Annotated in this window: 436 protein-coding genes and 9 pseudogenes (2 of these 445 running past the window's edge); 203 read left to right on the forward strand and 242 right to left on the reverse strand. The window is 73.1% G+C overall.

Translation table 11 applies throughout. From position 1 onward, the window contains the following. Window positions 1-440, reverse strand: partial view of a response regulator gene (locus CRYAR_RS21770; RefSeq protein ID WP_035854384.1) — the 5' portion only. It extends 721 nt beyond the left edge of the window; 440 of the gene's 1,161 nt are visible here — the first part of the coding sequence; the start codon lies at window positions 438-440; its stop codon lies off the left edge, out of view. Window positions 441-517: 77 nt separating this feature from the next. Here CRYAR_RS21770 and CRYAR_RS50280 point away from each other — a divergent pair, with 77 nt between their 5' ends. From CRYAR_RS50280 to CRYAR_RS21785, 3 genes and pseudogenes are all read left to right on the forward strand, one after another. Then, window positions 518-1,594 (forward strand): HDOD domain-containing protein, encoded by a 1,077-nt coding sequence (locus tag CRYAR_RS50280; RefSeq protein ID WP_051570766.1) that lies wholly within the window; start codon window positions 518-520, stop codon window positions 1,592-1,594. A gap of 446 nt (window positions 1,595-2,040) precedes the next feature. Then, window positions 2,041-2,454, forward strand: a pseudogene (locus CRYAR_RS21780) (metal-dependent transcriptional regulator); the annotation flags it as partial. A 28-nt stretch (window positions 2,455-2,482) separates the two neighbouring features. Then, on the forward strand, window positions 2,483-3,268 hold the full coding sequence (locus CRYAR_RS21785) for an SDR family NAD(P)-dependent oxidoreductase (protein WP_035854393.1): 786 nt from the start codon (window positions 2,483-2,485) through the stop codon (window positions 3,266-3,268). 109 nt (window positions 3,269-3,377) lie between these two features. Here the strand turns inward: CRYAR_RS21785 and CRYAR_RS21790 are convergent, their stop codons facing one another. From CRYAR_RS21790 to CRYAR_RS21800, 3 genes are all read right to left on the reverse strand, one after another. Next, a complete protein-coding gene (locus CRYAR_RS21790; protein WP_051570768.1) occupies window positions 3,378-4,010 on the reverse strand; it encodes a hypothetical protein in 633 nt (210 codons plus the stop codon). An 85-nt stretch (window positions 4,011-4,095) separates the two neighbouring features. Further along, the gene (locus CRYAR_RS21795; protein WP_035854401.1) at window positions 4,096-5,013 is read right to left on the reverse strand and encodes a GlxA family transcriptional regulator; all 918 of its coding nucleotides are present in this window, start codon (window positions 5,011-5,013) and stop codon (window positions 4,096-4,098) included. Window positions 5,014-5,020: 7 nt separating this feature from the next. Beyond that, complete coding sequence (locus CRYAR_RS21800; protein WP_035854410.1) at window positions 5,021-5,602, reverse strand: cysteine hydrolase family protein; 582 nt, start codon at window positions 5,600-5,602, stop codon at window positions 5,021-5,023. Between the two features lie 189 nt (window positions 5,603-5,791). Between CRYAR_RS21800 and CRYAR_RS21805 the strand changes: the two genes are divergently transcribed. Next, the gene (locus tag CRYAR_RS21805) at window positions 5,792-8,194 is read left to right on the forward strand and encodes a HelD family protein (protein ID WP_051570769.1); all 2,403 of its coding nucleotides are present in this window, start codon (window positions 5,792-5,794) and stop codon (window positions 8,192-8,194) included. On the opposite strand, the gene CRYAR_RS21810 is transcribed toward CRYAR_RS21805, so the two are convergent. Then, window positions 8,191-9,408, reverse strand: a complete 1,218-nt coding sequence (locus tag CRYAR_RS21810) for an EAL and HDOD domain-containing protein (RefSeq protein WP_035854419.1) — start codon at window positions 9,406-9,408, stop codon at window positions 8,191-8,193. The two genes, CRYAR_RS21805 and CRYAR_RS21810, sit on opposite strands and share 4 nt — an antisense overlap. Before the next feature lie 503 nt (window positions 9,409-9,911). Between CRYAR_RS21810 and CRYAR_RS21815 the strand changes: the two genes are divergently transcribed. Next, window positions 9,912-11,144 carry an acyl-CoA dehydrogenase family protein gene (locus CRYAR_RS21815; RefSeq protein WP_051570770.1) on the forward strand — a complete coding sequence of 411 codons (1,233 nt, stop codon included), beginning with the start codon at window positions 9,912-9,914 and terminating at the stop codon, window positions 11,142-11,144. 63 nt (window positions 11,145-11,207) lie between these two features. On the opposite strand, the gene CRYAR_RS21820 is transcribed toward CRYAR_RS21815, so the two are convergent. From CRYAR_RS21820 to CRYAR_RS21860, 9 genes and pseudogenes are all read right to left on the reverse strand, one after another. After that, window positions 11,208-11,774, reverse strand: a complete 567-nt coding sequence (locus CRYAR_RS21820; RefSeq protein WP_035854427.1) for a GAF domain-containing protein — start codon at window positions 11,772-11,774, stop codon at window positions 11,208-11,210. A 1-nt stretch (window position 11,775) separates the two neighbouring features. Beyond that, window positions 11,776-12,381 (reverse strand): GTP-binding protein, encoded by a 606-nt coding sequence (locus CRYAR_RS21825; protein ID WP_051570771.1) that lies wholly within the window; start codon window positions 12,379-12,381, stop codon window positions 11,776-11,778. Continuing rightward, window positions 12,362-12,745, reverse strand: coding sequence for a DUF742 domain-containing protein (locus CRYAR_RS21830; protein ID WP_035854435.1), 384 nt, complete (start codon window positions 12,743-12,745; stop codon window positions 12,362-12,364). Before CRYAR_RS21830 ends, CRYAR_RS21825 begins: the two co-directional genes overlap by 20 nt. Continuing rightward, window positions 12,729-13,163, reverse strand: coding sequence for a roadblock/LC7 domain-containing protein (locus CRYAR_RS21835; RefSeq protein WP_051570772.1), 435 nt, complete (start codon window positions 13,161-13,163; stop codon window positions 12,729-12,731). Before CRYAR_RS21835 ends, CRYAR_RS21830 begins: the two co-directional genes overlap by 17 nt. Window positions 13,164-13,206: 43 nt before the next feature. Then, complete coding sequence (locus CRYAR_RS21840; RefSeq protein ID WP_051570773.1) at window positions 13,207-15,213, reverse strand: ATP-binding protein; 2,007 nt, start codon at window positions 15,211-15,213, stop codon at window positions 13,207-13,209. Further along, window positions 15,206-16,684, reverse strand: a complete 1,479-nt coding sequence (locus CRYAR_RS21845) for a hypothetical protein (RefSeq protein WP_035854443.1) — start codon at window positions 16,682-16,684, stop codon at window positions 15,206-15,208. The genes CRYAR_RS21840 and CRYAR_RS21845 overlap by 8 nt, the downstream gene beginning before the upstream one ends. A gap of 280 nt (window positions 16,685-16,964) precedes the next feature. After that, entirely contained in the window at window positions 16,965-17,348 is a 384-nt protein-coding gene (locus tag CRYAR_RS21850; protein WP_157017951.1) for a hypothetical protein, read from the reverse strand. Window positions 17,349-17,595: 247 nt separating this feature from the next. Beyond that, window positions 17,596-17,778 (reverse strand): annotated as a pseudogene (locus CRYAR_RS21855) (response regulator); the annotation flags it as partial. Further along, window positions 17,700-18,557 carry a sensor histidine kinase gene (locus tag CRYAR_RS21860; RefSeq protein WP_342673870.1) on the reverse strand — a complete coding sequence of 286 codons (858 nt, stop codon included), beginning with the start codon at window positions 18,555-18,557 and terminating at the stop codon, window positions 17,700-17,702. The pseudogene CRYAR_RS21855 and the gene CRYAR_RS21860, both read right to left, overlap by 79 nt. A gap of 174 nt (window positions 18,558-18,731) precedes the next feature. Between CRYAR_RS21860 and CRYAR_RS21865 the strand changes: the two genes are divergently transcribed. Continuing rightward, window positions 18,732-21,011 carry a putative bifunctional diguanylate cyclase/phosphodiesterase gene (locus CRYAR_RS21865; protein ID WP_051570775.1) on the forward strand — a complete coding sequence of 760 codons (2,280 nt, stop codon included), beginning with the start codon at window positions 18,732-18,734 and terminating at the stop codon, window positions 21,009-21,011. Here CRYAR_RS21865 and CRYAR_RS21870 read toward each other — a convergent pair. From CRYAR_RS21870 to CRYAR_RS21880, 3 genes are read right to left on the reverse strand one after another with little or no spacing between them, the layout of a single operon-like run. Next, the gene (locus tag CRYAR_RS21870) at window positions 20,962-21,894 is read right to left on the reverse strand and encodes a VOC family protein (protein WP_035854474.1); all 933 of its coding nucleotides are present in this window, start codon (window positions 21,892-21,894) and stop codon (window positions 20,962-20,964) included. The genes CRYAR_RS21865 and CRYAR_RS21870 overlap by 50 nt on opposite strands. Continuing rightward, window positions 21,895-22,932 carry a PrpF domain-containing protein gene (locus CRYAR_RS21875; RefSeq protein ID WP_035854484.1) on the reverse strand — a complete coding sequence of 346 codons (1,038 nt, stop codon included), beginning with the start codon at window positions 22,930-22,932 and terminating at the stop codon, window positions 21,895-21,897. It lies immediately after the preceding gene. Further along, window positions 22,919-23,599: a 4-carboxy-4-hydroxy-2-oxoadipate aldolase/oxaloacetate decarboxylase gene (locus CRYAR_RS21880; RefSeq protein ID WP_035854495.1), complete on the reverse strand. Its 681-nt coding sequence runs from the start codon at window positions 23,597-23,599 to the stop codon at window positions 22,919-22,921. The genes CRYAR_RS21875 and CRYAR_RS21880 overlap by 14 nt, the downstream gene beginning before the upstream one ends. A gap of 296 nt (window positions 23,600-23,895) precedes the next feature. Here CRYAR_RS21880 and CRYAR_RS21885 point away from each other — a divergent pair, with 296 nt between their 5' ends. Beyond that, window positions 23,896-24,507: an FCD domain-containing protein gene (locus CRYAR_RS21885; RefSeq protein ID WP_035865747.1), complete on the forward strand. Its 612-nt coding sequence runs from the start codon at window positions 23,896-23,898 to the stop codon at window positions 24,505-24,507. 121 nt (window positions 24,508-24,628) lie between these two features. Here CRYAR_RS21885 and CRYAR_RS21890 read toward each other — a convergent pair whose 3' ends face one another. After that, on the reverse strand, window positions 24,629-24,901 hold the full coding sequence (locus CRYAR_RS21890; RefSeq protein ID WP_035854505.1) for a hypothetical protein: 273 nt from the start codon (window positions 24,899-24,901) through the stop codon (window positions 24,629-24,631). An 89-nt stretch (window positions 24,902-24,990) separates the two neighbouring features. Between CRYAR_RS21890 and CRYAR_RS21895 the strand changes: the two genes are divergently transcribed. Together CRYAR_RS21895 and def are read left to right on the forward strand one after the other, a co-directional pair. Further along, window positions 24,991-25,572 (forward strand): dihydrofolate reductase family protein, encoded by a 582-nt coding sequence (locus CRYAR_RS21895; protein WP_035854516.1) that lies wholly within the window; start codon window positions 24,991-24,993, stop codon window positions 25,570-25,572. Window positions 25,573-25,632: 60 nt separating this feature from the next. After that, window positions 25,633-26,238, forward strand: a complete 606-nt coding sequence (gene def, locus CRYAR_RS21900) for a peptide deformylase (RefSeq protein ID WP_051570776.1) — start codon at window positions 25,633-25,635, stop codon at window positions 26,236-26,238. 68 nt (window positions 26,239-26,306) lie between these two features. Here def and CRYAR_RS21905 read toward each other — a convergent pair whose 3' ends face one another. Further along, complete coding sequence (locus CRYAR_RS21905) at window positions 26,307-26,951, reverse strand: aminoacyl-tRNA hydrolase (protein WP_051570777.1); 645 nt, start codon at window positions 26,949-26,951, stop codon at window positions 26,307-26,309. Window positions 26,952-26,961: 10 nt separating this feature from the next. Beyond that, window positions 26,962-27,981 carry a DNA topoisomerase IB gene (locus CRYAR_RS21910; RefSeq protein WP_211247577.1) on the reverse strand — a complete coding sequence of 340 codons (1,020 nt, stop codon included), beginning with the start codon at window positions 27,979-27,981 and terminating at the stop codon, window positions 26,962-26,964. A gap of 77 nt (window positions 27,982-28,058) precedes the next feature. Between CRYAR_RS21910 and CRYAR_RS21915 the strand changes: the two genes are divergently transcribed. Then, a complete protein-coding gene (locus CRYAR_RS21915) occupies window positions 28,059-28,415 on the forward strand; it encodes a metalloregulator ArsR/SmtB family transcription factor (protein WP_035854534.1) in 357 nt (118 codons plus the stop codon). Beyond that, the gene (locus tag CRYAR_RS21920; RefSeq protein WP_035854540.1) at window positions 28,393-28,872 is read left to right on the forward strand and encodes an SRPBCC domain-containing protein; all 480 of its coding nucleotides are present in this window, start codon (window positions 28,393-28,395) and stop codon (window positions 28,870-28,872) included. The genes CRYAR_RS21915 and CRYAR_RS21920 overlap by 23 nt, the downstream gene beginning before the upstream one ends. Before the next feature lie 35 nt (window positions 28,873-28,907). On the opposite strand, the gene ftsH is transcribed toward CRYAR_RS21920, so the two are convergent. Together ftsH and CRYAR_RS48150 are read right to left on the reverse strand one after the other, a co-directional pair. Beyond that, window positions 28,908-30,812, reverse strand: coding sequence for an ATP-dependent zinc metalloprotease FtsH (ftsH, locus tag CRYAR_RS21925; RefSeq protein ID WP_063725744.1), 1,905 nt, complete (start codon window positions 30,810-30,812; stop codon window positions 28,908-28,910). Between the two features lie 11 nt (window positions 30,813-30,823). After that, the gene (locus tag CRYAR_RS48150) at window positions 30,824-31,138 is read right to left on the reverse strand and encodes a hypothetical protein (RefSeq protein ID WP_035854548.1); all 315 of its coding nucleotides are present in this window, start codon (window positions 31,136-31,138) and stop codon (window positions 30,824-30,826) included. Window positions 31,139-31,189: 51 nt separating this feature from the next. On the opposite strand from CRYAR_RS48150, the gene CRYAR_RS21935 reads away from it, so the two are divergent. After that, complete coding sequence (locus CRYAR_RS21935) at window positions 31,190-32,851, forward strand: cation:proton antiporter (protein ID WP_051570779.1); 1,662 nt, start codon at window positions 31,190-31,192, stop codon at window positions 32,849-32,851. Here CRYAR_RS21935 and CRYAR_RS21940 read toward each other — a convergent pair. Then, window positions 32,848-34,113: an FAD-binding protein gene (locus CRYAR_RS21940; RefSeq protein WP_035854559.1), complete on the reverse strand. Its 1,266-nt coding sequence runs from the start codon at window positions 34,111-34,113 to the stop codon at window positions 32,848-32,850. The two genes, CRYAR_RS21935 and CRYAR_RS21940, sit on opposite strands and share 4 nt — an antisense overlap. 17 nt (window positions 34,114-34,130) lie before the next feature. On the opposite strand from CRYAR_RS21940, the gene CRYAR_RS21945 reads away from it, so the two are divergent. The 4 genes from CRYAR_RS21945 (at window position 34,131) to CRYAR_RS21960 (ending at window position 36,686) form a co-directional block, all read left to right on the forward strand. After that, window positions 34,131-34,625, forward strand: coding sequence for a TspO/MBR family protein (locus CRYAR_RS21945; protein WP_051570780.1), 495 nt, complete (start codon window positions 34,131-34,133; stop codon window positions 34,623-34,625). 83 nt (window positions 34,626-34,708) lie between these two features. Continuing rightward, the gene (locus CRYAR_RS21950) at window positions 34,709-35,602 is read left to right on the forward strand and encodes a F0F1 ATP synthase subunit B family protein (protein ID WP_035854570.1); all 894 of its coding nucleotides are present in this window, start codon (window positions 34,709-34,711) and stop codon (window positions 35,600-35,602) included. Then, a complete protein-coding gene (locus tag CRYAR_RS21955) occupies window positions 35,599-36,015 on the forward strand; it encodes a phage holin family protein (protein ID WP_035854579.1) in 417 nt (138 codons plus the stop codon). Before CRYAR_RS21950 ends, CRYAR_RS21955 begins: the two co-directional genes overlap by 4 nt. Beyond that, window positions 35,991-36,686, forward strand: coding sequence for a DUF3618 domain-containing protein (locus CRYAR_RS21960; RefSeq protein ID WP_035854588.1), 696 nt, complete (start codon window positions 35,991-35,993; stop codon window positions 36,684-36,686). The genes CRYAR_RS21955 and CRYAR_RS21960 overlap by 25 nt, the downstream gene beginning before the upstream one ends. Window positions 36,687-36,731: 45 nt before the next feature. On the opposite strand, the gene CRYAR_RS21965 is transcribed toward CRYAR_RS21960, so the two are convergent. Genes CRYAR_RS21965 through CRYAR_RS21975 form a run of 3 tightly spaced genes read right to left on the reverse strand, consistent with a single transcriptional unit; the run spans window position 36,732 to window position 39,994 of the window. After that, a complete protein-coding gene (locus CRYAR_RS21965; RefSeq protein WP_035854597.1) occupies window positions 36,732-37,556 on the reverse strand; it encodes an HAD family acid phosphatase in 825 nt (274 codons plus the stop codon). Window positions 37,557-37,607: 51 nt separating this feature from the next. Next, window positions 37,608-37,799, reverse strand: a complete 192-nt coding sequence (locus CRYAR_RS21970) for a ferredoxin (protein ID WP_035854608.1) — start codon at window positions 37,797-37,799, stop codon at window positions 37,608-37,610. Between the two features lie 26 nt (window positions 37,800-37,825). Next, complete coding sequence (locus CRYAR_RS21975; protein WP_035854615.1) at window positions 37,826-39,994, reverse strand: MMPL family transporter; 2,169 nt, start codon at window positions 39,992-39,994, stop codon at window positions 37,826-37,828. A gap of 173 nt (window positions 39,995-40,167) precedes the next feature. Here CRYAR_RS21975 and CRYAR_RS21980 point away from each other — a divergent pair, with 173 nt between their 5' ends. The 6 genes from CRYAR_RS21980 to CRYAR_RS22010 all read left to right on the forward strand — a co-directional run bounded on the left by CRYAR_RS21980 (window position 40,168) and on the right by CRYAR_RS22010 (window position 46,080). Continuing rightward, entirely contained in the window at window positions 40,168-40,764 is a 597-nt protein-coding gene (locus tag CRYAR_RS21980) for a winged helix-turn-helix domain-containing protein (RefSeq protein WP_211247578.1), read from the forward strand. Between the two features lie 61 nt (window positions 40,765-40,825). After that, entirely contained in the window at window positions 40,826-41,050 is a 225-nt protein-coding gene (locus CRYAR_RS21985) for a hypothetical protein (RefSeq protein WP_035854623.1), read from the forward strand. Between the two features lie 239 nt (window positions 41,051-41,289). Further along, window positions 41,290-42,855 (forward strand): Re/Si-specific NAD(P)(+) transhydrogenase subunit alpha, encoded by a 1,566-nt coding sequence (locus CRYAR_RS21990; protein ID WP_035854629.1) that lies wholly within the window; start codon window positions 41,290-41,292, stop codon window positions 42,853-42,855. A 2-nt stretch (window positions 42,856-42,857) separates the two neighbouring features. Continuing rightward, entirely contained in the window at window positions 42,858-44,297 is a 1,440-nt protein-coding gene (pntB, locus tag CRYAR_RS21995; protein WP_035854635.1) for a Re/Si-specific NAD(P)(+) transhydrogenase subunit beta, read from the forward strand. Window positions 44,298-44,618: 321 nt separating this feature from the next. Then, on the forward strand, window positions 44,619-45,239 hold the full coding sequence (locus CRYAR_RS22005) for a hypothetical protein (RefSeq protein ID WP_157017957.1): 621 nt from the start codon (window positions 44,619-44,621) through the stop codon (window positions 45,237-45,239). A gap of 610 nt (window positions 45,240-45,849) precedes the next feature. Further along, entirely contained in the window at window positions 45,850-46,080 is a 231-nt protein-coding gene (locus tag CRYAR_RS22010) for a hypothetical protein (protein ID WP_157017959.1), read from the forward strand. Between the two features lie 23 nt (window positions 46,081-46,103). Here the strand turns inward: CRYAR_RS22010 and CRYAR_RS22015 are convergent, their stop codons facing one another. The 4 genes from CRYAR_RS22015 to CRYAR_RS22030 are packed head-to-tail and all read right to left on the reverse strand — an operon-like array spanning window position 46,104 to window position 50,006. Then, window positions 46,104-46,910 carry an ABC transporter ATP-binding protein gene (locus CRYAR_RS22015; protein WP_035854660.1) on the reverse strand — a complete coding sequence of 269 codons (807 nt, stop codon included), beginning with the start codon at window positions 46,908-46,910 and terminating at the stop codon, window positions 46,104-46,106. Then, complete coding sequence (locus tag CRYAR_RS22020; protein ID WP_084701962.1) at window positions 46,907-47,875, reverse strand: iron chelate uptake ABC transporter family permease subunit; 969 nt, start codon at window positions 47,873-47,875, stop codon at window positions 46,907-46,909. The genes CRYAR_RS22015 and CRYAR_RS22020 overlap by 4 nt, the downstream gene beginning before the upstream one ends. A gap of 56 nt (window positions 47,876-47,931) precedes the next feature. Then, on the reverse strand, window positions 47,932-48,966 hold the full coding sequence (locus CRYAR_RS22025) for a FecCD family ABC transporter permease (protein ID WP_035854674.1): 1,035 nt from the start codon (window positions 48,964-48,966) through the stop codon (window positions 47,932-47,934). Further along, window positions 48,963-50,006: an ABC transporter substrate-binding protein gene (locus CRYAR_RS22030; protein WP_035854683.1), complete on the reverse strand. Its 1,044-nt coding sequence runs from the start codon at window positions 50,004-50,006 to the stop codon at window positions 48,963-48,965. The genes CRYAR_RS22025 and CRYAR_RS22030 overlap by 4 nt, the downstream gene beginning before the upstream one ends. Before the next feature lie 151 nt (window positions 50,007-50,157). Here CRYAR_RS22030 and CRYAR_RS22035 point away from each other — a divergent pair, with 151 nt between their 5' ends. Genes CRYAR_RS22035 through CRYAR_RS22045 form a run of 3 tightly spaced genes read left to right on the forward strand, consistent with a single transcriptional unit; the run spans window position 50,158 to window position 54,054 of the window. Beyond that, window positions 50,158-50,970, forward strand: coding sequence for an ABC transporter ATP-binding protein (locus tag CRYAR_RS22035; RefSeq protein WP_035854694.1), 813 nt, complete (start codon window positions 50,158-50,160; stop codon window positions 50,968-50,970). A gap of 10 nt (window positions 50,971-50,980) precedes the next feature. Further along, complete coding sequence (locus tag CRYAR_RS22040; RefSeq protein WP_035854703.1) at window positions 50,981-51,958, forward strand: ABC transporter substrate-binding protein; 978 nt, start codon at window positions 50,981-50,983, stop codon at window positions 51,956-51,958. Next, window positions 51,955-54,054 carry an iron ABC transporter permease gene (locus CRYAR_RS22045; protein ID WP_035854713.1) on the forward strand — a complete coding sequence of 700 codons (2,100 nt, stop codon included), beginning with the start codon at window positions 51,955-51,957 and terminating at the stop codon, window positions 54,052-54,054. Before CRYAR_RS22040 ends, CRYAR_RS22045 begins: the two co-directional genes overlap by 4 nt. On the opposite strand, the gene CRYAR_RS22050 is transcribed toward CRYAR_RS22045, so the two are convergent. From CRYAR_RS22050 to CRYAR_RS22075, 6 genes are all read right to left on the reverse strand, one after another. Next, window positions 54,047-54,406, reverse strand: coding sequence for a hypothetical protein (locus CRYAR_RS22050; protein ID WP_035854721.1), 360 nt, complete (start codon window positions 54,404-54,406; stop codon window positions 54,047-54,049). The genes CRYAR_RS22045 and CRYAR_RS22050 overlap by 8 nt on opposite strands. Further along, window positions 54,403-55,266, reverse strand: coding sequence for a DODA-type extradiol aromatic ring-opening family dioxygenase (locus CRYAR_RS22055; protein WP_035854730.1), 864 nt, complete (start codon window positions 55,264-55,266; stop codon window positions 54,403-54,405). The genes CRYAR_RS22050 and CRYAR_RS22055 overlap by 4 nt, the downstream gene beginning before the upstream one ends. After that, on the reverse strand, window positions 55,259-56,065 hold the full coding sequence (locus CRYAR_RS22060; protein WP_035854739.1) for a citryl-CoA lyase: 807 nt from the start codon (window positions 56,063-56,065) through the stop codon (window positions 55,259-55,261). The genes CRYAR_RS22055 and CRYAR_RS22060 overlap by 8 nt, the downstream gene beginning before the upstream one ends. Continuing rightward, window positions 56,058-57,206: a CaiB/BaiF CoA transferase family protein gene (locus CRYAR_RS22065; protein ID WP_211247580.1), complete on the reverse strand. Its 1,149-nt coding sequence runs from the start codon at window positions 57,204-57,206 to the stop codon at window positions 56,058-56,060. The genes CRYAR_RS22060 and CRYAR_RS22065 overlap by 8 nt, the downstream gene beginning before the upstream one ends. Window positions 57,207-57,282: 76 nt before the next feature. After that, window positions 57,283-58,104: an IclR family transcriptional regulator domain-containing protein gene (locus tag CRYAR_RS22070; RefSeq protein ID WP_035854750.1), complete on the reverse strand. Its 822-nt coding sequence runs from the start codon at window positions 58,102-58,104 to the stop codon at window positions 57,283-57,285. A gap of 29 nt (window positions 58,105-58,133) precedes the next feature. Further along, on the reverse strand, window positions 58,134-58,973 hold the full coding sequence (locus tag CRYAR_RS22075) for a helix-turn-helix transcriptional regulator (RefSeq protein WP_035854758.1): 840 nt from the start codon (window positions 58,971-58,973) through the stop codon (window positions 58,134-58,136). A gap of 140 nt (window positions 58,974-59,113) precedes the next feature. Between CRYAR_RS22075 and CRYAR_RS22080 the strand changes: the two genes are divergently transcribed. The 3 genes from CRYAR_RS22080 to CRYAR_RS48155 are packed head-to-tail and all read left to right on the forward strand — an operon-like array spanning window position 59,114 to window position 62,062. Beyond that, a complete protein-coding gene (locus CRYAR_RS22080; protein ID WP_051570783.1) occupies window positions 59,114-59,680 on the forward strand; it encodes a DUF4062 domain-containing protein in 567 nt (188 codons plus the stop codon). A 13-nt stretch (window positions 59,681-59,693) separates the two neighbouring features. Next, window positions 59,694-60,635 (forward strand): coiled-coil domain-containing protein, encoded by a 942-nt coding sequence (locus tag CRYAR_RS22085; protein ID WP_157017961.1) that lies wholly within the window; start codon window positions 59,694-59,696, stop codon window positions 60,633-60,635. Next, window positions 60,632-62,062: a hypothetical protein gene (locus tag CRYAR_RS48155; RefSeq protein WP_035854775.1), complete on the forward strand. Its 1,431-nt coding sequence runs from the start codon at window positions 60,632-60,634 to the stop codon at window positions 62,060-62,062. Before CRYAR_RS22085 ends, CRYAR_RS48155 begins: the two co-directional genes overlap by 4 nt. Window positions 62,063-62,161: 99 nt before the next feature. On the opposite strand, the pseudogene CRYAR_RS51350 reads toward CRYAR_RS48155, so the two are convergent. Then, window positions 62,162-62,245, reverse strand: a pseudogene (locus CRYAR_RS51350) (hypothetical protein); the annotation flags it as partial. Here CRYAR_RS51350 and CRYAR_RS22095 point away from each other — a divergent pair. Further along, complete coding sequence (locus CRYAR_RS22095) at window positions 62,233-63,099, forward strand: hypothetical protein (RefSeq protein ID WP_051570784.1); 867 nt, start codon at window positions 62,233-62,235, stop codon at window positions 63,097-63,099. The pseudogene CRYAR_RS51350 and the gene CRYAR_RS22095 overlap by 13 nt on opposite strands. Next, a complete protein-coding gene (locus CRYAR_RS22100; RefSeq protein ID WP_035854783.1) occupies window positions 63,096-65,264 on the forward strand; it encodes a heavy metal translocating P-type ATPase in 2,169 nt (722 codons plus the stop codon). Before CRYAR_RS22095 ends, CRYAR_RS22100 begins: the two co-directional genes overlap by 4 nt. Window positions 65,265-65,306: 42 nt before the next feature. Here the strand turns inward: CRYAR_RS22100 and CRYAR_RS22105 are convergent, their stop codons facing one another. From CRYAR_RS22105 to CRYAR_RS22140, 8 genes are all read right to left on the reverse strand, one after another. Beyond that, window positions 65,307-66,281, reverse strand: a complete 975-nt coding sequence (locus tag CRYAR_RS22105) for an ABC transporter substrate-binding protein (RefSeq protein ID WP_035854794.1) — start codon at window positions 66,279-66,281, stop codon at window positions 65,307-65,309. After that, window positions 66,278-67,384: an ABC transporter permease gene (locus CRYAR_RS22110; RefSeq protein ID WP_063725745.1), complete on the reverse strand. Its 1,107-nt coding sequence runs from the start codon at window positions 67,382-67,384 to the stop codon at window positions 66,278-66,280. The genes CRYAR_RS22105 and CRYAR_RS22110 overlap by 4 nt, the downstream gene beginning before the upstream one ends. After that, on the reverse strand, window positions 67,381-68,139 hold the full coding sequence (locus tag CRYAR_RS22115; RefSeq protein WP_035854798.1) for an ATP-binding cassette domain-containing protein: 759 nt from the start codon (window positions 68,137-68,139) through the stop codon (window positions 67,381-67,383). The genes CRYAR_RS22110 and CRYAR_RS22115 overlap by 4 nt, the downstream gene beginning before the upstream one ends. Beyond that, window positions 68,139-69,059, reverse strand: coding sequence for a hypothetical protein (locus tag CRYAR_RS22120; RefSeq protein ID WP_035854806.1), 921 nt, complete (start codon window positions 69,057-69,059; stop codon window positions 68,139-68,141). The genes CRYAR_RS22115 and CRYAR_RS22120 overlap by 1 nt, the downstream gene beginning before the upstream one ends. A gap of 58 nt (window positions 69,060-69,117) precedes the next feature. Then, window positions 69,118-70,476 carry an FGGY family carbohydrate kinase gene (locus CRYAR_RS22125; protein ID WP_051570785.1) on the reverse strand — a complete coding sequence of 453 codons (1,359 nt, stop codon included), beginning with the start codon at window positions 70,474-70,476 and terminating at the stop codon, window positions 69,118-69,120. Continuing rightward, a complete protein-coding gene (locus CRYAR_RS22130; protein ID WP_157017965.1) occupies window positions 70,469-71,476 on the reverse strand; it encodes a LacI family DNA-binding transcriptional regulator in 1,008 nt (335 codons plus the stop codon). The genes CRYAR_RS22125 and CRYAR_RS22130 overlap by 8 nt, the downstream gene beginning before the upstream one ends. Next, the gene (locus CRYAR_RS22135; RefSeq protein ID WP_051570787.1) at window positions 71,473-72,456 is read right to left on the reverse strand and encodes a 1-phosphofructokinase family hexose kinase; all 984 of its coding nucleotides are present in this window, start codon (window positions 72,454-72,456) and stop codon (window positions 71,473-71,475) included. The genes CRYAR_RS22130 and CRYAR_RS22135 overlap by 4 nt, the downstream gene beginning before the upstream one ends. A gap of 137 nt (window positions 72,457-72,593) precedes the next feature. After that, window positions 72,594-73,100 carry a P-loop nucleotide/nucleoside kinase family protein gene (locus tag CRYAR_RS22140; RefSeq protein WP_035854810.1) on the reverse strand — a complete coding sequence of 169 codons (507 nt, stop codon included), beginning with the start codon at window positions 73,098-73,100 and terminating at the stop codon, window positions 72,594-72,596. A gap of 148 nt (window positions 73,101-73,248) precedes the next feature. Here CRYAR_RS22140 and CRYAR_RS22145 point away from each other — a divergent pair, with 148 nt between their 5' ends. The 4 genes from CRYAR_RS22145 (at window position 73,249) to CRYAR_RS22160 (ending at window position 77,614) form a co-directional block, all read left to right on the forward strand. Then, the gene (locus CRYAR_RS22145) at window positions 73,249-74,928 is read left to right on the forward strand and encodes a RecQ family ATP-dependent DNA helicase (protein WP_211247581.1); all 1,680 of its coding nucleotides are present in this window, start codon (window positions 73,249-73,251) and stop codon (window positions 74,926-74,928) included. Window positions 74,929-75,023: 95 nt separating this feature from the next. Next, the gene (locus CRYAR_RS22150) at window positions 75,024-75,746 is read left to right on the forward strand and encodes an ABC transporter ATP-binding protein (RefSeq protein ID WP_035854816.1); all 723 of its coding nucleotides are present in this window, start codon (window positions 75,024-75,026) and stop codon (window positions 75,744-75,746) included. After that, window positions 75,743-76,507, forward strand: a complete 765-nt coding sequence (locus CRYAR_RS22155; protein ID WP_035854821.1) for an ABC transporter permease — start codon at window positions 75,743-75,745, stop codon at window positions 76,505-76,507. The genes CRYAR_RS22150 and CRYAR_RS22155 overlap by 4 nt, the downstream gene beginning before the upstream one ends. A 129-nt stretch (window positions 76,508-76,636) precedes the next feature. After that, on the forward strand, window positions 76,637-77,614 hold the full coding sequence (locus tag CRYAR_RS22160) for a helix-turn-helix domain-containing protein (RefSeq protein ID WP_051570788.1): 978 nt from the start codon (window positions 76,637-76,639) through the stop codon (window positions 77,612-77,614). 3 nt (window positions 77,615-77,617) lie between these two features. On the opposite strand, the gene CRYAR_RS22165 is transcribed toward CRYAR_RS22160, so the two are convergent. Together CRYAR_RS22165 and CRYAR_RS22170 are read right to left on the reverse strand one after the other, a co-directional pair. Beyond that, complete coding sequence (locus CRYAR_RS22165; protein ID WP_035854833.1) at window positions 77,618-78,268, reverse strand: response regulator; 651 nt, start codon at window positions 78,266-78,268, stop codon at window positions 77,618-77,620. After that, window positions 78,265-79,806 carry a sensor histidine kinase gene (locus CRYAR_RS22170; RefSeq protein WP_035854840.1) on the reverse strand — a complete coding sequence of 514 codons (1,542 nt, stop codon included), beginning with the start codon at window positions 79,804-79,806 and terminating at the stop codon, window positions 78,265-78,267. The genes CRYAR_RS22165 and CRYAR_RS22170 overlap by 4 nt, the downstream gene beginning before the upstream one ends. 579 nt (window positions 79,807-80,385) lie before the next feature. On the opposite strand from CRYAR_RS22170, the gene CRYAR_RS22175 reads away from it, so the two are divergent. Both CRYAR_RS22175 and CRYAR_RS48160 read left to right on the forward strand, forming a co-directional pair. Then, on the forward strand, window positions 80,386-81,135 hold the full coding sequence (locus tag CRYAR_RS22175) for an SGNH/GDSL hydrolase family protein (RefSeq protein ID WP_035854849.1): 750 nt from the start codon (window positions 80,386-80,388) through the stop codon (window positions 81,133-81,135). A gap of 79 nt (window positions 81,136-81,214) precedes the next feature. Then, complete coding sequence (locus CRYAR_RS48160; protein ID WP_063725746.1) at window positions 81,215-82,432, forward strand: GNAT family N-acetyltransferase; 1,218 nt, start codon at window positions 81,215-81,217, stop codon at window positions 82,430-82,432. Here CRYAR_RS48160 and CRYAR_RS22185 read toward each other — a convergent pair. The 3 genes from CRYAR_RS22185 to CRYAR_RS47470 form a co-directional block, all read right to left on the reverse strand. Continuing rightward, window positions 82,414-83,601 (reverse strand): NADH:flavin oxidoreductase, encoded by a 1,188-nt coding sequence (locus tag CRYAR_RS22185; protein WP_035854858.1) that lies wholly within the window; start codon window positions 83,599-83,601, stop codon window positions 82,414-82,416. The genes CRYAR_RS48160 and CRYAR_RS22185 overlap by 19 nt on opposite strands. Further along, a complete protein-coding gene (locus tag CRYAR_RS22190) occupies window positions 83,598-84,506 on the reverse strand; it encodes an SDR family oxidoreductase (protein ID WP_035854864.1) in 909 nt (302 codons plus the stop codon). Before CRYAR_RS22190 ends, CRYAR_RS22185 begins: the two co-directional genes overlap by 4 nt. Window positions 84,507-84,756: 250 nt before the next feature. Beyond that, window positions 84,757-84,960 carry a hypothetical protein gene (locus CRYAR_RS47470; protein ID WP_035854875.1) on the reverse strand — a complete coding sequence of 68 codons (204 nt, stop codon included), beginning with the start codon at window positions 84,958-84,960 and terminating at the stop codon, window positions 84,757-84,759. Between the two features lie 80 nt (window positions 84,961-85,040). On the opposite strand from CRYAR_RS47470, the gene CRYAR_RS47475 reads away from it, so the two are divergent. Beyond that, window positions 85,041-85,304, forward strand: a complete 264-nt coding sequence (locus CRYAR_RS47475) for a nitronate monooxygenase family protein (protein ID WP_035854886.1) — start codon at window positions 85,041-85,043, stop codon at window positions 85,302-85,304. On the opposite strand, the gene CRYAR_RS22205 is transcribed toward CRYAR_RS47475, so the two are convergent. Further along, entirely contained in the window at window positions 85,294-86,214 is a 921-nt protein-coding gene (locus CRYAR_RS22205; RefSeq protein ID WP_035854892.1) for an NADP-dependent oxidoreductase, read from the reverse strand. The genes CRYAR_RS47475 and CRYAR_RS22205 overlap by 11 nt on opposite strands. A gap of 60 nt (window positions 86,215-86,274) precedes the next feature. Between CRYAR_RS22205 and CRYAR_RS22210 the strand changes: the two genes are divergently transcribed. Continuing rightward, window positions 86,275-86,694, forward strand: a complete 420-nt coding sequence (locus tag CRYAR_RS22210) for a MarR family winged helix-turn-helix transcriptional regulator (RefSeq protein WP_084700814.1) — start codon at window positions 86,275-86,277, stop codon at window positions 86,692-86,694. Window positions 86,695-87,327: 633 nt separating this feature from the next. On the opposite strand, the pseudogene CRYAR_RS50855 reads toward CRYAR_RS22210, so the two are convergent. Beyond that, window positions 87,328-87,468: pseudogene (locus CRYAR_RS50855) on the reverse strand (acyl-CoA dehydrogenase); the annotation flags it as partial. Between the two features lie 76 nt (window positions 87,469-87,544). On the opposite strand from CRYAR_RS50855, the gene CRYAR_RS22215 reads away from it, so the two are divergent. From CRYAR_RS22215 to CRYAR_RS22230, 4 genes are read left to right on the forward strand one after another with little or no spacing between them, the layout of a single operon-like run. Continuing rightward, window positions 87,545-88,579 (forward strand): enoyl-CoA hydratase, encoded by a 1,035-nt coding sequence (locus CRYAR_RS22215; RefSeq protein ID WP_084700818.1) that lies wholly within the window; start codon window positions 87,545-87,547, stop codon window positions 88,577-88,579. Beyond that, a complete protein-coding gene (locus CRYAR_RS22220) occupies window positions 88,576-89,832 on the forward strand; it encodes an acyl-CoA dehydrogenase family protein (RefSeq protein ID WP_084700820.1) in 1,257 nt (418 codons plus the stop codon). The genes CRYAR_RS22215 and CRYAR_RS22220 overlap by 4 nt, the downstream gene beginning before the upstream one ends. Next, a complete protein-coding gene (locus CRYAR_RS22225) occupies window positions 89,829-90,980 on the forward strand; it encodes an acyl-CoA dehydrogenase family protein (RefSeq protein ID WP_035854901.1) in 1,152 nt (383 codons plus the stop codon). The genes CRYAR_RS22220 and CRYAR_RS22225 overlap by 4 nt, the downstream gene beginning before the upstream one ends. A gap of 3 nt (window positions 90,981-90,983) precedes the next feature. After that, the gene (locus CRYAR_RS22230; protein ID WP_035854912.1) at window positions 90,984-91,322 is read left to right on the forward strand and encodes an acyl-CoA dehydrogenase family protein; all 339 of its coding nucleotides are present in this window, start codon (window positions 90,984-90,986) and stop codon (window positions 91,320-91,322) included. A gap of 4 nt (window positions 91,323-91,326) precedes the next feature. Here the strand turns inward: CRYAR_RS22230 and CRYAR_RS22235 are convergent, their stop codons facing one another. Beyond that, window positions 91,327-91,956, reverse strand: a complete 630-nt coding sequence (locus tag CRYAR_RS22235; RefSeq protein ID WP_035854924.1) for a TetR/AcrR family transcriptional regulator — start codon at window positions 91,954-91,956, stop codon at window positions 91,327-91,329. A 41-nt stretch (window positions 91,957-91,997) separates the two neighbouring features. Between CRYAR_RS22235 and CRYAR_RS22240 the strand changes: the two genes are divergently transcribed. Then, window positions 91,998-93,863, forward strand: a complete 1,866-nt coding sequence (locus CRYAR_RS22240) for an AMP-binding protein (RefSeq protein ID WP_035854933.1) — start codon at window positions 91,998-92,000, stop codon at window positions 93,861-93,863. Between the two features lie 10 nt (window positions 93,864-93,873). Here the strand turns inward: CRYAR_RS22240 and CRYAR_RS22245 are convergent, their stop codons facing one another. After that, window positions 93,874-94,905: a quinone oxidoreductase family protein gene (locus CRYAR_RS22245; RefSeq protein ID WP_035854945.1), complete on the reverse strand. Its 1,032-nt coding sequence runs from the start codon at window positions 94,903-94,905 to the stop codon at window positions 93,874-93,876. A 73-nt stretch (window positions 94,906-94,978) separates the two neighbouring features. Here CRYAR_RS22245 and CRYAR_RS22250 point away from each other — a divergent pair, with 73 nt between their 5' ends. Next, entirely contained in the window at window positions 94,979-95,878 is a 900-nt protein-coding gene (locus CRYAR_RS22250; RefSeq protein WP_035854956.1) for a LysR family transcriptional regulator, read from the forward strand. 3 nt (window positions 95,879-95,881) lie between these two features. Here CRYAR_RS22250 and CRYAR_RS22255 read toward each other — a convergent pair whose 3' ends face one another. The 5 genes from CRYAR_RS22255 to CRYAR_RS22275 are packed head-to-tail and all read right to left on the reverse strand — an operon-like array spanning window position 95,882 to window position 101,520. Beyond that, window positions 95,882-96,703 (reverse strand): carbohydrate ABC transporter permease, encoded by an 822-nt coding sequence (locus tag CRYAR_RS22255; protein WP_035854967.1) that lies wholly within the window; start codon window positions 96,701-96,703, stop codon window positions 95,882-95,884. Beyond that, window positions 96,693-97,565: a carbohydrate ABC transporter permease gene (locus CRYAR_RS22260; protein WP_035854975.1), complete on the reverse strand. Its 873-nt coding sequence runs from the start codon at window positions 97,563-97,565 to the stop codon at window positions 96,693-96,695. Before CRYAR_RS22260 ends, CRYAR_RS22255 begins: the two co-directional genes overlap by 11 nt. Next, window positions 97,562-98,830, reverse strand: a complete 1,269-nt coding sequence (locus CRYAR_RS22265) for an ABC transporter substrate-binding protein (protein ID WP_051570790.1) — start codon at window positions 98,828-98,830, stop codon at window positions 97,562-97,564. Before CRYAR_RS22265 ends, CRYAR_RS22260 begins: the two co-directional genes overlap by 4 nt. A gap of 27 nt (window positions 98,831-98,857) precedes the next feature. After that, the gene (locus CRYAR_RS22270) at window positions 98,858-100,450 is read right to left on the reverse strand and encodes an FAD-dependent oxidoreductase (RefSeq protein WP_035865804.1); all 1,593 of its coding nucleotides are present in this window, start codon (window positions 100,448-100,450) and stop codon (window positions 98,858-98,860) included. 38 nt (window positions 100,451-100,488) lie between these two features. After that, entirely contained in the window at window positions 100,489-101,520 is a 1,032-nt protein-coding gene (locus CRYAR_RS22275) for a LacI family DNA-binding transcriptional regulator (RefSeq protein ID WP_035854980.1), read from the reverse strand. 205 nt (window positions 101,521-101,725) lie between these two features. On the opposite strand from CRYAR_RS22275, the gene CRYAR_RS22280 reads away from it, so the two are divergent. Both CRYAR_RS22280 and CRYAR_RS22285 read left to right on the forward strand, forming a co-directional pair. Next, on the forward strand, window positions 101,726-102,724 hold the full coding sequence (locus CRYAR_RS22280) for a glycoside hydrolase family protein (protein WP_035854982.1): 999 nt from the start codon (window positions 101,726-101,728) through the stop codon (window positions 102,722-102,724). 282 nt (window positions 102,725-103,006) lie between these two features. Continuing rightward, window positions 103,007-103,675 carry a hypothetical protein gene (locus CRYAR_RS22285; protein WP_157017967.1) on the forward strand — a complete coding sequence of 223 codons (669 nt, stop codon included), beginning with the start codon at window positions 103,007-103,009 and terminating at the stop codon, window positions 103,673-103,675. A 675-nt stretch (window positions 103,676-104,350) separates the two neighbouring features. On the opposite strand, the gene CRYAR_RS22290 is transcribed toward CRYAR_RS22285, so the two are convergent. Beyond that, window positions 104,351-106,459 (reverse strand): MMPL family transporter, encoded by a 2,109-nt coding sequence (locus CRYAR_RS22290; protein WP_035854986.1) that lies wholly within the window; start codon window positions 106,457-106,459, stop codon window positions 104,351-104,353. Between the two features lie 137 nt (window positions 106,460-106,596). Here CRYAR_RS22290 and CRYAR_RS22295 point away from each other — a divergent pair, with 137 nt between their 5' ends. Both CRYAR_RS22295 and CRYAR_RS22300 read left to right on the forward strand, forming a co-directional pair. Further along, the gene (locus CRYAR_RS22295; protein WP_035854988.1) at window positions 106,597-107,673 is read left to right on the forward strand and encodes a sensor histidine kinase; all 1,077 of its coding nucleotides are present in this window, start codon (window positions 106,597-106,599) and stop codon (window positions 107,671-107,673) included. Next, window positions 107,670-108,311: a response regulator gene (locus CRYAR_RS22300; RefSeq protein ID WP_035854990.1), complete on the forward strand. Its 642-nt coding sequence runs from the start codon at window positions 107,670-107,672 to the stop codon at window positions 108,309-108,311. The genes CRYAR_RS22295 and CRYAR_RS22300 overlap by 4 nt, the downstream gene beginning before the upstream one ends. On the opposite strand, the gene CRYAR_RS47480 is transcribed toward CRYAR_RS22300, so the two are convergent. After that, complete coding sequence (locus CRYAR_RS47480) at window positions 108,284-108,502, reverse strand: hypothetical protein (protein WP_157017969.1); 219 nt, start codon at window positions 108,500-108,502, stop codon at window positions 108,284-108,286. The genes CRYAR_RS22300 and CRYAR_RS47480 overlap by 28 nt on opposite strands. Window positions 108,503-108,582: 80 nt before the next feature. Beyond that, window positions 108,583-108,894 (reverse strand): STAS domain-containing protein, encoded by a 312-nt coding sequence (locus CRYAR_RS22305; RefSeq protein WP_169745072.1) that lies wholly within the window; start codon window positions 108,892-108,894, stop codon window positions 108,583-108,585. A gap of 120 nt (window positions 108,895-109,014) precedes the next feature. On the opposite strand from CRYAR_RS22305, the gene CRYAR_RS22310 reads away from it, so the two are divergent. The 4 genes from CRYAR_RS22310 to CRYAR_RS22325 all read left to right on the forward strand — a co-directional run bounded on the left by CRYAR_RS22310 (window position 109,015) and on the right by CRYAR_RS22325 (window position 113,344). Then, window positions 109,015-109,689, forward strand: coding sequence for a response regulator transcription factor (locus CRYAR_RS22310; RefSeq protein WP_035854992.1), 675 nt, complete (start codon window positions 109,015-109,017; stop codon window positions 109,687-109,689). Continuing rightward, window positions 109,686-111,002: a sensor histidine kinase gene (locus tag CRYAR_RS22315; protein ID WP_035854995.1), complete on the forward strand. Its 1,317-nt coding sequence runs from the start codon at window positions 109,686-109,688 to the stop codon at window positions 111,000-111,002. Before CRYAR_RS22310 ends, CRYAR_RS22315 begins: the two co-directional genes overlap by 4 nt. Then, the gene (locus CRYAR_RS22320; protein WP_035854996.1) at window positions 110,999-111,544 is read left to right on the forward strand and encodes a GerMN domain-containing protein; all 546 of its coding nucleotides are present in this window, start codon (window positions 110,999-111,001) and stop codon (window positions 111,542-111,544) included. The genes CRYAR_RS22315 and CRYAR_RS22320 overlap by 4 nt, the downstream gene beginning before the upstream one ends. 162 nt (window positions 111,545-111,706) lie before the next feature. After that, the gene (locus CRYAR_RS22325) at window positions 111,707-113,344 is read left to right on the forward strand and encodes a cellulose binding domain-containing protein (protein ID WP_051572147.1); all 1,638 of its coding nucleotides are present in this window, start codon (window positions 111,707-111,709) and stop codon (window positions 113,342-113,344) included. Between the two features lie 8 nt (window positions 113,345-113,352). Here CRYAR_RS22325 and CRYAR_RS22330 read toward each other — a convergent pair whose 3' ends face one another. Further along, window positions 113,353-114,336, reverse strand: coding sequence for an LLM class flavin-dependent oxidoreductase (locus CRYAR_RS22330; protein WP_035854998.1), 984 nt, complete (start codon window positions 114,334-114,336; stop codon window positions 113,353-113,355). A gap of 67 nt (window positions 114,337-114,403) precedes the next feature. Then, window positions 114,404-115,303: a DUF6282 family protein gene (locus CRYAR_RS22335; RefSeq protein ID WP_035855000.1), complete on the reverse strand. Its 900-nt coding sequence runs from the start codon at window positions 115,301-115,303 to the stop codon at window positions 114,404-114,406. An 89-nt stretch (window positions 115,304-115,392) separates the two neighbouring features. Here CRYAR_RS22335 and CRYAR_RS22340 point away from each other — a divergent pair, with 89 nt between their 5' ends. Continuing rightward, complete coding sequence (locus CRYAR_RS22340) at window positions 115,393-115,929, forward strand: DUF998 domain-containing protein (protein WP_051570794.1); 537 nt, start codon at window positions 115,393-115,395, stop codon at window positions 115,927-115,929. A gap of 14 nt (window positions 115,930-115,943) precedes the next feature. Continuing rightward, entirely contained in the window at window positions 115,944-116,813 is an 870-nt protein-coding gene (locus tag CRYAR_RS22345; RefSeq protein ID WP_035855003.1) for a universal stress protein, read from the forward strand. Here CRYAR_RS22345 and CRYAR_RS22350 read toward each other — a convergent pair. The 8 genes from CRYAR_RS22350 to CRYAR_RS22385 all read right to left on the reverse strand — a co-directional run bounded on the left by CRYAR_RS22350 (window position 116,810) and on the right by CRYAR_RS22385 (window position 122,278). Further along, window positions 116,810-117,748 (reverse strand): Acg family FMN-binding oxidoreductase, encoded by a 939-nt coding sequence (locus CRYAR_RS22350; RefSeq protein ID WP_035855005.1) that lies wholly within the window; start codon window positions 117,746-117,748, stop codon window positions 116,810-116,812. The genes CRYAR_RS22345 and CRYAR_RS22350 overlap by 4 nt on opposite strands. A 244-nt stretch (window positions 117,749-117,992) precedes the next feature. Continuing rightward, complete coding sequence (locus tag CRYAR_RS43445; RefSeq protein WP_051570795.1) at window positions 117,993-118,535, reverse strand: hypothetical protein; 543 nt, start codon at window positions 118,533-118,535, stop codon at window positions 117,993-117,995. Then, the gene (locus CRYAR_RS50860; protein ID WP_211247583.1) at window positions 118,471-119,079 is read right to left on the reverse strand and encodes a universal stress protein; all 609 of its coding nucleotides are present in this window, start codon (window positions 119,077-119,079) and stop codon (window positions 118,471-118,473) included. The genes CRYAR_RS43445 and CRYAR_RS50860 overlap by 65 nt, the downstream gene beginning before the upstream one ends. Beyond that, window positions 119,042-119,266 (reverse strand): universal stress protein, encoded by a 225-nt coding sequence (locus CRYAR_RS50865; protein ID WP_342673835.1) that lies wholly within the window; start codon window positions 119,264-119,266, stop codon window positions 119,042-119,044. Before CRYAR_RS50865 ends, CRYAR_RS50860 begins: the two co-directional genes overlap by 38 nt. 404 nt (window positions 119,267-119,670) lie before the next feature. Next, window positions 119,671-120,542, reverse strand: a protein-coding gene (locus CRYAR_RS45940) for an IS5 family transposase (RefSeq protein WP_245620491.1) whose coding sequence is annotated in 2 segments (ribosomal slippage) — window positions 119,671-120,153 and window positions 120,156-120,542 — 870 coding nt in all. Because the reading frame shifts where the segments join, the coding sequence is not laid out codon by codon here. Window positions 120,543-120,579: 37 nt separating this feature from the next. Next, complete coding sequence (locus CRYAR_RS22375) at window positions 120,580-121,302, reverse strand: TSUP family transporter (protein ID WP_051570796.1); 723 nt, start codon at window positions 121,300-121,302, stop codon at window positions 120,580-120,582. Continuing rightward, window positions 121,295-121,711 carry a hypothetical protein gene (locus CRYAR_RS22380; protein ID WP_035855009.1) on the reverse strand — a complete coding sequence of 139 codons (417 nt, stop codon included), beginning with the start codon at window positions 121,709-121,711 and terminating at the stop codon, window positions 121,295-121,297. The genes CRYAR_RS22375 and CRYAR_RS22380 overlap by 8 nt, the downstream gene beginning before the upstream one ends. 93 nt (window positions 121,712-121,804) lie before the next feature. Beyond that, the gene (locus CRYAR_RS22385; RefSeq protein ID WP_051570797.1) at window positions 121,805-122,278 is read right to left on the reverse strand and encodes a DinB family protein; all 474 of its coding nucleotides are present in this window, start codon (window positions 122,276-122,278) and stop codon (window positions 121,805-121,807) included. A 30-nt stretch (window positions 122,279-122,308) separates the two neighbouring features. Between CRYAR_RS22385 and CRYAR_RS43450 the strand changes: the two genes are divergently transcribed. Then, window positions 122,309-124,180: an alpha/beta hydrolase gene (locus tag CRYAR_RS43450; RefSeq protein WP_051570798.1), complete on the forward strand. Its 1,872-nt coding sequence runs from the start codon at window positions 122,309-122,311 to the stop codon at window positions 124,178-124,180. Window positions 124,181-125,040: 860 nt separating this feature from the next. On the opposite strand, the gene CRYAR_RS43455 is transcribed toward CRYAR_RS43450, so the two are convergent. Next, complete coding sequence (locus tag CRYAR_RS43455) at window positions 125,041-127,779, reverse strand: Hsp70 family protein (protein WP_084700832.1); 2,739 nt, start codon at window positions 127,777-127,779, stop codon at window positions 125,041-125,043. A 173-nt stretch (window positions 127,780-127,952) separates the two neighbouring features. Here CRYAR_RS43455 and CRYAR_RS22400 point away from each other — a divergent pair, with 173 nt between their 5' ends. The 4 genes from CRYAR_RS22400 to CRYAR_RS22415 all read left to right on the forward strand — a co-directional run bounded on the left by CRYAR_RS22400 (window position 127,953) and on the right by CRYAR_RS22415 (window position 133,943). Beyond that, window positions 127,953-128,378, forward strand: a complete 426-nt coding sequence (locus tag CRYAR_RS22400; protein WP_169745073.1) for a CBS domain-containing protein — start codon at window positions 127,953-127,955, stop codon at window positions 128,376-128,378. Beyond that, window positions 128,378-132,100 (forward strand): FHA domain-containing protein, encoded by a 3,723-nt coding sequence (locus tag CRYAR_RS22405; RefSeq protein ID WP_035855013.1) that lies wholly within the window; start codon window positions 128,378-128,380, stop codon window positions 132,098-132,100. Before CRYAR_RS22400 ends, CRYAR_RS22405 begins: the two co-directional genes overlap by 1 nt. A 214-nt stretch (window positions 132,101-132,314) precedes the next feature. Beyond that, the gene (locus CRYAR_RS22410; RefSeq protein WP_035855015.1) at window positions 132,315-132,734 is read left to right on the forward strand and encodes an RrF2 family transcriptional regulator; all 420 of its coding nucleotides are present in this window, start codon (window positions 132,315-132,317) and stop codon (window positions 132,732-132,734) included. An 18-nt stretch (window positions 132,735-132,752) separates the two neighbouring features. Beyond that, a complete protein-coding gene (locus CRYAR_RS22415; protein WP_035855018.1) occupies window positions 132,753-133,943 on the forward strand; it encodes a globin domain-containing protein in 1,191 nt (396 codons plus the stop codon). A gap of 46 nt (window positions 133,944-133,989) precedes the next feature. Here CRYAR_RS22415 and CRYAR_RS22420 read toward each other — a convergent pair whose 3' ends face one another. The 3 genes from CRYAR_RS22420 to CRYAR_RS22430 all read right to left on the reverse strand — a co-directional run bounded on the left by CRYAR_RS22420 (window position 133,990) and on the right by CRYAR_RS22430 (window position 137,923). Further along, window positions 133,990-134,928: an NsdA family TPR-like regulatory protein gene (locus CRYAR_RS22420; protein WP_051570800.1), complete on the reverse strand. Its 939-nt coding sequence runs from the start codon at window positions 134,926-134,928 to the stop codon at window positions 133,990-133,992. Between the two features lie 100 nt (window positions 134,929-135,028). Next, window positions 135,029-135,970 (reverse strand): NsdA family TPR-like regulatory protein, encoded by a 942-nt coding sequence (locus CRYAR_RS22425; protein WP_035855020.1) that lies wholly within the window; start codon window positions 135,968-135,970, stop codon window positions 135,029-135,031. Window positions 135,971-136,042: 72 nt separating this feature from the next. Beyond that, window positions 136,043-137,923: an NsdA family TPR-like regulatory protein gene (locus tag CRYAR_RS22430; protein WP_157017973.1), complete on the reverse strand. Its 1,881-nt coding sequence runs from the start codon at window positions 137,921-137,923 to the stop codon at window positions 136,043-136,045. A gap of 597 nt (window positions 137,924-138,520) precedes the next feature. Here CRYAR_RS22430 and CRYAR_RS47485 point away from each other — a divergent pair. Then, window positions 138,521-138,691, forward strand: a complete 171-nt coding sequence (locus CRYAR_RS47485) for a hypothetical protein (RefSeq protein ID WP_157017975.1) — start codon at window positions 138,521-138,523, stop codon at window positions 138,689-138,691. Beyond that, window positions 138,688-139,557, forward strand: a complete 870-nt coding sequence (locus CRYAR_RS43460) for an LLM class flavin-dependent oxidoreductase (protein ID WP_051570801.1) — start codon at window positions 138,688-138,690, stop codon at window positions 139,555-139,557. Before CRYAR_RS47485 ends, CRYAR_RS43460 begins: the two co-directional genes overlap by 4 nt. Here CRYAR_RS43460 and CRYAR_RS22440 read toward each other — a convergent pair. Next, window positions 139,538-140,179, reverse strand: a complete 642-nt coding sequence (locus CRYAR_RS22440) for a cysteine hydrolase family protein (RefSeq protein ID WP_035855024.1) — start codon at window positions 140,177-140,179, stop codon at window positions 139,538-139,540. The two genes, CRYAR_RS43460 and CRYAR_RS22440, sit on opposite strands and share 20 nt — an antisense overlap. Before the next feature lie 111 nt (window positions 140,180-140,290). Between CRYAR_RS22440 and CRYAR_RS22445 the strand changes: the two genes are divergently transcribed. Next, window positions 140,291-141,031: an SDR family NAD(P)-dependent oxidoreductase gene (locus tag CRYAR_RS22445; RefSeq protein WP_035855026.1), complete on the forward strand. Its 741-nt coding sequence runs from the start codon at window positions 140,291-140,293 to the stop codon at window positions 141,029-141,031. On the opposite strand, the gene CRYAR_RS22450 is transcribed toward CRYAR_RS22445, so the two are convergent. The 9 genes from CRYAR_RS22450 to CRYAR_RS22490 form a co-directional block, all read right to left on the reverse strand. Continuing rightward, entirely contained in the window at window positions 140,983-141,939 is a 957-nt protein-coding gene (locus CRYAR_RS22450; RefSeq protein ID WP_051570802.1) for an AraC family transcriptional regulator, read from the reverse strand. The genes CRYAR_RS22445 and CRYAR_RS22450 overlap by 49 nt on opposite strands. A gap of 18 nt (window positions 141,940-141,957) precedes the next feature. Further along, window positions 141,958-143,025 carry a hypothetical protein gene (locus CRYAR_RS22455; RefSeq protein WP_035855028.1) on the reverse strand — a complete coding sequence of 356 codons (1,068 nt, stop codon included), beginning with the start codon at window positions 143,023-143,025 and terminating at the stop codon, window positions 141,958-141,960. Continuing rightward, complete coding sequence (locus tag CRYAR_RS22460; RefSeq protein WP_211247585.1) at window positions 143,022-143,534, reverse strand: SigE family RNA polymerase sigma factor; 513 nt, start codon at window positions 143,532-143,534, stop codon at window positions 143,022-143,024. The genes CRYAR_RS22455 and CRYAR_RS22460 overlap by 4 nt, the downstream gene beginning before the upstream one ends. A 71-nt stretch (window positions 143,535-143,605) precedes the next feature. Then, the gene (locus tag CRYAR_RS22465) at window positions 143,606-144,214 is read right to left on the reverse strand and encodes a class I SAM-dependent methyltransferase (RefSeq protein WP_211247586.1); all 609 of its coding nucleotides are present in this window, start codon (window positions 144,212-144,214) and stop codon (window positions 143,606-143,608) included. A 63-nt stretch (window positions 144,215-144,277) separates the two neighbouring features. Then, window positions 144,278-146,818: a polynucleotide kinase-phosphatase gene (locus CRYAR_RS22470; RefSeq protein ID WP_035855030.1), complete on the reverse strand. Its 2,541-nt coding sequence runs from the start codon at window positions 146,816-146,818 to the stop codon at window positions 144,278-144,280. Beyond that, window positions 146,815-148,188, reverse strand: a complete 1,374-nt coding sequence (locus CRYAR_RS22475; RefSeq protein ID WP_245620713.1) for a 3' terminal RNA ribose 2'-O-methyltransferase Hen1 — start codon at window positions 148,186-148,188, stop codon at window positions 146,815-146,817. Before CRYAR_RS22475 ends, CRYAR_RS22470 begins: the two co-directional genes overlap by 4 nt. A gap of 46 nt (window positions 148,189-148,234) precedes the next feature. Next, complete coding sequence (locus tag CRYAR_RS22480) at window positions 148,235-148,939, reverse strand: hypothetical protein (RefSeq protein ID WP_157017977.1); 705 nt, start codon at window positions 148,937-148,939, stop codon at window positions 148,235-148,237. A 21-nt stretch (window positions 148,940-148,960) separates the two neighbouring features. Then, window positions 148,961-150,178 (reverse strand): RNA polymerase sigma factor, encoded by a 1,218-nt coding sequence (locus CRYAR_RS22485; RefSeq protein ID WP_035855037.1) that lies wholly within the window; start codon window positions 150,176-150,178, stop codon window positions 148,961-148,963. After that, entirely contained in the window at window positions 150,175-150,507 is a 333-nt protein-coding gene (locus CRYAR_RS22490; RefSeq protein WP_035865850.1) for a YciI family protein, read from the reverse strand. Before CRYAR_RS22490 ends, CRYAR_RS22485 begins: the two co-directional genes overlap by 4 nt. Before the next feature lie 218 nt (window positions 150,508-150,725). On the opposite strand from CRYAR_RS22490, the gene CRYAR_RS22495 reads away from it, so the two are divergent. Beyond that, complete coding sequence (locus tag CRYAR_RS22495; RefSeq protein WP_035855040.1) at window positions 150,726-151,670, forward strand: hypothetical protein; 945 nt, start codon at window positions 150,726-150,728, stop codon at window positions 151,668-151,670. A gap of 14 nt (window positions 151,671-151,684) precedes the next feature. Beyond that, window positions 151,685-152,497: an alpha/beta fold hydrolase gene (locus CRYAR_RS22500; RefSeq protein WP_035855042.1), complete on the forward strand. Its 813-nt coding sequence runs from the start codon at window positions 151,685-151,687 to the stop codon at window positions 152,495-152,497. Here CRYAR_RS22500 and CRYAR_RS22505 read toward each other — a convergent pair. Together CRYAR_RS22505 and CRYAR_RS22510 are read right to left on the reverse strand one after the other, a co-directional pair. Next, entirely contained in the window at window positions 152,473-153,132 is a 660-nt protein-coding gene (locus CRYAR_RS22505; RefSeq protein ID WP_035855043.1) for an N-acetyltransferase, read from the reverse strand. The genes CRYAR_RS22500 and CRYAR_RS22505 overlap by 25 nt on opposite strands. After that, window positions 153,125-154,024 (reverse strand): AraC family transcriptional regulator, encoded by a 900-nt coding sequence (locus CRYAR_RS22510; protein WP_084700836.1) that lies wholly within the window; start codon window positions 154,022-154,024, stop codon window positions 153,125-153,127. The genes CRYAR_RS22505 and CRYAR_RS22510 overlap by 8 nt, the downstream gene beginning before the upstream one ends. 35 nt (window positions 154,025-154,059) lie before the next feature. Here CRYAR_RS22510 and CRYAR_RS22515 point away from each other — a divergent pair, with 35 nt between their 5' ends. Further along, the gene (locus tag CRYAR_RS22515) at window positions 154,060-154,782 is read left to right on the forward strand and encodes an SDR family oxidoreductase (RefSeq protein ID WP_035855046.1); all 723 of its coding nucleotides are present in this window, start codon (window positions 154,060-154,062) and stop codon (window positions 154,780-154,782) included. A gap of 261 nt (window positions 154,783-155,043) precedes the next feature. Here the strand turns inward: CRYAR_RS22515 and CRYAR_RS50285 are convergent, their stop codons facing one another. The 3 genes from CRYAR_RS50285 to CRYAR_RS22525 form a co-directional block, all read right to left on the reverse strand. After that, window positions 155,044-158,340 (reverse strand): helix-turn-helix transcriptional regulator, encoded by a 3,297-nt coding sequence (locus CRYAR_RS50285; RefSeq protein WP_051570803.1) that lies wholly within the window; start codon window positions 158,338-158,340, stop codon window positions 155,044-155,046. 59 nt (window positions 158,341-158,399) lie between these two features. Continuing rightward, window positions 158,400-158,573 carry a hypothetical protein gene (locus CRYAR_RS47490; RefSeq protein ID WP_157017979.1) on the reverse strand — a complete coding sequence of 58 codons (174 nt, stop codon included), beginning with the start codon at window positions 158,571-158,573 and terminating at the stop codon, window positions 158,400-158,402. A 72-nt stretch (window positions 158,574-158,645) separates the two neighbouring features. After that, window positions 158,646-159,593 carry a sigma-70 family RNA polymerase sigma factor gene (locus tag CRYAR_RS22525; protein WP_035855047.1) on the reverse strand — a complete coding sequence of 316 codons (948 nt, stop codon included), beginning with the start codon at window positions 159,591-159,593 and terminating at the stop codon, window positions 158,646-158,648. Window positions 159,594-159,656: 63 nt separating this feature from the next. Here CRYAR_RS22525 and CRYAR_RS22530 point away from each other — a divergent pair, with 63 nt between their 5' ends. Next, complete coding sequence (locus tag CRYAR_RS22530) at window positions 159,657-160,439, forward strand: alpha/beta fold hydrolase (RefSeq protein ID WP_051570804.1); 783 nt, start codon at window positions 159,657-159,659, stop codon at window positions 160,437-160,439. Here CRYAR_RS22530 and CRYAR_RS22535 read toward each other — a convergent pair. Beyond that, entirely contained in the window at window positions 160,423-161,325 is a 903-nt protein-coding gene (locus CRYAR_RS22535) for a hydroxymethylglutaryl-CoA lyase (protein ID WP_035855050.1), read from the reverse strand. The two genes, CRYAR_RS22530 and CRYAR_RS22535, sit on opposite strands and share 17 nt — an antisense overlap. 121 nt (window positions 161,326-161,446) lie before the next feature. Here CRYAR_RS22535 and CRYAR_RS22540 point away from each other — a divergent pair, with 121 nt between their 5' ends. The 9 genes from CRYAR_RS22540 to CRYAR_RS22575 all read left to right on the forward strand — a co-directional run bounded on the left by CRYAR_RS22540 (window position 161,447) and on the right by CRYAR_RS22575 (window position 170,757). After that, the gene (locus CRYAR_RS22540) at window positions 161,447-162,094 is read left to right on the forward strand and encodes a GntR family transcriptional regulator (protein WP_035855051.1); all 648 of its coding nucleotides are present in this window, start codon (window positions 161,447-161,449) and stop codon (window positions 162,092-162,094) included. Then, window positions 162,091-163,290: a CaiB/BaiF CoA transferase family protein gene (locus CRYAR_RS22545; protein WP_035855052.1), complete on the forward strand. Its 1,200-nt coding sequence runs from the start codon at window positions 162,091-162,093 to the stop codon at window positions 163,288-163,290. Before CRYAR_RS22540 ends, CRYAR_RS22545 begins: the two co-directional genes overlap by 4 nt. A 16-nt stretch (window positions 163,291-163,306) precedes the next feature. Next, a complete protein-coding gene (locus CRYAR_RS22550; RefSeq protein ID WP_035855054.1) occupies window positions 163,307-165,349 on the forward strand; it encodes a hydantoinase/oxoprolinase family protein in 2,043 nt (680 codons plus the stop codon). Further along, window positions 165,349-167,226 (forward strand): hydantoinase B/oxoprolinase family protein, encoded by a 1,878-nt coding sequence (locus CRYAR_RS22555; protein WP_035855055.1) that lies wholly within the window; start codon window positions 165,349-165,351, stop codon window positions 167,224-167,226. The genes CRYAR_RS22550 and CRYAR_RS22555 overlap by 1 nt, the downstream gene beginning before the upstream one ends. 45 nt (window positions 167,227-167,271) lie before the next feature. After that, entirely contained in the window at window positions 167,272-167,898 is a 627-nt protein-coding gene (locus tag CRYAR_RS22560; protein WP_035855056.1) for an isochorismatase family protein, read from the forward strand. 83 nt (window positions 167,899-167,981) lie between these two features. After that, entirely contained in the window at window positions 167,982-169,187 is a 1,206-nt protein-coding gene (locus CRYAR_RS22565; protein ID WP_084701966.1) for a cytochrome P450, read from the forward strand. Window positions 169,188-169,339: 152 nt separating this feature from the next. Beyond that, window positions 169,340-169,831, forward strand: a complete 492-nt coding sequence (locus CRYAR_RS47495; protein ID WP_157017981.1) for a hypothetical protein — start codon at window positions 169,340-169,342, stop codon at window positions 169,829-169,831. A 47-nt stretch (window positions 169,832-169,878) separates the two neighbouring features. Then, window positions 169,879-170,325 (forward strand): hypothetical protein, encoded by a 447-nt coding sequence (locus CRYAR_RS22570; RefSeq protein WP_157017983.1) that lies wholly within the window; start codon window positions 169,879-169,881, stop codon window positions 170,323-170,325. An 84-nt stretch (window positions 170,326-170,409) separates the two neighbouring features. Beyond that, a complete protein-coding gene (locus CRYAR_RS22575; RefSeq protein WP_035855059.1) occupies window positions 170,410-170,757 on the forward strand; it encodes a hypothetical protein in 348 nt (115 codons plus the stop codon). A 415-nt stretch (window positions 170,758-171,172) separates the two neighbouring features. Here the strand turns inward: CRYAR_RS22575 and CRYAR_RS22580 are convergent, their stop codons facing one another. After that, the gene (locus CRYAR_RS22580) at window positions 171,173-171,940 is read right to left on the reverse strand and encodes a maleylpyruvate isomerase N-terminal domain-containing protein (RefSeq protein WP_035855060.1); all 768 of its coding nucleotides are present in this window, start codon (window positions 171,938-171,940) and stop codon (window positions 171,173-171,175) included. Continuing rightward, the gene (locus CRYAR_RS22585; RefSeq protein ID WP_169745074.1) at window positions 171,937-173,154 is read right to left on the reverse strand and encodes an MFS transporter; all 1,218 of its coding nucleotides are present in this window, start codon (window positions 173,152-173,154) and stop codon (window positions 171,937-171,939) included. Before CRYAR_RS22585 ends, CRYAR_RS22580 begins: the two co-directional genes overlap by 4 nt. Before the next feature lie 64 nt (window positions 173,155-173,218). On the opposite strand from CRYAR_RS22585, the gene CRYAR_RS22590 reads away from it, so the two are divergent. Then, window positions 173,219-174,151, forward strand: coding sequence for a LysR family transcriptional regulator (locus CRYAR_RS22590; protein WP_051570807.1), 933 nt, complete (start codon window positions 173,219-173,221; stop codon window positions 174,149-174,151). Here the strand turns inward: CRYAR_RS22590 and CRYAR_RS22595 are convergent. Beyond that, window positions 174,138-174,917, reverse strand: coding sequence for a DeoR/GlpR family DNA-binding transcription regulator (locus CRYAR_RS22595; protein WP_035855061.1), 780 nt, complete (start codon window positions 174,915-174,917; stop codon window positions 174,138-174,140). The genes CRYAR_RS22590 and CRYAR_RS22595 overlap by 14 nt on opposite strands. A 96-nt stretch (window positions 174,918-175,013) precedes the next feature. On the opposite strand from CRYAR_RS22595, the gene melA reads away from it, so the two are divergent. The 5 genes from melA to CRYAR_RS22620 are packed head-to-tail and all read left to right on the forward strand — an operon-like array spanning window position 175,014 to window position 180,402. Continuing rightward, window positions 175,014-176,312 (forward strand): alpha-glucosidase/alpha-galactosidase, encoded by a 1,299-nt coding sequence (gene melA, locus CRYAR_RS22600; protein WP_035855062.1) that lies wholly within the window; start codon window positions 175,014-175,016, stop codon window positions 176,310-176,312. 58 nt (window positions 176,313-176,370) lie between these two features. Beyond that, complete coding sequence (locus tag CRYAR_RS22605; protein WP_035855063.1) at window positions 176,371-177,249, forward strand: sugar isomerase; 879 nt, start codon at window positions 176,371-176,373, stop codon at window positions 177,247-177,249. 38 nt (window positions 177,250-177,287) lie between these two features. Further along, window positions 177,288-178,610 carry an ABC transporter substrate-binding protein gene (locus CRYAR_RS22610; protein WP_035865864.1) on the forward strand — a complete coding sequence of 441 codons (1,323 nt, stop codon included), beginning with the start codon at window positions 177,288-177,290 and terminating at the stop codon, window positions 178,608-178,610. A 5-nt stretch (window positions 178,611-178,615) separates the two neighbouring features. Next, window positions 178,616-179,557 carry a carbohydrate ABC transporter permease gene (locus tag CRYAR_RS22615; RefSeq protein WP_051572149.1) on the forward strand — a complete coding sequence of 314 codons (942 nt, stop codon included), beginning with the start codon at window positions 178,616-178,618 and terminating at the stop codon, window positions 179,555-179,557. Further along, complete coding sequence (locus CRYAR_RS22620; RefSeq protein ID WP_035855064.1) at window positions 179,557-180,402, forward strand: ABC transporter permease subunit; 846 nt, start codon at window positions 179,557-179,559, stop codon at window positions 180,400-180,402. Before CRYAR_RS22615 ends, CRYAR_RS22620 begins: the two co-directional genes overlap by 1 nt. 375 nt (window positions 180,403-180,777) lie before the next feature. Here CRYAR_RS22620 and CRYAR_RS49735 read toward each other — a convergent pair whose 3' ends face one another. After that, window positions 180,778-181,899 (reverse strand): carbohydrate kinase family protein, encoded by a 1,122-nt coding sequence (locus CRYAR_RS49735; RefSeq protein WP_035855065.1) that lies wholly within the window; start codon window positions 181,897-181,899, stop codon window positions 180,778-180,780. A 76-nt stretch (window positions 181,900-181,975) separates the two neighbouring features. Between CRYAR_RS49735 and CRYAR_RS22630 the strand changes: the two genes are divergently transcribed. Both CRYAR_RS22630 and CRYAR_RS22635 read left to right on the forward strand, forming a co-directional pair. Next, entirely contained in the window at window positions 181,976-182,911 is a 936-nt protein-coding gene (locus tag CRYAR_RS22630) for a 1-phosphofructokinase family hexose kinase (protein ID WP_035855066.1), read from the forward strand. Next, window positions 182,905-183,777, forward strand: a complete 873-nt coding sequence (locus CRYAR_RS22635) for a class II fructose-bisphosphate aldolase (protein WP_051570808.1) — start codon at window positions 182,905-182,907, stop codon at window positions 183,775-183,777. Before CRYAR_RS22630 ends, CRYAR_RS22635 begins: the two co-directional genes overlap by 7 nt. On the opposite strand, the gene CRYAR_RS22640 is transcribed toward CRYAR_RS22635, so the two are convergent. Next, window positions 183,767-184,792 carry a sensor histidine kinase gene (locus CRYAR_RS22640; RefSeq protein ID WP_035855067.1) on the reverse strand — a complete coding sequence of 342 codons (1,026 nt, stop codon included), beginning with the start codon at window positions 184,790-184,792 and terminating at the stop codon, window positions 183,767-183,769. The two genes, CRYAR_RS22635 and CRYAR_RS22640, sit on opposite strands and share 11 nt — an antisense overlap. Next, window positions 184,789-185,451, reverse strand: coding sequence for a response regulator transcription factor (locus tag CRYAR_RS22645; RefSeq protein ID WP_035865871.1), 663 nt, complete (start codon window positions 185,449-185,451; stop codon window positions 184,789-184,791). Before CRYAR_RS22645 ends, CRYAR_RS22640 begins: the two co-directional genes overlap by 4 nt. An 88-nt stretch (window positions 185,452-185,539) precedes the next feature. Between CRYAR_RS22645 and CRYAR_RS22650 the strand changes: the two genes are divergently transcribed. Genes CRYAR_RS22650 through CRYAR_RS22660 form a run of 3 tightly spaced genes read left to right on the forward strand, consistent with a single transcriptional unit; the run spans window position 185,540 to window position 188,480 of the window. Further along, window positions 185,540-186,253: an ABC transporter ATP-binding protein gene (locus tag CRYAR_RS22650; RefSeq protein WP_035855068.1), complete on the forward strand. Its 714-nt coding sequence runs from the start codon at window positions 185,540-185,542 to the stop codon at window positions 186,251-186,253. Then, a complete protein-coding gene (locus CRYAR_RS22655) occupies window positions 186,250-187,764 on the forward strand; it encodes an ABC transporter permease subunit (RefSeq protein WP_211247588.1) in 1,515 nt (504 codons plus the stop codon). The genes CRYAR_RS22650 and CRYAR_RS22655 overlap by 4 nt, the downstream gene beginning before the upstream one ends. Continuing rightward, on the forward strand, window positions 187,761-188,480 hold the full coding sequence (locus CRYAR_RS22660; RefSeq protein ID WP_035855069.1) for an ABC transporter permease subunit: 720 nt from the start codon (window positions 187,761-187,763) through the stop codon (window positions 188,478-188,480). The genes CRYAR_RS22655 and CRYAR_RS22660 overlap by 4 nt, the downstream gene beginning before the upstream one ends. 46 nt (window positions 188,481-188,526) lie before the next feature. Here CRYAR_RS22660 and CRYAR_RS22665 read toward each other — a convergent pair whose 3' ends face one another. Continuing rightward, complete coding sequence (locus CRYAR_RS22665) at window positions 188,527-190,011, reverse strand: MFS transporter (RefSeq protein WP_051570809.1); 1,485 nt, start codon at window positions 190,009-190,011, stop codon at window positions 188,527-188,529. Window positions 190,012-190,109: 98 nt separating this feature from the next. On the opposite strand from CRYAR_RS22665, the gene CRYAR_RS22670 reads away from it, so the two are divergent. Both CRYAR_RS22670 and CRYAR_RS22675 read left to right on the forward strand, forming a co-directional pair. After that, window positions 190,110-190,703, forward strand: a complete 594-nt coding sequence (locus tag CRYAR_RS22670) for a TetR/AcrR family transcriptional regulator (RefSeq protein WP_035855070.1) — start codon at window positions 190,110-190,112, stop codon at window positions 190,701-190,703. A 21-nt stretch (window positions 190,704-190,724) separates the two neighbouring features. Next, window positions 190,725-192,314, forward strand: a complete 1,590-nt coding sequence (locus tag CRYAR_RS22675) for an alkaline phosphatase D family protein (protein ID WP_051570810.1) — start codon at window positions 190,725-190,727, stop codon at window positions 192,312-192,314. On the opposite strand, the gene CRYAR_RS22680 is transcribed toward CRYAR_RS22675, so the two are convergent. Next, window positions 192,307-192,930 carry a LysE family translocator gene (locus CRYAR_RS22680; RefSeq protein ID WP_035855071.1) on the reverse strand — a complete coding sequence of 208 codons (624 nt, stop codon included), beginning with the start codon at window positions 192,928-192,930 and terminating at the stop codon, window positions 192,307-192,309. The two genes, CRYAR_RS22675 and CRYAR_RS22680, sit on opposite strands and share 8 nt — an antisense overlap. 106 nt (window positions 192,931-193,036) lie before the next feature. On the opposite strand from CRYAR_RS22680, the gene CRYAR_RS22685 reads away from it, so the two are divergent. Continuing rightward, entirely contained in the window at window positions 193,037-193,489 is a 453-nt protein-coding gene (locus CRYAR_RS22685) for an Lrp/AsnC family transcriptional regulator (RefSeq protein WP_035855072.1), read from the forward strand. 10 nt (window positions 193,490-193,499) lie between these two features. Here CRYAR_RS22685 and CRYAR_RS22690 read toward each other — a convergent pair whose 3' ends face one another. Then, window positions 193,500-195,248 (reverse strand): sensor histidine kinase, encoded by a 1,749-nt coding sequence (locus tag CRYAR_RS22690; protein ID WP_035855073.1) that lies wholly within the window; start codon window positions 195,246-195,248, stop codon window positions 193,500-193,502. Between the two features lie 153 nt (window positions 195,249-195,401). Here CRYAR_RS22690 and CRYAR_RS22695 point away from each other — a divergent pair, with 153 nt between their 5' ends. The 3 genes from CRYAR_RS22695 (at window position 195,402) to CRYAR_RS22705 (ending at window position 198,361) form a co-directional block, all read left to right on the forward strand. Then, window positions 195,402-196,955 (forward strand): alkaline phosphatase D family protein, encoded by a 1,554-nt coding sequence (locus CRYAR_RS22695; RefSeq protein ID WP_211247589.1) that lies wholly within the window; start codon window positions 195,402-195,404, stop codon window positions 196,953-196,955. Window positions 196,956-197,057: 102 nt separating this feature from the next. Then, entirely contained in the window at window positions 197,058-197,378 is a 321-nt protein-coding gene (locus CRYAR_RS48165; RefSeq protein WP_035855074.1) for an STAS domain-containing protein, read from the forward strand. Continuing rightward, entirely contained in the window at window positions 197,375-198,361 is a 987-nt protein-coding gene (locus tag CRYAR_RS22705) for a sensor histidine kinase (RefSeq protein ID WP_035855075.1), read from the forward strand. Before CRYAR_RS48165 ends, CRYAR_RS22705 begins: the two co-directional genes overlap by 4 nt. 29 nt (window positions 198,362-198,390) lie before the next feature. Here the strand turns inward: CRYAR_RS22705 and CRYAR_RS22710 are convergent, their stop codons facing one another. The 3 genes from CRYAR_RS22710 to CRYAR_RS22720 all read right to left on the reverse strand — a co-directional run bounded on the left by CRYAR_RS22710 (window position 198,391) and on the right by CRYAR_RS22720 (window position 201,134). Continuing rightward, on the reverse strand, window positions 198,391-199,497 hold the full coding sequence (locus tag CRYAR_RS22710) for an Rv3169 family protein (RefSeq protein ID WP_035855076.1): 1,107 nt from the start codon (window positions 199,495-199,497) through the stop codon (window positions 198,391-198,393). Continuing rightward, window positions 199,494-200,582: a phosphotransferase family protein gene (locus CRYAR_RS22715; RefSeq protein WP_211247590.1), complete on the reverse strand. Its 1,089-nt coding sequence runs from the start codon at window positions 200,580-200,582 to the stop codon at window positions 199,494-199,496. The genes CRYAR_RS22710 and CRYAR_RS22715 overlap by 4 nt, the downstream gene beginning before the upstream one ends. Window positions 200,583-200,687: 105 nt before the next feature. Then, window positions 200,688-201,134, reverse strand: coding sequence for a nuclear transport factor 2 family protein (locus CRYAR_RS22720; RefSeq protein WP_051570811.1), 447 nt, complete (start codon window positions 201,132-201,134; stop codon window positions 200,688-200,690). Between the two features lie 30 nt (window positions 201,135-201,164). Between CRYAR_RS22720 and CRYAR_RS22725 the strand changes: the two genes are divergently transcribed. Further along, a complete protein-coding gene (locus CRYAR_RS22725) occupies window positions 201,165-202,103 on the forward strand; it encodes an LLM class F420-dependent oxidoreductase (RefSeq protein ID WP_035855078.1) in 939 nt (312 codons plus the stop codon). A gap of 115 nt (window positions 202,104-202,218) precedes the next feature. Here the strand turns inward: CRYAR_RS22725 and CRYAR_RS47500 are convergent, their stop codons facing one another. Together CRYAR_RS47500 and CRYAR_RS22735 are read right to left on the reverse strand one after the other, a co-directional pair. Then, window positions 202,219-202,437 carry a hypothetical protein gene (locus CRYAR_RS47500; RefSeq protein ID WP_035855080.1) on the reverse strand — a complete coding sequence of 73 codons (219 nt, stop codon included), beginning with the start codon at window positions 202,435-202,437 and terminating at the stop codon, window positions 202,219-202,221. Window positions 202,438-202,478: 41 nt separating this feature from the next. Then, window positions 202,479-203,489 (reverse strand): NADPH:quinone reductase, encoded by a 1,011-nt coding sequence (locus tag CRYAR_RS22735; protein WP_035855082.1) that lies wholly within the window; start codon window positions 203,487-203,489, stop codon window positions 202,479-202,481. A 61-nt stretch (window positions 203,490-203,550) separates the two neighbouring features. On the opposite strand from CRYAR_RS22735, the gene CRYAR_RS22740 reads away from it, so the two are divergent. From CRYAR_RS22740 to CRYAR_RS22750, 3 genes are all read left to right on the forward strand, one after another. Then, window positions 203,551-204,396, forward strand: a complete 846-nt coding sequence (locus tag CRYAR_RS22740) for a fumarylacetoacetate hydrolase family protein (RefSeq protein WP_035865889.1) — start codon at window positions 203,551-203,553, stop codon at window positions 204,394-204,396. 51 nt (window positions 204,397-204,447) lie between these two features. Further along, a complete protein-coding gene (locus tag CRYAR_RS22745) occupies window positions 204,448-205,308 on the forward strand; it encodes an LLM class F420-dependent oxidoreductase (RefSeq protein WP_035865892.1) in 861 nt (286 codons plus the stop codon). 70 nt (window positions 205,309-205,378) lie between these two features. Continuing rightward, entirely contained in the window at window positions 205,379-206,941 is a 1,563-nt protein-coding gene (locus tag CRYAR_RS22750) for a methyl-accepting chemotaxis protein (RefSeq protein WP_169745075.1), read from the forward strand. 15 nt (window positions 206,942-206,956) lie between these two features. Here CRYAR_RS22750 and CRYAR_RS22755 read toward each other — a convergent pair whose 3' ends face one another. Genes CRYAR_RS22755 through CRYAR_RS44605 form a run of 3 tightly spaced genes read right to left on the reverse strand, consistent with a single transcriptional unit; the run spans window position 206,957 to window position 209,012 of the window. Then, complete coding sequence (locus tag CRYAR_RS22755; RefSeq protein WP_051570812.1) at window positions 206,957-207,883, reverse strand: PDR/VanB family oxidoreductase; 927 nt, start codon at window positions 207,881-207,883, stop codon at window positions 206,957-206,959. Continuing rightward, entirely contained in the window at window positions 207,880-208,377 is a 498-nt protein-coding gene (locus CRYAR_RS22760; protein ID WP_035855085.1) for a dimethylamine monooxygenase subunit DmmA family protein, read from the reverse strand. Before CRYAR_RS22760 ends, CRYAR_RS22755 begins: the two co-directional genes overlap by 4 nt. Before the next feature lie 23 nt (window positions 208,378-208,400). Continuing rightward, window positions 208,401-209,012 carry a response regulator transcription factor gene (locus tag CRYAR_RS44605; RefSeq protein ID WP_063725749.1) on the reverse strand — a complete coding sequence of 204 codons (612 nt, stop codon included), beginning with the start codon at window positions 209,010-209,012 and terminating at the stop codon, window positions 208,401-208,403. Between the two features lie 196 nt (window positions 209,013-209,208). On the opposite strand from CRYAR_RS44605, the gene CRYAR_RS43465 reads away from it, so the two are divergent. Then, complete coding sequence (locus tag CRYAR_RS43465) at window positions 209,209-211,974, forward strand: hybrid sensor histidine kinase/response regulator (protein ID WP_051570813.1); 2,766 nt, start codon at window positions 209,209-209,211, stop codon at window positions 211,972-211,974. A 57-nt stretch (window positions 211,975-212,031) separates the two neighbouring features. On the opposite strand, the gene CRYAR_RS22775 is transcribed toward CRYAR_RS43465, so the two are convergent. Beyond that, entirely contained in the window at window positions 212,032-212,784 is a 753-nt protein-coding gene (locus tag CRYAR_RS22775) for a sulfite exporter TauE/SafE family protein (protein ID WP_035855086.1), read from the reverse strand. 64 nt (window positions 212,785-212,848) lie between these two features. Between CRYAR_RS22775 and CRYAR_RS22780 the strand changes: the two genes are divergently transcribed. Then, window positions 212,849-214,327 carry an SLC13 family permease gene (locus tag CRYAR_RS22780; RefSeq protein ID WP_035855088.1) on the forward strand — a complete coding sequence of 493 codons (1,479 nt, stop codon included), beginning with the start codon at window positions 212,849-212,851 and terminating at the stop codon, window positions 214,325-214,327. A gap of 72 nt (window positions 214,328-214,399) precedes the next feature. Then, on the forward strand, window positions 214,400-215,569 hold the full coding sequence (gene lhgO / locus CRYAR_RS22785) for an L-2-hydroxyglutarate oxidase (protein WP_035855090.1): 1,170 nt from the start codon (window positions 214,400-214,402) through the stop codon (window positions 215,567-215,569). 3 nt (window positions 215,570-215,572) lie between these two features. Here lhgO and CRYAR_RS50870 read toward each other — a convergent pair. Next, window positions 215,573-216,254, reverse strand: a pseudogene (locus tag CRYAR_RS50870) (mycofactocin-coupled SDR family oxidoreductase). A gap of 54 nt (window positions 216,255-216,308) precedes the next feature. On the opposite strand from CRYAR_RS50870, the gene CRYAR_RS50875 reads away from it, so the two are divergent. Together CRYAR_RS50875 and CRYAR_RS22800 are read left to right on the forward strand one after the other, a co-directional pair. Next, window positions 216,309-216,587, forward strand: coding sequence for a metalloregulator ArsR/SmtB family transcription factor (locus CRYAR_RS50875; RefSeq protein ID WP_035855091.1), 279 nt, complete (start codon window positions 216,309-216,311; stop codon window positions 216,585-216,587). A gap of 3 nt (window positions 216,588-216,590) precedes the next feature. Continuing rightward, a complete protein-coding gene (locus CRYAR_RS22800; RefSeq protein ID WP_035855093.1) occupies window positions 216,591-216,980 on the forward strand; it encodes a VOC family protein in 390 nt (129 codons plus the stop codon). A 156-nt stretch (window positions 216,981-217,136) separates the two neighbouring features. Here CRYAR_RS22800 and CRYAR_RS22805 read toward each other — a convergent pair whose 3' ends face one another. The 5 genes from CRYAR_RS22805 to CRYAR_RS22825 form a co-directional block, all read right to left on the reverse strand. Beyond that, window positions 217,137-217,466 carry a hypothetical protein gene (locus CRYAR_RS22805; protein ID WP_035855095.1) on the reverse strand — a complete coding sequence of 110 codons (330 nt, stop codon included), beginning with the start codon at window positions 217,464-217,466 and terminating at the stop codon, window positions 217,137-217,139. 129 nt (window positions 217,467-217,595) lie between these two features. Continuing rightward, window positions 217,596-218,489: an ABC transporter permease gene (locus tag CRYAR_RS22810; protein ID WP_084701967.1), complete on the reverse strand. Its 894-nt coding sequence runs from the start codon at window positions 218,487-218,489 to the stop codon at window positions 217,596-217,598. Next, complete coding sequence (locus tag CRYAR_RS22815; RefSeq protein ID WP_051570814.1) at window positions 218,482-219,558, reverse strand: quaternary amine ABC transporter ATP-binding protein; 1,077 nt, start codon at window positions 219,556-219,558, stop codon at window positions 218,482-218,484. The genes CRYAR_RS22810 and CRYAR_RS22815 overlap by 8 nt, the downstream gene beginning before the upstream one ends. Then, window positions 219,555-220,505: a glycine betaine ABC transporter substrate-binding protein gene (locus CRYAR_RS22820; protein ID WP_051570815.1), complete on the reverse strand. Its 951-nt coding sequence runs from the start codon at window positions 220,503-220,505 to the stop codon at window positions 219,555-219,557. The genes CRYAR_RS22815 and CRYAR_RS22820 overlap by 4 nt, the downstream gene beginning before the upstream one ends. 9 nt (window positions 220,506-220,514) lie before the next feature. After that, window positions 220,515-223,502: a DUF3604 domain-containing protein gene (locus CRYAR_RS22825; RefSeq protein WP_157017985.1), complete on the reverse strand. Its 2,988-nt coding sequence runs from the start codon at window positions 223,500-223,502 to the stop codon at window positions 220,515-220,517. Between the two features lie 93 nt (window positions 223,503-223,595). Between CRYAR_RS22825 and CRYAR_RS22830 the strand changes: the two genes are divergently transcribed. Further along, the gene (locus CRYAR_RS22830) at window positions 223,596-224,486 is read left to right on the forward strand and encodes a LysR family transcriptional regulator (protein ID WP_035855105.1); all 891 of its coding nucleotides are present in this window, start codon (window positions 223,596-223,598) and stop codon (window positions 224,484-224,486) included. A 52-nt stretch (window positions 224,487-224,538) separates the two neighbouring features. Continuing rightward, window positions 224,539-225,471, forward strand: a complete 933-nt coding sequence (locus tag CRYAR_RS22835; RefSeq protein WP_035855107.1) for a PaaX family transcriptional regulator — start codon at window positions 224,539-224,541, stop codon at window positions 225,469-225,471. Here the strand turns inward: CRYAR_RS22835 and CRYAR_RS22840 are convergent. Genes CRYAR_RS22840 through CRYAR_RS22855 form a run of 4 tightly spaced genes read right to left on the reverse strand, consistent with a single transcriptional unit; the run spans window position 225,468 to window position 229,133 of the window. Continuing rightward, window positions 225,468-226,583, reverse strand: a complete 1,116-nt coding sequence (locus CRYAR_RS22840; RefSeq protein ID WP_035855110.1) for a CapA family protein — start codon at window positions 226,581-226,583, stop codon at window positions 225,468-225,470. The two genes, CRYAR_RS22835 and CRYAR_RS22840, sit on opposite strands and share 4 nt — an antisense overlap. After that, window positions 226,580-227,356 carry an amino acid ABC transporter ATP-binding protein gene (locus CRYAR_RS22845; RefSeq protein ID WP_035855111.1) on the reverse strand — a complete coding sequence of 259 codons (777 nt, stop codon included), beginning with the start codon at window positions 227,354-227,356 and terminating at the stop codon, window positions 226,580-226,582. The genes CRYAR_RS22840 and CRYAR_RS22845 overlap by 4 nt, the downstream gene beginning before the upstream one ends. Continuing rightward, window positions 227,353-228,219, reverse strand: coding sequence for an amino acid ABC transporter permease (locus CRYAR_RS22850; protein WP_035855114.1), 867 nt, complete (start codon window positions 228,217-228,219; stop codon window positions 227,353-227,355). Before CRYAR_RS22850 ends, CRYAR_RS22845 begins: the two co-directional genes overlap by 4 nt. Further along, window positions 228,216-229,133 (reverse strand): transporter substrate-binding domain-containing protein, encoded by a 918-nt coding sequence (locus tag CRYAR_RS22855; protein ID WP_051570816.1) that lies wholly within the window; start codon window positions 229,131-229,133, stop codon window positions 228,216-228,218. The genes CRYAR_RS22850 and CRYAR_RS22855 overlap by 4 nt, the downstream gene beginning before the upstream one ends. A 170-nt stretch (window positions 229,134-229,303) precedes the next feature. Here CRYAR_RS22855 and CRYAR_RS22860 point away from each other — a divergent pair, with 170 nt between their 5' ends. After that, window positions 229,304-230,167, forward strand: a complete 864-nt coding sequence (locus tag CRYAR_RS22860) for a PaaX family transcriptional regulator (protein ID WP_051570817.1) — start codon at window positions 229,304-229,306, stop codon at window positions 230,165-230,167. Between the two features lie 74 nt (window positions 230,168-230,241). Here CRYAR_RS22860 and CRYAR_RS22865 read toward each other — a convergent pair whose 3' ends face one another. From CRYAR_RS22865 to CRYAR_RS22875, 3 genes are read right to left on the reverse strand one after another with little or no spacing between them, the layout of a single operon-like run. Next, on the reverse strand, window positions 230,242-231,264 hold the full coding sequence (locus CRYAR_RS22865) for a uroporphyrinogen decarboxylase family protein (RefSeq protein WP_035855117.1): 1,023 nt from the start codon (window positions 231,262-231,264) through the stop codon (window positions 230,242-230,244). A gap of 9 nt (window positions 231,265-231,273) precedes the next feature. Next, on the reverse strand, window positions 231,274-231,549 hold the full coding sequence (locus CRYAR_RS22870) for a DUF6295 family protein (RefSeq protein ID WP_035855119.1): 276 nt from the start codon (window positions 231,547-231,549) through the stop codon (window positions 231,274-231,276). Between the two features lie 2 nt (window positions 231,550-231,551). Then, a complete protein-coding gene (locus tag CRYAR_RS22875; RefSeq protein WP_035855120.1) occupies window positions 231,552-232,295 on the reverse strand; it encodes a dienelactone hydrolase family protein in 744 nt (247 codons plus the stop codon). A gap of 75 nt (window positions 232,296-232,370) precedes the next feature. On the opposite strand from CRYAR_RS22875, the gene CRYAR_RS22880 reads away from it, so the two are divergent. Together CRYAR_RS22880 and CRYAR_RS43470 are read left to right on the forward strand one after the other, a co-directional pair. Next, window positions 232,371-232,862, forward strand: coding sequence for an ArsR/SmtB family transcription factor (locus CRYAR_RS22880; RefSeq protein ID WP_035865914.1), 492 nt, complete (start codon window positions 232,371-232,373; stop codon window positions 232,860-232,862). Further along, window positions 232,859-234,367, forward strand: coding sequence for a serine hydrolase domain-containing protein (locus CRYAR_RS43470; protein WP_084700852.1), 1,509 nt, complete (start codon window positions 232,859-232,861; stop codon window positions 234,365-234,367). Before CRYAR_RS22880 ends, CRYAR_RS43470 begins: the two co-directional genes overlap by 4 nt. A gap of 68 nt (window positions 234,368-234,435) precedes the next feature. On the opposite strand, the gene CRYAR_RS22890 is transcribed toward CRYAR_RS43470, so the two are convergent. Both CRYAR_RS22890 and CRYAR_RS22895 read right to left on the reverse strand, forming a co-directional pair. Continuing rightward, window positions 234,436-234,639: a cold-shock protein gene (locus CRYAR_RS22890; protein ID WP_035855122.1), complete on the reverse strand. Its 204-nt coding sequence runs from the start codon at window positions 234,637-234,639 to the stop codon at window positions 234,436-234,438. A 99-nt stretch (window positions 234,640-234,738) separates the two neighbouring features. Next, the gene (locus tag CRYAR_RS22895; protein WP_157017988.1) at window positions 234,739-235,386 is read right to left on the reverse strand and encodes a TetR/AcrR family transcriptional regulator; all 648 of its coding nucleotides are present in this window, start codon (window positions 235,384-235,386) and stop codon (window positions 234,739-234,741) included. Between the two features lie 84 nt (window positions 235,387-235,470). Between CRYAR_RS22895 and argG the strand changes: the two genes are divergently transcribed. Next, complete coding sequence (gene argG / locus CRYAR_RS22900; protein ID WP_035855126.1) at window positions 235,471-236,952, forward strand: argininosuccinate synthase; 1,482 nt, start codon at window positions 235,471-235,473, stop codon at window positions 236,950-236,952. A gap of 1,964 nt (window positions 236,953-238,916) precedes the next feature. Beyond that, window positions 238,917-241,226 carry an accessory Sec system translocase SecA2 gene (secA2, locus tag CRYAR_RS22905; protein ID WP_211247591.1) on the forward strand — a complete coding sequence of 770 codons (2,310 nt, stop codon included), beginning with the start codon at window positions 238,917-238,919 and terminating at the stop codon, window positions 241,224-241,226. On the opposite strand, the gene CRYAR_RS22910 is transcribed toward secA2, so the two are convergent. The 4 genes and pseudogenes from CRYAR_RS22910 to CRYAR_RS22925 all read right to left on the reverse strand — a co-directional run bounded on the left by CRYAR_RS22910 (window position 241,223) and on the right by CRYAR_RS22925 (window position 243,812). Further along, the gene (locus CRYAR_RS22910; protein WP_035855129.1) at window positions 241,223-241,621 is read right to left on the reverse strand and encodes a TIGR03668 family PPOX class F420-dependent oxidoreductase; all 399 of its coding nucleotides are present in this window, start codon (window positions 241,619-241,621) and stop codon (window positions 241,223-241,225) included. The two genes, secA2 and CRYAR_RS22910, sit on opposite strands and share 4 nt — an antisense overlap. Continuing rightward, window positions 241,585-242,319 (reverse strand): alpha/beta fold hydrolase, encoded by a 735-nt coding sequence (locus CRYAR_RS22915; RefSeq protein ID WP_169745076.1) that lies wholly within the window; start codon window positions 242,317-242,319, stop codon window positions 241,585-241,587. Before CRYAR_RS22915 ends, CRYAR_RS22910 begins: the two co-directional genes overlap by 37 nt. Window positions 242,320-242,349: 30 nt before the next feature. Continuing rightward, window positions 242,350-243,330, reverse strand: a pseudogene (locus CRYAR_RS49740) (ADP-ribosylglycohydrolase family protein). After that, complete coding sequence (locus CRYAR_RS22925; RefSeq protein WP_035855131.1) at window positions 243,327-243,812, reverse strand: carboxymuconolactone decarboxylase family protein; 486 nt, start codon at window positions 243,810-243,812, stop codon at window positions 243,327-243,329. Before CRYAR_RS22925 ends, CRYAR_RS49740 begins: the two are co-directional and overlap by 4 nt. A gap of 54 nt (window positions 243,813-243,866) precedes the next feature. Between CRYAR_RS22925 and CRYAR_RS22930 the strand changes: the two genes are divergently transcribed. After that, window positions 243,867-244,142, forward strand: coding sequence for a DUF2087 domain-containing protein (locus tag CRYAR_RS22930; RefSeq protein ID WP_051570821.1), 276 nt, complete (start codon window positions 243,867-243,869; stop codon window positions 244,140-244,142). Here the strand turns inward: CRYAR_RS22930 and CRYAR_RS22935 are convergent. The 9 genes from CRYAR_RS22935 to CRYAR_RS22975 all read right to left on the reverse strand — a co-directional run bounded on the left by CRYAR_RS22935 (window position 244,093) and on the right by CRYAR_RS22975 (window position 253,719). After that, window positions 244,093-245,316, reverse strand: a complete 1,224-nt coding sequence (locus CRYAR_RS22935) for an ABC transporter permease (RefSeq protein WP_051570822.1) — start codon at window positions 245,314-245,316, stop codon at window positions 244,093-244,095. The genes CRYAR_RS22930 and CRYAR_RS22935 overlap by 50 nt on opposite strands. Next, window positions 245,313-246,215 (reverse strand): ABC transporter ATP-binding protein, encoded by a 903-nt coding sequence (locus tag CRYAR_RS22940; RefSeq protein WP_035855133.1) that lies wholly within the window; start codon window positions 246,213-246,215, stop codon window positions 245,313-245,315. Before CRYAR_RS22940 ends, CRYAR_RS22935 begins: the two co-directional genes overlap by 4 nt. Continuing rightward, on the reverse strand, window positions 246,190-246,765 hold the full coding sequence (locus tag CRYAR_RS22945; protein WP_051570823.1) for a hypothetical protein: 576 nt from the start codon (window positions 246,763-246,765) through the stop codon (window positions 246,190-246,192). Before CRYAR_RS22945 ends, CRYAR_RS22940 begins: the two co-directional genes overlap by 26 nt. 60 nt (window positions 246,766-246,825) lie before the next feature. Continuing rightward, entirely contained in the window at window positions 246,826-247,479 is a 654-nt protein-coding gene (locus CRYAR_RS22950) for a response regulator (protein ID WP_035865926.1), read from the reverse strand. Next, the gene (locus tag CRYAR_RS49060; protein ID WP_035855135.1) at window positions 247,476-248,642 is read right to left on the reverse strand and encodes a sensor histidine kinase; all 1,167 of its coding nucleotides are present in this window, start codon (window positions 248,640-248,642) and stop codon (window positions 247,476-247,478) included. Before CRYAR_RS49060 ends, CRYAR_RS22950 begins: the two co-directional genes overlap by 4 nt. A gap of 109 nt (window positions 248,643-248,751) precedes the next feature. Then, window positions 248,752-250,287, reverse strand: coding sequence for a GntP family permease (locus CRYAR_RS22960; protein ID WP_063725751.1), 1,536 nt, complete (start codon window positions 250,285-250,287; stop codon window positions 248,752-248,754). Further along, the gene (locus CRYAR_RS22965; protein WP_035855141.1) at window positions 250,284-250,901 is read right to left on the reverse strand and encodes a bifunctional 4-hydroxy-2-oxoglutarate aldolase/2-dehydro-3-deoxy-phosphogluconate aldolase; all 618 of its coding nucleotides are present in this window, start codon (window positions 250,899-250,901) and stop codon (window positions 250,284-250,286) included. The genes CRYAR_RS22960 and CRYAR_RS22965 overlap by 4 nt, the downstream gene beginning before the upstream one ends. Continuing rightward, the gene (locus CRYAR_RS22970) at window positions 250,898-252,469 is read right to left on the reverse strand and encodes an N-acyl-D-amino-acid deacylase family protein (protein WP_035855143.1); all 1,572 of its coding nucleotides are present in this window, start codon (window positions 252,467-252,469) and stop codon (window positions 250,898-250,900) included. The genes CRYAR_RS22965 and CRYAR_RS22970 overlap by 4 nt, the downstream gene beginning before the upstream one ends. Next, window positions 252,466-253,719: a type III PLP-dependent enzyme domain-containing protein gene (locus CRYAR_RS22975; RefSeq protein ID WP_211247594.1), complete on the reverse strand. Its 1,254-nt coding sequence runs from the start codon at window positions 253,717-253,719 to the stop codon at window positions 252,466-252,468. Before CRYAR_RS22975 ends, CRYAR_RS22970 begins: the two co-directional genes overlap by 4 nt. Before the next feature lie 80 nt (window positions 253,720-253,799). Between CRYAR_RS22975 and CRYAR_RS22980 the strand changes: the two genes are divergently transcribed. Genes CRYAR_RS22980 through CRYAR_RS22990 form a run of 3 tightly spaced genes read left to right on the forward strand, consistent with a single transcriptional unit; the run spans window position 253,800 to window position 255,908 of the window. Next, window positions 253,800-254,741 carry a sugar kinase gene (locus tag CRYAR_RS22980; RefSeq protein WP_035865929.1) on the forward strand — a complete coding sequence of 314 codons (942 nt, stop codon included), beginning with the start codon at window positions 253,800-253,802 and terminating at the stop codon, window positions 254,739-254,741. Further along, the gene (locus CRYAR_RS22985) at window positions 254,738-255,481 is read left to right on the forward strand and encodes an IclR family transcriptional regulator (RefSeq protein WP_035855144.1); all 744 of its coding nucleotides are present in this window, start codon (window positions 254,738-254,740) and stop codon (window positions 255,479-255,481) included. Before CRYAR_RS22980 ends, CRYAR_RS22985 begins: the two co-directional genes overlap by 4 nt. 7 nt (window positions 255,482-255,488) lie before the next feature. Beyond that, window positions 255,489-255,908 (forward strand): RidA family protein, encoded by a 420-nt coding sequence (locus tag CRYAR_RS22990; protein ID WP_035855147.1) that lies wholly within the window; start codon window positions 255,489-255,491, stop codon window positions 255,906-255,908. On the opposite strand, the gene CRYAR_RS22995 is transcribed toward CRYAR_RS22990, so the two are convergent. Further along, window positions 255,883-256,860: a phytase gene (locus CRYAR_RS22995; protein WP_084700854.1), complete on the reverse strand. Its 978-nt coding sequence runs from the start codon at window positions 256,858-256,860 to the stop codon at window positions 255,883-255,885. The two genes, CRYAR_RS22990 and CRYAR_RS22995, sit on opposite strands and share 26 nt — an antisense overlap. Before the next feature lie 52 nt (window positions 256,861-256,912). Then, window positions 256,913-257,977 carry an aldo/keto reductase gene (locus CRYAR_RS23000; RefSeq protein ID WP_035855149.1) on the reverse strand — a complete coding sequence of 355 codons (1,065 nt, stop codon included), beginning with the start codon at window positions 257,975-257,977 and terminating at the stop codon, window positions 256,913-256,915. Between the two features lie 73 nt (window positions 257,978-258,050). Between CRYAR_RS23000 and CRYAR_RS23005 the strand changes: the two genes are divergently transcribed. Beyond that, entirely contained in the window at window positions 258,051-258,941 is an 891-nt protein-coding gene (locus CRYAR_RS23005; RefSeq protein WP_035855151.1) for an AraC family transcriptional regulator, read from the forward strand. Here the strand turns inward: CRYAR_RS23005 and CRYAR_RS43475 are convergent. Both CRYAR_RS43475 and CRYAR_RS23015 read right to left on the reverse strand, forming a co-directional pair. After that, on the reverse strand, window positions 258,917-260,377 hold the full coding sequence (locus CRYAR_RS43475) for a GGDEF domain-containing protein (RefSeq protein ID WP_051570826.1): 1,461 nt from the start codon (window positions 260,375-260,377) through the stop codon (window positions 258,917-258,919). The two genes, CRYAR_RS23005 and CRYAR_RS43475, sit on opposite strands and share 25 nt — an antisense overlap. A gap of 113 nt (window positions 260,378-260,490) precedes the next feature. After that, window positions 260,491-261,450 (reverse strand): quinone oxidoreductase family protein, encoded by a 960-nt coding sequence (locus CRYAR_RS23015; protein ID WP_051570827.1) that lies wholly within the window; start codon window positions 261,448-261,450, stop codon window positions 260,491-260,493. 140 nt (window positions 261,451-261,590) lie between these two features. Here CRYAR_RS23015 and CRYAR_RS23020 point away from each other — a divergent pair, with 140 nt between their 5' ends. The 3 genes from CRYAR_RS23020 to CRYAR_RS23030 are packed head-to-tail and all read left to right on the forward strand — an operon-like array spanning window position 261,591 to window position 263,697. Further along, window positions 261,591-262,223 (forward strand): LysE family translocator, encoded by a 633-nt coding sequence (locus CRYAR_RS23020; protein ID WP_035855154.1) that lies wholly within the window; start codon window positions 261,591-261,593, stop codon window positions 262,221-262,223. Between the two features lie 46 nt (window positions 262,224-262,269). Beyond that, window positions 262,270-263,223 carry a helix-turn-helix domain-containing protein gene (locus CRYAR_RS23025; protein WP_035855155.1) on the forward strand — a complete coding sequence of 318 codons (954 nt, stop codon included), beginning with the start codon at window positions 262,270-262,272 and terminating at the stop codon, window positions 263,221-263,223. Between the two features lie 12 nt (window positions 263,224-263,235). Next, window positions 263,236-263,697, forward strand: a complete 462-nt coding sequence (locus CRYAR_RS23030; protein WP_035855157.1) for a cupin domain-containing protein — start codon at window positions 263,236-263,238, stop codon at window positions 263,695-263,697. Window positions 263,698-263,775: 78 nt separating this feature from the next. Here the strand turns inward: CRYAR_RS23030 and CRYAR_RS48170 are convergent, their stop codons facing one another. Together CRYAR_RS48170 and CRYAR_RS45955 are read right to left on the reverse strand one after the other, a co-directional pair. Continuing rightward, window positions 263,776-264,189 carry a GNAT family N-acetyltransferase gene (locus tag CRYAR_RS48170; protein WP_169745077.1) on the reverse strand — a complete coding sequence of 138 codons (414 nt, stop codon included), beginning with the start codon at window positions 264,187-264,189 and terminating at the stop codon, window positions 263,776-263,778. A gap of 38 nt (window positions 264,190-264,227) precedes the next feature. Next, window positions 264,228-265,190, reverse strand: coding sequence for a restriction endonuclease (locus tag CRYAR_RS45955; RefSeq protein ID WP_084700858.1), 963 nt, complete (start codon window positions 265,188-265,190; stop codon window positions 264,228-264,230). Between the two features lie 376 nt (window positions 265,191-265,566). Here CRYAR_RS45955 and CRYAR_RS43480 point away from each other — a divergent pair, with 376 nt between their 5' ends. After that, entirely contained in the window at window positions 265,567-266,466 is a 900-nt protein-coding gene (locus tag CRYAR_RS43480) for a helix-turn-helix domain-containing protein (protein ID WP_051570829.1), read from the forward strand. 114 nt (window positions 266,467-266,580) lie between these two features. Here CRYAR_RS43480 and CRYAR_RS23055 read toward each other — a convergent pair whose 3' ends face one another. Both CRYAR_RS23055 and CRYAR_RS50300 read right to left on the reverse strand, forming a co-directional pair. After that, window positions 266,581-266,784: a hypothetical protein gene (locus CRYAR_RS23055; RefSeq protein WP_035855162.1), complete on the reverse strand. Its 204-nt coding sequence runs from the start codon at window positions 266,782-266,784 to the stop codon at window positions 266,581-266,583. 100 nt (window positions 266,785-266,884) lie between these two features. Further along, entirely contained in the window at window positions 266,885-267,019 is a 135-nt protein-coding gene (locus tag CRYAR_RS50300; protein WP_281174623.1) for a hypothetical protein, read from the reverse strand. 678 nt (window positions 267,020-267,697) lie between these two features. Between CRYAR_RS50300 and CRYAR_RS47510 the strand changes: the two genes are divergently transcribed. From CRYAR_RS47510 to CRYAR_RS23105, 8 genes are all read left to right on the forward strand, one after another. Next, the gene (locus CRYAR_RS47510) at window positions 267,698-267,874 is read left to right on the forward strand and encodes a hypothetical protein (protein ID WP_157017992.1); all 177 of its coding nucleotides are present in this window, start codon (window positions 267,698-267,700) and stop codon (window positions 267,872-267,874) included. Between the two features lie 644 nt (window positions 267,875-268,518). Next, window positions 268,519-269,478 (forward strand): alpha/beta hydrolase, encoded by a 960-nt coding sequence (locus CRYAR_RS23070; protein WP_035855167.1) that lies wholly within the window; start codon window positions 268,519-268,521, stop codon window positions 269,476-269,478. A 23-nt stretch (window positions 269,479-269,501) separates the two neighbouring features. Further along, window positions 269,502-270,218: an alpha/beta hydrolase gene (locus CRYAR_RS23075; RefSeq protein ID WP_035865945.1), complete on the forward strand. Its 717-nt coding sequence runs from the start codon at window positions 269,502-269,504 to the stop codon at window positions 270,216-270,218. After that, a complete protein-coding gene (locus tag CRYAR_RS23080) occupies window positions 270,215-271,879 on the forward strand; it encodes an MFS transporter (protein ID WP_051570830.1) in 1,665 nt (554 codons plus the stop codon). The genes CRYAR_RS23075 and CRYAR_RS23080 overlap by 4 nt, the downstream gene beginning before the upstream one ends. Further along, a complete protein-coding gene (locus CRYAR_RS23085) occupies window positions 271,876-273,627 on the forward strand; it encodes a thiamine pyrophosphate-dependent enzyme (protein WP_035855169.1) in 1,752 nt (583 codons plus the stop codon). Before CRYAR_RS23080 ends, CRYAR_RS23085 begins: the two co-directional genes overlap by 4 nt. Window positions 273,628-273,643: 16 nt before the next feature. Beyond that, window positions 273,644-274,021 carry a VOC family protein gene (locus CRYAR_RS43485; RefSeq protein ID WP_051570831.1) on the forward strand — a complete coding sequence of 126 codons (378 nt, stop codon included), beginning with the start codon at window positions 273,644-273,646 and terminating at the stop codon, window positions 274,019-274,021. 11 nt (window positions 274,022-274,032) lie between these two features. After that, window positions 274,033-274,626, forward strand: a complete 594-nt coding sequence (locus tag CRYAR_RS23100) for a hypothetical protein (RefSeq protein ID WP_157017994.1) — start codon at window positions 274,033-274,035, stop codon at window positions 274,624-274,626. A 93-nt stretch (window positions 274,627-274,719) separates the two neighbouring features. Continuing rightward, entirely contained in the window at window positions 274,720-275,664 is a 945-nt protein-coding gene (locus CRYAR_RS23105; RefSeq protein ID WP_051570832.1) for a helix-turn-helix domain-containing protein, read from the forward strand. 198 nt (window positions 275,665-275,862) lie between these two features. Here the strand turns inward: CRYAR_RS23105 and pip are convergent, their stop codons facing one another. Further along, window positions 275,863-276,828, reverse strand: coding sequence for a prolyl aminopeptidase (gene pip, locus CRYAR_RS23110; protein WP_035865960.1), 966 nt, complete (start codon window positions 276,826-276,828; stop codon window positions 275,863-275,865). On the opposite strand from pip, the gene CRYAR_RS23115 reads away from it, so the two are divergent. Both CRYAR_RS23115 and CRYAR_RS23120 read left to right on the forward strand, forming a co-directional pair. After that, window positions 276,827-278,185, forward strand: a complete 1,359-nt coding sequence (locus CRYAR_RS23115; RefSeq protein ID WP_084700862.1) for an MFS transporter — start codon at window positions 276,827-276,829, stop codon at window positions 278,183-278,185. The genes pip and CRYAR_RS23115 overlap by 2 nt on opposite strands. Before the next feature lie 136 nt (window positions 278,186-278,321). Next, window positions 278,322-280,538: an NADP-dependent isocitrate dehydrogenase gene (locus CRYAR_RS23120; protein ID WP_035855174.1), complete on the forward strand. Its 2,217-nt coding sequence runs from the start codon at window positions 278,322-278,324 to the stop codon at window positions 280,536-280,538. An 84-nt stretch (window positions 280,539-280,622) separates the two neighbouring features. Here the strand turns inward: CRYAR_RS23120 and CRYAR_RS23125 are convergent, their stop codons facing one another. Further along, window positions 280,623-281,672, reverse strand: coding sequence for a DUF2293 domain-containing protein (locus CRYAR_RS23125; RefSeq protein ID WP_035855176.1), 1,050 nt, complete (start codon window positions 281,670-281,672; stop codon window positions 280,623-280,625). 67 nt (window positions 281,673-281,739) lie between these two features. Here CRYAR_RS23125 and CRYAR_RS23130 point away from each other — a divergent pair, with 67 nt between their 5' ends. Beyond that, window positions 281,740-282,612 carry an acyl-CoA thioesterase gene (locus tag CRYAR_RS23130; RefSeq protein WP_051570834.1) on the forward strand — a complete coding sequence of 291 codons (873 nt, stop codon included), beginning with the start codon at window positions 281,740-281,742 and terminating at the stop codon, window positions 282,610-282,612. Here CRYAR_RS23130 and CRYAR_RS23135 read toward each other — a convergent pair. Then, window positions 282,590-283,291: a hypothetical protein gene (locus CRYAR_RS23135; protein ID WP_211247595.1), complete on the reverse strand. Its 702-nt coding sequence runs from the start codon at window positions 283,289-283,291 to the stop codon at window positions 282,590-282,592. The genes CRYAR_RS23130 and CRYAR_RS23135 overlap by 23 nt on opposite strands. 83 nt (window positions 283,292-283,374) lie before the next feature. On the opposite strand from CRYAR_RS23135, the gene CRYAR_RS23140 reads away from it, so the two are divergent. After that, window positions 283,375-284,652: a cation:proton antiporter gene (locus CRYAR_RS23140; protein ID WP_035855178.1), complete on the forward strand. Its 1,278-nt coding sequence runs from the start codon at window positions 283,375-283,377 to the stop codon at window positions 284,650-284,652. An 87-nt stretch (window positions 284,653-284,739) separates the two neighbouring features. Then, complete coding sequence (locus CRYAR_RS23145) at window positions 284,740-285,339, forward strand: DUF3455 domain-containing protein (protein ID WP_051570835.1); 600 nt, start codon at window positions 284,740-284,742, stop codon at window positions 285,337-285,339. A gap of 4 nt (window positions 285,340-285,343) precedes the next feature. Here CRYAR_RS23145 and CRYAR_RS23150 read toward each other — a convergent pair whose 3' ends face one another. The 4 genes from CRYAR_RS23150 to CRYAR_RS23165 form a co-directional block, all read right to left on the reverse strand. Then, complete coding sequence (locus tag CRYAR_RS23150; RefSeq protein WP_211247596.1) at window positions 285,344-286,546, reverse strand: PucR family transcriptional regulator; 1,203 nt, start codon at window positions 286,544-286,546, stop codon at window positions 285,344-285,346. Beyond that, complete coding sequence (locus tag CRYAR_RS23155; protein WP_035855180.1) at window positions 286,543-287,370, reverse strand: SDR family NAD(P)-dependent oxidoreductase; 828 nt, start codon at window positions 287,368-287,370, stop codon at window positions 286,543-286,545. The genes CRYAR_RS23150 and CRYAR_RS23155 overlap by 4 nt, the downstream gene beginning before the upstream one ends. Beyond that, window positions 287,367-288,833 (reverse strand): flavin-containing monooxygenase, encoded by a 1,467-nt coding sequence (locus CRYAR_RS23160; protein WP_035855182.1) that lies wholly within the window; start codon window positions 288,831-288,833, stop codon window positions 287,367-287,369. The genes CRYAR_RS23155 and CRYAR_RS23160 overlap by 4 nt, the downstream gene beginning before the upstream one ends. A 1,261-nt stretch (window positions 288,834-290,094) precedes the next feature. Further along, entirely contained in the window at window positions 290,095-290,571 is a 477-nt protein-coding gene (locus CRYAR_RS23165; RefSeq protein ID WP_035855184.1) for an AfsR/SARP family transcriptional regulator, read from the reverse strand. A 67-nt stretch (window positions 290,572-290,638) separates the two neighbouring features. Between CRYAR_RS23165 and CRYAR_RS23170 the strand changes: the two genes are divergently transcribed. Next, window positions 290,639-291,220 (forward strand): carboxymuconolactone decarboxylase family protein, encoded by a 582-nt coding sequence (locus CRYAR_RS23170; protein ID WP_211247597.1) that lies wholly within the window; start codon window positions 290,639-290,641, stop codon window positions 291,218-291,220. Window positions 291,221-291,234: 14 nt separating this feature from the next. Then, window positions 291,235-292,212 (forward strand): aldo/keto reductase, encoded by a 978-nt coding sequence (locus CRYAR_RS23175; protein ID WP_211247598.1) that lies wholly within the window; start codon window positions 291,235-291,237, stop codon window positions 292,210-292,212. 79 nt (window positions 292,213-292,291) lie between these two features. Here the strand turns inward: CRYAR_RS23175 and CRYAR_RS23180 are convergent, their stop codons facing one another. After that, window positions 292,292-293,188: a hypothetical protein gene (locus CRYAR_RS23180; RefSeq protein ID WP_157017998.1), complete on the reverse strand. Its 897-nt coding sequence runs from the start codon at window positions 293,186-293,188 to the stop codon at window positions 292,292-292,294. A gap of 291 nt (window positions 293,189-293,479) precedes the next feature. Between CRYAR_RS23180 and CRYAR_RS23185 the strand changes: the two genes are divergently transcribed. Beyond that, window positions 293,480-293,725 carry a hypothetical protein gene (locus tag CRYAR_RS23185; protein WP_035855190.1) on the forward strand — a complete coding sequence of 82 codons (246 nt, stop codon included), beginning with the start codon at window positions 293,480-293,482 and terminating at the stop codon, window positions 293,723-293,725. On the opposite strand, the gene CRYAR_RS23190 is transcribed toward CRYAR_RS23185, so the two are convergent. The 7 genes from CRYAR_RS23190 to CRYAR_RS23220 are packed head-to-tail and all read right to left on the reverse strand — an operon-like array spanning window position 293,719 to window position 299,655. Then, a complete protein-coding gene (locus tag CRYAR_RS23190) occupies window positions 293,719-294,771 on the reverse strand; it encodes an ROK family protein (protein WP_063725752.1) in 1,053 nt (350 codons plus the stop codon). The genes CRYAR_RS23185 and CRYAR_RS23190 overlap by 7 nt on opposite strands. Next, window positions 294,768-295,478 carry a copper homeostasis protein CutC gene (locus CRYAR_RS23195; protein ID WP_051570836.1) on the reverse strand — a complete coding sequence of 237 codons (711 nt, stop codon included), beginning with the start codon at window positions 295,476-295,478 and terminating at the stop codon, window positions 294,768-294,770. The genes CRYAR_RS23190 and CRYAR_RS23195 overlap by 4 nt, the downstream gene beginning before the upstream one ends. Continuing rightward, window positions 295,475-296,431, reverse strand: a complete 957-nt coding sequence (locus CRYAR_RS23200) for an asparaginase (protein WP_035855192.1) — start codon at window positions 296,429-296,431, stop codon at window positions 295,475-295,477. Before CRYAR_RS23200 ends, CRYAR_RS23195 begins: the two co-directional genes overlap by 4 nt. Then, window positions 296,428-297,258 carry an amino acid ABC transporter permease gene (locus CRYAR_RS23205; protein WP_084700864.1) on the reverse strand — a complete coding sequence of 277 codons (831 nt, stop codon included), beginning with the start codon at window positions 297,256-297,258 and terminating at the stop codon, window positions 296,428-296,430. The genes CRYAR_RS23200 and CRYAR_RS23205 overlap by 4 nt, the downstream gene beginning before the upstream one ends. Before the next feature lie 28 nt (window positions 297,259-297,286). Next, the gene (locus tag CRYAR_RS23210; RefSeq protein ID WP_035855193.1) at window positions 297,287-297,931 is read right to left on the reverse strand and encodes an amino acid ABC transporter permease; all 645 of its coding nucleotides are present in this window, start codon (window positions 297,929-297,931) and stop codon (window positions 297,287-297,289) included. Window positions 297,932-297,982: 51 nt separating this feature from the next. Further along, window positions 297,983-298,912: a glutamate ABC transporter substrate-binding protein gene (locus tag CRYAR_RS23215; RefSeq protein WP_035855194.1), complete on the reverse strand. Its 930-nt coding sequence runs from the start codon at window positions 298,910-298,912 to the stop codon at window positions 297,983-297,985. A 14-nt stretch (window positions 298,913-298,926) separates the two neighbouring features. Continuing rightward, on the reverse strand, window positions 298,927-299,655 hold the full coding sequence (locus CRYAR_RS23220) for an amino acid ABC transporter ATP-binding protein (RefSeq protein WP_035855196.1): 729 nt from the start codon (window positions 299,653-299,655) through the stop codon (window positions 298,927-298,929). A gap of 107 nt (window positions 299,656-299,762) precedes the next feature. Between CRYAR_RS23220 and CRYAR_RS23225 the strand changes: the two genes are divergently transcribed. The 3 genes from CRYAR_RS23225 to CRYAR_RS23235 are packed head-to-tail and all read left to right on the forward strand — an operon-like array spanning window position 299,763 to window position 302,087. After that, a complete protein-coding gene (locus CRYAR_RS23225; RefSeq protein WP_035855197.1) occupies window positions 299,763-300,914 on the forward strand; it encodes an ROK family protein in 1,152 nt (383 codons plus the stop codon). 12 nt (window positions 300,915-300,926) lie between these two features. Beyond that, window positions 300,927-301,466 carry a GNAT family N-acetyltransferase gene (locus CRYAR_RS23230; protein WP_245620494.1) on the forward strand — a complete coding sequence of 180 codons (540 nt, stop codon included), beginning with the start codon at window positions 300,927-300,929 and terminating at the stop codon, window positions 301,464-301,466. Window positions 301,467-301,499: 33 nt separating this feature from the next. Further along, a complete protein-coding gene (locus CRYAR_RS23235) occupies window positions 301,500-302,087 on the forward strand; it encodes a TetR/AcrR family transcriptional regulator (RefSeq protein ID WP_051570837.1) in 588 nt (195 codons plus the stop codon). On the opposite strand, the gene CRYAR_RS43490 is transcribed toward CRYAR_RS23235, so the two are convergent. After that, window positions 302,059-302,724, reverse strand: a complete 666-nt coding sequence (locus tag CRYAR_RS43490) for a TetR family transcriptional regulator (RefSeq protein WP_051570838.1) — start codon at window positions 302,722-302,724, stop codon at window positions 302,059-302,061. The genes CRYAR_RS23235 and CRYAR_RS43490 overlap by 29 nt on opposite strands. 110 nt (window positions 302,725-302,834) lie before the next feature. Here CRYAR_RS43490 and CRYAR_RS23245 point away from each other — a divergent pair, with 110 nt between their 5' ends. The 4 genes and pseudogenes from CRYAR_RS23245 to CRYAR_RS50880 form a co-directional block, all read left to right on the forward strand. Continuing rightward, window positions 302,835-303,905: an NAD(P)-dependent alcohol dehydrogenase gene (locus CRYAR_RS23245; protein ID WP_035855198.1), complete on the forward strand. Its 1,071-nt coding sequence runs from the start codon at window positions 302,835-302,837 to the stop codon at window positions 303,903-303,905. Between the two features lie 87 nt (window positions 303,906-303,992). Further along, window positions 303,993-305,375 carry an aldehyde dehydrogenase family protein gene (locus CRYAR_RS23250; protein WP_084700866.1) on the forward strand — a complete coding sequence of 461 codons (1,383 nt, stop codon included), beginning with the start codon at window positions 303,993-303,995 and terminating at the stop codon, window positions 305,373-305,375. A gap of 115 nt (window positions 305,376-305,490) precedes the next feature. After that, window positions 305,491-306,081: a TetR/AcrR family transcriptional regulator gene (locus tag CRYAR_RS23255; RefSeq protein WP_035855200.1), complete on the forward strand. Its 591-nt coding sequence runs from the start codon at window positions 305,491-305,493 to the stop codon at window positions 306,079-306,081. Window positions 306,082-306,314: 233 nt separating this feature from the next. Next, window positions 306,315-306,503: pseudogene (locus CRYAR_RS50880) on the forward strand (ArsR/SmtB family transcription factor); the annotation flags it as partial. Between the two features lie 104 nt (window positions 306,504-306,607). On the opposite strand, the gene CRYAR_RS43495 reads toward CRYAR_RS50880, so the two are convergent. Beyond that, a complete protein-coding gene (locus CRYAR_RS43495) occupies window positions 306,608-308,794 on the reverse strand; it encodes a WD40 repeat domain-containing serine/threonine protein kinase (protein ID WP_169745079.1) in 2,187 nt (728 codons plus the stop codon). A 205-nt stretch (window positions 308,795-308,999) separates the two neighbouring features. Between CRYAR_RS43495 and CRYAR_RS23265 the strand changes: the two genes are divergently transcribed. Continuing rightward, the gene (locus tag CRYAR_RS23265) at window positions 309,000-309,548 is read left to right on the forward strand and encodes a dihydrofolate reductase family protein (RefSeq protein WP_035855203.1); all 549 of its coding nucleotides are present in this window, start codon (window positions 309,000-309,002) and stop codon (window positions 309,546-309,548) included. Between the two features lie 34 nt (window positions 309,549-309,582). Here CRYAR_RS23265 and CRYAR_RS23270 read toward each other — a convergent pair whose 3' ends face one another. Continuing rightward, complete coding sequence (locus CRYAR_RS23270; protein ID WP_035855204.1) at window positions 309,583-312,591, reverse strand: AfsR/SARP family transcriptional regulator; 3,009 nt, start codon at window positions 312,589-312,591, stop codon at window positions 309,583-309,585. Between the two features lie 50 nt (window positions 312,592-312,641). On the opposite strand from CRYAR_RS23270, the gene CRYAR_RS23275 reads away from it, so the two are divergent. Next, window positions 312,642-313,388: an alpha/beta fold hydrolase gene (locus CRYAR_RS23275; RefSeq protein WP_035855207.1), complete on the forward strand. Its 747-nt coding sequence runs from the start codon at window positions 312,642-312,644 to the stop codon at window positions 313,386-313,388. A 34-nt stretch (window positions 313,389-313,422) separates the two neighbouring features. Here CRYAR_RS23275 and CRYAR_RS23280 read toward each other — a convergent pair. Both CRYAR_RS23280 and CRYAR_RS50885 read right to left on the reverse strand, forming a co-directional pair. After that, window positions 313,423-314,040: pseudogene (locus tag CRYAR_RS23280) on the reverse strand (DedA family protein); the annotation flags it as partial. Between the two features lie 75 nt (window positions 314,041-314,115). Next, window positions 314,116-315,190: pseudogene (locus tag CRYAR_RS50885) on the reverse strand (FAD-dependent oxidoreductase). Window positions 315,191-315,268: 78 nt separating this feature from the next. Between CRYAR_RS50885 and CRYAR_RS23290 the strand changes: the two are divergent. Continuing rightward, complete coding sequence (locus CRYAR_RS23290) at window positions 315,269-315,943, forward strand: TetR/AcrR family transcriptional regulator (RefSeq protein WP_035855209.1); 675 nt, start codon at window positions 315,269-315,271, stop codon at window positions 315,941-315,943. Here the strand turns inward: CRYAR_RS23290 and CRYAR_RS23295 are convergent. Further along, window positions 315,920-316,339: a hypothetical protein gene (locus tag CRYAR_RS23295; RefSeq protein ID WP_035855211.1), complete on the reverse strand. Its 420-nt coding sequence runs from the start codon at window positions 316,337-316,339 to the stop codon at window positions 315,920-315,922. The two genes, CRYAR_RS23290 and CRYAR_RS23295, sit on opposite strands and share 24 nt — an antisense overlap. Continuing rightward, window positions 316,336-319,413: a dynamin family protein gene (locus CRYAR_RS23300; RefSeq protein WP_035855214.1), complete on the reverse strand. Its 3,078-nt coding sequence runs from the start codon at window positions 319,411-319,413 to the stop codon at window positions 316,336-316,338. The genes CRYAR_RS23295 and CRYAR_RS23300 overlap by 4 nt, the downstream gene beginning before the upstream one ends. Window positions 319,414-319,526: 113 nt before the next feature. Here CRYAR_RS23300 and CRYAR_RS23305 point away from each other — a divergent pair, with 113 nt between their 5' ends. From CRYAR_RS23305 to CRYAR_RS23325, 5 genes are all read left to right on the forward strand, one after another. Next, the gene (locus CRYAR_RS23305; protein WP_051570842.1) at window positions 319,527-320,240 is read left to right on the forward strand and encodes a phosphatase PAP2 family protein; all 714 of its coding nucleotides are present in this window, start codon (window positions 319,527-319,529) and stop codon (window positions 320,238-320,240) included. A gap of 50 nt (window positions 320,241-320,290) precedes the next feature. After that, a complete protein-coding gene (locus CRYAR_RS23310; RefSeq protein WP_035855215.1) occupies window positions 320,291-321,316 on the forward strand; it encodes a TetR/AcrR family transcriptional regulator in 1,026 nt (341 codons plus the stop codon). After that, window positions 321,313-321,870 (forward strand): hypothetical protein, encoded by a 558-nt coding sequence (locus CRYAR_RS23315; RefSeq protein ID WP_035855217.1) that lies wholly within the window; start codon window positions 321,313-321,315, stop codon window positions 321,868-321,870. The genes CRYAR_RS23310 and CRYAR_RS23315 overlap by 4 nt, the downstream gene beginning before the upstream one ends. Further along, window positions 321,870-323,195, forward strand: a complete 1,326-nt coding sequence (locus CRYAR_RS23320; RefSeq protein WP_051570843.1) for a PEP/pyruvate-binding domain-containing protein — start codon at window positions 321,870-321,872, stop codon at window positions 323,193-323,195. The genes CRYAR_RS23315 and CRYAR_RS23320 overlap by 1 nt, the downstream gene beginning before the upstream one ends. A gap of 80 nt (window positions 323,196-323,275) precedes the next feature. Beyond that, window positions 323,276-324,661, forward strand: coding sequence for a DUF1996 domain-containing protein (locus tag CRYAR_RS23325; protein ID WP_051570844.1), 1,386 nt, complete (start codon window positions 323,276-323,278; stop codon window positions 324,659-324,661). A 49-nt stretch (window positions 324,662-324,710) separates the two neighbouring features. Here CRYAR_RS23325 and CRYAR_RS23330 read toward each other — a convergent pair whose 3' ends face one another. The 3 genes from CRYAR_RS23330 to CRYAR_RS43505 are packed head-to-tail and all read right to left on the reverse strand — an operon-like array spanning window position 324,711 to window position 327,319. Then, a complete protein-coding gene (locus tag CRYAR_RS23330; RefSeq protein ID WP_051570845.1) occupies window positions 324,711-325,166 on the reverse strand; it encodes a hypothetical protein in 456 nt (151 codons plus the stop codon). Between the two features lie 24 nt (window positions 325,167-325,190). Continuing rightward, window positions 325,191-325,742: a GNAT family N-acetyltransferase gene (locus CRYAR_RS43500; protein WP_157018000.1), complete on the reverse strand. Its 552-nt coding sequence runs from the start codon at window positions 325,740-325,742 to the stop codon at window positions 325,191-325,193. A 44-nt stretch (window positions 325,743-325,786) separates the two neighbouring features. Continuing rightward, window positions 325,787-327,319, reverse strand: coding sequence for a serine/threonine-protein kinase (locus tag CRYAR_RS43505; protein WP_051570847.1), 1,533 nt, complete (start codon window positions 327,317-327,319; stop codon window positions 325,787-325,789). Window positions 327,320-327,555: 236 nt separating this feature from the next. Between CRYAR_RS43505 and CRYAR_RS23345 the strand changes: the two genes are divergently transcribed. Continuing rightward, on the forward strand, window positions 327,556-328,320 hold the full coding sequence (locus CRYAR_RS23345) for a GNAT family N-acetyltransferase (RefSeq protein ID WP_035855220.1): 765 nt from the start codon (window positions 327,556-327,558) through the stop codon (window positions 328,318-328,320). Between the two features lie 40 nt (window positions 328,321-328,360). On the opposite strand, the gene CRYAR_RS23350 is transcribed toward CRYAR_RS23345, so the two are convergent. From CRYAR_RS23350 to CRYAR_RS23370, 5 genes are read right to left on the reverse strand one after another with little or no spacing between them, the layout of a single operon-like run. Next, window positions 328,361-329,404, reverse strand: a complete 1,044-nt coding sequence (locus CRYAR_RS23350) for an isopenicillin N synthase family dioxygenase (RefSeq protein WP_035855221.1) — start codon at window positions 329,402-329,404, stop codon at window positions 328,361-328,363. Between the two features lie 11 nt (window positions 329,405-329,415). After that, window positions 329,416-329,820, reverse strand: a complete 405-nt coding sequence (locus CRYAR_RS43510) for an ester cyclase (RefSeq protein ID WP_051570848.1) — start codon at window positions 329,818-329,820, stop codon at window positions 329,416-329,418. Beyond that, window positions 329,817-330,389, reverse strand: a complete 573-nt coding sequence (locus tag CRYAR_RS23360) for a helix-turn-helix domain-containing protein (RefSeq protein WP_035855224.1) — start codon at window positions 330,387-330,389, stop codon at window positions 329,817-329,819. Before CRYAR_RS23360 ends, CRYAR_RS43510 begins: the two co-directional genes overlap by 4 nt. Then, a complete protein-coding gene (locus CRYAR_RS23365) occupies window positions 330,386-331,747 on the reverse strand; it encodes an FAD-binding oxidoreductase (protein WP_051570849.1) in 1,362 nt (453 codons plus the stop codon). Before CRYAR_RS23365 ends, CRYAR_RS23360 begins: the two co-directional genes overlap by 4 nt. Beyond that, window positions 331,744-332,532, reverse strand: a complete 789-nt coding sequence (locus tag CRYAR_RS23370) for an ABC transporter ATP-binding protein (RefSeq protein WP_035855226.1) — start codon at window positions 332,530-332,532, stop codon at window positions 331,744-331,746. The genes CRYAR_RS23365 and CRYAR_RS23370 overlap by 4 nt, the downstream gene beginning before the upstream one ends. A gap of 160 nt (window positions 332,533-332,692) precedes the next feature. Between CRYAR_RS23370 and CRYAR_RS23375 the strand changes: the two genes are divergently transcribed. Genes CRYAR_RS23375 through CRYAR_RS23385 form a run of 3 tightly spaced genes read left to right on the forward strand, consistent with a single transcriptional unit; the run spans window position 332,693 to window position 336,392 of the window. Further along, window positions 332,693-333,709 (forward strand): ABC transporter substrate-binding protein, encoded by a 1,017-nt coding sequence (locus CRYAR_RS23375; RefSeq protein WP_035855229.1) that lies wholly within the window; start codon window positions 332,693-332,695, stop codon window positions 333,707-333,709. Next, on the forward strand, window positions 333,706-334,875 hold the full coding sequence (locus tag CRYAR_RS23380) for a mandelate racemase/muconate lactonizing enzyme family protein (protein ID WP_035855230.1): 1,170 nt from the start codon (window positions 333,706-333,708) through the stop codon (window positions 334,873-334,875). Before CRYAR_RS23375 ends, CRYAR_RS23380 begins: the two co-directional genes overlap by 4 nt. Then, window positions 334,872-336,392, forward strand: coding sequence for an ABC transporter permease (locus CRYAR_RS23385; RefSeq protein WP_035855234.1), 1,521 nt, complete (start codon window positions 334,872-334,874; stop codon window positions 336,390-336,392). Before CRYAR_RS23380 ends, CRYAR_RS23385 begins: the two co-directional genes overlap by 4 nt. Here the strand turns inward: CRYAR_RS23385 and CRYAR_RS23390 are convergent. The 6 genes from CRYAR_RS23390 to CRYAR_RS23415 form a co-directional block, all read right to left on the reverse strand. Continuing rightward, entirely contained in the window at window positions 336,376-337,452 is a 1,077-nt protein-coding gene (locus tag CRYAR_RS23390) for a VWA domain-containing protein (protein WP_035855237.1), read from the reverse strand. The genes CRYAR_RS23385 and CRYAR_RS23390 overlap by 17 nt on opposite strands. Further along, entirely contained in the window at window positions 337,452-338,417 is a 966-nt protein-coding gene (locus CRYAR_RS23395; RefSeq protein WP_035855238.1) for a VWA domain-containing protein, read from the reverse strand. Before CRYAR_RS23395 ends, CRYAR_RS23390 begins: the two co-directional genes overlap by 1 nt. Then, window positions 338,414-339,307, reverse strand: a complete 894-nt coding sequence (locus CRYAR_RS23400) for a DUF58 domain-containing protein (protein WP_035855242.1) — start codon at window positions 339,305-339,307, stop codon at window positions 338,414-338,416. Before CRYAR_RS23400 ends, CRYAR_RS23395 begins: the two co-directional genes overlap by 4 nt. Before the next feature lie 5 nt (window positions 339,308-339,312). Further along, the gene (locus CRYAR_RS23405; RefSeq protein WP_245620497.1) at window positions 339,313-340,323 is read right to left on the reverse strand and encodes an AAA family ATPase; all 1,011 of its coding nucleotides are present in this window, start codon (window positions 340,321-340,323) and stop codon (window positions 339,313-339,315) included. 2 nt (window positions 340,324-340,325) lie between these two features. Then, window positions 340,326-341,057: a S1C family serine protease gene (locus CRYAR_RS23410; RefSeq protein WP_211247601.1), complete on the reverse strand. Its 732-nt coding sequence runs from the start codon at window positions 341,055-341,057 to the stop codon at window positions 340,326-340,328. A gap of 179 nt (window positions 341,058-341,236) precedes the next feature. After that, on the reverse strand, window positions 341,237-341,575 hold the full coding sequence (locus CRYAR_RS23415) for a winged helix-turn-helix transcriptional regulator (RefSeq protein WP_035855246.1): 339 nt from the start codon (window positions 341,573-341,575) through the stop codon (window positions 341,237-341,239). A gap of 84 nt (window positions 341,576-341,659) precedes the next feature. Here CRYAR_RS23415 and CRYAR_RS23420 point away from each other — a divergent pair, with 84 nt between their 5' ends. The 4 genes from CRYAR_RS23420 (at window position 341,660) to CRYAR_RS23435 (ending at window position 344,604) form a co-directional block, all read left to right on the forward strand. After that, entirely contained in the window at window positions 341,660-342,517 is an 858-nt protein-coding gene (locus tag CRYAR_RS23420; protein WP_035855251.1) for an NAD(P)-dependent oxidoreductase, read from the forward strand. Next, entirely contained in the window at window positions 342,514-343,356 is an 843-nt protein-coding gene (locus CRYAR_RS23425; RefSeq protein WP_035855253.1) for an NAD(P)-dependent oxidoreductase, read from the forward strand. Before CRYAR_RS23420 ends, CRYAR_RS23425 begins: the two co-directional genes overlap by 4 nt. Before the next feature lie 61 nt (window positions 343,357-343,417). Continuing rightward, window positions 343,418-343,924: a SigE family RNA polymerase sigma factor gene (locus CRYAR_RS23430; protein WP_035855255.1), complete on the forward strand. Its 507-nt coding sequence runs from the start codon at window positions 343,418-343,420 to the stop codon at window positions 343,922-343,924. Continuing rightward, window positions 343,921-344,604 carry a hypothetical protein gene (locus CRYAR_RS23435; RefSeq protein ID WP_035855257.1) on the forward strand — a complete coding sequence of 228 codons (684 nt, stop codon included), beginning with the start codon at window positions 343,921-343,923 and terminating at the stop codon, window positions 344,602-344,604. Before CRYAR_RS23430 ends, CRYAR_RS23435 begins: the two co-directional genes overlap by 4 nt. Here the strand turns inward: CRYAR_RS23435 and CRYAR_RS23440 are convergent. Next, window positions 344,593-345,813: a glycosyltransferase family protein gene (locus CRYAR_RS23440; RefSeq protein ID WP_035855260.1), complete on the reverse strand. Its 1,221-nt coding sequence runs from the start codon at window positions 345,811-345,813 to the stop codon at window positions 344,593-344,595. The two genes, CRYAR_RS23435 and CRYAR_RS23440, sit on opposite strands and share 12 nt — an antisense overlap. A gap of 161 nt (window positions 345,814-345,974) precedes the next feature. Here CRYAR_RS23440 and CRYAR_RS23445 point away from each other — a divergent pair, with 161 nt between their 5' ends. Both CRYAR_RS23445 and CRYAR_RS23450 read left to right on the forward strand, forming a co-directional pair. Beyond that, complete coding sequence (locus CRYAR_RS23445; RefSeq protein ID WP_211247602.1) at window positions 345,975-347,144, forward strand: AI-2E family transporter; 1,170 nt, start codon at window positions 345,975-345,977, stop codon at window positions 347,142-347,144. A gap of 132 nt (window positions 347,145-347,276) precedes the next feature. Next, a complete protein-coding gene (locus tag CRYAR_RS23450) occupies window positions 347,277-347,513 on the forward strand; it encodes a hypothetical protein (RefSeq protein ID WP_157018002.1) in 237 nt (78 codons plus the stop codon). Between the two features lie 44 nt (window positions 347,514-347,557). On the opposite strand, the gene CRYAR_RS23455 is transcribed toward CRYAR_RS23450, so the two are convergent. From CRYAR_RS23455 to ald, 8 genes are all read right to left on the reverse strand, one after another. Next, a complete protein-coding gene (locus CRYAR_RS23455) occupies window positions 347,558-348,196 on the reverse strand; it encodes an SRPBCC family protein (RefSeq protein WP_035855264.1) in 639 nt (212 codons plus the stop codon). 6 nt (window positions 348,197-348,202) lie between these two features. Beyond that, window positions 348,203-348,538, reverse strand: a complete 336-nt coding sequence (locus CRYAR_RS23460; RefSeq protein WP_035855266.1) for an ArsR/SmtB family transcription factor — start codon at window positions 348,536-348,538, stop codon at window positions 348,203-348,205. A 24-nt stretch (window positions 348,539-348,562) separates the two neighbouring features. Then, on the reverse strand, window positions 348,563-349,483 hold the full coding sequence (locus tag CRYAR_RS23465; protein WP_035855267.1) for an ABC transporter substrate-binding protein: 921 nt from the start codon (window positions 349,481-349,483) through the stop codon (window positions 348,563-348,565). After that, entirely contained in the window at window positions 349,477-350,064 is a 588-nt protein-coding gene (locus CRYAR_RS23470; protein ID WP_035855270.1) for a GTP-binding protein, read from the reverse strand. Before CRYAR_RS23470 ends, CRYAR_RS23465 begins: the two co-directional genes overlap by 7 nt. Further along, on the reverse strand, window positions 350,048-350,380 hold the full coding sequence (locus tag CRYAR_RS23475; protein WP_035855272.1) for a DUF742 domain-containing protein: 333 nt from the start codon (window positions 350,378-350,380) through the stop codon (window positions 350,048-350,050). Before CRYAR_RS23475 ends, CRYAR_RS23470 begins: the two co-directional genes overlap by 17 nt. After that, on the reverse strand, window positions 350,377-350,802 hold the full coding sequence (locus CRYAR_RS23480) for a roadblock/LC7 domain-containing protein (RefSeq protein WP_035855275.1): 426 nt from the start codon (window positions 350,800-350,802) through the stop codon (window positions 350,377-350,379). Before CRYAR_RS23480 ends, CRYAR_RS23475 begins: the two co-directional genes overlap by 4 nt. Continuing rightward, window positions 350,792-353,131 carry a sensor histidine kinase gene (locus CRYAR_RS23485; protein WP_051570850.1) on the reverse strand — a complete coding sequence of 780 codons (2,340 nt, stop codon included), beginning with the start codon at window positions 353,129-353,131 and terminating at the stop codon, window positions 350,792-350,794. Before CRYAR_RS23485 ends, CRYAR_RS23480 begins: the two co-directional genes overlap by 11 nt. Window positions 353,132-353,345: 214 nt before the next feature. After that, complete coding sequence (gene ald / locus CRYAR_RS23490; protein WP_035855279.1) at window positions 353,346-354,461, reverse strand: alanine dehydrogenase; 1,116 nt, start codon at window positions 354,459-354,461, stop codon at window positions 353,346-353,348. A 140-nt stretch (window positions 354,462-354,601) separates the two neighbouring features. Here ald and CRYAR_RS23495 point away from each other — a divergent pair, with 140 nt between their 5' ends. The 4 genes from CRYAR_RS23495 (at window position 354,602) to CRYAR_RS23510 (ending at window position 358,488) form a co-directional block, all read left to right on the forward strand. Then, on the forward strand, window positions 354,602-355,072 hold the full coding sequence (locus CRYAR_RS23495) for an Lrp/AsnC family transcriptional regulator (RefSeq protein ID WP_035855281.1): 471 nt from the start codon (window positions 354,602-354,604) through the stop codon (window positions 355,070-355,072). A gap of 37 nt (window positions 355,073-355,109) precedes the next feature. Then, window positions 355,110-356,297 carry a cytochrome P450 gene (locus CRYAR_RS23500; protein ID WP_035855284.1) on the forward strand — a complete coding sequence of 396 codons (1,188 nt, stop codon included), beginning with the start codon at window positions 355,110-355,112 and terminating at the stop codon, window positions 356,295-356,297. Between the two features lie 27 nt (window positions 356,298-356,324). Then, a complete protein-coding gene (locus CRYAR_RS23505; protein ID WP_035855286.1) occupies window positions 356,325-356,915 on the forward strand; it encodes a TetR/AcrR family transcriptional regulator in 591 nt (196 codons plus the stop codon). Between the two features lie 79 nt (window positions 356,916-356,994). Then, entirely contained in the window at window positions 356,995-358,488 is a 1,494-nt protein-coding gene (locus CRYAR_RS23510) for an APC family permease (RefSeq protein WP_035855291.1), read from the forward strand. Here the strand turns inward: CRYAR_RS23510 and CRYAR_RS23515 are convergent. After that, window positions 358,485-358,820, reverse strand: coding sequence for a hypothetical protein (locus CRYAR_RS23515; protein WP_157018004.1), 336 nt, complete (start codon window positions 358,818-358,820; stop codon window positions 358,485-358,487). The genes CRYAR_RS23510 and CRYAR_RS23515 overlap by 4 nt on opposite strands. Before the next feature lie 131 nt (window positions 358,821-358,951). Between CRYAR_RS23515 and CRYAR_RS23520 the strand changes: the two genes are divergently transcribed. The 4 genes from CRYAR_RS23520 to CRYAR_RS23535 all read left to right on the forward strand — a co-directional run bounded on the left by CRYAR_RS23520 (window position 358,952) and on the right by CRYAR_RS23535 (window position 361,819). Further along, complete coding sequence (locus CRYAR_RS23520; protein WP_035855295.1) at window positions 358,952-359,488, forward strand: hypothetical protein; 537 nt, start codon at window positions 358,952-358,954, stop codon at window positions 359,486-359,488. Window positions 359,489-359,580: 92 nt separating this feature from the next. Further along, entirely contained in the window at window positions 359,581-360,747 is a 1,167-nt protein-coding gene (locus CRYAR_RS23525) for an LLM class flavin-dependent oxidoreductase (RefSeq protein ID WP_035855297.1), read from the forward strand. Window positions 360,748-360,797: 50 nt separating this feature from the next. Then, window positions 360,798-361,157 (forward strand): MarR family winged helix-turn-helix transcriptional regulator, encoded by a 360-nt coding sequence (locus CRYAR_RS23530; protein ID WP_211247603.1) that lies wholly within the window; start codon window positions 360,798-360,800, stop codon window positions 361,155-361,157. Further along, window positions 361,154-361,819: a CE1759 family FMN reductase gene (locus tag CRYAR_RS23535; RefSeq protein ID WP_035855303.1), complete on the forward strand. Its 666-nt coding sequence runs from the start codon at window positions 361,154-361,156 to the stop codon at window positions 361,817-361,819. The genes CRYAR_RS23530 and CRYAR_RS23535 overlap by 4 nt, the downstream gene beginning before the upstream one ends. 4 nt (window positions 361,820-361,823) lie before the next feature. Here the strand turns inward: CRYAR_RS23535 and CRYAR_RS23540 are convergent, their stop codons facing one another. Together CRYAR_RS23540 and CRYAR_RS43515 are read right to left on the reverse strand one after the other, a co-directional pair. Beyond that, window positions 361,824-363,365, reverse strand: a complete 1,542-nt coding sequence (locus tag CRYAR_RS23540) for a GGDEF domain-containing protein (protein ID WP_035855305.1) — start codon at window positions 363,363-363,365, stop codon at window positions 361,824-361,826. After that, the gene (locus CRYAR_RS43515; protein ID WP_157018006.1) at window positions 363,362-365,056 is read right to left on the reverse strand and encodes a putative bifunctional diguanylate cyclase/phosphodiesterase; all 1,695 of its coding nucleotides are present in this window, start codon (window positions 365,054-365,056) and stop codon (window positions 363,362-363,364) included. The genes CRYAR_RS23540 and CRYAR_RS43515 overlap by 4 nt, the downstream gene beginning before the upstream one ends. 156 nt (window positions 365,057-365,212) lie before the next feature. Here CRYAR_RS43515 and CRYAR_RS23550 point away from each other — a divergent pair, with 156 nt between their 5' ends. Further along, complete coding sequence (locus tag CRYAR_RS23550; protein WP_051570852.1) at window positions 365,213-365,863, forward strand: NINE protein; 651 nt, start codon at window positions 365,213-365,215, stop codon at window positions 365,861-365,863. Here CRYAR_RS23550 and CRYAR_RS23555 read toward each other — a convergent pair. Beyond that, window positions 365,852-366,328 carry an SRPBCC family protein gene (locus CRYAR_RS23555; RefSeq protein ID WP_035855306.1) on the reverse strand — a complete coding sequence of 159 codons (477 nt, stop codon included), beginning with the start codon at window positions 366,326-366,328 and terminating at the stop codon, window positions 365,852-365,854. The genes CRYAR_RS23550 and CRYAR_RS23555 overlap by 12 nt on opposite strands. A 68-nt stretch (window positions 366,329-366,396) precedes the next feature. Then, on the reverse strand, window positions 366,397-366,990 hold the full coding sequence (locus CRYAR_RS23560; RefSeq protein WP_035855309.1) for a DUF998 domain-containing protein: 594 nt from the start codon (window positions 366,988-366,990) through the stop codon (window positions 366,397-366,399). Between the two features lie 127 nt (window positions 366,991-367,117). Between CRYAR_RS23560 and CRYAR_RS23565 the strand changes: the two genes are divergently transcribed. Then, window positions 367,118-367,441 carry a YciI family protein gene (locus CRYAR_RS23565; protein WP_035855310.1) on the forward strand — a complete coding sequence of 108 codons (324 nt, stop codon included), beginning with the start codon at window positions 367,118-367,120 and terminating at the stop codon, window positions 367,439-367,441. Then, complete coding sequence (locus tag CRYAR_RS23570; RefSeq protein ID WP_035855312.1) at window positions 367,438-369,348, forward strand: DUF6596 domain-containing protein; 1,911 nt, start codon at window positions 367,438-367,440, stop codon at window positions 369,346-369,348. The genes CRYAR_RS23565 and CRYAR_RS23570 overlap by 4 nt, the downstream gene beginning before the upstream one ends. On the opposite strand, the gene CRYAR_RS23575 is transcribed toward CRYAR_RS23570, so the two are convergent. After that, window positions 369,329-370,621, reverse strand: coding sequence for an acetamidase/formamidase family protein (locus CRYAR_RS23575; RefSeq protein ID WP_035855313.1), 1,293 nt, complete (start codon window positions 370,619-370,621; stop codon window positions 369,329-369,331). The genes CRYAR_RS23570 and CRYAR_RS23575 overlap by 20 nt on opposite strands. A 60-nt stretch (window positions 370,622-370,681) precedes the next feature. Between CRYAR_RS23575 and CRYAR_RS23580 the strand changes: the two genes are divergently transcribed. Continuing rightward, window positions 370,682-371,614: an aldo/keto reductase gene (locus tag CRYAR_RS23580; protein ID WP_084700872.1), complete on the forward strand. Its 933-nt coding sequence runs from the start codon at window positions 370,682-370,684 to the stop codon at window positions 371,612-371,614. On the opposite strand, the gene CRYAR_RS23585 is transcribed toward CRYAR_RS23580, so the two are convergent. Then, on the reverse strand, window positions 371,611-372,603 hold the full coding sequence (locus CRYAR_RS23585; RefSeq protein WP_211247604.1) for a DUF1996 domain-containing protein: 993 nt from the start codon (window positions 372,601-372,603) through the stop codon (window positions 371,611-371,613). The two genes, CRYAR_RS23580 and CRYAR_RS23585, sit on opposite strands and share 4 nt — an antisense overlap. A gap of 116 nt (window positions 372,604-372,719) precedes the next feature. On the opposite strand from CRYAR_RS23585, the gene nhaA reads away from it, so the two are divergent. Beyond that, a complete protein-coding gene (gene nhaA, locus CRYAR_RS23590) occupies window positions 372,720-374,012 on the forward strand; it encodes a Na+/H+ antiporter NhaA (RefSeq protein ID WP_035855319.1) in 1,293 nt (430 codons plus the stop codon). A 180-nt stretch (window positions 374,013-374,192) separates the two neighbouring features. Here the strand turns inward: nhaA and CRYAR_RS23595 are convergent, their stop codons facing one another. The 5 genes from CRYAR_RS23595 to CRYAR_RS23615 all read right to left on the reverse strand — a co-directional run bounded on the left by CRYAR_RS23595 (window position 374,193) and on the right by CRYAR_RS23615 (window position 378,597). Further along, on the reverse strand, window positions 374,193-374,636 hold the full coding sequence (locus tag CRYAR_RS23595) for a DinB family protein (protein ID WP_035866032.1): 444 nt from the start codon (window positions 374,634-374,636) through the stop codon (window positions 374,193-374,195). Window positions 374,637-374,760: 124 nt separating this feature from the next. Further along, the gene (locus tag CRYAR_RS23600) at window positions 374,761-375,597 is read right to left on the reverse strand and encodes an alpha/beta fold hydrolase (protein ID WP_035855320.1); all 837 of its coding nucleotides are present in this window, start codon (window positions 375,595-375,597) and stop codon (window positions 374,761-374,763) included. Window positions 375,598-375,760: 163 nt separating this feature from the next. Next, on the reverse strand, window positions 375,761-376,678 hold the full coding sequence (locus CRYAR_RS23605) for an intradiol ring-cleavage dioxygenase (protein ID WP_035855321.1): 918 nt from the start codon (window positions 376,676-376,678) through the stop codon (window positions 375,761-375,763). Between the two features lie 96 nt (window positions 376,679-376,774). Further along, entirely contained in the window at window positions 376,775-378,127 is a 1,353-nt protein-coding gene (locus tag CRYAR_RS23610; RefSeq protein ID WP_035855323.1) for a M20/M25/M40 family metallo-hydrolase, read from the reverse strand. Window positions 378,128-378,141: 14 nt separating this feature from the next. After that, entirely contained in the window at window positions 378,142-378,597 is a 456-nt protein-coding gene (locus CRYAR_RS23615) for an RbsD/FucU family protein (RefSeq protein WP_035855325.1), read from the reverse strand. 58 nt (window positions 378,598-378,655) lie between these two features. On the opposite strand from CRYAR_RS23615, the gene CRYAR_RS23620 reads away from it, so the two are divergent. Further along, entirely contained in the window at window positions 378,656-379,489 is an 834-nt protein-coding gene (locus CRYAR_RS23620; protein ID WP_035855327.1) for a PIG-L family deacetylase, read from the forward strand. A gap of 3 nt (window positions 379,490-379,492) precedes the next feature. Here the strand turns inward: CRYAR_RS23620 and CRYAR_RS49065 are convergent, their stop codons facing one another. Together CRYAR_RS49065 and CRYAR_RS23640 are read right to left on the reverse strand one after the other, a co-directional pair. Next, window positions 379,493-381,352, reverse strand: a complete 1,860-nt coding sequence (locus tag CRYAR_RS49065) for a uracil-DNA glycosylase (protein WP_063725754.1) — start codon at window positions 381,350-381,352, stop codon at window positions 379,493-379,495. Between the two features lie 33 nt (window positions 381,353-381,385). Next, window positions 381,386-381,892, reverse strand: coding sequence for a hypothetical protein (locus CRYAR_RS23640; RefSeq protein WP_035855328.1), 507 nt, complete (start codon window positions 381,890-381,892; stop codon window positions 381,386-381,388). A 322-nt stretch (window positions 381,893-382,214) separates the two neighbouring features. Here CRYAR_RS23640 and CRYAR_RS50305 point away from each other — a divergent pair, with 322 nt between their 5' ends. The 3 genes from CRYAR_RS50305 to CRYAR_RS23655 all read left to right on the forward strand — a co-directional run bounded on the left by CRYAR_RS50305 (window position 382,215) and on the right by CRYAR_RS23655 (window position 384,005). Continuing rightward, the gene (locus CRYAR_RS50305) at window positions 382,215-382,349 is read left to right on the forward strand and encodes a hypothetical protein (protein ID WP_281174624.1); all 135 of its coding nucleotides are present in this window, start codon (window positions 382,215-382,217) and stop codon (window positions 382,347-382,349) included. Window positions 382,350-382,492: 143 nt separating this feature from the next. Next, window positions 382,493-383,701, forward strand: a complete 1,209-nt coding sequence (locus tag CRYAR_RS23650; RefSeq protein ID WP_425389399.1) for a cytochrome P450 — start codon at window positions 382,493-382,495, stop codon at window positions 383,699-383,701. A 31-nt stretch (window positions 383,702-383,732) separates the two neighbouring features. After that, window positions 383,733-384,005, forward strand: coding sequence for a hypothetical protein (locus CRYAR_RS23655; protein ID WP_035855329.1), 273 nt, complete (start codon window positions 383,733-383,735; stop codon window positions 384,003-384,005). Here the strand turns inward: CRYAR_RS23655 and CRYAR_RS23660 are convergent. Next, window positions 384,002-385,009, reverse strand: a complete 1,008-nt coding sequence (locus CRYAR_RS23660; protein ID WP_035855330.1) for an LLM class flavin-dependent oxidoreductase — start codon at window positions 385,007-385,009, stop codon at window positions 384,002-384,004. The genes CRYAR_RS23655 and CRYAR_RS23660 overlap by 4 nt on opposite strands. Before the next feature lie 79 nt (window positions 385,010-385,088). On the opposite strand from CRYAR_RS23660, the gene CRYAR_RS23665 reads away from it, so the two are divergent. The 5 genes from CRYAR_RS23665 to CRYAR_RS23685 are packed head-to-tail and all read left to right on the forward strand — an operon-like array spanning window position 385,089 to window position 389,941. After that, on the forward strand, window positions 385,089-386,354 hold the full coding sequence (locus CRYAR_RS23665; protein ID WP_035855331.1) for an alpha/beta hydrolase: 1,266 nt from the start codon (window positions 385,089-385,091) through the stop codon (window positions 386,352-386,354). Beyond that, on the forward strand, window positions 386,351-386,686 hold the full coding sequence (locus CRYAR_RS23670; protein ID WP_035855332.1) for a YciI family protein: 336 nt from the start codon (window positions 386,351-386,353) through the stop codon (window positions 386,684-386,686). Before CRYAR_RS23665 ends, CRYAR_RS23670 begins: the two co-directional genes overlap by 4 nt. Further along, window positions 386,683-387,870 carry an RNA polymerase sigma factor gene (locus tag CRYAR_RS23675; protein ID WP_211247606.1) on the forward strand — a complete coding sequence of 396 codons (1,188 nt, stop codon included), beginning with the start codon at window positions 386,683-386,685 and terminating at the stop codon, window positions 387,868-387,870. Before CRYAR_RS23670 ends, CRYAR_RS23675 begins: the two co-directional genes overlap by 4 nt. A gap of 38 nt (window positions 387,871-387,908) precedes the next feature. Beyond that, a complete protein-coding gene (locus CRYAR_RS23680; protein WP_084700878.1) occupies window positions 387,909-389,225 on the forward strand; it encodes an MFS transporter in 1,317 nt (438 codons plus the stop codon). After that, complete coding sequence (locus tag CRYAR_RS23685; protein WP_035855333.1) at window positions 389,222-389,941, forward strand: DUF899 family protein; 720 nt, start codon at window positions 389,222-389,224, stop codon at window positions 389,939-389,941. Before CRYAR_RS23680 ends, CRYAR_RS23685 begins: the two co-directional genes overlap by 4 nt. Here the strand turns inward: CRYAR_RS23685 and CRYAR_RS23690 are convergent. Further along, window positions 389,938-390,399 (reverse strand): VOC family protein, encoded by a 462-nt coding sequence (locus CRYAR_RS23690; RefSeq protein WP_035855334.1) that lies wholly within the window; start codon window positions 390,397-390,399, stop codon window positions 389,938-389,940. The genes CRYAR_RS23685 and CRYAR_RS23690 overlap by 4 nt on opposite strands. Continuing rightward, entirely contained in the window at window positions 390,396-390,947 is a 552-nt protein-coding gene (locus CRYAR_RS23695; RefSeq protein ID WP_035855335.1) for a DinB family protein, read from the reverse strand. The genes CRYAR_RS23690 and CRYAR_RS23695 overlap by 4 nt, the downstream gene beginning before the upstream one ends. A 61-nt stretch (window positions 390,948-391,008) precedes the next feature. Between CRYAR_RS23695 and CRYAR_RS23700 the strand changes: the two genes are divergently transcribed. Next, window positions 391,009-391,956, forward strand: a complete 948-nt coding sequence (locus CRYAR_RS23700; protein WP_035855336.1) for a helix-turn-helix transcriptional regulator — start codon at window positions 391,009-391,011, stop codon at window positions 391,954-391,956. Here the strand turns inward: CRYAR_RS23700 and CRYAR_RS23705 are convergent. Beyond that, on the reverse strand, window positions 391,939-393,144 hold the full coding sequence (locus tag CRYAR_RS23705; protein ID WP_051570855.1) for an MFS transporter: 1,206 nt from the start codon (window positions 393,142-393,144) through the stop codon (window positions 391,939-391,941). The two genes, CRYAR_RS23700 and CRYAR_RS23705, sit on opposite strands and share 18 nt — an antisense overlap. 66 nt (window positions 393,145-393,210) lie before the next feature. Between CRYAR_RS23705 and CRYAR_RS23710 the strand changes: the two genes are divergently transcribed. Next, window positions 393,211-394,179 (forward strand): ArsR/SmtB family transcription factor, encoded by a 969-nt coding sequence (locus CRYAR_RS23710; protein WP_035855337.1) that lies wholly within the window; start codon window positions 393,211-393,213, stop codon window positions 394,177-394,179. On the opposite strand, the gene CRYAR_RS23715 is transcribed toward CRYAR_RS23710, so the two are convergent. Together CRYAR_RS23715 and CRYAR_RS23720 are read right to left on the reverse strand one after the other, a co-directional pair. Further along, window positions 394,168-395,862: a cholesterol oxidase substrate-binding domain-containing protein gene (locus tag CRYAR_RS23715; RefSeq protein ID WP_035855338.1), complete on the reverse strand. Its 1,695-nt coding sequence runs from the start codon at window positions 395,860-395,862 to the stop codon at window positions 394,168-394,170. The two genes, CRYAR_RS23710 and CRYAR_RS23715, sit on opposite strands and share 12 nt — an antisense overlap. A 111-nt stretch (window positions 395,863-395,973) precedes the next feature. Next, the gene (locus CRYAR_RS23720; protein ID WP_035855339.1) at window positions 395,974-397,146 is read right to left on the reverse strand and encodes an SfnB family sulfur acquisition oxidoreductase; all 1,173 of its coding nucleotides are present in this window, start codon (window positions 397,144-397,146) and stop codon (window positions 395,974-395,976) included. Window positions 397,147-397,159: 13 nt separating this feature from the next. On the opposite strand from CRYAR_RS23720, the gene CRYAR_RS23725 reads away from it, so the two are divergent. Then, window positions 397,160-397,720: an AAA family ATPase gene (locus tag CRYAR_RS23725; protein WP_035866059.1), complete on the forward strand. Its 561-nt coding sequence runs from the start codon at window positions 397,160-397,162 to the stop codon at window positions 397,718-397,720. Here CRYAR_RS23725 and CRYAR_RS23730 read toward each other — a convergent pair. The 3 genes from CRYAR_RS23730 to CRYAR_RS23740 form a co-directional block, all read right to left on the reverse strand. Next, window positions 397,684-398,343, reverse strand: a complete 660-nt coding sequence (locus CRYAR_RS23730; protein WP_035855340.1) for a response regulator — start codon at window positions 398,341-398,343, stop codon at window positions 397,684-397,686. The genes CRYAR_RS23725 and CRYAR_RS23730 overlap by 37 nt on opposite strands. After that, window positions 398,340-399,323, reverse strand: coding sequence for a sensor histidine kinase (locus CRYAR_RS23735; RefSeq protein ID WP_245620716.1), 984 nt, complete (start codon window positions 399,321-399,323; stop codon window positions 398,340-398,342). The genes CRYAR_RS23730 and CRYAR_RS23735 overlap by 4 nt, the downstream gene beginning before the upstream one ends. 140 nt (window positions 399,324-399,463) lie before the next feature. Further along, on the reverse strand, window positions 399,464-400,963 hold the full coding sequence (locus CRYAR_RS23740; RefSeq protein ID WP_051570857.1) for a multicopper oxidase family protein: 1,500 nt from the start codon (window positions 400,961-400,963) through the stop codon (window positions 399,464-399,466). 137 nt (window positions 400,964-401,100) lie between these two features. Between CRYAR_RS23740 and CRYAR_RS23745 the strand changes: the two genes are divergently transcribed. Further along, a complete protein-coding gene (locus CRYAR_RS23745; RefSeq protein ID WP_035855341.1) occupies window positions 401,101-401,550 on the forward strand; it encodes a hypothetical protein in 450 nt (149 codons plus the stop codon). Between the two features lie 96 nt (window positions 401,551-401,646). On the opposite strand, the gene CRYAR_RS23750 is transcribed toward CRYAR_RS23745, so the two are convergent. Continuing rightward, window positions 401,647-402,762 carry an SGNH/GDSL hydrolase family protein gene (locus tag CRYAR_RS23750; protein ID WP_035855342.1) on the reverse strand — a complete coding sequence of 372 codons (1,116 nt, stop codon included), beginning with the start codon at window positions 402,760-402,762 and terminating at the stop codon, window positions 401,647-401,649. 22 nt (window positions 402,763-402,784) lie between these two features. Beyond that, on the reverse strand, window positions 402,785-403,186 hold the full coding sequence (locus CRYAR_RS23755) for a nuclear transport factor 2 family protein (RefSeq protein WP_051570858.1): 402 nt from the start codon (window positions 403,184-403,186) through the stop codon (window positions 402,785-402,787). Window positions 403,187-403,266: 80 nt separating this feature from the next. Between CRYAR_RS23755 and CRYAR_RS23760 the strand changes: the two genes are divergently transcribed. Together CRYAR_RS23760 and CRYAR_RS23765 are read left to right on the forward strand one after the other, a co-directional pair. Further along, entirely contained in the window at window positions 403,267-403,833 is a 567-nt protein-coding gene (locus tag CRYAR_RS23760; RefSeq protein WP_035855345.1) for a TetR/AcrR family transcriptional regulator, read from the forward strand. Between the two features lie 18 nt (window positions 403,834-403,851). Continuing rightward, complete coding sequence (locus CRYAR_RS23765; protein ID WP_035855346.1) at window positions 403,852-405,195, forward strand: glucose-6-phosphate dehydrogenase; 1,344 nt, start codon at window positions 403,852-403,854, stop codon at window positions 405,193-405,195. 59 nt (window positions 405,196-405,254) lie between these two features. Here CRYAR_RS23765 and CRYAR_RS23770 read toward each other — a convergent pair whose 3' ends face one another. The 3 genes from CRYAR_RS23770 to CRYAR_RS23780 all read right to left on the reverse strand — a co-directional run bounded on the left by CRYAR_RS23770 (window position 405,255) and on the right by CRYAR_RS23780 (window position 407,258). After that, complete coding sequence (locus CRYAR_RS23770) at window positions 405,255-405,521, reverse strand: hypothetical protein (RefSeq protein ID WP_157018010.1); 267 nt, start codon at window positions 405,519-405,521, stop codon at window positions 405,255-405,257. A 155-nt stretch (window positions 405,522-405,676) separates the two neighbouring features. Beyond that, a complete protein-coding gene (locus CRYAR_RS23775; protein WP_035855348.1) occupies window positions 405,677-406,102 on the reverse strand; it encodes a universal stress protein in 426 nt (141 codons plus the stop codon). A gap of 43 nt (window positions 406,103-406,145) precedes the next feature. Further along, complete coding sequence (locus CRYAR_RS23780; RefSeq protein WP_035855350.1) at window positions 406,146-407,258, reverse strand: NDMA-dependent alcohol dehydrogenase; 1,113 nt, start codon at window positions 407,256-407,258, stop codon at window positions 406,146-406,148. A gap of 106 nt (window positions 407,259-407,364) precedes the next feature. On the opposite strand from CRYAR_RS23780, the gene CRYAR_RS43520 reads away from it, so the two are divergent. Genes CRYAR_RS43520 through CRYAR_RS23795 form a run of 3 tightly spaced genes read left to right on the forward strand, consistent with a single transcriptional unit; the run spans window position 407,365 to window position 410,471 of the window. Then, window positions 407,365-408,258, forward strand: a complete 894-nt coding sequence (locus CRYAR_RS43520; protein ID WP_051570859.1) for a helix-turn-helix domain-containing protein — start codon at window positions 407,365-407,367, stop codon at window positions 408,256-408,258. A gap of 24 nt (window positions 408,259-408,282) precedes the next feature. Further along, window positions 408,283-408,999: an alpha/beta fold hydrolase gene (locus CRYAR_RS23790; RefSeq protein ID WP_035855351.1), complete on the forward strand. Its 717-nt coding sequence runs from the start codon at window positions 408,283-408,285 to the stop codon at window positions 408,997-408,999. Next, window positions 408,996-410,471, forward strand: coding sequence for an amidase (locus CRYAR_RS23795; protein WP_051570860.1), 1,476 nt, complete (start codon window positions 408,996-408,998; stop codon window positions 410,469-410,471). The genes CRYAR_RS23790 and CRYAR_RS23795 overlap by 4 nt, the downstream gene beginning before the upstream one ends. On the opposite strand, the gene CRYAR_RS23800 is transcribed toward CRYAR_RS23795, so the two are convergent. Beyond that, complete coding sequence (locus tag CRYAR_RS23800; RefSeq protein WP_035855352.1) at window positions 410,431-410,865, reverse strand: MarR family winged helix-turn-helix transcriptional regulator; 435 nt, start codon at window positions 410,863-410,865, stop codon at window positions 410,431-410,433. The two genes, CRYAR_RS23795 and CRYAR_RS23800, sit on opposite strands and share 41 nt — an antisense overlap. Window positions 410,866-410,919: 54 nt before the next feature. On the opposite strand from CRYAR_RS23800, the gene CRYAR_RS23805 reads away from it, so the two are divergent. From CRYAR_RS23805 to CRYAR_RS23820, 4 genes are read left to right on the forward strand one after another with little or no spacing between them, the layout of a single operon-like run. Then, complete coding sequence (locus CRYAR_RS23805; RefSeq protein WP_035855353.1) at window positions 410,920-411,819, forward strand: SDR family oxidoreductase; 900 nt, start codon at window positions 410,920-410,922, stop codon at window positions 411,817-411,819. Continuing rightward, window positions 411,816-412,685 carry an amidohydrolase family protein gene (locus CRYAR_RS23810; protein WP_035855354.1) on the forward strand — a complete coding sequence of 290 codons (870 nt, stop codon included), beginning with the start codon at window positions 411,816-411,818 and terminating at the stop codon, window positions 412,683-412,685. The genes CRYAR_RS23805 and CRYAR_RS23810 overlap by 4 nt, the downstream gene beginning before the upstream one ends. Continuing rightward, complete coding sequence (locus tag CRYAR_RS23815) at window positions 412,678-414,183, forward strand: acyl-CoA synthetase (RefSeq protein ID WP_035855355.1); 1,506 nt, start codon at window positions 412,678-412,680, stop codon at window positions 414,181-414,183. Before CRYAR_RS23810 ends, CRYAR_RS23815 begins: the two co-directional genes overlap by 8 nt. Beyond that, on the forward strand, window positions 414,180-414,641 hold the full coding sequence (locus CRYAR_RS23820) for a MaoC family dehydratase (RefSeq protein ID WP_035855356.1): 462 nt from the start codon (window positions 414,180-414,182) through the stop codon (window positions 414,639-414,641). Before CRYAR_RS23815 ends, CRYAR_RS23820 begins: the two co-directional genes overlap by 4 nt. A gap of 1 nt (window position 414,642) precedes the next feature. On the opposite strand, the gene CRYAR_RS23825 is transcribed toward CRYAR_RS23820, so the two are convergent. From CRYAR_RS23825 to CRYAR_RS23850, 6 genes are all read right to left on the reverse strand, one after another. Continuing rightward, window positions 414,643-415,884 carry an RNA polymerase sigma factor gene (locus CRYAR_RS23825; protein WP_051570861.1) on the reverse strand — a complete coding sequence of 414 codons (1,242 nt, stop codon included), beginning with the start codon at window positions 415,882-415,884 and terminating at the stop codon, window positions 414,643-414,645. Further along, on the reverse strand, window positions 415,881-416,219 hold the full coding sequence (locus tag CRYAR_RS23830) for a YciI family protein (RefSeq protein ID WP_035855357.1): 339 nt from the start codon (window positions 416,217-416,219) through the stop codon (window positions 415,881-415,883). The genes CRYAR_RS23825 and CRYAR_RS23830 overlap by 4 nt, the downstream gene beginning before the upstream one ends. After that, a complete protein-coding gene (locus CRYAR_RS43525; RefSeq protein ID WP_051570862.1) occupies window positions 416,216-416,716 on the reverse strand; it encodes an SRPBCC family protein in 501 nt (166 codons plus the stop codon). Before CRYAR_RS43525 ends, CRYAR_RS23830 begins: the two co-directional genes overlap by 4 nt. 87 nt (window positions 416,717-416,803) lie before the next feature. After that, window positions 416,804-417,274, reverse strand: coding sequence for a MaoC family dehydratase (locus tag CRYAR_RS23840; RefSeq protein WP_035855360.1), 471 nt, complete (start codon window positions 417,272-417,274; stop codon window positions 416,804-416,806). Then, window positions 417,271-418,407 carry an acyl-CoA dehydrogenase family protein gene (locus CRYAR_RS23845; protein ID WP_035855361.1) on the reverse strand — a complete coding sequence of 379 codons (1,137 nt, stop codon included), beginning with the start codon at window positions 418,405-418,407 and terminating at the stop codon, window positions 417,271-417,273. The genes CRYAR_RS23840 and CRYAR_RS23845 overlap by 4 nt, the downstream gene beginning before the upstream one ends. Before the next feature lie 14 nt (window positions 418,408-418,421). After that, the gene (locus tag CRYAR_RS23850) at window positions 418,422-419,024 is read right to left on the reverse strand and encodes an SACE_7040 family transcriptional regulator (RefSeq protein WP_035855362.1); all 603 of its coding nucleotides are present in this window, start codon (window positions 419,022-419,024) and stop codon (window positions 418,422-418,424) included. 84 nt (window positions 419,025-419,108) lie between these two features. Here CRYAR_RS23850 and CRYAR_RS43530 point away from each other — a divergent pair, with 84 nt between their 5' ends. Then, window positions 419,109-419,918, forward strand: a complete 810-nt coding sequence (locus tag CRYAR_RS43530; protein WP_051570863.1) for a helix-turn-helix domain-containing protein — start codon at window positions 419,109-419,111, stop codon at window positions 419,916-419,918. Here CRYAR_RS43530 and CRYAR_RS23860 read toward each other — a convergent pair. The 15 genes from CRYAR_RS23860 to CRYAR_RS23930 all read right to left on the reverse strand — a co-directional run bounded on the left by CRYAR_RS23860 (window position 419,873) and on the right by CRYAR_RS23930 (window position 434,508). Continuing rightward, complete coding sequence (locus CRYAR_RS23860; protein WP_035855363.1) at window positions 419,873-420,727, reverse strand: SDR family oxidoreductase; 855 nt, start codon at window positions 420,725-420,727, stop codon at window positions 419,873-419,875. The genes CRYAR_RS43530 and CRYAR_RS23860 overlap by 46 nt on opposite strands. Continuing rightward, entirely contained in the window at window positions 420,727-421,452 is a 726-nt protein-coding gene (locus CRYAR_RS23865; protein ID WP_035855364.1) for an SDR family oxidoreductase, read from the reverse strand. The genes CRYAR_RS23860 and CRYAR_RS23865 overlap by 1 nt, the downstream gene beginning before the upstream one ends. A 28-nt stretch (window positions 421,453-421,480) precedes the next feature. Then, a complete protein-coding gene (locus tag CRYAR_RS23870) occupies window positions 421,481-422,158 on the reverse strand; it encodes a DUF2461 family protein (protein WP_035866078.1) in 678 nt (225 codons plus the stop codon). A gap of 27 nt (window positions 422,159-422,185) precedes the next feature. Further along, window positions 422,186-422,686 carry a Pycsar system effector family protein gene (locus CRYAR_RS43535; RefSeq protein WP_157018012.1) on the reverse strand — a complete coding sequence of 167 codons (501 nt, stop codon included), beginning with the start codon at window positions 422,684-422,686 and terminating at the stop codon, window positions 422,186-422,188. Between the two features lie 5 nt (window positions 422,687-422,691). Next, on the reverse strand, window positions 422,692-423,630 hold the full coding sequence (locus CRYAR_RS23880) for a hypothetical protein (protein WP_157018014.1): 939 nt from the start codon (window positions 423,628-423,630) through the stop codon (window positions 422,692-422,694). Then, entirely contained in the window at window positions 423,627-426,011 is a 2,385-nt protein-coding gene (locus CRYAR_RS23885; protein WP_157018016.1) for a hypothetical protein, read from the reverse strand. Before CRYAR_RS23885 ends, CRYAR_RS23880 begins: the two co-directional genes overlap by 4 nt. After that, complete coding sequence (locus CRYAR_RS43540) at window positions 426,008-426,724, reverse strand: hypothetical protein (RefSeq protein WP_157018018.1); 717 nt, start codon at window positions 426,722-426,724, stop codon at window positions 426,008-426,010. Before CRYAR_RS43540 ends, CRYAR_RS23885 begins: the two co-directional genes overlap by 4 nt. 128 nt (window positions 426,725-426,852) lie before the next feature. Next, window positions 426,853-427,551, reverse strand: a complete 699-nt coding sequence (locus CRYAR_RS23895) for a Crp/Fnr family transcriptional regulator (protein ID WP_035855367.1) — start codon at window positions 427,549-427,551, stop codon at window positions 426,853-426,855. Window positions 427,552-427,614: 63 nt separating this feature from the next. Then, a complete protein-coding gene (locus CRYAR_RS23900) occupies window positions 427,615-429,036 on the reverse strand; it encodes an NAD-dependent succinate-semialdehyde dehydrogenase (RefSeq protein WP_035855368.1) in 1,422 nt (473 codons plus the stop codon). A 28-nt stretch (window positions 429,037-429,064) separates the two neighbouring features. Further along, a complete protein-coding gene (locus tag CRYAR_RS23905; RefSeq protein WP_035866083.1) occupies window positions 429,065-430,249 on the reverse strand; it encodes an iron-containing alcohol dehydrogenase in 1,185 nt (394 codons plus the stop codon). Next, on the reverse strand, window positions 430,242-430,988 hold the full coding sequence (locus CRYAR_RS23910) for an SDR family NAD(P)-dependent oxidoreductase (RefSeq protein WP_035855370.1): 747 nt from the start codon (window positions 430,986-430,988) through the stop codon (window positions 430,242-430,244). The genes CRYAR_RS23905 and CRYAR_RS23910 overlap by 8 nt, the downstream gene beginning before the upstream one ends. Next, on the reverse strand, window positions 430,981-431,751 hold the full coding sequence (locus CRYAR_RS23915) for an HpcH/HpaI aldolase family protein (RefSeq protein WP_051570869.1): 771 nt from the start codon (window positions 431,749-431,751) through the stop codon (window positions 430,981-430,983). Before CRYAR_RS23915 ends, CRYAR_RS23910 begins: the two co-directional genes overlap by 8 nt. Continuing rightward, window positions 431,748-432,659: a cupin domain-containing protein gene (locus CRYAR_RS23920; protein ID WP_035855371.1), complete on the reverse strand. Its 912-nt coding sequence runs from the start codon at window positions 432,657-432,659 to the stop codon at window positions 431,748-431,750. Before CRYAR_RS23920 ends, CRYAR_RS23915 begins: the two co-directional genes overlap by 4 nt. Then, on the reverse strand, window positions 432,656-433,588 hold the full coding sequence (kce, locus tag CRYAR_RS23925) for a 3,5-dioxohexanoate:acetyl-CoA acetone transferase (RefSeq protein WP_035855372.1): 933 nt from the start codon (window positions 433,586-433,588) through the stop codon (window positions 432,656-432,658). Before kce ends, CRYAR_RS23920 begins: the two co-directional genes overlap by 4 nt. Continuing rightward, window positions 433,588-434,508, reverse strand: a complete 921-nt coding sequence (locus CRYAR_RS23930) for a DUF6282 family protein (RefSeq protein ID WP_035855374.1) — start codon at window positions 434,506-434,508, stop codon at window positions 433,588-433,590. The genes kce and CRYAR_RS23930 overlap by 1 nt, the downstream gene beginning before the upstream one ends. Window positions 434,509-434,712: 204 nt before the next feature. Here CRYAR_RS23930 and CRYAR_RS23935 point away from each other — a divergent pair, with 204 nt between their 5' ends. The 9 genes from CRYAR_RS23935 (at window position 434,713) to CRYAR_RS23975 (ending at window position 444,254) form a co-directional block, all read left to right on the forward strand. Next, entirely contained in the window at window positions 434,713-435,609 is an 897-nt protein-coding gene (locus tag CRYAR_RS23935) for an ABC transporter permease (RefSeq protein WP_051570870.1), read from the forward strand. Beyond that, on the forward strand, window positions 435,606-436,439 hold the full coding sequence (locus CRYAR_RS23940) for an ABC transporter permease (protein ID WP_063725756.1): 834 nt from the start codon (window positions 435,606-435,608) through the stop codon (window positions 436,437-436,439). Before CRYAR_RS23935 ends, CRYAR_RS23940 begins: the two co-directional genes overlap by 4 nt. An 8-nt stretch (window positions 436,440-436,447) precedes the next feature. Then, window positions 436,448-437,524, forward strand: coding sequence for an ABC transporter ATP-binding protein (locus CRYAR_RS23945; protein ID WP_051570871.1), 1,077 nt, complete (start codon window positions 436,448-436,450; stop codon window positions 437,522-437,524). Window positions 437,525-437,559: 35 nt separating this feature from the next. Continuing rightward, window positions 437,560-438,624 carry an extracellular solute-binding protein gene (locus CRYAR_RS43545; protein WP_084700884.1) on the forward strand — a complete coding sequence of 355 codons (1,065 nt, stop codon included), beginning with the start codon at window positions 437,560-437,562 and terminating at the stop codon, window positions 438,622-438,624. An 8-nt stretch (window positions 438,625-438,632) separates the two neighbouring features. Further along, window positions 438,633-439,391: an IclR family transcriptional regulator gene (locus tag CRYAR_RS23955; RefSeq protein WP_035855375.1), complete on the forward strand. Its 759-nt coding sequence runs from the start codon at window positions 438,633-438,635 to the stop codon at window positions 439,389-439,391. Then, window positions 439,375-440,343, forward strand: coding sequence for a cyclase family protein (locus tag CRYAR_RS23960; protein WP_051570873.1), 969 nt, complete (start codon window positions 439,375-439,377; stop codon window positions 440,341-440,343). The genes CRYAR_RS23955 and CRYAR_RS23960 overlap by 17 nt, the downstream gene beginning before the upstream one ends. Before the next feature lie 41 nt (window positions 440,344-440,384). Then, a complete protein-coding gene (locus tag CRYAR_RS23965; RefSeq protein WP_035855376.1) occupies window positions 440,385-442,748 on the forward strand; it encodes an ATP-binding cassette domain-containing protein in 2,364 nt (787 codons plus the stop codon). 73 nt (window positions 442,749-442,821) lie between these two features. Continuing rightward, window positions 442,822-443,226 carry an SDR family oxidoreductase gene (locus tag CRYAR_RS23970; RefSeq protein ID WP_051570874.1) on the forward strand — a complete coding sequence of 135 codons (405 nt, stop codon included), beginning with the start codon at window positions 442,822-442,824 and terminating at the stop codon, window positions 443,224-443,226. 80 nt (window positions 443,227-443,306) lie between these two features. After that, entirely contained in the window at window positions 443,307-444,254 is a 948-nt protein-coding gene (locus CRYAR_RS23975) for an SDR family NAD(P)-dependent oxidoreductase (protein ID WP_035855378.1), read from the forward strand. A 49-nt stretch (window positions 444,255-444,303) separates the two neighbouring features. Here CRYAR_RS23975 and CRYAR_RS23980 read toward each other — a convergent pair whose 3' ends face one another. Continuing rightward, window positions 444,304-445,980: the 3' portion of an AAA family ATPase gene (locus CRYAR_RS23980; protein WP_084700886.1), read on the reverse strand. Its footprint extends 858 nt past the window's final position; 1,677 of the gene's 2,535 nt are visible here — the last part of the coding sequence; the start codon falls outside the window, past its right edge; it ends in the stop codon at window positions 444,304-444,306.

Raw genomic sequence — 445,980 nt, forward strand, 5'->3', positions numbered from 1 at the left:
AGCACCTTCACCGACTCCGACAGGGTCTTCTCGAGCAGGTCCGTGCCGGCCTTGCCGGCCTGGTACTGGCGCAGCGCGTCGTCGATCGCGGCCTGCAGGTCACGGGGGCTGCACGGCTTGGCGATGAAGCGGAACAGCCGGCCGGTGTTGATGGCCGGGATCGTCGAGCGGACGTCGGCCTTGCCCGACAGCAGGATCAGCACCGCCTCGGGGGCGATCTCCGACGCCGCGCGCAGGAAGTCCGCCCCGGTCATCTCGGGCATCATCATGTCCGAGACGACGACCGCGAACGGGTTCGAGCCGCCGCGGCCGTGTTCGAGCTTCCTCAGCGCGTCCGCGGGCTTCAGCACCGCTTCGACCTGGTATTTCGCGGACAATGTGCGGCGGAGCCCGTCGAGCACCCCCGGCTCGTCGTCCACCAAGAGGATCCGCTGCGCCACTGCGCCCCCAGTACGCCGTTTTATCCCGGATGACCTACTTTAGCCAGTATCGCGGTCCACGGATAGGCGAGGTGGGAGTGACCGCCGTACGCGTGCTGTTCGCCGACGACGAGCCGAACGCCCTGGCCGCCCTGCGCCGTGTCCTACGCACCGCCCGGCCCGGCTGGGAACCGGAGTTCGCGAGCACCACCGCCGACGCACTGGCCCGCTTCCCGGTGGACGTCCTGGTCTGCGACGCCACCCAGCCCCCGCTCGCCGGGCTGCTCGCCGCACCCGGCACGCACGCCCGCCTCGCGCTCTCCGCCCGCACCGACCGCGACACGCTCCTGACCGTGCTCGCCGACGCCCACCGTTTCCTGGTCAAACCCTGCCCGGTCGAGGACCTGCTGGCCGCCGTCGACCAGGTCGCCGCCGCCCGCGGCACCCGCTCCTTCCTCGCCACCGCCCGACTCCCCCGGCCCCCCACCGTGTACACCGACCTGATCGCCGCCGGCCCCGACAGCGACGCCGCCGACCTCGCCGCCATCGTCGAACGCGACGTCGCCACCACCACCGACGTGCTCAAACTCGTCAACTCCGGCCTGTTCTGCCCACCCAGCCACGTCGAGAGTCTCGAGGAGGCCGTCGTCCTGCTCGGCGTCGACACCCTCCAGGCCCTCGCGCTGGCCAGCGGCGCCTACCGCACCGACTCACCGCTGCCCCCGGGCTTCGACCTCGCCGCGCTCGCCGCCCGCAGCATGCGCACCGCCGCACGGGCCCGGCGCCTCGCGTCCGCCGAAGGCCTGGACCGCGGCGCGAGCAGCGCGGTCTTCCTGGCCGGCGTGCTCGGCGACATCGGGCTGCTGGCCCAGGTCAGCGCCCGTCCCGCGGGGTGGGCGGCACTCCGGGACGCCCCCGCCGGGCCCCGGGAGCGGGCCGCCGTCGAGGTCGCCGCGTTCGGGTGCACGTCCACGCAGGCCAGCGCCTATCTGCTCGGGCTCTGGGGCTTCCCCGACGCGGTGCTCGAACCCGTCGTCGCCCAGCCCGCGCACCCGCTCGCCTCCCCGGCCGCGCACCTGCTCGCCTACGCCCGCGGCACCCCACCGGCCGACAGCGAGTACCTCACCACCGCACGCCGCGCCCGCTGGGACGCGGCCTGCGCCGACCTCACCTGAGCGTCACCGCACCGGCCCCGGATGCCGGCCGACCCGGGCGCCGGCCGACCCGGGCGCTGATCGCCGCGGTCCGTGCGTGGCCGACACGATGCCCGATACCTCGCAACCTGGTGATGCCCCCCCCGGCCGGCTGCGGCCGAGGTCCGAGAGCCGAGGCCCGAGACCCGAGCCCGAGCCCGAGCCCGAGCCCGAGGAATGGTCTCGGCCCTCTCGCCCGCTCAACCAGGGTCATCTGGACCGTTCGAGCGCCGCCGCCGCGACGGAAAACGCGGTCCACTCGGCGCTGAGCGCCTCACCGGGACGCGGCGACGCGCACCCGGGCCAGGTCGCCGCGCTCGATGTCCAGGCGCAGCACCGCCGGGCACCAACTCCACCCCAAGAATCGATTATCTTCGTATAATCGATCTTAGACCCCGCGACAATCTTCGGAAGGACCCGAGGCGATTCTGGTGAGTGAGCTGTTCAACGCGAGGGAGACCTATCTGCGCGTGATCCTCGAGCTGGAGGAATCGATCGTCCCGCTGCGTGCCCGGATCGCCGAGCGGGTCCGGCAGAGCGGCCCGACCGTCTCGGAGACCGTCGCCCGGATGGAACGCGACGGTCTGCTCACCGTCCAGGTCGACCGGCGCCTGGAGCTCACCGAGCCGGGCCGGCGGCGCGCGGTCACCGTACTCCGCAAACGACGCCTCGCTGAACTCATGCTGGTGAACATCATCGGGCTGACCAGCGCGAACGCGCGCGCCGAGGCCGGGCGCTGGGAGCACGTGCTCACCACCGAAGCCGAAGGCAAGGTCCACCAACTGCTCGGCCGTCCGCACCTCTCCCTCTCCGGGAACCCCATTCCCGGGCTCGCGGACCTGGCACGGCATCCCGGAAAGGAGTAGATCCATGGCAACCGTCTTCCTCACCGGCGCCACCGACGGCCTGGGCCGGGCGGTCGCGCACCGGCTGGCCGCCGAGGGCTTCGACCTGATCCTGCACGGCCGCGACCAGGCCCGTCTCGACCGGGTCGCCGCGGAGATCGGCGGGTCGCCGCGCACCGTGCGGGCCGACCTGTCCCAGCTGAGCCAGGTACGCCGGCTCGCCGCGGACGTGTCCGCCGCGACCGACCGGCTCGACGTCTTCATCAGCAACGCCGGCCTCGGCTCGCCCGACCCGGAGCGGCGGGTGAGCGCCGACGGCCACGAACTGCATTTCGCCGTCAACTACCTGGCCGGCTTCCTCCTCGCTCGGCAACTCTTACCGCTGCTGCGTCGATCGGCACCGGCCCGCATCGTGTTCGTGGCGTCGCTCAGCCGGGCGCGGCTGGACTTCGACGACCTGATGCTCGAGCGCGGATACTCCGGCGACCGCGCGTACGGCCAGTCGAAACTGGCGCAGGTCATCTCCGGCTTCGAGTTGGCCGGTCGGACCGACGCCACCGAGGTGACCGTGAACAGCCTGCACCCGGCCACCCTGATGCCGACGAAGATGGTGCCGGCCCACGCCACGATCGACACCCTCGAGACCGGTGTCGCGGCGACCGTGCGACTGGCCACCAGTCGCGAGCTGGCCGGAGTGACCGGCAGGTTCTACGACCGGCAACGCGAGACGCACGCCGACCCCCAGGCCTACGACGACGACGTACGAGCCCGCCTGTGGCGAATCAGTGAGGAACTGGTGTCGCACGTCTGAAGCGCGCCCGCCCCCGTCGGTGCTCGAGGTTCGTCGGCGGCTGCGGATCGGTGTATGGGCTTGTTATTACGCTGTTCCGCGAACCACCGTGGGTGGGTGGCCGCCCCGGTCAGGGCGAGCGGTCCAGCGGAACGTCGGGGCCGCTGGAGGACTCCAGCCCGGCGACGATCGGCGCCACCAGCCGGTCCATCCCCCGCGCCAGCACCGCCACCGCCCGATCGGCGTCCTGCTCGAATCCCTCGACGGGCCCCTCCGGCGCCTCGGGCAGCCCGGTCAGCGGCAGCGGCCCCTCCACCAGCACGCTGGCCCGCAGGAACGGGCCGCGGGCCAGGTCCCGGTCGGCCGGGGTGACGAACTGCCCGAACGTGTTCGGCCAGCCGCGCCAGGCGCCCTCCCCCTCCTCGCGAATGCGGTCGTCGCCGAACGGGCTGGTCGGCGGGGTCTCCGATGCCACCGGCGGGAGCGCACCGAGGTTCACCGGCGACGGCGCGACCAGCTGCACCCGGGCGATCAGCGTGCCGTCCCAGGAGTTGCGCACCACCTCGGCCGAGAGCACCCGGCGGTGCCAGCGCACGTACGCCCGGGTGGCGGCCAGCGGCGGGGTGGCGATCCGCCAGGCCACCGCGGCGAACTCGACCGGGGCGATGTCGCCCCAGGTGTCGGCGAACAGGTCGTGGTGGAACCGCACGAGCTGTCCGTAGCGTTCACGCGTTCCGCGGTCCAACCGGAACACGGTGGTCATGTGCGACCTCCACGCCGTAGTCACTGCCGGAGGCATCCCGGCCGGCTCCACAGTAGGCCGCTCCGGTCCGGATCGGCGTCCGCCGCTACCCGCGGGCGCGGAGGCGGCGGAGCATGCGGGCGTCGGTGAAGCCGACCGAGCGGGCCGCGGCGTCGGCGGTGCTCCCCTGCCCGATCAGGTGTTCGGCCCGCTCGACGCGCAGCAACTGCTGGTACCGCAGGGGCGTCAGGCCGGTCGCGCGGCCGAAGATGCGGGTGAGAGTGCGGTCGCTCACACCTCCGGCGTCGGCGAGCGCGCGCAGCGGGAGCGGGTCGGCGAACCGGGCGTCGATGAGGTCCTGGACGCGGTGCACGACGTCGGACAGGTGCCCGCGGTGGCGCAGCGACGCGCTCTCCTGGGGCTCCTCGCCGTTGCGCCGGGCGTAGACGACCATCTCGCGGGCAACCCGGGCCGCGAGGCCGGGGCCGTGCCAGGCGGCGACCAGCCCGAGCGCGAGGTCGATGCCGCTGGCGATCCCGGCCGAGGTGGCGACCCGGTCGTCGACGACGTAGAGCACGTCGGGCACGACGGTGGCGCGCGGGTGCCGGCGCGCGAGCTCGCGCTGGATCTCGTGGTGGGTGGTGCAGCGCCGCCCGTCCAGCAGGCCCGCCCGGCCGAGCGCGTCGGCCCCGGAGCAGACGCTGGCCACCGTGCCGCCGGCCGCGTGGTGCGCACGTAGCCGCCCGAGCGTCCCGGCTCCGAGGTGCGGCGTGGTCCACCCCGCCCCCGGGTGCGCGTGGACGCGCCAGCCCGGCACCACGACCAGGTCGTCGCGGGTGAGCGCCGGCCAGCCGGCCTCCGCGCTCAGCGGCACGCCCTGGGCGCTGGTGACCTGCGGGTGCTCGGCGACGTAGTGCAGCGTGACCGGGTGCCCGTGGCCGGGCAGGGCCGAGAAGACCTGCGCCGGGCCCGCGAGGTCGAGCAGGTGCAGGCCCGGCACGAGGAAGAAGACGATCCGGCGCACGATCCGGTCAGTTTGCCACGAGCTCGCCGGTGGACGCGATCCGGGCGAACCGGCCGGCCAGCGCGTACTCGGTGCGCTCGAGGATCGCGTCGACGCCGAGCGTGCGGGGGTCGGCCAGGATCGTGTCGAGGTCGCTCGCGGTGGCGTCGCGGTGGGGGATCGGGAACGTCGCCGTGGCGTCGGTGACGAACGTGACGTCGTAGCCGTAGTCGGCGGCCAGCCGGGCCGTCGTCTCGCAGCACTGTTCGGTCTGGATTCCGGTCACCACGAGCCGCCGTATCCCGGCTTCGGTGAGTAGTTGCTGCAGGTTGGTGGTGGTGAACGCGTTCCGTGACGTCTTCGTGAGGACCGGCTCGCCGGGGCGGGCCGCGAGCGGCGCGATCAGCCGCACGTGCCCGGAGGCGGGGTCGAACGGCGTGTCGGAGCCCGGTTCGGCGTGCAGCACCCACACGACGAGGTCCCCCCGGGAGCGGGCCGCGGCCACGAGCGCGGACACCCGCTCGACGATCGCCGGGTTGCTCACCGCGGCCCACAGCGGCCGCTGCCGGAACGATTCCTGGACGTCGAGGACGATCAGTGCGCTGGTCATGGAGTCATCCTGGGGGTGGGACCGGGCGGCGGAGAAGACCCGATGACGCCGCGCGGCGGAACGATCCGGTCACTGCGGCCCGGGTCCGATAGGAATTCCTGGGAACAACAAGACTGTTCTTCGACGTTGGGGCCGCGCACCATCGAGCGCGCACCACCGCATTGACCGGCGACACACGAGGGTGGACTTTTGTCTCTCGCGGACAGTGACACGACGGCCAGGGGCACGACCGACCTGGACACCGAGCAGGACCGCTTGACCCGGCTGTACACGCGGCTGGACGAACTGCGGGGCGCGACGCGTTCCCGGCTGGCGGAGGTCGCGGCGCAGACCGGCGGCACCGCCCAGGCCCGCTCGGAGCGGGACTCGGCGTTCACCGAGTACGCCTCCCGGCTCTCCCGGTTCGACGCCGCCGAGCACGGGCTGTGCTTCGGGCGGCTGGACCTGAGCGACGGCGGGCGGCACTACATCGGGCGGGTGGGGCTGCCGGCCGAGGACGCCGACGCCGACCCGATGCTGCTCGACTGGCGCGCGCCGGCCGCCCGGCCGTTCTACGTCGCGACGAGCGCCGCGCCCGAGGGCGTCCACCGCCGGCGGCACATCGTCACCCGGGGCCGGCGGGTGGTGTCGCTCGACGACGAGGTGCTCGACGGGGCACCCGACGCCGGGCGCGAGCAGCTCTCCGGCGCGGCCGCGCTGCTCGCGGCGGTCGACAGCAGCCGCACCGGCCGGATGCACGACATCGTCGCGACGCTGCAGGCCGAGCAGGACGCGATCATCCGCAGCGACCAGACCGGGGTGCTCGTCGTGCAGGGCGGGCCGGGCACCGGCAAGACCGCGGTGGCGCTGCACCGCGCCGCGTACCTGCTGTACCACTCCGGGCGGATCGCCGGGCGGGGTGTGCTCGTCGTCGGGCCCAACACGACGTTCCTGCGCTACATCGGGCAGGTGCTGCCGGGGCTCGGCGAGACCAGCGTGCTGCTCTCCACCGTCGGCGGGTTGTTCCCCGGGGTGGTGGCGAGCCGGTCCGAGCCGGCCGCGGCCGCGGCGGTGAAGGGGCGGCCGGTGATGGCGCAGGTGGTCGCGCAGGCGGTGCGTGATCGCCAGGGGCCGCCCGGGGAGCCGTTCGACGTGCGCGTCGGCGACGACGTGGTGACGCTCGAGCCGGGCTTCTGGACCGAGGCCGCCGACCGGGCCCGCGAGACCCGGCGTCCGCACAACCGCGCCCGGTCGACGTTCGTGCGCCTGGTCGTCGACGAGGTCGCCCGGCAGCTGGCCGCGCAGGCCCAGGGGCTGGCCGACCGGCTCGAGGCGGAGTCGGCCGAGCTGCTCGGGGGCATGGACCTCGACGGCGCGGCGCGCGGGGACCTGGAGCGGCTCGGGTTCGACGCCGCCGACGGCGACGCGGACCCGTACGCCGAGACCGCGCTGGACCTGCGGGCGATCGCGGCGACCGACCCCCGGGTCGCGGCGGCCTGCGAGGCGCTGTGGCCGCAGCTGACGCCGCAGCGGCTGCTCTCCCAGCTGTTCCACGACCCGGCGCGGCTCGCGTCGGCGGCCGCGGGTCTGCTGACCGACGACGAGCAGGCGCTGCTCGTGCGCCCGGCGGGCATCGGGGCGCCCGGGGGGTGGACGGTGGCCGACGTGCCGCTGCTCGACGAGGCCGCGCAGCTGCTCGGCGAGGACGACCGGGCGGTGCGGGCCCGGGCGTCGCAGGCCCGGGACGAGGAGATCGCCTACGCCCAGGGTGTGCTCGAGGTCGCCGCCGGGTCGCGCACCGAGGACAAGGAGGTGCTCACCGCCACCGACCTGATCGACGCCCGGCGGCTGGCCGAGCGCAGCCGGGTCGCCGACCGGCGCACGGTCGCCGAACGCGCGGCGGTCGACCGCACCTGGACGTTCGGGCACGTGATCGTCGACGAGGCGCAGGAGCTCTCGCCGATGGCGTGGCGGGTGTTGATGCGCCGCTGCCCGACCCGGTCGATGACGCTCGTCGGCGACGTCGCGCAGACCTCCAGCCCGGGCGGGCTCGACTCGTGGGGTGAGGCGCTCGACCCGTTCGTCGGGGACCGGTGGCGGCTGGCCCGGCTGTCGGTGAACTACCGGACGCCGGCCGAGATCATGGCGGTCACGGTGCCGCTGCTGGAGACGCTCGACGCGGACTCGGAGCCGCCGTCGGCGGTGCGTGCGGTCGGGGTCGGGCCGTGGGAGTGCGTCGCGGGCTCGGCGGCCGAGGTGGCCGCGGTGGCGCGCGCGGAGCGGGCCGGTCTGGGCGACGGGCGGCTGGCGGTGATCACGCCGGACGCGGCGGCGGCGGAGGTCGCGGCGGCGCTGCCGGAGGCGTCGTCGGGGCCGGATCCGGACCTGACCGCGCCGATGGTGGTGCTGGGGGCCACCCAGGCCAAGGGGCTGGAGTTCGACGTCGTGCTGGTGGCCGACCCGGTCGCGATGATCGACGCGTCCCCGCGGGGGCGCAACGACCTCTACGTGGCGCTGACCCGGGCCACCCAGCGCCTCGGGGTGCTGCACCGCGGCACGCTCCCCCCGGAGCTGTCCGAGGGCCTGGTCCCCCGGGCGGCGATCGGCACCTAGGCGGCGGCCAGCAGGTGGTTGGTCCAGCGCAGGGCGTTGAACTGCGCGTGGACCAGGTCGGGTGGGGCGAGCACGCCCGGGAGGCGGTCGACGACGCCGCCGGCGTAGCGCACCGCGGTGCGCAGGACGGCGCCGAGCACCCCTTCGCCCGCCACCAGGGCTCCGACCAGCGGCTCGGCCAAAGGCAGCGCGGCCACCAGCGGCGCCACCGGGGTCCCGAGGATCTCGGCGAGGCCGGAGAGCAACCCGACGGTGAACGCGCTGTCCGGCGGCGCGCCGAACGCCCCCGCGAGGTTCCGGCAGAACCGGGCCCGCCCGAGCACCACCGACGCGGCGTGCTTGTCCAGCGCCGCCCCGACCGCGCCGTCGGCCAGCAGCATCAGCGTCACCCAGCCCTGGATGCGGTCGAGGCCGAGCAGCATCACCGCCTCGCGCAGCGAGATGACCCGGGTGGTCTGGCCGGACGCCGCCGCCCCGGCCGCGTGCAGCAGCCGGTAGCTGACCGCCGGGTCCTGCTCGACGGCCGCGGTGACGTCGTCGATGTCGACGTCCTCGCGGCTGAGCGCCGCGATCAGCCGGAGCCGGGCGGTCGCGGACGACGACAGGCGGGGCCGGGACACCACGCCCGGCCCGTGCCCCTCGAACAGCTCGAAGCCCAAGGCGGCGGCGCGGCCGGGGTCGCCCTCGGTACCGGGGGCCGCGATCAGGTGCACGCCGGGGAACCGGGCCCACCGCGCCCGGAAGCCGGCGTCGTCCTCCGGTACCGCGAGCGTCACGTACGACACCAGCCCGAACAACGGTTCGAGCAGCGGCCCCCACTCCCCGCCCCGCAGGTCCACCGCGAGCGAGAACCCGCGCCGCGCCAGCGTCGCCGCGCCGGCCAGCGTCGCGTCGTCGAGGACGAACGGTTCGGCGAGCAGCAGCGCGGCCCGCCCGGGCGCGAACGGCACCGGCACCGCTCCGGTCAGGAAGTCCCGGTTGACCGTGACGAAGCAGCCCGCCGGCCCGACCAGCTCGTCGAGGCCGTACTCGGTGAACGCCGCGACGATCAGCTGGCTGAGCGCGGCCGTCCGGGCCGGTGTCGTCTCGGCGCCGTCGGCGGTGTCGCGGAAGCGCAGCCGGTAGGCGACGAGAAGTCCGTTCCGGTCGTACACCGGTTCGCGGCCGACGTGGATGAGCGGCGGCGCCGACGCGTCCGGGAACGGCTTCAGCATGCCCTCTCCACCCTTTACGCGACGATTGCCCGGATAATACTGAATCGTCAGGCGAACCTCGGATAGTCGGCGAAACGGCGCGAAGCCTCCAATGCGTCGCGGCGACCCCAGTGGTCGCACCCAGCGCAGAAGGTACGCAGCGGCCCGGAAGCCCCGCGGTCCGGCGCCGACCCGACGTTACGGTAGGTAGCGGACAGGCCAACGAGATGGTTCCAGCGCATTCCGGGTGCCGGTACCGGACCGCCGGGGTGCGTCATCTGCGGCTCTCGTCCCGGTACGTCCCGCCGGACGTGGGAACCCACGCATCCGGGAATACCAGAAGTGACCCTCGAATGACCCCCTGCAACGGGTGCGTCCGGTCCCCACACACGCCAGGGTTAGCTCCGGCGCCCCCGAACGACGGAGCAGTCACCGCGGACGCTCCCACCCCCGACAGCAACTTCGTCGTCGATCCGGCACGCACACGGTGCTTCCCGGGCGGCGACTCGCGACGGAGGCTGTGTATGGACGGCTATTTCGCCACCGACTCCCACGACCGGATCCGACACGAGGTGCGGGCCTTCGCCGAGACCGAGGTCCTCCCCCGCGTCCCGGCGATGGAAGCAGATCGGGGCGTCGCCCACGAGCTCTCCCGGCTGATCGCCCGCCAGGGCTGGATCGGCGCGGCGATCGACGCCGAGCACGGCGGCATGGGCGCCGGCCACGTCGCGAAGACGATAATCATCGAGGAGCTCTCCCGCGTCAGCGCCGCGATGGGCGCGATGGCGCAGGCCTCCCAGCTCGGCGTCGCGAAGATCATCCACTTCGGCACGCCCGCGCAGAAGGACCGGTGGCTGCCCGCGGTGGCCGCCGGCGACTGCCTGCCGACGATCGCGGTCACCGAGACCACGTCGGGCAGCCACGTGCTCGGCATGTCGACGACCGCCCGCCGCGACGGCGACCACTACGTCCTCAACGGACGCAAGGCGTTCGTCGGCAACAGCCACGTCGGTGACCTGCACGGGGTCGTCGCGCGCACCGGCGAGCGCGGGAGCCGCAGCCTGTCGGCGTTCCTGGTCGAGGCCGACCGCCCCGGGTTCTCGCTCGCGCCGCACCGACCGGCCGTCGGCCTGCCCGGGTTCAGCTTCGGCGAGCTGATCTTCGACGACTGCCGGGTGCCGCTGGCCAACCGGCTCGGCGCCGAGGGCGACGGGCTGGACGTGGCCTACTCCTCCAGCATCCTGGTCGGGCGGCCCAACCTGACCGCGGTCTCGCTCGGCATCCACGAGGCGCTGGTCGCCGAGACCGTCCGGTTCGCGCGCTGGCAGCGGCGCTACGGCAAGCCGGTCGCCGACCTGCCGACCGTCCGCGACCAGATCGGACGCATGCAGTCGCAGCTGATGACCGCCCGGCTGGCCGCCTACCACGCCGCGCACCTGCTCGATCAGGGCATCGCCTGCGACGCCGAGCTGCAGAACGCGAAGCTGATCAACGCCGAGTACGCGCTGGACTCCGCGCGGCTCGCGGTGGAGATCCACGGCGCGCACGGGCTGTTCCCCGAGGACTCCCCGATCGCCCGGTACCAGCGCGACGCGTTCCACATCCTGCCGCCCGCCGGGACGTCGGCGGTGCAGCGGCTGCGCCTGGCCGAGTACGCGCTCGGCACGGTGAAGGGCGCACCGTGGTCGACCCGGTTCACCCCCGAACCGGGCGAGGTCGTGCCGCTGCACGCCGAGGCGCTGATCGAAGCCGTCTGACCGGAGCTGGTACGGGTTTCCGGGCTCGTGGGCCCGGAAACCCGTCGTCACCCCGGACGGGTGTCAGCGGCCCAGTTCCCAGATCCGGGCCTCGATCTGCGCCACCGATTCCTTGATCAGCTTCAGTCCGGCCCGCCCCCAGGCCCGCCGGTCGGTGTCGACGATGCACGCCGTCCCGAGCACGATCCCGGTACGCGGATCGTGCACCACGTCCCCGAGGTAGGAGCGGATCCCGATCAGGTCCACCACCTCGTTCGACTCGAACCGCGGGTGCGCGCACACGTCGTCGAGGACCAGGGCTTTCCCGCGGCCGACCACCTCCGGGCAGTAGCCGTGCTGCAGATCCATCACCCGCGACACACCGTCGCCGTCGCCGGAGGGCACGAGCTCGGCCGGCACGTGCAGACCGGCGAAGAACTGGTGCCGGTCGGTGCGGAAATTCACCATCGCGTACGGCGCGTACTCGATCCCGGCCAGGCTCGCCCCGTCCTGCGCGAGCTTCGCCGCGAGCTCGTCGAACCCGTCGTCGGGGGTGTCGTAGAGGCCCAGCTCACGCAGCCGGGCGACGCGCTGGGGCGCGTCGGCGTCCTCCCGGGGCAGGTCGAGCCCGGTCTCGTCATCGAAAGGCATGTCAACTCCCGTTCGCAGTAGCGGCGGCGGTGGCCAGCGAGTGGCGCACGACCGCGATCAGCACATCGGTCACCGAGCGGGCCAGGCGCGCGTCGCAGTGGACGACGGGTACACCCGGGCGCAGCGCCAGCGCTTCGGTGATCTCGTCCGGCGTGTAGCGGTACGCGCCGTCGAACTCGTTGACCGCGACGACGAACGGCAGGTCGCGGTCCAGGAAGTACTCCACGGCCGGGAAACTGTCGGCCAGCCGCCGGGTGTCGATCAGGACGATCGCGCCGACCGCCCCCAGCGCCAGCTCGTCCCACATGAACCAGAAGCGGTCCTGGCCGGGGGTCCCCCACAGGTACAGCTTCAGCTGCTGGGCCGGGAACGAGATCCGGCCGAAGTCCATCGCCACCGTGGTGGTGTTCTTCGACTCGATGCCCTCGAGCCGGTCGAGGGCGGCGCTGGCCGTCGTGATCAGCGCCTCGGTGGTGACCGGCGTGATCTCGCTGACCGACTTGATCAGCGTGGTCTTCCCGACGCCGAACCCCCCGGCCACCAGGACCTTCAGCGGCACGAACGGAAACGCGGCGTCCGGGTCGTCGTCAGAGATTTTCGAGGCCATCGAGCAGTTTCTCCAGGAGGCGTTCGTGGGTGTGTCCACCGATGGCGGCCACGGGCGTCCGCATCCGCACGGCACCCAGCCCGATGAGGTCAGAGATGAGGATCTTGGTCACCTGGACCGGCCGGCGCAGCGTCGCGGCCAGCTCGGCCACCGTCCGCGGCTCGCGCGCGCAGGCGTGCACGGCGTAGAGCTGGTCGGGGTCCAGGTGGTGTTCCGGCACCGACCCGGTGGCCCGGACCAGGGCCATCAGGTCGACCGGCACGCTCGGGGTGGTGCGCCCGCCGGTGACGGCGTAGGGGCGCACCGCTTCGGTCTCGTCGTCCTCGACCCACGGCCGAGGACGACCCTCACCCGGCGAAGTCATCGATTCGATGGCTGCCCACCCGGGACGCGGTGGCGAAGTAGTCGCCGACGCGCCGCGCCAGCAGCGTCATCTCGTAACCGACGATGCCCGCGTCGGCGTGCGGAGCGGCCAGCACCGCGAGCAGCGTGTTGCGCCCGGCCGCGGCGACGAAGAACAGGAGTTTGTCCAGCTCGGTCACCACCTGACGCACGACCCCACCGTCGAAGTGGGCGCCGATGCCCAGCGCGAGGCTGTGGAAGCCGGCCGTGATCGCGGCCAGCCGCTCGTTGTCCGCCACCGACATCCCGGTGTTGGCGTAGGTGGAGATCCCGTCGACGCTCACGGCGATCGCCGTGCGCACGTCCGGGGTGTCGCGGGTGAACTCGTCCAGCAGCCAGGTCAGGTTCGCAGGGGCGGGGGTGGAGTACATCTCGGTCATCGCGGAGCACTTTCTCGAAGGGTGACGAACGCGCCGGTGGTACTCAGTTGCCGTTCGGCGGTTCCTCGGTGTCGGCCCGCTCGCGTCCGCGCTGATAGGACGCGAACAGGCCCGGGTTGTGCGCGCCGGGCTCCGGCCCCTCGGCGCGCTCGGGGTTGCCCCGCAGTTCCGGTGCCATGTGCTGGCCGTCGCGGCGCGGCAGCGGCGGCCGCGACGGATCCGGGCCCCGGTCGCCGGGCGGGTTCACCGACGCGGTGCCGCGGGACGCTCCCGGCCGGGCGCGGTCGGGGTCGCCGAACGCGGCCCGTCCCAGCTCGGCCAGGCGCTGCCGGTCGGCCTCGGTGAGACCGATCCCGCCGGTGTCGTCCCGGTCCGGGCGCGGCGCGGGGGTCTCCACCGGGTGCGTGCCGGTGGGGACGAACGGGCTCAACCACGAGCCGCCCGACGCGGACCCGGCCGGGGCCGGTGACGCCGGGGCGGCCGGGTACCGGCCGGGCGCGGGCGGAAACTCCTCGGGCGCGGACGACGTCGGCCCCGACGATGCCGACCCGGTCGATGCCGGCCCGCTCGGCGCGTAGTCCGCCGGGGCGTGCCGGACCGGCGACGACGCCGCCGCGACGGCCTCGGGTGCGGCGGCCACCGCCACCGGGGCGGCGGGCAGCGCGGACGGGCCGAGATCCGGCCGGCGCAGCGGCTCCTCGGCGAGCAGCTTCGCCGGCAGCACGACGAGCGCCCGGTTCCCGCCGCGCTCGTTGCGCTCGAGCCGCACCCGGATCTGGTAGCGCCGGGCGATCGCGGCCACGACGATCAGCCCGATCCGCCCGTCCTTGAGCTGCTCCCCGACGTCGAGGCGCTCGGGCGAGGTGAGCAGCTGGTTCATCCGCTGACGCACGTCGGCCGGCATCACCAGCCCGAGGTCGTCGATCTCGATCGACAGCCCGTCGGGCACCAGGTCGACCTGGACCTGCACCCGCGAGTCCGGCGGGGAGAACACGGTGGCGTTCTCGATCAGCTCCGCGATCAGGTGGATGACCTCGGTGACCGCGTGCCCGGTGACCATGCCCTGCACCGGACGCAGCACCTTGACCCGGCCGTAGTGCTCGATCTCGGCGATCGCCTGGCGCAGCACCGTGTAGACCGGCACCGGCTTGCGGATCTGCCGCGCGGTCGCCCCGCCCAGCACCGCGATGCTCTCGGCCTGCCGCCGGGCCCGGGTCACCAGGTGGTCGAGCTGGAACAGCGCGTTGAGCATGTCCGGGTCCTCGACCTGGTTCTCCAGCGCGTCGAGCTCCTTGATCGCGCGGTGGATCAGCGGCTGCAGGCGCCGCGCGAGCGTGATCAGCACACCGACCGGCTGATGCGACGCGGTGAGCGTCGCGACGCCGAACGACGCGTGGAGCACGTCCTGCACCCCGGTACGCAACTCCACCAGCGACGCCGGCCAGCCCTCGGCCGACACCGCGGGGGGCTCGGCGTCGGGCGCCTGCCCGTCCCGGATCGCGTCGGCGACCCGGACCAGTTCCCGCACCGACTCCGCGAGCGCCGCGTTGACCTGGGCGACGGCGGCGGCCGTACCGCGCTGGTGCTCCTCCATCGCGGTGCGGTTGGTGTTGTCGCGCCACTGCGCCTCCCACGCGGCGCGCTCTGCGGTGGCGCGGGCGGCCCGCTCGGCCGCGAGCTGGGCGCCGATCGGTCGCACCGCCGCGTTGACGCCGAGCAGCGCGCCCAGCAGCACCAGGAGCCAGCCGCCGGCCGCGCCGACCGCGACCCAGATCGAGGGCTCCAGCGCGGCCGCGACGACCGCGGCGCCGGCCCCGATGAGCGCGACGACGACGAGCGCGAGCACGACCGTCCACCAGAGCCGCGCCCGCAGACCGCCCGGTGTGCTGGTGGCCTCGTGGACGCCGCCCGGCGGGTGGGGCGAGGCCTCCCGGGCCGGGGCGTCGCGGGGGGACGGGGTGTCCGGCCGGCGGGCCTCGGAGAACGTCGGCGCGTCCCCGGGGACCGCGTCGGCCGGAGCGTCGCGGTGGGCGGAGGAGCTGTCATACATCGGGGTCCAGCTTTCCGAGGAAGGCCAGGACCCGGTCGGCCTGGCTCAGCGTCAGGAGGCGGCTGCGGGGCCGCAGCATGTCGGCGAGCCCGTACTCGCTCAGTTCACGGGCCCGCCGGACGGTCCAGGACCAGTCCAGGTCCAGGTAGTCCGCGAGCGCGCGCAGCCGGGCCACCGCGGTGGTGCCGGTGGCGACGGTGTGCGCGCGGGCGTGCTCGACGGCGTCTTCGTAGGTGCGCAGTGCGGCTTTGCGGTCGGTCACGTCGACCTGGCAGACGTCGGGGGTGCGCAGCCAGTTGCCGACGACCGCCCGCCGGCCCGGAACCAGCGCGAACGCGTCGACCTGGCCGTACTCCGGCTCGGCGCAGACCCACGTCGCGACGCCGTGGGACTCGGTGAGCGCGATCGCGGCGAACAGCAGCAGCCGTTCGAAACCGGGGCTGTCCTTCACCACGGCCTCGGGCAGGCAGTGCGCCGCGACCGTCTCGCCCGCGGTGCGCCGCAGCCCGGCGACGAGCACGTCGTGGCGGAAGAACAGCCGCGCGGCGGACTCCTCGCCCCGGCACTCGCGGTGCCAGAACGCCAGCGCGTCGGGCCGCTCGGGCAGCCGGCGCACGGTGTGGCGGGCGCAGTGCCGCGAGCCCAGCCAGGTCGCGCCGACCGACGAGAGGCCCGGCAGCGCCGCCCGGGCCACCGCGGTGAGCGGCCGGGCGAGCTGGGTGTCCAGGTCGGCGGCGCCGGCCCGCAGCGCCGCGTCGTCGGTACCGAGCCCGTCGTCGAGGTTGGTCAGCGCCCAGATCAAGCCGTAGGTGAGGTCGTCGAGGCGGTACGCGGCCGGGATCGGCAGCACCTCGACCGGCCGGTCGAGCGTCAGCTGACGCCGGACGTGGGCGGCGTCCTGCGCGTAGAGCCCGGTGCCGGCCGAGGCGTGCCGCGCGGCCAGCACCAGCGCCGGACGTAACCGGCGCACGAACGCGCGCAGGTGCGGGTGGTCGTCGCCGCCGATCCCGACCAGGTCGTCGGTGAGCGCCACCCCCTGATAGGCCTGGACGGCGATCGCCGTGCCGTCGAAGAGGCCCAGCCCGTCCATCCGCCAGGAACCGTCCACACCGGCCGCGGGCGACGTCGGGAAGAGCAGGGAGTTGCCCCAGCGGGCGTCCAGCGCGAGGGCTGCGGCCCGCTCGCTGAGCCCCAGCGGGCGCGGGAGGACGACGTCGTGGCTGGGCGCGGGGCGGAACAGCAGCTCGGTCTCGACGCCGAGCATCTCCTCGAGCACGACCCCGGCGAGGCTGCGCGGGTCGCGCTCGCCGGAGAGCCACCGCTTGAACGTCGCCTGGGAAATGCTCATCGGGGCGGCCGCGGTGCGCTCGGCGACCCGGCGCGCGGCCCCGGCGAAGTGCATCTCGAACACCGGCCAGCTCGCCCAGCCGCGCTGGTCGAGCACGGCCCGGAGCAACGTGCGCTCAGCCATCGCCGGGAGACCTTCCGGCACACGTCGCTACGCGTCGTCGACTCATGAGCCCCTTCGAGGTCACGACGGATCGTCAGTGCGGAGCGGGGACGGTCGAGACACCCGGCGTGCCATCCACCACAGTGGAATATACGGAAGTCACGGGGGCGTGCGTACGCACTGTCCAGTAGCTCAAGTCACATCATGAAGATTTGGTCACCCGAAGTGATCAGGCCGCTCCGGAACGCGAAACAGCCCCCACGCGGCGGTGCGTGGGGGCTGTGGCCGTACGGGTCGGGGTCTAGCGGCGCCGGGCCTCGCGCCAAGCCTCGGTGTCGGGGTCGACGTGTCGCGGCCACCTGCCCGCCGGCGGCGGCACCTGGCCGTGCGTCTGCACGTGCCCCTCGGAGCGACCGTCCCGGTAGCCCGGCTGGTACCGGGACGCCGGCTCACCCGGGGCCGGGACACGGTTCGGTGCGGCCGACGGGACCGGGCCCCCCGCACGGGGGTTCGCCACCGGGGCCGGGCCGGTGTCGGAGCCGCTGAGCGCCACCGACATGCACGCGACGATCACGCCGATGATCGCGATCGCCGCCGGAACGGCGATGTTGTCCAACACGACGTAGCTCGCCACGGCAAGAGCCGCGCTAGCCACTAACAGGAGTGCCGCCTTCACCCATCGCATGCCCGAAGAGTGCCCGTGACCAGCGAGAACGGAAACGTTCCTAGCAAGACGCGGAGCGAGTTCCGAGCGTCCGTTTAACGTGCTCACAGATATCGGTACCCTGCGCCACGCGGTCGTCGCGCACGGTGATCAGGACCTGATCCCGGGGATGCGCGGCTCGACGCCGCTGTCGGCGCAGTGGCCCAGCGCGTTGTCACGCATCGTCGCGAACCGCTCCGGGGTGGGCCGGTCCCCCTCGCCGGCCGCCGCGACCCGCCGCCAGTACACGTACCGGGGGCGCGTTCTTGAGCAGGAACCCGCTCGCGCCCGCCTGGAGCGCGGCGAACGCGTCCTCGTCGGTGTCGAACGTGGTCAGGGCGAGCACCCGGGGGCCGTCCGGGCGGGCGCAGATGCGCCGGGTCGCCTCCACGCCGTCCGGCACCGGCAGCCGCCTCCGGTGCGCGGCCCGGCTGCGAACTCCCCGCCGTGCACCGCCACCCGCTCCCGCATCCCGATCAGACCGTTCCCTCCGGGTTCCTCCCCCACGCCGTCATCGGTGCCGTCGTCGGTGACCTCGACGATCAGGCGGCCTGCGGCGCGGGTCAGGTCCACGTCGACATGGGGCGACGGGCCGGCGTGGCGCAGCACGTTGGTGAGGGCTTCCCGCACAACCCGGTACACGGTCAGCTGCACCGCCGGGCTCACGGCCCCGACGGCGCCCACCGACAGCCGCACGTCGAGCCCGGCCGCCCGCGACCGCTCCACCAGCGCCGCGAGCTCAGCCACGCCCGCCGGCCGGCGCGACGGGTCCGGCTCCCCCGTCCCGCGCAGCACCGCGACGATCCGGCGCATGTCCTCCAGCGCGTCCCGCCCGGTGCCCGCGACCGTGCGCATCGCCTCCCGCGCCCGCCCGGCGTCCTTCTCGATCGCGTAGCTAGCGCCGTCGGCCTGCGCGATCATCACCGCCAGGCTGTCCGCGACGACGTCGTGCAGTTCACGCGCGATCGACGCGCGCTCGTCGGCGGCGGCCAGGCGCGCGAGGTGGTCGCGCTCGCGTTCGGCCGTCGCCGCCCGCTCGGCGAGCACCGCGCCGCGCTCCCGGTTGGCCCGCAGCACGTACGCGAGCAGCCACACCGCCGCGCACCCGGCCGGCCCGGCGAGGTACTCCCCGAGGTAGGGCTCGTCGAGCAGGTCGCCGTCCGGCGCAGCACCAGCGCGGCCGGCCGCCATCGCGAACCCCACCAGCACGTCGGCCGAGGACTGCCCCCGGTACTGGAACGCGATCGTCACGACCACGCCGCCGGACCCGGCGACTATCCGCGTGCCCAATCACTGGATTTCCGCGCGCGGCTGCCGATCTTCTCCGGCGAGGAGTCGGCGCACCGAGCGCGGGGACCAGCGGCTGTGTCCAACAGAGCGACGAACGGCAACGGGGCGGGGCACGGCGTGCGCGTGCTCCGGACGCTGCACGCCCTGCTCGTGCTCGCCTACGGCGTCGTGGCCTGCCTCCCGCAGCTCAAGGCCCAGCTCCCGCTGACGGTCAGCGCCGGGCTGTCGATCGGCGCGTACCTGACCACGACCGCGCTGCTCACCCACCGGGCCCTGCGGACGCCGGAGGCGCGACGGTCGTGGGGCTTCGTCGCGGTCGGCTTCGCGGCCTACACCGCTGGGTCGACGTACACCTGGGTCGCCACCTGGAATGGCTCGCCGCTCGGCTTCCCGTCCCTGGCCGACGTCGGGTGGCTCGCCGCCTACCCGTTCGTCTACCTGGGCATCTTCCGGTTCATCCGGATCAGCACCGCGTCCGGGCTGACCCTGCTCGACGGCGCGATCGCCGGGGTGGGCGGCGCCGCGATCTTCTCGACGGTCGTCGTCGACCTGCTCGCCGGTGGCGTGCACGCGGACGGCCTGGCGGGCGTGCTCACGCTGGCCTACCCGTTCGCCGACGCGCTGATGGCCGGCACGCTCTGCTGCCAGATCGCGGTGGGCACCTGGAAGGGCCGGCGCGACCTGATCGTGTTCACCGCCGGGATCGTCGCGCTGACCGTCGCCGACACCAGCTACGTGCTGCGGGGCAGCTACCAGCCGGGGTCCTCCGTCGACCTCGGGTACGCGGTCGCGCTCGGCGTCATCGGCTGCTCGACCTGGCTGGGCAGCGTCGGGGAGCACAACCCGGCCCGGCCGACGCTCGTGCGCGCCGGGCTGGCCGCGTCCTCGGCCGCCGGGGCGCTCCTCGTGCTGCTGGCGGCCAGCCGGATCGAGCTCTCGACGCCGACCGTCGGCCTCGCCGGGACCACGCTCGTGCTCGTCCTGGCCCGGTTCCGCTGGTCGTTCCGGGAGCTGACCGTGGTCGGTGAGGCCCGCCAGCGGGAGGCGCGCCGGGACCCGCTGACCGGCCTGGCCAACCGGCGCGGCTTCGCCGAGTACTTCGACGACCTGCGCGCCTCGCCGGCCGACCGAACCGTCGTCGGGCTGCTCCTCGACCTGGACCGGTTCAAGCAGGTCAACGACTCGTTCGGGCACCAGGCCGGCGACGAGCTGCTCCGGCAGGCCGCCGACCGGCTCCGCGAGGTCACCCGGGACGGCGACCTGCTGGCCCGGCTCGGCGGCGACGAGTTCGTCATCGTCTGCGCGTCCCGCGGTTTCGCCGACGACGCGGTGGTCGCGCTGGCCGAGCGGGTGCGCGTCTCGCTGCGGCGGCCGTTCGACATCGCGGGCGTCCCGATCGAGATCGACGTCAGCATCGGCATCGCGAGCGCCGACGGCGACGCGGTCTCCGCCGAGGTGCTGCTGCGCCACGCCGACATCGCGATGTACTGCGCCAAACGCGCGGGCGGCGGGCACGCGTTCTACCGCGCGAACGACGACGAGGCCGCCCGCAGGCACCTGCAGCTGGCCCAGGACCTGCGGCGCGACGTGGCCGGCCCGGCCATGGTGCTGCACTATCAGCCCAAGCTCGATCTGCAGACCGACGCGGTGAGCGCGGTGGAGGCGCTGGTGCGCTGGCAGCACCCGGTCCACGGCCTGCTCTACCCCGACGCGTTCCTGCCGATCGTCGACGAGATCGGCGCGATGCCCGAGCTGACGCACAACGTGCTGGTGCAGGCGATGGACCAGTGCGTGGCGTGGCGCCGGGCCAACCTGAAGCTGTCGGTGGCGGTCAACGTGTCCGCCGCCGATCTGGAGTCGGCCGGGTTCACCGACCTGGTCGTCGGCATCCTGCGCGACCGAGGCCTCCCGGCGACCGCGCTGACGCTGGAGATCACCGAGACCACCGCGATGGAGAACTCCGAACCCGCCCACCACACCGTCCGCGAGCTGCATTCGCTCGGCATCAAGGTGTCGATCGACGACTACGGCACCGACCACTCGACGCTCGCCCACCTGCACCGGCTGCTGGTCGCGGGTGAGCTGAAACTGGACCGGCGGTTCGTCATGCACCTGGAGACCGAGGAGCGGGCCTCGGCGATCGTGCGGTCGAGCATCCAGCTCGCGCACGCGCTGGGCATGGCGGTGGTCGCCGAGGGCGTGGAGAACGCCGGGTCGCTGGACATGCTGCGCCAGTGGGGCTGCGACACCGCCCAGGGCTACTTCATCAGCCGGCCCCAGACCGCCGGCGACGTCACCGCGTGGCTCACCCGACCGGCGGCGTCCCGTGAGTATGGAATGACTCGATCGTCTTGAGGCCCCAGGCCTGGCCCTTCGCGCGTTCGGCCGGGGTCCACGAGATCACCTCCCAGTCCGGGGCGAGCACCAGCCGCGCCCCGGCGTTGCACAGCTCGACGCGGTTGCCGCCGGGCTCGTAGACGTAGAGGAAGAACGTCTGCTGGATCGCGTGTTTGTGCGGCCCGGTCTCGATGTGGATTCCGTTGTCCAGGCAGACGTCCGCGGCCCGGAGGATGTCGTCGCGGGTGTCGGTGGCCAGCGCGACGTGATGCAGGCGGCCGTTCGACCCGGTCCGGTCGGTGGTGTAGACGAGGTCGTAGGACTTGTCGGACACCGTGTACCAGATCGCCGCCGGCACCCCGTCGTCACGGACGATCTGCTCGGTGGCGCGGGCCTTGAGCCGCTCGGCGAGGAACCGGCCGCAGGCCGGGGTGTCGGCCGCCAGGTAGTTGACGTGGTCGAGCCGCCGCACGTTGGCGCCGCGGCCGGGAAACCGGTCGGCCTGGTTCTTCAACGCCGGCGGCCGCACCGGCGTGAACCGCTCGGTCTCCCAGTACAGGCCGATCTCGTGTCCGTCCGGGTCCTGGCAGAGGTAGACCGGGCCGAGGCCCGGTTCGTCCTCGACCCACCGGCCCGGGATCTCACCGGCCCGGCGCCGCAACGCCTGCGGACCGGCCGCTCGCAGGTAGGTGCGGCCGATCCCGGCCCGGTCCCGCGCCGTGAGCTTGATCGTGAACCGCTCGTAGTCGTCCCAGGCGTGCAGGTAGACCGAGTCGCCGCGGCGCCCGGTCTCGCTCATGCCCATCAGGTCGACGAAGAACGCCAGGCTCTCGTCCGGCACCGGCGTGAACAGCTCGACCGAACCGACGTGAGCCACGTCGCGGACCCGCTCGGTGAACATCTATGCCTCCCTGGGCCAGGCGATACCGTCGGCGATCTTGCGGGCGCTGCTGACCACCGCGAGCCCGTCGGGCGTGCTCACGGCCTCGAACGTGCCGGTGGGGTGCTCCAGGCGGACGCGCCCGCCGGACACCGGGCCGGCCGCGTCGGCCGCCACCGACCCGGGCATCCGCACCGCGGCGGCCACGCTCAGGCCCATCAGGACACCGATCGCGGGATGCACGCGGTGCGGGATGAACGTGCGTGTCGTGAGCGTGCCCCCGGCGCGGGGCGGGGACACCAGCACCAGCTTGGGCACCGTGGCCGCGGTGACGTCGCCGAGTCCCATCCGCAGGCCGGCGCGGGTGCGGAGGCGCTCGAGGCTCCGGCGGAGCGTGGAGTCGCGTTCCAGTTCGGACGGCGCCTCGTCGCCGTCGAGACCGAGCGCGTCGGCCGGGACCACGACGACCGGCATGCCGTTGTTCACCAGCGTCACCGGCACGCCGTCGAGCACGTCGCGCTCCTGGCCGGTGGGCAGCAGCGGCCCGGGGGCGTCGGCGAAACGCAGCGTCACCCCGGCGGCGGGGAACGGGACCCCGGCGACCTCGACGTCCCCGGCGTAACGCACCCGCCCGCCCGGCGTGGGCACGGTCGCGACGGCCAGGCCGCCGGTGTTCACCATCCGGATCCGCACCGTCGTGGTCTCCGGCCCGGCCGCCACCAGGCCCCGCTCGATCGCGAACGGCGCGACGCCGGCGAGGACGTTCCCGCACGGCTGCCGCGCCGACACCGCCGCGCGGTCCGGGACGACCTGCAGGAACAGGTAGTCGACGTCGGCGCCCGGGTCGTCCGTGCTGCGGCTGACCACCGCCGCCTTGCTGGTGAGCGGATGCCCGCCGCCCAGCCCGTCGACCTGGCGCTCGTCCGGCGAGCCGAACAGCCGCACGAGCAGGTCGTCCCGGGTGCCGGGGTCGGCCGGCAGGTCGTCGGCGAGGAAGTAGACGCCTTTGGACGTGCCGCCGCGCAGGAGCAGGAACGGGATACCGTCAGTACCGCTCATACGTGACGCCCAGCCTCTCCAGGAGCGGCCGCAACCGGTACCGGTCGAGCCCGAGCTCGCCGGCGTCCAGCGCCGCGCGGGTGGCGTCCTCCGTGGCTTCCCGCTCCCGGGCCTTGATCACGACCGTCTCGGCCGCCGCCCGGGGCACCACGACGACCCCGTCGTCGTCGGCGACGAGCGCGTCGCCGGGGTGGATCAGGGTGGCGCCGACGGCGACCGGGACGTTCACCGCGCCCGCCGTCGCCTTCACCGTGCCCTGGGCGCTGACCGCCGCCGACCAGACCGGGAACGGCATCGCACGCAGCGCGGCGACGTCGCGGACCCCGGTGGTGAGCACTGCGCCACGCACTCCGCGACGGCGCAAGGAGGTGGCCAGGAGCTCTCCGAAGAGCCCGTCGCGGCAGGGTGAGGTGGTGGTGACGACCAGGACGTCGCCGTCGGCGCACTGCTCGACGGCCGCGTGGATCATGAGGTTGTCACCGGGCCAGCAGACCGCGGTGACGACCGACCCGGCGACGTGCGCCCCGGGGACGCGGGCCACCAGGTCGGGGCCGAGGTAGCCGGTGCGGCCCTGGGCTTCATGGACGGTCGCGACCCCGACGGTGGCCAGGGCCTCGAGGGCGGGCCGGGGTGGGCGCGGCACGTCGGTCACGATCACGGTTCTCACGCGGCCGGTCCGCGGTGCGGGGTGGCGAGGACAACGGGTAAGGGCGGCGTCACGCTTCCTCCCGGTGTTGTGCACGATAATGTTAACAATCTGGAGGAGCGGAGGTGTTGTCAAGGGTGGGGCCGGGCGCGGTGGGGTGGTGTTGGGCGCGTGCCTAAAGTGACTAGCAGTTCACACGAGACCTCGGAGATCACCACGTGACGCCGGAGACGGACCCGCCCGTGACGGCCGACGCGGTGTCGGATCCGGTTACGGCCGACGTCGGCTCGGGCTCGGCACCGGCCGATGCCGATCGGGTGGCGGCCGCGATCCGGAGCGCGATCCTCGCCGGGGACCTCGTCGGCGAGCAGCGGCTCGTCGAGGCCGAGCTCTCCGAGCGGTACGCGGCCAGCCGCGGAGCCGTACGCACCGCGCTGCTGATGCTCGCGCACGAAGGACTCGTCGAGCGCATCGCCAACCGGGGCGCCCGGGTCCGGGCGGTGAGCACCGCCGAGGCGGTCGAGATCACCGAGGTCCGGATGGTCGTGGAGGGCCTGTGCGCCGCCAAGGCCGCCGAGCGCATCACCGACGCCGGGATCACCGAGCTACGCGACCTCGGCGAAGCGATGCGCGAGGCCGTCACGACCGGAGACGTCGTCACGTACTCGCACCTCAACCAGCGGCTGCACGATCGCATCCGCGAGATCGCCGATCAACCGGTCGCCGCCGCGGTGCTGTCCCGCCTGCGCGCCCAGAACGTCCGCCACCAGTTCCGCCTCGCGCTCCGCCCCGGCCGCCCCCAGGTCTCCCTCCCCGAACACCTCGCGATCATCGACGAGATCTGCGCCCGCAGCCCCGGCGGCGCCGAACGGGCCGTCCGCCGCCACCTCGAGAGCGTCATCGACGCCTTGCGCGCCGGCACTCCCTAGGCCCGGCCCGGGCGACAGAGCCCAGGCCGGAAAGCCGAAGCCCGGCCGCGACGCGCCGGAGACGTCGAAGCCGGGCCGGGCCACACCTACCCGGCGGCACCGCCGGGCGGACCGATGAGGTCTAGTCAGCGGCGATCCGGTCGCTCGCGCGGGCGCCGCGGACCGACTGGGCCGCGGCGGCTGAGCTGCCCAGTTCGGTCTCGGCACCCGACGGGGGCTCGGTCATCGCCGGGTCACCCTGGGAGCGCTCGACGTGGGACTCGCCGCTCTTCGTCCGCTCCGGGTGGGTGTGGGTCTCGTGCAGGGCGCTGTCGTGCTCGGCGGCACCCACCGCCTCGGCGACGTCGGCGCCGCTGCGCTCGTGCACGGCCGGTTCGTTCGGAGTCTCGGTCATCACACGCTCCTCTCCGGACGCTCCTCCCGTGGGAGCACCACGCGAGCCACGTACCCACCCGACCCCGGAACTAGTCGTAGAGTGCCGCCATGACGGCCCGCTTCGCGTACTGGATGAACGTCTCGCTCGACCTGCGCATCGAGCGGACGCCCGGCGACGACGGGGGTGGCGACTGGCTGCGGATCGGCGAGCCGCTGCACCGCGAGTTCAACGCGCGGGCGAAGGCGCTGACCGCGATGGTGCAAGGGCGCGTCATCTACGAGACGATGGAGCAGTTCTGGCCCGCGGCCCGCCACGACGAGTCGCTTCCGGACTTCCTGCGGGAGTACGGGGAGATCTGGACCAACACGCCCAAGGTGCTCGTCTCGCGCACCCGCCGCACCGCCGGGCACGACACCCGGATCGTCGGCGGGGACGACGCGATCGAGCAGCTCGCGGCGTTCCGGGCGGGCGCCGAGGGCACGATCGGCGTCGGGGGCGCGACGGTCGCCACGCAGCTGCTCCGGGCCGGGCTGCTGGACGAGCTGCTGCTCTTCACCCACCCGGCGATCCTCGGTACCGGGCGCCCGCTGTTCGACGACCACGACGTGACGGTCGAGCTCGACCTGCTCGAGCAGGGCACGTTCGACCAGGGCGTCACGATGCACCGGTACGCGGTCCGCGCCGGGTAGGCGCATGAGTTCCGGTGAGGTGAACCCCGGGGTTCACGGCGGCATCGGGATAATGCTGGGGTGCCGAATGAACTCGACATCGACGAATGGGCGGCCGAGGTCGGTCTGCCCGAGGGCCGGCCACGCCGGGTGACCGTACACGGCAGCCCGGTGCTGCACCGGCCGTGCCAGGAGGTCACGGACTTCGGCGACGAGCTGAAACAGCTCGTCGCCGACATGCTGGAGAGCATGGACGCCGCGGAGGGGGTCGGGCTCGCCGCGAACCAGATCGGCGTGGACGCGCGGGTGTTCGTCTACGACTGTCCCGACGAGACCGGTTTCTACCACGTCGGAGCGATCGTCAACCCGGTGCTGCTGCCGCCGGAACCGGGCGTCGAGGAGGACAAGGACGACGAAGGCTGCCTGTCGGTACCGCTGGAGTTCTCCCCGCTGGCCCGCCCGGCGACGGCGTCGGTGACCGGCCAGGACATCGAGGGCCGGCCGATCCGGGTGGACGGCACCGGGCTCTTCGCCCGCTGTCTCCAGCACGAGACCGACCACCTCAACGGCATCCTCTACGTCGACCGGCTCGAGCCCGACGCCCGCGAGGCGGTGCTGGCCGAGAACACCCGCCGCATCGAGGCGCACGAGATGCCCCCGTGGTCCGAGGGCGCACCGCGCGACTAGTCCCGGCCCGGTGGGCGGCCCGCCGGCCGCCCACCGGGCACCGACCTCCCACCGGGCGTCCGCGGCGGTCAGGTGAGCGAGCGGTCCCCGGGGTTCCAGGAGAACGCCGCCGTGGCCGCACCCGGGGCCACCTCGGTGAAGCCGGCGTCGTGCACCACCGGGCCGTCGGCCGCCGCCCACTGCCGCGCGGTCGCCACCCGCACCGCGAGGGGGAAGCCGTCCGCCGCCCAGGCCGCGGCCACGGCCGGTTCCAGCGACCACAGGCCCAGCTGGGCGGCGTGCCCGGCCTGGGCCATCGCTTTGCCCGCGGTCATCTCGACGTCGGGCGCGAGCAGCACGAGCGGGGTGCCGGCGGCCGGCGGGGGCGGCGGGGCCGCGTCGTCGAGTTCGGTGCCGCTGACCTGCAGGCGCGCGAGGTCGCGGGGCCACTCGTCGAGCGGGATCGGCGGGTAGACACGCACCTCGGCCGAGCCGGTCGTGACCGTGGTGCCGGGCAGGGCGAGCGCCCGCCGCCACTCCGCGCCGCGGGCCCGGCGGACCACCTTGCGGATGCGGTTGCCCGCCCACGCGTCGACGTCCTCCCGCCACTGGGGGTCGTCGGTCGTCACCATCAGCAGCACGGCCCGGGCCGCGGCCTCCAGCGCGTCGGTGCGGGACGGCGGCGCCGCCTTCTCGACACGGACGACAAGCGGCAGGACTCGTTCGGGTTGCACGCCGACCAGACTATTTCCCGCCCAGCACCCGTAGCACCGCGGTTTCCACCGCGGGTTGCGCGGCCAGCACATTGGGCTCGTCGTGGCCGAGGCGGTCCAGCGTCGCCCGGATCGACCGGCCCTGCTCGTAGGCGGTGATGATCCGCGGGTCGACGTACGACGCGCGCGCCACGGTCGGGGTGTTGCCGAGGTAGTCCGACACGTCCTCGACCGCGGCCCGCACGACCTTGTTGCGGGCCCGCTCGGCGTCGGGCGGGTCGCCGGCGAGCGCGAGCTCGACCGCCATCAGCACGGTCGCGTGCCAGGTCCGGAAGTCCTTGGCGCTGAGCGTGACCCCGGCGTTCTCGCGCAGGTAGTCGTTGACGTCCTCGCTCTTGACGTCGTACCAGCGCCCGCCGCTGCGGTAGGCGAGCAGGTCGTCCTCGTCGTCCTGGTGTCGCCGCAACGCCATCACGACGCGGCGCACGGCGTCGTCGCGGACCTCGATCGTGCGCTCGATCCCGCTCTTGGCCGGGTAGCGGAACTGGATCGTGCCCCGCTGCAGCGCGACGTGCTTCTTGCGGATCGTCGTGAGGCCGAAGCTGCCGTTCTCCGCCGCGTACACCTCGCCGCCGATGCGGAACAGGCCCAGCTCGAGCAGGCGCACGCCGGCCGCGAGCACGCGCTGCCGGTCGAGTTCCCGGTGGTCGAGGTGCCGGGCCACGGTGCGGCGCAGCTTCGGCAGGCGGCGGGCGACCTCCAGCACGCGGTCGTGCTTGGCCTCGTCGCGCTTCTCCCGCCAGACGTCGTGGTAGCGGTACTGGCGCCGCCCGGCGTCGTCGGTGCCCACGGCCTGGATGTGGCCGTTGGCGTGGGGCGAGATCCAGACGTCGCGCCAGGCCGGCGGGATCACCAGCGCCTTGACCCGCGCGCGCTCGTCGGCGGGCAGCGGGCGCCCGTCGGGGTCCAGGAACCGGAAGCCGGTGCCCGAGCGCCGGCGGGTGTAGCCGGGTTTCGAGAGATCGCTGCGCCGCAGTCGCACTGTCGCCATGCGGCGCCGGATACCCGGACAATCGACGCACAACCCGTAGCGCTTTGCTTATATAAGCGATCTGTTACGCTCACCCCGTGTCCGTCTGGGAGGCGCTGGCCGATCCGGTGCGCCGCGAGATCCTGGCCGGGCTGCGCGAGGGCGCGGCCACGGCCGGGGCGATCGCGGCGCGCTTCGCGATCAGCCGGCCGGCGGTGAGCAGGCACCTGCGCGTGCTGCGTGACGCCGGGCTCGCGTCGTCCGAGGTCCGCGGGCAGGAGCGGGTGTACCACCTGGCCGCCGCGCCGCTCGCCGAGGTCGACGCCTGGCTGCGCCGGGTCACGCCCGCACGGAGACCGTCCCCGGCCGAACGCCTGGACGCGTTGGAGACCGAGTTGCGCCGAGGGCGGCGCGGGAACAAGGAGGTCGGCGATGGTCACCGGTCCGCAGGGTGAGGTGCGGCGCAACGACGACGGCACCGAGACGATCGTGCTCCACCGCGCGTTCCCCGACCCGATCGAGGACGTGTGGGCCGCGATCACCGAATCCGACCGGCTGGCCCGCTGGATCGGCCGCTACGAGGGCACCGGCGGTACCGGCGGCACGGTCGAGTTCACGTCGACCGGCGAGCTCGACGCCGGCGGTGAGGAGGGCAAGCCGGAGACGGTGGAGATCGTCGAGTGCTCACCCCCGCACCGGCTGATCGTCGACATGCCGTCCTACGACGGGGGCGTCTGGCACCTGGCCGTGACGCTCAGCGGGCGCGGCTCCGGCACCACGCTGGTGTTCGAGCAGCGCCTCACCGCCGGGACGCCGGCCGGGGACATCGAGACCGGCTGGCGCTGGTACCTCGACCGGCTCGTGGCCTCGATCGCGGGCGAGCCCCTGCCCGCCTGGGACGACTACGCCTGAGGCCACCGGGGCCCGGACCCCGGTGGCCTCCGGGCTCAGGCCGCCGGGTCCGCGGCCTGCGCCCGGTCGGCGATCTCGTGGACGGTGCGCCCGTCCACGGTCTCGTGCTCGAGCAGGGCGCCGCTCAACTCGTCGAGCGCGGCGCGGTGGCGGGTCAGCAGGTCGATCGCGCGGCTCTCGGCCTCGCGCAGCAGCCGGGCGACCTCCTCGTCGACCACGCGCTGGGTCTCCTCGCTGTACGCGCGGTCCGGCCCGCCGACCCCGAGGTACTGGGGCTGGTCGCTGGCGTACCCGACCGGGCCGAGCTTCGGCGAGAGCCCGAACTCGCGCACCATCCGCGTCGCCAGCTCGGTGGCCTTCGCGAGGTCGTTCGACGCCCCGGTCGAGCCCTCCCCGAACACCACCAGCTCAGCCGCCCGTCCGCCGAGCTGCACCGACAGCGTCGTCGTCAGCTGCAACTGCGAGTACAGGTGACGCTCGGCCTCGGGCAGCTGCTCGGTGACGCCGAGCGCCATCCCGCTCGGCAGGATCGTGACCTTGTCGACCGGGTCCGCGGCCGGGGAGAGCGCCGCGACGAGCGCGTGCCCGGACTCGTGCACGGCGACGCTCTGCTTCTCGTTCGGCAGCAGGAAGTTCGACCCGAGACGCTGGCCGAGCAGCACCCGGTCGCGGGCCTGCGAGAGGTCGGCCGCCCGCACCTCGGCCCGCCCGTCGCGCACCGCCACGATCGCCGCCTCGTTGAGCAGGTTCGCGAGATCCGCGCCGGAGAACCCCGGGGTGGCGCGCGAGGTCGCGTTCAGATCGACGTCCGGAGCGAGCTTCTTGCCCCGCGCGTGCACGGCGAGGATCGCCTCCCGCTCGGCCTGGTTCGGCAGCGGCACCGCCACCTGCCGGTCGAACCGCCCGGGCCGCAGCAGCGCCGGGTCGAGCGTCTCGGGCCGGTTGGTCGCCGCGATCACCACGACACCGGTCGACGGGTCGAACCCGTCCATCTCGGCCAGCAGCTGGTTGAGCGTCTGCTCGCGCTCGTCGTTGCTGGCGAAGCCGCCGGTGTTGCGGCGCTGGCCGATCGCGTCGATCTCGTCGATGAAGATGATCGACGGCGCCCGCTTGCGCGCGTCGGCGAACAGGTCACGCACGCGGGACGCGCCGACGCCGACGAACAGCTCGACGAACGAGGAGCCGGTGACCGCGAAGAACGGCACCGCGGCCTCGCCCGCGACCGCGCGGGCCAGCAGCGTCTTGCCGGTGCCGGGCGGCCCGGCCATCAGGATGCCCTTCGGCCCGACGGCACCGGCCGCGGCGTACTTGTCGGGCTGCTTGAGGAAGTCGACGACCTCGGTGACGTCCCGTTTCACGCCCTCGTACCCGGCGACGTCGGCGAACGTGGTGTCCGGACGCTCGGAGTCGATCACCTTCGCGGTGGACCGCCCGACCCCGCCGAACATGCCGCCGAGGCCACCGAGCTGGGCGCCCTTGCGGGCCTGCCGCCCGATCCACCAGAAGTACGCGATGAACAGCAGCAGCGGGGCGAGCGAGAGCAGGATGCCCCAGAACGAGCTGCTGGCGCCGGTGGCGGTGAAGTGCGGCACGACGTCGGGGTCCTTCACCGCGGCGAGGAACGCGTCGTCCGGGCCGTTGAGGCCGGTCGGGTAGTGCGAGGTGAAGTCGGCGCCGTCGTCGAAGTTCGCGCGGTACGTGCCGGTGATCGTGCCGTCGGCACGCAGTTCGAGCGTGTCGACGCGCTTGGCGGCGATCTGGTCGCTGAGCGTGCCGTACTCGACCGTCTTCACGCCCATGCGTCCGAACGGGAAGAACAGCAGGAACAACGTGAGTGCGACGCCGATCGGGATGAGGTAGCGGCGCCAGGCCGGAGGCGGGGGCGGTGCCGGAGCGGGAGGCTTGTCCCTCGGGGGTCCGGAACGCGCGTTAGCGGTCATGAAAACGGAGGTTACTTCTCGGTTCTGGGTCGGGTGAGCAACAACCCCGCGATGACCGCGAGCGCGGCCAGCAGACCGCCGATCAGCACCCACTGCCACCAGCCGGTCGCCCGCGGGTGCTGCCGGTAGAACTCGGCCCGGGCCTCCTCGCTGGTCATCGGCGTCGGGGCCGCGGTGGTGACCCCGGCGGTCGGCGACGCGGTGACCGTCGCGGCGGGTTCGTCCCGGCCGACCCAGGCCGCGCTCAGCGTGCCGACCGCGGCGAGCAGGCCCACGGCCAGCAGCGCGATCAGCAGGAGGCGTCCGCGGGTCTTTTTCTCCGCCACGCTGGCAGCCTAGCCGGGGCCCCCGGCACGAGCGTCGCTAGGCTGCCCGGCGTGAACGCCGGAATCCTGCTCGTTCTGCTGGCTCTGGGAGCTATCGCGATCTCGGCGTTCGGGCGTCGCGTCAACGCCCAGCCCGGCCTGCTGATCCTGATCGCGGCGGCCGCGGTGTCGTTCGTCCCCGGGCTCCCCCGGCTGGAGCTCGACCCGGAGCTGATCCTGGGGCTGGTCGTACCGCCGCTGCTCTACGCCGCGGCGCTGGAGTTCTCGTTCTTCAGTTTCCTGCGCAACCTGCGCGCGATCCTCGGCCTGGGCGTCGTGCTCGTGCTGCTCACCGCGTGGCTGTCCCGGATCGCGGTGGACCTGATGATGCCCGCGCTCGGCGCGAGCGTCGCGCTGCTGCTGGCCGCGATCGTCGCGCCGCCGGACACGGTGACGATCACCGCCCACGGCCAGGAGCTCGGCCTGACCCGGCGGGTCACCGCGATCCTCACCGGCGAGAGCCTGGTGAACGACGCGATGGCGCTCACCCTGTTCAGCATCGCGCTCGCGGCCACCGGCGGCGAGGAGACGTTCATCGACAACGGGGCGCTGCTGTTCGCGTGGTCCGCGCTGGTCGGGGTCCTGATCGGCTTCGCGCTGGGCAACCTCGCCACCGCGATCCGCCGCCGGCTCGACGACCCGACGCTCGGCACCGCGGTCGGGCTGGTCGTGCCGTTCGCCGCGTACCTGGCGGCCGAGGAGGCGCACGCGTCCGGGGTGCTCGCGGTCGTCGTGGCCGGGTTCAACGTCGCGGTCGAGTCCGAGTACGGCAACCGCAGGCGTGAACGCCTGGGGTTCCGGACCCGGATGACCGAGCGCGAGGTCTGGCCGGTACTCGGCGCGCTGCTGGAGTCGTTCGTCTTCGCCTACACCGGCCTGCAGATGAAGTTCGTCATCGATGACCTGCGCGAGTCCGGGGAGCCGCTGGGGCGCACCCTGCTCACCGGCGTCGTGCTGCTGGTCGTCGTCATCGCGGTCCGGTTCGCCTGGGTAGCGGTCGTCTTCGGGCGACGGCTGCTGGCCAACCAGTCGTTGCAACGGCGGTTGCAGGACCCGCTGTTCCGCAAGCGCTGGGACGAGCGCCTGCAGCAGGTCGCCGAGCGGCGCGGGCGGGCACCGGAGATCCCCGAGGCGCTCGGCTGGAAAGAGCAGACGCTGCTGTCCTGGACCGGGATGCGCGGCATCGTGACGCTCGGCGCCGCCGGCGGCATCCCGCTGCTCACCGAGGACGGCGCGCCGTTCCCGCACCGCGACACGCTGCAGTTCCTGGCCTACTTCGTGGTGTTCGGCACGCTTCTGGTGCAGGGCCCGACGCTCGCGCTGCTGGCCCGCAGGCTCCGGATCGACACCAGCGAGGAGGACCGCGTCGCGCTGGAGCAGCTCGCGCTGGCCGAGCGGATCGCGGCCGACGCGGAGGCCGGCACCGTGCCGTCGCTCCCCGACGACGCCCGGCCCGGCCGCCGCCGTCGCGACGGCCGGCCCCGGCGGCGGGTCCGGGGCGGCCGGCTGGTGCGCGGCGAGGTGGCGACCCCCACCGACCCGGCCACGCTCGACCGGTTCGACCGGCAGCGCGAGGCGCTCTCGATCTCGGTGATCGCCCGCACCCTCGACGACGAGGCCGCGCAGGTCGTGCTGGCCCGGATCGACCGCCAGCAGGCCGCCGAACAGGTCTAGACCTGGTCCAGGTAGCGCTCGGTGAACGCGTTGCGGAACTTGCCGTCCGGGTCGTACCGGCGGATCAGCGCCTGTGCGTCGGCGAAGCGCGGGTACCGGGCCGCCACGTCCGCGGGCTCCATCGAGAAGACCTTGCCCCAGTGCGGGCGCGCGCCCAGCGGGGCCAGCCCCTCCTCCAGCGCGGTGACGACCGGCCGGGCCGCCTCCGGATCGGGCCGCCAGGTGAAGTGCAGCGCGATGCTGTCCTGCCGGTAGGCCTCCGACAGCCACAGCTCGTCGGCGGCGACCGTCCGCAGCTCGCAGACGTAGAGGTTCGGGGCGAGCCGGTCGGCGAGAGCGCTGAGCACGTCGAGCGCCGGGACCGCGTTCTCGATCGGCAGCAGGTACTCGGTCTGCAGCTCCTCACCGGCGCTCGGCGTGAACTCCAGCCGGAAGTGCGGCAACCGGGTGTGCCAGGGCCCGGGGGCGCCGCCCTGCTGGGTCGCGAAGCCCGGGTCCTGACCGGGAACCGGGTTGCGCTGGCCGGGCGCGAGCGTGGCACCGAGCCAGTCCCGCCCGTGCGGCCACTCCCCGGCGTCGGTGCGGTGCTTGACCCAGACCTGCTCGGCGAACGGCCGCCGCCAGGTCAGGAACACGCTGACGCTGTACGCCGCGGTCAGCACGTCGCGCAGGTTGACCCGCAGCGCCGGGAGGAACATGCGGTCGTAGACGCGCTGCTCGACCTCGTAGCGCGGCTGGATGTCCAGGCCGAGCGCGGTGACGACGCCGATCGAGCCGAGCGTGACGACCGACCCGTCGAAGTTCTCGTCGCCGCGCGCGAGGTGCACCAGCTCGCCGCTCGGCGTGACCAGCTCGATCGCGTTCACCGCCGACGCCAGGCAGCCGTTCGTGGCGCCCGACCCGTGGGTGCCGGTGGCCACCGCGCCGCCGATGCTGATGTGCGGCAGCGAGCCGAGGTTGTGCAGCGCCCACCCGGCGGGGTCGAGCACCTGGGCGAGCTCACCGAACCGCGTGCCCGCGCTGACCGTCACCGAGCGCCGCTCGGCGTCGATCTCGATGCGGCGCGGGAGGTCGGCCACGGTGAGCAGCGCCCGGTCGCTGTCGGCGACCGCGCTGAACGAGTGCCCGGTGCCGAGCACCCGGAGGTGCTCGGCGTCCGCGACCACCTCACGGACCTGGTCGACGCTGGTGGGGCGGTGCAGCGTCCGGGTCGAAAAAACGACATTTCCGGCCCAGTTGGTGATGGGTTGATCGGTGACCATGGGGTTATCTTCCACGCATGGCCGCCACTTCCGCTCGTCAGCGTCATCGTCGTGTCCCGGCCGCGGTGGCCCTGGCCGGTTTCCTGCTGGCGGCGTTCGCGGCGGCGGCGATCGGCGGCGTGGCCAGCGCGGACGCCGGAACGTACTACACCGGGCTCGACCGGCCGGCCTGGGCTCCGCCGAGCGGGCTCTTCGGCCCGGTGTGGACGGTGCTCTACACGATGATCGGCGTGGCCGGCTGGCTGGCCTGGCGACGGGTGGGGCCGCGTCCGCTGCCGTTCGGGCTCTACGCCGGCCAGCTCGTGCTCAACGCGGCCTGGTCGTGGCTGTTCTTCGCGTTCGAACAGCCCGGGGCGGCGTTCGCCGAGATCACGATTCTCTGGCTGGTCATCGCGGCCAACGCGGTGGTGTTCGTCCGGATCTCGCGGCTCGCCGGACTCCTGCTGGTGCCGTACCTGCTGTGGGTGGGCTACGCCGCTGCCCTGAACCTGACACTCTGGATACTCAATTGATTACCGAGCGCGACAGGTTTGCTCCGATCGTCTGAGGACACCCCAGCGGTGACCCCATCCCCCGAACGCCCCCAGGGGTAACGATGACGAGCACACCCAGCACGACGGACCGTGCCCGCGAGGCCGCGGGCTCGGCGCAGCACGAAGGCTCGGCGCTCGCGCAGAGCGCTAAGGAGTCCGGCGCCCAGGTGGCGCAGACGGCCGGTTCGGAGGCGTCGCATGTGGCCGCCGAGGCCAAGGCCCAGGCCGGCGACCTGCTCCGGACGACCCGTGACGAGGTGAACACCCAGGTCGACTCGCAGCGCCGCCGCCTGGTCGACGCGCTCCGCACGACCGGCGACGAGTTCGGGTCCGGTGGCGGCCAGTCCGCGCTGACCAACGAGCTCTCGCAGCGTGCCTCCACGTACGCGCGGACGTTCGCCGACTACCTCGACGAGAAGGGGCCGGACGCGATCCTGGCCGACGTGCGATCGTTCGCCCGCCGTCGCCCGGGCACGTTCCTGTTGCTCGCCGGCGCCGCCGGGGTGGTGGCGGGGCGGGTGTTCCGCAGCGTGTCGGCCGCGTCGGACGACTCCGGCTCCGGCTCCGGCTCCGACCGCCGCTCGGCGGTCGACGACCAGCCGCGCTACTCCGACGAGACCTACCCGGCCCCGGTCTACCCCGACCCCGTCCCGGCCTATTCGGACCCCGCTCCGGCCTACCCGGATTCGACGTACTCCGGGCTCGGTGTCGGCGCCACCGAGCCGCTTCCGCCGGTGCCGGCCACGCCGCGGCACGCCGCCGACGACACCGCGGTCGGCATCGCCGAGGTACCGGCCAGCGAGCCCTACCCGCCGGCCGGTCCCGGCTACGCCGAGGGTTACCCGGCCGCGCCGCCCGGAGCTCCGGCCGCCACGCCGTCGTCGCCTCCGCCGCCGCCCACCCCGCCGGTGGACGACCCCTACGCCGACCCGCGTTACCGCGAGGACCGGCGATGACCGCTGGTGTGCCGGGCGAGCCGACCCATGAGGTCGGGAACGCCTCGGTCGGTGACCTGGTCAAGAACGTCGCCAACGACCTGACCACGCTCGTCCGGCAGGAGATCGCGCTCGCCAAGGCCGAGACCAAGGAAGAGTTCACGAAGGCCGGGAAGGCCGGCGGCGCGTTCGGCGGCGCCGGGCTGGCCGGTTGGCTCGCCCTGCTGTTCCTCTCGCTCGCGGTGATGTACGGCCTCGGCGAGGTCATCCCGGTCGGGTGGGCCGCGTTCCTCGTCGGCGTGCTCTGGGCCGTCGGCGCCGCCGCGCTCGCCGCGTACGGCCGCAGCAAGGCCAAAGAGGTCAACCCGGTTCCGAAGCGGACGGTCGAGACGGTGAAGGAGGACGTGCGTTGGGTACAGAACAGGAACGCATAGAGCGCGACATCATGCGGCAGCGGATGCGGCTGGGTGACGACGTCGACGCGCTCGTCGAGAAGGTCAGCCCGCGGCAGGCCGCCCGGCGTCAGGCCGGCCGGGTCACGGACGCCGCGACGACGGTGAGGGAGCGGATCATGGGCACGGCGTCCGAGGTCACCGGCACGGTCCGGGACAAGGCGGCCGACGTGGCGCACGGAACCCACGACCGGGCCGCCGGGGCCGGGCACGGTATCGCCGACGCCGGGCACGGCGTCGCCGCGCAGGCCGGGAACGCCAAGGACTCGGTGGCCTCGGCCGCCGGGAGCACCGCACAGACCGCGCGGCGCCGGACCGAGGGCAACCCCCTCGCGGCCGGGCTGATCGCGTTCGGTGTCGGGTGGCTGGCCTCCAGCCTGTTGCCGGCCACGCCGCCGGAGCGCAAGGCCGGTGCGGCGCTGCGCGAGCGGGCCGAGGAGCCGGTCAAGCAGGCCGGTCAGGCACTCGGCGAGAAGGCCAAGGAGGTCGCGTCGCACCTGCAGGAGCCGGCGCAGCAGGCCGCTCAGCAGGTCAAGGAGACCGCCACCGAGGCAGCGCAGCACGTCCGGGACGAGGCCCAGGACCACGCCCAGGGGCTGCGGGGCGAGGCGAAGGACCGCGCGGGATCGGTGCAGGACACCGCCCGCCCGTGACCGGCCACGCCGGGCCCGGGCTCCGGCCCGGGCCCGGCGTGCACGTCACGGCAGGAAGTACGTCGGGTTCGGCAGCTTGAAGCTGCGGTTGGCGTAGCCGCCCTTGAGGTCGCTCCACTGGTCGCCGAAGTTGGCGACGATGTCGAAGCCGAGCGACTCGATGTGCGCCCGGGTCGCGGACTTGTAGTGGATCGTCGTGCAGGTGCCCTTGGGGTCGTTCGCGCAGGCTTTCTTGAGGTAGGCCGGGTAGTCCGCGACGGCCGGCTTGGTGAACAGGCCGTCCTCCCCGTTGCCCAGCGGCGTCGGCTTCGGGTAGCCGGCGTCCACGCCGGTGCCGTCGGCGGTGAGGTTGCCCAGCGTCGCGGCCTCCTGCGCCGCACCCCGGCCGGTCAGGAAGAAGATCGCGTACCCGTGCCGCTCGGCCGCCTTCGCGAGGCCGACCATGCCCGGCACCGCCGGGAACTTCTGCCCCAGCACGAACTCGGCGTTGCTCGCCGGGGTGAACGCGAAGTTCACCGCGATCTCGTAGTTCCAGGTGTTGAGCGTCGTGTCGTCGACGTCCATCAGGATCGCCTTGCGCTTCCCGCCCCGGTAGGGCTGGCCGAGGTACTTCGTCCCGGCCGCGGCGACCCGCTTGGCTTCCTTGGCGTAGTTGCTGCTCGCGCCGAACGTGCCGGTGCCGAGCGGATCGCCGTAGTAGTTCTTGATCTGCTGCCGGACGACGTCGATGTTCGGCACGCCGTTCTCGGTCCGGGGCGTCCGGGTCTTGATCGACGGCTCCGGGGTGTCCGCGATCGCGATCCCGCCCCCGACCAGCGTGAGCGCACCGACAATCGCGGCCACCACGACGAGCACTCTTCTACCGCCCACAACAGCCTCCGCACGTTCATCATGAACAGTTGGCGGCTGCGAGGTTAACGCTCACTCGAGGTGCAGCGCCTGCAATGGGCACGAATCGACGCCGAGCCGGGCGATCTGTTCCTTGCCGGGCGGAACGTCCACGCCGGTGCCGAGCGTGCTGTACCCGTCGTCGTCGAGCGGGAAGAGGTCTTCGTCGACCATGTTGCACTGACCGTGCGCCTCGCAGCGCTCGTTGTCCACCCGTACCTTCATGGGATGCCACGTTAGGACATCGGGGGTCACGAGGGGGCGAACTCGCGGTCTCCACTGTGGTCGCGTTCCAGGGCGGCGCCTTCGACGTCGAGCTCGGGTAGCCACCGCAGCCAGCCCGGCAGCCACCAGGCCGACGACCCGAGCAGCGTCAACGCGGCCGGCATCGCGATCATCCGCACCACGATCGCGTCGAACAGGATGCCGAGGGCGAGGGCGAACGCGATCGGCTTGATCGTGCGGTCACCCTCGGGGATGAAGCCCGCGAAGACCGCGAACATGATCGTGGCCGCGGCGACGACCACCGGTCCGGCCTGCCGGAACCCGGTCACGACCGCCTCGCGCGGCGCGGCGCCGTGCGCGTGGGCCTCGTGCATCCGGCTCACCAGGAACACCTGGTAGTCCATCGCGAGCCCGAACAGGATGCCGACGACGATGATCGGCATCAGGCTCAGCAGCGGCCCGGTGACGTCGGTGTTGACCAGGAACGTCAGCCAGCCCCACTCGAACACCGCGACGGTGGCGCCGAACGACGCGCCCACGGTGAGCAGGAAACCGAGCACCCCGGCCACCGGGACGAGCAGCGAGCGGAAGACCAGTATCAACAGCACCAGCGCCAGCCCGACGACGAGCAGCAGGTACTCGGGCAGCGCCTGGTTGAGCTTCTGCGAGACGTCGACGCTGACCGCGGTCGCCCCGGTGACGTAGAGCCTGGCCTCGCCACCGACCTGCGCCATCGCGTCGCGCAGTGCGTGCACGAGCGCCTCGGTCTCGGCGCTGTCCGGCCCCGACTTCGGGATGACGGTGACCAGCGCCGCGTCCGCGTCGGAGTTGAGGCTCGGTCCGGTCGCCACCGCGACGTCGTCCAGGGTCCTGGCCTTCTCCAGGGCGGTCGCGGCGACGGTCCCGGCGTCCGGCCCGTCGGCGAGGATAACCAGCGGCCCGGTGAACCCGGCGCCGAAGCGTTCGGAGAGGATCGCGGTGGCCCGCGCCTGGGTGGACCCCGGAACCGGTTCCTGGTCGAGGGTCGTGCGCATCGCGGTGACCGGGATCGTGATCACGCCGAGCACCACCACCGCGGCCAGCAGGCTCAGCGCCGCGTGGTCGGTCACCACGCGGGCCCACGCGGCGACGAACCCGCGCGAGTGGTGCAGCGGCGCGGGGCTCCCCTCGCGCACGGCCGGGCGCACCTTCCGCGGGAGCGCGCGCAACCCGATCAGCCCCAGCACGGCCGGCACGAGCGTCACCGCCACCAGCACCGCGACGACGATCGTCGCGGCCGCCGCGAGGCCCATCTCGGTGAGGAACGGGATACCGGCGACCGCGAGCCCGGCCAGCGCGATCACGACCGTGATCCCGGCGGTGACGACCGCGGACCCGGCGGTGCCGACCGCCAGCGCGGCCGCCTCGCCGACCGCCCGGCCGGCGAGCAGTTCCTGCCGGAACCGCGTGAAGATGAACAACGCGTAGTCGATGCCGACCGCCAGCCCGAGCATCACCGCGAGGACCGGGGTGGTGGCCTGCAGGTCGACGAACCCGGTGAGCGTCGTGATGCCCAGCGCGCCGATGCCGACGCCGACCAGCGCGGTGAGCAGGTTCATCCCGGCGGCGACGAGCGAGGAGTAGGTGATCGCCAGCACGATCAGCGCCACCACGACACCACCGGCCTCGGCCGGCCCGCCGACCTCCCCGCCCTGCTCCTGGGCGGCCTCGCCGGTGACCTCCACGGTGAGCCCGGAGCCGGAGGCTTCGGCCACCGCGTCCAGCAGCGCTTCCCGCTGGTCGGCGGTGATCTCGGACGCCTGGACGGCGTAGGTGACGGTGCTGGCGGCGGCCCGCTTGTCGGCCGAGATCACCGGCGACGCCGGGTCGAGCGGATCGGTCGCGCCGACCACGCCCGGGAGCCCGGAGAGCTCCTCCACGACCGCGGCGATCTGCGGCGCGGCGTCGGTGATCGACCCGGGGGCCTCGAACACGACCCGTGCGGTCGCGCCGTTGGCGCCGCTCCCGAAACGCTCGCCGATCTTCTCGAGCGCGGTCGTCGACTCCTGCCCGGGGATGCTGAACGTGTTGACGGTCCGGCCGGACAGCGTCGCCGCTCCGACGCCGGCCCCGGCCAGCGCGAGCACCCACACCACCGCCACCAGCACGCGGAACCGGCAGGCCACTGCTCCCAGGCGGTACAGCACTGTTGCCATACATCCGGTTTTGCCGGTAATTACCGTTTTTATTCCAGAACGCCGCGAGCGGGACCGGCGAACCCTGGGTTCCACCGGCGCGTGGGTTAGGTGGAGAGGCACACCACAGCCCACAGCGCGGACCAATTAGTTAGGGTTGCCTAACTGCGACGCGCGGAGGAGAACGGTTCCTGATGACAGTGCACGCCCGCCCGGTGCCGGTGACCCGTGTCCGCTCCGGCCGGGCCGCGGAGCCGGACCGGTCGGCCCGGGTCACGGTCGAGATCGACCTCGCCGGAGGCGGCGCCCCCGGGGTCGCGTCCGCGCTCTGCGCGGAGATCAGCGACCTGCTCGCCGAGCACGCGCGCTCCGGGGACACGTCGGTCTCCGCCTCGGTCTCGCTGGGGTTCGGCGACGCCGCGACCCGCCCGGCGGCATCGGCCACACCCCCGGCGTCCCCGGCCTTTCCCGGTGACGACGGCGCGGCTCTGCGGATCGTGGCCGGACGGCGGATCGCCGTGCAGGACGGGGTCGAGGTGCCGCTGACCCGCCGGGAGTTCGACCTGCTCGCGTTCCTCGCGCGCAACCCGCGCCAGGTGTTCAGCCGCAGTCAGCTCATCGACGCGGTCTGGGGGGCGCGCTACCGCGACAGCGAACGCACGATCGACGTCCACGTGCGGCGCATCCGCGTGAAGCTCTCCCCCACCGGCCCGCGGATCGTCACCGTGCGCGGCGTCGGCTACCGCCTGGACCACCCCGAGCGCGTCGCGGTCGTTCCCGGCGTCGAGTGACGTATCAGCGGGTGATTTCGCGGTTCTGTCCTCGCAGAGAAGTCATCCGAGGAGGACACCGATGGTGCACGCATTCGACGACGCGAGCCTGTCCCAGGTGATCGCGGTGTTACGCACGACGACGCCGGAGATCCACACGCTGGAGATGCTCGACGACGTCACGATCCGGATCAACAACGAGATCGTGGTCGAAGGTGACTCCCCGGCCGAAATCGCGTCCCTGCTGGAGTTCTTCATCGCCGAAGACCTGTGGATTCGCAGCACGGAACCCGATCAGACCGCATAATCGACCCCTGTTTTTGTCACTGTCGTTAGACTGAATCAATTGAGGAGGCGCCTTTCGGCGCAATCGGCGTGAGGCGTTCGTTACATCGGTATTCGGACCCACGGAATCCGTGTCAACATCACGCACGTCGTGGTCGCCGCACTGATCGGGGTCCTCGGAAACGTGCCGTCCGCTGCTCGCGGGCGGCTTTTTCTCCCTCGCCGGTCGCGCGCCGAAGGAAGGACGCGGAGTTGACAGAGTTGACGGAGTCGACGGGGTCGGCACAGTCACCGCAGACCCTCGGGGTGGTCGCCGAGTCGTCGCCCGGCGAAACACGCGTGGCCGCGACCCCGGCCACCGTGGGTCAGCTGCGCAAGCTCGGCTACGACGTCGTCGTGGAGTCCGGCGCGGGCGCCCAGGCCAGCTTCGCCGACGAGGCGTACGTGGCCGCCGGCGCCCGGATCGCTCCCGGCCCCGAGGCCTGGGCCGCGGACGTCGTCCTCAAGGTCAACGCCCCCTCGGCGCCGGAGATCGCCGCGCTGGCCGACGGCGCGACGCTGGTCTCGCTGATCAGCCCGGCCGCGAACCCGGCGCTCGTCGAGTCGCTCACCCGGCGCCCGATCACCGTCCTGGCGATGGACGCCGTCCCCCGCATCTCGCGCGCGCAGTCGATGGACGTCCTCTCCTCGATGGCGAACATCGCCGGGTACCGGGCCGTCATCGAGGCCGCCCACGCGTTCGGGCGCCTCTTCGGCGGCCAGGTCACCGCGGCCGGCAAGATGCCGCCGGCGACGGTGCTCGTCGCCGGCGCCGGGGTGGCCGGGCTGGCCGCGATCGCCGCCGCCAACAGCCTCGGCGCGGTCGTGCGGGCCACCGACCCGCGGCCCGAGGTCGCCGAGCAGGTCAAGTCGCTGGGCGGGGAGTTCCTTCCGGTCGGCGTCGCGCAGGAAGCCTCCACCGACGGGTACGCGAAAGCGACCTCGGCCGACTACGACGCCGCCGCGGCCGCGCTCTACGCCGCCCAGGCCGCCGACGTCGACATCGTGATCACGACCGCGCTGATCCCCGGCCGGACGGCGCCGACGCTGCTCACCGCCGAGCACGTCGCGGCGATGAAACCGGGCAGCGTCGTGGTCGACATGGCCACCGCGCAGGGCGGCAACGTCGCCGGGAGCGTCGCGGGCCGCTCGGTGGTGACCGCGAACGGCGTCACGATCATCGGCTACACCGACCTCGCCGGGCGCCTGCCCGCGCAGGCCTCGCAGCTCTACGGCACGAACCTCGTCAACCTGATGAAGTTGCTGACGCCGGAGAAGGACGGGCACGCGGTCCTGAACTTCGACGACGTCGTCCAGCGGGCGATGACCGTGGTGCGCGACGGCGAGAAGACGTGGCCGCCGCCCCCGGTGCCGGTGAGCGCGACCCCCGCCGCGCCACCGGTCGCCGCCCCGGTGGTGGAGAAGGCCCCCGCGAAGCGCAGAAGTCCCGCGCGGCGGGCGCTCGTCCCCGCGCTCGCGGCGGTCGCGCTGTTCCTGATCATCGGCTTCGCTCCGGCCGCGCTCACCGCCCACTTCACGGTGTTCGTCCTGGCGATCGTCATCGGCTACTACGTCATCGGCAACGTCCACCACGCGCTGCACACCCCGCTGATGTCGGTCACCAACGCGATCTCCGGGATCATCGTCGTCGGCGCCCTGCTCCAGATCGGGCACGACCACGTACCGGTGACGATCCTGGCCTCGATCGCGATCCTGCTCGCCAGCATCAACATCTTCGGCGGTTTCGCCGTCACCCGCCGCATGCTGGCCATGTTCTCGAGGAGCTGAGCGTGAACGTCACCTCCGCGGCCCAGGCCGCCTACCTGATCGCCGCGCTGCTGTTCATCCTCAGCCTGGCGGGCCTGTCCAAACACGAGACGTCCAGGGCCGGCGCCACGTCCGGCGTCGTCGGCATGGCGATCGCGCTGGCCGCGACCGTCGTGCTGGCCATCGACGGCGGCGTGGACGTCGTCGGCGGCGTGCTGCTGGTCGTGGCGGTCGTGCTCGGCGCGGGCATCGGGCTCTGGCGGGCCCGGATCGTCGAGATGACCGGCATGCCGGAGCTCATCGCGCTGCTGCACAGTTTCGTCGGGGCCGCCGCCGTGCTGGTGGGCTGGAACGGCTACCTGGAGCACTCGGACGCGCTGACCGGCTCGCTGCTCGGCATCCACCACGCCGAGGTCGCGATCGGGGTGTTCATCGGCGCGGTGACGTTCACCGGTTCGATCGTCGCGTTCCTCAAGCTCTCCGCGCGGATCAACTCGTCGCCGCTGATGCTGCCGGGCAAGAACGTCCTCAACGTCGGCGCGCTCGTCGTGTTCGTGGCGCTCACGATCTGGTTCGTGGCCGCGCCGAACCTGGCGCTGCTGATCGCGCTGACCGTGCTCGCGCTGGTGCTCGGCTGGCACCTGGTGGCCTCGATCGGCGGCGGTGACATGCCGGTCGTCGTGTCGATGCTCAACAGCTACTCCGGCTGGGCCGCCGCGGCCTCCGGGTTCCTGCTCTCCAACGACCTGCTGATCGTCACCGGCGCGCTGGTCGGGTCCTCGGGTGCGTACCTGAGCTGGATCATGTGCCAGGCCATGAACCGCTCGTTCCTCTCGGTGATCGCCGGTGGGTTCGGCATCGCCGCCGGCCCGGCCGACGACACCGACTACGGCGAGCACCGCGAGATCGGCGCGGAGGGCACGGCCGAGCTGCTGGCCGCCGCGAAGAGCGTGATCATCACGCCCGGGTACGGCATGGCGGTCGCCCAGGCCCAGTACCCGGTGGCCGAGCTCACCCGGACGCTGCGCGAGCGCGGGGTCGAGGTGCGCTTCGGCATCCACCCGGTCGCCGGGCGTCTGCCCGGGCACATGAACGTGCTGCTGGCCGAGGCGAAGGTGCCCTACGACATCGTGCTGGAGATGGACGAGATCAACGACGACTTCCCGGAGACGTCGGTGGTGCTGGTGATCGGCGCGAACGACACCGTGAACCCGTCCGCGGCCGAGGACCCGAACTCGCCGATCGCGGGGATGCCCGTGCTGCACGTCTGGGAGGCCGAGAACGTCATCGTGTTCAAGCGCTCGATGGCCGCCGGTTACGCCGGGGTGCAGAACCCGCTGTTCTTCCGGGAGAACACCCAGATGCTGTTCGGCGACGCGAAGGCCCGCGTCGAGGACATCCTGCGCGCGCTGAACACCGGCGCTCCGGCCGCACCGGCCCGCGAAGCGGCTCCCGTGCGCTGACCCGATCGGCTGACCGGCGACCGGAGCCGCGTTCGCCGTGTTCCCAGTACGCGTACATCTACGCCGGCCGGGGGCCGCTGTGGCGGATCGACCCCTTCCCGCTCCGGCCCGCCGGAGCCGCCGTCGGCCAAGGTGTCCCGGCAGCCGTCCCGGCTGCTCTCCGCGCCCTACCGGATCATCGAGTTCACCGGTCGGCACCAGGAACTGCGCCACCTGGCGGCGCGACGGGCCGGACCCGGTCGCGGTGCGGCTGGTCCACGGTCCCGGCGGGCAGGGAAAGACCCGGCTGGCCGCGCAGGCGGCGCAGGCGGCCGGCGCCGGGTGGGAGGTCCTGCTCGCCCGTCACATCGCGACCGACTCGGTCCCGCTGGGCCACTGGCCGACGACCCGGCCCAGCGCCGCGGGCTGTTCGACGCCGCGTGCGAGCAGTTCGCGCCGTTCGTCGGGCTGTCCGGACCCCCGGCGGTCGAGGCCCCGCCGCAACTGGAGACCGATGAGGACTACCGGCTGGCGTTGACCGTCCACATGGCCGCCCTGGCCGCCGTCGACGCCGTCGGCCGTGCGGGCGCGCCGGCACCGGCCGGCCCCGTCCGGGTCGCGGCCTACCTGCTGCGCCGCGAGCGCGAACACTGGACCCGGCTCTACGAGCACCACCCCGACCGGGCCCCGGCCGCCGCCCGGATCCACACCCCACCGGAGGTGATGGCCCAGGTCGTGCACACCGCGACGCTCACCGGGCCTCTCCCGCACGATCCCGCGGTCGCCGCGCTGGCCGCGGCCGGGGTCACCGGAGTGCAGACCCACCAGGCGGCCGGCGAGATCCTTCGCGACCACGCCCGCTGCTACCCCCGCCGGCGGAGGTGTCCGGCGACGCGGCGGCCGGCGGAACCTGGCTCGAACCGCTCTACCCCGATCGGCTCGGCGAGGACCTCCTCGCCCTGAGCACCCCCGGGCATCCGTGGGCGACGGAGCATCCCCCCGATCCCTGGGCCGCCGGTGCACCCCGCCGGCTGCTCACCGCGTCGGGTGAGGATCGTCCTCGGTGGCTCGCGCCCGCGCTCGGGGTCCTGATCGAGGCGGCCTCCCGGTACGAGCACCTCCGCGAGCACCAGCTGTACCCGATCGTCCGCGACCGTCCCCGGCTCGTGCTCCACACCGCCGGCGTCGCGGCCCTGACCACACTGGCCGGCTACGCCCCGGCGGAGATCCTGGCCGCGCTGGAAGCGGTCTTCCCCGTCCATCCGCACACCGGGCTGGACCCCGGGATCGCGGCGCTGACCGCCTCACTCACCGGCAAGCGTCTCGCCGTCACCACCGACCCGGGAGGCGGCGGAGGGCTACCGGGCGTTGGCCGGTTCCGACGCCGCCGCTCACCGGCCCGACCTCGCCGCGGCGCTGAACAACCTCGGGGTGCGGTTCTCCGCGCTGGGACGGCCGGAGGACGCACTGCCCCCCCAGCCGGGAAGCGGTCACGATCCGCCGGCAGCTGGCCGAGACCAACCCCGCCGCCTACCTGCCCGTGCTGGCCCGCGGTCTCTGGGGATTCGCCTGGGTGCGGGTCCGGATCGCACGGGAACTGCCGGAGGCCCTTCCGGCCGTCGAGGAGTCGGTCGTCCTCTATCGACGCCTCGCCGGGACCCTCCCCGCGGTCTTCGCCCGGGACTGGTTCTCGACCCGCCGGACCCACGCCGACGTGCTGGACGGCTCGGGGCGCCACGAGGAGGCCGCCGAGATACGCCGTCGGCTCGCGGAGCGGTCCGGCGGCGGGACCGGGGCCGGCTGAACCCCGCTGCTTCTCCGGTCCGGTCAGCGGGACCCGACGTGGTGGCGGCCGAGCGGCAGCATCAGCGGCTTGTCCGACGTCGGGTCGGTGATGATCCGGCTCTCCAGCCCGAACACCGCGCGCACGGTCTCCTCGGTCAGCACGTCCGCGGGCTCCCCCGCCGCGTGCAGCCGCCCCTCGGCCAGCGCGATCAGGTGATCGGCGTAGCGCGCGGCCATGTTCAGGTCGTGCAGCACCATCACGATCGTGGTGCCCCGGGAGGCGTTCAGGTCGGTCAGCAGGTCCAGCACCTCGACCTGGTGGCTGACGTCGAGGAACGTCGTCGGCTCGTCGAGCAGCAGCACGTCGGTCTGCTGTGCGAGCGCCATCGCGATCCAGACGCGTTGCCGCTGCCCGCCGGAGAGCTCGTCGACCGAGCGGTCGGCCAGGTCCGCGGTCCGGGTCGCGTCCAACGCCGCCGCGACCGCCCGGTCGTCCTCGCGCGACCAGCGCGCCAGCACCCGCTGGTGCGGGTGGCGGCCCCGGCTGACCAGGTCGGCGACCGTGATGCCCTCGGGCGCGATCGGCGACTGGGGCAGCAGGCCCAGCGTCCGCGCGAGCTCCTTCGGCGCGATCCTGTGCACGGCCTTGCCGTCGAGCAGGACGTGCCCGGCGCGCGGCGCGAGCAGACGCGTCATCGACCGCAGCAGCGTCGACTTGCCGCAGGCGTTGGCCCCGACGATCGCGGTGATCCGGCCGGGCGGCACGACCAGGTCGAGCGATTCGATCACCGTGCGGTCGCGGTAGCCGAGCGAGAGCGCTTCGACGGTGAGCGTGTGGCCAGCGGTCACAGGGAGCCTCCCACCCGGTTCGACCGGACGATCAGATAGATGAGGTACGGCGCCCCCAGCACCCCGGTGATGACGCCCACCGGGTACCGGGTGCCGAACGCGAACTGGCCGACGAAGTCCGCGACGAGAACCAGCAGCGCACCGACGAGCCCGGCCGGGAGCAGCAGCGTGCCGCCCGCCCCGAACAGGCGGGCCGCGATCGGACCGGCGAGGAACGCGACGAACGCGATCGGGCCGGTCGCGGCGGTCGCGAACGCGATCAGGCCGACGGCCGCGACGATCACCAGGAACCGGGTGCGCTCGAGCCGCACGCCGAGCGCGGCGGCCGCGTCGTCGCCCAGTTCCAGCAGCGTCAGGCCGCGGGCCGAGAGCAGCAGGACCGGGGTCAGGACGACGATCGCGACGGCCACCGGGACGACCTGCGCCCAGGTGGCGTTGTTGAGGCTGCCGGCGAGCCAGCGGGTGGCCTGCTGCAGGTCCCACTGCCCGGCCTGCGAGAGCAGGTAGGAGGTGACGCTGTTGAGCATCGACGCGATGCCGATCCCGATCAGCACCAGCCGGGTGCCGGCGACGCCGTCGCGGAACGAGAGCGTGTACACCAGCACCGCGACGACGAGCGCGGCGACGATCGCGAACGCCGAAACGCCGGTCTCGGAGAGGCCGAGCACGACGATCGCGAACACCGCCGCGGTGCCGGCCCCGGCGCTGATGCCGATGATGTCGGGGCTGGCCAGCGGGTTGCGCAGCATCGTCTGGAACGTGACGCCGCCCAGGCCGAAACAGAACCCGGTGAGCGCCGCGAGCACCGCGCGGGGCAGCCGTAGCTCGCCGACGGTGAACGAGGCGCCGGGCACGGCCCTCCCCGCGATCACGTCGAGGACGTCGGCGAACGGGTAGTAGGTGCGCCCGAAGCTCAGCGACACCAAGAACGCCGCGACGATCAGCGCCGCGAGCAACGTCAGCATCGCGCGGCGCCGGAGCACGCGGCGCTTCCGGCCGCGGACGACGGTGTCGATCGTGCTCACAGCTCGCGCACTTTCTGTTTCCGGACGATGTAGATGAAGAACGGTGCGCCGATCAACGCGGCGAGGATGCCGACGTCGATCTCGTCCGGGCGGTTGACGATCCGGCCGAGCGTGTCGGCGACCGCGAGCAGCACCGCGCCGAGCACGGCCGAGAACGGCAGCAGCCAGCGGTGGTCGGTGCCGACGATCAGCCGGCAGACGTGCGGCGCGATCAGCCCCACGTACATGATCGGACCGGCCGCGGCGACCGACCCGGCGCACAGCAGCACCGCGCCGACCGCGGCGAGCGCCCGGGTCAGCGCGACCCGTTCGCCCAGCCCGGTCGCGAGCTCGTCGCCGAGCGCGAGCGAGTTCAGCGGCCGCGCCACGGCCAGCGACACGACGAACCCGACGATCAGGAACGGCGCGACCTGGCGGAGGCCGGTGAACGTGGCCCCGCCGACGCCGCCGATCTCCCAGGACAGGAACACGCCGGACACGTCGCCGCGGGGCAGGATGACCGCCCGGATCAGCGAGACGAACGCCACCGTGGTCGCGGTGCCGGCGAGCGCGAGCTTGAGCGGCGTGGCGCCGCCCCGGCCGAGCGAACCGACCGCGTAGACGAACACCGCCGAGAGCCCGGCGCCGACGATCGCGACCCAGACGTAGCTGGTGACCGAGGTGAGGCCGAACGCGGTGATGCCGATGACGATCGCCAGCGCGGCGCCCATATTGACGCCGAGGATGCCCGGGTCGGCGAGCGGGTTGCGCGTCACGCCCTGCATGACGGCGCCGGAGACCGCGAGGGCCGCGCCGACGACGACGGCCAGGATCGTGCGCGGGATCCGCTTGGTGACCGCGGCCTCGTTCAGCGTGTCCTGCTGACCGAGGAAGGCGTGCCAGATGTCGGCGACGCCGACGTGCCGGGAGCCGATCGCGACCGACGCGAAGACGGCCGCCACGAGCGCGGCGACCGCGAGCACGATCCAGAGTGTCCGGACCGGTGCCGGACGCCGTGTCACCACGGCGTCCGGCGCGACGGTCTGGGTCACTTCACTTTGTCGGCCGCCGCCGCCAGCAGCTCGACGTAGTCCTTGGTGACGTACGAGATCGACAGCGGGGTCGGGTTCGCGGCGGTGGCCAGCGGGCCGCTGCCGGGGAAGAACACGACCGAGCCGCGCTTGATCGCGGGGATCTTGCCGAGCAGCGGGTCGGCCTGCAGCTGGCTGAGCAGCTTGTTGTCCGCGTCACCGTAGGACACCATGATGTCCACGTCGTTCAGTTCCTGGATCTGCTCGGAGCTCAGGCTGCCGGAGAATTCCTTCGAGCTCTGCGAGGCCTTCTCGACCGCCGGGGCGTCGGCGAGGCCGAGGTCGCCGAAGAACTGCACGCGGGTGTCGTGCGCGGTGTAGTAGGTGACCTTGCTCAGGTCGGCCGGGTCGATGTGGGTGATGAACATCGCGTTCTTGCCCGCGATGCTCGGGTACTTGCCGACCTCGGCTTTGACCTGCTGCTCGATGCCGGCGATCAGCTTGTCGCCCTCGCTCTTGAGGCCGAGGGCCTCGCTCTCCAGCTTGATCGTGTCGCGCCAGGCGGTCGCCCACGGCGCCTCCGGGTACGCGACGGTCGGCGCGATCTTGCTGAGCGTGTCGTAGTCCTGCTTGGTCAGACCCGAGTACGCGGCCAGGATGACGTCCGGCCGGGTGTCGGCGACCGCCTCGAAGTCGATGCCGTCGGTCTCGTCGAAGAGCACCGGCTTGGTGTCGCCGCCGAGCTCGTCGAGCTTCGCCTTGGTCCAGGGCAGCAGGCCGTCGGTGTCGTCGTCGCCGAAGTTGGCCTTCGCGAAGCCGACCGGCACGATGCCGAGCGCCAGCGGAACCTCTTCGTTCGCCCAGTTGACGGTGGCGACGCGCACCGGCTTCTTCTCGATCGTGGTCGAGCCGAGCGCGTGCTTGATCGTGATCGGGAACGAAGCCCCCGAGCCGGCCGAGGCGTCCGCGGACGCCGAGTCGTCGTCCGCGCCACCGCAGGCGGCCAGAGCGACGCTCATGGCCACTGCGACAGCACCGGCGAGTAACCGGTTCAAGCGCATGGAAAAGCTCCAAACGGGTCGTGGGGGGATCAGGCGAGGCTAACCTAACAGGTCCCCCGGAACGGACAGGAGAGCGCCGGTGGCGGTAATGGCGCAGTTCACAGGGGCCTTTATGGACACGAGGCGACGCGACTTAGGCTAGCCTCACCTTATGAACTTCCCGTCCGCTGCGCTGCGCGGCTCCGGCCTCACCCTCGGTTACGACGGCCGCACTGTCGTCTCCGCCGCGGACCTGGACCTGCGGGCCGGCGAGGTGGTCGCGCTCGTCGGGCCGAACGGCTCCGGCAAGTCGACGCTGCTGCGCGCGCTCGCCCGGCTGCACGCCCCGTCCGCGGGCGAGGTCACGCTGGCCGGCGGGCAGAACGTCGCCGCGCTGCACCCCAAGGAGTTCGCCCGGCGCGTCACGCTGCTGACCCAGTCCCGTCCCACGCCCGGCGGCGTCCGGGTCCGCGACGTCGTCGCGTACGGGCGTCACCCCTACCGCGGGCGGTTCGGCGCCGGTGACCCCGACGGCCCGGAGAAGGTGCGCCACGCCATGGGCGTCACCGGCGTCGAGGCCATGGCCGAGCGCCCGGTCGACGAACTGTCCGGCGGCGAACTCCAGCGGGTCTGGCTGGCGACCTGCCTCGCCCAGGACACCGGCGTCATCCTGCTCGACGAGCCCACCACCTTTCTCGACCTGCGCTACCAGGTCGAGACCCTGGACACCGTCCGCGACCTCGCGGACGAGCACGACGTCGCGGTCGGCGTCGTGCTGCACGACCTCGACCAGGCCGCGGCGGTCGCCGACCGCGTGGTCCTGCTCGACGCCGGGCGCGTACGCGCGACCGGCACCCCGGCCGACGTCCTGACCGCCGACGCGCTGAGCGAGGTCTACGGCTTGCGCATCGAGGTCGAGACCGACGCCGACGGGCGGGTCCGCACCCGCCCGGTAGGACGCCACACCACCCGTGCCCTCACGTAAGGACACCCCGTTGAAGAAGCTGATCGCCGCGGCCGCGGCCGTCTTACTGCTCGCCGCCTGCGGCACCACCGAGGAGCCGGGCGACGACGCGAGCCCGGCCGCGGCCACGGAGGCCGGCCCGGTCCAGGTCACCGACGAGCGCGGCACCGTCAAGCTCGACGCCCCCGCGGCGAACGTCGTCTCGCTCGAGTGGGGCCTCACCGAGACGTTGCTGGCGCTGGGCGTGAAGCCGGTCGGCGCCGCCGACGTCAAGGGCTACAACCAGTGGGACACCAGCCTCCCGCTGGACGCGTCCACGCCGGACGTCGGCACCCGGGGTGAACCCAGCCTGGACGCGATCGCCGCGCTCAAGCCCGACCTGGTCGTGACCGTCACCGACCTGCCGGCCACCGTGATCGCCCAGATCGAGAAGACCTCGACGGTGCTCGCGCTGCGCGGCTCCGACGGTGCCGACCCGATCGGGTACCTGCGCCGCACGGTGAAGACCCTCGCGACGATCACCGGCACCGACGACGTCGGCACGAAGCTGCTCGCGGACTACGACGCGAAGATCGCCGAGGGCAAGGCCGCGCTGGCGAAGGCCGGCAAGGCCGGTGCTCCGTTCACGATGGCCGACGGCTGGGTCGACTCCGGCACGGTCTCGATCCGCATGTACACGCCGGGCTCGTTCTTCGGCGCCATCGGCGAGGACCTCGGCCTGACCAACCAGTGGCCCTCCGGCGGCGACAAGGACTACGGCCTGGCCCAGACCGACCTCGAAGGCCTGACCAAGATCACCGACGCGAAGACCTCGTTCCTCTACGTGGCCAGCAACGACGAGGCGAGCAAGGCGTTCGTGCGGGGGCTGACCGGCAACGCCGTCTGGAAGAACCTCGCGTTCGTCAAGGCCGGCGACAACGTCCACCGCATCCCCGACGGCATCTGGATGTTCGGCAGCACGCCGTCGGCCGCGAAGTACGTCGACGCGGTCGTCGCCGCGCTCACGTGACCACGACGCTCGACGCACCGGTAGCCCCCGGCACCACCGCCGGGGGCAAGCCGGTCCGCATCACCGTCGCGTTCGCCCTCGGGCTGCTGTTGCTGGCCGGGCTCTCGCTCTGGCACCTGACGCAGGGCACCGCGCGGCTGGGGCCCGGTGAGCTGCTCGCGGCGCTGGCGCCGGGGAACTCCGGCAGCGACGACCGCGCCGAGGCCGTCGCCGTGCTGATCGCCAGCCGGGCGCCGCGGCTGGCCGCCGCCCTCCTGGTCGGCCTCGCGGTCGGGGTCGCCGGCGCGGCGCTGCAGTCGGTGGCCCGCAACCCGCTGACCTCCCCCGACACACTCGCGGTGAACGCCGGCGCGTACGTCTCGGTGGTGGCGGTCGCGGCGGCCGGCGTCGCGCTGCCGTTCGGTCTGCGCGGGGTGATCGCGTTCGTCGGCGGCCTCGCCGCGTCCGCGCTCGTGCTGCTGGTCGCGCGCGGCGGCGCGGCCGGGCCGACCCGGCTGATCCTCGCCGGGTCGGCGATCGCGCTGGCGCTCAACTCGCTGACGATCGTCCTGCTCATGCTCTTCCAGCAGAACACCGTCGGCCTGTTCGCCTGGGGCAGCGGCACCACCGTGCAGTCCGGTGCCCGCCAGGTGACGATGGCGGCGCCGGTCGTTGTGCTCGGCGTGCTCGCCGTGCTGCTGCTCGCGCACCGGCTCGACGTCCTCGGGCTGGGCGACGACTCGGCCCGCGTGCTCGGGGTCGGGGTCCGGCGCACCCGCGTGCTCGCGGTCGTCCTCGCGGTGCTGCTCGCCGCGACCGCGGTGACCGTGGCCGGGCCGATCGGGTTCGTCGGGCTCTGCGCGCCGGTGATCGCCCGGCTGGTCGCCCGGCGCGTGCCCGGTCTCGGCAACCACCTCGTCCTGCTGCCGTTCGCCGGGCTGGTCGGCGCGGTCGTCGTCGTGCTGGCCGACGTGCTCCTGCGGTTGTTCGTGCCGTCGGACAAGGTCATCTCGGTCCCGACCGGCGTGCTGACGACGATCGCGGGCGCGATCGTGCTGGTGCGGCTGGCCCGGCGGGTCCGGGACGGCGGTCCGGCCGCGGCCCCGGCGCGGGGCGCGTCCGGCACGGTCCGGTCCCGACGGTGGGTCGCCGTGGTCGGGGTCGTGCTGGCCGGCCTGACCGTCGGCGCGCTGATCGCCGCGCTGCTGCTCGGCGACCGGCTCGTGCTGCTCGGCGACGTGGTGAACTGGTGGCGCGGTGCGTCCGGCCGGGAGGTCACGTTCGTGCTCGACCAGCGGTGGCCGCGGGTGCTGGCCGGGCTGCTCGGCGGGGCGGCGCTGGCCCTGGCCGGTTCGATCGTGCAGGCCGTCTGCCGCAACCCGCTGGCCGAGCCGTCGCTGCTCGGCGTCACCCCCGGCGCGAGCCTCGGCGCGGTCGCGGTCGCGCTCCTGGTCCCCGGTATCGGCATCTGGCCGGTGATGGGCATCGCGACGCTCACCGCGCTGGCCACGTTCGCGCTCGTCTACCGGCTCGCGGCCGGGCGCGGGCTCTCGTCGGACCGGATCGTGCTCGTCGGTATCGGCACCAGTACCGGCGCCACCGCGCTCACCACACTCGTCATCGTCGTCGCCCAGCCGTGGAACACCAACCTGGCGCTGACCTGGCTGGCCGGCTCCACCTACGGGCGCAGCCTGACCCAGGTCGCGCCGGTCGCGCTGGCCCTGCTGATCGCGCTGCCGGTGACGCTCGCCGGCGCGCGCACGCTCGACCTGGTCGCGCTGGACGAGGACGTACCGCGGGTGCTGGGGGTGCCGCTCAACCGGGCGCGGCTCGCGTTCCTCACGCTCGCGGCCGTGCTGACCGCGGCGGCCGCCTGCGCGGTCGGGGCACTGGCGTTCGTCGGGCTGGTCGCACCGCACGCGGCCCGGGCGCTGGTGGGGGCGCGGCACCGCCGGTCGGTGCCGGTCGCGGTGGCGCTGGGCGCGGTGCTGGTGAGCGTGGCCGACACGCTCGGGCGCACCGTCATCGCCCCGTCCCAGCTCGCGGCCGGTCTGATGACGGCGATGATCGGTGCGCCCTACTTCATCTGGCTGCTGTGGAAGGCCCGGCTCAGGTAGCGATGTCCGGATAGGGCAACGAGAGGTGCGACATCTGCGCCGCGTACTGCTTCACGTAGCCCAGCGGCTCGTGGTCGTGTTCGAACATCGCGATGAACAGCGTCAGCGTGAGGAAGGGGTGTGCGCCCATCTCGAACAGCTTCACGTGATCCTGGGCGGTCAGCGCCTCGCGCTCCTCGTCGGTGAACGCCAGCCAGGTCGACCGCTCCTGGGTGGTGACGTTCAGGATCTCGTTGGCCTTCTCGGCCTCCCACCACGCCACGGTGCCTGCCGGGTCGGTCTTGTACCGCTCCACCAGGTCCGGGTCCCGGTCCACCGTGTACAGGAACTTGTTCACCAGGTACTTGCTCACTTCGGCGCACCTCCGGGGTACCAGGTGAAGTAGGCCTCCATCGTGTGGAACAGGTCGACGGTCTCGGTGTAGTCGGCCTTCGCGCCCTCGCCGGCGACGCCCATCATCAGCATGAAGTCCATGAACCCGTGGGTGGCGTTGCCCGGCCGGTGCAGGCTCTCGAGCGTCACCTCGGCCAGGCAGCCCTCGATGTCGCCGGAGGCGATCCACTCGACGGCCTTGCGGTCGAACTCCGGGTCGGGGCCGGTCGGCCCGAACTGGCGCGGCCCGCCGAGCTCCAGCGACAGGTGACCGGTGCCGATCACCGCCACCCGCTGGTCACCGGGCATCGACTCGACCAGCTCCCGGATCGTCCGTCCGAGCTGGACGAACCGCTTCGGCTGCGGCAGCGGCGGCGCGAAGATGTTCGTGTAGATCGGCACGATCGGCAGGTCGGCCTCGGGGCGCAGCGTGATGATCGGGCACGTGACGCTGTGGTCGATGCGCAGCTCGTTGCTGAACGCCAGGTCGAAGCCCGCGTCCAGGCCCTGGCGCAGGATGTGCTCGGAGAAGGCCTCGTCACCGGCCAGGCGCATCCGGGGCAGCCCGAACTCGCGTTCCTCGTTGTACCAGTTGGCGTCGTAGGCCGGTGCCTTGCCGACGAGGAACTGCGGCATGTTGTCCAGCCAGAGCTGGTGGAAGTGGTCCGAACCCACCATGACCAGGACGTCGGGACGCGCCTTGGTGAGCGTCTCCCGGAAGTTCTGGATCTTCGCGATCCACTCGGCCGCGAACGGCGGACGTTCCTCCTCCGGCAACGTGCTGGTCTTGTAATAGAACGGGTGGTGGGTGGACGCGATGACCGCGACCAGTTCAGCCATTCTGGCCTCCGTAAGGCTCCGGTGCTACCGAGCGATTGTTCAGGTCCACTGACAGGAAAATGTCGTTGGCGACGGGGTTCCTGATCTCTTCGGCGAGTTGCCCGATCAGGCCGGCGGTACGGGCCAGCAGGGCGAACCCTCGCAGCAGCTCGAGGGGCAGGCCGAGGTCGGCCAGCGCGGCTCCGCACACCCCCGCCCCGTTCAGCGGCAGCGTCTTGCCGAGGATCTCCGGGTGCACGCGGCCGATCGCGGCGAACAGGTTCAGGTGCGGCCCGAACAGGTCCTCCTCGCGGGCGATCGCGAACAGGCGCGGGGTACGCGGGTCGCCGTCCTTGTGCACGTGGTGTCCGAGGCCGGGGATGAACCGGCGGGCTTCTCGCTGCTCGGCCACGACCGTGCGGGCGAAGTCGTCCCAGCTCTCGTCGGGCTGCTTGCCGGCGAGGGCCTCGTGCAGGAACCGCCCGCAGTCCTCGGTGACGCCGAGGAACCGGGAACCACCGCCGAGCAGACCGGCCGCGAGGGCCCCCTGGATCGAGTCCGGCGCGCTCAGGTAGGTCAGGCGGGTGACGATCGCGGTCGGCGTGAACCCGTGGTCGGCCAGCGCGGCCAGCACGGCCTCGAAGACGCGGGCCTCGCCCTTCGTCGGGCGCCGCTGCGTGGCCAGCCAGAACGCCAGCTCACCGAAGCCCACCTCGCCCATGACGTCGTCGGCGAGGCTGCGGCCCAGCAACGTGATCTCGTGCCGGCTGGAGGCGCCCAATGCCGTCGGGTAGCTCGGGGCGGTGGGGTACTCAGGCACGCGGAACTCCCAACCACTCGCGGATCTCGTCGCCGTGTTCATCCAACTCCGGTGGGGCCGACCGGTACGTCGGCGGGGTCGCCGAGAACCGGATCGGGTTACGCACCGTCGGGACGTCCCCGATCTCTACGACGGGCTGCAAGCCCAATCGTTCAGCCAGCTCGACACCTCCTTGCACGGAGTTGATCGGGCCGCACGGCAGACCGGCCTCGGTGAGGACGCCGAACCAGTCCTGCGCGCTCCTGGCCGAGAGCGCCTCGAGCAGCAGCGGGCGCAGGAGCTCGCGGTTGTCGTTGCGGCGGCCGACCGTGTCGAACCGCGGGTCGTCGGCCCACTCCGGGTGGCCGAGCACCTCGGCGAGCCTGCGGAACTGGCCGTTGTTGCCGGCCACCACGATCAGATCGCCGTCGCCGGTACGCAGCGGCTCGTACGGGAAGAGGCTCAGGTGCGCGTTGCCCATCCGGGTGGGCACCACTCCCCCGGCGACGTAGGCCGAGGTCTGGTTCACCAGGCTGCTCAGCGCCGTCGAGAGGAGGTTGGTCTCGATGTGCTGGCCCTCGCCGGTCTCGTCGCGGTGGTGCAGCGCGGCCAGGATGCCGATGACCGAGTGCATGCCGGTCATCACGTCGAACACCGAGATACCGGCCCGGAACGGTGTGCCGTCCGGGTCGCCGGTGAGGCTCATCAGGCCCGACATGCCCTGGACGAGCAGGTCGTAGCCGGGCAGCTTCGCGCCGCCGGCGCTGCCGAAACCGCTGATCGAGCAGTAGATCGTGCGCTCGTTGCGTGCTCGCACCGCGTCGTAGTCCAGGCCGAAGCGCCGCAGCCCGCCGGGCTTGAAGTTCTGGATGAAGACGTCGGCCTTCCCGGAGAGCGCGTGCGCGACCTCGAGGTCGGCCGGGTCCTTCAGGTCCAGCGCGATCGACCGCTTGTTGCGGTTGACCGACAGGTAGTACGTGCCGACGCCGTCCCGGGTGGGCGGTACCCAGCCGCGGGTGTCGTCCCCGGCCGGGCCCTCCACCTTGACGACGTCGGCGCCCAGGTCGGCGAGCAGCATCGTCGCGTACGGCCCGGCCAGGACCCGCGAGAAGTCCGCGACGAGCACTCCCGACAGCGGCCCCGCACTCTTGTCCTCGGTCACCGGCATACCCCCAACCACCATGCGGACACTTGTCCGCCAGCGTCCCGCCCCCTCGGCGCAGTGTCAAGAAGGCCCGCTACGCGGACTGGGTGCGCCGCTCGATCTCCGAGTGCGGACGCGACTGCCAGAGCGCCCACTCGGCGCTGACGTCACCCGCGGTGCGCAGGAGGCGGGGCAGGTGGGCGTCGAGGAGGGTCTGGAGCGACGTCTCGGCCGCGTGCACGGTGACGTTCATCGCCGCCCGCACCCGCCCCGAGCCGTCACGCACCGGCGCGGCGACCGACCGCACCCCCGGGGCGAGCTCCTCGTCGGCCAGCGCCCAGCCCCGGGCCCGCACCTCGGTGAGCTCGGCCGTGAACTCCGCCGCCGTGCGGCCGATGTACGGCGGGAGCCCGGCGCGGCTCGGTTCGGCCAGCACCCGATCCACCTCGGCCGGCGCGAGCCCGGCCAGCAGCACCTTGCCCTGCGAGGTCTGCGCGGCCGGGAACCGGGTGCCGATGTCCACCCGCAGCGTGATGATCTTCGGCACCGAGACCCGGGCCACGTAGACGATGTCGGAACCGTCGAGCTGGGCCATCGACGAGGACTCGCCGGTGGCCGCGACCAGACGCTCGAGGTGCGGCCGGGCGATCTCCCACAGCCCCTGCGAGCTGACGTAGGCCATACCGAGCGCGAGCACCTTCGGGGTGAGCGCGAACCCGCCGCCCTCGGCGGTGCGCACGTACCCCATCTCCTCGAGCGTCAGCAGCAGCCGCCGGGCCGTCGGGCGGGCCAGGTCGGTGGCCGCGGCGACCTCACTCAGCGTCATCACCGGCCGGCGCGCGTCGAAGCACGCCAGCACGTCCAAGCCCCGGGCCAGGGCCTCGACGAAGTCCGGCCCGGTTCCACGATTCGCCATCGCCCCAGACTAGCGGACGAACGTCCGCATCATGGACGACTTCCGGCGCCGACGGCTGACAGCAGCTGCATCTTGTCGTAGCTCTCGCTGCCCGGTATCGCGGTGTAGACGAGCAGGTAGTGCGACTGGCCCGGGTCGACGAGCGTCTGGCAGGCCAGGTCCAGCGCCCCGAGTTCCGGGTGGACGAACCGCTTGGTGTCGCCCGGGTACACGCCGACCTCGTGGCGCTCCCAGAGCTCGCGGAACTCCGCACTCTCGGCGAGCAGGAGCTCCACGTAGCCGGCCGCCCGGGAGCCGGGGCCGCGCAGGGTGGCGCGCTCGCGCAGCCCGGAGACCCACATGCGGGAGAGGAACGGGTGGTCCTCGGCGGCGTAGAGCGCCCGCGAGGCGGGCTGGGCGAACCAGCGGTAGCCGATGCTGCGCGCCGGGCCGGTGAACTCGGTCGTCACCCCGGTGAGCGCGACGCCGAGCGACGTCTGGCGCAGCGTCTCGCCGAGTTCGGTGACGATCTCCGCGGGAGTGTCGCCGAGCCGGTCGAACACGCGCAGCAGGCCGGGGCTGATGTGGTCACCGGACGGGCCGCGGGCCGGCGGGGTGTGCCCGGCCAGCCGGAACAGGTGGTCGCGCTCCTCCAGCGAGAGGTGCAGGCCCTGCGCGATCGAGGCGATCATCTGTTCGGACGGCTGCGGCCCGCGCTCGCGTTCGAGCCGGGCGTAGTAGTCGGCCGACATGTGGCAGAGCGCGGCGGCCTCCTCGCGACGCAGCCCGCTGGTGCGCCGGCGCTGCCCGCGCGGCAGGCCGACGTCCTCGGGCTGCAACGCTTCACGACGGCGCCGCAGGAACTCGGCCAGTCCGGTTCGATCGATCACGTCTCGTTTCTACCGCCCGGCTCCGGCGCTATCCACGGCTCACCGATCCGAGGATGCGCACGCTGCTGGCCTCTACGCGACCACTCCCTCACAATGAGTGTTCATCGACCACGGATCGGTGGGAGAGGCGGCCCGGCACGATGACCACTTCGCACCTCCCGTCGCGGCGGGTGTTCCTGTCGCACACCGCCGAGTTGGCGACCTTCCCGGAGCCGCCGGCCCAGTCGTTCGTCGCCGCCGCGATCGATGCCGTCAACCGCCTCGGTCACGTACCGGTCGACATGCGGTACTTCGCGGCCGCGCCGGAGACACCGGCCGCCGACTCCGTCCGGGCCGTTCGCGACTGTGACGTCTTCCTCGGGATCTGGGGCCACCGCTACGGCTCGATCGTGCCCGACGACCCGGAGCGTCGCTCCTACACCGAACTCGAGTTCGACGCGGCGAGCCTGACCGGGAAGCGGTGCCTGCTTTTCCTGCTGGACGGCGACGGGATGCTGCCGCGGCGCTTCTTCGATCCGGAGACCGCGGAACGGCAGAAAGCGCTACGGGACCGCGGCAGCCATCTCATCCGGAAAACGTTCGGCACCCCGGAGGAGTTAGGCCTGGAGATCGTGACCGCGCTGGCGACGTTGCCGACCGCGCCAGCGGGCCGCGGCACGCAGTACGGCGACGGCCGCGTCCAGGTCAACGTGTTCCCGCCGGCGTGAGTCCGGGGTGTTCATGGCTGGTGACACCTATCGGGCGTTCCTCGCCGCGGCGGTGGCCGCCGTCGCCCTCTCGGCCGGCGCGTGCGACACGGGGAGCACGACACACTGCACTGCCGGAGCCGCCCTGGAGAAGTCCGCGCACCTGGCCCGCGCGCTCGCGGAGTACGCGGACGCCGCCCGCGTGGACGAGGGCGACTGCGCCGAGGAGGGAACCGCGCGGGTCTCCGGTCACCGGGCCGAGGCGCTACGGGCGGTCGCGCGAGCGCAGGCGGCGGAGCGGGCCGGCGACCCCGGGTCCGCGCGGAAGGCTTATCTGTCCGCCTGGACGACGGACCGGGACAACGCGACCGCGGCCGCCGGCCTCGTCCGCCTGACCGAGCACCCGGCCGACGTCGATCCGGTATGGGCCGGTGCCCAGCGGCTGGCCGACGAGGGCTATGACGAGGAGGCCCGCGCCGAGGTGGTCGCGGTCCTCAAGGCCCACCCCGACCAGGTCGTTCCGCGGAGCCTGCAGACGCTCCGGCGGACGCCGCCGCCCTCGGCGCCGCCGACCGCCCGGGCCGCGGCCCCGCCACCGCGCGGGGGTCCGGGGTGGACGTGGCCGGACACGCTGATCGTGCTGGTAGTGGCCGGGTTCGCCGGTGTCGTGGGCTACCTGCTGGCCCGGCTCGATCGGCGCTCCACGATCGCGACGGCGGACCAGAGCCGCGCGCTCGCTGCTTCCGGCACGAAGATCGAGCGGCTCGGCCTGCGCGTAGCGGACGAGGAGAACCGCGCTCGTACCGCCGACGCGGAGCTGCGCGCCGAGTTCACCGGGCTCCGCCAGGAGAACCGACGACTGGCGCGCGGCGTCAACGCGTTGATCAGATCCGCCCGGCAGTCCGGAGCCGAGGGTGGCCCGTCACACGTGCGTTACCTCCGATCAGAGACCGACGACGAGGACGGTGCCCAATGACCACGTCCCGACTGGAGTTGAGCGTTTACTGGGTCGGCGGGGCGGCGGGCCGGTTGGTCATCCACCGCGCGGTGGAGCCGACCGGGCGCCCGGCGGACGACATCGTGCAGATGTGGGCGACCGATCGGTGCCACGAGACCGACGTCGTGACCGGCGTCGACCTCGGCCCGGCCGTCGGCGCACTGACGCGGGGCCGGGTCGTGGAACGGCCGGTTCGCATCACGCCGTCGATCGTCGCCCGGCGGATCGTCTCGGCCGGCGAGATCGACGCGCTACTGGCCGACCTCGTGGACACGGCCGGCGTCCAGTTGCTCTACCGGATGACGGGCACCGCGGACGACTCGACCGGCGACGATCGTCGCCCGGCTCTCACCGCCCTCGACATCACGTACTACGAGCGCGATCCGCTGAGCGCCCAGCTCTTCTCGACACTCGATCCCGGTACGGCCGGCATGCGACGCGCGGACCGGCCGCCGGGCCGCTCCGCGGAACACCGCCGGGCCCGGGGCGACGCCCACTCGCGCGGGCCGGGTCGACGCGACCACCCCGGCGCGGCCGGGCTCGACGACGACCCGGAGCAGAGGCTCCGTGACGCCCTCGACCGCCTACGGCTGCGTGATTGCCGCGGGGTGCAGGTCGGCGAGCACAACGTTCAGATCAACCGGTTCACGGCCGAGTCGGCCCCCGGCGAGACGCTCGACTTCGCCGGGGTGATCGACCGGCCGGGGGTTCGTGATCGGCTCGCCCGGCTCGCCCGCGACCCCGGAGACGACACGTTGCGCGCGGACGTGGTGGAGGCGCTCGGGCCGGGCTGGTGGTCGGCCGACCGTATCTGCCTGACCGTGCCCCGCCGGACGCCGGTCGGGTGGCTCGAGGGTCTGCTGATGTTCGACGTCCGAGGGCTGCAGGTCGGAAACGAGGCGACGCAAGAGAACCTGTTCGTCTACGCGCTGCCGCCGCTGCCGTCGGCCGGGAAGCTGCTGGAGGCGCGCCCGGAGCTCGCGAAGGCGCTCATCGATGCGGTGTGCCCCCCACCTGACCAGGGCTTCTTCGCTGCCGACGTCCATAGCCGGTTCGATCGCGAATTTCGGCAGTCGTTGGACGCCGTCGACGTGAACTGGGACGGCATCGGAACGCCTCGGGTCTTCGAGTTCCCCGGGCCGGGCCGGATGCTCCGCCTCGACTCCGTCGACGGCGCGACGATCGGCCCGCACGGACGGCAGCGCCACCACCGGTCCGAACACGTCCACGCCACGCCCGAATTCGGCGGCCGCGAGATGCACTACACCTCGATCGAGGACCTCACGGACTTCCTCGACGTCGACACCCGGCCGCACCGGCCCGGCCACCTCGACGACGATCGCATTTCGACGCGTGAACACGTCGAGGGAATCGGCCGAATCGACGGCGGACGGGGCGGGCGGTGAGCTGAGCGCCGCCGGGCCGGGGTCACCGGCCGACGCGGCGTCGATGCGTTCGCGGAGCAGGTCGGCGTGGCCGAGGTGGCGGGCGTACTCCTCGATCAGGTGGACGACGACGTCGCGGAGCCGGGGTTGGTACCTATAGGGGGTACCCGTATAGTCGAGGGTGTCGTCGAATGAGGGAGGCATCCGTGCGTACGTCGCTGCGCCTGTCCGCGTTCGTGCTCGGCCTGGTCGTCGTGTTCGCCGCGGCCACCGGGCTGGGGCGGTGGGTCGGCCCGGAGCCCGAACCGCCGCCGGCCACCGCGGCCGAGCACGGGGCCGAACCGCACGGCGAGCAGGCCGGGCACGCCGACGCGGTCCCGGCCGGGCTGCAGACCACCCAGGACGGGTACCGGCTCCAGGCGCTGACCCCCGCGCTCACCACCGGCGCGCCGCAGCCGTTCCGCTTCCGGATCCTCGGGCCGGACGGGCGGCCGGTCACCCGGTACGCCACCGAGCACGAGAAGGATCTGCACCTGATCGTCGTGCGTCGTGACCTCGCGGGCTTCCGGCACGTGCACCCGGTGCTCGGCACCGACGGCACCTGGGAGATCCCCCTCGCGGTGGCCGCGCCCGGCCAGTACCGGGTGTTCGCCGACTTCCGCCCGGCCGCGCTGGACGACGGCCTCACGCTCGGCGTCGACGTCCCGGCGCCCGGCGACTACCGGCCGGTACCGCTGCCGGCCCCGGCGCCCACCGGCACGGTCGACGGCTACACGGTGACGCTCACCGGCACGCTGACGCCCGGCACGGCGTCGACGGTGACCGCGGCGGTGAGCCGGAACGGGAAACCGGTCACCGACCTGCAGCCCTACCTCGGCGCCTCCGGGCACCTGGTGGCGCTGCGCCAGGGCGACCTGGCCTACCTGCACGTCCACCCGCAGTCCGGCACGACGTTCGTCGCCGAGGTACCGTCCGACGGCGCGTACCGCCTCTACTTCGACTTCAAGCACGGCGACGTCGTACGCACCGCCGAGTTCACCCGGGAGGCCGGCCGATGATCGAGCTCGAGATCGGCGGCATGACCTGCGCGTCCTGCGCGGCGCGCATCGAGAAGAAGCTCAACCGCCTCGACGGGGTGAGCGCGAGCGTCAACTACGCCACCGAACGCGCGACGATCCACACCGACGGCGGGCACAGCGCGGACGAGTTCATCGCGACCGTGGAGAAGACCGGGTACACGGCCGCGCTGCCGGCCACGGTCGTGGAGGAGCCGGAGTCCGACCCCGCGCGCACCCGGCTGCTGGTGGCGATCGCGCTGACGGTGCCGGTCGTGGTGCTCGCGATGGTGCCGGCCTGGCAGTTCGAGTACTGGCAGTGGCTGTCGCTGACGCTGGCCGCGCCGGTCGTCGTCGCCTGCGGGCTGCCCTTCCACACCGCGACGCTGCGTAACCTGCGCCACGGCGAAGCGTCGATGGACACGCTGGTGTCGCTCGGCACGCTCGCCGCGTTCGGGTGGTCGCTGTGGGCGCTGTTCTTCGGTACCGCCGGGATGCCGGGCATGACCCACCCGTTCAGCTGGAGCCTGGGCGACGAGGATCCGCGCGGCACCATCTACCTCGAGGTCGCGGCGGGCGTCACGACGTTCCTGCTGGCCGGGCGCTACTTCGAGTCCCGGTCGAAGCGCCGGGCGACCGGGGCCCTGCGCGCGCTGCTCGAGCTGGGCGCGAAGGACGCCGGTGTGCTGCGCGACGGCGTCGAGACCCGGGTCGCGGTCTCCGCGCTCGTCGTCGGCGACCGGTTCGTGGTGCGCCCGGGCGAGACGATCGCCACCGACGGCGTCGTCGAGGACGGCGCGTCCGCGGTCGACGCCTCGATGCTCACCGGCGAGCCGATCCCGGTCGAGGTGGGGCCGGGCGACGCGGTGACCGGCGGCACCGTGAACGTCGGCGGGCGGCTGGTCGTGCGGGCCACCGGCGTGGGGCGCGACACCGAGCTGGCGCGGATGGCCGCGCTGGTGGAGCGCGCGCAGGCCGGGAAGGCCCCGGTGCAGCGGCTGGCCGACCGGATCTCCGGGGTGTTCGTGCCGATCGTGCTGGCGTTGTCGGTGGCGACGCTCGGCTTCTGGGCCGGATCCGGCGCCGGGTGGACCACGGCGTTCACCGCGGCCGTCGCGGTGCTGATCATCGCCTGCCCGTGCGCGCTCGGGCTGGCGACCCCGACCGCGCTGCTGGTCGGCACCGGGCGCGGAGCGCAGCTCGGCGTGCTGATCAAAGGCCCGGAGATCCTGGAGTCGACCCGGCGCGTCGACACGATCGTGCTCGACAAGACCGGCACCGTGACGACGGGCCGGATGACCGTCCACGACGTGATCGCGGCCCCCGGCGAGGACCCCGCCGAGGTGCTGCGCCACGCCGCCGCGGTGGAGGCCGGCAGCGAGCACCCGATCGCGCGGGCCATCGCCGCCGCCGGAGTCCCGGCGACACCGGTCACCGGCTTCCGCAACGAACCCGGCCGCGGCGTCGTGGGCCGGGTCCCCGGCGGCGTCGGTGAGGTCGTCGTGGGGCGGGTCGAGCTCCTGCGCGAGCGGGGCTACCAGGTGCCCCGCGAGGTGGTGGACGCGATGCGCGGAACCGCGGTGGCCGTCGGCTGGGGCGGCGCGGCCCGGGGCGTGGTCACCGTCGGGGACTCGGTGAAGCCGACGAGCGCCCGCGCGGTCGCCGAACTGACGAAGCTCGGACTCACCCCGGTGCTGCTCACCGGCGACAGCGAGGCCGCGGCGCGGGCCGTCGCGGCCGAGGTCGGCATCGACCGCGTCGTCGCCGGGGTCCTCCCGGCCGGCAAGGTCGACGTGGTCGGCCGGCTCCAGGCCGAGGGGCGGGTCGTCGCGATGGTCGGCGACGGCGTGAACGACGCCGCCGCGCTCGCCCGGGCCGACCTGGGGCTGGCCATGGGCACCGGCACCGACGCCGCGATCGAGGCCGCGGACCTCACGCTCGTCCGCGGTGACCTGCTCGCCGCCGTGGACGCGATCCGGCTGTCCCGGAGCACGCTGCGCACGATCCGCGGGAACCTGTTCTGGGCGTTCGCCTACAACGTCGCGGCGATCCCGCTGGCCGCCGCGGGCCTGCTCAGCCCGATGCTGGCCGGCGGCGCGATGGCGTTCAGCTCGGTCTTCGTCGTCCTCAACAGCCAGCGGCTGCGTCGCTTCACGGCGCTGTCCTGAACCGCGGTCCCCGGCGGCGGGCGCCGCCGGGGACGACGAGGCTCAGCAGCGGGACTTGTACAGCGCGGCCTGGCCCTCGGCGCTGTTCAGGTTGTCCTTGGTGACGATCGTGAAGCCGGTCTGGATCGTCTTCTCGGTCGCCTCGCCCTTCAGCGCCTTCACGGCCTGGTCGACCCCGTCGGTGCCGATCGTGCCGGGCTGCTGGGCGATCAGCGCCTGGATCGTGCCGTCCTGCAGCGCCTTGACCTGGTCGGAGCCGGCGTCGAAGCCGACGATCTTCACCGCGCCCTGCTTGCCGGCCTGGCGGACGCCGGTCGCCGCACCGGTCGCACCGAACAGGTTCGTCGCGAAGATGCCGACGATGTCGGGGTCCTTCTGCAGCGCCGCGGTGACGATCTGGGCGGCCTTCGCCGGGTCGTTCTGCACGTACTGGACGCCGAGGTTCGTGTACTTGGGGTCGGCCTTCGCGGCCGAGTCGAAGCCCTGCGTCCGGGCGTCGGAGGTGCTGATACCCGGCTGGTTGTCGATGACCAGCACCTTGCCGCCGTTCGGCGCGAGCTGCTGGATGGCCGTGAACGCCGCCTTGCCGCCGCCGGTGTTGTCCGACGCGATCGAGCTCACGATGCCGTCGGTGTTCTCCAGTGTGGTGTCGACGAGCACGACCTTGATGCCGGCCGAGGTGGCCTGCTTGATCGGCTGCTCCATCGACTTGGCGTCGGTCGGGGCGATCAGGATCGCGTCGGGGCGGGACGCGATCACCGACTGGAGCACCGGGGTCTGCAGCGTCGGGTCGAACTTCTGCGCGCCCTGGATGTCGACGGTCGCGCCGGCCTTCTTCGCCGCGTCCTGGACGCCGCAGCCCATCGTCACGTAGAACGCGTCACCGGTCACGCCTTCGATGAACGCCAGCTTGTAGCCGCCGTCGCTGCCGCTCGCGGAGTCGCCGCCGCACCCGGTGGCCAGCAACGCGATCGCCGCCAGGCCGGCCACGGCGGCACCGGTACGAGTTCTGTTCATGACTGCTCCTTCGTTGGAGTGGAACGCGAAGAAAGGAAGGGAAAGCGAAAACCGGTGGGTTTCCCCCCGCGCAGCGCGCGAGCGCGCCGGGACTGGTCGGCGTAGACCGCCGCGATGAGCACCGCGCCCACGACGACCTGCTGCCAGAAGGGCTGCACGCCGAGGATCACGAAGCCGTTCTGCAGGACCGCGGGGATGAAGAGGCCGATGATCGTGCCGAAGATCGTGCCGACGCCGCCGAAGAGGCTGGTGCCGCCGATCACGACGCCCGCGATCACGTTCAGGTTGGTCTGCGTCTGCCCGCCGATCGTCGTCGACTGGTAGAAGACGAGGTTCAGGACGCCGGCGAACCCGGCGAGCAGGCCGGCGAGCGCGTAGACGCCGATCAGCTGGCGGTCGACCTTGAGCCCGACCCGCCGGCCGGCCTCGGCGTTCGAGCCGATCGCGAAGACGTGCAGGCCCCAGCGGCTGCGGTGCAGCAGGACACCGACGAGGAGGACGACGACGAGCGCGATCACCGAGATCCACGGCACCTGGCCGAAGACGTTGCCGAAGCCGATGTTGTTGACCAGCACGTCCGGCGCGTCACGCAGGTCGACGCCCTTGGTGATGATCTGCGAGAAGCCCAGCGCCATTCCGAGCGTCCCGAGCGTCACGATCAGCGGGGGGATGGTGAGTTTCGCGATCAGCACCCCGTTGAGCAGCCCCCAGCCCAGGCCGCAGGCGCAGGCCACCAGGACGCCCAGCGCGGCGACGCCCCAGCCCTGGCCACCGGCCGCGACCATGGTCTTCGACGCGATGACACCGCTGAACACCAGGACCGACCCGACCGAGAGGTCGATGCCGCCCGTGATGATCACCAGCGTCATGCCGGCGCCGAGCACCGCGAGGATCGAGGTGTTCACCACGATGCCGCGCAGGTTGTAGAGCGTCGGGAAGGTCTCCGGGCGCAGGATCGCGAAGATCGCGTAGATCACCAGCAGCACGAAGACGATCTGCAGCTGCTGGGTGGCCAGCAGCTTCGTGATCCGTTTCCGCCCGCCCGGTGCGGCCGGCGGTTCCGGCTTCCCGGTGACCGGAGGCGAGGTGGCAACGCTGCTCACGCTGTGCTCCCTTCGAACGCGCCCGTCATCGCCCCGACGAGCTGCTCCATCGACGTGTCGGCGGTGCGCAACGTCGCGACCCGGCGTCCCTGGCGCATCACCTGGACGCGGTCGGAGACGTCGATGACGTGCGGCATCGAGTGGCTGATGAACACCACCGCGATGCCGTTGGCGGCGGTGCGCCGGATCAGGTCGAGCACGTTCTTCGTCTGGACGACGCCCAGGGCGGCGGTGGGCTCGTCGAGGAAGATGACCTTGCTGGCCCAGGCGGCGGCGCGGGCGACGGCGATGCCTTGGCGCTGGCCGCCGGACATGCCGCCGACCGGGCCGTCGAGGTCGCGGACGGTCGCGCCGAGCGAGTCGAAGGCGGTCCTGCTGCCGGTCCGCATCGCGGCCTTGTCCATGAAGCCCAGCCGGCCCAGCAGGCCACGCTTCATGACCTCCCGGCCCAGGTACATGTTCTGCACCGGCGACAGGTGGGGCGCGAGGGCGAGGTCCTGGTACACGGTCTCGATGCCGAGCTCGCGCGCGGCGACCGGCGAGGACAGGGTCACCGGCTCGCCCTCGAACCGGATCTCCCCGGTGGTGGGGGTGTCGGTCCCCGACAGGATCCGGGTCAGCGTGCTCTTCCCGGCGCCGTTGTCGCCGATGAGCGCGACGACCTCCCCGGCCTCGACCTCGAAGTCCGCGCCGGCCAGCGCGGTGACGTGCCCGTATTCGCGGGTGATCCCGCGGGCCTGCAGCACGGGGGCCATCAGCGACGCGCCGCCTCGCGCCAGGAACGCGCGCGGCCGTCGACGGCGGCGAGCAGCTTCTCCAGGCGCGGCCGGGCCGAGTCGGCGAAGAACGACGACCGCTCCGCCGCGGACAGGCCGACCGCTTCCTTCCAGACCGACCGGCCGGCGATGAAGCCGGACGCGCCGCCCTCGTCGCAGGAGATCCGCACGACCTCCTGGAACTGATCGAACGCGACCCCGGCCGACAGCACGGCCCAGGGACCGGTCAGCGCATCGGCCAGGCGGCGCGCCCCGGCCGCCGAGCCCGGGTACTCGAGCTTGAGCAGGTCGGGCTCGAGCGCGTCGAGCAGGATCGCCGACTCGACGATCAGGTCCTCGCGCTGCCGCGCGGAGAGCTCCTCGCCGGGCTGGGCGTAGATGAGGTTCTCGACGACCGACGGGATCCCGGCGGCGCGGCAGTCGGCGACGACCTGCCGGACGACCTCGATCGCCTCGGCCTGCAGGTCGGGCTCCCCGGCGGCGGAGGTGCGGTGCGGGCGGACCTGGATCAGGAACTTCACCGCGTGCCCGCCGAGCGACCGGACCCAGTCGCCGCCCTGCTCGGGGTCGCGGGCGGCACGGGGCTCGCCGTTCCAGGTCGGACGCTTCTCCGGCTCGGCGGCGATCAGCAGGCCGCAGGAGCCGGCGAGCGCACCGGCGCGCCGCACGGCCGGCACGCCGATCGTCGGGTCGAGCAGGATGCCGCTGGCCAGCGGCGTCAGCGCGGCGGCGACGTCGACCTTGGCCCGGTCCAGGTCGTCGGCGCTCGCCTCGATGCCGACCGCGGCGAACATGCGGCGCAAGGTGTTGCGCTGGTCCATCGCGATGATCGAGAAGACGCCGTTCGGGTCCGCGATGGAGTCCAGCGTGGTGGTGGCAGCGACCGACTCGGTCGTCATGGGATTCCCTTCGTCAGATGTGGAGGTAATCGATTACCTCCCGAGCAAAAAAAGAGAACTAGGGGGCGAATACGGCGGTAGGGCGCAGGCCGGCGGAGAATTCCCCGAGGTCGCCGGGGCTCCCGGCGGCGGCCCACGCGGCGAGCACGGCGGCGCCGAACCCGCCCGGCTGGTCGATCGGGCTGAACGTCAGCCCGGGCAGCACCCGGCGTTTGCTCCGCCGGACCGAGGCGAGCCGCAGCCAGCCCCCCGCCCCGACGGCCCGGCCGTACGGCCCGGCGACCGGCGCGATCCGGGCGAGCAGGTCCCCGGTGTAGGCGGCGTTGGCGTCGACCGCGGCCGCCCAGACGTCCGCGGGGGTCGCGCCCTCACGCAGCGCGATCACCACGTCGTCGGCCTCGACGTCACCCCCGGTGACGGTGGCCCGGGACGCGTCGGCGCCCGGGTAGGCGGCGTCCAGCGCCCCCAGGTCGGTCGCGCCGAGCGCGGCCTGCACCCGGCGCAGCACGAGCCCGGCCCGCGACGGCGCGTTCACGAGCGTCGTCCCGGGGAGGATGTGCCGGCCGACCTCGACCCGCGCGCCGGTCAGCCGCCGCCGCTCGTCCGCGGTGACCACGCGCGGGATGGCCCGCAGCAGCGTGTCGGCGGTGCCGCACGAGTTGAACAGGTCGTCGCCGCCGACCGCGCCGGCGCCGAACGCGGCGACCGGGTGGTCGTGCCCGGCGACCGAGATCGTCGCGCCCCGCAACGCGGCGGGCGCGTCGGGGGTGCGGACGGTGCCGGCCGGCTCCCCCGCGTAGCGTCGCTCGGGCAGGAAACCCGGGCCGACGCCGAGCAGGTCCAGCGCGGCGCTCCACGGGCCGCCGGTGTCCAGGTCGAGCAGGCCGGTGCGGGAGGCCAGCGACGGCTCGGCGACGGGGTCGGCGCCGAGCGCGAACGCGACGTACTCGGGGACGTTGAGCCAGCGGTGGCCGGGCCCGAGCTCCAAGCCGTGCTCGCGGGCCCAGAGCAGCTTCGCGATCGTCCACTGCTGGTGGAACGGCAGGCCGGTGGTGACGCCGAACGCGTCCCGGAAGTCCGAGGGCACCCGGGCGAGCTGCTCGCCGCCGCGCGGGTCGTGCCAGGCGATCACCGGCGAGCAGGGCGCCCCGGCCCCGTCGACGACCACTCCGGACTCGGCCAGACCGGTGAGGCCGAGCGCCGTCACCCGCGGATCGTCGAGCGTGGAGAGCGCGTCGGTGACCACCCCGAGGACGCCGTCGAGCAGCGTGCGCGCGTCGGTCTCGACGCGGAGGCCCGGTAACCGGCGCCAGACCGTGGGACGGCGCCAGGTGCCGATCCGAGCGCCGTCGGACCGCAGGACGAGGACTTTCGTGTCCGATGTCCCGAGGTCGACCCCGAGGAGGAGCTCAGTCATGCGGTGGTCTCCGTTCACCGGACCCGCGCATGACCAGACGCAGCGGCAGGGTGCGGTCGGTCGAGACGGCCGGTTCCCCGGCCAGTCGCTCGAACATGGTGTGGGCGGCCAGCTCGCCGATGGCCTCCGGGTCGTGGTCGACGACCGTGACGCCCGGATCGAGGACGTCGGCCAGCGCGAAGTCGCCGAAGCAGACGAGCGCGACGTCGGTGCGGTCGCAGGCGTGCAGCGCGGCGACGACGCCCAGCGACGTCCGCGTGTTGGAGGAGAAGATCGCGGTGGGCGGCTCGGGCAGGGCGAGCAGTTCGACGGTGACCGAGCGGCCGTCGTCGGCGGTGTTGCAGCCGGTGCGCACCAGGGCCTCGTCGGCGTCGAGCGCGGACGCGGCGACCTGATCGCGGTACCCCTGCAGGCGGTTGCGGGTGGTGGCGACGTCCATCCGGCCGCCGACGTAGGCAACCCGGCGGTGGCCCTGCGCGGCCAGGTGCGCGAGCGCCTGCCGGGCACCGCCGTTGTCGTCGACGAGCACGGTCTCCCCGCCGGCGTAGCCGTCGGGGCGGCGGTCGACGAACAGCACCGGGCAGGGCGCCTGCGCGAGGTAGGAGTGGTCGGTCGCGGCGGGGGCGACGATCAGCCCGGCGACGCGGCGCGCCAGCAGGTCGTTGACCACTGTGGTCTCCAGCCGCGGGTCCCGGCCGGTGCTGGCGATCATCACGCGCAGCCCGCGGGCGATCGCGAGCCGCTCGATCGTGCCGGTCACGCTGGCGAAGAACGGGTCGGCGATCGAGTCGACGACGATGCCGAGCGTGTCGTCGGTGCCCTTGCGCAGCGAGCGCGCGGTCGGGTCGGGCCGGTAGCCCAGCTCGCGGACGGCGGCGAGGACGCGCACCCGGGTGTCCTCGGCGACCCGGGGATCGCCGTTGATCACCCGCGACGCGGTCTTCGTGCTGGTGGCGGCCAGCGCCGCGACGTCCTTCAACCGCACTGCTGTCTGCTTCACCGGGCACCGACCTTTGGTAGGAGTGCCTCGATCTTGCCGCGCAGCCCGGCAGCGCGCGCGGGGTCCACCCCACCGGCCAGCGACGTCTCGCACGACGCGCTCGCGGTGGCGACCCCGCGGACCACCGCGGGCAGCCAGGCGTCGTCGCCGAGCCCGCGGGCCAGCAGCTCGAGCGCGAGCCCGCCGACGAACGAGTCGCCGGCGCCGACCGCGCTCACGACCCGCACCGGGACGGCCGGGATCCAGGTCAGGTTCGACGGCGTGGCGAACGCGCTGCCGGCCGCCCCGGCCGTGACGACCGCGCGCCGGGCCCCCGCGGCCAGCAGCGACCGCGCCGCCACCTCGGCCCGCTCGCGCACGTCGGCACCGTCCGGGATCGGCAGCACGTCGACCGGTGCGCCGGAGAGCGTGGCCTCGGCCTCCTCCAGGTTCGGGGTGACCAGGTCCGGCCCGGCCGGTAACGCGGCGGCCAGCGCCGCCGGGGCGGCGTCGACGACGACGACCGCGCCCGCGGCGTGGGCGAGGTCGACCAGCTGCCGGTACCCCTCGTCCGGGACGCCGGTCGGCAGGCTGCCGGAGACCGTGAAGAGTTCCCCGGCGCTCAGCCGCGCGGCGGCGGCCTCGCGGTACGCCTGCCAGGCGATCGCCGGCACCGGGTCGCCGGGCTCGTTGACGACCGTGACCCGGCCCGCGGACGCCTCGCGGAACACCAGCGCCTGCCGGACCGTGCCCGGGGCCGGCACCGCGATCAGGTCGGCGCCCTCGTCGGCCAGCAGACCGGCCAGCAGCGGGCCGTCACCGGCGCAGAGCAGGCCGAGCAGCGGGGCCCGGACGCCGTGGGCCCGCAGGACCCGGGCGACGTTCACCCCTTTGCCGCCGGGCGACAGCTCGGTGCGGCGGGAGCGCATCACGGCGCCGGGCACGATCTCGGCCAGCGTGACCAGCCGGTCGATGGCGAGGTTGGGGTTTCCGATCAGCATGGCCGGCTGCTCCCTTCGCCTCGCTAGGTAATCGTTGTCACGAATCGCCGTGAAGCGCCGCCAACCGCCAGATCAACGGCTAGGTAATCGTTGTCACGACCGGACGCGGCAACTCTGCGCCCTGCACCGCGGGGATGTCAAGGGAGTGACGACAGAACGGTGTCGAGTTGAACGCGCGGGTCCAGTGTGGCGTCGACGCGGACATGCGGCACGGCCGGAGCGGCCAGCAGCCCGGCCCGGAAGTAGGCGGCGGCGTCGGCCAGTTTCCCGGCGTCGCGCTCCGCTGCCCGCGCGCCCATCCGCGCGACCAGGACGTCGGCCGGCGCGGTCAGCCAGACCAGCGTGGTCGACGCCCCGGCCGCGGCGAACCGGTCCACGAGCGCACCGAACGCGTCCGCTCGCGCACGCTCGGTGGTGAACGGGGCGACGAGGACCGCGGCGGTGCCGACCGACAGGCAGTCGCACGCGGTCGCGACGATCGACTCGTACCGGGCCGCGCGGAGCGCCCGGCCGGCCGGTCCGTCGAGATCGGCGCCGGCGACGAACGGCCCCGTCACGACGTCCTGGTCGAGGATCGCCGCGCGCAGGGCACCGGCCACCAACCGCCCGACGGTCGTCTTGCCGGTCGCGGGGGCACCGGTCATCAGAACAGCGTGCGACATGGTCGGCCAGCCTACGTCGCCGCTCTGAGCTGCGGGATCGCACCCGGGGTCTACCCTGGCCCGGCCGGCGTGACGATCCGTGCGCGTCGACCAGGTGTAGGCGATACGAAATCCGGGGTACCGCGCAGCCGTGACCACGAACGACGAGCGGCGCCGCCGCCGCAGGCGCTCCCCCCTCACCTGGGCCCGTCGCCGCAGCGACCTGAAGAAGCTGCGTGGCATCGCGGCCGACCTCTACGGCTGGAGCGAACTGCGGCCGGTGCAGGCCGAGTCGATGCTGCACCTGGCCAACGGCGTCGACACGCTGGTGGTGGCCCCCACCGGGTCCGGGAAGTCGGCGATCTACCAGGTCCCGGCCGTGCTCATCGACGGTCCGACGGTCGTGGTCTCGCCGCTCCTGGCGCTGCAGCGCGACCAGATGCAGGCGCTGGCCGAGCACGGCGCACCGACCGCCGTCGTGGTCAACTCCGACCAGACCGCGAGCGAGAACGAGGCCTCGTTCGAGGCGCTGCGGGCCGGCGGCGCGGAGTTCGTGTTCCTGGCGCCGGAGCAGCTGACCAAGCCCGAGGTCCTGGACGCGCTGAAGGCCGCCGCGCCGTCACTGTTCGTCGTGGACGAAGCCCACTGCGTCTCGGCCTGGGGCCACGACTTCCGGCCCGACTACCTGCGGCTGGGCGAGGCCATCGAGTACCTGGGCCACCCGACCGTGCTGGCGCTGACCGCCACCGCCGCTCCCCCGGTGCGCGCGGACATCGTCGACGTGCTGGGGCTGCGCGAGCCGGAGGAGGTCATCGCCGGCTTCGACCGTCCCAACCTGTGGCTCGAGGTGTCGCGACAGGTCACCGCGCCCGGCGTCCGCAAGGCCGTGATCGACCGGGTCGCGTCGGAGACGCCGACCGGACTGCTCTACGTGCAGACGCGTCGCGAAGCGACGGACTACACCGAGGCGCTGCGTGAGCTCGACGTGCCCGCGTTCGCCTACCACGCCGGGATGAAGGCCTCGGAGCGCGAGGCCGTGCACGACGCGTTCCGCAGCAGCGAGCCGGTGGTCGTGGTGGCCACGTCCGCGTTCGGGATGGGCATCGACAAACCCGACGTGCGGTTCGTGATCCACGCCGGACCGGCCGAGTCGCTCGACTCCTACTACCAGCAGATCGGCCGGGCCGGGCGCGACGGCGAGACCGCGATCGCCGCGCTGTACTTCCGCCCGGAAGACCTCCACATCCCGCGGTTCTTCAGCAGCGGGACGCCCGACGAGGACCTGCTGGTGCGGGTCGGCACCGGGCTCAAGCACCACCGCGGGCCGGTGCGGATCGCCGACCTGGTGACCGAACTGGACCTGACCAAGGCGCGGGTCACCCGGGCGGTGAACATCTTCGAACAGTCCGGTTCGGTCACCGCGACGCCCGACGGGCCGCGCTGGCACGCGCGCAGGACGGTCGAGAAGGGGGTCGAGGCCGCCGTCGAGTGGGCCGCGACCCGGCGGCGCATCGAGCAGACCCGGGTCGAGATGATGCGCGGGTACGCCGACACCGAGGGGTGCCGGCGGCAGTTCCTGCTGGGCTACTTCGGCGAGGACCTGAGCGAGCCCTGCGGGTACTGCGACACGTGCCGCGACGGCACCGCCGAGGAGACCCCGTCCGGCGACACCGGGTTCCCGGTGCAGTCGCGGGTGAAGCACAAGGAGTGGGGCGAGGGCACGGTGATGCGCGAGGAGGACGACCGCCTCACGGTCCTGTTCGACGAGGAGGGCTACCGCACGCTCTCGCTGGCCGCGATCACCCGGAACAAGCTGCTCACGCCCCTGTAGGTCCGCGGCGTCGTGACCTTCCCTGACTTTCGTCAGGGAAGGTCCTGCCGTTCGGCAGCGGTGCGCGGGCACCCGCGGTCCCTAGCGTTCCGGCCATGATCACGCTCCGACACCTCACCAAGCGCTACGGCGACCGCCTCGCCGTGGACGACGTCACGACCGACGTCCGCCCCGGCCTGGTCACCGGCTTCCTCGGCCCGAACGGCGCCGGCAAGTCGACGACGATGCGCATGCTGCTCGGGCTCGACCGCCCGACGTCCGGCGAGGCCCTGGTCAACGGTGTCCGCTACGGGTCGCTGCGGTGGCCGCTGCACGAGATCGGCGCCGTGCTCGACGCCGGCGGCGCGCACCCCGGCCGCACCGCCCGGGCGCACCTGCGGGCGCTGGCCGCCAGCCACCGCATCCCGGCCTCCCGGGTCGAGGAGGTGATCGGGCTCGTCGGGCTGGAACCGGTCGCGAACCGGCGGGCCGGGAAGTTCTCGCTCGGCATGGGCCAGCGGCTCGGCATCGCGGCCGCGCTGCTCGGCGACCCGCCCGTGCTCGTCCTCGACGAACCGGTCAACGGGCTCGACCCGGAGGGCGTGCGTTGGGTCCGCGACCTCGCCCGCTCGCTCGCCGCCGAGGGCCGGACCGTGCTGGTCTCCTCGCACCTGATGAGCGAGATGGCGCTGACCGCCGATCACCTGCTCGTCGTCGGCCGCGGGCGGTTGCTCGCCGACGCCTCGCTCGCGTCGTTCGTCGGCGATCATCCGTCCCTCGAGGACGCGTACCTGGCGTTGACCTCGGAGTCGGTCGAGTACCGGAGCGTGCCGCGATGATCCCGGCGATGGCGTTCGAGTGGGCGAAGCTGCGCTCGGTCCGGTCCACCTGGTGGTGCCTCGGCGTCGCGGCGTTCCTGCAGCTGGCGTACGCGGTGCTGATCGGGCTGGACGCGCGGCTCGACCTCGAGGACAGCGGCGGCCCGTCGGCGCTGATCGTGTCGGACGCGGGGCTGCTGTCGATCCAGTTCGCGCAGTACGCGCTGATCGCGGCCGCACTGCTGGCGGTGACCGGCGAGTACTCCACCGGGACGATCAGCCTGACGTTGCGTGCGGTGCCGGTGCGTGGCCGGATGCTGGCGGCCAAGTCGGTAGTGGTCGCCGGCGTGGTGGCGGTGACCGGCGCGGTGCTGCACCTGACCGGTTCGGTGGCGGCCGGGCTGGTCGCGGGGTCCGCGGCCCGGTGGCCGGTCGGGGACCTGGCGATCGACACGCTGCTGACCGCGGTCTACGCGGCGACGCTCGCGCTGTTCACGCTCGGCCTCGGCACCGCGCTGCGCAGCGCGGTGGGCGGGCTCACCGCGGTGCTGGTGATCGCGGTCGTGCTGCCCACCGTGCTGGCCCGGATCGACATCGACGTGGTCCGGTCGATCAACGACTACCTGCCGGGCACGGCCGGGGTGGCCGCCCTGTACGGCGCGGTGTCCGACGTGGCCGACAGCCAGCCGTACGGCCCGGTGGCCGGGGTGCTGGTCCTGGCCGCGTGGGCGGTCGCGATGATCGGCGCCGGCTACGCGGTGCTCACCCGCCGCGACGCGTGACCTCGCCCCCTCTGAGCTGCGTTGCCGCAGCTCAGAGGGGGCTTCGTTATGGTTCCGTTACTTGACTGTCCACATCGGCGGGCGGTCAACTCTCCGCGAGACCTCTGCTACGGGGAAGAGGAGAGGCCCATGACCGCGACGCCTGCCGCCGGGACGAGCCCGGAGCTAGCCCAGGCCTACACCGGACTGCTCGAACGCCCGAACGGAGACCTCGCCGACTTCGCGCGCCGGCTCGGGCTGGACGAGACGGCCGCCCGCGCCCTGCTCGACCGGCTGGCCGCCCTCTCGCTGGTCGAGGAGCGCGAACGCGAGCTCGTCGCACTGAGCCCGCTGCTGGCCATGCAGCAGCTCCTCTACCGCGAACGCGGTCTGCTGGAGCAGCGGCAGGAGTTCCTCCGGGACAGCTATCAGACGCTCACCCAGCTCATGTCCAGTTACGTCGACGCCCGGTTCACCGGCGCCGGCCCGCGGCTCTTCGAGGAGATCACCGACCTCGCGTCGGTGCGCCGCCGGATCGAGGAACTCGCGGTCGGGGCCCGGTGGGAGCTGCTCTCGTTCACGCCGGCCGCGCGGGAGCCGCGGGCGGCGCGGGCGGCGGCCCACGTGCTGGACCGGGGCCTGCTCGACCGGGGCGTGTCGATGCGGACCATCTACCCGGACTCCGTCGTCGACGACCGCGGCGCCTACGACTACGCGCGTCAGCTGGCGGCCGGCGGGGGCAGCGTGCGGCTCTGCCCCGAGCTGCCGACCCGCCTGCTGGTCGTGGACCAGCTCGTCGCGGTGGTACCGCACGACCCGACCGACGGCAGCCGCGGCTGCGTGGTCGTCTCGCACCCGGGCACGGTGGCCGCGCTCGTCTCGCTGTTCACCGCGTACTGGCGGGCCGGGCGTCCGCTGGCGAAGGTCCGCGACGAGCGGACCTGCACGTCCCTGGAACGGTCGGTGCTGCGGGCGCTGCTGGCCGGCGCCAAGGACGACGCGGTGGCGCGTCAGATGGGCGTGTCGGTCCGGACGATCCGCCGCTGCATCGCCGACCTGATGGCCCGGCTCGGCGCCTCGTCGCGCTTCGAACTCGGAGCGGGCGCGACCCGCCGGGGCTGGATCTGACCCTCACCCGGTCAGGCCGGCCTCGTGGGCCAGCAGGGCCGCCTGGACGCGGTTGCGGACGTCCAGGCGGGTCAGGATCTGGCTCACGTACGCCTTCACCGTCCCCTCGACCAGGAACAGCTCGCTCGCGATCGCCGCGTTCGACATCCCGGCGCCGACCAGGGCCAGCACCTCGCGTTCCCGGTCGGTCAGGCCGGCGATCTTGTCGCGGGCCGCGGCCGCGCCGGCCGAGCGCGCCGACGTCCAGGCCAGGATCACCCGCTGCGCGACCTTCGGGGACAGGAACGCGGCCCCGTCGGCGGCCGCGTGCACCCCGGCCAGGAGCTCGCGCGGGTCGCCGGACTTCAGGAGGAACCCGGCGGTGCCGGCCCGCAACGCCCGTTCGATGTACTCGTCCTCGCCGAACGTCGTCAGCATCAGCACGGCGGCCGACGGCACGGCCCGGCGCAGCTCCTCGGCGGCGGCCAGACCGTCCAGTGCCGGCATCCGGACGTCGAGCAGGACGACGTCCGGGCGGTGGGCGCGTGCGGACTCGACGGCCTCGCGGCCGTTCCCGGCCTCGGCGACGACCTCGACCTCCGGATCGGTGGCGAGGATCGCCCGTACTCCGGCGCGGATCATCGCCTCGTCGTCCGCCACCAGGACGCGGATCATCGCCGCCCACCTCTCGAGTTCGGGCCGGGAATCAGGTCGATCGCCGCGACGACGCCGCCGGCGAAACAGACGCGGTAGACGTCCCGCGCGGGCGGGAAGAGCTTGCCGCTGACGTTGTAGTAGACGCACTCGGAACCGGCCGGCTTCGAGGGCTCGACGACGTCCGGGCGTTCGCTGACCTGCAGCAGCGGCAGGATGTCCCGGGCCTCGTCCTCGGGCTGGCCGAGGTGGATGCGCAGCTGGTCCCACGGGTCGACCACCGACGCGGTGGTCTCGACGACATAGCCGGCCAGCACCACGCCGACCAGGAGCACGCCGGCGAGCACGGGCACGACGACGGTGAGCACGAGCCCGCGCCGCGTCCGCTTGCGGGCGCTCTCCAGCCGCCCCGCCGACTCGGGCACCGGTTCGGGCACCGGCCCGGCCGGGACGCGCGGCACGGTGGCCACCACGCGGAACGTCCCGGTCGCGGTCCCTTCCCCGGCCTCGGCCCCGGCGTGGAACGTGCCGCCGGCGAGTCGCACCCGCTCGGCCAGCCCCAGCAGGCCGGTGCCGGGTGCGGAGGCGTCCGCCGGAGCGTCGATCGGGTTGGCCACCTCCACGGTGACCGAGTCCTCGTCGCCGGTGAGGCGGCCGGTGACCGGGGCGCCCGGGGCGTGCCTGGCCGCGTTGGTCAGGGCTTCCTGCACGACCCGGTAGACGGCGCGGTCGACGAGCGGCGGCAACGCGTCGCGCGCGCCGACCGGGAAGTCGAGCACCAGGCCGGCGCGGCGGACCCGGTCCACCAGCGCCTCCAGGGTCTCCTCGACCGGCTGCAGCGGCGCCGTCGCGTCGGTACGCAGGACGCCGATCACCGCGCGCAGCCGCTCGGTGGCCGCGGCCGCGCCCTCGCGCAGCTCGGTGGCGGCGGCCCGCTGGGACTCCCCCAGCGTCGGGTCGAGTTCGAGCGCCCCGGCGCGCAGCGCGAGCAGGCTCAGCTCGTGGCCGAGCGCGTCGTGCATGTCCTCGGCGATCCGGGTGCGTTCACGCAGCCGCGCCTTCTCCGCCACGAGCGTCTGGCCCCGCTCCAGCTCCCCGGCCAGCGCCCACCCACCGGCCGCGAGCTCCCGGCGCTGCCACAGATAGCGCCCCACCAGCCACGGGAACACCCCGCAGAACACGACCTCGCCGACCAGGTAGTAGGCGTACCAGCGGTCGCCGCCGGTCAGCAGGGTCCGGCCGAGCGTCAGCAGCGGCGCGGACACCCCGAGCGCGACGAACGTCCACAGCGCCGGACGCGGCCGCACCGCGGAGCGTCCGATCAGGAACGACAGGCCGGCGAACGGGCCGAACAGCCAGACGTCCGCGGCCAGCAGGCCGCCGGTGAGCACGAGCGCGGCGAGCGGCGCGACCCGGCGCACCCCCACCGCCACCGCGACGACCAGGCTCGCGACGATCAGCCCGTTGACGTAGGCGCCGTCGGCGATGCGCTCCCCGTTCATCGGCAGCAGAGCGGAGAGCGCGAGCCAGAGCAGCACGTCCCCGGCGATCCGACGCATCCTCCTCACCGCCCCGACGCTACCGACGGCGGTCGGCGCCGCCCACTGCCGAAAGTAAGCAAGGAAGCCCTGGTGCCGCACGGCATCGGCGAGGGCGACCTGGCCGGCGTCGTGGCGGTGGGGGTGCGCCGGGTCGCGCCGCTCGCCGCGCTGCACGCGCCTTTCCGCACGTTCGCCGCCGGGCAGGACACATCGGCGTTCGACGCTCCGGCACTGATCGGGCAGATCCGCATCGTGTTCGACAGCCCGGCGCGCGGATCTCCGGCGGCGACCCCGACCGCCTGCGGGTGGTGGCCGTACGCCGCCGGTTCGGCGGGAGGCTCACGTACGCGTCGGCGCCCTGGGAGTTCCCCGACTGGGCCGGGTTCGACCTCGTCGGCGTCGACGCCTACCGTGCCGCCTACAACACCGCCACGTTCGCCGACGAGATTCGCGCGCGGCGTTCGGGGCGCTCGCCGCGCGCGACGGCGCCCGGTCCGACCCGGTTTGACCCGGTTTTACCCGCCAGCAGGTGTGATCTCGTTCGGACCCGGCACCCTCGAGTGGCCGCGCGAAACCGTTGCCTGCTGCAATACGGGCATGCGTTATGCGGCGATCGGCGACAGTTTCACCGAGGGCGTCGGGGATCCACGGCCGGACGGCACCGTCCGGGGCTGGGCCGACCGGGTGGCCGAGGGGCTGGCCGCGGCACTCGACGAGCCGGTCGAGTACGCCAACCTGGCCATTCGCGGCCGGTTGCTGCGTCCGATCGTCACCGAGCAGCTCGACGCCGCGCTGTCGCTGGACCCGCTGCCCGACCTGCTCACGCTCAACGGCGGGGGCAACGACATGCTGCGCCCGGGCGTCCGGATCGGCGACCTGCTCGCGCTGACCGACCGGGCCGCCCGCCGGTGCGCGGACGCCGGCGTGCGGCTGGTGTTGCTCAGCGGCGCCGACCCGACGGCCCAGCTCCCGCTGGGCCGTCTCGTCCGCCGCCGCGGCGCGGCGCTGACCGCGGGGTCGGTCACGATCGCGGCCCGGTACGGGCTCACGTTCGTCAACGGCTTCGGTGACGACGAGATCCGCGCACCGCGGTACTGGTCGTCCGATCGGTTGCACCTCAACGGTGCCGGTCACGCGCGGATCGCGGGCCTGGTGCTGCACGGGCTCGGCCACGGCCCGGTGCCGCCGCCCGCCCCGCCGCAGCCGCCGTCGGTGCGCAGCGCGGCGACGACCGCGCGGTATTACCGCGAGCACGTCGTGCCGTGGGTGAACCGGCGGCTGCACGGCACCTCCTCGGGCGACGGCCGCCGGGCCAAGCACCCCGCGTGGTCCCCGGTCACCGCCTGACCCGGCCCACTCTGTACGCCACCGTATAAAGAGGTCTACCCTCGATTTATACGGTCCCGTATAGATAGAGGAGTGCGTCATGCGCGTCGCGCCGCTCGAGCCCCTGGTCGCCGCGGTCCAGGGGACCTGGTTACGCCGCACCACCGCACCGCTGCCCCCGGCCGGCGGACCGGCGAGCGGCCGCACCGGTCCGGTCGGCCACGCGCCGCTGAACGTCGTCGTGGTCGGCGACTCGACCGCGGCCGGATGCGGCGTGACGAGCCACCGGGAGGGGTTCGCCTGCGGGTTCGCCCACGAGTTGACCGCGCGGACCGGCCGACCGGTCCGCTGGGAGGTCGTCGGGCAGTTCGGGGCGACCGCCCGGCGCGTCCGGCACAAGCTGATCCCCCGGGTCGGCGCGGACTTCGACCTCGCGGTGCTGCTCGCCGGCGGCAACGACGTGCTGGGCGGGCGCGACCCCGAGCACTGGCGGGACGACCTCACCGCGATCCTCGACGCGCTCGAGGAACGCGCCGGCCGCGTCGTCGTCGCCGGTGCCCCGCCGTTCGCCCGGTTCCCGGGCCTGCCCGGCGCGCTCGGGCGGTACCTGGCGCAGCGGGCGGACGCGCTCGACGACGCGTCGCGCGCGGTCTGCCGTCCCCGGCCGGGCAGCGACTGGGTCACCGTCACCGAACCGCCACCGGCCGGCTTCTTCTCGGCCGACGGCATGCACCCCTCCGCGGCCGGCTACCGGCGCTGGGCCCACGAGATCGCGCGTCAGCTGACCGGCCTCGGCCCGGCCGGGCCGGCCACCGGCGCCCTGCGTACCGCCGCGGGCGTCACGCTTCCGGTCCGCGACGCCGCCGCCGGCGACCTGGCTGCCGTCGACGACCTGCACCGCCGGTGCTCGACCCCGACGCTGACCAGCCGCTACCACGCCGGGCGCACCGGGCTGAGCGCGGCGGACTGGCAGCGGATGGTCGATCCCCGGCACGGACGCACGCTGGTGTTCGCGGATCCGGCGGCGGAGGGCTCGCTGGCCGGCTTCGCGAACCTGCTCCGGACCGCGCCGGAGGGACCGGTGGAGGTCGCGTTGCTGCTCCGCGACGACTGGCAGGGCGTCGGCGTCGGACGTGCGGCGGCCCGGCACCTGGTGCGTGTCGCGCACCGGCTGGGCGGCACCGAGCTGGTCGCCTGGACCGAGCCGGCGAACGTCCGGGCGGCCGCGCTGCTGCGGAGCGTCGGCGCGCGGCCGGATTTCTCCGAGCCCGGCTCGGTCCGCTGGGCCCTCCGGCTGGATCAGCCGGGGACGCCGTGATCGGGGGCCAGCACGCAGTGGCTGCGCGCGAAGATCGTCGGCATGCAGCGGTTGTTGTGGTCGCAGCGGGAGCGGGTGGCGGGGTCGGCCCGGATGCGCGTGATCAGGTCGGGCTCGCGCAACAGGGCCCGGCCCATCGCGACGAACGCGAAGCCCTCGGCCAGCGCGGTGTCCATCGTGGCCCGGTTCGTGACGCCTCCGAGCAGGATCATCGGCAGCGACACGGCCGCGCGGACCCGGCGGGCGTCCGGGAGCAGGTAGGCCTCCTGGTACGGGTACTCCTTCAGGAAGCGGTGACCGAACCGGCGCACGACCGGGCGCGCCGGGGCCGGCATCGCCGCGGCGAACTCGCGGACCGGGGCGTCGCCCTTGAACAGGTACATCGGGTTGAGCAGCGAGCTGCCCGCGGTCATCTCCAGCGCGTCGAGGGTGCCGTCGGCCTCCAGCATGCGGGCCACCACGACCGACTCGTCCAGGCCGAATCCGCCGGGTACACCGTCGTCGAGGTTGAGCTTGGCCAGGATCGCGATCCGGTCGCCGGCCGCGTCCCGCACCGCGCGCATCACCTCGCGGGCGAACCGCGCCCGGTTCTCCAGCGCGCCGCCGTAGGCGTCCCGCCGCCGGTTGAGCTTGGGGCTCAGGAACGCGCTGGCCAGGTAGTTGTGGCCGAGGTGGATCTCGACGGCGTCGAAGCCGGCCTCGATCGCCATCCGCACCGCGGCGCCGTGCTGCGCGACGACCCGCGCCAGGTCGGCCGGGGTAGCGGTCTTCGCCGCCCAGGTGGCCGGGCTGCCCCGCCGGCTGGGCACCAGCGCCCGGCCGCCGCGCGCACCCCGGGAGACGCCCACCGGCCCGGAGTGGCCGATCTGGGCCGAGACGGCCGCGCCCTCGCCGTGCACCGCCGCGGTGAGCCGGCGCAGCCCCGGGAGAGCCTCGTCGCGCCAGACGATCTGGTGGTGGTCGGTGCGGCCGGCCGGCGCGACCGCGCAGTACGCGACCGTGGTCATCCCGACGCCCCCGGCGGCGTACTCGCGGTGGAAGTCGATGAGCGCGTCGGTCACCAGCCCCCGCCGGGCCCGGTTCTCGTAGGTCGCGGACTTGATCACGCGGTTACGCACGGTCAGCGGCCCGATCCGCCCGGGCGAGAACACGTCGGGTGCGGCGCTCATCGGGCGCCGTAGGGCCGCTCGGGCGCGGGCGCGGCCGTCAGCAGGTCGCGCACCGCCGGTCCGACCGCGGCGGCGTCCCAGCGGGTGTCGAGCGCGGCCACCGGCCCGTGGCGCCACCCGTCCTCGAGGCAGATCCGCCCACCCTCGATCTCGACGACGCGGCCGGTGACGTCGCCCGCGTCCTCGGACGCGAGCCACGCCACGACCGGCGACACGTTAGCCGGATCCATCCGGTCGAACCCCTCGTCGGGCGCGGCCATCGTGGCCGCGAACGGCCCCTCGGTCATCCGGGTGCGCGCGGAGGGCGCGATCGCGTTCACGGTCACCCCGTAGGGCGCGAGCTCCTCCGCGGCGACCAGCGTCAGGCCCGCGATCCCCGCCTTCGCCGCGGAGTACGTGCCCTGGCCGACGCTCCCCTGCAACCCCGCCCCGGACGAGGTGTTGACGACCCGGGCAGCCCGCGGCCGGCCCGCCTTCGCCTCCTGCCGCCAGTACGCGCCCGCGAACCGCAGCGGCGCGAAGTGGCCCTTGAGGTGCACGCGGATCACCGCGTCCCATTCCTCTTCGGACGTGTTGACCAGCATCCGGTCACGCACGAAACCGGCGTTGTTGACGAGCACGTCGAGCGCGCCGAACGTCGTGACCGCCTGGTCGACGAGCGCCGCGGCGGCGGCGAAGTCGGCGACGTCGGCCGCGTTGGCGATCGCCTCGCCGCCGGCCCGGCGGATCTCGGCCACGACCTCCTCGGCCGGGCCGGCCGACGTCCCCGCCCCCGCGCCCGAGGTACCCAGGTCGTTGACGACGACTTTCGCACCCTGCCGGGCCAGTTCGAGCGCGTGCGCGCGGCCGAGGCCGCGCCCGGCGCCGGTGACGATCGCGACGCGTCCTTCGAGGATGCCGGTCATCCCGCCAACCTACCAAGCAATCGCTAGGTCGGGATGAGTTCACCATTCTCGACCGATGTTGTGGACGGCTCGACCGCGTCCCCGGGGGGCTCGACCGCGTCCGGGGGACGGCTCGACCGTGTCCGGGGCGGAGCCGGACGGCACCGCGCTCGGGCCGGCCCGGGCGATCGCCGCGACGGATCCGCGGGTGATCCGGCATCGACCTGATCGACGCGGGGCTCATGTTCGAACTCACCCTGTCCGGCGTCGGCTACGAACGCCGGACCGCGCCGCGACCGGGACCCTGCGCACCCCGCTGACCGAGGTCGTCGGCGTGGAGCACCCGATCGTCCGGGTCGACAACCGCGAGAAGGCCATCATGGAGGTCCGCGAACACACCGACCGCCCGTTCGGCGTCGACCTCCACACCGACGCCGGTGGCGCGGATGGCTGCGTCGACCAGCGGATACGCCACGGCGCGCGCGTCGCCTCGGTCGCGGACGAGCGGCTGAGCGGCTCCTCGTGGCGCGCACTGCCGGCCTCTACGTTTAGGCGATGCACTGGGCCGGTGACCGCGCGACACGGCAGGCCGGTGACCGCGCGATGCGGCAAGCCGGTGACCGCGCCTGGGCCCGGACGATGCTCGCCGCGAACGCCCCGGTGGTGCTGCGCGCGGGCCTGGTGAAGGGTGACACGGGCGCAGGCATGCTCGCCCCGGGGCAGGTCGTCGGCATGACCGACGACCTGCCCTCGCGCGCGGAGCTGCTCGGGGGCATCACCGCCGAGCTGCGCTCCACGCACGCCGCCGTCACCGGTTGACCAGCACGATCTTCCCGCGGGTGTGCCCGGCCGCGAGTTCGGTGTAGGCCGCGCGCACCTCGCGAAGCGGGTAGGTCGCGGCGATCGTCACGTCGAGTTCCCCGCGTGCCGCCAGGTCCGCGAGCTCCACGATCACCTCGATCCGCGCACCCTCGGCGTTCCCGTCGGTCTTCGCGCCGTACCGCTCGGCCGCCTCGTAGTCGTTGAGCGTGTCGATGCGCTCGGGCGCGATGCCGAACGTCGTGACGCCGAGCTCGACGTAGCCGCCGCCGACCGGGTCGATGAGCGCGTCGGGCTTGCCCACGGCCAGGATCCGCTCCGCCACGCCGTCCCCGTAGGCCACCGGGGACACCCCCCGCGACGCCAGCCACTCGTGGTTACGCGGGCCCGCCACCCCGATCACCGTCGCACCGGCCCGCCGGGCCAGCTGGACCGCCAGCGATCCGACGCCGCCGGCCGCGCCGGTCACGACCACGGTGTCGCCGGGCCCCGCGTCGACCGCGCGCACCATCGCCCAGGCCGTGGACCCCGCCACGTAGAGCGACCCCGCCACCTCCCAGGACAGCCCGGCCGGCTTCGGCGCCAGCTCGCTCTCGAAGGCCGGCACCAGCTGGGCGTGGCTCGCCCGCAGGTCGGTGTACCCGAACACCTCGTCGCCGGTAGCGAACCGGGTGACCCCCGGCCCGACCTCGACCACGACCCCGGCCAGGTCGCTGCCCTCACCGGAGGGGAAGGTCGCCGGGAAGAGGTGGTGCAGCAGGCCCTCCCGGATCTCGATCTCGCCCGGGTTGATCGACGCCGCTCGCATCTCGACCACCACCTGTCCGGGCCCCGGGACGGGTCGTTCCACGTCGACGACCCGCAGGACGTCGACCGCTCCGTATTCGTTGAACCGCACCGCATCAGTCATGCCATTTACATTAGCTCTAATAATCTAAGCGTCAAGGTCCTCTCTGGTAAGCTGTCGGTTGTGAGCCTGCGCGACCTGTTCGACGACGTCATCCGCACCGAGGTGCTGCTCTGGGCCGCGGTCGACGCCCGCCTCCGGGCCGACTGCGATCTGCCCGTGGGCACACTCGACGTGCTGCGCGTCATCGAGCGGACGCCCGACTGCCGCGTGCAGGAGGTCGCCGAGGCGCTCGGGATCACGGTCGGCGGCGCCAGCCAGGCCGTCGACCGGGTCGAGCGACGCGGGCTGTGCGCGCGCCGCCCGAACCCGAAGAACCGCCGCTCCTCGGTGCTGGAACTGACCCCCGAGGGCAGTACGGCGCTCGAGCAGGCCCTGCACACCTTCGACGCCGAACTCGCGGCGAGGTTCAGCGCGCTCTCGCCGCCTCAGATCACCGCACTCGGCGACGCCCTCCGCACCCTCCGCGCGTCCCTGACCTGACCCGCGTCGGGCGACCACCCAGGCGTCGACGAACCGGTTCGGGCAGGTCGCACCGGACGTCGTCGGCGCGAGCACCGGACGGGCGATCTCGCGGGGCGCGGCCGTCGCCCCGGCGAGGAGACCCGGCCGCGGCGGCATCGCGGCGAGCAAGCCTGCTCGCCGCGGCATCGCGCGAGCCGATAGCCATGGCCGATCCCCACGGTCAGCACCCTCGGCGCCGCGTGGCGCGGGCGCCCGACCGAGCCGTCGCCCCACCGGGCCACCGGGCCACCGGGCCACCGGGCCACCGGGTCGCTGCCTGACGAACGCACCTCGCGGTCCGGGCAGCGCGGTCCGGGCCGGGCGCACCGTGTAGCGCGATCCGGGCAGCGCGATCCGGGCAGCGCGATCCGGGCAGCGCGATCCGGGCAGCGCGATCCGGGCAGCGCGATCCAGGCAGCGCGATCCAGGTAACGCGTACGGCTGCGACCGGTGAGCGCGAAACGACTCCGCTCACAAGTCGTCGTTGCCCGTGCAGGAGGTCGGCGAACGCCTCCGGCGGCATGGCGCCCTACCGGCGTTGTCGACCAGCACGTCCGGCCGCGGTCGGCGGCGAGGACGGCCCGACCATTCGCTGCGGGGCGTCCGGCGTGAGTGCCGGTTCCAGGCGATCCGCTCCGGACCGCCCACGTGCTCCGCGCCCGAGCCGCCGAGGCCGCGCAGCGCGGCGAACTCTCCCACGAGGTTGCCGGCGAACCACGTCCGGAACGAGGCCTCATCGGAAAAGGCGTCCACGCTCCAGGCCTATCCCACCAAGCACTTGGTTGGTAGCGTGAGCGACACCCCTCAGCGACGAAGGAGTGACGGTCCGATGGCGACGTTCGAGCCGGCCCTGGAGAACGGCGAACCGGTCGTCACGTACGAGGTGCGTGGGCCGGTCGCGCTGGTGACCGTGAACCGTCCGAAGTACACGAACGCGCAGAACTCGAAGGTCACCTACGCGCTGGACTCGGCGTTCACGCAGGCGGTGGACGACGACGCGGTGAAGGTGATCGTGCTGGCCGGCGCCGGGAAGCACTTCAGCGGCGGCCACGACATCGGCACCCCCGGCCGGGACATCGACGAGTCCTTCGACCGCAGAGCCGTCATCTGGTGGGACCACGTCGGCAAGGCGGGCGTCGACTCCCGGTACGCGCGCGAGTCCGAGGTGTACCTGGGGATGTGCCGCCGGTGGCGGGAGATCCCGAAGCCGATGATCGCGATGGTGCAGGGCGCGTGCATCGCCGGTGGGCTGATGCTGGCCTGGTCGTGCGACTTCGTCGTCGCTTCCGAGGACGCGTTCTTCGCCGATCCGGTCGTGCGGATGAACATCCCGGGCGTGGAGTACTTCGCGCACCCCTGGCAGATGAACCCCCGGGCGGCCAAGGAGTTCCTGTTCACCGGTGACCGGTTCCCGGCGGCGCGGGCGCTGGCCGTCGGCATGGTGAACCACGTGGTGCCGCGCGACGAGCTCGAACCGACCGTGTTCGCGATGGCCGAGCGGATCGCGGCGATGCCCCGGCTCGGGCTCGCGCTGGCGAAGAAGGCCGTGAACCAGGCCGAGGACACGCAGGGCCTGCGCGTCGGCATGGACTCGGTGTTCGGCCTGCACCACGCCGCGCACGCGCACAACGCCGAGGTCTCCACCGACTCCCTCGCCGGCCTCGACGCCCGCGCGATGGCCGCCTCCAACAAGGCCGCCGCCACCAAGACCACCGCCACCAAGACCACCGCCACCAAGACCACCGCCACCAAGACCACCGCCACCAAGACCACCGCCACCAAGACCACCGCCACCAAGACCACCGCCGACGAGGCCACCGCCGCCGGAGCCGCGGCCGGCGAGAGCGGCGGAGGCCGGGCATGACGAGCGGGCCGGGCACGACGAGCGGGCCGGTCTTCCTCGGCGATCCCGACGGGCTCGGCGACCCGGACTACTTCGGGCGGGCCACGCCACCGCGCGGGCACGTCGCCGGGCTCGCGTTCACCGACGCGGAGGAGGCGTTCCGGCTCGAGGCGCGGCAGTGGCTGGCGGCCCACTCCCCGGGCCGGCTGCCGTCGATGGACACCCCCGAGGGCGCCCGGGCCCACCGCGCCTGGGAGCGCGAACTGGCGTCGGCACGCTTCTCGGTCGTGGCGTGGCCACCCGAGTACGGCGGACGGGACGCGTCGGTCGTCGACTGGGTGCTGTTCGAAGAGGAGTACTACGCCGCGGGCGCGCCGACACGGATCTCCCAGAACGGCATCTCGCTGCTGGCACCGATCCTGTTCACCCACGGCACCGCCGAACAGCGGGACCGCCTGCTGCCGGCGATGGCCGACGGCACCACGGTGTGGGCGCAGGCCTGGTCGGAGCCGGAGGCCGGCAGCGACCTCGCCGCCCTGCGTAGCCGGGCGGCCCGGGACGACGCCCGCGGCGGCTGGGTGCTGAACGGGCAGAAGACCTGGAGTTCGCGGGCGCCGTTCGCCGACGCCGCGTTCGGGCTGTTCCGCACCGACGCGTCGGCGGCGCGCCATCGCGGCCTGACCTACTTCCTGTTCCCGCTGGACGCGCCCGGGGTCACGGTGCGGCCGATTCCCCAGCTCGACGGCGACCCCGGCTTCGCCGAGATCTTCCTCGACGACGTGTTCGTGCCCGATCGGGACGTGCTGGGCGCGGTCGGCGAGGGTTGGCGGGTGGCGATGAGCACGGCCGGGAACGAACGCGGGCTCTCGCTGCGGGCGCCCGGCCGGTTCCTGGCCGCGGCCGACCGGCTGCTGGAGCTCTGGCACGACCGGGGCGCGGACCCAGCCCTGCGCGACCGGGTCGCCGACGCGTGGATCGGCGCGCAGGCCTACCGGTTCTACACCTGGGACGCGGTCGACGCCGCCGATCGGGGCCACTCGACCGCCGAGGGAAGCGTCAACAAGCTGTTCTGGTCCGAGCTCGACGTGGCGCTGCACGAGACCGCGCTCGACGTCCTCGGCCCCGAGCAGGAAGTCGCCGGCGCCTGGACCGACGACTACCTGTTCGCGCTGGCCGGCCCGATCTACGCGGGCACGAACGAGATCCAGCGGACGATCGTGGCCGAGCGCGTGCTGGGGCTGCCCCGGGGCGACGATCGGAGGGCCCGCGGATGAGGTTCGCGCTCACCGAGGAGCAACGGTCGTTCGGCGCGGCGATCGACGCGATGCTGGGCTCGGCCGACGTCGCCGGGGCGTGCCGGCAGTGGGCGTCCGGCGACTCCGCCGACGGGCTGCGGCTCTGGGGCCGCCTGGCCGAGCTGGGCGTCACCGGGCTGCGCGTGCCGGAGGAGTTCGGCGGCACCGGCGGCAGCCCGCTCGACCTGGCCGTGGTCTGCGAACGGCTCGGGTTCCACGGGGTACCGGGGCCCTATCTGGAGTCGGTGGCGCTGGCGCCCGCGTTGCCGATCGACGCGGCGGTGCTCACCGAGCTGGCGAAGGGCACGGCGCGGGTCAGCGTGGCCGCGCCGCCGCACTCCCCCTACGCGGTGGACGCGGCCACCGCGACCCACCGGTACCTGCTGACCGCGCGGACGGTGTCCTCGGCGCGGGTGGAGCGGAGCGTGCCGTCGATCGACCCGACGCGGCGGCTCGCGCTGCTGTCGCCGATCGAGGTCGTCGGGGTCGCGCGGGCGGACGTGCTCGACGAGGTGGTGCTCGCCGCCGCGGCGTGGCTCGTCGGTGCCGGTCGACGGCTGCTCGAGGACACGGTCGGGTACGTCGGCTCCCGCCGCCAGTTCGGCCGCCCGGTCGGCGAGTTCCAGGCCGTCAAACACGCGTTGGCCGACGTCAAGGTGGCGCTGGACTTCGCGGGGCCGCTGGTCCACGGTGCCGCCCGCGCGCTGACGGCCGACGTTCCGGCGCCCGGGCTTCCCGAGCCGGGCGCTGCGGGCGTGGCGGGCGTGCTGGACTCGGCGGGCTCAGCGAGCATGGCGGACTCGGCGGGCTCAGCGGGCTCGACGGGCTCGACGGGCTCGACGGGCTCGACGGGCTCGGCGGGACCGAGGGCGCCCGGCGTGCCTGCGGCCGGCGGCGGGGGGCGCGGTGCGGGGCCGGGGGCGCGGGACGTCTCGGCGGCCAAGGTGCTGGCGGGGCAGGCGGCGTACCGGGCGGCACGCACCGCGCTGCAGTTGCACGGCGCGGTCGGCTACACCCGCGAGCTCGACCTGAGCCGCTGGATCCTGCGCGTCCGCGCGCTGATCGGCGCCTGGGGCACCCCGGCGTACCACCGGGCCCGGGTGCTCGACGCCGTGGCCGGGAGCTGACCGATGGAGTGCGGTCCCACCGAGGAGCAGCGCGCGCTCGCCGACGCCGTCGACGACCTGGTCGCACGGCGCGCCCGCACGACCGATCCCCGCGCCGCCCCGGGCACCGACCGGGGTCGCGACGAGACCGTCTGGCGCACCCTCGGCGACCAGATCGGCGCGGCCGGCCCGGCAATCGCCGAGGAGTACGGCGGCGCGGGCTACTTCCCCGCCGGGACGCACGTCGTCCTCGAACGCCTGGGCGAGGCGCGCGGACCCGTCGGCCGGGAACGCGCCCCGGCGGTCGACCCCGCGCCGCGCCTCGACCCCCGCTCCACTCGCGACCGCGAGGTGCCGGGATGAGCCGCTACCTCGGGAGCAGGCCGCCGAAGAGCATGGCGAGGAACTGGTCGGCGACCGACTCGTGCGTCAGCTCGCCGTCCGGGTTGTACCAGCCGACCGTGCCCCACACGCTGTCGCGGATGAAACGGTACGTGACGCGGGCGTCGAGGTCGTCGCGGAAGTCCCCGGACGCGGCCCCGGCGTCGAGCACGTCGAGCCATTGGGTGGTGACGTCCTGGCTGATCGTCGCCACGTAGGAGAAGTCGGGCAGGTGCGTGACCAGCGCGGATTCGTTCTGGTAGAGCGCGACCGCGTGCGGGCTGCGGTGGATCGTCGCGAACGAGGACCGGATGAGTCCTTCGAGCATCTCGCGCGGGGTGTCGCGGCCGGCGACGATCTCCGCGAACGACGCGTGCAGGCCGCCCATGAAGTCGCGCAGGATCTCGTCCAGCATCGCTTCTTTGGAGTCGAAGTGGTGGTACAGGCTGCCGGAGAGGATTCCGGCCGCGTCCCCGATGTCCCGCACGGTCGTCTGGGTGTAGCCCTTGGTGGCGAACAGCTCGGCCGCGATCGCCAGGAGCTCCGCGCGGCGGCCCTGGGTTCTGCCCGACGTGGCACGCCGCTTCGAGCGCGGAACGGACTCCGTGGTGGCCATGGGACAAGCTTACCGAACAAGCATTTGCTCAGGGAGGCGCGATGCTGACCGTCGACACGGTGCCCGATCTGCTGCGTGGGGCGGCGGCCCGGTTCGGGCCCGCGACCGCGATCGCCGACGGGGCGGAGCGGGTGAGCCACGTCGACCTGCTCGAGCGGGTCCGCGCGGCCGGCCGAGCGTATCTCGCCGCCGGCGTGCGCCCCGGTGACCGAATCGCGGTGTGGGCGAGAAACCGGCCGGAGTTCGTGGTCGCGCTGCTCGGCGCCGAGTACGTAGGGGTGGCGGTGGTTCCGCTGAACACCCGCTTCCGCGGCCACGAGGCGGCCCACATCCTGCGGCGCTCCCGCGCGGTCGCCCTGGTGGTGGACGACGGCTTCCTCGCCACCGACTACCTCGGCATGCTCCGCGCGGCCGCCGCGGAACCCTCCCCCGCCGGCGGAGAACAAGCGCCGCCCGCAGGCGGCGAACACCCGCCACCCGCAAGCGCAGAACATCCGCCGCCCGCCGAGAGCCGTCCCGCCGGTGCACGCGACCCGGCGGCGGTCGCCGCGGGTGCCGTCGCCGCCCGGGCCGCCGGCGCCGGAGCCGCCGCCGCACGCACCGCCCGCGCGGCGAGCGCAGGCGTCGCCGGAGGCGGAGACTCCCCGGTGGACGCGGCGCCCGCGAGCGCCGCGGCGGACGTGCCCGGCGAGGTGGGCGAACGCCTGCCGGTCCCCGGGCTGCCGCACCTGCGGGTGGTGGTCGAGCTGGGAAGCGAGGTCCCGGACGGCGCCGTCGGGTGGGAGGACTTTCTCGCCGCCGGAAACACCGTGCCGGCCGCTGACGTGGAGGCCGCCGCGGACGGGGTCACGCCGGAGACGGTGTGCGACGTGCTCTTCACCTCGGGCACCACCGGGGTGCCCAAAGGCGTCATGAGCAGCCATCGTCAGACGCTCAGCGTGGCCGCGGTCTGGGCGCGCGGCGCCGGGCTGAGCCCGGACGACCGGTACGCGATCGTGAACCCGTTCTTCCACAGCTTCGGCTACAAAGCCGGCATCGTCGCGGCGATCACCGGTGGGGCCACGATCCACCCGGTGCCGGTGTTCGACCCCGGGGCGGTGCTGAGCCTGATCGAACGCGAGCGCATCACCGTGCTGCCGGGGGCGCCCACGATCTTCACGACGCTGATCAACCATCCGGACCGCGAGAGCTACGACCTCTCGAGCCTGCGTTTCTCGATCGCGGGCGCCGCGTCCGTTCCCGAGAACCTGTTCCCGAACATGCGTGAGATCCTCGGCTTCGATCAGGTCGCGCAGGCCTACGGGCTCACCGAGTGCGTCGTGGCGACCCAGTCACGGCCCGGCGAGGACCTGGCGCACATCGCCGAGACCACCGGGCCTGCGGTGCCGGGGCTGGAGATCCGCATCGTCGCCCCCGACGGCACCGAAGCGCCCACCGGCGCCGACGGGGAGATCCGGATCCGCGGCGCGAACGTCATGCTCGGCTACTTCGAGGACCCCGGGGCGACGAGCGCCGCGATCGACCCCGACGGCTGGCTCCACACCGGTGACCAGGGTCGCAAGGACGAGCACGGCTGCGTGACGATCACCGGCCGGATCAAGGACATGTACATCGTCGGCGGGTTCAACGTGTACCCGGCCGAGGTGGAGAACGTGCTCGCCGCGCATCCGGACGTGATGGAGGCGGCGGTCGTCGGGGTGCCGGACGCGCGGCTGGGGGCGGTCGGCCGTGCGTACGTCATCGCCCGGCCGGGTACCGCCCCGGCCGCGGAGGCGCTCGTCGCGTTCTGCCGCGAGCGGATCGCCAACTTCAAGGTGCCGAGCGAGGTCGTGTTCCTCGCCGAGCTCCCCCGCAACGCCGGCGGCAAGGTCCTCAAACGCGTCCTCGCCGGCGAGGACACCCCCTGACCAGCGCGGGTCACATCGTCACGACGACCAGTGGCGCGCCCGGTGCGGCGGCCGCGTCCATCGCCGCCGGGAGTTCCGCCAGCGGGAAGGACGCGGCCGGGATCGCCCCCAAATCGAGCAGACCGGCCGCGACCAGGGTCAGCAGGCGCGCCGGCGCGTCGTCGGGGTACATGAAGTTGCCGATGATCTCGGTGCCGGCGAGCATCAGCGCCGTGTAGTCGATCGGCAGCGGGGCGCTCGCGCTGCCCATCAGCACGAGGCGGCCGGTTCGTCGCAGGGCGGCGAGGGCCGCGAGCGTGCTGTCCGGGCTGACGGCGCCGCCGACGAGATCGAGCGCGAGGTCGACCGGACCCCCGGCCGCCGCGCGCAGGGCGTCGGCATCAGCGGGAACGGAACCGGTGAGCCGGACCGGCACCACCCGCTCCAGCGCCGCGAGGCGCTCCAGGACGGCCGGGTTGCGCCCGGCGGCGACCACCCTGGCGGCGCCGAGAGCCTTCGCGACGTGGACGCCGGCCGAACCGAACGCGCCGGTGGCCCCGTTGACGACGACGGTCTCGCCCGGCGTGAGCCGTCCGCGCAGCAGGCCGCCGTACGGGACGAGGCAGCGGGTGACCGCGACGACGTCACCGAGCCCGGCGGGGACCGGGGTCACCGTCGACACCGGCGCGACGACCTTCTCGGCGAGCGTGCCGTCGCGCCACGTGTCGCGTACCGCCGGCGTCTCCGACGTGAGGCCGATCAGGCCCCGGGCGGGGTCCGGGACGTTCTCGGCCGCGGTGTAGTTGCCGGTGACCAGCACGCGCTGCCCGGTGGCCAGCGTGAACACACCCCGGCCGACCCGCTCGACGACGCCCACCCCGCTGGTGCCCGGCGTGAACGGGCCGGTGGGCCGGTGGTAGTGGCGCAGCGTCCCGGCCACGTACGCGCGGAAGTAGCTCAGGATCGGTGCCGCCTCCAGCCGCACCACGACCGCGCCGTCCGGTGGCTCCGGGTCGGGCACGTCGCCGAACGTGAGGGTCGCGTCGAGCCGCCAGGCTTTCACGCCTCCCGACGCTAGAGCGGGCCGACGGCATGCGACCAACGAGACTTACGCAGGCCTGGTATTCCTGGAACGCATGGATCTGTCCTCGGTGCCGACCGGGTCGCTGCGGGTGTTCGCGGAGGTCGCCGCGCGGGGCACGCTGACGGCCGCGGCGGCGGCACTCGGCTACACGCAATCCGCGGTGTCCCGGCAGATCGCCGTGCTGGAACGCGCCGCCGGTGCCGCGCTGCTCGAACGACGGCGCGACGGCGTGCTGCTCACCGGGGCCGGGCGCATCGTGCTCCGGCACGCGTCCGCGGTGCTGGACCGGGTGGCGGCCACTGAGCGGGAGCTGGCCGGTCTGCCGCCCCGGGCGGGCACGGTGCGCCTGGGCTGGTATCCCAGCGCGGGGGCCGTGCTGGTGCCGCGGGCGATCGCCGCGCTGCGCCGGTCGGATCCGGCCATCACCGTGACGACGCGCGAGGGCACGACGCCGGTGCTCGTGCGCGCGCTCCGGGCCGGAACCCTCGACCTCGCGGTGCTCGCCGCGCTCCCCCCGTTCCGGCCGTTCGACGCCGAGTCGCCGCCGTTCGTCGTCGAGACGCTGAGCGAGCGGGCGCTGTGCGTCGCGGTCGGGGCCGACCACCCGCTCGCCGCCCGGGACGCCGCCGACCCGGCCGACCTGCGCGGGCAGCGGTGGATCGCCGGGCCGGGCGGGGACGGCCTCGGGGTCTGGCCCGGCCTCGACGAGCGGCCGGTGATCGCGCACACCGCCCGGGACTGGCTGGCGAAACTCCAGCTGGTCGCGGCCGGGTGCGGGGTGACGACCGCGCCGGTCGCGCTCGCGGGCGCCGCCCCGGCCGGGGTGCGGTTCGTGCCGGTGCGCGGCGGCGGGGAGGTCCGCCGCACGGTGCTGGCCCGCCGGCCGGGCCCACCCGACGATACGGTCTCGGCGCTGGCCGCCGCGCTCCGCGCCGCCGCCGCGCCGTCCTGAGGCCTACCCCTTCAACCCCGTGTGCGCGAGGCCCTCCACGAACTGGCGTTGGGCGGCGACGAACACCGCCAGCACCGGGATCGCGGTCAGCGAGGCCGCGGCCAGCTGCACGTTCCACATCGGCCCGCCGTACGCGTCGACGTACTGCGTCAACGCCTGCGGCAGCGTGAACTTCGACGGTGTGGTCAGGTAGACGATCGGCTCCAGGTACAGGTTCCAGCTGTGCAGGAACGTGAAGATCGCGACCGCCCCGAGCGCCGGCCGGGCCAGCGGCAACCCGATCCGGACGTACGTCCCGAACCGGCCCAGGCCGTCGACCCGGGCGGCCTCCTCGAGCTCACGCGGCAGCGCGAGGAAGAACTGACGCATGATGAACGTCGCCAGCACGCTCGGGGCGCCGAAGATCGGCACCAGGATCAGCGGCCAGTGCGTGTTCGTCAGCCCGAGTTTCAGGAACATCTGGAACAGCGGGACGATCGTCACCTCACTCGGGATGAGCAGCCCGGTGAGGATCACCACGAACAGCACGTTGGCCCCGCGGAACGGGATCCGCGCGAACGCGTACCCGGCCAGCGACGAGACGACGAGCGTCCCGGCCGTGACGATCACCGCGATGGAGAGGCTGTTCCAGTACTGCTGCGCGAACGGCTGCAGCGCGAACACCCGCTCGTAGGCCTCGACGGTCGGCGAGGCCGGCCACAGCGCCGGGGGGAACGCGAAGATCTCACGCACCGGCTTGAACGACGACGTGACCATCCACCACGTCGGGAACACGAACGGCACGGCCAGCAGGCACACCGGCAGGTAGAGCCACCTACGACTCATCGAGCACCCACCTCCGGCGCATCCGCCACTGCACGAGCGTCAGGATGAGCACGATCGCGAACAGCAGCACCGACAACGCCGATCCGTAGCCGAAGTGGTGGAACTGGAACGCCTGCTGGTACAGGTAGTAGACGAGGACCGTCGTCGACGTCCCCGGCCCGCCCTGCGTCAGCACCGCGATCTGGGCGAACACCTGCAGCGAACCGACGACCGTGATGATCGAGGTCAGCAGCACGGTGGGGCTGATCATCGGCAGCGTGATCCGGCGGAACCGGGTCCAGGCCCCGGCTCCGTCGATCGTCGCGGCCTCGTACAGCTGCGCCGGAACGCCCTGCAGCGCGGCCAGGAACAACACCATGTTCAGCCCGACGTTCTTGAACACCTGCACCAGGACGACGGCGCCCATCGCGGTGCCGCCGCCACGCAGCCAGTTCGGGCCGTCGATCCCGGCCAGCCGCAGCAGCCCGTTGATGCCGCCGTCGTCCTGGAGCAGGAAACCCCAGACGATCGTCCACGCGACGAGCGACACCACGACCGGCGAGAAGAACAGCGTCCGGAAGACGATCGTGCCGCGCAGCCTCTGGTTGAGCAGCACCGCGAGCAGCAGCGCCAGCCCGAGGTTGACCACGACGAGCCCCACCGAGAACAGGCCGGTCGCGCCCAGCACCCCGGGCAGCCGCGGATCGTCGACGAGCGCCGCGTAGTTCTCGGTGCCCACGAACGAGAACGAGTCCGCGAGGACGTTCCACTCGTGCAGGCTGTACCAGACCACCAGCCCGAGCGGCACGAAGACGAACACCACGCTGCCGATCAGCTGGGGCGCGACGAACAGGTAGCCGACAAGGTGGTCGCGCTGCTTCATTGCTTGAGCAGCGGCGCGATCGCCGCGCACACCGAGCCGAGCACCGCCGGGACGTCCGCGCCGGGCTTCCACAGCGGATCCAGCGCCGAGCGGACCTGCTGACCGATCTCGGCCGACGAGACGTGGCTCGGCTTCACCGTGCCCGAGTCGATCCCGTCGATCACGACCGCCTGCAGCTGGTCGGGCTTGAGCAGCGGGTTGCCGGCCGCCAGCGTCTCGGTGTTCAGCTGCGACCTGCGCGGCGGCGGGAAGAACCGCGCGAGCTTCTTCGAGTTCGCGGGGTTGGTGAGGAACGCGAGGAAGTCCGTCGCGGCGTCGGCGTGCTTGCTCTTCTTGAGGACGCCGATCCCGGCCTGGCCGATCACGCTGTACTCCCCCGCCGGCCCGGACGGCAGCGGCACGAGGTCCCAGCCGAACGTCTGGTCCTTCAGCAGCGACGCGCGGCTGATCTGCGTGATCGTCATCGCGGCGTCACCGGCGAAGAAGTCCGGCGCGGTACCGGGGCCCGGCAGCGCCTGGGCGGTGAAGATCGCGTCGTGGAGCGCGGTCATCGCGGCGACCATCTCGGGCTTGTCGAAGCCGCAGGTCCTGCCGTCCTCGCTCCAGGCCTCGGCGCCCCAGCCGCCCCACACCGTGGCCAGGTTGTCCCACGTCTTGTAGTCGAAGTCGCGGACGACGAGCCCGGCCTTCCCGGCCTTCGACCGCACCGCCGACCCGAGCGCGAACGCCGCGTCCCACGTCCACTTGCCCTGGCTGATCAGCGCCGTCGGGGTCGGCTGCCCGGCCTTCGTCACCAGGTCGTTGTTCACGAACACGCCGAACGGCGACGTCGAGAATGGGTACGCGTAGAGATGGTCGTCCTGGGTCCAGAGTTTCGTCGTACTCGGCTGCAGGTCGTCGAACTCGTATCCGGAGGCGGCGCCGAGGGTGTCCTCGAGCGGAACGAGCGCTCCGGACTCGACGAAGTCGGGTGCCGAGTTCTCCAGGATCCACGCCAGGTCGGGAGCATTGCCGCCGGCGAGCTGCGTGGTGAGCGTGGTCGTGTAGTTGTCCAGCGGCAGCGAGTCGAACGTGATCGCGGTGACGTCCGGATGGGCCTTCCGGTACTCGTCGGCGATGCCGTTGAGCAGAGCCAGGTGGTCGGGGCTGGAGGACCAGATCGTCATCCGCAGCGTCGCCGGGCCGTCGTCGGCGTCGCCGCCGCCGCACGCCGTCAGGGCCAGCAGGCTCGCGGCCGCCGCGACAGCGACAATTCTCAACCTCATCACGTGCTCCTTTGCGGTGGTGGGGGCTCAGTAGCCGACGACGTCGGGCCAGCGCCGCTCGACGCCGTCGTCGTCGAGGCGGGCCTGGTATTCGCCGAGCAGCGCGGGCGTGGCGCGCACCGCCCGGGGTGCGACGTTCCGGTCGAGGCAGAACGCGGCGAGCGCACCGGCCGCCTCACCGACGTTCCACTCGACCGGGTGCAGCCGGTAGCAGCCGTTCGTGACGTGCGTGGCGCCCAGCGATTTGCCCGCCGCGAGCAGGTTCTCCATCCGCCGCGGGAGCAGCGCCCCGAGCGGGATCTCGAACGGGCACGACGGGACGTCGAGGTAGTTGTCGCCGCCGGTCGAGGGGTGCAGGTCGATGCGGTACATGCCGACGCCGACGCTGTCGTCGTAGGACACCGCACCCTTGTCGCCCCGGACGGCGAGCGACAGGTCCTGTTCGACGATCGTGTACTCGGCGCGGATCCGCCGTCCCTCGCGGATGTACGGGGCCTGGGCCAGCCCGTCGGCCGACCCGGTGACGTCGCCGCGCAGGCGTAGGCCGGGGTGGCCGGTGCCGCCGTCCTCGCGGGGCGCCTCGGTCTGGAGCCAGTAGAGCACCGAGCGGGACAGGTCCCTGGCCGCGTCGAGGTGCTTCACGGCGTCGGGGACGTCGATGACCGGGGCCTCGAAGTAGTCGATCATCGGCCAGTTCACCAGCGTGATGTCGCTGGCGTACGCCCCGGGCACGAAGTGCCGCCGGGCCGCGATCCGCCGGAATGTCCACAGGTTGCCGTCGCCGGGGCTCAGGCGCTGATCGGCGACGACGGCGAGCGGGTCGTCGTCGGGGTTGGGGGTGAAGGACCGGACGCTGGTCTCCAGCGTGCGGGGGTTCGGCGTCCGCCAGCCGAGGAGCGGACCACCCCAGAACTCCGGCCGGTACGCGCGCCAGAAGTCGTAGCTCGCCGGGCGGTCGATCGTGTGGTCGCCGTCGACGCGGTCGATCGCGAAGCAGACCGAGACCGCCTGCATGTTCGCCGGCTGTGCCTCGTCGGGAGCGCTGGGTTCGCCGGTGTCGTCCCGGGACTCGAAGCCGGTGACGTACTCGGTGCCGGTGAGCGGGAGCAGTTCCCCGGTCTCGGTGGCGTCCAGGACGTACGCGGCGGCGGCGGTGACCGTGGTGCCGTCCCGGCCGGTCAGCTCGACCGCGGTGACGCGGTCGCCGTCGGTCTCCGCACCGGTCGGGCGGTAGGGCTGCAGAACGGTGAGCCGCCCGCTCCCCCGGTACGGCGCGAGCATCGCGTCGATCACCGCGACCGCGACCCGGGGTTCGGCACAGAGCCGGCTAACGTGCCCCGCGCCGGGATTGAGCTCGCGGGCGGCGCGCGACCGGGCCGTGAGCGGGTAGTAGCGGCGGTAGTAGTCGCGGATGCCGTCGCGCAGCGCCCGGTAGGACGCGGTGACGCCGAAGCGCTCCACCCAGCTGTGCTCGTCGGGTGGGACGGCCTGGCTGGTCAGCTGCCCGCCGAGCCAGTCGAACTCCTCGCTGAGCACGACGCTGCGCCCCGCGCGTAACGCCGCGAGCGCGGCGGCGACACCCCCTAACCCGCCGCCCACGATCAGTACGTCAGCGTGCACGTCCGCCACGGAAGCTCCTTCGGTCGGTTCGGTGGCCGTCATCGCGCCGCGGGGCGGGCGAGGGTCGCCCCCACGACGGGCTCGCAGGCGAGCAGGCGCTGCAGATCGGCGGTCTCACCTTCGAGGGCCGCGGTGAGCACCTCGACGGCCTGCCAGCCCATCGCGCGGCGCGGGATCGAGAAGCCGGTGAAGTCGAGCCGGTCGGCCGGGTCGCCGTCGATCGGGCGGACCGGGTCGCCCAGCGTCAGCACCGACAGGTCGGCCGGGACGTCGAGGCCGCGTTCCCGGGCGAAGCCGACGAGCGCGACCGCGTCCGCGGGCTCCTCGACGAACAGCGCGGTGGCGCCGGCCGCGAGCAGCGCGTCGAGGGCGGAGGCGCTCACGTCGGCGGCGTGCAGCGGATCCCCCACGGCGGCGCCCTCGATCGTCTCCCGGTAGCCGCGCAGCCGATCGGCGGAGGACTCGGCGCCCGCGCCGGGCCCCACGTAGGCCGTCGTGCGGTGCCCGAGCGCGAGCGCGTCGCGCACCAGGGCGGCGGTCGCGGCGGCGTAACCCGCCCCGACGTAGGGCACCGCGTCGTGGTCCCGGCGCCCGACCGCGGCGATCGGATACCCGTCGGCGACCAGCTTGGACAGGTCGTCGGCGTCCATGTGACGACCGAGCAGCACCGAGCCGTCGGCCAGCCGCAGCCGGTTGTCCTCGTGCAGGATCCGCCGCCGCCCGTCGATCACCGGTGTGCTGGTGAACAGCAGCAGGTCGCACCCGAGCCGCTCGGCCGCCTCCTCGATCCCGACCAGGAACGGGTGGTAGAAGTCGCGCGTCGCGCTCGGGAACACCGGCTCGTAGGTGAACACGCCGATGATCCGGTTGCGACGGTCGACGAGCCGCCGGGCGATCGGGTCGGCCACGTACCCGGTCTCCCGGATCACCTCCAGCACCCGCTCCCGGGTCTCCGGGGCGATCCGCACCCCGGCGTCCGTGCGGTTGTTCAGCACCAGGGACACCGTCGCCTGGCTGACCCGGGCCAGGCGAGCGATGTCCCGCTGGGTGATGCGGCGCGGATTGCTCACGGATCGTGTCTCCTAGCGTGGACGCTAATACGTATCAGCGCGATGGACCGGAATCTTGGAGTGCGCGGTGCGCTCCCGTCAAGAGGGTCGGACCGATTCATGAATCCCCTTTGATAATTCGTATTAGCAGCTTGACCGACGGTTTCTCGGGGCAGAACACTCGGGGCTTCCGGGGGCCACACACTCAGTGACGAGGAGATGGCACATGACGGGCGTCGACACGGGTTTTGACCGGCGGACGTTCCTGCGTGGCGCGGCCGCTCTCGGCGGTGGCGCCCTGCTGGGCGGGGGCGCGCTGGGCGCCGCCCCGGCTGCGGCCGCACCGGCCGGCTTCCCGAGCTACCAGTACCTCGGCGTGGCCTTCGACAAGACCGCGCTGCGCTACAACCCGACGAACGAGCTGATCTTCCCGTGCATCCGCGGGGTCTACGACAAACTCGGCACGCGCCTCGGGCGCTACTACCTCTACTACGCGCCGCACGACGCCCCGGGCGGGATCTGCCTCGCGTACGGCAACTCGCTGGCCGGGCCGTTCACCGAGTACGCGGCGAACCCGATCGTCGCGAACGTGTGGGCGCCGCACTATTCGGTCAACCACGTGTCGTCGCCGCACGTGATCTGGCAGGCGTCGGCCAAGCGGTTCCTGATGTACTTCCACGGGGCCAACAACGCGACCCGGCTCGCCACGTCGGCGAACGGCGTGAACTGGTCGTACGTCGGCACGGTGCTGACCACCGCGAACATCACCGGGCTCACCGAGACCTCCTACGCCCGGGTCTTCGAGCACCCGATCGCGTCGAAGGGCAGCACGTACGTGATGGTGTTCATGGGCGTGCTCGGCGGGAAGCGCTATCTGTACTGGGGCTGGTCGGCGGACGGGTTCTCCTGGACCTACGACCCGTCGCCGCTGGTGTCGCCGTCCGGGGACGGCCAGTCGGACCTGTCCGGACCGCACGTGCTGGAACGCAACGGCACGACGTACGTGGTGTACCACGGCGACTCGGGAAAGATGTTCCTCACCGAAGTGGGGCCGAGCTTCGACCGCGAGGTCCACCTGGGGGTCTTCCACACTCCGCTGAGCGGGGCGCCGGACAACAAGCGCTCGGCCGCGCCGTCGTTCGGCAGTGACGGTGGGGTGCAGTACATGTTCTACGAGGCCGGCCAGCGCAGCGGAAGCACGATCGCGATCGCCCGGGCGGTGTGAGGTGGGGTGAGGTAGGCGCGAAGCGGAAGGCCGCGGGTCGACGCTGTGGGGCGGTCGGTGCGGCAGCGGTTCGTGCGGCAGCGGTTCGTGCGGCAGCGGTCGTTTCGGCAGCCGCCCATGCGACACCGGTCGGTGCGCAGCCGACTGTGCGGCTCGGTCGGTGCGCAGCCGAAACCTCGGCTACCGATGCAGCGCAGTGGCAGCCGACTCGGCGCCCGTCGGCGCCGGGGCGTTCGGCGGAGCGGCGGCGTTCAGCAGGGCGGCGGCAGCACCGGTGGTGCGGTGACCGTCCAGCGGGCCGAGCCGGGGCGGCGGTGTGGAGGACACCACCACCGAACCGGCGGTTCCCAGCGCTGTGGTCGGGGCACGGCGTCGACCAGAGCGGGCAGCACGGTGCCGGTGCTGGTGCTGGTGCACGGCGAGGAGCGGGCCGGGTACCAGCGGCAGACAACTCGCCGTACGCGGCCGGCCGGCGAGACCGCCAGCACGCGCCGTGGCTTCTGCCACCAGCACCGCGGGGCCGAGAAGGATCGCGGCACGGCGCGGCGCGCGGGCGGCACGAAGCGGCGCGCGGGCAGTACGAAGCGGCGCGCGGGCGGCACGAAGCGGCGCGCGGGCGGCTCGAAGCGGTGCGAGGGCGGCACGAAGCGGCGCGAGGGCGGCACGAAGCGGCGCGAGGGCGGCACGAAGCGGCTCGAGGGCGGCACGAAGCGGCGCGAGGGCGGCACGGAGCGGCGCGAGGGCGGCACGAAGCGGCGCGAGGGCGGCACGAAGCGGCGCGAGGGCGGCACGAAGCGGCGCGAGGGCGGCACGGAGCGGCGCGAGGGCGGTACGGAGCGGCGCGAGGGTGCTGCCGCACGGTGCGGTGCCGCACGGCGCGCCTTGGAGCGGCCTGGCGCCGAGTGGGGCGGGGCGAGGTTGCCCGGCACCGAGCGGGGTGGGGTGGGGTGACGCGGGGATGCGGCGCGGGATCGGCGCGAGGCGATGCGGTGTGCGGCGCGACGAGAATGTGAGGCCCGGCAGGATGCGATGCGGGCGGGCGGCACAGCGATCCGATGCCACACTCTGCGATTGCAGGGCGGGGCGGGGCGGCGCGAGGCGTGCGGCGCGAGGCAAGGCAATGCGGGCCGCGCAGCACAATCCGATGCCACACGATGCGATCCGGGGCGGCGGGGTGCGACGGGGCGGCGGGCGGAGCGCGGCGGTAGGGCGCGGCGGGTGGCGACGAGGGGCTGTCAACGGGCGGTTGGTGATGAACGGTGCGGTCAGCTCGCCCGCCTTAGACCGGTCGCGAGTGGATCGCGGCCGCGAGCACGGGCGGCAGCACGAAGAGGGTTCCCGTAAGCGTGATGGTCACGGCACCGCGCGCGCCGACTGTCCTCCACCGGCCCGGGGACCGGCACCGGCGCCGTGCGCGCCGATGCCGCAGGCGCCCCTCGCGGCTGCCGCGACGTTCGCACCGGCCGGTCGCCGAGCGGGTGCTCGGAACCGACCGGCCGATGGTCGGGCGGCGCCGCCGGGACTCGGGCCGGCGCTGTGCCGCGTCCTCGGGCCCGCGCTGTGCCGCGTCCTCGGGCCCGGGCTATGCCGAGTCCTCGGGCCCCGAAGCACCCCGGGCACCACCACTCAGTGGAGGCGCACCTCCGGGAGGCGGGCCAGCCTCCGCGGGAACCACCAGGCGTGTTCGCCGGCCAGGGCGAAGAACGCCGGAACCACCAGGCAGCGGACGACTATCGCGTCGACGAGGACGGCGGCGGCGAGGCCCAGTCCCAGCTGGCCGAGCATGCGGTCGCCGGAGAAGATGAACGAGCCGAAGACGACGACCATGATCGCGGCGGCGGCGGTGATGACGCCGCCGGTCGTGGCCAGGCCCTCGCGGAGCGCGGCGGCGGCGTCGAGGCCCCGGCGCCACTCCTCGTGCACGCGGCTGACCAGGAAGACCTCGTAGTCCATCGAGAGGCCGAACACCACGGCGAAGACGATCACCGGCAGGAAGGCCTCGATCGGGCCGGGCTGGGCGCCGAGGTTGCCGTCACCGTAGACGAACGTCATGACGCCGAGCGCGGCGCCGATGCTCAGCAGGTTGGACACGGCGGCCTGGAGGGGCACCAGCACCGAGCGGAACACGACGAGCAGCATCAGCGCGGAGAGGCCGACGACCGCGCCGACGAACCAGGGCAGGCGGGCGGAGACGGTCTCGGCGAAGTCGATCGCGCCCGGCACGGAGCCGCCGACGGCGTACCGCGGGCCGAGTTCGGCGCGCAGGGAGTGGACGAGGTCCGCGGTGCGCTCGTCGGCCGGGCCCCACTCGGGGATCACGAGCACCGCGTTCGGGGCCGGGGTGGCGGGCACCACCGCGGCGACTCCGCGCACCGAGCGCGCCACGGCGACGGCGTCCTCCACGTCCGCACCGTCCGCGGCGAGCACGACGAGCGGACCGTTCGTGCCGGGGCCGAACGCCGACGCCACCAGGTCGTACGCCCGGCGGCTGGTCGAGTCCGTCGCGTCGGTGCCGGCGTCGGCGAACCCGAGACGCAGGCCCGCGGCCGGCAACGCCAGCACGACGAGCACGAGCACCCCGCCGACGAGCGCCGGGACCGGCGCCCGCTGCACCCCCCGCGCCAACGCCCGCCACCGTCCACCCGAGACCCCCGCGCCCCGCCCGCCGCGCCCCCCGGCCCCACCCGCCGCGGACCCACTCGCCCCGCCCCCACCCGCCCCGGACCAGATCCCGATCCCGGCGCGACGAACGATGCGTGCCTCCAGACGACGCCCGAACAGGGTCAGCAACGCCGGGAGCAGCGTGATCGACGCGAGCATTGTCGCCAGCACGGTCAGCGCCACGCTCACCGCGAGCGCGTCGAACGCGGCCAGGCGGAGCGTCAGCATGCCGAGCAGCGCCAGGATCACGATCGCCCCGGCCAGCAGCACCGAGCGGCCGGCGGTGTCCAGCGCCCGTTCGGTCGCCGCGGACCGCTCGGCCCCCGACCGGATCTCGTGCCGGTAGCGCACGAACACCAGCAGCGCGTAGTCGATGCCGACACCGAGCCCGACCAGCGCCATCATCGCGGTCGCGTAGCTCGGGACGGTCAGCAGGTGCGACAGCAGGATCACCGCGCTCACCGCGCTGCCCACCGCGCAGATCGCGGTGACCAGCGGGAGCGTCGCCGCGAGCAGCGACCCGAACAGCGGCACGAGGATGATCAGCGCGGCCAGGAGCCCGATCCCTTCGGCCGGCCCGCCGGCCTCGTTCGCGGCCCGGACCGAGTCGCCGCTCCACTCGACCTGGTACCCGTCCAGCGTCCGGCCGGTCAGGTCCCCGATCGTGTCGGCCGGGGTCTCGCCGGGTGGATGGTCGAGCGTCACGGTGGCGAGGACCGTCCGGCCGTCCGACGACACCGACCCGGGGGTCGCGAAGGGATCGGTCACCGCCGGTCCCAACCCGTCCAGGAACTCCCCCACCGCGGCCCGGTCCGCGGCCCCCGACGCGCGGTGCAGCACGACCGTGACCTCGTCACGGGCCGGTGCGTCGACGGCAAGCGCGTCCGCCACCCGCTGCGACTCGCTCCCCGGCAACGTCGTGTCGTCGGCGAACGCGCTGCCGACCCGTCCGGCGACCAGGGCCAGCGCGCCCACGATCACCACCCACGCCACGAGCGCGGCCCAGTGGTGCCGCAGCGACCACCCGGCGAACCGGCTCAGCACCCCACGCGTACGAACTTCGGTGTCAGTCACGACGGCAACGCTAAGTAACCGGCCCGCCGCACCGCATCGCTCCGGGGTCGGCGCCCGGATCGCCCGTCGACGTAGCGCCGTACGTCCGGAAGCGACACTTCTCCGGGCACCGCCCGGACCGCCGTTACGCTCGTCTGATGACCCCGCGGGAACGATTGCTCGACGCCGCGCTCGCCGCCTTCACGACCACCGCGGTGTCGGTCGCGATCGCCGCCGACCTCGGCTCGCACCGCGGGCCCGACGTCCTCGCGTACGGCGCCGCGGTCGTGCTGGGGGCGGTGCTGCTCGTCCGCCGCCGGTTCCCCCGCGGTGTCCTCCTGGTCAGCGCCGCGCTGCTGATCGCGTACTACGTGCGCGACTACCCGCCGATCGGCCTTCCGGTCCCGCTCGGCGCGGCCCTCTACACCGCGGCCGAGGCCGGGTTCAGCGGCTGGGCGATCGCCGTCAGCACCGGACTGTTGAGCATCTCCACCTACGCCCGCCTGCACGACGGAGAGGATCCGGCCTACCTGTTCGGCTACGAGATCCTGGTGACCGGCGCCGCGATGGCCGCCACGATCGCGCTCGGCGACGGCATCCGCTCGCGCCGCCTGCTCCGGGCCGAGCAGCGTGAACGGCTCGCCCGGGAACGCACGGCGCACGAGCAGGCGCTCTCCGGGGCGCTGCAGGCCGAGCGGCTGGAGGTGGCGCGCGACGTCCACGACGCGGTCGGCCACACGCTCACCGTGGTCTCGCTCCACACCGACGTGGCGCTCGAGGCCGTCGACGACGACCCGGCCGCGACCCGCCGCGCGCTGGAGAACGTCCGGGCCGCGTGCGACACCGCCAGCGCGGAACTGCGCCGCGCGCTCGGCCTGATCCGCGACGCCACCCCGCCGGGCCTGGACGAGTTGCGTGAGCTGGGCGTGGAGGTGCCGCCCGGCCTAGGACCGCTGCCGCCCACCGTCGAGGCGGCGGTGTTCCGCATCGTGCAGGAGGCGGTCACGAACGCTCGCCGCTACAGCGGTGGTTCGCCGATCAGCGTCGATCTGCGTACGACGGAAACCAGTGTGGTGGTGGAAGTCCGCGACGGCGGCGACGGACCGCCTGCCGACCCGGGTACCGGTTTCGGGTTGGTGGGGTTGCGTGAGCGGGTCGCGCTGCTCGGCGGGCGCACGGAGATCGGCCCGCGACCCGAGGGCGGGTTCCGGGTCTGGGTGGCGCTGCCGCGATGATCCGGATCGTGCTCGTCGACGACCAGGACCTGGTGCGTGCCGGGCTGCGTGCGCTGCTGACCCACGACGACGACCTGACGGTCGTCGGGGAGGCCGCCGACGGCGCGTCCGGCGTGGAGGTGGTGCGCCGGCTGCGTCCGGACGTCGTGCTGATGGACGTGCGGATGCCGGGCGTGGACGGGGTCGCGGCGACCGCACGGATCACCGCCGAACTCCCGGCGGTGCGCGTCGTCGTGCTCACCACGTTCGACACCGACGAGCACCTGTTCGACGCGCTGCGCGCGGGCGCGTCGGGGTTCCTGCTCAAGGACATCCGGCCGGGGCCGCTGCGCGAGGCGGTGCGCACGGTCGCCGCCGGGGAGGCGCTGCTGGCTCCGGCGGTGACGCGCCGGGTGATCGCGGCCGCGGCCGTGCACCGGCCCGGGTCGGACACCCGGCTGGACGCGCTCACCGGGCGGGAGCGGGAGGTGCTCGCCGAGGTCGCGACCGGCCGGTCGAACGACGAGGTGGCGGCCGTGCTGTACCTGAGCCCGGCCACCGTGCGCACGTACGTCAGCCGGCTGCTGACGAAGCTCGGCGCACGGGACCGGGCCGGGCTGGTCGTGGTGGCCTACGAGACCGGCCTCGTGCCCCGCTGACGGCGGTTCTCGACGACCATGGCGGCGGCCGCGAAGATCAGCGCGGCGGCGATCCAGGTGACGTGCACACCCAGGATCCCGGCGAGCAGCGCCGCCTGGGCGACGACGACCAGCACGACGGCCGCGACCGACGGGCGGCGGCGGGCGGCGCGGCGACGCGGAATGGCGTAGCGGGCAGGGGCGATTGGCATGGCAACTCCTTCCCAGGGTTGCGCTGGGGTCCGCCCGCGGCCCGGGAGGGGGTGGACTGACGGCCGCGGGCGGACCCGGTCTAGAGGGCGCTCAGCTCGGGCTGGTCGCCGTGGACGGGCAGGATGCGATCGAGGCGGACGTGCTGCAGCACCCGCCGCACCCGGGGGGTGGGGTGCTGCAGCTCCAGCCGGTTGCCTTCGCGGCGCATCCGCCGGTGGAGGTCGAGCAGGTAGGCGATGCCCGCCGCGTCGACGGACGCACAGTCGCGCAGGTCGAGCGTGAGGACGCTCGGTTCGAGCGCGAGCACCTCGGCCACCGACTCGCGGATGGAGGACAGACCGGCGCCGGTGAACGACTCGGCCACGCGTAGCTCGATCACTGGAATACCCATGTGACCAGCGTGATCGTCAACCGTGGAGGTCTCTGGGCAGCTGTGTGACGGTTGCGTGACAATCGCCGCTTCCCTCCGGGGCCCCGGCATTCTGTCGGTGGCTCCGGGGAGGATGGGGCCATGCCGTCAGTGTTGGTGATCGAAGACGACGACCGGATCCGCCTCGCTCTCCTGCTCGCGCTCGAGGAGGAGGGCTTCGAGGCCGACGGCGCCGGCACGGCCGAGGAAGGGCTGCGGCGTCAGCGCCGTTCCCCGGCCGACGTGGTGATCGTCGACCTGATGCTGCCCGGCCTCGACGGGTTCGACTGCATCCGCGAACTGCGCCGTACCGACGACGTGCCGGTGCTCGTGGTCAGCGCGCGCGACGCCACCCAGGACATCGTCACGGCGCTGGAGGCCGGCGCGGACGACTACGTGGTGAAGCCGGTGCCGATCCTCGAACTCGTCGCCCGGCTGCGTGCGTTGCGCCGGCGGGCCGCGTCCCCGGTGCCCGCCGCCGGCGGCTGGACGTTCGGTGAGCTGGCGATCCGCCCCGAGGCCGGTGAGGTGACGCTGGCCGACCGGCCGGTCGCGTTGACGCGCACCGAGTTCCGGCTTCTCTGCGAGCTCGCCGAGAACGCCGGGCGGGTGCTCTCGCGCCGCCAGCTGCTGCAGCAGGTCTGGGAGTACGAGATCGGCGACGAGCGGCTGGTCGACGTGCACGTCGGGCGCCTGCGTCAGAAGATCGAGCCGGATCCGCGGCGGCCCCGCTACCTGGTCACGGTGCGGGGCATGGGCTACAAGCTGTCCGGATGAAGCTGCGGACGCGGGTCACCGCGGTCTTCACGGTCGGGGCGCTGCTGCTCTCGGCCGTGATGGCGCTGCTGTCCTACCAGCTGGTGCGGGTGTCGCTCACCGAGGAGCGGGAGCGGGCCGCGGTGCGCGCGGCGTACTACAACGCATCGGTCGTGCGATCCGGTCTGGCCGCGGACGCTCCCGACGTCGCCGAGATCCTGCGGTCGCTCGAGACCACCGAGAACCGGCAGGTGCTCGTCCAGCGCAACGCGGTCTGGTACTCGCGCACCGCCGACGAGGGCCGGACCAGCGCGATCCCCACCGCGCTGCAGGAGCGCGTCCGCGACGGGGAGGCCTCGGTGCAGCGGGTACGTGCCGCCGGGCGCCCGATGGTGGTGGTCGGGGTGCCGCTGCCCGACGGCACCGCGTTCTACGAGCTCGATTCGCTGGAGGAGCTGGAGCGCACGTTCTCCACGCTCGCGCTGGTACTCACCGTGGTGGCGCTGCTGACCGCGGTGGCCGGTGCGGCGCTCGGCCGGTACGCCACCCGGTCGGTGCTGCGGCCGCTGACCCGGGTCGCGGAGGCCTCCGAGCAGATCGCCGCCGGGCAGGTCCGCACCCACCTCGACCCGGCGGCCGAGCCGGACCTGGCCCGCCTGACCGGGTCCTTCAACCGCATGGTCGAGGAGCTGGCCGACCGGGTGGAACGCGACCGGCGCTTCGCCGCCGACGTGAGCCACGAACTGAAATCCCCGTTGCAGACGCTGGCCGCGGCGGCCTCGGTGCTCCACCGGCGCGCCGCCTCGCTCGACGAACGCAGCGCCGCCGCGGCCACGCTCGTCGTCGAGGAGGTCGACCGGTTCGGGCGGCTGGTCAACGACCTGCTGGAGCTCGCCCGCGGCGACCGGGCGCTGGAACGCACCGAGGTCGACGTGGAGGCGATGGCCCGGGAGATCTGCCGGTCCCGCGGGGTCTCGCCGGACGTGGTGGTGGCCGACGCCGGCACCTGGTACGTCGATCGGCGCCGAGTGGAGGGCATCCTGGTGAACCTCGTCGACAACGCGGTGAAGTACGGCGGTGGTCCGGTGGCGGTTCGCATCGGCGACCACGAGCTGGTCGTCGAGGACGAAGGCCCGGGCATCCGCCCCGAGGACCGCGAGACCGTGTTCCACCGGTTCGTGCGTGGCCACACCGCCTCCGACCGCGCCACCGGCAGCGACGGCACCGGGCTCGGGTTGTCGCTGGTCGCCGCACACGCCGCGGCGCACGGCGGGGCGGCGTCGGTGGAGGATCGCCCCGACGGAGGGGCGCTGTTCCGGGTGCGGGTGCCATGAGGCGGCTGCTCGTGCTCGTCGCGGTGGCCCTCGGCGTGGCCGGCTGCGGCGTCCCGCTCGACTCCGAGCCCCGCGCGGCGCAGCCGATGGCCACCGCGGCGGCCACCCCCGGCGGCGGGGCCACTCCCGGCACCGCCACCGAACGCATCTGCCTGGTCCGCGACTCGCAGCTCGCGCCGGTGCCCCGCCGGGTGACGACGCCCCTGAGCGCCGACGCCCACCTCCGGCTGCTGCTCGACGGCCCCACCCGGGCCGAGCGCAACGAGGGGTACACGAGCGCGCTGACCGGCGCGACCCTGGTGACCGGGGCCACCCAGGACGGCGGCCTGGTGACGGTGGAGACCGGTTCGCAGGAACTCGGCCGCGCCGACGACGTGCTGGTGTTCGGCCAGGTCGTGTGCACGCTGTCGTCCCGGCTACCGGTGGGGGCGGTGGAGTTCGTGCACGACGGGTCGCGCCTGCGGGTGCCGCGGGGGGATGGTTCGCTCACCGCGGGTCCGCTGACGATCGCTGACTACGCGGGGTTGCTCGCGACGGAGTGAGGCCGCGCCCACCCCTCGGCCGTGAATCGCATTCACTCACCTAAGTAGGCCTTAAACCAGCCAGATCGGTACTTTGACTGCGGATCGGGGTGAAGGTCCGGGGCCTGAAGGTCCGGGGCCTAGCGTCGCTGATAACACCGGATGACCCCAGGAGTCGCGATCGTGCCGTCCGTTCCCGCGCGTGAGCAGCGTCCCGCTGGATTTCGTGGTGGCCACCGGCTGCGGCGGTCCCGCCGACCGATCAAGCGCCTCGGTGCCGCGGGTGTGCTCGCGACCGTCGCCGCGGTGGCCGTCGGGACGCTCACCGCCGGGCAGGCGCAGGCCGCCGGGTTCGCGGTGAACTACGTGCAGACGGCGCGCTGGGACAGCGGGTACACCGGCACCTACACGCTCACGAACACCAGCGCGAACGCGGTCGACGGCTGGTCGCTGGAGTTCACGCTACCGGCGGGGGCGCGCATCACGAGCCTGTGGAACGGGAACGCCGAAACGACCGGCACGAAGGTCACCGTGCGCAACGAGACCTGGAACGCCGAGCTCGCGCCGAAGCAGTCGGTGGTGGTCGGGTTCGTCGCCGACGCGGCCGGTGCGCAGCAGAAACCGCCGGACGGGTGCACGATCAACGGCGTGACGTGCGGGAACGAATCACCGCCGCCGAAGGCCGGCACCGCGGTCCCGAAGAAGCCGGAGCCGACGCGGGCGCTCGCGACGTCCACCCCGGGAGCCCCGGCGGCGGGCGGCGCCTCGGAACCGGAGACCGAGGCCCCGGAGACCGAAACCCCGGACGCCGACGCCGAGGCTTCCGGGACCGAGGCTTCCGGGACCGACGCCGCCGACCCCGACGCCCCGGAGACCGACGCCCCCGAGCCGAAGTCCGGCGCCACCGAAACCCCGAGCCTGGACGGCACCGAGTTCTCCCCCTACGTCGACGTTCTGCTGTACCCGCCGTTCGACCTGGCCGCGGCGGCCGCGCAGACCGGCGTCCGCCAGTACACGCTCGCGTTCGTCGTCGGCGCCGGGGGTTGCACCCCCACCTGGGGTGGTGTGCTTCCGGTCGAGGACCCGGGTGTCACCGGCCGGGTCGCCGACCTGCGTGCGGCCGGGGGCGACGTGCGGCTCTCGTTCGGCGGCGCGAACAGCACCGAGCTCGCGACGGTCTGCGACAGCCCCGAGACCCTGGCCGCCGCCTACCAGCGCGCGATCGACGCCTACGACGCCACCCGGATCGACTTCGACGTCGAGGGCTCCGCGCTCGGCGACCGCGCGGCGAACCGGCGGCGGGCCGAGGCCGTGACGATCCTGCGCCGGGAGAACCCGTCGCTGGACGTCTCGATCACACTGCCCGCGCTCCCCCAGGGACTCACCCAGGGTGGCGTCGACCTGCTCGCCGACGCGCGCGCCGCCGGCGTCGAGTTCGACGCGGTGAACCTGATGGCGATGGACTACGGCGACGCCGCCGCGCCCGACCCCGAAGGGCAGCTGGGCCGCTTCGCCATCGACGCGGTCACCGCGGCCCAGGCGCAGGTCAAGGGCGTGTTCGAGCTGTCGGACGAGGACGCCTGGGGGCTGCTCGCGGTGACGCCGATGATCGGGGTGAACGACGTCGCCACCGAGGTGTTCACGGTCGCCGACGCCCGCGAGGTGGGCGCGTTCGCCCGGGAGAAGGGGCTGGCCTGGCACGGGATGTGGTCGGCGACCCGGGACCGGCCGTGCCCCGGCGGGCCGAAGCCCACCGCCGACGCCGCCTGCTCGAGCGTCGACCAGGAGCCGTTCGACTTCACCCGCGCCTTCACCCGATGAACCCGCGTTCACCGGACGAACGGCAGCACCTCCTCGGCGAGACGTGCGATGCAGTCCAGCGTGCGGCCGCGGTCGCCGCCGGCCTCCACCGCGAGCAGCAGCCGCCCGGCGCCGGTGATCTCGCGCGACCGCCGGAGCCGCTCGACGCAGAGCCCGGCGTCGCCGACCGGGTGCAGGTCGACCAGCCGGTCGGCGTAGGCGTCCGGGTCGCGGCCGGTGCCGTCGGCGCCGTCCAGCCGGACGTACTCCGCGGTGCGCGCGAGCCAGGCCCGTAGCGGCGCGTGGACCGCGGCCCGCGCCTGGTCGACCGTGTCGGCGACGTACGCGAGGTGGGCGACCGCCGGTGGCGGCACGGTACCGCCGGTGTACGCCGCGTACCGGTCGAGCAGGACCCGGTGTTCGGCCGGTGCGGCGTGCATACCGAGCAGGAGCGGCAGGCCGCGGGCGGCGGCGACGTCGACCGACGCGGCCGTGGTCGCCGCGATGCGCACCCGCGGCGGCGTGGTGGGGCGGGGTACCACGCGCACCGGCCGGAACCGGTGCGCTACGCCGTCGGCGCCGACCCTGCGCGCACCGGACAGCCACTCCAGCAGCAGGTCGAGCGACTCCGCGAACCCCTCGGTGTAGCGGGGCAGGCCGGTGCCGAGCACCTCCAGGTCGACCCACGGCCCGCCCCGGCCGACGCCCAGCTCGAACCGGTCCCCGGCCACGGCCGCCAGCAGCGCGGTCTCCTCGGCGAGCGCGACCGGGTGCCGCGCCGGGAGGATCGCGGCCGCGGTGCCGACCGTGATCCGCCGGGTGCGGCCGAGCACGTACGCGGCCAGCGCGACCGCGGAGGGGCAGGCGCCGTAGGTCAGGAAGTGGTGCTCGGCCAGCCAGACGCCGTCGAACCCGGCGTCCTCGGCGGCGACCGCGTAGTCGACGGTGTCGCGCAGCGCATCGCCGTGCCGGTCGCCGCCGTGCACCCCGGCCAGGAGGAACAGATCGATCATTCGATGATGAATATCATGTTCATCCGAAGCCTTCCGACCTCGACACGGGAAGAAGCGCGCCCACCGCTCAGCGCACGAGCCGGTTCGAGTTCGTCACCGCCATCACCCGGACCTCCTCGGCGCTGAACCCATGGGCCAGCAGCCCGTCGGCGAGCAGCGCGAGGCCGTCCTCCACCGGTGGGTTGAACGGCTGCCCCAGGTCGCTGGAGAGCACCGAATGTTCCGGCCCGACCGCCCGGATGTGCGCGTAGAACGTCTCCCACGCCACTTTGCCGGTGTGCGGCGTCGTGAAGCAGCGTTCCAGCAGCGCGCCCCGGGCGGCCAGCCGCCGCTGCACCTCCACCGGGACGCGCTGCGACGTGAACTCCGGGTGCGTGACGACGATCCGGCGCACGCCCGCGTCGACCGCCGCGTCCACCGCCGCGAGGATCTCGTCGCCGGACAGATGGCCGGTCGCGAGCGCCATGTCGTGTTTCGCGACGAGCGTCAGCACGTTCAGCAGTTCCGGGACGACCCGGCCGCGCGCGTCGACCACCGCGACCGCCGGAGCGAGAATGCCCTGGTCGGAGAGTTCCTGCTGCACCTGGGCCCACATCGGCGGGGTGGCGCCCTCCGGCGCTCGGGCCTGATCCGTGCGCTGGTTGGCACTGTCCACGGTGGGCAGCCACACCACCCGCGCGCCCTGGCGCCCGGCGATCTCCACCGCGACCGGGTTGAGCCCACCCACCGACGCGTTCAGCGTGATCGCGCCGACCGTGTCGACCTCGGGAACGACACCGCGCACGACCGCGGCGCGCTCGGCCGTCGGCGCGTAGTGCGACTTCAGAACCACCCCCGCCAGTCCGACGTCGTGCAGCCGCCGGGCGAGCGTCACGTCGTCGATCCGGCGCTCCACGACGTCCGGCGCGACGTGGACATGGGTGTCGTACGCGCCACGCACGAGCTCGCGCGCCTGAGCACTCGGCATCTGTCCTCACCTCACGGAGGGCTGGGTCTACCCCGACGCGATACCTGTCCCCCGTGCCGCGGCGGCCGACGCCTGATGAGCTGTGCGGTATGAAACGAATCCTCGGGGCGGTCGCGCTGGCCACCGCCGGCGCCGCGTTCTTCGTCGGCCAATGGGTGGTGCAGTGGGCCTGGACCGAACCGTTCAGCTGGGCCGACAACAACATCAGTGACCTCGGCGAGGTGAGCGCGCCGTGGCACCAGCTGATGAACACCGTGTTCGTGCTCAACGGCGTGCTGGTGGCCGCCGGAGCGGTGACGCTGTTCCGGGGCGTCGTGCGGTACCTGCTGCTGGCCGCGGCCGTCGGCTGCGTCCTGGTCGGCCTGGCGCCGGCCGACGTCGACGAGAACACGCACGTGGTCGGCGCGGCGCTGGTGTTCGTACTCGGCAACCTCGGGCTGATCGCCACCCGGCGCCGGCTGGCGGTGCTCTTCGGCGTCGTGGGGCTGATCGCGACCGGGCTGCACGTGACGCGGCACGGCCTCGGGATCGGGGTCGCGGGCATGGAGCGGGTCGCGGTCTACCCACTGTTCGTCTGGTTCCTCATCGAGGGCGTGACGCGTCTGCGCGAAAAATCCGCTTCGTAGGTGATCATCGGAGTATGTCCGATGCACCAGGGATCACGGTGGGCGTCGACGGCTCGGCGCCGGCGAGGACGGCCCTCGACTGGGCCGTGGGGTACGCCCGGGTCCGTTCGCTGCCGCTGGCCGTGGTCACCGGGGTCGGTTGGCCCGGGGAACCGTCGGCGTTCGGCGCCCGGCGCGTCGCGCGGCTGAAGGACGCGGCCCGGACCGACGGCGAGCACCTGCTCGCGCGGACGGTCGACGACGTGCGGGCCGAGTTCCCGGAGCTTCCGGTCACCGGGCAGGTGAGCGACGAGACCGGTGTCCGGGCGCTGCTGGCCGCGGCGCCGTCGAGCGACACGGTCGTGGTCGGCAGCTGGGGCCTGGACCCGGCGGCGGGCCTGCTGCTCGGCTCGGTGTCGGCCGCGGTCGCGGCGCACTCCCCCGTCCCGGTGGTCGTCGTGCACGACGACCGGCGGCCCGGCCCCGACGCGCCGGTCGTCGCCGGCATCGACGGCTCCGCGCCGGACGACACGACCCTCGGTACCGCATTCGCCGAGGCCGAACGGTGGGCCGCGCCGCTGGTCGTGGTGCACGCGTGGAGCGACGTCAGCGTCGTCGGCATGTTCGGTTCGGCCGCGGTCCCGAGCTGGATCGAGGCCCGGCACGAGGCCGACGAGCTGATCGAACACCAGGTCGGCCCGTGGCGGGCGAAGTACCCCGGGGTGCGTGTCGGCACGGTGGCCGAACGCGAACAACCGGCACGGGTGCTCGAAAGGCTCTCCGCTACCGCGGGCCTCACCGTGGTGGGTGCGCACGGGCGGGGCGGGTTCAGCGGGATGCGGCTCGGGTCGGTGGCCCGGCGGCTGGTGCACCACGCCGACGGTCCGCTGCTGGTGGTGCGCTAGCCGGCGATCACGTCGGCCCGGCGCGGGGTCGGCGGCACCGCGTCGCTGGTCGCCGGCACCCCGATCCGCAGGGCGACCTGGGCCTCGCCGAGGTTGTCGAGCAGCCGGTGGAGCATCGCCCGGGACGCGGGCACCTCGACCACGTCGGTCATCGGGGACACGGCCAGGCCGGCGGCGGTGGTCGCCAGCAGCGCGGCGCTCATCGCCTCGCCCGCGGCCAGCCAGTCGGCCGGGCTGTCGCCGACCGTCCACAGCACCAGGTAGCGGGCGCCGCCGTCGTGGCCGGGCCCGGGGAGGAGGCCCTCCGCGCCGTCCGGGAAGAACGACCGGAGCGGCACCTTGCGCGGCGTCGGCGCGACCGTGGACCCCGGTGCGACCCCGTCGGCCGACGACGCCGGGCGGTGCGTCCACTCGGCGAGTTCGGCCTGGTAGGCGACGTCGTTCTCGTCGAGCTCCCCGGCTCGGGCCGCGGTCACCTGGAACCGCACGAGCGAGTCGGCGTCGAGCTCGGCGACGTACACACCCCGGGCCTCGGCGACGTCGCGCAGCCGGTCGACGAACCCGTCCGGCACCGGGGTGTCGGCGAACGGGCGCCGGTCGGTGTGCCGCTCCGGGATCGCGTCGCGCAGGTTCGTGCCGGTGGGCTGCGCGGTGCCGGTGACCGTGATCCGGGCCAGCAGGTCGCCGTCGACGCCGCGCTCGACGCTGGTGCGGTGCCCCTCGGCGGCCAGCGCCACCAGCGCGTGGTGCAGGGCCACCCCGCAGCTGACGGTCAACATGCGGCCCTCGGGGTCGGTCACCGGGAGCAGGCGGCTGCGGTCGGCGTGCAGTTCCAGCGCGTCGCCGCGGACCTCCCAGCGCCACGGCTGGGTGTTGAAGATCGACGGGGCGTGCCGGGCGGTCTCCGCCGCGCTCCGCAGGATGGTGCTGGTCATCGCCGGTCCCCTTGGCTCGGTGGGTCTGTCGCGCCCAGCGTCGGCCCGGATCACCGGTGCGGAGCAGGGTCGGAAGTCCCGAAAACGTCGGTCACCTGGTCGGCCGGGCGCCGCGGGGGTCGGTTCGTAGCCGAACCGCAGCACCATCTGCGGGGTTCCACCCTCCGACCAGCGGCGAGCCGCGCGCGGACGGCCGCCACCGCGATCGGCTGGGAGGAGATCGACGCGGTCAGGTCGGCCGCGGTCAGGTCGGCCGCGGTCGCGCGGAGCAGGACGTGCTGCCGCGCCTGCCGGTACGCACGTCCGCGGACCGGGTGGTCCCGCTGCTCGACAGTACGGCCAGGCACGGGTCGCTCTCGTGCGGCCGGCGCGGGGTGCCCAGGTGCGCGCCGTGGTCACGGCGCCGGAGCCGTTCGTCGGGGTTCGGTGCGCGGCGAGTCGGTCCGCGCGGATCCCGCTCGGTCGCCGGGCGCTCGCGCAGCCAGCGGCGGCGCTCCGCCGCGTACCCCGGGCGGCGGTCGAGTTCGTCGTCGTCGTCGGCGATCAGGTCGGCCACGGCGATCATCGCCGCCGGGCCCCGGACCGTCAGCAGGCACGCCTCGGCCGCGGCCGCGTCCACGAGCGCGGCATCGGGCCCCGCCGCGTCCTCGTACGGACGCCGGTTCGAGTGCCGGTGCGGGATCGCGTCGATCAGCGCACGTTTGGCCGGGGTGACCGGGCGTTCACCCACCGGACGAACCCGGACCACGACGTGGTCGTCCGGGAATGCGTCGGTGACGGCGATCAAGCCCGACCTCGGCGAAACCGAGGCGGACGTTGCCGGCCGCCGCCCCGGGGGCGAGCCGCGCGGCCCGGCCGGTGAGGTCGCCGGGGATGGGGCGGGGCGTAGTGCATTCTCGCCGCTGGGCGGGGCGTAGTGCATTCTCGCCGCTGGGCGGGGCGTAGTGCATTCTCGCCGCTGGGCGGGGCGTAGTGCATTCTCGCCGCTGGGCGGGGCGTAGTGCATTCTCGCCGCTGGGCGGGGCGTAGTGCATTCTCGCCGCTGGGCGGGGCGCGCTCGATCGCCAGGTGGCGCGGATGACCTTGCCGGCTTCGACCGGACCGTCGTTCACCACGACGAGCGGGCACGGCGCCGACGCCGCCGCCGGCTCGACCCCGACCGGGCCGACGATCAGCCCGGTGACCGGGTCGAGCCGTCGGGATCCGATGACCAGCAGGTCGGCGTCGTCGGCCTCGGCGTGCAGCGCCGGAGTCCGAACGGGAGCGCGGTGCTCATGCGCAGGCCGGGCAGCATCATCTCCGCCCGGGTGGGCGCAGCGGCCGGCAACCACCGGGCGGCCGCCTCCGGCCCGGACCGTTCGATGCCCGGCACGGACGCGGTCGGGACGCGCAGCAACGGCCAGCTGAACCGTGCACGATCCGGAGTTCGTGTCCACGCCGCGCGGCTTCCGCCGCCGCCCGATCGACAGCCCCATCGGTCTGGCCGGACCCGTCGGTGCCGACCACTACCGAGGTCATCGCGGATCTCCTCTCGTGGGTCCGAGCGTGCGGTGCGGCGGACGGGTTCGGGCAGGGCCGCGGGACCACTGCGGGAAGGACCAACGTCCCGTGGGTCGACCTCGGATCCGAGCGCCGCCCTGCGGGCCATCCGGCCGGCGACGTGGATAGCGGAGTCCGCCGGTGGCCGCGCAGGCCGTGGCCGCTGGGGTCGAGACGGCGGAGTTCGGTGAGGGGCGGGGATCCGGGCCGTGACTGACCCGGGTGGGGCGCCGGACGGTACTTCGGGCTCGGAGGCTGGTGGCGGGAGACCGCCTTGGTGAAACGTCTGAAGCCCGCTGGAGAACGCCGGAGCTTCCGGGTGCCGTCGTGGCCGCACCCGGCTGGGGGTCGCGGGTGGGGCTAGGGCCTGTTTGAAAAGCTGGTCACCGTAGCCATTCGTTGATCGCGGCGATGTGCAGCGTCGTGAGAAAGCGGACGGCGAGTTTGTCGTAGCGAGTCGCGACCGCCCGGTAGCGCTTGAGGCGGTTGATCCCGCACTCGACCGCGTGGCGCTGCTTGTAGGTCTCGGCGTTGAACGTCGGTGGGCGGCCGCCGGCGCTGCCGCGACGTCGGCGGTGGGCCAACCGGTCGGCTGGTTCGGGGATGGTGGCGCGGATTCCGCGTCGGCGCAGGTAGACGCGGTTGGCGCGGGATCCGTAGGCCTTATCGGCTAGGACCCGCGCCGGCCGTGTCCTGGGCCTGCCGACTCGACCGGGGACACCGATCGCGTTGATCACCGGCTGGAACTGCGGCGCGTCTCCGGCCTGCCCGGCGGTGACCAGCAGCGACAGCGGACGCTGTCCGCCCTCGGCCGCGAGATGGATCTTGGTGCTCAACCCGCCGCGTGACCGTCCCAGACCATGGTCGTTGGGCTCTGCGGTGCACCCTCCCGGCGGTTGTTTCTGATCGACCCCCTTTTACGGGCGCCCGCGGCGTGCTGGTGAGCCCGGACCACGGTGGAGTCGACGGACACGTCCCAGGTGATCAGCCCCCGGGCCTGGGCGCGGGACTGCAGATCGGACACGATGCGCGCCCAGGTCCCGTCCCGCTGCCAGTCCCGGAACAGCGCATACGCGGTCTCCCACGGCCCATACCGTTCGGGCAGGTCCCGCCACGGCGCCCCGGTCCTCACCCGCCACCGGATCCCATCAATGACCTGCCGCCGCGAACGCGGCGGCCGACCACCCGGCTTAGCCGACGGCAACACCGCCGACAAGACTTCCCACTCCGCATTCGTCAGATCACCACGAGCCACGCATCACCCAACGAACGAAGCGCTTTTCAAACACGCCCTAGGTCGTGAGGGCCCGGGCTATCAGGAGGACGGCGGCGGCCGCGGAGACGGCCAGGGTCGCGTGGCGTTGGACCGCTGGGGGGATCGCGCCGGGGTGGCGGTGGGCGGCGGCCAGGCCGAGGACGGCTCCGGGGACGAGGAGCGGGGTCCAGCGCAGCGTGGTCAGCGCGGCGGGGGTCGTCACCGCGCCGCAGGCCAGCGTGAGGGCGGTGAGGACGGCGCCGCTGGCCGCTACCGCCGCGCGGCGGCGGGCCGGGGGCTCGGCGCCCAATGCGAGCGCGACCGGCGGACCGGTGAGCGCGGTGGTGCTCGCGAGCAGCCCGGCGGCCACGCCCGCGATCGGGAGGGTCGCGGGGCGCGTGTGCGCCGCGGGTCGCCGCAGACTCAGTGCGACCGCCACGAGCACGAACCCCCCACCCGACACCGCGAGCGATCGTGCGCCGATCAGCGTAGACACAAAGACGCCGAGCACGACGCCGGGGAAGCCGGTGACGGTGAGCAACCACAGCAGACGGCGGTCGAGGTCGTGGCGGTCGGTGCGGGCGACGACGGCGGACACCGCGCCGTTCACCACGAGCGCGGGCAGCGGCACCAGCGGCGGAGCGAGCAGCAGCGCGCACGGCACCAGCAGCAGGTTGAGCCCGAAACCGATCGACGCCTGCACGTAGGCACCGGCCGCGACCACGACGGTGAGCAGGGCGAGAACCGCCCAGTCAGTCACGGCTCGAGCGCGGCGAGGACGGCTGGGCGGGGCCGAACGTGCGCCAGGCCGTGGTCAGCAGGAGCGCACCGGCCACCGCTCCGACGGCGGGCGAGCCGACGAGCAGGCAGACCACGGCCACGATCAGGCCGAGCCAGACGACGATCCGGGCCGCGACGTCCAGGAGCGCGATGCCGGTCAGGTGGCCGCGGGTCCAGAACGGCAGCCACACGGACGCGACCGCGAGGAAGATCGCGCCGAACACCGCGAACATGATGACGACGGCCTCCGGCCACCCGATGTGACGGGTGAACGCGTACAGACCGGAGAGCAGGCAGCCGAGCCAGACCTTCGCGAACACCCAGCGACCGGCGCGTCCGACCAGGTCATCGCTCCCCGGATCGGGGTCGCTGCGCAATTGCGTGCTCATCGCACTCCTCGGAGAACGGCTCTTGCCGTTCTCACCGATCGTGACATCAACCGTCAAGGAGCGCGACCGGATCGTCGCGGTTCGTGGCCGGGTCTAGCGGCCGGTCGTGCCGTCGAGTTGCTCGCGGAGGATGTCGGCGTGACCGGCGTGCCGTCCGGTCTCCTCGATCAGGTGCGTGAGCAGCCAGCGCATCGACGCGGGTTTGCGGGCGCCGGGCGGCGGCTGGGTGAGGTCGTCGCACGCGTCGATCACCGCGTTCGCGTCGGCGACCGCGGCCCGGTAACCGGCCAGCACGGCCTCGGCCGTCTCGTCGGCGGTGGGGTGGAAGGTCGCGGGCCAGCTGCGCACCTCTTCGCCGAGGAAGTAGAACCGCTCGACCGCGGTGAGGTGCTTGATCAGCCCGAGAAGGTTCGTGCCCGACGGCACGCCGGGCGTGCGGACCTGCGGTTCGGGCACGCCCTCGGCCTTGGCGGCGATCGCGTCGCGCAGGTAGTCGAGGAAGCCCTGGAGCGTGGCCTTCTCGTCGGCGGTGATGCCCGGTGGTTTGTGGTCCGTCACCGTCGTCACTCTAGGTGGTGTGCACTACGGTCGCCTCTCGTGCGGGTCCTCTTGGTGCTGGCGTTGGTGGCTCTCGGTGCGGGGATCGGCGTGTTGCCCCGGGATGATCTCCCGCGGCGGCACACCGTCGTGCACGGTGTTCCGTTGGACGAGGTCCACCCCGGTACCGAGGGGAAACACCCCGGGGTGGTCGTCGCGCACGGGTTCGCCGGGTCGGCGCGGCTGATGATGCAGTTCGGCGACGTGCTCGCGGCTCGTGGGTACGTGGTGGTGCTGCTGGACTTCTCGGGGCACGGGGCGAACGCCCGTCCGCTGGGGGACTCCGCCGGGCTGCAGCGAGACCTCGACGTGGCGATGACGCACCTGCGGGGGTTAGCGGACGTCGACGGGTCGCGGGTGGCGGTGGTGGGGCACTCGATGGGGGCCGGCGCCGCGGTGAGGTACGGCGCGGCGCATCCGGAGCTGGCCGCGACGGTCGCGATCTCGCTTCCCGACGCATCGGACGTGCGGGCGGACCGGCCGCGGCGGTTGCTGTCGCTGGTCGGGGCGGCGGAGTTCACCGGTTTCCGCGACGCGTCGGCGCGGGCGGCGGACGTGAGCGGCGGCCGGGAGGTGGTGGTGCCGGGGGTGGAGCACGTGTCGATCCTGTGGTCGCCACGGACGCATCGTGAGGTGGTGGGGTGGCTGGATGCTGCGTTCGGGGTGAGTGGGGGGACGGGGGTGCCGTCGCCGGTGCGGCGGTTGGTGGGGGCGGGGTTGTTGGTGGTGGGGTTCGTGCTCGGGTTCGCGCCGGTGGTTCGGTTGGTGGCGGGGGGTGGGTGGCGACGGAGGGCTGGGGCTGGTGTGGAGCCGGGGTCCGGTGTGGAGCCGGGGTCCGGCGTGGAGCCTGGGTTTCGGTCCGAGGTGGGTACCGAGGCGGTGTCGGGTCCGGGTGGGGCGGGGTTCGAGGCGGGGTCCAGGGCCGGGTCCGGGGCTGGGTCCGGGGCCAGGGCTGGGTCCGGGGCCGGGTCCGGGGCTGGGGCTGGGGCCGGGGCCGGGGCTGGGGCTGGGGCCGGGGCTCGTGTGGGCGTGGGGCGGGCTGTGGCGGTGGCCGGGGTCGCGGCGGTGGTGGCGGCGGTGATCGCGGCTGTTCTGCCGACGGGCTTGGTGCCCCTTGCCATCGGGGGCTATCTGATCGCGTTCACGACGCTGATCGGCCTCGCGCTGGCCGGGTATTCCGGGTGGCGCGGCCGCCGTACCTCGGCGAACGTCGTCACCGCTCCGGCGGAGTCGATCGGCGGTGCTTCGGCGGGATCAGGCGGCAGTGGTTCGGCGGGGGCGGACGGCGGTGTGTCGGCCCGGGCGGACGGTAGTGGTTCGGCCCGAGCGGACGGCAGTGGATCGGCCGGGGCGGACGGCAGTGGATCGGCCGGGGCGGACGGCGGTGTGTCGGCGGAGGTGGGCGGGCGGGGCTCGGCGGGGCAGGTTCGGGCGGGGTGGGTTCGGGCGGGGTGGGTTCGGGCGGGGCTCGCGGGGGGCGTGCTGATCGGGTACGCCGGGGTGGCGATCGCGGTGCCGCTGCAGGTGGGGGTCACGCAGGCGGTGCCGGTCGGACCGCGGTGGTGGCTGCTCGTCCTGATCTGGCTGGGCTTCACGGTGCTCGCGTACGGCGCCGGGCGCCTCACCGGGGGACGCGGTCTCGGGCTGCTCGCTGTGTCGGCGGTGGTCACGCTCGTGCTCACCGCCGCCGCGGTCGGAGGGCTCACGAACGGCTTCGTGCTGCTGGTCGTGCCGCTGCTGGCGGTGCTCATGGTGTGGCAAGCGGCCTGGGCGGAGGTCCTCCACCGCTTCCGCGCACCACTGTGGATCGCCGCCCCGATCGGCGCCGTGGTCGTCGCCTGGCCGGTCGCCGTGACCCTCCCGCTCACCTGACCCGCCCGGAGAGACCTTCTGCTCACCTCGAGCCCCGAGCCACGAGCCACGAGCCACGAGCCACGAGCCACGAGCCACGAGCCACGAGCCACGAGAGAGTGTTCTCCCGGCCGCGCAGGTAGGCTCGCTCACCCGCGCAGCGGACGATGCCCCGCGTAGAGAAGGGCCTCCCGCTCCCCTGGATCCGCGGCGCTCAGGTGGCCGCCCCGCTCCCCCTGGGCCGTCTGAGGCACGCCTCCGGCTCGGGATCAGCCTCGCGAGAAGACGGCCCCACCAGCTGTCGGTCATCGGAGCAGGATCGCGGCGAGGATGCATCCTGACTGGTAGTACGAGGCCGGGCACGGTTGTGCCTTGACCACCGACGCCGGGCGGCTTCGCCGCCGTGGCACCGACGAGTCTCGGTGGCCTCGACCGGTTCTCGGGCATACGCAGGCTGCGGCAGGCCCGCGAAGTCGGCGTAGACCCGGGAAGCTGCCGCCGGCCAGGAAACCGGCTAGGCCCAGGAAGCTGTCGCCGGGCCAGGAAGCACCGGCCCAGTCTTGGCCGCACGCCGGGCAAGCTGGTCGGACCATTCAGGAAAGACGAACGGCATCCGCCGCCCGCGCATCACCGCACGGGGTAGGACCGCAGAAGAAAGCCCTGTCCGCGATCACCCCGACCGCGAATCGTCCTTGACGATCGCGTGATCGAGGACCTTCTGGCCGGTGCCATCGGCGGCCGGGCGCGCAGAGCAACCTCGGCCCGAGCGACCAGCGGAACCGGCCCACGCGACCAGCGGAACCGGCCCACGCGACCAGGGACTCAGCGCGGCCCCCGGCCGGGTCCGCGCGGCCACACCCCCGCTTACGCGGCGCGGCGCGTCACCGGGTGAGTTTGCCGGTGCTGGTGAAGGCGTTCGCGTCGGCCTCGTAGAGCCACATCGTCGGCACGGCCAGGTCGCCCAGCTCGTTGAACTTCAGGCGCTTGGTCAGCCCGTCGGCGTCGTAGCGGTTGACGAAGTCGAGCATGTCCTTCCTGGTCTGCTTGCCGGCCGCGATGCCGTCGAGCATGATCGTCGCCGCGTCGTAGGCCTCGGCGGCGTAGCGTCCCGGCTCGGTGCCGTACTTCGCGGCGTAGGCGACCCGGAACTCGGCCGGGACCTCCTTCTCCGGCATGTACGGGCCGAAGAGCACGGTGCCGGCCGCGGAGTCCCCGGCCTCGGTGAAGAACGCCGGGTCGTCGATCTCGGAGGTCCCGACGAGCCGGATGTCCCGCCCGCCGACCTCGGTGAGCGCCCTCCGGAGCTGCCCGGCGAGGGCCGGCGCTCCGACGTAGACCACGGCCGTGGCCCCGGACCGGATGATCTTCGCCGCGGACCCGCCGAGCCCGTCCCGGCTCACGGTCTCCGAACCGGCCCAGGCCCGCGCCTCCTCCAGGCCGCCGCGAAAATATCCGGCGAGCTTGCGGCCGTGCGCGGAGCCGTCGTCGGTGAGGTAGACCTTTGTCGCCTTCAGCGTGTCGACCAGGTACTTGCGCGCGAACAGGTTGGGGGAATCCTCGTCGCCGATGACCTGGTGGAACGTCTTCCACTGGGCGAGCGCGTCGGCGTCGCCGACCGGCGTGATCTGGGCGAGCCCGGCCGCGTCGTAGACCTTGCCGGCGGCCGCGAGCTCCGCGGGGCGCAGTGGCCCGACCACGCCGACCGTGGTGGGGTTCCCGGCGACGTTCGCCGCGAACTCGGCGGCTTTCTTCTCGTCGCCGGCGGTGTCGAAGCTGGTGAGCGTGACGGCACAGTCGGCGCTCTTCGCGTTGTGGTCGGCGACCGCGAGCTCGACGCCGTTGCGGATCCGGAGGCCGAGGTCGGCGCCGTCGCCGGTCGACGCGCCGATGAAGGCCAGCTCGGCGGCGCAGGGCGGGGCTCCGGCGTCGTAGGCGTTGGTGTCGCCGCTGTCGTTCTCGGCCGCGAACATGTCGCGGAGGAACAGCCCGCCGCCGCAGAGCACGAGGACCAGCACCATGGCCGCCGCGACGATCGCGACGATCCGCCCCGCCCCCGCTTTCCGGCGCGGCCGCTCCCCTCCCGGCGCCCCGCCGGCCGCCGCCCCGTGCACCCCCGCCCCCGACCCGGCCCCGTGCGCACCCGGCTCCTGCGCGCCCGACTCATGCGCGCCCGACGCGTGCGCACCCGACTCGCGCACCCCGGACCCGGACCCGCGCACCCCGGACCCAGGCACCCCGGACCCAGGCACCCCGGACCCAGGCCCTCCGCCCCCGTGCACCCCGGACCCGGCACCCTGCGCACCGGAACCACCCCCGTGCGCACCCGCCCCCGACACCCCGCCGTGCGCCCCGGCACCCTGCGGCCGCGCGATGATCGGCGGCCGGGGCGGCGGCACCGGCGCCCCGGAGGCCGCAGAAGTCCCCCCGGCCCCGGACCCGGGCACCGTTCCGTACGCATCCGAGATCCGCCCCGGCCGGGGCGGCGCCCCACCCGCCCCCACCCCCGGCGGCGACACCGGCGGAGACATCGGCGGAGCGACCGGCGCGGCCGCGCCGACGATGATCGCGCCCTGCGCGACCACGAGCTCCGGGTTCTCCACCACCGTCGGCGCGATCCCGAGGTACTCGTGCAGCAGCGCCGACACCAGCGGTATCCGGCTCGACCCACCCACCAGCAGCACCGCCGCCAGTCCACCGGACGGCGTCTCGGCGGCACGCAGCGACTCCAGCGTCGTGCCGACGGTCTGGTTCAGCAGCGGCCGCGCGAGCGCGTCGAGCTGCTCCCGGCCGAGCGGCAGGTCGTCGTCGAGCAGCGGCACGTGGATGTGGACGGACGTCGTGCGCGAGAGCGTCTCCTTGGCTTGCCGCACGTCCTCCCAGAGCAGCCGCGACTCGCGCCGGTCGGACGCGGTCATCGGCGTCTTCAGCCGCTCCCAGACCGGCGCGGCCCGGTCGCCGAGCAGTACGCCGAGGTGCTCGAAGATCGCAGCGTCGACGTCGAGCCCGCCGACGTCGTCGAGCCCCTGGTAGGCCACGACGTCGAAGCCCATCGGCGTCCGGCGCACGACGGTGGCGTCGAACGTGCCGCCGCCGAAGTCGTAGACGACCATGCTCTGCCCCGGCGCCACCGACACCCGCGGCAGCGCCACGAAGCTGTACGCGGCCGCGACCGGCTCCGGCACCAGCAGCGCCGACGGGATCCCGGCGATCGCCGCCGCCTGACGCAGCAGATCGAGCCGGCGGGGGCCCCAGGCCACCGGGTGGGTCAGCACGACCTGTTCGGGCTGGCGGCCCTTGGCCCGGCGCGCCTCGGCCATCACCCGCGAGAGCACCGCGGCCAGCAGTTGCGGCACCGGCACCTCGTGCCCGCCGAGCAGCACGGTGCCGTCGTCGATGCGCCGCTTCGGGTTCGGTTCGAACGCCTCGGGCCGGGTGCGTGCGACGTGGGCGGCGTCCCGGCCGGTCAGGAACTGCCCGTTCTCGTCCAGGCAGACGCCGGAGAGCAGCATCGGCGAGCCGTCGAACAGCAGGGATTCGCTCCTGCCGTCGGGATACCGGAGCACACCGACGGTGTTCGACGTCCCGAAGTCGATCCCGATCAAGTACCCGGATAACGGCATACCCGGCAGCTTATCGACTACTCGCTGCTCAACTTTCACGGATGCCACAGCATGAATCAGCCGCGCATCGTCCGAAAGGTCGCTTGTCCTCACCGCCCCGGCGACGCACGCTGGACCGGCCACTCCCCGACAGTCCGGGCCGTCCAGGGGGAAACGTGCTGGTGCGGGACGTCATGACCAGATTTCCGGCGTGCATCCATCTCGGTGCGGACATCCGCCGCGCCGCCGAGCTGGTCAGCGTCTCCCAGATCAGCGAGCTGATGGTGCTCGACCACGACGACGCGTTCGTCGGCGCGCTCAGCGAGGGCGATCTGATCCGGGCGGTGCTGCCGAGCTACGACGAGGCCCTGCGCGCGGGCGGGTCGCTCGACGACGCGTTCGGCGATCTGAGCCGCAAAGCCCGCGACCTCGCCGACCGCCCGATCGACCCGCTCGTCGTCCGCGACGCGATCACGCTGCGCCCCGACGACGACGTGGCCCGGGCCGCGGTCGTGATGACCGAGAAACAGATCCGCCGCCTGCCGGTCGTCGAGGGACGCACGCTGCACGGCACGGTGGCCCGCTCCGACATCTGCCGCGCCGTCATCTACCACGCCTGATGACGCGCCTGCGGCTGGTGTTCACGAACCGGCGTACCGGTGCGGTCGCCGAGCACACCGGGGAGCTGCCGCTCTCGGTGGGCCGCGACGCGACACGCAGTGACGTCGCGATCGACGACCGGTCGGTGTCGCGCCGCCACGCGCGGTTCGAGCTCGACGGCGACGACCTGGTCGTCACCGACCTGGACAGCTCCAACGGGACGTTCGTCAACGGCGGCTGGATCCGCAGGCACGTGCTGCGGACCGGCGACCGCCTCGGCATCGGCGCCAGCACCGTCGAGTGGACGCTCGTCGTCGAACCGGAGCCGCTCAGCGACGAGACCCGCATCGGCGCGGGCATGACGATGATCGCGCCCTTCCTCCCGCCGGCCCCGGGTCGCCGCGTCTCCCCCGCCCGGCGGGTCGTCGAGGCCGCCGAGGCCTACAACCGCGAGCAGGGCCACGAGCTCGACGGCTTCCTCTCGCTCGAGTACGGGTTCCTCCCGGTCGAGCCACCGCTGCGGGCGCTGCCGGAGTCGCACCGGGCCTGGGACGACCTCGTCGACCGGCTCCCCGCCCTGTACGCGAGCCTCGAGCTGCGGGCCGAGTTCGACCGGCTGCCGGTGCTGGACGCCGACGCGCTGCCCGACAAGTACCTGCTCCGCGCGTCGGTCCTGCTCGGCGTGTTCGCGCACGCCTACCAGTACGTGCGCACCGAGCCGCCGCCCGCGCTACCGCCGAGCATCCTGCTCCCCTGGCGGCAGGTGTCGCGGCGGCTGGGCAAGGACGTCCCTTCGGTCTCCTACATCGACCTGTTCTTCTACAACTGGAAGCTGCGCGAGGACACCGGGCCCCGGCGCCTGGCCAACCTGGAGCTGCTCGTCCCGGCCTGGCGCAACCGGGCCGAGGAAGTCTTCTACCTGGTCACGACCGAGTTCGCGATGGAGCTCACCCCAGTTCTCGACGCGATGCTGCGGGCCCAGGACGCCGTGCTCGCCGAGGACGCCACGGCCCTGGAACCGGCGTTGCTGACGATGCTCGAGCGCCTGCACCACGTCACGCGGACCATCTATCCGCAGATCGACCCGAACCCGCGGTCGGAGTCGCATCTCGACCTGGTGCTGTGGGCGAAGACCGTCGGCACGTCGGGGGTACCGATCTTCGACGGCGCGCCGAGCCCGGCCGGCACCGCCCAGCCGCAGATCCACGCGCTCGACGCGTTCTTCGGCCGGGCGTCGTACTCGTCCACGGTCGGGCAGCAGAGCCTCGCCCTGCGCGCGCAGATGCCCCGGCACTGGCGGGAGCTCGTCGAGGCGCTCGGCGCGGTCTCGGTGCGCGACTTCGTGGAGCGGCCCGGGAACACCGCGCTGCGCGGGCTGTACGCGGCGGTGCTCGACGCGTATCTCGGGGACCGGGGCTGGATGGGCCTGCACCGGATCAAGGCCTACGGGTTCCTCGAGGTCGCGTTCAAGGTCGGCCGGTCGGTCACCACCGGCGCGAAGTTCACCGGCCTGTTCCGCGACAAGACGTGGGAGGCGATCGACCGCGAGCTCGCCGAGGTCCGCGACGAACGCTGGCCGGCCGGCAACCAGCAGGTCTACTTCGGCCGGGTCCGGCGCGGCACCACCACGACCGATCCCGGCTCCGCGGCCTGGACCACCCACCTGCGCCTCGACGTCGCCGGGCAAGGCATCCGGTACCAGCCCGGCGACCGGCTCGGCGTACTGCCCGAGAACGACGACGCGCTGGTGCGCGCCACGCTGCGCGCGCTGCGGGCCACCGGCGACGAGCTCGTGCAGCTGCCGGCCGAGTGGCGCGAGGCGGTGCGCTTCCGCGCGGGCTACGAGGACGGCACCGAGGTGCTGCCGCTCGCGACGCTGCTCACGTTCGGGCGCATCCGGCCGGTGGGCCGCACCAACGCCAAACGCCTGCTCGCGCTCTCCGGCGCCGGGGCGCTGGCGCGGATCGTCGCCGCGCGGATGGAGGACCAGTGGGAGCTGTGGGACGTCCTGGACCTGGTGCGCACGGCCGGCTACGACGTCACCCGGCTCTGGTCGGCGGGCGCCGGTGAGGCCGAGAACATCGGCCGGATCGTGCCGCCGGAGGTGTTCCGGCTGTACTCGATCGCGTCGGCCGCCGACGGGCCCGCGGAGTCGATCGACCTGGTCGTCGGCGGCCTGACCTACACCAGCCCGCACACCACCGTCTCCTACGAGCGGCGCCGGACCGGCAGCGCGTCGCACTTCCTGCGGCGCATGTCCAGCGACGTGCGGTACCGCGAGAAGCGACTGTCGCTCACGATCGTGCCGACGCCCCGGTTCCGGCTGCCGGCCGACCCGGCCACCCCGGTCGTGATGTTCGCCGCCGGCTCCGGGGTGGCGCCGTTCCACGGGTTCGCGCGGGCCCGCGCGGCCGGCCCCGGTCCGAACTGGCTGTTCCTGGGGCTGCGCCGGCCGGACGACTTCGTGCACCCGGAGGACTTCGCCCGGCTCGCGGCGGACGGCCGGCTCGAGCTGCGGGCGGCGTTCTCCCAGGCCGACAACGCGCTGCGCTACGACGTCGGCACCGGCGCTTTTGTAGTGGGAGACGGAACCCGGCAGCGCGTGGACCGGCTGATGACCGCGGAGGCCGACGCCCTGCGCGCGGCCGTGGACGGCGACGCGCACCTGTACGTGTGCGGGAGCGCCGGGTTCGCCGGTTCGGTACTGGACACCCTGCGCGAACTCGGGGTCGACGTCCGGCAGCTGATCGCGCGGGGACGGCTCGGGCTCGACATCTTCACGACCTACCGCGGCCACGCGCAGCAGGGCGCCCGGTACGACATCTCGGCGTTGATCGAGCACAACACCGCCGAGGCCGGTTTCTGGATGGGGGTCGGCGGCAAGGTCTACGACGTCTCGGAGTTCATCCACCTGCACGTGGGTGGGCCGCAGATCATCCAGCACTACGTCGGGATGGACGCGACCTCGGCGTACCGGGGGGTGCTGCACGACCAGAACTCCGAAGTCGACGCCCAGCTGAGCCTGTACGAGCTCGGCCACCTGCGCCGCCTGGACTTCGGCGGGCGCTGGGGCGTGGTGCTGGGCGCGGACGGGCTGCGCTTCGCCGGCCTCGAGGAGCTGTTCACGACCTGGGTGCGGTACGTGTACCTGGTCGTGGCGATGGAGAACGCGCTCGTCAACGACTACGGGTTCGCCGGGACCGCGGCCACCGCCGGGCCGCCGCCCTCCGAGCTGACGCCGTTCAAGCTGCAGTTCCTCCTGGAGGCCCACCGCCGGTTCCGGGTGAGTTACCTCGCCGGGCTGGTCGGTGAGGATCTGACCGCGCTCTGGCGGATGACCGTGGGGTTCTGCGCGCCGGACCGGGACGTGCGTGCGCTGCGCGGCGTCGAGCCGGTGCCCGACGCCGGGGCGTCCGTGCGGGACCTGCTCACCAGCGGGGCCGACCGGGCCCGTGTGGTGGAGGTGGTGCAGGGGTACGCGGCCGCGGACCAGGCCGTGCTCCACGCGGTGAAGGGCGCGTTACGCGACGGGATCCGCGCGTTCGAGGAGTGCGAGGCCACGGTGGTCGAACGGGCCGGTGGCCGGCTGCTCGCGGCGATCGAGGCGGTGCTCGACGCGGTCGAGGACTACCACCGGCGGCTGGACACCATGGTCGGAGCCCACGGCTTCACGCCGGCCGCCGACCCGCCGATCCCCCCGGATCGCGGTGTCCCCGGCCACGGCACGCCGCGGGCCCACTGAGGCTCAGTCGTCCAGACAGGCCAGATCTTCCGGGTCCACGTAGGCGCCGTCGTCGGCGATGTCCTCGGGGTCGGGGCGCCACGCGGGCGGAGTGATCATCGTGCTCCTTCTCGTCGAACGGCCTCTGCTTTGTACCCTCCCCGCGCGAACTCACACCGAGTGACCCTCACCATAAAAGGGGAATCTCAGAGTCCTGTTTGACTACTGTCGAGTCGTGCGCCTCAACCGCTCCACCGACATCGGCCTGCGTGTCCTGATGCTCGGCGCCGCCCGTGACCGGCTGCTGACCATCGACGAACTGGCCGAATCCCTCGACGTACCGCGCCACCACCTGGCCAAGGTGGTCCAGCGCCTGCAGCACCTGGAGCTGCTGGAGACCGTGCGCGGCCGCAGCGGCGGGGTCCGGCTCGCCGCCGCGGCCCGCTCGGCGTCGGTCGGTGGCATCGTGCGCGAGCTGGAGGGCGAGACGGAGGTCGTCGACTGCGACGGCTGTCCGCTCAACTCCGGCTGCCGGCTGCGCCGGGCGCTGCGAGCCGCGCAGGAGGCGTTCTACGTCAGCCTCGACCCGATCACGGTCGAGGAACTCACCGGGCCACCGACCGAGCAGATCCTGCTCGCGCTCGGCCGGGCCTGAATCCCACCGGGAGGATCCATGCTCTCCGCTGCCAGCGCCCCGATCGTCGAGGCGACGCTGCCGATCGTCGGCGCGCACCTCGGCGCGATCTCCGGTGTCTTCTACGACACCATGCTGGCCGAGAACCCCGAGCTGCGGAATCTGTTCAGCCGCAGCGCCCAGGCGACCGGCGAGCAGAAGAACGCGCTCGCCGGGGCGGTCGCGGCCTACGCGGCCCACCTGACCGGCACCGGCCCCGACGCGCGGGTGTTCGACCACCTCGTCGAGCGGATCGCCCAGCGGCACTGCGCGCTCGGCATCCGCGCCGAGCAGTACACGCTGGTCGGGCGGTACCTGCTCGGCGCCGTCCACACCGTGCTGGGCGACGCGGTGACGCCGGAGATCGCCGCGGCCTGGGACGAGGTCTACTGGCTGTTCGCGACCCGGCTGATCGGCCGCGAGGCACGTCTCTACGCCCGGGCCGACGTCGACACCGGGTCACCGTGGCAGGAGTACACGGTCGTCACCACGGTCGCCGAGGCCCACGACACGGTCTCGTTCGTGCTGGCGCGCTCCGACGGCGCACCGGCCCCGGCGTTCCGCCCCGGTCAGTACGTCACGGTCGCGGCCGACCTGCCCGACGGCACCCGTCAGCTGCGTCAGTATTCGCTCTCGCAGGCGCCCGGGCACACGCTGCGCATCACGGTCCGCCACGTCCCCGGCGGCGCCGTGTCCGGCTACCTGCACGAGCACGTGTCGGCCGGCGACACCCTGCGGCTGAGCCGCCCGTTCGGCGACCTCGTCCTGCGCGACGACGACTCGCCGCTGGTGCTGGTCAGCGCGGGCGTCGGAATCACGCCGATGGCCTCGATGCTCGACCACGTGGCCCGCAGCCGGCCGTCGCGCGAGGTCGTCGCGGTACACGCCGACCGCAGCCCGGACCGGCACGCGCTGCGTACCGAGCTGGCCGCGTCCGGCGCCCGGCTGCGCTCGTTCCGGAGCCTGACCTGGTACGAGGAGTCCGGTGTCCCGGGAGCCCGGACGGGGCTCGTCGACCCCGACGCCATCCCGGTGCCCGACGACGCCGAGGTGTACCTGTGCGGGCCGGTGCCGTTCATGGCCGCGGTGCGGGCGGGGCTGCGCAGCCGCGGCGTCTCCGAGGACCGCATCCGGTACGAGGTGTTCGGCTCCGAGCAGTGGAACACCACGCCGCGCGCGGTGCCGGCCTGAACCCGCGCGGGGCGGCCCCCCTCCGGCCGCCCCGCGCGACTCCGGCTCAGGCCACCAGCGCGTCCAACCGGGTCGTCTCCACGGCGCGGGCGGACAGCTCGTCGCGGAGCTCACGCAGCTCGGTGACGATGCGGGTGCTCGCGACCCGGTCCGCCGCGAGGCCGAGCGCGGTCTCCCCGAGCCGGACCGCGCCCTCGGCGTCGCCCGCCGCCAGGCGGACCCGGGCGAGCCGCACGGTGTAGAGCGACAGGTTGCGGGTCATGCCGTCGCGCTGCTGCCCGCAGGCCCGGTCGAGCAGGGCCGACGCCCGGGCCAGACGGCCGAGGTCGTTCTCGCACATGCCCTCGTTCCCGGCCAGTTCGGCGTCGTCGAGGAACCGCGTCCACTCGGGTGCGGACCCGGCGGTGTCGCCCCGCGCCTCGAACGCCGTCCAGGCGCGGTCCATCGCCGCGCGCATCCCGGCCGGGTCGCCCAGCTTGGCGTACGCCCGGGCCTGACGCATCGCGGCGACGGCCGCGAGCAGCGGGTGCGGGCGGCGGAGCAGCAGGTGCTCGGCCGCCTGGGCCAGCGCCAGCGCGTCCCGGGGCCGGTCGGTCGCGACGCCCTGCATGCTCATGCTGACCAACGCGTGGAACTCCAGCCAGGGGTCGTCGGCGATCCGCGCGAGGGTCAGCGCCTCGGTGTAGGACCGGCGGGCCTGCGGGTGGCGGCCGGCGTCGAAGGCCAGCCAGCCGGCGCACATGCCCAGCTCGCCGACGGCGGAGTGCAGCCGTGGCCCGACCTGGCCGCTGTAGGTGCCGAAGCGCAGCAGCTGGTGTGCTTCCCGCACCCGCGTCTCGGCCCGGTCCCAGAGCGTGTCGCCGCCGACGTCGTAGTCGAGGTCGTAGAGCTCGCCGGCGAGCGCGACGATACGCCGCACCTGCGCGTCGCCGATCCGGGCGGGACGCGGTCGCGCGGTCGGCGCCAGGTGCTGCGGGCGGGCCATGCCCCGATGGTGGGACCCGGCCGGCGTCCGCATCCAGGGGCGGGGAACACGGCGGTGGCCGGGGCACCCGGCTCAACGGCCGGGACGCCGTGCGCCGGCGTCACGCGAACCGAACAACCAGCAGCTCCCGGGTCGCCCGGGCCCAGGCCGGGTGGTAGCCCGGATCGCGGGCCCCGATCGCGGACACGGCCCGGGTCAGCCGTGCCCGCACCCGGGCCGAGTCGGGCAGCCCCCCGGCGACGACGCCGTCGACCAGGCCGCGCGCCTCGTCCAGCTCCCCCCGCGCGGCGACCAGGCCGGCCAGCAGCCCCTGGTACAACGTCGCGTTGCGGCGCTGCGCGGCGGGCACCCCGGCGACGGCCTCCCGGGCCGCCCGCTCGGCGCCGGGCCGGTCCCCCAGCGCGGCGAGCGCCTTCGCCCGGTGGCACGCCAGGTCGGCCGGGCCCCAGAACCGCAGCCAGCTCTCCTCCGCGTCACCGCGGGCGGCGCCGAGCGCGCTCTCGGCCGCGCCCAGCGCCACCCGGGTGCCCTCGCCGTCGCGGCGGTGGCCGTGGCCGAGCGCGGCCCGGGCGGACAGCAGCGAGGCCAGGTGCGCCGGCGCGTCCGGACGCACCCTCCGCGCCGCCCGGGCCTGGCGCACCGCGGCCACCCCGTCGCCGGTGTCGGCGGCGGCCAGCGCCATCGACGCCCGGGCCCGGGCCGCGGTCGCCCGGTCGTGGTGGCGCACGGCCAGGACGAGCGCGACGTCCCACCGGCGCAGCGCGAGCGCGGGCAGGCCGGCGTCGAACGCGGTCCAGGCCGCGTTCTCGGCCGCGGCGCCGGCGAGACGCCCGAACGCCGGGTCGGCGTCCGCACGGCCGCACAGCGCGGCGGCCAGCTCCCGGCTGGTGCCGACCAGCCCGGCCGAGCCGTGCCGCTCGTCGACCGCCTCGAGCCTCTCGACCCGGGCACGCAACGCCGTACCGCCGCACGGGGCGCGGCCAGGCAGCACCGGCGACGCGGCGAGACCGGCCAGTGCCAGCAGGAATTGTGCGCGCAGCATCCGATCTCACTCCCGTCGGCGTGCGCCCCCGGTCGGGATGGATGACCCGACTTCACTGTAATGGCCCACGGGCTAGGAAGCCTGTTGTGCGCTCATCGCCTGACTCATGATGCATCGGAACTGGCTCTCGAACCGGTCCGACACGGCGCGGCGCAGCCGTCCGGAGAGGTCCGCACGCAGATCGGCCAGTTCCTCGACCACCCGGGCGCTCAGCACCGACGCCTCGCACATCAACGTCGCCGCGTCGGCGCCGGCCTCCTCGGCGTCGGCCAGGTCGCCGCACGCGAGGTGGGCGGCGCCGACCCGCACCGCGTAGAGGGCCCGGTTGCGGTCGCTGGCCCGCACGCCCCCCGACGCACGGCGCAGCAGCGGCCGGGCGTCGCGGGCCCGGCCGAGGTCGAGCAGGCAGGTGCCCTCCATGCCGTCGAGCTCGTTCTCGTCGAGGTGTGCGAGCCACTCGGGCGTCGGCGCGTGGTCGGTGTGCCGCCGCCCCACCGCGGTCCGGGCCCGGTCGAGGGCCAGCCGGCTGCGGCGCTCCTCGCCGAGCATCGCGTGGGCGCGCGCCTCCCGCAGCGCGATCAGCGCGGTGCGGTCGGCGAACGCGCCGGGGTCGGCCCGGCGGGCGGCGGCCGCGGTGCCCAGGCCGAGCTGCGGGCTGTGCTGGGTGGTCTCCAGGTAGCTCAGGTCGGTCAGCGCGTGCGCCTCCAGCGGGGCCGAGCCCAGCGTGCGTGCGGTCGTCAGTGCTTCGGTGAACCAGTGCCGCGCGGTCTCCAGCCGCCGGGCGTCGAACGCGGTCCAGCCCGCGCACATGCTCAGGTCCCCGGCGGCCAGGCGCAGCGCCGTCTCGACCGGGCGCGGCAGGCTCTCCTCGGCCAGCCGCCGCTCGAGCACCGCCAGCAGCACCTCGGCCTCGCGGTGGGCCACGTCGCCGCCGACGTCGTAGTCCAGCCGGTAGAGCCGGGCGATCGACCGGCGCACGCCGTCGGCCAGCTCGTCGGGGGGCAGCGTGGCCAGCAGCTGGGAGTCGGGGGGTTCCACCGGGCGCCCCGGCGGCACGGCCGGCGGTCCGGCCACCTCTCCGTGGCGCAGCACCAGGCCGGACGGGATCCGTAGCCCGCCCACGAACTGCGCCAGCAGCGCCGGCGTCGGCGCGAGCCGCCCGTTCTCCAGCCGCGAGATCGTGCCCTGGGAGACGCCGACCAGCTGCGCCAGCGCGCGCTGCGTCGAGATCTCCGTGCCGGCCCGGTAGAGCCGGGACACCGCGCCGAGGTCGTGGCTCACCAGCGCCTCGCGCATCGGCGGGGCCCACCAGAACACGAACGGCTTCGACACGGCCACCGGCGCGGTGCGCCCGGGGATCCGGGGCTCGTCGCCGGGGATCAGGTCCCACAGCGCCAGCCACGCCGCCCGGTCGACGTCGTCGAGGAACGTGTCGGAGAGCAGATCGACGAGCATGTCGCGGCGGAACGGGCGCCGGCCGGTCAGCGCCTGGCTCAGCGTGCTCACCGGATACCCGAGGCGTGCCGCCCGCCCGCGCAGCGTCACGCCTTCGAGCTCGACGAGCGCGCGCAGGTGCTGGGCGTACGTGGCCCGGCGGGCGTCGGCGGCCGGCAGCGTGCGCAGGAGCTGGCGGACCTTGGTCTGCAACCGGCGCGCCTCCGCGTCGACCGGTGCCGGCCGCAGCCCGGCGCGGGCCCGTTCCCAGCGCGACCGCCAGAGCGGCAGGTCCTTGGGCGGCGCACCGCAGGCCCGGACGAACGCCGCGGTCACCTCCCAGGTGGGCAGGTGGTGTCCGGCCGCGGCCTCGGACAGCCGGGAGGGCGCGTAGTGGGCGCGGGCGGCGATCGTCCGGTAGGTCGGCGCACCGGCACCGGCGCGCAGCCGGCGCAACGCACCGGCGAAGCCGGCCAGCGCACCGTTCTCGGACGGAATCGGATTCTCCGGTCGGGGCACGGCGTCACCCACTGCAAACAGTCACGAGTGCTCCAGCATTGTGGTCCGGACGAACAATTGACGAGGCGCCTGCGGTGATTTTCGCGAACTCGTCCCAGTGCTCGCCACTCCCCACGGCCGCACCACCCGATCGGACGCAATTGCGGTACGTCGAACAATCGCCGTCCGGCGGCCGGGTCACCGCTGGTCGGGAACGCGACGCCGACGGAGAGGGCGGACGCGCAGGTCGGATGGGCACCGTCCGGTGGTCACCGGGTGATGCGCCACGCATCAGGACGGCGCGCTGCCATCCGGATCAATCCGGGCCACATTTCCCGCCGCCGACCGGTGAATGCGCCTAACACAAATGGGTATACGCGCGGTCGGTGTAATGCCGAAAGCGATTCCGCGACGACGATTCGGCGCACGTCATCGGGCGGTCGGGCCATTTCCCCGGCGCGTCACCGGTGCCTCCCGACGCACCTCGGGAAACACTCACAGGCATTATTTGGACAAATACCCCCCGGACCGCGGGCCGCCCGTGATCCACTGCACCCGGCCCCCGTGCACCCGGCCCCTGTGCACCCACGGCCAGCGACGACCGATGAGGAGGCGACAGTGACCAGCACCGACACGATCAACCATCCACATGGTCCGGACCGGGACGACCACCGTGGACACAACGGCCGCGAGCGCCCGTCCGCTCCGCCCGAGCCCGACGAACCGCCGGGTCCGGGGCCGATCACACCGGAGAAGGCGCCGGACCCGCTGACCGAGAGCCGCCAGTGAAGCTCGGACTCGCACTCGACCTCGGCTCGGCGGCCCTGGTCGCCGACCAAGTCGGCGACGCGCTGCCGGTGCTCCGTACCGCGGAAGACGTCGGCGTCGACGCCGTCTGGATCGGGGAGAGCTACCACCGCCGGCCGGAACCGTTCCACCTGCCGTCCGCGCTGCTCGTGCTCGCGCACCTGGCCGCGCGGACGTCGCTGCGCCTGGGTACCGGTGTGCTGCTGCTGCGCGCCTACGACCCGCTGCGCCTGGCCTACGAGACCGCGCTGCTCGACCAGCTCTCCGGCGGCCGGCTGACCGTCGGCATCGGCCTGGGCCCCGCCGACCTGCGGACGCGGTTCGGCACCAGCACCCGCCCCGACGCCGCGCTCGAGACGCTGCGGAAAGCCTGGAACGAGGTGGCGCCCGCCCCGGTGAGCGGGCCCCGGCTGCTCGTCGGCGGTGGCGCCGAGGTGGCGGTGCGCCGGGCGGCCACCTACGGCGACGGGTACTACGCCGCCACCAACTACACCGACCGGCTGCTGGCGCGGCAGGCCTCGGCGTACCGCGAACTGGTGCCCGGCGGCAAGGTCGTCGCCAACCGGCTGTGCCTGGTGCACCCGGACGGGTCGCGGGCCCGGGAGCTCGCCGAGCAGTACTTCGCCCCGGTCGCCGGCTACTACTCGTCCCGGGGGCTGTGGGAGTCCGTGCCGGGCGACCCGGCGGCCCCGTCGACGCTCGTCGGCACGCCCGCCGAGGTGGGGGCGGCGCTGCGCGGCTACGCCGAGGCCGGCGTCACCACCGTCAACCTGCGGGTGAAGCCGTTCGGTACGCCGCCGGACGTCGCCCGCCGCACCCTGGAACTCGTCACCGCCGCCATCGGCTGACCAGTTCGTCGGCGGTCGTCAGTACCGCGACGTGGAGCGCGAGCTGGGCCAGCGCGGCCTCGTGCGTCGCGACGTCGTACGCGGCGACCGCGTCGGCCGGGACGAGCACCGGCCAGCCGAGCTGGAACGCGTCGGTCGCGGTGGCCGCCACGCAGCAGTCGCTGGTGAGCCCGGCCACGGCCGTCCATCCGACCCCGGCGTCCCGGAGCGCCTCGGCCAGCCCGGTGCCCAGGAACCCGCTGTATCCCCGCTTGACCACCTGCGTCTCGTCGTCGGCCGGGGTGAGGCCGTACCAGTCCGCGCCCGGCGTCCCGCGGACGCACGGTTCATCCGGCCCGTAGGGCGCGCCGGGGTCGCCGGTACGCAACCAGAGGCTGGCACGCCAGGGGGTGGCCGGGTCGGTGCCGAGCCCGACCCAGAACACCGGCACGCCGGCCGCGCGCGCCGCGTCGACCAGTGCGCCGGTCCTCCGCACGGCGGCGGCGACCGCGGCCGACGCGTCCGGCGCCAGTTGGTAGCCGACGAGGTACTCCGGGTCGGCGAACGAGCGCTGGACGTCGACGACGATCAGCGCCGGCCGCCCGCCGCGCAGAGCCGCCAGCTGTCGTTCGCGCAGGGTCACGTGCCGACCGTGCCATGCGCCGCCGCGAAGGAACAGTGCGCCGCGGCGAAAGATCCGCGCCGGCCGGACGGGGACAGTGGACGGGCCAGAACGTTCCAGGAGAGGAAACACGTGAGCGAGAAGGTTCTGTCCGGCAAGGTGGCGATCGTGACCGGCGGCAGCCGGGGCATCGGGGCCGCGACCGCCCGGCGGCTGGCGCGGCTGGGCGCGGACGTGGCCATCACCTACGCCATCGAGGCGGAGAAGGCCAAAGCGGTCCTCGACGACCTGCGCGCGGAAGGCGTACGCGCCGAGGCGATCCAGGCCGACCAGGCCGACCGCGCCCAGGTGACCGCGATGGTCGACGCGGTGGCCCGGCAGTTCGGCCGGATCGACATCCTGGTCAACAACGCGGGGGTGTTCCGGCCCGGCGAGCTGTCCGGCGCCGACCGGGACGCGCAGGCGGCCGTGAACGTGACCGGCGTGGCCGACACGACCTACCAGGCCCTGCGCTACCTGAGCGACGGCGGTCGCGTGATCAGCCTGTCCTCGGGGCTCGCGACCCGGGCCGGCACCCCGGGCGTGGCCGACTACGCGGCGGGCAAGGCGGCCGTCGCCGGGTACACCCGGGCCTGGGCCAACGACGTCGCGCCCCGGCGGATCACCGTCAACGTCATCGAGTGCGGCCTGGTCGACACCGACATGGCGGTGCCCGCCGACTCCGAGCTGGGCCGGGTGTTCGTGCAGATGATCCCGCTGCGCCGGTACGCGAGCGCGGACGAGGTCGCGGGCGCGGTCGCGTTCCTCGCCGGCCCCGACGCCGACTACATCACCGGCAGCACGCTGCGCGTCGACGGCGGCGCGCTCGCCTGACGGGTCTCCCGGGGGGTCAGCCCGAACTCGCGCCGGTACGCGGTGGCGAACGACGAGTGGCTGGTGAATCCGCAGGCGTACGCGATCTGCGTGATCGACCGGTGGCGCCAGTTCGGGCTGGTCAGCCGGGTGCGCGCGGCGCGCAGCCGTTCGGTGCGGATGAGGTCGCGCGAGGTGGTGCCGGCCGCCTGCAGGACGTCCTGGATGTAGCGCGTCGACCAGCCGAGCGCCCGCGCGATCCCGGCGACCGTGAGGCCGGAGTCGGCCGCGTGACGCCGCACGTACCGCCGGATCTGGGCCTCGACCTCCGCCCGCTGGGCCGGGGGCGCCGAATCGACGGCGCCCTCCGCCGCCAGCCCGACCAGGTCGAGCAGCTGGTCACAGGCGACGTCGAACGCCGCACCGGTGAGCTGCTCGCGCTCCTCCTGCAGGGTGAGCACCATGCGCCGGATCACCCGGCCCAGCCCGGCGGTGCCGTCGAACGCCAGGGACTCGCGCGTCGCGGTGCGGCGGTGGACCGCATCGGTGGGGATCAGCACCGCGGTCGAGACGAAGTCCTCGGCGTGGGCGAACGTGAACGGGCGGTCCACATCGCACAGCGCGAGCGTCCCCGGCCGGATCACGCTCTCGGCGCCGGCCTGCGTGACCTGGGCGCTGCCGACCATGGGGACCAGCAGCTCGAACACGCCCCGGGTGTCGGCCCGGATGTGCCTGCCCTGCCGGACGAACTCCTCACGGACGTTGCCGCAGAGCGCGATGCCGTAGGACGTCGACCGCTGCCATTCCAGCCGGCCGGCCCAGGGACCGGTCTCGGTGAGGGTGACCCGGCTCTCCCCGTGCAGGTCGATGAACGCGTCCCGCCAGGTCCGCGCGTCGGGGGTCGAGCCCGGATCGTTCCAGTGGTACATGCCGACAGGCTAAACGACCTAATCGAGACCCTGACCGGGGCCGAGGGCACCCAGGAACTCGACGAACCGCTCCCGGGTGAACAGATTCGGCTCACGCGTCTCGACGTTCACCACGACGCCGTTCGCCAGCCGGACCCAGCCGTACCAGAGCCGCTGCGCCGCGGTACCGGCCTCGGCGATCTCGCCCTCGCGACCGTTCACCGTGACCGGTGCGCGTCGCACGCCGCTGCGCCGGTCACGCCACCACTCGCCGGGCTCGACGTGCTGCCAGTACACCTGCACGGCCGCGTTGTCGGGCACCGCGGGCAGAGTGCCGTTCAGCGCGACCGGAAGGTTCTTCACCCGCGGGTCGCAGAGCGCCACCTGCGACGTGTCGAACTCCTGCCCGGACCCGTCGTGGCTCGCGCACAGCACCAGCGGGGAGGGGACCGCGGCGAACCGGATCAGCTCCTGCACCGCGGTCGGCTCGTCGGTGAGCCCACGGGCGACGCCGAAGAGCTCGTCCCGGCTGACCGCCGAGTACGGGTCCTCGTCGCCCCGGGTGACGACCGACACCGCGACCCAGAGCGCGGGCCCGCGCTGGAAGGCCAGCGTGGCCATCGAGTCCCCGTCGTTGATCGGAAGCGCGGTGAGCGTCGCCGGCCGCCCGTCGAACGCCACCTTCTCCGGCTCGACGCCCGGCCAGGTGGAGCCGTTCGGCTCGGTCGAGTCGATCGACACCTCCAGCTCCGCTTCGGGGTTCTCACGGGTGGACCAGATCCGCCACCGCCCGGTGTCGAAGATCGACACCCGGGGCCGGCCGAAACCGTCCGGCAACTCGCCGAGGCCCAGCGGCGCCGGCGGCAACCCACTGTCGGTCAGCGGCGGTGCGGCGACCTGCAGGGTGGTGTCCGGCTCGCGCAGCTGCACGGTGGCGACGCCCGCGGCCAGCACGACCGCCGCGACCGCGGCCGCACCCACGGCCAACCGGCGGCGGCGGACCCGCCGCTGCCGGCCCCGGACGGCGCCGACGAGGCCGGCCGGGGGCGGAGCGCCGTCAGCCAGTTCGGAGAGCACCGAGCGCACGTGGGTTTCGACGTCGTTCATGAGAAACGCTCCTCGAGCAACGGGGACGCCCCGCGTAAACGGGCCAGTGCCCGGCTGGCGTGGGACCGGACTGTGGGTGCCGAACAGCCGATGATCGCGGCGATCTCGTCGTCGTCGAGATCCTCGTAGAACCGGAGCACGAGCACCGCGCGCTGACGCGGGGGCAGCCCGGCGACGGCGATCCGCACCGCGTCGCGGTCGGCCACGCTGTCGGCGTGGTCGGGACGACCGTCCTGGTTGGTGTCGGCGTCGGGGAGGGCAGGCACCTCCGCCGACGCTCTCCGCCGGCGCCACGACAGGTACTGCCGCAGGATCGTCTTGCGCACGTAGGCCGCAGGCTGCTCGGAGCGCACCTTCGGCCAGCGCCGGTGCACCCGCACGAACGACTCCTGGACGAGGTCCTCGGCCAGGTGGTAGTCACCGCACAACACGTACGCGAACCGCAGGAACGTCCGCCCGTGCTCAGCGACGTAACTGTCGAACGCCACCTCGTCGAGGTTGCTCGCCACAATCTCCAACTCCTTCGACCGGGCTCATCCGTATCAACGCGCTCCGATCGCGATCTGTGGAGTCGTGCGGCCTACCGGGGTCGGCGGCAGTGGTAGACGAGGGCGGGAGGCACGTTGGCCCAGACCGTCCGGCCCACCACGACCTCCTCGAAGCGGGTGTCCAGGAGACGGCGGAAACGGCGGGCCGGGCCCGACCACCGCGCGTGCACGTACGCGAACGTCGTGAACGCGCCCCCGGGCTGCAGGGCGCCGGTGATCGCGTCGAGGATCCCGGTCTGCTGCTGCGCCCCGAACGCCGCCCACGGCAGGCCGCTCACCACGACGTCGGCGCGGTCGATGCCCCGGCCGCCGAGGACCTCGGGCAGGTCACGCGCGTCGGCCGGGATCACGTCGACGCCGGGGAAGCGCGCGGCGAGCAAGCGGGTGAACTGCTCGTTCACCTCCAGCGCGAGGTGAAGCCCCCGGCCGCCGAGCGCCGCCTGGATGACGCGGGTGAACGCCCCGGTGCCCGGCCCGAGCTCCACGACCACCGGCTGACCCGACGCCGCGATCGGCGCGGTGACCCGGCGGGCCAGCGCTCCCCCGCTCGGCACCAGCGAGGCCACCCCGAGCGGGTCACGCACGAACTCCCGGACGAAGGGCATCGTGTCGCCGTCGCAGTGCGTGTGGAGCGTTGTCATGAGACTGAAGTGTGCGGGTGTTCCCGGTGGTGAACCAGGGACCGCCGATCCCCGGTTCCGCGGTCACAGGCGCGGGTCGGTCGGCTCCGACTCCAGCGCCAGCACCGCGAACACCGCCTCGTGCACCCGCCACAGCGGCTCACCGCGGGCCACCCGCTCGAGCGCCTCGACGCCGAGGGCGTACTCGCGCAGCGCGAGCGACTGTTTGCGCCCGAGCCCCCGTTCACGCAGCCGCTCGAGGTTCGCCGGCTCGGTGTAGTCGGGCCCGTAGATGATCCGGAGGTACTCGCGGCCACGCACCTTGATTCCCGGCTGCACGCGCCGGCCGACCGCCCCGTTGGCCAGCGGCTTCACCACCATGCCCTCGCCGCAGGCCCCGGTCAGCTCCTCCCACCACGCCACCCCGGCCGCGCTCGAGTCCGGGTCGTCCACGTCGACGACGAGCCGGCGGGTGCGCCGCACGAGCGCCGGGTCGGCCGCGGCCAGCCGGTCGGCCACCTCGAGGTGCCAGCCGTGGTCGTGGTCGGCCCAGGTGCGGCCCTCGCCCTCCGCGGGGCCCGACGCCAGCAACTGGAACGGCGCGACCTCGACGCCGCTCAAGCCGGCCGTCGGCCACACGTACCGGCGGTACGCGTCGCTGAACGCCTCGGCGTTGTGGACCCGGGCGGTGGCCCGCCCCAGCAGCTCACCGACGTCGACGCCCCGGGCCGCCACCGCCGAGAGCACGTCCACCGCGGCCGGGGTCGCGGCCCTGGCGGCGGCGCCGACGGCCGCGTACTGCCCGCGGAGCAGCTCGTCGGCCTTCGCCGACCAGGGCAGGATCTCCGCGTCGAACAGCAGCCAGTCGGCGTCGTTCCACAGGCCGGCGGTTTCGGCCGCACCCCGCAGCCGGCCCAGCAGCTCCTCGGTCAGCGGCGCGGGGAAGAACGCCCGGCCGGTGCGGGTCCAGACGGCTCCGCTCGCGCCCGGCTCGGCGTCGAACCGGGTGTGGGCGACCCCGGCGCTGCGACCGAGCAGCACCACCGCGCGGGAGCCCATGTGCTTCTCCTCGCAGATCACCCGGTCGACGCCCGCCGAGCGGTAGGCGTCGAACGCCGCGGCGGGGTGTTCCAGCAGATCGCCGGTGGACGCGGTGGCGCACGGGGCCATCGTCGGCGGCAGGTACATCAGCCAGCGGGGGTCGAGCGCGAACCGGCTCATCACCTCGAGCGCGCCGGCCGCGTTCTCCTCCCGGACGGTCACCCGGCCGGCCAGCCGGGTCTCGACGCCGCGGCGTCCGGTGACGTCGGTGATCGCCAGCTCGTCGGGGCGGCGGGCCGCCTCCGGGGACAGCGGCCGGACCGGCTCGTACCAGACCCGCTCGGCCGGGACGCTCACCAGTTCCCGCTCCGGGTAGCGCAGCGCGGTGAGGGCGCCGCCGAACACGCACCCGGTGTCGAGGCAGAGCGTGTTGTTGACCCACTGGGGCCTGGGCACCGGCGTGTGCCCGTAGAGCACCGTCGCGCGGCCCCGGTACTCCTCGGCCCACGGGTAGCGGACCGGCAGCCCGTACTCGTCGGTCTCGCCGGTGGTGTCGCCGTAGAGGGCGAAGCCACGCACCCGGGCGGACGCCCGGCCGTGGTACTCCTCCTTGAGCCCGGCGTGCGCGACGACCAGCTTGCCGTCGTCGAGGACGAGGTGCGACACCAGCCCGTAGCAGAACTCCTCGACCGCCGCGACGAACTCCGGCGGCTGCCCGGCGAGCTGCTCGAGCGTCTCGGCCAGCCCGTGGGTGCGCTGCACGTCGCGGCCCCGGAGCGCGCGGACCAGCTTGTTCTCGTGGTTGCCGGGGACGCAGCGGGCGTGGCCGGCCGCGACCATGCCCATCACCAGCCGCAGCACGCCGGGGGCGTCGGGACCGCGGTCGACGAGGTCGCCGACGAACACCGCCCGGCGCCCGGCCGGGTGCACGGCGTCGACCGGGCGACCCTCGTCGTCGTGCACGAGCGTGTAGTCCAGCCGGGTCAGCAGGGCCTCGAGTTCGCGACGGCACCCGTGGACGTCGCCGACGACGTCGAACGGGCCGTGGTCGTCGCGGAAGTCGTTGAGCAGTCTCTCCCGGACGATCACCGCGTCGGCGATCTCGTCCTCGCCGCGGAGCACGTGGACGGTGCGGAAGCCCTCCTTGCGCAGCGACCGCAGCGAGCGGCGCAGCTGGTCGCTCTGGCGCCGGATCACCGGTGCGCCGAAGTCGCGGTCGGTGCGCCCGGCGTTGCGGGCGAGGCACACCTTCTCGGGCACGTCGAGGACGATCGCGACCGGCAGGACGTCGTGCGCCCGGGCCAGCTCGACCAGCGCCTTCCGGGCCTGGGCCTGGGTGTTCGTGGCGTCCACGACGGTCAGCCGGCCCCCGGCCAGCCGGACGCCGGCGATGTGGTGCAGGACGTCGAACGCGGCCCCGGTGGCGCTCTGGTCGTTCTCGTCGTCGGCGACCAGCCCGCGGCAGAAGTCGCTGGAGAGCACCTCGAACCGTCCGAAGTGGGTGCGCGCGAACGTCGACTTGCCCGAACCGCTGACCCCGACCAGGCACACCAGCGACAGCGTGGGAATCGTCAGCGTGCTCATCGGACCTCCTCGCGCCGGAAGATCGCCAGCTGGGTGGGCGGGCCGATCTCGGGGTCGTCGTCGCCGACCGGCGCGTGGTGCACGGAGTAGCCGTGCTCGTGCGCGACCGCCGCGGCCCACTGCGCGAACTCGGAGCGGGTCCACTCGAACCGGTGGTCGGGATGGCGGAACGCCCCGGGGCGCAGGCCGGCGTAGCGGACGTTGTACTCGGCGTTGGGCGTGGTGACGAGCACGGTCCTGGGCCTCGCGGCACCGAACAGCGTGCGCGCGAGCGCGGGCAGGCGCGGCGGATCGAGGTGCTCGATCACCTCCATCAGCACGACCGCGTCGTAGTCGCGCAACCGGTCGTCCCGGTAGGTGAGCGAGGACTGGATCAGCTCGATCCGCGCCCGCACGTGGTCGGACATCCGGTCGAAGTTCAGGCGGCGGGCCGCGGTCTCCAGCGCGCGGGCCGAGACGTCGACGCCGAGGACCCGGGCGAACCGGGGATCGTTGAGCAGCGCGCGCAGCAGAGCGCCCTCCCCGCAACCGAGGTCGACGACGCTCGACGCGCCCTCGGCGGCCAGCGCGGCGACGACCGCGTCGACGCGGCGGCGGGCCAGCGGGCGCGCCCCGGCGGCGACCGCGTTGTCGAGCGTCTCGGGCTCGGTGTCGTCGATCTCGGCCAGCCGGCCGACGGCGGAGAGCACCAGCTCGCGGCGGTGACGCAGGTACCGGCGGGTGATCAGGTCACGTTCGGGGTGCGTGGCCAGCCAGCGCCCACCGGCGCGCAGCAGCTTGTCGACCTCCTCCTGGCTGACCCAGTAGTGCTTGGTGTCGTCGAGCACCGGGAGCAGGACGTAGAGCTGGGTCAGCGCGTCGGCCAGGCGCACCTCGCCGGTGAGCTCCAGCGCGACGTACCGCGACGCGCCCCAGTCCGGTACCCGCGGGTCGAGCGGGATCGGCGTGGCGCGCACGCTCCAGCCCAGCGGCGCGAACAGCCGCTCGAGAAGCTCGGGGCCGCCCTGGCTGGGCACCGCGGGCAACCGGATCTCCAGCGGCAGCGGACGCTCGGCGAGGTCGGGACGCGCGTCGCAGCGGCCGTTGAGCGCGGTGCGGAAGACCTTGCCCAGCGCGACCGCGAGCAGCGACGAGGCCACGTACGGCCGGTCGTTGACGTACTGGCTCAGCGACGCCTGCGCCGGGCCGCGCACCAGCGCGACCGGGTCGACCTCGAGCAGGAGCGCGACCGTGCTGCGCTCGGGCGTCGCTTCCGGCCACACCACGTGCGCGGCGCCGGCGGCGACGTCGAAGCGCAACGCCTTGTCGGGGTGCTTGTGCAGCAGGTACCCGAGGTCGGTGGCGGGCCGGTGGGTCGTGGACAGCGTCATGAGCACCGCGACAGTGTCGCGTGCCCCACCGACGATCTCGCCCCAATTACGCCCCGGCCAGCGCGTCGAGCCCGGCCCGCGTGCCGATCCCGGCGCGGGCCGCCGGGTTCTCCCGGTAGTGGCGGATCGCGGCCGCGAGGAACTCCACGTCGACGAGCTCGTCGTGCACGGTGATGCTCTTCCAGCCGTCGTACCGGGTGAGCAGCCAGATCGTCCGCCCCTGGACGTGCTCGGGGTAGGGACCGCCGGGTTCGAGCACGTCCCAGACCACCCGGTGCCGGGGCGAGATCCGCAGACCGTCGGGGGTGAGCCGGAGAGGCCCCGACCGGAACAGCGCCCACACCATCAGCGGCACGACGAGCACCGCGACGACACGCAGCGCCAGGGAGTCCAGCTCCGGCTGGACGATCAGGTTCGCCACGATCGGCGCCTGCAGCACGAACACCGCGCCGAACCACGGCACGCCCCGGGGCAGCCGGAACTCCCCGGCGCCGACCACGAACGTCACCCGGGTCCACCGCCGGGCCAGCCGGAACAGCAGCAGGTAGAGCAGCGGCACCGCGAACAGGACGAGGAACCCGGTGAGGAGCAGCCAGAGCGGCAGCTCGGACGCCGGCAGCGACCCGATCCAGGTGTACAGCGCGGCCGACACCGCGCCCAGCACCAGCGCCCCGAACCGCGCGCCGTGCACCAGCGCCGCGAACGGCATCATCGACGCACTCCGCTGCGTTCGGGCGAGAGGCTGCTCCACAGCGCCGACCCTAGCGGCCGCTCACCCGGCGAGCTGGTCGCGTCGGCGAACGAGGTAGGAGATCTCGCCGGCGTTGGTGGCCAGCGCGATCGCCCGGTCGTACGCGGCCCGCGCCGGCGCGCTGCGCCCCAGCCGGCGCAGCAGCTCGGCCCGGGTCGCGTGGAACGTGTGGTAGCCCTCGAGCGGCAGCCCGTCCACCTGCGCCAGCGCGACCTGCGGGCCGTCGACCTCGGCGACCGCGATCGCCCGGTTGAGCCGGACGACCGGCGAGGGATCCAGGCGCGCCAGCTGGTCGTAGAGCGCGACGATCTGCGGCCAGGCGGTGTCCCGGACGTCCGGGGCGTCGGTGTGGACGGCGTTGATCGCGGCCAGGAGCTGGTAGCGCCCGGGGGCCTCGCCGGCGGCCAGCCGCGCCCGGACCAGGGCGTGGCCTTCGGCGACGAGCTCCCGGTCCCAGGCGCCGCGGTCCTGCTCGCCGAGCGCGACCAGTTCGCCGCCCGCCGTCACCCGCGCGGCCCGGCGCGCCTGCGTCAGCACCATCAGCGCCAGCAGCCCGGCGACCTCGCCGTCGGCGGGGAGCAGGCCGTGGACCAGCCGGGTCAACCGGACCGCCTCGTCGGCCAGGTCGTCGCGCAGGGGTGACCGGTCGGGGTCCGAGGCCAGGTAGCCCTCGTTGAAGATCAGGTAGAGCACGGCGAGGACGCCGGTGACGCGGGCCGGGAGGTCCTCGCGCAGCGGCACGCCGTACGGGATCCGCGCCGCCCGGATCTTCGCCTTCGCGCGGGTGATCCGCCGCGCCATCGCGGGCTCCTCGACCAGGAACCCGCGGGCGATCTCGGGCACGGTCAACCCGCCGACCAGGCGCAGGGTCAGCGCGATCCGGGCCTCCATCGCCAGCGCGGGGTGGCAGCAGGTGAAGACCAGCCGGAGCCGGTCGTCGTCGATCGCGCCGAGCGGCTCGGGGGTGTCGGTGAGCATCAGCGCCTCCTGGTGCTTCTCGTCGCGCCGGACCTCGCGGCGCAGGCGGTCGACGGCCTTGCGGTAGGCGGTGGTGGTGAGCCAGGCGCCGGGGTTGGCCGGGACGCCCTCGTCCGGCCAGCGTTCGACCGCGGTGGCGAACGCCTCCGCCGCCATCTCCTCGGCGACGTCGAGGTCGCCGAGGCGCCGGGCCAGGGTGGCGACCACCCGGGCCCACTCGTCACGGTGGACCCGGGTGATCGTGTCGGCGACGCCGGTCATTCGCTGTGCGTCGGTCGGAGCTCGATCCGGCGGTTGCAGGCCTTCGACGCCTCGGTGGCCAGCCGCAGCGCGACGTCGAGATGCGGTGCGGTGATGATCCACAGGCCGACGACGTACTCCTTCGTCTCCACGTACGGCCCGTCGGTGAGCACGGGCTCGTCGCCGCGGTTGTCGACGACGGTGGCCGTGCCGGGCGCGCCGAGGCCGTCGGCGAACACCCAGTGGCCGCCGGTCCGCAATTTCTCGTTGAAGACGTCGATCGCGGCCTGCTCCTCCGGCGTGCCGGGGTGGGTGCCGTCGTCGAGCACGGACATCAGGTACTGCGCCATCCGGATCATCTCCCGAGGTGTGCGGGGTGCGAGTCAACCCTGCTACGAACGGCGCCCGCCCGATCGGACACCCCCGCCGGGATCTTCTCGACACCGCCATCGACGGCTGGCGCCCACTGCCCTCAGCTTTCCGCGGAAACGGCCGATTTACTGCTCAAGCCAGGCTCTCGGACACCTGACGCGAGCCCACCGTTAGAGCGAGAGCCCGAGGACCCGCGATGAAATTCCGCCTGGTGACCCGCAGCGACTTCGACGGACTGGTGTGCGCTGTCCTCCTGCGTCACCTGGACCTGATCGACGAGATCGTGTTCGTGCACCCCAAGCCGGTGCAGGACGGGCTGCTCGAGATCACCGAGCGCGACATCCTCACGAACCTCCCCTACTCGCCCGACGCGCACCTGGTCTTCGACCACCACCGCTCGGAGACCCTCCGCGTCGGCGCGAACTCGGCCAACCACGTCATCCGGCCGGACGCCCCGTCCGCGGCGCGCGTGGTCTACGAGTACTACGGCGGCCGGAAGGCGTTCCCGACGGTCTCCGACGACATGATGGAGGCCGTCGACGCCGGCGACTCCGGCGCGTACGACCTCGAGGACATCTTTTATCCCGAGGGCTGGACGCTGCTGAACTTCCTGATGGACAGCCGCACCGGCCTCGGACGCTTCCGGCACTTCAAGATCTCGAACTACCAGCTGATGATGAAGCTGATCGGCGTCTGCGCGGAGAGCCCGACGGTCGACGACATCCTCGCCCAGCCCGACGTCGCCGAGCGCGTGGACGTCTACCGCAAGCAGGCGAACGCGTTCACCGAGCAGCTGCGCCGCCTCGGTCGTCAGCACGACGACGTCGTGGTGGTCGACTTCCGTCGCGAGCAGGTCATCCACGCCGGCAACCGGTTCATGGTCTACGCGCTGTTCCCGCAGGCACGGGTGTCGATCCACGTGCTGCCCGGCCGCGGCGGCACGAACACGGTGCTGGCGGTGGGCAAGTCGATCCTCGACCGCACGTCCCCCACCGACATCGGCGCGGTCATGCTGCGCCACGGCGGCGGCGGGCACCGGGCGGCCGGCAGCTGCCAGGTCGAGAACGAGCGCGCCGACTCGTTGCTGGCGCAGGTGATCACCGAAGTCGCGGCGAAACGGGAACCCGCATTGACTACATGATGTAGACAGATCGGGTGACCGACTTCTCGTCCGCGTACGACGCGGTCCTGGCGCAGTGGCCGGCCGGAACCGAGGCCGTCGACCTCCCGACACCGGTGGGGCGCACGCGTGTCCACGCGAGCGGCCGGGGCCGTCCGCTGGTGCTGCTGCACGGCGGTGGCGCGACCTCGACGGCCTGGTTCGCGCTGGCGTCCGCGCTGGCCGGGGAGTTCCGGGTGCACGCCCCCGATCTCGTCGGCGACGCCGGGCGCAGCGAGCGCACCGCGCTGACGTCGGTCGCCGACCTGCACCGCTGGCTCGACGCCGTGCTCGACGGCCTCGACCGGCCGGTCCTCGGCGGCCACTCCTACGGCGGCTGGATCGCGTTGAGCTACGCGCTCGCCCACCCCGGCCGCGTCGACCGGCTGGCGCTCTTCGAACCGTCGTCCTGCTTCGCCCCGATGGCACCGGGATATCTCCGGCGCGGGCTCCCGGTGCTGCTCGGCGCCACTCCCCGGCGGGTGCAGCGGCTGTACGACTGGGAGACCGGCGGCCGCGCCGTGGACCCGGCCTGGATGGAGCTCATGCGCGCGTCCACCGCCGAGCGTTGGCACCGCCCGGTGCTCCCCCGGCGTCCGAAACCGGAGCAGCTGACGGCGCTCTCCCTCCCCGTGCTCGTCGTCACCGGTGGCCGCAGCCGGTCCCAGGACCCGGCGCGGGTGGCGCGGGTGGCCACCGGCCTTCTTCCCGACGTCACCGCGCGCACCGTCGCACAGGCCAGCCATCACACGATCCCCACCGAGGACGCCGACGAGCTCGCCGCTCACCTGCGCGCGTTCACCGGCTGATCCCGTGCGGGCCGGATCAGCACCTCGCTGCCGATCGGCGTGAAGCCGGCCGCGAGGAACGCCCGGAGCGAGCGGGCGTTGCCCGGCGAGACCCCCGCGAACACCGCCTCGTCGCGCGGCACCAGCGACAGCGCCTCGCGGATCAGCGACCGGCCGTTACCCCGTCCGCGGACGGTCTGGTGGTGCAGCTCGATCGACATCTCCAGCCGCCCGGCGATGCCCTCGGCCAGCGTGACCAGGCCCCGCTCGTCGCCGTAGACGCGCACGTTCGACCGGCGGGCGCGGGCGAACGCGACCCGCGGGTGGTCGTCGGCGTCGGTGAGCTTCGGGAGCGCCGCCGCCCCGCCCCGGCCCCGGGCCACGACGGTGACGTCCAGGTCGCCGACGTCACCCGCCGGGCCGGCCAGGAAGCGCAGGAAGTCCGGGGACATCGACCGGCCGAACCCGTCGGGCTTCTCGGCCGCGACGTGCGCGGGGCTCAGCGCGGTGGCCACCACCGCGTGCCCGGTGAACGCGACCGCGCACTCCCGGCCGCCGTCCAGCGCCGGCACGGCGGTCACCGTCCCGTCGTCGTCCGGGAACCGGCCGTCGGCGGCGTCCAGAAAGTACCGGAGGAGCGGATGTGCGTCAGTCATACCGAAAAGGATGGAGCATCCGCGCGCCCGGCGGGTGCCCGGTGACCCGTTTGTAGGCCGCGCTGAACGCGCTCTCGGACGCGTATCCCCAGCGGCCGGCGACCGACGCGACGGTCCGGCCGGCGGCCAGCTCGGCGTCCGCACCGGCGATCCGCCGTCGCCGCAGGTAGTCCATCGGCGGTACACCGACGAGCGCGGCGAAGCGGGTGGCGAAGACCGTGCGGGAGAGCCGGGCGACCGCGGCCAGCCGCGCGACCGTCCAGGGCTCGGCCGGCCGCTCGTGCAGCGCGAGCAGCGCGGCCCCGATACCGGGTTCGCTGAGCGCGCCCGCGAGCGCGCTGGACCGGAAGACCTGCAGGTAGAGCGCTTGGCTCAGGTGCCGGCGCAGCGCCTCGCCGGCGCGCCCGCCCGCAGTGGCCTCGGCCGCGAGCAGCGACAGCGTCGCCGCGACCCCGCCGCGCAGGGTGCGCGCGGGCGGCAGCCCGTCGAGGAGCAGGCGCGCGCCGTCGGCATCGGCGAAACGCAACGCGGTGCCGACCATCCGCACCGTGACCGGCCCGGTGCCGGCCTCGTACCGGGCGTCTCCCCGCGCCGCCGCGGCGCCGTCGCGCGGACGGACCGCCGGGTCGCTCGCGGTGACGTAGTCGGCGCCGCTGAGCAGGTACGCCTCACCCGCTCCGAGGCGCACCGGTTCGGCCGCGCCGGCGCGCACCCAGCACGTGCCTTCCTCGACCGCGACGACCTTCACCTGCGCCGACCGGCCGAACCGCAGCGCCCAGTCCCCGCCGCCGGCGAACGTCGAGAGGCGGGCCGGGCGCGCGCCGAGCGTCGCGAGCGCGTCGGGCAGCACGTCGGCCGAACGATCGCGCACATCATCCGAACGCTCGCTCATGGTCGCTCCACGTCCCCATTCCTACCGTTCGAGACATGGAAACCACCAACACGGTCGTGGTCATCACCGGCGCGAGCAGCGGGATCGGGGAGGCGACGGCGCGACTGCTCTCGTCGCGGGGCGCACGGCTCGTTCTCGGGGCGCGCCGCACCGACCGGCTCGAGGCGCTCGCGTCGTCGCTCGGCGACGCCGTCTACGCGGCGACCGACGTCCGCCGACGCGACGACGTCACCGCCCTGGTCGACCTCGCGCTCGACCGCTTCGGCCGGGTCGACGCGTTCGTCGGCAACGCGGGCATCGGCCCGGTGTCGCACCTGGCCGACCTGCGGGTCGACGAATGGGACGCGATGGTCGACGTCAACATCAAGGGCGTGCTGCACGGGATCGCGGCCGCGCTGCCGGTGTTCCGCGCGCAGGGCAGCGGGCACTTCGTCACGACCGCCTCGACGGCCGCGTTCCGCACGCTGCCGACGATGGCGGTGTACGCGGCGACGAAGACCGCGGTCCGGGTGATCGCCGAAGGGCTGCGCCAGGAGTCGGACGGCGCGTACCGCGTCACGACCGTCACCCCCGGCTTCATCGCGACCGACTTCGCCGGGGCGGCCACCGACCGGGAGGTCCGCGCCGACCTGCTCGCCCTGCGCGACCGGATCGCCATCCCACCGTCCGCGGTCGCCGAGGCGATCGCGTTCGCGCTCGCCCAACCACCCGAGGTCGACGTCAACGAGCTGGTGATCCGCCCGGTGACGCAGGGCTAGGGTCGGGTTTCCAGGTTCAGGCCGCCGTGGGCGTGGTCCGGGCGGCGAGCGGCAAGGCGGAGGTCCTTTCCGATCCCGCTGCTTAATCCGAAGGGACCCGCAACGCGGCCTGGCGGCGGCTGAGCGGAGCCGCAGCCGCAGCCGGAGCGACCGGCAACCCGGCCTGGCGGCGGCTGAGCGGAGCCGAGCCGGAAGGACTGGCAACCCGGCCTGGCGGCGGCTGAGCGGAGCCGCAGCCGAGCACGGATCGCCGGATGCGGCCTAGGTGAGGAGACCGGCGCGGCGGGCCAGGGCCGCGGCTTCGGTGCGCCCGGCGGCGCCGAGCTTCGCCATCAGGTTCGACACGTGGACGCTCACCGTCTTGTCGCTGATGTAGAGGGAGCGCCCGATCTGCCGGTTGGTGCGGCCCAGCGCGAGGAGTTCGAGCACCTGCCTCTCTCGCGGGGTCAGCTCGGTGTCGCGGCGATCGGCCGCGGTGCGTGGCCCGGCCGGACCGGCCAGCGCGGCCAGCTCGGCGAGCAGCGGCTCGGCGCCCAGCTCACGGGCCGTGGACCGGGCCGCGGCGGCCTCGGCCCGGGCGGACCCCGGGTCGCCGGTGGCCAGCAGGGCGGCCGCCAGCCGCGCCCGCGACCGCGCGCCCTCGAACCGGTGCCCGTAGCCGAAGGCCTCCACCGACCGCCGCCAGACCGCCACCAACTCCTCCGCTGACGGAACCTCGGCCGAGAGCGCCTCGGCCGAAGACACCGCAGCCGAAGACACCGCAGCCGAGGACACCGCGGTCGGGGGACTCCCACCCGAAGGAATCGCGGCCGTGGCCGACACCTCACCGCCGGCCGGGCCGACAGCGGCAAGGTCGACCGCGGCAAGGTCGACCGCGGCAGGGTCGGACGCGGCCGGGCCGGATTCGGCAAGGTCGGGCGCGGCCGGGTCGGGCGCGGCCGGGTCGGGCGCGGCCGGGTCGGACGCGGCCGGGTCGGACGCGGCGGCCCAGCGCAGGCGGGCCCACTCGGCGGCCACGCGGACGACCCAGGCCGTGCTCTCCGGCCCGAGCGGCCCGCCCCCGTGCGGCGGCGCCCAGCGCAGGCGGGGCCAGTCGTCGTCGGCGCGGGTCATCCGGGTGGGCTCGTCGGGGCCGAGCCTGCCGCTGCGGGCCCGGACGCTCTCCGCGACCCGGCCGACCATGCTCACCAGCTCCGCACCCCGACGCACGGCCGCGGCCCGCTCGGCCGCTCCGGCCCGGGCGACCGAGCTCGCGAGCGCGCCGAGCGCCAGCGCGTGCAGCCGGAACCGCGCGTCGAACCAGCGGCCACCCCACTGGGTGGAGACCGTGTCGATGATCTCGTCGTGGGTGGCCAGCGCCGCCTCCACGTCGCCGCGGTCGGCGTACGCGTCGAGCAGCGCGGCGCCGCCGATGATGCAGAGCACCCCGTCCCGCCGCCACCAGGGCCGGTTCGACTCGGCCAGGCGCAGCACGTCGGCCGAGCCGCGCCCGGCGTGCACGGTCAGGCTCGCCGCGACCAGGCCGGCCCGGGCCAGAGCCGGAGCGTCGGGGTAGGCCGCGGCCACGGACAGCGCGTCGTCCCAGCGCCCCAACACGTAGTCGGCCTGGATCATCATCGGCAGCGCGTCGGCGCCGTAGGTGGCCCATGGACGCCCGATCTCGCGGGCCACACCGGCCGTCTCGCCGAACGCCAGCCGCGCGTCCTCCAGGCGGCCCTGCTCGTAGAGGAAGATCGCCAGGCTGTAGAGCGAGCGCAGCGTCGCGTTGGGATCGCCCGACGCGCGGGCCTGCACGATGCTGTCGCGCAGCAGCCGCTCGGCGGCGGCCGGATCGGCGCGCCAGCGTTCGATCCGCGCGCGGGTGGTGGCCGCGTCGGCCTGGACGTTCGTGATCCCGACGCGGACGGCGATCGCGCGCGCCTCGTCGCTGTAGACGATGGCCTCGTCGATGTCGCTGGCGTTGGCCGAGAGCGCGCGGGCCAGCGCGGCCAGGGCCCGGGCCCGCAGCGCGGTCGGCGGTTCCTCGGGGATCAGCTCGAGCGCCTGGCGGGCCAGGCCGACCACGTCGTGCGAGGTGTCGAACGCGACCGTGTGCTCGCTGAGCTCGATCAGCAACGCGGCCCGGACGTCGGGCGCGGCGTCGGCGGGCAGCCGGCCGAGCGCCTCCTCGATCATGTGCACGGCCCGGAACGGGTACCCGGCGTGCGAGGCCGCGCTGGCGGCCTTGCGGGGCAGCTCGACCACCGTGCGTGGGTCCTCGACCAGGGACGCCAGCTCCTGCACCGACTCGTAGAGGCGCATCGCCTCGCCCGGCGCGGCGACCCGCATCGCCTCGTCGCCGGCGCGGATACCGGCGTCGAACGCGGTGGTCAGGTCACCGGCTTCGCGGGCGTGGCGGGCCAGGTCGGCGTCGGTGCCCGGTATTTCCAGGCTGGCGATGACCTCGGCGAACTGCGCGTGATGACGGCGGCGCTCGCCGGGGAGCAGGTCGTCGTAGACGGCCTCGGCCAGCAGCGCGTGCCGGAACGCGTACTTGTCGCCCGGGCGCAGGTCGAGCACGTGCGCGTCGGCGGCCTCGCGCAGCGCGGCGTTGAGCGCGGCGCTGCTCAGGCCGGCGACGCGGACCAGCCGGTCGTGGTGGATCTTCAGCCCCGCGACCGCGATCAGCTGCAGCACGTGCCGGGTGTCGGCGGACAGCCGCTCGAGCCGGATCAGCAGCAGATCGGCCAGGTCGCGCGGGATCATGACCGACGACGACGGGCTGGCGACGAGCTCGGCGATCAGCTGCTCGGCGTAGAACGCGTTGCCCTGGGCGCGGTCGAGGACGTCGGCGAGCACGGCGTCGTCCAGCTCGGTGGCCGAACCCTCGGCGAGGCCACGGACGAGCGCGGCGGCGTCGGCCCGCTCCAGCGGACGCAACGCGACCCGCAGGACGCCGGGCAGCCGGCCCCACTCGAGCACGACCGTGCGCAGCGGGTGGCGGCGGTGCAGGTCGTCGGAGCGGTAGGAGGCGACCGGCACGACCGGGGCTGCGGCCTCGGCGGACAGGCGGGTGAGCAGGAAGCCGAACAGCTCACGGGTGGCGCCGTCGGCCCAGTGGAGGTCCTCCAGGACCAGTAACACGCGCCGGTCGCTGGCCAGCTCGAACAGCGCGCCGAGCACGGCCTCGTACAGCACCGCCGGGTCGAGGCGGCCCTCGTCGCCGTCGGAGCCGACCATCCGGCGCTGGGGCAGCAGGCGGGCCAGCGGCGGGTAGTGCACGCGGAGCCGTTCGACGGTCTCGGGTTCGTCCCGCGCGAGCCGCCCGAAGGCCTCGCTGATCGGCAGGAAGGGAACAGCATCACCCCCGAAGCTGACGCAGTGCCCCACCAGGACCAGCGCGCCCTCGGCGTCGGCCGCGCGGGCGAACTCCCGCAGCAGGCGGGTCTTACCGATGCCGGCCTCGCCCGACACGACCGCGGCGGAGGCCCCGCCGGACGCCGTGCCGCCGAGCAATCCCCGTAGCGTCGCCAGCTCGGCGTCGCGACCGACCAGAGGGGCCGGCTCCGCACTCGTCATGAAGGCATTGTCGCGAACGGGTCCGACAGAATTTCCGGTGACCGCCGGTGACGTCATGATCAGCAGTCGGGCGCCGACGGTTGCAGCCGGTGACGCGCGAACAGCAGCGTGAACACGCCGGCCCGGTGCCGACGCGGACTCTGCTCGGTGTCGGCGCGGCGGGGACCGGTGCCGAGGCGCTCACGGGTGTAGTCGTACTGGGCCTTCGCGAATTCTTCGGTGATCGAGAACATGCACCTTACGGTGGTCGTCTAAGGGGGGTCCCGGCATCGCCACTTTGCCCTAGAGCGGCGTCGGCGCAGGCCTTAGAAGGCCTCGAAGTACTCCGCACCGATGAACGACGTGATCGCCGCGATCTTCTCGCCCGCGAAGTCAAAAACGTTCACCGACCAGGGACGATACGGGCCTGAGGGGGTGTCGGCGAGGTAGGAGGCGACGGCCGGTCCCCCGTTGGCCCGGACCGGTCGGTGCCGCCAGGAACCGCAGTGCGCCATCGGCACCGCCGCCGCGAACCCGCGCACCGCCTCACGCCCGGAGTACCAGTGCGGCAGCGGCGGCATCGACCACGTCACGTCGGCGGTGAGCAGGGCCACGAACGCGTCGGCGTCCCCCCGCTCGAGCGCGCCGGCGAAGCCCGCGACGGTGTGGCGCAGCCGGGCGTCGTCGGCCGGCTGGGTCGCCGGGAGCGGCGCGCGGGCCCGGGCCCGCTGCAGCGCGCTGTTCACCGACGCCACCGTGGTGTCCATCGTGGTGGCGATCTCGGCCACCGTGAAGCCGAGCACGTCGAAGAGCAGCAGCGCGGCCCGCTGGTTGCCCGGCAGGTGCTGGCAGGCGGCGACGAACGCCAGCTGCACGGCCTCGCGCTGCTCGTAGGCGCCGTCCGGGCCGGTGAACGGGGTCAGCCATGGCACGTCGGCCGCCGGGGCGTCGGTGGCGACCGGGTGGTCGGACGCCGGGCCCAGGTCGACCGGCAGCACCCGGCGGCCGCGGTGGGCCAGCGCGTCCAGGCACACCCGGGTGGCCACCGTGTAGAGCCAGGTCCGCAGCGAGCTGCGCCGTTCGAACCGGGCCAGCCCCCGCCAGGCGCGCACGAGCGCGTCCTGCAGGGCGTCGTCGGCGTCGTGGATCGATCCGAGCATCCGGTAGCAGTGCGCGCGCAGCTCCGGTTGCAGCGGGCCGACCAGGCGGCCGAAGGCCGCATCGTCGCCCGCCAGCGCCCGGCTCAGGTCGTCGTCGAGAAAAACTTCCGCCACGAGCGATGAGTCTGCCCGACGAACCCGGTCTCCCTCTCGAAGCCCCGATCCAGGAGGAACCCCATGCTCGACGTACCCGGCGCACGACTGCACTACGAGCTGCGCGGACGCGGACCGCTCGTGGTGCTCGCCGGTGCACCGATGGACGCCGACGCGTTCACCGGCGTCGCCGACCTGCTCGCGCTCGACCACACCGTGCTCACCACCGACCCCCGAGGCATCAACCGCAGCACGGTCGACGACCCGGACCGCGACTCGACGCCCGAGGACCGCGCCGACGACCTGGCCCGGTTGATCGCGCACGCCGACGCCGGGCCCGCGGTCGCGTTCGGCTCCAGCGGCGGCGCGGTGAGCGTGCTCGCGCTGGCGCAGCGCCACCCCGGGTCGGTGCGCGCGGTGATCGCACACGAGCCGCCGCTGATCGACCTGCTCGACGACCGCGCACAGCGGCGTGCGAAGACCGAGGAGATGATCGCGACCTACCTGGCCGGCGACCACCGCGGCGCCTGGGTGAAGTTCCTGGCGAACGCGAACATCCACCTGCCCGGCGAGGTGTTCGAGATGATGTTCGGCGGTCCGCGCGAGGGCCGGGCGGCCGAGGACGAGTACTACGGGTTCGTCCGCATGCTGCGCGGCACGTCGTACTGGCGCCCCGACCTCGAGGTGCTGCGTACCGCGACGGTGGAGGTCGGCATCGGTGAGGAGTCCGCCGGGCAGCTCTGCGACCGCACGTCGCGGGCGCTGGCCACTGCGCTGGGCACGACGCCGACGCTGTTCCCCGGCGACCACACCGGTTTCCTCGACCACCCGAAGGAGTTCGCCGCGCTGATCAGCGCTCGGGGCTGAGCGCACCCGGGAAGTCGCCGGCGCGGCCGAGCAGCGCGGGAACCTGCGTCCCGAGCTCGTTCTCGATGAGGGCGGCCGCGCCGACGACGCCGGAGAGCGTCAGCCCGGACGCGATCCCGGAGCGGCGCAACGCGTAGGTGAGGTCCTCGGTGGCGATGTTCCCGGTCGCGTTCGGGGCGAACGGGCAGCCGCCGATGCCGCCGGCGCTCGCGTCCAGCGCCGCCGCGCCCTGCTCGACCGCGGTCAGCGCGTTCGCGTACCCGGTGTTGCGGGTGTTGTGGAAGTGGAACCGCAGCGGTAACCGGGTGACGTCGCGCGCGGCCTCGACCAGCCGCACGACGTCCGCCGGCACGCCGACGCCGATGGTGTCGGCCAGCGCGATCTCGTCCGCGCCGGCGTCCGCGCAGTCACGCACCAGGCCCGCCACCGTCGCCGGAGCGACCTCGCCCTCGAACGGGCACCCGAAGCTCGCGCCGATCGTGGCCGTGACCCCGAGCCCGGCGGCGCGGGCCCGGCCGCTGACCGCCGCGAACGACCGCACCGCCTCGGCGACGCTCATGCCCTGGTTGCGGTGGCTGAACGTCTCGCTGGCCACCAGCACGACGTTGACCTCGTCGACGCCGGCGGCCAGGGCGCGGTCGAGCCCGCGCTCGTTGAGCACGAGCCCGATGTAGCGGACGCCGGGCGGGCGCGGCACGCCGGCCATCACCGCCTCCGCGTCGGCCATCTGGGGCACGCGTTTCGGGTGCACGAAGCTGGTGGCCTCGATCCGCCGGGCGCCGGCGGCGATCAGCGCCTCGATGTAGGCGATCTTCGCGGCCGTCGGCACCAGCGCGCTCTCGTTCTGCAGGCCGTCGCGCGGTCCGACCTCAACGATCTCCACCATGCGTCAGTGTTTAGCATCGACGTGGAATGTATGCAATGCGCGAGAAACAACCGTCCAACCCCTTGAAGAACTGGGAACTCATCCACTACATGTATGCAATCGGCGAACGAAGGGCCCTCCGATGACGGCAGCGAGCGATCGCGCGGCCGACGAGCTGCGCACCCGCATCCTGGGCGGGGAGTACGTGCCCGGCGAGCGCCTCGGCGAGGCCGAACTCGCCGCGACGCTCGGCGTGAGCCGCACCCCGGTGCGGGAGGCGCTGCGCCGGCTCGCGGCCGACGGGCTCGTCGAGATCACCACCAACAAGGGCGCCCGCGTCGTCGAGCACCCGCACGCCGACCTGGACGCGATCTTCGCGATCCGCGCCCACGTCGAGGGCATCGCGGCGCGCACCGCCGCCGAACGGGTGTCCGACGCGGACCTCGACCGCCTCGACGAGATCGCGACCGAGCTGACCCGCTGCTCGGACGCCGGGCAGCTGGAGGACGTACTGCGGCTCAACGCGCAGTTCCACGGCCTGATCAACGGCCTGTCCGAGAGCTCGGTGCTGACCAGCACGGTCAACCAGCTCATCCACGCGTCGGTGCTGTTCCGCACCCTGCACGCGTTCGACGAGGACGCCCGCCGCCGTAGCTGTGCCCACCACCACGAGATCGTCGCCGCGCTGCGCGCCCGCGACGGCGCCTGGGCCGAAGCCGTCATGCACGCCCACCTGTACTCCGCACGCGCCTCACTGCTCGGCCCCCGCTCCAAGGAGGACCCCCGATGACCCGCCCGCTGCCGTTGCGTGACGTCCGCGTCGTCGAGCTGGGCCAGTTACTGGCCGGCCCGTTCTGCGGGCAACTGCTCGGTGACTTCGGCGCCGAGGTGATCAAGGTCGAGGACCCGGCCAAGGGCGACCCGATGCGCCAGTGGGGCCGCGAGAAGCCGCACGGACGGTCGCTGTGGTGGCCGGTGGTGGCACGCAACAAGAAGTCGGTCACCGCCAACCTGCGCTCCCCCGAGGGCCAGGACCTGCTGCGCCGGCTGGTCGAGCAGTCCGACGTCCTGCTGGAGAACTTCCGCCCGGGCACCCTCGAACGCTGGGGTCTCGCGCCGGAGAAACTGTGGGAGATCAACCCGAAGCTCGTCGTCACCCGGGTCACCGGCTACGGCCAGACCGGTCCGTACGCCGCCCGCGCCGGGTTCGGCTCGATCGGCGAGGCGATGGGCGGCATCCGGTACGTCACCGGTTCGCCCGACCAGCCGCCCTCGCGCGCCGGTATCTCGCTCGGCGACTCGCTGGCCGCGATGCACGCGACGCTCGGCACGCTCGTGGCCCTGCACGAGCGGGACAACTCCGGGCGGGGCCAGGTCGTCGACGCGGCGATCTACGAGTCGGTCCTCGGCCTGATGGAGTCGCTGCTCCCGGAGTGGCAGCAGGCCGGCTACCAGCGTGAACGCACCGGCCCGGTGCTGCCGAACGTCGCTCCGAGCAACGTCTACCCGACCCGTGACGGCGACAGCGTCCTGATCGCCGCCAACCAGGACTCGGTGTTCGGACGGCTGGCCGCGGTCATGGGGCAGCCGGAGCTGCGCGAGAACCCGCGGTACGCCACCCACGGCGCGCGCGGCGAGTACATGGACGAGCTCGACGGGCTGATCGCCGCGTGGACCGCCCGGCACGACACCGAGGAACTCCTCGAGGCGCTCCACGACGGCGGCGTCCCGGCCGGGCGCATCTACAAGGCCATGGACATGTTCGACGATCCGCACTTCGCCGCGCGCGACGCGATCGTCACCGTGCCCGACCCGAACCTCGGCCCGGTCGCGATGCAGAACGTGTTCCCGAAACTGTCGGCCTCCCCTGGCACAGTGCGTGCCACCGGACCGGAGCTCGGCCAGCACAACCAGGAGATCTACGGAGGCCTTCTCGGCTTGCCGGACGACGAAATCTCACGGCTCAGCGGAGCCGGCATCATCTGATAGGAAGGCGCGTGGCATGCGTTACCGGTTAGGTGTGGACGTCGGGGGCACGTTCACCGACGTCCTGCTCATCGACGAAGACAGCGGCGAGTCGTTCCGCGCCAAGACCCCCTCCACCCCCCACGACCAGTCCGTCGGCGTGCTCACCGGCATCGAGAAGGTGTGCGCGGCCGCCGGCACCACCGTGGACGAGGTCGGCCAGGTGCTGCACGGCACCACGGTCGCCACCAACGCGATCCTCGAAGGCAAGGGCGCGACCGTCGGGCTCGTCACCACGGCCGGGTTCCGGCAGGTGCTGCAGATCGCGCGGTCGTTCGTGCCGGGCGGGCTGGCCGGCTGGATCATCTGGCCCAAACCCGAGCCGCTGGCCGCGCTGGAGAACACCGTCGAGGCGATCGAACGGATCGGCGCCGACGGCACGATCGTCACCCCGCTGGACGAGGACGACCTGCGCGGGAAGCTGCGCACGCTGGGCGATCAGGGCATCGAGGCCCTCGCGGTGGCGCTGATCAACTCGTACGTGTGGTCCGGGCACGAGGACCGCATCGCCGCGATCGCCGCCGAGGAACTGCCCGGCATCCCGGTGTCGATCTCCTCGCAGGTGCTGCCCGAGCTGCGTGAGTACGAGCGCACGATCACCACCGTCGCCAACGCGTACGTGCAGCCGCAGGTCGCGCGCTACCTGGAGAACATGAGCGGGCGGCTGAGCCGCAAGCTCTACATCCTGCGCTCCGACGGCGGCCTGGCCAGTGCCGGGGCCGCGGCCGACAACCCGGTGTCGATGCTGCTGTCCGGCCCGGCCGGCGGCGTCTCCGGCGCGGTCTGGGCGGCCAGCCGCGCCGGCTACCCCGATCTGCTCACGTTCGACATGGGCGGCACCTCGACCGACGTCGCCCTGGTCGAGGGTGGTCTGCCGCGGATCGGGCGCGAGACGCAGGTCGGGGACCTCAAGGTCCGGTCCACTTCGGTCGACGTCCGCACGGTCGGCGCCGGCGGCGGATCGATCGCCCACGTCCCGGAGCTCACGAAGGCGCTCCGGGTCGGGCCGCAGTCGGCGGGCGCCGACCCGGGCCCGGCCGCCTACGGCAAGGGCGGAGTCGAACCCACCGTCACCGACGCGAACGTGGTGCTCGGGTACCTGCCGTCCGAACTGGCCGGCGGGGAGATCGCGCTCGACCGCGACGCGGCGCGGGCCGCGGTGGCCCGGGTGCAGGACGGCGTGGGGCTGGGGTCGGTCGAGGCGGCCGCCGCGGGAATCATCGACATCGTCAACGAGAACATGCTCGGTGCGCTGCGGCTGGTCTCGGTGCAGCAGGGCTACGACCCGCGTGACTTCGCGCTCGTCGCGTTCGGCGGCGCCGGGCCGCTGCACGCCAACGCGCTCGGCAAGCTCACCGGGGCCTGGCCGGTGATCATCCCGCCGTCGCCGGGGGTGCTGTGTGCCTACGGCGACGCCACCACCGGCCTGCGCGACGAGGCGGCACGCACCTACATCCGCCGGTTCTCCGAGCTCACCGACGACGAGGTCCGCGGGCTCTACTCCGAGCTGGCCGAGCAGGCGATCGCCACGCTCGAAGCCGAAGGGGTGCCGCGCTCGGAGCAGACGCTGAGCTACCAGGCCGACCTGCGCTACCACGGGCAGGGCTTCGAGATCACGGTGAGCGTCGACCTGGAGAACTTCAGCCTCGAGGCGCTGGGCTCGGCGTTCGACACCGAACACGAGCGGCTGTTCTCGTTCCTGCTGACGCGCAACGAGCACGAGCTGGTCAGCGCCCGCGCGGCCGCCACCGGGCCGCGCCCGCACGTGAAACCGGTCGAGCTGGCCGAGGGCGGCGCCGACCCGTCCGACGCGCTGCGCACCACGACCTCGATCTACGTCGAGGGCGCCACCACCGAGGCCGGCGTCTACGACCGGGCGAAGCTGCGGGCCGGCGACGTCGTCACCGGCCCGGCGATCGTCACCGAGATGGACTCGACGACGCTCGTGCTACCCGGCCACGCCGCGACCGTGCACCCCACCGGCAGCCTGCTCATTCGTCCCGTCGCCGAGGAGGCGTGATGGCCGAGATCCTGGAAACGAACACCGAGCCGCTGGCCGCCGTCGACGTCGACCCGGTCACGCTCGACATCATCGAGAACGCGCTGCGCAACGCCCGGTACGAGATGGACGAGGTGCTGTTCCGCACCGCGCTCTCGCCGGGTATCCGGGAGCAGCACGACGAGTTCCCGCTGATCGGCGACCCGTCCGGCCGGATGGTCGTGGGCCAGTTCGGGCTCTCGATCCCGTCGCTTCTCGACCGCTACGAGGGCACGATCGGCGAGGGCGACGTGCTGCTCACGTCCGACCCGTACTCCTGCGACGGCGCGATCAGCCACGCCAACGACTGGCTCGTCGTGATGCCGATCTACGTCGGCGGGCGGGTCGTCGGCTGGTCGTCGATGTTCGGGCACATGTCCGACGTCGGCGGCAAGACCGTCAGCTCGATGCCCACGGACGCGCACACGATCTACGAGGAGGGCGTCATCATCCCGCCCTTCAAGCTGTATGCGGGCGGTGTGCTCAACGAGGACGCGCTGCGGATCATCCTCAACCAGGTGCGTCAGCCCGAGTGGAACCGCGCCGACCTCAACGGCATCGTCGCGGCCTGCCGGACGGCGTCCCGGCGGATCCAGGAGCTGTGCGAACGCTTCGGCGTCGAGACGTACGTGGCGGCCCTCGACGCCCTCCTCGACCGCAACTACCAGGCGATGAAGACGCTGCTGACGACGATCTTCGCCGACGGCGAGACGATCAGCTTCTCCGACTACATCTGTGACGACGGCGTGGGCTACGGGCCGTACAAGCTGGTGTTGTCGCTGACCCGCACCGGCGACAAGGTGCTGCTGGACTTCACCGGCTCGGCGCCGCAGTCGCCGGGGCCGATCAACTACTTCATCAACGACAACCTGGCCCGGATGTTCTTCGGGATCTACATGATCACCGTGGCCGACCCGCAGATCCTGTGGAACGACGGGTTCTATCCGCTCGTCGACGTGAAGATCCCCGAAGACTCGTTCTGGAAACCGAAGCACCCGGCCGCGCTCAACGCACGCAACCACGGCATCGGGCGGATCTTCGACCTGTTCGGCGGGCTGCTCGGGCAGAAGAACCCCGACCTGCTCAACGCGGCCGGCTTCTCCTCGTCGCCGCACTTCATGTACTCCGGGCACTACGCCGACGGCGAGCGGGCCGGCGAGTGGTTCCAGCTGTACTCGATCGGGTTCGGCGGCATCCCCGGCCGGCCGATCGGCGACGGGCCCGACGGCCACTCGCTCTGGCCGTCGTTCGTCAACATCCCGTGCGAGTACCTGGAGTCGTACTACCCGTTGCGCATCGAGCGCTGGGAGACCGTCGCCGACACCGGCGGCGCGGGCCTGCACCGCGGCGGCAACGGCGTCGACGTGGCGTACCGGTTCCTGCAGCCGGGCACGATCGCGATCCACGACGACCGGTGGCTCACCTACCCGTGGGGCGTGAACGGCGGCGACCCGGGGGCCCGCGGGCGCAAGTGGATCGACCGCGCCGACGGGTCGCGGGAGATCCTGGCGTCGAAGGTCCACGACGTGGCCGTGAACGTCGGGGACGTGCTGCACTTCGTCACCTGGGGCGGCGGCGGGTGGGGCGACCCGCTGGAACGCGCGCCGGAGCTCGTCGAGCTGGAGGTGCGGCGCGGGCTGGTGTCGGCGTCCGGCGCGGAGCGGTACGGCGTCGTGCTCGACCCGGACGGCGGGCTCGACGCGTCGGCGACGTCCGAGCTGCGTGAGCGGTTGCGGGCGACGCGGCCGGCACCATCGGTGTTCAACATGGGGCCGCCGCTCGAGGAGATCCTCGAACGCAGCCTCGAAGAGACCGGGCTCCCGGCGCCGCGCGACCCGGCGACCGCGGTTCGTCCCTGACGTGACGTGCGGCCCGGGTGCGCCCGGGCCGCACCGGAGGTGACAGTGGAACTCTCCGACGACTACGCCGGCGCCGGGTTCGGGCAGCCGCTGGACTGGGGCCGCTCCCCGGCGGTGCTGGTCATCGACATGGTGCGGGCGTACTTCGAGCCCGGCGCGGAGCTGTACCTGGGATCGCGCTCGTGCCTGGACTCCGCCGCCCGGGTCGTGACCGCCGCCCGGAGCGCGGGGGTGCCGGTCATCGTCACCAAGGTCGTGTACGCGGCGGGCGGAGCCGACGGCGGTCTGTTCTACCGCAAGGTCGGCGCGCTGCGTCACTTCGCGGCCGGCGCTGCGGGGTCGCTCGGCGAGGTGATGCCCGAGGTGGCGCCGGAACCCGGCGATCTCGTCGTCACCAAGCAGTACGCCAGCGCCTTCTTCGGTACCTCGCTGGCCGCGACGCTCGCCTCGCGGCGGATCGACACGCTGGTCCTCTGCGGGGTGAGCACGTCCGGCTGCGTGCGCGCCACCGCGGTCGACGCGATCTCGTCGGGCTACGTACCGATCGTCGTGGCCGACGCCGTCGGCGACCGGGATCCGCGGCCGCACGAGGCGAGCCTGTTCGACCTGGCCGCGAAGTACGCGGAGGTCTGGTCGGAGGAGAAGGTCCTGAAGCGACTGAATCAGCGTTAACATCGGTTCGCTCGCTACCAACGACGGCGGCAGGAGCGACCGTGACCTCGACCCGCACGTACGACCCCATCGACGTCAGCTCGATGGAGTTCTGGACCAGCACCGCGCCCGAGCGCGAGCGCACGTTCGCCGCGCTGCGCGCCCAGCGCCCCGTCTCCTGGCACCCGATGCCCGAGAGCGGGCTGATGGACGACCCGGACGACCCCGGCTTCTGGGCGGTCGTGCGGCACGCGGACATCGTGGAGGTCAGCCGGCGCAGCGACGTGTTCGTGTCCGGGCGCGGGGTGATGTTCGGCAACGCGCCCGAGGAGCTGCTCGAGGCGTCGCAGTCGTTCCTCGCGATGGACCCGCCCCGGCACACGCTGATCCGCAAGCTGGTCAGCGCGGCGTTCACCGCCCGCCAGATCTCCCGGATCTCGGCGGAGATCGAACAGGACGCGCGGACGGTCGTCGAGGAGCTCGTGCGGGGCGGGCCGGACGTCGACTTCGTCGAGCACTGCTCGGCGAAGCTGCCGATCCGGACGCTGGCCCGGATGATGGGCATCCCGCAGTCCGAGTGGGAGTCGGTGGTGCACCACGCGAACGCGCTGGTGTCGGCGGCGGACCCGGAGTTCACCGCCGGTCGCGACCCCGTCCAGGTGCTGCTCGACTCGCTGTTCGTGCTGCACCAGACCGCGTCGGACCTGGCGACCCGACGCCGGGAGCACCCGGCCGACGACCTGATGACGAACCTGACCCAGGCCGAGGTGGACGGGCAGCGGCTCACCGACGCCGAGATCGCCGCGTTCTTCGTGCTGCTCTCGGTGGCCGGCAACGACACGACCCGGCAGACGACGTCGCACGCGATGCGGGCGTTCTCGCTGTTCCCGGCGCAGCGGGAGTGGCTGCTCGAGGACTTCGAAGGGCGCATCGGCAGCGCGGTCGAGGAGTTCGTGCGCTGGGCGACGCCGGTGATGACGTTCCGCCGTACCGCGGCCGTGCCGTTCGAGCTGCACGGCCAGCAGATCGACGAGGGCGACAAGGTCGTCATGTTCTACGCGTCGGGCAACATGGACGAGTCGGTCTTCGACCACCCCGAGCGGTTCGACCTGTCGCGCAAACCGAACCCGCACGTGGCGTTCGGCGGCGGCGGCGTGCACTACTGCCTCGGTAGCAACGTGGCGAAGGTGCAGCTCAAGGCGATCTTCCGGGAACTGTTCCGGCAGGTGCCCCAGCTGCAGGCCGGCGAACCGCAGTACGTACCGGGCGCTTTCATCCACGCGATCCGCTCGATGCCCTGCACGTTCTGAGGCCGGATATCTTTCGAGTGACGCCAGTGGCGCCTTCCTCGGCAATGTCGCGGGACGACCGAACCTGACGCTGAATCGCGTCGTGTAGAGCTGCGCAGCCAGCCGGACTGCCAGTTTTCACCCGCGATTCCGAGCCAGGAGTTGTCTTTGCCATGCTCACGAACAGGTCGTTCGTCGCCGTCGTCGGTGCGCTGATTGCCATTCTCGTCGCGCCGGCCCCACCCGCCTGGGCGGCACCGAAACCGCCCGATCCCCGTTACGACGTAGTCGATTCCTGGTCCGACGCCACCGGAGCGACTGTCTATCTGCGCCGCGGCTCGTGGAACGGCAAAACCGGATGGGGATACGAGAAAGTGACTCGGTACCACAATCTCAATGTCGCCGCCGTCCGGCTGACTACCCGGTATCCGGAGAGCCGGTCCCTCGTCGCCGGGACGAAATACAACTACGTCACCCCGGTGCACCATGTACGGTGCTCCGGATGGTGGCTGTTTCGCCGGTGCGAGATTGTGGAGACGGTCGATGTGACGGTGGGCGTGGACTTTCGGAACGTCGGCAGCGGATCGTTCGGGGTCGTAACCGCATTCTGCTCGGGCGATCCGAAGTGTCCGGACTGGGTCAGGAATGCGGCGAACAACCGATGACCACCACCGCGGTAACGCAAGGGCGGTTCTTGGTTGAAGTGGCGGCCGTGCAGCGGGACTCCGCTCAGGGCCTGATCTCGGTGGTGCGGTTCGGGGCGGAGGCGTCGGTCACCGTCACCGGAGTCTCGGACACCGGGGAACGCACGGTGGTGGTGCCGGTCACGGCCGGGCGCGCCGTGATCGCGGCGGCCGTGTTCCCCGGGGAGCCGCCGCCCGGGCGGGGTGACGCGGAGGGGTTCCCGGTGCTCGCCCCGCCGCGGGCCGTGCACGCCGAGCTGCTCCGGGACCTCGGGGTCAACGCCGACGCGCTCAGCGGCTACCTCGGTGGCGGGGTCGTCTACACCGAGGTGCGCAGCGACGGGCGGACGTCCACGGTGGTCGTCGGCCGGGAGGACGGCGGTGCGGGCGCCGAGGTCGCGCTGTCGCTCACGCCGGACGAGCCGGTCGTGGGAGTCCCGTACTCGCTCGTCGAGGCGCTCCTGACGCCGCCCTGACGGATGCCGTGTCGGCGGCGCGACGGTCCGCCCGCGCGACGCCCGCGATCCTGGAGCGCACACAGCGGACCAGGGACGGCGGGGATGACGATGACGGTGCTGGCGTTCGGCGGGGCCGTGATCCTGCTGGCCATCGGGCTGCTCAGCGCGTTCACGGCGACCGCGGTGCGGTGGTCGCCCGACGCTCCGGGCCGGAGAGGGGTGATCGCCCGACGGCTGACCGGCGCCGACGGGTCGAGCCCGGCGACGCTCTGGTGGGCCGCGGGCGAGCTCGGGCTGATGAGCGTCGGCTGCGTGTCCGTCGGCCTGGGGGCGCTGCCGCGGTACGAGGACGCGATCTGGCCGAGCGTGGTCGCGCTCGTGTTCCTCGCGGCCGGGGGCGCCGTGGGCGTCGCGATGGTGCTCCGCCGGCGGACGCGGGCCGGGCGATGACCGGCGGCCCTCCGCGCCCGCGGAAGCAGACGCGGAAGGCCGGTGCGTTACGACGCCGCCACTAACTCCCGGTTGGGATGACGGAGCAGCCAGAACCCCAGCGCACGGGGCATGCGCCGGGGCTTCGGCTGCCGGACGTAGGGCTCCCAGGCCGCCTTGAGCGGCTCGGGAACCTCACTCGCCGCCAGATGACGGTTACAGGAATCGCAGGGGACGCGTTCCAGCGCTGCGTACAGAGCCTTGGTCGTGCGAGCCGCCTCGACCCGTTCGTACCAACCGCAGCAACGCTCGGAGCGCGCTAATTCGTCGTTCTGGGCCATGGGGGGAGCTGTCCCTTCGACACCGTCGTCGATCAAATCCTGGGACGATTCTGCCCTCTCATGTGATTTCTGTCTCGGAGTTCGAGATGTAGGGGTTAGAAGCCCGGGAACGTGGCGCGCAGCGCGTCCAGATCGACGTTCTCGGCCGTCACCGACGGGCTGTGGGCCGGGTCCAGCCGGCCGTAGAGCAGCCGGAGGAACGCCTCGGCCGGCAACTGGAGCTCGCCGGTGCTCTCGCCGCCGTCCCACGGCTCGAGGGCGACCTTCTCGCCCAGGACGAGGGCGTACTCGGCGTCGGGGTCGCTGACCGTGACGTGGATCCGGCCGGCCGGGCCCGGCTTGCCGGCGAACCCGACGAGGCTCTTGGCGAACTCGAGGATCGTGGCGACGGCCTCGGGCAGGACGGTCGCGGACGGGTCGAGCATGACCTCGACGTCCCAGGTATGGACGGCGTGCTCGGACAGGCGCATGGCGACGAACGTCGCGAGGTCGGCCGGGCCGAACCAGAGGTCGAAGCGGGCGGTCTCGCGCTGTTCGGCGGTGAGGCCCTCGATCTTCTCGACCAGACGCGCGTCGGAGTCGAGGGCGTCGGCGGCCTGCGCGTCGGGGTCCTTGGCGTCCCAGACCGCCCAGACGCCCTGGAAGGCTTCCTGCTCGGGTGCCGGGGTCCGCTCGACGCCGGCGTCGAAGATCAGCCCGTTGATCTCGGCCCCGGAGCCGAGGTGCGACAGGACCTGCGCGATCGACCACTCGGACGGGTAGCCAGGGCTGCGTACCTGCTCGGGGGTGAGCGGCGCGGCGACCGCCCGGAGCCGGTCGTGGGAGGCGCGGAGGGCCGCGATGCGAGTGAGAGCGTCGGTCATGCGCTCACCTTAGGACGCTCACTGCGCGACACGGCGGGACGCCGCGACGTCCCGACCGCCGTGAGGGTGGCCGCGAGCGCGGCCAGGGCGATCAGGACGCCGATCAGGGCGACGGTGAGCGGCCAGCCGCCCGCGTGCCAGCCGATGCCGACGGCGGCCCCGAACACGCTGGATCCGGCGTAGTACCCGAACACGTAGAGCGCACCGGCGGTCGCGGGCCGGGCCGCGCCGACCACCGGGGCCCATCCGCTCGCGGTCGAGTGCGCGCCGAAGAACCCGGCGGTGAAGATCAGCAGGCCGAGCGCGATCGTCGGCAGCCACGGCGGCAGCGTGAGCAGCAGCCCGGCCCCCATCAGCGCGATCGAGGCGAGCAGCACCGGGGGACGGCCGACGCGGTCGGCGGCCCGCCCGGCCAGCGCGGAGGCGGCGGTGCCCGCGAGGTAGGTGAGGAAGACCGCGCCGATCACGGCCTCGGAGACGTCGAACGGGGCCGCGGTGAGGCGGTAGGTGAGGAAGTTGTAGGCCGCGACGAAGCCTCCCATGAGCAGGAACGGCACCGCGAGCAGGGCGAGCAGCGCGGGGTCGCGCCACACCCCCGCTCGTCCCTCCGCAGCGCTCGGACCGGCCGTGACCGGCCCGGTCGGTGGCGGCAGCAGACGCCAGAACAGCACGGTGGCGACGAGGCCGAGCAGGCCGATCGCCGCCAGCGCCCAGCGCCAGCCGGCCACGTCGACGACGATCGACGACACGAGCCGGCCGGTCACTCCCCCGACCGAGTTCCCGGCGACGTAGAGCCCCATCGCCGCGCCCAGCCCGCTCGGGTGCACCTCGGCGGCCACGTGCCCCATCGCCACCCCGACGACCGCCGCGAGCGCCGCCCCGCTCGCGGCGCGCAGCACGAGCAGCGTGGCGAACGTCGGGGCGGCCGCGCACGCGAACATCAGCACGACCGACGCGACGAGCCCGGCACGCATCACCCGGCGCCGCCCGAACCGCTGCCCGAGCCAGGTCGCCGGCACGACGAGCAACGCCAGCGTGCCGGTCGTCACCGAGAGCGACAGGCTCGCGGTGGTGGCGTCGACCGCGAAGTGCGCGGAGAGACGGGGCAGCAGCGGCTGGGTCGCGTAGAGCAGGCCGAAGGCCGCGAGGCCGATCAGCGCCATCCCGACGTTCAGCGCGCGGTACCCCGGGGTTCCCGGGAGGTGACGAGGCACCTTCCCGACGGTCCTCGCCCTGATCGCATACGTCCAATGCATCTGTGGCAGTTAAATGATGCGGATGGAGGATGAATTCGTGCGTCCGTTGCGTGAGCTGGTCGCGGTGGCCCGCACCGGCCACCTGACCGAGGCCGCCCGTGACCTCGGGGTGCCCCAGCCGACGCTGAGCCGCTCGCTCGCGCGGCTCTCGGCGCAGGTCGGAGCGCCGCTGCTGCTCAGAAAGGGCCGCGGGATCGCGCTGAGCCGGCACGGGCGGCTGCTGGCGGCGGCCGCGGACCGCGCGGTCCAGGAGGTCGACGAGGCCGTGCGACGCATCCGGGCCGACGTCGATCCGGAGTCCGGCCTGGTTCGCCTCGGCTTCCAGCACGTGCTCGGCGCCGAGCTGGTCACCAGGACGCTCGGTGATTTCCACGCGGCCCGGCCCGGGGTGCGGTTGCAGCTGGCCGAAGGGGGCGCCGGCCATCTGGTCGCCGACGTCGCGTCCGGGCGGCTCGACCTGGCGCTGGTGGCCACGCTGGAAACGGTGGACGGCGCGTCGGTGCTGGGCACCGAGCCGCTGCGTGTGCTGCTGCCGTCGGGGCACCCGCGGGCGCGCGACGCGTCGATCGACCTGGCCGCGCTGGCCGGCGAGCCGTTCGTCGCGATGGCCGAGGGGTACGGGATGCGCACGATCACCGACCGGCTGCTGCGCGACGCCGGGCTGGCGCCGGAGCCCGCGTGCACGTGCGAGGACCTGGCGACGGCGGCGGGGCTCGTCGCGGCCGGGCTGGGCGTGACCGTGGTCCCGGCCGGGATCGCGCCGCCGGGCACGGTGGAGGTGCCGCTGGCGCGGGCGGCCGAGCGGGTCGTGCAGCTGCTGTGGAGCGCGGAGAGCATCACGTCGGCACCCGTGGTGGCCCTCCGTGACGCGCTCGCGCGGACCGTTCCCGCCCAGCTCGCCGAACCGGCCGGCGGCGCGCGCCGGCGCCCACCCGGCCCGATCAGTCGGCGATGACGACCTCGGTGCCGGCGCGGCGGATCGCGTCGATGCCCGCCGGGTCCGCGCTCGAGTCGGTGACCAGCACCGACACGTCGGTGATCGGGCAGATGCCGGCGAGGTAGGCGCGCCCGATCTTCGAGCCGTCGGCCACCACGATCACCCGGTCCGCGCGCCGGATCATGCACGCGTTCGTGTGCGCCTCGATCTCGTCGTGGGTCGTCAGGCCGCCGCGGGCGCTGATGCCGTCGACACCGACGACCGCGACCTGCATGTTCAGGCCCTCGAGGGCCCGGTCGGCGATCGGCCCGACCAGCTCGTAGGACTGGGTGCGCGACACTCCCCCGGTCATGATGAGCTTCAGCCGCGGCCGCAGTGCCAGTTCCGAGGCGATGTTCAGCGCGTTCGTGACCACGGTGAGGTCGACGCGCTCGGCGAGCATCCGGGCCAGGATGTGCGTCGTCGTGCCGCCGGTGAGGCCCAGCGTCAGCGGGCCCCGGGGCAGCAGGTCCGCGGCCCGCCGCGCCACCACGCCCTTCGCGTCGCGGTTCTGGCCGGCCCGGTAGCGCACCGGCAGCTCGTAGGCCACGTCCACCGCAACCGCCCCGCCGTGCGTGCGGGAGAGCAACTTCTGGTCCTCGAGCACCTGCAGGTCACGGCGGATCGTCGCGGCCGAGACGACGAACTCGTCGGCCAGCCGCCCGGCGTCGACCGATCCGTCGGCGGCCAGCCGTTCGAGGATGGCCGAGACGCGCTCGGCCCGGCGAAGTGACGACCGCGGCATCCGTGACCCCTAACTGAAGACCCAAACGAGCACTGAGAATAGTCCGTTTGGCGCGTAACACTGTTCGTTCGTGAGCGATCCGCGCAAAATCGCGCCATGACCGTGATCACGTTCCTCGGGGCCGGCAGCGTGGTGTTCACCCGCGAACTGCTGGCCGACCTCCTTTCCTTCGACGAGCTCCGCGGCGTCACCCTGAGCCTGCACGACATCGACCCGGAGCGGCTGGAGACCGCCGAGGCGATCGCCCGGCGCACCGCCGAGCAGCTCGACGCGAAGCCGGAGATCCGCACCAGCCTCGACCGGCGGCGGGCCCTCGACGGCTCGACCTACGTCATCAACGCGATCCAGGTCGGCATGCACGCCGCCACCGTGCGCGACTTCGAGATCCCCGCCAAGTACGGCCTGCGCCAGACGATCGGCGACACGCTGGGCGTGGGCGGCATCTTCCGGGCACTGCGGACGTTCCCGGTGCTCGACGGCATCGCGAAGGACATGCTCGAGATCTGTCCGGACGCCTGGCTGCTCAACTACACCAACCCGATGGCGATGAACATCGGCTACCTGGCGGCCGTCGCACCGCAGCTGAAGGCCGTCGGGCTCTGCCACTCGGTGTTCTGGACCGTCCACGACCTGTGCCAGCTGATCGACGTCCCGCTCGACGAGGTCGACTACACCGGCGCCGGCGTCAACCACCAGGCGTGGCTGCTGCGCTGGGAGCACCGCGGCGAGAGCCTGTACCCCCGGCTCGACGAGAAGCTGGCCGCCGACCCGGAGCTGCGCCGTCGCGTCCGGATGGACATGTACTCCCGGCTCGGGTACTTCCCCACCGAGACCAGCGAGCACTCGTCCGAGTACGTGCCCTGGTACCTGCACACCGACGCCGAGGTCGAGCGGCTGCGCATCCCGGTGGGCGACTACCTGCGGATCAGTCAGGACAACCTGGACGAGTACGCGCGCGTCCGCGACGACCTGCGCGACGGCAAGCCGCTGGACCTGCACCGCGAGGCCACCGAGTACGCGCCCCAGGTCATCCACAGCATGGAGACCGGCGTCATCCGGCGGATCCACGGCAACGTCGCCAACCGGGGCCTGATCAGCAACCTGCCCGAGAACTACGCGGTCGAGGTGCCGTGCGTCGTCGACCGGCTCGGCGTGCGCCCGGAGCGCGTCGGCGCCCTGCCCGCGCAGTGCGCCGCGGTGAACCGGCCGTTCGTCAGCGTCGGTGAGCTCACCGTGCGGGCCGCGGTCGAGGGCGATCCGCGGATGGTGCGGCAGGCGGCGATGGTCGACCCGAACACCGCCGCTACGCTGACGCTCGACGCGATCTGGGAACTGTGCGACGAGCTGACCGCCGCGCACGGCGACCTGATCCCCGAACCGTTGCGCGCACTCTAGATTGCACGTTTGCGCGCGAATGCTTGTTGATGATGCTCGAATGAGCATAATCCCCGTCATGGACGCCACCGCACGTGAGATCGCCAGCCAGCCCGACGTCTGGGGACGCGGGCTGGCTCTGGCCGACGAGGCCCGGTCCCTGCTCGCCGAACCGGGCGAGCGGACGCTCTACCTCGGGTGCGGCACGTCCTGGTTCGTCGCGCAGAGCCTCGCCGAGCTGCGTGAGTCCGCGGGGCTCGGCGAGTCCGACGCGGTCTGCGCGTCGGAGTACGTTCCGCGCCGCCGCTACGACCGCGTCGTCGCGATCACCCGCTCCGGCACCTCCACCGAGGTGCTCGAGGCCCTCCGCGCCGTCCCTACCGGCACGAAGCGGGTCGCGGTGACCGCGGTCAGCGGTGAGGCCGTCGACGACCTGGTCGACGCTCGTCTGCTGCTCGACTTCGCCGACGAGACGAGCGTCGTCCAGACGCGCTTCCCGACCACCGTCCTGGCGGCGGCCAGGACGGCCTGGGGCGAGGACCTCACGGCGGCGGTCGCGGACGGGCGGGAGGCCCTGACCTGCGACCTGCCCGCCGACCCGGCGTCCGTGGACCACCTGGTGTTCCTCGGCACCGGCTGGACCGTCGGCCTGGCCCACGAGGCCGCGCTGAAGGTCCGGGAGGCCGCGCAGGCCTGGTCGGAGTCCTACCCGGCCCGCGACTACCGGCACGGGCCGGTGGCGGTGGCCGGTCCCCGGTCGCTGGTCTGGTCGTTCGGTGCGGTGCCGGAGAGCCTCGACGACGTGGCCCGTTCCGCCGGCGCGGCCGCGTACCGGGACGCGCGTGACCCGCTCGCCCAGCTCGTCCTCGCCCAGCGGTTCGCGGTCGCGCTGGCCGCACACCGCGGGCTCGATCCCGATCAACCCCGCCTGTTGACCCGTTCCGTCGTACTCGCCTGATACGTCTCACCCCGAACCCCCCTCGAGAGGTGCAGCAGATGAGGTACTCCCCCCGGTTACTCGCCGGTCTCGCCACCACGGTCGCCGCGGCCCTGGCCCTGTCGGCCTGCAGCGGCTCGTCCCCGTCGAGCAGCGGCAAGGACGCCGCCGAGGGCTACGACCCGAAAGCCACGGTGGAGATCACCTGGTGGACCGGGCAGACCACGGAGGCCGAGCAGAAAGCCGAGCAACTCGCGGCCGAGTACCAGAAGCTGCACCCGAACGTCACGGTCAAGACGTCGGCCGGCGCCACCGTCACCGACGACCTGCTGACCAAGCTCTCGGCCGGGTTCACCAGCGGCAACTACCCCGACGTCTCGTACGCGTTCGGCAGCTGGGCCGGTGAGCTCGCCGAGAGCGGCCGCACGCAGGACCTGCGCGACTTCGTGAAGGAACCCGCGTTCGGCTGGGACGAGTTCCCGGCCGCGGCCCGCGAGACCGCGACCGCCACCGACGGCTCGGTGATCGGCGTCCCGGCGCTCGTCGACAACCTCGCGCTGCTCTACAACAAGACCCTGTTCGACGCGGCCAAGCTCCCCTACCCCACCGACGACTGGACCTGGGAGCAGTACCGCGCGGCCGCGAAGAAGCTCACCGACCCCGCGAAGAGCATCTACGGCACCGCGTACTCGGTCTCGGGCAGCGAGGACACCACCTGGCACCTGTGGCCGCTGCTCTGGCAGAACGGCGGCAAGATCCTCGACGGCAAGAAGCCCGCGTTCAACAGCGACGCCGGCGTCAAGGCCCTGGAGACGCTGCGCGCGATCGCCGTCGACGACAAGTCGATGTACCTCGACCAGACCGACGAGAAGTACTCGCCGCTGTTCCGCAGCGGCCGGATCGGCATGATCCTGTCCGGCCCGTGGGAGCTGCTGGAGCTGGCCAGCAGCAAGACCAGCTACGGCGTCGCGCAGCTGCCGGGCACCGACGGCGACCACCAGACCGTCTCCGGCCCCGACCTCTGGGTGCTCTACAACCACGACGACCCCAACCGCGCCGGCGCGTCCCGCGACTTCGTCAAGTGGCTGACGAGCAAGGAAACCGACGCGAAGTGGAACCTCGCGATCGGTAACCTGCCGCTGCGCACCACCGAGAAGGACACGCCGGAGTACGCGAACTACGCCAAGCAGTACCCGGCCGGGCCGAAGTTCGTGGACAACCTGGCGAACGCGAAGCAGGCCCGCCCGACGGTCTCCGGCTACGAGGAGATGTCACGCAACGTCGGCGACGCGATCGCGAAGGTGCTCCAGGGCAAGGCCAAGCCCAAGGAAGCCCTCGACGAAGCAGCCGAGAAGTCCGCCGGCATCCTGGAAGACAACTAGTGGCCGTGGCGAGCCCGCCGCGGTTCGCCGTCGGGGCGCGGAAGCCGGCTTCCGCGCCCCGGGCACCGCACGGCCGGGGCGCGCGCCGCGCGCTGACCGGATGGGCGTTCGCCGGGCCCGCGACCGTCATCGTGGTCGGGCTGTCGATCTTCCCCGCCGTCTGGGCGTTCTTCATCAGCCGGACGAAGTGGAACGGCGTGGCTCCGCCCACCGACGTCGGGTGGCGCAACTACCAGCGGCTGGCCGAGGATTCGAACGCCCTCGACGCCGCCAAGCAGTCGTTGCTGCTGACCGCGACGTTCGTGCCGCTCTCGATCGTCATCGGGCTGTTCGTGGCGGTGGCGCTCAACCGGAAGATCCGGTTCATCGGCTTCTACCGCACCTGCATCTTCGTGCCGTACGTGGCGTCCGCCGCGGCCACCGGCATCCTCGCCGGGTACGTGTTCAGCCCGCAGTTCGGCATGGTCAACGAGGCGCTGCGCTCGCTCGGCCTGCCCGCGCAGGGGTTCCTGGAGAGCCCGAGCCAGGCGCTGCTGACGATCGTCGTCATCGCGCTGTGGGGCGAGATCGGCTTCGTCGCGGTGATCTACCTGGCCGCGTTGCAGGACGTGCCGAAAGAACTCGTCGAGGCCGCGATCGTCGACGGCGCCGGGCCGTGGCGGGTGTTCCGGCACGTCACGCTGCCCCAGCTGCGTCCGGTCACGGTGTTCGCCACGGTGTGGCAGACGATCACCGCGCTGCAGCTGTTCGACCTGATCTACACCTCGACCCGCGGTGGGCCGCTGAACAGCACGCAGACCGTCGTCTACTACATCTACGAGCTGGCGTTCCAGACCCGGCGGCTCGGCTACGGCGCCGCGCTGGCCTACCTGTTGTTCGCGGTGACGCTCCTGCTCACCGTGCTCGTCGTCTGGTACGGGCGGCGTCGCGGATCGGAGGCCTTCTGATGACGTCCCCACCCGTGACGCGCACACGGCGGCGGTTGCCGTTCAGCCCGTGGCATCTGGTGCTGATGCCGATCGCGTTGGTCTTCGTGCTGCCGCTGGTGCAGATGGTCCTGACGTCGCTGATGCCGGAAGCGCAGATCACCCAGTTCCCGCCGGACTTCGTCCCGCACGGCATCCACTTCGACGGGTACCGCACGTTGTTCGCCGAGTCGAAGATCGTGCGGTGGCTGTTCAACACCGTGGTGGTGTCGGCGATCTCGGTGGCCGCGCACCTCGTGCTGTGCTCGCTGGCCGGCTACGGGTTCGCGCGGCTGAAGTTCCCGGGGCGGGGGCTGGCGTTCCTCGGCATCATCGCGACGGTCATGATCCCGATCCAGGTGCTGATGATCCCGACGTACCTGCTGTTCGCCCGGGTCGGCATCGTGGACACGCTGGCCGCCGCGATCGTGCCGTGGCTGGCGTCGGCGTTCGGCATCTTCCTCATGCGCCAGTTCTTCCTGACGCTGCCGGTGGAGCTGGAGGAGGCCGCGCTGCTCGACGGGGCCGGGGCGCTGCGCACGTTCCTCTCGATCGTGCTGCCGCTGGCCCGCCCGGCGCTGGCCACGCTGGCCGTCTTCACGCTGCTGTCCAGCTGGAACGATCTGCTGTGGCCGCTGATCGCGATCACCGACGACACGAAGTACACGCTGCAGGTCGGGCTGGCGTCGTTCCAGGGCATGCGGCGCACGGAGTGGTCGCAGCTGATGGCCGGCAACGTCATCGCGACGCTGCCACTGGTGCTGGCGTTCGTGTTCGCCCAGAAACGCTTCATCGCCACGATGTCGTTCAGCGGCCTCAAGGGCTGATCCGCGCGGCCCGGCCCCGTGCGCGGGGCCGGGCCGCACACAGAACCGGGCCGCACACAGAACCGGGCCCCGCACAGAACCGGGCCCCGCACAGAACCGGGCCCCGCACAGAACCGGGCCGCGCACAGCGCCGGGCAGCGCGGAGAGCTGGGCCGTACGCAGGGCCGGGTCGTACGGAGCACCGGCCGCACGCAGAACCCGGCTGCGTAGCGTGCAGAGCCGGGCCGCGCAGGGCCGAGGTGCGCAAGGCCGAGGCGCGCGGAGCCAGGTCGCGCGGAGCCAGGCCGCGCGGAGCCAGGCCGCGCGGAGCCAGGCCGCGCGAGACCGAGCCACGCGAGACCGAGCCGCGCGCGGGCGGTCAGGCGGCGCGGGCGGTCAGGCGGGGGTGAGGGCGGCGCGGATCTCGGCTCGGGTGGCCTGGGCGGCGGTGCCGCCGGGGGCGCGGGTGCTCAACGAGCCGGCCGCGGCCGCCCAGGCCACCGCCTCCGGGAGGTCCGAGCCGCCGAGCCGGGCGGCCAGGAAACCAGCGTTGAAGCTGTCCCCCGCGCCGGTCGTGTCGACCACGTCCACCGCCAGGCTCGGCGCGGAGAACTCCGCGATCCCGCTCACCGCGGAGAACTCCCCGGCCCCACCCGGCACGGAGTACCCCCCGGCCCCACCCGGCACGGAGTACCCCCCGGCCCCACCCGGCGCGGAAAACTCTCCAGCACCACCCGACGCGGAAAGCCCCCCAGCCCCACCCGACGCGGAGAACCCCCCGGCGCTGTTCGCCGTCTCCGCCTCCGCGGAGGCCGCCGGGGTCCAGGCTCGGCCGCCCCGGGCGCCGTCCTTGAGCACCACGGTCGTGCCCGACGCCACCAGCAGCGCGGCCGCCGCGGCCACGTCGGCGGCGCCGGTGACCGCAAGGAGCTCCGCGGTGTTGGGCAGGAAGACGTCGACCCCCCCGAGGAGCTCCCGGATGCCGGTCCAGCGCTCGCTGGGATCCCAGTTCGTGTCGAGCGACGTCGTCACGCCCAGCGCGCGGGCCCGCGCGAACACGTCGGCCAGCCCGTCGGCCAACGCCGGCTGCAGGAACACCGACGCCACGTGCAGGTGCCGGGTGCGCGCGAGCAACTCGTCCGAGATGTCGGACGGCGTCAGCGTCGGGATCGTGCCCGGCAGCGTGAGGATCGACCGGTCGTCGGGTCCGGACAGGATCACCGAGAGGCCGGTGGGCTCGCCCGCGGCCGGGCGCGGGTTCTCCAGCACCACGCCGCGCTCCTCCAGCCACGCGCGCGTGACCCCGCCGAACACGTCGTCGCCGACCCGGGCGAGCAGCGCCGTGCGCAGCCCCAGCCGGGCGCACCCGGAGGCGGTGATCGCCGCCGAGCCACCGAGCACGAGGTCGGCCGCCGACAGCATCTGCTCGACCTGACCGAACCGCGGCACGACGTCCCCGCGGAGCACGAGGTCGGGGTTGGCGTCGCCGACGACCAGGACATCGAGCTGAGTGTTCATTCCGCAGTCCCTCGGTGATCGTTTATGGTCGTTACAGCAGTGAGACGAGCATAGTCGCGCAGAAGCTGGAGCAGGAGTGATCCTGACCGTCACCCTCAACGCCGCCCTCGACGTCACTTACCGTGTCGACGCGCTGATCCCGCACGCGACACACCGGGTCGCCGAGGTGAGCGAGCGCGCCGGAGGCAAGGGACTCAACGTCGCCCGGGTGCTGCACGGGCTCGGCGAGCCGGTGCGGGCCACCGGTCTGCTCGGTGGCGACACCGGCGCCCGGGTGCGCCGGTTGCTCGGCGAAGCCGGGCTGGACGAGGCGTTCGTGCCGATCGGCGACGAGACGCGCCGGACGGTCGCGGTGGTCGACGGCGACGCGACCGGGTTCTGGGAGCCGGGCCCGGTGGTCACCCCCGACGAGTGGGACGCGTTCCGGGTCCGGTACGCCGGGCTGGTCGGGGACGCCACCGTCGTCGTGCTCTCGGGTTCCCTCCCGCGCGGCCTGCCCGCCGACGCCTACGCGACGCTGATCGCCGCCGCCCGCCGGGCCGGCGTCCGCACCGTCCTCGACACCAGCGGCGCCCCGCTCTCCGCGGCGCTGCCGGCCCGCCCCGACGTCGTCAAACCCAACCTGCACGAGCTCGAAGAGCTGGTCGGTGCACCGGCCGGCCGCGGGCTGGTGCACCTCGCCGGGCAGGCGCGTGCGCTCGGAGCCGGTGCGGTGGTGGCGTCGGCGGGCGCGGACGGGCTGGTCGGCGTCACCGGGGACGGGGCCTGGCAGGTGCGCCCGCCGGAGCGGGTCGCCGGCAACCCGACCGGAGCCGGGGACGCGTCGGTCGCCGCGCTGGCCCGCGGCCTGCGCGACGACTCCCCCTGGCCGGAGCTGCTCACCGACGCGGTCGCGCTCTCCGCGGCGGCGGTCGCCGCCCCCGTCGCCGGCACCGTCGATCCCGCCACCGCCGAACGTTTCCGCACGTCAGTCACCGTCACCGAGATCACCGAGGAGCTCCCCGCATGCTGACCCCCACCGGCGAACTGGTCGCCGCCGCCCGCGCGGCCGGTTCCGCGGTCCCGGCGTTCAACGTCATCACGATCGAGCACGCCGAGGCGATCGTCGCCGGCGCCGAAGCGGCGAACGCCCCGGTGATCCTGCAGATCAGCGAGAACGCGGTGCGTTTCCACGGCTCGCGGCTCGCGCCGATCGCCGCCGCGACCCGCGCGGTCGCCGACGCCGCGAGCGTCGGCGTCGCCCTGCACCTCGACCACGTCGAGGACGCCGAGCTGATCGCCCAGGCCGCGGCGAACGGCTTCCACTCGGTGATGGTCGACGCCTCCACGCTCCCCTACGACGAGAACGTCGCCGCCACCGCGGCCGCCGCGGCCCGCCTGCACGCCGAGGGGCTGTGGGTGGAGAGCGAGCTCGGTGCGGTCGGCGGCAAGGACGGGGCGCACGCGCCGGGCGTGCGCACCGACCCCGGCGAGGCCAAGGCCTTCGTCGACGCGACCGGCGTGGACGCGCTCGCGGTCGCGGTGGGTTCGTCGCACGCGATGACCGACCGCACCGCCCGCCTCGACCACGCGCTGATCACGTCCCTGCGCGACGCCGTCCCGGTGCCCCTCGTGCTGCACGGCTCCTCCGGCGTCCCCGACGACGAGCTCGCCGCCGCGGTCACCGCCGGCATGGTGAAGATCAACGTCGGCACCGCCCTGAACACCGCCTTCACCGCCGCGGTCCGCCGCGCCCTGACCGACGAGAAACTCGTCGACCCCCGCAAGTACCTGTCCCCCGCCCGCGACGCCATGGCCACCACCGTCGCCCACTTCACCACCCTCCTGGCCGGCCGTCAGCCCGGCACCGACCTGTCCGCGGCGGACGTCAGAAGGTGACGGTGACGTCCAGGCCGCCGGTCCGGCGCGGGCGCACGGCCAGCTCGGCCCGGTGGGCGTCGGCGATGGCACGCACGATCGTGAGGCCCAGGCCGTGACCGCCGCCGAGGCGCAGGCGGGCTCCGCCGAGCTGCTGGAACGGCTCCAGGAGCCGCGCCACCTCCGCTGGGGGAACCGCCGGGCCGCTGTTGCTCACCCGGAGGAACGACCGGCCGTCGGCGACCCCGGTGGCGACGTCGATCCAGGCGCGGGAGTCGTTGTGCCGCACCGCGTTGTCGACGAGGTTGGCGGCCAGGCTCCGCAGCAACTGCGCGTCGCCGGCGGTGGGCGCCGGCTCCAGGTGGAGCGACACCGCGCGGTCGCCGATCGCGGAAGCGGCCAGCGCGGCCAGGTCGACCGGTTCCCGGGGGAACGCGCCCGATTCGCTGCCGGCCAGGGTCAGCAGCGCGTCGATGAGGCGTTCCTGCGCCTCGCCCAGGGCGAGGACGTCCTGGCAGGCCGCGCGCAGGTCGTCGGCGGTCGCGGCCGGGTCGGCCAGGGCCACCTGGAGCAGGGTGCGCTCCGCGGTCAGCGGGGTACGCAACTCGTGCGACGCGTTGGCCACGAAGCGGCGCTGGGCCTCGAACGCGGCCTCCAGGCGCGCGAACAGGTCGTCGAGCACCGCGGCGAGCTCGCCGAACTCGTTGTCGCGGCCCTCGACGCCCAGCCGGCGGTGCAGGTTGGACGCCGAGATGTCGCGGGCGGTGCCGGTGATCGTGCGCAGCGGCCGCAGCAGCCGCCCGGAGATCAGCCAGCCCAGCACGACCGCCACGACCAGCGTGGCCGCGAGCACGACGAGCGAGGTCACCAGCACGTCCGGCGGCCCGGCCACCGACTCCCGGGCCCGGGGCACCGCCGGCGTCCCGGGAGCGGGAACGGTCTGCGACGTCCGCAGCAACGGGACCCCGACCAGCGCCGCGCCGCACCCCACGAACGCCCCCGCGTAGAGCAGCGTCAGCTGCCCGCGCAGGCTCACGGCTCACCCACCCGGTAGCCGCCCCCGCGGACCGTGTGCACCACCGGCGGCTCGCCCAGTTTCGTCCGCAGCCGCTTGATCGTGGTCTTGACCGCGGTCGTGAACGGGTCGGCGGCCTCGTCCCAGACGTGTTCGAGCAGTTCCTCGGCCGGCACGACCCGCCCGGCCGCACCGAGCAGGTGCTCCAGCACCGCGAACTCCTTCGGGGACAGCTCCAGGCGCCGCCCGGCCCTGGCCGCCGCCCGCCGGCTCGGGTCCAGGGTCAGGTCCCCGGCCGAGAGCAGCGGCGGCAGCCCCGCGCCCGGCCGCCGGCCCAGCGCACGCACCCGGGCCACGAGCTCGGCGAAGTCGAACGGCTTGGGCAGGTAGTCGTCGGCGCCGAGCTCCAGGCCGTGCACCCGGTCGCGGACGGTGCCTGCGGCGGTGAGCATCAGCACCCGGCAGCCCGGGTGGGACGCGACGATCCGGCGGCACACCTCGTCGCCGTGCACCTTCGGCACGTCGCGGTCGAGCACCGCGACGTCGTACGCGGTGACGGCCAGCCGCTCGAGCGCGGCGTCGCCGTCCAGGACGACGTCCACCGCCAGCCCTTCGCGGCGCAGCCCGGTGCCCAGCGCACGGGCCAGGATCTCGAAGTCCTCCACGACCAGCACTCTCACCCCGCTCACAGTGCCAGCCGCCCGGTGTCAGCGGAGTGTCGACGCTCGACACCGCCGTGACACCGCCGGTCGCGTACACCCAACGGCCATGAACATCGACGTCACCGACCTCCACAAACGGTTCGGGTCCGCATCGGCGCTGGACGGCATGACCTTCGGCGTGCGTCCCGGAGTGGTCACCGGGTTCGTCGGGCCCAACGGGGCGGGCAAGTCCACCACGATGCGCGTCATCCTGGGCCTGGACGCGCCCGACGCCGGCACCGCGCTGATCGGCGGCCGGCGCTACCGGGACCTCGAGCGGCCACTGCGGACGCTCGGCTCGCTCCTGGACGCCGCCGCGCTCCAGCCGAGCCGCACCGGACGCAACCACCTGCTCTGGCTCGCGCACTCGCAGGGTCTCGGCGGCGCGCGGGCCGACGAGGTCCTCACGCTCACCGGTCTGCACGACGTGCGGCACCGTAAGGCCGGCGGCTACTCGCTCGGCATGCGTCAGCGTCTCGGCATCGCCGCCGCGCTGCTCGGCGACCCGCCCACGATCATGCTCGACGAACCGTTCAACGGCATGGACCCCGACGGCATCATCTGGATGCGCGGGCTCCTGCGGTCGCTGGCCGCGGAGGGCAGGGCGGTCCTGGTCTCCAGCCACCTCATGGGTGAGCTGCAGGACACCGCGCACCACCTGGTCGTGGTGGGCCGCGGGCGGGTGCTCGCGGACACCACCGTGCCCGCACTCGTCGACGATCACGGCTCGCTCGAACAGGCCTACCTGGCGCTCACGCGCGGCGCGGTGGAGTTCCGGTGATCCGGGCCGAGTGGACCAAGCTGCGTACGGTACGCGGCTGGGTTGCGGCGCTGGCCGCGGTGCTGCTGGTGATCGTCGTGTTCTCGGTCGCGCCCGGTGCCGGGGGCACGTGCGACGCGTCGTGCCGGCTCCCGACCGGCCCGGCGGGGCAGGAGGTCACCGACGCGTTCCGGTTCGTGCACCGCACGCTCCCCGGCGACGGTTCGATCACCGCCCGGATCACGTCGTTCACCGGCGAGCGGGACGCCGGCCCGGGGCGGGCCGAGAAGGGGCTGGTGCCGTGGGCCAAGGCCGGGCTGATCGTGAAGGACGGCACCGAGCCCGGCTCGTCGTACGCCGCGGTGATGCTGACCGGCGCGCACGGCGTCCGGATGCAGTACGACTACGTGCACGACGTGGCCGGCCCCACCGGGGGCCCGGCCCCGCAGTGGCTGCGCCTGACCCGGGACGGGGCCACGATCACCGCGGCGGCCTCGCCCGACGGGCGCCGCTGGACCACGGTCGGCACCGCGACGCCGGACCTGCCGGCCACCGTGGAGGTGGGGTTGTTCGTCGCGTCCCCGCAGTACGCGGAGGTGTCCACCGAGGTTTTCGGGGTGAGCGGTGCGACCGGGGGCCCGTCCACCGCCACCGCGGTCTTCGATGAGGTGCAGGTCGCGGGGACGGCCACGGCCTGGACGACCCAGCAGCTGGGCGGCCCCAGCGGCACGGCCGCGGTGCCCGGGACCGACGCCGACCCGGCGGACGATCCGCGGCCCGGGCCGCCCCGACCGGCGAGCAGCTCCTCGGCCGCCGGCGGCGTCTACACGCTGACCGGCAACGGTGACGTCGCCCCGGCGGTGTCCGGCGCGAACGGCCTGGGCTCGAGCATCACCCAGACGCTCGCCGGAACGTTCGTGGCGCTGATCCTGCTGGTCGTGGTCGGGGCGATGTTCGTCACGGCGGAGTACCGGCGGGGACTGCTCGCGGTGACGCTGGCCGCGGCCCCCCGGCGGAGCCGGGTGCTGACGGCCAAGGCGGTCGTGATCGGCGGGGTCGCCGCCGTGATCGGCACCGTCGCCGCCGCGATCGCGGTGCCGCTGGGCACCACGGTGATGGAGGCCAACGGGCTGTACGTCAACGCCGCACCGACGTCGACGGTGGTCCGGGCCGTGCTCGGCACCGGGCTGCTGCTGGCGCTGTGCGCGGTGTTCGCGCTCGCGATCGGCACCGTGGTGCGCCGGGGCGCGGTGGCGCTCACCGCGGTGCTGGGACTGACCGTGCTGCCGTACCTGCTGTCGATGTCGGTGCTGCCGGCCCGGGTCGGTGACTGGGTGCTGGCGGTGACGCCCGCCGCCGCGTTCGCCGTGCAGCAGAGCGCGGTGGAGTACCCGTTCGTCGACAACCTGTACGTGCCGTCGGCCGGGTACTTCCCGCTCCCGCCGGCCGGTGGCCTGGCCGTGTTGCTGGCCTGGACGGCGGTCGCGTTCACCGCCGCCGTGGTGCTGCTCGGCCGCCGGGACGTGCGATGAGCGACGTCGTGCGCGGTGAGTGGACGAAGCTCAGGACGGTCCCGGCGACCCTGTGGGCGGTGCTCGCGGTGGCGGTGGCCACGGCCGGGTCGAGCGCGCTGGCGGTGACCACCGTGGACTGTCCGTGCGCGACCGACACGACGAGGCTGACGCTGGTCGGGGTCCAGCTGGGGCAGGCCGTGGCCGCGGTGTTCGCGGCCGGCGTGATCGGCGGCGAGTACGGCACCGGAATGGTCGCGGTGACGTTCGCCGCGACGCCCCGGCGCACGTCGGTGCTCGCCGCGAAGGCACTGCTGGTCAGCGTCCTGGTGGGTGGCGCGGGCGCGGTCGGGGTGGGGGCCGCGTGGGTGGCCGGGCACGCCGCGCTGGGGACGGGCTTCGCGGCCCGGCCGCTGGTCGGGTCGGTGCTCTACCTGGTGCTCGTCGCGCTGCTGGGGCTCGGCGTCGCCGCGGTGACCCGGGGTTCGGCGGCCGCGACCGGGGTCGTTCTGGCGCTGCTCTACGTCGCGCCGATCGTCACCGGGATGGTGGGCGACCCGGAGTGGAAGCGGCACCTGCGTCAGATCGGCCCGTCCGACGCGGGGCTGGCGATCCAGGCGAGCACCGGCCTGGACGCGCTCCCGATCCAGCCCTGGCCCGGTCTCGGGGTGCTGGCGGCGTGGGCGGGGGCGGCGCTGCTGGCCGGCGCCGTGTCGCTGGCCGGCCGGGACGCCTGAGAAGAGGCGTGCACCCCCGCCCGGGGGTGCACGCCTCTGGACGAACTCAGTGCGCGAGCGCCGGCTCGGCCGCCGGAAGCGGAACCGCCACCGGCTCCGTGGTCCGCCGCTCGAACAGCAGCGCCGCGATCACCGCGCCGGTCGCGAAGAACCCGGCGCCCCACCAGTACGCGGTGGCGTAGCTGTGCACCGCGGCCTCGGCGCCCGAGGACGCCCCGTGCGTGGCCACGTAGTTCGCCGCCGCGGTGGCCGCGAGCGTGTTCAGCAGCGCGGTACCGATCGAGCCACCCACCTGCTGGGAGGTGTTGACCAGCGCGGAGGCCACCCCGGCGAAGTGCCGGTCGACGCCGAGCGTCGCGGTCTGCATCGCGGCCGGCATCGTCGCGCCCATGCCGAGGCCGAGCACGACGAGCGGCGCGAGGATGTCGGCCGCGTAGGAGGAGTCGATCCCGAGGCGGGTCAGCGCGACCATCGCGCTCGCGCCCAGCCCCAGGCCGATCGGCACCAGGACCTTCGGGCCGAAGCGGGGCAGCAGGACGTTCGTGGACAGCTGCGCGGCGGTGGCCATGCCGAACACCATCGGCAGGAACGCCAGTCCGGTGCGGATCGGCGAGTAGCCGAGTGTGCCCTGCAGGTAGTACGTGACGAACAGGAACACCCCGAACATGCCGGTGGCGGCGATCAGCACCGCGAGGTAGGCGGCGCCGCGGTTGCGGTGCAGGACGATGTTCAGCGGCAGCAGCGGGTGCGCTGCCCGGCGCTGCCAGGCGACGAACGTGACCAGCAGTGCGACGCCCAGGGCCAGCGGACCCCAGGTCAGGGCCGAGCTCCAGCCGTCGGTCTCGGCGTTGGAGAACCCGTAGACGATCGAGAACAGCGCGCCGGAGACCAGCAGGGTTCCGGGGACGTCCAGGCGTGGGCGCGGCCCGGTGCGCTCCGCCGAGTCGATGAACAGGAACGTGCCGACGAACGCGACCGCGGCGATGAACGCGTTGATGTAGAGCGTCCAGCGCCAGCTCAGCGTCTCGGTGAGCACACCGCCGGCGAGCAGGCCGATCGCGCCACCGGCGGCGGCCACGGCACCGAACACGCCGAAGGCCCGGGCCCGCTCGCGCGGGATCGTGAACGTCGTGGTCAGCACCGCGAGCGCGGTGGGAGCGAGCAGCGCGCCGAACACACCCTGCAGGGCGCGGGCGCCGACGAGCATCTCGAAGCTCTGCGCCGCGCCGCCGAGCGCCGACGCCGCGGCGAAGCCGACCAGCGCGACCAGGAACGTGCGCTTGCGCCCGATCAGGTCGGAGAGCCGCCCGCCGAGCAGCAGCAGGCTGCCGAACGCGAGCGAGTAGGCCGTGATGACCCACTGACGGCTGCCGTCGGAGAAGCCCAGGTCGCTCTGCGCCGCGGGAAGCCCGATGTTCACCACGGTCATGTCCAGCACGATCATCAGCTGGGCCAGCCCGACGGTGACGAGTGCCCACCACCGCCGGGAAGATGCCGCCCCCGTGGACGGCTCGATAGTTGTCGAGGTCATGCAACGACCATATACGGAACTCGCCAGTTTCGAAACTGGTTAGTTTCGGAACTCTGCAGTACCATCGGTGGACTATCGGAGAACAGGAGGCGGCCACGATGACGTCCGCCGTGAAGCCGGGTCGCAAGCGTGATCACTCGCGTGATCCCGAGATCCTCGACTGCACGCTCGACGTGCTCGCCGAGACCGGCTACGACGGGATGACGCTCGACCAGGTCGCCACCCGCGCCAAGGCCGGAAAGGCCACCCTCTACCGGCGCTGGTCGTCCAAGTCCGAGCTGGTCATCGACGCGGTGGCCTGCATGAAGAAGGAGAACCTCGCTCCCGAGGCGCTGCCCGACACCGGCACGCTGCGCGGTGACCTGCTGGCGATGATCAAGCCGCCGTCGATCCAGGACGCCGAGCGCAAGCTCAAGATCATGTCCGGCGTCGTCTCGATGATCTCCCGGCACCCCGAGCTGGGCGAGGCGCTCCAGGCCGTGATGGTCGAGCCGCGCGCCGCCGCGAACCGGTTCCTGCTCCGCCGGGCGATCGCGCGCGGCGAGATCCGCCCCGACTGCGACGTCGACACGCTCGCGCAGGTCAGCGCGTCGATGGTGTTCTACCGGACGATGATCCAGCAGATCCCGGTCGACCGGGCGTTCCTGGTGTCGGTCATCGACGAGATCCTGCTCCCCGCGGTTCGTCGCTAGCACCTCACCAGGGGGACGCCGATGCACTTCCCGCTCCCCCGCCGCCGCTTCCTCGCCCTCGTCGGCTCGGCCACCGCCGGTTTCGTCGGACCGGCGCTGGTCGGCGCCGACGGCGCGCTCGCCCGCGTCCCCCGCCGCCGCACCGTGCTGCCTCGCGACGTGTTCACGCTCGGGGTGGCGTCCGGTGACCCGTTACCCGACGGCGTCGTGCTCTGGACCCGGCTGGCGCCGCGCCCGCTCGAGGGTGGGGGCATGCCGCCGGAGCCGGTCGAGGTGCGCTGGGAGGTCGCCGCGGACGAACGCTTCCGCACGCTCGTGCGCACGGGCACCGCGGTGGCCCGTCCGGCCGGCGCCCACACGCTCCACGTCGACGCCCGGGGGCTGCGGCCGGGAGCGTCGTACTTCTACCGGTTCCGGGTCGGGGACCAGGCCTCGCCGGTGGGCCGGACCCGGACCGCGCCGACGGGTGCGACCCGGCGGCTGCGGTTCGCGACCGCGTCGTGCCAGAACTACCAGGACGGCTACTACACCGCCCACCGCGCGATGGCCGCCGAGGACCTGGACTTCGTCGCGTTCCTCGGCGACTACCTCTACGAGGCCGCGCCCTGGCCGGGGTTGCTGCGCGAGCACATCGGACCGGGTCAGCCGTACACGCTCGACGAGTACCGCAACCGGCACGCGCAGTACCGCACCGACCCCGACCTGGCCCGCGCGCACGCGTCCGCGCCCTGGATCGTCTCGCTCGACGACCACGACGTCGACGACAACTGGACCGGCGACGGGGCCGCGAACCCGTCCGAGCCGAGCCCGGTGCCGTTCGCGGCCCGCCGCGACGCCGCGCTCCGGGCCTACGTCGAGCACCTGCCGGTGCGGGTCGGGCCCGGGCTGCGCCTGTACCGGCGGTTCCGGTTCGGTGACCTGGCCACGCTGCACGTGCTCGACACCCGGCAGTACCGCTCGGCGCACCCGACCACGGTGGCCGAGGCCGAGGAGCCGTGGCGCTCGATGACCGGACCGGCCCAGGAGCGCTGGCTGCTCGACGGGCTGGTGGACTCCGACGCCCGGTGGAGCCTGCTCGGCAACCAGGTGCTGCTGGCCGGGAACGACAGCCGGCGCGGCCGGGGCGAGAAGTACAGCTTCGACAGCTGGGACGGCTACCGGGTACAGCGCCGGCGGCTGTTGAACTTCCTCGGGACCGGGCTGGCCCCGAACCCGGTCGTGCTCAGCGGCGACCAGCACTGCACCTGGGTCAGCCAGCTCAACCCGGACCCGCTCGACGAAGGCTCACGGGTGGTCGGCGCGGAGCTCTCCGGCACCTCGATCTCGTCCGGCGGCGAACCGGACGTCGAGCGGCTGCGCCGGGAGGACGACGAGACCAGGGCCGACAATCCGCAGCGGCTCTACGTCGACGCCCGGCGCGGGTACCTGCTGGGTGAGCTGACCCCGGACGCGCTGCGGGTGCAGCTCCGGGTCGTCGACAGCGTCACCGATCGGCGTTCCGGCGGCGCCCGGACCGCGGCCCGCTTCGTGGTGGAGAACGGCCACCCGGGGGTCGGGCTGGACGGCCCGCCCGACGTCCACGCCGCCGCCGGTGGCGCCCCGGTCACCTGAGCGAGGCCACCTGCTCGATCAGCAGCAGCGCCCCGACGCTCACCGTCGTGACGCCCGAGAGGCGGGTCACGACCGCGGCCGCCGCGGGCCGGGCCCGGAGCACCGTGCGGGCCCCGGTGCCGACACCGGTGTAGACCACCGCGCAGCTGGCCACGTGCACGAGGCCGAGCACGGCGATCTGGGCCGCGACCGGCCAGCCGGTGCCGGGCCGGGTGAACTGGGGCAGGAGCGCGAGGAAGAGCAGCAGCACCTTCGGGTTCAGCCCGCTGACCCCCAGGCCCCGTGCGGCCTGCCGGAGCCGGGAGTCCGGCGGCTCCGCCGTCGCGGCCCGGACCGTGGCGGGGCGCAGGAGCAGCCCCGCACCGAGCCACACCAGGTACCCCGCTCCGGCGAGGGTCAGGCCGGTCAGCACCCACGGCGAGCGGGCGACGACGGCGGCGACCCCGGCCGCCACCACCGCGGTGGCCAGCAGGTGCCCGGCCAGCAACCCGCTCACCGCCGGCAGCACCGTGCGGTGGCGCAGGCCGGCCGCGATCGCGTACGCCCAGTCCGCACCCGGAACCAGCACCATCACGAACGACACCGCCCAGAACGCGGCGACAGTGTTGACCGCCATGACTCCACCTTCCGCTCGTCTGCGTGCAGAAGATTAGGCGGATTTCACCCGAAGGTGCTTTCAAGATCTCCCCCGCCACCCGGGTGTTGGAGGGAGAATCTTCCCCATGGACGACGTCGATCGCGCGATCCTTGCCGAGCTGCAGAAGGACGGGCGGCTGACGGTCACCGAGCTCGCCGAGCGGGTGCGGCTCAGCCTGTCCCCGTGTCACCGGCGGCTGCGCGCACTGGAGCGCTCCGGCGCGATCAGCGGCTACCGCGCCCAGCTCGACCCGGCCACCCTGGGGCTGACGTTCAACGCGCTGGTCTTCGTCACGATGCGCACCGCCGACCGCGACGCGATCGACGCGTTCGAGGTCGCGGTCGCCGAGGTGCCCTCCGTGCTGCACGCCGAGCGGCTCTTCGGCGACCCCGACTACCTGCTCCGGGTCACCGCCCGCGACCTGCCCGCCTTCCAGCAGCTCTACGACGACGAGCTCGCCACCCTGCCCGGCGTCCAGCGCCTCTCGTCGACCCTGGTCATGAAGGCCGTGATCCAGAACCGGCCACTGCCGCTCTGACCGGCACCGTTCACGCGACCAGCGGGACGTCCAGCGGCAGGTGGACGCTGACCTGGGTGCCGGTGGACGAGCTGTCGATCGCGGCCCAGCCGGAGAGGACCCGGGCCCGGTCGACGATGCCGGCCAGGCCGCCGCCGGCGGTCGCGTCGGCGCCGCCCGGCCCGTCGTCGACCACGAAGCCGGACGCCCAGCCGTCGGAGACGGCCACCCGGACGGTGACGGCCGCACCACCGGCGTACTTTGCGACGTTCGTCAGGCCCTCGCAGAGCGCGAAGTACAGCGTGGCCTCGACCGCCGGGGGGAGCCGCCCGGGGACGACCTCGACCGCCGCGGTGAGACCGAGCCGCGCCACCACGGTCTGCAGCGCGGGGCCGAGCCCGCGCTCGGCCAGCGCGGCCGGGAGCAGCCCGCGCGCCAGCGCCTCCAGTTCGCCGACCGTGGCCAGCACCTCCCGGCGGCACTCCCCGGCGAAGTGCCGGACGGCCGGGTCGGACGTGTGGTCGGTGAGCCCGTGCAACTGGCGCGCGAGCAGGCCGAGGCGGTGCTGCGCGCCCTCGACGAGTTCCTGCTCGAGCCGCTGACGCTCGGCCAGCTCGCGCTCGGCCAGCCGCTCCTGGGCCGCGAGCACCTGCGCGAGGTTCGCGCTCGCGGCCGCCTGGAGCTGGGCGGTGAGCAGCGCGGGGCTACCGGCCCGCAGGACGGCGTCGACGAGCAGCGGACGGTCACGCAGGGCCGCGTCGACCTCGACGACGGCCAGCGGGTGCTGGTGCCCGTCGACGGCGATGCGCCAGCGCCGGTCGTCGGAGGACGACTCCGGCACGGCCGGCAGCCCCCGCACGTCGACCCAGCCGTTCTCGGCCGGCGCCCAGAAGTACAGGCGCAGCGACCGGTCGCGCAGCGCCTCGGCGAGCGCGACGCGCACCGTGGCGACCGACGTGCCCGACGACGTGATGCGCACGACGCGGTGCGGCGCGCTCAGCTCCCACCAGCGGTCGCGCAGCGCGCCGGAGACCAGCGCGGTGGAGACGACGAGCGCGACGACGCCCTGGTTGAAGTAGAACGCCTGCAGCTCCGACCGGGTGGTCCACGCGCTCGTCACGACCGCGGCCTTGACCGAGCTGAACAGCACCAGGGCGGCCGCGGCGACGAGCACCGGCACCGCGATGCGCCGATCCAGGCTGGACAGCCAGCGGGCGCGCACCCAGAGCAGCGCGGTGAACCACGCGGCCAGCACCACCTGGGCCGCGGCGAGGACCCGGATCCACGCGTCGAACACGCTCCGGTCGGCGACGACACCGGGCCAGGAGACGGTGGCCGGCAGGCCGAGCCACTGCGGCTGCGACACCAGCAGCAACACGACACCACCCCCCACCATCACCACCGCCGCGCCCGCGACGAACGCCCGGTACCGGTTGGCGACCAGTACACCGGTGGGGTACGACAGGATCGCGGCGCCGGCCAGCACCCAGAAGGAGCCCTGGCACAGATAGGACACCGCCGGCCCGGGGCCGCGGTCCCAGGAGACCAGCCACGCGAACGGCCAGCAGAACCCGGCCGCGAGCAGGAGCCGCCCGGTGAACACGCGCCGCGGGCCGCCGGTGGCGAGCAGCGCGCCGGCCGCGGCGAACCCCGCGCATGCGAGACCGGCCACCACGCCGCGGACCGGATGGGACTGCCAGTAGGGCGCCCCGGAGGCCGCGACCAGCCCACCGGAGACGAGCGCGCAGAGCAGCACCCGGACGATCTGGTCGCGCGACACTCGCGCATGGTACGGACGCCGTCGAGCGGGCGCTGTCCCCCGTTCGGTGGGTCACCGGGATCCGCTCGACGGCGAGGACGCCGTGCGCGTCGTGGCGGACGTCCCGGTACCGCTCGCTCGTCAGGTGACCCCCGGCTTCTAGCCTCCGGGGACGTGTCACTCGTGTTCCCGCTCCCCCGGCGGCGGTTCCTCGCCGCCGGCGCGGCCGGGCTCCTCGTCCCGGTGTTGCTGGCGGCCGACGGCGACGCGGCGCGGGTGCGCTCGGCGCGGCCGGTCCGGGTCCCGGCCGGTGCGTTCACGCTCGGCGTCGCGTCCGGGGACCCGCTGCCCGACGGCGTCGTGCTCTGGACCCGGCTGGCCCCGCGCCCGACCGAGGGCGGCGGGATGCCACCGGAGCCGGTCGAGGTGCGCTGGGAGGTGGCCACCGACGAGCGCTTCCGCCACGTCGAGCGCCACGGTGTCGCGGTGGCGCGGCCGAGTCGGGCGCACGCGGTCCACGTCGACGCGCGCGGGCTGCGTCCGGGCCGGGACTACTTCTACCGGTTCCGGCTGGGCGCCGAGACCTCACCCGTCGGCCGCACCCGCACCGCACCGGCGCCCGACGCCCGGCCGCGGAGGCTCCGCTTCGCCACCGCGTCCTGCCAGAACTGGCAGGACGGCTTCTACACCGCGTACCGCGGGATGGCCGAGGAGGACGTGGACTTCGTCGCGTTCCTCGGCGACTACATCTACGAGGTGGGGCCGGGCGCGAACCGGCTGCGCGACCACGCCGGGAGCGGGCAGACCTACACGCTCACCGACTACCGCAACCGGCACGCGCAGTACCGCACCGACGTCGACCTGGCGCGCATGCACGCGGCCGCTCCGTGGATCGTGACGATCGACGACCACGACGTGGACGACAACTGGACCGGCGACCACCCGATGGACCCGGACGCGCGCGAGCCGGTGCCGTTCGCGGCACGCAAGGCCGCGGCGCTCCGGGCGTTCGTGGAGCACATGCCCGTCCGGGTGGGGCCCGGGTTCCGGCTCTACCGGCGGTTGCGCTTCGGGCGTCTCGCGACCCTGCACGCCGTCGACACCCGCCAGTACCGCTCCCGGCACCCACGTACGCAGCGCGAGGCCAACGACCCCGGGCGGACGATGACCGGGCCCGAGCAGGAACGCTGGCTGGTGCGCGGGCTGGCCGGCTCGTCGAGCGGCTGGAACCTGGTGGCCAACCAGGTGATGATCGCGGCGGCCGGGTTCCCGGGGCGCCGGCTCGGGTTCGACGGCTGGAACGGCTACCGCGCCCAGCGTCACCGGCTGCTGGAGTTCCTCGGCACCGGCGCGGTGTCGAACCCGGTCGTGCTCAGCGGCGACCAGCACGCCACGCTCGCCTGCGACCTGCGGCCGGACTTCGACTCGGCCGGTTCGCCGGTGGTCGCCGCGGAACTGGTCGGCACGTCGATCACGTCGGGCGGCGACGCCGACGTGGCCGGCTTCCAGCACGCGCACGCGGCCGAGCGGGCGGCGAACCCGCACTGGAAGTTCCTGGACAACCGGCGCGGATATCTCGTCGGTGAGCTGTACCCCCGCCGGCTCGACGCCCGGCTGCGGGTGGTGGGCACGGTACGCAGCCCCGGCGACACCACCGTGACGACCGCGGCCCGGTTCGTGGTCGAAAGTGGACGTCCGGGCGTGACGCTCGACGCAGCGGCCGGCTGACCCCCGTTCGGAGTGCGTGCGCGTCACTCGCGGTAGTGGCATGCTGACCGATGATTCCGGGATCGCGATGTGTCGTGTCGTCCGAGCGATGGTGGTAGGTCAATGCAGACGGGGCGTTCGGCGGGCCCGGTCCGGTGCGGGCCGGTCCGGTCCGGTCACCGGCTCGCGGTGTCCGGCGAGATCGACCAGGCGAACGCGGCGGCACTGGGCGTGGCACTGGAGGACGGCGTCACGGTCCTCGACCTGACCGGGGTGACGTTCTTCGGCGTGGCCGGCGTGCGTGTGCCGCTGGAGATCGGCGCGGTCGCGGCCGGGCGGGGCCACGTGGTCCGGGTCAGCTGCTCGTCCCCGGTCCGGCGGGTGCTCGAGGTCTGCGACCTCCCGGCGGTCGCCGGGCTGGAACTCGACGGACCCCGCCCGTGAGCACCGACGCGCCGGGCCGGTTCGACCACGCGGCGCTCATCGTCGACTCCGACGACACCGTCGAGCGCCTCCTGGTCCCGGTGCTGCGCCGGCACGTCGCGGCGCGCCAGAACGTCCTGGTGATCGTCAACCCCGGCACCGAACACGTCCTGCGGACGCGGCTCGGGCCGGACGCCGACGGGGTCGAGTGGGGCGTCGCGGACGCGTTCTACGGGCGGCTCGGCTTCGCGTTCGCCGGTTTCCGCCACTACCTGCGGGCCCAGCACGCGCAGGGGCGCACCGTCCACGTGATCGCCGAGCCCGACGTCGCGACCGACCTCGAGGCCCCGGTGGACCGCGTCGCGGCCTACCTGAGCTACGAGGCCATGTGCAACGACGTGTACGCCGGGTACGGCTGCCCGGTCACCTGCATCTGGGACAGCCGGCGTCACCCGACGCTCGTCATCGAAGGCGTCCGCAGCATCCACGACCACGAGCTGACCGCCGAGGGCCGCCGGGAGAACCGGACGTTCGTCCCGGCCGCCGAGTACCTGAGCGGCCGCGCCGAGGTCGCGATGTCACCGGAGCCCGACGTCAGCGACCTGGACTTCGCGGTCACCGGCCTGGGCGAGCTCACCGGCTGCCGGGTGGGGCTGTGGGCCTGGGCGGTGGAGTTCGGGTTCGCCGACGCCGCCGCCGACCAGGTGACCTCGGCGGCGAACGAGGTGATCACGAACGGCCTGCGTCACGGGCGCCCGCCGGTCCGGGTCCGCGCCTGGCACCACGACAAGACGCTGATCGTCCAGATCGACGACCACGGCGGCCGGGCGCTACCGGCCGACGCCGGGTACCGCCCGCCCGGCGGCCCCGGCGACGGGATCGGGCTGTGGCTCGCCCGCCAGCTCGCGGACGTGCTCCTCACCCGCACCGCCGCCGGGCGGACGTCGGTGCGCCTGTACTTCCCGTACGCCGTGACCCACCGGGAACTCGACGTGCACGCCTAGACCGTGTCCGGCGAGGTTCGCAGGACGGCCTACGGGGCGACCGAGCCGAAGTCGGTGAAGCCGGACGGGTCGTGGCGGCCGATGCTGGCGTGCTCGAACAGCCCCCAGCCGACCTGGCCGTCGCAGGTGGCGCGGGCCGGGTGGTCGACGACGCCCCACGGCACGCGGCCCGCGTTGGCCGGGTCACTCATGTCGTAGCGGTCCGCGCGTGACCACTCCCGGCCGTGCCAGGTGCCGTGCGTCCAGTCCGGGTCGCCGCCGTACCCGGCGCCGACGTGCAGCGGGATACCGCCGAGCGACTCGACCTCGACGGTCAGCGGCTTGCCGTCGGGTGTGGTGCAGTGCAGGCGGGCGCCGGTCGGCACCCGCGTGCCGCTGGTGTAGCTGATCTCGATGCGCGGCCAGCCGAGCTGCTCGACCCGCCCGTCCGGGAACACACGGGTGGCGTCGTTGAGCGTGCGGTAGCCGTCCGGCGTCTCCTGCACGATGACGACGACCGCGAAGTCGTCGAAGCGCAGCGGGACGTAGAGCCACCAGAGGCCCTCGTTGGGGTCGTCGAGCGGACGACCGGGCGGGATCGACTCGCCGACCGGCCGGATGCCCCAGGACCGGTCCCGGCTGCCCAGCCAGACGTCCGGGTCGACGTCGTACTCGGTGCCGTCGACGACGAGCCGGCCGCTCCACGTGCCGACCTGCGCGAACCGGTTCGCGTCGAGCGTGACCCGCGGGCCGCTGTACATCAGGTGCGACTGCTCCAGCACCGCCGGGAACGAACCCTCCCAGGTGAGGTCGAAACCGACGCCCTGATCGGCGGCGTCGCAGATCAGGCGGACGCGCTGGAGCGGGTCCACCACCTCGACCCGGTACGGCCCGACGCGCTGGTCGAGCCCGCGGGCCTCGAGCGCGTCGGAGAACTTCACCGAGTAGTGCACATCGCCCCGCCGGGCCAGCGCGAACGCGTCGACGACGCCCAGGTGCGGGTAGGTGCCGAGCCCGGTGATCAGCGCGATGTCGCCGGTGCGGTCGTGAGCGAGGAAGTAGCAGCGGTCGTAGAAGTTGCGGTCGCTGGTCGCGGCGCGCGCGATCGGCAGCGGCGCCTGGTGGATCGGGTACTCGTCGAGCGGCGTCGGTTTCATTCGCTCATCCATCCCGCGCGGCCCTCGAGCATGGACCGCAGCAGCGGGGCGAACATGACGTACTCGTCGGGCGTGGGTGGCACGGGATCCTCCCCGAAGTGGATCATCCGGCGTTTGATGCGGCTCATCACGATGGCGTGACGCAGCGCCGCGAACACGAGGTAGAAGTCGAAGTCGCGGACGGTCTCCCCGGAGGCCTCCTGATAGGTGCCGACGACGTCGGAGACGCGGAACAGGCCGGGGATGCCCGGCGTCTCGAAGATCTCCGCGATGTCCTGGAAGAAGCGGTGCAGGAACACCAGCCAGGAGAGGTCGACCTCGCGGGGGCCGACGCAGCACATTTCCCAGTCGAGCACCGCGACCGGCCGGAACCCGTCGAAGATGACGTTGCCCGGGCGGGCGTCGCCCCAGCAGAGCACCGGCTCACCGGTCTCGGCCGGCCAGTGCTGTTCCAGCCAGTCGAACGTGTCCTCGATCACCGGGATCCGCAGGCCGTCCTCGCGGTGGCTCCACCGGTAGTACTCGCGCTGGGCGTCGACGAGCGTGCGCAGCGGGTCGGCGCCGGCCTCCGCCTCGAGCGCCGCCGGGCGCGGGGTGCGGTGGATGCCGGCGAGCGCGCGCACGACGCCGTCCTGCAGCGCCCGCTGGTCGTCGGGTGCGGCCTCGAGCAGCCAGCCGCCGAACACGTACGGTGGGTTGTCGGTGGGGATCCGGCCGTCGATGCGTTCCATGACCAGGAACGGCGAGCCGAGCACGTCGGGTGATTCCTCGAACCAGTGCAGCGGCGGCACCGGGACGTCGGTGTGCCGGGCGACGGCGGAGATCACGTCGTACTGGCGCCGCAGGTCGTAGGCGGGGAACACGGGGTAGGCGCTGGTGTCCGGGGGGATCCGGACGACCAGCCCGCGGCGCACCGGCCGACCGTCGGCCAGCCAGGACGCGTCGAGCAGGAGCGAGACGCTCGACAGGCCGTTCTCGGCCGGGCGGTGGATCTCGCCGATGTCGGCCTGGCCGCCGGTGACCGCGGTGAGCCAGCCGGTGAGGCGGCGCCGCAGATCGGCCAGGTCGGTGATCGTGGTGGTCATTGTCTTGGTTGCCCGCTCGGGGCGATCGGACCCGGCCATCGGACGCCTCCCGTCATTGGAACGCGTTCTCGTTTGGCGGAGAGTAGAACCGGGTGGGCGACGGGGTCAAGGAGTCCGGATGCTCGCGAGCGTGCGCTCGACCTCCCAGTAGGCACGCATCAGCTCGATGCGGCCGGACCCGTCGAGCCGGTAGACGCTCACGAGCTCGGTGTCGGCGACGCTGCCGTCGGCCATCTCGGTGGTGAACGTGGCGACGTTCGCGCAGTGCGGACCGTTGGCGAACGAGTCGTGCACGGTGAAGTGGAAGCTCTTCACCGGCCCGATCGCCAGGTCCCAGAACGCGGCGACACCGTCGCGGCCGCGGTGGCCCTTGGCCTCGGGGTCGAAGAAGGACGGTCCGACCGGGTCCTCCAGGACCGCGTGGTCGGCGAAGAGCGCGAGCCACTCCTCTTTGGCCTTGCGGCCGACCGCGTCGTAGGAGCGTTGCGACGCCGCCCGGGCCGGGTTGTCACCGTCGGGCGCGTTCCAGGTGATGAACTCGGAGTCGATCATTTCGGTACTGTAACGCGTTCTAATAGGGGCATGACGATTCGCCTGGGCTACCAGATTCCGAACTACAGCTACCCGGACACGCCGGACGACGAGCTGTTCGACGTGGTGATCGCGCAGGCGAAGGAGGCCGAGGCGTCCGGGTTCGACACCGTGCTGGTGATGGACCACTTCTACCAGCTGCCGGGGCTCGGCTCGCCGGACCGGCCGATGCTGGAGTGCTACACCGCGCTCGGCGCGCTGGCCGGAGCGACGTCGACCGTGCGGCTCTCGGCGCTGGTCACCGGCAACACCTACCGCAACCCGCCGATGCTCGCCAAGACCGTGACGACGCTCGACGTCGTGTCGAAGGGGCGCGCGATCCTCGGTATCGGCGCGGGCTGGTTCGAGCGCGAACACGACGACTTCGGGTACGAGTTCGGGACGTTCACCGACCGGTTCGAGAAGCTCGAGGAGTCGCTGACCATCGTCGCGCCGATGCTGCGCGGAGAGGCGCCGTCGTTCTCCGGCAAGTGGTACACGGTGACGAACGCGATGAACAACCCACGGGTGCGCCCGACGATCCCGATCATGCTCGGCGGCTCCGGAGAGAAGAAGACGTTCCGGCTGGCGGCGCTGTTCGCCGACCACCTCAACGTCATCTGCGCCCGGGAGGACATCCCCCGCAAGGTCGCGGCGCTGCGCCAGCGCTGCGAGGAGGCCGGGCGGGACCCCGCGACGCTGCCGACCAGCTTCCTGACCTCCGTGGTGGTGGCCGAGACGTCGGCGGAGCTCGAGGCGCTGCTCGAGGGCGTGTCGCCGCGGGCACGGGCCCGGATGATCTGCGGGACGCCGGACGAGGTGGCCACGGTGCTGCAGAAGGAGGTTCTCGACCCGGGCATCACCGGGCTGACGATCAACATGCCCCTGATCGGCCACCGCCCCGGCGCGGTCGCCCTGGCCGGCCGGACCCTGCGGCCGCTGGTGAACTAGCGGAGCGGCGCCTGGTTCGGTGGCACCTTCACGCTCCGCCCGACCCAGACGATCGCCACGACCTCGACGGCAGCAGCCAGCAGCAGCACGACCATGAGGTCGAGAGTACGGCAGATCAGCGGCCGGTCAGGGCATCACCGGCGGGGCGGGGCAGCCCGGCCCGGCTCGCCGACCAGCCGAACCCCACCTGGAGGAAGAGCGGCAGCAGGAACGGGATCGCGGTGATCAGCGCGTACGCGGTGATCGCCTCGTTGACGTCGACCGGGGCCACCCCGAAGTCGGCCGCGATGCTCGGGGCGGCCGGGGCGATCACCGTGCCGTCGAGGATCTCCATGAAGTACGCGCCCGCGACGCGGCGCCACGCGGCCGAGTCTGTCAGATCTCGATCAGCACCTTCCCGACGGCGCCGCCGGCCACCGCCGCGTGGGCGTCACCGGCCGACGCGAGCGGGTATCGCAGGATCGGCAGGCCGTGCTCGGTGCCCACCGGCAGCGCGCCGTCGGCCACCGCCCGGGTGATGTCCTCGGCCGCCGCGTCCAGCGCGGGCTGCCCCACGGTGTAGAGCAGCAGGAACTGGTAGCGCACGTTCGCCGCGAAGTGCCCGATGACGTTCAGCGTCAGCTCGTCGCCGCCGTCGTTCGCGTAGACCGCGACCGTGCCGTGGTTGGCCAGCACCGCCTGGTTGAGCGCGGCGTTGCGGGCCGGGGACACCTCCACCACCTGGTCGACGCCGCCGGGTGCGAGCCGCCGGATCTCGGCGGCCGCGTCCTGCTCCCGGTAGTTGACGACGTGGTGCGCCCCGGCCGCGGTGGCCAGCTCCGCCTTCTCGGGGCCGCTGATCGTGGTGACCACGGTCGCGCCGGCCCACCGCGCGAGCTGGATCGCCGCGTGCCCGACCGCGCCCGCTCCCCCGGCGACCAGCACGACCCGGCCGTCCAGTGCCCCCGGCCCGAGCCGGGACGGGCCGTGCTCGGCCACGGTCAGCGCCCGGTGCGCGGTCATCGCGGGTACACCCAGCGAGGCGCCCAGCTCCAGGCTCGCGCCGTCCGGCAGCCGGACGACGTGCTCCACGGGCTGCACCGTGTACTCGGCCGCGGTGCCGCCGGGCCGCTGGTGGGCCGACAGGTAGGTCCAGACGTGGTCACCCACGCTCAAACCGGACACGCCGGGGCCGACCGCGTCGATCACGCCCGACCCGTCCTGGTTGGGCACGATCTCGGGGAACGGCAGGTCGCCGGGGCGGGCCCGGGACTTCCAGTCGGTCGGGTTCACGCCCGAGAACGCCACCCGGATCCGCACCTCGCCCTCGCCCGGCTCCGGCACCGGTCGGTCGACCAGTTCGAGCACGGAGGGATCACCGGTCCTGCTGTACACCACGGCTCTCATGACACCCAGTGTGCCCGTGCCCTTGAATGGGGTTCTCGCCGCAGCACATCTGGGAGTGACCGTGAAGATCGTCGGGATCCGCCGCAGCAGCACGTCACCGGTCGAGGTGGCCGACCTCTCCGAGGACGGTTCGGCCGTGTCCGTGGTGGCCGCGCTCGACGATTTCTGGGCCGACGCCGCGCGGCTGATCGCCCGCCCGCCGGCCGGTGACCGGCTGGCCCGGACGGACGTCGAGCTGGTACCGCCCGTGCTCCCGGGCGCGCGGGTGATCTGCATCGGGCTGAACTACGTCAAGCACGTCGCGGAGGGCACGTTCGCCGCCGAGGGCGTGCCGCCGCACCCGACGCTGTTCGCCCGCTGGACCCGGTCGCTCACCGTGGACGGGGCCTCGGTGCCGGTGCCGTCGAACGAGCCGGGGATCGACTGGGAGGGCGAGGTCGTGGCCTGGGTCGGCTCGCGTCTGGCCGACGCCGACCCGGACACCGCGCTGGCCGCCGTCGTCGGCTACTCGGCGTTCAACGACCTCACCGCGCGCACGGCGCAGAAGCTCACGTCGCAGTGGATCCTGGGCAAGAACGGCGACCGGTCCGGGCCGCTCGGGCCGCTCGTCCCGGCCGCCGAGGTCGGTGACCTGCGCGACGGGCTGCGCGTGCGGACCCGGGTCAACGGCGAGACCGTGCAGGACGGGCGCACCGACGAGATGGTGTACACCGTCGGCGACACGCTCTCGCTCATCTCGCACACGTTCACGCTGCACCCCGGTGACCTGCTGGCCACCGGCACCCCGTCGGGCGTCGGCTACGCCCGCGACCCCCAGTGGCTCCTGCACCCCGGCGACGTCGTGGAGGTGGAGGTGGAGCGGATCGGCGTGCTCCGCAACCCGATCGTCGGAAACGACGAACGCTGACCGTCGGCACCCCTACGCTAGAACACGTTCTAATTCGACGTGGAGGTGCGCATGAGGCACGGGGTCGTGCTGTTCGCCAGCGACCGGGGGATCCGGCCGGCCGACGCGGCGCGGGCGGCCGAGGACGCCGGTTTCGACGCGTTCTACGTGCCCGAGCACACCCACATCCCGGTCCGCCGGGAGGCCCCGCACCCCGGCACCGGGGGCGCCGCGCTGCCCGACGACCGCTACTCGCGCACGCTCGACCCCTGGGTGGCGCTCGCGACCGCCGCCCAGGTCACGACCCGGATCCGGCTCGCGACCGCGGTCGCGCTCCCGGTCGAGTCCGACCCGATCACGCTCGCGAAGACGATCGCCACGCTCGACCACCTCTCCGGCGGCCGGGTGACGCTCGGCGCCGGGTTCGGCTGGAACACCGACGAACTCGGCGACCACCGGGTCGACTCCCCGCGCCGGCGCACCGTGCTCCGCGAGTACGTGGAGGCGATGCGCGCGCTCTGGACCCAGGAGGTCGCCGAGTACCAGGGCGAGTACGTCGCGTTCGGCCCCTCGTGGGCGTACCCGAAGCCGGTGCAGCCGCACGTTCCGCTGATCATCGGCGCCGGTGGCGGCCCGAAGACGTTCGCCTGGATCGCCCGTACCGCGGACGGCTGGATGACCACGCCGACCGAGACCGGCCTGGGCGAGAAGACCGACGCGCTCCGGAGCGCCTGGGCGGCCGCCGGACGGTCCGGCGAGCCCCAGATCCACGTGCTCGCGACCGCGCGCCCCACGCCGGAGCTGCTCGGCTCCTGGGCCGACGCCGGCGTCACCGACGCGATCTGGGGGCTGCCCGACCGCTCCCCCGACGAGGTCGTCGCCTCGCTGGGACGCACGGCCGAGCGCCTGGGGCTGACCGCCACCCGCGCCTGAACGCCTCAGCTCCCGCCACCGCCCGCCGATGAGGCACCGGGGTCCGCGACGCGGGGATGGGGTGGCGATAGTGCGCTGGACGATCAAGCGGAAGCTCGTCGGTATGGGCGCGGTCGCGCTCGTCGGAGTCGCGGCCATGGCCGGGGTGCAGTACTACACCGGTCACCAGTCGAGCGCCGCGCTGACTGAGATCGCCGACAACAACTATCCGTCGGTGCGGCTCGCGCTCGAGATGGAGGTGTCCAAGACCGGTCAGGCCGACGACCTGGCCAGTTACGTCGCCGGTGGGAACACCGAGTTGGTCACCGAGTGGAAGAAGGACGGGGCCGAGTACAAGGCGTTCCTGGAGCAGTACGCGAAGCTCGAGAACACCGACACCGAGGTCGAGGTGATCGCGGGGCTGCGCGAGCTCGAAACGCAGTACGACGCGGCCGGCCAGCAGGTGGCCGCCCTGGTCGCGCAGGGCGACCGGACCCGGGCCTCCGAGGTCTCGGACTCGGTGCTCGGCCCGATCGAGGACAAGATGTTCGCCGACCTCACCAAGCTCGAGGACATCAACGCGGACTTCCTCGACGCGCAGAACACCGACGCCAAGTCCGCCGCCCGCACCGCGCTGTGGCTCTCGCTCGGTCTGGCGGCGCTGATCGCCGTCGTGACGCTCGTCGTCTGCGCGCTCGTCATCCGCTCGATCCTCTCCGCGCTGGCCCGCACGTCGGCCGTGCTCAGCGCGGTGGCGGCGAACGACCTGACCCGCACCGTCGAGGACGTCGGCGACGACGAGATCGGCGAGATGAACGTGTCGCTGAACACCGCGATGGGCTCGGTCCGCAAACTCGTCGGCGCGGCCGGCGAGTCGGCGCAGGCGCTGGCCGCCGCGGCCGAGCAGCTGACCGCCTCGGGTGTGCAGATCGCCCACAGCGCCGAGGAGACCTCCGCGCAGGCGCAGGCCGTCGTGCGGGCCGCCGAACAGGTGGCGATGAACGTGCAGACGGTCGCGGCCGGCTCGGAGGAGATGAGCGCGGCGATCCAGCAGATCTCGGAGAGCGCGAACGAGGCCGCGACGGTCGCCGCCGAGGCCGTGCAGGCCGCCGAGTCGACCAACTCGACGATGCACAAGCTCGGCGACTCGTCGATCGAGATCGGCAACGTGGTGAAGGTCATCACCTCGATCGCCGAGCAGACCAACCTGCTCGCGCTCAACGCCACGATCGAGGCCGCCAGGGCCGGCGAGTCCGGGAAGGGCTTCGCGGTCGTCGCGAACGAGGTGAAGGACCTGGCCCAGGAGACCGCGAAGGCCACCGAGGACATCGCGGCGCGGGTGGAGGCGATCCAGGCCGACAGCCAGACCGCGGTGGGCGCGCTGGACGCGATCCGCGACGTCATCGGCCGGATCAACGACTACCAGGTGACGATCGCCGCGGCGGTCGAGGAGCAGGCCGCGACGACCGGCGAGATGAACCGGAACGTGGCCGGCGCCTCCGACGGCGTCGGCGAGATCACCGCGAACATCAGCGGGGTCGCCGAGGCCGCCGAGATCACCGGCCAGGGCGTCACCGAGTCGGCGCGGGCCACCGCCGACCTGTCCCGGATGAGCAACGATCTCCAGCAGCTCGTCGGCGCGTTCCGGGTCTGACGCTGACGTTCACGGTTAGAGGTCCAGCTCCAGAGTGTCGGTCTCGCTGCGGGAGACGCAGCACATGACCGCGGTGCCGGCGGCGCGTTCGCGCTCGTCCAGGTACTCGTCGCGGTGCAGCGGCGTACCGGCCAGCACCGGGGTCAGGCACTCGCCGCAGATGCCCTGGCGGCACAGGTTGGGCACCGCGACCCCGGCGCGCTCGAGCGCGTCGAGCAGGCTGGTCCCGGGGGGCACGACCACGTCGCGCCCGGAACGGGCCAGGCGCGCGACGAACCGGGCCCCGGGGTCGAGCGCGGCGGGCACGAACCGTTCGAGGTGCAGGCGTTGCGGCACCCACCCGGCGCCGGCGGCGTCGCCGAGCACCCGGTCGGTGAGCCCGCCCGGGCCGCAGACGTAGAGGTGCGTGCCGAGCGGCTGGCCGGTGAGCGCGCCGGCCAGCACCCCGAGGAACTCCGCGCGCCCGGTGACCCGGTGCAGACGCGGCCCGAGCGTGTCGGCCAGCTCCGCGGCGAAGGCCCCCGCGTGCGGGCGGTGCACGTAGATCAGCTCGACGTCCCGCCGGCGGCGCCGGGCGTCGCGGACGTGGGCGACCATCGGGGTGACGCCGATCCCGCCGGCGATCAGGAGGTGCTTGCGCGCGGTGCGCACCGGGGCGAACGCGCTGCGCGGGCGGGACGCGGTGACCCGGTCGCCGGGCGCGAGGCCGTGCAGGTACGCCGACCCGCCGCCGCGTCGCAGCACGGCGATCGTGTACTCCCCCGGCGCGGTGCCGTCGTTGGTCAGCGAGTAGGCGTTGCGGGCGGGGCCGCACTCCAGCACCAGGTGGCTCCCGGCCGGGTGCGGCGGGAGCGGACGCCCGTCCGCGGCGGTCAGGGCCAGCTCGCGGATGCCGTCGGCGAGCCCGGTGGTGCGCCGGACGACCAGGTCGAGCACGCTCACCCGGCCGAGCCCAGGTAGGCGGCGTGGACCCGGGAGACGTGGGCGTGCACCACGAGCGTGCGGGCGCACCCGGCGCAGCGCAGCTGCTCGTCGGGGCGCACGTCGGCCTCGGTGGTCGCGGTGCAGTGGGCGCAGCGGACCCGGCGGCGCCGGTCGTCGGTCACCAGGATCCGCAGCTCGGCGTCGAGCGCGCCGCCGTCCAGCGCCACCGCGTGCGCGCGCAGCACGTCGATCTCCGGGCCGGCCAGCAGGAGACGCCAGCCGACGGTCACGACCCGCAGCCGCCCGGCGAGCGCGGCCAGCGCGTCGTCGTCGGCCCGGTCGCAGCGCCGGACCCAGAGCGGGCGGGCCAGGGCGCGGATCCGCTCGCACCAGCCGGCGGCGACCCCGGCGGCGTCCCCGCCGAAGGCCATCACCGCGTACGCGCGGCCGCTCTCGTCGATCCCGGGATCGGTGGTCGGCCAGCGCGGCACGCTCGTGTGCGGAGCACCCATCCCTCCAGGATCCCAGGCGTACGTCAGTTGTCGGACGTGAGGAGCCGGAAGAAGCGGCGCCGACCCACCTTCGCCTCGGCCTCCTCGGTCGCCACCAGCGCCGCCGCGACCGTCTCGGCCACCGGAGCCGGAACCGACCGCTCGGACGGCGGTGCGGGCACGGCCCGTTCGGCCGGTGGGGCGCCGGGTACCGGAACCGCCATCGGCACCGGGGTCGCCACGGAACCCGGGGCGGGCGCCCCGATGAGCTGGTCGTCGTCGACGCCCGGGGAGCCGTTCATCAGCGAGTCGATGCGCGCCGCCAGCTCCCGGGGGCTGAACGGCTTGGCCAGGAAGTCGTCGGCGCCGGAGTTGAAGCTCTCACCGATGTACTGCGGCTGGCTGTGGGACGTCACCATGATGACCGGCACCTTGGCCGTCGACGGGTCGGCCCGGATCAACCGGACGACGTCGAGGCCCGACAGGCCGGGCATCTGCATGTCGAGCACCACGACGTCCGGTACCGACCGTTTCACCGCGACGATCGCGGCCGCGCCGTCCTCGGCCGCCGTCACCTGATGCCCGGCCCGGGACAGCTTCTCGGTGATCATCGCCCGGATGTCCGGGTCGTCTTCCGCGATTACGACGGCACCCATATGGCACTCCTTTTGACGCTTCATCCCGATTTTGGCCCGGCACAGTCTCGGAAAAGTTGCGAAACGGGTGCAGCCCGGGAGCGGCCGTCGACGTGGGGCCGGTGACACCCGCGCCGCACCCGAAGCAAAGCTCCTCGGCACCCCGGGCCGTCGATGATCGAGCCGTCGGGATCCGAGCGCGGGAATCGGGGTGGGCATGGCCAGGTGGACCGTCGGACGACTGGTGGCCTTCGGCTACGTCCTCGCGATGCTCGTCACCGCCGTCCTCGGGGGCAGCGGCTACGTCCGGATCGAGACGATGAGCCACACCCAGGCCTCGGTCGAGCACAGCTACCACGTGCTCGACCGCATCGCCGCGCTCCGGGCCCAGCTGCAGGACGCCGAGCGCGGCCAGCGCGGCTACCTGCTGACCGGCCGGGACTCCTACCTGGCGCCGTACGCGAGCGCGGTGCGCGAGGTCACCGCGACGATGAGCGGGCTGGCGTCGGCCGCCGCCGGCGACGCGGTGGCCCGACGGGCCCTCACCGACCTGCGCCCGGTCGTGGCGGGCAAGCTCGCCGAGCTCGCCGAGACCGTCGCGCTGCGGCGCACCGAGGGCTTCGCCGCCGCCCAGCGCGTCGTGCTCACCGACCGCGGCGACCAGGAGATGGACCGGATCCAGTCGATCCTCGCCGGCCTCGAACGCCACGAGCGCTCCGTGCTCGCCACCAACCGGGCCGCGCGGGCCGCCGGTGCCGCCGCCACCCAGTCGCTGCTGCTGTGGGGCTCGGGGTTCGCCGCGCTGGTGATGGTCGGCGTCGCGGCCTGGGTGACCCGGTCGCTGACGTCGCCGGTCCGCCGGATCACCGCGGCGGCCGACCAGGTCAGCGCCGGTGACCTGGGGCAGCGGGTCCACCCGACCGGCCCGGTCGAGCTGCGCCGCGCGGCCGAGGCGATCAACGCGTCGGTGGACGCGATCTCCGCCGCCCGCGACGAGGCGATCGCGGCCACCGCGGCCAAGTCGGCGTTCCTCGCGACGATGAGCCACGAGATCCGCACCCCGATGAACGCCGTGATCGGCATGACCGGGCTGCTCCTGGACAGCGAGCTGGGCGCCGACCAGCGGCGGCTGGCCGAGACCGTGCGCGACAGCGGCGAGTCGCTGCTCGCGATCATCAACGACATCCTCGACTTCTCGAAGATCGAGGCCGGTGAACTCGGCCTCGAGAACACCCGGTTCGACCTGCAGGAGTGCCTCGACACCGCGCTGAGCCTGGTCGCCCTGCCCGCGCACGCCAAGGGGCTGGAGCTGGTCGGCTCGCTCGCCGACGACTGCCCCACGTTCCTGAGCGGCGACGTGACGCGGCTGCGCCAGGTGCTCGTCAACCTGCTGTCGAACGCGGTGAAGTTCACCGAGCGCGGCGAGATCGCGGTGTCCGTCGACGGGCACCGGGGGCCGGGCGGCGCTCTCGAGCTGGAGATCAGCGTCCGGGACACCGGCATCGGGATCCCGGCCGACCGGATGGACCGCCTGTTCCGGGAGTTCAGCCAGGTCGACGCGTCGACGACCCGGGTGTACGGCGGCACCGGGCTGGGCCTGGCGATCAGCCGGCGCCTGGTCTCGGCGATGGGCGGCGACCTGCGGGTGACCAGTGAGGTCGGGGTCGGCACCACGTTCACGTTCACGGTCGGCCTGACCGCCCACGCCGACCGCCGGAGCACCGCGGCGCCGGCCGCGCTCGCCGGGAAGTCCGTGCTCATCGTCGACGACAACCCGACCGTGCGCCGGATCGTCGCCGCCCGCCTGGCGTCCTGGGGGGTGCGCTGGAGCGAGGCCGACTCGGCCGAAGCCGCCGTGCTGGCGCTCACCGACGGCATCGGCTACGACGCCGCGCTCGTCGACGCGAGCCTGCCCGGCACCGACGGGGTGCGGCTGGCGCGCCGGATGCGTGCCCTGCCGGCCGGGCGCGAGCTGCCGCTGGTGCTGCTCGCGGGCGCCACCGGGCAGCCGGACCTCACCGGCGACGGGCTGTTCGCCGCCGTGCTCACCAAGCCGCTGCGCCCGGTGCAGCTGGCCTCGACGCTGGGCCGGCTGCTCGACCCCGGGTACGCCGACGCCGGACGGCGGTCGACCGACCGGGCCGAGGCGCCGGTCGCCACCCGGCGGCTGCGCGTGTTGCTCGCCGAGGACAACCCGATCAACCAGCAGGTCGCGCAGTTCATCGTGGCAAAGCTGGGGCACCGGATCGACACCGTCGGCAACGGGCAGGAGGCGGTGGAGGCGTTGGCACGCACCCAGTACGACGCGGTGCTCATGGACGTGCAGATGCCGGTGCTGGACGGGCTGGAGGCCACCCGCCGGATCCGGGCGCAGGTGCCGGCCGAGCGGCAGCCGCACATCATCGCGATGACCGCGAGCGTGCTGGTGGAGGACGAGGCCGCGTGCCGGGCGGCGGGCATGGACTCGTATCTGCCCAAGCCGGTCCGCGCCGCCGATCTGGCCGCGGCGCTGGCCGCGGTGGGCAGCGGCACTCCGGCGCCCGCGGTGGAGGCCGCGGTCGCCGTCGCCACCGCCACCGCCACCGAAGGCGACGACGCCGGGATTCAGAACACGTCGGACATGCGGGGGCGGCTGGAGGACCTGATCGAGCCGGACTCGGACGCGGACGAGCGGGCGATGATCGGGCGGATGTTCACCTCGTTCGTGCAGCGGCTGCCCGGCGCGCTGGAGAGCGTCGAGTCGGCGCTGGGGGCCGGGGACGGGACGGCGCTGGCGACCGCCGCGCACAGCCTCAAAGGAATGGCGTCGAACGTGGGGGCGATGCGGCTCTCCCGGCTGGCCGCGTCGGTCGAGGACGCCGCCCGCTCCGGCGCGGCGGTGCCGGGGGACGCGCGGTCGCGTCTGCAGGGTGAGGCCGAGGCTGCCGCGGTGGCCGCCGAGGCGATCGGGGCCGAGCTCGTCCTCACCGCGGCCGCGGCCTGAGGGGTCCACCGGCGTCCCCGGGCCGCCGGAGCCCCGGCCCAGGGGCGCGGCCGGGGTTCAGAGGAGCATGGTGACGGCGGCGGTGATGCCGGCCAGCACGATCAGGACCCGCAGGAGGGTGGCCGGGAGGCGGCGGCCGATCAGGGCGCCGACGTAGCCGCCGCCCGCCGAGCCGAGCGCGAGCAACCCCGCCGCGGCCCAGTTCACGTCGGCGACCACGACGAACAGCACCGACGCGACGACGTTCCCGGCCGCGATCGAGAGCGTCTTCAGCGCGTTCACCACGCGCATCGGAAGGTCGGCGCCGAACCCGAGCACGGCCATCATCATCACGCCCGACCCGCCACCGAAGTACCCGCCGTACACACCGACGACGACGCACGCCGCGGTCGTGACGGCGGAGAGCCGGGCCCCGCCGCGCTCACGACGGCGCAGCCGCTTCGAGAGGAACGGCTGCGCACCGACGAGCAGGCAGGTCACCAGGATCAGGTACGGAACCACGGCGGCGAACACCCCGGGCGGCAGGGCCAGCAGCAGCACCACGCCGAGCACCGCGCCGCCCGCGCAGGTCACCAGCACGACCGTCGTCACCAGCGGCTGTTCGCGCAGTTCGCGGCGGTAGCCGAACGAGCCGCTGAGCCCGGCCGGCGTCAGCCCGATCGTGTTCGAGACGTTCGCGACGACCGGCGGGAGCCCGACCGCCAGCAGCACCGGGAAGCTCAGCAGCGACGCGAACCCGACGGTGGAGATCAGCAGCCCGGACCCGAGCCCGGCGAACAGCACCAGCGCGTACTCGACCGGTGAGTTCACCGCAGCAGCATATCTAAGTGACCCTAGTCACTCTAACCTGGACACATCGACCGGGAGGTGTGTCATGGGACCGGAATGGGTGGCGATTCTCGCGCTGATCGCGCTGTTCGTCGCGGGTACCGCGTTACCGATCAACATGGGCGCGCTGGCGTACGTGGCCGCGTGGCTCGTCGGGATGTACTCGCTGGGACTGGACGAGAAGGAGATCCTCGCCGGGGTCAGCGGTGACCTGATTTTGACGCTCATCGGCGTGACGTACCTCTTCGCGGTGGCGCGCAACAACGGCACCGTGGACGTGATCGTGAACTCCGCGGTGCGTGCCGTCGGCGGGCGGGTCGCGCTCATCCCGTGGGTGATGTTCGCGGTGACCGCGGTGCTCACCGCGATCGGCGCGGCCAGCCCGGCGGCGTGCGCGATCATCGGCCCGATCGCGCTCGGGTTCGCCGGCCGGTACGGGATCAACCCGTTGATGATGGGCATGTTCGTCGTGCACGGCGCGCAGGGCGGGGGCTTCTCGCCGATCAGCATCTACGGGACGATCACCAACTCGGTGATGGAGGAGGCGAACCTCCCGACCGGCGAGATGACGGTGTTCCTCGCGAGCCTCGCGATCAACCTGGTGATGGCCGCGATCCTGTTCGCGCTGTTCGGCCGGGGTCTCCTGCGCCGCCGGGTGGCCCCGGACCACACCGAGGAGACGCCCGAGGCCGTCGGCGCGACGGCGCCCTCCCTCTCCGGAGACGCGCGGGCGGCCGGGTCCGGCGGGGACCGGCCGGTCTCCGGTGGGACCGCCGGAGGCGGCGCGGGAACGGGTCGCGCCGCGGACGATCCGCCGGACGACGGGGCGGACGGCGGCGGGGCCGAGCGGGACGGGGTGACGCGGCCGCGGACCGCCGAGACCGGCGGCACCGGGGCGGCGGCGGAGGCCGCGGGTGGGGAGCGCACCGGTGGCCGCCGGGACCACGTCCTGACGCTCGTCGCGTTCGCGCTGGTGGCGATCGTGGCGCTGGTCTTCGACAAGAACATCGGGTTCGTGGCGATCACCGCCGCGGTCGTGCTCGCGATGCTCTCCCCCACCCAGCACCGCGACGCGGTCAAGCAGGTCGCCTGGCCGACCGTGCTGCTCGTCGCCGGTGTCAGCACGTACGCGGCGATCCTCAACGAGGCCGGCTCGCCGGAGTTCGTCGGGAAGTGGGCGGCCGGGCTCGGCGCCGTGGCGATCGGCGCGCTCGTGCTCTGTTACGTCGGCGGCGTCGTGTCGGCGTTCGCGTCGTCGACCGCGCTCCTGCCGGTGATCATCCCGATCGGAGTGCCGCTCGTCGTCGACGGCGGGATCAACGCGGCGCTGTTCGTCGCCGCGCTCGCGATCTCGTCGACGATCGTCGACGTCAGCCCGTTCTCCACCAACGGCGCGCTGATCCTCGCCAACCGTCCGGAAGCGGTCCCGGAGGCCCGCTTCTACCGCCAGATCCTCACCTACAGCGTGATCGTGGTGCTGGTGGGACCGCTGCTGGTCTGGGCGGCGCTCGTCCTGCCCGCGTAGCGCGCCGGCGTTCAGCCCGGCCGGGGCCCGGCGGGACGGGCGTGGACCCGCGCCGGGCGGGATGATCCGGGGGTGAGCACAACACGGATCGGGGTCGTGGGGGCGGGCATCGTCGGGCTGGCGATCGCTCGCCGGCTGGCGGGGCGCGGTGCGGACGTCGTCGTCTTCGAGAAGGAAGCGGACCTGGCCCGGCACCAGACGGGACACAACTCCGGCGTCGTGCACGCCGGGATCTACTACCCGCCCGGGTCGCTGAAAGCGACGCTCTGCCGACGCGGGGTGGGCCTGCTCAAGGAGTTCTGTGCCGGGCACGAGCTGGTCTACCGGGAGATCGGCAAGGTCGTGGTGGCGCGCGACGAGACCGAGGTGGTGCGGCTGAAAGGACTCGAGGAGCGATCGCACGCCAACGGCGTCCCGGGGGTGCGGTGGCTGTCGGCGCCCGAGCTGCGGGAGATCGAGCCGCACGTCGTCGGCGCGGCGGCGCTGCACTCGCCGACGACCGCGATCGTCGACTACGTGGCCGTGGCGCGGGCGCTGGCGGCCGACCTCACGGCCGCGGGCGGAGAGGTGCGCTACGGCGCGCCGGTCACCGCGATCGAGCCGGTCGGCGACCGGCTGCGGGTGCGCGGGGAGGTGCTCGACCGGCTCGTGCTCTGCGCCGGGCTGCAGTCCGACGTCGTCGCGCGACTGGCCGGCGACGACGCGGGCCCGGCGATCGTGCCGTTCCGCGGGGAGTACTACCGGCTGACGCGCCCGGACCTGGTCCGCGGCCTGGTCTATCCGGTGCCGGACCCGGCGTACCCGTTCCTCGGCGTGCACCTGACCCCACGCGTGGACGGCACGGTCGACGTCGGTCCCAACGCCGTGCTCGCCACCGCGCGCGAAGGCTACCGGCGCCGGGACGTCGACCTGCGCGACCTCGGCCGGACGCTGGCCTGGCCGGGGTTCCGCCGGCTGGCCGCGAAGCACTGGCGCGCGGGGGTGCGCGAGATCCGGGGGTCGGTCTCGAAGCGGGCGTTCGCGGCGGCGGCCCGCGACTACGTGCCCGCGTTGTCGGCCGCCGACCTGGTGCCGGCCCCGGCCGGGGTGCGTGCGCAGGCCGTCGACCGGGACGGGTCGCTCGTCGACGATTTCCGCATCAGCACGCTCGGCCCGGTCACCGCGGTGCGCAACGCCCCCTCCCCGGCGGCGACGTCCTCGCTGGCGATCGCCGAGTACGTCGTCGACCGGATGCCGTCGTGAGCCCTACTTCGCGGTGAAGCCGGCGTCCACCGGGAGCGTCACCCCCGTGACGTAGCGGGCGTCGTCGCTGACCAGCCAGGCCACCGCGTTGCTGACGTCGATCGGCTCGATCATGTCGACCGGCATGAGGTTCGTCATCGTGTCGCTGCCGTCGTGGTTCTCGGCGAGGAACGCGGCGACCGCGTCGTTCAGGATCATCGGCGTGTTCACCCCGGTCGGATGGATCGAGTTGACCCGGATGCCCTGCGGGCTCAGCCAGTTGGTGAACGTCCGCATCAACCCGACGACGCCGTGCTTGGCGGCCGCGTACGCGACACCACCCGGGCCGCCGCCCGAGCCGGTGCCCCTCAACCCCATCGGTGTTCCGGACGCCGATCCGGTTCACGTCGATGACGTCGACCGGTCCGAGCGCGGCCTCACCCTCGCTCACCGCGGCTTTCAGCGCGGTCAGGTCACGCACGTCGGCCGGCCGCGCGACGATGCGCCGGTCGAGCGCTTCGACCAGCCGGACCGTTTCGGCCAGGTCGTCGGGCCGAGCCATCGGATACCCCACCGTGCGGATCTGGCCGCAGAGATCGACCGCGACGACGTCCGCGCCCTCCTCGGCGAGCCGGACCGCGTGACTGCGGCCCTGCCCCCGTGCGGCACCGGTGATGAACGCGACCTTGCCGTCGAGCTTCCCCATGCCGCGTCACGGTCCCGATTGACAGGCAAGTCTGTACTTGCCTATCGTTCCGGCATGGCGGACGTGTTCAAGGCGCTGGCCGACCCGACCCGCCGCACGATCCTCGACGAACTGCGCGAACGCGATGATCAGACGCTGTTCGAGCTCTGCGGCCGGCTCACGATGAAGCACGGCCTGAGCTCGTCCCGGCAGGCGATCTCGCAGCATCTCGACGTTCTGGAGGAGGCCGGACTCGTCACCACCAGGCGCGCGGGCCGGTACAAGTACCACCGGCTCGACACCTCTCCCCTGCGGGCCATCGTCGAGCGGTGGCCGCTCACCGACCAGGAGTAAGCGATGCGGATCCACCTCACGAACGTCTTCGTGGACGACCAGGCCACGGCGCTGACCTTCTACACCGACGTCCTCGGGTTCCGGAAGAAGGAGGACGTCCCGCTCGGCGACGACCGGTGGCTCACCGTGGTCTCCCCCGAGCAGCCCGACGGACCCGAGCTGCTGCTCGAGCCGTCGGGGCACCCGGTCGTGCGGCCCTACAAAGAGGGGCTGGTCGCCGACGGCATCCCCGCCGCGTCGTTCGCGGTGAAGGACGTCGCCGCGGAGTTCGCGCGGCTGCGTGAGCGGGGTGTGGTGTTCACCCAGGAGCCCACCGACCTGGGCCCGATCGTCCTGGCCGTGCTCGACGACACCTGCGGCAACCTCATCCAGCTCGTCCAGCACAAGCACTGACCGGCTCGACGTCACGCCGCGCGCACGACCATGATCGCCGCGGCGAGGAAGGCGGCGCCGGTCAGCAGCGCCGATGGGGCCCCGCCCCCGGCGCCGCACCGCGGCCGGGCCGTCGACGTCCGGCTGCACGAGACGCAGCGCGAGCACGCCGGGCAGTCACATCGGCACCCCCAGCCCCGTGAACCACACCACCGGGTCACCCGGCGGCCCGGCGTCGACCAGCACGAGCGCGACCGAGCCGGTCGCGAGCTCGTCGCTGATCCAGGCCACGTCCGCGCCGCTCGCGAACGTCCACGCCAGGCCCCACCGCAATGGCGTGGCCAGCGGCGCCCCGAAACCGCCGACCAGCCTGGTCGCCATCATCGCCGGACCCGTCAGCGCGTAAGACACGACCAGCGACCACTTGCGACTGACCCGGTCGGCCAGGACCCCGGCCGGTACCGCGAGCAGCAACGCCACCGCCGACCGGCCGACACCGGTCAGCACCAGCTGCGACGCGGTCAGTCGCGCGTCGGCGACCAGGGAGAGGCTGGTGACCAGCCACCACCCGGCCGCCGGACGGACGCCGCCCCGAGATCCCTCGCCACCGCCCGACCCTGCGCGACCCGCCTCCCGTCACCCGCCCGTCGGCGCCGGCTCCGGTACCGGCGCGGAGCGGGACGCGCGCCGGGGCAGCCGGCGGCGGAACCGCCCGGCGCCGAGGCCACCGGTCACCCGGTCCAGGAAGATCGCCAGGATCACGACCGCGAGCCCGCCCTCGAACCCGGTGCCGATGTCCAGCTGAGTCACCCCGCGCACCACGATCTCCCCGAGTCCCCCGGCCCCCACCATGCCGGCGATCACGACCATCGACAGCGCCAGCATGATCACCTGGTTGACCCCGGCCATGATCGACGGCAGCGCCAGCGGCAACTGCACCTGACGCAGCACCTGGCCCGGCCGCGACCCGAACGCGTGCGCGGCCTCCACGATCTCCGGGTCGACCTGCCGGATCCCCAGCTCGGTCAGCCGCACCGCGGGCGGGATCGCGAACACCGTCGTCGACACCGTGCCGGGCACGACGCCGATCCCGAAGAAGAACACCGACGGGATCAGGTAGACGAACACCGGCAGCGTCTGCATGAAGTCCAGCACCGGACGCACGATCGCCCCGGTCCGGGAGCTGCGCGCCGCCAGCACGCCGAGCGGCACCCCGATCAGCACCGCGGCGAACGCGGCGATCAGCACGACGGTCAGCGTCTGCATCGCCGCGGTCCAGAGCTCCATCGAGACGACGAGCAGGAACGCCGCCACGGTGAACACGACCAGCTGCCACGACCGCGCCGCCACCCAGGCCAGCACCGCGAACACCGCGATCACCACCCCGTAGGGCGGCGAGTGCAGCACCCGGTACAGCGCGTTGATCACCTGCGTCACGAACGACGCCAAGCCGTCGAACACCCCACCGAAGTGGTCGAGCAGGAACGTCACCAGCGCGTCGACCCACTCGCCGACCGGGACCCTAGGCACGGACACCGCCCAGGGCCGAGAGCAGGACGCGGTCGGACACCACGCCGACCAGCCGGCCGTCGTCGACCACGACCAGGGGCGCGGTCAGGGCCAGGTGCAGGAACTCCACCAGCGGCCGGTCCGGCGCGACGACGTGGTAGGAGTCCGCGACCCGCGCCGAGAGGTCCGGCTCCCCGGCGTCGAGCGCGGCGGCCACCTCGGACGACCCGACCAGACCTAGCAGCTTGTCGTCGCCGTCGAGCACGAAGACGTCCGAGCCCAGGACGTCGGCCGGGGCCGTGGACAGGGCCGCGGTCGACGTCGCCGGACGCATGACCGCGGACGCGGTCAGCACCCGGGCCCGGTCGACGTCGGCGACGAACTCGCCGACGTAGTCGTTGGCCGGCGCGGACAGGATCTCCGGGCCGGTGCCGCACTGCTGCACCCGGCCGTCCTTGAGCACCATGATCCGGCTCCCGATCCGCATCGCCTCGTTGAGGTCGTGGGTGACGAACACGATCGTGCGGGGGCGGTCGGCCTGCAGGTCCAGCAGCAGGTCCTGCATGTCCCGGCGGATCAGCGGGTCCAGCGCGCTGAACGGTTCGTCCATCAGCAGCACGTCGGGGTCGGTGGCGAGCGCCCTGGCCAGCCCGACGCGCTGACGCTGGCCGCCGGAGAGCTCGTGGGGCCTGGCGTCACCGCGGTCGCCGAGGCCCACGCGCTCCAGGGCCTGATCGGCGCGTTCCAGCCGCTCCGCCGCCGGAACGCGCCGGACCTCCAACCCGTACGCGGCGTTCTGGCGCACGGTCCGGTGCGGGAACAACGCGAAATGCTGGAAGACCATGTTGACGCGCCGGTTACGCACCTCGCGCAGCTCCGCCGCCCCCAGCCCGGCCAGGTCGACGCCGTCGAACGTCACCGTGCCCGACGTCGGCTCGACCAGGCGGTTGATCATGCGCAGCAGCGTCGACTTACCGGAGCCGGACAGGCCCATGAGGACGAACAGCTCGCCCTGAGCCACCTCGAACGTGACCTCGTCCACGGCTCGTTTCGTGCCGTAGACCTTCGTCAGGCCGGTGCCGGTGATCATCCGCCCACCACCGCGGCCACGCCGTCCTTGCCGTCGGCGGTCCGCACGCCGTCGAGCCACTTCGTGACGACGTCCTCGTTCGACGCCAGCCAGGCCGACGCGATGTCCTTCGCCGGCTTCTTCTGCGGGCCGAACGCGTCGATCCACTGCGAGGCGGTCTCGGCGTCGACGGTGATCTGGGACAGGAACTTCGCCAGGTTCGGGTCGTCGGACGTGAGGCCCTTGCGGGTCAGCACCCGGATCTCACCGGCACCCGGCCAGACCTTCTGCGGGTCGTCGAGGAACGTCACGTCCCACTTCACGACCATCCAGTGCGGCTTCCAGGCCAGGAACACCACCGGCTGGTTCCTCGCCACCCGCCGGGTGACCTCGGCCAGCATCGCCTCGGTGCTGCTCGGGGTCAGCTTCCAGTCGCCGAGCCCGTAGGCGTCCTTCGATATCGCGTCGAGAATGGCCTGGTTACCGGGGGTGCCGGGCTCGATGCCGAGGATCTCCTTCTTGAACTCGGCCGCGTGCTCGTCCAGGTCGGCCAGCGACGTGACGCCGAGCTTCGACGCCTGGGCACCGGGGATGCCCGGCGCGTACTGGGTGCCGGTGAGCAGCGTCCCGGTCACCTCGACCGAACCGGCGTCGATGAGCTTGCCGAACACCGACTCCTGCGACGGCCACCAGTTGCCCAGGTACGCGTCGGCCTTGCCGGTGGAGAGTGCCTGGGCCCCCAGCGGCACCGCGACCTCCTGCACGGACGGCGAGTAGCCGAGCTTGGTCAGGATGTCGCTGACGATCTGGTTCTCGACGATCAGGTCCTCCCAGGGTTGCTGGACGAGCCGGACCGACTTCGTCGCGTCGCCGCCCTCGTTCTCACCGAAGGCGGTGTCGCCGGAGTCCCCGCAGGCCGCCAGCACCGCGGTCAGGGCGAGGGCGCCGGCCACGAACCGTACTTTCATCGCAACTCCTTAGTCGGTGTCCACCCAGACCGGGGAGGACCAGGCCATCTCGCCGTCCACCTGGATGACGCGGACGTAGTAGTAGGCGCCGTCGCCCACGTCGTCGGTCCAGTGCAGACGCTGCTCGCGGGTGCCGAGCGAGGTGAGGCCCCCGGTCGCGCGGAGCACGGTCAGCCGCCCGCCCTCGCCGCCGGGCAGCTCCAGACCGACGAGCTTCGCCAGTCTCGTACGCACCCCGCCGAGGGTGACCGTCGCGTCGGGCGGGCCCACCAGCGTCAGTTCGACGCCGCCGCGCTGCGCGCCGTAGGGCTCCCCGAACGACTTGGTCGACGCGCGCCAGCGGGCCGACGTGCGGCTGACCGCGGTGAGTTCCGGCGACAGGTACGGGGTGGCCAGGATCTCGCCGCCCTCGATCGTCAGCTCGCCGGACCAGTCGGTGGTCACCGCACTGCGGCCGAACTCGATCCGGATCGGGAGCTCGAGGTGCCCGTCGGCGAGGTCGAGAGCCGGGCGGAGTTCGCGGATCGTCTCGCCGTCGCGGACCAGCTGGATCCGGGCCAGGTCCCGGTACCCGCGGGCGTAGACCTCGATCCCGACCGGGCCGGTGCGCCGGATCTCCGAGCCCATGAACGCGCCGCCGACCCGGACGTCGACGAGCACGTCGCGGGTGGTGGCGCCGAAGACGCGCCGGTCGGTCAACGCGGTGAAGACACCGTCACGGGTGAGCCGGTCGGCGAACGCTCCGACGTAGCTGGCGCCGTTGCCGTGATCGGAGCTGGCGATCAGGCCGAAGCGGTGGCCCCGGGCCAGGCCGTCGGCGACGAACGTGCCGTGCCGGGTGGCGTCGGAGTACTGGCGGAAGACGCCGTCGGCCTCGTAGTTGCCGCGGCAGGCCTGGAAGACCTCGACCAGCCGCAGGTACCGCGGGTCGGCGTAGTCCCAGTCGTACGGGATCATCGCCGAGCCCGGGTGGTGCGGGATCGTGAGCGCCGGGTGGTCCGGGTGGCGGCGCAGGCTGGTCCACAGCTCGTCCGGCGTCCGTGAGCCCTGCGCGAACGACGAGTAGATCGGGGCGCCGCGCTCCACCGAGCCGTAGATGACGTTCTGGTGGCCGGTGTCGCCGGTCCATTCGAACCCGTAGAACGGGACGAAGCGATCGTCGACGCGGAACAGGTCGGCGATCTTCTGGATCGACCACCACTGGTACGCGCTGCTGTTCTCGGAGTGGTCGGTGACCGCCCAGAAGTCGTAGTCGCAGACGTCCCAGCCGTAGCGGTAGAAGTCGTCGAGCGACGGTTCGTCGCCGGAGGTGCAGCGGCTCACCAGCGAGTGGCGGTGCAGGTCGCCCCAGTAGAGCGTGAGCGTCTCGCCGTCGACCTCGGTGGTGTAGCGGTCGGGAGCCGCGCCGAGCCAGGTGCGGGCCTCGCGCCGGGTGCTGCTCTCGACGAGCGCGAGCGGCCGCTCGGCGCGGGCCGGCCCGGTCGCTGACGGGCGGGTGGCGGAGCGGATCACGCCCACGCCGTGCAGGCCGTGCCACACCACCGAGCCGAGGTGCTCGAGCAGCACCGGGCACTCGCGCCCGCCGAACCCCTCGGTCCAGGTGAGGCTGCGCTCCAGCCGCCCGTCGGCCTGCCAGGCGACGCGGACGCCGTCGGGCGCGGCGCAGATCGCCGGCTCCTCCAAGGTGCCGTCGCTGCCGCCGAACGTGACCGGGGCCGACCAGCCGTCCGGGCCGAGCGTCTGGGCGGCGACCTCCCAGTAGTAGGTCATCAGCGGCAGCTGGCGGTGCACCCGGTAGGCGACGGTCAGACCGCCGTCCGGGTCCGCGACCAGGCGCGGCAACCCGCCGGGTACGACGTTCAGGCCGGGGGCGAGCACCCCGCCGGCCTCCCGGAGCCCGTCGTCGGTCACCCGCACCACACGCAGCGCCGCGGCGACGTCGGGGAGAAGTTCGGGTGGGACGGAGTCGCCGGACTCGCGGGCGCCGGCGACCGCGGGGGCGTCGGCCAGCTCCGCGGCCGGGCGCAGGCGGGTGGGGCCGGAGCCGCCGTGACCGTGCACGGCGATGAGGTCGAACGCGCACCAGACCGCGCCGTCGGTGGTGACCGCGAGGCTCGGGTGCAGCGCGTAGTCGGTACCGGAACTCACCGGGCGGATCGGCCCGGCGCCGGTGCGGACGACGACCCGGTACGAGCCGTCCACGTACTCCGACCAGGCGTAGACGCTGGAGCCGCCGGGCGTCGCGGCCACCGCGGGGTCCCAGGCGTTGCCGGCGGCGCCCGCGCTGACGAGCACGGTCTCGCCCCAGACGCCGTCGCGGTACCGGCGCGAGAAGATGCCGAAGCCGGTGCCGTGCGGGCCCTGCCAGACGGCTTCGAGCCCGTCGGGGGTCGCGACGACCTCCTGGTTGAAGCTCGGGTGGCCGCTGTCGCTGATCCGCTCCGGTTCGCCGTCGACGGGGTGCGCGAGGACGGCGACGTGCCCGGCGGCGTCGGCCCGGCCGTAGAGGACCCAGGCGACGCCGTCGGGGGCGAAGACCGCCGACGGGCGGAAGCAGTCGCCCGGATCCGGCGTGAGCACGCGCCGCTCGCCGTCGAGCTCGGCGACGATCCGCTCCCCGGCGCCTTCCTCCCAGTCGATCCAGACGTACAGCTCCCGCCCGTCGGCCGCGACGGCGACCGCGGGCCGCGCCGCCGCGCCCTCGGCCGGGGTGGAGACGTCGCGGCCGGGGACGCGGTGGTGGCCGGGGAGGTGGGGTGCCGCGGCGAGGCGGGCGTCGGCGGTGGCCAGGTAGTCGGTGAGGCGTCCGCCCCCCTCGTCGACCCACATGTAGCGCAACGGGTCGGGGTCGAGCGCCGCGACGACGCCGGACACGTCGCGTGACCCGTCGATCGCCGCGGCCAGCCGCCGGTTGAAGGCCAGCACCCGCTCGAGGTCGGCGCGCTGGCGGTCGGTGTAGCCGTCCGCGTGATGATCGAGACCGCAGCACTCCATCATGGGCAGAACCCTCCCGTCCGGCGTCGAAGGAGGACAATCCCCTGGCACGGGGGGACCGATACCAATTCCCTACCGACGCCATAGGATTTACGAATGGACCGCCGTCAGCTGGAGTACTTCCTCGCCATCGTCCAGACCGGCGGCTTCACCAGCGCCGGCCGGCGCCTGCGCGTCGCCCAGCCCTCGCTCTCCCAGGCGATCCGCGCCCTCGAACGCGACCTCGGCACCCCGCTCTTCGACCGCCTCGGCCGCGGCGTCGGCCTCACCGCCGCCGGGGAGGCCCTGGTCCGCCCGGCCAAACAGGTGCTGCGCGACTTCGCGACCGCCCGCGCGTCGGTGGAGAGCGTGCTCGGCCTCACCGGCGGACGGCTCGACATCGTCGCGCTCACCACGCTCGCCGTGGACCCGCTGGCCGCGCTCATCGGCCGCTTCCGCGCCGCCCACGAGCGCGTCGACGTGCGGGTCACCGACCCCGAGCTCGACGACGCGGTCACCGGCATGGTGCTCGAGGGCGACTGCGAGCTCGGCCTGGCCGAGTCACCCGGCGGCGTCGAGGGGCTGGATCACCTGCGCCTGCGCGATCAGGAGTTCTTCGCCGTGCTCCCCCCGGGCTCGGCGATCGACGTGGCCCGCCCGATCGAGGTGGCCGAGCTCGCCACCTGGGCGCTGGTGTCCACGCCGGAGGGCACCGCGATGCGCACGCTCGTCGACCGCGAACTCGGCCGGTGCGGCACCGCGCCCCGCATCGCGGTCGAGACCACCCACCGCGCCGCGATCGTCCCCCTGGTCCTGGCCGGAGCGGGCGCGACCGTCTTACCCCCACGCCTGGCCGAGGACGCCGCCGGTCGCGGCGCCGTCGTCGTGCCGACCACCCCCCGCCTCGTCCACGGCGCGGTCATGATGTGGCGCAGCGGCCAGCTCTCCCCGGCCGCCCGCGCCTTCGTCGACCTGACCCGCCTGGACGGGACCGCGCTCCCCACCTGACCGGACGAACGAGGGCTCGCTGCTCGGGCCGGGCGACGAATAAGCTGCCGGTATGGCTCCCGAACCGACGCCGGCCGAGGTGCTCGTCCTCCGACGGGCGCTGGAGGGGTCGGTGCTGCCGCGTCACCAGGCCGGCGGTTCGCCGCAGCGTTTACTCACCAGCCTGCTCGGTGAGCACTGGCTCGACGTGGACGCCGCGGTGCCGCTCGGGGTGCTCATCGACCTGGTCGCGGAGTTCGGCATCAGCGAGACCAGCGCGCGAGCCACCGCGAACCGGCTGGTCAAGCGGGGTGTGCTGGAGGCGGGCAAAGTCGGGCGACACGCCTACTACCGGCTGTCGGACACCGGCCGGCAGGACATCCGGCACAAGACCGGTACCGTGCTGGGCTTCGGCCCGTCGGCCCGCCCCTGGGACGGCCGGTGGACGCTCGCCGCGTTCAGCGTCCCCGAGGAGCAGCGCCGGTTGCGTCACCAGTTGCGCAGCTACCTGCGCTGGCTCGGGTTCGCGCCGCTCTTCGACGGACTCTGGATCTCCCCGCACGCCGGGCTCGACGCGCTCCGCGAGGTGTTCCAGGCCGTCGGCGTCGACAACCTGAGCGCGTTCCGGGTCGTGGAGACCGCGGTGGGGTGCGCACCGCTGACCGCGTGGGACCTGACCGAGATCCAGGCCGCCTACCAGACCTTCGTCAAGGACCACGGCGCACTGCCCGAACAGCTCCAAGCCGGGTCGGTGACGCCGGCCGCGGCGCTCGTGCAGCGCACCCACCTGCTCGAGACCTGGCGGATCTTCCCCGGCCTCGACCCCGACCTGCCGGCCGAGCTGCTGCCGGAGGACTGGCCCCGCCCGGCGGCCCACGCGCTGTTCAGCGAGCTCTACGACGGGCTCGGGGAGTTGGCGACGCTCCGCTTCCGGCAGATCGTCGCCAACCACGAACCCGACCTCGCCCCGCTCGTCGGCCACCACACGGTGGCCAGCTGGGCCTAGCCCACGGCGGGCAGCGTGATCAGGCCTTCCTCCCGGCGGAACTCCGTGTCGAGGCCGGCGCGGCGGGTGATGTCCTCGATGTAGTCGGCGACCCGGTCGTCGGTCGCGGGCCGGGGCACGGCCTCGTCGTCGATCCGGAACGGGATCAGCCCGGCGGAGACGAGCCGGCCGTCGTCGGCGAACGTGCACGTCGCGAGCGCGGTGTTCCGGCTCTCGGGATGGAACGGGTACGTGGGCATGGCCGGGTCGGGCGCGAAGCCGAACAGCTCCACCCGCTTCTTCGCCCAGGCGGTGCGCTCGGCGCTCTCGCCGCCGGTCGGGTTGAGCGCCTGGGTGACCGTGACGAAGTTGCCGAGCCCGTGGTAGATCGGCGCACCCCGGTAGATCTCGACGCCGCGCATGATGTGCGCGTGGTGGGCGATCACCACCGACGCCCCGGCGTCGACCGCGGCCCGCGCGACCTGCGGCTCGTACATCTCGATCTTGGCCGGGGTGTGCCCGACGCCCTTGTGGAGCGCGACCACGACCGCATCGGCCTGCTCGCGGGCGGCGCGCACGTCGGCGGCCATCGCGTCCAGGCTCGCCGGGTCGGCGAACGTGAAGATCTCCGGCGGGCCGCCCGGGCTGGCGTGGTCCAGCTCGTAGTGCGTGAGCACCCGGACGTAGGCGCAGCCGGCCTTCTGGCTGCGTGCCCACGAGTCGCGCGGCCCGACGCAGTTGTAGCTGAGCACCGCGATCGTCGGGCCGGCGGTGGTGACCACGGCCGGGGTCCGCGCCTCGACCAGGTTCGCTCCGGCGCCCGCGGTCACCAGCCCGGCGTCCCGGCAGGCGGCGATCGTGTCGAGCACGCCCTGCTCACCGACGTCGAACACGTGGTTGCCGGCGAGCGTGGCGACGGTGAACCCGGCCGCGCCGAGCGCCTTGAGGTGCGCCGGGTCGGCCGGCGGCGCGGGCACGTCGGTGGAGAGCTGCGCGGTCGACGTGCTGTGCGGCACCTCGACGTGCCCGACCACGACGTCGGCGCCGCGCAGGATCTCGCGCGAGCCGTCGAAGAACGAGTCCGGGTCGGGCTCGTCGAGAACGAGGTCTCCGGTGGCGAGCAGGGTGGTCATCGGGCGGCTCCCAATCTGAAGCGGGCGAGGAACTCACGCAGCCGGGGTGTCTGGGGATCAGTGAACAGCTCGGCGGGCGGACCGGTCTCGACGACCCGCCCCCCGGCCAGGAAAACGACGCGGTCGGCGACGTCGCGGGCGAACGCCATCTCGTGCGTGACCAGCAGCATCGTCGTACCGGCCGCGGCCAGGTCGCGGACGACCCTGAGCACCTCGTCGACGAGCTCCGGGTCCAGCGCGCTGGTCGGCTCGTCGAACAGCATGATCCGGGGGCGGGTGGCCATCGCCCGCGCGATCGCGACCCGCTGCTGCTGCCCGCCGGAGAGCTGCCGCGGGTACTTCTCGGCGTGGTCGGAGAGCCCCATCGTGGCCAGCAGCTCATCGGCCCGGGCGACGGCCTCGGCCCGCGGTACGCCGTGCACGAGCACCGGCGGGTCGACGACGTTCTGGCGCACCGTGCGGTGCCCGAACAGGTTGAACTGCTGGAAGACCATGCCCATCCGGCGACGCTGGGCCGCGACCGCCTTCTCCGGCAGCACCCGCAGGTGGGAGCCGGTGCGTTTGCGGCCGAGCAGCTCACCGTCGAGGTACATCGCGCCGTCGTCGATCGCCTCGAGCTGGTGCACGCAGCGCACCAGCGTCGACTTGCCGGAGCCGGAGGGGCCGATGACCGCGACGACCTCACCGGCGTCCACGTCGAGGTCGACGCCGTCGAGCGCGACGTGGTCGCCGTAGCGTTTGCGCAGGCCGCGGACCTCCAGGACCCGGGTCACCGGTGCGCTCCCCGGCCGAAGTACCTCTCCAGGCGCTGCTGGCCGAGGCTGAACAGCGAGACGACGACCAGGTACCAGAGCACCGCGACGATCAGCAGCGGCACGACCTGGTAGGTGCGGCCGTAGATCGTCTGCACCGAGTACAGCAGGTCGGCCATCGCGATGACGCTCACCAGCGAGGTGCCCTTGAGAACGGTGATGAACTGGCTGCCGGTGGGCGGGATGATCGTGCGCATGGCCTGCGGCAGCACCACCCGGAAGAAGATCTGGCGGCCGCGGTACCCGAGCGACTTCGCGGCCTCGGTCTGGCCCCCGTCGACGCCGAGCAGGCCGCCGCGCACGATCTCGGCCAGGTACGCGGCCTCGTTGAGCCCGAGCCCGAGCACCGCGGCGGTCACCGGGGTGATCAGGTCGTTGCTCGACCAGCTCGCGAACTCCGGCCCGAACGGGACGCCGACCGAGATCCGCGGCAGCAGGTAACCGAGGTTGAACCAGAAGATCAGCTGCACGAGCGGCGGGATGGACCGGAACACGGTCACGTAGGCGGTGCCGGCCCAGCGCAGCGGCGCGAACATCGAGAGGCGGCAGGCCGCGATCGTCGTGCCGAGCACCAGCCCGACCAGCATCGCGGCGACCGCCAGCAGGATCGTGGTGCCCAGCCCGCGCAGCACCGAGGCGTCGAACAGGTACTGCCCGACGACGCCCCACTCGAACGCCTCGTTGAACACGAGGAACCGCCCGAGCTGGGCGGCCAGCACGACCAGGACGGCGCCGAGGACCCAGTGGCCCCACCGCACGTGGCCCTTCGCGTGGGCGGCGTAGTCGGTGGGGTCCGCGCGGTCGGGGGCGGTCACGGTGGTCACGACTTCGCGGCCACGTTCAGCGCCGGGGCGTCCACCGCGACGTCGGTGAGGCCGTAGCTCTTCATGATCGTGTCGTACGTGCCGGTCTCGAAGAGGACCGTGAACGCGTCGAGCAGCACCGGTCCGAGCCCGCCGGTCTTCGGCGCGAGCAGCGCCAGCGCGTCGACGCCGGCGCCCTGCTCGTCGCTCTGCAGCACGTAGCCGTACTGGCCCTTCGCGGCGTTGCGGATGTCGAGCGCACCGGCCTGGGTGGCGCCGAGCGCGTCGGCCCGGCCCGAGCGCACCGCGAGGATCGTCGCGTTGGTGTCGGCGAGCGGCTGACCCTTGACCGCCGGCGCGCCCGACGTGCCGCACCAGGTCGAGAGGGCCTTGAGCTGACCCTCGACGATGCTGCCGGAGACGTACGCGACGGTGCGGCCGCACAGGTCGGCGGCCTTCTTGACGTCGGAGTCCTGTTTGAACAGGTACGCCGTCCGCGAGGTCATGTAGACGACGTTGTCGAAGTCCTTCTCGCGTTCCGGCGTGTCCTTCACCGGCCCGTTGAACGCGTCGAACCGGCCGGCCTTCATACCGGTGAGCGCGGCGGGCAGACCGGCGATCACCTCGATCCGGGTCTTGACGCCGAGCACGGCCCCGAGGGCCTTCTGCAGCTCCGGGTCGAACCCGGTGACCGTGCCGTCCTGGGCCACGACCCGGTACGGCGGGTGCGGGTCGCCGGCGAAGACGATCTCGCCCTTGTCCTGGATCGCTTGCGGCAGTTTGTCGTGGAGTTCCTTCCGGAACAGGGCCTTGGCGTCGACCGAGGGGGCTTTGGATCCTGGCTCACCGGTGTCGGAGCCGCCGCCGCAGGCCGACAGCGCCAGCACGACGACTCCCAGCGCCCCGGCCAGGGCGGACCTCGCTAACGTCAACATCTCTGACCCCTCTGTCATTGAGACGGATTATCTGACGCGCGCCAGGACGACTGTCACGCGTCGAGGTGCTGAGTGTCGTACGCCGCACCCCCTCCGCGTCAAGAGATCGGCCGGAATCGAGCGCCTAGAGTGCTCATGTGACAGTTTTTTCGCCGAACGCCCGATCAAGCGTGCTTCCACGCGCGCGCGTCGGCGCCAATCCGCAGCACCTGCTGGTGACGCTGCTCGGTGACTTCTGGCTCGACGAGGACGCCGAGGTGCCGCTCGGGGCCGTCGTCGAGATGATGGCCGCGTTCGGGACGTCGACCGCGAGCGCGCGGCGGGCGATCTCCCGGCTGGCCGACCGCGGGACCGTGCTGAGCACGCGCACGGGCCGGCGCGCCCGGCTGCGCCTCTCCCCCGCCGCGCGCGCGAGCGTCCGCGAGGCCGCCGGGCGCATCATGCGCTTCGGCCGGCCCGGCGACGACTGGGACGGGCACTGGACGCTCGTCGCGTTCAGCGTGCCGGAGGAGCGGCGCCAGGTGCGTCACCAGGTCCGTACCGCGCTGCGCTGGCTCGGGTTCGGCGCTCTGTTCGACGGTGTCTGGATCTCACCGCGGACGTCGGTCACCGCGGTCGAGGACGCCCTGCGTGGGCACGCGCTGGACGCGATGTCGATCTTCCGGGTCGAGACGGTGGGGTCGCCGCCGCTGGAGGCCTGGCCGCTGGCGGGCGCCGAGGCCGCCTACCTCGACGTGCTCGCGACGTACCGGCCGATCCGCGACCGGGTGCGTGCGGGCGCGGTCGGCGGGGCCGAGGCGCTCGTCGCGCGGGTACGCCTGATGGACGCGTGGCGGCGGATCCCGGCGCTGGACCCCGGGTTGCCGGACCCGCTGCTCCCGAAGTCCTGGCCCCGCGCCGCCGGGTACGCGCTGTTCGCCGAGGTGTACGACACGCTCGGCCCGCTGGCCGAGTACCGCGCCCGGCAGGTCGTCACCCAGCACGACCCGGACCTGGCCACGGTCGCCCGCCACCACGCCTCGGCGGACTGGTGAACCCGCGGGCTACCGGAGCGCGGTCGTGATCAGCAGCGCGCCGACCGGCAGCAGCAGCCCGACAGATCGGCCGGTCAGGCGAGCTCGGCGCGGAGGATCGCGGAGGCCTCGGCGAGAGCGCGCATCTTGCCCTGGGCGGACTCGCGGGGCAGGTACTTCATGCCGCAGTCGGTGGAGAGCACGATGCGCTCGGGCGGGACGTAGGCGAACGCCCGGCGCACCCGGTCGGCCACGACCCGCGCGGACTCCACCTCGTGGGTCGACAGGTCGATCACGCCGAGGATGATCGTCTTGCCGGCCAGGTCGGCCAGGACACCGAGGTCGAGCTTCGACTGCGCGGTCTCGATCGAGATCTGGTCGGCGGTGCACGCGGCCAGCTCGGGCAGGAACGAGTACCCGGCCGGCCGCTCGTGCACCAGCGCCGCGTACCCGAAGCACAGGTGCACGGCCGTGGTGCCGACGACGCCCTCGAGCGCGCGGTTGAGCGCTCTGACGCCGAACTCGCGGGCGATCTCGGGGCGGGCCTGCAGCCACGGCTCGTCGATCTGGACGATGTCCGCGCCCGCGGCGTGCAGGTCCTTGATCTCCGCGTTCACCGCGGCCGCGAGGTCCATCGCCGCGGACTCGGCGTCGGGGTAGTGGTCGTTCTGGGCCTGCTGCGACATCGTGAACGGCCCGGGCACGGTCATCTTGACGATCTTGTCGGTGTGCGCGCGCAGGAAGCGCACGTCCTCGACCTGGATCGGCGCCGGCCGGCTGATCGGCCCGGCGAGCCGCGGGACCGGGTACGGCTCGCCGTTGCGGTTGATCGTCGAGCCCGGGTTGTCGATGTCGACGCCCTCGAGCGCGGTCGCGAAGTGGTTCGAGTAGCTCTCCCGGCGCATCTCGCCATCGGTGACGATGTCGAGCCCGGCCTCCTCCTGGGCCCGGACGGCCACCAGCGTCGCGTCGTCCTGGGCCTCGGCGAGCTGGTCGGGCGCGACCCGCCACAGCTCCTTCGCCCGCACCCGCGGGGGCATCCGGCCGGCCAGCTTGGACCGGTCGATCAGCCATTCGGGCTGCGGGAGACTACCGACCACCGACGACGCGAGCAGCATGGCCCGAACTTACGCCAGGCTCTCCTCGATCAATCCGGGTGGGGCCGCGTCGAGCATCGCGAGGATCGACTCGGCGAGGCGGCGGGCCGCCGCCGGATCGAGTTCCACCGCCACCCGGGCCGCGGCGCCGCGCTGCGGGTTGCGGAAGTCGATGTTGAGCGTGTGGGCCTGCGGCGCGGACACCGGGTGGTCGAAGTACACGGTGGCGTCGGTGAGCGGGAACCAGCCTTCGCGGCCCTTGCCGGCGCCGCTGATCGCCAGCGTCGCGGTCTCGTAGGTGCACATCGTCAGGCCCCCAGGTGCTCGCCGAAGAAGGTGTGGATCCGCTGCCAGCCGTCCACCGCGACCTCCGGCCGGTAGGAGGGGCGGTCGGTCGAGAAGAACGCGTGGCCGGCGCCGTCGTAGCGGTGGAACTCGTAGGGCTTGCCGGCGTCCTTGAGGGCCTGCTCGAGCTCGTCGACGTGCTCCGGGCTCGGGTACTTGTCGTCGTTGCCGAACAGGCCCAGCAGCGGAGCGCGCAGCTCCGGCGTCCGCGCCACGAGCGGGCCGACCCGCAGCGGGAACCCGTCCGGCGGCGTCCCGACCACGAACGCGCCGTAGCAGTCGACGGCCGCGTCGACGTCGACGCTCAGCGCGGCCAGGAACGACTGCCGTCCGCCCGAGCAGTAGCCGATCGTGCCGACCCTGCCGTTCGACCCGGGCAACGCGCGCAGGTGGGCGACCGCACCGGCCGCGTCGCCGACGAACCGCTCGTCGGGCACACCGCCGTTCGCCCTGGCCACCGCGGCCGCGTCGTCCGGCTCGGCGCCGGGCGCCTCCCGGCTGTAGAGGTTCGGGCAGATCGCGGCGTAGCCCAGCGCGGCGAAGCGCCGGGTGATCTCCTTCGTCGCCGCGTCGTACCCGGGCAAGTGGTGGATGACGACGACGCCGCCGCGCGGACCGTCGTCCGCCGGGAGCGCCAGGTAGGCCTCGATGTCGTCACCGTTCGCACCCTCGATGCGCACGGTGTCCGCTCGCAGATCGCCGATCAACGGAATCTCCTTCGTCGGTTGCTGCGACCAACCCTATCGTTGGACGTAATTACGTAGTTGCGTAATAATGGAGTGGTGACCGATGAACCGCTAGCCGATCGGGTAGCCGCGCTGGAGCGCCGGCTGGATGCGCTGGAAAGCGCCGGTGCGGGGCCGTCCCCCGTCCCGGACGACGTCTTCTGGGCCCTGGAAGGCCTGAAGGCACGCTCCGACAACGCCGTGCTGTTCACCGGGACGGTCGCCCTGCCCAGCGGCGAGCAGTACGACTGGCAGTACGGCACGCCCGTGCCCGACCTGCTGGAGGCGGACTGGTCGGCGTGGGCCGACCGGCTCGCCGCCCTGGGTCACCCGGTGCGCCTCCGGTTGCTCCACCGGATCCTCTCCGGCGCACGCACCACCGCGGAGCTGGCCGACGACGAGGAACTGGGCACGACCGGCCAGCTCTACCACCACCTCCGCCACCTGGTCGCGGCCGGCTGGCTGCGGTCGGCGGCCCGCGGACGCTACGCCGTGCCGCCGGAACGGGTGGTGCCCCTGCTCGTCATCCTCTCGGGAGTACGGACATGACCACTACCGTCACCCCAACCCCTCGTCCCGCGCGGGTGCCCCGGCGCACCGCGCTGATCGGCGCCGTCGTCGCGGTCGCGGTCGCGGCGCTCGCGTTCCTGGTGGGGCCGGCGCCCAACCGGCTGCCGGACACCCACCGCGGCGACGACGCGCTCGCCGAGCGGGTGCTCGACGTCGTCGGCGACGAGACCGGCGGCTACCGCGGCCTCGCCGTCGCGCGTGTCGACCGGGCGGGCGCCGTGACCACGCTCGTCGGCGACGACGCCGGTGGACCCCGGTTCGAGATCGGCTCGGTGGGCAAGGTGTTCACCGGCATGCTGCTCGCGGACCTGGTCGCCTCGGGCGAGGTCCGCGCCGACGAGACACTGCGGACCGTCTTCGCGGATCGGGAGTTCGCCGACCCCGAGGTCGGCGACGTGACGCTCGCCGAGCTCGCGAGCCACCGGTCCGGGCTCCCCCGGCTGGGCGGCGGCCCCGGCGCCCTCCTGACCAACGCCTGGACCAACCTCACCGGCGGCGACCCGTACGGCCAGAGCGTCGAGGACCTGCTGCGTGAAGCCTCCGCGACCTCGGTCGGCGGCGGACGCGGCGAGGTGCACTACTCCAACCTGGGAGTGGCGCTGCTCGGCCAGGCGCTGGCCGAGCGCAGCGGCACGCCGTACCCGCGGCTGGTCACCGAGCGGATCCTGCGTCCACTCGGGATGTCGGAGACGACGATCGGCGCCCCCGCCACCGGCCAGTGGGCCGAGGGCGCCACCGCGTCCGGCCGCCGCACCGCCGGCTGGACCGGCGCCGGGTACGCCCCGGCCGGCATCGGCGTCCGCTCGACCGCGGCCGATCTGGCGAAGCTCGTCGCCGCGACGATGAACGGCACCGCACCCGGCGCCGACGCGACCACCCCGCGCTGGGCCGACGGGGACGACCGGCGCGTCGGCTACGCGTGGTTCACCGATCGCGCCGACGGCCGCGACCTCACCTGGCACAACGGCGGCACCGGCGGCTTCCGGTCCTACGTCGGCCACGACCGCGCGGCGGGCGAGGGCGTCGTCGTGCTCGGCAACACCGACCGGGACGTCGAGTGGATCGGGATCCGCCTGCTGGGCGCCGACGCCGAGCCCTCGGACACCGCGCCGGTGACCTGGCAGTGGGCGGTGACGATCGTCCTCGTGCTGTACCTGGCGCTGACGCTGCCGTTCCTGGCGATCGCCCGGCCCGGGGAGGCGCCCTGGTACCGGTCGGCGCCCGACCGCCTGCGCGTGGTGCAGTCGGCGCTCGCGGCCGTCGCGGTGGCACTCATCGCGTTCCGGCTCGGCGACTGGCTCACGATCCCGCCGGTGTTCTGGTCGCTCGGCGTCGGCGCGGCGGCCGGTGGCGCGGTGGTTCTCGCGCTGCGGTGGCGTGCGCTGCCGCGGCGAGCCGGCGGCATCGCCTGGGTGCGGTGGCTCGGTGCGGTGTCGTCGGTCGCGGCGAGCGTCGTCGTGACGCTGCTTCTGGTTCTGGCCTGACCGACGACACAGGGCCCGTGTCCGGCACGAATGCCGGGCACGGGCCCTGAGTGTTTAGCGAAGTCTAGTTACAGCGGCGTGATGTTCGACGCCTGCGGGCCCTTCTGGCCCTGCGTGATGTCGAACTCGACGGACTGACCGTCGGTCAGCTCCTTGTAGCCCTGTCCCTGGATCGCCGAGTAGTGGGCGAAGACGTCAGGTCCGCCTCCATCCGGGGCGATGAACCCGAATCCCTTCTCCGAGTTGAACCACTTCACGGTGCCAGTAGCCATGCTTTGTAATCCTCCGAAAAAAAACCTCACGCCCCGAACGGGGACGCCACCTTCAGCTTTCCCCATCTGTCAAGCCAATGGGTGAAGGCACGCCGAAGGTTACGCCGGTCTACGCGGTGGGCGCCACTCCTGAGCGACACGATTCAAAATTTCTACGTCAGGTGACGCGCCGGGCAGCGGGCCGCACCCGCTCCGCAGCCCGTCGAGCGCCACCGCGAGGTAGCGCCGCCACAGCCCCGGAGCGACGTGTTCGGAGTACTCCAGCACCGCCGCGATCATGAACTGCAGCATCACCAGATCGCCACCCTCGACGCCGGGCCGCAGCACACCGGCCGCGTGCGCACGGGCCACCAGGTCGTCGATCTCCGGCTCCAGCCGCACCCGCGCCTGCTCGACGTGCTCGTGCCCGTAGACCCGGCTGAACACGACGTCGCGCAGGCCCCGGTCGGCCGCCATGTCCTCGGCCGAGGCCTCGGCGAAGCAGACGAGCCCGGCCCACGGATCGGGGTTACCGCGCGCCGCCGCGGCGAGCGCGACCATCCGTTCGAGCCGCTCGGCGAACAACGCCTCGACGAGCAGCTCCCGGCTCGGGTACCGCCGGTAGACCGTGCCCACGCCCAGGCCGGCGTGGTGCGCGATGTCGTCGAGCGTCACGTCGACGCCCCGCGCGGCGAAGACCTCGCGGGCGGCGGCCAGGATGCGCTGCCGGTTGCGCTCGGCGTCGCGCCGCAGCGGCCGGTCGGGCATGGTGGTCACCCTAGCGACCCGGCGGAGCATCCATCCCGGAACCGGGGTTGCATGATCATGCACCCCTACGCATATACTTGCTTCGTGTCCAAGGTGCTGACCTCTCTCCCTGTTGGCGAACGCGTCGGAATCGCTTTCTCCGGCGGCCTCGATACCTCGGTGGCCGTCGCGTGGATGCGTGAGAAAGGCGCGGTGCCGTGCACCTACACCGCCGACATCGGGCAGTACGACGAGCCCGACATCGCGTCGGTGCCCAGCCGTGCCGGCACCTACGGCGCCGAGATCGCGCGCCTCGTCGACTGCCGTGAAGCGCTCGTCGAGGAAGGCCTCGCCGCCCTCGCCTGCGGCGCGTTCCACATCCGCTCCGGCGGCCGGGCCTACTTCAACACGACCCCGCTCGGCCGCGCCGTCACCGGCACGCTGCTCGTCCGCGCGATGCTGGAGGACGGCGTCCAGATCTGGGGCGACGGCTCCACGTTCAAGGGCAACGACATCGAGCGGTTCTACCGCTACGGCCTGCTCGCCAACCCGTCGCTGCGGATCTACAAGCCCTGGCTCGACGCCGACTTCGTGACCGAACTGGGCGGCCGCACCGAGATGTCGCAGTGGCTGCTCGCCCGCGATCTCCCGTACCGCTCGAGCGTCGAGAAGGCCTACTCCACCGACGCGAACATCTGGGGCGCCACCCACGAGGCGAAGTCGCTCGAACACCTCGACACCGGCATCGAGATCGTCGAGCCGATCATGGGCGTGCGCTTCTGGGACGCCGACATCGAGATCGCCCCCGAGGACGTCACGATCGGGTTCGAGCAGGGCCGGCCGGTCACGATCAACGGCAAGGAGTTCGCGTCCGCGGTCGACCTGGTGCTCGAGGCCAACGCGATCGGCGGACGCCACGGCCTGGGCATGTCCGACCAGATCGAGAACCGCATCATCGAGGCCAAGAGCCGTGGCATCTACGAGGCGCCCGGCATGGCCCTGCTGCACGCCGCGTACGAGCGGCTAGTCAACGCGGTCCACAACGAGGACACGCTCACCGCGTACCACGTGGAGGGCCGCCGCCTCGGCCGGCTCATGTACGAGGGCCGGTGGCTCGACCCGCAGGCGCTGATGCTGCGCGAGTCCCTCCAGCGGTGGGTCGGGTCCGCGGTCACCGGCCAGGTCACGCTGCGCCTGCGGCGCGGCGAGGACTACACGATCATCGACACCACCGGCCCGGCGTTCAGCTACCACCCCGACAAGCTGTCGATGGAACGCACCGAGGACGCCGCGTTCGGCCCGGTCGACCGCATCGGCCAGCTGACCATGCGCAACCTCGACATCGCCGACTCGCGCGCCCGGCTCGAGCAGTACGTCGGCCTGGGCATCGTCGGTGCCGTGCCCGCCCAGGGCGACCGGCCGACCCTGACCGGCGCGGCCCAGGCCGCCTCCACCGGCCTCATCGGCGCGATGTCCGAGGGCGGCGCCCAGGCCATCGCCGCCGGCGGGGCTCGCACCCGCCGCAGCGAGGTCCTGGGCGATGACGAGCTGCTCGACCTGGCCGCCCTGGAATCCGGCACGGACTGAGCGGGCGGCCCGCTCGGGGCGGCGGTATCGCCCTGAGCGGGTTCCGGTTCAGGCGCTCGCGCCTGGGCGGCGCTCGACATGCTCGGTGCTCGCGGCTGGCCGCGCTTCACGCGGTTGGGTGCTTGGGTTTGGCGGGCGCCGGATGCCGGGGGTTGGCGGTGCACGAGGGCTTCGGGTGGGCGGTGCGCGACGGGCCCGGATGCCCTCCCCTGGCGGCGTACCACGGGCTCGGATGCGTGGTGCCGCTGCCGTGCGCGCCGGGCCGGGGACGCTCGCCGCTGACGGCGCACAACGGGCCGGGGACGCTCGCCGCTAACGGCGCACAACGGGCCGGGGACGCTCGCCGCTAACGGCGCACAACGGGCCGGGGATGCTCGCTGCGGTTGCGCTCGACTCGGCCGGATGCTCGGCACCCGGCGGCCACGGATGCCGGGGTTGGCGGCGCATGGCCGCCCGAATGCTCACCCTGTCGACGTACGACGGGCACGAACGCGTGCCGCTGCCGGTACCCGACAGGCCGCGGATGCTCGCTGACGGCGGCGCACAGCGGGCCGAGGATGCTCGCCGCTAACGGCGTACAACAGGCCAGGGATGCTCGCGGCAGTGGCGCTTGACTCGGCCGGATGCTCGCGCCTGGTGGTGCCCGGCGGGCTCGGGATACGCGCGGTCGGCGATGTTGGCGTCGTCGGATGCTTGCGTGTCGCGGGCGGTCGATGGGCGCGGGTCGCTCGCGGCCGGTAGCGCTCGACACGGTCGGGTGCGCGCGCCTGTCTGTGCTCTGGATGGCGCGGCTCCGATGCTTGCGCCTGGCCGCGCTCGGCGGGCTCGCGGTTCGGCGCGGAGATTGCCATGGGCTCCGCCACCTAGGGCGTGTTTCCACGTTTCAGGAGCCGTGGGCGTGGCCAGGCGGCGAGCGGCAAGGCGGAGGTCGTTTCGGCCGCGGCCGGCTCGTGGGCAGCTGTCGTGTCCGGATGGGCCGACAACGCTGCCGGTCGTCGCCCGGGCCGCGGCCACGGTTGGCTGCCGGCTTGGGAACAGACCGGAACCCAGGCGCCGGGCCGCACAGCGCGACGTCGAAAAGGGGGCCGGTGCGCAGTCTCTACCGAGGCCCTACGCCTGTTCCGACCGACCGGTCCGCCTCCCCTAACGGGCCGAGCCGCGCTCTCCCAACCGGCCGAGCCGCGCTCTCCCAACCGGCCGAGCCGCGCTCTCCCAACCGGCCGAGCCGCCTCTTCCGACGGGCCAGGCCGCCTCTTCGAGCGGGGCGTGCGCCTGGCAGGTCCGACTTCGCGACCAGATCCAGCGGGCGGCCGCTTCGCTCGCGGCCGCGCCGGGCCCGTCGACCTCCGGCACCGCCACCCCGAACCCCTCCGCGAGCGCGGGCCGTGACACCGGCGCTTGGCGTGGTCGCGATCTCGGTGCGGAACTCCGGGTCGGCAACCCCGGCCCGAGCTGCCCCTCGTGATCCATCGATGACCCGGCCAGCGCAGCGGTGCGGATCGACGCGGCGGATCGCGCCGAACAGGTCGGCGGTACCCGGCCCCGCGGCAACTTCGGCTCGCCGCTCCGCCATCGCGATCACCACCCTCCGCCGCAGCCACCCCGATCGGACACCGCGGCCACCCCGATCGGACACCGCGGCCACCCCGATCGGACGCCGCCGCCAACCCCGATCGGATCCCACCCGCCACGCGGACCATCGCCCTCGACATCGCGGGTCCCAACCTCCACCCGACTCTGACCCGATCTCCGTGGCCGCTGGCCCCAGCGGTGGTCGACGCCCGGCTCAGGGCGCCACCCTCCCGTCACCCACTCACACCCACGGCCGACACCGCCGCTGCCCCCATCGTGGCCTCGGGTTTTGCCGGTCCCGCGCCGCCCACCACGCCGCGTCCGCTCCCCTCGCCACCCGGCAACCGACCGCTGCGGGAACTCCTGTCGTACCCCGCACGTAGGGTTTAGCTGTGAGGACGACTGGATCCGGATGGCGGGAACGGTTCACCGGGGCCGTGCACCGGCTACGGAACGAGCCCGGCACTACCGACCTGACGCCGCTGCAGCCCCTGGTGGATGCGGCGGAGACGCGGCGGGACGAGTTCGCGGAGCTCGACGACGACGCGTTGCGTGAGGCCGCGCGGGCGCTGCGTACGGGCGAGGTGCTGAGCGACACCGACCTGGCCGAGTTCTGCGCGATCGCGCGGGAGACCGGCCGGCGGGTGTGGAGCCTCGACGCGTTCGACGTGCAGTTGCTGGCGGTCGTCAACATGCTGCGCGGGCGGGTCGTCGACATGGCCACCGGCGAGGGCAAGACGCTCGTCGGCGTGCTGGTGGCAGCCGCGTTCGGGTGCGCGGGGCGGCGCGTGCACGTGCTGAGCGTCAACGACTACCTGGCCCGGCGCGACGCGGCCTGGTCCCAGCCGTTCTTCGACGAGTTCGGGCTCACGGTCGCGTCGGTCACCTCCGATCTGGACGACGACGCCCGCCGCGAGGCCTACGCCGCCGACGTCGTCTACGCCCCCGTGCACGAGGTCGGCTTCGACCTGCTGCGTGACCGGCAGCGCACCGCCCCCGGCGACACCGTGCTGAGCCCACGCGACGTCGTGATCGTCGACGAGATCGACGCGGTGCTGCTCGACGAGGCGCTGGTCCCGCTGGTGCTGGCCGGTGAGGCCGGGCCGGTGGTGGCGGCCCGCGAGCTGGCCGCCCACCTGCGCCACTTCCGCCTCGGTAAGCACTACGAGGTCGACGACGACCGGCGCAACGCCACGTTCACCGACGCCGGCCTGGCGAGCGTCGAGACGTTCCTGGGCGTGGAGAACCTGTTCCATCCCGAGCACGTCGCGCTGCTCACCGCGGCGAACCTCGCGCTGCACGCCCAGGTGCTGGTCGAGCGGGACGTCGACTACCTGGTGCGCAACGACCGGGTCGAGATCATCAGCGCGTCGCGCGGCCGCACGGTCGACAAGCAGCGCTGGCCCGACGGGCTGCAGACCGCGGTCGAGGTCAAGGAGGGGCTGGACGTCTCGACCGCCGGGGAGGTCCGCGACCAGATGCTGATCCGGTCGCTGGTCACCGGGTACACCACGGTCACCGGCATGAGCGGCAGCGCGCGTGAAGCCGCCGCGCAGATCAGCGAGTTCTACGACCTGACGATCGGCGTCGTGCCGCCGGCCACGCCGCTGGTGCGCGACGACGAGCCGGACCGCCTCTACGCCGACGCCGAGTACCGCGACGAGGCGCTGATCACGTTCCTCACCGACGCCCACGAGAAGGGTCAGCCGCTGCTGATCGGCACCCGGGACGTCGCGACGTCGGAGGCGTGGAGCGACCGGCTGAAGGCCGCCGGCATCGACCACGTGGTGCTCAACGCACGCAACGACACCGCCGAGGCGGAGATCATCGCCGACGCGGGGCGGCGGGGCGCGGTGACGATCTCCACCCAGATGGCCGGGCGCGGGGTGGACATCCGGCTCGGCGGGGTCGCCGCCGAGGACGACCCGGCGCTGGCCGAGGCGGTCCGTGAGCTCGGCGGGCTGTGCGTGGTCGGCATCGGGCGTTACGACTCCGCCCGCCTGGACCGCCAGCTCCGGGGTCGCTCCGGCCGCCAGGGCGACCCGGGGCGCTCGGTGTTCTTCACCAGCCTCGACGACGACCTCGTGCTCGAGCACGCGCCCGACCACAACGCGGTGCAGAAGCTCGACAACGAGGGCTCCGTGCTCGACAAGGGCCTGCGCAAGCACGTCGACCACGCGCAGCGGGTGGCGGCCGGGAAGCTCGACCAGATCCACCGCAAGACCGTGCGCTACGACGAGCTGGTCGAGAACCAGCGGGCCGCGACGATCGAGTGGCGCACCGCGATCCTCGCCGCCGAGGAGCTCGACGACCTGCACGAGTGGGTGTGGGTCGAGCACGAGCACACGCTCGACGTGGTCCGGCAGGTGCTGCTGTTCCACCTGGATCAGGCCTGGGCCGAGCACCTCGCCGAGCTGGCCACCATCCGCGAGGGCATCCACCTGCGCATCCTTGGCCGGGAAACCCCGCTGGACGAGTTCAACCGGCTCGCGATCGACGCGTTCCGGTCGTTGCAGGCCCACGTCCGCGAGGCCGCCGAGGAGACGCTGACGACGCTCGAACCGGGCGACGGCGTCGACCTGGCCGAGGCCGGCCTGCGGCGCCCCACGTCCACCTGGACCTACCTGGTGGCCGACACACCGTTCGGCACCCCGGAGGAACGCTTCTTCGAGGCCCTCGTCGGGCGGCGCGGACGCGGCTAGGCGTACGCCCAGCCGCTCCAACGCGTCACCTCGATCGTGAGCACCGGGCCGGTGGGTGGCCGGTCCCGGTACTGCGGGTACTTGGCGACGAGCGCGTCGGTGGGCCCGTCGGTCACCCGCGCGAGACCGTCGGCGCGCACCCACCAGAGCTGGGTCCACTCGTCGGCGTAGAAGTCGGCCAGCACGCAGACGTGCGGGTTCTCGGCGACGTTGCGCAGGCGGCGCAGGTTCGTGTGCCGCTTCGGCTTGTGGTCCACCGCGATCAGGATCGTGTCCCGCTCGACCGCGAACGTCGCCGGTACGAGGTGGGGCACGCCGCCGGCGTCGGCCGTGGCCAGCCGCACCACGCGGGCCTCGGTCAGCCGGCGGCGGGCCTCGGGCTCCGGGAGCTGCACGCGTCTCTCACCACTTCCACCCAGGTCTCCGGATCGTCCCAGAAGAACGAGTGCGCGCCGGGCAGTTCGACGTAGCGGCCACCGGGGGTGCTCGCGGCGAGCCGGCGGCACCAACCGGCCCGGGACAGCCGGTCCTCGCTCCCCCGCAGCACCAGCGCGGGCACCCGCAGGGCGCCGACCGGCTCCTCGATGCGGAACGCGAGGTGCGACCGGATGAGCCGCGCGATCCGGACCGGCCCCGACCGGGCCCACTCCGGCCCCTGCGACCGGATCAGGCCGCCGCGCTCCTGCCGCCCGTCACGCAGCCAGCCCACCCCGAGCCGGAACGCACTGCGCCGGGCCGGGTCGACGATCGGCCCCACCAGGAGCGCCACGACGACGTCGTCACGCCCGGCCGACGCCGCGGCCGCGACCTGGGTGCCGCTGGAGTGCCCGCCGAGCACTACCGGCCCGAGCGCGTACGTGTCGAGCCAGCCGGCGACCGCGTCGGCGAAACGGGTGACGTCGACGCCGCCGGAGCGCGGGAGTTCGAGCAGGTGGGCGCGGGTCCAGCGGCCGAAACCGGCGAGCCCGGTCAGCAGGTAGTCGGCGACCGACAGGCCCGGCACGACCACGACCTGGGGGACGCCGGGCCGCGCGGTCCCGATCGACCGGCACCGAAGTCGCCCGAACGGACCGTTGTGATACGTAGTCGTCACCTCAGCGTGCAAAGAGTGCATACCCCGGTCCTACCCGCGGCGGGCGAGGAGGCGCGCGGCGAGCGCGGGGAGATCGAGCGCGGGGTTCGCGGCCGCGAGCCGGTCGCGGATCGGGGCCGGCACGGAGTTCCAGCCGACGTGCGCCCCGACGACCGCGCCGGTCATCGCGGCGATCGTGTCGCAGTCGCCCCCGAGGCTCGCCGCGTGCCGGCAGGCGTCCCACAGGTCGTCCGGGAAGAGCGCGGCGACCGCCAGCGCCGCCGGCACCGCCTCCTGGGTGGCCAGGCCGGTCCCGACCAGCCGGTAGATCCGGTCGAGGTCCGGTTCGGCCAGGCTCAGGGCCCACTCGATCCGGGCGGCGACGTCGGCGCCCGGCACGTAGTGGCCGCGTTCGGCGCCCCGCCGGGCGGCGGCGACCGCTTACCCGAGCGACTCGCGCAGGGTGCGGCCCTCGACGCCGGAGCTGACCGCGGCCGCGATCGCCGCGGCACCGGCGATCGCGACCCCGGTGTGGTGGGTGACGCGGCACGCCTGCTCCACCGCGTCGACCAGGGCGTCGAGCGGCCGGGGGCGGACACCGACCCCGATCGGCGCGATCCGCATCGCGGCGCCGTTGGTGTCACCCCAGCGGCCGGTCTCGTCCGGCGGGACGCCCCGCGCGACCGCGGCGAGCGCACGCCGGGTCGAGGGGCCGAGCAGGTCGAGCGAGCCCTCGGCGCGCATCCGCTCCTCCCAGGCGAGCAACGCGTCGGCGAACGCCCGCGGATCGACCCGGCCGTCCCCGGCGACGAACAACCGCGCGAGGATCACGGCCTGATCGGTGTCGTCGGTGACCCGCCCGGCCGGTAGGCCCCGGCTGATCTCGTTGTCGTCCGGGCCGGGGTACAGGTCGTCGAGCACCGCCCCGTAGCGGCGGCGGATCGCGTCCCGGGGCTGGTTCTGGGTCGGCATCCCGAGCGCGTCGCCCAGCGCCAGCCCGCCGAGCGCCCCGAGCGCGCGGTCACGCGTCACCGCGGCCGGTAGCCGTTCTCGGCCAGCGCCCGGCCGTGCCGTGCGTAGTGCTCCGGCTCGGACGGGACGGTGGTCGCCAGGCCGTCGACGTAGCGGTTGAACATGGAGAACGCGGCGGCGATCAGCACCGTGTCGTGGATGGCCGCGTCGTCGGCACCGGCCTCCCGGGCCCGCGCCACGTCCCGCTCGGTCACCGAGCGGCCGTCCACCCGCACCTTCTCGGCGATCGCCAGCAACGGCTCCAGCCCGGACCCGGCGCCGGCGTCGAGCTCCCGGGCCACCGCGCCGTGGGTCTCGGCGCAGAACACGCACCCGTTGCCGTGGGACACGTGGGCGGCGATGGTCTCGCGCTGGGCCGGCGTGAGCGGCGACGGCCCGCGTAAGAGCGTCTCGGCCAGCGCGGTGAGCGGCGCGGCGACGTCGGGGCGGGCGGCGAGCAGCCCGACCAGTCCGGGCAGCGGCGGCAGATCGATGTGGGGCATGCCGCCACGCTAAACCGCTCGCCGTGCCCGCACCCCCGGCGTACGGTGCCGGGCATGAACGATCAGGTCCTCCGGCGCTACGTCCGCGACGACCGGCTGGTCGGCTTCCCGGCCCGCTGGACGCGCAAGCTCGCCGTCCTCGGCCACGTCAGCACGCACACGTTCGTCCCAGGCGAGCGGTACGACGAGCAGACCGTCAACGAGCGGCTCGGGCCGTGGTGCGACGGCGGGCCCGTCGACCACGTCGCGCTGCGTCGCTACCTGGTCGACGTCGGTTACCTCAGCCGGGCCGGCGGCGAGTACTGGATGACCGGTCCCGCTCTGAGCTAGGCGTGCGCAGCGCGGCACGCACCGACAGGCGCGACCCGGTGTGCAGCACGCCGCGCCGGTAGACCGCACCGGCCACCCGCACCGTGCCGGCCAGCGCGATCAGCGTCAGCACCACCGCGAGCGCCATCTGCCAGGCCGGGGCGACCCCGAGCGCACCCCTCGCCGGCATCAGGATCGCGGTGAACGGCGGGATCATCGACAGGACCTCCACCAGCTCGCTGCGGGGATCGCGGATCAGCAGGTTGAGCCCGAGCACGAAGATGATCACGAGCAGCATGATCAGCGGCGAGATCACGCTCTGCATCTCCTCGAACCGCGACACCAGCGCCCCCGCCGCCGCGAACACCGACGCGAACAGGAAGAACCCCAGCAGGTACCACCCGAGCAGCGACACGAACGTCCCGATGCCCACCGCGGGCAACGTCAGCTGCCCGGCGGCGGTCGCTCCGACCAGGCCCACCCCGCCCAGGATCACCAGCTGGACCAGCCCCACCAGCCCGATGCCCACGACCTTGCCGAGCAGCAGCTGCCACGGCCGCACGGTCGCGAGGAGCAGCTCCACGACCCGGCTGGTCTTCTCCTCGACCACCCCCTGGGCCACCCCGGTGCCGTAGCTGATCAGCGCGATGTAGAGCAGCGTCATCGACACCGCGGCCAGCACCAGCCGCTGCCCCTCCTGCGGGTCGGAGGCCCGGTACGCGTCGACGCGCACCCCGGCCCCGGCGACCGCCCGCTGCACCGCGGCCGGGTCCGCCCCGGCCTGCGCCAGCGAGGCCTGCAGGGCGCGCTGCTGCAGTACGGCGGTGAGGATCCCGCGCACGGTGTCGTCGAGCTCGTCCTCGACGACCGCGGTCGGAGCCGACGCCGACCCGGTGATCAACGCGTCCAGGTCACCGTCGCGCACCTGCTCGCGGCCGGCGGCCTCGTCGACGACGCGCACCTCGAGGTCCTCGTCGAGGCTCGTCGCCACGGCCTCGATCGCGGGACGCAGCTCGGTCGTCGGCCCGGACAGCGCGATCGTCGGCCCGGACGAGCCCGCCAGCCACACCGACAGCACCAGGTAACCCGCGATCACCACGAGCAACCCGACCGTGCCGATCACGAACGACTTGGCCTTCAGCCGCGTGCGCAGCTCGCGCGCGGCGATCAGCCAGACCACGGACGTGCTGCTCACGGCTGAGCTCCCTCGTCGGTCACGACTTCCCGGAACAGTTCGGTGAGCGTCGGCCGGTGCGGCCGGAACTCGGTGACCGGCCCGGCCGCGAGCGCGGCACGCAACACGTCCTGGTCGTCCACGTCGTCGGCGAGCGCCAGCACGTGCCGGGTCCCGTCGTCCGAAACGAGGTCGACGCCGGGCAGAGCCGGATCCCAGTCGCCCCGGACCTCCACCGTGACCTGCCGCTTCGAACTGCGCAGCGCGTCGACGGTGTCGCACGCGACCAGCCGCCCGGAACGGATGATGCCGACCCGGTCGCACAGCCGCTGCACCAGGTCGAGCTGGTGGCTGGAGAACAGCACCGGCACGCCGGCCGCCGCCCGTTCGGCGAGCACGCTGCTCATCACGTCGACCGCGACCGGGTCGAGGCCGGAGAACGGTTCGTCGAGCACGAGCAGGTCGGGGCCGTGCAGCAGCGCGGCCGCGAGCTGGACCCGCTGCTGGTTGCCGAGGCTCAGCGCGCCCACCTCGCTGGTGCGCCGCTCGCCGATGCCGAGCCGGTCGGTCCACTCGACGACGGCCGCGCGGGCGTCGACGCGGCTCAGGCCGTGCAGGCGGGCCAGGTACTCCAGCTGGTCGGCGACGGTCATCTTCGGGTAGAGACCGCGTTCCTCCGGCATGTAGCCGATGCGGCGGGCCGCCTCGAGCGTGATCGGGGCACCGCGCCAGCGGACCGCACCGCCGTCCGCCGCGAGGACGCCGAGCGCGATCCGCATGGCCGTGGTCTTCCCGGCACCGTTGCTGCCGACGAACCCGAAGATCTCGCCCGGGCGGACGGCGAACGAGAGGTCGTCCAGCGCGACGACGTCGCCGTAGCGTTTGGTGGTGCCGTCAAATTCCAGCGTGTTGTCGGCCATTCGGTCCCTTCGTCGGGCGTACCTGGCGATCATTGTCCCGGGCGGCCGGGATCGAAGCACCGAGGATCACCAGTCCGGCCAGCGGCAGCAGATCCAGGTTCACGACGATCGCCAGGTAGCCGAGCAGTACGAGCACCGGGCTCCAGTAGGCGCGGCGGGCGGCGATCGCGAGCAGCAGCACCAGCACCGTGAACCCGATCGGGTACAGCGGCGCGACCGGGTCGAGCGGCGTGGCGTGGTCCCGGTAGCGCAGGTTCATCTCGGCGCGGTCGGCGGCGCCGGAGGCGACGACCAGGTCGACGACCACGGTGTGGACGAACGCGGCCAGGCCCAGCAGCGTCGCGCCGGCCGCGACGAACGCCGGGACCGTGCGCAGGCGACGCCCGAGGTCGACCGCGACCCCGCCGAAGCCGAGCAGGGCGACCAGGAACAGGACATGACCGATCGTCCAGGCCGGACCGGGACCGTGGCTGCCGTCGAGGCCGTCGAAGAGGCGGACGACGCCGTACGCGGCCAGCAGGAAGGGCGGGGCGAGGTAGGAGAGTCTCATGCCGCGAGCCTGGCCCGCCCCGGTGGGTCCCCGCATCGCCGTGACGAGCGAACCCGGCGGCTAGCTCCCGGGGACGATCAGGCCGGTCTCGTAGGCCGCGATCACGGCCTGGATGCGGTCGCGGAGGCCCAGTTTCGCGAGCACGTTGCTCACGTGGGTCTTGACCGTGTGCTCGCTCACCACGAGCTCGGCCGCGATCTCGGCGTTGGACAGTCCACGCCCGAGCAGCGTGAGCGTCTCCTGCTCGCGCGGGGTGAGCACCGCCAGGCGCGACGGCGCGATCGTCCCGCGGTCGCGTCCGCGGGTGAACTCCGCGATCAGCCGCCGGGTGACGGTCGGCGCGAGCAGGGCCTCCCCGCCGGCCACGACACGCACCGCGTGCACGAGGTCGTCGCGGCGCAGATCCTTCAGCAGGAACCCGCTGGCGCCCGCGGCCAACGCGTCGTAGACGTAGTCGTCCTGGTCGAACGTGGTCAGCATGATGACCTTGGCCGGGGTCTCGGCGCAGATCCGGCGGGCGGCGCCGAGCCCGTCGAGCGTCGGCATCCGCACGTCGAGCAGGACGACGTCGGGCGCGTGGGCGTGCGCGGCGGCGACGGCCTCCACCCCGTCGCCGGCCTCGGCGACGACCGTGAAGTCGGGCTGCGCGTCGAGGATCATGCTGAACCCGCTGCGGACCAGCTCCTGGTCGTCGGCCACGACGATCCGGATCATCCGGGCAGCCACGCGGTCACCAGGAACCCGTCCTCCACCGGACCGGCCGACGCGGTACCGCCGCCGGCCGCCGCCCGCTCGGCGATCCCGATCAAACCGTGCCCCCCGGCGGCACCCGCACCGGCCTTCGACCACGCGCCGAAACCGCCCGAGCCGCCGGAACCGTCCGAGCCGCCGGAACCGTCGTCGCGGATCTCGACGGCCAGACCGTCGGGCCACCAGGTCAGGGTCACCGTCGCCCGCGCCGCGTCGGCGTGTTTCACGGTGTTCGTCAGAGCCTCCTGGGTGATGCGGTACGCGGCGAGCTCGGCGTCGGGCGCCAGCCGGACCGGGTCGCCGACCTCGGTGAGCACGACCGGCAACCCGGTCCCGCGCACCCGCTCGACGAGCGCGGGGATGTCGGCGACGGTCGGCTGCGGCGCGAGCGCCCTGGCGTCGCCCGCGGTCTTGAGGACACCGAGCGAGCGCCGCAGCTGAGCCATCGCGTCGCGGCCGGACTCGGCGATCGCGTCGAAGGCCTGCTCGGCGCGCGCCGGGTCGGAGCGCACCACCAGCGGCCCGGCCTCGGCCTGCACGACGATGACGCTCACCGCGTGCGCGAGGACGTCGTGCAGGTCGCGGGCGATGCGGGCGCGTTCCTCGGCCACCGCGCGGGCCGCGTCGGCGGTGCGCTGGTGTTCGAGTTCCTCGGCCCGGGCGGCGAGGGCGTCACCGCGCTCGCGGTACAGGCGGGCGACCGTGCCGAGCATCCAGGCCGCGATCGGCAGCAGCAACGTGAACAGCAGCTGCGGGACCGTGTTGTGCTTGACGAAGATCGCGCCCGGCGGAATCGTCACGACCTGTCCGATCAGGATCGACCAGCGCTGCCAGGGCACCGGGCCGAGGTCGGCGATCGTGTACGTGGCCACCAGCGCCCCGTACTGCAGCTGCTGGCCGGGCCGGGCGTAGGCCGAGGTCAGCAACCCGAACGCGAGCACGATCAGTGCGACCGTGAACGGGGCGCGACGCCGCCAGACCAGCGGGATCACCGTCCCGGCGCTGAACGCGACGCCGAGCGCGTCGGCCTCACCGGGGTCGGCCGCCCCGACCTGACCCGCCACCGGGACCGCCACGACGGCGGCGATCAGCAGGTCGACGCGATAGCGCGATAACCAGGGACTCACCGCCCCAGTCTGCCGCCCGGGGGCCGGGCGCGCCTCGCCGACGCGGGCGAACCCGCACCTCCCCCGCGCGAGCGAGCCGGGGCGGGGGTGCGCCCGCCCCGGCTCGCGGCTACAGCAGCGCCCAGACGATGAGCGTCATGACGAATCCGACCACCGAGAGGATCGTCTCGAGCACGGTCCAGGTGGCGAGCGTCTGCTTCACCGACATGTTGAAGTACCGCGAGATGATCCAGAACCCGCCGTCGTTGACGTGGCTGGCGATGATCGAGCCCGCGCTGATCGCGATCACCAGCGTGGCCAGCTGCGCGGGCGAGTAGCCTTCGTTCTCGACCAGCGGCGCGATGATGCCGCCAGTGGTGACCAGGGCGACGGTCGCCGAGCCCTGGGCCAGCCGCAACGCGCACGAGATCAGGTACGCGAGCACGATGATCGGCAGACCGGCGTCGGACAGCGTGCCGGCGAGCGCGTCACCGACACCGGTCGACGAGATGACCTTGCCGAAGAACGCACCCGCGCCGACGACCAGCAGGATCATGCCGACGGGGCGCAGCGACGCGGCGGTGACCTCGGAGAGCTCCGCGACCGTGCTCCCGCGGCGCACGCCGAGCAGCCAGAACGCGAGCAGCACCGCGATGGTCAGCGCGACCGCCGGGTTGCCGAGGAACGTGAGCACCGCGAGCAGCGTGCTCTTCTCCAGCCAGACCGTGCCGAAGGTCGCGCCGAGGATCAGCACGAGCGGCACCAGGATGATCGCGAGCACGGTCCCGAGCGCCACCGGCCGCCGCTCGGAGGCGCCGACCGGTCCGGCCGGGGTGCGCGGCCCGTCGTCCGCGCCGTCGTCACCGTCGGCCGCGTCGCCGGAACCACCGGACGGCCGCTCGGCCGTCGTCACACCCGCGGAGCCACCCGACCCGGAATCGGCGGCCGGGCCGCCGACCGTGACCCGCTGCTGGGCCTCGGCCTCGGCCACCTCGGCCGGCACCTCCACCCGGACGCGCGGGCCGATCCAGTAGGGCCAGGCGATGCCCGCGGCCGCGAACGCCGGGAGGCCGCAGATCACGCCGATCAGGATCACCCAGCCGAGGCTGACGCTGAGCAGGCCCGCCGCGGCCGTGGGGCCGGGGTGCGGGGGCAGGAACGCGTGCGTCATCGACAGCCCCGCGAGCATCGGCAGCGCGTACAGCGCCAGCGAGCGCCCGCCCCGCAGCGCGGCCACGTACACCAGCGGCGCGAGCACGAAGATGCCGATGTCGAAGAACACCGGGATACCGAAGATCAGCCCGGCCAGCCCCATCGCCACCGGGGCTCCGCGCTCACCGAACCGCCCGGTCAGCTTCTCGACCAGCACGTCCGCGCCGCCGGAGCGTTCCAGGATGCCGCCGAGCACGGTACCCAGGCCGACGATGACCGCGATGTGACCGAGGATCCCGCCGAATCCGGTCTCCAGCACCGAATCGGAGGCTTTCAACGCCGTGCCGACGATCTGCGACACCGGCAGCCCGGCCGCCAGCGCCAGCGAGAACCCGGCGATCAGCAGGGCGATGAACGGCTCGAGCTTGACCACGATGATCAGCGCGAGCAGCACGGCTATCGCCGCCGCGCAGAGGAGGAGCAACCCTCCGGTCGAGTCCTGTAACCAACTCACGTCAATCCTCCGGTGAACTCGGTGGCGCGTCGGGTGATGCCGGCCCAGTCGCCGGCCTCCACAGCAGAGGGCGGGACCACACCGGTCCCGGCGGTGACGGCGGCGGCCCCCGCCGCCAGGAACTCGCCCGCGTTGTCGGCGGTGACGCCCCCCGAGGGCACCAGCCGTAACGACGGGTACGGCCCGTGCAGGTCACGCAGGTACCGGGGCCCGAAGGCCGAGGCCGGGAAGATCTTCACCGCGGCCGCTCCGAGCGCGGCGGCGCCGAGCACCTCGGTGGGGGTCAGCGCGCCCATCAGGAACGGCACACCGGCGTCCCTGGCCACCGCGGCGACCTCGGGCAGCACCCCGGGCGTCACCAGGAACCGGGCGCCGGCGGCGATCGCGCCGGACGCGTCCGCGGCCGTGAGCACGGTCCCCACGCCCACGGTCACGCCGGGGACCCCGGCCGCGGCCCGCAGGTGGTCGAGCACGTCCGGGGTGGTGAACGTCAGCTCCACGGTGCGGATCCCGCCGGCGGCGAGCGCGCCGCACAGCGCCTCCGCCGACGGCACGACCGGCGCCCGCACCACGCACACCACCCGGTCGGCGAACATTTGCTCCAGCGCGCTCATCGGCGCACCGCCCGGCCCGGGGTCGCGTCGGTCCGCCGCCCGTCGTCGATCACGCGGACGCCGTCGACGAAGACGTACGGAATGCCGACCGCCGGCCGGCGGGGATCGGCGAACGTGGACCCGGCGGCGACCGTCGACGGGTCGAACAGCACCAGGTCGGCGATCGCGCCGGGGCGCAGCACCCCGCGGTCGGTGAGCCCGAGCCGGGCGGCGGAGCGACCGGTCATGCGCGCGACGCACTCCTCCAGGCCGAGCACACCCTCCTCGCGCACGTAGTGGCCGAGGTAGTGCGGGAACGTGCCCCACGCCCGCGGGTGCGGGCGGCCGCCGACGAGCAGGCCGTCGCTGCCGACCGTGTGCCTCGGGTGCCGCATGATCGCGCGGACGTTGGGCTCGTGCCCGACGTGCTGCAGGATCGTCGTGCCCAGCCGGTCGCGGCGGAGCACGTCGACGAAGACCTCGAACTCCTCGCGGGCCTCCGCCGCGGCGATCTGCGCGATCGTGGAGCCGACCAGATCGGACAGCTCCTCGTTACGCACGCCGGAGATCTGCAGCGTGTCCCACTCGGCGACGACGCCGTGGCAGCCGTCGGAGCCGGTGACCTCGACCTGCTCGCGGATCCGCGCCAGCGCCGCCGGATCGGCCAGCCGCTCCAGCGTCGCGGCCGGGCCGCCGGTCGCCGACCAGCTCGGCAGCACCGCCGCGAGCGTCGTCGAGCCCGGCAGGTACGGGTAGGTGTCGAGCGTGACGTCGAGGCCGTCGGCGAGCGCGTCGTCGATGAGCGCCAGCAGCTCGGCGGCCCGGCCCCGGTTCACGCCGAAGTTCATCGTCGCGTGCGTGAGGTGCAGCGCGACCCCGCTGCGCCGCGCCACCTCGACCATCTCCGCGTACGCCTCGAGCGCCCCGCGACCGTAGGAACGCTGGTGCGGCGCGTAGAACCCGCCGTACCCGGCGACGACCCGGCACAGCGCGACCAGCTCGTCGGTGTCGGCGAACATGCCGGGCACGTAGGTGAGCCCGCTGGACATCCCGACCGCGCCCTGCTCGAGCCCGTCGCGGACGAGCCCGGCCATCGCCTCGATCTCGGCCCCGGTGGCGGGCCGGTCCTCGGTGCCCACCACCATCATCCGGACGCTGCCCTGCGGCACCAGGTAGCAGACGTTGACCGCGGCACCGGCGTCCACCCGGTCGAGGTACTCGCCGACGGTCCGCCACGGGAGGTCGCCGGGCACACCGTTCCACCCGGCGAGCTGGTCGCGGAGGATCGCCAGTGTCTCGTCGGTGGCGGGGGCGTAGCTCAGGCCGTCCTGGCCGACGACCTCGGTGGTGACGCCCTGGGTGGTCTTGGCGAGGTGCTCGGGGTCGGTCACGACGGCGAGGTCGGAGTGGGCGTGCATGTCGATGAAGCCGGGCGCGAGCACGAGCCCGCCGGCCTCCAGCACCGGCCCCTCGGCGGGGACGTCGCCGAGCGCGACGATCCGCCCGTCGACGATCAGCGCGTCACCGCGGTAGGCCGGTGCACCGGTGCCGTCGACGATCGAGGCCCCCCGGACGCGGAAGGTACTCATCCGAACACCGTCCGGACCACGTCGACCACCGCCGGTTGGGCCGCCGACGCGTCGTCCACGACCGGCAGCAGGCCCCACTTGTCGAACGTGGTGCATGGGTGGGACAGACCGAGCCGCAGCACGTCGCCCACCCGGACGTTCTCGGCGTCGCCGGTGAGGCGCACGAACGTGTGCTGGTCGGCGAGCGCGGTGACCTCGGCGCCCGGCACCGGCTCGGCCGGGGAGACGCCACCGCGCCGGATCGCCTGGACCTCCGGCAGCCCCTCGTCGAACGGCAGGTCGCGTTTGCCGCCGTCGGCGAGCGCGAGGCCCGGCTCGGGGCGCGAGATCACGCGCACCCAGCCGTGCAGCGCGGCCCGCAGGCGCGGCCCGGTCTCCCGGTTCGACGGGGTGATCCCGCGGTAGAACCCGTCGTCGTGGGCGAGGTAGGCCCCGGCGCGCACGACCACCCGGGTGCGTCCCGGCTCGTGCAGCGGAGCCAGGGCCCCGGCGACCTCGTCGAAGTACGCGCTGCCCCCGGCGGTCAGGACGGCCTCGCCGTCGTAGAGGTCACCCAGCGCGGCGTGCACGTCCCGGAGCGACGCCAGGTAGGCGCGGATCGTGGCCAGGCTCGCGTCGGACGCGTCGTGCGCCAGCGACCCCTCGTACCCGGCGACGCCGGCGAGCCGGAGGCCGGGCGTGCCCACCACGGCGCGGGCGGTGGCGACCGCGGCGTCGAGCGTGCGGGCACCGGTCCGTCCGCCGGGCGCCCCGACGTCGACGAGCACGTCGAGCGGTTGCGCCGAGCCGGCGACGTGCGGCGCCATCGCCTCGACGACGTCCACCCCGTCCGCCCACACCAGCACCCGCGCCGTCCGCGGCCGGCCCAGGAAACGCAGCACGCCCGGGTCGAGCACCGGGTAGGCGGCCAGCACGCACGGCAGGCCGGTGGAGAGCGCGAACGACAGCTGCCACGGGGTCGCCACGGTGATGCCCCAGGCCCCGGCGTCGAGCTGCGCGCGCCACAGCGACGGCGCCATCGTCGTCTTGCCGTGCGGGGCGAGGTCGACCCCGGCGCGCGCGGCCCAGCCGGCCATCGCCGCCCGGTTGTGCTCGAGCGCGCCGGCGTCGAGCGTCACTATCGGTGTCGGCAGCGTCGCCAGCGCCGGCCGGCCCGCCACCCACTCGGCGGCCGTCCGGCCCCACGCCTCGACCGGAACCGCCTTCTGCTCCGGCCCCAACGGTCCGACGTTCTCCGCGTCGAATCCCACGCTGCCTCCTCGGGACTGCTGCGTTGCGCAGGACGCAATGGGCGTTGCACAATTGGTCCGCACTGTTCTAGCATCGCCGCATGCTGGGGGCAACGGGTTCAACGCGGCGAATCGTCTGCGTCGGCGAGGCGATGGCCGTGCTCACCCCGGCCCGTGACGTCCCGCTGCGCGACGCGGACACGTTCGTGCGCACGGTCGGCGGCGCCGAACTCAACGTGGCGCTGACGCTGGCCGGGCTCGGCGTGCCCACGGCCTGGCTCTCCCGCCTCGGCGACGACGGTTTCGGCCGGCACGTCGCCGCGGTGGCCACCGGCGCCGGCGTAGACGTCACCGCGGTCGACTTCGACCCCGCCCGGCCGACCGGGATGTACGTCAAGGCGCCCGGCACCGCGAGCGACGGCTCCCGCCGCTCGGCGATGCTCTACTACCGGGACGGCTCCGCCGCGTCCGCGCTCTCTCCCGCGTACCTGCGCCGTCCCGCCGTCCGGCAGGCGCTGGCCGACGCGCACAGCGTGCACGTCAGCGGCATCACCCCGGGCCTCTCCGACGACGCGGCGGCGTTCTGCGACGCGTTACCGGCGTTCTGCCCCCGGCTGACCGTCGACCTCAACTACCGCCCGGCGCTCTGGCGGGACCGCGACGACGGTGCCCTGCGCCGGTTGCTGGCCGCCGCCGACGAGGTCCTGCTCGGCGCGGACGAGGCGGTGCGTGTCTTCGGCCGCGCCGAGCCCGACGTGCTGCGCGAGGCCCTGCCCGGCGCCCGGCGCATCCTGCTCAAACAGGAGGAGCACGGGGTGCTCGTGCTCGGTGCGGAAACCATGCACGTGCCCGCGCTCGACGTCGACGTGCTCGAGCCGGTCGGAGCCGGGGACGCGTTCGCGGCCGGCTACCTCGCCGGGTGCTGGTTCGACCTGGACGTCCGCTCCGCCGTGGTGCTCGGGCACCGCTGCGCCGCGGCCGCGCTTGTCGTCCGGGAGGACCGACCGGTCACGCTGCCCGCTTGGAAGGATCTCGTCCGATGAGCCAGTCGGTGGCGCGCGCCCTGTCGCTGCTCGACCGGGTCGCGAGCGGCACCAGCACGCTGGGCGAGCTCGCCGCGGCCGAGGGTGTCCACAAGAGCACGGTGCTGCGGTTGCTGCGTGTCCTCGAGGACGAGGGCTTCGTGCACCACGACGGCGAGCACCGGTACCGGCTCGGCCCGCACCTGTTCCGCCTGGCGCACCAGGCGCTGGATTCGTTCGAGGTCCGGGTGGTGGCCGCGAACCGGCTGAAGGCGCTGCGCGACGAGACCGCGCAGACCGTCCACCTCGCGGTGCTCGACGGCACCACCGCGGTCTACGTGGACAAACTCGAGCCGCGCGAGATGCCGGTGCGGATGGCGTCGCGGATCGGGAAGACCGCGGCGCTGCACAGCACCGCGGTCGGCAAGGTGCTGCTCAGCGGGCTCGACGCGGCCGAGCGCGACGAGCTCGTCGAGGCCCTGCCGTACGTGCGGTACACCGGGAACACCCCGGCCGGCCCGGCCGAGCTCCGCGCCGAGATCGCCCGCACGGCCGAGCGCGGCTGGTCGGAGGACCACGCCGAGAACGAGACGTTCATCAACTGCGTCGGCGCCCCGATCCGTGGCGCGGACGGGCGGATCCTCGCCGCGGTCTCGATCTCGGTCCCCGACGTGCTGCTCCCCTACGAGGACGTCCTCGCACTCGCCCCCGCCCTGATGAACGCGGTCGCCGACATCTCGCGCGACTGCGGATACCGATAGGAGTTCCATGAGCACCCGCACCGCCATCGCCACCGACCAGGCTCCCCCGCCGCTGCCCCTGTTCCCGCAGGGCGTCCGGGCGGGCCGGGTCGTGCAGGTCTCCGGTCAGATCGCGACCGACCCGGCCACCGGCGAACTGCACGGCCCGGGCGACGTCGCGCAGCAGACGCTGCAGACGCTCCGCAACATCGAGGCGATCCTGACGGCCGGCGGAGCGAGCGTCGGCGACGTCGTGATGCTGCGGGTGTACCTCGTCGACCGGGATCACTTCGGCCTGATGAACGAGGCCTACGACCAGTTCCTGAGCGAGCGGATCCCCTCGGGGGTGCGCCCCGCACGCACCACGGTGATCGTGGGCCTGCCCCGCGAGGACCTGCTGGTCGAGATCGACGCGCTCGCGGTCATCGACGGAGCGGAAGCAGTTTGAAGTTCTCCCGTTCGACGGTCGCGCCGTCCTGGTTGTAACCGTCGTGGCAGACGAAGACGCCGTGCGGGAAGCGGGGCCCCAGCGAACTCGCCGTGGCCTCGATCCCGACGGTGTCCTGGCAGCCGTCCACCCGGCGGCCGCTGCCGACCCGGAACCGGCCGGTGTACCGGTTGCTCACCCGGTCGTAGGTGACGAAGTCCGAGCTGCCCTGTGAGGTCGCGTAGAGGCGGTTCCCGGCGATCGCGAGTCCTTCGAGGTCGGCGGTGACCTTGCCGTCCCGGCCACCCCAGCGGGTCTTCGCGCGGTCGATCACGACCCGGCGCAGACCCGCGCCGGGGTCGGCTCGGTACCGCGAGATCCCGAAGCGTCGTTCGCTGACGTAGAGCGCGCGCTCCCGGTCGTCGGCGACGCAGGTGTCGAGCCGGGTGCCGACCTTCCAGGCCCGGACGGCCTGCGCGGTGACCTTCGTGCCGCGCACGGTGAGCCGCCACTGTTCGACCCGCCCGCCGACCGACGTGGCGAACGCGTACAGGCCGCCGGAGCGGTAGAGGCACACGCCGTACGGGGTGACGCCGGTCGGGATCGCGGAGCGGAACACCAGCCGCCGGGACGGCCGGTCGACCGTGAACACCTTCAAGCCGTGTCCCGAGGTCGCGACCACGACGTCACCGCGGACGTCCACCCCGGTCGGGTAGACCGCGTCGACGCGCTGGAGGCGCCGGCCGGACAGGTCGTAGGTCTCCAATGGACCTTTCTGATCGGTGCCGATCAGCAGCGAGCGCCGCGGCCGGTCCGGATCCCGCCAGAGCGCGACGTCGAGGGCGGCCGACGCCGAGTGCCCCACCGGCTGCGTCTCGGCCGTCGCGTCCACGACCGGGTCCGGGGCGGCGGACGCCGCGCCCGGCGTCAGCAACACGAGTACGAACGTGAGGAATGCGGCAAACAGACGCATCGCGCCACGGTAGCGTCACCCTCCGCCCGGGGCGGAGGGTGACTCGCCGGGCTCAGTCGTCGTACTGGTCCAGGAGGACGCGGTCGGCCGGGCTGAGCCGGTCCTTGGCCGCGGCGTGCTGGTGCCAGTACGGGTAGAGCAGCGGCGGCCGGCTGGCCTTCTCCAGCGCCGCGATCTCGTCGGCGGAGAGCGTCAGCTCAGCCGCGGCGAGGTTGTCGGTGAGCTGCTCCTCGGTGCGCGCGCCGACGATCAGCGACGTGACCGCCGGGCGCGTGAGCAGCCAGGCCAGCGACACCTGCGCCCCGGACACGCCCCGGTCGTCGGCGATCTTGCGCACGACGTCGATGGTGGCGAACAACCGGTCGGGGTAGTCGATCGGCGGCTCGCTCCACTCACCGATGTGACGCGACCCCTTCGGCCCCTCGACCTGCCCGTCCGCCCCGCGGGTGTACTTGCCCGACAGCAGGCCCCCGGCCAGCGGGCTCCACACCAGCACCCCGAGGCCCTGGTCGACGGCCGCCGGGAGAAGCTCGTTCTCGGCCTCCCGGCCGTGCAGCGAGTAGTAGATCTGCTCGCTGGCGAAACGGGGCAGCCGGTCGCGCTCGGCGATGCCCAGCGCCTTGAGCAGCTGCCAGCCGGTGTAGTTGCTGACCCCGACGTAGCGGACCTTGCCCTGCTGGACGAGCGTCTCGAGGGCGCCGAGCGTCTCCTCCAGCCGCGTCTGGCCGTCCCACTCGTGCAGCTGGTAGAGGTCGATGTGGTCGGTCTGCAGCCGCCGGAGGCTGGCCTCGGCCTCGTTGAGGATGTGGTGCCGGCTCAGCCCGGCGTCGTTGGGGCCCTCGCCCATCGGGAACCGCACCTTGGTGGCCAGCAGCCACGCGTCGCGGTGTCCCTTCAGCGCCTCGCCGACGATCTCCTCGGAGACCCCGGCGGAGTACATGTTCGCCGTGTCGATGAGGTTCACGCCGTGGTCACGGCAGAGGTCGAACTGCCGGGAGGCGGATTCGACGTCGGTGTTGCCGATGGCGGAGAACCCACCGGAGCCGCCGAACGTCATCGTGCCCATGGTCAGCGTCGAGACCCGCAGGCCGGAGTTACCTAGTTGGCGATAGTCCATGCCCTAACAGTGCCCACCCAAGCCGGAACTATGAATGCTTGCGAGTCCCCAAAACTTGCGCGAGAGTTCACGGGTGACCGCCGACCCCCTCTCCGACGCGCTCGAGCTCGTCCGGGCCCGCTGCGTGATCACCGGCGGTTTCCAGGCGTCCGGGAACTGGTCGGCCCGTTTCCGGCCGACCGCGACGCTCAAGCTCAAGGGCCTGGTCCGGGGCAGTTGCTGGCTGGTCACCGACTCCCACGCGCCCCAGCGCCTCACCCAGGGCAACGTCGCGGTGTTCAACCGCGCCGAATCGTTCGTCCTCTGCAGCGACCCGGCTCTTCCGCCGGTCGAGGAACCCGACGCCCGGCTCGGTGCGCTGGCCGACGCCGGCCCCGGCTCCACCGTCGTCATCGGCGGGCACATCGACCTCGACCGCAGCGGTGACGAGCTGCTGCTCGCGGTGTTACCGCAGCTCACCGTGCTGACCGACGCCGACCAGGTGTTACGCCTGCTCGAACAGCTGCTCGAGGAGCGCTCGGCCGGCCGGCTGGGCGCCGGTTTCGCCTCCGACCAGTACGCGCAGCTGCTGCTCGTGGCCGTGCTGCGCGCGGTGCTCACGCGGGGCGCGGCCACTCGCCCGGGGTGGCTCACGCTGCTCGCCGACCCCGAGCTGCGTCCCGCGCTGACGCTCATGCACGCCGAGCCGGCCCGGTCCTGGAGCCTGGACGAGCTGGCCCGGGCGTCGGCGATGTCCCGGACGCGGTTCGCGACCCGCTTCCGGGCGGCCTCCGGCCGGCCGCCGGTGGCCTACCTGACGCGCTGGCGCATCCGGCTGGCCGAGCGCGCACTGCGCGAGACCGACACGACGGTCGCGGCGCTGGCCGCCGAGCTCGGGTACGCCTCGGAGAGCTCGTTCAGCCACGCGTTCGCCCGCACGGTCGGGGTCTCCCCCGGCCGCTACCGGCGCAGCCCGGCCTCGTAGCGTTCCCAGCCGCCGGCCCGGGTCGCTTTGCGCCGGTACATGGCCTGGTCACCGGCCCGGATGAGCTCCCGGACACCCGCCGTTCCCCCCGGCTCGGCGACCGCGACGCCGACGCTCACCCCGACCGTGACCGTGCGCCCCTCGACCTCGATCGGCTCGCGGACGGCCGCGACGACCCGGTCCGCGGTCGTCGACACGAGCTCCGGGTCGTCGACGCCGGAGAGCAGGATCGCGAACTCGTCGCCGCCGAGCCGGGCCACCGTGTCGGTCTCGCGCACGCACCGCTGCAGCCGCCCGGCGATGGCGCGCAGCAGCTCGTCGCCGGCCGGGTGCCCGTGGACGTCGTTGACCTGCTTGAAGCCGTCGAGGTCGAGGAGCAGCAGCGCGACCTGCCCGGCGGTGCGCCGCTCCCCGAGCGCCTGCTCGAGCCGCGACTCCAGCAGCGCGCGGTTCGCGAGCGTCGTCAGCGGGTCGTGGTAGGCCCGGAACGTCAACTCGGCGTTGAGGTCGACCCGGCGCAGCGCCTCGGCCACCCGGGAGCCCCACGCGACGAGGCTGGTGGTGGGCGGTTTCACGCGCCCGGAGACGCCGAGCAGCCCGAGGTGTCGTCCGGCCGCGGTGATCGGGACGACGAGCAGGCCGCCGGGCACCGGGGGCAGGCCGGACGCCGCGCGGAGCCGGGCGTGGTCGGCGGGGCCGAGGTAGTCGACGTGCGGCCCGCCGACCCGCGCGACGAGATCGGGCGGCGCGGTGACGCGGCCGCCGGTCTCGACGATGCGCAGCGGGCCCGCGGCGTCGTGCAGCGCCAGCAGCACCCGGGCGTCACCCCCGGTGAGGTCCGTCGCGGTGGCCGTCGCGACCTCGTACACGGTCCGGCGGTCGGTAGCCGCCGAGAGGCGCTCGGCCCCGGCGAGCTGGGCCCGCTCCCGGGCGATCAGCCGGCCGTTCTGCTCCCCGATGCCGCGCAGGAACCAGGCCATCGGCGGCACGAGCAGACCGAACAGCACCACGGCGACGTACTCGGTCGGCGTGATCGGGCGCTGCTCGACCATCCCGACGACCAGCCGGGTGGCCGGGACGATCTGCACGAGGGCGAGACGGCACCAGAACTGGCGCCTCGTGCCGTAGTAGCTGCGGAACAGCAGGGCCCCGAAGTACCCGCCGTTCTCCGCGACCGACTCCACCACCAGTCCGGGCGCCGCGAGCACCACCCATTCCAGCGGTTCGAGCCCGGCCGGGAAGCGGTCCCGGCTCCAGCCCACCAGCCAGTGCGCCATCAGCGCGACGAGCGCGATCGCGATGCCGACGCGCAGGCCCCGGCTGCCGTGCGGGGCGCCGAGGGTCGCCGCGGTGCCGACCGCGGCGGTGAACAGCGCGTAGAACAGGAAAATCGTCCTCAGCCGGGAGAGGACGCTGCCCTCCATCCGTACCGCCACCGCCGGGTCCCCCTGTCGCTCCCCGGAACATCGGCGCGCATCGCCCCCGCCTGAGCCGATCCGGGACCGGAGGCGGAGGCGGTACCGGTAAGCGGGCTCACCGACCCTCACCGTCACGTCGTGAGGACGATCCGGCCCTCGGCTCCCCCGGCGGCCTGGCGCTCCCACGCGTCGGTGACGTCGTCGAGCGGCACGGCCTCGTGCGCGACGGTCAGCGTCCCGGCCACGACCGCATCGGCCACCACCCGCACGGCCAGCGCCCGCTCGTCCGGCGTCAGCGCGTTGTTGGTGTACCCGAGGATCCGCAGCTGCCGGCTGCGGATCGTCGCCGAGTCGAACGGGGCGGTCTCGCCGGCCGAGCTGCCCAGGTTCACCAGCCGCCCGCCGGCCCGCAGCACCCGCAGCGCCGCGGCCGCCGGGACGCCGAACAACCCGTCCAGCACGAGGTCGGCGCCGCCGGGGCAGGCGTCGGCGAACGCCGAGGACAGCTCGTCGACGTCGTCGGACCCGAGGGTCACCACCTCGTCGGCGCCGGCCTCGCGGGCGCGCAGCCGCGCGGCCTCCGAGCGCGCCCCGGCGACCACCCACTCCGCGCCGGCGGCCCGGGCGAACCGGATCGCGGCCTGGCCCACCACGCCGCCCCCGCCGAGCACGACGACCCGCTCGCCCGCGACCAGCTCGCCCCGCCAGGTCAGGGCCGCGTAGGCCGCGACCGCGGACAGGCCGGCCGCCGCCACCGCGACCGGGTCCGCACCGGCGGGCAACTCCACCACATCGGACGCCGGGACGGTGACGACCGTGGCCATGCTGCCGTCGCCCGGCGCCATCCCGGCCGTCGTCGGGAACCAGACGCTCCGGCCCGCGTGCCGGCCCACCCCCTGGACGCCGGGCACGTAGGGCGTGGCCGGGGCGCCGAAGTACGACGTCCCGGAGGCGCAGAGCAGGTCGAGCGGCGTGATCGGCGCGGCGACGACGTCGACCAGGATCTCACCGGCGGCCGGCTCGGGCGCCGGGACCTCGGTGACCTCGGGCGGCTGCCCGCAGGTGGTGATCCGGGCGGCTCGAAACAGCATCGGGGGCTCCGCTCACTCGTCCGCAGCACGGACACCCGTACGCGCCCCGATGCTAGCGTCCGCCCCGATCGACGCGGTGAACGTGCACCGGCTCGGCCGAACAGCCCGGTCGTTCCGCACGGCGATGTGAGGATCGGGGTATGCCCATCGACTCGCACCTGCTCACGTTGTTCGTCGTGACGACGCTCGTCGCCATGATCACCCCGGGCCCCGACATGTTGTTCGTGCTCGGCTGCGGCATCAAGGGCGGCCCACGGGCCGGGTTGCTGGCCACCGCGGGGGTCGCCAGCAGCGAAGCCATCCATGTCGCGCTCGCCGCCGTCGGGCTCGCGGCCCTGTTCGCGGCGGTGCCGACGGCGTTCGCGGTGGTCCGCGTCATCGGCGGGCTCTACCTGATCTACCTCGGCGTGCAGCTGATCCGCCGCCGCAAGGGCGGGGTGACCGACGTCCCGGCCGCCGGGTCCGGGATGTCGGGGCGCCGCGCCTACCTCAACGGGCTGGTGACCAACCTGCTCAACCCGAAGATGGTGACGTTCACGCTGGCGTTCCTCCCGCAGTTCATCGACCCGGCGCTGGGGCGGGTGTGGCTCCAGTTCGTCGTGCTCGGCGTGCTGCTGATCGTGATCGAGTTCCTGATCGACGGGTCGGTCGGGGTGCTGGCCGGGCGGATCGGTGGATGGCTGCGCAAACGCCACGCGGCCCGGCGGCGCATCGACGTCGCCACCGGCGGGCTCTTCATCGGCCTGGGCTTCCGCCTCGCGGCCGACCGCTGACCGACGACGCCGGGGCCGGCTGCCTGCTCGCCGTTACCGTTGACCCGTGATCGGCAACCTCGAGACGTTCCAGGACGAGTTGGCCGCCAGCGGGTTTCCGCCGCTCGTCAACAAGTTGGCCGGGGCCGGCTTCCGCGGCCGGATCGCCACGCGTCAGCTCGGGCCGCTGCGGCTGGTCTCCCTGGACACCCCCGAGAGCTCCTGTACCGGGCGGGAGCGCGACGCCACCGACGGCGAGAACCTGGCGATCAAGGTGATGGCCCGGGGCCGGACGCGGATCGAACAGGGTCGGGGCGACGCCGAACTCGGGCCTGCCGACCTGGTGCTGCTCGATCCCACGCGGGGGCTCCGGTTCGAGAGCACCGCCGCGGCGCACGTCACGATCCTGGTCCCGCGCCGGGAGCTCCGGATCCGGCCCGCGCTCGTCGACCGGCTCGTCGGCGTCCGCATCGACGGCCGCCACGGTCCGGGCGCTCTCGTCTCCGTGCTGGCCCGGGAGTCGGCGCGATCGGCGGCCGAGTTCCGCGAGGCGGAGGCGCTGCGGTCGGCGGCCGCCGTCATCGAGCTGATCGCGGTCGCGCTGGAGGCCCGGCTGGGCGACGGACGACCGGCCCCGGACGAGCACCTGCGCAACCGGATCGCCGGCTACATCGAGGCCCGGCTGGCTGATCCCGAGCTGTCCCCGGCCGGTATCGCCGCGGCCCACCACATCTCGGTGCGCCGCCTGCACAAGCTGTTCGAGGACCAGCCGCTCACGGTCGCGGCCCTGATCCGTCGCCGCCGCCTGGAGCGCTGCCGGGCCGAGCTGACCGGCGGTGGACGAACGGTCACCGCCGTGGCCGCCCGGTGGGGATTCTCCGACGCCACCCATTTCAGCAAGCTCTTCAAGGCGACGTACGGCTACACCGCCCGCGCGCTGGTGACCAACAACCGTGCACGGACGACCAAGACGCGCACAGCCGGCCCGGAACAGGATGGTGGTCACCGAAGTCGGCACTAGTCAGGAGACGTCATGGCACGGGTCAACATCGTCCGCCCCGGTGAGGGTGAGATCCTCGGCAGCGGGGCGCAGCAGATCCGGATCCTGGAGAACGGCGAGCACACCGACCACCGGCTCGGGTTCGCCGAGGTCACCATTCCGCCGGGCACCCCGAGCCCGTTGCAGCACCGCCACGCCCAGCACGACGAGGGTTTCTACGTGCTGGCCGGAACGTTCCGCTTCACCGTCGGCGAGGACCATTACGACGCCGGGCCGGGCACGTGGGTCATCGTGCCCACCGGAGCGCCGCACACGTTCGCCAACGTCGGCGACGAGAACGCGGTCATGCTGAACACGTTCACGCCGGATCTGTACGTGCAGTACTTCCGCGACTTCAAGGCGATGATCGATTCCGGGCAGCCGATCAACGCCGAGACCATGACGCCGCTGTGGAAGAACTACGCCACCGAGATCGCGGACGACTATGCCTCGTGACGCGCCTTCCACCGGGTACACGGCACTGATGGGCCGCGTCCGGTGCTCGTCGGGGCCGGTCGCCAGGGTTCCGCTGACCTACTTCCATCGGGTCTCCGGAGATTCGGACCCGTCCTGACACCAGGTTCCCGCGAAACGACGCCCCGCTCGATCGCCGGCCCAACGCCACGAACGCACCCGGTGAAGACCCAGCTCATCGAAGGCGAACTGGAGCGTGTCAGCGACCGCTGAGGTCGCGACTCCCCGGACGGCGTGCGAGGCGCTGACCCAAGAGCCGATCGACGCGGATCGGAACGCGCCGCGGATGATCGAGTTGAGGCGGACCTGGCCGAGCAGCTCGTCGTCCTGGTCGATGATGACCAGCGACACGCTGCGGTCGGCGGACTCGTCGGCCAGGGCCGTCCGGATGGTGCCGGTCTGGGTACCGATCGTGAAGTAGTCGTCGTCGCGTTGGGGATTCCAGGGCGCCAAATACGCGCGATTGGCTGTCAACAGGCGCAATGAACTCCGTGTCGAACGCACGACGGTGCTCAGATGCTCGGGCCGCTGCCCTCGCCTTGAGCTCTTGCACGGTTTCGGAGCAATGTCCGACGCCGTCGTCGGATTGCTCGAGTCCCGGTGACAGCGACGATGAACAGGAGGCCGGTGGCCGTAGCGGCCACGATCTGTCCGGTTGGACTGTCGTAGACGAGGGCTGTTCCGCCGGCGCAAAGTGCGACGGGTAGAAGGATCGTGATCCCGCACCCGGTTGCTCCCACAGCGCCGTTGTAAGCCTCCTGGGGATCCTCGGTCACGATGGCCCGGCTTGCCGCGACCGCGTCCTTCACGGCTGCGGTGGCGTAGACCGCGCCGGAGGCCTGGGGATCCAGTGGCCGTTGGCTGCGGGTAGCTGCCCACTCGGCAGCTCTGCGTGCGGCTGCAACTTTGTGCGCGGCGTCGCGCTCGGCAGCTTGCTTCGCGGCTGCTTCGCGCTGGGCTTCCTTCTGCGCAGCGGCTCTCCGCTCAGCAACTCGACGCTCGGCGTCTCGGCGAGCGGTAGCCTCGCGCGCCGCTGCTCGGCGGGCAGCCGCCTCTCGCGCGGCGGCTTTTCCTTGCTCCAGAGCCGCGCGGTAGACGACGGTGGCCCGTGCGCTGGCCGGCGAGATGAGGCCGGTCTCCACGGCGAAGGTGAACGCTGCGATCTGGTGGTGATCGGCGTACTCGACGGCACGTTTGCTGTAGTGACTGCTGGTGAAGAAGTAGAGCTGGCCCTGCCGGAGGCCACGGGCACCGAACAGATTCTGTAAGGCGGGCGCTCCGATTCCCGCCACCTGTCGCTTCACCTGCCCGAACGCGTCCCGGGCGATGACATCCAAGCCCTTGTCCGGCCCATCCGCCGTGACCCGCGCATCGAGATGACCGAGCCATCGCATCCAGCGGGCCGCGTTGGCCTCCGCGGCACGCCAATCAGGGATGCTCTGCGCAGCCGGTGCTCCCGGTGGCCACTGCTCCATCCGCCCCCCAGCTCGTTGATGGACCGCCGCACCCGCGTCGGCTGGTCAGAAGCGCACGACTCTAGCGGCGATCCGCGGCTTGCTCGAACGCCCGGACGGTCAAGGTGCTGTTTCGGTTCGCCGGTCGTGGCGTCGGTCTTGTTCCATGCCAATGGACTGGTGTGCGGGCAAGCGAGTACCCGCAGGCCACGGCTCAGATCGCCGGCGGCTGCCATGTCCGCCCTGTTCCATGCCGCGGCCGCTCGCGTCGAGAGGTGTGACGGCAGCAGCACGAGCCGGTTCGCACCTTGCCACCACCTGCCTCGCCGACCGGCCTGCACGGGTAACCGAGCAAGAACCGTCAAACGGTTCGCTGCCCGGTCGGTACCGTCGAGTCGTGCCGTTGCGGACCCGTGAACTGCTCCGACTCCTTGCCGCCATCAACTCCCGGCTGAGCGGGGATGTCTCGCTGCCGGTCCTGGCGGTGTGGGCGCACCGGTCCCAGTTCGATCTGCACCGCCAGTTCCGGCGGCTGGTGGGCGAGACACCGAAGGCCTACACGACGCGGGTCCGGCTGGCCAGCGCTGCGGCCGAACTGGTGTCCACCGACCGTCGAGTGTCGGCGGTGGCGTTCGACCACGGGTTCGCCAGTCATGAGGTCTTCACCCGGACTTTCACCCGCCACTTCGGTCACAGCCCGCGGGAGTACCGCACCCGCGGGCTCCACGTCGCTGGCCGGCGCACAGCCGCCGTGCACGCCTCGACGGTGGGTTCGACGGCGCCCTGCATCAGCCTTTACCGCATCAGCACCGCTGAGAGGAAACCTGCTGTGCCGCTCGACATTTCCGTTCGCGACCTGTCCGCCTTCCACGCCCTCGTGATGCGCCGCCGGGTGACCCGCGACGAGATCGCGACCGCGCTCGCAGAGAGTCTGCCAACCGTGTTCGGGTACGCCCAGCGGCACGGGCTGACCATCACCGGTCCGCCGTTCGCCCGCTATCCGGAGGTGGGGATGGGGTCACTCGTCATCGAGGGAGGCATAACCGTTGCGGCGCCCCCGTCGGCGGCACTCGACGACGGGATCGAGGCGCTCGCTATCCCGGCGGGGCGGGCGGTGGTAGCCCTCCACCGGGGGCCTTACGACTGCCTGCCCGAGTCCTACCAAGAGATCGAGAGGTGGATGCGCGACCAGGGATTGTCCGCGGCGGCAGCGCCGTGGGAGACGTATCTGACCGATCCCGGAGAGCGCCCCGATCCGGCGACCTGGGAAACGGAAATCGTCCAACCCGTCCGGTGACGCCTACACGGCGCTGACCTGACAAGCCAGCAAGAATGTCGTCGTCGGAGCGTCTCGGTCCAGTGAGCGAATGCCCGACTGAGCGTCGGGGACGCGTTGACTCTCATGTCGCAGTCAGATCGGCAAATACTGCTCGGCTCGTTTCCAGACCGCGATGCTGGCCTCGCGGTCCTGACTGGAGACCGCTGAACGACGCCAGCCGCCGTCGCCGGTGGCGTGCGCGACCGAGCGGTCTGTCATGTCTTCGAGCCAGCGCAGGCTGGGCAGTCGGAGAGCGTCAGAACCGCTCACGGACAGGCTCGCGACGAGCAGTTTCACGACGAGGCGTACGGCGCTGTTCGGCCTGCTTCAACGCTAGGAATTCGCCGGTCGGCGCACCTCCGGCGCCAGGTCGGTCGCCCGTGCTTGAGGGTGTTCGTCACCGCACGACCGCGGCCGGAGTCTGGTCGACGACGTGGTCCTCGACCGTGATCGTGTCGATCTCCGGCCGCACGTCGAGCAGTCCGAACAGTTCGCGAGCGGCAGCCAGCTCGTCGCCGAGGCTGATGAGCACCGGCCCGCCGGTCAGCGCCCGGAGCCTGGCGTGACCGTCGATCAGTGACCGGAGTGTGGTGAGCTGGACCCGGCAGCGTTCGACGTCGGAGTCGAGCAGGCGCAGCGCGGCCTCGTTGCACCACGGTGCCGCGACGAGCGTGCGGCCGAGCGAAAATCGTGCAGCTCGCGGGAGATCCGGAGCCGCTCCTCGTCCACGCGGGCACGGGCCATCTCCTCCCGGGTCCGGCGCAGTTCGTGGAGTACGACGCGCTGCCGGGTCGGGACGTACAGGCCGAAGCCGCAGACGATCACCGTCGCGGCGAGCGAAATCAGGCTGATGACGGGGGTGCCGTCCGACTTCGCGATCAGTAGCACGACGTCGGCCGCGCTGAGCAGTGCTACGGCCCACGTCCCCCGCCGGCCCACGTCCCCCGCCGGCCCGCAGCCCCTTGCGGACCAGGGCCTCGAACCGCAGGTAGCACTCGGCGACCAAGCCATTGAGCACGTCGCAGAAGACCTGGACCGGCAGCATCACGTTCCCCTGCCCGCGCTGCGCGCGAGGGCCTGCCCGACGCTGAAGACGTTCAGGAGCAGAACCAGCAGCCACACACCCATGCCGGAGCGCTGACCCGTGACCCTGCTGTGGACGCCGCGCCGGTTTCTACAGGGATGGACGTATCGACCGACCACCGCGCCGATGTCCAAAGTCATCACCGCGAAGAGCCCAGTGTTCTGGGTCATCGTCTTCGCCGCGCGATCCTCCCCCGCGCTGGCCCTGCACGGGATCGCTCAGGTCGTCGCGACGCTGCTCGTCGTCGCCTTCGTCGTGGTCGGTCTCGTCCGCGCGTGCCAGCGGCGGGCCCTCACCGAGTAGCACCCTCGTCCGGTGGTGTCCGCGTGCCGGCGGCTTCGGCGTGGGTGTCGACGATGCCGATCAGGCCTTCGTCCTGACCGCCGGGTGGGTGGGCGGCCGTAGTGCCCGTGCGCGACCAGGAGCAGGATCTCCCCCACGCGGGCGGTGACGAGTTCGAGCTCCGGGGCGGGTGCCACCGGCGGCCGGACGTGGCCGAGCCGTCGCGGGGATAGCCGCCGAGGACGGCCGGGCCGGCAGGAAATAGTGCGAGTTGGCCAGCGCGATGCACAGCAGCATCGCTCCGAGAGCCAGGTCCGGCCCCACGGCGTAAGTCATGTCTTCAGGCGACCGGTGCGGGCGCCGGGCTCTCAGCGGGTTTCGTCGTCACAGCGTCGACCAAGGCCGATACGGTCCCCGCCACGCCCGGCTTCATGAAACCAGGCCACGGGTACCGAACACCGTCGCTGAATCCGGCATTTGGTCTCGGTTCCTCCTTGGTCACCATTACACGAACGGGGATGCCGGAAATCGACGGCATGCCGGGAATGGCGTCGACTGCGTCTGCACGGTCTCGTGCTGGTCCTGCACGACCTCGCCGCCGACCTGTCCGACTCCTACCCCGCCGAGCAGTCTCGGTCGTGACGTCCACTCGGAGGAGGGAATTCATGACCCAGGTCGTCCCCGTGCTCGAACAGGCCGCCCAGGACTTCGCCGACGCGACCGCCAAGCCGCCGTTCCTGTACGAGCTGACCATCGACGAAGGCCGTCGCACCGTCGACTCGGTGCAGGACGGTGACGTTCCCGCGCCGGCGGTCGACGTGACCGACCTGACCGTGCCGGGCGGCCCCAGCGGGCAGGTGTCGATCCGGATCTACCGGCCGGCCGGCAGCTCGGGACCGTTGCCGGTGGTGCTGTACACGCACGGCGCCGGCTGGGTGTTCGGCGACGCGCACACCCACGACCGGCTGGTCCGCGAGCTGACGGTCCGGGCCGGCGCGGCAACGGTCTTCCCGAACTATTCGTTGTCGCCGGAAGCGCGGTACCCGACGGCGATCGAGGAGATCTACGCGGCTCTGCGGTGGGTCGCCGAGTCCGGGTCCGGGCACGACCTCGACGGCACCCGCATCGCGGTCGCCGGCGACTCCGTCGGCGGCAACATGACCGCCGCGGTGACGCTGCTGGCCAAGGACCGCGGCGGACCGGCGATCGCCGCCCAACTGCTCTACTACCCGGTCACCGACGCCACCTTCGACACCGACTCCTACCACCAGTTCGCCGAAGGCTACTGGCTGCGCCGCCAGGCGATGCAGTGGTTCTGGGACCAGTACACGACCGATCCCGCCCAGCGCGCCGAGATCACCGCGTCCCCGTTGCGCGCCACGGCCGAGGAACTGTCCGGACTGCCTCCGGCACTCGTCGTCACCGGTGAGGCCGACGTCCTGCGTGACGAGGGCGAAGCGTACGCAGCCGCCTTGCGCGCCGCCGGCGTGCCGGTGACCGCCGTCCGCTACCAGGGTGCCATTCACGACTTCGTCATGGTCAACAGCATGCGCGACACCCAGGCGGCCCGAGCCGCCACCGAACAGGGCGGGCACTTCCTGCGTGCCGCCCTGCACGCCGAATGACGACCCCGCACGAGGAGCACCTGATGAGCACCACCTCCACCGTCGTCCTGGTACACGGCGCCTTCGCCGACGCCGCCAGCTTCTCCGCCGTCGTTCCCGGCCTGCTCGCCGAGGGGATCGACGTCGTCGTTCCTGCGGTGCCCAACCGCAGCCTGATCGGCGACTCCGCCTACATCGCCTCGATCGTCCGGCAGATCGAGGGCCCGGTGCTGCTCGTCGGGCACTCCTACGGCGGCGCGGTCATCACCGTGGCCGGCGCCGAGGACAACGTCGTCGGCCTGGTCTATCTGGCCGGCTACGCCCTGGAGGAGGGCGAGAGCCTCGCCGAACTGCAGGGCCGCTTCCCCGACTCCGACCTGGCCACCGCGCTCGTCTACCGGCCCTACCCGATCGAGGGCGCCGAGGACGGCACGGACGTCTACGTCGACGTCGAGAAGTTCCCGGCCGTGTTCGCCGAGGGTGTCGACCCCCAGCTGGCGAAGGTGCTGGCCGTCTCGCAGCGTCCACTCGCCGGTGCCGCGTTCGCGGAGAAGGCGCCGGTCGCGGCGTGGAAGACCAAGCCCTCCTGGGGTCTGGTGTCGGTTGCGGACCACACGATCAACCCCGATGTCGAGCGCTTCGGCTACTCGCGTGCCGGGATGACGGTCAGCGAGGTCGAGTCCTCGCACCTGGTGATGCTCGCCCACCCGAAGGCCGTCGTCGAGCTGATCCGCGACGCGGTCCGGGCCACCGCGCAGTGACCACCGGGGCGGCCCCGGCGTCGGCTGCGGCCGCCCCGACGCCCGCCTCGGGACCCGCCGCGGGTCCCTGGGCACCGCTGCGGCGGCCGGTGTTCCGCTGGGTGTGGATCGCCGCGTTCGTGGCCAACCTGGGCACCTGGATGCAGACGGTCGGCGGTCAGTGGCTGCTGGTCGAAGGGCACAGCTCCAGCCTGCTCATCTCGCTGGTGCAGAGTGCTTCCAGTCTTCCGGTGCTGCTGCTGGTCATCCCGGCGGGTGCCGTCGCCGACTTCTTCGACCGGCGGCGGCTGCTCCTGGCGGTCCAGGGGGTCCAGGCCGTCATCGCCGGGATCCTCGCGCTCCTGACGGCGGTCAGCCGGACGTCGCCCGACGTGTTGTTGCTGTTCACGTTCCTGCTCGGCTGCGGCGCAGCCGCTCAGTTGCCGGCCTACCAGTCGTTCATCTCCGACCTGCTGCCGCGCACCGAGCTCGGGGCCGGCGCCTCGCTGAGTTCGCTCGGCGTCAACCTCGCCCGTGCCGTCGGGCCGGCGATCGCCGGTCTGCTCGTCGCTCCGCTCGGGGTGGCATGGTTGTTCACGCTCAACGCGGTGAGTTTCCTGCTCTTCGCCGGGGCGCTGCTGACGACGAAGTCGCCCCAGTCGGCGGTCGCACCCGCGGCCCGAGCCGTCTCCTGGTCGAGCCTCGAAGCCGGCGGCCGGTACGTGCGTCACTCGCCTGCCGTGCGCCGCATCCTGCTCCGCCTGGTGTTGTTCGCCTGGCCGGTCAACGTGCTGTGGGCACTGCTGGCACCCCTTGCCGAACGCCGTCTGGGGCTGTCGGCCACCGGGTACGGGGTGCTGCTCGGCGCGGCGGGGGCCGGTGCGGTGGCCGGTGCGGTGCTCATGCCGCGCCTGCGCCGATGGCTGTCGGCGTCCCAGCTGCTCACGGCGTCCGGCGTCGTCTACGGAGCCGGTCTCGTCGGGCTGGCGTTCGTGCGCACGATGGGGGAGGCCATCGCCGTGCTGCTGCCGGTGGGGGTGGCCTGGATCGTGGTGATCGCCGGCTTGAACGCCTCCACCCAGGCGTTCCTGCCCGACTGGGTGCGAGCCCGGGCGCTGGCGATCTACCAGATGGTGTTGTTCGCGTCGTTCGCCGGCAGTGCGGCGGCGTGGGGCGCGGTCGCCAACGGCATCGGCCTCGAGCGCTCGTTCGGCCTGGCCGGCGTGTTGCTGCTGGTCACGACGCTGGCGGGGATCTGGCTGCCGCTGCGCCGCACCGACGTGGGCGACCGCACCGCCGTCACCACCGGGCTACTGCCGGACGTCACCTCGCTCGGCATCGCGATCCCCGACGATCCGGTGGAGGTCGTCGTCCGGTACCGGGTCGCGCCCGAGCGGCAGGATGCCTTCCTCGACGCCGTCGCCGACCTGCGTAACAGCCGGCTCCGTACCGGTAGCACCCAGTGGGCGCTGTTACGTGATGCCGTCGAGGCCGAGGTCCTGGTCGAGCGCTACCGCGTAGCCTCCTGGACGGACCATCGTGACCAGCACGACCGGCGGCTCACGCGGTTCGACGAGGACGTCCGGCAGCGCGTCAGAGCGCTCGCGGATTCCGTCGACGACGCGGAGCACCTGCTGTTCGTCGACGTACCGCACCACTCGCACTTCCGGAGGACACCGTGACCCGCACTGCCGCTGACGACCTGCTCGACGTTCTGGTCCAGGCCGGTGTCCGCCGGGTGTACGGGCTGGTGGGTGACTCGCTGAACGCGTTCAGCGACGCCGTGCGCCGCAGCGGGGGTTCCGCCAAGGGCGGTATCGACTGGGTGCACGTGCACAACGAGGAGGCGGCCGCGTTCGCCGCGTCGGCCGAGGCCCAGCTGACCGGTCGGTTGGCGGTCTGCGCGGGTAGCTGCGGCCCGGGTAACACGCACCTGATCCAGGGTGTGATGGACGCGCACCGCTCGGGTGCTCCGGTGCTCGCGCTGGCGTCGCACATCCCGAGCAGGCAGATCGGCACCGGCTACTTCCAGGAGACCAAGCCGGAGTCGCTGTTCGCGCAGGCCAGCCATTTCTGCGAGACGGTCGCGCACCCGACGCAGGTGGAGCGACTGACCCGCGGCGCGATCCAGGCCGCCGTCGGCAAGCAGGGCGCCGCCGTGCTGGTGCTGCCCGGCGACGTGCTCGCCGACGACTCGGCCGACAAGCCACACCACAGCGTCGTCGTCACCGACCGTCCCCGGCCGGCACCGACCGACGCGGAGGTCCGTGAGCTCGCGGACCGGATCGCCGAGGCGGCGAAGATCGCGATCTTCGCCGGGATCGGCTGCGCCGACGCCCGCCCGGAGCTGCTCGCGCTCGCCGAGAGGCTCAACGCGCCGATCGGGCACTCCCTGCGCGGTAAGGACGTCGTGCAGTACGACAACCCCTTCGACGTCGGGATGACCGGGTTGCTCGGCTACGGCGCGTGCTGGTCGACGCTGCATGATGCCGACCTGGTGCTGTTCCTGGGAACCGACTTCCCCTACGACGATTTCCTGCCGACGCGCAACAACGTGCAGGTCGACATCGACCCGGCGCGGCTGGGCCGCCGTGCCCCGATCGTCCAGGGCATCGCCGCCGACCTGGCCTTGACGCTGCGTGCGCTGCTCCCGCTGGTGCCCGCACGCACCGACCGGTCGTTCCTCGACCACGCCCTGCACGAGCACCACCGGATGGTGTCGCACAGCGTCGACACCTACAGCACGCACGTGGCCCGCCGCGCGCCGATCCACCCGGAGCACCTGGCCACCGTCGTCGACGAGGTCGCTGCCGACGACGCGGTGTTCACCGCGGACACCGGGATGTGCTGCACCTGGGCCGCCCGGTACCTCACCCCGAACGGCCGGCGGCGGCTGCTGGGCTCGTTCGTGCACGGGTCGATGGCCAACGCCCTCCCGATGGCGATCGGGGCGCAGGTGGCCTCGCCCGGCCGGCAGGTCGTCTCGCTGTCCGGCGACGGCGGTCTCGGGATGCTGATGGGCGAGCTGCTCACCGTGAAGACCCACGGACTGCCGGTCAAGGTCGTGGTGTTCAACAATTCCAGCCTCGGCATGGTGCGCTTGGAGATGCTGGTGGCCGGCGACCCGCCCTTCGAGACCGACCACGACCCGGTCGACTTCGCCGCCATCGCCGCCGGCGCGGGCTTCCTGACCCGGCGGGTCACCGAGCCGGGAGACGTGCGTGGCGCGGTGGAGGAGATCTTCGCCCACGACGGCCCGGCGCTGCTCGACGTCGTCACCACGCCCGATGCGCTCGAGGTGCCCTCGCACCTCACCGTCGAGCAGGCCCGCGGGTTCGCCCTGGGGTTGGGCAAGGTGGTGCTCGGCGGCGGCGTCGGCAAGGTCGCCGAACTGGCCCGGCTCAACCTGCGCAACATTCCCCGTCCCTGAGCTCCCGGAGAGAGTCGTGTCCGCCGCACCGTTCCACTCGGTCATCGATGTGTTCTGCTTCGTTCCGGACCTCGAGGCCGCCACTGCCTGGTACACCGCCCGGCTGGGCGGGCCACCCGTTCTGAAGGCGCCCCAGCTGGCGCGGTTCGACCTGGGCGGCTCCCGGCTCACCGTGCACTCGATCGACGAATTCAACGACGCCGGCCCCGGCGGATGCGTCGCCTACTGGGACGTGGTGGACGTCGACGCGGTCACCGCCGACTGGGTCCGGCACGGCGCGGTGGCCCACCGCGGGCCGAAGACGATCATGACCGGCGAACGGCTCTGCCAGCTGCTCGACCCGTTCGGCAACCTCATCGGGATCCGGCAGGCCGCCGGTCCGCTGCCGTCCTGAGGCGCCCCGTGGTGCTCGCGTTCGACAGTGCCGACGTCGCCGCGGCCGACCGGGCTCGTACCGTGATCGCCGGGCTCGGTGGGGAAGGGATCCGGCTCCGGGTCACGCTGCTGTGCGCGGAAGCGTCGCTGCGGGCGCGCTGGTGGTGCCTTCCGCTGTCACCGGCCGCCGGCGTGTATCGCTACGAGGGCTCGGCGCTGCGGATGACCCGGCGAGCCGCGGACGTGGCCGCCCAGCCGACCGACCGTCTCACGTTCGCGGTCCCCGGCTCGCCGGGCTCCACACTGTGGCAGGACGGCCGCCTCCGGCCGCTGCACGCCGACGACCTGGTCCTCATCGACGACGCGACGCCGTTCGACTACCGCGGTGGCGAAGGCTCGCTCTGCGCGGTGCACGTGTCACGCGTCGCACTGGGCGTCTCGGCCGAGCAGACCCACGCCGCCGCGTCCCACCTTCGGGACAGCCCGCTGCACGACCTGGCTCGGGACCACGTGCGCGCGCTCGGCCGGATCGCCGCCGCCGCGGGAGGTCGCTCGCTAGGCGACGTCGGCCGCGCCACGGCCCTGCTGTTCAGCGCTCTGCTGCTCAGCTGTGACGTGTTCTGACCGGTGATTTCCTTTCATCGGACCGGGGTACCGTCAACAACGTTCGGCGGCACCGGCGCCCCGCGAAACCGCTCGAGAGGGGAGCCGACGACCGTGACCGTGCTCCTCGACACCGATCTCCTGCCGGAATCCGAGCGCCTGGACGCCCTGCACGCCGCGTTCGAGGACCGGAGTCCCCGGCGGAGCATCGTGGTGGACGCCGATCAGGCGCGCTACCGGATCGAGCGGTTCGACCTCGGGTCGGACGTCCAGCTGCTCCACACCGGTGGCAACGCGCTGCGGATCGTGCGCACCGGCCGCCAGGTTCGGTCGGACGCCTCCGAGCACGTGGCGATCGGGCTGCGTCGTCGCGGCGCCGGGATGGTGTCCACCGCGGGCACCGATGTCGAACTCCCGGTCGGGCACCTCAACTGCACGGACATGACCCGCCCCTACGAGCTGGTGCACGGCGCCGCCAATGTTCACGACGTCCTCATTCTCGGTAACGCGCAAGCGGGCGTGTCCGTCGACGTGGTCCGCGCCGCGGCGCCGGTGCTGCGGCGCAGCCCGGTCTACGACCTGGTGCGCGGGCACCTGGACAACTTGTACCGGGCGGCGACCGGTCTGGGCGGCGACCACCGGCAGCTGACGGGGCAGGCCACCGCCGCGCTGGTGTGCGCGCTGCTGACCACGGCGGCGGAGTCCCGCGACCAGGACGACGCGATGGACGCCGCGCTCGCGGCCCGCCTCACCCTGTACCTCGAGATGCACCTGGCCGATCGCGACCTCACGGTGGAGAAGGTCGCCGCGGCGCACGCCATCTCGGTGCGGCACCTCTACAACGTGTGGGCACGCGCCGGGCACGAGAGCACACCGGCGCAGTGGATCCTCGAGCGGCGCCTGCGGCGGGCCCGGAATCTGCTCACCGAGAAGAAGTCGCGACACCACAGCATCGCGGCGGTCGCGCGTCTCAGCGGCTTCGCCGACAGCAGCCACTTCAGCCGCCGGTTCCGCCAGACGTTCGGCGTGTCACCCACTGAGTGGCGCGCGACGCGATGACCGTGCGCGAAGGAAACCAGGAGGTCGGCGTTCGCATGAATCACACCGGTCACCCGAAGTCGTGTCCGCCGTACCCGCATCCTCAAGCGACCTCGCAGCGCCGCTGCCCGGGTCAGGTGGGAGCGCGACCCCACGCCCTCAACCGGCTAGCGAACCTCCGGACAGCGGAGCAACCTCGGCTCTCCCGACCCTGGGTAACTACGCGTCGCGGAAGCTGTCGGTCGCGATGATCAGGGCGTCGAGGATCCCGGGCTCGTCGAAGGAATGGCCGGCGTCGTCCACCAGGACGAACGTCGCCTCGGGCAGGGCACGGTGCAGGTCCCAGGCCGTGATCGCCGGCGTGCACAGGTCGTAGCGGCCCTGGACGATCACCGTGGGGATGCCGGCCAGCCGGCCGGCGTCGGCGATCAGCTGTCCCTCGGTGAACCAGCCGCCGTGGGTGAAGTAGTGGTTCTCGATCCGCGCGAACGCGGTCGCGTACGCCGGCTCGCGGTACTTGTCGACCAGGCCCGGGCGGGGACGCAGCGTCAGGTTGCTCGCCTCCCACGTCGACCACGCCACCGCGGCCGGGCCGTGCACCGCCGGGTCCGGGTCGAACAGCAGCCGCCGGTAGGCCTCGACGAACTTGCCGGGAACGCGGTCGGCCTCCGGCACCGCGGTGGCGTAGCGCTCCCACAGATCCGGCACCAGGTTGGCCGCCGGGCCCTCGTAGAACCAGTCGATCTCGCTCTTCCGGAGCGTGAAGATGCCCCGCAGGACCAACTCGCTCACCCGCGACGGATGCGTCTCGGCGTAGGCCAGCGCCAGCGTCGAGCCCCACGACCCACCGAACACCTGCCAGCGCTCGATCCCGAGGTGCTCACGCAACCGCTCGATGTCCTCGACCAGGTGCCACGTGGTGTTGGCCCCCAGGTCCGCCTCCGGCGCGCTCACATGCGGCAGGCTCCGCCCGCAGCCCCGCTGGTCGAACAGGACGATCCGGTAACTCGCCGGATCGAACAGACGCCGGTGATCGGGAGAACACCCCGCGCCGGGGCCGCCGTGCAGGAACACCACCGGCTTGCCGTCGGGAGCTCCGGACTCCTCCCAGTACACCGACTGGCCGTCGCCGACCTCGAGCATGCCGGTCCGCCGGGGTTCGATCGGTGGGTAGAGGTTACGCATGTCGTCCACCGTACGGAGCATCACGCGCACGCGGTCGCCAGGGTCGACGCCTCGACCGGGTCCGGAAGCGGCGGGAAGCCGACGGTCCGTGTCCTACGATCCGGTCGTGCGGGAGAGCGCGGCCGGGGTGAGGCGTGGCGCGCTCGGTCTCGTGGCCGACCGGACCTTCGGCGCCCTGTTCTGGGGCAAGTTGCTCTCGTCGGCCGGGGTGTGGATGCAGGGCGTCACCGCCGCCGTCGTCGTCTACCAGGGCACCGGGTCGGCCACCGCGGTCAGCCTGGTCAGCATCGCGCAGGCCGCGCCGCAGCTGGTGCTCGGGCCGTGGGCGGGGTCGCTGGCCGACCGGGGTGACCGGTCACGCCAGATCCTGGCCGGGCGGGTGTTGTGCGGGCTGGGGTCGGGGCTGCTCGCAGTGTTCTTCGCGGTCGCCGAGCCGGGGCCGCACGCGCTCGTGGCGGTGGTCTTCACCTGCTCGTTCCTGGTGGGGACGGGGTTCGTTGTCGGCGGTCCGGCGATGCAGTCGGTGATCCCGGACCTGGTCCGGCCGGACGAGCTGCGAACCGCGATGACGCTCAACACCACGCCGATGACGACGGCGCGCATCGTCGGCCCGGCGCTGGGTGCACTCGTGCTGGGCTGGGCGGGCCCGGCGGCGGCGTTCGCGGTCAGCGCCGCGCCGCACGTCGTCTTCCTGGGGCTGTTGCTGTGGGTGGCGCGGTTGCCGGCCCGCGCGGACGTCGGCGAGGGCGCGCCGACGTCGATGCGGGCGGGTCTGCGGTACCTGCGGACACATCCGCGGCTGCTGGTGATGCTCGGCGGTACCGCGCTGGTGGGCGTCGGCACCGAGCCGTCGTTGACGCTGGCGCCGGCGCTGTCGGTCGCCGTGCACGGCGACGTCACGCTGGCGGGCGCGCTCACGCTGGCGTTCGGGGTCGGCGCGCTGCTCGCGCTGGTCGGCAGTTCGGTGGCGGCGCGGCGGGTCAGCGTGCTGCAGTCGGCCTGGCTCGGGCTGGCGCTGCTGATCGGCGGACTGGGCGTCTCGACCGCGGTCGCGGCCCCGGCCTGGGCGTTCGGGTGCTTCGCGCTCGCCGGGGCCGGGTTCTCCTGGGGCATGGCGGGGTTCAGCTCGCTGCTGCAGGCCGAGAGCGACCCCGCGTTCCGGGGGCGGGTGATGGCGTGGTGGCTCATCGCGTTCCTCGGGTGCCGTCCGCTCTCGTCGGCGGCGACCGGCGTGCTCACCGACCTCACCTCGGTGCGGGTGACGTTCCCGGTGACCGGCGTGGTGCTCGCGCTGGCCGCGCTGCTGCTCGCCGCCGCGCTGCGGGTCCCGGGGGTGTCCCGGGTGAACGCGGAGTAGGGCGCCGCTCGTCGCCGTGCACCGACGCGATACAGTACAGACGTACTGTTCAGCGGAGGCGGGTCAGCGGGTGACTGCCAGTTACGCGCCTTTAGTCTGGCAATGAAGGACAGCGAACCTGGAGCGGAGTTGCCTGGTGACTGACTCGACGATCATCTACACCCACACGGACGAGGCGCCGGCCCTGGCCACGTACTCGTTCCTGCCGGTCATCCAGGCGTACGCCGCCCAGGCCGGGGTCGGCGTCGAGCTGCGTGACATCTCGCTGGCCGGGCGCATCCTCGCGCTCTTCCCGGAGCACCTCACCGAGGAGCAGCGCATCCCCGATGCGCTCTCCGAGCTCGGCGAGCTGGCGAAGACGCCCGGGGCCAACATCATCAAGCTGCCGAACATCTCGGCCTCGATCCCCCAGCTCAAGGCGGCCGTGGTCGAGCTGCAGGGCCTCGGCTACGCGTTGCCGGACTACCCCGACGAGCCCAAGACCGACGAGCAGCGCGACGTGCGTGCCCGCTACGACAAGGTCAAGGGCTCGGCGGTCAACCCGGTGCTGCGCGAGGGCAACTCCGACCGCCGCGCCCCGGCGTCGGTGAAGAACTACGCCAAGGCCCACCCGCACCGGATGGGCAAGTGGTCGGCCGACTCGAAGACGAACGTCGCCACGATGGGTGTCGACGACTTCCGGTCGACCGAGAAGTCGGTCGTCATCGAGGCCGACGACGCGCTGCGCATCGAGCTGGTCGGCGACGACGGCACCACCACGGTCCTGCGCGAGTCGGTGCCGGTGCAGGCCGGTGAGGTCGTCGACGCGTCGGTGATGCGGGTGGCGGCGCTGCGTGAGTTCCTCACCGCGCAGGTGGCCCGGGCCAAGGCCGAGGGCGTGCTGTTCTCGGTGCACCTCAAGGCCACGATGATGAAGGTCTCCGACCCGATCGTGTTCGGGCACGTCGTCCGCGCGTTCTTCCCGGAGACGTTCGCCGAGCACGGTGCGGCGCTGGCCGCAGCGGGCCTGAGCCCGAACGACGGTCTGGGCGGCATCTTCAAGGGCCTGGAGGCCCTGGAGAACGGGGCCGAGATCAAGGCGTCCTTCGACGCCGAGCTGGCCGCGGGCCCGGAGCTGGCGATGGTCGACTCCGACAAGGGCATCACGAACCTGCACGTCCCGTCGGACGTCATCGTCGACGCGTCGATGCCGGCGATGATCCGCACGTCCGGCCACATGTGGGGGCCCGACGGGCAGGAGCAGGACACGCTCGCCGTGCTGCCCGACTCCAGCTACGCCGGCGTCTACCAGGTCGTGATCGACGACTGCCGGGTGAACGGCGCGTACGACCCGTCGACGATGGGCTCGGTGCCCAACGTCGGCCTGATGGCCCAGAAGGCCGAGGAGTACGGCTCGCACGACAAGACGTTCGAGATCGCCTCCACCGGAACCGTGCGGCTGGTCGGGGCGAACGGGGTCGTCCTCGAGCAGGCCGTGTCGGCCGGCGACATCTTCCGGGCCTGCCAGACCAAGGACGCCCCGATCCGCGACTGGGTGAAGCTCGCCGTCACCCGTGCCCGCGCCACCGGCGACCCGGCCGTCTTCTGGCTCGACGCCGCCCGCGCCCACGACGCGAACCTGATCGCCAAGATCGAGCAGTACCTGCCCGAGCACGACACCGACGGGCTGCGGATCGAGATCCTGCCGCCGGTCGAGGCGACCGCGCTCTCGGTCGAGCGCATCCGCCGGGGCGAGAACACGATCTCGGTCACCGGCAACGTGCTGCGTGACTACCTGACCGACCTGTTCCCGATCCTGGAGCTCGGCACCAGCGCGAAGATGCTCTCGGTGGTGCCGCTGATGGCCGGCGGCGGGCTGTTCGAGACCGGCGCCGGCGGCTCGGCGCCCAAGCACGTGCAGCAGCTGGTCAAGGAGGACTACCTGCGCTGGGATTCGCTCGGTGAGTTCTTCGCGCTCGCAGCGAGCTTCGAGCACCTCGCGCAGACCACCGGCAACGCCCGCGCGCAGGTGCTCGCCGACACGCTGGACCGGGCGACCGCGACGTTCCTCGAAGAGGACAAGTCGCCGACCCGCCGGGTCGGGGGCATCGACAACCGCGGTTCGCACTTCTACCTGTCGCTCTACTGGGCGCAGGAGCTGGCGAAGCAGACCGAGGACGCCGCGCTCGCGGCGGCGTTCGGGCCGTTCGCCGAGGCGCTGACGAAGTCCGAGCAGACGATCGTCGACGAGCTGCTCGCCGTGCAGGGCAAGCCGGCCGACATCGGCGGTTACTACCAGCCCGACGCCGCCAAGGCCGCGAAGGTCATGCGCCCGTCGGCGACCTGGAACACCGTGCTCGCGTCGCTGAGCTGACGTGGGTGCCCGCGGGCGGTCCGGCTCCGCGCCGGGCCGCCCGCGGTGTCTCCGTCAGCGGTGTCTCCGTCAGCGGTGTTTCCGTCAGCGGGGACGACGCCAGGTGGTGAGTACCTGGTCGATTCGCGTCCGGATCCGGTCGCGGGCCTCGCGGCGGGGGACGCCGCGCATGAGCAGGGCGTCGTAGTCGGTGTCCAGGTGGCGCACGGAGGCCACCACGGCGAGCGTGACGGCCTGTTCGTCGAAGAGCCGGGCGGCGGCCGAGCGGCCCACCCGGCCGCTGCTGCGCTCGCCCGCGTGGGCGGCGATGGCCCGGGCGCGGTCGGGCGGGCAACCGGGGAAGAGGGCGGCGACCCGGGCCGCGAACTCGGCCTGGTAGCTGAGGTCGGCGGCGGCGCGGCGCACCTCGTCGCGCTCGCGGCGGCGTTCGCGCACGTCCTCGTCGGCCAGGCACTGCTCCTCGGCGCGCGCGAGCGCGGCCTCCTCGACCAGGATCCCCCGGCGCTCGAAGCGCTTGCGCCGCCGGTTGAGGCGCACGACGACCGCCGACAGCCCGCTCTCCTTCTTCGCCCGCCGCGACAGGGCCGCGTCGCCGGCCGGCAGGAACACCAGGTGCCCGAGGTCGGCGCAGTCGAGACACAGCCGGTCGTCGTCCTCCAGGACCTGGAACCCCGCGGTGGTCTCGCCGCAGGACGCACAGGCCCAGGGCTCGTCGACGGCGTGCGCGAGCAGGTCGGGGGCGGCCTGCTGCCGCTCGGCCAGGCGGGCACGGCGGGCCGGGGTGAGCGCCGGGGAGAGCCAGTGCACGCGGAACGCGCGCTCGACCGCGTCGTCGCCGCGGAGGGTGAAGCGGAGCTCGCGCCGGTCCCGGCTGGCCGCGACGTAGGCCGCGTCCCCCGGTTCGAGCCCGGCCCGACCGGCCCAGGAGGCCAGCAGGCTCACCGCGTCGACCAGCCTCGCCTGCTCGACGGCGGTGGCGCTCTCCAGCGCGTCGAGCCGGCCCTGGCGCCAGGTGTCGACCTCGCGGGCCCGCACCCACCCCAGCCCGGTCAGCACGTCGATCGCCGACACGACCTTCCGCGCCGCCAACGCCTTCTCCGCCACCTCGACGACCCGCCGCTCCAGCTTCGACATCCGGCCATTCTCCACTGGTGATTCCGGCCACTGCGGCGGTGGTCGCGGAGGCGATATATCTCCAAGAATGCGCCTGGTCGATCTGCTGGACCTCAAGGACGTCGGCGACGGCCGCTATGTCGCCGCCCCGCTCGACCGCTCCTCGGGTGGGCGGGTGTTCGGCGGGCAACTGCTCGCCCAGGCTCTCGCCGCGGCCGGGCGGACGGTTCCCGACGAACGTCCGCCGCACAGTCTGCACGGGCACTTCCTGCACCCGGGAGACCCCGACGAACCCCTCGAGTACGCGGTCGAGACCCTCCGGGAAGGACGGTCGCAGACCGTCCGCCAGGTGCTCGGCACGCAGGGCACGAACGAGGTCATCGCGCTGACCGCGGCATTCGCCGGGGGTGGTTCACCCTCCGGTCCGGTGCTCGAGCACCAGAACACCCCGTCGCCGTTCACCGCGTTCGACACCGTCGAACCCCTCCCGGACACCCTGGAACGCACCGACGGGCGGCTCGACGACTGGTTCGCCCGCCGGATCCGGCCGAAGCCGGTCGAGCTGCGCTTCGTCGACCACCCGGCCCGCGACCTGGTGTTCCGTGGCGAGAAACCACCCCGCGTGCAGCGGATCCTGATGCGGATCAAGGACCGGCTGCCCGACAGCCCGGTGACGCACGCCTGCGGGCTCACCTACTTCTCGGACCTGTTCCTGCTCTCCAGTGCCCTCTACCCGCACCAGGCCTCGGTCAGCGACCACGCCATGCTGGTCGCCAGCCTCGACCACACGATCTGGTTCCACGGGCCGGTCCGCGCCGACGAGTGGCTGCTCTACGTGCTGGAGTCCGACTGGGCCGGCCAGGGCCGAGGGCTCTGCCAGGGCAAACTGTTCGACGCCGCCGGGCGCCTCGTGGCCACCGTGATGCAGGAGGGCCTGATCAAGCCCGTCCGGAAGACCTGAGCCTCCCCTCCCGCGAGGCCCGGTAGGACGCGGCCCGCAACGAGGCCAGCGGCTCGGGCAGCCGCAGCCCCGGCAGCGGCCGCCGGACCGGGTCGAACCCGAGGTCGGCGTCGCCGTGGCCGGTCCCGGCGAGTTCGAGCCGCGCGAACCGCCGCCACCGCCCGGCCGGGGCCGCCACCGCCAGGTGGAACGCCGGCCGGGCGGCGCGCGCCGCGGCCGGGAACGCGGCCAGCAGCACCAGGCCCGCCGGGGCGCGGTACGGCAGCACGCTGGTGTACGTGGCGGCCCGCGGGTCGTAGCGGGGCCAGAGCACGTGGCGGGCCACCGGCGCCCGGCCGGTGGTGGAGAGCAGCAGGTCAGCGGCGTCGCCGTCGGGATCGACCCGGACCGCGAGGCCCAGGACGTCCGGGAACGGGCGCGGCAGGCCGGCGGCCCGGGAGAGGCGCACGAGGGCGTCGTCGTGGCCGGGCCGGTCGATCCAGGGCACGCCGATCGGCTCGGCCAGGCCGTCGCGCCGCACGACGGCCCGGACGACGGTTCCGCGTGGGTGCAGGGCCGGGCGGGCCCGGAGCCGGGCGGCGAGCCCGAACACCGCGGCGACGCCACGCGTGGCCGGACCCGGCCCGCGTGCGGGTGCTTCGGACAAGCGGGAGCGGATCGGAGCGGTGAGGTACCACATGGCGGGTCGGGTACCCCGTCACCGGGCGCGATCCACACGGGTTCGAGGGGATGACCGGGCATATCACGGGCATAGAACTCGCCATGGAATCCGCAGATCTGGCCTACGCCGTCATCGGCGTGGGCGCGTTACTCGCCGGCGTGCTCCCGCGCCTGCTCGAGGGACGCCCGTTCTCCCTTCCCATCGCGTTCCTCGGCCTCGGCATGCTGGTCTTCGGGCTGCCGCTGGGCCTGCCCTCGCCCGACCCCCGGGAACACGAGTCGATCACGACCCACCTGACCGAGGTAGGCGTCATCGTGGCGCTGATCGGCGCCGGGCTGAAGCTCGACCGGCCGCTGGGGCTGCGGCGCTGGTCGATGACGTGGCGGCTGCTGCTGATCGCGATGCCGGTGACGATCGCGCTGACCGCGCTGCTGGGCTGGTGGTGGGCCGGGCTGGTGCCGGCGTCGGCGCTGCTGCTCGGCGCCGCGCTCGCGCCGACCGACCCGGTACTCGCCGCCGACGTGCAGGTCGGCGAACCGACCGACGAGGAGGACTCCGAGGACGAGGTGCGGTTCGGGCTCACCTCGGAGGCCGGGCTCAACGACGGGCTGGCGTTCCCGTTCGTGTACGGCGCGATCGCGCTGGCCGGGACCGGCTTCACGGCGGCGACGTTCGGCGAGTGGCTCGCGGTCGACGTGCTCTGGCGGATCGTGGTCGGCGCGGTCATCGGCCTGGCCGCCGGGTGGCTGCTCGGCAAGCTGTTCTTCCGGTCCCCGTCGGAGACGTTGCGCCTGGCCGACCACGCCGAGGGATTCCTGGCCCTGGCGATCACGTTCCTGGCCTACGGCGTCGCGGAGCTCGCGCACGGCTACGGGTTCCTCGCGGTGTTCGTCTGCGCGGTCTCGATCCGCGCCTCCGAGCGCAACAACGGTTACCACCAGGTGCTGCACGACTTCGCCGAGCAGATCGAGCGGCTGCTCACCGTCCTGCTGCTCCTGCTGTTCGGGGGCGCGATCATCGACGGCCTGCTGACGTCGCTGACCTGGCCGGCCGCGCTGGCCGGTCTCGCGCTGGTGTTCGTGCTGCGGCCGGCCGCGGCCTGGCTGTCGCTGCGCGGCTCCACCGCGGGGCCGCGGGAGCGGGCGGTCATCGCGTTCTTCGGCATCCGCGGCATCGGCTCGCTGTACTACCTGGCCTACGCGGCCGGGCACGCGACGTTCCCGGACGCGGATCTGCTGTGGGCGACGGTCGGCTTCGTGGTCCTGGTGTCGGTCGTGGTGCACGGCATCGCCGCGACCCCCGTCATGCAGTACCTGGACCGGGTACGGGAGGAATCACCGTCAGCGACCCCGAATCGTCCGCAAAACGTCCAAAACTAAGATCTCCTAAAGGAGTGTCCACAAACGTCAGTGACTGTGCGTGAATAGTTTCCGTTTACACCGACGTACCAAACGGAGGCTTATCGCATGGGAAGCATCGGGGGTAAGCGTCGCGTCCGCGCCGCACTCGCGTGCGCCGGGCTCGCGGCGCTGGCCGTGACCGCCGCACCGGCGGCCGCGAACGCGGCCACGTCCTTACCGGACGCGGGCGGAGTCAAGCCGGGACACGGCCACCCGCACTTCACGCTGCCCGAGGGCGCGCCGAAGCCGACGGTGCCGGCCCGGATCCAGTCCGCCTACAAGGTCGTCAAGGGCACCCAGACCTATACCTGCGCCGCCGACGGGACGTGGGGCACCGCGTCCACGCCGGAGGCGCAGCTGGTGCAGTACGACGGCCGGGGCCGGATCCACCACTACGCCGGTCCGCGCTGGACCGCGCGCGACGGGTCCACGATCCTCGGCAAGAACGACACCACGGCCGCGGTTCCGCAGCCCGGCACGATCGCCTGGCTGCGGCTGGACGTCGTCGCGCACGAGAACACCAAGCCGGGCGAGCTCGACAAGGTGACGTGGATCAGCCGGGTCAACACGACCGGTGGCGCGGTGCCGACCGGTGCCTGCACCGCGGGCGAGACGAAGGCGGTGCCCTACGGCGCCGACTACGTCTTCTGGGTGCCGAAGAAGTAACGCCTCACGCTGCCCCGCCCCGCCAGTGGAGGATCTCGAGCGCGGCCGCCACCGCGATCGTGTTCTCCGCCAGCGGGCGGGGCAGCATCGTGTCCGCCCTCGCCAACCGGCGCAGCACGGTGTTGCGGTGAGTGAACATCCGCTCGGCCGCCCGGGCGGCGTGGCACTGTTCTTTCAGGTAGGTGAGCACGGTCTCGCGCAGATCAGCGTCGGCGGAGGCGAGCGCACCGAGCGTGTCGGCGACGAACTCGTCCGCGGTCGCCGGGTCGGTCGTGAGCGCCGCGACCAGCTGGACGTCCTCGAACCGGGCGATCCGCCGCGGCGACGTCAGCCGGGCCAGCATGCGTTGCGCGGTCAGCGCGTCCAGGTGACTGCGCCGGAACCCTTCGACGTCACGCGCGGGGCGTCCCACCGCGACCCGCACGTCGTCACCGAGCTCCCGGCGCAACGCCTCCGCCGGGGGCGCGTCGGCCGCCGGCAGCCAGAGCCACAGGCTCGCCGCGCTGGCCAGCACGGTCAGCCGCCGCGACACCCCGCACGCGCGGCGCACCGCCTCGGCCGCGTCCTCGAGCTCGCTCGTCGGCGTCCCGAGGCCGCTCCAGACGATCGCCGCCAGATGCGGCCCCGACAGCGAGTACCCCAGCTGCGCCTCGGCCCGCGACCGGCCGATCGGGGCGCCCTCGAGCAGCAGCGTCACGGTCGCCCGGCGCTCGGCGTGCGCGCCCCGGGTCAGCTCGTCGCGTTCGGACTGCACCCGCTCGGTGATGCCGGCCAGCGTGTCGTCGAGGAACGTCGCGATCGAGCGGGACGAGACGTCGAGCAGCTCGCGCAGCTCCACCGGGTCGTCGGTCAGCCGGAAGCAGATGTCCATCCAGTGCCGCCAGGCGACGTTCTGCGCGGTGCGGAACGAGTCGAGCGCCCGCTCGTCGAGGCCCCGCCGGACCAGGTCACGGGCGCCCTCGAGGGCTTCGGCGCTGACGTTGGGCGGCACCCGCTCGCCGGGCCGCTGAATGTTCGCGGTGGCCCAGTGCAGCACGTTCGCGAGGTTGTTGCGCCGGGTGCGCTCGGCCAGCACCGGGTCGTCGGCGATGACGCGCATCCGCTCACCGGAGAGCGCCGCGGCGTCCATCTCGTCGATCCACTCCCCCGGCGGCTGCACCGCGATCTCCGCGCCGCGCCGGAGGAGTTCCCGGACCCGCGGGTTCACGTCTGCGGGAACATCCGTCTGCCCCACCAGTTCGCCAGCCGGGGGTAGGTGCCGGGCGCGAGCCGGACCAGCGCGTCGATGGCCTTGGCGTCGTTGCCGACCAGGATCCGGGGACGCTTGGCCGCGACCCCGTCGAGGATGATCGTCGCCGCCTTCGCCGGGTCCATGCGCAGCAGCTTGTCGGTGTAGGTGCGGGTGCGCGCCTCCTGCTCGCGCGTGACCGTCTCGCCCCGCGCCCGGGCGGCCGCGAGCGCGGCCAGCGCGATGTTCGTCTTGACGCCACCGGGGTGCACGACCGTCACGTCCACCGGATGTCCGTCGCGCAGCATCTCCGAGCGCAGCGTCTCGGTGAACCCGCGGACCGCGAACTTCGACGTGCAGTACGCGGCGAGCCCGGCCTGTGCCAGGTACCCGTTCAGACTGCTGATCGTGACGACGTGCCCCGCGCCGGACGCGATCAGGTGCGGGAGGAACTCCGTGGTGCCGTGGATGACGCCCCACAGGTTGACGCCGAGCACCCGCTCGAACGAGCCGTAGTCGCCGTCCAGGATGCTCGGTGCGCCGTCGGCGATGCCCGCGTTGTTGTAGAGCTGGTGCACGGTTCCGAAGTGCCCGGCGACGCTCCGCGCGTACGCGGCGACGGCGGCCCGGTCGCTGACGTCGAGGAGCTCGGCGTGGGCGTTCGTCCGTTCCGCGGTCTCGGCGAGCCCGACGGGGTCGATGTCGCTGATCGCCAGCCGGGCCCCGCGCCCGGCCAGTGCGACCGCCAGCGCCCGCCCGATGCCCGACCCGGCGCCGGTGACCACCGCGACCGTGTCCCTCATCGGCCGACCCCCGCCCGGTCGCGCGCCTCGAACCGCAGGTCGGGGTCGACCACCGGGCCGTTACGCAGCACCTTCACGTCGGCCTGGTAGTTCATCGACATGACCCACGGGGCCTTCTCGCCCTGACGGGGAAGCTGGTCGAGCGCCCGCTGGACGTACCCGGCGCCGAAGTCCAGCAGCGGGCGGGTCGGGGCGTCCGGGTCCGGGCGCACCGGGACGCAGACGTCGTAGCCGTGCTCGCGCATGTGGTTGAGCAGGCGGCAGAAGTGCTCGCAGAGCAGGCCGACCTTGAGCGTCCAGGACGCGTTCGTGTAGCCGATCGCGAACGCGAAGTTCGGGACGCCGGAGAGCATCATGCCCTTGAACGCGACGTGGTCGGGCAGGTGCACCGCTTCCCCGTCGACGCGCAGCGCCGCGCCACCGAACGGTTGCAGGTTCAGGCCGGTCGCGGTGACGATGATGTCGGCCTCGAGTTCCCGGCCGGCCGCGAGCCGGATGCCGGTCGGGGTGAACGTCTCGATCCGGTCGGTGACCACCGCGGCCCGGTCCTTCCGGATGGCGCGGAACAGGTCGCCGTCGGGCACCGCGCAGAGCCGCTGGTCCCACGGGCCGTACGGCGGGTTGAAGTGCTCGTCGACCGGATAGCCGGGCGGGAGCGCCTTGACGTTCACCGCGCGGATGATCTTGCGCGCGATCGTCGGGAAGCGCTGCGCGAACTTCCAGACCCCGGCCTGCTTGGCGATGTTGAGGCGGCGGGAGAGCGCGTAGGCCCGCCGCTCCGGCAGCAGCGTGCGCAGGCGGTTGGCGATCGCGTCCACGGACGGCACCGGCATGACGTAGCTGGGGGTGCGCTGCAGCATCGTGACGTGGGCCGCGGTGGTGGCCAGCGCGGGCACGAGCGTCACCGCGGTCGCTCCGCTGCCGATCACCACGACCCGTTTGCCGGCGTAGTCGAGGTCCTCGGGCCAGTGCTGCGGGTGGACGATCGGGCCGGTGAACGCGTCCCGGCCCGCGAAGTGCGGGGTGTAGCCCTCGTCGTAGCGGTAGTAGCCGCTCGCGCAGAAGATCCAGTTCGCGGAGATCCGGATCCGCTCGCCGTCGTGCTCCACCTCGGCGACCCAGCGGGCGTCGGCACTGGACCAGTCCGCGCTCAACACCCGGTGGTGGAAGCGGACGTCCCGGTCGAGGTCGTGCTCCCGGGCGGTCTCGCGGAGGTAGGCGAGGATCTTGTCGGCCCCGGCGATCGACTGCCGGTCGCGCCACGGCTTGAACTCGTAGCCGAAGGTGTGCAGGTCGGAGTCGGAGCGGATGCCGGGGTAGCGGAACAGGTCCCAGGTGCCGCCGGTGGCGCCGCGGGCCTCGAGGATGGTGAACGTCGCGGCCGGGACGTGGGTGCGTAGGTAGTAGGCCGCGCCGATGCCGGAGATACCGGCGCCGACGATGAGCACGTCGACGTGTTCCATGACAGGACTCCCTCGGTAGCCGCGCCGCTTCCCGGTGATCATCACCCGTGGAACCGTCTGGTACCAGGTGCGGGCGGCACCGATTTGAGGTCGGGATGGTGCGTTCGGCTTCAGCGGGGGTTTTGGGGGTGAGGCGGGCGGCTGGTTTTGGTCGATGCTGATCGGGCGGTGGTGGTCTTGGTCAGGCCGGTCAGGCCGGTCAGGCCGGTCCGCTGGATCGGCGGGGTCGGGCGCGTGGGCCGGATCGGGCGCGTGGGCCAGGTTGGGCGCGTGGGGCCAGATCGGGCACGTGGGCCAGATCGGGCGGGTCGGGCAGTTGCGACGTGCGGTCGGGTGCCGTTGTGTATGGGTCTGCCGGGGTCTTCGCGGGAGGCCCGGATGTTGTCGCCGGGCAGGGTCGTGCTGTCTACCAGTGCAGTCGCACGTCACTGCTCGCCATCGCACGGAGCCGCCCGCCATCGCCGTCCGCCATCGCCGCCCGCGTCCGGCCGGGGGTTCTCGCCGATCCACCGCGCCACCCGCCGTCCCACGGGGCCAGTGGTCATCCCACGGAGCCGGCCGTCGTCCCACGGAGCCGGCCGTCGTCCCACAGAATCGGCCGTCATCCCCCAGAACCGGCTTCATCTTTCGGAGCCGGCTGTCATCTCCACCCGGGGCTGCCGCCCACCCCATGTGACCGCCCGCCGTCCCATCGAGTCCATGCCATCCCGCGGCCCACCCCTTCCGCCATCTCACCGAGTCCCACGCCATCCCGCGGCCAACCGCCATCCCACGGAATCTCCAGGCGTCCCGCGGAATCTCCAGGCGTCCCGCGGAATCTCCAGGCGTCCCGCGGAATCCCAAGGCGTCCCGCACGGAATCCCAAGCCATCCCGCGGAATCCCAAGGCGTCCCGCGGAATCCCAAGGCGTCCCGCGGCCAATGCCGCCCCGTGCCGTCCCACAGTCCACCCGCCATCCCACCCGGTCACCCGCCATCCCGTGCAGTCCCACGCCATCCCACGACCCACGCCCCGTCCCACGGGGTCCCACGCCATCCCGCGGAGCCCCACGCCGTCCAGTCGAGCTGCCCGACTGCGCAACGGGCCCACGGGCACGCGTTCGGGGCCGTCAGCGGCGTGATTGGTGATGAGGTGACGGCGTGATGCGGCAGCGGCGCCACGCGGCAGCAGCTCAGCGCGACAGCAGCTCGCCAGCGGCTCAGCTCGGCAGCGACAAGCAGCGGCAGCAGCGGCAGCACCGGCAGTGGCAGCTCGGGTTGGGTTAGGGGTTCAGGAGGGACCGGCGCTCGTTGGTGGCCGCGGAGCGGAGGGCCTCCAGGCGGGCGGACTCGGCGGCGGCGAACCCGTCGGCGAACTCGTCGAAGGCGCGCCCTCGCCACCAGGAGAGCAGCCGGTCGTAGGCCGACAGGGCAGCCGGCCCGGTGGCCGCGCGCGCCGCGCGCAGACCGGCCTCGAACTCCCAGGCGTCGACCGCACTTCCGGGAACCCGGAGCGCGTACCCGTCCAGCTCGGTGACGAGACCGGCCCCGAGTGCCCCGCGCAGCCGGGAGGCCAGCGTGTACAGGGCCGGCCGGACGTCCGCCGGGCCGCCCTCGTCGCCCCAGACGCTCCGGGCGAGCGCGTCGAACTCCACGACGCGCCCCCGTGCGAGGATCAGCCGGGCGAGCATCGCGCGCTGGCGCCGCGGCAGCGCGCGCGGCGGGGACCCCTCCCGCACGACCTCGATGGGCCCCAGCACCCGGCAACGCGACACCCTCCATCGTAAACACGGTGAGCAGGTATAACGGCGGGAACAGGTTCTGATTGTGGATAATCCATTGTGGCCCGCCGGCCGTCTCCGCCGGCTCTCCCCCGCGGAGCTCGACGACGACCAGCGCGCCGTCTACCGCGCGGTCACCGGAGGCCGTCGCGCCGCCGGCCCGCAGGCGTTCGCGCTCGTCGACGACCAGGGCCGCCTGACCGGGCCGTTCAACGCGATGCTGCTCAGCCCGCCGGTGGGGGCCGCGCTGCAGTCGCTCGGCGAGGCCGTGCGGTACGAGACCACGCTCAGCGACCGCGCCCGCGAACTCGCGATCCTGGTCGTCGCCGCTCACTGGGGCAGCACATTCGAGCGGGAAGCGCACGAGGCGGTCGGCCGCCGCGCCGGACTCACCGACGACGAGCTCGGCGCCGTCCGCACCGGCACCGAACCGCACTCTTTGAGCACCGACGAACTCGCCGCACTCCGCACCACCCGCGCGCTCCTGACCGGAGGGGGCCTGGAGGACGCCCACTACGACGCCGCCGTCGCGGCCCTCGGCGAGCGCGGCCTGTTCGAGCTGACGACGCTCGTCGGCTACTACGGCACGCTGGCGCTGCAACTTCGGGTGTTCGCCGGCGAGGGCTGACTACGGTGGAGCCCGTGAGCGAACAGATCCCCACCCGCACCCTCTGGTCCGACGGCCCGGGCGTCGGCGCGATCGGCCTCGGCTGCATGGGCATGACCTGGGCCTACGGCACCGACGCGAATTCCGACGACCCCAGCGCCGTGATCGGCCACGCGATCGATCTCGGCGTCACGCTCATCGACACCTCGGACGTCTACGGCCCGTTCACCAACGAGGAACTCGTCGGGAAGGCCCTGACCCGGCGGCGGGACGAGGTCACGCTGGCCACCAAGGGCGGCCTGGTCGCGCACTTCGCCGACGGCCGGCCCGACTCGTCGCGGATGCCGAGCCCGAACGGCTCGCCCGAGCACCTGCGCCAGGCGATCGACGGGTCGCTGCGCCGCCTCGGCGTCGAGACCATCGACCTGTACTACCTGCACCGCCCCGACCCGGACGTGCCGATCGAGGACAGCATCGGCGTCCTGGCCGAGGCGGTGTCGGCGGGCAAGATCCGGGCGATCGGCGTCTCGGAGTTCAGCGTCGAGCAGCTCGACCGGGCGGCCGCGGTGCACCCGATCGGCGCGGTGCAGTCGGAGCTGTCGCTCTGGACCCGCGACCACCTCGGCACCACACTGCCGTGGTGCGAGCGCAACGGCGCCGGGTTCGTCCCGTTCTCGCCCCTCGGTCGCGGGTTCCTCACCGGCACGCTGCGCGAGGCCGCGTTCTCCGCGAACGACTTCCGCGCGCGCAACCCCCGCTTCCAGCCGGAGAACCTGAAAGCGAACCTGGCGATCGTGGAGACCGTGGAGGCGATCGCGGCGAAGTACGAGGCGACCGCCGCCCAGGTGGCGCTGGCCTGGGTGCTCGCGCAGGGCGCGCACGTCGTGCCGATCCCCGGCACGCGGCGGCTGGCGCGCCTGGCTGAGAACGCGGGCGCGGCGTCGCTGCAGCTCACCGCCGAGGACGTCGCCGCACTGGACGCACTGCCGGCCCCGGCTGGGGCGCGCTACTGAGGTTCCCGGTGATACTGGTTCGCGCCCGTTTTCGGGCGAACGTACCGGTATTCATGGCCCGAATGGTGCCAAATTAGCGCTATCGCGCACAACGTCGGCACGTCGGGGTCACTGACGTGCAAATAAGTGGTCGTATCCGATTTGTCAGAAAAACAGATCGGAGACGACGATGACGAGCAACACCGTGCGCGTCGGGCTGGCGCTCGTCAGCGCGGCCCTGGCCACCGGTTCCACCCTGTCGCTGGCTTCCCCCGCGCTGGCAGCGCCCCCGGCCCTGGGCAAGCCGGCCCTGAACCCCGGCACGACCCTCCTGTCCACCGGCGAGGGCGACGACGATTCCGCCACCTCCGACCAACGCGGCGAACGCCGGGGCGGCGAGCGCAGCTACGGAGAGCGCGGAAGTAGCGACGGCGGGGCCAGCGAGCGCGGAGGTAGCGAGCAGCGCGGAAGCGAGCGCGGCGACGGTCAGCGCAGCGGTGGCCAGCGGGGCAGCGGCGAGGAGCGCGGTGGCCGCCAGGACGGGGGTGGCCGCGAGGCGCAGTCGCGCGGCGGTGAGCGCGGCGGTGAGCGTGGCGGTGACGACGATGGCCGGGGTAGCCAGTGGGGCGGCAACGGACGCGGCGACGGCCAGGCCGACCGCGGCGCTCAGCGTGGAGCCGAGGACCGACCCGGCCGAGGCGAGCAGGGCGACGATGGCCGCGGGGACGGCAACCGCCAGGGTGCGGGTGATCGACAGCCCGGAAACCAGCAGGGCGACGACGACCAGGACGGGAACGGCGGCCAGCGCGACCGTGGAGGCAGGCAAGGCGGTCGCGACGGACGTGAGGGCCAGAACGGCCGCCAAGGCCAGGATGGTCGTGACGGGCGCGATGGACGCCAGGGTCAGGACGGTCGCGACGGGCACCAAGGTCAGGATGGTCGCGAGGGCCGCGACGGACGCCAGGGCCGCGACGGACGCGACGATCGGAACGGACACGACGGCCGCGATGAACGTGGCGGGCGTGACGACCGGAACGGACGTGACCGGCGTGACGACCGGGACGGGCGTGATGCGCGGGACGGCCATGATGCGCGGGACGGCCATGATGCGCGGGACGAGCGGTACCGCGACAGTCGCGAGTGGCGTTACCGCGAACATCGGCGCGGCGAGCGGATCAGCGTCGACTGGTACGAAGGACGCCGCTGGCGCGGGGGCGACTACCGCGTCTGGCGGGGTCCGTCCGACTGGCGGCGCGGCGCCAGCTACCACCGCGGCGGAGGTTGGGACGTGTCCGGTGGATGGGGCTGGGCCTCCCAGGCCCGCTTCGGCGACCGGGTCGACTCGTTCCACCGCGGCTACCTGAACTGCCAGCAGGCCGGCTTCGAGGGTGTCCTGCGTGGTCTCTGGGACGACTTCAGCTGCGACTACACCCGCTTCGGCTGGGCCGGCTGGGGCTACTTCGGTTTCGGCGCCGGCGACTGGCGCTACGGCGGCACCTGGGTCCTCCGGGTGGACGACTTCGACATCTACTGATCCGGCTGGTCCCGTTCGGGCGCACCACCCCCGAACGGGACCACCCCGAGGCCCGACGAACGTGAGTGCGGGACCGGGTCGCGGTCACACTCTCCGGCGATCACCGAGGTCGGGTGGCTCCAGCTCCGCACGCACCCGGCGGACGGCGTCAACGCGAACGCCTCGATCGCGGCACCCCACTGGCCGGCCGCGGGGCCCAGCGTCGAGAGGCGCAGCTCCGGTGCCTCCCGCCACACCAGCAGCTCGGTCAACGTCCGTTCCACCGGTCCGAGCAGGGCGTCCCCGGCTTGCGCCATGCCGCCGCCCAGCACCACGAGCGCCGGATCGAGCAGCATCGTCAACGTGCTGACGCCGAACCCCAGCGCACGCACCGCCTCGCCCCACACCCGGTCGGCGATCGGATCGACGCCCAGCAACCCGACGACGTCCGCCGCGCCGGCCACGTCCCCGGTCCCCCGCGCCGCCCGGTACCGCCGCGGTACCGCGGCCCCCGCCGCGTACGCCTCCAGACACCCCCGCTTCCCGCACGGACACGGTTCCCCGTCCGGATACACCGGCATGTGGCCGGCCTCCCCGGCCGCGCTGCCCGCGCCGCTCACCAGCGTCCCCGCTGTCACCACTGCGGCCGCGATTCCGGTTCCCAGCTGCAGCAGCACGAAGTCGTCCGCGCCGCGCGCCGCGCCCAGGTGTCGTTCGGCCCGGCCGGCCGCGCGCACGTCGTGGCCGACCGAGACCGGCAACCCGAGCGGTCCGGCCAGCGCCGTGCGCAGGTCGAAGTCACGCCAGCCGAGGTTGGACGCGTAGGCGACGGTGCCGGTGGCGGCGTCGACGAGACCGGGGGTCACCACTCCGGCCGCGAGCACGTCCAGCCCGTCGGCGAGCGCCGCACCCCGCAGCGTCGAGATCAGCGACCGGACCACCGCGACGGTGTCCGCGCCACCCTCGCTCGGCCCCGTGCGGTGATGACGCCGCACGCCCCGCTCGTCCACCACGGACGCCTTCACGGTCGTCCCCCCGATGTCCACCGCGACCACCGCACCGGTCACGAGGAACCCACAGAGCCCACGGAGCCCACAGAGCCCACCGCGGCGATCACCGCGCGCACCTCGTCCGCCGACGTCCGGTCCCGGCCCCCCACCGGCCGCATCGCCCGCAGATGCACCTCGGGCACGCCCGAATACGCCACGAGCGACCCCACGTTCGGCGACCGCACCGACCCTCCGGCCAGCACCCCGATCCGATCCCCGCCGTACCCCACCAGCGCGCGCAGCTGGTCGCGCCCCGACTCCGCCGACCCCGGCCCACCCCCGGTCAGCACCCGCGACACCCCCAGCGACGCGAGCGTGTCCAGCGCCCCGAACTGATCGGTGATCTCGTCGAACGCCCGGCTGAACGTCACCGGCGCGTCCCCGCACGCCTCCACCAGCGTCGCCAGCACCCCGGCGTCGACCTGCTTCGTCGCGGTCAGGCCGCTGAGCACGAAGCCGACCCGCGGCCGCCCGGCGAACAGCCGGATGTCGGTGAGCATCACCCGCACCTCGTCGGGCGAATACACGAAGTCCCCGCCGCGCGGCCGGATCAGCAGTTGCACGCCCACCCGCGACGTCGTCTCGAGGACGGCGGTCACCATCCCGTACGACGGGGTGATGCCGCCTTCGAGCAGGTCGGCGCAGAGCTCGATGCGATCGGCCCCGCATTCCTCCGCGACCCGCGCCCCGGCGACGTCGTCGACGCAGATCTCGACGAGCGTCATCGCAACGCCGACAGGTCCGCGCCGAGCCGGATCCGCCCGACCGGCCGGCCGCCGCCCAGCACCGGCACCTCGGCCAGGTCACCGGCCCCGGAGACGTCCACGCCCAGGAACGCCAGCGCCGCGACCGCCAGCATCGTGGTGGCCCGCGGCGACCCGTCGACCACCTTCATCGCGACCGCGCGGCCGTCGTCGGCCGCCGCCACCAGCACCCCTTCGGCGCCGCCCTTGGCCAGCACTCCGGGCACCCGCTCCATCAGCAGCGTGTTCACCTGTCCGGTGCCGCCGACGAAGAACGGCTCGGCACGCATCGCGTCCGCGACCGTGCGTTCCGGCGAGCCGGCCGGGGCGGTCACCAGACGCGCCGCCGCCCGGGCCAGGCCCAGCGTCGTCGTGCCGAACAGCGGCGCGCCGCACCCGTCGGTGGTCACGTGCGTCACCGGCGCGCCGGTCGCGTCCTCGATCACGGTGCGCACGCGCTGCTGCAGCGGGTGGTCCGGCCGCAGGTACCCGGCGACGTCCCAGCCCTGTCCGACGCACGCGGCCAGCATCGCCGCGTGCTTCCCGGAGCAGTTCATGCGGACCGGCGACGCCGCCCCGCCGCCGGCGATCAGCGCGTTGCGCGTCGGGACGTCCTCCGGCCAGTCCGGCGGACAGCCCAGCGCGTCCTCGGAGAGACCGGCGCCCAGCAGGATCGAGCGCGTGAGCACCACGTGGGCGTCCTCGCCGGTGTGCGAACCGGCCGAGATCGCCGTCCCGGCGTCGTCGAGCGACAAACCGACGGACCGGCAGGCGACGGCCTGCCACGGCTTCACCGACGAGCGCGGCAGGATCGGCGCGGACGGGTCACCGGCCGCGAACGCGACCGAACCGTCGGCGGCCAGCGCGACGAGCGTTCCGAGGTGGCGCGACTCGGCGAAGCCGTCCCGCTCCACAACTGCCAACTCAGCGATCACGGTGTCTTCTCCACAACGGGCGCGGCGGTCCGCCGCCGGGTGAACGTCTGCAGCCGGTACGCCGCCCCGGAGAGCAGCAGGTTGCAGACCAGGTAAACGAGGGTGACGACGAGGTAGGTCTGGACGAGCAGGTGGTTGTACGCGGCGAGCACCTGCGCCCGGTAGAGCAGTTCGGTGAACGCCACGATGTAGCCCAGCGAGGTGTCCTTGAGCAGCGACACCAGCTGCGACACCAGCGACGGCGCCACCGCGCGCAGCGCCTGCGGCAACACGACCAGCCGCATCGACTGGCCCCGGGTCATCCCGAGGCTGAGCGCGGCCTCGTTCTGCCCGCGCGGCATGCTCAGGATGCCGGCCCGGAAGATCTCCGCGAACGCGGCCGCGTTGGCCACGGTCAGCGGCAACACGAGCTTCCACAGCAGCGGGAGGTTCAGGCCGTAGGCCGGCAGCGCGAACAGCGTCACGTAGATCAGCAGCAGCACCGGTAGCGTGCGCGCGATCTCGATGTAGGCGGTGGCGACCCACCGGATCGGCCGCACCGGCGAGAGCCGGCCCAGCGCCAGCACCAGCCCGAACGCCGCACCGAGCACCGCGACCAGCGCCGCGGCCTGCAGCGTCCCGCGCAACCCGACCAGCAGGTAGCTCCAGATCGGCCAGGCCGCGAACGGCGACCACCGGTCGGCGTCCAGCTGCCCGTGCGAGGCGAAGACCCGCAGGCCCAGAACGACAACGACGACGAGCACCACCACGGTGACGATCGACGCGATGCGGATGCGCCGACGCCCCCGTGGCCCCGGCTCGTCGAACAGCACGGACGCGCCGCTCATCGCCGCCCTCCGCTCTTCGCGCGAGCGCTCATCGGACGATCGCCACCTTCCGCTCGACGAAGCCCGTGGACAACCCGATCACCAGCGCCAGCGCCATGTAGGCCAGGCCGGCACCGACGAAGATCGGGATCGGCTGGGCGTGCACGAGGTTCACCTTGTTCGCGGACGCGGTCAGCTCGACGACGCCCACCGCGGCGGCCAGCGACGTGTTCATCACCAGCGCGATCATCACGTTGCCGACCGGCTGGACCACCGCGCGCAGCGCCTGCGGCAGGATCACCAGGCGCAGCGACTGGAAGAACGTCAGCCCGATCGCCCGCGCCGCTTCGGCCTGGCCCATCGCGACCGTGTTGATGCCGCTGCGCACCGCCTCGGCCACGTACGCGGCCTCGTAGATGACCAGCACGACCACCGCCGTCGTCGTCAACGGCATCAGCAGTCCGACGTCGGGCAGCGCGAACACGAACAGCACGAGCAGGGCCAGCGCCGGAACGTTCAGGAAGAACTGCACGTACCCGAAGGCCAGGCCGCGCAGGATCGGCACCGGGCTGACCCGCGCGGCGGTGACCAGCACGCCGAGGATCAACGCTCCGATGCCGGCGACCACGGTCATCCACACCGTGGTCCAGAGCCCGTCCAGCAGCGCGGGCAGGTTGTCGAGCAGGACGTTCACTCAGAAGCCTCCGGTTGGACCGGGGGCGGTGGCCCGCCCCCGGTCAGCGACTCAGGACCCGGGAACCGAGCCGATCGCCGGCGGCTCCGGAGCCTCCGACTTCACGACCGTGCCGAGCGAGTTCTTCCAGATCTCGGCCCACAGGCCCGACTTCTGGATCGTCGTCAGCCAGGTGTTGACGAACTGCTTCATCTGCGCGTCGCCGTGCTTGAGGCCGATGCCGTAGGGCTCGGAGGTGAACGGGTTGCCCACGACCGTGATCGCCGGGTTCGACTTCGCGTCGCTGGCCAGCAGCGTGATGTCCTGCACGTACGCGTCGCCGCGGCCCTGGGTGAGGGCCTGGACGGCCTGCGGGTCGGTGCCGAACTGGACGACCTTGGCGGTCGGGACCCGCTTCGGCACCTCGGTGACGGCCGGGGTGTTCGCGCCGACGATGACGGTCTTGCCGGCCAGGTCCTCGATGCTCTTGATGTCGTTGTTGCCGGTCTTCACCGCGACCGCGAGGCCGGAGGAGAAGTACGGTCCGGCGAAGTCGACCTGCTTGGCCCGCTCCTCGGTGATCGTGTACGTGTTGAACACGACGTCCACGGTGCCGTTGGCGAGCAGCGCCTCGCGGGTCTCGGTGGCCGGCGGCACGATCTGCACCGACGGCTTGCCGATGATGTAGGTGGCGAGCGCCTTGGCCAGGTCGGCGTCGAAGCCGGTGACGTTGTCGGGGTTCGACGGGTCCTGCTGGGAGAGCAGCGGCGCGTCGAGGGCCTCGGCGACGACGAGCTTGCCGCGCTTCTTGATCTTCTCCATCGTCGAGCCGGGGAGGATCAGCGCGTCGGCCGCGACCGGAGCGCCGGAGGTCGACGCCGCGGAACTCGCCGCGGGCGGAACCGCCGACGAGTCGGAGTCCGAACCGCCGCCGCAGGCGGCGAGGGCTAGCGTCACGGCGGCGACGGCCGCCGTGAGCAGCGTGCTTTTGGCCTTCGCCATGGCACTTGCCTTTCCTAGTGGGAGAGAACCTTCGAGAGGAACGAGCGGGCCCGCTCGCTGCGGGCGCCCGTGAAGAACGTGTCCGGGTGGTCGGACTCGACGATCTGTCCCTCGTCCATGAAGACGACGCGGTTGGCCGCGCGCCGCGCGAAGCCCATCTCGTGGGTGACGACGACCATCGTCATGCCCTCCGCGGCCAGCCCCACCATCACGTCGAGCACCTCGCTGACCATCTCGGGGTCGAGCGCGGAGGTGGGCTCGTCGAACAACATCACCTTCGGACGCATGGCGAGCGAGCGGGCGATCGCCGCGCGCTGCTGCTGACCGCCGGAGAGCTGCGCCGGGTACTTGCCGGCCTGCTCCGCGATTCCGACGCGTTCGAGCAGTTCCAGTGCGTCGGCCCTGGCCTGCTTCTTGTCCGTCTTGCCCACGTGGATGGGGCCGAGCGCGACGTTGTCGAGGATCGTCCGGTGGCCGAACAGGTTGAACGACTGGAAGACCATGCCGACCTCGGCACGCAGCCGCGCCAGCTCCCGGCCCTCGCCGGGCAGCGTGCGCCCGTCGATGCGGATCTCGCCGGACGACACCGACTCCAGCCGGTTGAGGCAACGGCACAGCGTGGACTTGCCCGACCCGGACGGCCCGACGACGACCACCACCTCGCCGGCGGCGACGTCGAGGTCGATGTCGCGGAGTACGTGGTGGTCGCCGAAGTACTTGTTCACCCCTCGGACCTCGATCATCACCCCTCCTAGCTGCGGTTCTGACGACAGAGGCGAGACTAAGTCCAATTATCGAAACAAGTCAACGGCCGATCGAAGATTTAACAGCAACCTGGTACAACCAAAGGGTGCAGCCCGAACCGATCGCCCCGGACTCACCGGGGGCCGTCCTCCGCCTCGTGCGTTCGGGTCAGGCCGCGTCCCGCTCCGACATCGCGCGCCTGACCCACGTATCGGCCTCCACCGCGGCCACCCGCGTCGAAGCCCTGATCGAGCTCGGGTTCCTGCACGAGACCGGGGCCGGACGCTCCCGGGGCGGGCGGCGTCCGCGGGTGCTCGAGCTGCGGACGAACGCCGGGGTGGTCGCCGCCGCCGACCTGGGCGCCCACCACGCGACGCTCGCGCTGTTCGACCTCGGCGGCACGCTGCTGGCCGAGCACGAGCTCCCGATGGACATCGCCGACGGTCCGGAGCGGGTGCTGGACTGGCTGGTGGAGCGGGTCGGCGCACTGGCCGAGGGACAGGCCCCGCTGCGCGGCCTCACCGTGGGCGTGCCCGGCCCGGTGGACTTCCGGGCCGGCCGGGTCGTGTCGCCCTCGCGCATGCCCGGCTGGAACGGCGCCGACGTCCCGGCGCTGGCCCGGGCGTTCACCGACGTGCCGGTGCTGGTGGAGAACGACGCCAACCTGATGGCGCTGGGCGAGTTCTCGGCCGCGCCCAGCGAGCACCTGGTGTTCCTGAAGGCCGGCTCGGGCATCGGCTGCGGCGTGATCGCGTCCGGCCAGCTGCACCGGGGCGCACGCGGCGCGGCCGGGGACATCAGCCACGCGCCGGTCTCCGACCAGCAGGACGTGCCGTGCTCGTGCGGACGCACCGGCTGCCTGGACGCGGTGGCCAGCGGCGCCGCCCTGGCCCGGCGGCTGGCCGAGGCGGGCTTCGACGTACGCGCCACCACCGACGTGGTCCGGATCGCGCGCGACGCCGAGCCGGTGTCGGCACGCATGTTCCGCGACGCCGGGCGCGCGACCGCCGACGTGCTGGCCACGATCGTCAACTTCTTCAACCCCGACACGCTCGTGCTCGGCGGTCAGCTGAGCCAGGCCGAACCGTACGTCGCGAATATCCGGTCGACGCTGTACGAGCGGTGCCTGCCGATGGCCGTGGAGAAACTCGTGATCGAGCCGAGCCGGGCCGGGCGCCTGGCCGGCGTGATCGGCGGTGGCCACCTGATGCTCGAGCACCTCTTCGACCCGGCCCGGGTCAACACGCTCTTCGCCTAGGAGAATGGGCGAGTGCAACCCTTATTGACGATCGCGCCCTTCACCTCCGAGGACGCCGCGGACGCGGTCACCGTGGCCCGGCTCACCGAGCTGATCAACGAGGTCTACGCGGCGGGCGAAAGTGGCCTCTGGATCCCCGGGCAGAGCCGCACGACCGTGGGTGAGGTCGCGAACCTCGCCCGCGCCGGCGAGCTGTGGGTGGCCCGGCTCGACGACGAGCTGGTCGGCTCGATCCGCCTCTGCCGCCTCGACGACACGACGAGCGAGTTCGGCATGCTCGTCGCGTCGACGAAACACCGCGGGCTCGGCATCGGCCGCGAACTGGTGCGCTTCGCCGAGGCCAACGCCCGCAGCGCCGGCGACACCACGATGCAGCTCGAGGTGCTCACACCGCAGGACTGGACCCATCCGGTGAAGCAGTTCCTCGTCGACTGGTACACCCGCCTCGGCTACGTCAACGTCCGCACCGAGGACTTCGCCCCCGCGTATCCCCACCTCTCACCCTTCCTGGCCACCCCCTGCGACTTCCGCATCTTCCACAAGACGCTCTAGACCTAGACTCGGCGTTCGGACGAAGGAGGGTCAGTGACGAGCGTGGCCAGCGAGCAGAGCACCCCGGCGCGCGGGCGGCAGCGGGTGATCGACTCGGCGCTCGCGCAATTCGCCGAATTCGGCGTCGAGGGCACGTCGCTGCAGATGATCGCCGACGCGATGGGCGTCACGAAGGCCGCGGTGTACTACCACTTCAAGACCAAGGACGAGATCGTCCTGGCCGTCGTCGCTCCGGCGCTCGGGCAGCTGCGCGAGATCCTCGACCACGCCGACGCGCAGCGCACGCACTCCACCCGTACCCGCACCTTCCTCACCGGGTTCGTGCACCTGGTCGTGGGGCACCGCGAACTGCTCACCCTGCTCTACGACGACGTCGCGGTGCTGCGCACACTCCGCCGGCACCTGCCCGACTTCGCCGACTACGAACGCCGGATCCCCGTCGCGGTGGTCGGGGCCGACGCCGATCCCGGCCAGCGGGTAGCGGCGGCGGTGGCGCTCACCGGCATCGTGGCCGCGGCCGGCAGCCCCGAGTTCGCCGCGCTGGGCGACGCCGAGCTCGAGGGCCACCTCCTGGGCGCCGGCCTCCGCCTGATCACGCCCCGCCGCCGTCCCCGGCCGTGACCGGCGGGGACGCCCAGCGCAGCGGGGTGACCAGCAGGTCGATGAACCGGTCGACGACCCGGTAGGCCTCGGAGACCTCGCCGCCGCGGATGATCGCCTCACGCAGCGCGGCATCGACCACGGCCCAGAGCATGAGCGCGGTGTCCTCGGCCGCCGCCGGTCCGAGCGCGTCGAGGTCATAGGCCAGGATCATCCGGGTGTCACGTTCGGTGGCGGCGATCAGCGCCGCCGCCCGCGCGTCGGCCGTGGTGCGCAGCGCGACGTGCACCCGGTAGTGCCAGGGCCGGAGCTCGAACGCCCGGATGATCGTGTGCAGGCGGATCCGGAGCCGTTCCTCCGGCCGGAGGTGCCCGGCCACCTCGCGCGCGGGCGCCAGCTCCGGCGCCGACACCGCCCATTCGAGCACGGCCGACGCGTACAGGTACTCCTTCGACGGGAAGTACCGGTAGACGGTGCCGAGCGCGACGTCGGCCGCCTGGGCCACCGAGCGCATCTGGATGTGCTCGTACTCGCCCGAATCGAGCGCCCGCAGCGCGGCGGAGAGGATGCGCTGGCGCCGCGCGATCTGCGTCGCGGTGAGTTTGGGCCGCGCGTACCGCACCACCGCGCTGGCGTTCACGATCGCGTCGTCGACCATCGCCCCTCCCGCGCGGAATGAACTGGATTCTAGACCTATCGCCGCCGGTCCGATTGACAGCTATTAGAACCCGGTTCCACTATGGAACCCCGACGACCCCGGGTGGATCGATGATCGAGTGCCGCTGTGCCGTCCTGCGTGACGTCGACGCCCCGTACACGGTGGAGACCGTCACCCTCGCCGCGCCCGGACCCGGTGAGGTCCTGGTGCGGATCGTCGGTGCCGGGATGTGCCACACCGACCAGATCGCCCGCGCCGGCGTGCTCGGGCCGACGTTCCTCCCCGCGATCCTCGGACACGAGGGCTCCGGCGTCGTCGCGGAGATCGGGCCGGGTGTCACGACGCTCGCGCCCGGCGACCACGTCGTGCTCTCGTTCGACTCCTGCGGTTCCTGCGCCGAGTGCCACGCGGGCACCCCGGTGCACTGCGGCGCGTTCGAACGGCACAACCTCGCCGGCGGCACCGGCGTCGCCACCGACGCGGCGGGGGCGCCGCTGACCAGCCGCTGGTTCGGTCAGTCGTCGTTCGGCGAGTACGCGATCGCGTCCGAGCGCAACGCGGTGAAGGTCGACGCGGACGTGCCGCTGGAGCTCCTCGGCCCGCTCGGCTGCGGGATCCAGACCGGCGCCGGCGTCGTCCTCAACACGCTGCGACTGGCGCCGGGCCGGTCGATCGCGGTGTTCGGCACCGGCGCGGTGGGGATGGCGGCGGTGCTCGCCGCGAAACTGTCGGGGGCGAGCGAGATCATCGCGGTCGACATCCGGCGCAGCCGACGGGAGTTCGCGGTGGAGATGGGCGCGACGCGGGCGGTGGACGGCACCGCCGACGACGTGTCCGCGCAGGTGGGCAAGGTCGACGTCAGCTTCGACACGACCGGGAACCCGGTCGCGATGAGCACCGCGATCGACGTGCTGCGCCGCCCCGGCCGGTGCGTGCTCGTCGGCGCCGGCTTCGAGCCGCTGACGGTCTTCCCGCCCACGCTCGCCGGCAAGACGATCACGTACGTCTACGAGGGCGACGCGGTGCCGCACGTCTTCATCCCGCAGCTGATCCGGCTGTGGAAACAGGGTGTCTTCCCGTTCGACCGGCTGATCACCGAGTACCCACTGGATCGGATCAACTCGGCCGAATCGGACGTCTCCCGAGGTACCGTCGTGAAACCGGTTCTAGTCATGCGTTAGGTCAGGAGCCCGGTCGCGCAGCTGTCACGAACCCCGACCCATCCCGAGCCGCCGCCAGTCAGGAGCCCGGTCGCGCAGCCGTCACCTCTGACGAACCCCAACCCACCTCGAGCCGCCGCCAGTCAGGAGCCCGGTCGCGCAGCCGTCACCTCTGACGAACCCCAACCCACCTCGAGCCGCCGCCAGTCAGGAGCCGACAGTGTCCGTCACCTCCGACTATCCGCGAACCCTCACCATCGACGGCAGGCGCTGCTCGCCGCCGCGGACGCCGTCGACGCCGCGTCCGCGGACCTGGCCGCGATCCTCGTCGCCGAACAGGGCAAACCACTGCGTGACGCCCGCGCCGAAACGTTCGCCGTCTCCCTGTGGCTGCGGTACTACGCGGGCCTGGAGCTCGCGCCCGAGATCGTGCGCGACGACGAGAAGGGCTACGCGGAGGTCCACCGCAAGCCGATCGGGGTGGTCGCGGCCATCACCCCGTGGAACTTCCCGCTGACCCTCGCCATGTGGAAGATCGCGCCGGCGCTGCGGGCGGGCAACACCGTCGTGATCAAGCCGTCGCCGTACACGCCGCTGGCCACGCTGGCGCTCGGCGAGGTGCTGCGCACCGTGCTGCCCCCGGGTGTGCTCAACGTCGTGACCGGCCCCGATCCGCTCGGCGCGTCGCTCACCACCCATCCGCTGGTGCGCAAGATCAGCTTCACCGGGTCGACCGCGACCGGCAAGAAGGTCGCCGCGGCCGCCGCGGACGACCTGAAGCGCGTCACGCTGGAGCTCGGCGGCAACGACCCGGCCGTCGTCCTGCCCGGCGCGAACGTCGCCGACATCGCCGGGCCGCTGTTCTGGAGCGGCTTCCTCAACAACGGCCAGACCTGCCTGGCCGTGAAGCGCGTCTACGTGCACGAATCCCAGCACGACGAACTGGTCGACGCGCTCGCCGCGATCGCCGAGGGCGTGAAGGTCGACCAGGGCCTGGTCGAGGGCGTGCAACTCGGCCCGATCAACAACAAGCCGCAGTACGAGCGGGTGAGCGGCCTGGTGGAGGACGCGATCGCCCAGGGCGCACGCGTGGCCGCCGGCGGCTCGCGGTACGACCGGGACGGCTATTTCTTCCGTCCGACGATCCTGGCCGGGCTCTCCGACGGCGTCCGGATCGTGGACGAGGAACAGTTCGGCCCGGTGCTCCCCGTCCTGACCTACCGCGACGTCGACGACGCGGTGGCCAGAGCCAACAACACCACGTACGGCCTCACCGCGTCGGTGTGGTCCCACGATCCGGCCCACGCGGCCGAGGTCGCCGCCGAGATCGACGCCGGTCAGGTGACCGTGAACGCACACGGGAGCGCGATCACCCCGGATCTGCCGTTCGGGGGGCACAAACACAGCGGGATCGGCGTGGAGAACGGGCCGTGGGGGTTGTTGGGCTTCACCGAGATCCAGGTGATCGCCGGGCCGCCACGCGGCCGCTGACGTCGGTGGTGTGCGCGCGGCGCGAACGGGGCCGCGCGCACCCGCGGAGTCGTGGGGTAGAACCTGGTTCTGTTGTGGGAACGAGCGCGTCGGTGGCTCGGCGTACTATGTCCCGGTGCCGACCGGGGTAGCGCTTCGTGACGTTCGGGCGCAGTTGTTCGACGCCGCGGAGCGGGTCTTGCTGCGGTCCGGGCCGAGTGCGTTGACCAGTCGCGCGGTCACCGATGAGGCCGGTGTGGCCAAGGGGGTCCTGCACCGGCATTTCGCGGACTTCGATGCGTTCCTGGCCGACTTCGTGCTCGATCGGGTCGAGCGGATGGACTCGCAGACCGAGTCGCTGCGGAGTGCCGCCGGGACCGGGACCGTGGTCGGCAACGTCGCGGCCGCGGTGACCGCGTTGTTCGGGTCGGTGGCGGTGGCGATCGTGCCGCTGGTGATTTTCCGCGACGAGCTTCGCGCTCGCCTCCGCGACGCGTGGCCGGCCGGCGTTCCGGTGCTCACCGAGGGCGCGATCATGGTCGCGTCCTATCTCGCCGCGGAGCAGGAACTCGGCCGCCTGGGTTCCGACGCGCCCGTGGACGGGCTCGCTCCGACCCTCATCGGCGCCGGCCACCTCCTCTTCGCCGACCGCACCGGCGCCCCACCCACCCCCGACGCCGTGCACTCCATGGTCACCACCGTGCTCGGGGCCCACCTCCGCCCCTGACCGACCTTCCGGCCGCCTGACTTCCCGCCCGCCCCGCCCCCACGCGGCTGGACCGTGCGCGGATCACTCCCGGGCGGACCAGTTTCGCGCGACCGACCCCGCTCACCCCGGTCGAGGGCCCACTCCGCCTCCGGACCGACCTGGTGGGCCCCGGCGGTGAGCGGATCCGCCCGCCGGCCGGATGCCGATCGCCTAAGTGCCAGCATTGACTTAGATGAGTCGAGGCCGGCGCGATCGGGGCCGCGCACGCGTTCGACATCCTGGGGGACCCGGTGCGCCGGCGCATTGTGGAGTTGCTCGCCGACGGGGAGCGGAGTTCGGGCGCGATCACCGAGGCGATCCGGGCCGAGTTCGGGCTGTCCCCCGCGACCGACTCGCACCATCGGCGCGTTCTGCGTGAGGGCCGGTTCGCGTCGGTCCGGCCCCGGCGGTGGCGAACCGGATCAGGTGGCGTCCGCGGTCGCGGCCATCACCGCGTTCCACGTCGCCGGAGACGATGACGCGCACTCAGGTGCGCGCGAGGCCATCAGACGAGTTTCCACAGGCGGACCGTGCCGTCGGTGCTCGCCGTCACCACGTGGGTGCCGTTCGCGGTGAACGCGGCCGCGCTCACCGGCGCGCTCGCGGGCAGGCGCACCTCCGCCCCCGTCCGCTTGCCGGTCGACGCGTCCCACCAGCGCACGACGTTCCCGGCGCAGGTGATCAAGGCGTCGGAGTCCCGGCTGAAGCCCAGCGCGATGCTCAGATCGGTGGGGCCGGGGTCGATCGCCGGGCCCACCGGCCGGCCGGACTGGGCGTCCCACAGCTGCACCGCGTTCTTGAAGCCGCCGGAGACGAGACGGCTGCCGTCGGGGCTGAAGGCCAGGCTGGTCGTGACCGCGCCGCCGCGGTTGGACTGGAACACCACCTGCTGGTGGCTGCCGGCGTTCCACAGGCGCACCCCGTCGTCGGCGGCGGTGGCGATACGGGTTCCGGTGGGGGCGAATGCGATCGCGGCGATCGGGGACGTGTGGCCGCGCAGCGGCGGGTCGGAGGGCTCGACGGTGATCGCGTTCCAGATCCGGACGACGCCGTCCGCGCCGCCGGCGGCCATCGTCGCGCCGTCCTGGTCGAAGGCGACCGCGATGGTCTTCTCCGGTCCGACGGGGACGGTGGCGCCGGCTTCCCGGCCGGTGCCGGGATCCCACTGGTGCAGGACGCCGTCCTGGCCGCCGGTGAGGAGCACGCCGCCGCTGGGGCCGGCGAGCGTGGGGTCGTCGTCGACGACGAAGGCCGCCGCCCAGACCGCGGTGTCCGTGCCTCCCAGGGGGCCGACCTGGCGTTCGGTGGCCGGATCCCAGACCGACACGTCGCCGCCGGTGGTGATCCAGGCGACGTGGGTGGCGTCGCCGTCGATCGCGACGCGTTCGGCGATCGACCGGCCGGCGGTGAACTCGCCGAGGAGGGTGGCGCTGTGTTCGGCCGTCGCGGTCTTCTGCGCGGTCGCCGTGGTGGCGGTGTGGGAGGCGTCCGCGGAGCGGTCGGCGTTGAGCACGAGGGTCGCCGCGGTGGCGGTCGCGACCACGACGACAGCGGCCGCACCGGCCAGCATCGCGCGTCGCCGACCGGCCGGGACCCGGGGCTCCGGCCGCGGCGACTCGTCCCGGTCCCCGGTCCGCACCCAGTCCGGATCCCCACCCGTACCCCCGCCGGAGACCACCGGCAGCGGCGGCAACGGTTCGTCGCCGAGCAGCACCGTCCGGGACGACGGCGGCACCGGCGTGTCGCTCCGGCCCCGGCCGGGCTCCCGCGGCGGGACCCGGGACTCGTTCAGTTCGCGCCACGGGCCGCGCTGGTACAGCAGCGCGCCGTCGATGCGCAGCGGAACCCCGGAGCGGGTGATCCAGTCGCCGCCGAGGTCCTCTTCGGCCGCGTTCACGAGCTCGACGGCGAGGCCCCGCGCCGAATCCGGCCGTGCCGCCGGGTCCTTCTCCAGTAGACGCTCCACCAGCGCGGCCAGCGCCGGCGGCGCACCCTCCAGCGGCTCCGGCGGCATCGACAGGTGGTGGTGCAGCAACCCGGGTAACGACAGCCCCACCGGGAACGGCGACTTCCCGGACAGCAGCTCGTAGAACGTCACGCCGAGCGCGTACAGGTCGGTGGCCGGCCCGATCCGTCCGCCCGAGATCTGCTCGGGGGCGATGTACCGCGGGGTCCCGACGATGTCCGCGCTGGCCGACGCGTCGGAGCCGGCGAAGAGCTTCGAGATGCCGAAGTCGCCGACCTTCAGCAGCCCCCCGGTCGTGAACAGCAGGTTCGCGGGCTTGATGTCCCGGTGCACGACGCCCTGGTGGTGCGCCACCGACAGCGCCTCGGCGACCGCGAGCATCCACGCCGACGCGACGCCCGGCGCGACCGGCTGCCCCATCCGCTCGGTGAGCGTGCCGCCGCCGAGGTGCTCGAGCACCAGCAGCAGTACCGCGTCCCCTTCGGCGTACTCGTTGACACGCACGATGTGCGGGTGGTCGAGCGCGGTCATCACCCGCGCCTCGTTGAGGAACCGGCGGGACGCGTCGAGGTCACGCTCGGCGACGACGAGCGCCTTCACCGCGTGGGCCGAACCGAGACGCCGGTGCCGGGCGTGGAACACCAGCCCGTGCGCACCTCGTCCGAGCACGTCGCCGATCTCGTACTGCGGGAGGGCGACGACCAGCTGGGCCCGATCGATGATCACGTCGACTGATCCCGCCTCACGGTCCGCCTTCCCCGGCCACGCCCGCCACGGTGCGCGCGCGGCTCGATTCTGCCCCGTGCGCACCACCGTGCGCACCCACCCCCCGAAAGGGGGTCAGGTGGCGCATCGAAAGCGAATCGTAAGCTCGGCCGGTCAAAGTCTGAGCTGTCAGGACGAACGACACCGACTCGCTGCGGAGCACCCGATGCGCAAGCTGATCAACTCGACCTACATCACCCTCGACGGCGTCATCGAGAACCCGATGTGGACCATGCCGTACTTCGACGAGGAGGCCGGAGCGCTGGCCGGGGCCCAGACCGAGGCCGCCGACGCGATGCTGATGGGCCGCGCGACCTACGACGGGATGTTCCCGGCCTGGTCGAGCCGGGACGAGAACGACCCGACGACCGGCGCCGCGTACTTCAACTCGGTGAAGAAGTACGTCGCGTCCCGGACGCTGACGAACCCGGAGTGGCGCAACACCGAGGTGCTGGCGGGTGACCTGGTCGAGGCCGTCACCGCGCTGAAGGCGCAGGAGGGTGGCGACATCATCCAGTACGGGTTCGGCTCGGTGACCGCGGAGCTGCTCCGGGCCGGTCTCGTCGACGAGGTCCGGCTCTGGATCCACCCGGTCGTCGTCGGGGGTGCCTCGATCTCCGCTCCGCTGCCCGACTTCACCGCGACGTTCGACCTCGTCGACACGAAAGTGTTCAAGAGCGGCGTCATCGTGGCCTCGTACGCCCCGAAGGTCTGAAGGTCGAGTGGAGGGTGAGGCCGGGAGCCCGTACTCAGAGCAGAGCTCGGGCTTCCGCTGGGGTCAGCGCCGCACCCTCGGTGAGCAGAACCGTCAGGCGGGGCTCACCGAGCACGTCGGTGAGCCGGTCGGTCACCCGGTCCAGCTCGTCCTGTTCGGCCGGGGCGGGCGGCGACTCCGCGGCCACCCGGGCGGCCGCCGCCGCACCCAGCAGGCGCGCGGCGACCGGCGCGTCGCCCCGCGCCGCGGCGGCGGAGGCCAACCCCTCGAGGGCGGGCACCCCGTTGCGGGGTGAGCCCATCGGGCCCGACAGGTCGAACGCCTCCCGGTGCAGCGCGATCGCCCCGTCGAGGTCGCCGAGCTGCTCGGTCGCGAACCCGAGCTCGATCAGCGCCATCGGCAGGAACAGCGCGGTCGCCGCCTCGGCCCTGCCCCGTTCGACGAGCTGGGTCAGGTGCTCGACGGCCAGGTCGAGCTTGCCGCCGCGGCGTGCGCCGAACCCGAGGCTGATCTGCGCGAACGCGATCGAGGCCGACGAGCCCTGGGCGAGCGCCATCCGGTAGGCCCGCTCCCCCAGCTCCTGGGCTCCGGCGTAGTCCCGGGTCTGCACGCCGAGCCAGGCCAGCCACGACAGCCGGCCGCCGACCTCGGCGGTCAGCGCGAGCTCCTCGGCCCGGCGCAGGCCCTCGCGGTGCAGCGCCGCCGCGCCCTCGAGGTCGCCGCGCACCTCGGCCAGCCCGGCCAGCCACTCGGACGCCCGCAACCAGCCCCAGCCGTCGCCCAGCTCGGTGAAGATCGCCGCGCCCCGGGTCGCGACCCGCTCCAGCTCGGCCCAGTCTTCGGTGGCATGGGCGAGCATCGCGCGGGTGCTCAGCACCGCGGCCCCGGTCCACGGGTCGTCGGTGTCCGGCAGCAGCGACGCGGTCAGCTCCAGTTCGCTGCGCTCGATCAGCGCGTGCGCGACGAACCAGGCCGCGCGGGGGTCCTCGCAGTCGGCGACGCACGCGCGGACGTCGTCGGCGGCGACGGCGGCACCCTGCAGCAGCGCGAACCCGAGCCGCCACGGCGACGCCCGGCGCTCCTCGGCGGGCGAGCCCGGAAGGGCGAGCGCCGTGCGCGCCTCGGTGAACCGGCCGCGCAGGTACCAGTACCAGGTCAGCGCGCAGGCCAGCGGCAACCCGCCACCGGCCCCGAGGGCGGCGTGCAGGTTCGCGTCCTCGGCGTCCAGCCGGTCCAGCCACTCCCGCTGGCGCGGCCCCCGCAGCAGCGGGTCGGCCCGGGACGCCAGCGCGAGGTAATGGGCCGCGTGCCGGGCGCGGACGTCGGCGGCGTCCTCCAGCCGGGCCAGCGCGAACTCCGCGACCGACTCCAGCAGCCGGTAGCGGTCCCCGTCGAACACCACCAGCGACCGGTCGACGAGCGTCGCGAGCGTGTCGAGCGACGTGCCGCACACCTCGGACGCGGCCGGCTCCGTGCACCCGTCGCGGAACACCGCGAGCCGCGCCAGCGCCTGCTGGTCGTCGGGCGCGAGCAGGTCCCAGCTCCAGGCGATCACCGCGGTCAGCGTCCGCTGCCGGGCCGGAACGTCCCGTGTCGACGCGGTGAGCAGCGCGAACCGGTCGTCCAGGCGGGCCACGACACCGTCGAGGCCGAGCGCGCGGACCCGGGTCGCGGCGAGCTCCAGCGCGAGCGGCAGCCCGTCGAGCCGTCGGCACAGGTGGGCGACGAGCGGCGCGGTGCGTTCGTCGAGCCGGAACGTGCGCTGCTGGGCGGCCGCCCGGGCGGTGAACAGCCGGGCGGCGGCCGAGCGGCGGACCGCGTCGACGTCGTGGTCGTCGTCGGCCAGCGGCAGCGGCGGGACCTCCCAGAGGACCTCGCCGGTCAGGCCGAGCGGTTCGCGGCTGGTGGCGAGCACGGTGATCCCGGGGGCCTCGCGGAGCAGGCGCGCGACCAGCCCGGCCGCGTCCTCGACGACGTGTTCGCAGTTGTCGAGGACGATCAGCAGTTCGCGACCGCCCAGGGCGGTGAGCAGGCGGTCCGCCGGCGGGACGACCGAGCCGGTGGGCTCGGCGAGGTCCAGCGCGGCGAGCACGCGGTCGGCGACGCCGGGGTCGCCGGCCGGCAGCGGCGCCAGCTCGACCAGGCAGGCCGACGCGTGGCCGCGGGCCACCTCGGTCGCGAGCCGGGTCTTGCCGACCCCACCCGGCCCGATCAGCGTGAGCAGGCGGTGGGACGGCAGCAGCTCACGCAACTCGACCAGGGCCTCGCCGCGACCGACCAGTTCGTCCAGCCGGGCCGGCACGCTGTTGCGCACCCGCGCGGCGGGCGGCACCGGGCCGAGCGCCGCGTCCTGGGCGAGCAGCCGGCCGTGCAGCGCGACCAACTCCGGCCCGGGGTCGAGGCCGAGCTCCGAGGCGAGGTGTTCGCGCAGGTCGGCGTAGCTGTCCAGCGCCTCGGCCTGCCGCCCGGCGGCGTACAGCGCCCGCAGGTGGAGCCCGCGCAGGCCCTCGCGCAGCGGGTGCTGGGCGACGAGCGCGGACAACTCGGCGGCGACCGCGTCGTGCTCACCGCGCTCGAGCCGGGCGGCGGCCAGCCGTTCCCGGGCGACGAGACGCTGCTCGGTCAGGCGCAGCACCTCGGCGCGGACGAACTCGTGGTCGGCGACGTCGGCGTAGGCCTCGCCGCGCCACAGGCCGAGCGCCGCGGTCGGGTCGGTGCCGAGCAGCGCGGCGAACCGGTCCGCGTCGACCGCGTCGGTGCGCAGCACGTACCCCGGCGCCACCGACTCCACCAGGTCACGGCCGCCGCGCTCGGCGTCGCCCAGGGCTTTGCGCAGCTGGGAGACGCGCACCTGCAGCGCGCCGGACGCGTTCGCGGGGGCGTTCTCGCCCCAGAGGTCGTCGATCAGCCGGTCGGCGGAGACGACGTGGTTGCGGTGGGTGAGCAGGTCGGCCAGCAGGAGCCGCACCTTCGCCCCCGGGATCACCACCGGGTCACCGGCCTCCGTGGTGACCGTCACCGGCCCGAGCACACCGAACCGCACCGCACGTCCTCCGAAAGCGAACCGTAAGAGCTCACCGTCACCGTACGGGCATGGAGATCTACCACGCCGACCACGGTGCCGGGCCGCCGCTGGTGCTGATCCCGGGGGCGCTGTCGGGGATCGGCTCCTCGTTCGGCGCGATCCTGCCCCGGCTGGCGGCGACGCGCCGGGTGATCGCGGTGGAGCTGCAGGGGCACGGGCACACGCCGGACACCGACCGCCCGCTGACCGTGGCCCACTGCGCCGACGACGTGGTCGAGCTCCTCGACCGGCTCGGGCTGCCGGACGCGGACGTGCTGGGCTGGAGCTTCGGCGCCGCGGTCGCCCTGCACCTGGGGCTCGACCACCCGGCCCGGGTGCGCCGGCTGATCCTGGCCAGCCTCAGCGTCGACCGGAGCGGCCTCCACCCGGGTGTCCTCGGCGGAGCGCTCGCCCCCGAGCACCTGCACGGCTCGGAGCTGCACGAGGAGTACCTGCGCACGGCCCCGGACCCGGGCGGGTTCGCCGGCCTGGTCGCCAAGGTCGCCGCACTCGACGCGGACCCACCGCGGTGGCCGGCCGCCCGGATCCGCGCGCTGCGCAGCCCGGCGATGCTCGTGCTCGGCGACGCGGACATCGTCCGGCCCGAGCACACGGTCGCGATGTTCCGGCTGCTCGGTGGCGGGGTTCCCGGCGACGTCAGCGCGCTGCCCTGCTGCCGTCTCGCGATCCTGCCGGGCACGACGCACACCGGTGTGCTCGCGGCCGTCGACTGGCTGGCCCCGATGGTCGAGGAGTTTCTCAGCGAGGCCGGTTAGCCGTGCGCCGGCGGCTCGACCTGTTCGCCCGTTACGGCTTCACCCCTTGACGACGCCGTAACCGCGACACGACGAAGAGCACCACGGCCAGCACGCAGGCCACGATCACCGCGTTCTGGAACGTGCCGACGACCGGCTCGACCCGGGGCCAGTTCTCGCCGAGCACGTACCCGGCGAGCACGAACGTCGTGTTCCAGAGCAGGCTGCCCAGCGTCGTGTAGAGCAGGAACACCGGCAGCGGCATCCGCTCGACCCCGGCCGGCACCGAGATCAGGCTCCGGAAGATCGGGATCATCCGTCCGAAGAAGACCGCTTTCCGGCCGTGGCGCGCGAACCACGCCTCGGTGCGGTCCAGGTCCCTCACCTGCACCAGCGGCATCCGGGCGACGATCGTGCGCAGCCGGTCGCGGCCGAGCGCGGCGCCGATCCCGTAGAGCGCCAGCGCCCCGACGACCGAGCCCAGCGTCGTCCAGGCGATCGCGGCGGCGAGGTTCACGTCGCCCCGGCTCGCGGCGAACCCCGCGAGCGGCAGGATGATCTCGCTCGGGATCGGCGGGAACAGGTTCTCGAGCGCGACCGCCAGCCCGGCGCCCGGCCCGCCGAGCCGCTCGACCAGGTCGGTGGCGAACTCGGTGATTCCAGTCAGCATCATGCGAACGACGCTAGAAATCGGCCCCGTGCGCCACCATGCGGACGCCCGCCGACCCGCCTGCGGAAAACCGCAGCCCTATCCGGCGAACAGCGCCAGCAGGCTGTGCGGGGTGTCGGCCCCGAAGATGAGCTCGAAGTCACGCGCGGCCTCGACGCTCTCGGCCCGGCTGCGCGGGAAGAGCGCCTGCTCGTACTGGGTGAGCGCGGCCTCGGCATCGTCCGGGTGCGCGGCGAGCGCCCAGCCGAGCTCGGCGCCGTCGAGCATCGCGAGGTTGGCGCCTTCACCGTTGGGCGGCTGCAGGTGGGCGGCGTCGCCGAGCAGCGTAACGCCCGGCGTCCGGTCCCACCGGTGCCCGATCGGCAGGGTGTGCAGGGGGCGCAGCACGGCCGGGGTGTCGCCGTCGGTGATCAGCGCGGTGAGCTCCGGCGCCCAGCCGGCGAACTCGTCGGCCACGTCGTGCGCGTCGAACCAGTCCAGCGGCCGGGTCAGCATCACGTAGGTGTGCAGGACTCCCCCGGCCTCCCGGTGGGCCTGGATCCCCTTGCCCGGCACCAGCGCGTACATCGAGCCCGCGCCGACCGCCTTCGCGGTGGCCGGGTGCCGGTCGTCGGCGTCGAACAGGTAGGTCTCGTGGACCGACGTCCCGGTGTGGACCGGCTTCTCCGCGGACACCAGCGGACGCACCCGCGACCACGCGCCGTCCGCGCCGACCAGGACGTCGGTCGTCGCGCTCGACCCGTCGGCGAACGTCAGCTCGTGCCGGCCGTCGCCGAGGGACCGGGCCGCGGTGAGCTTGTGGCCCCCAGCGGATCGTGCCTGCGGGCAGCGCGTCGATCAAGATCCGGCGCAGGTCGCCGCGGAGGATCTCCGGGCGCGACCCGGAACCCGGGTGGTCGAGCAGCACGTTCCCGTCGGGGTCGAGCACCCGCTGGGCCTCGGCGCCCTGGTGGACGTGGGCCCGGAACCGGTCTAAGAGCCCGGCGGCGCGCAGCGCCAGCTGCCCGTTGTGCGGGTGGATGTCGAGCTGACCGCCCTGGGTGCGGACGCCGGCCGAGGCGTCGGCCTCGTAGACCGTGGCCGGGATGCCGTGGACGTGCAGCACGCGGGCGAGCATCAGCCCGCCGAGACCGGCGCCGACGATGGTGATCATGACAAGCCCTCGCATATCTCTGGATCAATGTTCCAGAACCAGAGTGGATCGTTGATCCAGACATGTCAAGATGGGACCATGCCGATTTCAGACCGGCGGCGTGACGACGCGCTCTCCCGGGAGCTCATCGTCACGACGGCCATCGAGATGCTCGACGCCACCGGCGAGCGCGGCCTCACCGTGCGCGGTCTCGCCGCGAAGCTCCGGACCGGCCTGGGCGCGCTGTACTGGCACGTGCGGAACAAGGACGACGTGCTCGTGGCCGCCACCGACGCCGTCCTCGCCGAGGCGCTGACCGCCGACACCGCCGACCTGGCTCCGGACGACGCGATCCGGGCGGTCGCGCTCGGCGTGTTCGACGCGTTCGACGCCCATCCGTGGATCGGCGTGCAGCTCTCGCGCCTGTCGTCGCAGCCCACGACCGTCCAGATCTTCGAACGCCTCGGCCGGCACCTGCAGACGCTCGGCGTCCCCGCCGACACCCAGTTCGACGCGGCCGCGGCGCTGCTGAACTACGTGCTGGGCGTGGCCGGGCAGAACGCCGCGCTGGCCGCGTCGGTGGAGCCCGGCGCCGTCCGGTCCGACGTCCTCGCGAGCATGTCGTCGGTGTGGGCCGGCCTGGACCCCACCGACTACGCGTTCACCCGGGGGGTCGCGGCCCAGCTGCGCGAGCACGACGACCGCGACCAGTTCCTGGCCGGGGTGAACTGGCTGCTCGCCGGGATCGGCTCAGGCGCCGGTCGTCAGCAGTAGCACCGCGAGCGCGGCCAGGCACACCAGCAGCGCGACGCTCAGCCCCACGCCGAACCGGCGCAGGCGCTCGATCGTCGCGGCGTTCGCCGTCGCCTGCTCGCGGAGCCGGTCGATCGTGCCGGTGGCCTCGTCGACCCGGTGCCGGATCGCGTCGGTGCCGGCCTCGGTGGTGCGCACCAGCTCGCCGACCTGCCGGGTCAGCCGCTGCCGGTCGATCCGGTCGTCGCCGAGCAGTTCGTCGAGCGTGCGCAGCCGGACGTCGAGCGCCGCGATCGTCTCGCGCAGCTCCGAGCCGAACGGCGCGAGCGTCGGCTCGACCGCGCGCTTGGTGATGTCGGTGACCGCATCGGCCAGCAACGTCACGGTCTCCTGGTGGACGTCCCTCGTGGTGGTCAACGGTCCCCTCCTAGTTGCGGGTTTCGGCCCAGCGCGTCGATACGCCGCAGCCAGTTCGACGCCCGGTCGCGTCCTTCGGTGGCGGCCACCTTGTCGTCCGGGCCCGGTTCCCGTTCGGCCGCCGCGACCTCGGCGGCGGTGCCCTCCGCGAGCCGGGCCAGCTCGGCGTGCAGGTGCGCGACCAGGTGCTCGACCGCGCCGCTGACCGCGCGCACGCCGGCGTCGCGGCTGCGGGTCCAGGCCTCGGCCACGGTGCGCCGGTTGGCGTCCGCGTCGGAGCGGCGGCGGCGCGGGTCGAGCAGCACGATCAGCCGCTGCCAGCCACCGCGCCACTCGACGGTCGCGGCGACGTGGTCGACCTCGGCGACGCCGAACGGCTCCACGTCCCAGGTCAGTTCCGGCGGCGTCACGGTGCGGCCCGGGAGCCGGGCCGCGAGCTCGAACGACAACACCGCGCAGTCCGACGCCAGCAGCTCGCGGACCGTCCGGTTGAGCACGTCGATCTCGGCGCCGAGCCGGTCGCGGGCCGCGGCGAACGCGCGCTTGCCGGTCAGGCCGTGCACGACGTGCTCGATCCGTGCCGTGCCGCGGTCGAGCGCCTCGGCCACCCGGGACCGCAGCCACGGTTCGCCCCACTGCGGGTCCTGGCGGAACGCGTCGCGCACGGCGCTCAGCTCGGCGGCGTCGGCCCGGAACGACTCCAGCCGGGCCCGGCGGATCTCCTCGCCGTCGGCGACGCGGTCGATCCGTCGGACGTGCCGGCCGTGCACGTCGGTGACGACCTGGGCGGCGCGGTCGAGCCAGGACGCGAGCAGCGTGCGCCGCGAGTCCAGGACGTAACGGCCCAGGTCGTCGGCGAGCGCCCGGAAGTCGTCGTTGAGTTCGCTGACGACCTCGGTGAAGTAGGTGCGTGGCGGCGTCGCGCCGAGCACGTTCTCGACGGTCTCCCGGACGCGGTCCTGGTCGCGCTCAACGACCCCGCGCCGCGTGATCACGAAGAAGAAGCGGGACGGGTCGAGCTGCTGCTGGAGGTAGGTGAGGTTCGCCTGGTCCTCGGCGCTGGCCGGGCGGGCCCCGTCGAAGCAGTAGACGACCGCGCCGTGCCGCTGGTCACGCACGGCCCGGTGCGCGGTGACGCGATGGTGCGGGACGGGCGCGTCGGTACCGGGCGTGTCGACGATCGTCACGTGCTCGAGCAGCGGGTGCGGCACCCCGACGCGCAGGGTGTCGACGCGCAGCGCGAGCGCCGGGTCGCGGGTCAGGTCGGCGAACGCGCGTTCCCGGTCGAGCGAGCCGGGCCACTGGTCGGGCACCGACACGAACCGTCGCACCAGGACCTCGGCCGGCACCGACAGGTCGGTGATCCGTGGCCGGTCGGGGCTCGGCGCCAGGTAGGCGTAGAGCTGCGGGTCGCCGGTGAGGTCGAGCATCTTCCACAGCCGCCAGAACGCGGCTTCCGGGTCGCTCTCGGACTGACCGGCCGCGAGCGGGCGGAACGCGCAGTCCCTGGCGGCGACCGACCGGTCGCGCAGCCACCGCCCCAGCGCCCGGATGTTCTCCAGGTGAACACGCAACTGGTGCGGTTCGGCACCCGGCGACAGCAGCCGCAACTCGACCTCGGGCAACCATTCGACGGTCAGCGAGTCCCGGGCCGCGTACTCGACCCGGTTCACGGTCGACGTCGTCGGGCGCGGCGCGGCCGGCAGCAGCGCGGCCCCGGTACGGACGCCGAGCAACGCGTTGATCAGCGACGACTTGCCCGACGAGGACTGGCCGAGCACCGCGACCTCGAGCCGGTCGTCGCGGACCTCGTCGCGGACGGTCTCCAGCGCGGCCCGGTCGGCGTCGGTCACGCCGAGCGCCGGATCGGCGAGCACGTTCTCCAGCAGCGCGATCAGGTCGTCGCGCAGCCGCGCGTAGGCCTGCCCGAACGCCGGGTGGGGGGCCTGGTCCCGCGGCAGCCGGACACCACGCACGGCCTCGCCGTTGTAGCGGTCGAGCGTCGCGCGGACGTCGTGGTCGAGCAGCGTCCGGAGCGTCTCGGCCGGGCGCGCCGCCGATGCGAGCCGGGCGATCGCCGCGAGCCGGTCGTCGAGTTCGATCACCGACGGGCCGTCGCGCTCGATGCCGACCAGGTCCGCGAGCAGGTGCAACGAGCCCAGCCAGTCGGGGTGGCGGGCCATCAGGGCCATCGTGCGGCGCCGGGCGAAGTCGCCGCAGAGCGACTCCCGGCTGCGGATCGCGGCCGCGCCGAGGCCCGACGTCCAGCGGTCGGGCGCGGTGCGGGTACGCAGCAGCGCGACGCAGCGCAGGAACATCGCCCGCTCGGGGCCCGGCCGGGCCAGCCGGCGGACGGCCAGCGGGATCGCCGGGCCGATGTCCAGGCCGGGCACGGCGAGTTCGTCGAACGTGGACGCCGCCCCGGCGATCTCGGCCTCCCGCCGGTTCTCGATCAGCAGCAGCGGCAGGGAGCGCAGCGTCTCCAGGGCCTGCGCGTCCAGTTCGGTGATCCCCCGCCGCGGCACCACGTACAGCACGCCGACGTCGGGCCGCCTGGCCTCGTCGGCGGCGGCGCCGGTCAGGTCGTCGGCGGTGTCCAGGCCCGGGCAGTCGACGATCCGCAGGCTCCAGTCGAGCAGGACGCGGGCGGGCACGACCGCGCGGACCCGGCTCAGCTCGGGGAACCGGTCCAGGTCCGGGGTGTCGAGCGGCGCGCGGACCCACTCGGTGGGCTCCGCGCTGCTGCCCCCGACGCCGAGCCAGAGCTCGGGGTTGACGCCGTACACGTACTCGACCGGCACCGGCGTGGCCCGGCCGGGCCGCTCGGCGAGGCCGGGCAGGGCCGCCATCCCGTCGGCGAGCAGGGCCGAGACCAGCGCGGTCTTGCCGGCGTCGACCGGGCCCCAGACGACGAGCGTGAACTCCGGGACCGTGCCGAGCCGGATGCGGTGACCGGTCCGGTCGGCGGCGTCGTAGGCGGCCCGGACGGCGGCCGGGAGAACAGCGATCGCACCGGCGTCGGAATCCGGTGCGGAGTCGGGGGGCGAGGGGTCGAGGGTGGAGGGACGGCTCACGAGTGAGAAGTCTAGGGACTTTCGCCCGGTATATGGCGAATTTGTCGCCGGGTCGTGTTGCGCTCGGTGACTAGGGTGACGAGCGTCGCGGCGATCGGGAGGGGCTCACGCGCGTGGTTCTGGAGGCGCCGACGCGCATCGAGGCGGCTCCCGGGCCGGTGTGGTGGCGCGAGATCCTGATCATCGTCGCGTTCCTCGTGCCGTACGACCTGATCCGGATGGCGGCCAGCGACGACCGGGCACCGGCGATCGCCCACGCCCGGGAGGTGCTCACCTGGGAGCGCTACCTCGGCCTGGACGTGGAGGCGGGGCTCAACGCCGCCGTGGCCGGCGAACGCTGGGCCGAGGTCGCGACGTCGTTCTGGTACGCGGGGCTGCACTACCTCGTCACGCCGCTGGTGCTGGTGGCGTTGTTCCGGTGGCGGCCGGAGCTGTACCGGCGGGCGCGGCTGGCGCTGATGGCCGCGACCGCGACCGCGCTGATCGGGTACCTCACGTTCCCGACCGCGCCACCGCGGATGCTGCCGGGCTACGTGGACACGCTCATCGCGACCGCCGACGTCGGCTGGTGGCCGCAGCACGACTCGGCGGGGTTGAACCAGCTCGCCGCGATGCCGTCGATGCACGTCGGGTGGTCGCTGTGGTGCGCGCTGGCGCTGGCCGCGCTCGCCCGCCACCGCTGGCAGCGCCTGGTCGCGTTCGCGTACCCGGTGGTGACCACGGTCGTCGTGGTCGCGACCGCGAACCACTGGCTGCTGGACGCGGTGGCCGGTGCCGCGCTGGTCGCGGCGTCCTGGGCCGCCCTCGCCGGCCGGCCTCCCACCTAATCAGATACTGATAACATCCGGATACTGCCATCATCCGGAAGGTCGGCCGCATGCGACTCACGCGGGCTCAGCAGCAGGACCGCACCCGGGCCGCGGTGCTCGCCGCGGCGTACGCGGAGTTCGCCGAGGAGGGGTACTCCGCGGTCACCGTCGACCGGATCGCCGACCGGGCCGGGCTCACCCGCGGCGCGGTCTACTCGAACTTCTCCGGAAAGAGCGCGGTCTACCTGGCCGTGCTGCTCGACCTGGTCGAGCGGGAGCCGTCCACGCCGGCGCAGGCCCCGACGCACCTCGAGGACGCGATCGAGGCGTTCGCCCGCGCCTGGCTCGACCGCCTGCCGCTCGCCGGCGACACCCCGGCGAGCGCCCAGCTCCGGCTGCGCTCGCTCGACGGTGTCGTCGACCGCCGGCCCGCGCTCGCCGGCATCACGCACCTGGAGACGCTGCTCCTCGGCCGCGCGCTGGAGGCCTGCCCCCCGGCGGCCCCGGGCGGGCGGCGCGTGCGGCTCGCCGAGGTGCTGCGCACCGTGCTCGACGGCGCCGGTCACCTCGCCGCGACCGCGCCCGGCGTCGGCGACCCGTTCGACGTCGTCCGCGCCTGCGAGCACCTGGCCGACCTCCCGCTCACCGACACCTGGGAACCGGCGCACCTCCCGTTCGTGACGCCGGCGCAGCCGGTCGACGAACCGTGGGAGGCGCCCACGCCCGGGCCCGACCTGATCACCGGCGACCCGGTCGACCTCGGCGCCGACGGCGTGCTCGTGCTCCTCGGTGCCGATCGGCTCGGCGCGGCCGAGGAGGCGGTGCGCGCGACCGGCGACCGCGTCACGATCGTCGTCGCGTCCGACGCCGCGCTGGTGCGGCTGCGGATCCGCGACCTGGCGGGGTGCCTCCGGCGCGCGGTCGATCCCACCACCTGGCCCGGCTTCGCCCTTCTTCTCGACGACGGGCGCGTCGCCGCGGCACTCGGCGTACCACCGGAACCGGGCACCGAGCACGCGATCCGCGTCGCCGGTGGCCGGGTCGTCGCCAGGGCCGCGCACCGCGGCGCCGGTCACGCGGCGGCGAGCCGGTGAACGAGGTGCTGCACACGCTGCGGTGCATCGGCGCGTCGGGGGTCGACGGGATCGCCGACGCGGCCGGGGTGTCGGCCGGTGAGGCCGAGTCGGCGCTCATCGACCTGGCGGTGGACGGCCTGGTGACGTTCGAGCGGGGCGCGTTCGGCGGGTGGCGGGTCACCGCACCCGGCACCGCCGCCGACGACCGCGCGGTGGCCGCCGAGCTCCGCGCGCTCGATGTGCGTGACGTCGTCGCCGCGGCGTACCGGGAGTTCCTGGAACTCAACCCGGAGCTGCTCGACCTGTGCACCGCGTGGCAGCTGCGCACCGCCGAGGCGGAACCGGTCGCCGCGGGGTTCGCCGATCTGCACGGCCGGTGCACGGAGGCGCTCGCGCCGCTCGCACCGCTGCTCCCGCGCTTCGAGCGGCACCGCGGCGGGCTCGCGCGGGCGTTGGCCAGGGCCCGGGCCGGGGAGAGCGGGTATCTCGCCGACCGCCTCGACTCGTACCACACGCGGTGGTTCCGCCTCCACGAGGATTTCCTGGTCACGCTCGGAATGCCGCGCCACTGATGCGCTGGATCCGATCGCTTCCGGCGGACGACGACCCCACGGTCGTCGGCGCGAAGGCGCACGGCCTGTCGGTACTCCACCGCCTGGGCCTTCCCGTCCCGCCCGGCTTCGTCCTCACGACCGAGCTCCACCGGGTCGTCCGCGACACGGGTCACCTCCCCCACTCCCTGTCCGGCGAACTGGACGCGCTGGTCCCCGGCCTCACCGGCCCGGACCGGACGGTCCCGGTGCGGTCCGTCCCGGTGCGGTCCGTCCCGGTGCGGTCCGTCCCGGTGCGGTCCGTCCCGGTGCGGTCCGTCCCGGTGCGGTCCGTCTCGGTGCGGTCGGGAGCGGCGGTCTCGATGCCGGGCATGCTGGCGACCGTGCTCGACGTCCGGGGCCGCGACGCGCTGCGTGCCGCGATCGAGCGCGTGCTGGCGTCGTGGGACTCGCCGCGGGCCCGGACGTACCGGCGGCTGTACGACCTGCCCGACGAGCCCGGCCCGGCGGTCGTCGTCCAGGCCATGGTGTTCGGCGACCGCGACGAGCGCAGCGCGAGCGGCGTCGCCTTCAGCCGGGATCCGGTGACCGGCGAGCCGGTCCCCTCCGGCGAGGTGGCGTTCCGGGCGCCGGGGGTGGACGTGGTGTCCGGCACCGGCCGCACCCGCCCGCTCGCCGAGCTGGCCGCCGGGAACGCGGCCGTCTGGGACGAGCTCCGAGCGGCGCTGCGCCTCGTCGAGCGGCACTACCGGGACGTGTGCCAGGTGGAGTTCACGATCGAGTCGGGGCGGCTGTGGCTGCTCCAGGTGCGCCGCGGCGGCGTCGCGGCGGGCGCGGCCGCGCGGATCGCGGTCGGCCTGGTCGAGGACGGGATCATCACCCGCGCCGAGGCCGTGCGCCGCGTGGATCTCACCGGCCCGGCCACCGCCCGCCGGCTCGGCGCCGGGGTCCCGGTGCTCACCCGGGGCACGGGCGCCTCCCCCGGGCTGGCGTCCGGCCGGGTCGCGCTCACCGCCGCGGACGCGGTGCGGCGGGCCGCGCACGGGCCGGTGATCCTCGTCCGGCCGACGACGTCACCGGCCGACCTGCACGGGCTGGCGGCCGCGAGCGGAGTCGTCACGTTCCGCGGTGGCCCCACGAGCCACGCCGCGGTCGTCGCGCGCGGGATGGGTAAGCCGGCCGTCGTCGGCGCGACGGAAACTACGCTGCGTGAAGGCTTCGAGATCACCATTGATGGCGAAACCGGCATAGTCGCGCCCGGAATCCACTTCGGAGTCACGTCGAGCGACGATCCGGCCGTGGGACTCCTGCGACAGTGGAGCACCTATGGGTTAGCTGAGGATTAAATGAGTCGATCGTCGAACCGTGTGTCCCTTCGCGGCGTCTGGGTGAGCGGGGCCTGTATGCGCAGGTAGACCGGCGGAGGATGACTCAGTTGCGTAAGAGATTGACCATCGGCGCCCTCGTGGGCGTCGCCGCGGCAGCGATCACCGGCACGACGCTCGTCGGCGTGTCGTCCGCGGCGGACAAGTCGGCGAGCAGCTCGCCGGGCAAAATCGTCTGTCCCGACGTCAAGAGCCAGTTGCAGAACGTGCCGGCCCAGGCACAGGGCGAGGTCGACCGTAACCTCGCTCTCCTGCAGACCCAGATCGACGAGGCCAACAAACGCCTCGTCAGCTCGCAGGGCGAGGGCGGCAAGAACTTCGTCCAGAACGCGATCCTCGGCCCGCTGGCCGACAAGCGGGCGTCGACCGTCGACCGGATCGTCATCGCGATCGGACGGTCGGGACCGCGTCCGAACCTCGACGTCAAGACGCTGTCGACCTGCACGGTGCAGGGCGCCGGAGCGGCCACGACCGCACCGGCCGCGACGACCGCACCGGCCGGAACCGCGGCACCCGCCCCGTCCGCCACGCACGGCCACGCCCAGCGCGGACCGGTCAAGGCCGACTTCGTCGACATCCGGAAAGTGCGTCCGACCCGCGGCACCCTCGCGCGCACCACGCGTCAGGGGTCCAAGGGCTCGTTCACCTCGCGCTGCGGCAACAACGAGCGCGGGCACTTCAACTCCGACAACGTGATCGTCGCGCCCGGCGTCGGCAACGGCGCGCACCACCTGCACGACTACGTCGGCAACACGACGACGTCGTTCCGGTCCACCGACGACAGCCTCGCCCGCGGCGGGACGACCTGCCAGGACCGCGGCGACAAGTCGAGCTACTACTGGCCGGTCGTGCGTGACATCACCAAGACCAAGAACCAGAAGCGCGTGGCGGGCGAGCTCGCGGAAGACCTCAACGTCGGCAAGACGCTGCGGCCGCGGGTCTCGATCCAGTACTCGGGCAACCCGTTCCAGAAGGTCGTCCCGATGCCGCGGTTCCTGCGGGTGCTCACCGGCGACGCGAAGGCGTTCACCAACGGCGGCGCGAACCAGCACGCGAAGTTCTCCTGCCAGGGCTTCACGAACCGGATCTCGACCGACAAGTACACGCTCTGCCCGGGTGGCCGGGGCTTCCAGCGGATCGCGGAGTTCCCGAGCTGCTGGGACGGCAAGAGCACCGACAGCGCGAACCACCGCTCGCACATCACGTTCCCGGACGCCCGCGGACGCTGCGCCCAGGGCACGGTCGCGGTGCCGAAGCTGACGATCACGCTCACGTACAACGTGCCGACGGGTCCGTCGTTCGCGATCGACGGGTTCCCCGAGCAGCTGCACAAGCCGATCAACGAGCACAACGACTTCATCAACGTCATGTCGACGTCGTCGATGAAGAAGGTCGTGAACTGCATCAACAGCGGACGCCGCTGCTGATGCACCGGTGCGGCGCGGGCCTCGGCCCGCGCCGCACCGCGGGGGTGGCTCAGCGGCCGCCGGTGAACATGCGCGCCGGAACGTCCACGGAGTGCCCGGAGGGATAGCGGATCGACGCCCCGTCTCCGGACCAGGTGATCGTGGCCCCGTCGACCCCCTCGGCGGTGCCCGCGTCGAACCGGACGTGGTGCCCGTAGTCGCCGCCGGGGTCGCTGCCGAGCACGATCTCGTAGTGGTCGGCGGCCGTGTCGCGGTCGCCGGAGAGCCGGAGCGCGCTGATCGGCGCGTGCACGTGACGCACCACCGCGACGTGCTGCCGGCCGTCGCCGTACGTGGCGTCGGCCCGGAAGACCTTCACGACGTCGGTCTGCGGCCACCAGGCCGCGACCGCGACGATCGCCACGGCGGCCGACGCGACGACACCGGCCGCCACCCGGCCGGACGCGGGCCGCTGGGGCACCGAGGCCGGTGCCGGTGGGACCGGCGGGGACGCGAGATCGCTCATGCGCACGAGTGTGGCAGCCCGGCGCTAATCGTCGGGAGTGGACGTGGGGACGAAACCGTAGACCGCGATGTCGTGCCGGTCGGCGCCGACCGGGAGCGCGGCACGCAGCGTCCCCTCGTGGGTGAAGCCCAGCCGCTCGGCGACCGCACGGCTGCGCCGGTTCCGCACGGCGGCGCGGATCTCCAGCCGGGCCACCCGGTACGCGGCCACGACGTGGTCGCGCAGCACCTCGCCGCATGCGGTGACGAGCCCGTGGCCCTCGGCGCCGGCGTCGATCCAGTAGCCCAGTTCGGCGGTGCGGTGATACGGGTCGATGCGTGCGCTGATCGTGCCGACCAGCTCGCCGCGGTAGCGGATCGAGGTGGGGACGCACCGCCCGTCCACCCAGTCCAGCAGCTGGAGCCGGTCGAAGGCGACGAGCGCGGCGAGGGTCTGCTCGCCCTGGGCCCACGGTTCCCAGGCGCGTAACCGGTCGATGTTCGCGACCGCCAGCCGGTGCATGCTCTCCGCGGTCCAGCGTTCCCGTAACACCAGGTCGACATCTTCTCGAACCGGTAACACGAATCGACTCGTCACGAATCGGAACCTAACCGGCGGGGCGCGGGTGCGGGCGGGCGGGGTCAGCCACCGCGCTGCAGCTGGCCGATGACCACGCCCGCTCCGACGCTCACCGCGGCGAGCAGCGCGATCACGGCTGCCAGGATCACCCAGGTGCGCCGGCTGAACCCCTCGTCGGGGCGTTCCCAGGCCGCGATCCGGCGCTGCACCTCCTCCTCGGTCAGCTCCTCGGAGGGCCCGGACGGGAACGGCGGAGGCGCGTCCGGAGCCGCGTGCCGCCCGGCCCGTTCCCGCCCGTCACCGGCCCGGTCCGCGCTACCCCGCGAACCGCCCGGCGCGGAGCCGGACCAGGAGCCGCCGGCGCCCCGGCTCCACGCGTCGTCCGGCCCGGCGGCGGGCCACGCACCGCCCGGCGAGGGCTCGGCGAATCGCCGGTCGGCGGGCGCGGGCTCGGCGGGCCGCCGGCCGGTTTCGTCGCTCGGCCGCCGGCCGGTTCGGTCGCCGGGCCACCGCCCGGGTTCGTCCCCGGGGCGCCGGTCGGGTTCGTCCCCAGGGCGCCGGCCGGCCGGCGCGGGCCCGGCGGGTGGCCCGCCGGAGGGCGCGCCGCGGTCGCCGGGCCGTGCGTCGGGGGCGTCCGGGTGCAGGGCGCCGGCTCCGCCGCGGAGACGGCGGCGGGGCGCCGGCGCGGTCGGGGTCCGGATCGCCCCGGCGCGGTCGGACATCGCGCGCAGCACGTCCTCCTCGACCCGCAACGGCGGTTCCGCCCGGGTCAACCAGTCCGCCCCGAGTTCGGCCGCCGCCGCGGCCGCCAGCAACAACGCGAAATCCTTGGCCGACGCGGTGCGCTCGGCCGGATCACGCGTCAGGGCCTGCCCCAGCACCGCCGCGAACCGGTCGGACAACCCGCCCGGCAGATCGGGACCGCCGTAGATCTGCTGGTGCAGCATCTCCCGCACCGGCAGATCGGTCGGGAACGGCGGCCGCCCGGTGAGCATGTGATAGGTCACCCCACCGAGCGCGTACACGTCGGTGGCCGGGCGTACCGGCTGCCCCAGGATCTGCTCGGGGGCCGCGTACCCCGGCGTTCCCACGAGCGACCCGCTCGTCACCACGCTGCCCTCGAAGATCTTCGCGAGCCCGAAGTCCGTCACCTTGGCCGCGCCGTCGGCGGCGAACAGCACGTTGTCGGGCTTCACGTCGCGGTGCACGATGCCCCGCAGGTGCGCGGCGTGCAGCGCGTCGGCGACCGACAACGCGATCGCGCACGCGCTCTCGGGCGTCAAGCCGGCGCGGAGCCGCGTGGTCAGCGTTCCGCCCGGGCAGTGCTCCATCACCAGCAGGCACAGCCCGGCGTCGTCGGCGTAGTCGTGCACGTGGACGACGTGCGGATGGTCGAACGCGGCCATCACCTGCGCCTCGGACAGGAACCGCCGCTCCAGCCCGGCGTCGGGCATCGCGAGCACCTTGATCGCGACCGGCCGCCCCAGCGACCGGTGCCTGCCCTCGAGCACCGTGCCGAAGCCTCCGCTGCCGACTTCCCGTCCCACCTCGTAGGACGGTAAGGCGGCGACGATCTTGGCGCGGTCGAACAGCACCCGCTAGACCTAGCACACTCAGGTGTGCGGCGCTCAGCGGGACGGCCGGACCGCCCGGCCGGTTCGTGCGCGAACCCTGAGGTACGATTCGCGGCACTCACCTCTCGTGAAGGAACGAAGCCCATGTTCACGGCGCCCCTCAGCGGTCGCCGCCGGTCCTGACGGCGACCCGATGGTCGCGGCTTCCGCATGCCGCGTGAACCCCGTCCGCCTTCACCCGTGAGGTCCTCCCTACCGTGGGAATCAACGTTCAGAGTTTCGCGGTCACCAATCTCCGGCGCCGCCCGGTGGCCCTCGAGGTCGCCGGGTTCGTCGTCGGGCTGGAACCGACCGACCCCAGCCCGTTCCTCAACTACGCGACGCCCTGGCCGGGCACCCGGCCGACGCCCGGTGACGTCGCCGCGCTGATCACCGCGTTCACCGAGCGCGGGCTCCGGCCCCGGCTGGAGTTCGCCCCCGACGCCGCCCCCGACGTCGAGCCGGCGCTGCGCCGGGCGGGGTTCACGACCGAGGCCGAGCACCAGTACCTGGCGTGCACACCGGACACGCTCGCACTGCCGCCCGGCCACCCCGGCGAGACACCCGGCCACCACGTGGAGACGCCACGCACCGACGAGGAGTTCGCGGCGATCGACGCCACGCTCTCCGAGGCGTTCGGCGGCGCCTTCGCCTCCTCCCCCGCGGGGGCCGCGCGCCTGCGACGCCAGCAGGAGCGGGGCGGCTTCGTGCGGTTCGTCCGGGCACCCGACGGCACCTGCGCGGGTGCCGCCGGGTGCTCGGCCCCGGCCGAGGGCACCGCCGAACTCGCGGGCGTTGGCACCCGGCCGGAGTACCGCGGCCGCGGCATCGCGGCGTCGGTCACCGCGGCGCTGACCGAGGCCGCGTTCGGCGCCGGCGCCGATTCGGTATGGCTCGAGTACGGCGGCGAGGGCTCCCGGCGCGTCTACGAGCGCGTCGGGTACCGCGTCGCCGGCCGGCGTCTCTACCTGTCGCTCGTCTAGTGCGGCCCGCCGGAGCGGCGCGCCGCTCCGGCGGGCCCGGTCAGGACGACGCCGCGCGCACCCGCCGCGCGCCGCGGTCGGATTCGGTGTAGAGCACCCCGGCCCGTGAGCCGCGCAGCTTCGCGTTGATGTGCTCGCCCACGGTGACCGGGCGGTACGCCGCCGGGTGGTCCTCGTCGACGCAGGTCGGGATCGTCTCGATCAGGGCGTCGACGTTGCCGTCGTGGAAGTACGCGGCCGAGCGCCGGCGCTGGATCGTGCCCCCGACGATCGGGGGCTTCACCCGGTGCAGCGTCGAGCGCCACCGGTCGTTGGTCCACTGCGCGGTCAGGTCACCGAGGTTCACCAGCAGCGCGCCGTCCGCGGGCCGGACGTCGTGCCAGGCCCCGTCGGCGCCGAGCACCTGCAGGCCCGCGACCTGGTCGGCCCAGAGCACGGTCACGATGCCGTAGTCGGTGTGCTCGCCCATCCCGGTGAGGTCCCCGTCGAGGTCGACGGTGCCCGGCGGCAGCGCGTAGTTGTTCAGGCGCATCACGTCGAGCGAGTGGTCGGTGAACGTCTCGAAGAAGCCGGACGGCAGTCCGAGCGCGTCGGCGAAGACGTGCGTCAGCACGTGCGCGACCCGGCCGGCCTCGGCGTAGTACGCCGAGACCCGCGTCCGGAACTCCGCGGACGGCCACACGTTCTCCGAGTAGTCCGACACCGGCAGGTCCAGCCCGGGGAACTCCGACGCGGCGGTGCCGACGTTGAACGCCTCGAAGAAGTCGTTCATCTTCGACGCCGACTCGACGCCGAGCGAGAGCGACAGCGATTCCGACCGCGGCGGCGTGTAGCCGCGATTCACGTCGGGCGGCAGCTGGTAGGCGCTCTTGGCCTCCGGGTCGAGCCCGAAGAACGAGTCCACCGCGGACCCCAGCCCCTCGATCACGCCCGACGGGACACCGTGCCCGAGCACCTGCACGAACCCGACGGTCGAGCAGGCCTCGTCCATCGCGCGCGCCACGGCGCTCCGGTCGGCGTCCGAATGGTCGTCGGGGTGGACGTACGGGCTGATGTCGATGGCGGGCACCTGGAACGCGCTCATGACTGAACTCCTCACCACAGTTCGGGCAGCACACCCAGCTGGTCGTAGACGTCGAGGCCGTCCCACATCGACCACAGCTCGACGATCCGCCGGTCGTCCACCCGGAAGATGTCGATGCCGTGCATCGTGACCACCCGCCCGGTCGCCGCGACCTTGCCGTACGGGCCGACGTGCGTGCCGGTCGTCGACCACTGCAGCACCACCCGGTCACCGTCGGCGAGCAGGCTCGACACCGACGTCGAGACGGCGGTGAACGCACCGAAGTAGCGGCTCGCGTCGTCCCGGACGGTCTGCACCGCCGACCCGTCGAACCCGGTCAGGTGCACGACGGCGTCGGCCGCGAACGCCTCGTCGATCGCCGTCAGGTCGCCGGATCCCCACAGCCGCCGGTGGTACGCGGCGATCAGGCCCTTCATCGACGCCGTCCTTCCTGGACGAACAGCAGGCGGGCGGTCTCGGCGCCGTAGCCGCGTACCCCCCGCCACCGGTGCGGCACGCCGCCGGGGTAGTAGAGCGTGTCGCCGGGGAGGAGCTCGTGCACGGAGTCGTCGAGCTCGACCAGGATCGAACCGGCCATCACGTGGATGAACTCCTCGCCCGGGTGCGTGTACCAGTCGCCCCATTCGTCCGGCGCCCCGACGAACAGCATCGGGTAGAGCGCGTGGGCGCCCGCGACGAGCGTCCGGCCGGTGCCCCCGGGGTTCTCCAGCGGCAGTCCGCCCCCGGCCCGCACCAGGCTCACCCCCACCCGGGGCTCGTCGGTCTCGGCCGCGGCCATCAGCGCCGGCTGGGTGGTGCCGAGCGCCTGCGCGATGCGGTGCAGCGACGACATGCTGGGACGCGACCGCCCCCGCTCGAGCTGGCTCAGGAACGAGTGCGAGAGATCGGCGGCGCGGGCCAGCTCGACGAGCGTCATCCCCCGCTCCTTGCGCAGCCGGCGCACCGACTCACCCAGCCGCGCGCCCGCTGCTTCGTCGACGCTCATCGCACCCCGATGTTCACCCGCGCGCCGGACGGCGGCTCGGGGAGCAACTTACCCGGGTTGAGCAGGCCCCTCGGGTCGGTGCGGGCCGCGGTGTCGATCACCAGGCCGACGTTGCGGTCGACGAACCACTGGTGCGGTGAGTGCACGTCGAGCCCGGCGGCTTCCATCCGGGGAATGCCGGCGAGAACCTCCTCCTCGGACCGGTACGGCGCGACGAGCATCGCGCCGGGGCCGTGCCCGAACAGCTCGAGGTGCAGGTGCACCGGGCCCGGGTAGCAGTCGCGCACCGCGTCGGGGTCGTCCCAGAGCGGCCGGCCGCCGATCTCCATGTGGAACAGCGGGGACCGCGGCCGGGCCCGCTGCAGGAACCAGACCGGGTGGTTGTACGACATCCCGGAGAGCCGGTCGGTCTCGGCGTAGTCGGCCAGCACCGCGACGACGTCGCCGCCGCCGGTGCGCACCAGCGCGGTGAGTGCGGCGACGGTCGAGGCCTCGGCGATCACGCGCAGGCTGTGACGCTCCGGGTCGAGCGCGACCGGCGTGGTCAGGGTGGGCACCAGCGCGGGCTCGTCGGCCGAGGCGAGGCGCGGTCGCACGGGCAGGTCGAGCAGTTGCCGATGGACGTCGGTCACGGCCCGGTAGGAGTCGAACGCCGCGTAGAGCGCCACCCACTCCCGGCGGTCGTCGGTGGCCAGCTCGGCCTCCACCACGATCCCGGTGACGCCGTAGGCGTGCACGTAGGGTTCGAGCGCGGCGCCCGAGACCGGGACGGTGCGGCCGCTGCCGTCCATCGGCACGACCGTCGCCGCGGTCACGAACCCGTCGGTCGTCGTGCCGTGCTCGATCGTGCCGGTACCGACGCTCCCGCCGCCGAGGAAGCCCCCGGCCGTGGAGTGTTTGGTGGAGGGGAACAGCCAGATGTCGCGCCCGGCGGCCCGGCCGACCCGATCGATCGTCGTGAGCCGGGCTCCCGCACCGACCGTGACCGTGCCCGCGTCGTTCACCCGGACGGTATCCAGGCCGCGCAGGTCGAGCAGGATGCCCCCGTCGAACGGCGTCGCCTGCCCGTAGTTGCCGGTACCGGCTCCCCGGGGTGTCACCGGCACCCCGGCCGCGAACGCCACCGCGAGGATCGCCGCGACGTCGTCACCGGTCCGCGGCCGCACCGCGACGTCGGCCACGTACCTTCCCGGTGGCACCTTCTCGCTCAGCACCGGCGACATCCGCGACCAGTCCGACGACAGCTTCACCAGCGCCGCCGGGTCGGTCTCCACCGCTCCGGCGCCGAGGCGCGCGATCTCCGCGGCCGCGGCCCGGGCGGCGGCGCGGACCTCGGCCCGCGAGCCGGCCGCGCTCACGCCCCGCGCCCCGCGGCGACGGCGGAGGCGTCACGGTCGACGCCCAAGAGGTCGCCGACCTCGTCCACGAGCGCGTGGAACTCGTCCGAGTGCAGCTGCGACGCCCGGCGCGGGCGGTCCAGCGGCACCGCGACGCGCGCCACCACCGTGCCCGGTCGTGGGCTCATCACGACGATCTGGTCGGCGAGCAGCACGGCTTCCGGGATCGAGTGGGTGACGAGCAGTGCGGTCGTCGGCCGCTGTTGCCAGATCGGCGGCAGCTCGACGTTCAGCCGGCGCCGGGTCAGCTCGTCCACCGCGCCGAAGGGTTCGTCGAGCAGCAGCAGGCGCGGCCGGGTCACCAGGCACCGCGCGATCGCCACGCGCTGACGCATCCCGCCCGAGAGCTGGGCCGGTCGCGCCGACTCGAACCCCTCGAGCCCGACCGTCCGGATCAGCTCGGCCACCCGCGCGGGGTCCGGTCGCCGCCCGGCCAGCTTCAGCGCGAGCGCCACGTTCGACGTCACGGTGCGCCACGGCAGCAGGTTCGCGTCCTGGAACGCCACCGCGACGTCACCGCGCGAGCGCAGCACGTCCGGCGGTTCACCGTCGACGAGCACCGACCCGCCGGTCTGCGTCTCCAGCCCGGCGATCATCCGCAGCAGCGTCGACTTGCCGCACCCGGACGGTCCCACCAGGGCGGTCAGGCTTCCCGGCGTCAGCGTCAGGTCGACGCCGTCCAGCGCCTGCACCCGCCCGAACGCCTTGCGCACCCCGTGAATCGTCACCGAGGGACCACTGTCCATCGCCGACACCTCCAGATGTTGATGACACCAACACTGACAGCTGGGCGATTGCCGGGGCCAGCTGTTTCTACGGATGTAACGACCTGCTGACCCACGCGCAATGCGACGGCGCGATGTTGCTCACACCAACATCGCGCCGGACCAGTCGAGAGGTCGCGCCATGAAGCGCCACGGCACATCCCGAATCCTGGCGGCTCTGCTCGCCCTCCTCGTCACGTTCACGGCCGCCTGCGGCGGGAACGACCAGGGCGGCGGCGACGGCGGCCCTACGACGATCCGCTTCGGCTTCAACTGGGTGCACGACGTCGAATGGGCCTCGTGGTACCTCGCCGAGAAGAACGGCTCGTTCGCGAAACACGGCGTCGACGTCACGCTCGTGCCGGGCGGCGAGAACACCCCGGCCGTCTCGCAGCTGATCGCGGCCGGGAAGGTCGACCTCGGCGTCGCCAGCGACGAGCTGCAGATCATCAACGCCAACAAGCAGGGCGGCGACTTCGTGCTCATCGGCGCGATGTACCAGCGGTCACCGTACGGCCTGACCTGGCTCACGACCTCGGGCATCGAGAAACCGGCGGATCTCGTCGGGAAGAAGATCGGTGGCCTGCAGGGTGAGCAGCCGCGGCTGGACGCGGTCTTCACGGCCAACGGCCTGACGCCCGACTACACGTTCGTGCCGGTGAGTTACGACCCGCAGCCGCTGGTGAAGGGCGACGTCGACGCGATCACGTCGTACTCGACGAACCAGACTATCTCGCTCGGCCTGCAGGGTGTGAAGACCACCGCGATCACGTTCTCGGACTTCGGCCTGCCGTCCTACGGCGACGTGTTGTTCGCGAGCCGGTCCTACCTCGACGACCACGGGGACGCGGTGGCCGGGTTCCTGGCCGCGCTGCGCGAGGGCATCGCCGCCAACGTGGCCGACCCGGCCGCCGGCGTCCGGACGCTCGTGGACACGTACGGCCAGGACACCAAGGTCGACGAGAAGTACGCGGCCGCCGCCAACCCGGCCTACATCGCGTTGCTGGACAGCCCGTACACCGAGCAGCACGGGCGGCTCGCGATCGACGAGAAGTTCCTGGCCGACAAGGTGTTCGCCGGCTACCGGCAGGCCGGCGAGAAGGACCTGCCCGACGTGAAGGAATTCGTCGACCTGTCCTACCTGGAGAAGTCGGCATGAGAATCGTGCGGGTCGAGCCGGTCCTCCTCGGTTACCCGAAGTCCGATCCCCCGATGCGGCGCAGCTTCGCGCTGGTCCGGATCACCGCCGCGAACGGCCTCACCGGCTGGGGCGAGGCCAGCACGAACTGGGGCCACAGCTACCCGACCGTGTTCGCGACCGCGGTGCGTGACGTGTGCGCAGGCATCCTGATCGGGCACGAGGCCCGGGACGTCCGGGGCCGGGTGGCCGATCTGCGGACCCATCTCGACGGTTACCTGGGCCGGGACGGCCTCACCGGACAGCTGGTGGGCGCGTGCGAGATGGCGCTCTGGGATCTGGCCGGCCAGGCGCTGGGCGCCCCGGTCTGCGAACTGCTGGGGGCGGTGCGGCGGCCGATCCGCCTCTACGGCACCGGAACGACGATGTTCGACGCGTCGCCGCACTGGCACGCCCGGTACTTCGACCAGGCGCTGGGCGCCGGGTTCCCGGGCGTCAAGGTGCGCCTCGGGCGGACACCGGACGAGGACGTGGCCGTCGTGGCGGCCGTCCGCGCCCACGTCGGCCCGGACGTCTCGATCGGGGTGGACTCGTACTGGTTCCACGACGCCCGCACCGCGCTGGCGCTGGCGTCGCGCCTGGTCGAGGAGGGCGTGGACTTCTTCGAGGAGCCGGTGCCGCAGCACCGGCACTCCGACCTGGTGTGGCTCACCGCGCGCAGTCCCATCCCGATCGCGGTCGGCGAGCGGGTGGGCTCGCCGGACGCGTTCGCGCGGCTGGCCGACGACCGGGCCGCGGACGTGTTCCAGCCCGACGCGTCGATCTGCGGTGGGCTGCTGGCCTGCCTGGACGTCGCGGCGATCGCCGCGCAGCACGGGATCCGGGTGGTGCCGCACGTCGGTGGTCCGACGGCCGTGGGGCTGGCCGCCAACCTGCACTGGGCGACGGCCGCCGGGGTCGAGGAGATGGAGTTCGACATCGACCCGTACCAGCCGCTCGTCGACGAGGTCAGCCCGGCGCTGGCGCTCACCGCGGTCCGGAACGGGTCGGCGGCCGTGCCCGACCGGCCCGGCCTCGGCATCGACGTCCCCGACGACCTTCCCGACCGCTTCCCCTACGTACCGGGCGACACCTACGCCGAGCTCTTCCCCGACCACGAACGCGGCCGCTCCGGGGCCCCGGCGTGAGGCGGGCGCGGATCGCGGCCGTCGGCGGGATCGCGCTCCTGGTCCTGGCCTGGGAACTCGCGGGACGGGCCGGGCTCGCGGACGGGTTCGTGCTGACGCCCGGCGCGGCGATCGCGCCCCTGGGCGAGGACCGCGCCCTCTACGCCCGCTCGGCGGCGGCCACGTTCGGCGCGGCCGCGTGGGGCCTGCTCTACGGCGGTGGCCTGGCGGTGCTCGCCGCGCTCGCCGCCGACCAGGTGGCGAGCCTGCGCGGCGCGGTCGACCGGCTCGCCGCGCTGGCGAACTCCGCCCCCTGGGTCGCGGTCGGCCCGATCGTGCTGCTGGTCGCGGGCGCCGAGGCCGGCCCGGTCGCGATCGCCGCGATCGCGGTCTTCTTCTACGTGTTCGTCGCGGCCGCCCGCGGGCTGGCCGCCTCGCCGCGCAGCAGCCACGAATGGTTCACGTCGCTCGGCGCCGGCCGGGTGCGGCGGCTGATCTCGCTGCAGGCGCCGCGGTCGCTGCCGTCGCTCGCCGAGGGGTTGAAGCTGGCCGCGCCGGCCGCGGTGGCCGGAGCGGTGTACGGCGAGTGGTACGGCGCCGAGCGCGGGCTCGGCGTCCTGCTGGTCAACGGCATGCGTAGCGCCCGCCCGGAGCCGATCTGGGCCGCGGCGCTGGTCTGCGCGACGGGTGGCCTGATCGCGTACGGGGTGCTCGCCGCGCTGCAGAACGCCGCCGGGAGACGCTTCGGAGCCACCCTCGCCGGCCACGAGACACCCCGGCGGAGAGGCTCCCTCGTCGCACTGGCCGAGATCGGCCTCTTCGCCGCGCTCGCGATCGGCGCCTGGGAGGCCTGGATCCGTCTCGGCGAGGTCTCCCCGCTCGTCGCCCCGGGCCCCGACCGGGTCCTGGACGATCTGCGGGCCGACCCCGGCGCGTACCTGAGCGCCGCCGGCCACACGCTCGGCACCGCCGGTCTCGGCCTCCTGATCGGCGCGACGACCGGGATCGCCCTCGCGGCGCTCTGCTGGTGGTCGGCGATCGTCGCGGGCATCACGGTGCCGGGCCTCGTGCTGATGGCCGCGACCCCGCTCGTCGCGTTGTTCCCGCTGTTCGCGCGGGTCTTCGGCTACTCCGGCGGAACGGTCGTCGTCATCACGTCGTTCATGGTGCTGCTGCCGGGATTCGTCTACACCCGCGCCGGCCTGACCGCCGCGCTCGACGGCCACCGCGACATGGCGCGGTCGTTCGGCGGATCGAGGCGTGCGGTGTTCACCGAGGTCGCGGTGCCCAGCGCGCTCCCCCACCTCGCGACCGGCCTGCGCATCGCGGCCGGCTCCGCGGTCGTCGCGGCGGTCGTGGCGGAGTCGCTGATCGGCACCGCCGGTCTCGGCGTCGACTTCACGTACGCCTACTCGCTGCTGCGGATGCCCCGGGCGTTCGGCGCGGCCGTGCTCATCGTCCTGGTGTCGCTCGTCGTGTTCGCCGCGTTCGGCCGCCTCGAGCGGCTGGTCCACGGCCGTTTCAGCGCAGCACCCTAGGCCGTGACCACCACAGCGAGAGGCCCACGCCGGTGAACACCAGCACCACGGCCACCAGCACGAACCACACCGTGATCTCGACGTCCACGCGCTGCAGGCCGATCTCGCTCGGCAGATCCTCGAGGACGTCGGCGAGCTGGTCGGCGTCCTGGGCCTTGAAGTAGCGGCCGCCGGTCAGGTCGGCGACCTGGGTCAGCGCGGCCTCGTCGATCTGCTGGATCCGCCGCCCGCCCCCGCGCGGGCCGCCGCCCCAGTTGCCACCGGTCAGGTCACCGGAGACCTGCTCGGGCGTGCACACCATCGGTGCGGGCTCGGTCGAGCCGAAGCCGATCGTGAACACGCGCACCCTTCGGGCGGCGGCCTGCTCGGCCGCGGTCACCGGGTCGACGCCCTGCGTGTTGGAGCCGTCGGTGAGCACGACGATCGAGTCGGGCTCGTAGTCGCCCAGCGGCGCCGGGGTCGCCCCTCCCGGCGGCGCGGCGCTGTCGCCGAGGTTGACGCCGCTGGCCGCGACGTCGGGGTTGATCTCGGCGATCGCGTCGATCGACGTGAGGATCGCCTGCCCGATCGCGGTGCCGCGGGCGGTGGTGAGCCCGTCGATGGCCGCGATCAGCGCGTCCTGATCGGTAGTGGGGGCCACCAGCAGACCGGCGATGCCGGAGAACGCGACGAGCCCGATCCGGGTGCCGTTGTCCTGCGAGCGGATGAACTCCCGCGCGGCGTCGCTGGCCACCGCCAGCCGGTTCGGCGCCACGTCGGTCGTGCACATCGACCCGGACACGTCGATCGCGAGCAGGATCGTGCTCTGGTCGGTGGGCACGGTCACCGACGCCTGCGGCCGGGTCAGCCCGGTGCCCAGCACCAGCAGCCCGGCCAGGAACAGGATCAGCGGGATCCGGCGCCGCCAGGCCGAGCGCCCCGGTAGCGCCGCCTTGATCAGCGCGACGCTGGAGACCTGGATCGCGGTGCGCTTGCGCCGCCGGTTGAACCACCACCGGGCGAGCAGCAGCAGCGGCACCGCCAGCAGCGCGAGCAGCGCCCACGGCCAGTGCAGCGACATCAGACGATCCTTCCGTGCCAGCGGGTCATCAGCAGGGCGCCGAGCAGCAGCAACACCAGCGCGGCCCCGGCCACCGGCGCGGTCAGCTCGAGCGGCTCCTTCTTGCTGGTCAGCCGGAGATCGATCGCGCCGGCCGCGTCGGACACCTCGTCGGTGTCCGCGGCCCGGTGGTACGAGCCGCCGGTCGTCTTCGCGATCGACGTCAGCTGCTGCTCGTCCAGCGCGGTAGCCAGCTGGTAGCCGTCGACCGCGACCGTGGTGCCCTGGGTGGTGCCCACGCCCACGGTCTGGATGCGCACGCCCGCGGTGGCCGCGAGGTCGGCCGCCGCCTGCACGTCCGCGCCGCCGGTCTCCTCGCCGTCGCTGAACAGCACGATCGTCGCCGAGGGCCAGTAGCCGAGGTCGGGCGGCGGCGCGCCCTCGGCCGGCAACGCGACCGGTTTCCCGGTGATCGTGCCGAGCGAGGCCAGGATCGCCTGGCCGAGCGAGGTACCACCGGTGCCGCCGACGCGCTTGATCGCGGCGAGCGCCGTGGTGCGGTCGTCGGTCGGCTCCTGCGTGGTGAGCGCCTGGTCACCGAAGACGACGACGCCGATGTCGACCGAGCTCGGCTGGGCCTCCACGAACGCCACCCCGGCCTCCTGCGCGGCCGCGAGCCGGCTCGGTTGCAGGTCGTCGGCCTTCATGCTGTTCGACGCGTCGAACACGAGCATCACGGTGCCCGCGACCCGGGGCACGACGACCGTCGCCTCCGGACGCGCCAGCCCCACCAGCAGCAGCGGGAGGGCGGCCAGCAGCAGGGCGTACGGCAGGTGGCGGCGGACCGCCGCGCGTTTCGAGGAACCGGTGAGGCCCGCGGCGGCCAGTGCGGCGGTACGCCGTCGCTGCAAGGTCACGTACCCCGCCACCGCCGCTCCGGTGACGAGCACGGCGGCGATCAGCACGATCGGATAGTGGAGGCTCACCGGCGGCTCCGCCGGACGAGCCCCACCAGGGCCGGCACGAACTCCTCGTCGGTGCCGATCCGGTGCGCGGTGACCCCGGCGCGCGCCAGGCCGCTGTCCACCGCGTCGTCCCGGGCCCGGGCCTGCTCGCCCAGCCGGCGCTGCAGCAGCGGGTCGCTGGTGTCGACGAGCAGCTGCTCACCGGTCTCCGCGTCCTGCACCAGGATCAGTCCCACGTCGGGCAGCGCGGACTCGACCGGGTCGGCGATGCGGACGGCCACGACCTCGTGCCGGTGCACCAGGCGGGTGAGCGACCGGTCCCAGCCGGGTTCGGCGATGAAGTCCGACAGCACGAACACCAGCGCGCGCCGCCGGGACGTCGTCGACGCGGCCAGGCGCAGCATGGCGTCCAGGTCGGTGGTGGTGCCGGAGCCGGCCGAATCGACCCGGGACAGCTCACGCGCGAGCCGTAAGACCTGGTTACGCCCGGACCGCGGCGGAATGATCTGGTGCGACCCGTTGTCGTAGAGGATCGCGCCGACCCGGTTGCCGCCCTTGACCATCAGCTGGGCCAGGCTCAGCGCCAGCTCGGTGGCGAGCGAGGCCTTCCCGGCGTCGGAGCGCCCCACCCGCATCGACGCCGACGTGTCGACGACGAGCCATGCGGTGAGCTCGCGGTCCTCGGTGTACTGGCGCACGAACGGCTCGTCGAGGCGCGCGGTGACGTTCCAGTCGATGTGCCGGACGTCGTCCTCGGGCGTGTAGGACCGCAGGTCGGAGAAGTCGATGCCGGTACCGCGCCACACGGTGCGGTAGGCACCCTGCAGACGCCCGTCGAGGCGTCGGCCGACCTTCCACTCCAGGCGGCGGAGCAGGCGTTCCGGGGCGGTGCGATCCGGCTGCGGAGCCACCGGGCTCAGCCGCCCCGGCCGGCCGGCTCCGGCACCTTCAGCGCGCCGAGGATGCCGGTCAGCACGACGTCGGCGGTGACGTCGTCGGAGAGCGCCTCGTACGAGAGCACGAGGCGGTGGCGCAGCACGTCGAGCGCGAGGTCGGTGACGTCCTCGGGCACGACGTAGTCGCGACCGCGCAGGAACGCGAGCGCCCGCGCGCCGAGTACGAGGCTTATCGACGCCCGGGGGCTGGCGCCGTAGGTGATGTAGCGCCCCAGGTCCCCCACACCGGCCCGGGCCGGGTCGCGGGTGGCGGCCGAGAGGCGCACCGCGTACTCGATCAACGCCGGATCGACGTAGACCTGGTCGGCCTCGCGCTGCATCGCGACCAGCCGCTCGGGGTCGATGATCGCCTGGATCGCCGCGCCCGCCGCGAGCGCGCGCTCGACGATCACGAACTCCTCGGTGTCGCTCGGGTAGCCGACCAGCACCTTCATCATGAACCGGTCGACCTGGGCCTCGGGCAGCGGATACGTGCCCTCGGACTCGATCGGGTTCTGCGTGGCCATCACCAGGAACGGCTCGGGGACGGTGAACGTCTCCCGGCCGATCGTCACCTGCTGCTCCTGCATGACCTCGAGCAGCGCGCTCTGCACCTTGGCCGGCGCGCGGTTGATCTCGTCGGCCAGCAGCAGGTTGGTGAAGACCGGGCCGAGCGAGACCTGGAACTCCCCGGTGGGCTGGTGGTAGACCCGGGTGCCGAGGATGTCGGCGGGAACCAGGTCGGGGGTGAACTGCACCCGGTGGAACTGGCCGCCGATCGCCTCGGCGAGCGACTTCACCGCGAGCGTCTTGGCCAGGCCGGGCACTCCCTCGACGAGGATGTGGCCCCGCGCGAGCAGCGCGACGAGTAACCGTTCGAGCAGCAGGTCCTGGCCGACGATCGTCTTCTTGACCTCGTAGAGGACCTGCTCGGTCGGGCTGCTCGCGGGCGAGCTCGCACCGCCCCCGTTCCAGTTCACCATGGTTCTCATCTCTAGAGTGGTGGCTGCCTGCCGTCGCCCTCGCCGGCCCCGAGCGCGGAACCGATCGGGACGGCGAACCCGACGCCGATGAACGTGCCGGCGTCGGTGGGGTTGGCCAGCGCGACGACGATGCCGATCACCTGGCCCTGGGAGTTGAGGAGCGGGCCGCCGGAGCTGCCCGGGTTGACCGCGGCGTCGAACTGGATCAGCCCGGCGAGCGGGGCGGCGCCGGAGCGGGCCACGGTGCGGTTCAGCCCGGACACGACGCCGGTGGTCGTGGTGTCGACGAGCCCGAGCGGGTTGCCGATGGCGACGACGTCGTCGCCGATCGCCGGGCCGCCGCCGAGCGTGGCCGGCACGACGACGTCCGGCAGCCGCTCCGGGACGAGCACGGCGATGTCGATCTCGGGGGCGGAGTCGGCGACGGTCGCCGGTGATCGGGTGCCGTCGGCGAACGTCACGGTGACCGCGGTGGCGCCCTCGACGACGTGGAACGCGGTGAGGATCGTGCCGTCGGCGTTCGCGACGACGCCGGTGCCGAGCGCGCTGCTCATGCCCTTGGTGCGGTCGCCGCGGCCGTTGGCCTGGATGAGCACCACCGACGGGGCGAGGGTGCGGAACACCTCGGCCGTGGTGAGCGACGGGCTCTGCGACGGCGACGGCGAGGGTCGGGCGGCCGCGGGGGCCTGGTCGCCGCCGCCGCGGAGCACGACGAACGCGGTGAGGGCCAGCGCCCAGGACACGACGGCGACGATGAGTAATCGACGTGGCCACTTCCGCCGCTTTTGCGGCTCATCCGGCACAGGTGTCACGGCTTCATCGCCCATGTGCCGCACCACTTGATCCTAGGCCGGGCCTCGGCATGTGTGAGCCTTTCCCTGCGTAGGAATCAGCTGTGCGGACGGTTATCTCCCACCATATTTCACGGAGCGGCGAGCCGGGCCGATCGCTGCGTTCCCCACACGCCCAGCGGCCGGAGAGCCTCGTTCAGTGACCGACCGTGATCGGTCAGCGAGTACTCCACCCGCGGCGGCACCTCGCGGTAGACCTCCCGGTGGACCAGCCCGTCCTCTTCCATCTCACGCAGGTGCTGGACCAGCATCTTCTCGCTGACGCCCGGCAGCCCGCGCTTGAGCTCCCCGAACCGGCGGGTGCCGTTGTCGAGCTCCCAGAGGATCAGCGACTTCCACTTGCCCGAGACGACGTCCATCGCCGCGTCGATGCCGCAGATGTAGGGCCCCCGCCGGGCATTCGTAGCCATGACCTCGATCCTTACCTTCCAGTGAGTAGTGCACTAAATAGTAGGTACTTGTCGCCCGGGAGGTACCGGCAAAGGATCGAATCCATGAGCACGACATTCCTGGGACTGGGAGCGATGGGCCGCGCACTCGCGGCGACGACGACGGCCGCGGGCGAGCCGGTGACGGTCTGGAACCGCAGCGCCGGACGGGCCGGCCGGATGGCCGGTACGACGGTGGCCGGCAGCGTGCCGGAGGCTCTCGCCGGCGACGGCGCGATCGTGGTCTGCCTGTTCGACCACGCCTCCGTGCACGAGGTGCTCGACCCGGTGGCCGGCGCGGTGCGCGGCCGCACCGTCGTCAACCTCACCACGACGACGCCCGCCGAATCGCGGGAGCTGGCCGGGTGGGCCGCGACGCACGGGGTCACCTATCTGGACGGTGCGATCATGGCCGTCCCCGAGATGATCGGCGGGCCGGGGGCACAGATCTTCTACAGCGGGTCGGCCGAGGCCTACGGGACCCACCGCGCGCTGCTGGAGCGGTGGGGGGCGAGCACGTTCTTCGGTACCGACGCCGGGCTGGCGTCGGTCTACGACCTGGCCATGCTGACCGGCATGTACGCGATGATCGGCGGGTTCCTGCAGGGGGCGGCGATGCTGGCCGCCGAGGGTGTGCAGGCGTCCGCGTTCGCGGCCCGCCAGGTCCCCTTCCTGGCCGCGATGACCGGGCAGCTGGCCGGCTACGCGGCGACCGTCGACGACCGGGACTACGAGGGCCCCGGCCAGCAGTCGCTGCGGTTCACCGACACCGCGCTGGCCGCGCTGCGCCGGGCCACCGCCGAGCAGGGCGTCGGTGGCGACGTGCTGGCGCCGGTGGCCGGGCACGTCCGGCGCCAGATCGACGCCGGGTTCGGCGACCACGGCACCGCCCGCCTCTTCGAGTCGCTGCGGAGCACCCGGTGAACGTCACCGTGCTGGGCCTGGGTCCGATGGGCCGGGCGATGGCCGGGGCGTTCTCCGCGGCCGGGCACGACGTGACGGTGTGGAACCGCACCGCCTCCCGGGCCGACGGCCTCGCGGTGTCGGTGGCGGCCACCCCGGCCGAGGCGGTCGCGGCGAGCGAGCTGATCGTCCTGAGCCTCACCGACTACCCGGCGATGGACTCGATCCTCTCCGGCGTCGGGGACTTCGCGGGCCGGACGCTCGTGAACCTCAGCTCGGACACCCCGGACGCCTCCCGCGAGGCCGCCGCACGGTACCCCCGGTTCCTCACCGGCGGGGTGATGGTGCCGGCCCCGGTCGTCGGCACGCCCGGCGCCTCGGTCCTCTACAGCGGCCCGGCCGAGGTGTTCCGGGCCTACGAGGACGTCCTGCGGGTGATCGGCGAACCGCGGTACCTGGGCGCGGATCCCGGCCTGGCGCAGCTGTTCTACCAGGCGTACCTGGACGTCTTCCTCACCGCGCTGTCCGGCCTGCTGCACGCGACGGCGCTGGTCACGGCCTCCGGCGTCCCGGCCGCGCGGTTCCTGCCCAGTGCCCTGGAGTTCCTCGCGCTCACCCCGGCGATGGTCGGCGACGGCGCGGAGATCGCCCGCCGGGTCGACACCGGGGACCATCCCGGAGCGCTGAGCACCGCCCGGATGATGGGTGCCACCGCCGATCACGTCGTGCGCACCGCGGCCGCGTCCGGCGTCGACACCGGTCTGGCCGAGGCCGTGCGCTCGCAGTACGACCGGGCGATCGCGGCCGGGCACGGCAGCGACGGCTGGACCGCACTGTACGAAGTGATCCGCGCGAAATAGTTTCGGGACCGGACAACCCCCGCGAGGGCGCCGTTCGTCCATCCGGGCGAAGGAGGTGCCCATGCATCGACGAACACTGGACGCAGAGTTCGCCGGCTTCGTTCGGGAGCACCGCGTCGACCTGATGCGGACCGCCCGCCTGCTCAGCAGCGGCGATCCGCACCGGGCCGAGGATCTGGTGCAGACCGCCCTGGTCCGGGCCTACACGGCCTGGAGCCGGGTGCGTTCCAGCGACCATCCGGTCGCCTACGTCCGCCGAAGCATCGTCAACGCACACATCGACGAAAGCCGGCGGCCGTGGTGGCGGCGTGAACGGTCGGTGGCGCTGCCACCGGAAGTCACCGTCACCATCGCCGACGACGATCTCGGGGACGCGGTGCGAAGCGCGCTCGCCTCGTTACCCCCGAAGATGCGTGCGGTCATCGTGCTCCGGCACTGGCTCGACCTGAGCGTCGAACAGACCGCCGAGTGGCTCGGATGCACCCAGGGGACCGTGAAATCGCAGAACGCGAAGGCGGTCGCCAAGCTGCGGCACCTCCTCACTCCAGAAGGGCAGACCACCCGATGAACGACATCAAGCGCCTGCTCGCCGAAGCTCTGAACGAGGAGTCCACTCCGATGACTGTTGACCCCAGCGAGGACGTCGCCCGCGGACACCGGCACCTGGTCCGCCGCCGCACCGCGCTCGTGGGCGGCCTCGCCGCGGCCGCGCTGCTGGTGGGGGGCGGGGCCGTGTTGCTCGGTTCCGGCGCCACCGGCGACGACGACCGGACCACCGACCTGGCCAGGACCGTCGTCCAGGAGACGACGACGGCGCCCGCACCGGTCACCCAGCAGGTGACGCTCGTCGCGTATACCGGCAAGCAGCCCAAGGGCTACAAGGTCGCCCAGGTGCCCGACGGCTGGGAGATCCAGGGCGGCACCCCGTCGTCGCTGGTGATCGCGCCGAAGGACGCGAAGGACAAGGACCCGAACTCGTTCCTCGACAAGATCGCGGTGCTCTCGACGTCGTCGGACACCCCGCCGGAGTCGCTGCGCGAGGGCACCCCGGTCCCGATCGGCAGCGTCACCGGGTACTACCGCGCCGACGCCGGCGGCGGCACGCAGATCCTGACGTACCAGGACACCGCCTCCGGTCGCTGGGTCGACGTGCAGATCCCGCCGAGCCTGCACTGGGGCGCCGACCGGATCGCCGAGTTCGCCGCCGGTGTGACGGTCGTGGGCGGCGCCGGCGACTCACACGGCTGAGCGCAGGTGCGCGACCGGCCAGCGGCGGTCGAAGAGGGTCGGGTCGCCGGCGTCCTCGGCCCGCAGCGTCTCGATCAGGCGCACGTAGCCCTCGAGGTCCAGGTCGCGCACCAGCGTCAGGAGTTCGGCGGCCTCGCCGGTCACCGGCTCGACCGGCGCCACGAAGCGGTCGTAGAGGTCGACGACCTGCTTGACCATCGCGAGGTGGCGGGCGCCGGGGTCCACCGAGGGGAAGTTCGTCGCGGCGAAGTCCTCGGTGAACACGATCGGCTCGACCGCGAGTGACCCGGCCCCGTAGCGCTGCGCCAGGTGAATGAGCAGCTCGACGTCGAACGTCTCGTTGAACGACGTCATCTCGCTCAGCACCGGGCGCAGCGCGTCGGCGTCGAACGCCTTGAAGCCGGCCTGGGTGTCGAGCACGTGCGCCAGCGACGGGATCAGCAGCGCACGCACGTAGTGCCGGAAGAGGACGATCAGCTTGTCGGGCTTGTCGCCGGTGCTCTGCGGCTCGACCGACGGGCCGTCCGGCTTCACCAGCACGGCGCCCTCGAGGCCGTAGCGCTGGCCGAGGGTGGCGACCGCGCCGCCGGCGATCGGCGCGATCAGCGAACCGAGCTGCGCGAGGTTGGCCGAGAGGTCGGCGTCGGTGTAGGCGACGACGTGCCGGTGCTCCGGCCCGGCCGCGACGGCGTCGGCCAGCGCGGCCAGGATCGACCCGCCCTTGCGTGACTGGTCGGTGGAGGTCAGCCCCGCGAACTCCGGGCTGATCGGCGTGCCGAGCCGCTCCGCCAGCCGGATCACCCGGACGCTGCGGTGCCCGCTCGCCGGGTACCCCTCGGCCTCGACGATGCCGGCCATCACGTCGGCGCTGCTCGGATCGTCCGGGCACCCGTCGTCGCACGCGACGATGCTCCAGGTGACGCCGGGTAGCCCGGCGGTGAGCCAGTCGAGCTGGCGCACCTTGGCCCGCACGAAGTCCTCGCCGTGCGGGTGCTCCGAGCGCGGAACGATCCGCCCGGTCTCCCCGTACATCGCCCACACCACCGTGAGGTGCACGGGGCCGGTGACCGCGGCGAGCCGCTCCCGCGATAGGGCCACCGCCGCGGCCTCCGCGGCCACCGCGGGGCCGTGGTCACCGGCGCCGGTCAGCACGGCTTCGTTCTGCTCGGAATCGGTCAGATCGCGCACGAGCGCCGAAGTCTGCTCCACGCCGAGTGATCGTAGGGCCACGCATCCACCGCCGTGGCCCCGCCCCACCTCATCCCGCCGCCGCGCGGCGGTCGGCGACGCAGCGGTGGATCTCGGAGGTACGACGGGAATTCGGCCAGGCGTTCACCGGCGGAGCAGGCGTCACTCCTAAGGTGAGCCCCATGCTGAGCTCGTCGAAGACCCGGGCCGCGCTCTCCAACTCGGCGCGGATCTCGATGCAGGTGCTCCTCCTCCTCCTGATGACCTGGGTGACGCTGTGGATCCTGGGCAAGGCCTGGTCGATCCTCTGGCCGCTCGTGGTGGCGCTGCTGATCACCACGCTCACCTGGCCCCCGACCCGGTTCCTGCGCAAGCACGGCTGGCACCCGGCGCTGGCCGCGTCCACCGTCACGATCGGCTTCCTGCTGCTCGCGATCGGGACGATCGTCGGGATCGCGCTCCCGGTCGCGGCGCAGTCCGGCGACCTGGCCGACGGGATCGTCGACGGTGTCGGGCGGTTGCGTGACTGGGCCTCCGGACCGCCGCTGAACATCAGCGACGACCAGATCAGCAAGGCCCTGGACACGGTGACCTCGCGGGTGCAGGACAGCGCGGGCAGCATCGCGAGCGGCGCGCTGACCGGTGTCAGCGTGATCACGAACGGGCTGATCACGATCGTGCTGGCGCTGTTCCTGATGTTCTTCTTCCTCAAGGACGGGCCGAAGTTCGTCCCGTGGATGCAGCGCCAGCTGCCGGGCCGGCTCGCGACCGACGTCCCGACGGTGGCCGCGCGGTCGTGGCTGACGCTCGGGTCGTTCGTCCGCTCCCAGGCCGCGGTCGGCCTGCTCGACGCGATCTGCATCGGCGTCGGACTGTGGATCGTGGGCGTGCCGCTGGTGTTGCCGCTCGCGGTGCTGACGTTCGTGGCGGCGTTCATCCCGATCGTCGGTGCGGTGTTCGCCGGGTTCGTCGCCGTGGTGATCGCGCTGGTGTTCAACGGGTTGACCGACGCGTTGATCGTGCTGGCGATCATCCTGCTCGTGCAGCAGCTGGAGGGGAACATCTTCCAGCCGATGCTGCAGTCGCGCGGGCTCGGCCTGCACGCCGCGGTGGTGCTGCTGGCGGTGACGCTCGGCGGAAGCCTGTTCGGGATCGTCGGCAGCCTGCTGGCGGTGCCGGTGGCGGCGATCATCGCGGTGATCTGGAACTACATCCGCGAGCAGCTCGCGGATCCCGATCCGGACGCCGAGCCCAACGCCGAGCCCGAACCCACCGACCCCGCTCCCGCGCCGGAGTCCGCGGCCGAGCCGACCCCGGCCGCCGGTCCGATCACCGGCGCGACTCCGGCCTGAGCGCCGGGCCGCCGGCGCGCCGCGCGTTAGAGCGGCATTGCTCTGGGTAGTCCGATCACTGCGGAGCGCAACCGGGGCGTCCCGTCCGTCGATCGGCGACGCCCCGCGGGGCGTCCTGCGCAAGGAGCAGCCATGACCCAGTCGCCACCGTCCAAGGCACCCGAAGTCTTAGTGCCCGTGCCCGGAGACACGCCGACCGCCGAGGCCACCGGCCCGTCGAAGAAACCCGGCCGCACCCGGGCCGCGGGCGTGGCCGGCGCCGCGGCGGTGGCCGTCGTGGCCGCGCTGGTGCGCCGCAAACGCCGCGCCGCCGCCACCCCGTCACCCTGGTACCGCCGCACGACCGGCCGCCGCACGAGCCGTCGCTAGCCTTCGCCCGGCGCCGACCACCGGTCGGCGCCGGGCGGGGCCGATCAGGACTCGGCGGTGTAGGCCTCGTACGTGCGCCGGGCCGCGGCGCGGGCCGCCTCGGGGTCGTCGCCGGCCGCGATCGCGGCCTCGGCCCAGGCCTCGCTGCTGCGCTCCAGGTACGCCCTGCCCCGCGGCGACGCCGCCCACGCCGCCGCGGCGGCCGGATCCGCCGGTGTCGACGTCGGGTCGGCCAGGTGGTTCACCAGGCCCCAGAGCCCCATCTCCCAGCCGAGCCCGGTCGCGCCGGGCCCGAACTGCTCCCAGAGCGCGTCGTCCACGTGCGCGACGTGCTCGAGCTCGAACCGGGTGTGCCCCTCCCCCGCGGGCGTGAGCCGCACGGTGATCCAGCTGACCATGCCACCGAACTCCCACGTCGCCGCGTAGGAGTGCGGTTTGTCGCACGCGGTGATCGTGCCGCCGGCGTTCCCTTCCAGCTGGTAGTGACCACCCTGCTTCAGCTCGCCGGAGATCGGCAGGAACCAGCGCGGGATCCGCTCGGCGGTGGCGACCGCCTCCCACAGATCGTCGATGTCGGTGGCGTAGACCTGGTCGATCGTCGCGACCTTGGCCGTCCGCCCGTCCACCTCGCGGTTCGACAACCCGCGGGTCACGGCGTCGATCTGCTCGTTCTCGTCAGGCATCCGGGATCACTCCGCTTGTCGTCGCTGTCGTTTACCGCGGGCCACCTCGGTGGCCAGCGCGTCGAGATGCGGTCGCCAGAACCTCCGGAACTGCCCCAGCCAGTCGTCGGCGGCACGCAGCGCGGTCGCGTCGACCGCGTAGAGCCGGCGCGCGCCGTCCGGGCGCACGGTCGCGAACCCGTTCTCCCGGAGCACTTTCAGGTGCTGGGACACGGCCGGCTGGGAAATTCCGAACTCGCCCCGGACGACGTCGGTGATCGCGCCGGAGGGCTGCTCACCGTCGGCGAGCAGCTCCAGGATCCGGCGCCGCACCGGGTCGCCGAGGACGTCGAACGCATGCACGGCGCCCAGAGTATCAGCATCGACTTATATAAGCCATCGCTTCCACACCGCCGGATGGGCGTCGAGCCAGCGCTTCGCGGCCGCGTCCGGAGCCATCCGGCCGACCGTGAGGTCACGCGCGACCGCGTTCTGGTCGGCGTTGGTCCAGGTGAAGTTCTTGATCAGCGACGCCGCCGGCGATCCGGAGTCGACGAACGCCTTCCGGCCGATCTTGTCCAGGTCGTAGGGCTGGTAGTCGCACGCGACGGTCTTCGGGTCGGCGTCGCAGCCCGGTGTGTAGCGCGGCAGCCGCACCCGCACCAGGTCGACCTCGGAGAGCAACCACTGCGGCTCGTAGAAGTAGCCGATCAGCGGCGTGCGGCCGGCCTCGGCGGCGCGGAACGCGTCGATCAGCTTCGCCTCGCTACCGGCGTAGGTGACGGTGAGGTTCAGCTTCAGGTTCCGCACCAGTGCGGCGTCGTTGGTGACGAACGACGGGTCGCCGTCGAGGAACACACCATTGAGGAGCCCGGCGTACCGGTTCAGGTTCACCCAGTCGGTGATGCCGGGATGTTCCCGGGCCAGCCAGGCCGGCACGTACCAGCCGATGATCCCCTGGTTGCCGGTCAGCCCCAGTTCGACCGCGACCTTCCGGTCGTCGATGTACTTCTTCTTGAGGTCGTCGTGGCCCCAGTTCTCCAGGACGACGTCGACCGTGCCGGCGGCGATGCCCTCCCAGGACGCCACCTCGGTGAGCTTCCGCTCGATCACCGTGCACCCGAGTTCGTGCTCGAGCAGGTACCGCACGACCGCGACGTTCGCGGCGTAGCCCACCCAGGGATTCACCGCGATCGAGACCGTGCGGCACGGCGCCCGCGGCACCGCGCCCGGCGGGGGCGACACCGCCGCGGTCGCACCGCACCCCGCCACGGCCAGCACCAGGAACAGCACCACCGCCCTCACCACGACGCCCCCGCCAGCCGTCGCGCCAGCACTTCCTCGGTGAGCGCCACCAGGACGCCCTTCACCGACTCGCGTCGCCGCGCGTCGCACTCGACCAGCCGCACGTCGTCCTCCACTCCCAGCGCTTCGCGCACCTCCGCGAGCTCGAACCGGGTCAGCGGCTCGAACACATTGACCCCGACCACGAACGGCAGCCCGCGGTCCTCGACGAAGTCGATCGTCGCGAAGCAGTCCTCGATCCGCCGGGTGTCGACGAGCACGACCGCGCCCAGCGCCCCGTCGGCCAGGTCGTCCCAGAGGAACGAGAAGCGGTCCTGGCCCGGGGTGCCGAACAGGTACAGCAGCAGCGCCTCGTCGAGCGTGATGCGGCCGAAGTCCAGCGCGACGGTCGTCGTGGTCTTCTCGCTGACGCCGGTCGTGTCGTCGACGCCGATCGAGCGGTCGGTCATCTCGGCCTCGGTGATCAGCGGCTCGATCTCACTGATCGCGCCGACGAACGTCGTCTTGCCGACGCCGAACCCGCCCCCGACGACGATCTTGACGGCGAGCGGTGGTGCGGGTGACCCGCTAGAGCGCTCGAACACGATCTCTGATCCTCCTCATCAGGGCGGGAGTCACGTCGGTGAGCGGCTCGTCGACGAGCAGATGCCCGTCGGCCACCAGATCGGCGACGAGGATCCGCACGACGGCGAGCGGCGCGCGGAGCGCCGCCGACAGGTCGGCCAGCGACTTCGGGGCCTGGCAGAGTTCGACGATCCGGCGCGACTCGAACCGCAGCGGCGCGGCCAGCGCCGCCGGCGTCGCGTGCAGCTGGGTCTCGATCCGCAGCCCCTCCTGGCGGGGCCGGGTGCGGCCGCCGGTGAGCACGAACGGGCGGACCAGATCGTCGTCCGCGTTCATCTCGGTAAGTTCTGGCGGGATTCCGCGATCAGCGCCGGGGTGAGCAGGGCGCCGAACCGGTCGGCGAGCAGCGAGATCTCGTAGCCGACGAGGCCCAGGTCGCTCTGGCCGCCGGCGACGACGCCGAGGCAGCTGCCGCCGGCGATGACCGAGACGAGCAGGAAGCCCCGCCGCATCTCGATCATGATCAGCTTGAGTCCGTCGAAGTCGTAGCGGCGCGACGCGCTGCGGGCGATGCTCGCGAGGCTGGAGACGATGGCCGCCAGCTGGTCGGCCTCGGCGCGGGTGAGGCCGTCCGAGGCGGCGACGAGCAGCCCGTCCGAGGAGACGGCCACCGCGTCGCGGACACCGTCGGTCTGGTGGACGAAGTTGCCGAGCAGCCAGTTGAACCGGTGCCGGTCGGCGGAGGTGTCAACGCTCACTGTCGCTCCTTGAGGTTCCCCGGTGGACGCCGTCACGGAAGGCGGAGAGGCGGGCCCGCAGGGCGCCGGGCGACTCCTCGAGGAGCGCGGGCCGCTCCCCCACCGGTGCGGCCGGCGCGACCGGTGTGCGGGCCCGCGGGGTCCGCTTGCGCAGCCCGTTGCGGGTGCGCTCGCCGTCGCCGTCGACGGCGTACAGCGCCACGCCCCCGTCCCGCTGCCCCGGCACCGCCGCGACCTCGGCTCCGACCGGCGCGAAGTCCTCGCTCGCGCCGGGCACGGCGGCGGCCGGGAGGTGTGGTCCGTCGAGGGCCGCGGCGGCGTCGGAGTGGCCCCGGCCGCGGGCCCGGACGACCGCCTCGGCGGTCGCCGCGCGCGCGAGCCGTTCCGCCCGTGAGGGCGGGCCCCCGGCGAGCGCGGGGGCCGGCGGCGCCCCCTCGACCGGGAGCGCGTAGCGGTGCAGGACCACCGGCACGGCCGGGGCCTCGGCCAGCACGCTCGCCGGCAACATCACCCGGGCCGTCACCCCGGTCACCGGCGACGCCGCCAGCTGCACGGAGAACCCCAGCTCCACCGCGAGCCGCCCCACCACGTAGTGCCCGAGGAACCGCGCCGGCGCGGTGATGAAGTCCCCGTCGCCACGCAGCCGCTCGTTCGCCCGCTCCAGCTCGGCCGCCCCGAGCCCGACCCCCTGGTCGAACACCGCGATCAGGTACCCGTCGGGCAACCGCCGCCCGTGGATCTCCACCTCGACGTCGGGCGGCGAGAACGACAAGCCGTTCTCGATCAGCTCGGCCAGCGCGTGGGCGACACCGCTCACCACCGCCCCGGACACCAGCACGTCGTCGACCCGGCGCAGCACCACCCGCCGGTACTCCTCCACCTCGCTCACCGCGGCCCGGATGACGTCGGTCACCGGCAGCGGGTCCGACCACTGGCGCGGGCTCGCCGCCCCCACCAGCACCAGCAGGCTCTCCGCGTTACGCCGCATCCGGGTCGCGAGGTGGTCGAGCTCGAACAGGTTCGCCAGCCCCGCCGGGTCCGACTCCTCCCGTTCGAGCCGGCTGATGAACCCGAGCTGCCTGCGCAGCAGGTTCTGGTTGCGGCGCCCGAGGTTCGCCAGCGACTCCGCGCTGCTGCGGCGCAGCCGGGCCTGCTCGACCGCGAGCGCGTGCGCGGTGGCCTGCACCCGGTCGAACGCGGCCGCGACCCGGTGCACCTCGTCGGTGGCCTCGGCCGGTACACCGACCGACGGTGGTGTCGTGTCCTGTCCGGCCGCGGCCCGGCGGACCGCGGCCGGGAGCCGGGTCGTGGCCAGCCGGTCGGCCTCGCCGGCCAGCGCGGCCAGCGGGCGGGCGATCGACCGCGACGCACGCACCGCCAGGTACACCGACCCGAGCAGCGCCAGCAGCGCTGCACCGAGCAGGCCGGCCATCCGCGCCACGGTCGAGTCGCGCAGCGTGTCGGCCCGGGCCTGGATCACCGATCCGACGTGCTGACGCAGCTGACGCAGGTCGTCGAGCACCGTGGTCAGCGCCGACCACCAGGACTGCGGGTTCACCTGCAGGTAGCGGCCGTCGCCGGCGCCGAGCGCCAGGGCCTGGAAGTGCACGGCCTCGCGGGCGGCGCCGGTGTCGAACAGGTAGCGCAGCCCGTCGCGGGCGGCGGGGCCGGCGTGCCGGGCGAACGCGCCGGCGGCGGCGTCGGCGGTCGAGCGGGCCGTGACGAACTGCAGGAACTCGCCGCCGCGGAACCCGCCGGCCGAGAACACCCCGTTGAGGATCGCGCGGGCCTGGGCGGTGGCCTCGGTGAGCTCGGTCAGCGCCTGCAGCGCGGCCACCTCGCGGCGCAGCGTCGCGTCGGACGCCCCCTCGAACCCGATGTCGACGGTGGTCAACGCGGCGATCCGCGCGGTGTAGAACGCGAACGCGGGGGCGCGGGGGGCGGATCCGGAGTCGGCACCCGCGCGGATCCCGGCCAGACCGTCGAGGGCGCGTAACGCGCGGGCGAGCGAACGGTCGCCGCCGCCGGTCAGGGCGGTGACCTCGGCGCGCCGGGCGTCGACGCGTCTTCGGACCGGGGTCAGTTCGGCGCGGAAGCCCGCGTTGCCGCCGAGGAAACCGGCCGTGACGCCGCGCTCGGTCTGCAGCTCCTGGACGAGGTCCTGGACGGCGAGGCCGAGCGTGACCGCCCGGGAGGTCGCCGCCGCCGACCGGACGTCTCCGACCTGGGCGACCGCGACGACGGCGAGCAGGGCGACGACCGCGGCGATCGGTAACGCGAGCGTGCGGACGATCCGCCGGCCGATGGATCCGCCGGAACGCTCCGACACACGATCAGCTCCCTCATCGACACACCGTTGTGGCGCACCCGATGGTGATCAGCGGAACCGTGCGGATTCATACTGCTGCGAATTCGAAAACGACCCGACGCATGAGCGAGCCCCGGTCCGCGACTGCGGACCGGGGCTTCGCCGGGGAGCGGCTCCCGGATGCCGCGCCCCGATGGAGCGGCCACCGATTTCCCCCCGATGGCCGCGGACGCGCTCAGGCGAGGACCGACTCCGGGGAGACCGACGGCAGGGTGTGGGCGGCGGCGACCGGCGCGGACGTCAGCTGACCGGCGTGCGTGGTGAGGCCGCGGGCGAGGGCGGCGTCGGCGCGCAGCGCGTCGCGCCAGCCCTGGTCGGCCAGCGCCAGCGCGTAGGGCAGCGTCACGTTCGCCAGCGCGTGGGTGGAGGTCGCCGGCACCGCGCCGGGCATGTTCGCGACGCAGTAGAACACCGAGTCGTGCACCGCGTACGTCGGCTCGGCGTGCGTGGTCGGACGCGAGTCCTCGAAGCAGCCGCCCTGGTCGATCGCGATGTCGACGAACACCGAACCGGGCTTGGCCCGCGAGACCAGCTCGTTGGAGACCAGCTTGGGCGCCTTCGCCCCGGCCACCAGCACGGCGCCGATCACCAGGTCGGCGTCGAGCACGGCGCGCTCGATCTCGTACGAGTTCGACACGACGGTGGTCAGCCGCCCGGCGTAGAGCCGGTCGGCGGCACGCAGCTTCTCGATGTCCAGGTCGAGCAGCGTCACCGAGGCGCCCATGCCCACCGCGATCGCCGCGGCGTTCATCCCGGACACCCCGGCGCCCAGGATGACGACCTTCGCCGGCGCGACGCCGGGCACGCCGCCCAGCAGCACGCCGCGGCCGCCACCGGCACGCATCAGGTGGTAGGCACCGGCCTGCGGGGCGAGCCGACCGGCGACCTCGCTCATCGGGGCCAGCAGCGGCAGCGCGCCCGAGTCCAGCTGCACGGTCTCGTACGCGATCGACGTGGCCCCGCGCTCGAGCAGCGCGTCGGTGCACGGGCGGGACGCGGCGAGGTGCAGGTAGGTGAAGAGCACCTGTCCCTCACGCATCCGCGCGTACTCGGACTCGATCGGCTCCTTGACCTTGAGCACGAGGTCGCCGGCGGCCCAGGCGTCGTCGGCGGTGTCGACGATCTTGGCTCCGGCGGCCAGGTAGTCCTCGTCGGGGAGCGCCGACCCGGCGCCCGCGCCGCGCTGGACGAACACCGTGTGACCGCGGCGCACGAGCTCCTGCGCGCCGGCCGGGGTGAGTGCGACCCGGTACTCGTGGTTCTTGACCTCGCTCGGGACTGCGACCCGCATGAGAAGACTCCTGGTTCGCCGGGGAAGTAGGAAAATGGTGTCAACTACTTCGGCGACGGCGGGTAAGCACGAAAGATTATTCGGCGCAGGCCCGGATTCTGTCCGATCATTCGGAGGGAGCCCGACCGAGAGGCCAGCACATGAACAACCTTCGACCCGAGTTCGACGACGTCGACCGGCAGATCCTGCGTGCGCTCGCCGACGACGCCCGCCTTCCCAACAGCACGCTCGCCGCCCAGGTGGGCGTCGCGCCGTCCACCTGCCTGATGCGGGTCCGCCGGCTCCAGGAGGCCGGCGCGATCCTCGGCTTCCACGCCGATCTGTCGCCCGCGGCGCTGGGCCGCCCGCTGCAGGCGATCATCTCCGTGCGCCTGGCCGCGCACGCCCGTACCCGGATCCGGCAGTTCGGCGCGGGTATCGCCGCCCTGCCCGGCGTCCTCAACGTGTTCTTCCTGGCCGGGGCGAACGACTTCCAGGTGCACCTGGCGGCCGAGTCCGCCGACGACCTGCGTGACTTCGTGGTCGAGAACCTGAGCGCCTCCCGCGACGTCGCGATGACCGAGACGAACCTGATCTTCGAACACCTCCGCGGCCGCTCGCCGATCGTGTAACTTCTCCGACAAGTGTCGGAGAAGTCAGGAGACTGCGATGTCGTCCGTGCACTTCAGCCCATACGACGAGCACACGGTGGCCGACCCCTACCCCGTCTACCAGCGGTTACGGAACGAGGCGCCGCTCTACCGCAACGAGGAACTCGGGTTCTACGCGGTCAGCCGGTTCGCCGACGTGGCCGCCGTCCTGCAGGACCACGAGACCTACAGCAGCGCCAAGGGTGACATCCTCGAGCTGATCCAGGCCGACCTCGAGGTGCCCTCCGGCGTGCTGATCTTCGAGGACCCGCCGGTGCACCCGCTGCACCGGCGGCTGCTCTCGCGCGTGTTCACGCCGAAGCACGTCATGGCGCTGGAGCCGCGGATCCGGGAGTTCTGCGCGCGCTCGCTCGACCCCCTCGTCGGCCGGGCCGAGTTCGACGTCATCGCCGAGCTCGGTGCCCAGGTGCCGATGCGGGCGATCGGCATGCTGCTCGGCATCCCCGAGTCCGCACAGGAGGCTGTCCGCGACGCGGTCGACGACTCGCTGCGCACCGAGGCCGGCGCACCGATGAGCGCCGATCAGACGCTTCTCGACGGCGAGGCGTTCGCCTCCTACGTGGACTGGCGCGCGGCGAACCTCTCCGACGACATCATCAGCCAGCTGCTCCGGGCCGAGTTCACCGACGAGTCCGGCACGGTGCGCACGCTCACCCGCCAGGAGGTCGTGCTGTACGTGACCGTGCTGGCCGGCGCGGGCAACGAGACCACCGGCCGGCTGATCGGCTGGACGGCGAAGCTGCTGGCCGAGCACCCCGATCAACGCGCGGAGCTGGTCGCCGACCCCGCGCTGATCCCCGGCGCGATCGAGGAGGTGCTGCGGATGGAGGCGCCGGGGCACTTCATGTGCCGTTACGTCACGCGTGCGCACGCCGTGCGCGGCGTCGAGATCCCGGCCGGCAGCGTCATGATGGCGATCCTCGCGTCGGCCAACCGCGACGAGGAGCGCTTCGAGAACCCGGACGCGTTCGACGTCCACCGCCGCGGCGTCCCGCACCTGGCGTTCGGCGGCGGCATCCACTTCTGCCTCGGCCACACGCTGGCCCGCCTGGAAGGCCGGGTGGCGCTGGAGGAACTGCTGAAGCGCTTCCCCCACTGGGACGTCGACCTCGCGTCCGCGACACTGTCGTCGACCTCCACCGTCCGCGGCTGGGAGACGCTCCCGATGCGTGTGCGCTCCGGCTGACGGCGAGCGATCTCCTACGATCGCGGTATGGGGGCGCCGGCCAAGGATCCGCGGGCGCGCCGTTCACGGCGCGCCTTGGAGCACGCGCTGCTCGAGCTCGTCCGGACCGAGGACCTCGCGCAGATCTCGGTCTCCGACATCACCAAGCACGCACGGGTCAGCCGGTCGACCTTCTACGAGCACTACGTCGACGTGCACGACCTCGCGGCCTCCGCCTGCACCGATCTGTTCGACGAACTGGTGGCCGGGCTGCCGCTGGCCGACCCGGGCCTGGTCGACGAGGCCGAACCGGCCGACAACCCGCTGGTGCCGGTCTACACCCACTTCGGGACGCACGCCGAGCTGTACCGGTCGCTGCTGGGGCCGGACGGCAGCGCCCGGGTGCTGAGCCACCTGCTCGACCGGCTGCGCGTCGCGACCACGGTCAACCTGCGGTTCGCGGCGCGGTCGTCGGCCCGCGTCACCGAGTCGCCGCCCGGCGATCCGCTGCACGCGCTGATCGCCGGTGCGATCGTCGGCACGGCGGTCGGCTGGCTGCGCGGCGACGCCCCGGGCACCCCGGAGGAGCTGGCCGCGCGGGTCTGGCCGCGTCTGCTCGCCGCCGCGCTGGCCGGCTGACCGATTTCCCCCGTGCTCCCCCTCGAGCTGCCGTAAGTTAACCCGGGTTCACGCCGGTCGACGACGACGAGGGAACATCATGTCCACGGACACGTCCGTCAGCGCTCCCGCCCGCCGCTCCAGACCCCGGCCGCCGCTCGGGATACGCCACCTGACCCTGCTGCTGGTCATGACCCACGCGCCGCTGCTGCTGGTCTGGAGCACGGTCTCCGGCAGCTACCAGATCGGCGGCGTCGTCGCGACCCCGCTGGTGTTCCTCATCGCCGGACTGCTGATGCTGATCGTCGCGCTCGGGTACGGCGGTATGGCCCGCCGGATCCACCACCGCGGCGGCGTCTACGCGTTCATCGCCCACGGGCTGGGCCGCACGCCGGCACTCGTCGCGTCGGCGGTGCTGATCGCCTCGTACGTGTCGGTCACCGCGGTCGTGCTCATCTACTCCGGACAGAGCTTCTCCCAGCTCGGCACGCTGCTGTTCGGCTGGGAGCCGCCACTGGTGGCCGGCGCGATCGCCGGGGCCGTGCTGGCCGCCGGGCTCGCCGCGCTGCCGCTGCGGATCATGCTGCGGGTGCTCTCGGGGCTGGCCGTCGTGCAGCTCGCGGCGATCGGCTGGCTCGACGTCGCCGCGCTGCGCGAACCGGCGGGCGGGGCGGTGACGACCGCGAGCCTGGATCCGGGCTGGCTGCTGACCGGCTCGTTCGGGCTCGCGCTCTGCCTGTCGATGACGTCGTACATCGGCTCGGAGACCGGCGGCACGTACTCGCGTGACGTCGTCCGGCCCGAACGCACGGTGCCGATCGCCACGCTCCTGGGGTACACGCTCACCACCCTCGTGCTGGTCTTCAGCGGCTGGGCGCTGAGCACGGCCACCGGTGCCGAGCAGGCGGTCCTCCTGGCCCGACTCAGCGCGGCCGACACGAAGGGGCTGAGCGACACCGGGTCGTTCGTGCTCGCGGTCGTCGGCGGGCTGGTCGCGCCCGAGCACCTGGAGCGGACCGCCGAGCTGCTGCTCACCGCGCTGTTCCTGGGCATCGTGTCCTCGATGGCGGCGCTGCACTCCGGTCTCTCCCGGCAGCTCTCCGCGCTCGGCGCCGAGGGCGTGTTGCCGCGGAGCTTCGCGGCCCGGGGCACCAGCACGCCGACGCTCCCGGCGAAGGTCACCGGCCTCACGCTGAGCACCGTGGCGGCGATGGTCGCGATTCTCACCGACGACCGGGGCGTCGGCCTCGCGCTCGCGGTGACCGGCGGGCTCGGCGTGCTCGCGGTGCTGTGCGTGGCGTCGCTGGCCGCCGCGGCCTGGTTCCTGCGCCGCGACGACGTCGAGTCGGGGTTCTTCGGCTGGGAGGGGCAGGTGACCGCGGCGAGCGTCGGCGCGATCGTCACCGCCTGCGTGTTCGTGTTCGGCTGCTTCCGGCTCCCGGAGGCGCTCGGCGCGTTCGGCGACGTCGTTCCCGGCTGGTTCCCGCTCGCCTATCTGAGCGCGGCGCTGGGGACCGGGCTCGTCTGGGTGGTGGTCGTGCGTACCGCCCGGCCGAACGGGTGGCTCGACCTCGGCCGGCAGGACATCCGTTAGTTGGTGACCGTGCGCACGCCGGTGGCCGCGTGCCGCGGGCGGTGCACGCGGTGGGCCTTGTGACGCAACCACAGGCCGCCGACGATCGCCCAGGCGATCGTCGCCGGGCCGATCAGCGCGAAGCCGGCGATGCCCAGCAGCTGATAGGTCCAGCCCACCGAGCCGTTCAGCAGGACCGTGAGCGCATGCCCCTCGAGCAGCAGCACCGCCGTACCGATCGCCGCGGCCGTCGTCCAATGCGGAACGACGGTCTCGTCGCGGAGCGAGCGACCGAACTGGAACACCGCGTAGCCGACCAGCAGCACCATCAGAATTACGAGATTCGTGCTCACGTCGTTCTCCCCGCGTCGGCTCGCCGTGCCTTTCCGGCCCTCGGTCCTCAGGTATCCGCAAGCGGCGGCCGGTAAAACCCCTGCTACGGTCCGAGCCCGGCGCTCGGGCGCCGAAACACGGGGAGAGCAGCATGAACGCCGAGTATTTGCGGGACGCGGCCATGACCGCGGCCATCTTCGGATTCTTCGCGATGGGCTGGTTCGGCTGGGCCCAGGAAGCGCCGCCGAAAGGCTGGAAGCCGTACCTGGTCGCGGGCTCGATCGTCGGTGGCCTGGCCTCGGCCGGCGGGCTGGCCACCGCGCTCACCCACTGGGACGACGGCACCGCGCTCGGCGCCGACGGCGGCCGCACGTTCGGCATCGTCGTCGGGATCGAGTTCGGCGCGGCGGCGATCGGCGCCGTCGCCCTGGCCCTGACCGGCCGGTCCCGGTGGATCCCGGTGTGGGTCGCGTTCGTGGTGGGCGTCCACCTGTTCCCCGTGGCCGGTGTGTTCGACTACGCGGTCATCGGTGTGGTCGGGGTGCTGATCACGGCGGCGTCGCTCGCGGCGGTGCCGATCGCCCGGTCCCGCGACCTGGCGCCGAGCGCGGTCACCGGAGCCCCGACCGGGGTCGCACTGGCGTCCGGAGCGGTGTATTCGCTGCTCAGTGCGTTACTCGCGTACTGAGACCCAGGTCTCAGGCATCTCGGAATAGTCGCGGGGGGCCTGCCGTTGTGATGCATGCAAACGCATGAACCTTTACTGAGAGTGAGACGGCCATGCAGTTCGGGGTGTTCTCGGTCAGCGACATCACTCGCGACCCGGTCTCGGGCGAGACGCCGAGCGAGGCCGAGCGGATCGACGCGGTCGTGCAGATCGCCAAGAAGACCGAAGAGGTGGGGCTCGACGTGTTCGCGATCGGCGAGCACCACAACCCGCCGTTCTTCTCGTCCGCGCCGTCGACGTTGCTCGCGCACATCGCGGCGCTCACCGAGAAGCTGATCGTCACGACGTCGACGACGCTGATCACGACCAACGACCCGGTGCGCATCGCGGAGGAGTACGCGATGCTGCAGCACCTGTCCAAGGGCCGGATGGACCTGATGCTCGGCCGCGGCAACACCGCGCCGGTGTACCCCTGGTTCGGCCAGGACATCCGCCAGAGCCTGCCGCTGGGCCTGGAGAACTACAACCTGCTCCACCGGCTGTGGCGCGAGGACGTCGTCGACTGGGAGGGCAAGTTCCGCACGCCGCTCTCGGGCTTCACGTCCACGCCGCGGCCCCTCGACGACGTGCCGCCGTTCGTCTGGCACGGCTCGATCCGCAGCCCGGAGATCGCCGAGCAGGCGGCCTACTACGGCGACGGCTTCTTCGCCAACCACATCTTCTGGCCGAAGGAGCACTACATGCGGCTGATCAAGTTCTACCGCCAGCGCTACGCGCACTACGGCCACGGCACCGAGGAGCAGGCCATCGTCGGCCTCGGGGGTCAGGCGTACATCGCGAAGCGGTCGCAGCAGGCGGTCAAGGAGTTCCGCCCGTACTTCAACGAGGCCCCGGTCTACGGCAACGGGCCGCGGATGGAGGACTTCGCGGAGCAGACGCCGCTGACCGTCGGCAGCCCCCAGGAGGTCATCGACAAGACGCTGACCTTCCGCGAGCACTTCGGTGACTACCAGCGTCAGCTGTTCCTCGTCGACCACGCCGGCCTGCCGCTCAAGACCGTGCTCGACCAGCTCGAGCTGCTCGGCGGCGAGGTCGTGCCGGTGCTGCGCAAGGAGCTGGCCGCGCGGCGCGCGCCGGGCGTCGCCGAGGCCCCCACGCACGCGGGCCTGGTCAAGGCCAAGTACGGCGACGGACCGGCCCGCCAGCCGCGCCCGAACGCGAACCGCGGCGACAACGTCACCGGTGGCTCGCCCTACCAGGACTCGGCGCTCGCGAGCTGATGACCGCGAACGGAGCGTGGGAAGCCCTCCTCGGCGCACACGCGCGGCTGATGAAACAGTTCGCGGCCGAGGACGTCTGGGAGGGCCTCGCGATGCGTGAGTACGACGTGCTCTACACGCTCTCGAAGTGCCCGGAGCCGCAGCGCATCGGCGAGCTGTCGCACCACGTGCTGCTCAGCCAGCCGGCGCTGTCCCGGCTGGTCGACCGGCTGGTCGGGAAGGGGCTCGTGGAGCGGTGCCCGGACCCGGCCGACGGCCGCGGCGTCCGCCTCGCGCTCACCGCGGCCGGCCGGGAGCTCCAGTACCGGATCGGCCGGCGGCACGCGCGCGGCGTCGCCCGCGCGCTGCGTGACCGGCTCACCGAAGACGAACTGCACCACCTCGAAGCGATCGGCAGGAAACTCGCATGACCACGTTCTCGCTCGTCGTCGTGACGGCCGGTACCAGCGACCCGTCGTCGACCCGGCTGCTCGCCGACCGCACCGCGTCGCGGGCCACCACGATCGCGGCCGGCCGAGGCTCCTCGGTGACGGTCACGGTCGTCGACCTGCGCCAGCTCGCGACCGAGATCACGACCGCGATGATCTCCGGGCTGACCGGCCCGAAACTGCGGGCGGCGATCGCCGCGCTGGCCGAGGCCGACGGCGTCGTGGCCAGCACCCCGGTCTACAAGGCCGGCGCGAGCGGCCTGTTCACCTCGTTCTTCCAGGTGCTCGACAACGACCTGCTGATCGCGAAGCCGGTCGTGCTGGCCGCGACCGCGGGCACGGCCCGGCACGCGCTCGTCGTCGACGACCAGCTGCGCTCGCTCTTCGCCTACCTGCGCACGGTGCCGGTGCCCACGGCCCTGTTCGCCTCGACCGAGGACTGGAACGACCCGGCGCTGAACAAGCGGATCGACCGCGCGGCGCTCGAGCTCGTCGTGCTGATGGAGAGCGGCTTCGCCGCCGCGATCCGCGACGAGTCCTGGCACAACTACCAGCACGAGTTCGGCAGCGCCGGCGGCGCGGAGCTCACCATCGACCTGGACTCGGACCTGATGAAGCTCGCGACCGGCGGCTCGGCGCACTGAGCCCTCACACCGTCATCGGCTCGGCCGGCGACGCGACCGCGACCCGGTTGCGTCCGCCGTCCTTGGCCCGGTAGAGCGCGCGGTCGGCCTCCCGGTACAGCGCCTGGCCGTGGTCGCCCGCACGCAGCGCCGCGACACCGAGCGACCCGCTCACCTCGAGCGGGCCGGTCTCGGGGAGGTCGATCGGCGCACCGGCCAGCGCGGACCGCAGCCGTTCGGCCAGCTCGGCGGCGCCGGTGATCGTCGTGTCCGGCAGCAGCCAGGCGAACTCCTCGCCGCCGTGGCGGGCGATGACGTCCCCGGACCGGGCCACGGTACGCAGCCGCTCGGCGGTCTGCACGAGCGCCGCGTCCCCGGCGTCGTGGCCGAACGTGTCGTTGATCCGTTTGAAGTGGTCGAGGTCGAGCACGACGAGGCTGAGCGGCGCACCGGCCCGGCGCGACCGGGCCACCTCGCGGTTCAGGGCGTCCTGCAGGTAGCGCCGGTTGTGCAACCCGGTGAGCGGATCCGTGACCGCCAGCCGGGCCTGCTCGGCGAGCGCGTCACGCAGCTCCCGGGCCAGCCGGGTGCGGTCGTTGGTGACCACGAGCTGGCGGTGCAGCAACCCGGCGACGATCACCGCCGCGACCACGACCGGCAGGAACGGGATGCCCGCCCCGACGATCTGGATCGCGACCACGGCCCAGGCCGCGGCGGCCGCGACGAGCAGCGGCACGATCGTCACGTCCCGGCCGAGCACCACCGGGCGCGGATCCTCCTCCGCCCGCCGGGCCGCGGCCAGCCCGGCCAGCGCGAGCGTCACCGCCGACAGCTCGTACCCGGCGTTGACCCAGCTCGCGTCGCCGTAGGAGCCGTCGATCGTCTGATAGGAGTAGACGACGTCGTCGACGACCGTGACGAGGTAGGCCCAGCCCACCAGCCGGAGCGACGCGGGCAGCCGCTCGTAGCCGGAGAGGCCGAGCGACACCAGGCAGACCAGGATCACGACGTCGGTCAGCGGGTAGGCGATCGTGATGAACCCGGTCAGGCCGGCCGGGGCGTCGGCGAGCTGGGGCAGCACCAGCGTCTGCCAGCCCAGCGTCGCCAGGCCGAGCGTCACCAGCAGCACGTCGAGCGACGCGCGGCGCGCCTGCTCGGAGCGGCGCTGCCGACGGCCGAACACCACCGCGAATCCCACCGGGACGAGCAAGCCGTTCACCAGGTAGAACACGTCGGCGAGAGCGGCCGGGTCGTCGTCCGGCGCGGTGTAGGCGGAGTAGGTCCAGATCACCTCCCCGGTCAGCCAGAACGCCGCCGAGGTCGCGAACACCGTCCAGGCCCGGCCGGTGCGGTTGCCCCTTCTGCGCCGCCACGCCGCCAGGACCCCGGTCACCGTGGCCGCGGCGATCGGCACCAGGTAGAGCACGTTCGCGGTGAATTTCGCGAGCTCCGGCCGCTGCTGACCGGCCGCGGTGAAACCGGCGTAGACGACGAGCCAGCCGACGCCGATCCCCAGCGCGCGCCGGAAGACCCGGTCGGAGCGGAGGTCCGTCGGTTCGCCGCTCACCGGTCACCGACCAGGACCGGGTACCCGGCGCCGCGGTCCAGCGCGGCCGCGATCCGCTCCGGCTCACCGGCGCGCCCGTAGAGCCAGCCCTGGAACTCGTCGCAGCCGAAGCGGCGCAGCAGCTCCGCCTGGTGCCGGTCCTCGACGCCCTCGGCCACCGTCCGCAGACCCAACGTCCGCGCCAGCGCGATGATCGCGGCGACGATCGGGGCCTCCTGCTCCTCGGCGCCGAGCTCGGCCACGAACGACCGGTCGATCTTGAGGACGTCGGCGGGCAGGCGATGCAGGCGGCTGAGCGACGAGTAGCCGGTGCCGAAGTCGTCGATCGCGATCCGGATCCCGAGGGTGCGCAACCGGCGCAGGACGTCGAGGGCGGCCGCCGCGTCGGCGTCCAGCGTGCTCTCGGTGACCTCCAGGACCAGGCGCCCGGCGGCCAGCCCGGACTCGGCCAGCGCCGCGACGACGTCGTCGTAGTAGCCGGGCTGGTCGAGTTCCCGGCCCGACACGTTCACGGTGATCTTCGACGGCACGCCGGTCGGCCAGGACGCGGCCGTGCGGCAGGCCGTGCGCAGCACCCAGCGATCGAGCGTCCGGATGAACCCGCAGCGCTCGGCGTCGGGGATGAAGTCGTCCGGGGCCACCGGGCCGCACGCCGGGGACGACCAGCGGACGAGCGCCTCCGCGCCGGTGACGTGACCGCCGGCCGCGGCGACGATCGGCTGGTAGGCCACGCTGAACTCGCCCGCGGCCAGCGCGGCCTCGAACGTCGCGGCCAGCCCCGAGGTGTCGTCGTGGTGCACGGTCGCGGCGCCGCCGGCCCGGCGGGCCTCGGACAGCGCACCCTCGGCCCGGTCCACGAGCGCGGCGAGATCGTCGCCGCGCTCCCGGTGGGCGGTACCGGCCGGGCATCCTCCGGAGACGGCCCGGAGCCGCTCCAGCAGGTCGGTGACCACCGGGGCGCCGCCGCGCACGAGCACGGCGAACGACGTGTCGCCGTAGCGCGCGAGCACGGTCGGCGGGGCGGCCACGGCGCGCCAGGACTCGGCTAGCGCGCGCAACGCCCCCTCGTCGGCCGCGGCGCCCAGCGTCCCGACGTCGAGCAGCGCCAGCGTCAGCGGACCGCCGTCCGGGTCGGCGGCGAGCGCGGAGCGCAGCACGCGGTTGAGCCCGCGCCGGTTCGGCAGCCCGGTGCGCAGATCGGTCTCCGCCTCGGCCGCGGTCTGCACCAGCCAGCCGGTGACCGCGGCGACGACCGCGTTGACGCAGACCAGCGTCCCGACGATCGCCACCGGCAGCGCGTGCCAGGCCACCCCGGCCACGACGAGCAGCACCAGCACCGCCGCGTCGACGACCAGACACGACCGGTTGTCGTAGAACGCGTGCACGAACATCGAGACGAGCGGCAGCAGCAGCGCGGCGGCGACGGCCTCCGCGTGGCCCCGCTGCATCGACATCTGCACCGCGAGCAGGCCGAGCGTCAGGAACACCAGGACGTAGAACACGCGTACCGAGAGCCGGGCGCCGAACAGCGCGGTCGCGACGCCGGCCAGCAGCGCCACCGTCGAGACGATGAGCGCGGCGGTCCGATCGCTCCAGGCCGGGACGAGCCACGCGGTCAGGAAACCGACCAGCCCACCGGTCAGGTAACAGACCGAGGCCAGCCGGGCCATCGCCGGTCCGGACGCGATCACCGATGGACGCGGTCCGGCCCACCACACGCGTCTCACTACCGTGTCATCGGTCGGTGCGGGGCGGAGTCGAGTGGTCCGGCCTCACGCGTTCGGGCCGCCGGGGACGACCACTACGGCGAGTGACCCGGGATGCGACCGGGCGATACCGTGCCGGGTATGACTTTGCCGCTCCCGGGTCCCGCTGACCGGTCGAACCACGATCCGTGGTACCCGACCGACCCGGCGTCGGCTCCTCCCTCGTCGGGACAGCAGTACGGGATCCAGCCGCCGCCCTCGGGGGTGCCGTACTCGGGGACGCCGTACACCGGTGGCGCACCGTACGCGGGGGCACCGTACGCGGATCCGACCCACCCCGAGCCGTACTCGGCGCAGCCCTACTCGGCCCAGCCCTACTCGGCCCAGCCGGCGTACGGGATGCAGCCGTACGGGCAGCAGCCCGCCTACCCGGTTCCCCACCCGCCCACCTACACCGGGGCGGCCTTCGGCATCGACCCGAGGTCCGGCCGGCCGTTCTCCGACAAGAGCAAGCTGGCCGCGGGGCTCCTGCAGCTCCTGCCCGGCTTCTTCCTCGGCCTCGGCGGCATCGGCCGCCTCTACGCCGGGCACTCGGTGATGGGCACGGTCCAGCTCGTCACCACCGTGCTCGGCTGGGGGTCGTTCTGGCTCGCGATCTGCGGCTCGTTCCTGGTGCTGCCGCTGCTGTTCTTCGTCGTCTACGCGGCCGGGTGGCTCTGGTTCGTGATCGACGGCATCATGCTGCTCGCCGGCTCCCCCACCGACGGCGACGGCCGCCCGCTACGCGCCTGACCGGTCCTCGGCGAGCCTGCGCAGGTTCTCCAGCGACTTCTCCAGCGCGCTGAGCGGAACGATCGGCCAGGTCAGCGCGGCCAGCAGCTTGGGGTGGGCTCCGCTCCAGTCGCAGTACGACGTCACCTCGGTCGCGCCGCCGTCCAGAGCGGCGAGCCGGTAGCCGTAGGTGTGCCCGATCGGCGACCGGTCGACCGCGCCGGGCTGCCAGGCCACCTCGACGCCGGGCGTGAACCGGACGACGGTGTTCTTCACCGTGTACTTCCCCATCGGGAGGTCGCCGAGCGGCTCGCGGTCCATGTTCATGACGAACGTGTCGCCGACCGCGCCGATCGGCCGCGCGTCCGGCGCGGCCAGCAGCATCCCGGAGCCGTCGATGGCCACGTGTCCGTGCGGGTCGCTGATCAACGCGAAGATCCGATCCGCCGGGGCGGCGATCCGGCGCGTGGTCTCGATACGAGTCATCGGGCCATCGTCGCCCCGGCACCGTCGCCGGACGGGCCGTTCGCGTGAACGGCCCGTTCTGGATGGAGTCAGCGCAGCCGCGCGGCCGCCAGCGAGACCCACAGCAGCGCGGTGATCGCCCCGACGGCCAGCGCGAGCGAACCTCCGGGCGCGCCGCTCATCGCCCACCCGTCGCCGACCAGCAGCGCGGTACCGGCGATCAGCGACGCCGCGGTGTCCCGGCCCGAGCGGTAGTGACGCGCGAGCACGTAGCAGGCCGCGATCAGCGCGGTGAACGTCGTCGTACCGGCCAGCATGTGGCCGTAGCTCGACCCGGACAGCGGCGCCCCGACCGGATCCATCACGAAGATCCCGGCCCCGATCATCCCGGCCCCGGCCAGCGCGACCAGCCGCGCCACCCAGACGCCGGGCAGCGCCGCCCGGAACCCGGCCGCCCCGATCAGCAGCAGCACGCCGGCGACGACGAAGTTCAGGATCTGCACCCAGCCCAGCGCGCCGTTGCTCAGGACGCTCAGCGGTTCCCGGGTGATGTCGTAGCCCTCGCGGGTGAACGCCTGCCCCAGCGACACGACGGTCCAGAGCGGGCCGGCGACGGCCGCGGCGGCGAGGCGGGCGCGGGGCGTGGTGCGGGGCTTGGTGCGGGCGGCGGTGATCGTGGTCATGACGGCCTCTCTCGATGTCGGTTCCGCTGAGACGTCGTCCGGCCCACGTGACAGGGAACGAGGCGATTCCCTGTCACTTAGGCTGAGCGACGAGTGGGCAGAACCCGATCGACTCCGAGGAGATGCCATGCGTTACCTGATGCTCACCAAGAACGACGGCCGCGAGCCCGACGCCCAGCTGTTCGCCGACATGGCGGCGTTCGTCGAGGAGCTCACCGCCTCCGGTGTCCTGCTCGCCACCGGCGGCCTCGACCCGGCCGGGCGGCGGATCGCGTCGTCCGGCGGCGAGGTCACGGTCACCGACGGCCCGTTCACCGAGGCGAAGGAGGCGGTGGGTGGCTTCGCGCTGATCGAGGTGCGGTCGGAGGAGGAGGCCCTCGAGCTCGCCCACCGGTTCCGCCGCGTCATCGGTGACGGTACGAGCCTGATGCACCAGGTCTTCGGTCCGTGACCGACCTTCGCGGGACTCTCGACGCCGCGTGGCGCCGGGAGTCCGCGAAGATCATCGCCACGCTGACCCGGATGGTCGGCGACGTGGGCCTGGCCGAGGAACTCGCCCAGGACGCGCTGGTCGCCGCGCTCGAACAGTGGGGCGCGGCCGGCCCGCCGGAGAACCCCGGCGCCTGGCTCACCACGGTCGCCAAGCGCCGCGCGGTCGACCACCTCCGCCGCGCGCAGCGGGCCGAGCGGGCCTCCGGGGACGCCGCCCGCGAGGACGCCGCCCGGGAACCCGGCCGGCCCGACGACGTTCTCCGGCTGGTGTTCCTCACCTGCCACCCGGCGCTACCCACCGAGGCCAGGGCGGCGCTCACCCTGCGCCTGGTCTGCGGCCTCTCCGCCGCCGAGATCGCCCGCGCTTTCCTCACCGACGAGCCCGCCACCGCCCGGCGGCTCGCCGCCGCGAAACGCACGCTGGCCGAGCGCCGGGTGCCCTTCGAACTCCCGGCGAACCCGCGGGAACGCCTCGCCGACGTCCTCGGCGTCGTGTATCTGGTCTTCAACGAGGGCTACTCCGCCACCTCCGGCGACGACCTGATCCGCCCCGGCCTGTGCCTCGAGGCGCTGCGGCTGGGGCGGCTGCTGGCCGGGCTCGCTCCCGGCGAGCCCGAGGTGCACGGCCTGGTCGCGCTGATGGAGTTGCAACAGTCGCGGTCGGCCGCCCGCACCGGCCCGGACGGCGAGCCGGTGCCGCTGCACGAACAGAACCGCGGCCGCTGGGACCCGCTGCTGATCCGGCGCGGCTTCACCGCGATGCTGCGGGCCCGGGAGCTGGGCGGGCCACCAGGGCCGTACGTGCTGCAGGCCGCGATCGCGGTCTGCCACGCGCAGGCCCCCTCGGCCGACGAGACCGACTGGGACCGGATCGCGTCGCTCTACGACGCGCTGGCCGGCGTCCTGCCCACGCCGATCGTGCGGCTGAACCGGGCCGTCGCGGTCGGCCGGGCACGCGGCCCGGCGGCCGGGCTGGCGGCCGTCGAACCGCTGCTCGCCGAGCCGCTGCTGAAGGACTACCACCTGCTGCCGGCCGTCCGCGCCGACCTGCTCGAACAGCTCGGGCGACCGGCCGAGGCCGGTGCGGAGTTCGGGCGGGCCGCCGCGCTCACCCGTAACGCGGCCGAGGCGGCCTTCCTGCGCCGCCGGGCCGCCGCCGTCGCGGCGCCGCCCGCCGGGGGCCTCGGGGCCGCCGCGGACCGGTTTCTCGCGCGGGGCTCGCTCACCGCGGCCACCCGCCGTTCCTACCGCCAGACCCTGCACCGGCTGCGGCTCGCGCTCGGCGATCACTTCCCGGTCGACGCCCTGCGCGCGGACACCGTGGCCCCGGTGTTCGCCCTGGCCTGGAGCACCGCGGCGGCGGCGACCTGGAACCGGCACCGGGCGGCCGTGCGTTCGTTCGGCGAGTGGGCCGGGCTCGGGGACCTCGGCGCCGACCTGGAGCGGCGCATCCCGGCACCGACCGTGCCGGACCGGCTGGACCTCGACGCGCTGTGGGCACGCACCGACGTGCCGCTGCGCGAGCGCACGCTCTGGCGGCTGCTCGCCGAGTCCGGCGCCCCGGTGACCACGGTCCTGGCCCTCGACGTCGGCGACCTTGACCTGGCCGAACGCCGGGCGCGGGCCGGTACCACCTGGGTGACCTGGCGTTCGGCGACCGCCGACCTGCTCCCCCGCCTGCTGGCCGGGCGCACCCGCGGCCCGGTGTTCCTCGCCGACCGCCGCCCGGTGCCGTCCCGGCCGGTCGCGGCGACCGACCTGTGCCCCGAGACCGGCCGCCGCCGCCTCTCCTACGAGCGCGCCGAGTACCTGTTCAAGCAGACGACCGGCACGACGCTGCGCCGCCTCAGAAGTGCGCCTTCCTGATCGTCGCGTGCACCCCGACCGTGCGGTCGACGACCTGCGACACCGAGAAGTCCACCGCCGCGGACAGGTACGCGTACCCGACCGCGCGGTCCATCCCCAGGTCACGCTGGAGGAAATCGAGCGCGTTGACGACCGCCCGGCGCATCGCGACGTCCAGGTCCGAGCCCTGGCCGCCCGACGACCCGTCCGGGTCCGACAGGCCAATGACCACCCACGCGTCGGCCGTCTCCGCGAACGGGTACCCGAACGCCACCGACGGCGCGCCCCGGCGGCCCTTCTTCACCACGGTCAGGCGGTACGTGGCACGCAGCGAGCCCTCGAGCGCGGTGAGCGCGACCTCGCCGTTGCCCATCGCCAGGTGCGGGTCCCCGACGTAGAACAGCGCGCCGTCGGCGAACACCGGCAGGTAGAACGTCGATCCGGCACCGAGCAGGTTGATGTCGATGTTGCCGCCGCCCAGCGTCGGCGGGATCGAATTCAGGCGCGGGTCGGTGAGCCCGCCGGCGTCGGCGAACGCGACGCCCATCATGCCCATGAACGGGCGCAGCGGGAACGTCACGTCCTCGTGGCCCGGGCGCGGCAGCGCGCCGACCAGGTGGTCGCCACCGCCGCGGACCGGCGTGAACACCGAGACGTTGCCGTAGCGCACCGGGTCCTTGGTCGCGCGTCCGTCGGTGGCGACCGGCGGCATGATCTCGGCCTCGGTGAGACCGGCCGGGACCGCACCACCGGCCGCTCGCGGCAGCGCGCCCTTGCCGTGCCGGCTGGAGACGACGCCGTAGGGCACGCGGGGCAGCGCGGTCAGGATCTCGACCTTGAGGACGTCCCCGGGCTCCGCACCGCCGACGTGGATCGGGCCGGTGACCACGTGCGGTCCGTCGACGTCGAAGTCGCGAGGGGTGCGGTCGTAGCCGCGCGCGACCGCGATCGCGTCGGTGAGCACCTGACCGGCCGGGACGCCGTGCCCGCCGAACCAGGCCACCGGGTCACGGCCCTGGTCCTCGAGGATGCCTTCGTGCGAGACCGTGTCGATCGTGACGGTCTCGCCGGACGCGATCCGCAGCACCGGTTCGGAGGTGACCGACGGGACGTAGCCCCAGCGCACCTGGTCCGGGAGGGACGGCAGGTAGTGCTGCCCGGCGATCGGGCCCCGGTGCGGCTGGAGGATCCCGGGCGTCCGCGTGGCCCGGGCGGCCGACGCGGACCCGAGGACCACCCCGCCCGCGGAGACGGCGGCGGCCGCCCGGAGGAAAGACCGGCGTTCGATGTCCATAGGGGACTTTCTAGTGGCCGCTCGTCGCGGCTGGATGTCCGGTTCGTTACGGTGTTGTGGGTGAGCACAATCGGTACGGGGTTGGGGATCGGGCTGGCCGCGGTGGGGCGTCCGGCGTACATCAACGGTGCGCGGGACGCCGACCTCGGTCGCGACCGCTCGGTGGAGGCGTTGCGGCGCCGCACCGCCGAGGTACTCGACGCCGCGTACGCCGGCGGGATCCGCTACGTCGACACCGCCCGCTCGTACGGCCTGGCCGAGGCGTTCCTCGCCGCCTGGCTCGAGTCGCGCCCGGACGTCACCGACGTGCTCGTCGCGTCGAAGTGGGGCTACACCTACGTCGGTGAGTGGCGGCTGGAGCGCGACGTCCACGAGGTGAAGGACCACTCGTCGGCGGCGTTCGCGCGGCAGCTCGGCGAGACACGGGCCCTGCTCGGCGACCGGCTGGACGTCTACCAGATCCACTCGCTGGTGCCGTCGAGCCCGGCGCTGGACTCCCCCGAACTGCTCGGCGCGCTGGCCCGGCTGCGCGACTCCGGGGTGCGCGTCGGGTTCTCCACGTCCGGACCGGCGCAGGCCGACGTCGTCCGGCGCGCGCTCGGCGTCACCGTGGGCGGGGCTCCGCTGTTCAGCGTGGTCCAGTCGACCTGGAACCTGCTGGAGCCCTCGGTGGGCCCCGCGCTGGCCGAGGCCGCCGACGCCGGGCTGGACGTCGTCGTCAAGGAGAGCCTGGCCAACGGACGCCTGTCGGCGGCCGAGGCGACCGGCCCGGTGACCGCGGCCGCCGACGACCTGGGGGTCGGGGCCGACGAGCTGGCGATGGCGGTCGCGCTCGCGCAGCCCTGGGTGTCGCGGGTGCTGACCGGCGCGGTCACGCCGGAGCAGATCACCCGCAACCTGCGGGCGGCGCGGCTCCCGGTGCCGGCCGATCTCGCGTTCCCGGAGGAGCCGTCCGCGTACTGGGAGACCCGGTCCCGCCGGCCCTGGGCTTAGGCCGGGAGACAGGCCCCGGTGTTCAGGCACCGCAGGAGGAGCGCGGTGGAGGCCTCGGTGCGGAGATTGACGAAGTCGGCGTGGTCGGTGATCGGGGCGTGGCCCTGGTCGCCGAATGTGTCGATCGCGAACGACGGGCCGGCCGGTACGTCGTAGACGAGCGTCATCGTCAGTTTCGGGAGCGGTCGGGTGGCGGCCGGGCAGCGCCCGGCCCGGTCGGGGAACCGCATGTGGGCGCGGTGGCCGGCGCTGTCGGTGTTGCGGCCGTCCCAGCAGCTCGGGAACTCGAGGATGCGGGTGAGGCCGCGGCCGAGCGGGCAGAGCGGGTACGCGACGGTCGTGATCCGGTCCTCGAACCCGGCGCAGGTGTAGGTCGCGCGGGCGTTCGCAGCGCCGTTGGTCGCGGCTTTCGCGTCGCCGGTGAGCACGCGGAGCAACCGCGGCGGCGCGACGACCGGCGCGTGCGCGTTGCCCTCGAACCGGATCGTCACCCGGGGCCGCAGCACCCGGCCGACGTTGCCGTCCGCCGGGTCCTCCCCGGGGAAACGCCGCTGGCCGGCGACGTCGGTGCGGTCGCGGAGCACGGGCCAGAAGTAGGCCGAGGTGTCGCCGCGGTCCCGGCAGGTGGTGCCGGCCGCGGCCAGCGACTCGTCGGTGGAGGCCGCGGAGGAGTCGGTGTTGCCCACGTAGTCGTGCAGGTGGTGGGCGCCGTTGCGGATGCCGGGCGAGACGATGAAGTTGTCGGAGTTGTAGTGCCCTTCCTCGTTGTCGCCGCAGTGCGCGACGTAGGTGCCGCGGGGTTTCGCGCGGGGCTGCCCCGGGACGACGTCCTCGATCGGCACGTAGTTCGGCGCCGGACGGGGCGGGTGGGACGCCGGGGCACTCGGGGTGACGCCGGGGCGAGCGAGGCTCAGACCGATCGCGCCGCCGACGAGCATCGCGAGCACCACGATCCCGGCGACGAGGCCGACAAGCCGTCCCTCGGACACGGGGTCCAGCATGGCTCGATTCGGCGCGCGCCGCCGGGCATCCGGTAGGGTCGGAGACGGTGTGCCGGGAAGTCTGGTCGGCGATGTCTGGGTCGACCGATTTTCCAGGAGGCGTCATGCGTGTTCTCGGCCGCAGTGCGAGCTGGCCGGAGGCGCGGCGGATCGCCGACGTGCTCCGCCGCGAGACGATCGGCGGCGCGCTGCTTCTTGTGGCCGCAGTCGCCGCGCTGACCTGGTCGAACTCGCCGTGGGCCGGGGCGTACGAGGCCGTGCGTGACTTCCGGGTCGGGCCCGGCACGCTGCATCTGGACCTCACCGTCGGCGCGTGGGCGTCGGACGGGCTGCTGGCGATCTTCTTCTTCGTGGCCGGGCTGGAGCTCAAGCGCGAGTTCGTCGCCGGTGACCTGCGTGACCCGCGGCGCGCGGTGGTGCCGGTCGCGGCCGCGGTGGGGGGCGTGGTGGTGCCGGCCGCGCTCTACACGCTGGTGGGGGTGGTCGGCGGCGGGCCGCTGCGCGGGTGGGCGATCCCCACCGCGACCGACATCGCGTTCGCCCTGGCGGTGCTGGCCGTGGTGGGCCGGTACCTGCCGTCCGCGCTGCGCACGTTCCTGCTCACGCTCGCCGTGGTCGACGACCTGCTGGCGATCGTCGTGATCGCGGTGTTCTACACCTCGGCGCTGGCGGTGTTGCCGCTGGTCGGGGCGCTCGTCACGCTGGCGGTGTTCGCCGTGCTGTTGCGCCGCGGGGTGCGGGCGTGGTGGCTGTTGCTGCCGTTGGCCGGTCTCACCTGGTTCCTGGTCCACGCCTCCGGTGTGCACGCGACCGTGGCCGGGGTGCTCCTCGGCTTCGCCGTTCCGGTGATCGCCACCGGCGCCGGCCGCGCCTCCGGTGCCTCCGGTGCCGGGCACGGGCCGGCCGAGCGGTTCGAGCACCGGTTCCGGCCGCTGTCGGCCGGGGTGGCGGTGCCGGTCTTCGCGTTCTTCTCGGCCGGGGTGGCCCTCGGTGGCTGGTCCGGAGCCACGAGCGCGCTACGCGACCCGGTCGCGGTGGGCATCGTCGTCGGCCTGGTCGTGGGCAAGACGATCGGCATCCTCGGCGCGACCTGGCTGGTCACCCGTCTGACCCGCGCGCGCCTCGACGACGGCCTGGCCTGGATCGACGTGCTCGGCCTGGCGATCCTCGGCGGCATGGGCTTCACGGTCTCGCTCCTCGTCGCCGAGCTGGCCTTCGACGGCAGCGCGCACGGCGAGCACGCGACCGTCGCGGTGCTGGCCGGTTCGCTCGTCGCCGCGGTGCTGGCCGGGGTCGTCCTGCGCTTCCGCAACCGCGCCTACCGGCTCCTGGCCGCCGCCGAGGCCGAGGACGCCGACCACGACGGCGTCCCGGACGTCTACCAGCGCGACCGGTAGCCGCTCCCCGGGCCGAGCGGGTCGCCGCCGCGCTCGGCACGCGGCCGTCCGTCGTCCGCCGCGCTGGGCATGCAGCCGTCCGTCGTCCGCCGCGCTGGGCATGCAGCCGTCCGTCGGCCGCCGCGCGGTCGTCCGCCTTCGACGTCACCGCCGCGATCGCCGCTGTGGCCCCGGTAGCGGCTACCGGGGGCCGAGGCCGGTCCGGCCGTCGAGCAGTTCGCGGGCCGCGTCGAGGTGGCCGGCGTGCCGCGCGGTCTCCTCGATCAGGTGGAGCAGGATGCGCCGCAGGTCCGTGGTCTGCGACGCCAGCAGCTCGTCCTGGTGCCGCCCCACCGGCGGGGCGTCGAGCGAAGCGGCCGCGATGATCTCGTCGGAGATCCGGCACTGCTCGCGGTAGAACGCGAACCCCGACGCGCCGGTCGCGCCCCGCCGCGAGGCCGCGAACACGTCCTGGAGCCAGTGCTGCTCCGCGTCCCCCAGGTGCTCGATCAACCCGAGCGGCGTCCACCCCGACGGCAACACGGCCGTCCGCAGCGCTGAGTCGTCGAGCCCGGCCAGGATCGCCACGACGCTCTCCCGCTGGTAGGCGAGGAACTCACACAACACTGCTTTCTCGACCGTCACCCGGGCACCGTACGGCACGGCTTCACGCGCGGACCCGGGCCCGGCACGCCGACGGCGAGCCGCCCGAACACGCTCACGTCGGCGAAGCGGGCCGCGAGGGGGCGCTTCGGGCGGGGCACGCGGTTCAGGCGCGGGCCGCGTTGGCGGTGATCGCGGAGACGATGCGGGGCCAGGCACCCGGGGGCAGGTCGTGGCCCATCCCGTCGATGAGTTCGAACCGGGCGCCGGGCACCGCGTCGGCGGTGGCGCGCCCTCCCGACGGATGGCACATCGGGTCGGCCGACCCGTGAACCACCACGGTGGGCACCCGGACCCGCCCCAGCGCCGCGGTGCGATCCCCCGCACCACGCACCGCCCGGTGCTGACGGCGCCGCCCGTCCCGCCCGTCCGGATCCCGCCGGAACGCTTCCCGCGTGACCCGCCGGATCTCGTCCAGGTCCTGCGCGAAACCGGTCGAACCGACGTCGGCGAACACCCGGACCCGCCGCTCGATCGCCTCCTCCTCGGTGCGGGGACGACGCGCGACGAGATGACGCAGCACCCGCGGCGACGTGCGTCCCACCCCGCGCCGGCCCGTCGTCGACATGATCGACGCCAGCGACCGCACCCGCTCGGGGCACCGGATCGCCATCGACTGCGCGATCATCCCACCCATCGACGCACCCACCACGTGCGCCGATCCGGCCCCGAGCGCGTCGAGCAGCCCCACGGCGTCGTCGGCCAGGTCGTCGAGCGTGTACCGGGTGCCCGGCACGTGCGTGGACCGACCGGAGTCCCGGTTGTCGAACCGGACCACGCGGTACCCGGCGGCCGCGAGCTGACGGCAGAACTCGTCGGGCCAGTGCACCAGCTGGAACCCGAGCCCCATGATCAACAGCATCACCGGGTCACGGTCGTCCCCGATCACGTCGTGACACAGCTCGACATCCCCTACCGCGACGAGCCGTTCCTGGTCCTCCACAGCGCGCGACGCTACGTCCCGCGCCCCGTACGCCGCCACCGCATTTCCGCCCGGCACCGGCCGGCACCGCGCCGAGGTCTCGACGACGTCGCGGGCCCACGCCCGGCGGGAAGCCCCCGGAACCCGTCGAGACGCTGAGTACTCGTCGGAACTGTCCCGGCGATCAGCGCATGGGAGCGCCCGACGGGGGCGTGCCCCCGGGATCCCGGCCGCCCGGAGCTTGCCCGCCGCTCGGCTCGGTGCGGGTGTCCACCGGGACCGTCAAACGCACGGCGAACCCGCTCGTCACGTCACCGGACACCGTACCCAGCTGGCTCGTGCCCCCGTCGTCCCCGAAGACGTTGTCGCTCTCCAGCGTGACCTGCTTCAACGTCGCGACCGACGACTCGTACCCGCTCGTCGCGTACACCGCGTCGCACGTGGCCTTCGGCAGCGCCACCTGCGACGTCGCGATCGCGTTGCCGGCGTCGGTGATCGACGCCCGGTCCGGGTAGACCTCGAAGTGGACGTGCGGCCAGCGCCCGGTGTAGCAGGCCGGGAAGACGCTCGTGAACCTCACGACGCCCGACGCGTCGGCGATCTGCACCCCGCGCAGGTAGTTCTCCCCCGTCACCCCGTCGGAGTACAGCGAGTAGCGGCCCTCGCGGTCACAGTGCCAGACGTACACGGCGACGTTCGCGAACGGCTTGTTCCCGTTCGCCACGTCGACGACCGTCAGCTCGAGCGTCATCGGTACGCCCTCGGCGGTGCCCGACGCGGTGCCGAAGCTCGACCGGACGTCGGTGCGGACGATGCCGCTCTGGTCCAGCACGTTCGGCCCGTTCGACCCGTCGCCCGGGTAGGGCCCGGCCGTCTCGTCCGGTATCTCCCCGCTCGACGTGCCCGTCGAGGCCGAGGCGGAGGCGGACGTCGAGTCGGTCGTGCTGCACGCGGCCAGCCCCAGCGCGGCCCCGCCGAGCCCCAGCAGCCGCAGCATCCGCCGCCGGTCCAGCGTCCCCAGATCGAAGCCCAGCCCTTGATCGACGACTTCCTCGCCGGGTCTGGGCAGCACCCGGCCCTGATACGTCGGTCTGCGGGACATCGAACCTCCTGGGAGCGGCGATCAACGACGAACCCCAGCGTGGCGGCCCGGAATGGCCGCCACCCGTGCGTCCGCTGAGCGTCGCCTGTGAAGCCGCTACCGGCGCCGGAGCTCGTCCAACAGGAAGGCTTCCGCGCGGGCGCCGGTTCCGAACATCGCGATCGACAGGCTCTCGTCGATGCCGTGCCACCGGCTCGCCGGGTCGCCGACGCCGGTGACCAGCACCGCCGCCCCCGGGAACGTGCGCGCGAACTCGGCGATGAACGGGATCGAACCGCCGATGCCGATCTCCACGACCGCGTTGCCGTAGGCCTCGGCGAACGCCGCGCGGGCAGCGTCGTACGCGCTGCCGACGGTGTCCAGGCGGAACGGCTCGGCGATACCGGAGTGCGGCGTGATCTCGACGTGCGCGCCCCACGGCACGTGCGCGCGCAGGTGCTCGGTGAGGAGCTCCCGCGCGGCCGACGCGTCCTCACCCGGGGCCAGGCGCGCGCTCACCACCGCGCGGGCCCGCGGCAGCAGCACGTTCGAGGCGGCGGCGACCGTCGGGGCGTCGACACCGAGCACGGAGATCGCCGGGGCCTGGGTGGCGCGCTCCTGCACCGAGCCGGAGCCGAGCAGCGCGACGCCCTCGAGCAGGCCGGCCTCGGCGAGGAACTCGTCGTCGGCTCCGTCCAGGTTCGCCGCGTCGGTGTCGGCGTTGCGGCGCAGACCGGCGACCGCGACCTCGCCCTTCTCGTCGTGCAGGCTCGCGAGCGTGTGCACGAGCGCGGTCAGCGCGTCGCCGATCGGCCCGCCGTAGACGCCGGAGTGCACCGGGCGTTCGAGCATCGACACCTCGACGACCAGGTCGACCAGCCCGCGCAGGCTCGTGGTGAGCGCGGGCACGTCGACGGCCGGGTTCGCCGCGTCGGCGATCACGATGACGTCGGCCGCGAGCAGTTCGTGGTGTTCGCGCAGCAGCGCGGGCAGGGTCGGCGAGCCGGACTCCTCCTCGCCCTCGATGAACAACGTGACGCCGACCGGCGGGCGGCCGTCGTAGGCGCGCAGCACCGCGAGGTGCGTCAGCACCCCGGCCTTGTCGTCGGCGGCGCCCCGGCCGTAGAGGCGCCCGTCGCGCTCGGTGGGCTCGAACGGCGGGCTGGTCCACAGCTCGTCGCCGCCGGTGGGCTGCACGTCGTGGTGCGCGTAGAGCAGGACCGTCGGCTGGCCCTCCGGAGCCGGCCAGCGCGCGACGACGGCCGGTGCGCCACCGTCGGCGCGCAGGATCCGCACCGACTCCGGGCCGAGCGCGCCCGCGAGCTCGGCGACCAGGGCCGCGCTGGCCTCGGTGTCCTCGGCGTGCGCCGGGTCGGCCCAGATGCTGGGGATACGGACCAGCCGCTCCAGATCGGCGCGAGCGCCCGGTACCACCGCGTCGACAGCGGCCGCGATCTCGTCCCTGTTCATGGGTTCCACCGTACTCAGGATCCGTCCTCGGCAAGGCCGGGCGGGAAGACCACGCCCTTGTGCAGGATGAAGCAGCTGTACGGCTCGCTCTCGAGGGTGTGGACGACCGCGTAGACCTTCCGCGCCCGCTCGTAGAACTCGTGCCGGGGGACGACGCCGTACTCGAGTCGCGCCGGGTGGTCCGCTGCGGCGAGCGCGAGGACGCGGTCCTGGAGCGGGGTGGTCAGCGCCGGGTCGTCCTTGACCTCCATGCGCTCGAGCGGGTGCGCGACGAACGCGTCGAGCGGGAACACCGACAGGATCGCGCCGAGCGCCCGGAGCGTGCCGCTCTCACCGAGGCGGACCACCGGCCGGCCCGCGCTGAACGCCGGGTAGTTGCGGTCGGCGAGCAGGAGCTGGTCGCCGTGGCCCATCTCGTCGAGAATCTTGAGCAGGTCGCCGTTGAGCAGCGGATCAATACCTTTGAGCACGCTGCCAGCATGGCGTGCCGTTCGGGAATTGTCGTAGGCGCCCCCTAGTTTCGCCGGTATGAGCGATCGCCAGTTGACGATGATGGCCGTGCACGCCCACCCCGACGACGAGGCGACCGGAACCGGCGGGGTGCTGGCCCGGTACGCCGCCGAGGGAATCACCACGATCGTCGTGACGTGCACCGACGGCAGCTGCGGCGATGGTCCGGGCGGCGTCAAGCCCGGCGAGCCCGGCCACGACCCCGCGGCCGTGGCCGCCACCCGCGCCGCCGAGCTGGCGATCAGCTGCAAGGTCCTCGGCGTCGCCCACTCCGAGCAGCTCGGCTACCACGATTCGGGCATGGTGGGCTGGCCCACGAACGACGCGCCGGGTTCGTTCTGGTCCACGCCCGTCCCCGAGGCCGCCGAACGGCTCGCCGCGCTGATCCGGCGGTACCAGCCGGATGTGCTGCTCACCTACGACGAGAACGGCGGGTACGGCCACCCCGACCACATCCAGGTGCACCGGGTGTCGATGGCCGCGGTGGACCTGGTCGAGAGCGTGTCCAAGGTGTACATGAGCACGGTCCCGCGTTCCTGGATGGAGAACATGGGCTCATGGGCGAAGGAGGCCGGGCTCGACTGGGACGAGCCGGAGGACGCCCCGCCCGCCGACACTCCCCCGATGGGAGTGCCGGACGAGCAGATCACCGCCTGGGTGGACACCACCGGCTTCAGCGACCAGAAGTACGACGCCCTGGCCGCGCACAGCAGCCAGAGCGACGGTGAGTTCTTCCTCAAGATGGGCAAGGAGAAGTTCGCCAAGCTCATGCGGATGGAGACGTTCGTCCGGGTGCGTGACACGACCGGATCTCCGCTCCGGGAGGACGATCTCTTCACCGGCCTGCGCTGAGCGTCACCGCTTCCGCGAGAAGGCCGCCTTCACCCGCTGCCAGAGCGATTCCCGCTCGGTGGTCGACGCTTCGGAGCCGACCTCCGAGGCCCGCGCACCGGAGGCAGCCTCCGCCACCGGCGCGTCGCCACCTGAGGGGGCGGGGGTCTCAGCGGCCGAGCTCTCCGCTGCGGGGCTCTCCGCCGTGGGGGTCTCCGCCGCAGGGCTCTCCTTAGCGGGGGTCTCTGCCGCGGCGCCCTCCTTGGCAGGGGTCTCCGCAGCCGCGGTTTCCGCAGCTGGGGTCTCCGCAGCTGGGGTCTCCGCAGCTGGGGTCTCCGCAGCGGTCTTGGCCGACGAGGCCGCTGTCGAGGCATCGGTCGCCGAGGTCTTCGCGGCTGGGGCCTCCGACGCCGGAGCCGCCGCTGCGGGCGCTTCACCGGTGAGGGCTTCGGCCGTGGGCTCATCGGTGACGGGCACAGCCACGGCCGGTGTCGCGGTGGTGGCGGTCTCCTCCGCTGCGGGAGCCTCCACCGCGGACACCTCGGTGGTGGTGGGCACCTCAGTAGTGGCGGTGTTGGCCGAGAGTTCGTCCGTTGCGGGTGAGGCCTCGGTGGCGGTCTCGCCTGCCGTCGCGATGTCAGCGGTGGGCTGCGGCTCGAGCGACGCCGAGTCGACCGCGGACACCTCGGGAACGGCCGTGTCGACCGGCGCCGCAGTTCGCTTTGATGCCGCAGTTCGCTTTGATGCCGCAGCTCGCTTCGATGCCGCGACTTTCTTCGGCGCCGCGGTCACCGGATCGGCGGTGGAGGTCGCCGGGGCGGAGTCCGCCGGACTCGTGTCCGCGCCCGTGGGAGCCGCCGACGCCGCCGCCGAAACCGCCCCCGGAGCCGCGGCCTCTGCGGCCGCAGGAACCGATGCACCGGCCGCGGGCGCGAGAGCCGCGCCCGCAGGCGCGCCGACCCCGGAGGCCGGAGCCTCCACCGCGGGAGCCTCCACCGCGGGAGCCTCCACCGCGGGAGACTGCACCGCGGGAGACTGCACCGCGGGAGACTGCACCGCCGGAGCCTCCACCGTGGAAGAGGACCCGGCCTTGCCGGACACCGACTCCTCGATCACCGAGGCCTCACCAGCGGCAGCGGACCCCTCGGCCTGAACGGCGGCTACCTCCGCCGGCGAAGCAACCGCCTCGACCGCTGAGCCCGAGCCCGAGGCCCCGGCTTCGGAAGCGGGCACCTTCGCCGTGGCCGCGGGCGGTGGGGTGACGCCGATCAGGGTGGCTACCTCTCGGTAGGCGCGGTCCCGGTCGGCGAGCCGCTCGGCGACGACCGTCGCGTCGCGGTGCCAGATCGCCTGGCGGCTGGGGCCGTGGGTGCTCAGCACCGTCAGCCCGCGTTCGGCCACGAGTTTGCCTGCCCGGTCGCCGAGCCGTTCCCAGCCCCGCTGCGCGACCTTGCCCTGGAGCAGCACGACACGCAGCTCCGGCAGCAGCGCGATCAGCCTCGCGAGCACGTCCGCGCCGGCGCCGAGCTGGACGCCGTTCGGTTCGCCCTTCGCGTCGCGGTGCCAGGGGTAGGCGTTCCACACCGTGACGGCCCGGGGCTCGATACCGAGCGCCTCGAACTCCACGGCCTGGCGTTCGGCCGCCTGGTCGTCGTTCTCCGTGCACACGAAACCGGAGCTCCGATCGGCCCGGCCGGGTTCGCTCAGCACGACTAACGCGCGAGCCTCGACCCCGCCGTGCCACGGCGCCACGTACGGCATCGAGCCGCGCCCGTCCGCGTCGCGTAGCTCGTCGACAAATTCGTTGATCGCGCGCACGTGGGACGCGTACTTGTCGCGCTCCTGCTCCGCACGGAAACCCGCGTCAGCCATCCGCTTAGCCACGCCCGCATCACCCTTCTCGACCCAAGAGGTGGGTCAGTGTAGGCGAACGCTCCGGAGCACCAGCGCTTGCCAAACCGCAAAGGCACCGACCTCGACCGCAACGGCCAACACCAACAGCGACAGCGCGTCCACCGGTCGGCTGAAGGCCAAAACACTCAGGGCCGCCACCGCGACCACATTGACGGTCATCACGCCCGCCACCGCTCCGCGCACGGGACGCCGGGCCGCGAGCACCGCCAGCGAACCGGCCCACGCCAGGGTCACCGCCGCGACCCCGAGGAGCACCGGCGCCGGCACGCCGAACGCCTCGCCGACCGGCCCCGCGAACACCGCGAGGATCACCGCGGCGAGCGCGCAGTACAGCGCGTCGGCGCGCAGACATCTGCCCATTCGAATCATCCTCCGCGTCCCGGCCGCCATGCCGTGCCGGTGAGCACAGTAGAGGCGCGGGCCGCTCGTGTCGCCCTCGGCTGCCCCGCCGTCGCGCGCCTCGACCGCCTGCTCGCCGTCAGCGGCGCCAGCGCCGTCCGTGCGGCCCATGCGGCCCGTGCGTCCTGTGCGGCCTGTGCGGCCTGTGCGCCCTGTGCAGCCTGTGCGCCCTGTGCAGCCTGTGCGCCCTGTGCAGCCTGTGCGCCCTGTGCAGCCTGTGCGCCCTGTGCAGCCCGTGCGGCCCGTGCGCCCCGTGCACCCCGTGCACCCCGTACGGCCCGTGCGCCCCGCGCGCCCCGCGCGCCCCGCGCGCCCCGTGCGGCCCGTGCGGCCCGTGCACCCCGTGCGGCCCGTGCACCCCGTGCGGCCCGTGCGGCCCGTGCACCCCGTGCGGCCCGTGCGGCCCGTGCGGCCCGTGCACCCCGTGCGGCCCGTGCGGCCCGTGCGGCCCGTGCACCCCGTGCGGCCCGGCGGCGACCTCGCCGTGCTCGGCACCGGCGCGGACGCGCCGGGGCCGCCGGCCGGCGGCGGCGTCTTCCCCGTCCTCACCACGTTCACCACGGGATGAACAACCCGGTACGGATGTAGGCCGCCGCGCTCGCCACTGGAGCGACGGCCGTGTCCGCGGTGGCCGAAACTCGCGGCCGCCGCGCTGATCCGACGCCGCGGCGCCGGATTGGGACGCGGCACTACGGTGGGTCCGTGGCCGAGATCGTGCAGAGCCCCGACGTCCACCAGTTGCTCGACGAGCTGACCCGCCTGGAGGGCCGGGCGAACCCGTACCCGCGGTACGCGCGGATCAGAGCGGCGTCGCCGATCGTGCGTGCCCCCGACGGCGTGCTCGTGCTCACCGGGTACGCCGAGTGCACGACGATGCTCCGCGACCCGCGCCTGGGCCACCTGCCCCCGGACATGCTCGCGTTCATCGGCTACCCGGACTGGCACGATCACCCGGCGCTGCGGACGCTGTTCACCAGCATGCTCACGATCAACCCGCCGGACCACACCCGCCTGCGGCGGCTGGTGAGCTCCACGTTCACCGCGCGGCGCGTGCAGGCGCTGCGTCCGGCGATCGAGAAAATGGTCGACGCGCTGCTCGACGACCTGAGCGGCACCGTCGATTTTGTCGACGCCTTCGCTTTTCCCCTCCCGGTGAACGTCATCGGGGAGCTGCTGGGCATCCCGGCCGGTGACCGCGCGCAGTTCCAGGCGCTCACTCGCGACTGGACGCAGGTCATGGAGGTCATCACGCCGGAGGTGCTGAGCCGCGCCGACCCGGCCGCCGCCACGATCCGCGAGTACCTGGGCGGCCTGATCGACGAGCGGCGCGCGAAGCCGGCCGACGACCTGCTCAGCGCGCTGGCCCTGGCCGAGGCGGAGGGTGACCGGCTCACGCACGACGAGGCCGTCACGACCGCGGCGCTGTTGTTCGTCGCCGGGTTCGAGACGACGACGGGCCTGCTCGCGAACGGCCTGGCGGCGCTGCTCGAGCACCCGGAGCAGTTCCAGCTGCTCGCCGAGCGGCCCGATCTGGCCCGTCCGGCCGTCGAGGAGCTGCTGCGTTACGACAGTCCGGTGCAGATCGGCGCCCGCATGGTGGCCGAGCCGATCGAGCTGGCCGGGGTCACCGTCGCCCCGGGTGAGCGGATCATCGCCTACCTCGGGGCCGGCAACCGCGACCCGCGGCGGTTCAGCGACCCGGACGCCTTGCGGCTGGACCGGGAGGACAACGCGCCGCTGTCGTTCGGCGGTGGCATCCACTACTGTCTGGGCGCGCCGCTGGCCCGGCTCGAAGCGCAGGTCGCGTTCCCGGCGTTGGCCCGGCGCTTCCCGGCGCTCGCGCCGGCCGGGGAAGCGCAGCGCCGCGACAGCCTGACCCTCAAAGGATTCACGCGGTTCCCGGTGCGAATTCCGGTGTGAGTACCCCCGTACAGCGGGTAGCTGGATACCCATGGAGATCCTGCTGATTTTCGTCTTCGTCGCGGCCGTGGCGGCGCTGCTCCACCGGTGGCACATCGCGACGAGCGGTCAGCGTCTGGCCGACCCTCCGGGTCCTGACCCGACACCGGTGCCCGGTCGCCTGCCGCTGCGGGCGAGTGCCCAGATGCGCCGGGCGATGCGTGCCCGCGGCACCTACGTGGCGCCGCAGCACACCCCGCCCCAGCACACCCCGCCCCAGCACACCCCGCCGCCGGTCGCGCCGCAGTCGGACGCTCCGTTCTAGACCGACGCCGGCTTCCAGCCGATCGCCGGGGCGATGTGCTCGGCGATCGTGGCCAGTATCCGCGCGTTGTACTCGACGCCGAGCTGGTTGGGCACGGTGAACAGCACGGTGTCGGCGTCCTGGACGGCGCGGTCGCGGGCCAGCTCGGCGGCGATCACGTCCGGCTCGCCGACGTAGGAGCGGCCGAAGCGCGACCGGACGCCGTCCAGGATCCCGATCTGGTCTTCGTCACCCCTCGATCCGAAGTAGACCCGGTCGATGTCCTCGGTGATCGGCAGGACGCTCCGGGACACCGACACGCGCGGCTCGCGGGTTCCGGTGAACGCGGCGCGGAACATCTGGATCTGCTCGGCCTGCAGTTCGTCGAACGGCACGCCGGTGTCCTCGGTGAGCAACGTCGAGCTCTGCAGGTTGACGCCGAGCGACGCCGCCCACTCCGCGGTGGCGCGCGTGCCTGCGCCCCACCAGACGCGGTCGGCGAGTCCGGCGGACTGCGGTTGGATCGGTAGGCCGGCACGCACGCCGGAGCGCGCCGGGTCGGTGGTGGCCACCGCGGCGCCCTGGATCGCCGCGAGGAAGATCTCGGTCTTGGACCGGGCCAGCTCGGCGGGGTCGTCGGCGCGGTAGCCGAACGACTCCGCGCCGCGCAGCGCGACCTCGGGTGACCCCCGGCTCAGCCCGAGCTGGAGCCGCCCGCCGCTGATCAGGTCGGTCGCGGCGGCCTCCTCGGCCATGTAGAGCGGGTTCTCGTAGCGCATGTCGATGACGCCGGTGCCCATCTCGATCCGCGAGGTGCGTGCGGCGATGGCCGAAAGCAGCGGGAACGGCGAGGCGAGCTGCCGTTCGAAGTGGTGGACCCGGACGAAGGCGCCGTCGACCCCGAGGTCCTCTGCGGCCTGGGCCAGGTCGATCGTCTGCAGCAGCGCGTCGGCCGCGGAGCGCGTCCGCGACCCCTCGACGTCGCGCCAATGGCCGAAGCTCAGGAACCCGATCTTCTTCTTCATGATGAAACAACAATAGTTGATCGATCAACAATTCCGTACCCGTGGTCGATGGCATTCCGAACCGCTAGCGTCCGGACGCATGAAGCGACAACTGGCCGGTGCGGCCGGCTTGGCGCACGGCGTCGCGGCCGTGCTCAACACCGCCAATGCCCTGCGGCCGCCCCGCACCCCCGGCCGGCTGTCGGTCCCGTCGTTCGCGGCCGGTGCGCTGACCACCGAACTTCCGGCAGCCGCCGCGGCCGCGACCGTGTTACCCCAGCTCGCGGTGGCCGCGGCCGGAGGCACCCGCACCCGCACCGGCCGCCTGGGCCTCGCGCTGTCGCTCGGCGCGGCGGCCGGTCTCGTCGCGGTCGCGGCCGCGTCCCGCCCGGCCGCCGACGTCCTCGACCGGGCGCTCGACGAGGTCTACGGCCCCGACTACCGCTCGCGGGTGCGCCACCCGGCCTGGCCGGAGCCGGGCGCCCCGTTCGGCCGCCGGCCCGGGGTCGTGCGCATGTTCCAGGTCCGCAGGCGTTACGCGCACGACGTCGACCTGGCCTACGGCCCGGCCGGCCCGCGTAACCAGCTCGACGTCTGGCGGCGGACCGATCTCCCGCCGGATGGCCGCGCCCCGGTGCTGATCCAGGTCCACGGCGGCGCGTGGACCGTCGGCAACAAGCGCGAGCAGGCCCTGCCGCTGCTGAGCCACCTCGCCGAGCGGGGCTGGGTGTGCGTCTCGGTGAACTACCGGCTCGGTCCACGCGCGACCTGGCCGGACATGATCGTCGACGTCAAGCGGGCGGTCGCCTGGGTCAAGGAGCACATCGCCGGGTACGGCGGCGACCCGGAGTTCGTCGCGATCACCGGCGGCTCGGCCGGCGGTCACCTCACCGCGCTGCACGCGCTCACCGCGCCGGACCGCCGCTGGCAGCCCGGCTTCGAGGACATCGACACCACGGTCGCGGCAGCGGTGCCGCTCTACGGCGTCTACGACTGGACCGACCCGGCCGACGCCGGGCTGGTCCGGCTGGTGGAGGAGCGCGTCGTCAAGCGGACGCTCGCGGAGGCCCCCGAGGAGTTCCGGAACGCCTCGCCCCGCCACGCGATCACCCCCGACGCGCCGCCGTTCTTCGTCCTGCACGGCGACCACGACTCGCTGGTGTCGGTGCGCGGCGCCCGCCGGTTCGTCGGCGAGCTGCGCGCGGCGTCGACATCGCCGGTCGCGTACGCGGAGATCCCCGGTGCGCAGCACGCGTTCGAGATCTTCGGGACGCGACGGGCGCACGCGGCGGCCGAGGCGATCGAACGGTTCCTCGGAATCGTGTACGCCGGATCCGAGGAGCGGGTGCCAGACTCCACGGCATGAAGTACGTGCTGATGATCTGCGACGACGAGACCTACCAGCCGGCCCCGGAGGAACTCGGCCGGGACCCGCGGATGCGTGCCTGGGAACACGACCTCACCGAGCGCGGAGCCCTGCTGGCGGGCGCGCGGCTGCGTCCCAGCGTCGACGCGACGACCGTCCGGGTACGCGACGGCGAGACGCTGGTCTCCGACGGCCCGTTCGCCGAGACCAAGGACTTCGTCGGCGGGTTCGCGGTCGTGGAGGCCGACGACCTGGACGCGGCGATCGCGATCGCGGCCGGCCACCCGTACGCGCAGTGGGGCACGGTCGAGGTCCGCCCCGTCTGGGAGTGAACGTCCGGGACGCGCTCGACGCCGCCTACCGCGACGAGTGGGGCCAGGTCGTCGGCACGCTGATCGGGCTGACCCACGACTGGGACCTGGCCGAGGACTGCGCGCAGGACGCGTTCGCCGCCGCGGTCGCCACCTGGCCGCGCGACGGGGTACCGGCCCGCCCGGGCGCCTGGCTGACGACGGCCGCACGCAACCGCGCCCTCGACCGGCTGCGCCGCGACGCGGTCGGCACCGCGAAACTGCGCCAGCTCGCGCTCGTCGACGCCGGCCCCGAGCCGCACGAGATCACCGACGAGCGGCTCCGGCTGATCTTCACCTGCTGCCACCCGGCGCTGCCGTTCGAGGCCCGGGTCGCGCTCACCCTGCGGACGCTCTGCGGCCTGAGCACGGCCGAGATCGCCCGGGCCCTGCTCACGACCGAGCCGACGATGGCCCAGCGGCTGGTGCGGGCCAAACGCAAGATCGCCGAGGCCGGTATCCCGTACCGCGTCCCGCCGGCCGAGCTGCTGCCGTCGCGGCTCGGGGCCGTCCTCGCCGTGCTCTACCTGATCTTCAACGCCGGTTACGACGGGCACCAGGACCTGACCGGCGAGGCGATCCACCTGGCCCGGGTGCTGGCGCGGCTGCTGCCCGACGAGCCCGAACCGCGAGGGCTGCTCGCGCTGATGCTGTTCGGGGAGGCCCGGCGGGCCACCCGCGCCGAGGACGGCGTCCTGGTGCCGCTGGAGGAGCAGGACCGCGGCCGCTGGGACACCGCGCTGATCGCCGAAGCCGAGCAGCTCCTGGTGCACACGCTGGCCGCGAGGCGGGCCGGCCCGTACCAGGTGCAGGCCGCGATCGCCGCCTGCCACGCCACCGCGCCGGACGCGGCGAGCACCGACTGGCCCCAGATCGCCGCGCTCTACACGCAGCTCGACCGGCTGACGCCGTCACCGGTCGTGGAACTGAACCGGGCCGTGGCGGTCGCGATGTCGGAGGGGATCGCGGCCGGGCTGGCCCTGGTCGACGCGCTGGCGGCGTCCGGGCGGCTGGACGGCTACCACCTGCTGCCGGCGACGCGCGCGGACCTGCTGCGTCGCGACGGGCGGTCCTCGGAGGCCCGGGAGGCCTACGAGCAGGCGCTTTCCCTCGCCCCGACCGAGGCCGAACGGCGCTACCTGACGCGCCGGAAAGAAAATCTCTGACCCTGTCGATCTCCGGAACGCTCGTTCGTCGGTGGGGCATGAGAACAGAGATCGAAACGCGGGCACGCCCCGGGCTCGTGCTGGGGCTCGCGTGCGCGGCCCAGGCCATGGTGGGGTTGGACACCGCGATCGTGAACGTGGCGGTGCCGTCGATCCAGCGCGAGCTCGGCGTCGACGCGGGTGTCGTGCAGTGGGTGGTCGTCGCGTACGGGCTGCTGCTCGGTGGGTTCCTGCTGGTCGGCGGGCGGATGACCGACCAGGTCGGGCGTCGGCGGGTGTTCCTGGCCGGTGTCGTGGTGTTCACGGTGGCGTCGTTCGTGGCCGGGGCCGCGCCGCACGTGGGGCTGCTGATCGCGGCCAGGGGTGTGCAGGGCTTCGGGGCGGCGCTGATCGCTCCGGCCGCGTTGTCGCTGCTGGCGGTCACGTTCCCGGACGGGCGGGAGCGGGTGCGCGCGCTCGGGATCTTCGGCGCGATCGGCGGGGTGGCCGGGTCGTTCGGCGTCGTCGTCGGCGGGCTGCTCGCCGCCGGGCCGGGGTGGCGCTGGTCGTTCTTCCTGAACGTGCCGGTCGGCGTCGTGTTCGTGGTGATCGCGCTGACGTTCCTCGTCCCCGATCCGCCCCGCGACCGCGACACCCGCCTCGACCTGCGTGGCGCCACCGTGGTCACCGGCGGGCTGCTGCTGCTCGTCTACTCGCTGCACCACGGATCGGTCCTCACCTGGGTGGCCGCGCTCGGCCTGCTGGGGTTGTTCGCGTGGATCGAAGCCCGGTCGGCACACCCGCTGGTGCCGCTGTCGGCGTGGCGCAACCGGGCGCTCGCCCCGGCGTTCCTGACCTTCTGCGCGCTGCTCGGGTTCATCTTCCTCGGTTCGCTGCTGATGCAGCAGGAACTCGGCTACTCCCCCGCGACGACCGGCGTGGCCTGGCTGGCCACCACCGCGACGATCTTCGTCGCCGCGATGGGCGGCGCCCGGCTGGCCGCGCGGGTGCCGGTGCGTGCGCTGCTGGTCACCGGGCTGACGCTCACCGTCGTCGCCGCGCTGTGGCTGACCAGGGCCACGCCCGACAGCGCCTACGTCACCGGCCTGCTCCCGGCGTTCCTGCTCGCCGGCGTCGGGTTCGGGCTCTGCGGCCCGGCGATCCAGATCAGTGCCCTCACCGGCGTGTCCCGGTCGGAGGCCGGGCTGGTCTCCGGTCTGGTGGAGACCATGCGTGAGGTCGGCGGTGCGGCCGGCGTCGCGCTCGTCGCCACCGTCCTCGTGTCCGGCTCCGGCTTCCCGTGGGCGTTCGGCCTGGTCGCCGCGGTCGCTGCCCTCGGAGTACTCACCACCGTCCTCGGAAGGACCTCCTCGTGACCACCAACCTGCCCCCCGTCGTCGACCGGGTCGCGTTCGAGGCCGAAGTCGCCGCCCTGCGCGTCCGCGAGAAAGCACACACCCAGGAGTCCGACGCCCTCGCGGCGCAGCGGCGGCGCCTGCCGATGGTCGAGGTGCCGGCCGGCACGCCGCTCACCGGCCCGAACGGTCCGACGACGCTGCTCGAGGCGTTCGAGGGACGTCGGCAACTGATCCTGTACTACTTCATGTGGCACGCCGGGCACCCGGCGGCCGAGCAGTGCGAGGGCTGCACCTGGTGTTCCTCGCAGGTGCGTGAGTTGTCCTATCTGCACTCACGTGACATCACGTACGCGATCGTGGCCCAGGGTCCCTACCCCGAGAGCGCGCGGTACCACGAGTTCATGGGCTGGGAGATGCCCTGGTACGCGGCCGAGGGCGAGCCGCTGGAGACCCTGCTCACCGGGCGGCACGTCGGCATGATGCACCTGGTCAGCTACGTGCGCGACGCCGACCGCGTCTTCGAGACCTGGTGGACGACGCGGCGCGGCGTCGAGCTCGTCGACAACTCCTACCGGCTGATGGACCTCACGGTCTGGGGACGCCAGGAGCCGCACGAGGACTCCCCGGACGGGTGGCCGCGGAACTGGCCGGTGGACGGGCACCTGCTGAAGGTCGACGGCCGCCCGATCCCGCAGTGGGCCCGCCTCGCCGCCGGCCACCCGGACTCCCTCTAGTCCAGGCAGAACTCGTTGCCCTCGGGGTCGGTCATCATGATGTGGCCGAACTCGAGGGGCGCCTGCGGCTCGTGCCGCCGGACCCGGGTGGCGCCGAGCGTCACCAGCCGCTCGGCCTCGGTCTCGAGCGCGGCCATCCGGGCGTCGCCCTGCTCGCCGGGGGCCGCACGCACGTCCAGGTGGACGCGGTTCTTCGCGACCTTGTCCTCCGGCACCTGCTGGAAGAACACCCGCGGGCCCACCCCACCGGGGTCCTCGATCGCCGATCGGCTGTTCCGGAACTCCTCCGGGACGCCGATCCGCGCGAGGAAGTCGTCCCAGGCCGCGAGCGGGTCGGCGTCCGGAGCGAGGTCGACGCCGGGCGGGCCGGGGATGACGTAGCCCAGCGCGTCGGCCCAGAACCGCGACTGCGCGCGGGGGTCGTGGGCGTCGAACGTGACCTGGACGGTCCGGCTCATCGGGGGGCTCCGTTCGTGTGCAGGTAGAGGTCGCGCAGCAGGGTGACCTCGGCGAGATGGTGGATCAGTTCGCGGTGGATGTGCAGGACCAGGTCGGCCATCGGGGCGTCGGGGTAGGGCTCCGTGGCACCGACCGGCACCGTGAGGTCGTCGTCGGACAGACCGCGCACCCCGGCCGTCCACACGTCCAGCTGGGTGTGGAGCTGGTCGAGCGCGTCCTGCGCGGTGCCGGCGTACTCCCAGCTCTCGTAGCCCGCCGGGGCCGCGCCGAAGTGCGACGCGTTGCGCGCGGCGAGCACGCCGACGATGACGTGGCCGAGCCGCCAGGCGATCGTGGTGAACGGCGGCGGCGTGGGTTGCGGGAACGTGAAGTCGATCGTGAAGTCCCCCGTGCCCGGTTCGGCCGCGCTGGTTCGTTCACGCACGGTCCAGGCCCCGGGCACCGGGGCCCAGAGGTATTCGTCGTCGGTGAGGCCGGCCAGGCGCTCCCGGACCTGGTTGGTCCAGTGCCATTCCCACTGTTCACGAAGTGCGCGGTTCCAGTCCATGAGGTCACTGTGGCAGGGCAGGCGGACAGGATGGGTCCGCTATTCGTGGTGAACTGGGTTCATGGACACGGCCGAGCGGGTGCTCGCGTTGCTGGGGCTGCTGCAGCAGCGCGCGGTCTGGACCGGGCCCGCCCTGGCCGAACGGCTCGGGGTGACGGCGCGGACCGTGCGCCGGGACGTCGAGCGGTTGCGCACGCTCGGCTACCCGGTGCAGGCGAGCCAGGGGGTGGGCGGCGGTTACCAGCTCGGGCCGGGGCAGGACCTGCCGCCGCTGCTGCTCGACGACGAGGAGGCGATCGCCACCGCGGTGTCGTTGCTGGCCGGGGCCGGTGGCGGGGTGGCGAGCGCCGGCGAAGCGGCGCTGCGTGCCCTGACCAAGCTCGACCGGGTGCTGCCGACGCGGCTGCGCTCCGAGGTGCGGGCGCTCTCCGAGTCGGTGGAGTCGTTCGGGCGGGGCGGGCGGACGCCGGTCGACCCGGACGTGCTGATGGTGCTGGCGCGCGCGTGCCGGGACCACGTCGAGGTGGAGTTCGGCTACGCGTCGCGCCCGCGTCGGGTCGAGCCCTACCGTCTGGTCTCCTCCGACCGGCGCTGGTACCTGCTGGCGTTCGACCGGGACCGCGACGACTGGCGCACGTTCCGCGTCGACCGGATGAGTGAGGTGGCTCCGCGGACCTGGCACTTCCGGCCGCGCGAGGACGCACCGGACGCGGCGGCGTACGTGCACGAGGGCGTCGCGAGCCGGGTCTACCCGCAGCGGGCGCGGTTCCTGGTGCACGCGCCGGCGGAGCGGGTGCGCGACGAGATCCCGGTGTCGGCGGCGGTCGTGTACCCGGCCGGGGACGGGCGGTGCGAGGTGCGCGCCGGGGCCGACAACCTCGACGGTGTGCTCCTGCACATGGCCCTGCTCGACCACGACTTCGAGGTGCTCGACCCGCCCGAGCTGGCCACCCGCTGCCACGAGCTGGCCGCCCGCCTCCGCGCCGCCGGTTCACGCAGCGGCGACTGACACGACGCGGGACGCGTAGCCGACCACGAGGGCGACGACCGGGAACGCGATCGCGCCGCCGCCCGCGACTACCAGGTGGACCGGGGCGAACTCGGCGGCGGCACCGGCGAGGGTCATGCCCAGCCCCTGAGCGGTCATCGACCCGGCGGTCAGCAACGTCATCGCCCGGCCGCGGAGGTGCTCGGGCACGACGTCGAGGAACCACGCGTCGACGCCGAACGTGTACACGATCCCGCTGCCGACGCCGATCTGGCACAGCAGCGCCACCGCGACGCCGGGGTGGGTCAGGTAGCCGAGCGGCGGGAGCGTCGCCGCGAGCACGATCGGAAGGCACAGGCGCACCCTCGCGCGGTGATCGAGCAGCGTCCCGGCGAGCAGCGACCCGCCGATCGCGCCGATCGGCATCCCGCACAGCAGCAGCCCCAGCGCCGCCGGGCTCGCCCCCAGCCGGGCCACGTACGCCGTCAGCAGCCCCTCCGAGACGACGACGAACATCGGCGGCACCCAGGCCAGCGCGAACACCGCCCGGATCCGCCGGTCGGCGAACAACACCCGCGCGCCGCCCCAGGACGCGGTCAGCAGCGCCCCGCCACCCACCGACCGGGCCGGGCGCGCCGGGGTCCCCACCGCGAGCAGCAGCGCGGAGACCAGGAACGTCAGCACGGTGACGCCGAGCACCGCCCCGGGGGAGATCGCCGCCAGGAGAACGCCACCGGCCGCGAACCCGGTCAGCTGGGCGGTCTGGTTCGTGACCCGGAGCAGTGAGTTGCCCAGCGAGAACAGCTCCCCGCTCGCGAGCACGTCGCCGAGCGTGGCCGCCCGCGTGCCCGCGAACACCGGGGCGATCGCCGCGAGGACGCACCGCAGCGCCAGCAACGCGGCCACCGGCATCCACGGCAGCAGCAACCCGGCGGCGAGCCCGGCGCACACCAGGTCGCACGCGACGAGCACGCGGCGCGCCGGGAAGCGGTCGGCCACCGCCGAGAGCACCGTGCCGCCGAGCACGTACGGCAGCAGCCCGAGCGCGAACGTCAACGCGCTGAGCAGCGGCGAGGACGTCCGCCGGTAGACCAGCACGGCGAGCGCGAGCTCGCACACCACGGTGCCCAACGTGGAGAGCGCATGGGCCGCGAACACGAACCGGAACTCCGGCACCGCGAGCACCGCCCGGTACCCCGTCGTCGACATGGCGGCAGCGTCGCGCGGCCCGGCGTCGGCGGAATAGTCTTTCGGCTGCCGACGAATGGGGGACGGATGCCCCTGCGACTCCGCTTCGCCGAGGCGGACCTGCTGCGGTGCCGGTTCGCGGTGTCGCCGCTGTGCGAGACGCACGAGGCGGTGCGCACGCTGCTCCGGCCGGCGCGGCACGGCTACCACCAGGCCTGGCTGGGCCGCACGCCACCGGACCTGGGGCCGTTGCCGCTGCTCATGCCGGGCGCGGGGTACACACCGGACTTCCTCGGCCCTCCCCCGGCCGCGCCGCTCGGGCACACGGCCCGGTTCGACGACGAACTCGCGCGGCTGCGCGCCACCGAGCCGGCCGCGGCACGGGCGGAGATGCGCCGCTCGTTCGCGAGCACCGGTGCCGACGTCACGCACCCGGCCCGCCGGCGCCTGCTCGACGACCCGGCCGCGGCGGTCCGGACGCTCGCCGACGCCACCGAGCGGGCCTGGCACGCGCTCGTCGCGCCGGAGTGGGACCGGCTGCTGACGGTGCTGGAGGCCGACGTCGACGAGCGCTCGCACCGGATGGCCGCGGGCGGGCTCGGCGCGCTCTTCGGCGGCCTGCACCGGGACCTGAGCTGGGACGGCGGGACGCTGACACTGCACAGCGGCAGCGCGACGTTCGAGCAGGACCTGGACGGCCGCGGGCTGCTGCTGATGCCGAGCGTGTTCGCCTGGCCCGAGGTGATCAGCGGGTTCGCCCCGCCGTGGCAACCGACCGTGATCTACCCGGCGCTGGGGATGGCGCGGGCCTGGGAGACCCGCCGCCCGGCCGAGCCCGTGTCCCGGCTGATCGGTCCGAATCGGGCCGCGCTGCTGCGCGGCCTGGACGTACCGGCGTCCACGACCGCGCTGGCCCGGCGGCACCGGCTGGCCGCGTCCACGGTGTCCGCGCACCTGGCGGTGTTGCGCGACGCCGGGCTGGTGACCGCCCGGCGGCAGGGCCTCGAGGTGCTCTACCGCCGGACGGCGCTCGGTACGGCGCTGCTAGGGCAGTAGGACGTCGAGGAACGTGTTGCTGAAGACGCGGTGCGGGTCGGCGGCGTTCAGCGTCGCCCGGGCGGTGTCCCAGTTGTCGCCGGAGGGCTGACCGGCCCGGAGGCTCTGCGGGATGCGCCCGGTGAGCGCGGCCGAGTCGGTCCAGGCCCCGGACGGGGTGACCGCCCAGGCCTTCGACCATTCCGGACGGACGGTCGCGTAACTGCCGCTGTAGTTCGCGACGATCCACGCCTCCATCTCGGCGTAGAACGCGTCGCACTCCGGGGTGCCGGGGATCGTGCCCATGTCGAGCCAGACCACGGTGTCCCATTCCGGGTGGTCGGGGCGGGGCCGGGCCGCCGAGAGCTGGGGGCTCACGCCGCCGCCCGCCACCTCCGCCGGGGCGTCGACGCCGGTCACCCGGATCTCGACCGGGCCGTTCATCGGGAACTTGCCCTGGGCCTGGTAGGCGGTGATGCGCTCCTGGTACTTGACGTAGAACTCGTGCACGACCCGCTGGACGTTGGCCCGGGAGGTGAGCACCGCGTACCCGGCCTCGACGATGCGCAGCGTGGTCGGCTGGACGTAGAGCAGCGAGTTCTTCGACCAGCCCCAGATGTCCCAGGTGCCGGTGACGATCAGCCCCGAGCCGACGATCGAGATCTGGAGGTTCTGGAACGCCGGGGTGCCGCTGACGTCGCCGCGGACGATCCGGGACAGGAAGTTGCTCTGCTCCGGGGTGAGGAAGTTGGCGAACGTGTAGGCGTAGGGCGCGTTGACGGTCTTCGAGAGCACCGGTTTCGTCGGTGCGATCGTCCAGACCTTGAGCCACGGGCGGTCGGTGAACGGGAACCAGATCGCTTCCACGCGGCCGCTGGAGTTGACGTAGCTGGAGAGCGTGCGCCCGCCGGTGCCGGGCGCGCCGAACAGCGTGGCGGTCGGGATGTCGTAGAAGCTCTGGCAGCGCAGCCGGGTGTTGGTGCCCACCTGCAACGTGGCGCTGACGACGAACGCGCGGCCGAGGTGCACCAGGAACGCGGCGATGTCGGGCTGGGTGCGGGTGTAGGTCTTCAGCGCGTAGGCGCTGCCGTTCCAGGCGACGACGGTGAGCGAGAGGACGAGGTTGCTGAGCGTGCCGTAGCTGGTGCCCGGAATCCGGGTCTCCCCGGTGGCCGGGACGGCCGAGCCGTGGGCGCCGATCGCCAGCACCCCGCCGACCGTGAGGTTACCGGGGGCGGTGAGGGCGGCCAGCCCTTTGCCGGCGTTCTCGAGCGCGACCGTGAGCTGGTCGATCGTCGCGCCGGCCTGCACGGTGACGCTGCTGCTGCCGACCTGGATGCTCCGGAGGTTCTTGGTCAGGTCGACGAGCACGACCTTGCTGACGTCGGCGCCGGCCGGCAGGAGCGTGGGCGACCAGCCGTGGCTCATGCCTTTCGGGCGGACGCGGTAGTCGTTGGCGTGGGCCCAGTTGGCGACCGTGACGACGTCGGCCGGGGTGGCCGGGGCGCAGGTCCAGACGTCGGCGAGGCTGATCTCGCCGGACCAGTTCACGTAGGCCTGCTGGTAGAGCTCGATGCCGCTGGGGAAGGCGGGTGGCGGGGCGATCGTGGCGGCGGACGCCGGAACGGCGAACGCCTCCCCGGCGAGACCGGCGGCGGCGAGTGCGGCCGCGCCTTTCAGGATGGTTCGACGGTTGACGGACATGAACCACTCCTCTCATCGGTGAGAGTGGGCGTAACCAAGCGATTGCTTGGGGTACGCGAACGTACTCCTCTCCGATGGCACGTTTCCAGCGGTCCGATGTGGCCTTAAGGCTTAGATCAGGGTGTTCGCCGGATCGGGACCTTCGCCGGTGACGAGGAACGTGCCGAGCGCCAGCTCCTTGAGCCGCGCCGGGTCGTGCAGGGTGTGGGTGCGGGCGTTGCGCCAGTGGCGGTCGAGGTCGTGTTTGCGGTCAGCCGCGCTGGAGCCGGAGAAGTCGAAGAGGCGGGTCGCGACGTCGAGCGCGACCCGACCGGCGAACGCCTTGGCCGCCGCCACCTCCAGCCGGGCGTGGGTGACGAGGCCCGGGTCGTCGTCGGCCGCGTCCACCGCCCGCGCCGCGGACACCAGCAGCGCCTCCGCGGCGCGGACGTCGATCTCCAGCTCACCCGCGAGCCGGACCAGGTGCGGGTCGTCGACCGCACGCTCGTAGCCGGAGCCGTGCGCGGGCCGGGCCTTGTCGCGCAGGAACGCCACGCCGTCGGTGAGCGCGCCCCGGGCGATCCCGACCTCGATCGCGGCGTGGATGATCTGGCCGAACGCGGAGAACGTCGTGCCCGCCACCACGCGGAACGGCCGGCGCAGCACGTGCTCGGCCGGGACGACGACGTCGGTGAGCCTGGTCGTGCCGCTGAACGTCGCCCGCTGGCCGAACGCGTTCCAGTCCTGCTCGACGACCACGCCCGGGGTGTCCCGGCGCACGTAGGCGACCGAGACCTCGTCGAGTTCGTCCAGGCCGAACACCGGGATCCACTGGGCGGTGAGCGCGCCGGTCGAGTAGTACTTCGTACCGTTCACGACGACGTCCTCGCCGCGCGGGAGGATCCGCGTCCCGTACGCGCGCGAGGTCTTCGTGCCGCGCTCGGACAGCGCGTTGCCGAGGCGGGCGCCGGCCAGGAACTCGGCCGCGAAGAACTCCCGCTGGGCCGGGGTGCCCGCACGCAGGACCAGGTCGACGAACGCGACGTGGTTCTGCGGGATCTGGCCGACCGCGGGGTCGGCCGCCGAGAGCACACGGAAGACCTCGGCGACGGTCGCGGTGCTGACGCCCGCCCCGCCGAGCTCGGCCGGCACCCGCATGCCGAGCAGCCCGGTCGCGGCGAGCTGCTCGAGCTCGCGGTACGGGAGCGCGGCGGTGGAGTCACGCTCCTCCGCACCGGCCCGGAGCGTGGGGGCGAACGCGGAGGCCGCGGCCAGCACGGCCGCGTCGTCGGTGAGAACGGTCACGGGCGACTACCCTATGCGTCCCATGAGCGTGCTCGTCGTACTGCGGGGGAACTCGGGGTCGGGCAAGAGCACGGTCGCCCGGGAGCTGCGCCGCCGGCACGGGCGCGGCTGTGCGCTCGTCGACCAGGACTACCTGCGTCGCACCGTGCTCCGCGAGCACGACGTGGCCGGAGGGCTGGCGCCGACGCTGGTGGCCGCGACCGCCCGGCTGGCGCTCACGCACGGGTACTCAGTGGTGCTGGAGGGGATCCTGACCGCGGAGCGCTACCGGGAGGAGTTGGTGGCGCTCGCCGCCGGACACTCCGGGCGCTCGACGTTCTTCTGGTTCGACGTCAGCCTGCCGGAGACGCTCCGGCGGCACGCGACGCGGCCGCTGGCCGCGACGGTGGGCCCGGACGCGCTGACCAGCTGGTACCTGGAGTCGGATCGGCTCGGCGCGCCCGACGAGCACGTGATCGCCGAAGCCTCGACGCTCGACGAGACGGTCGCGTTCGTCGCCGAACGGAGCGGGCTTCCGCAGGACGGGCGCACCGAGGACTACCTGCCGTTCGCCCGGACCAGGCCGGACTCGTAGGCGAGCACGACCAGCTGGGCCCGGTCGCGGACGGCGAGTTTCGTGATGATGCGGGTGACGTGGGTCTTCGCGGTGAGCGGGCTCATCGCGAGCGCGGCGCCGATCTCGGCGTTGTTGAGGCCGGCCGCGACGAGCGTGAGGACCTCGCGCTCCCGGTCGGTGAGCGCCGCGAGCCGCTCCGGGCTCGGCTCGGCCGGCTCCACCCGGCGGGCGAACTCGGCGATGACCCGCCGGGTGACGCTCGGGCTCAGCAGCGCCTCTCCCCCGGCGACCACCCGGACCGCCCGGCAGAGTTCGTCGTGGCTCACGGTCTTGGCGAGGAAGCCGCTCGCCCCGGAGCGCAGCGCCTCGAAGACGTAGGCGTCGATCTCGAACGTCGTCAGGATCACCGTGCGGACGTCCGGCTGGGCGGCCGCGAGGCGACGGGTGACCTCGAGCCCGTCGAGGTGCGGCATCCGGATGTCGAGCAGCGCCACGTCGGGGGCGACCCGGGCGGCCTCGCGCAGCGCCTCCGGGCCGTCGGCGGCCTCCGCGACGACCTCGATGTCGCCGTCGAGCTCCAGCAGGCTCCGCAGCCCCACCCGCACGAGCTGCTGGTCGTCCGCGAGCAACACCCGGATCACGCGCCCTCCCCCTCGGCCGGGAGCCAGGCTTTCACCTCGAAGCCGCGGCGCGGGGCCGGGCCGGCGTGCAGCGAACCGCCGAGGCTCGAGACCCGCTCGCGCATGCCGGTCAGCCCGTGCCCCCAGGCGCTCACGGGCCCGCCGCGCCCGTCGTCGGTGACGGTGACCGCCACCCCCGCCGGCGACCGGTCGACCGCCACCGCGGCGGTGGAGGCGGACGCGTGGCGCAGCACGTTCGTCAGCGCCTCCTGCACGATCCGGTAGACGGTCAGCCCCACCGCGGGCGGGTAGGGCCCGGCCGGCCCGGAGCGGGCCAGCGACACCCGCACGCCGCTGTCCGCGGCCCGGCTCACGAGCTCGTCCAGCTGGGTCTCGTCCGGCAGTGCCAGCACCGGGGCCTCGCCGTCACGCAGCAGCGTCACGCTGGCCTGCAGCTCGCCGATCGCGTCGACGTTGATCGTGCGGGTGCCCTCCAGCAGCTTCTTCGCCGCCGCCGGGTCCCGATCGACGAGCTCCTTCGCCAGCGTGATCTGCAGCCCGACCACCGCCACCGTGTGCGCGGTGACGTCGTGCAGCTCGCGGGCGATCCGTAACCGCTCGGTGAGCACCCGCTCGGACGCCTCCCGCTCCTGCTGCCCGCGCTCGGCCGCGAGCCGCGCGGAGAACTCGGCCGCGAGCCGGTCCCTGGTGCGTACCGCGGTGCCCGCGACCAGCGCCAGCGCGTACACCGCGACCTCGCGCACGACCATGTCGAGCAGCTCCAGCGGTGGCACGCCCGCGCGCAGCACCCAGCCCGCTCCGATCAGGATCGCGGCGGCCCCCACCCCGGCGCCGACGAGCACCCGACCGGCCCGCGCGACCGTGTACAGCGGCACCAGCAACGGCCACAGCGGCCCCATCCCGGGAAAGCCGGTGCTGTTGTACGTGAGCACGGCGACCAGCGACGCCACCAGCACGGTCACCGGCCACCGCCGCCGCACCAGCAGCAACCCCGCCGAGCGTCACGCCGAGCGTGGCCGCGGCCACCACCGCGCCCGGGCGCGCCTCCTCCGGGCTCACCACCACCGCGATCGTCACGGCCACGGCGGTCACGACGCTCAGCACGACGTTGATCACGCGCTCACTCCCCGTGCCGATGGGCCCGCGCGACGGCTCCGGGCCCGACCACGACGTACTGCCCCATCATCCCCGCATCCTCGTGCGCGAGCAGGTGGCAGTGGTACATGTACGGCGATCGGGCGTCGACGTGCGTGCCGTAGCGGACGGCGAGCGTCACCGCGCTGTTCGCCGGCACGAACACGGTGTCCTTCTCCCCGCGCTCGGCCTCCGGTGGTGGCGCGCCGTCCCGGTCGAGCAGGTGGAACGAGGCGCCGTGGACGTGGACGTTGTGCACGTTCTGCCCGGGGTTACGGATCTCCCACCGTTCGACCGACCCGGCCGCGACCCGCCGGTCGATCCGCCCGTGGTCCAGCACCGCGCCGTTGAGATGGAACTCGCCGAGGTCCAGCCGGAACGGCTCGGGCACGGTGATCGCCGGTCGCCGCACCCCGGTCGTCAACCGCTCCGGTACCGCCGGCGAGGGACGGAGGGTGGCCGCCGCCCGCACCTGGACGAGGTCGAACGTGTCGTCGCCGCCGGCCAGACGCTGGGTGAGGAGGTTGCCGCCGAGCCGGGGGGCGAAGGACCGGAGCACGACCCGCTCGCCCGGGTCGAACGCGACGACGATCTCGGCGCGCTCCCCGGGCGAGAGCCGCAGCCGCGTGCACCGCACCGGCGTCTCCAGCCACCCGGCGTCGGTCGCGACGAGCGTGAACGCCCGGTGGTCGGTGAACCCGAGCGAGTAGACGCGCGCGTTCGAACCGTTGACCAGCCGGAAGCGCACCCGGCGGGTGACCACCTCGACGAACGGGTCGTAGCCGCCGTTGACCAAGATCGTGTCGCCGAGCAGCCCGGTGGTGGCGAGCCCGCCGAAGCCGAGGTTCGCCTCGTCGAGCCGCCCGTCGCGGGTGAAGTTCCGGTCCTGGACGATCAGCGGGATGTCGTCGACCCCGTAGTCGTGCGGCAGGGTGTCGCTGCGCTCGTCGTCGATCAGGAAGAGCCCGGCGATCCCCCGGTAGACGTGCCTGGCCGTGGTGCGGTGCAGGTGCGGGTGGTACCAGAGCGTCGCCGCCCGCTGGTCGATCGTCCAGGTCGGACGCCAGGTCGCCCCGGGCGCGATCGGCTGGTGCGGCCCGCCGTCGGCGATCGCGGGCAGGTGCATGCCGTGCCAGTGCAGCGAGGTGGTCTCCGGGAGCCGGTTGGTGACCGCGACGCTCACGCGTGCCCCCCGGCGCGCACGCAGCGTGGGCCCGAGGATCGACCCGTTCGCACCCCAGGTCGGCGTGCGCGGTCCCGGCAGCAGACGCGACTCGCCGCTCCGCAGCGTGAGCGCGGCCCCCGGGCTCGCGTCGAGCTCCGGCGGGATCGGCAGCCGGTTGCGGAACGTCAGCGTGCCGACGTTGCCGCGCCCGGCGCCGGCCCAGACGAACCCGGCGACGCCGGCGGACGGCACGACGAGCGATGCGCTCACCGCCGCACCCCACCGCAGCACGGTCCGGCGGGTCGTGGTCCTCGTCGTCATACCGGGAACGCTAGGAATTCCGTGCGGCCCGGTCGTCCTCCCGGCGGTGCCCGCGACGTACTCCCGCCGGAGTACCACGGATCACTGCCCCGCTATCGTGTCGCGTTCGGACACTCCATTCCCACGGGGGAAGCACGATGCGTGAGAAGTTACAGACCAAGGCGTTCGAGATCGTCGGCCCGGTGCTCCAGCCGGGAGAGCAGCCGGTCGCGGCGGTACGCACCAGCGTCGGCAAGTTCTCGTCAAGCCGGGCGGGCACCGTCCTGAAGAAGGGCCTGGTCATGGAGGGCGTCGGCGGGGTCGGCGCGGCCGTGCTGATGGCCCGGAAAGAACAGTTCGTGGTCCTCACCGACCGGCGGCTGATCTTCCTGCAGCAGACCATGCTGGGCGGCCCGGGCAAGAAGGTGCTCGGCGAGGTGCCGCGCCACCAAGTGTCGCTGGTGGAGGCCCAGATCGGCCTCTTCACTCTGCTGCGCCTGGCCTTCGGCAACCAGGGTGACGGGGTGGCGCTGACCTTCCCGCGCCAGGACAAGCGCAACGCCGAGGCCCTGGCCGCGGCGCTGGGCCACCGACCGGGCCCGGCCTGACCGAGAGCTTCACGTCGGGCCGGTCGGGACGACCGACCGGCCCGATCAGCCGGTGGGCAGGCTCAGCCCGTGGGCAGGCTCAGCCCGTGGGCAGGCTCAGCCGGTGGGCAGGCTCAGCCGGTGGGCGAAGCGGGACGCGATCAGGCGGTGGCTGGCCGCGTCGGGGTGGAGGCGGTCGGGTAGCGGGTGCTCGGCGTGGTCGGCCTCGCCGTACAGGTCGAGGCCGTCGACCAGGCTCAGGTGCTCGTCCGCGCGCACCCCGGTGATGCGCGCCAACTCGTCGCGGATCACGGTCAGCGTCAGCTTGTCGGGGCCGGGTTCGCCGGTCGCGACGAACGCGACCCGCCCCTCCCGGAGCGCCTCGACGTCGAACGCGCCCGGGCCCGGTGTGGTCTCGTGGATCGGGCAGTACAGCGGCGAGATCAGCACGATCGGCGTCGTGGGGTGCCCGTCGCGGATCGTGTCGAGCAGGCCGTGCACGGCCGGGGCGAACGCGCGGCGGCGCATCAGGTCGGCGTTGACCAGGTTGATGCCGATCTCGACGCTGATGACGTCCGCGTCGCTGTCACGCAGGATCCGCCCGATGAACGGGTCGAGCAGGGCGCTGCCGCCGAAGCCGAGGTTCGTGACGTCGGCACCGGCCGCCGCCGCGGCGAGCGCCACCCAGGTCGTGGACGGGCTCGCCGCGTTGGAGCCCTGGCTGATCGAGCTGCCGTGGTGCCACCAGCGCGGCCCGACGTGCTCGGCCGCGACGACCGGGGCGTCCGCCCGCAGCGCGACGAGCTCGGTCGACTCGTGATGCGGCAGCCAGATCTCGACGCGCTTGTCGCGTGCGGGCAGCCCGGCGAACGTGAGCGTGCCCGGTGCGCCGACCTGCCGGGTCACGGTGCCCGCGGCCAGGTCGACGGTGACCGTGTCGCCGCCGCCCACGCCGGCCTGCCCGGTGAGCACGCCGTCGACGAGCAGGTCGTAGACGCCGTCCGGCCGGTCGGGCACGCCCGGGAACTCCCGCCGGGTGCGGATGCTGTCCAGTTCGATCGCGGTGGCCGCGGTGCGCAACGCCAGCCGCACCCCGGCCGGCTGCGCCTCGACGGTGTCCAGCTGCGGGTCCTGAGCCTGGGCGCGGGCCCACGCCGGGAGCCGGTGCGGCCGCAGCCCGCGGTCGGTCCGCTCGAGTTCCAGGGCGCCGTGGATCAGTTCGGGGGTCAGCATGGCCCCGATAGTACTTCGGGAATTAGCTAGTTGAATTAGCCAGGACGCGTCCCAGCCGGGTGTGGTCGTGGTAGTCGTGCGTCTCGGCGATGAGCCCGTCCCGCGAGCGCAGGTACTGCACGTTCGACACGCGCGCCCGCGCGCCGGTGGTGGTCACGTGCACGTCGTAGACGAACTCGGCGATGACGACGTCCGGGTCGACGGTCTCGTGCACGACCGCGTTCGCGACCGTGAAGCGGACCGGCATCGACGTCATCCGGGCGAAGTGCGCAGCGATCTCCGCGCGGCCGTCCAGGACGGTCGGCTCGGGCAGGGCCAGCGGGATCGTGACGTGGGCGTCCTCGGCGTAGAGGTCGGCGAGCGCCGTCCAGTCGTCGGACGACAGGCCGTCGAGCAGCCGATGGAACAGGTCAGCAGCAGGCATGGTTCTCTCTCCTCTAGAATCGGAGTCGTGACTCCGATTTCTAAAGATACGGAGTGGCGACTCCGTTTGTCGAGGCCCCGATGACCACGGATCGCCCTCTGCGCGCCGACGCCCGGCGCAACCGCGCGAAGGTGCTCGACGCCGCCGAGACGGTGTTCGCCTCCCACGGCACCGGCGCCTCCACCGAAGAGATCGCGCAGGCCGCCGGCGTCGGCATCGGCACGGTCTTCCGGCACTTCCCCACCAAGGAGGCGCTGCTGGCGGCCGTGTTCGTGTCCCGGCTCGACCGGCTCGCGGCCCAGCTGCGCGCCGCCGCCGAGGAGCCCGATCCCGGGGCCGCGTTCCGCGAACAGATCGCGCTCGCCGTCGACTCGTCGCCCTCGAAGAACGCGATCGCCGACGCGCTGGCCGCGGCCGGCGTCGAACTGGACGCGGTGAAGGCCGGGGTGGGCACCGCCGTGCGCGACGCGCTCGACCTGCTGCTCCGCCGGGCCCAGAGCGCCGGCGCGGTCCGCCCCGACCTCGACGTGCCGACCGTGATGGCGCTGCTGATCGGTGCGTCGCACGGCGTCGAGGCCGCCGGGGACGACCCCGACCGGCGGGCGCGGGTGATCAGCGTCCTGCTGGACGGCATGAGCGCCCGGTGAGGCGGGCATGGCCGAGACATGACCGACCAGACCTTGCTCATCCTCGGCGCCAGCGGTGACCTGACCGCGCGCCTGCTCCTGCCCGGACTCGGGAAGCTCCTGGAACTCGGCGGCGCGAAAGACATCGCGCTGGTGGGCTCCGGAATGGACGACTGGGGCGACGAGCAGTGGCGCGATCGCGTGCGTACCGCGTTCGGCCGCGACGACCCGATCGACGCCCGCTACCTGCGTGCCGACGTCACCAACGGCGACGACCTCGAGCGCCTGCTCGGCGCGTGCCACGGTGAGATCGTGATCTTCTTCGCGCTGCCGCCCTCGGTCACCGCGAAGGCCTGCGCGGCGCTGCGTGACGTCGGTCTGCCCCCGGGCACCCGGCTCGTGCTCGAGAAGCCGTTCGGCGTCGACGAGAAGACCGCACACGCGCTGAACGCGCTGCTGGTGCAGCTCGTCCCGGAGGCGCGGATCCATCGCGTCGACCATTTCCTCGGCAAGTCGACGGTGCTGAACATCCTCGGGCTGCGGTTCGCGAACCGGATCTTCGAGCCGGTACTGAACAACCAGCACGTGGAGTCGGTCGACATCGTGTTCGACGAGGACCTGGGCCTGGAGAGCCGCGCGGGCTACTACGACGGCGCGGGCGCGCTCGTCGACATGATCCAGAGCCACCTGCTGCAGATCCTGGCGATGCTCGCGATGGACGCCCCGCCGAGCCTGGAGGCGCACGAGTTCCGCGACAGCAAGGCCCAGGTGCTGCGGGCGACGCACGTCTGGGGCGACGACCCGCGGGCCGCCAGCCGCCGGGCGCGCTACACCGCCGGGACGATCGGCGACCGGTCGCTGCCGTCGTACGCCGACGAGCCCGGCGTCGACCCGGCGCGTGGCACCGAGACGCTGGCCGAGGTCGTGCTCGCGGTCGACACGTGGCGGTGGGCCGGGGTGCCGTTCCGGCTGCGGTCGGGGAAGGCGGTCGGGAACCGGCGCAAGGAAGCGGTCGTGACGTTCAAGCCGGCGCCGTGGGTGCCGACCGGGCTGACCGGCCCCGACCGCCCGGACCGGCTCCGGATCCTGTTCAGCCCCGACCGGCTGGAACTCGACCTCGACATCAACGGCCCCGGCGACCCGTTCGTGCTGGACCCGGTGACGCTGGGATCCGACTTCGGGCCCGGGGACCTGCCGCCCTACGGCGAGGTGCTCCGCGGCGTGCTCGACGACGACCCGACGCTGTCGGTGCGCGGTGACACCGCCGAGATGTGCTGGCACATCGTCCAGCCGGTGGTCGACGCCTGGCGCGCCGGCGAGGTGCCGCTCCAGGAGTACCCCGCCGGCAGCGCCGGCCCCGCGGACTCGCTCCTGCCGGGCTAGGCCGGTCTCGGAGGTCGCCGGGTTCGGCGGCCGCCTCCCGGGGAAATCCGTGGCTCCGGTCAGGCCGCGGGGAGCACGCGGTGCCAGAAGCGGAACGCGCCGATCGTCGTCGGGCCGTTCGGGCCGACGGTGACCGCGTCGGTCGGGATGCCCGCCGGGCGGACCGGGGCCTCCTCGCGCGCCGGCTCGGCGGACGTGCGCGCCAGCTGCGCCCCGATCAGGCCCTGCAGCACGTAGGCGAAGTGCTGATCGCCCACCGGCGCCAGCGGCGCGCGCACCGGCCGCGATGCGGCGGTCGTCGCGTCGATGCTCGAAACCTGAGTCATGTCCACCTCCTCGGCTGTGCGGTCACCGGGCTCATCGGTGCCGGCCCGGCCGATGCGAGCTCCGCGGCCGCCCAGCTCCCGTCGCGCACCCACCCGGGGAGCCGCCCCGCTCACCGCAACCGGCGCACACCCGGAACGCACCCGGGGTGCTCCGCTCAGGGCACGACCGTGACCGGCCACTTGCCGGCCTTCACCAGGCGGACGGCGAGCGATCCCACCCAGCGGTGGCCCGCGTGCGTCGACGCGCCGACCACGACCGCGTCGGCCCGTTCGTCGCTCGCCACGCGGCAGATCTCGGTGAACGGGTCACCGCGGACCGCGAGGAACCGCACGGTGACCCCGGCCCACGTCGCCGACGACTCGATGCTCTCGCGCAGCTCCAGGATCGTCTGCTCGACGGCCTCCTCGGCGACCTGCATCGCCTCCGGCGACATCGACGCGAGCGCGGGCCGCGAGGCGACGTACACGACGAGGAACTCCGCGCCCTGACGGCGGGCCAGCCCGGCCGCGTACGCCCCGGCCCGGACGGACGTGGGGCTACCGTCCACACCGGCCAACACGAGCCCACTCCGGCGTTCCACGGGACATCACTATGCCGTACCGCGGAACGCCGGAGTGCGGACTTCAGTGCTCGTGGATCACGATGCCGCGCACGTTCTCGCCGTTGAGCAGATCGTCGTAGCCCTTGTTGACCTCGTCCAGGCGGTAGGTCCTGGTGATGATCTCGTCGAGCTTCAGGTTGCCGTTCTGGTACAGCCCGAGCAGCCGCGGGATGTCGGTGGTCGGGTTGCAGTCGCCGAACAGGCTGCCGCGCAGCTGCTTGCGGAACAGCGTCATGACCGACCCGGGCAGCTGGACGTTCACCGCGTCGAGCTTGTTGAGCGCGGTCAGCACGACGATGCCGGCCTTGCCGACCAGGTTGAAGCCGTCGCTGACGTTCTCGGTGGTGAGCAGGCCCGGGGTGAGGATCGCGGAGTCGGCCATCTGCCCGTGGGTGAGGTCGGAGACCGGCTGCAGCGCCTCACCGGCCGACGCGAACACGTGCGTGGCGCCGAGTTCCAGCGCCTTCGCGCGCTTGTTCTCCAGCGGGTCGATCGCGACGACGTTCTTCGCGCCGGCGAACGCCGAGGCCTGCACGGCGTTGATCCCGATCCCGCCGACGCCGAGAACCACGACCGTGTCCCCGGGCTTCACCTCGGCGGTGTTGATCGCCGAACCCCAGCCGGTCGGCACACCGCACCCGACCAGCACCGCCTTGTCCAGCGGCAGGTCGTCGTCGACCTTCACGACCGAGCTCTGGTGGATGACGCCGTACTGGCTGAACGTGCCGAGCAGGCACATCGCGCCGTACTCGCCGGAGCGGCCGGTGATCGGGAAGCGCCCGCCGGGCAGCGAGCCCTCGAGGAGCGTCGCCCCCAGGTCGCAGATCGACTGCTGGCCGTTCGCGCAGTACCGGCAGGTGCCGCAGTTCGGGATGAACGAGCAGACGACGTGGTCACCGGGCTTCACGCGGGTGACGCCCGGCCCGACCTCCTCGATGACGCCGGCCCCCTCGTGACCGAGCACCATCGGCAGCCTGGCCTCGAGGTCACCGTGGGCGATGTGGACATCCGAGTGGCACAACCCCGCGTAGAGGTACCGGATCAGCACCTCTCCGTCGCGCGGGCGGTCCAGTTCGACTTCTTCGATCTCGATCGGCTTACCGGGCTCGTAGACGACGGCGGCCTGGGTTTTCATGGGCGCTCCTCGCTCTGACGTTGAGCTGGATACGCCTCATCGTGACCCCGCGCCCGCCGATCCGGAACCCACTTCGTCAGAAACAATCGAGTCGTACGCTGCGGGCATGGGCAGCTACCGGGGCGAAGCGGGGCTCCGCGCGTTCCGCGCCGAGCTCGCCGACACCCTCGTCGACCAGGACCTGGTCGCCGGCGAGGGGCCGTTCCGGGCCCGCCTCTCGGTCGCCGGGATCGGCGGCGTCGGGTTCGTCGACGCGGACGTCTCGCCGGTGCGCTCGCACCGCAGCGCCGGCGACGTCCCGGCCGGCAGCGGCGTGTTCCTGTTGCGGGCCCGGTCCGCGGACGGCGTCATCGAGCACCGGGGCGGCGCGGAGCCGATCCGGCCCGGGCGCCTGGTGGTGGTGCCGGCCGGCGAGTCGTTCGCGGTCTCCTACCGCGGCCCGGCCCGGCTCACGTTCCTCGCGGTGCCCGGCGCGGTCGTCGAGCGGCGCTACCCGCGGTTCGCCGGGCCGATCCGCGGCACCACGCTCTCGCCGTTCGCGCACCGGCTGTTCGGCGCGCTGCGCAGCGTCGCACCGGGCGAGGCCACGACCGCCGCGGCGGTGCTCGACGCGCTGCTCGGCACGGTCGCCGGTGGGCTGGTGCCGTCCGGCCCGGCCGACGCGGTGCGCGCGGGCGCCGCCCGCCTCGTCGACGAGCACCTCGGTGACCCGCGGCTCGGCGTCGCGTTCCTCGCGTCCCGGCTGGGGGTGTCGGTGCGTACCGTGCACCGCGCGTTCGCCGAGGGCGGCGAGAGCGCGGCCGCCTCGATCCGGCGCCGCAGGCTGGAGGAGGGGGCCAGGCGGCTGCGTGACGGCACGCCGGTCGGCGTCGTCGCGGCCGACCTCGGGTTCGCCTCGGCGTCGCGCTTCGCCGAGCAGTTCCGGGCCCGCTACGGCTGCCCGCCGTCGCGGTGGCACGAGCGGGCGGACCCCGTGGCACGAATCGTGTCGCCGGGCTGACCAGCCGATTCCTAGCCTCCGGGCATGAGATTCGTACTCGTGCACGGGTCCTGGCAGGACGAGCGGTGCTGGGCCGGGACCGTCACCGCGCTGGAGAGCCAGGGCCACGAAGCCCACACGCTGACGTTGCCCGGCAACGGCCACCGCGCCGAGCCGGGCGTCACGATGGCCGCGACCGCCGCCGCGGTCTCCGACCTGATCGAGGACCGGGACCTGACCGACGTCGTGCTGGTCGGGCACAGCTTCGGCGGTGCGGTGGTGCAGCTCGCCGCGCTGCGGGTGCCCGACCGGCTGGCCCGGCTGGTGTTCTACAACGCCTACGTGCTCGCCGACTCCGCGTCGGTGTTCTCGTACGTGCCGGCGTCGGCCGCGGCGGCGTTCGGGACGCTGGCCGCGCCGGACGGGACGCTCACGCTGCCCTGGCCGTACTTCCGCGACCACCTGCTCAACGACGCCGACGCCGAGACCGCGAAGCGCGCGTACGAGCTGACCTCGCCCGAGCCGCTGGCGCGCAGCGCGGAGCCGGTGGACCTGGCCGGGTTCGCGGAGCTGGCGGTGCCGCGGTCGTACGTCTACGCCTACGGCGACAACGTGTTCCCGGCGGCGGAGTTCAGCTGGCACCCGGGGATGTCGCAGCGGCTGGGCGACTTCCGGCTCGTCGTGGTGCCCGGCGGCCACGAGCTGATGTTCTCCGACCCCGGCGCGCTGGCGGTCGCGCTGATCGACGCCGGCCGGGAATGAGCCTGCTCGACGCGCCGCTCGCGCGGATCGCGGCCGCGGTGCGGGCCGAGCCGGGCCTCGGCCCGCAGCTCGCCGCCGAGGCCAGGCGCCGGATCGCGGCGCGCCCGGAACTGGGCGCGGTCGTGGAGCTGGTCCCTCCGGCGGACGCGTCCGGAGCGGGTGGGGTCTTCGGGGCCGACGGGGCGCTCGGGGCCGACGGGGCGCTCGGGGCCGACGGGGCGCTCGCCGGGGTGCCCACGCTGCTCAAGGACCTGCAGGCCGACGCGGACGACCTTCCGCTGCGGCGCGGTTCGCGGGCGCTGGCCGATGCCCGGCCGGTGGGTGACTCGACGCTCGTGGGGCGGCTCCGGGGCGCCGGTGCGGTGATCCTGGGCCGCACCAACACCCCGGAGTTCGGGCTCGGCATCACGACCGAACCGGCGCTCTGGGGGCCGGTGCGCAACCCGTGCGATCCGGGGCGGTCGGCAGGCGGGTCGAGCGGCGGCGCGGCGGCCGCCGTCGCGGCCGGGCTGGTGCCGTTCGCGCACGCGACCGACTCCGGCGGGTCGGCGCGCATCCCGGCGGCCTGGTGCGGGGTCGTCGGGTTCAAGCCGAGCCGCGGGGTGAACCCGGCCGGCCCGCACCGGCTCGACGACTGGTTCGGGCTCAGCCACGAGCACGCGATCACCCGCACGGTGGCCGACACCCGCCTGGTCCTCGCGGTGACCGCAGGCGCCGCGCCCGGCGAGTGGCTCCCCTGCCCCGCACCCGAGCGGGGAGTGGCGCCGCTCCGCGCGCCGAGCGGCGTGCCCGAGCGCGGAGCGGCGCCGGAACCTGGGGCGGTGCGGGTCGCGGTGCTCACCGCCGGGCCGTCCGGAGCCGCGGTGCACCCGGCCTGGGCCGCGGCGGCCGACGGAGCCGCCGGGGCGCTCGCCGACCTCGGGCACGACGTCCGGGCCCTCGCGCCGGTGGACGAGGCGAGCCGGATCGGGCCGCTGTTCGGCACGATCGCCGGTGCGCACCTCGCCCGCCTGGTGCCGCCCGACCGCGACGCGCTGCTCGAGCCGGCCGTCCGCGAGGTCGTCGAGCGGGGGCGGGGGCTACGCGCGACCGACCTGGTCGGGGCGCTGCACGACCTGCACCGGCTGGCCTTCGACCTGGCCGCGCGCTTCGCCGGGGTCGACGTGGTGCTGAGCCCCACCACGGCGTGGCCGGCGCCGCCGCTCGGCACGGTCACCACCGCGCGTCCGGCCGCGGAGCTGTTCGGGGAGATCTTCCGGCTCTCGCCGTTCGTCGCGATGTTCAACGTCACCGGCGGGCCGGGCATCTCGATCCCGTGGGGCCGGGACGGTGACGGCATGCCGGTCGGTGTCCATCTCGGAGCCGCCCCGGGTCGGGACGGCCTGGTGCTGACGCTGGCCGAGTCACTCGAGGCGGCCGCACCCCGAGGCGTCAGGGCGCGGCCGGGACGTCCAGGCCGATCACCCGGCTGAGCAGGGCACGCAACGTGTCCTGCTCGCTCTGGCTGAGCGCACCCAGCTGGTCGGCGAGCCGCGCGTCGGCGCGCTCCCCGACCCGGACCGCGGCCCCGCGGCCGCGCTCGGTCGGCACGACGAGCTTGGTGCGGCGATCGGCCGGCGACGGGCGGCGCTCGACCAGGCCGGCCCGGTGCAGGTCGTCGACGAGCGCGACGACCTGGCTCGGGTCGAGCGCCAGCACCTCGGCCAGGTCACGCTGGGAGAGCCCGGAGTCCGACTCGCAGACGAGCGCGAGGACCGAGTACTGACGGACCCGCAGCCCGTCCTCGGCCAGCGCCGCGTTCGTCGCGCGGACCAGCTGGCCGCTCGCCCGGGACATCAGGAATCCGATGTTGTCGACGAACGGCATTAGATGAGCTCCTCATTAATTGACACTCTCAATGGTTCACTCTAGCGTGGCCCTATGGATCTGTCCGGCAAGGTAGCCATCGTCACTGGTAGTGGACGGGGCCTGGGTCTGGCCTACGCCCAGCGGCTCGCCGCCCACGGCGCGAAGGTCGTCGTGAACGACGTCGACGCCGCGGTCGCCGAGGCCGCGGTGAAGTCGATATCCGGCACCGCGGTCGCCGAGGTCGTCCCGGTAGGCAGCAGCGAGGCCGCGCAGGCGCTCGTCGACCGCGCCGTCTCCGAGTTCGGCCGCCTCGACATCCTGGTGAACAACGCCGGCATCCTGCGCGACACCACGCTCTGGAAAATGACCGACCAGCAGTTCGACGAGGTCATCACCACCCATCTGCGCGGCACGTTCACCTGCACCCGCGCCGCCGCGGTGAAGCTGCGTGAGCAGGGCGAGGGCGGGCGGATCATCTGCATCGGCTCCCCCACCGGCCAGGTCGGCAACTTCGGGCAGACGAACTACGCCGCCGCGAAGGCCGGCATCGTCGGCATGGTCCGCACCTGGGCGATGGAGCTGGCCCGCGCCCGCATCACCGTCAACGCGGTGGTGCCGGTGGCCGCGACCGCGATGACCGAGACGCTGCCGTTCGTCAAGCCGTACATCGAGGCGCTGCGCAACGGCGAGGAGCTGCCGCCGTTCGCCCGGCGGGAGCTCGGTTTCGGCACGCCGGAGGACGCGGCCGGGCTGATCGCGTTCCTCGCCTCCGACGCGGCCGAGGGCATCACCGGGCAGGCCGTCGGCATCGGCGGCGACCGCCTCGCGCTCTGGAGCCACCCCACCGAGGTGGCGGTCGAGTTCGCGGACGGCACCGGCTGGTCGGCCGACGCGATCGCGGACGTCTGGCCCGACCGCTTCGCCGCCTCCCAGCAGACCGTGGGGCAGCAACTGCCCGAGGCACCGCAATGAACGTCGACGCCCTGACCGCGATCGACGTCCACGTCCACGTCCACGCCGACCAGCACGGTCACCTCGCGCTGGACCCGGAGTTGTCGGGTGCGGCGGCGAAGTACTTCAAGGGCGAGCCGTACGACCCGACCGTGCCGGAGATCGCCGAGGACTACCGGCGCCTGAACATGGCCGCGGTCATCTTCACCGTCGACGCCGAGGCCGCGACCGGTCAGCCCGCGCTGTCGAACACCGAGATCGCCGACCTGGCCGCGCAGTACCCCGACGTGCTGATCCCGTTCGGGTCGATCGACCCGGCGCGGGGCAAGGCCGGGGTGCGCGCGGCCCGCCGGCTGGTCGAGGAGAAGAACGTCCGGGGCTTCAAGTTCCACCCGAGCTTCCAGAACTTCCTGCCCAATGACCCCGCGGTGTACCCGCTCTACGCGGAGCTCGAGGCGCTCGGCGTCCCGGCGCTGTTCCACACCGGCCAGACCGGCATCGGCGCGGGGCTCCCCGGCGGCCGCGGCATCAAGCTGCGCTACTCCGACCCGATGCTGCTCGACGACGTCGCCGCGGACTTCCCCGGCCTGACGATCATCATGGCGCACCCGTCGGTGCCCTGGCAGGACGCGGCGATCTCGGTCGCCACCCACAAGGCCAACGTGTACATCGACCTGTCCGGCTGGTCGCCGAAGTACTTCCCGCCGCAGCTCGTCCACGCCGCGAACCGCCAGCTCAAGCACCAGGTGCTGTTCGGCTCGGACTACCCGCTGATCCGCCCGGAGCGCTGGGTCGGCGACTTCGAGAAACTCGAGATCAAGGACGAGGTTCGTCCGCTGATCATGAAACAGAACGCGATCAAGGCCCTAGGGTTGGGCCGTGCGTAACGCGGGCCTCGGGTCGTGGCCGGAGCGGCGTCGGACGATCTCGCCGCACCGGGACGCGCTGTGGTTCGAGGGCGTGACGACGTCGCACCTGCAGTTCTCCGACCGGATCCGGCGGGTCGCGGGCGCGCTCGCGGGGCTCGGCGTCCGGCCGGGCGACCGGGTCGCGTGGCTCGGCACGAACCATCCGGCCGCGCTCGAGACGCTCTACGCGTGCGGCCAGCTCGGCGCGGTGTGGGTGCCGGTCAACGCGCGGCTCACCGCGCCCGAGGCCCGCTACGTGCTCGAACACTCCGGCACGTCGGTCGTCGTCCACGGCAAGGACCACGGGCACGTCGCGGACGCGCTGCGGTCGCAGACGCACGTGCGCCACTGGGTGGCGGCGGAGCCGCCCACCGGTGACTCGCTGCCCTACGACGAACTGCTCACCGACCCCGAGTTCCGCGACCTGAACGTCGCGCTCGAGGACCCGTGCCTGATCATGTACACCTCGGGCACCACCGGGCGCCCGAAAGGCGCGGTGCTCACCCACGGCAACATGACCTGGAACGCCGTGAACCAGTTCATGGGCATGGACTTCGCGCAGGACGAACGCACGCTGGCGCTCGCCCCGCTCTTCCACATCGGCGGGCTCAACGGCACGGTGAACCCGACGCTCCTGCGCGGCGGCTGCGCGGTGCTCGTGCGCCGGTTCGACCCGGCCGAGACGCTCGCGGTGATCGAGGAGCAGCGGGTCACGTCGTTCTTCGCCGTGCCCACGATGCTCGACGCGATGTCGCGCCAGGACGGGTTCGCCACCCGGGACCTGTCGGCGTTACGCACGATCGGCGCCGCCGGTGCCCCGCTGCCCCTCCCGACGCTGCGCACCTGGCTCGACCGCGGCGTCACCATGCAGCAGTGCTACGGCATGACCGAGGCCGCGCCGGGCTGCACGGTGCTCGACTCGACCGACGCCGTGCGCAAGGTCGGCTCGGCGGGCAAGCCGGTGTTCTTCACCGACCTGCGGGTGGTCCGCCCCGACGGGACCGAGGCCGGCCCGGACGAGGTCGGCGAAGTCGTCGTGCAGGGCCCGAACATCATGGCCGGGTACTGGAACGACCCGGTGCGGACGTCCGAGGTGCTGGTCAACGGGTGGTACCACACCGGGGACGCCGGGTCGGTGGACGCCGAGGGCTACCTCTACATCCGCGACCGCTACAAGGACATGATCATCTCCGGCGGCGAGAACGTGTACCCGGCCGAGGTCGAGTCGGCGTTGCTGGAGCTGCCCGGTGTGCTCGAGGCCGCGGTGATCGGCGTCCCCGACGAGAAGTGGGGTGAGGTCGGGCTCGCGTTCGTCGTGACGTCCGGTGACGCCACCCCGGACGCTCTGCGCGACGCGCTGCGCCAGCGGCTGGCGGGCTTCAAGGTGCCGCGCGAGATCCGGTTCGTCCCCGAACTCCCCAAGACCGCCACGGGCAAGATCTACAAGCCCGACCTCCGGAAGGAACTCCAGTCATGAGCACCACGACCACGGTGGCCGAACTCCCGAAGCTCGCCGGCACGGAGCTCGGCTCCAGCGACTGGTTCGAGGTCACGCAGGAGCGGGTGAACCTGTTCGCCGACTCCACCGGCGACCACCAGTGGATCCACACCGACCCGGAGCGCGCGAAGGCCGAGAGCCCGTTCGGTGGCCCGATCGCGCACGGCTACCTGACTCTGTCGCTGCTGATCCCGATGTGGTCGCAGGTGCTCACGGTCACCGACGCGACGATGGGCGTGAACTACGGGCTGAACAAGGTGCGTTTCCCCGCGCCGGTGCCGGTGGGCTCCAAGATCCGGCTCACCGCGACGCTCACCGGCGTCGACGAGGTCGACGGGGGCTACCAGCTCACGGTCGCCGCGGTGATCGAGGCCGAGGGCGCCGCGAAGCCGGTGTGCATCGCCGAGCCGATCTTCCGGACGTACGGCCCGCGCTGAGTCACCCGAGGTCGCGCAGCCGGGCGTCGAGAAAGCGGCGTTCGGCCGGCGTGGGCACCGTGCGCAGGGCCGCGCGGTAGGCGTCGGCGGCCTCGGCCGGGCGGTCGAGGCGGCGGAACAGGTCGGCGCGGGTCGCATGGAACAGGTAGTAGTCCTCGAGCCCGGTGAGGGCGTCCACCAGCGCCAGCGCCGCACCGGGGCCGTCGGCCTCGCCGACCGCGACCGCGCGGTTGAGCTCGGTGATCGGGCCGGGCGCGAGGCGCGCGAGCTCGGTGTAGAGGCCGACGATCTGCGCCCAGTCGGTGGCGCCGGCGGTGGGTGCGGTGGCGTGGCAGGCCGCGATCGCCGCCTGGAGACCGAACGGTCCGGCGCGGCCGCGACGCAGTGCCCGCTCGCAGAGCTCGGCTCCTTCGGCGATCAGGCCCCGGTCCCAGCCGGACCGGTCCTGCTCGCTCAACGTCACCAGCTCACCGCCGGCGTCGACGCGGGTGGGCCGGCGCCCCTCGTGCAGCAGCATGAGCGCGAGCACGCCGAGCACCTCGGCCTCGTCGGGCATCAGCACGGCGAGCTCGCGGGTGAGCCGGACGGCCTCCTGGCTCAGGCGCACGGCGGCCGGGTCGCCGTAGCCGGCGTTGTAGAGCAGGTACAGCACGTGGAGCATCGCGGCGAGGCGGTCGGGCAGCGCCTCGGGCGGCGGTACCCGGAACGGGATCCCGGCGTACCTGATCTTCTGTTTGGCCCGGAACAGGCGCTGGCCCATCGTCTTCTCGGACACCAGGAAGGCCCGCGCGATCTCGGCCGTGCTGAGTCCGGCGAGCGTGCGGAGCACCAGCGCCACCTGCGCTTCGAGGCTCAGCGCCGGGTGGCAGCAGGTGAACATGAGCTCGAGGCGCTCGTCGGGGATGCCGGTGCCCGGCGTCTCCGGGGGCTCCGGGGGGAGCTCCCGGAGTTTCGCCTGCTCCACCCCCGCGCGCCGGATCCGGTCGATCGCGCGCCGGCGCGCGGTGGTGGTCAGCCAGGCCAGCGGCTGCGCGGGGACGCCGGCGGCCGGCCACGTGCGCAGCGCCTGCGCGAACGCGTCCTGGGCGCACTCCTCGGCGAGGTCCCAGTCGCCGCCGGTGAAGCGGATCATCGTCGCCACGATCCGGCTCCACCCCTCGGCGTAGACCGCCGCGACCCGCGCGTTGACCGCGGTGTCCCGGTCCGGGGGCGTGGCGGTGCCGTCGCGGGCCGGGTCGGTCACTCGCCCAGCGGCCAGACCGGGCGCAGTTCGATCAGGCCGCGCCAGGCCATCGGGTGCTTGGACGCGACCTCGATGGCCTCGTCCAGGTCGGCGCAGTCCAGGACGTCGAAGCCCGCGATCTGATCCTTGGTCTCGGCGTACGGGCCGTCGGTGAGCAGCACCTCGCGCTGACGCACCCGCACGGTCGTAGCGTCGGTCGCGGGCCGGGTGCGGTCGCCCAGCAGACGGGTTCCGCGCGCGTTCATCTCGTCCACCCAGTCCTCGATCGCGGGCGCACCGTCGTTCTCATCGGGCGTGTGCTCGGGGTCGGTGCACACCAGCATCAGGTATTTCATCGTCGTGCTCCCTGGCTGAGGTCGGTCGCCATCGCGACGATGGTCGTGGTCATGATCCGGCAGAGGCGGACCAGGCGGTCGTCGACCGACCGCGGGTCCTGTTCGGCGTCCGCGCGGAGGCCGGTGCGGCCGGGTCCGTGCGTGAACGTGTGCCGCACGACGGTGCCACCGGGTTCGGCGGTGGGGCGCAGTTCGTAGCGCCAGGTCGAGCCGATGTCACCGGCGGCGTCGAGGACGTGCCAGGCGAAGGTGCTCGGCGGCTGGGCTTCGGTGACCACGCACGTCACCGTACTTTCGAGTCCGCTCGGGAAGCGGTTGTGCCCCTGGAAGCGGGCACCTTCGACCGGACCGGTGCCGGGGTCGCACCAGTTCGCGGCGTTCGTCTCGGGGCTCCACTCGCCGATGCGCTCGATGGCGGTGACGAGATCCCACAGGTGTTCGCGGTTCCCTGGAACGGTCAGCGCGACCGTTACTTCGGCGCCGGTCACCAAATCCATGATGGGCTCCTTTCCCGTTGTCCCGACGAGTGACGAACGGGAAAGGCGCCTCACTACCGTCGCGTCAGAGAATTCTTCCGACGTGGCTCACGCCGGCGGGCGCTTGCGGACCAGGGTGGTGCGCACGGCGGTGGCGACGACCTCGTCGTGCTGGTTGCGGCCGGTGTGCGTGAACGTCAGGATCCCCTCGCCCGGGCGGCTCGCGGATTCGCGCCGGTCGGTGACGACGGTCTCGGCGTAGAGGGTGTCGCCGTGGAACAGCGGCTTCGGGAACGTCACCGCGCCGAAGCCGAGGTTGGCGACGATGGTGCCCTGGGTCAGCTGCGCCACCGACAGGCCGACGAGCGTGGAGAGCGTGAACATCGAGTTGACCAGCCGCTGCCCGAACGCGGTGCCCTCGGCGAACGCCGCGTCCAGGTGCAGCGCCTGGGTGTTCATGGTCAGCGTCGTGAACAGCACGTTGTCGGCCTCGGTGACCGTGCGGCCGGGGCGGTGGTCGTAGACGACGTCGGTCTCGAACTCCTCGAACCACAGGCCCCGCTGCACGATGCGTTTCACAGGCCGGCCTCCCGCGCGATGAGCATCAGCTGCACCTCGGTGGTGCCCTCGCCGATCTCCAGGATCTTGCTGTCCCGGTAGTGCCGGGCCACCGCGTACTCGTTCATGAAGCCGTAGCCGCCGTGGATCTGGGTGGCGTCGCGCGCGTTGTCCATCGCCGCTTCGCTGGCGACCAGCTTGGCGATCGACGCCTGCTTCTTGAACGGCTTCCCGGCCAGCATCCGCGCGGCCGCGTCGTAGTACGCGACCCGGGCGGTGTACGCACGCGCCTCCATCCGCGCGATCTTGAACGCGATCGCCTGGTGCCGGCCGATCGGCGAGCCGAACGCCACCCGCTCCTTCGCGTACCGCACCGACTCGTCGACGCAGCCCTGCGCGGCCCCGGTCGCCAGCGCCGCGATCGCGATGCGCCCCTCGTCGAGGATCCGGAGGAAGTTGGCGTAGCCCCGGCCGCGCTCGCCGAGCAGGTTCTCGCCCGGCACCCGGACGTCGTCGAACGACAGCGGGTGCGTGTCGGAGGCGTTCCAGCCGACCTTGTCGTACGCGGGCTCGGCGCGGAAACCCGGCGTCGAGGTCGGCACGAGGATCGTCGAGATCTCCTTCGGCCCGGTCACCGCGGTCACCGTGACGAGCGTCGTGATGTCGGTGCCGGAGTTCGTGATGAACTGCTTGGAGCCGTTGACCACCCACGAGTCGCCGTCGAGGCGCGCGGTCGTGCGCGTACCGGACGCGTCGCTGCCCGCGCCGGCCTCGGTGAGCCCGAACGCGGCCAGCGCGCGCCCGGACGTCAGCGACGGCAGCCAGGTCTCCTTCTGGGACGCGCTGCCGAACCGGTACACCGGCATCGCGCCGAGCGACACCCCGGCTTCGAGCGTGATCGCGACGCTCTGGTCGACCTTGCCGAGCTCCTCCAGCGCCAGGCAGAGCGAGAAGTAGTCCCCGCCCTGGCCGCCGTGCTCCTCGGGGAACGGCAGGCCGAACAGCCCCATCTCGGCCATGCCGGCCACGACCTCGTACGGGAACGAATGCTCGGCGTCGTGCTTGGCGGCCACCGGAGCGACCACCTTCTGGGCGAAGTCCCGGACGGCCAGCACCAGATCGCGCTGGTCCTCGGGAAGCAGGTCGTCGCTCATACCCGGTCCTTCAGTTAGTCGTCATTAACTGAAGCTAGCGTAGCGGCCAGCGCCATCCCCCGGAGGATCTCCCGCGAACGGCCGGGCGGTGCCGCCGCCGCGCTGTAGGGCGTCGAGTTGATCAGGCCGAACACGGCGTGGGCCTGCACCCGGGCGTCGTCCTCGGCCAGCCCGGGCCGTACCGCGCACAGCACGGTCACCCACAGCTCGACGTAGGTGCGCTGGGTCTGGCGCACCCGGTGCAGCGCGTCGGCAGGCAGCGCGGTCAGGTCACGGTCCTGGATCCGGATCAGCTCCGGCTCACCGAACGCGAAGTCCAGGTGGAAATCGACGAGCCCGTGCAGCGCCCGGTCGGGAGTGCTCGCGCCGACGACGACCGCGTGCCCGCCGCGCAGCAGGCGGTCGCTGATGCCGACCATGATCTCGACGAGCAGGGCTTCCTTGCTCGCGAAGTGGCGGTAGACGGCCGGGCCGCTGATGCCGACGGCGGCGCCCAGATCCTCCAGGCGCACGCCGGGGAACCCGCGCTCGGCGATCAGCTCCGCACCGGCACGCAGCAACTGCCGACGCCGGTCGGCCTTCTGCATGCTCCGCCGCGTGGGCTCGGCGAGCTCCATCACCGCTCCGTCCAGCTCAGTTAACCGAAGTTTACTCAGCCGACACGGCGTTTAGGTAACCGCCCACCGAGACAGGAAACAGACGTGACCCTGCCCTCGCGATTACTGCGATCGCGCGACTGGAACACCGTCTCCGCCGCGCTGTACCTCGATCCTCCGGTCGCCGAGCCGTTCCGCACCGCCGCCACCGACGACCTGCTCGTCGTCACGGTCCTGAGCGGCCACTACACGATCGCGAGCGCCTCCGGGCGGACCACCTACCACCCGGGTTCGGTCGGACTGACCGCGCCGGGCAACACCTCCGAGCTGCGCTGGACGGCGCTGCGCCCAGACCCGATGGAGTCGGTCCACATCCGGCTGCGACCGGCGCTCTTCGCGGGCGCGACCGGTCTGCCCGACGCCCTGGTCACCAACGATCCGCTGGTCAGCGCCCTGGGCACCTCGCTCGGCGACGCGGTGCGGCGCGACGCTCCGACGCTCTACGCCGACACGATGGCGCAGGCGCTTGCCGTCCAGCTCGCCTCGCACCCCCGCCGCGACCCCGGCCCGCTGGGCCGGCGGCAGGTCGACCGCGTCGTCGGGTACATGCACGCCCATCTCTCCGACGACGTGACTCTCGACGCGCTGGCCGCGCAGGCGAACGTCAGCAAGTACCACTTCGTCCGACTGTTCACCCGCGCGACCGGCCGCACACCCCACCGCTACCTGCGCGACCTGCGTCTGCGTCGCGGCGCCGAGCTCCTGGCCGGGCCGGAGTCCGTGCAGCGCATCGCGCTCGCGTGCGGCTATCGCAGCCCGGGGCAGTTCGCCACCGCGTTCCGCCGCGAGTACGGCGTCTCCCCCACCGACTACCGGCGTGGGGAGAGCAGGTCGGAGAGCCCGACGCGCTCGTAGAACTCCGACCGCACCCGGTCGCCCACCGCGTTGACCTCCTCGGCGCCGTCGTTCGCCGGGTCGATGTGCACCCGGAACGGCCGCTCCCCCCTGGGCAGACCCACGACGCGGACGATCTGGCGCGCCACCTCCTCCGGGTCGGCGTCGGGCGGGGCGAGTGCGGCCAGCTTCTGCGACACCTGGTCGAGCAGGCCGGCGTAGCGCTCGTCGTACGCCGCGACGATCTCCTCGTCGGACGCGTGCCCGGCGTGCGCGAAGTGGTTCGTGCCGGTGGTGAACGAGCCCGGCACGATGATCGTCGTGTCGATGCCGAAGCGGGCGAGCTCGGCGGCGTAGCTGACCGCGAGGGCGTCCTCGGCCGCCTTGGCCGCGAAGTACGGCGCGAGGTAGGGCGGCGTTCCCCCGCGCGTGCTGCTCGACCCGACCCAGACCAGCAGGCCGTCGCCGCGCGCACGCAGCCCCGGCAGCACGGCCCGGTTGACCCGCTGGGTGGACAGGACGTTGGTGTCGTACACCTCGGCGAGCTGCTCGGGCGTGAACGCCTCGGTCGGCCCGAGCACCATGTGTCCGGCGTTGTGCACGACGACGTCGAGCTCGCCGGCCTGCTTGACCGCGGCGTCGACCGACGCCTGGTCGGAGACGTCCATCTCGACGACGTGGGCGTACTCGCCCGCCGTCTCGGCGGCCCGGCGGTTGCGGTCGGCGATGTTGCGCATCCCGGCGTAGACGGTGTGGCCGGCGTCGGCGAGCGCCTTCGCGGTCATCGCGCCGAAGCCGCTGGACGCGCCGGTGATCAGGATCCGGCTCATCAGGCGATCCCTCCGTTGACGTACACGGTCTGGCCGTTGACCCAGCGGCCGGGGCCGGCGAGGAACGCCACCGCCTCGGCGATGTCCTCGGGCACCCCGAGGCGCTCCAGCGGGGCCTGCTTCGCCATCCGGTCGACGGTCTCGGAGTCCTTGCCGTCCAGGAACAGCGGTGTCGCGGTGGGGCCGGGCGCGACCGCGTTCACCGTGACGTCCCGCCCGCGCAGCTCGCGGGCCAGGACCGGCGTGAGCGCGTCGACGGCGCCCTTCGAGGCCGCGTAGGCCGAGTAGGTGGGCAGCGCGAGCTTGACGACCGAGGTCGAGAAGTTGATGATCGCGCCGCCCTCGCGGACGCGCTGGACGGCCTGCTGGTTGACGACGAACGTGCCGCGGATGTTGGTGCGGTGCATGCGGTCGAGGTCGTCGAGTTTCAGCTCGGCGAGCGGGGCGAGAATCATGATTCCGGCCGTGTGGACGACGACGTCGACGCCGCCGTACTCGCGCTCGGCGGTCTCGAAGAGCGCGGCCACGTCGGTCTCCTCGGCGACGTCGGCCTGGGCGGCGGTGGCGGTGCCGCCCGCTTCCCGAATCGCGTCCACGACCACGTCGGCGCGGCGCGGGTTGCCCGCGTAGTGCACGAGCACGTTCATTCCGTCGGCGGCCAGACGCTGCGCGACCGCGCGTCCGATGCCGCCGGATCCTCCGGTGACCAGGGCTGTTCTTGTCATGCACCTCTGGTGCCCCGGCCTCGCGCGGTCACCTTCCCCGGCGTTGCGCCCCTCGTCCCCAGGATTGCTCTTCCGTACTGGGTCCGACGTGCTCGTCGAGCCAGGCGAGCACCGGGGCCGCCGTCCGCCAGGTCTCGCGGACGAACACGCGGCCCTCGTCGGCGCCGATCCCGCCGCCGGCCGGTCGCCGCCGCCCGAGCGTGACGCTGGTGAGCCGGAGCAGCTCGATGCGGGGGTGGTCCCGCGGGATCCCCCGCGGCGCGGTCGCCAACCCCTGGCTCCACTGTTCGAGCCCCGCGTCCACGGCGTCGGCGACACGCGCGGCCAACTCGTCGTCCACCGCCGCGCGGTAACGGACGAGCTGGTCGCGGGCCATCCGCCAGTACCCGGTGCCGGCGGCCAGCCCGTCGGCCGAGATCGCGGCGAACAGGCCGGCCGGGCTGAGCGACGACCCGGTCAGCAGGCCGTAGGTCTGGGTCTTGTACGGGGACTTGTCGGCCGCGAACCGCACGTCCCGGTGCTGGCGGAACACCTTCACCTCGCCGCCGAGCTCCGCGGCGAGGTCCGCGAGCAGCGCACCGAACCGCCCGCGGACCTCCCGCTCGTAGTACGCCCTGTGCGCGCCGAAGTACTCCCGCGAGTTGTCGGCCTCCAGTCCTTCGAACCACGCGACGACCCCGGCGTCGAACCCTGCGAACTCCCCCATGACCATATTCTGCCCATCGCGAGCGCCTCAGCCGAGCACCAGGACCCCCAGCAGCAACACGGCGGCGCCCACGAGAACCCAGATCCCGATCTGGATCAGTACGTACTTGGCCGCCGCCATCGTCCCGACCGTGTGCAGCTGTTCGGCCAGCAAGGTCAGCTCCGCGGCGGCCGACTGTTCGAGAGCCTCGATGAGCACCTCAACGTCGCGGGCGCGCGCCGCGTCTCCGAAGTACGCGACCGCACCCACGGACCTGCCCCTGGGCCGCGCGAGTCGCGGATATACCGCGGCCAGGAACAGCACTGCGCTCGTCAGGAAACCCAGGGCACTCAACCACCAGAAGGGCTCCGCCACCGGCCCCAGCAGCGACGGACGCCACGAGCGGGCCGCCAGCGTGCCGCCTCCGACGCTGGCGACCAGCCCGACGGTCGCCAGCAGCAGCGCCGCTTTTGTATCGGCCCGAGCCCTTTCCTCGCGCGCCTCGGTGAGCATTCGGCGGGCGTAGACGAGCGGCGCTTCCGTGTCCATCGGAGTCACGAAGGCTTGTGCCCGTTTTCTGCAAGCATCGACGCGAGATGATCCGGGAGCGGCAGACCGGCCCAGTCCATCAGCCGCTTCAGCGCCGAGTCGTACGCCGCCTCGAACTCGAGGAGCCCGGCCCTCTCCGCCGCGTCGCGCGCCTCCAGCACGATGGCGACGAGTTCCTCGTCCTTCTCCTCCCGGTTCACTGACAGGTCGTCCACGATGTCAGGCGCCCGGTTCGGATCATGGGCGAGACGTAGCAGGTACCGGGCCAGGAAGGGCGGGGGTTCCTCCCCCGGCGTGTTGATCCCGATGTCCGCTAGGAGCTTCTGCCAGTCCGCAACCCGCTCGCGGTGGTACTCAATCAGGGTCTCCGAGAAGGCGTGCTCAGCCGCTCGAGCGAAGACCCGGTCGAATTTCTCTTGATGGAGCCTCTGCACGCCGTCGTGGACCGAGATCTCCGCCCGCGCGGACCAGGTCAGTCGTCCGCCTTTGACGTGTGCGTTCTCGGCCAACGCCGCGAGGCGCTCGTTCAGTTCCCGTTCGGCGTCGAGTGCCTGTTCCGGTGGGAACGACCGCATTGTCCTGCGGGTTTCTTCCAGAATGCTCTCCCAGACGGCAGCGCGATAGGGCTCAGCATGCCGGGTCAGGCTTGCGACGCCGAAGGCTACGCCGGTCCAGCCGCATCGAAGCCGGACCGAGAAGTCGTAGATGTCACCGGCCGAGGGAACGGCGATTGGCTCCGCCATGGTGAACGGGGCGTAATAGGTGCGTCGCCACCGCGGAGTCAGCAGCCAGGCCAGTATTCGCGACGGCAAGCTCGCCGTCGGGCGGACCGGCACGGCAAGCCGTGCTGGTGGCTCCACAGTGCTGTCCGGCTTCGACTCTTTGGCCTGCAGAAGTCTGGACGCTTGCTTCGGGGTGATCGGGCGACGGTTTCCCAAGCTCATGAGCGCGCTCCCTGCGGAACGAGAAGGTGGGCGAGTAGGCGTTCGGACTCCGGTCGCGGCGCACGCCAACCGGCCCGCCACACCCGGGCGTAGAACGTGAGCTTGATCCGAATCCGGTCGTGCTGGTGGAGCGCCGCGAGGAGCCGGCGGCACACTGCCCGGAGCACGGGATCGGTATCAGAGCGCTCGACCCACCGGGCCAGCAGACGCCAGCCGTCGCCGAACACCTCCGAGCGTGTCAACGCCAAACTCCACGCCCACACGAACAGCTCCCAATGCCGGGCGTTCGTCGTCAGGGTCGTACGCAGCTCCGCAGGGAACGCCCCCACGGCGTACTCGCCGACCAGCAGTGCGCACCGCGCTGCGGTCAAGCTCAGCGCGGCCGTCGCATCCCGTCCCCGGCCGACGTCGCGCCGGGGTGCTGTGGCGACCCTTCGGTACCACTCGTCGAGCAAGGTGAAGACGTGCTCGGCGCCGCCTGGCTGGACGAGGATCTTGGTGAACACCGCCGCTCCGGCGTAGGACCAAGCGTGTTGCTGTTGCGGTGCCGCATAACGCAGAAGGGCGAGCGCAGCCGGCACCTGATCCTCATCGAGTGTTCGGCTGTAGACGAGCAGCGCGACCTGCCGCCACGGGAACGCACGATAGGTCCAACCACTGACCTCGCGCGCGAACGCCGCCCCCGTCCGGGAATCGGCCAGGATCACTTGTGCGGCCAGACCGGCGGCACGCCGGCCGGCCGCGTTCTCGTTGATCCACTTGTCGATCCGCTCCTTCACGGCCGCGAAATCGTAGACGGCCAGCCGTCCCACGGCTTGCGCCGCCCGAAGGCGAAGCTCCGGTTCCGCGTTCAGTCCCGGCACACCGCCGACGGCCAATCGGTGCAACCATTCCAGGAGCATTTCGCCCACGAGGTGGTAGTCGTTCCAGACGACCTCGAGGATGACGTCAGCCATCTGGGGCTTCTGCAGACGAACCGTACGACGTCCCACCGGGTCCAGTCCGGTATCCGCAGTGGGAACCTGGGGGTCTGCCTCCAGCCATGTCAGCAACGCGGGAGTCGGTTGCGTGAACGGCACCATGGCCTTCGCCAGATCCGCGTCGTCCGCGGCGAGGTACTGGGCCAAGGACGTGGTCGCCTTCGTCACCGACGCCAACGGCAGACCGTAGAAGATCGCGGCCGAGACGAGGAACGCACGCCGGAAGAGCTGAACGCATTCCGGATTCGCAGCGCCGGCGGACGACTCGTCCGCCGCCTTCGGCTCGCCGGACGCGCCGCCGGCCTCCGCGTTCCCCGGTGGATCGATTGCCGCCGCTCGGAACTTCTCGAGCGCCGTCCGCCGGAGTTTGCTCCGGAACGTGTACGGACGGCCGGAACGGACGGCGTCGCCCAATTCCAGCGCGATCGTGCTGACCTCGGACAGCGGCGCACCAACGAGCACCCCGCGGACGTCCGCCGAGCCGAGCAGATCCTCCGGTACCCCGATGCGGTCCCGACGGTGGAGCAGAGCCCGCAGGACGGCGAGCGAATCAGGTGCGGCGTGCGAGACCACAGCTCCTGGCACTACGACCTCGGGCGCGAGCAACAACACGATCTTCGTCGTGCGGCGCGCGGCGACGCTCCGGACGTGCTCGACGGTCTCCTCGATGGAATGGGCCAGGAGGGCGCTCACACCGATCACATAGCCGGTGCCTACTTCGAGATCGTCCGGCCGGAGACGCTGTGGATCCGTGGTGGCCGTTCCACCGAACGCGTCCACCCCGACGACCTCGTGGAGTGCGCGGATCGCCAGCGTCTCGCGCCCGGACCCCACCTGTCCGCGTACGCACACCACTCCGTCGGGCGCGGTGTTCAACGCCTCGATCAGACGGCGCAGGCTGGTCGCGCCACTTTCGTCAGGCGTCCCTTCGACGAAGTAGTCCTGCAGTTGAGTGATCCACTCTCGACTGCGTGGGTTCCAGGCGATTCCCAGGAATCGGCGCGCTCCGGCTTCAAAGAAGTTGTTGACAATATCGTTCCCGGCCGACTGGGAGTGGTCGCCGAGCGATGCGGTGCCCTGATTCGTGTCGATCCTGCGGCCGCCAGGCCCGGTGAAGAGGCGAACGCCCTCCTGCCGGAAATCGTGAAGCAACTCCTCTTCCGTCGGGTTGTAGTCGTCATCGCGCAGCGCCTCCCCCGCGGCGCCCTCGTCTTTGAGACCCTTGCGGGTCTTCTTCTCGCGCTTCGGCCGCTTGTCGTCTTTGTCGTCGTTCTTGTCGGTCCCCGGGGTACCAGCGGGCTCGGTGGTCGTAACACTGTCGTCGGCGGCCGGTCCGCCGTCCGCCGGCGCCGGTTCGGTCGCTTGATCCGTCGCGGTCTTCGCGTCGTCGTCGTCGCTCATCGCCGCGAACCGGCTCCCCACGACAGAGTGCCGTGAACGTCGCCGCCGGCCGCCACACTGTGGTCCCCCATCGCGACGACGCCTGAATTGGTGCCGACCGAACGGCCCGCAGCGGGAGGACCGGGTGGGGCTGGAGCGTGGGCTTGCTCTCGTGGGTGACCGGAGCCCACCGGCAGCAGTCGCACGAAATAACGCAGGCCTGCGGCCTTCGAGCCGGCTCCGATCGTCTGCTCCGCGAACTGCTCTGGTCGCAGGTCACGGGCTCCGGCCCCGACCGTCTCCCGGTGCATCCACTCCGTCAGCACCAGGACCACCGACGCCTCCGGCGCATCGCGCAGCGCCTCCCGTCCGCCCGGGGCGTCGAGAATGCGTGCAGTCTCGACGACCGGGTCGCCAGCCCAGTTGATACCGGCGGCGACGTGACCGCACCCCAACGCCAGGCGTACCCGGAGAGCGCCGGCGCGCGTTCGGTCCCGATTGCGACGCGCGAGTCGCGCGGCCAGTTCGCGGGGCAGGTCGGCGACGAGTCGAGCCGACGACAGCGCGGGCGGCGCCAGCAGGAGCGCACCGTCGCCCGTCTCCTGCACCTCGCGCGGGTCGATCGAGACCCGGAACTCGGCGAAGGCGGCTTCCACGATCTCCTGGAGATCGCGCCGGATCTCGGACTGCCCCCGTCGATCGCGCCCGCTGTAGTCCTCGATGTCGAGCCCCACGATCGATCTGAACTCGGCTTCCTCGTTACCCATCCCTGCTCCCCACCTCGGCGATCAGGACACTCTCCACGGACGCGGAATCCGAGAAAAGCCCGAACTGAGGCATTGGGGCTGGCGAGGAAGAACTGTCAGTCGAGGCCGGCGTGGTCCTCGAGAGCAACGAGATCGCGCACGACGAACCAGCGGTAGCGTGTCTCGATCACCCCGCGCAACCGCAGCTCGCGCAGCGCGCCCTGCGTCGACGTCAGACTGCATTCCGCCGCGGCCGCGAGCTCGGGCTGGGTGAGGGGGAAGGTCAGCTCCCAGCCGTGCTCGTACCGTTCGCCGTAACGCCGGACGAAGTACGCGAGGATACGAGCGACCCGTACCGAGGCGGGGTGTTCGCCGAGCTCGATCCGGCGAGAGGTCGCCGCACGCAGGCGCTCGGTGAGTACGAAGTGCAGTGCTGCGCTCGCGCTCGACCGGGTGGCGAGCAACTCCCGCCAGTCACGGACGTTGATCTCCCGGGCGTGCACGACCCCGCAGGCCGTTACCGTGGCCGTCCGCGGCCCGTCGTCGGTGGCGGCGAGCTCGCCGACGACCTCTCCCGCGGTTCGCACCGAGAGGAAGATCGTGCGGCCGCCGGCGGTGCCTACAGTGACCTTGACGACCCCCGATACCAGCAGGTATACGTGCGTGCTGAGGTCGTCTTGATGAAGCAGAACCTGTCCCGCCTCGAACCGGCGGCGCACTCCCGTCGAGAGAATCTGCGCGCGCACCGCTGGTTCGAGGCGGCCGAGAAAGCTTCCCGGTAACCAGGAATCGCCGGACGCATCCGTCTGACTCATGAGGCCCCCCAGCCAATCGTCAGATTGGTGGAGACTATCGGTCCGGGTGCCCGATCCGCTGACTCACGCGGTCAGCGCGATGTACTTCTCCTCGAGGAACTCGAGGATGCCCTCGGAGCTGCCCTCGCGGCCGAGGCCGCTCTGCTTCACGCCGCCGAAGGGGGCGGCCGGGTCACTGACGACGCCCCGGTTGACCGCGACCATGCCGGCCTCGAGCCTGCGGGCGACCGCCACGGCCGCGCGCTCCTCACCGAAGACGTACGCCATCAGCCCGTACTCGGTGTCGTTCGCCATCTGGACGGCCTCGTCGACGTCGTCGAAGCGGACGATCGCGGTGACCGGGCCGAAGATCTCGGTCGTCGTGATCGTCGAGCCGTGGGTGACGCCGGTGAGCAGCGTCGCGTCGTAGAACGCGCCGTCGGCGGAGGCGTTGCCGCCGAGCTTCAGCGTCGCGCCGTCGTCGACGGCGCCGGTGACCAGCGCGGCGACCTTGTCCCGCTCGGCGACCGACACCAGCGCTCCGAGGCCGTTGGCCCGGTCGAGGCCGGGGCCGACCTTGACCTTCGCCAGCGCGTCGGTCATCAGGTCGACGAACTCGTCGTGCACCGAGTCGTGGACGTAGAAGCGGTTGGCCGCGGTGCAGGCCGAGCCGCCGTTACGCATCTTGGCCAGCAACGCGCCCTCGACCGCCGAGGGCAGGTCGGCGCCGGGCAGCACGATCAGCGGCGCGTTGCCGCCGAGCTCCATCGACGTGCTCACGATGCTGTCCGCGCAGGCGTGCAGCAGGTCGCGGCCCACCTCGGTGGAGCCGGTGAAGCTCAGCTTGCGCACCTCGGGCCGGTCGATCATGGCCTTGACCAGCGGCCCGGTCGGTACCGGCGTGACCAGGTTGACGACCCCGGCCGGGACGCCGGCGCGGCGCAGCACGTCCACCACGTAGGCGGCGGTCAGCGGCGTCTCGCGGGCGGGCTTGAGGATCGTCGTGCAGCCCGCGGCGAGCGCCGGGGCGAGCTTGCGCGTCGCCATCGCGGCCGGGAAGTTCCACGGCGTGATCAGCAGCGACACGCCGATCGGCGACCGGTCGACGATGATGCGCTTGTCACCGGCCGGGGAGAGGCGGTAGTCGCCGGGCACCCGGACCGCCTCCTCGGCGAACCAGCGGAAGAACTCCTTGGCGTACCCGGCCTCGCCCATCGCGTCCGACCAGGACTTGCCGTTCTCCCTGACCATGATCTCGGCGAAGACCTCGACCTCGTCGGTGAGGATCTCGTAGGCCCTGCGCAGGAGTTCGCTGCGCTCGCGCGGCGCGGTCGCGGCCCAGGCGGGCTGGGCGGCGGCGGCCGCGTCCACCGCGTCCATGCAGTCCTTCTCCGACGCGATCGCGAACTGCGCGACGACCGAGAGGTCGGCCGGATCGACGACGTCGAAACGCGTGCCGTCGGAGCCCGGGCGCCATTCGCCGTCGATGAAGAGGTCAGTGATCACGGGGCAACCTCCGGTTCGGGGTGGGGCCTCATACTGTCAGCGCTCCGTCGTGGGCCCGTTCGAGGATCTCGAGCAGCGCCTCGCGGGTCGGGTCGATCGGGGCGATCGCGAGCAGCCGCTGGGCGCCCAGCGCCAGGTCGGCGATGCGCGGCAGCTGGTCGCGCGCGAGCCCGATCTCGGCCAGCGTGGCCGGGACGCCGATCGCCCGGTTGATCGCGACGATCCGCGCGATCGCCCCGTCCGGGGCACCGAGGGCCTCTCCCAGCGCGTCGACCCGATCCGGCACGGCGGAGCGGACGGCGTCGAGGACGTACGGGAGCATCAGGCCGGTGCCCAGACCGTGCGGGGTCTTGGTCAGGGCGCCGATCGGGTACTGGAGCGCGTGGCCGAGGTGCGTGCCGGTGGAGCCGAACGCGATGCCGCCCAGCAGCGACCCGCGCGCCACCTCGCTGCGGGCCCGCCGGTTGTCCGGCTCGGACACCGCGACCTCCAGCCACGGCCCGAGGTGCCGGGCGGCCTGCAGCGCGACCGGCTCGGCCAGCGCGTTCCGCCCGGTGAACACCGGCAGCGGCGCGGCCCAGGAGTTCTCCAGCGGCCGGGCGGTGTAGGACTCCACCGCGTGCACGAGCGCGTCGATGCCCGAGTACGCGGTGACGGTGGCGGGCGAGCCCAGCGTGAGCTCCGGGTCGACGATCGCCGCCGCCGGCACCAGGAAGGGGCTGGAGATGCCCACCTTGAGCTCGCGGTCGGGATCGGAGACCACCGCGACCGGCGTCACCTCCGAGCCGGTGCCCGCGGTGGTGGGCAGCGCGACGATCGGCACCACCGGCCCCGGCACCAGGTTCTCGCCGTAGTAGCTGTTCAGCGGGCCGCCGTACGCCGCGAGCAGCGCGATCAGCTTGGCCGCGTCGAGCGCGCTGCCGCCGCCGATCGCGACGATGACGTCAGGCCCGTACTCGCGGGCGACGACCCCGGCGGCGTCCAGCGAGTCGACCGGCAGTTCCGGCGTGACGTCGGCGTAGACCTTGACCTCGACACCCACGGCCTCCAGGCCGCCGACCGCGGACGCCAGGAACGGGGTGCCGGTCAGGAACGGGTCGACGACGGCGAGGACGCGGCGGCCGTGGACACGCACGATCTCCGGGAGCTGTTCCCGGGCGTCGTAGCCGAAGTGCACACGGGCGGGCAGGCGTAACGTGCCGATCTCAGGCAACGAACCCACCGTCCACCGGCAGGATGACGCCGCTCAGGTGACTGGCCCGGTCGCTGAGCAGGAACGACGCGGTCTGGCCGACCTCCGCGCCGGTGCCGGCCTTGCGCAGCGGCGTCTTCGCGATGCGCTCCTCGACGCCGCCGGGGATCGCCCGGCGGGTCGCGTCGAGCATCGGGGACTCGGTAGGACCGGGCGCGATCACGTTCACCCGGATGCCGAGCGGGCCGAAGTCGTGCGCCGCGGTGCGGGTCAGGCCGATGACCGCGTGTTTGCTGGCCTGGTAGGCGCCCATGCCGGAGCTGCCGCGCAGACCGCCGATGCTGCTCATGTTGACGATCGAGCCGTGGTCCTTCAGCACGCGGACCTCCTCGCGCAGGCAGAGCCAGGTCCCGCGCACGTTCACCGCCATGATCCGGTCGAACTCCTCCTCCGGAACCTGGTCGAGGCGCCCGGCCTGGGTCATCGCGGCGTTGTTGAACGCGCCGTCGAGCCGGCCGAACCGCTCCACCGTGGCGTCGACGAAGTTCGCCACGTCGGCCGCGTTCGCGACGTCGCCGGTGGTGTACGCGACGTCGTGCCCGTCCTTCTCCAGCTCGGCCGCGAGCTCGGCCAGCGGTCCCTCGGAGCGGGCCACCAGCATCAGCGACGCACCGTCGGCGGCGAACACGCGGGCGGCGTCGGCGCCGATCCCCGCGCTCGCCCCGACGACGAGGACGACTTTCCCTGCGAGGTCAGGCATCGGTACTCCGGGTGATCGAACGGCCGGCCTGGACGGCGGCCCTGGCGGCGGCGCCGAGCAGGCTGGCGTCGTTACTGAGCAGGGTGAACGTGAAACCGGTCTCGACGGCGTAGCGGGCGGCGTCCGCGGTGGCTCCGCCCGCGTTGCCGACCGGGACGTGCGCGCTCCGCGCGGCGTCGACGACGTCGGCGACCAGGTCGGCGACGTCGCTACGGCCTTCGCTCACGGACAGGTCGGCGGCGCCGACGAGCAGCGCGTCGATACCGTCGGTCGCGGCGATCGCGCCCGCGTTGCGCACGCCCTCGGCGCTCTCGATCTGCGCGATCACCACGACTTCCTCCTGGCCGTACCGGAGGTACTCGGCGCGGGGCAGCGCCCCCCACTGGCCGGCCCGGCTGGTGGAGCCGACGCCACGGGTGCCCAGCGGCGGGAATCGCACCGCGGTCGCGACCTCGCGGGCCTGCTCGGGGGTGTCGACGTGGGGCACCATGATGCCTTCGGCGCCGGAGTCCAGGACCCGCTGGATCAGGCCGGGGTCACGGCCCGGTACCCGCACGATCGGCGCCACCCCGGTGTGCAGCGCGGTGCCGATCAGCCGGTACGCGGTCTCCAGGTCGACCGGCGAGTGCTCGAGGTCGATCACGACGAAGTCGAAGCCGGCCAGCGCGACCAGCTCGACGACCTCCATCGCCGGGATCTTGATCCAGGTGCCGAGCGCCGGGGATTTCCCGAGGGCCGCGCGGAAGAGGCTGGCGCGCGTCACGGGGCAGGGTAGTCGTCGGCGTTCAACACCCAGCCGCTGGCCGAGAAGTCCACCCGCGGGGGGCCGAAGATGTCGATGAGCTGCTGGTGCTCGCCGATGCCCTGGGTGGTGTGGACCGTGGGCGGCGGGATCACGCAGATCGACGGGGTCGCGATCTCGCGGTGCTCGTCCTCGCGCCACTGGGTGGAGTCGGGGCCCCACGGGTACCGGATGTGGTGCACGAACCGGCCCTTGACCGCGAGCGAGATCTGCTCGAAGTCGTCGTGGTGGTGCGGCGAGAGCTTCTTCACCGGCCGCGGTGCCGACTCCTCGGCCAGGAAGTTGACCATCAGGTTCGTGGTGCGGAAGATGCGCCCGAACCGGCCCTCGGCGATCGGGGTGTCGACCAGCCGGTAGACCCGCAGCCGGAAGCCGCCGACCGGGTCCGGCCACGGCACGAGCGGCGCCGCCCGCAGGTCGGGTTCCGCGAACGCCTCGGCGTTGAGCGCCGCCGACGTCAGGTCGGACGCCACCGTCGAGAACAGCCGGATCAGGACGCCGTCCGCGTCGACGCGGATCGAGCTGTCACCCGGCGGCACCACGACGAACGCCTCTTCGGCGACCGACTGCGTCTCCTCGCCCGCGGTGACCGTCACCGGCGCGCTGTCGGAGTACATCAGCACCGCGTACTCGTCCGGCTGCCCGGCCCGGTCGAACACGTCCCCGGCGCGCGCCTCGGTGTACGCCAGCACCAGGTTCGACGCCCGGGCCAGCCAGGTGCGGCTCCCGTTCTCCGCCACCTCGGTCGGTGCGAGCGAGAGGAACTCGATCCACTGGGAGTTCTTGATCGGCGTCGACGGGTCGACCGTGCGTGCCGGTGCCGCCGCCGCGAGCTTCGAGCGGATGTCGTCCGCCGCGTACGTGGTCATGATGTGGTCCTTTCCCCTGCGCCTCGCAGCGCGAGCATCGCCCGCGCCTCGTCGGGAGTAGCGATCTCCTTGCCCAGGTCTTCGACTACCGACCGGATCTTCCGTACCTGCTCGGCGTTGCTCGTGGCCAGCTTTCCCTTGCCGATCCACAGGCTGTCCTCGAGCCCGACCCGCACGTTGCCGCCGAGCCAGGCGCTGTGGGTGCCGAACGCCATCTGGTCGCGGCCGGCGGCGAACGCCGAGAAGTAGTAGTCGTCGCCGAACAGCTTGTCCGCGATCCGAACCATGTGTTCGAGGTTCTCGTGGTCGGCGCCGATGCCGCCGAGGATCCCGAACACGCCCTGGATCAGCAGCGGCGTGGGGGCCAGGCCACGGTCCACGAAGTGTGCCAGCGAGTACAGGTGCCCGATGTCGTAGCACTCGTACTCGAACCGCGTGCCGTTCGCGCCGAGCGTCCGCAGCGTGTTCTCGATCCGGTCGAACGAGTTCACGAACGGGTGCGAGTACGTGTTGAGCACGTACGGCTTCTCCCAGTCGTGCTTCCACTCGGTCACCTTGTCGGCGATGCCGGAGTACACGAAGTTCATCGACCCCATGTTGAGCGACGCCAGCTCGGGCTCGAACGTCGTCGCGCCGGCGAGCCGCTGCTCCATCGTCATCGCGGTGGAGCCACCGGTGGTGATGTTGATGACCGCGCCGGTGCGCGCGACGATCGGCGGCACGATCTCGGCGAAGATCTCCGGCTCCCAGGCCGGCCGGCCGTCGGGGTGCCGGGCGTGCAGGTGCACGATCGCGGACCCGGCCTCGACCGACTCCACCGCGGCCTCGACGACGTCGGCCGCGGCCAGCGGCAGGTACGGGCTCTGCGACGGCACGTTCACCGAGCCCGTCACCGCGGTCGTGATGATGACTTTCGACGCCCGGCGCATCAGGGCTTCTCTTCCAGCCCGAGCAGGTAGGCGGTGTTGTGGCAGATCATCTGGCGGATGTCGGCCGCCGGGATCCCGTGGTCGAGCAGCTGCTGCCCCATGTACAGGTAGGCGTCGACGGGCAGCGGGTTGCCCTTCTGACCGAGGTCGGAGTTGATCACGGTGTGCTCGGGCCCGATCTTGCGGATCCAGTTCACGAGCTGCTCGGTCGGCCAGCCGACGGCCTTCACCTCGGGGTTGTACATCGCGAGGTCGTGCTCGACGAAGACGCCGAGCCCGATCATCTCCTCGATGATCGCGTCGTTCACGTTCACGATGTAGTCGGGGTGGTGCAGCATCATGCGCTTCACCCCGGCCTCGCTCGCGGCCCGGAAGAACGCCAGCATCGAGTCCCCGTCGAGGTGGCCGCCGGTGAGCATGATCCCGGCGTCGGCGACCAGCTTGAGCACCAGGCGGGTGTCGGCGCTGATGTCGCCGGACTCGTCGTAGATCGAGACTTCCTTCTCGTACAGCTCGCCACCGGCGCTGGGGAACCCGTCACCGTCGCTGTGCGCGCAGATGTGCTGGCCGGCCGAGACCGTCGGGCCCCAGACGCAGCGCCCGCCCATGTTGATCGCCAGCGCGGTGGCCGAGGGGTTGATGCCGCCGACCTCGGAGTTCAGCGCGACGCCGCCGTAGACCGGCGTCGGAGCGTCCTTGAGCTGGGTCTTCATGGCCAGGACGTCCATGGCCGTGTTGTGGTGGTGGGACTTGACGAGGATCGCGCGCATGTTGATGCGCGCCCCGTCGTACGAGGCTTCCACGTGGTCGAGCCGGCGCGGGAACGGGCTCGGGCCGGAGTGGCAGTGCAGGTCGACCGCGCCGTCGAGAACCTTTAACAGCGCGGCCGACGGAGCCGATGCCTCTGCAGTGGTGGCCATGCGGACGCCTCCATCGTTTGTTCATATCGCGTACTGCGTGTGCACACTACGGACAATAGAAGTCCCAGTCCAGACCCCCATACGTGCACTTTGGGATGCGCGTTCCGGCTGTGAGTTCACATTGCGAGTTCGACGGTTGCATGTTGAACTTCCGCCTGCTTCACTGTCGGAACTCTGAGACACCGACCACAGGAGGCGGACGAAATGAGCGTCGAGCAGCGCGGGAGCCCTCCCGCCCCGGCCAAGCGGTGGCGCACGCCGAGCCCGCAGTGGCTGCTCGTGCTCCCGGCGCTGGCCCTGCTGACGGGGATCCTGCTGGTGCCGTTGGGCCGCAGCGTCGCCACCAGCGTGGGATCGCCGGAGTTCACCCTCGAGCACTACAAGACGCTGTTCACTGACGGGGTCACGCTGACCGTGCTGCTGCGCACCGCGGGCACGGCCGCCGCGGTCACGGTGATCGCACTGGCGCTCGGTTATCCGTACGCGTACGTGATGACCCGGGTCGGGCCCCGCCTGCGCGGCGTGCTGATGGTCGTCGTCCTGGTGCCGTTCTGGACGTCGGTCATGGCGCGCAACTTCGCGTGGATCATCATCCTGCAGCGCAACGGCCCCGTGCACTCGTTCTTCAAGCTGTTCGGGCTGGACATCGTGCTCTACCAGAGCGTCGGCGGCGTCACGATCGCGATGAGCCAGGTGCTGCTGCCGTTCATGGTGCTCCCGCTCTACACCGCGCTGGCCGGCATCGACCGCAAGCTGCTGCTGGCCGCCCGCGGGCTCGGCTCGCACCCGGTCAAGGCGTTCTGGAAGATCTACTGGCCGCTCTCGCGCGGCGGCGTGGTCTCCGGCCTGATCCTCGTCTTCACGCTCAGCCTGGGCTTCTACGTCACGCCGGCGCTCGTCGGCGCGCCGCAGCAGTCGCTCGTCGCGCAGCTGCTCGGTCAGCGCACAACCCAGCTGCTCGACTTCGAGGGCGCCAGCGCACTCGGGCTGGTCGTGCTCGTCGTCTCGCTGGTGCTCGTGGCGTGGGCCAACCGCGTGGGCGGCACGATCTCGGCGATCGGCGCCGTCGCCTCCACCGCCCCGGAGAAGAGCCGCTCATGACCTCGACGCTAGAAGCGCCCGCGCCGGCCCGGAAGAAGGATCGGGGCGTCGACCCCGTTCCCTGGTGGCTGAAGCTGGTCGCGGTCGTCGTCGGCCTCTACTTCATCCTGCCGACGCTCTTCGTGATCCCGATGAGCTTCAGCCGGGCGACGACGTTCCAGTTCCCCCCGAAGGGCTTCTCGCTCGCCCTGTACGAGAACTTCTTCACCAACCCGGTCTGGCTCGACGCCCTGCGCAACTCGGTCGTCGTCGCGCTGCTGGCGTCGCTGCTGGCCACGGTCGTCGGCACCGCCGCCGCACTCGGCCTGCACAACCTGCAGGGGCGGCTGGCCCGGTTCGCCCGCACGATGCTGATGATCTCGATCGTCACCCCGGCGATCGTCATCGCGGTCGCCGTGTACATCTCGTTCCTGCAGTGGCAGCTGGTCGGCACGCTGGCCGGGTACGTCCTGGCACACGCGGCGATCGGTGTGCCGTTCGTGCTGGTCGCGGTCACCAGCGCGCTGGGTGGCTTCGACCCGAAGCTGCTCCGCGCGTCGGCCTCGCTCGGCGCTCCGCCGGTGCGCACGTTCCTGCGGGTCACGATGCCGCTGATCAGCCGGGGCATCGTGACGGGTGCGGTGTTCGCGTTCGTCACCTCGTTCGACGAGGTCGTCATCGCCCTCTTCCTGCGCTCGCCGGCGCTCCAGACGCTGCCGGTGCAGATGTACAACTCCGTGACCGTCGAGATCGACCCGACGATCGCCGCCTCGTCCAGCGTCGTGGTCACCGCCGTGACCACCGCCTGTCTGATCCTGCAGTTCGTGGGCAGCCGCCGGAAGTCCCGTTAGGAACCCCCATGTCTGTCGAAGCAACCACCACGACCACCAGCACCGGCATCCGGCTGGAGCGCGTCACCAAGAGCTACGGTCTGCCGACGCCGGCCGTCGACGACGTGTCGCTGAGCATCGAGCCGGGCGAGTTCATGACGCTGCTCGGGCCCAGCGGCTCGGGGAAGACGACGACGCTCAACCTCATCGCGGGCTTCGAGACGCTCACGGCGGGCACGATCGCGTTCGACGGCGCCGACGTGAGCAGCCTGCCGCCGCACAAACGCGACCTCGGCATGCTGTTCCAGAACTACGCGCTGTTCCCGCACATGACCGTGGCGCAGAACGTGGCCTACCCGCTGCAGGAGCGCAAGCTCCCCAAGCCCGAGATCACCAGGAAAGTCGCCGAGGTGCTCGAGCTCGTGCAGCTGACCGGGCGCGACGGCCACCACCCGAACCAGCTCTCCGGTGGCCAGCAGCAGCGGGTCGCGCTGGCCCGCGCGATCGTGTTCGACCCGAAGGCCCTGCTGCTCGACGAGCCGCTCGGCGCGCTCGACCGCAACCTGCGCGGCACGCTCCAGGCCGAGATCCGCCGGATCCACCGCGAGGTCGGCACGACGTTCGTCTTCGTCACGCACGACCAGGAAGAGGCGATGAACCTCTCCGACCGGATCGCGCTGTTCAACAACGGCCGGATCGAACAGGTCGGCACCCCGGAAGACCTCTACCAGCGTCCGGAGACGCTCTTCGCGGCCCGTTTCCTCGGCGACTCGAACGTCTTCGAGCTCGAGCAGGCCCCCGACGGCGACAAGGTCCGCTGGGAGGACAACGTGTGGGCGTCCGGGCCGGGCGCCGGCTCCGCGCTCGTCGTCCGCCCGGAGGACGTGCGGCTCAGCGACGGTGAGACGCCCCCCGGCGCGAACGCGGTGAGCGCCACGATCCGCGACCTCGAGTACCTCGGCTCGTACCGGATGGCCGTGCTGTCGCTCGGCCGCTCCGGCGTGACCGGCAAGGCCCGGCTCGACGCGTCGCAGTCCGATCTCACGCTCGGTCAGCCGGTCACCGCGTGGTGGCCGGTCGATCGCCAGCGTCTCGTAGCCCTCTGACCAACCCCTCTCCCCACCCCCTGAAAGAGGCAACGATGCCCAGACGTCTGTTGGCCGTGGTCAGCACGGTCCTCGCCGTGAGCCTGCTCGCCGCGTGCGGCGGCGGTGACGCCGCCGAGAACGACCCGGACGGCAAGGTCACCCTCACCTTCACCGGTTACGGCGGCGACGGCCAGAAGGCCATGATCGCCTCGTACCAGAAGCCCTACACCGCCGAGCACTCCAACGTCAGCTTCGTCAACACCTCCCCGCCCGACGTGGCGCAGGTGAAGGCCCAGGTGCTGAGCAAGTCGGTGAAGTGGGACGTCGTCGCGGTCGCGCCGGCCGCCGCCACCCAGAACTGCGGCAAGCTGTTCGAGGAGCTCGACTTCTCCGACCTGAAGGACAAGGGCGACCTGGTCGAGGGCACGGTCGGCAAGTGCTACCTGGGTAACTGGATCAACGCGAACCCGATCGCCTACCGCACCGACGCGTTCCCCGACGCGGCCAAGGCCCCGAAGACCGTCGCGGACTTCTTCGACGTGAAGAAGTTCCCCGGCAAGCGCGGTGTGCTGACGAACATCCAGAACGGTGTGCTGGAGTACGCGTCGCTCGCCGACGGCGTCGCGCCGGACCAGATGTACCCGCTCGACGTGCCGCGTGCGCTGAAGAAGCTCGACACGATCCGCAGCCAGACGACGTTCGCGCCGAACGTGGGTGCGCTCCAGCAGGCCGTCGGCGCGGGCCAGGTCGACATGTTCATCCTTCCGGACTCGCGTCTGGTGCCGCTGATGAACGCCGGCACGAAGATCACGGTCACCTGGGACGTCACGGTCACCGCGCTGAACGCGTTCGCGATTCCGAAGGGATCGCCGAACAAGGAGGCCGCGCGCCGGTTCATCGAGACCGTCGTCTCCCCGCCGTCGGTCGAAGCGATCTCCGAGGCGCTGGGCACCCAGCCCATCAACAAGGCCGCCAAGGCCAAGCTGACCGAGAACGCGCTGAAGGTCCAGGTGGCCGGTCCGCAGAACACCGGCAAGGTCGTCCAGCAGGACGTCGACTGGTATTCGAAGAACTTCGATCAGGTCAACACGCAGGTCAACAACTGGCTCGTAGGCTAGGAAAGAACATGGCGAACTCAGACCCGAGCGATGTCTCGACCTCCGACATCCAGGCGGTCACCCGCGTCGGCCAGATCTGTGCGCTCTTCGGGCCCAGAATCCCGGAGTTGACGGCGGCCGACGTCGCCGACCGCACCGGACTGAACCGCACGACGGCGTACCGGTACTGCGCGTCGATGGTCGCCGCCGGCATCCTCGAGCGTGGCACCCGGCGCGGCACGTTCGCGCTCGGCCCGCTCATGCTGGACCTCGGGGCCCTGGCCCTCGGGCGCCAGCGGGTCGTCGAGATCGCCCGTCCTTACCTGCAGAAGCTGAGGACCGCCGTCCGCATGACGGCGGTGCTCAGCGTCGCCGGCGCCCACGGGCCGATCGTGGCGCTCGTCGAGGAGGACACCAGCCGGGTGGTGGTGATGACCGTGCTTCCGGGGACGAAGCTCGACGTCACCGCCGCGCAGACCCGGCTGTTCCTCGCCCACGCCGACGCGTCGGCGACCGATGACCTGCTCGCGGACCTGTCCCCGGTCGAGCGCGTCCGCCTGGAGGCGGACGTGCGGTCGGCCCGCGAGCAGGGCTTCAGCTTCGTCCGGCCGCCCGGGGGCCCGACCGCGGTGGCCGCGCCGATCTTCGACGCCAACGGCCTGTGCGCGACCGTGGCGATCCTCTCCGCGGGCGACATCCCCGACCTGTCCCCCGCGCTCGAACACCTCCTGGCCACCGCCGGGGGGCTGAGCGACGAACTAGGAGCCGCCCGTGCCGCCGAAGTATGACGACCTGGCTTCGGCCGACCCGCCGTACTCCAGCTGGGAGTACTTCGGCCGGGAGGACCAGCGGGGCACGATCAACTTCCTCACCCCCGAGCGGGTGGCGGCGGCCGCACGGCTCGTGCGTACCGGCAAGCAGATCGGGCTCGACTACCCGGTGAACGCGTTCGAGCCCTATCCGACCGGCACCCGGCCGGCCACCCGCCACCACGTCTTCGCGAACAACGAGTTCCACCGCGACGACTGGATCGACTCGTTCTACCTGCAGTCCACGTCCCAGGTGGACTCGCTGCGCCACATCGGACACCCCGCGCACGGCTTCTACAACGGCCGGTCGCCGTCCCAGAACGACGCCGGCTCCACCGACCTGGGGATCCACGTCTGGGCGTCGACGGGCATCGCGGGGCGGGGGGTGCTGCTGGACGTCGAGCGGTACTTCCCCGGGCCCGGCTACGACCACGAGACGACGATCCCCCTCGACGTCGCGACGCTCGACGCGGTCGCCGACGCGCAGGGCGTGACCTGGTCGGGCGGGGAGATCCTGCTGCTGCACACCGGGTGGGCCGAGCACTTCCTCGCCGCACCGGCCGACGAGCGGGCCCGGATCAAGAACCGGTCACCCGGGCTGGCCCAGCGCCAGGAGATCGTGCGCTGGCTCTGGGACCACGAGATCGCGCTGGTCGCGTCGGACAACCTGGCGGTCGAGGCCGATCCGGTGGTCGATTCGGATTTCCGGATCCCCGGGGCCCGGCCGCCCGAGCGGGGCGTGAACCACGACGGCATGCTCCACCGGCCGCTGATCGCGCTGCTGGGGATGGCGATGGGCGAGATGTGGAAGCTCGACGAGCTCGCCGAGGACTGCGCCGCCGACGGCCGCTACGACTTCCTCCTGACCTGCAAGCCGCTGCACCTCATCGGGGGTGTCGGCTCCCCGGCGAACGCGATCGCCCTGAAGTGATCAATCGTTTTTCTTGACCTCGTCGTGGCACGATCGCGGGCATGTCTTCGAGAACGCCTGCCGCTGACACCCACGACGTCATCCGCGTGCACGGAGCACGCGAGAACAACCTCAAGGACGTCAGCGTCGAGCTGCCCAAACGACGGCTGACGGTGTTCACCGGCGTCTCCGGATCGGGGAAGAGCTCGCTGGTGTTCGACACGATCGCCGCCGAGTCCCGGCGGTTGATCAACGAGACCTACAGCACGTTCATGCAGGGCTTCATGCCCACCCAGTCGCGGCCCGAGGTCGACGTCCTGGAGGGCCTGACCACCGCGATCATCGTCGACCAGCAGCGCATGGGCGCCGATCCGCGCTCCACGGTCGGTACCGCCACCGACGCCAACGCGATCCTGCGCATCCTGTTCAGCCGGCTCGGGCAGCCGCACATCGGCTCACCGCAGGCGTTCTCGTTCAACGTCGCCTCGATCAGCGGCGCCGGCGCGGTGACCCTCACCAAGAGCGGGCAGACCGTCAAGGAACGCCGGGAGTTCTCGATCACCGGCGGCATGTGCCCGCGGTGCGAGGGGCGGGGTTCGGTCAACGACATCGACCTCTCGGCGCTCTACGACGAGGACAAGTCGCTCAACGAGTCCGCGATCAAGATCCCCGGCTACAGCATGGAGGGCTGGTACGGGCGGATCTTCCGAGGCGTCGGCTACTTCGACCCGGACAAGCCGATCAAGAAGTACACCAAGAAGGAGATGCAGGACCTCCTCTACCGCGAGCCGACGAAGGTCAAGATCGACGGCATCAACCTGACCTACTCCGGGCTGGTCCCGTCGATCCAGAAGTCGTTCCTCTCCAAGGACATCGACTCGCTGCAGCCGCACATCCGCGCGTTCGTGGAGCGGGTCGCGACGTTCACGACGTGCCCGGAGTGCGGCGGGACCCGGCTCAACGAGGCGGCCCGGTCGTCGAAGATCGACGGCATCACCATCGCCGACGCCTGCGCGATGCAGATCACCGACCTGGCGGCGTGGGTGCGCGGCCGGTCGGAACCGTCGGTGGCCCCGCTGCTGGCGACGCTGCAGCGCACGCTCGACTCGTTCGTCGAGATCGGACTCGGGTACCTGTCGCTCGACCGGCCGTCGGGCACGCTGTCGGGCGGTGAGGCGCAGCGCACGAAGATGATCCGGCACCTCGGCTCGTCGCTCACCGACGTCACGTACGTGTTCGACGAGCCGACGATCGGCCTGCACCCGCACGACATCGCGCGGATGAACAACCTGCTGCTGCAGCTGCGCGACAAGGGCAACACCGTCCTCGTCGTCGAGCACAAGCCGGAGGCGATCGCGATCGCCGACCACGTCGTCGACCTCGGGCCGGGCGCGGGCACCGCGGGCGGCGAGGTGATGTTCGAGGGCACCGTCGACGGCCTGCGGGCCAGCGCGACGCTCACCGGGCGGCACCTGGACGACCGGGCCTCGCTCAAGCCGTCGCTGCGGACACCGACCGGAACGCTCCAGGTACGCGGAGCCGACACCCACAACCTGCGCGACGTCGACGTCGACGTGCCGCTCGGGGTGCTGGTCGTCGTCACCGGGGTGGCCGGGTCGGGCAAGAGCTCGCTGATCCACGGCTCGGTGGCCGGACGCGACGGCGTGGTCGCGGTCGACCAGACGCCGATCCGCGGTTCCCGGCGCAGCAACCCGGCGACCTACACCAGCCTGCTCGACCCCATCCGCAAGGCGTTCGCCAAGGCCAACGGGGTGAAGCCGGCGCTGTTCAGCGCGAACTCCGAGGGCGCGTGCCCCAACTGCAAGGGCGCCGGCGTCATCTACTCCGACCTGGCGATCATGGCCGGCGTCACGACCGTCTGCGAGGTGTGCGAGGGCAAGCGCTTCTCGGCCGACGTGCTCGAGTACACGTTCGGCGGCAAGGACATCAGCGAGGTGCTCGGGATGCCGGTCGCCGAGGCCGCGGACTTCTTCGCCGACGGCGGCGGCTCGTTGCCGGCCGCACACAAGATCGTCGAGCGGCTCGCCGACGTCGGGCTCGGCTACCTCACGCTCGGCCAGCCGCTCACCACGCTCTCCGGCGGCGAACGGCAGCGGCTGAAGCTGGCCACGCAGATGGGCGACAAAGGCGGGATCTACGTCCTCGACGAGCCCACGACCGGGCTGCACCTGGCCGACGTGGAGAACCTGCTCGGGCTGCTCGACCGGCTGGTCGACGCGGGCAAGTCGGTGATCGTCATCGAGCACCACCAGGCCGTGATGGCGCACGCCGACTGGATCATCGACCTCGGCCCCGGCGCCGGGCACGACGGCGGAACGGTCGTCTTCGAGGGCACGCCGGCCGACCTGGTGGCCACGCGCTCGACGCTGACCGGCGAACACCTCGCCGACTACGTGGGCGGCTGATCGCCGCGCTCGATGGCACCCATACGGATCAGTCATTTCCCCGGCCGGCCCACCCGGCCCGAGGATGAGGCGTATGGGACGCTGCGCCGGAAAGATCGTCGTCGTGACCGGGGCGGCCCGGGGTCAGGGCGCGGCCGGGGCCGCGGCGCTGGCCGAGGCCGGGGCCACGGTGATCGCCACCGACGTCCTGCCCCCGGCTGAGCCCACCCCGCCCGGCGGGGTCGTGTTCCGCGCGCTCGACGTGACCTCGCCGGACGGGTGGGCGGCGCTGGCGGCCGAGGTCGGAGACGTCTACGGGCGGGTCGACGGGCTGGTCAGCAACGCCGGGATCGCGTCCCGCGACCGGCTGCCGGACGTGCCCCTGGACGCCTGGCACCGGGCCCTGGACGTCAACGCCACCGGGCCGCTGCTCGGGATCCAGGCGCTGGCCCCGCTGATGGCGCCGGGCTCGTCGAGATCGCGGTCGACGGCGGCCTGACCGCCCACGTGTCCCACAAGGGCATCGCCGACGCCACCCGCCCTTGACTTCGAGCGCGCTCGAAGGTCGACGATCGGAGCATGACAAAACGCATCACCACGCCGTTCGGAGCCACCTCGACCGCCGCGGACGTCGTCGCCGGCCTCGATCTGCACGGTAAGCGGGCGATCGTCACCGGGGGCGGCTCGGGGATCGGCGTCGAGACCGCCAGGGCCCTCGCGCTCGCCGGCGCGGAGGTCACGCTCGCGGTACGCCGTACCGGTCCGGCCGAGGACGTCGCCGCCGACCTCCGGCGATCGACCGGCAACCCCGCCGTGCACGTCGCCCCGCTCGAACTCGTCGACCCGGCCGCCGTCGCGGCGTTCGCCGACGCGTGGAGCGGACCGTTGCACATCCTGGTCAACAACGCCGGCGTGATGGCGATCCAGGAACTCACCCGGACCCCGGCCGGGCGCGAGACGCAGTTCGGCACGAACCACCTGGGGCACTTCGCGCTCGCCAACGCGCTGCACCGCGCGCTCGCCGCCGCGAACGGCGCGCGGATCGTGTCGGTGAGTTCGAGCGGTCACCTGCGTTCGCCGGTCGTGTTCGACGACCTGGACTACCGGTTCCGCGACTACGACCCGTTCGGCGCCTACGGCCAGGCCAAGACCGCGAACGTGCTGTTCGCGGTGGAGGCGACGCGGCGCTGGGCCGACGACGGGATCGTCGCGAACGCGCTGATGCCCGGCGGGATCCACACCGCGTTGCAGCGCCACGTCGGGGACGCGGAGTACATCGCGCGGGCACGGGAACGCTTCGCCGCGGCCGGCGTGCACTTCAAGACCACCGAGCAGGGTGCGGCCACGTCCGTGCTGCTCGCGGCCTCACCGCTGCTCGAGGGCGTCGGCGGACGGTACTTCGAGGACTGCGCCGAGGCGGTCGAGATCACCGGACGCACGGAGACGACGATCGCCGGCGTCGCCCCCTACGCGCTGGACCCGGCCAACGCCGAGCGCCTCTGGGAGGTGTCGGCGGCCCTGACCTGAGCCGGGCCGGCGCTGAGCCGCCGGGCCGGCGCTGAGCCGCCGGGCCGGCTCAGGGGTCCAGCCGGTCGACGCCGTTGGTCGGGGTGTCGGGGCCCGGGTCGCTCGATCCGGAGACGCCGTGCGGACCGGAGCCGGTGCCGTGGGGGCCGGAACCGTGAGGGCCGGAGCCGTTCGGACCGGAACCGTTGGGGGAAGCGCCGTTCGGGCGGCGCCAGACGCTCGCGTCGCCGGGGAGCGCGGCCGCGTCGACGAGGACGACCGCCTCGTCACGCGCGTCCCTCGGCAGCGACGCGGTGAGCTTCCCGTGGCTGCGGTGGGCCTCCAGCGCGGCCCGGTGGTACTGCTCGAGCATCGAGGCGAACCCCTCGTCGGCGTAGATCGAGCCGTCGACGAGCGGCCCCGGCCGCCCCTCCAGCACCGCGACGACGTCCTCACCGGTGAGCGTCTTGTGCGTCTCCAGCGCGTGCGCCAGCGCCAGCACCTGCACGCGGTTCTCCTCGAGGATCTCGGCCGTGCGCGCGAGCATCGTGGCGAGGTTGTCCTCGATGCGGTCGGCGAGCGCCTTCCGCGCGTCGAGCTCCTCGCCCTTGCCGCCGAGGCCCTTGCCGCCGGGCGCGCCGGTACCGAGCTGCATCGAGTACGCGTACGACGACACGGTCGAGCCCATGCCCCAGACGCCCTCCATGTTCGTCGCGACCGCGGTGGCCGACTCCAGGTCACCGGACACCCCCGACGAGCTGTCCCCGTCGAAGAACATGCGCTCCCCGGCCAGCGACGCCAGCGACACGTAGATGTCGGACTCGTAGTGGCTGCGCCACGTCGTGAACTGGTCCTCGGGCGGGATCGACGCGACCATCCCCAGGTACCCCGATCCCTTCTCGATCGTCGCGATGTCGATCTCCATGTGGTGGCGCGTGCGGTACGCGACCACCGCGTGGCACGCCTCGTGCACCGCCACCGCGTGCCGCTCGCGCTCGATGTACTCGACGTTCTCGGCCGGGCCGAGCTCCTTGAGCTGCTTGGCGCGGATGATGTCGCGCCAGGTGATCGTGTCGCGCTCGTCGCGGATCGCGGTGATCAGCGCCTCGTTGACCATGTCCTTGATCGTGGCGCCGGTGGCGTACGGCGTGATCGTGGCGAGCTTGTCGATCTGCTCGGCGTCCAGTTCGTGCTTCACCTTGTCGAGGTAGCCCTGGTAGGTGCGCACCCGGCCGGCCTTGGTGGGGTACCCGACCTTGTAGATGCGGTCGATCCGGCCCGGACGCAGCAGCGCCTCGTCCAGCGCTTCCGGCAGGTTCGTCGCCATCATCACCAGGATGCGGTACTTCGGCGGCGGCTTCGGCCGCATGCCCAGCGCGCGACGCACGTACCGGTTGACGAACCCGCGCGGCTTCTTGAGGCCGGACAGCTCGGTGAGCAGCGCTTCGAGGGTGCCCATGCCGGCACCGCCCCCGCCCATGCCCCCCATGATGATCTTGTCCTTGCGCGGCTCCACGTCGTCGCGCATGGCCTGGCGGGTCAACCGCAGCCGCGAATCGCCGGACAGGTACGAGAAGCCGTGACACCCGTCGGCGAACGGCGCCGGGGTCATCCCGCCGCGCGGGAACGACCCGCCGCCCTGGGCCAGCGCGCCGCGGTTGCCGAGCGAGTCGGCCTCGTCCAGGAAGACGATGACCCCGCCGTAGCGCAGCGCGAGCTTGCGCAGCTTGCGGAAGAGCGCCTTGAC

It is taken from the genome of Cryptosporangium arvum DSM 44712 (assembly GCF_000585375.1).
Lineage (GTDB): Bacteria > Actinomycetota > Actinomycetes > Mycobacteriales > Cryptosporangiaceae > Cryptosporangium > Cryptosporangium arvum.

What these genes read in the sequence shown, in the direction of transcription:
- CRYAR_RS21785 (WP_035854393.1), top strand. Translation starts at nt 2,483, where the DNA reads ATGGCAACCGTCTTCCTCACCGGCGCCACCGACGGCCTGGGCCGGGCG.
- CRYAR_RS21790 (WP_051570768.1), bottom strand. Translation starts at nt 4,010, where the DNA reads ATGACCACCGTGTTCCGGTTGGACCGCGGAACGCGTGAACGCTACGGA.
- CRYAR_RS21800 (WP_035854410.1), bottom strand. Translation starts at nt 5,602, where the DNA reads ATGACCAGCGCACTGATCGTCCTCGACGTCCAGGAATCGTTCCGGCAG.
- CRYAR_RS21810 (WP_035854419.1), bottom strand. Translation starts at nt 9,408, where the DNA reads ATGCTGAAGCCGTTCCCGGACGCGTCGGCGCCGCCGCTCATCCACGTC.
- CRYAR_RS21815 (WP_051570770.1), top strand. Translation starts at nt 9,912, where the DNA reads ATGGACGGCTATTTCGCCACCGACTCCCACGACCGGATCCGACACGAG.
- CRYAR_RS21820 (WP_035854427.1), bottom strand. Translation starts at nt 11,774, where the DNA reads ATGCCTTTCGATGACGAGACCGGGCTCGACCTGCCCCGGGAGGACGCC.
- CRYAR_RS21825 (WP_051570771.1), bottom strand. Translation starts at nt 12,381, where the DNA reads ATGGCCTCGAAAATCTCTGACGACGACCCGGACGCCGCGTTTCCGTTC.
- CRYAR_RS21830 (WP_035854435.1), bottom strand. Translation starts at nt 12,745, where the DNA reads ATGACTTCGCCGGGTGAGGGTCGTCCTCGGCCGTGGGTCGAGGACGAC.
- CRYAR_RS21835 (WP_051570772.1), bottom strand. Translation starts at nt 13,163, where the DNA reads ATGACCGAGATGTACTCCACCCCCGCCCCTGCGAACCTGACCTGGCTG.
- CRYAR_RS21840 (WP_051570773.1), bottom strand. Translation starts at nt 15,213, where the DNA reads ATGTATGACAGCTCCTCCGCCCACCGCGACGCTCCGGCCGACGCGGTC.
- CRYAR_RS21845 (WP_035854443.1), bottom strand. Translation starts at nt 16,684, where the DNA reads ATGGCTGAGCGCACGTTGCTCCGGGCCGTGCTCGACCAGCGCGGCTGG.
- CRYAR_RS21850 (WP_157017951.1), bottom strand. Translation starts at nt 17,348, where the DNA reads ATGCGATGGGTGAAGGCGGCACTCCTGTTAGTGGCTAGCGCGGCTCTT.
- CRYAR_RS21860 (WP_342673870.1), bottom strand. Translation starts at nt 18,557, where the DNA reads ATGGCGGCCGGCCGCGCTGGTGCTGCGCCGGACGGCGACCTGCTCGAC.
- CRYAR_RS21870 (WP_035854474.1), bottom strand. Translation starts at nt 21,894, where the DNA reads ATGTTCACCGAGCGGGTCCGCGACGTGGCTCACGTCGGTTCGGTCGAG.
- CRYAR_RS21875 (WP_035854484.1), bottom strand. Translation starts at nt 22,932, where the DNA reads ATGAGCGGTACTGACGGTATCCCGTTCCTGCTCCTGCGCGGCGGCACG.
- CRYAR_RS21890 (WP_035854505.1), bottom strand. Translation starts at nt 24,901, where the DNA reads ATGACCGAGACTCCGAACGAACCGGCCGTGCACGAGCGCAGCGGCGCC.
- CRYAR_RS21895 (WP_035854516.1), top strand. Translation starts at nt 24,991, where the DNA reads ATGACGGCCCGCTTCGCGTACTGGATGAACGTCTCGCTCGACCTGCGC.
- CRYAR_RS21910 (WP_211247577.1), bottom strand. Translation starts at nt 27,981, where the DNA reads ATGGCGACAGTGCGACTGCGGCGCAGCGATCTCTCGAAACCCGGCTAC.
- CRYAR_RS21920 (WP_035854540.1), top strand. Translation starts at nt 28,393, where the DNA reads ATGGTCACCGGTCCGCAGGGTGAGGTGCGGCGCAACGACGACGGCACC.
- ftsH (WP_063725744.1), bottom strand. Translation starts at nt 30,812, where the DNA reads ATGACCGCTAACGCGCGTTCCGGACCCCCGAGGGACAAGCCTCCCGCT.
- CRYAR_RS21940 (WP_035854559.1), bottom strand. Translation starts at nt 34,113, where the DNA reads ATGGTCACCGATCAACCCATCACCAACTGGGCCGGAAATGTCGTTTTT.
- CRYAR_RS21945 (WP_051570780.1), top strand. Translation starts at nt 34,131, where the DNA reads ATGGCCGCCACTTCCGCTCGTCAGCGTCATCGTCGTGTCCCGGCCGCG.
- CRYAR_RS21950 (WP_035854570.1), top strand. Translation starts at nt 34,709, where the DNA reads ATGACGAGCACACCCAGCACGACGGACCGTGCCCGCGAGGCCGCGGGC.
- CRYAR_RS21955 (WP_035854579.1), top strand. Translation starts at nt 35,599, where the DNA reads ATGACCGCTGGTGTGCCGGGCGAGCCGACCCATGAGGTCGGGAACGCC.
- CRYAR_RS21970 (WP_035854608.1), bottom strand. Translation starts at nt 37,799, where the DNA reads ATGAAGGTACGGGTGGACAACGAGCGCTGCGAGGCGCACGGTCAGTGC.
- CRYAR_RS21975 (WP_035854615.1), bottom strand. Translation starts at nt 39,994, where the DNA reads ATGGCAACAGTGCTGTACCGCCTGGGAGCAGTGGCCTGCCGGTTCCGC.
- CRYAR_RS21980 (WP_211247578.1), top strand. Translation starts at nt 40,168, where the DNA reads ATGACAGTGCACGCCCGCCCGGTGCCGGTGACCCGTGTCCGCTCCGGC.
- CRYAR_RS21985 (WP_035854623.1), top strand. Translation starts at nt 40,826, where the DNA reads ATGGTGCACGCATTCGACGACGCGAGCCTGTCCCAGGTGATCGCGGTG.
- CRYAR_RS22020 (WP_084701962.1), bottom strand. Translation starts at nt 47,875, where the DNA reads ATGCTGACGTTGCTCGCGGCGCTGATCGTCGCGGCGTTCTTGGTGTCG.
- CRYAR_RS22030 (WP_035854683.1), bottom strand. Translation starts at nt 50,006, where the DNA reads ATGCGCTTGAACCGGTTACTCGCCGGTGCTGTCGCAGTGGCCATGAGC.
- CRYAR_RS22035 (WP_035854694.1), top strand. Translation starts at nt 50,158, where the DNA reads ATGAACTTCCCGTCCGCTGCGCTGCGCGGCTCCGGCCTCACCCTCGGT.
- CRYAR_RS22055 (WP_035854730.1), bottom strand. Translation starts at nt 55,266, where the DNA reads ATGGCTGAACTGGTCGCGGTCATCGCGTCCACCCACCACCCGTTCTAT.
- CRYAR_RS22070 (WP_035854750.1), bottom strand. Translation starts at nt 58,104, where the DNA reads ATGGCGAATCGTGGAACCGGGCCGGACTTCGTCGAGGCCCTGGCCCGG.
- CRYAR_RS22080 (WP_051570783.1), top strand. Translation starts at nt 59,114, where the DNA reads ATGACCACTTCGCACCTCCCGTCGCGGCGGGTGTTCCTGTCGCACACC.
- CRYAR_RS22085 (WP_157017961.1), top strand. Translation starts at nt 59,694, where the DNA reads ATGGCTGGTGACACCTATCGGGCGTTCCTCGCCGCGGCGGTGGCCGCC.
- CRYAR_RS48155 (WP_035854775.1), top strand. Translation starts at nt 60,632, where the DNA reads ATGACCACGTCCCGACTGGAGTTGAGCGTTTACTGGGTCGGCGGGGCG.
- CRYAR_RS22095 (WP_051570784.1), top strand. Translation starts at nt 62,233, where the DNA reads ATGAGGGAGGCATCCGTGCGTACGTCGCTGCGCCTGTCCGCGTTCGTG.
- CRYAR_RS22100 (WP_035854783.1), top strand. Translation starts at nt 63,096, where the DNA reads ATGATCGAGCTCGAGATCGGCGGCATGACCTGCGCGTCCTGCGCGGCG.
- CRYAR_RS22105 (WP_035854794.1), bottom strand. Translation starts at nt 66,281, where the DNA reads ATGAACAGAACTCGTACCGGTGCCGCCGTGGCCGGCCTGGCGGCGATC.
- CRYAR_RS22115 (WP_035854798.1), bottom strand. Translation starts at nt 68,139, where the DNA reads ATGGCCCCCGTGCTGCAGGCCCGCGGGATCACCCGCGAATACGGGCAC.
- CRYAR_RS22120 (WP_035854806.1), bottom strand. Translation starts at nt 69,059, where the DNA reads ATGACGACCGAGTCGGTCGCTGCCACCACCACGCTGGACTCCATCGCG.
- CRYAR_RS22125 (WP_051570785.1), bottom strand. Translation starts at nt 70,476, where the DNA reads ATGACTGAGCTCCTCCTCGGGGTCGACCTCGGGACATCGGACACGAAA.
- CRYAR_RS22135 (WP_051570787.1), bottom strand. Translation starts at nt 72,456, where the DNA reads ATGCTGATCGGAAACCCCAACCTCGCCATCGACCGGCTGGTCACGCTG.
- CRYAR_RS22140 (WP_035854810.1), bottom strand. Translation starts at nt 73,100, where the DNA reads ATGACCGGTGCCCCCGCGACCGGCAAGACGACCGTCGGGCGGTTGGTG.
- CRYAR_RS22150 (WP_035854816.1), top strand. Translation starts at nt 75,024, where the DNA reads ATGATCACGCTCCGACACCTCACCAAGCGCTACGGCGACCGCCTCGCC.
- CRYAR_RS22155 (WP_035854821.1), top strand. Translation starts at nt 75,743, where the DNA reads ATGATCCCGGCGATGGCGTTCGAGTGGGCGAAGCTGCGCTCGGTCCGG.
- CRYAR_RS22160 (WP_051570788.1), top strand. Translation starts at nt 76,637, where the DNA reads ATGACCGCGACGCCTGCCGCCGGGACGAGCCCGGAGCTAGCCCAGGCC.
- CRYAR_RS22165 (WP_035854833.1), bottom strand. Translation starts at nt 78,268, where the DNA reads ATGATCCGCGTCCTGGTGGCGGACGACGAGGCGATGATCCGCGCCGGA.
- CRYAR_RS22170 (WP_035854840.1), bottom strand. Translation starts at nt 79,806, where the DNA reads ATGCGTCGGATCGCCGGGGACGTGCTGCTCTGGCTCGCGCTCTCCGCT.
- CRYAR_RS22175 (WP_035854849.1), top strand. Translation starts at nt 80,386, where the DNA reads ATGCGTTATGCGGCGATCGGCGACAGTTTCACCGAGGGCGTCGGGGAT.
- CRYAR_RS48160 (WP_063725746.1), top strand. Translation starts at nt 81,215, where the DNA reads ATGCGCGTCGCGCCGCTCGAGCCCCTGGTCGCCGCGGTCCAGGGGACC.
- CRYAR_RS22185 (WP_035854858.1), bottom strand. Translation starts at nt 83,601, where the DNA reads ATGAGCGCCGCACCCGACGTGTTCTCGCCCGGGCGGATCGGGCCGCTG.
- CRYAR_RS22190 (WP_035854864.1), bottom strand. Translation starts at nt 84,506, where the DNA reads ATGACCGGCATCCTCGAAGGACGCGTCGCGATCGTCACCGGCGCCGGG.
- CRYAR_RS47475 (WP_035854886.1), top strand. Translation starts at nt 85,041, where the DNA reads ATGCACTGGGCCGGTGACCGCGCGACACGGCAGGCCGGTGACCGCGCG.
- CRYAR_RS22205 (WP_035854892.1), bottom strand. Translation starts at nt 86,214, where the DNA reads ATGACTGATGCGGTGCGGTTCAACGAATACGGAGCGGTCGACGTCCTG.
- CRYAR_RS22215 (WP_084700818.1), top strand. Translation starts at nt 87,545, where the DNA reads ATGGCGACGTTCGAGCCGGCCCTGGAGAACGGCGAACCGGTCGTCACG.
- CRYAR_RS22220 (WP_084700820.1), top strand. Translation starts at nt 88,576, where the DNA reads ATGACGAGCGGGCCGGGCACGACGAGCGGGCCGGTCTTCCTCGGCGAT.
- CRYAR_RS22225 (WP_035854901.1), top strand. Translation starts at nt 89,829, where the DNA reads ATGAGGTTCGCGCTCACCGAGGAGCAACGGTCGTTCGGCGCGGCGATC.
- CRYAR_RS22230 (WP_035854912.1), top strand. Translation starts at nt 90,984, where the DNA reads ATGGAGTGCGGTCCCACCGAGGAGCAGCGCGCGCTCGCCGACGCCGTC.
- CRYAR_RS22235 (WP_035854924.1), bottom strand. Translation starts at nt 91,956, where the DNA reads ATGGCCACCACGGAGTCCGTTCCGCGCTCGAAGCGGCGTGCCACGTCG.
- CRYAR_RS22240 (WP_035854933.1), top strand. Translation starts at nt 91,998, where the DNA reads ATGCTGACCGTCGACACGGTGCCCGATCTGCTGCGTGGGGCGGCGGCC.
- CRYAR_RS22250 (WP_035854956.1), top strand. Translation starts at nt 94,979, where the DNA reads ATGGATCTGTCCTCGGTGCCGACCGGGTCGCTGCGGGTGTTCGCGGAG.
- CRYAR_RS22255 (WP_035854967.1), bottom strand. Translation starts at nt 96,703, where the DNA reads ATGAGTCGTAGGTGGCTCTACCTGCCGGTGTGCCTGCTGGCCGTGCCG.
- CRYAR_RS22260 (WP_035854975.1), bottom strand. Translation starts at nt 97,565, where the DNA reads ATGAAGCAGCGCGACCACCTTGTCGGCTACCTGTTCGTCGCGCCCCAG.
- CRYAR_RS22265 (WP_051570790.1), bottom strand. Translation starts at nt 98,830, where the DNA reads ATGAGGTTGAGAATTGTCGCTGTCGCGGCGGCCGCGAGCCTGCTGGCC.
- CRYAR_RS22280 (WP_035854982.1), top strand. Translation starts at nt 101,726, where the DNA reads ATGACGGGCGTCGACACGGGTTTTGACCGGCGGACGTTCCTGCGTGGC.
- CRYAR_RS22295 (WP_035854988.1), top strand. Translation starts at nt 106,597, where the DNA reads ATGACCCCGCGGGAACGATTGCTCGACGCCGCGCTCGCCGCCTTCACG.
- CRYAR_RS22300 (WP_035854990.1), top strand. Translation starts at nt 107,670, where the DNA reads ATGATCCGGATCGTGCTCGTCGACGACCAGGACCTGGTGCGTGCCGGG.
- CRYAR_RS47480 (WP_157017969.1), bottom strand. Translation starts at nt 108,502, where the DNA reads ATGCCAATCGCCCCTGCCCGCTACGCCATTCCGCGTCGCCGCGCCGCC.
- CRYAR_RS22305 (WP_169745072.1), bottom strand. Translation starts at nt 108,894, where the DNA reads ATGGGTATTCCAGTGATCGAGCTACGCGTGGCCGAGTCGTTCACCGGC.
- CRYAR_RS22310 (WP_035854992.1), top strand. Translation starts at nt 109,015, where the DNA reads ATGCCGTCAGTGTTGGTGATCGAAGACGACGACCGGATCCGCCTCGCT.
- CRYAR_RS22315 (WP_035854995.1), top strand. Translation starts at nt 109,686, where the DNA reads ATGAAGCTGCGGACGCGGGTCACCGCGGTCTTCACGGTCGGGGCGCTG.
- CRYAR_RS22320 (WP_035854996.1), top strand. Translation starts at nt 110,999, where the DNA reads ATGAGGCGGCTGCTCGTGCTCGTCGCGGTGGCCCTCGGCGTGGCCGGC.
- CRYAR_RS22330 (WP_035854998.1), bottom strand. Translation starts at nt 114,336, where the DNA reads ATGATCGATCTGTTCCTCCTGGCCGGGGTGCACGGCGGCGACCGGCAC.
- CRYAR_RS22335 (WP_035855000.1), bottom strand. Translation starts at nt 115,303, where the DNA reads ATGCCGAGTGCTCAGGCGCGCGAGCTCGTGCGTGGCGCGTACGACACC.
- CRYAR_RS22340 (WP_051570794.1), top strand. Translation starts at nt 115,393, where the DNA reads ATGAAACGAATCCTCGGGGCGGTCGCGCTGGCCACCGCCGGCGCCGCG.
- CRYAR_RS22345 (WP_035855003.1), top strand. Translation starts at nt 115,944, where the DNA reads ATGTCCGATGCACCAGGGATCACGGTGGGCGTCGACGGCTCGGCGCCG.
- CRYAR_RS22350 (WP_035855005.1), bottom strand. Translation starts at nt 117,748, where the DNA reads ATGACCAGCACCATCCTGCGGAGCGCGGCGGAGACCGCCCGGCACGCC.
- CRYAR_RS50865 (WP_342673835.1), bottom strand. Translation starts at nt 119,266, where the DNA reads ATGACCTCGGTAGTGGTCGGCACCGACGGGTCCGGCCAGACCGATGGG.
- CRYAR_RS22380 (WP_035855009.1), bottom strand. Translation starts at nt 121,711, where the DNA reads ATGAGCACGCAATTGCGCAGCGACCCCGATCCGGGGAGCGATGACCTG.
- CRYAR_RS43455 (WP_084700832.1), bottom strand. Translation starts at nt 127,779, where the DNA reads ATGCCGTTATCCGGGTACTTGATCGGGATCGACTTCGGGACGTCGAAC.
- CRYAR_RS22400 (WP_169745073.1), top strand. Translation starts at nt 127,953, where the DNA reads ATGACCAGATTTCCGGCGTGCATCCATCTCGGTGCGGACATCCGCCGC.
- CRYAR_RS22405 (WP_035855013.1), top strand. Translation starts at nt 128,378, where the DNA reads ATGACGCGCCTGCGGCTGGTGTTCACGAACCGGCGTACCGGTGCGGTC.
- CRYAR_RS22415 (WP_035855018.1), top strand. Translation starts at nt 132,753, where the DNA reads ATGCTCTCCGCTGCCAGCGCCCCGATCGTCGAGGCGACGCTGCCGATC.
- CRYAR_RS22420 (WP_051570800.1), bottom strand. Translation starts at nt 134,928, where the DNA reads ATGGCCCGCCCGCAGCACCTGGCGCCGACCGCGCGACCGCGTCCCGCC.
- CRYAR_RS22425 (WP_035855020.1), bottom strand. Translation starts at nt 135,970, where the DNA reads ATGCTGCGCGCACAATTCCTGCTGGCACTGGCCGGTCTCGCCGCGTCG.
- CRYAR_RS22450 (WP_051570802.1), bottom strand. Translation starts at nt 141,939, where the DNA reads ATGTACCACTGGAACGATCCGGGCTCGACCCCCGACGCGCGGACCTGG.
- CRYAR_RS22455 (WP_035855028.1), bottom strand. Translation starts at nt 143,025, where the DNA reads ATGAACGACGTCGAAACCCACGTGCGCTCGGTGCTCTCCGAACTGGCT.
- CRYAR_RS22465 (WP_211247586.1), bottom strand. Translation starts at nt 144,214, where the DNA reads ATGACAACGCTCCACACGCACTGCGACGGCGACACGATGCCCTTCGTC.
- CRYAR_RS22470 (WP_035855030.1), bottom strand. Translation starts at nt 146,818, where the DNA reads ATGAGCACGCTGACGATTCCCACGCTGTCGCTGGTGTGCCTGGTCGGG.
- CRYAR_RS22475 (WP_245620713.1), bottom strand. Translation starts at nt 148,188, where the DNA reads ATGACGCTGTCCACGACCCACCGGCCCGCCACCGACCTCGGGTACCTG.
- CRYAR_RS22485 (WP_035855037.1), bottom strand. Translation starts at nt 150,178, where the DNA reads ATGACCGGCGTCGCCGACACGATCACCCGGGTCCACCGTGACGAGTGG.
- CRYAR_RS22490 (WP_035865850.1), bottom strand. Translation starts at nt 150,507, where the DNA reads ATGGCGCAGTACCTGATGTCCGTGCTCGACGACGGCACCCACCCCGGC.
- CRYAR_RS22495 (WP_035855040.1), top strand. Translation starts at nt 150,726, where the DNA reads ATGAAATTCCGCCTGGTGACCCGCAGCGACTTCGACGGACTGGTGTGC.
- CRYAR_RS22505 (WP_035855043.1), bottom strand. Translation starts at nt 153,132, where the DNA reads ATGACTGACGCACATCCGCTCCTCCGGTACTTTCTGGACGCCGCCGAC.
- CRYAR_RS22510 (WP_084700836.1), bottom strand. Translation starts at nt 154,024, where the DNA reads ATGAGCGAGCGTTCGGATGATGTGCGCGATCGTTCGGCCGACGTGCTG.
- CRYAR_RS22515 (WP_035855046.1), top strand. Translation starts at nt 154,060, where the DNA reads ATGGAAACCACCAACACGGTCGTGGTCATCACCGGCGCGAGCAGCGGG.
- CRYAR_RS50285 (WP_051570803.1), bottom strand. Translation starts at nt 158,340, where the DNA reads ATGACGAGTGCGGAGCCGGCCCCTCTGGTCGGTCGCGACGCCGAGCTG.
- CRYAR_RS47490 (WP_157017979.1), bottom strand. Translation starts at nt 158,573, where the DNA reads ATGTTCTCGATCACCGAAGAATTCGCGAAGGCCCAGTACGACTACACC.
- CRYAR_RS22530 (WP_051570804.1), top strand. Translation starts at nt 159,657, where the DNA reads ATGCTCGACGTACCCGGCGCACGACTGCACTACGAGCTGCGCGGACGC.
- CRYAR_RS22535 (WP_035855050.1), bottom strand. Translation starts at nt 161,325, where the DNA reads ATGGTGGAGATCGTTGAGGTCGGACCGCGCGACGGCCTGCAGAACGAG.
- CRYAR_RS22540 (WP_035855051.1), top strand. Translation starts at nt 161,447, where the DNA reads ATGACGGCAGCGAGCGATCGCGCGGCCGACGAGCTGCGCACCCGCATC.
- CRYAR_RS22545 (WP_035855052.1), top strand. Translation starts at nt 162,091, where the DNA reads ATGACCCGCCCGCTGCCGTTGCGTGACGTCCGCGTCGTCGAGCTGGGC.
- CRYAR_RS22550 (WP_035855054.1), top strand. Translation starts at nt 163,307, where the DNA reads ATGCGTTACCGGTTAGGTGTGGACGTCGGGGGCACGTTCACCGACGTC.
- CRYAR_RS22555 (WP_035855055.1), top strand. Translation starts at nt 165,349, where the DNA reads ATGGCCGAGATCCTGGAAACGAACACCGAGCCGCTGGCCGCCGTCGAC.
- CRYAR_RS22565 (WP_084701966.1), top strand. Translation starts at nt 167,982, where the DNA reads ATGGAGTTCTGGACCAGCACCGCGCCCGAGCGCGAGCGCACGTTCGCC.
- CRYAR_RS47495 (WP_157017981.1), top strand. Translation starts at nt 169,340, where the DNA reads ATGCTCACGAACAGGTCGTTCGTCGCCGTCGTCGGTGCGCTGATTGCC.
- CRYAR_RS22575 (WP_035855059.1), top strand. Translation starts at nt 170,410, where the DNA reads ATGACGATGACGGTGCTGGCGTTCGGCGGGGCCGTGATCCTGCTGGCC.
- CRYAR_RS22580 (WP_035855060.1), bottom strand. Translation starts at nt 171,940, where the DNA reads ATGACCGACGCTCTCACTCGCATCGCGGCCCTCCGCGCCTCCCACGAC.
- CRYAR_RS22590 (WP_051570807.1), top strand. Translation starts at nt 173,219, where the DNA reads ATGGAGGATGAATTCGTGCGTCCGTTGCGTGAGCTGGTCGCGGTGGCC.
- CRYAR_RS22595 (WP_035855061.1), bottom strand. Translation starts at nt 174,917, where the DNA reads ATGCCGCGGTCGTCACTTCGCCGGGCCGAGCGCGTCTCGGCCATCCTC.
- melA (WP_035855062.1), top strand. Translation starts at nt 175,014, where the DNA reads ATGACCGTGATCACGTTCCTCGGGGCCGGCAGCGTGGTGTTCACCCGC.
- CRYAR_RS22605 (WP_035855063.1), top strand. Translation starts at nt 176,371, where the DNA reads ATGGACGCCACCGCACGTGAGATCGCCAGCCAGCCCGACGTCTGGGGA.
- CRYAR_RS22610 (WP_035865864.1), top strand. Translation starts at nt 177,288, where the DNA reads ATGAGGTACTCCCCCCGGTTACTCGCCGGTCTCGCCACCACGGTCGCC.
- CRYAR_RS22620 (WP_035855064.1), top strand. Translation starts at nt 179,557, where the DNA reads ATGACGTCCCCACCCGTGACGCGCACACGGCGGCGGTTGCCGTTCAGC.
- CRYAR_RS49735 (WP_035855065.1), bottom strand. Translation starts at nt 181,899, where the DNA reads ATGAACACTCAGCTCGATGTCCTGGTCGTCGGCGACGCCAACCCCGAC.
- CRYAR_RS22635 (WP_051570808.1), top strand. Translation starts at nt 182,905, where the DNA reads ATGCTGACCCCCACCGGCGAACTGGTCGCCGCCGCCCGCGCGGCCGGT.
- CRYAR_RS22650 (WP_035855068.1), top strand. Translation starts at nt 185,540, where the DNA reads ATGAACATCGACGTCACCGACCTCCACAAACGGTTCGGGTCCGCATCG.
- CRYAR_RS22660 (WP_035855069.1), top strand. Translation starts at nt 187,761, where the DNA reads ATGAGCGACGTCGTGCGCGGTGAGTGGACGAAGCTCAGGACGGTCCCG.
- CRYAR_RS22665 (WP_051570809.1), bottom strand. Translation starts at nt 190,011, where the DNA reads ATGACCTCGACAACTATCGAGCCGTCCACGGGGGCGGCATCTTCCCGG.
- CRYAR_RS22670 (WP_035855070.1), top strand. Translation starts at nt 190,110, where the DNA reads ATGACGTCCGCCGTGAAGCCGGGTCGCAAGCGTGATCACTCGCGTGAT.
- CRYAR_RS22675 (WP_051570810.1), top strand. Translation starts at nt 190,725, where the DNA reads ATGCACTTCCCGCTCCCCCGCCGCCGCTTCCTCGCCCTCGTCGGCTCG.
- CRYAR_RS22680 (WP_035855071.1), bottom strand. Translation starts at nt 192,930, where the DNA reads ATGGCGGTCAACACTGTCGCCGCGTTCTGGGCGGTGTCGTTCGTGATG.
- CRYAR_RS22685 (WP_035855072.1), top strand. Translation starts at nt 193,037, where the DNA reads ATGGACGACGTCGATCGCGCGATCCTTGCCGAGCTGCAGAAGGACGGG.
- CRYAR_RS48165 (WP_035855074.1), top strand. Translation starts at nt 197,058, where the DNA reads ATGCAGACGGGGCGTTCGGCGGGCCCGGTCCGGTGCGGGCCGGTCCGG.
- CRYAR_RS22710 (WP_035855076.1), bottom strand. Translation starts at nt 199,497, where the DNA reads ATGAAACCGACGCCGCTCGACGAGTACCCGATCCACCAGGCGCCGCTG.
- CRYAR_RS22715 (WP_211247590.1), bottom strand. Translation starts at nt 200,582, where the DNA reads ATGACCACCACGATCACCGACCTGGCCGATCTGCGGCGCCGCCTCACC.
- CRYAR_RS22720 (WP_051570811.1), bottom strand. Translation starts at nt 201,134, where the DNA reads ATGATCGACTCCGAGTTCATCACCTGGAACGCGCCCGACGGTGACAAC.
- CRYAR_RS22725 (WP_035855078.1), top strand. Translation starts at nt 201,165, where the DNA reads ATGACGATTCGCCTGGGCTACCAGATTCCGAACTACAGCTACCCGGAC.
- CRYAR_RS47500 (WP_035855080.1), bottom strand. Translation starts at nt 202,437, where the DNA reads ATGGAGATCCTCGACGGCACGGTGATCGCCCCGGCCGCCCCGAGCATC.
- CRYAR_RS22735 (WP_035855082.1), bottom strand. Translation starts at nt 203,489, where the DNA reads ATGAGAGCCGTGGTGTACAGCAGGACCGGTGATCCCTCCGTGCTCGAA.
- CRYAR_RS22745 (WP_035865892.1), top strand. Translation starts at nt 204,448, where the DNA reads ATGAGGCACGGGGTCGTGCTGTTCGCCAGCGACCGGGGGATCCGGCCG.
- CRYAR_RS22760 (WP_035855085.1), bottom strand. Translation starts at nt 208,377, where the DNA reads ATGGGTGCTCCGCACACGAGCGTGCCGCGCTGGCCGACCACCGATCCC.
- CRYAR_RS44605 (WP_063725749.1), bottom strand. Translation starts at nt 209,012, where the DNA reads ATGGGTGCCGTCGTAATCGCGGAAGACGACCCGGACATCCGGGCGATG.
- CRYAR_RS43465 (WP_051570813.1), top strand. Translation starts at nt 209,209, where the DNA reads ATGGCCAGGTGGACCGTCGGACGACTGGTGGCCTTCGGCTACGTCCTC.
- CRYAR_RS22780 (WP_035855088.1), top strand. Translation starts at nt 212,849, where the DNA reads ATGGGACCGGAATGGGTGGCGATTCTCGCGCTGATCGCGCTGTTCGTC.
- CRYAR_RS50875 (WP_035855091.1), top strand. Translation starts at nt 216,309, where the DNA reads ATGGCGGACGTGTTCAAGGCGCTGGCCGACCCGACCCGCCGCACGATC.
- CRYAR_RS22800 (WP_035855093.1), top strand. Translation starts at nt 216,591, where the DNA reads ATGCGGATCCACCTCACGAACGTCTTCGTGGACGACCAGGCCACGGCG.
- CRYAR_RS22815 (WP_051570814.1), bottom strand. Translation starts at nt 219,558, where the DNA reads ATGATCACCGGCACCGGCCTGACGAAGGTCTACGGCACGAAACGAGCC.
- CRYAR_RS22820 (WP_051570815.1), bottom strand. Translation starts at nt 220,505, where the DNA reads ATGAAAGTACGGTTCGTGGCCGGCGCCCTCGCCCTGACCGCGGTGCTG.
- CRYAR_RS22825 (WP_157017985.1), bottom strand. Translation starts at nt 223,502, where the DNA reads ATGATGGAGTGCTGCGGTCTCGATCATCACGCGGACGGCTACACCGAC.
- CRYAR_RS22830 (WP_035855105.1), top strand. Translation starts at nt 223,596, where the DNA reads ATGGACCGCCGTCAGCTGGAGTACTTCCTCGCCATCGTCCAGACCGGC.
- CRYAR_RS22835 (WP_035855107.1), top strand. Translation starts at nt 224,539, where the DNA reads ATGGCTCCCGAACCGACGCCGGCCGAGGTGCTCGTCCTCCGACGGGCG.
- CRYAR_RS22840 (WP_035855110.1), bottom strand. Translation starts at nt 226,583, where the DNA reads ATGACCACCCTGCTCGCCACCGGAGACCTCGTTCTCGACGAGCCCGAC.
- CRYAR_RS22855 (WP_051570816.1), bottom strand. Translation starts at nt 229,133, where the DNA reads ATGTTGACGTTAGCGAGGTCCGCCCTGGCCGGGGCGCTGGGAGTCGTC.
- CRYAR_RS22865 (WP_035855117.1), bottom strand. Translation starts at nt 231,264, where the DNA reads ATGCTGCTCGCGTCGTCGGTGGTCGGTAGTCTCCCGCAGCCCGAATGG.
- CRYAR_RS22870 (WP_035855119.1), bottom strand. Translation starts at nt 231,549, where the DNA reads ATGTGCACCTACGAGACCGCGACGCTGGCGATCAGCGGCGCCGGCAAG.
- CRYAR_RS43470 (WP_084700852.1), top strand. Translation starts at nt 232,859, where the DNA reads ATGACCACTACCGTCACCCCAACCCCTCGTCCCGCGCGGGTGCCCCGG.
- CRYAR_RS22890 (WP_035855122.1), bottom strand. Translation starts at nt 234,639, where the DNA reads ATGGCTACTGGCACCGTGAAGTGGTTCAACTCGGAGAAGGGATTCGGG.
- CRYAR_RS22895 (WP_157017988.1), bottom strand. Translation starts at nt 235,386, where the DNA reads ATGCCCGACCGGCCGCTGCGGCGCGACGCCGAGCGCAACCGGCAGCGC.
- CRYAR_RS22925 (WP_035855131.1), bottom strand. Translation starts at nt 243,812, where the DNA reads ATGCCCCACATCGATCTGCCGCCGCTGCCCGGACTGGTCGGGCTGCTC.
- CRYAR_RS22930 (WP_051570821.1), top strand. Translation starts at nt 243,867, where the DNA reads ATGAACGATCAGGTCCTCCGGCGCTACGTCCGCGACGACCGGCTGGTC.
- CRYAR_RS22940 (WP_035855133.1), bottom strand. Translation starts at nt 246,215, where the DNA reads ATGGCCGACAACACGCTGGAATTTGACGGCACCACCAAACGCTACGGC.
- CRYAR_RS22945 (WP_051570823.1), bottom strand. Translation starts at nt 246,765, where the DNA reads ATGAGACTCTCCTACCTCGCCCCGCCCTTCCTGCTGGCCGCGTACGGC.
- CRYAR_RS22950 (WP_035865926.1), bottom strand. Translation starts at nt 247,479, where the DNA reads ATGATCCGGATCGTCGTGGCCGACGACCAGGAGCTGGTCCGCAGCGGG.
- CRYAR_RS22965 (WP_035855141.1), bottom strand. Translation starts at nt 250,901, where the DNA reads ATGAGCGCGCTGGAGCAAATGTTCGCCGACCGGGTGGTGTGCGTGGTG.
- CRYAR_RS22970 (WP_035855143.1), bottom strand. Translation starts at nt 252,469, where the DNA reads ATGAGTACCTTCCGCGTCCGGGGGGCCTCGATCGTCGACGGCACCGGT.
- CRYAR_RS22980 (WP_035865929.1), top strand. Translation starts at nt 253,800, where the DNA reads ATGCTGGGGGCAACGGGTTCAACGCGGCGAATCGTCTGCGTCGGCGAG.
- CRYAR_RS22985 (WP_035855144.1), top strand. Translation starts at nt 254,738, where the DNA reads ATGAGCCAGTCGGTGGCGCGCGCCCTGTCGCTGCTCGACCGGGTCGCG.
- CRYAR_RS22990 (WP_035855147.1), top strand. Translation starts at nt 255,489, where the DNA reads ATGAGCACCCGCACCGCCATCGCCACCGACCAGGCTCCCCCGCCGCTG.
- CRYAR_RS22995 (WP_084700854.1), bottom strand. Translation starts at nt 256,860, where the DNA reads ATGCGTCTGTTTGCCGCATTCCTCACGTTCGTACTCGTGTTGCTGACG.
- CRYAR_RS23000 (WP_035855149.1), bottom strand. Translation starts at nt 257,977, where the DNA reads ATGGACTATCGCCAACTAGGTAACTCCGGCCTGCGGGTCTCGACGCTG.
- CRYAR_RS23015 (WP_051570827.1), bottom strand. Translation starts at nt 261,450, where the DNA reads ATGCTGTTTCGAGCCGCCCGGATCACCACCTGCGGGCAGCCGCCCGAG.
- CRYAR_RS23020 (WP_035855154.1), top strand. Translation starts at nt 261,591, where the DNA reads ATGCCCATCGACTCGCACCTGCTCACGTTGTTCGTCGTGACGACGCTC.
- CRYAR_RS23030 (WP_035855157.1), top strand. Translation starts at nt 263,236, where the DNA reads ATGGCACGGGTCAACATCGTCCGCCCCGGTGAGGGTGAGATCCTCGGC.
- CRYAR_RS45955 (WP_084700858.1), bottom strand. Translation starts at nt 265,190, where the DNA reads ATGGAGCAGTGGCCACCGGGAGCACCGGCTGCGCAGAGCATCCCTGAT.
- CRYAR_RS47510 (WP_157017992.1), top strand. Translation starts at nt 267,698, where the DNA reads ATGTCCAAAGTCATCACCGCGAAGAGCCCAGTGTTCTGGGTCATCGTC.
- CRYAR_RS23070 (WP_035855167.1), top strand. Translation starts at nt 268,519, where the DNA reads ATGACCCAGGTCGTCCCCGTGCTCGAACAGGCCGCCCAGGACTTCGCC.
- CRYAR_RS23075 (WP_035865945.1), top strand. Translation starts at nt 269,502, where the DNA reads ATGAGCACCACCTCCACCGTCGTCCTGGTACACGGCGCCTTCGCCGAC.
- CRYAR_RS23115 (WP_084700862.1), top strand. Translation starts at nt 276,827, where the DNA reads ATGTCGTCCACCGTACGGAGCATCACGCGCACGCGGTCGCCAGGGTCG.
- pip (WP_035865960.1), bottom strand. Translation starts at nt 276,828, where the DNA reads ATGCGTAACCTCTACCCACCGATCGAACCCCGGCGGACCGGCATGCTC.
- CRYAR_RS23125 (WP_035855176.1), bottom strand. Translation starts at nt 281,672, where the DNA reads ATGTCGAAGCTGGAGCGGCGGGTCGTCGAGGTGGCGGAGAAGGCGTTG.
- CRYAR_RS23130 (WP_051570834.1), top strand. Translation starts at nt 281,740, where the DNA reads ATGCGCCTGGTCGATCTGCTGGACCTCAAGGACGTCGGCGACGGCCGC.
- CRYAR_RS23135 (WP_211247595.1), bottom strand. Translation starts at nt 283,291, where the DNA reads ATGTGGTACCTCACCGCTCCGATCCGCTCCCGCTTGTCCGAAGCACCC.
- CRYAR_RS23140 (WP_035855178.1), top strand. Translation starts at nt 283,375, where the DNA reads ATGGAATCCGCAGATCTGGCCTACGCCGTCATCGGCGTGGGCGCGTTA.
- CRYAR_RS23145 (WP_051570835.1), top strand. Translation starts at nt 284,740, where the DNA reads ATGGGAAGCATCGGGGGTAAGCGTCGCGTCCGCGCCGCACTCGCGTGC.
- CRYAR_RS23155 (WP_035855180.1), bottom strand. Translation starts at nt 287,370, where the DNA reads ATGAGGGACACGGTCGCGGTGGTCACCGGCGCCGGGTCGGGCATCGGG.
- CRYAR_RS23160 (WP_035855182.1), bottom strand. Translation starts at nt 288,833, where the DNA reads ATGGAACACGTCGACGTGCTCATCGTCGGCGCCGGTATCTCCGGCATC.
- CRYAR_RS23195 (WP_051570836.1), bottom strand. Translation starts at nt 295,478, where the DNA reads ATGACGCTCGTCGAGATCTGCGTCGACGACGTCGCCGGGGCGCGGGTC.
- CRYAR_RS23205 (WP_084700864.1), bottom strand. Translation starts at nt 297,258, where the DNA reads ATGAGCGGCGCGTCCGTGCTGTTCGACGAGCCGGGGCCACGGGGGCGT.
- CRYAR_RS23215 (WP_035855194.1), bottom strand. Translation starts at nt 298,912, where the DNA reads ATGGCGAAGGCCAAAAGCACGCTGCTCACGGCGGCCGTCGCCGCCGTG.
- CRYAR_RS23220 (WP_035855196.1), bottom strand. Translation starts at nt 299,655, where the DNA reads ATGATCGAGGTCCGAGGGGTGAACAAGTACTTCGGCGACCACCACGTA.
- CRYAR_RS43490 (WP_051570838.1), bottom strand. Translation starts at nt 302,724, where the DNA reads ATGGTCGACGACGCGATCGTGAACGCCAGCGCGGTGGTGCGGTACGCG.
- CRYAR_RS23245 (WP_035855198.1), top strand. Translation starts at nt 302,835, where the DNA reads ATGATCGAGTGCCGCTGTGCCGTCCTGCGTGACGTCGACGCCCCGTAC.
- CRYAR_RS23265 (WP_035855203.1), top strand. Translation starts at nt 309,000, where the DNA reads ATGCGCAAGCTGATCAACTCGACCTACATCACCCTCGACGGCGTCATC.
- CRYAR_RS23275 (WP_035855207.1), top strand. Translation starts at nt 312,642, where the DNA reads ATGGAGATCTACCACGCCGACCACGGTGCCGGGCCGCCGCTGGTGCTG.
- CRYAR_RS23290 (WP_035855209.1), top strand. Translation starts at nt 315,269, where the DNA reads ATGCCGATTTCAGACCGGCGGCGTGACGACGCGCTCTCCCGGGAGCTC.
- CRYAR_RS23310 (WP_035855215.1), top strand. Translation starts at nt 320,291, where the DNA reads ATGCGACTCACGCGGGCTCAGCAGCAGGACCGCACCCGGGCCGCGGTG.
- CRYAR_RS23320 (WP_051570843.1), top strand. Translation starts at nt 321,870, where the DNA reads ATGCGCTGGATCCGATCGCTTCCGGCGGACGACGACCCCACGGTCGTC.
- CRYAR_RS23325 (WP_051570844.1), top strand. Translation starts at nt 323,276, where the DNA reads ATGACTCAGTTGCGTAAGAGATTGACCATCGGCGCCCTCGTGGGCGTC.
- CRYAR_RS23330 (WP_051570845.1), bottom strand. Translation starts at nt 325,166, where the DNA reads ATGAGCGATCTCGCGTCCCCGCCGGTCCCACCGGCACCGGCCTCGGTG.
- CRYAR_RS23350 (WP_035855221.1), bottom strand. Translation starts at nt 329,404, where the DNA reads ATGAGCGCGTTCCAGGTGCCCGCCATCGACATCAGCCCGTACGTCCAC.
- CRYAR_RS43510 (WP_051570848.1), bottom strand. Translation starts at nt 329,820, where the DNA reads ATGAAGGGCCTGATCGCCGCGTACCACCGGCGGCTGTGGGGATCCGGC.
- CRYAR_RS23360 (WP_035855224.1), bottom strand. Translation starts at nt 330,389, where the DNA reads ATGAGCGTCGACGAAGCAGCGGGCGCGCGGCTGGGTGAGTCGGTGCGC.
- CRYAR_RS23370 (WP_035855226.1), bottom strand. Translation starts at nt 332,532, where the DNA reads ATGGACAGTGGTCCCTCGGTGACGATTCACGGGGTGCGCAAGGCGTTC.
- CRYAR_RS23375 (WP_035855229.1), top strand. Translation starts at nt 332,693, where the DNA reads ATGAAGCGCCACGGCACATCCCGAATCCTGGCGGCTCTGCTCGCCCTC.
- CRYAR_RS23380 (WP_035855230.1), top strand. Translation starts at nt 333,706, where the DNA reads ATGAGAATCGTGCGGGTCGAGCCGGTCCTCCTCGGTTACCCGAAGTCC.
- CRYAR_RS23390 (WP_035855237.1), bottom strand. Translation starts at nt 337,452, where the DNA reads ATGTCGCTGCACTGGCCGTGGGCGCTGCTCGCGCTGCTGGCGGTGCCG.
- CRYAR_RS23405 (WP_245620497.1), bottom strand. Translation starts at nt 340,323, where the DNA reads ATGAGAACCATGGTGAACTGGAACGGGGGCGGTGCGAGCTCGCCCGCG.
- CRYAR_RS23415 (WP_035855246.1), bottom strand. Translation starts at nt 341,575, where the DNA reads ATGGCTACGAATGCCCGGCGGGGGCCCTACATCTGCGGCATCGACGCG.
- CRYAR_RS23420 (WP_035855251.1), top strand. Translation starts at nt 341,660, where the DNA reads ATGAGCACGACATTCCTGGGACTGGGAGCGATGGGCCGCGCACTCGCG.
- CRYAR_RS23430 (WP_035855255.1), top strand. Translation starts at nt 343,418, where the DNA reads ATGCATCGACGAACACTGGACGCAGAGTTCGCCGGCTTCGTTCGGGAG.
- CRYAR_RS23435 (WP_035855257.1), top strand. Translation starts at nt 343,921, where the DNA reads ATGAACGACATCAAGCGCCTGCTCGCCGAAGCTCTGAACGAGGAGTCC.
- CRYAR_RS23445 (WP_211247602.1), top strand. Translation starts at nt 345,975, where the DNA reads ATGCTGAGCTCGTCGAAGACCCGGGCCGCGCTCTCCAACTCGGCGCGG.
- CRYAR_RS23450 (WP_157018002.1), top strand. Translation starts at nt 347,277, where the DNA reads ATGACCCAGTCGCCACCGTCCAAGGCACCCGAAGTCTTAGTGCCCGTG.
- CRYAR_RS23455 (WP_035855264.1), bottom strand. Translation starts at nt 348,196, where the DNA reads ATGCCTGACGAGAACGAGCAGATCGACGCCGTGACCCGCGGGTTGTCG.
- CRYAR_RS23475 (WP_035855272.1), bottom strand. Translation starts at nt 350,380, where the DNA reads ATGAACGCGGACGACGATCTGGTCCGCCCGTTCGTGCTCACCGGCGGC.
- ald (WP_035855279.1), bottom strand. Translation starts at nt 354,461, where the DNA reads ATGCGGGTCGCAGTCCCGAGCGAGGTCAAGAACCACGAGTACCGGGTC.
- CRYAR_RS23495 (WP_035855281.1), top strand. Translation starts at nt 354,602, where the DNA reads ATGAACAACCTTCGACCCGAGTTCGACGACGTCGACCGGCAGATCCTG.
- CRYAR_RS23500 (WP_035855284.1), top strand. Translation starts at nt 355,110, where the DNA reads ATGTCGTCCGTGCACTTCAGCCCATACGACGAGCACACGGTGGCCGAC.
- CRYAR_RS23505 (WP_035855286.1), top strand. Translation starts at nt 356,325, where the DNA reads ATGGGGGCGCCGGCCAAGGATCCGCGGGCGCGCCGTTCACGGCGCGCC.
- CRYAR_RS23510 (WP_035855291.1), top strand. Translation starts at nt 356,995, where the DNA reads ATGTCCACGGACACGTCCGTCAGCGCTCCCGCCCGCCGCTCCAGACCC.
- CRYAR_RS23520 (WP_035855295.1), top strand. Translation starts at nt 358,952, where the DNA reads ATGAACGCCGAGTATTTGCGGGACGCGGCCATGACCGCGGCCATCTTC.
- CRYAR_RS23525 (WP_035855297.1), top strand. Translation starts at nt 359,581, where the DNA reads ATGCAGTTCGGGGTGTTCTCGGTCAGCGACATCACTCGCGACCCGGTC.
- CRYAR_RS23530 (WP_211247603.1), top strand. Translation starts at nt 360,798, where the DNA reads ATGAAACAGTTCGCGGCCGAGGACGTCTGGGAGGGCCTCGCGATGCGT.
- CRYAR_RS23535 (WP_035855303.1), top strand. Translation starts at nt 361,154, where the DNA reads ATGACCACGTTCTCGCTCGTCGTCGTGACGGCCGGTACCAGCGACCCG.
- CRYAR_RS23550 (WP_051570852.1), top strand. Translation starts at nt 365,213, where the DNA reads ATGACTTTGCCGCTCCCGGGTCCCGCTGACCGGTCGAACCACGATCCG.
- CRYAR_RS23555 (WP_035855306.1), bottom strand. Translation starts at nt 366,328, where the DNA reads ATGACTCGTATCGAGACCACGCGCCGGATCGCCGCCCCGGCGGATCGG.
- CRYAR_RS23560 (WP_035855309.1), bottom strand. Translation starts at nt 366,990, where the DNA reads ATGACCACGATCACCGCCGCCCGCACCAAGCCCCGCACCACGCCCCGC.
- CRYAR_RS23565 (WP_035855310.1), top strand. Translation starts at nt 367,118, where the DNA reads ATGCGTTACCTGATGCTCACCAAGAACGACGGCCGCGAGCCCGACGCC.
- CRYAR_RS23575 (WP_035855313.1), bottom strand. Translation starts at nt 370,621, where the DNA reads ATGGACATCGAACGCCGGTCTTTCCTCCGGGCGGCCGCCGCCGTCTCC.
- nhaA (WP_035855319.1), top strand. Translation starts at nt 372,720, where the DNA reads ATGCGTGTTCTCGGCCGCAGTGCGAGCTGGCCGGAGGCGCGGCGGATC.
- CRYAR_RS23605 (WP_035855321.1), bottom strand. Translation starts at nt 376,678, where the DNA reads ATGTCCCGCAGACCGACGTATCAGGGCCGGGTGCTGCCCAGACCCGGC.
- CRYAR_RS23610 (WP_035855323.1), bottom strand. Translation starts at nt 378,127, where the DNA reads ATGAACAGGGACGAGATCGCGGCCGCTGTCGACGCGGTGGTACCGGGC.
- CRYAR_RS23620 (WP_035855327.1), top strand. Translation starts at nt 378,656, where the DNA reads ATGAGCGATCGCCAGTTGACGATGATGGCCGTGCACGCCCACCCCGAC.
- CRYAR_RS23640 (WP_035855328.1), bottom strand. Translation starts at nt 381,892, where the DNA reads ATGGGCCGCACGGACGGCGCTGGCGCCGCTGACGGCGAGCAGGCGGTC.
- CRYAR_RS23655 (WP_035855329.1), top strand. Translation starts at nt 383,733, where the DNA reads ATGGAGATCCTGCTGATTTTCGTCTTCGTCGCGGCCGTGGCGGCGCTG.
- CRYAR_RS23660 (WP_035855330.1), bottom strand. Translation starts at nt 385,009, where the DNA reads ATGAAGAAGAAGATCGGGTTCCTGAGCTTCGGCCATTGGCGCGACGTC.
- CRYAR_RS23665 (WP_035855331.1), top strand. Translation starts at nt 385,089, where the DNA reads ATGAAGCGACAACTGGCCGGTGCGGCCGGCTTGGCGCACGGCGTCGCG.
- CRYAR_RS23670 (WP_035855332.1), top strand. Translation starts at nt 386,351, where the DNA reads ATGAAGTACGTGCTGATGATCTGCGACGACGAGACCTACCAGCCGGCC.
- CRYAR_RS23680 (WP_084700878.1), top strand. Translation starts at nt 387,909, where the DNA reads ATGAGAACAGAGATCGAAACGCGGGCACGCCCCGGGCTCGTGCTGGGG.
- CRYAR_RS23690 (WP_035855334.1), bottom strand. Translation starts at nt 390,399, where the DNA reads ATGAGCCGGACCGTCCAGGTCACGTTCGACGCCCACGACCCCCGCGCG.
- CRYAR_RS23695 (WP_035855335.1), bottom strand. Translation starts at nt 390,947, where the DNA reads ATGGACTGGAACCGCGCACTTCGTGAACAGTGGGAATGGCACTGGACC.
- CRYAR_RS23700 (WP_035855336.1), top strand. Translation starts at nt 391,009, where the DNA reads ATGGACACGGCCGAGCGGGTGCTCGCGTTGCTGGGGCTGCTGCAGCAG.
- CRYAR_RS23705 (WP_051570855.1), bottom strand. Translation starts at nt 393,144, where the DNA reads ATGTCGACGACGGGGTACCGGGCGGTGCTCGCGGTGCCGGAGTTCCGG.
- CRYAR_RS23710 (WP_035855337.1), top strand. Translation starts at nt 393,211, where the DNA reads ATGCCCCTGCGACTCCGCTTCGCCGAGGCGGACCTGCTGCGGTGCCGG.
- CRYAR_RS23715 (WP_035855338.1), bottom strand. Translation starts at nt 395,862, where the DNA reads ATGTCCGTCAACCGTCGAACCATCCTGAAAGGCGCGGCCGCACTCGCC.
- CRYAR_RS23725 (WP_035866059.1), top strand. Translation starts at nt 397,160, where the DNA reads ATGCGTCCCATGAGCGTGCTCGTCGTACTGCGGGGGAACTCGGGGTCG.
- CRYAR_RS23740 (WP_051570857.1), bottom strand. Translation starts at nt 400,963, where the DNA reads ATGACGACGAGGACCACGACCCGCCGGACCGTGCTGCGGTGGGGTGCG.
- CRYAR_RS23745 (WP_035855341.1), top strand. Translation starts at nt 401,101, where the DNA reads ATGCGTGAGAAGTTACAGACCAAGGCGTTCGAGATCGTCGGCCCGGTG.
- CRYAR_RS23750 (WP_035855342.1), bottom strand. Translation starts at nt 402,762, where the DNA reads ATGCTGACCCCCGAACTGATCCACGGCGCCCTGGAACTCGAGCGGACC.
- CRYAR_RS23755 (WP_051570858.1), bottom strand. Translation starts at nt 403,186, where the DNA reads ATGCCTGCTGCTGACCTGTTCCATCGGCTGCTCGACGGCCTGTCGTCC.
- CRYAR_RS23760 (WP_035855345.1), top strand. Translation starts at nt 403,267, where the DNA reads ATGACCACGGATCGCCCTCTGCGCGCCGACGCCCGGCGCAACCGCGCG.
- CRYAR_RS23765 (WP_035855346.1), top strand. Translation starts at nt 403,852, where the DNA reads ATGACCGACCAGACCTTGCTCATCCTCGGCGCCAGCGGTGACCTGACC.
- CRYAR_RS23770 (WP_157018010.1), bottom strand. Translation starts at nt 405,521, where the DNA reads ATGACTCAGGTTTCGAGCATCGACGCGACGACCGCCGCATCGCGGCCG.
- CRYAR_RS23780 (WP_035855350.1), bottom strand. Translation starts at nt 407,258, where the DNA reads ATGAAAACCCAGGCCGCCGTCGTCTACGAGCCCGGTAAGCCGATCGAG.
- CRYAR_RS43520 (WP_051570859.1), top strand. Translation starts at nt 407,365, where the DNA reads ATGGGCAGCTACCGGGGCGAAGCGGGGCTCCGCGCGTTCCGCGCCGAG.
- CRYAR_RS23790 (WP_035855351.1), top strand. Translation starts at nt 408,283, where the DNA reads ATGAGATTCGTACTCGTGCACGGGTCCTGGCAGGACGAGCGGTGCTGG.
- CRYAR_RS23795 (WP_051570860.1), top strand. Translation starts at nt 408,996, where the DNA reads ATGAGCCTGCTCGACGCGCCGCTCGCGCGGATCGCGGCCGCGGTGCGG.
- CRYAR_RS23800 (WP_035855352.1), bottom strand. Translation starts at nt 410,865, where the DNA reads ATGCCGTTCGTCGACAACATCGGATTCCTGATGTCCCGGGCGAGCGGC.
- CRYAR_RS23805 (WP_035855353.1), top strand. Translation starts at nt 410,920, where the DNA reads ATGGATCTGTCCGGCAAGGTAGCCATCGTCACTGGTAGTGGACGGGGC.
- CRYAR_RS23810 (WP_035855354.1), top strand. Translation starts at nt 411,816, where the DNA reads ATGAACGTCGACGCCCTGACCGCGATCGACGTCCACGTCCACGTCCAC.
- CRYAR_RS23820 (WP_035855356.1), top strand. Translation starts at nt 414,180, where the DNA reads ATGAGCACCACGACCACGGTGGCCGAACTCCCGAAGCTCGCCGGCACG.
- CRYAR_RS23830 (WP_035855357.1), bottom strand. Translation starts at nt 416,219, where the DNA reads ATGAAATACCTGATGCTGGTGTGCACCGACCCCGAGCACACGCCCGAT.
- CRYAR_RS43525 (WP_051570862.1), bottom strand. Translation starts at nt 416,716, where the DNA reads ATGGATTTGGTGACCGGCGCCGAAGTAACGGTCGCGCTGACCGTTCCA.
- CRYAR_RS23845 (WP_035855361.1), bottom strand. Translation starts at nt 418,407, where the DNA reads ATGAGCGACGACCTGCTTCCCGAGGACCAGCGCGATCTGGTGCTGGCC.
- CRYAR_RS23850 (WP_035855362.1), bottom strand. Translation starts at nt 419,024, where the DNA reads ATGGAGCTCGCCGAGCCCACGCGGCGGAGCATGCAGAAGGCCGACCGG.
- CRYAR_RS23860 (WP_035855363.1), bottom strand. Translation starts at nt 420,727, where the DNA reads ATGAGCCGGATCCTGATCACCGGCGCGTCCAGCGGCTTCGGCGCGATG.
- CRYAR_RS23865 (WP_035855364.1), bottom strand. Translation starts at nt 421,452, where the DNA reads ATGACAAGAACAGCCCTGGTCACCGGAGGATCCGGCGGCATCGGACGC.
- CRYAR_RS23870 (WP_035866078.1), bottom strand. Translation starts at nt 422,158, where the DNA reads ATGGGGGAGTTCGCAGGGTTCGACGCCGGGGTCGTCGCGTGGTTCGAA.
- CRYAR_RS43535 (WP_157018012.1), bottom strand. Translation starts at nt 422,686, where the DNA reads ATGGACACGGAAGCGCCGCTCGTCTACGCCCGCCGAATGCTCACCGAG.
- CRYAR_RS23880 (WP_157018014.1), bottom strand. Translation starts at nt 423,630, where the DNA reads ATGAGCTTGGGAAACCGTCGCCCGATCACCCCGAAGCAAGCGTCCAGA.
- CRYAR_RS23885 (WP_157018016.1), bottom strand. Translation starts at nt 426,011, where the DNA reads ATGAGCGACGACGACGACGCGAAGACCGCGACGGATCAAGCGACCGAA.
- CRYAR_RS23895 (WP_035855367.1), bottom strand. Translation starts at nt 427,551, where the DNA reads ATGAGTCAGACGGATGCGTCCGGCGATTCCTGGTTACCGGGAAGCTTT.
- CRYAR_RS23910 (WP_035855370.1), bottom strand. Translation starts at nt 430,988, where the DNA reads ATGCCTGACCTCGCAGGGAAAGTCGTCCTCGTCGTCGGGGCGAGCGCG.
- CRYAR_RS23920 (WP_035855371.1), bottom strand. Translation starts at nt 432,659, where the DNA reads ATGACCACGTACGCGGCGGACGACATCCGCTCGAAGCTCGCGGCGGCG.
- kce (WP_035855372.1), bottom strand. Translation starts at nt 433,588, where the DNA reads ATGCGCCGGGCGTCGAAAGTCATCATCACGACCGCGGTGACGGGCTCG.
- CRYAR_RS23930 (WP_035855374.1), bottom strand. Translation starts at nt 434,508, where the DNA reads ATGGCCACCACTGCAGAGGCATCGGCTCCGTCGGCCGCGCTGTTAAAG.
- CRYAR_RS23935 (WP_051570870.1), top strand. Translation starts at nt 434,713, where the DNA reads ATGAGCGTCGAGCAGCGCGGGAGCCCTCCCGCCCCGGCCAAGCGGTGG.
- CRYAR_RS23940 (WP_063725756.1), top strand. Translation starts at nt 435,606, where the DNA reads ATGACCTCGACGCTAGAAGCGCCCGCGCCGGCCCGGAAGAAGGATCGG.
- CRYAR_RS23945 (WP_051570871.1), top strand. Translation starts at nt 436,448, where the DNA reads ATGTCTGTCGAAGCAACCACCACGACCACCAGCACCGGCATCCGGCTG.
- CRYAR_RS43545 (WP_084700884.1), top strand. Translation starts at nt 437,560, where the DNA reads ATGCCCAGACGTCTGTTGGCCGTGGTCAGCACGGTCCTCGCCGTGAGC.
- CRYAR_RS23955 (WP_035855375.1), top strand. Translation starts at nt 438,633, where the DNA reads ATGGCGAACTCAGACCCGAGCGATGTCTCGACCTCCGACATCCAGGCG.
- CRYAR_RS23965 (WP_035855376.1), top strand. Translation starts at nt 440,385, where the DNA reads ATGTCTTCGAGAACGCCTGCCGCTGACACCCACGACGTCATCCGCGTG.
- CRYAR_RS23970 (WP_051570874.1), top strand. Translation starts at nt 442,822, where the DNA reads ATGGGACGCTGCGCCGGAAAGATCGTCGTCGTGACCGGGGCGGCCCGG.
- CRYAR_RS23975 (WP_035855378.1), top strand. Translation starts at nt 443,307, where the DNA reads ATGACAAAACGCATCACCACGCCGTTCGGAGCCACCTCGACCGCCGCG.